This is a genomic window from Variovorax davisae, from assembly GCF_030316845.1.
GTDB lineage: Bacteria > Pseudomonadota > Gammaproteobacteria > Burkholderiales > Burkholderiaceae_C > Variovorax > Variovorax davisae.
Genome location: NZ_JASZYS010000005.1, coordinates 107,451 through 443,707, shown reverse-complemented (window position 1 = coordinate 443,707; position 336,257 = coordinate 107,451). Strand labels below are relative to the sequence as shown.

At 67.6% G+C, this 336,257-nt stretch carries 336 protein-coding genes, 1 tRNA gene, 2 pseudogenes and 3 riboswitches (1 of these 342 only partly in view); of the genes and pseudogenes, 162 read left to right on the top strand and 177 right to left on the bottom strand.

Annotated features, from left to right (window positions below):
- From QTI33_RS14940 to QTI33_RS14915, 6 genes and pseudogenes are all read left to right on the top strand, one after another.
- Positions 1 to 131, top strand: a pseudogene (locus QTI33_RS14940) (electron transfer flavoprotein subunit alpha/FixB family protein); the annotation flags it as partial.
- 145 nt (positions 132 to 276) lie between these two features.
- Complete coding sequence (locus tag QTI33_RS14935; RefSeq protein ID WP_286506840.1) at positions 277 to 837, top strand: TRAP transporter small permease; 561 nt, start codon at positions 277 to 279, stop codon at positions 835 to 837.
- Positions 834 to 2,132 carry a TRAP transporter large permease gene (locus QTI33_RS14930; RefSeq protein ID WP_286506839.1) on the top strand — a complete coding sequence of 433 codons (1,299 nt, stop codon included), beginning with the start codon at positions 834 to 836 and terminating at the stop codon, positions 2,130 to 2,132. The genes QTI33_RS14935 and QTI33_RS14930 overlap by 4 nt, the downstream gene beginning before the upstream one ends.
- A gap of 31 nt (positions 2,133 to 2,163) precedes the next feature.
- Positions 2,164 to 3,198 carry a DctP family TRAP transporter solute-binding subunit gene (locus QTI33_RS14925; RefSeq protein WP_286506838.1) on the top strand — a complete coding sequence of 345 codons (1,035 nt, stop codon included), beginning with the start codon at positions 2,164 to 2,166 and terminating at the stop codon, positions 3,196 to 3,198.
- 149 nt (positions 3,199 to 3,347) lie between these two features.
- A complete protein-coding gene (locus tag QTI33_RS14920; protein WP_286506837.1) occupies positions 3,348 to 4,412 on the top strand; it encodes a PDDEXK nuclease domain-containing protein in 1,065 nt (354 codons plus the stop codon).
- Positions 4,413 to 4,471: 59 nt separating this feature from the next.
- Positions 4,472 to 5,101 (top strand): nucleotidyltransferase family protein, encoded by a 630-nt coding sequence (locus tag QTI33_RS14915; protein WP_286506836.1) that lies wholly within the window; start codon positions 4,472 to 4,474, stop codon positions 5,099 to 5,101.
- On the opposite strand, the gene QTI33_RS14910 is transcribed toward QTI33_RS14915, so the two are convergent.
- The 5 genes from QTI33_RS14910 to QTI33_RS14890 all read right to left on the bottom strand — a co-directional run bounded on the left by QTI33_RS14910 (position 5,037) and on the right by QTI33_RS14890 (position 9,396).
- The gene (locus QTI33_RS14910) at positions 5,037 to 5,774 is read right to left on the bottom strand and encodes an amino acid ABC transporter ATP-binding protein (protein ID WP_286506855.1); all 738 of its coding nucleotides are present in this window, start codon (positions 5,772 to 5,774) and stop codon (positions 5,037 to 5,039) included. The two genes, QTI33_RS14915 and QTI33_RS14910, sit on opposite strands and share 65 nt — an antisense overlap.
- 30 nt (positions 5,775 to 5,804) lie before the next feature.
- Positions 5,805 to 6,470, bottom strand: coding sequence for an amino acid ABC transporter permease (locus QTI33_RS14905; RefSeq protein WP_286506835.1), 666 nt, complete (start codon positions 6,468 to 6,470; stop codon positions 5,805 to 5,807).
- Between the two features lies 1 nt (position 6,471).
- On the bottom strand, positions 6,472 to 7,200 hold the full coding sequence (locus QTI33_RS14900) for an amino acid ABC transporter permease (protein WP_286506834.1): 729 nt from the start codon (positions 7,198 to 7,200) through the stop codon (positions 6,472 to 6,474).
- An 89-nt stretch (positions 7,201 to 7,289) separates the two neighbouring features.
- Entirely contained in the window at positions 7,290 to 8,192 is a 903-nt protein-coding gene (locus tag QTI33_RS14895) for a transporter substrate-binding domain-containing protein (RefSeq protein ID WP_286506833.1), read from the bottom strand.
- A gap of 253 nt (positions 8,193 to 8,445) precedes the next feature.
- Positions 8,446 to 9,396: a LysR substrate-binding domain-containing protein gene (locus tag QTI33_RS14890; RefSeq protein ID WP_286506832.1), complete on the bottom strand. Its 951-nt coding sequence runs from the start codon at positions 9,394 to 9,396 to the stop codon at positions 8,446 to 8,448.
- A 58-nt stretch (positions 9,397 to 9,454) separates the two neighbouring features.
- Here QTI33_RS14890 and QTI33_RS14885 point away from each other — a divergent pair, with 58 nt between their 5' ends.
- Positions 9,455 to 10,912: an amidase gene (locus tag QTI33_RS14885; RefSeq protein WP_286506831.1), complete on the top strand. Its 1,458-nt coding sequence runs from the start codon at positions 9,455 to 9,457 to the stop codon at positions 10,910 to 10,912.
- Positions 10,913 to 10,921: 9 nt separating this feature from the next.
- Here the strand turns inward: QTI33_RS14885 and QTI33_RS14880 are convergent, their stop codons facing one another.
- Both QTI33_RS14880 and QTI33_RS14875 read right to left on the bottom strand, forming a co-directional pair.
- The gene (locus tag QTI33_RS14880; RefSeq protein WP_286506830.1) at positions 10,922 to 11,866 is read right to left on the bottom strand and encodes a 2-hydroxyacid dehydrogenase; all 945 of its coding nucleotides are present in this window, start codon (positions 11,864 to 11,866) and stop codon (positions 10,922 to 10,924) included.
- 35 nt (positions 11,867 to 11,901) lie between these two features.
- Entirely contained in the window at positions 11,902 to 13,734 is a 1,833-nt protein-coding gene (locus tag QTI33_RS14875) for an ABCB family ABC transporter ATP-binding protein/permease (RefSeq protein ID WP_286506829.1), read from the bottom strand.
- A gap of 62 nt (positions 13,735 to 13,796) precedes the next feature.
- On the opposite strand from QTI33_RS14875, the gene QTI33_RS14870 reads away from it, so the two are divergent.
- A complete protein-coding gene (locus tag QTI33_RS14870; protein ID WP_286506828.1) occupies positions 13,797 to 14,219 on the top strand; it encodes an acyl-CoA thioesterase in 423 nt (140 codons plus the stop codon).
- A gap of 19 nt (positions 14,220 to 14,238) precedes the next feature.
- Here QTI33_RS14870 and QTI33_RS14865 read toward each other — a convergent pair whose 3' ends face one another.
- The 8 genes from QTI33_RS14865 to QTI33_RS14830 all read right to left on the bottom strand — a co-directional run bounded on the left by QTI33_RS14865 (position 14,239) and on the right by QTI33_RS14830 (position 23,225).
- Positions 14,239 to 15,003, bottom strand: a complete 765-nt coding sequence (locus tag QTI33_RS14865; protein WP_286506827.1) for an enoyl-CoA hydratase — start codon at positions 15,001 to 15,003, stop codon at positions 14,239 to 14,241.
- 56 nt (positions 15,004 to 15,059) lie between these two features.
- Positions 15,060 to 15,653 carry a 2-hydroxychromene-2-carboxylate isomerase gene (locus QTI33_RS14860; protein ID WP_286506826.1) on the bottom strand — a complete coding sequence of 198 codons (594 nt, stop codon included), beginning with the start codon at positions 15,651 to 15,653 and terminating at the stop codon, positions 15,060 to 15,062.
- A 42-nt stretch (positions 15,654 to 15,695) separates the two neighbouring features.
- A complete protein-coding gene (locus tag QTI33_RS14855; RefSeq protein WP_286506825.1) occupies positions 15,696 to 16,526 on the bottom strand; it encodes an acyl-CoA thioesterase in 831 nt (276 codons plus the stop codon).
- 76 nt (positions 16,527 to 16,602) lie between these two features.
- Entirely contained in the window at positions 16,603 to 17,802 is a 1,200-nt protein-coding gene (locus tag QTI33_RS14850; RefSeq protein ID WP_286506824.1) for an acetyl-CoA C-acyltransferase, read from the bottom strand.
- An 11-nt stretch (positions 17,803 to 17,813) separates the two neighbouring features.
- A complete protein-coding gene (locus tag QTI33_RS14845; protein ID WP_286506823.1) occupies positions 17,814 to 20,213 on the bottom strand; it encodes a 3-hydroxyacyl-CoA dehydrogenase/enoyl-CoA hydratase family protein in 2,400 nt (799 codons plus the stop codon).
- 33 nt (positions 20,214 to 20,246) lie between these two features.
- Positions 20,247 to 20,681: a DUF2147 domain-containing protein gene (locus tag QTI33_RS14840; protein ID WP_286506822.1), complete on the bottom strand. Its 435-nt coding sequence runs from the start codon at positions 20,679 to 20,681 to the stop codon at positions 20,247 to 20,249.
- A 5-nt stretch (positions 20,682 to 20,686) separates the two neighbouring features.
- Positions 20,687 to 22,483 (bottom strand): acyl-CoA dehydrogenase C-terminal domain-containing protein, encoded by a 1,797-nt coding sequence (locus tag QTI33_RS14835; protein WP_286506821.1) that lies wholly within the window; start codon positions 22,481 to 22,483, stop codon positions 20,687 to 20,689.
- 64 nt (positions 22,484 to 22,547) lie between these two features.
- Positions 22,548 to 23,225, bottom strand: a complete 678-nt coding sequence (locus QTI33_RS14830; protein WP_286506820.1) for a TetR/AcrR family transcriptional regulator — start codon at positions 23,223 to 23,225, stop codon at positions 22,548 to 22,550.
- Between the two features lie 294 nt (positions 23,226 to 23,519).
- On the opposite strand from QTI33_RS14830, the gene QTI33_RS14825 reads away from it, so the two are divergent.
- The 3 genes from QTI33_RS14825 to QTI33_RS14815 all read left to right on the top strand — a co-directional run bounded on the left by QTI33_RS14825 (position 23,520) and on the right by QTI33_RS14815 (position 25,516).
- Positions 23,520 to 23,777, top strand: a complete 258-nt coding sequence (locus tag QTI33_RS14825) for a response regulator (RefSeq protein ID WP_286506819.1) — start codon at positions 23,520 to 23,522, stop codon at positions 23,775 to 23,777.
- Positions 23,778 to 24,634: 857 nt separating this feature from the next.
- A complete protein-coding gene (locus QTI33_RS14820) occupies positions 24,635 to 24,973 on the top strand; it encodes a hypothetical protein (protein WP_286506818.1) in 339 nt (112 codons plus the stop codon).
- Positions 24,974 to 25,075: 102 nt separating this feature from the next.
- Complete coding sequence (locus tag QTI33_RS14815; RefSeq protein WP_286506817.1) at positions 25,076 to 25,516, top strand: ribonuclease HI family protein; 441 nt, start codon at positions 25,076 to 25,078, stop codon at positions 25,514 to 25,516.
- Positions 25,517 to 25,624: 108 nt separating this feature from the next.
- Here QTI33_RS14815 and QTI33_RS14810 read toward each other — a convergent pair whose 3' ends face one another.
- The 5 genes from QTI33_RS14810 to QTI33_RS14790 form a co-directional block, all read right to left on the bottom strand.
- Complete coding sequence (locus QTI33_RS14810) at positions 25,625 to 26,758, bottom strand: sensor histidine kinase (RefSeq protein ID WP_286506816.1); 1,134 nt, start codon at positions 26,756 to 26,758, stop codon at positions 25,625 to 25,627.
- A 288-nt stretch (positions 26,759 to 27,046) separates the two neighbouring features.
- Complete coding sequence (gene arsH / locus QTI33_RS14805; protein ID WP_286506815.1) at positions 27,047 to 27,784, bottom strand: arsenical resistance protein ArsH; 738 nt, start codon at positions 27,782 to 27,784, stop codon at positions 27,047 to 27,049.
- 11 nt (positions 27,785 to 27,795) lie between these two features.
- The gene (gene arsB, locus QTI33_RS14800) at positions 27,796 to 28,875 is read right to left on the bottom strand and encodes an ACR3 family arsenite efflux transporter (RefSeq protein WP_286506814.1); all 1,080 of its coding nucleotides are present in this window, start codon (positions 28,873 to 28,875) and stop codon (positions 27,796 to 27,798) included.
- A gap of 4 nt (positions 28,876 to 28,879) precedes the next feature.
- Entirely contained in the window at positions 28,880 to 29,368 is a 489-nt protein-coding gene (locus QTI33_RS14795; protein ID WP_286506813.1) for an arsenate reductase ArsC, read from the bottom strand.
- 7 nt (positions 29,369 to 29,375) lie between these two features.
- Complete coding sequence (locus QTI33_RS14790) at positions 29,376 to 29,702, bottom strand: ArsR/SmtB family transcription factor (protein WP_286506812.1); 327 nt, start codon at positions 29,700 to 29,702, stop codon at positions 29,376 to 29,378.
- Positions 29,703 to 29,835: 133 nt separating this feature from the next.
- Here QTI33_RS14790 and QTI33_RS14785 point away from each other — a divergent pair, with 133 nt between their 5' ends.
- Together QTI33_RS14785 and QTI33_RS14780 are read left to right on the top strand one after the other, a co-directional pair.
- The gene (locus QTI33_RS14785; protein ID WP_286506811.1) at positions 29,836 to 31,329 is read left to right on the top strand and encodes a DUF1254 domain-containing protein; all 1,494 of its coding nucleotides are present in this window, start codon (positions 29,836 to 29,838) and stop codon (positions 31,327 to 31,329) included.
- A 24-nt stretch (positions 31,330 to 31,353) separates the two neighbouring features.
- Positions 31,354 to 32,607, top strand: coding sequence for a DUF1214 domain-containing protein (locus tag QTI33_RS14780; protein WP_286506810.1), 1,254 nt, complete (start codon positions 31,354 to 31,356; stop codon positions 32,605 to 32,607).
- 18 nt (positions 32,608 to 32,625) lie between these two features.
- Here the strand turns inward: QTI33_RS14780 and QTI33_RS14775 are convergent, their stop codons facing one another.
- Both QTI33_RS14775 and QTI33_RS14770 read right to left on the bottom strand, forming a co-directional pair.
- Positions 32,626 to 33,015: a hypothetical protein gene (locus QTI33_RS14775; RefSeq protein ID WP_286506809.1), complete on the bottom strand. Its 390-nt coding sequence runs from the start codon at positions 33,013 to 33,015 to the stop codon at positions 32,626 to 32,628.
- Between the two features lie 145 nt (positions 33,016 to 33,160).
- On the bottom strand, positions 33,161 to 33,628 hold the full coding sequence (locus QTI33_RS14770; protein WP_286506808.1) for a helix-hairpin-helix domain-containing protein: 468 nt from the start codon (positions 33,626 to 33,628) through the stop codon (positions 33,161 to 33,163).
- Between the two features lie 188 nt (positions 33,629 to 33,816).
- Between QTI33_RS14770 and QTI33_RS14765 the strand changes: the two genes are divergently transcribed.
- Positions 33,817 to 34,716: a hypothetical protein gene (locus QTI33_RS14765; RefSeq protein ID WP_286506807.1), complete on the top strand. Its 900-nt coding sequence runs from the start codon at positions 33,817 to 33,819 to the stop codon at positions 34,714 to 34,716.
- A 78-nt stretch (positions 34,717 to 34,794) separates the two neighbouring features.
- On the opposite strand, the gene QTI33_RS14760 is transcribed toward QTI33_RS14765, so the two are convergent.
- From QTI33_RS14760 to QTI33_RS14710, 11 genes are all read right to left on the bottom strand, one after another.
- Positions 34,795 to 35,577, bottom strand: coding sequence for a crotonase/enoyl-CoA hydratase family protein (locus tag QTI33_RS14760; protein WP_286506806.1), 783 nt, complete (start codon positions 35,575 to 35,577; stop codon positions 34,795 to 34,797).
- A gap of 56 nt (positions 35,578 to 35,633) precedes the next feature.
- Positions 35,634 to 36,842 (bottom strand): Fic family protein, encoded by a 1,209-nt coding sequence (locus QTI33_RS14755; RefSeq protein WP_286506805.1) that lies wholly within the window; start codon positions 36,840 to 36,842, stop codon positions 35,634 to 35,636.
- 124 nt (positions 36,843 to 36,966) lie between these two features.
- Positions 36,967 to 37,974, bottom strand: a complete 1,008-nt coding sequence (locus QTI33_RS14750) for an aldo/keto reductase (RefSeq protein WP_286506804.1) — start codon at positions 37,972 to 37,974, stop codon at positions 36,967 to 36,969.
- 8 nt (positions 37,975 to 37,982) lie between these two features.
- Entirely contained in the window at positions 37,983 to 38,939 is a 957-nt protein-coding gene (locus QTI33_RS14745) for a Gfo/Idh/MocA family oxidoreductase (RefSeq protein WP_286506802.1), read from the bottom strand.
- The gene (locus tag QTI33_RS14740) at positions 38,936 to 39,790 is read right to left on the bottom strand and encodes a class III extradiol dioxygenase subunit beta (RefSeq protein ID WP_286506800.1); all 855 of its coding nucleotides are present in this window, start codon (positions 39,788 to 39,790) and stop codon (positions 38,936 to 38,938) included. The genes QTI33_RS14745 and QTI33_RS14740 overlap by 4 nt, the downstream gene beginning before the upstream one ends.
- A 1-nt stretch (position 39,791) precedes the next feature.
- Positions 39,792 to 40,232 carry a protocatechuate 4,5-dioxygenase subunit alpha gene (gene ligA / locus QTI33_RS14735; RefSeq protein WP_286506799.1) on the bottom strand — a complete coding sequence of 147 codons (441 nt, stop codon included), beginning with the start codon at positions 40,230 to 40,232 and terminating at the stop codon, positions 39,792 to 39,794.
- The gene (locus QTI33_RS14730) at positions 40,232 to 41,149 is read right to left on the bottom strand and encodes an amidohydrolase family protein (RefSeq protein ID WP_286506797.1); all 918 of its coding nucleotides are present in this window, start codon (positions 41,147 to 41,149) and stop codon (positions 40,232 to 40,234) included. The genes ligA and QTI33_RS14730 overlap by 1 nt, the downstream gene beginning before the upstream one ends.
- Positions 41,150 to 41,153: 4 nt before the next feature.
- Entirely contained in the window at positions 41,154 to 42,137 is a 984-nt protein-coding gene (locus QTI33_RS14725) for a Bug family tripartite tricarboxylate transporter substrate binding protein (protein WP_286506796.1), read from the bottom strand.
- A 29-nt stretch (positions 42,138 to 42,166) separates the two neighbouring features.
- Entirely contained in the window at positions 42,167 to 42,850 is a 684-nt protein-coding gene (gene ligK / locus QTI33_RS14720; protein ID WP_286506794.1) for a 4-carboxy-4-hydroxy-2-oxoadipate aldolase/oxaloacetate decarboxylase, read from the bottom strand.
- A gap of 22 nt (positions 42,851 to 42,872) precedes the next feature.
- Positions 42,873 to 43,901 (bottom strand): amidohydrolase family protein, encoded by a 1,029-nt coding sequence (locus QTI33_RS14715; protein ID WP_286506793.1) that lies wholly within the window; start codon positions 43,899 to 43,901, stop codon positions 42,873 to 42,875.
- 27 nt (positions 43,902 to 43,928) lie between these two features.
- The gene (locus tag QTI33_RS14710; protein WP_286506792.1) at positions 43,929 to 44,627 is read right to left on the bottom strand and encodes a substrate-binding domain-containing protein; all 699 of its coding nucleotides are present in this window, start codon (positions 44,625 to 44,627) and stop codon (positions 43,929 to 43,931) included.
- A 139-nt stretch (positions 44,628 to 44,766) separates the two neighbouring features.
- On the opposite strand from QTI33_RS14710, the gene QTI33_RS14705 reads away from it, so the two are divergent.
- A complete protein-coding gene (locus QTI33_RS14705; protein ID WP_286506791.1) occupies positions 44,767 to 45,675 on the top strand; it encodes a LysR substrate-binding domain-containing protein in 909 nt (302 codons plus the stop codon).
- An 81-nt stretch (positions 45,676 to 45,756) separates the two neighbouring features.
- Here QTI33_RS14705 and QTI33_RS14700 read toward each other — a convergent pair whose 3' ends face one another.
- The 17 genes from QTI33_RS14700 to QTI33_RS14620 all read right to left on the bottom strand — a co-directional run bounded on the left by QTI33_RS14700 (position 45,757) and on the right by QTI33_RS14620 (position 63,643).
- Positions 45,757 to 46,659: an NAD(P)-dependent oxidoreductase gene (locus QTI33_RS14700; protein WP_286506789.1), complete on the bottom strand. Its 903-nt coding sequence runs from the start codon at positions 46,657 to 46,659 to the stop codon at positions 45,757 to 45,759.
- A gap of 21 nt (positions 46,660 to 46,680) precedes the next feature.
- Positions 46,681 to 47,667 carry a Bug family tripartite tricarboxylate transporter substrate binding protein gene (locus QTI33_RS14695; protein WP_286506788.1) on the bottom strand — a complete coding sequence of 329 codons (987 nt, stop codon included), beginning with the start codon at positions 47,665 to 47,667 and terminating at the stop codon, positions 46,681 to 46,683.
- A gap of 64 nt (positions 47,668 to 47,731) precedes the next feature.
- Complete coding sequence (locus QTI33_RS14690) at positions 47,732 to 48,595, bottom strand: isocitrate lyase/PEP mutase family protein (RefSeq protein WP_286506787.1); 864 nt, start codon at positions 48,593 to 48,595, stop codon at positions 47,732 to 47,734.
- Positions 48,585 to 50,015, bottom strand: coding sequence for an FAD-dependent oxidoreductase (locus tag QTI33_RS14685; protein ID WP_286506785.1), 1,431 nt, complete (start codon positions 50,013 to 50,015; stop codon positions 48,585 to 48,587). Before QTI33_RS14685 ends, QTI33_RS14690 begins: the two co-directional genes overlap by 11 nt.
- Positions 50,012 to 50,623, bottom strand: coding sequence for a cysteine hydrolase family protein (locus QTI33_RS14680; RefSeq protein WP_286506784.1), 612 nt, complete (start codon positions 50,621 to 50,623; stop codon positions 50,012 to 50,014). The genes QTI33_RS14685 and QTI33_RS14680 overlap by 4 nt, the downstream gene beginning before the upstream one ends.
- Positions 50,620 to 52,674, bottom strand: a complete 2,055-nt coding sequence (locus QTI33_RS14675; protein ID WP_286506783.1) for a hydantoinase/oxoprolinase family protein — start codon at positions 52,672 to 52,674, stop codon at positions 50,620 to 50,622. The genes QTI33_RS14680 and QTI33_RS14675 overlap by 4 nt, the downstream gene beginning before the upstream one ends.
- Positions 52,671 to 54,371 (bottom strand): hydantoinase B/oxoprolinase family protein, encoded by a 1,701-nt coding sequence (locus QTI33_RS14670; RefSeq protein WP_286506781.1) that lies wholly within the window; start codon positions 54,369 to 54,371, stop codon positions 52,671 to 52,673. The genes QTI33_RS14675 and QTI33_RS14670 overlap by 4 nt, the downstream gene beginning before the upstream one ends.
- Entirely contained in the window at positions 54,368 to 54,865 is a 498-nt protein-coding gene (locus tag QTI33_RS14665) for a LeuD/DmdB family oxidoreductase small subunit (protein WP_286506779.1), read from the bottom strand. Before QTI33_RS14665 ends, QTI33_RS14670 begins: the two co-directional genes overlap by 4 nt.
- Entirely contained in the window at positions 54,862 to 56,151 is a 1,290-nt protein-coding gene (locus QTI33_RS14660) for a 3-isopropylmalate dehydratase large subunit (RefSeq protein ID WP_286506778.1), read from the bottom strand. The genes QTI33_RS14665 and QTI33_RS14660 overlap by 4 nt, the downstream gene beginning before the upstream one ends.
- The gene (locus QTI33_RS14655) at positions 56,148 to 57,101 is read right to left on the bottom strand and encodes a tripartite tricarboxylate transporter substrate binding protein (RefSeq protein WP_286506777.1); all 954 of its coding nucleotides are present in this window, start codon (positions 57,099 to 57,101) and stop codon (positions 56,148 to 56,150) included. The genes QTI33_RS14660 and QTI33_RS14655 overlap by 4 nt, the downstream gene beginning before the upstream one ends.
- 28 nt (positions 57,102 to 57,129) lie before the next feature.
- Positions 57,130 to 57,840 (bottom strand): ABC transporter ATP-binding protein, encoded by a 711-nt coding sequence (locus QTI33_RS14650; RefSeq protein WP_286506776.1) that lies wholly within the window; start codon positions 57,838 to 57,840, stop codon positions 57,130 to 57,132.
- Positions 57,837 to 58,604: an ABC transporter ATP-binding protein gene (locus tag QTI33_RS14645; protein WP_286506774.1), complete on the bottom strand. Its 768-nt coding sequence runs from the start codon at positions 58,602 to 58,604 to the stop codon at positions 57,837 to 57,839. The genes QTI33_RS14650 and QTI33_RS14645 overlap by 4 nt, the downstream gene beginning before the upstream one ends.
- Entirely contained in the window at positions 58,597 to 59,577 is a 981-nt protein-coding gene (locus QTI33_RS14640) for a branched-chain amino acid ABC transporter permease (protein WP_286506772.1), read from the bottom strand. Before QTI33_RS14640 ends, QTI33_RS14645 begins: the two co-directional genes overlap by 8 nt.
- Entirely contained in the window at positions 59,574 to 60,446 is an 873-nt protein-coding gene (locus tag QTI33_RS14635; protein WP_286506771.1) for a branched-chain amino acid ABC transporter permease, read from the bottom strand. Before QTI33_RS14635 ends, QTI33_RS14640 begins: the two co-directional genes overlap by 4 nt.
- 60 nt (positions 60,447 to 60,506) lie before the next feature.
- Positions 60,507 to 61,727, bottom strand: a complete 1,221-nt coding sequence (locus tag QTI33_RS14630; protein ID WP_286506769.1) for an ABC transporter substrate-binding protein — start codon at positions 61,725 to 61,727, stop codon at positions 60,507 to 60,509.
- 17 nt (positions 61,728 to 61,744) lie between these two features.
- Positions 61,745 to 62,527: a GntR family transcriptional regulator gene (locus QTI33_RS14625; protein ID WP_286506854.1), complete on the bottom strand. Its 783-nt coding sequence runs from the start codon at positions 62,525 to 62,527 to the stop codon at positions 61,745 to 61,747.
- Between the two features lie 84 nt (positions 62,528 to 62,611).
- Complete coding sequence (locus QTI33_RS14620) at positions 62,612 to 63,643, bottom strand: LacI family DNA-binding transcriptional regulator (protein ID WP_286506768.1); 1,032 nt, start codon at positions 63,641 to 63,643, stop codon at positions 62,612 to 62,614.
- 135 nt (positions 63,644 to 63,778) lie between these two features.
- On the opposite strand from QTI33_RS14620, the gene QTI33_RS14615 reads away from it, so the two are divergent.
- The 6 genes from QTI33_RS14615 to QTI33_RS14590 are packed head-to-tail and all read left to right on the top strand — an operon-like array spanning position 63,779 to position 68,733.
- Positions 63,779 to 64,645, top strand: a complete 867-nt coding sequence (locus QTI33_RS14615) for a dioxygenase family protein (protein ID WP_286506767.1) — start codon at positions 63,779 to 63,781, stop codon at positions 64,643 to 64,645.
- A 38-nt stretch (positions 64,646 to 64,683) separates the two neighbouring features.
- Entirely contained in the window at positions 64,684 to 65,448 is a 765-nt protein-coding gene (locus tag QTI33_RS14610) for an SDR family NAD(P)-dependent oxidoreductase (RefSeq protein ID WP_286506765.1), read from the top strand.
- Positions 65,445 to 66,332 (top strand): beta-keto acid cleavage family enzyme, encoded by an 888-nt coding sequence (locus QTI33_RS14605; protein ID WP_286506764.1) that lies wholly within the window; start codon positions 65,445 to 65,447, stop codon positions 66,330 to 66,332. Before QTI33_RS14610 ends, QTI33_RS14605 begins: the two co-directional genes overlap by 4 nt.
- A complete protein-coding gene (locus QTI33_RS14600; RefSeq protein WP_286506763.1) occupies positions 66,329 to 67,327 on the top strand; it encodes a quinone oxidoreductase family protein in 999 nt (332 codons plus the stop codon). Before QTI33_RS14605 ends, QTI33_RS14600 begins: the two co-directional genes overlap by 4 nt.
- 12 nt (positions 67,328 to 67,339) lie before the next feature.
- Positions 67,340 to 67,696, top strand: a complete 357-nt coding sequence (locus QTI33_RS14595) for a cupin domain-containing protein (protein WP_286506762.1) — start codon at positions 67,340 to 67,342, stop codon at positions 67,694 to 67,696.
- A 56-nt stretch (positions 67,697 to 67,752) separates the two neighbouring features.
- Positions 67,753 to 68,733 (top strand): tripartite tricarboxylate transporter substrate binding protein, encoded by a 981-nt coding sequence (locus QTI33_RS14590; RefSeq protein WP_286506760.1) that lies wholly within the window; start codon positions 67,753 to 67,755, stop codon positions 68,731 to 68,733.
- A gap of 169 nt (positions 68,734 to 68,902) precedes the next feature.
- On the opposite strand, the gene QTI33_RS14585 is transcribed toward QTI33_RS14590, so the two are convergent.
- From QTI33_RS14585 to QTI33_RS14575, 3 genes are read right to left on the bottom strand one after another with little or no spacing between them, the layout of a single operon-like run.
- Entirely contained in the window at positions 68,903 to 69,754 is an 852-nt protein-coding gene (locus tag QTI33_RS14585; RefSeq protein WP_286506759.1) for a fumarylacetoacetate hydrolase family protein, read from the bottom strand.
- 20 nt (positions 69,755 to 69,774) lie between these two features.
- Positions 69,775 to 70,521, bottom strand: a complete 747-nt coding sequence (locus QTI33_RS14580; RefSeq protein WP_286506758.1) for an SDR family NAD(P)-dependent oxidoreductase — start codon at positions 70,519 to 70,521, stop codon at positions 69,775 to 69,777.
- Positions 70,518 to 71,252, bottom strand: a complete 735-nt coding sequence (locus tag QTI33_RS14575) for an SDR family oxidoreductase (RefSeq protein ID WP_286506757.1) — start codon at positions 71,250 to 71,252, stop codon at positions 70,518 to 70,520. The genes QTI33_RS14580 and QTI33_RS14575 overlap by 4 nt, the downstream gene beginning before the upstream one ends.
- Before the next feature lie 162 nt (positions 71,253 to 71,414).
- Here QTI33_RS14575 and QTI33_RS14570 point away from each other — a divergent pair, with 162 nt between their 5' ends.
- The 8 genes from QTI33_RS14570 (at position 71,415) to QTI33_RS14535 (ending at position 79,271) form a co-directional block, all read left to right on the top strand.
- Positions 71,415 to 72,122, top strand: a complete 708-nt coding sequence (locus QTI33_RS14570; protein WP_286506756.1) for a FadR/GntR family transcriptional regulator — start codon at positions 71,415 to 71,417, stop codon at positions 72,120 to 72,122.
- 51 nt (positions 72,123 to 72,173) lie between these two features.
- Positions 72,174 to 73,169, top strand: a complete 996-nt coding sequence (locus tag QTI33_RS14565; RefSeq protein WP_286506755.1) for a sialic acid TRAP transporter substrate-binding protein SiaP — start codon at positions 72,174 to 72,176, stop codon at positions 73,167 to 73,169.
- 7 nt (positions 73,170 to 73,176) lie between these two features.
- Positions 73,177 to 73,734, top strand: a complete 558-nt coding sequence (locus QTI33_RS14560) for a TRAP transporter small permease (protein ID WP_286506754.1) — start codon at positions 73,177 to 73,179, stop codon at positions 73,732 to 73,734.
- 14 nt (positions 73,735 to 73,748) lie between these two features.
- Positions 73,749 to 75,143 (top strand): TRAP transporter large permease, encoded by a 1,395-nt coding sequence (locus tag QTI33_RS14555; RefSeq protein WP_286506753.1) that lies wholly within the window; start codon positions 73,749 to 73,751, stop codon positions 75,141 to 75,143.
- Between the two features lie 94 nt (positions 75,144 to 75,237).
- Positions 75,238 to 76,764 carry a UxaA family hydrolase gene (locus tag QTI33_RS14550; protein WP_286506751.1) on the top strand — a complete coding sequence of 509 codons (1,527 nt, stop codon included), beginning with the start codon at positions 75,238 to 75,240 and terminating at the stop codon, positions 76,762 to 76,764.
- Between the two features lie 2 nt (positions 76,765 to 76,766).
- Complete coding sequence (locus QTI33_RS14545) at positions 76,767 to 77,708, top strand: SMP-30/gluconolactonase/LRE family protein (RefSeq protein WP_286506750.1); 942 nt, start codon at positions 76,767 to 76,769, stop codon at positions 77,706 to 77,708.
- A 4-nt stretch (positions 77,709 to 77,712) separates the two neighbouring features.
- Positions 77,713 to 78,771 (top strand): malate/lactate/ureidoglycolate dehydrogenase, encoded by a 1,059-nt coding sequence (locus QTI33_RS14540; RefSeq protein ID WP_286506749.1) that lies wholly within the window; start codon positions 77,713 to 77,715, stop codon positions 78,769 to 78,771.
- A 95-nt stretch (positions 78,772 to 78,866) separates the two neighbouring features.
- A complete protein-coding gene (locus QTI33_RS14535; protein ID WP_286506748.1) occupies positions 78,867 to 79,271 on the top strand; it encodes a DUF2501 domain-containing protein in 405 nt (134 codons plus the stop codon).
- 16 nt (positions 79,272 to 79,287) lie between these two features.
- Here QTI33_RS14535 and katG read toward each other — a convergent pair whose 3' ends face one another.
- Positions 79,288 to 81,531: a catalase/peroxidase HPI gene (gene katG / locus QTI33_RS14530; RefSeq protein ID WP_286506747.1), complete on the bottom strand. Its 2,244-nt coding sequence runs from the start codon at positions 81,529 to 81,531 to the stop codon at positions 79,288 to 79,290.
- Positions 81,532 to 81,735: 204 nt separating this feature from the next.
- On the opposite strand from katG, the gene QTI33_RS14525 reads away from it, so the two are divergent.
- Positions 81,736 to 82,659, top strand: a complete 924-nt coding sequence (locus QTI33_RS14525) for a glycosyltransferase domain-containing protein (RefSeq protein ID WP_286506746.1) — start codon at positions 81,736 to 81,738, stop codon at positions 82,657 to 82,659.
- A gap of 45 nt (positions 82,660 to 82,704) precedes the next feature.
- Here the strand turns inward: QTI33_RS14525 and slmA are convergent, their stop codons facing one another.
- A complete protein-coding gene (gene slmA / locus QTI33_RS14520) occupies positions 82,705 to 83,355 on the bottom strand; it encodes a nucleoid occlusion factor SlmA (protein ID WP_286506745.1) in 651 nt (216 codons plus the stop codon).
- A 123-nt stretch (positions 83,356 to 83,478) separates the two neighbouring features.
- Here slmA and galE point away from each other — a divergent pair, with 123 nt between their 5' ends.
- Positions 83,479 to 84,498, top strand: a complete 1,020-nt coding sequence (gene galE, locus QTI33_RS14515; protein ID WP_286506744.1) for a UDP-glucose 4-epimerase GalE — start codon at positions 83,479 to 83,481, stop codon at positions 84,496 to 84,498.
- Between the two features lie 24 nt (positions 84,499 to 84,522).
- Here galE and argB read toward each other — a convergent pair whose 3' ends face one another.
- Complete coding sequence (gene argB, locus QTI33_RS14510) at positions 84,523 to 85,416, bottom strand: acetylglutamate kinase (RefSeq protein WP_286506743.1); 894 nt, start codon at positions 85,414 to 85,416, stop codon at positions 84,523 to 84,525.
- A gap of 393 nt (positions 85,417 to 85,809) precedes the next feature.
- Here argB and QTI33_RS14505 point away from each other — a divergent pair, with 393 nt between their 5' ends.
- The 13 genes from QTI33_RS14505 to QTI33_RS14445 all read left to right on the top strand — a co-directional run bounded on the left by QTI33_RS14505 (position 85,810) and on the right by QTI33_RS14445 (position 99,134).
- Entirely contained in the window at positions 85,810 to 87,651 is a 1,842-nt protein-coding gene (locus QTI33_RS14505) for a hypothetical protein (protein WP_286506742.1), read from the top strand.
- Between the two features lie 151 nt (positions 87,652 to 87,802).
- The gene (locus QTI33_RS14500; RefSeq protein WP_286506741.1) at positions 87,803 to 90,136 is read left to right on the top strand and encodes a secretin GspD/PilQ domain-containing protein; all 2,334 of its coding nucleotides are present in this window, start codon (positions 87,803 to 87,805) and stop codon (positions 90,134 to 90,136) included.
- 16 nt (positions 90,137 to 90,152) lie between these two features.
- Positions 90,153 to 90,698: a hypothetical protein gene (locus tag QTI33_RS14495; RefSeq protein WP_286506740.1), complete on the top strand. Its 546-nt coding sequence runs from the start codon at positions 90,153 to 90,155 to the stop codon at positions 90,696 to 90,698.
- Positions 90,695 to 92,404: a GspE/PulE family protein gene (locus tag QTI33_RS14490; RefSeq protein WP_286506739.1), complete on the top strand. Its 1,710-nt coding sequence runs from the start codon at positions 90,695 to 90,697 to the stop codon at positions 92,402 to 92,404. Before QTI33_RS14495 ends, QTI33_RS14490 begins: the two co-directional genes overlap by 4 nt.
- Positions 92,405 to 92,416: 12 nt before the next feature.
- The gene (locus QTI33_RS14485) at positions 92,417 to 93,658 is read left to right on the top strand and encodes a type II secretion system F family protein (RefSeq protein WP_286506738.1); all 1,242 of its coding nucleotides are present in this window, start codon (positions 92,417 to 92,419) and stop codon (positions 93,656 to 93,658) included.
- Positions 93,659 to 93,699: 41 nt separating this feature from the next.
- On the top strand, positions 93,700 to 94,176 hold the full coding sequence (gspG, locus tag QTI33_RS14480) for a type II secretion system major pseudopilin GspG (RefSeq protein WP_286506737.1): 477 nt from the start codon (positions 93,700 to 93,702) through the stop codon (positions 94,174 to 94,176).
- A gap of 34 nt (positions 94,177 to 94,210) precedes the next feature.
- The gene (locus tag QTI33_RS14475; protein ID WP_286506736.1) at positions 94,211 to 94,669 is read left to right on the top strand and encodes a pilus assembly FimT family protein; all 459 of its coding nucleotides are present in this window, start codon (positions 94,211 to 94,213) and stop codon (positions 94,667 to 94,669) included.
- Complete coding sequence (locus QTI33_RS14470; RefSeq protein WP_286506735.1) at positions 94,666 to 95,172, top strand: type II secretion system protein; 507 nt, start codon at positions 94,666 to 94,668, stop codon at positions 95,170 to 95,172. The genes QTI33_RS14475 and QTI33_RS14470 overlap by 4 nt, the downstream gene beginning before the upstream one ends.
- 4 nt (positions 95,173 to 95,176) lie before the next feature.
- On the top strand, positions 95,177 to 95,839 hold the full coding sequence (locus tag QTI33_RS14465) for a type II secretion system protein (protein WP_286506734.1): 663 nt from the start codon (positions 95,177 to 95,179) through the stop codon (positions 95,837 to 95,839).
- The gene (locus QTI33_RS14460) at positions 95,836 to 96,897 is read left to right on the top strand and encodes a type II secretion system protein GspK (RefSeq protein ID WP_286506733.1); all 1,062 of its coding nucleotides are present in this window, start codon (positions 95,836 to 95,838) and stop codon (positions 96,895 to 96,897) included. Before QTI33_RS14465 ends, QTI33_RS14460 begins: the two co-directional genes overlap by 4 nt.
- Entirely contained in the window at positions 96,872 to 98,005 is a 1,134-nt protein-coding gene (locus tag QTI33_RS14455) for a hypothetical protein (protein ID WP_286506732.1), read from the top strand. The genes QTI33_RS14460 and QTI33_RS14455 overlap by 26 nt, the downstream gene beginning before the upstream one ends.
- Positions 98,002 to 98,610, top strand: coding sequence for a hypothetical protein (locus QTI33_RS14450; protein ID WP_286506731.1), 609 nt, complete (start codon positions 98,002 to 98,004; stop codon positions 98,608 to 98,610). The genes QTI33_RS14455 and QTI33_RS14450 overlap by 4 nt, the downstream gene beginning before the upstream one ends.
- Entirely contained in the window at positions 98,607 to 99,134 is a 528-nt protein-coding gene (locus QTI33_RS14445; RefSeq protein WP_286506730.1) for a hypothetical protein, read from the top strand. Before QTI33_RS14450 ends, QTI33_RS14445 begins: the two co-directional genes overlap by 4 nt.
- Before the next feature lie 37 nt (positions 99,135 to 99,171).
- Here the strand turns inward: QTI33_RS14445 and QTI33_RS14440 are convergent, their stop codons facing one another.
- Positions 99,172 to 100,266 carry a glycosyltransferase family 4 protein gene (locus tag QTI33_RS14440; protein ID WP_286506729.1) on the bottom strand — a complete coding sequence of 365 codons (1,095 nt, stop codon included), beginning with the start codon at positions 100,264 to 100,266 and terminating at the stop codon, positions 99,172 to 99,174.
- A 44-nt stretch (positions 100,267 to 100,310) separates the two neighbouring features.
- Here QTI33_RS14440 and QTI33_RS14435 point away from each other — a divergent pair, with 44 nt between their 5' ends.
- On the top strand, positions 100,311 to 101,078 hold the full coding sequence (locus QTI33_RS14435; protein ID WP_286506728.1) for a glycosyltransferase family 2 protein: 768 nt from the start codon (positions 100,311 to 100,313) through the stop codon (positions 101,076 to 101,078).
- On the opposite strand, the gene QTI33_RS14430 is transcribed toward QTI33_RS14435, so the two are convergent.
- Genes QTI33_RS14430 through QTI33_RS14420 form a run of 3 tightly spaced genes read right to left on the bottom strand, consistent with a single transcriptional unit; the run spans position 101,060 to position 105,019 of the window.
- Complete coding sequence (locus tag QTI33_RS14430) at positions 101,060 to 102,112, bottom strand: glycosyltransferase family 2 protein (protein WP_286506727.1); 1,053 nt, start codon at positions 102,110 to 102,112, stop codon at positions 101,060 to 101,062. The two genes, QTI33_RS14435 and QTI33_RS14430, sit on opposite strands and share 19 nt — an antisense overlap.
- A 31-nt stretch (positions 102,113 to 102,143) precedes the next feature.
- Positions 102,144 to 103,136: a glycosyltransferase family 2 protein gene (locus QTI33_RS14425; protein ID WP_286506726.1), complete on the bottom strand. Its 993-nt coding sequence runs from the start codon at positions 103,134 to 103,136 to the stop codon at positions 102,144 to 102,146.
- Positions 103,133 to 105,019: a glycosyltransferase family 2 protein gene (locus QTI33_RS14420; RefSeq protein ID WP_286506725.1), complete on the bottom strand. Its 1,887-nt coding sequence runs from the start codon at positions 105,017 to 105,019 to the stop codon at positions 103,133 to 103,135. Before QTI33_RS14420 ends, QTI33_RS14425 begins: the two co-directional genes overlap by 4 nt.
- Positions 105,020 to 105,215: 196 nt before the next feature.
- Here QTI33_RS14420 and QTI33_RS14415 point away from each other — a divergent pair, with 196 nt between their 5' ends.
- Genes QTI33_RS14415 through QTI33_RS14405 form a run of 3 tightly spaced genes read left to right on the top strand, consistent with a single transcriptional unit; the run spans position 105,216 to position 108,142 of the window.
- Positions 105,216 to 106,634: a mannose-1-phosphate guanylyltransferase/mannose-6-phosphate isomerase gene (locus QTI33_RS14415; protein WP_286506724.1), complete on the top strand. Its 1,419-nt coding sequence runs from the start codon at positions 105,216 to 105,218 to the stop codon at positions 106,632 to 106,634.
- Positions 106,631 to 107,434, top strand: a complete 804-nt coding sequence (locus QTI33_RS14410; protein ID WP_286506723.1) for an ABC transporter permease — start codon at positions 106,631 to 106,633, stop codon at positions 107,432 to 107,434. Before QTI33_RS14415 ends, QTI33_RS14410 begins: the two co-directional genes overlap by 4 nt.
- Before the next feature lie 6 nt (positions 107,435 to 107,440).
- Positions 107,441 to 108,142: an ABC transporter ATP-binding protein gene (locus QTI33_RS14405; RefSeq protein WP_286506721.1), complete on the top strand. Its 702-nt coding sequence runs from the start codon at positions 107,441 to 107,443 to the stop codon at positions 108,140 to 108,142.
- An 18-nt stretch (positions 108,143 to 108,160) separates the two neighbouring features.
- Here QTI33_RS14405 and QTI33_RS14400 read toward each other — a convergent pair whose 3' ends face one another.
- Positions 108,161 to 110,317 carry a glycosyltransferase family 4 protein gene (locus QTI33_RS14400; protein WP_286506720.1) on the bottom strand — a complete coding sequence of 719 codons (2,157 nt, stop codon included), beginning with the start codon at positions 110,315 to 110,317 and terminating at the stop codon, positions 108,161 to 108,163.
- Between the two features lie 191 nt (positions 110,318 to 110,508).
- Between QTI33_RS14400 and QTI33_RS14395 the strand changes: the two genes are divergently transcribed.
- The 11 genes from QTI33_RS14395 to QTI33_RS14345 all read left to right on the top strand — a co-directional run bounded on the left by QTI33_RS14395 (position 110,509) and on the right by QTI33_RS14345 (position 125,864).
- Positions 110,509 to 111,813, top strand: coding sequence for an FkbM family methyltransferase (locus QTI33_RS14395; protein ID WP_286506719.1), 1,305 nt, complete (start codon positions 110,509 to 110,511; stop codon positions 111,811 to 111,813).
- A 50-nt stretch (positions 111,814 to 111,863) separates the two neighbouring features.
- The gene (gene rfaD / locus QTI33_RS14390) at positions 111,864 to 112,838 is read left to right on the top strand and encodes an ADP-glyceromanno-heptose 6-epimerase (protein ID WP_286506718.1); all 975 of its coding nucleotides are present in this window, start codon (positions 111,864 to 111,866) and stop codon (positions 112,836 to 112,838) included.
- A gap of 1 nt (position 112,839) precedes the next feature.
- The gene (gene hldE / locus QTI33_RS14385) at positions 112,840 to 114,273 is read left to right on the top strand and encodes a bifunctional D-glycero-beta-D-manno-heptose-7-phosphate kinase/D-glycero-beta-D-manno-heptose 1-phosphate adenylyltransferase HldE (protein ID WP_286506717.1); all 1,434 of its coding nucleotides are present in this window, start codon (positions 112,840 to 112,842) and stop codon (positions 114,271 to 114,273) included.
- A complete protein-coding gene (locus tag QTI33_RS14380) occupies positions 114,270 to 115,955 on the top strand; it encodes an HAD-IIIA family hydrolase (RefSeq protein WP_286506716.1) in 1,686 nt (561 codons plus the stop codon). The genes hldE and QTI33_RS14380 overlap by 4 nt, the downstream gene beginning before the upstream one ends.
- 62 nt (positions 115,956 to 116,017) lie before the next feature.
- Positions 116,018 to 119,668, top strand: coding sequence for a glycosyltransferase (locus QTI33_RS14375; RefSeq protein WP_286506715.1), 3,651 nt, complete (start codon positions 116,018 to 116,020; stop codon positions 119,666 to 119,668).
- A gap of 10 nt (positions 119,669 to 119,678) precedes the next feature.
- Positions 119,679 to 120,716 (top strand): GDP-mannose 4,6-dehydratase, encoded by a 1,038-nt coding sequence (gene gmd, locus QTI33_RS14370; protein WP_286506714.1) that lies wholly within the window; start codon positions 119,679 to 119,681, stop codon positions 120,714 to 120,716.
- Entirely contained in the window at positions 120,713 to 121,564 is an 852-nt protein-coding gene (locus QTI33_RS14365) for a GDP-mannose 4,6-dehydratase (RefSeq protein WP_286506713.1), read from the top strand. The genes gmd and QTI33_RS14365 overlap by 4 nt, the downstream gene beginning before the upstream one ends.
- Positions 121,565 to 121,856: 292 nt before the next feature.
- Positions 121,857 to 122,810: a glycosyltransferase gene (locus tag QTI33_RS14360; RefSeq protein ID WP_286506712.1), complete on the top strand. Its 954-nt coding sequence runs from the start codon at positions 121,857 to 121,859 to the stop codon at positions 122,808 to 122,810.
- Positions 122,807 to 123,217, top strand: a complete 411-nt coding sequence (locus tag QTI33_RS14355) for a GtrA family protein (RefSeq protein WP_286506711.1) — start codon at positions 122,807 to 122,809, stop codon at positions 123,215 to 123,217. Before QTI33_RS14360 ends, QTI33_RS14355 begins: the two co-directional genes overlap by 4 nt.
- A complete protein-coding gene (locus QTI33_RS14350) occupies positions 123,214 to 123,810 on the top strand; it encodes a hypothetical protein (RefSeq protein WP_286506710.1) in 597 nt (198 codons plus the stop codon). Before QTI33_RS14355 ends, QTI33_RS14350 begins: the two co-directional genes overlap by 4 nt.
- Complete coding sequence (locus tag QTI33_RS14345) at positions 123,807 to 125,864, top strand: hypothetical protein (RefSeq protein WP_286506709.1); 2,058 nt, start codon at positions 123,807 to 123,809, stop codon at positions 125,862 to 125,864. Before QTI33_RS14350 ends, QTI33_RS14345 begins: the two co-directional genes overlap by 4 nt.
- Positions 125,865 to 125,887: 23 nt before the next feature.
- Here the strand turns inward: QTI33_RS14345 and QTI33_RS14340 are convergent, their stop codons facing one another.
- The 19 genes from QTI33_RS14340 to rfbB all read right to left on the bottom strand — a co-directional run bounded on the left by QTI33_RS14340 (position 125,888) and on the right by rfbB (position 144,048).
- A complete protein-coding gene (locus QTI33_RS14340; protein ID WP_286506708.1) occupies positions 125,888 to 126,271 on the bottom strand; it encodes a GtrA family protein in 384 nt (127 codons plus the stop codon).
- Positions 126,259 to 126,945 (bottom strand): class I SAM-dependent methyltransferase, encoded by a 687-nt coding sequence (locus tag QTI33_RS14335; RefSeq protein ID WP_286506707.1) that lies wholly within the window; start codon positions 126,943 to 126,945, stop codon positions 126,259 to 126,261. The genes QTI33_RS14340 and QTI33_RS14335 overlap by 13 nt, the downstream gene beginning before the upstream one ends.
- Positions 126,926 to 127,885, bottom strand: coding sequence for a glycosyltransferase family 2 protein (locus QTI33_RS14330; protein WP_286506706.1), 960 nt, complete (start codon positions 127,883 to 127,885; stop codon positions 126,926 to 126,928). The genes QTI33_RS14335 and QTI33_RS14330 overlap by 20 nt, the downstream gene beginning before the upstream one ends.
- A 2-nt stretch (positions 127,886 to 127,887) precedes the next feature.
- The gene (locus tag QTI33_RS14325; protein WP_286506705.1) at positions 127,888 to 128,784 is read right to left on the bottom strand and encodes a GDP-mannose 4,6-dehydratase; all 897 of its coding nucleotides are present in this window, start codon (positions 128,782 to 128,784) and stop codon (positions 127,888 to 127,890) included.
- Entirely contained in the window at positions 128,735 to 129,451 is a 717-nt protein-coding gene (locus tag QTI33_RS14320; RefSeq protein WP_286506703.1) for a nucleotidyltransferase family protein, read from the bottom strand. The genes QTI33_RS14325 and QTI33_RS14320 overlap by 50 nt, the downstream gene beginning before the upstream one ends.
- Positions 129,452 to 129,459: 8 nt before the next feature.
- A complete protein-coding gene (locus QTI33_RS14315; protein WP_286506701.1) occupies positions 129,460 to 130,524 on the bottom strand; it encodes an NAD-dependent 4,6-dehydratase LegB in 1,065 nt (354 codons plus the stop codon).
- On the bottom strand, positions 130,460 to 132,658 hold the full coding sequence (locus QTI33_RS14310) for a hypothetical protein (RefSeq protein ID WP_286506699.1): 2,199 nt from the start codon (positions 132,656 to 132,658) through the stop codon (positions 130,460 to 130,462). Before QTI33_RS14310 ends, QTI33_RS14315 begins: the two co-directional genes overlap by 65 nt.
- A 100-nt stretch (positions 132,659 to 132,758) precedes the next feature.
- Positions 132,759 to 133,301, bottom strand: a complete 543-nt coding sequence (gene rfbC / locus QTI33_RS14305) for a dTDP-4-dehydrorhamnose 3,5-epimerase (protein ID WP_286506698.1) — start codon at positions 133,299 to 133,301, stop codon at positions 132,759 to 132,761.
- 23 nt (positions 133,302 to 133,324) lie between these two features.
- Positions 133,325 to 134,065 carry a cephalosporin hydroxylase family protein gene (locus tag QTI33_RS14300; RefSeq protein ID WP_286506697.1) on the bottom strand — a complete coding sequence of 247 codons (741 nt, stop codon included), beginning with the start codon at positions 134,063 to 134,065 and terminating at the stop codon, positions 133,325 to 133,327.
- Positions 134,055 to 135,119 carry a class I SAM-dependent methyltransferase gene (locus tag QTI33_RS14295; protein ID WP_286506695.1) on the bottom strand — a complete coding sequence of 355 codons (1,065 nt, stop codon included), beginning with the start codon at positions 135,117 to 135,119 and terminating at the stop codon, positions 134,055 to 134,057. The genes QTI33_RS14300 and QTI33_RS14295 overlap by 11 nt, the downstream gene beginning before the upstream one ends.
- The gene (locus QTI33_RS14290) at positions 135,119 to 135,958 is read right to left on the bottom strand and encodes an NAD-dependent epimerase/dehydratase family protein (RefSeq protein ID WP_286506694.1); all 840 of its coding nucleotides are present in this window, start codon (positions 135,956 to 135,958) and stop codon (positions 135,119 to 135,121) included. Before QTI33_RS14290 ends, QTI33_RS14295 begins: the two co-directional genes overlap by 1 nt.
- Positions 135,955 to 137,181 (bottom strand): class I SAM-dependent methyltransferase, encoded by a 1,227-nt coding sequence (locus QTI33_RS14285; protein WP_286506853.1) that lies wholly within the window; start codon positions 137,179 to 137,181, stop codon positions 135,955 to 135,957. The genes QTI33_RS14290 and QTI33_RS14285 overlap by 4 nt, the downstream gene beginning before the upstream one ends.
- Before the next feature lies 1 nt (position 137,182).
- Positions 137,183 to 137,737, bottom strand: a complete 555-nt coding sequence (locus QTI33_RS14280; protein ID WP_286506693.1) for a dTDP-4-dehydrorhamnose 3,5-epimerase family protein — start codon at positions 137,735 to 137,737, stop codon at positions 137,183 to 137,185.
- Positions 137,724 to 138,809 (bottom strand): CDP-glucose 4,6-dehydratase, encoded by a 1,086-nt coding sequence (rfbG, locus tag QTI33_RS14275; RefSeq protein WP_286506691.1) that lies wholly within the window; start codon positions 138,807 to 138,809, stop codon positions 137,724 to 137,726. Before rfbG ends, QTI33_RS14280 begins: the two co-directional genes overlap by 14 nt.
- The gene (rfbF, locus tag QTI33_RS14270) at positions 138,791 to 139,564 is read right to left on the bottom strand and encodes a glucose-1-phosphate cytidylyltransferase (RefSeq protein WP_286506690.1); all 774 of its coding nucleotides are present in this window, start codon (positions 139,562 to 139,564) and stop codon (positions 138,791 to 138,793) included. Before rfbF ends, rfbG begins: the two co-directional genes overlap by 19 nt.
- A 112-nt stretch (positions 139,565 to 139,676) precedes the next feature.
- Positions 139,677 to 141,164 carry a glycosyltransferase family A protein gene (locus QTI33_RS14265; RefSeq protein WP_286506689.1) on the bottom strand — a complete coding sequence of 496 codons (1,488 nt, stop codon included), beginning with the start codon at positions 141,162 to 141,164 and terminating at the stop codon, positions 139,677 to 139,679.
- 13 nt (positions 141,165 to 141,177) lie between these two features.
- A complete protein-coding gene (gene rfbA / locus QTI33_RS14260; RefSeq protein ID WP_286506688.1) occupies positions 141,178 to 142,065 on the bottom strand; it encodes a glucose-1-phosphate thymidylyltransferase RfbA in 888 nt (295 codons plus the stop codon).
- Between the two features lie 16 nt (positions 142,066 to 142,081).
- The gene (gene rfbD / locus QTI33_RS14255; protein ID WP_286506687.1) at positions 142,082 to 142,972 is read right to left on the bottom strand and encodes a dTDP-4-dehydrorhamnose reductase; all 891 of its coding nucleotides are present in this window, start codon (positions 142,970 to 142,972) and stop codon (positions 142,082 to 142,084) included.
- Complete coding sequence (rfbB, locus tag QTI33_RS14250; protein ID WP_286506686.1) at positions 142,969 to 144,048, bottom strand: dTDP-glucose 4,6-dehydratase; 1,080 nt, start codon at positions 144,046 to 144,048, stop codon at positions 142,969 to 142,971. The genes rfbD and rfbB overlap by 4 nt, the downstream gene beginning before the upstream one ends.
- A 407-nt stretch (positions 144,049 to 144,455) precedes the next feature.
- Here rfbB and QTI33_RS14245 point away from each other — a divergent pair, with 407 nt between their 5' ends.
- The 4 genes from QTI33_RS14245 (at position 144,456) to QTI33_RS14230 (ending at position 148,956) form a co-directional block, all read left to right on the top strand.
- The gene (locus tag QTI33_RS14245) at positions 144,456 to 145,568 is read left to right on the top strand and encodes a class I SAM-dependent methyltransferase (RefSeq protein WP_286506684.1); all 1,113 of its coding nucleotides are present in this window, start codon (positions 144,456 to 144,458) and stop codon (positions 145,566 to 145,568) included.
- Positions 145,565 to 146,830 (top strand): glycosyltransferase, encoded by a 1,266-nt coding sequence (locus tag QTI33_RS14240; protein WP_286506683.1) that lies wholly within the window; start codon positions 145,565 to 145,567, stop codon positions 146,828 to 146,830. Before QTI33_RS14245 ends, QTI33_RS14240 begins: the two co-directional genes overlap by 4 nt.
- Positions 146,831 to 146,893: 63 nt before the next feature.
- Positions 146,894 to 147,811 (top strand): glycosyltransferase, encoded by a 918-nt coding sequence (locus QTI33_RS14235; RefSeq protein ID WP_286506681.1) that lies wholly within the window; start codon positions 146,894 to 146,896, stop codon positions 147,809 to 147,811.
- The gene (locus QTI33_RS14230; protein ID WP_286506680.1) at positions 147,808 to 148,956 is read left to right on the top strand and encodes a glycosyltransferase family 4 protein; all 1,149 of its coding nucleotides are present in this window, start codon (positions 147,808 to 147,810) and stop codon (positions 148,954 to 148,956) included. Before QTI33_RS14235 ends, QTI33_RS14230 begins: the two co-directional genes overlap by 4 nt.
- A 5-nt stretch (positions 148,957 to 148,961) precedes the next feature.
- On the opposite strand, the gene QTI33_RS14225 is transcribed toward QTI33_RS14230, so the two are convergent.
- Positions 148,962 to 150,806, bottom strand: coding sequence for an FkbM family methyltransferase (locus QTI33_RS14225; RefSeq protein ID WP_286506679.1), 1,845 nt, complete (start codon positions 150,804 to 150,806; stop codon positions 148,962 to 148,964).
- Between the two features lie 460 nt (positions 150,807 to 151,266).
- Here QTI33_RS14225 and QTI33_RS14220 point away from each other — a divergent pair, with 460 nt between their 5' ends.
- The 4 genes from QTI33_RS14220 to QTI33_RS14205 all read left to right on the top strand — a co-directional run bounded on the left by QTI33_RS14220 (position 151,267) and on the right by QTI33_RS14205 (position 153,667).
- Positions 151,267 to 151,737 carry a phasin family protein gene (locus tag QTI33_RS14220; RefSeq protein WP_286506678.1) on the top strand — a complete coding sequence of 157 codons (471 nt, stop codon included), beginning with the start codon at positions 151,267 to 151,269 and terminating at the stop codon, positions 151,735 to 151,737.
- Positions 151,738 to 151,832: 95 nt separating this feature from the next.
- Entirely contained in the window at positions 151,833 to 152,507 is a 675-nt protein-coding gene (locus QTI33_RS14215) for a TetR/AcrR family transcriptional regulator (protein ID WP_286506677.1), read from the top strand.
- A gap of 15 nt (positions 152,508 to 152,522) precedes the next feature.
- Entirely contained in the window at positions 152,523 to 153,350 is an 828-nt protein-coding gene (locus QTI33_RS14210) for a tetratricopeptide repeat protein (protein ID WP_286506676.1), read from the top strand.
- A 62-nt stretch (positions 153,351 to 153,412) separates the two neighbouring features.
- Positions 153,413 to 153,667 (top strand): acyl-CoA-binding protein, encoded by a 255-nt coding sequence (locus QTI33_RS14205; protein ID WP_286506675.1) that lies wholly within the window; start codon positions 153,413 to 153,415, stop codon positions 153,665 to 153,667.
- A gap of 8 nt (positions 153,668 to 153,675) precedes the next feature.
- Here the strand turns inward: QTI33_RS14205 and QTI33_RS14200 are convergent, their stop codons facing one another.
- From QTI33_RS14200 to QTI33_RS14190, 3 genes are read right to left on the bottom strand one after another with little or no spacing between them, the layout of a single operon-like run.
- Positions 153,676 to 153,978 carry a polyhydroxyalkanoic acid system family protein gene (locus QTI33_RS14200; protein ID WP_286506674.1) on the bottom strand — a complete coding sequence of 101 codons (303 nt, stop codon included), beginning with the start codon at positions 153,976 to 153,978 and terminating at the stop codon, positions 153,676 to 153,678.
- Positions 153,971 to 155,107, bottom strand: a complete 1,137-nt coding sequence (locus QTI33_RS14195) for an aminopeptidase (RefSeq protein WP_286506673.1) — start codon at positions 155,105 to 155,107, stop codon at positions 153,971 to 153,973. The genes QTI33_RS14200 and QTI33_RS14195 overlap by 8 nt, the downstream gene beginning before the upstream one ends.
- Positions 155,104 to 157,170 carry a molybdopterin-containing oxidoreductase family protein gene (locus QTI33_RS14190; protein ID WP_286506672.1) on the bottom strand — a complete coding sequence of 689 codons (2,067 nt, stop codon included), beginning with the start codon at positions 157,168 to 157,170 and terminating at the stop codon, positions 155,104 to 155,106. The genes QTI33_RS14195 and QTI33_RS14190 overlap by 4 nt, the downstream gene beginning before the upstream one ends.
- 73 nt (positions 157,171 to 157,243) lie before the next feature.
- On the opposite strand from QTI33_RS14190, the gene QTI33_RS14185 reads away from it, so the two are divergent.
- The gene (locus QTI33_RS14185) at positions 157,244 to 158,368 is read left to right on the top strand and encodes an ABC transporter substrate-binding protein (protein WP_286506671.1); all 1,125 of its coding nucleotides are present in this window, start codon (positions 157,244 to 157,246) and stop codon (positions 158,366 to 158,368) included.
- On the opposite strand, the gene QTI33_RS14180 is transcribed toward QTI33_RS14185, so the two are convergent.
- From QTI33_RS14180 to QTI33_RS14170, 3 genes are read right to left on the bottom strand one after another with little or no spacing between them, the layout of a single operon-like run.
- On the bottom strand, positions 158,365 to 159,459 hold the full coding sequence (locus QTI33_RS14180) for a M14 family metallopeptidase (protein WP_286506670.1): 1,095 nt from the start codon (positions 159,457 to 159,459) through the stop codon (positions 158,365 to 158,367). The two genes, QTI33_RS14185 and QTI33_RS14180, sit on opposite strands and share 4 nt — an antisense overlap.
- The gene (locus tag QTI33_RS14175) at positions 159,456 to 160,670 is read right to left on the bottom strand and encodes a M20 aminoacylase family protein (RefSeq protein ID WP_286506669.1); all 1,215 of its coding nucleotides are present in this window, start codon (positions 160,668 to 160,670) and stop codon (positions 159,456 to 159,458) included. Before QTI33_RS14175 ends, QTI33_RS14180 begins: the two co-directional genes overlap by 4 nt.
- A gap of 51 nt (positions 160,671 to 160,721) precedes the next feature.
- Complete coding sequence (locus tag QTI33_RS14170; protein ID WP_286506668.1) at positions 160,722 to 161,009, bottom strand: YciI family protein; 288 nt, start codon at positions 161,007 to 161,009, stop codon at positions 160,722 to 160,724.
- 93 nt (positions 161,010 to 161,102) lie between these two features.
- Between QTI33_RS14170 and QTI33_RS14165 the strand changes: the two genes are divergently transcribed.
- Positions 161,103 to 161,738 (top strand): TetR/AcrR family transcriptional regulator, encoded by a 636-nt coding sequence (locus tag QTI33_RS14165; protein ID WP_286506667.1) that lies wholly within the window; start codon positions 161,103 to 161,105, stop codon positions 161,736 to 161,738.
- Between the two features lie 4 nt (positions 161,739 to 161,742).
- On the opposite strand, the gene QTI33_RS14160 is transcribed toward QTI33_RS14165, so the two are convergent.
- A complete protein-coding gene (locus tag QTI33_RS14160) occupies positions 161,743 to 162,939 on the bottom strand; it encodes a glycerophosphodiester phosphodiesterase (protein WP_286506666.1) in 1,197 nt (398 codons plus the stop codon).
- Positions 162,940 to 163,040: 101 nt separating this feature from the next.
- On the opposite strand from QTI33_RS14160, the gene argE reads away from it, so the two are divergent.
- Both argE and QTI33_RS14150 read left to right on the top strand, forming a co-directional pair.
- Entirely contained in the window at positions 163,041 to 164,249 is a 1,209-nt protein-coding gene (gene argE, locus QTI33_RS14155; RefSeq protein ID WP_286506665.1) for an acetylornithine deacetylase, read from the top strand.
- Between the two features lie 13 nt (positions 164,250 to 164,262).
- The gene (locus QTI33_RS14150; protein ID WP_286506664.1) at positions 164,263 to 165,486 is read left to right on the top strand and encodes a DUF445 domain-containing protein; all 1,224 of its coding nucleotides are present in this window, start codon (positions 164,263 to 164,265) and stop codon (positions 165,484 to 165,486) included.
- 12 nt (positions 165,487 to 165,498) lie between these two features.
- On the opposite strand, the gene QTI33_RS14145 is transcribed toward QTI33_RS14150, so the two are convergent.
- On the bottom strand, positions 165,499 to 166,272 hold the full coding sequence (locus QTI33_RS14145) for a type III pantothenate kinase (RefSeq protein ID WP_286506663.1): 774 nt from the start codon (positions 166,270 to 166,272) through the stop codon (positions 165,499 to 165,501).
- 122 nt (positions 166,273 to 166,394) lie between these two features.
- On the opposite strand from QTI33_RS14145, the gene lysM reads away from it, so the two are divergent.
- Entirely contained in the window at positions 166,395 to 166,856 is a 462-nt protein-coding gene (gene lysM / locus QTI33_RS14140; protein WP_286506662.1) for a peptidoglycan-binding protein LysM, read from the top strand.
- A gap of 36 nt (positions 166,857 to 166,892) precedes the next feature.
- On the opposite strand, the gene QTI33_RS14135 is transcribed toward lysM, so the two are convergent.
- Positions 166,893 to 167,345, bottom strand: coding sequence for a rhodanese-like domain-containing protein (locus tag QTI33_RS14135; RefSeq protein WP_286506661.1), 453 nt, complete (start codon positions 167,343 to 167,345; stop codon positions 166,893 to 166,895).
- Positions 167,346 to 167,423: 78 nt separating this feature from the next.
- On the opposite strand from QTI33_RS14135, the gene QTI33_RS14130 reads away from it, so the two are divergent.
- The 5 genes from QTI33_RS14130 (at position 167,424) to QTI33_RS14110 (ending at position 174,031) form a co-directional block, all read left to right on the top strand.
- Positions 167,424 to 167,849 carry a ribbon-helix-helix domain-containing protein gene (locus QTI33_RS14130; protein ID WP_286506660.1) on the top strand — a complete coding sequence of 142 codons (426 nt, stop codon included), beginning with the start codon at positions 167,424 to 167,426 and terminating at the stop codon, positions 167,847 to 167,849.
- A gap of 37 nt (positions 167,850 to 167,886) precedes the next feature.
- Positions 167,887 to 169,020, top strand: a complete 1,134-nt coding sequence (locus tag QTI33_RS14125; protein WP_286506658.1) for an extracellular catalytic domain type 1 short-chain-length polyhydroxyalkanoate depolymerase — start codon at positions 167,887 to 167,889, stop codon at positions 169,018 to 169,020.
- A gap of 150 nt (positions 169,021 to 169,170) precedes the next feature.
- Positions 169,171 to 171,090 (top strand): DUF6600 domain-containing protein, encoded by a 1,920-nt coding sequence (locus QTI33_RS14120; protein WP_286506657.1) that lies wholly within the window; start codon positions 169,171 to 169,173, stop codon positions 171,088 to 171,090.
- A gap of 53 nt (positions 171,091 to 171,143) precedes the next feature.
- On the top strand, positions 171,144 to 172,499 hold the full coding sequence (gene gorA / locus QTI33_RS14115; protein WP_286506654.1) for a glutathione-disulfide reductase: 1,356 nt from the start codon (positions 171,144 to 171,146) through the stop codon (positions 172,497 to 172,499).
- A 14-nt stretch (positions 172,500 to 172,513) separates the two neighbouring features.
- Positions 172,514 to 174,031: an AMP nucleosidase gene (locus QTI33_RS14110; protein WP_286506652.1), complete on the top strand. Its 1,518-nt coding sequence runs from the start codon at positions 172,514 to 172,516 to the stop codon at positions 174,029 to 174,031.
- Between the two features lie 12 nt (positions 174,032 to 174,043).
- On the opposite strand, the gene QTI33_RS14105 is transcribed toward QTI33_RS14110, so the two are convergent.
- A complete protein-coding gene (locus QTI33_RS14105) occupies positions 174,044 to 174,769 on the bottom strand; it encodes an ArsR/SmtB family transcription factor (RefSeq protein WP_444814844.1) in 726 nt (241 codons plus the stop codon).
- A 21-nt stretch (positions 174,770 to 174,790) separates the two neighbouring features.
- Between QTI33_RS14105 and QTI33_RS14100 the strand changes: the two genes are divergently transcribed.
- The gene (locus QTI33_RS14100) at positions 174,791 to 175,942 is read left to right on the top strand and encodes a cytochrome P450 (protein ID WP_286506650.1); all 1,152 of its coding nucleotides are present in this window, start codon (positions 174,791 to 174,793) and stop codon (positions 175,940 to 175,942) included.
- Positions 175,943 to 175,945: 3 nt separating this feature from the next.
- On the opposite strand, the gene QTI33_RS14095 is transcribed toward QTI33_RS14100, so the two are convergent.
- Together QTI33_RS14095 and QTI33_RS14090 are read right to left on the bottom strand one after the other, a co-directional pair.
- Entirely contained in the window at positions 175,946 to 176,905 is a 960-nt protein-coding gene (locus tag QTI33_RS14095; RefSeq protein ID WP_286506647.1) for a pyridoxamine 5'-phosphate oxidase family protein, read from the bottom strand.
- A complete protein-coding gene (locus QTI33_RS14090; protein ID WP_286506644.1) occupies positions 176,902 to 177,546 on the bottom strand; it encodes a glutathione S-transferase family protein in 645 nt (214 codons plus the stop codon). Before QTI33_RS14090 ends, QTI33_RS14095 begins: the two co-directional genes overlap by 4 nt.
- 110 nt (positions 177,547 to 177,656) lie before the next feature.
- Here QTI33_RS14090 and QTI33_RS14085 point away from each other — a divergent pair, with 110 nt between their 5' ends.
- From QTI33_RS14085 to QTI33_RS14065, 5 genes are all read left to right on the top strand, one after another.
- Positions 177,657 to 178,547: a LysR family transcriptional regulator gene (locus QTI33_RS14085; RefSeq protein ID WP_286506642.1), complete on the top strand. Its 891-nt coding sequence runs from the start codon at positions 177,657 to 177,659 to the stop codon at positions 178,545 to 178,547.
- A 35-nt stretch (positions 178,548 to 178,582) separates the two neighbouring features.
- Positions 178,583 to 179,509: an ATP-binding cassette domain-containing protein gene (locus tag QTI33_RS14080; protein ID WP_286506641.1), complete on the top strand. Its 927-nt coding sequence runs from the start codon at positions 178,583 to 178,585 to the stop codon at positions 179,507 to 179,509.
- Complete coding sequence (locus QTI33_RS14075; protein ID WP_286506640.1) at positions 179,510 to 180,340, top strand: ABC transporter permease; 831 nt, start codon at positions 179,510 to 179,512, stop codon at positions 180,338 to 180,340.
- 72 nt (positions 180,341 to 180,412) lie between these two features.
- Entirely contained in the window at positions 180,413 to 182,050 is a 1,638-nt protein-coding gene (locus QTI33_RS14070; protein ID WP_286506638.1) for an NHL repeat-containing protein, read from the top strand.
- A gap of 101 nt (positions 182,051 to 182,151) precedes the next feature.
- Positions 182,152 to 183,312 (top strand): acyl-CoA dehydrogenase family protein, encoded by a 1,161-nt coding sequence (locus tag QTI33_RS14065; RefSeq protein WP_286506636.1) that lies wholly within the window; start codon positions 182,152 to 182,154, stop codon positions 183,310 to 183,312.
- Positions 183,313 to 183,330: 18 nt separating this feature from the next.
- On the opposite strand, the gene QTI33_RS14060 is transcribed toward QTI33_RS14065, so the two are convergent.
- Positions 183,331 to 184,596, bottom strand: a complete 1,266-nt coding sequence (locus QTI33_RS14060; RefSeq protein WP_286506635.1) for a DEAD/DEAH box helicase — start codon at positions 184,594 to 184,596, stop codon at positions 183,331 to 183,333.
- A 74-nt stretch (positions 184,597 to 184,670) separates the two neighbouring features.
- On the opposite strand from QTI33_RS14060, the gene QTI33_RS14055 reads away from it, so the two are divergent.
- From QTI33_RS14055 to QTI33_RS14040, 4 genes are all read left to right on the top strand, one after another.
- The gene (locus tag QTI33_RS14055) at positions 184,671 to 184,892 is read left to right on the top strand and encodes a DUF3820 family protein (RefSeq protein WP_286506634.1); all 222 of its coding nucleotides are present in this window, start codon (positions 184,671 to 184,673) and stop codon (positions 184,890 to 184,892) included.
- Positions 184,893 to 185,113: 221 nt separating this feature from the next.
- Positions 185,114 to 185,521, top strand: a complete 408-nt coding sequence (gene rbp, locus QTI33_RS14050; protein ID WP_286506633.1) for an RNA-binding regulator — start codon at positions 185,114 to 185,116, stop codon at positions 185,519 to 185,521.
- Between the two features lie 153 nt (positions 185,522 to 185,674).
- Positions 185,675 to 186,163, top strand: a complete 489-nt coding sequence (locus QTI33_RS14045; protein ID WP_286506630.1) for a tripartite tricarboxylate transporter TctB family protein — start codon at positions 185,675 to 185,677, stop codon at positions 186,161 to 186,163.
- 14 nt (positions 186,164 to 186,177) lie between these two features.
- The gene (locus QTI33_RS14040) at positions 186,178 to 187,689 is read left to right on the top strand and encodes a tripartite tricarboxylate transporter permease (protein ID WP_286506628.1); all 1,512 of its coding nucleotides are present in this window, start codon (positions 186,178 to 186,180) and stop codon (positions 187,687 to 187,689) included.
- Positions 187,690 to 187,752: 63 nt separating this feature from the next.
- On the opposite strand, the gene QTI33_RS14035 is transcribed toward QTI33_RS14040, so the two are convergent.
- From QTI33_RS14035 to purT, 9 genes are all read right to left on the bottom strand, one after another.
- Entirely contained in the window at positions 187,753 to 188,925 is a 1,173-nt protein-coding gene (locus QTI33_RS14035) for an ABC transporter substrate-binding protein (RefSeq protein WP_286506626.1), read from the bottom strand.
- Positions 188,926 to 188,957: 32 nt separating this feature from the next.
- The gene (locus tag QTI33_RS14030) at positions 188,958 to 190,844 is read right to left on the bottom strand and encodes an AMP-dependent synthetase/ligase (protein WP_286506624.1); all 1,887 of its coding nucleotides are present in this window, start codon (positions 190,842 to 190,844) and stop codon (positions 188,958 to 188,960) included.
- Positions 190,841 to 191,614 carry an ABC transporter ATP-binding protein gene (locus tag QTI33_RS14025; RefSeq protein WP_286506623.1) on the bottom strand — a complete coding sequence of 258 codons (774 nt, stop codon included), beginning with the start codon at positions 191,612 to 191,614 and terminating at the stop codon, positions 190,841 to 190,843. Before QTI33_RS14025 ends, QTI33_RS14030 begins: the two co-directional genes overlap by 4 nt.
- The gene (locus tag QTI33_RS14020) at positions 191,611 to 192,426 is read right to left on the bottom strand and encodes an ABC transporter ATP-binding protein (protein ID WP_286506622.1); all 816 of its coding nucleotides are present in this window, start codon (positions 192,424 to 192,426) and stop codon (positions 191,611 to 191,613) included. The genes QTI33_RS14025 and QTI33_RS14020 overlap by 4 nt, the downstream gene beginning before the upstream one ends.
- Positions 192,423 to 193,499, bottom strand: a complete 1,077-nt coding sequence (locus tag QTI33_RS14015) for a branched-chain amino acid ABC transporter permease (RefSeq protein WP_286506620.1) — start codon at positions 193,497 to 193,499, stop codon at positions 192,423 to 192,425. Before QTI33_RS14015 ends, QTI33_RS14020 begins: the two co-directional genes overlap by 4 nt.
- Positions 193,500 to 193,512: 13 nt before the next feature.
- Positions 193,513 to 194,388: a branched-chain amino acid ABC transporter permease gene (locus tag QTI33_RS14010; RefSeq protein WP_286506619.1), complete on the bottom strand. Its 876-nt coding sequence runs from the start codon at positions 194,386 to 194,388 to the stop codon at positions 193,513 to 193,515.
- 103 nt (positions 194,389 to 194,491) lie between these two features.
- Positions 194,492 to 195,235: a helix-turn-helix domain-containing protein gene (locus tag QTI33_RS14005; RefSeq protein WP_286506851.1), complete on the bottom strand. Its 744-nt coding sequence runs from the start codon at positions 195,233 to 195,235 to the stop codon at positions 194,492 to 194,494.
- A gap of 166 nt (positions 195,236 to 195,401) precedes the next feature.
- Positions 195,402 to 196,343: a LipP1 family hormone-sensitive lipase gene (lipP1, locus tag QTI33_RS14000; protein ID WP_286506618.1), complete on the bottom strand. Its 942-nt coding sequence runs from the start codon at positions 196,341 to 196,343 to the stop codon at positions 195,402 to 195,404.
- Positions 196,344 to 196,368: 25 nt separating this feature from the next.
- Positions 196,369 to 197,571 (bottom strand): formate-dependent phosphoribosylglycinamide formyltransferase, encoded by a 1,203-nt coding sequence (purT, locus tag QTI33_RS13995; RefSeq protein WP_286506617.1) that lies wholly within the window; start codon positions 197,569 to 197,571, stop codon positions 196,369 to 196,371.
- Between the two features lie 177 nt (positions 197,572 to 197,748).
- Between purT and QTI33_RS13990 the strand changes: the two genes are divergently transcribed.
- The 10 genes from QTI33_RS13990 (at position 197,749) to QTI33_RS13945 (ending at position 206,339) form a co-directional block, all read left to right on the top strand.
- The gene (locus tag QTI33_RS13990) at positions 197,749 to 198,597 is read left to right on the top strand and encodes a 3-hydroxybutyryl-CoA dehydrogenase (protein ID WP_286506616.1); all 849 of its coding nucleotides are present in this window, start codon (positions 197,749 to 197,751) and stop codon (positions 198,595 to 198,597) included.
- Positions 198,598 to 198,630: 33 nt separating this feature from the next.
- Positions 198,631 to 199,446 (top strand): crotonase/enoyl-CoA hydratase family protein, encoded by an 816-nt coding sequence (locus QTI33_RS13985; protein ID WP_286506615.1) that lies wholly within the window; start codon positions 198,631 to 198,633, stop codon positions 199,444 to 199,446.
- Between the two features lie 100 nt (positions 199,447 to 199,546).
- Positions 199,547 to 200,002 (top strand): MarR family winged helix-turn-helix transcriptional regulator, encoded by a 456-nt coding sequence (locus QTI33_RS13980; protein WP_286506613.1) that lies wholly within the window; start codon positions 199,547 to 199,549, stop codon positions 200,000 to 200,002.
- Positions 200,003 to 200,057: 55 nt separating this feature from the next.
- Complete coding sequence (locus tag QTI33_RS13975) at positions 200,058 to 200,483, top strand: organic hydroperoxide resistance protein (protein ID WP_286506612.1); 426 nt, start codon at positions 200,058 to 200,060, stop codon at positions 200,481 to 200,483.
- A 97-nt stretch (positions 200,484 to 200,580) separates the two neighbouring features.
- On the top strand, positions 200,581 to 201,696 hold the full coding sequence (locus QTI33_RS13970; protein WP_286506611.1) for a DUF2855 family protein: 1,116 nt from the start codon (positions 200,581 to 200,583) through the stop codon (positions 201,694 to 201,696).
- 102 nt (positions 201,697 to 201,798) lie between these two features.
- Positions 201,799 to 202,938, top strand: a complete 1,140-nt coding sequence (locus QTI33_RS13965; RefSeq protein WP_286506610.1) for an ABC transporter substrate-binding protein — start codon at positions 201,799 to 201,801, stop codon at positions 202,936 to 202,938.
- 65 nt (positions 202,939 to 203,003) lie between these two features.
- Complete coding sequence (locus QTI33_RS13960; protein WP_286506609.1) at positions 203,004 to 203,879, top strand: branched-chain amino acid ABC transporter permease; 876 nt, start codon at positions 203,004 to 203,006, stop codon at positions 203,877 to 203,879.
- On the top strand, positions 203,876 to 204,844 hold the full coding sequence (locus QTI33_RS13955) for a branched-chain amino acid ABC transporter permease (protein WP_286506608.1): 969 nt from the start codon (positions 203,876 to 203,878) through the stop codon (positions 204,842 to 204,844). Before QTI33_RS13960 ends, QTI33_RS13955 begins: the two co-directional genes overlap by 4 nt.
- Positions 204,841 to 205,602, top strand: coding sequence for an ABC transporter ATP-binding protein (locus QTI33_RS13950; RefSeq protein ID WP_286506607.1), 762 nt, complete (start codon positions 204,841 to 204,843; stop codon positions 205,600 to 205,602). Before QTI33_RS13955 ends, QTI33_RS13950 begins: the two co-directional genes overlap by 4 nt.
- A 2-nt stretch (positions 205,603 to 205,604) precedes the next feature.
- The gene (locus tag QTI33_RS13945) at positions 205,605 to 206,339 is read left to right on the top strand and encodes an ABC transporter ATP-binding protein (protein WP_286506605.1); all 735 of its coding nucleotides are present in this window, start codon (positions 205,605 to 205,607) and stop codon (positions 206,337 to 206,339) included.
- Here the strand turns inward: QTI33_RS13945 and QTI33_RS13940 are convergent.
- The 5 genes from QTI33_RS13940 to coxB all read right to left on the bottom strand — a co-directional run bounded on the left by QTI33_RS13940 (position 206,336) and on the right by coxB (position 211,709).
- Complete coding sequence (locus QTI33_RS13940) at positions 206,336 to 206,710, bottom strand: TfoX/Sxy family protein (protein WP_286506604.1); 375 nt, start codon at positions 206,708 to 206,710, stop codon at positions 206,336 to 206,338. The two genes, QTI33_RS13945 and QTI33_RS13940, sit on opposite strands and share 4 nt — an antisense overlap.
- A gap of 131 nt (positions 206,711 to 206,841) precedes the next feature.
- On the bottom strand, positions 206,842 to 208,167 hold the full coding sequence (locus QTI33_RS13935) for a ferredoxin reductase family protein (RefSeq protein WP_286506602.1): 1,326 nt from the start codon (positions 208,165 to 208,167) through the stop codon (positions 206,842 to 206,844).
- Positions 208,168 to 208,174: 7 nt separating this feature from the next.
- Positions 208,175 to 208,513, bottom strand: a complete 339-nt coding sequence (locus QTI33_RS13930) for a hypothetical protein (protein WP_286506600.1) — start codon at positions 208,511 to 208,513, stop codon at positions 208,175 to 208,177.
- Positions 208,510 to 211,047 (bottom strand): cytochrome c oxidase subunit I, encoded by a 2,538-nt coding sequence (gene ctaD / locus QTI33_RS13925; RefSeq protein ID WP_286506599.1) that lies wholly within the window; start codon positions 211,045 to 211,047, stop codon positions 208,510 to 208,512. Before ctaD ends, QTI33_RS13930 begins: the two co-directional genes overlap by 4 nt.
- Positions 211,044 to 211,709, bottom strand: coding sequence for a cytochrome c oxidase subunit II (coxB, locus tag QTI33_RS13920; RefSeq protein WP_286506598.1), 666 nt, complete (start codon positions 211,707 to 211,709; stop codon positions 211,044 to 211,046). Before coxB ends, ctaD begins: the two co-directional genes overlap by 4 nt.
- A gap of 78 nt (positions 211,710 to 211,787) precedes the next feature.
- On the opposite strand from coxB, the gene QTI33_RS13915 reads away from it, so the two are divergent.
- A complete protein-coding gene (locus QTI33_RS13915; RefSeq protein WP_286506596.1) occupies positions 211,788 to 212,294 on the top strand; it encodes a DUF2231 domain-containing protein in 507 nt (168 codons plus the stop codon).
- On the opposite strand, the gene QTI33_RS13910 is transcribed toward QTI33_RS13915, so the two are convergent.
- From QTI33_RS13910 to QTI33_RS13900, 3 genes are all read right to left on the bottom strand, one after another.
- Positions 212,258 to 212,770 (bottom strand): CopD family protein, encoded by a 513-nt coding sequence (locus QTI33_RS13910; RefSeq protein WP_286506594.1) that lies wholly within the window; start codon positions 212,768 to 212,770, stop codon positions 212,258 to 212,260. The two genes, QTI33_RS13915 and QTI33_RS13910, sit on opposite strands and share 37 nt — an antisense overlap.
- Positions 212,767 to 213,492 (bottom strand): cytochrome c oxidase assembly protein, encoded by a 726-nt coding sequence (locus QTI33_RS13905; protein WP_286506592.1) that lies wholly within the window; start codon positions 213,490 to 213,492, stop codon positions 212,767 to 212,769. The genes QTI33_RS13910 and QTI33_RS13905 overlap by 4 nt, the downstream gene beginning before the upstream one ends.
- A 148-nt stretch (positions 213,493 to 213,640) precedes the next feature.
- The gene (locus tag QTI33_RS13900) at positions 213,641 to 214,522 is read right to left on the bottom strand and encodes a 4a-hydroxytetrahydrobiopterin dehydratase (protein WP_286506590.1); all 882 of its coding nucleotides are present in this window, start codon (positions 214,520 to 214,522) and stop codon (positions 213,641 to 213,643) included.
- 101 nt (positions 214,523 to 214,623) lie between these two features.
- Between QTI33_RS13900 and QTI33_RS13895 the strand changes: the two genes are divergently transcribed.
- Positions 214,624 to 215,673 (top strand): serine/threonine protein kinase, encoded by a 1,050-nt coding sequence (locus QTI33_RS13895; RefSeq protein ID WP_286506589.1) that lies wholly within the window; start codon positions 214,624 to 214,626, stop codon positions 215,671 to 215,673.
- Here the strand turns inward: QTI33_RS13895 and QTI33_RS13890 are convergent.
- Entirely contained in the window at positions 215,664 to 216,560 is an 897-nt protein-coding gene (locus tag QTI33_RS13890; protein ID WP_286506587.1) for a LysR family transcriptional regulator, read from the bottom strand. The two genes, QTI33_RS13895 and QTI33_RS13890, sit on opposite strands and share 10 nt — an antisense overlap.
- A 104-nt stretch (positions 216,561 to 216,664) precedes the next feature.
- Between QTI33_RS13890 and QTI33_RS13885 the strand changes: the two genes are divergently transcribed.
- The 3 genes from QTI33_RS13885 to QTI33_RS13875 are packed head-to-tail and all read left to right on the top strand — an operon-like array spanning position 216,665 to position 220,504.
- Complete coding sequence (locus tag QTI33_RS13885; RefSeq protein WP_286506586.1) at positions 216,665 to 218,359, top strand: acyl-CoA dehydrogenase family protein; 1,695 nt, start codon at positions 216,665 to 216,667, stop codon at positions 218,357 to 218,359.
- 32 nt (positions 218,360 to 218,391) lie between these two features.
- Entirely contained in the window at positions 218,392 to 219,378 is a 987-nt protein-coding gene (locus QTI33_RS13880; RefSeq protein WP_286506584.1) for a Bug family tripartite tricarboxylate transporter substrate binding protein, read from the top strand.
- A 4-nt stretch (positions 219,379 to 219,382) separates the two neighbouring features.
- Positions 219,383 to 220,504, top strand: a complete 1,122-nt coding sequence (locus QTI33_RS13875; RefSeq protein ID WP_286506582.1) for a CaiB/BaiF CoA transferase family protein — start codon at positions 219,383 to 219,385, stop codon at positions 220,502 to 220,504.
- A 3-nt stretch (positions 220,505 to 220,507) separates the two neighbouring features.
- On the opposite strand, the gene QTI33_RS13870 is transcribed toward QTI33_RS13875, so the two are convergent.
- Positions 220,508 to 220,780 carry a metal/formaldehyde-sensitive transcriptional repressor gene (locus tag QTI33_RS13870; protein WP_286506580.1) on the bottom strand — a complete coding sequence of 91 codons (273 nt, stop codon included), beginning with the start codon at positions 220,778 to 220,780 and terminating at the stop codon, positions 220,508 to 220,510.
- 62 nt (positions 220,781 to 220,842) lie between these two features.
- Between QTI33_RS13870 and dmeF the strand changes: the two genes are divergently transcribed.
- Entirely contained in the window at positions 220,843 to 221,793 is a 951-nt protein-coding gene (dmeF, locus tag QTI33_RS13865) for a CDF family Co(II)/Ni(II) efflux transporter DmeF (RefSeq protein ID WP_286506578.1), read from the top strand.
- Here dmeF and QTI33_RS13860 read toward each other — a convergent pair.
- Together QTI33_RS13860 and htpG are read right to left on the bottom strand one after the other, a co-directional pair.
- Positions 221,771 to 222,235: an EVE domain-containing protein gene (locus QTI33_RS13860; protein ID WP_286506577.1), complete on the bottom strand. Its 465-nt coding sequence runs from the start codon at positions 222,233 to 222,235 to the stop codon at positions 221,771 to 221,773. The genes dmeF and QTI33_RS13860 overlap by 23 nt on opposite strands.
- A 23-nt stretch (positions 222,236 to 222,258) precedes the next feature.
- Positions 222,259 to 224,301 carry a molecular chaperone HtpG gene (gene htpG / locus QTI33_RS13855; protein ID WP_286506576.1) on the bottom strand — a complete coding sequence of 681 codons (2,043 nt, stop codon included), beginning with the start codon at positions 224,299 to 224,301 and terminating at the stop codon, positions 222,259 to 222,261.
- Positions 224,302 to 224,569: 268 nt separating this feature from the next.
- Here htpG and QTI33_RS13850 point away from each other — a divergent pair, with 268 nt between their 5' ends.
- From QTI33_RS13850 to QTI33_RS35285, 7 genes are all read left to right on the top strand, one after another.
- The gene (locus QTI33_RS13850) at positions 224,570 to 225,097 is read left to right on the top strand and encodes a Csu type fimbrial protein (RefSeq protein ID WP_286506575.1); all 528 of its coding nucleotides are present in this window, start codon (positions 224,570 to 224,572) and stop codon (positions 225,095 to 225,097) included.
- 11 nt (positions 225,098 to 225,108) lie between these two features.
- Positions 225,109 to 225,843, top strand: coding sequence for a fimbrial biogenesis chaperone (locus QTI33_RS13845; protein WP_286506574.1), 735 nt, complete (start codon positions 225,109 to 225,111; stop codon positions 225,841 to 225,843).
- The gene (locus QTI33_RS13840) at positions 225,794 to 228,190 is read left to right on the top strand and encodes a fimbria/pilus outer membrane usher protein (RefSeq protein WP_286506573.1); all 2,397 of its coding nucleotides are present in this window, start codon (positions 225,794 to 225,796) and stop codon (positions 228,188 to 228,190) included. Before QTI33_RS13845 ends, QTI33_RS13840 begins: the two co-directional genes overlap by 50 nt.
- Positions 228,187 to 229,179 (top strand): Csu type fimbrial protein, encoded by a 993-nt coding sequence (locus QTI33_RS13835; protein WP_286506572.1) that lies wholly within the window; start codon positions 228,187 to 228,189, stop codon positions 229,177 to 229,179. Before QTI33_RS13840 ends, QTI33_RS13835 begins: the two co-directional genes overlap by 4 nt.
- 97 nt (positions 229,180 to 229,276) lie before the next feature.
- Positions 229,277 to 229,603 (top strand): TetR family transcriptional regulator C-terminal domain-containing protein, encoded by a 327-nt coding sequence (locus QTI33_RS13830; protein ID WP_286506571.1) that lies wholly within the window; start codon positions 229,277 to 229,279, stop codon positions 229,601 to 229,603.
- Positions 229,600 to 230,136, top strand: a complete 537-nt coding sequence (locus QTI33_RS13825; protein WP_286506570.1) for a GFA family protein — start codon at positions 229,600 to 229,602, stop codon at positions 230,134 to 230,136. The genes QTI33_RS13830 and QTI33_RS13825 overlap by 4 nt, the downstream gene beginning before the upstream one ends.
- Complete coding sequence (locus QTI33_RS35285; RefSeq protein WP_444814843.1) at positions 230,076 to 230,333, top strand: GFA family protein; 258 nt, start codon at positions 230,076 to 230,078, stop codon at positions 230,331 to 230,333. Before QTI33_RS13825 ends, QTI33_RS35285 begins: the two co-directional genes overlap by 61 nt.
- Positions 230,334 to 230,366: 33 nt before the next feature.
- Here QTI33_RS35285 and QTI33_RS13820 read toward each other — a convergent pair whose 3' ends face one another.
- The 4 genes from QTI33_RS13820 to QTI33_RS13805 form a co-directional block, all read right to left on the bottom strand.
- Positions 230,367 to 230,840 (bottom strand): hypothetical protein, encoded by a 474-nt coding sequence (locus QTI33_RS13820; RefSeq protein ID WP_286506569.1) that lies wholly within the window; start codon positions 230,838 to 230,840, stop codon positions 230,367 to 230,369.
- 127 nt (positions 230,841 to 230,967) lie between these two features.
- A complete protein-coding gene (locus QTI33_RS13815) occupies positions 230,968 to 231,993 on the bottom strand; it encodes an ABC transporter substrate-binding protein (RefSeq protein WP_286506568.1) in 1,026 nt (341 codons plus the stop codon).
- A 51-nt stretch (positions 231,994 to 232,044) separates the two neighbouring features.
- The gene (locus QTI33_RS13810) at positions 232,045 to 233,406 is read right to left on the bottom strand and encodes a sensor histidine kinase (protein WP_286506567.1); all 1,362 of its coding nucleotides are present in this window, start codon (positions 233,404 to 233,406) and stop codon (positions 232,045 to 232,047) included.
- The gene (locus QTI33_RS13805; protein WP_286506566.1) at positions 233,403 to 234,062 is read right to left on the bottom strand and encodes a response regulator; all 660 of its coding nucleotides are present in this window, start codon (positions 234,060 to 234,062) and stop codon (positions 233,403 to 233,405) included. The genes QTI33_RS13810 and QTI33_RS13805 overlap by 4 nt, the downstream gene beginning before the upstream one ends.
- A gap of 172 nt (positions 234,063 to 234,234) precedes the next feature.
- Here QTI33_RS13805 and QTI33_RS35280 point away from each other — a divergent pair.
- Positions 234,235 to 234,522, top strand: a pseudogene (locus QTI33_RS35280) (DUF3761 domain-containing protein); the annotation flags it as partial.
- A gap of 21 nt (positions 234,523 to 234,543) precedes the next feature.
- Here QTI33_RS35280 and QTI33_RS13795 read toward each other — a convergent pair.
- Positions 234,544 to 235,311, bottom strand: a complete 768-nt coding sequence (locus QTI33_RS13795; RefSeq protein WP_444814842.1) for a pseudouridine synthase — start codon at positions 235,309 to 235,311, stop codon at positions 234,544 to 234,546.
- A gap of 146 nt (positions 235,312 to 235,457) precedes the next feature.
- Between QTI33_RS13795 and QTI33_RS13790 the strand changes: the two genes are divergently transcribed.
- Entirely contained in the window at positions 235,458 to 235,670 is a 213-nt protein-coding gene (locus QTI33_RS13790; protein WP_286506564.1) for a hypothetical protein, read from the top strand.
- A 130-nt stretch (positions 235,671 to 235,800) separates the two neighbouring features.
- Positions 235,801 to 236,763 (top strand): Bug family tripartite tricarboxylate transporter substrate binding protein, encoded by a 963-nt coding sequence (locus QTI33_RS13785; protein ID WP_286506563.1) that lies wholly within the window; start codon positions 235,801 to 235,803, stop codon positions 236,761 to 236,763.
- Between the two features lie 129 nt (positions 236,764 to 236,892).
- Here QTI33_RS13785 and QTI33_RS13780 read toward each other — a convergent pair whose 3' ends face one another.
- The gene (locus QTI33_RS13780) at positions 236,893 to 237,651 is read right to left on the bottom strand and encodes an SDR family NAD(P)-dependent oxidoreductase (protein WP_286506561.1); all 759 of its coding nucleotides are present in this window, start codon (positions 237,649 to 237,651) and stop codon (positions 236,893 to 236,895) included.
- Between the two features lie 116 nt (positions 237,652 to 237,767).
- Here QTI33_RS13780 and QTI33_RS13775 point away from each other — a divergent pair, with 116 nt between their 5' ends.
- On the top strand, positions 237,768 to 238,394 hold the full coding sequence (locus QTI33_RS13775) for an SOS response-associated peptidase family protein (RefSeq protein WP_286506560.1): 627 nt from the start codon (positions 237,768 to 237,770) through the stop codon (positions 238,392 to 238,394).
- Here the strand turns inward: QTI33_RS13775 and QTI33_RS13770 are convergent.
- Together QTI33_RS13770 and QTI33_RS13765 are read right to left on the bottom strand one after the other, a co-directional pair.
- Positions 238,391 to 239,377, bottom strand: coding sequence for a helix-turn-helix transcriptional regulator (locus QTI33_RS13770; RefSeq protein ID WP_286506559.1), 987 nt, complete (start codon positions 239,375 to 239,377; stop codon positions 238,391 to 238,393). The two genes, QTI33_RS13775 and QTI33_RS13770, sit on opposite strands and share 4 nt — an antisense overlap.
- A 76-nt stretch (positions 239,378 to 239,453) precedes the next feature.
- Entirely contained in the window at positions 239,454 to 240,194 is a 741-nt protein-coding gene (locus tag QTI33_RS13765) for a Crp/Fnr family transcriptional regulator (protein WP_286506558.1), read from the bottom strand.
- A gap of 93 nt (positions 240,195 to 240,287) precedes the next feature.
- Here QTI33_RS13765 and QTI33_RS13760 point away from each other — a divergent pair, with 93 nt between their 5' ends.
- From QTI33_RS13760 to QTI33_RS13725, 8 genes are read left to right on the top strand one after another with little or no spacing between them, the layout of a single operon-like run.
- The gene (locus tag QTI33_RS13760; protein WP_286506850.1) at positions 240,288 to 242,222 is read left to right on the top strand and encodes an AMP-dependent synthetase/ligase; all 1,935 of its coding nucleotides are present in this window, start codon (positions 240,288 to 240,290) and stop codon (positions 242,220 to 242,222) included.
- Positions 242,219 to 243,004, top strand: a complete 786-nt coding sequence (locus QTI33_RS13755) for an ABC transporter ATP-binding protein (protein ID WP_286506557.1) — start codon at positions 242,219 to 242,221, stop codon at positions 243,002 to 243,004. Before QTI33_RS13760 ends, QTI33_RS13755 begins: the two co-directional genes overlap by 4 nt.
- Positions 243,004 to 243,933, top strand: coding sequence for a branched-chain amino acid ABC transporter permease (locus QTI33_RS13750; RefSeq protein WP_286506556.1), 930 nt, complete (start codon positions 243,004 to 243,006; stop codon positions 243,931 to 243,933). Before QTI33_RS13755 ends, QTI33_RS13750 begins: the two co-directional genes overlap by 1 nt.
- 15 nt (positions 243,934 to 243,948) lie before the next feature.
- Complete coding sequence (locus QTI33_RS13745) at positions 243,949 to 245,013, top strand: branched-chain amino acid ABC transporter permease (protein WP_286506555.1); 1,065 nt, start codon at positions 243,949 to 243,951, stop codon at positions 245,011 to 245,013.
- A 29-nt stretch (positions 245,014 to 245,042) separates the two neighbouring features.
- Positions 245,043 to 246,368, top strand: a complete 1,326-nt coding sequence (locus tag QTI33_RS13740; RefSeq protein WP_286506554.1) for an ABC transporter substrate-binding protein — start codon at positions 245,043 to 245,045, stop codon at positions 246,366 to 246,368.
- A 20-nt stretch (positions 246,369 to 246,388) separates the two neighbouring features.
- A complete protein-coding gene (locus tag QTI33_RS13735) occupies positions 246,389 to 247,219 on the top strand; it encodes an ABC transporter ATP-binding protein (RefSeq protein WP_286506553.1) in 831 nt (276 codons plus the stop codon).
- Entirely contained in the window at positions 247,216 to 248,463 is a 1,248-nt protein-coding gene (locus tag QTI33_RS13730; RefSeq protein ID WP_286506551.1) for a phenylacetate--CoA ligase family protein, read from the top strand. Before QTI33_RS13735 ends, QTI33_RS13730 begins: the two co-directional genes overlap by 4 nt.
- Before the next feature lie 36 nt (positions 248,464 to 248,499).
- Positions 248,500 to 249,795, top strand: coding sequence for an acetyl-CoA hydrolase/transferase family protein (locus QTI33_RS13725; RefSeq protein WP_286506550.1), 1,296 nt, complete (start codon positions 248,500 to 248,502; stop codon positions 249,793 to 249,795).
- On the opposite strand, the gene QTI33_RS13720 is transcribed toward QTI33_RS13725, so the two are convergent.
- The gene (locus QTI33_RS13720) at positions 249,796 to 250,857 is read right to left on the bottom strand and encodes a DnaJ C-terminal domain-containing protein (RefSeq protein WP_286506549.1); all 1,062 of its coding nucleotides are present in this window, start codon (positions 250,855 to 250,857) and stop codon (positions 249,796 to 249,798) included.
- Between the two features lie 87 nt (positions 250,858 to 250,944).
- On the opposite strand from QTI33_RS13720, the gene QTI33_RS13715 reads away from it, so the two are divergent.
- Positions 250,945 to 252,279, top strand: a complete 1,335-nt coding sequence (locus tag QTI33_RS13715) for a cytosine deaminase (protein ID WP_286506547.1) — start codon at positions 250,945 to 250,947, stop codon at positions 252,277 to 252,279.
- A 29-nt stretch (positions 252,280 to 252,308) separates the two neighbouring features.
- Here QTI33_RS13715 and QTI33_RS13710 read toward each other — a convergent pair whose 3' ends face one another.
- The 3 genes from QTI33_RS13710 to QTI33_RS13700 form a co-directional block, all read right to left on the bottom strand.
- A complete protein-coding gene (locus tag QTI33_RS13710; RefSeq protein ID WP_286506546.1) occupies positions 252,309 to 252,740 on the bottom strand; it encodes a CBS domain-containing protein in 432 nt (143 codons plus the stop codon).
- A gap of 263 nt (positions 252,741 to 253,003) precedes the next feature.
- Positions 253,004 to 253,741 (bottom strand): SIR2 family NAD-dependent protein deacylase, encoded by a 738-nt coding sequence (locus QTI33_RS13705; RefSeq protein WP_286506545.1) that lies wholly within the window; start codon positions 253,739 to 253,741, stop codon positions 253,004 to 253,006.
- A 16-nt stretch (positions 253,742 to 253,757) separates the two neighbouring features.
- Positions 253,758 to 255,218: an NAD-dependent succinate-semialdehyde dehydrogenase gene (locus QTI33_RS13700; protein WP_286506544.1), complete on the bottom strand. Its 1,461-nt coding sequence runs from the start codon at positions 255,216 to 255,218 to the stop codon at positions 253,758 to 253,760.
- A gap of 189 nt (positions 255,219 to 255,407) precedes the next feature.
- On the opposite strand from QTI33_RS13700, the gene QTI33_RS13695 reads away from it, so the two are divergent.
- Positions 255,408 to 256,385, top strand: coding sequence for a tripartite tricarboxylate transporter substrate-binding protein (locus tag QTI33_RS13695; protein WP_286506542.1), 978 nt, complete (start codon positions 255,408 to 255,410; stop codon positions 256,383 to 256,385).
- 62 nt (positions 256,386 to 256,447) lie between these two features.
- Here QTI33_RS13695 and QTI33_RS13690 read toward each other — a convergent pair whose 3' ends face one another.
- Positions 256,448 to 258,556 (bottom strand): PQQ-dependent dehydrogenase, methanol/ethanol family, encoded by a 2,109-nt coding sequence (locus QTI33_RS13690; RefSeq protein ID WP_286506541.1) that lies wholly within the window; start codon positions 258,554 to 258,556, stop codon positions 256,448 to 256,450.
- Between the two features lie 133 nt (positions 258,557 to 258,689).
- Here QTI33_RS13690 and QTI33_RS13685 point away from each other — a divergent pair, with 133 nt between their 5' ends.
- From QTI33_RS13685 to QTI33_RS13675, 3 genes are all read left to right on the top strand, one after another.
- Positions 258,690 to 259,931 carry a helix-turn-helix domain-containing protein gene (locus QTI33_RS13685; protein WP_286506540.1) on the top strand — a complete coding sequence of 414 codons (1,242 nt, stop codon included), beginning with the start codon at positions 258,690 to 258,692 and terminating at the stop codon, positions 259,929 to 259,931.
- On the top strand, positions 259,928 to 260,197 hold the full coding sequence (locus QTI33_RS13680) for a hypothetical protein (protein ID WP_286506539.1): 270 nt from the start codon (positions 259,928 to 259,930) through the stop codon (positions 260,195 to 260,197). The genes QTI33_RS13685 and QTI33_RS13680 overlap by 4 nt, the downstream gene beginning before the upstream one ends.
- A gap of 121 nt (positions 260,198 to 260,318) precedes the next feature.
- Positions 260,319 to 260,516, top strand: coding sequence for a hypothetical protein (locus QTI33_RS13675; RefSeq protein ID WP_286506538.1), 198 nt, complete (start codon positions 260,319 to 260,321; stop codon positions 260,514 to 260,516).
- Between the two features lie 57 nt (positions 260,517 to 260,573).
- Here the strand turns inward: QTI33_RS13675 and QTI33_RS13670 are convergent, their stop codons facing one another.
- Genes QTI33_RS13670 through xylF form a run of 4 tightly spaced genes read right to left on the bottom strand, consistent with a single transcriptional unit; the run spans position 260,574 to position 264,701 of the window.
- Entirely contained in the window at positions 260,574 to 261,716 is a 1,143-nt protein-coding gene (locus tag QTI33_RS13670) for an ROK family transcriptional regulator (RefSeq protein WP_286506537.1), read from the bottom strand.
- Positions 261,713 to 262,486, bottom strand: coding sequence for an ATP-binding cassette domain-containing protein (locus QTI33_RS13665; protein ID WP_286506536.1), 774 nt, complete (start codon positions 262,484 to 262,486; stop codon positions 261,713 to 261,715). Before QTI33_RS13665 ends, QTI33_RS13670 begins: the two co-directional genes overlap by 4 nt.
- Complete coding sequence (locus QTI33_RS13660) at positions 262,487 to 263,674, bottom strand: sugar ABC transporter permease (protein ID WP_286506535.1); 1,188 nt, start codon at positions 263,672 to 263,674, stop codon at positions 262,487 to 262,489.
- Between the two features lie 4 nt (positions 263,675 to 263,678).
- Positions 263,679 to 264,701, bottom strand: coding sequence for a D-xylose ABC transporter substrate-binding protein (gene xylF, locus QTI33_RS13655; protein ID WP_286506534.1), 1,023 nt, complete (start codon positions 264,699 to 264,701; stop codon positions 263,679 to 263,681).
- Between the two features lie 160 nt (positions 264,702 to 264,861).
- Between xylF and QTI33_RS13650 the strand changes: the two genes are divergently transcribed.
- The 4 genes from QTI33_RS13650 to QTI33_RS13635 are packed head-to-tail and all read left to right on the top strand — an operon-like array spanning position 264,862 to position 268,385.
- The gene (locus QTI33_RS13650; protein WP_286506533.1) at positions 264,862 to 265,881 is read left to right on the top strand and encodes a thiamine pyrophosphate-dependent dehydrogenase E1 component subunit alpha; all 1,020 of its coding nucleotides are present in this window, start codon (positions 264,862 to 264,864) and stop codon (positions 265,879 to 265,881) included.
- Positions 265,872 to 266,858, top strand: coding sequence for an alpha-ketoacid dehydrogenase subunit beta (locus tag QTI33_RS13645; RefSeq protein ID WP_444814841.1), 987 nt, complete (start codon positions 265,872 to 265,874; stop codon positions 266,856 to 266,858). Before QTI33_RS13650 ends, QTI33_RS13645 begins: the two co-directional genes overlap by 10 nt.
- Positions 266,855 to 267,352, top strand: a complete 498-nt coding sequence (locus tag QTI33_RS13640; RefSeq protein WP_286506532.1) for a MarR family winged helix-turn-helix transcriptional regulator — start codon at positions 266,855 to 266,857, stop codon at positions 267,350 to 267,352. Before QTI33_RS13645 ends, QTI33_RS13640 begins: the two co-directional genes overlap by 4 nt.
- 16 nt (positions 267,353 to 267,368) lie before the next feature.
- Positions 267,369 to 268,385, top strand: coding sequence for a Bug family tripartite tricarboxylate transporter substrate binding protein (locus tag QTI33_RS13635; protein WP_286506530.1), 1,017 nt, complete (start codon positions 267,369 to 267,371; stop codon positions 268,383 to 268,385).
- A 12-nt stretch (positions 268,386 to 268,397) separates the two neighbouring features.
- Here the strand turns inward: QTI33_RS13635 and QTI33_RS13630 are convergent, their stop codons facing one another.
- Positions 268,398 to 268,721: a DUF1840 domain-containing protein gene (locus QTI33_RS13630; RefSeq protein WP_286506528.1), complete on the bottom strand. Its 324-nt coding sequence runs from the start codon at positions 268,719 to 268,721 to the stop codon at positions 268,398 to 268,400.
- Between the two features lie 11 nt (positions 268,722 to 268,732).
- The gene (locus QTI33_RS13625; RefSeq protein ID WP_286506527.1) at positions 268,733 to 270,004 is read right to left on the bottom strand and encodes a class I SAM-dependent methyltransferase; all 1,272 of its coding nucleotides are present in this window, start codon (positions 270,002 to 270,004) and stop codon (positions 268,733 to 268,735) included.
- 105 nt (positions 270,005 to 270,109) lie between these two features.
- Between QTI33_RS13625 and QTI33_RS13620 the strand changes: the two genes are divergently transcribed.
- Genes QTI33_RS13620 through QTI33_RS13595 form a run of 6 tightly spaced genes read left to right on the top strand, consistent with a single transcriptional unit; the run spans position 270,110 to position 277,003 of the window.
- On the top strand, positions 270,110 to 272,467 hold the full coding sequence (locus tag QTI33_RS13620; RefSeq protein ID WP_286506526.1) for a bifunctional salicylyl-CoA 5-hydroxylase/oxidoreductase: 2,358 nt from the start codon (positions 270,110 to 270,112) through the stop codon (positions 272,465 to 272,467).
- Between the two features lie 2 nt (positions 272,468 to 272,469).
- Positions 272,470 to 272,946, top strand: a complete 477-nt coding sequence (locus tag QTI33_RS13615) for a MarR family winged helix-turn-helix transcriptional regulator (protein ID WP_286506525.1) — start codon at positions 272,470 to 272,472, stop codon at positions 272,944 to 272,946.
- On the top strand, positions 272,943 to 273,797 hold the full coding sequence (locus tag QTI33_RS13610) for an enoyl-CoA hydratase family protein (protein WP_286506524.1): 855 nt from the start codon (positions 272,943 to 272,945) through the stop codon (positions 273,795 to 273,797). The genes QTI33_RS13615 and QTI33_RS13610 overlap by 4 nt, the downstream gene beginning before the upstream one ends.
- Positions 273,798 to 273,801: 4 nt before the next feature.
- Positions 273,802 to 274,995, top strand: coding sequence for an acyl-CoA dehydrogenase family protein (locus tag QTI33_RS13605; protein ID WP_286506523.1), 1,194 nt, complete (start codon positions 273,802 to 273,804; stop codon positions 274,993 to 274,995).
- Positions 274,992 to 276,611: an AMP-binding protein gene (locus QTI33_RS13600; protein WP_286506522.1), complete on the top strand. Its 1,620-nt coding sequence runs from the start codon at positions 274,992 to 274,994 to the stop codon at positions 276,609 to 276,611. The genes QTI33_RS13605 and QTI33_RS13600 overlap by 4 nt, the downstream gene beginning before the upstream one ends.
- Positions 276,608 to 277,003, top strand: coding sequence for a RidA family protein (locus tag QTI33_RS13595; protein WP_286506521.1), 396 nt, complete (start codon positions 276,608 to 276,610; stop codon positions 277,001 to 277,003). The genes QTI33_RS13600 and QTI33_RS13595 overlap by 4 nt, the downstream gene beginning before the upstream one ends.
- Positions 277,004 to 277,109: 106 nt before the next feature.
- Here the strand turns inward: QTI33_RS13595 and QTI33_RS13590 are convergent.
- The 18 genes from QTI33_RS13590 to rplN form a co-directional block, all read right to left on the bottom strand.
- Positions 277,110 to 277,186: transfer RNA gene (locus QTI33_RS13590), tRNA-Met, on the bottom strand.
- 18 nt (positions 277,187 to 277,204) lie between these two features.
- Positions 277,205 to 277,606, bottom strand: coding sequence for a 50S ribosomal protein L17 (rplQ, locus tag QTI33_RS13585; protein WP_286506848.1), 402 nt, complete (start codon positions 277,604 to 277,606; stop codon positions 277,205 to 277,207).
- Between the two features lie 86 nt (positions 277,607 to 277,692).
- Positions 277,693 to 278,682, bottom strand: coding sequence for a DNA-directed RNA polymerase subunit alpha (locus QTI33_RS13580; protein WP_093382585.1), 990 nt, complete (start codon positions 278,680 to 278,682; stop codon positions 277,693 to 277,695).
- A 127-nt stretch (positions 278,683 to 278,809) separates the two neighbouring features.
- Positions 278,810 to 279,433: a 30S ribosomal protein S4 gene (gene rpsD, locus QTI33_RS13575; RefSeq protein WP_286371095.1), complete on the bottom strand. Its 624-nt coding sequence runs from the start codon at positions 279,431 to 279,433 to the stop codon at positions 278,810 to 278,812.
- Positions 279,434 to 279,565: 132 nt separating this feature from the next.
- Entirely contained in the window at positions 279,566 to 279,970 is a 405-nt protein-coding gene (rpsK, locus tag QTI33_RS13570; protein WP_009124825.1) for a 30S ribosomal protein S11, read from the bottom strand.
- 9 nt (positions 279,971 to 279,979) lie between these two features.
- Complete coding sequence (rpsM, locus tag QTI33_RS13565; RefSeq protein WP_286371094.1) at positions 279,980 to 280,345, bottom strand: 30S ribosomal protein S13; 366 nt, start codon at positions 280,343 to 280,345, stop codon at positions 279,980 to 279,982.
- A 24-nt stretch (positions 280,346 to 280,369) separates the two neighbouring features.
- Positions 280,370 to 280,483 (bottom strand): 50S ribosomal protein L36, encoded by a 114-nt coding sequence (gene rpmJ, locus QTI33_RS13560; RefSeq protein WP_038201958.1) that lies wholly within the window; start codon positions 280,481 to 280,483, stop codon positions 280,370 to 280,372.
- A 76-nt stretch (positions 280,484 to 280,559) separates the two neighbouring features.
- Positions 280,560 to 281,870 (bottom strand): preprotein translocase subunit SecY, encoded by a 1,311-nt coding sequence (gene secY, locus QTI33_RS13555; protein ID WP_286506520.1) that lies wholly within the window; start codon positions 281,868 to 281,870, stop codon positions 280,560 to 280,562.
- A gap of 26 nt (positions 281,871 to 281,896) precedes the next feature.
- Positions 281,897 to 282,328 carry a 50S ribosomal protein L15 gene (gene rplO, locus QTI33_RS13550; RefSeq protein WP_286506519.1) on the bottom strand — a complete coding sequence of 144 codons (432 nt, stop codon included), beginning with the start codon at positions 282,326 to 282,328 and terminating at the stop codon, positions 281,897 to 281,899.
- A gap of 21 nt (positions 282,329 to 282,349) precedes the next feature.
- Complete coding sequence (gene rpmD / locus QTI33_RS13545) at positions 282,350 to 282,532, bottom strand: 50S ribosomal protein L30 (RefSeq protein ID WP_286371091.1); 183 nt, start codon at positions 282,530 to 282,532, stop codon at positions 282,350 to 282,352.
- 11 nt (positions 282,533 to 282,543) lie between these two features.
- Complete coding sequence (gene rpsE / locus QTI33_RS13540) at positions 282,544 to 283,062, bottom strand: 30S ribosomal protein S5 (RefSeq protein WP_028250822.1); 519 nt, start codon at positions 283,060 to 283,062, stop codon at positions 282,544 to 282,546.
- Positions 283,063 to 283,080: 18 nt separating this feature from the next.
- Complete coding sequence (gene rplR / locus QTI33_RS13535; protein WP_286506847.1) at positions 283,081 to 283,446, bottom strand: 50S ribosomal protein L18; 366 nt, start codon at positions 283,444 to 283,446, stop codon at positions 283,081 to 283,083.
- Positions 283,447 to 283,460: 14 nt separating this feature from the next.
- Complete coding sequence (gene rplF, locus QTI33_RS13530) at positions 283,461 to 283,994, bottom strand: 50S ribosomal protein L6 (RefSeq protein WP_286506518.1); 534 nt, start codon at positions 283,992 to 283,994, stop codon at positions 283,461 to 283,463.
- 24 nt (positions 283,995 to 284,018) lie between these two features.
- On the bottom strand, positions 284,019 to 284,414 hold the full coding sequence (rpsH, locus tag QTI33_RS13525) for a 30S ribosomal protein S8 (RefSeq protein ID WP_286506516.1): 396 nt from the start codon (positions 284,412 to 284,414) through the stop codon (positions 284,019 to 284,021).
- Between the two features lie 20 nt (positions 284,415 to 284,434).
- On the bottom strand, positions 284,435 to 284,740 hold the full coding sequence (gene rpsN, locus QTI33_RS13520) for a 30S ribosomal protein S14 (RefSeq protein WP_286371088.1): 306 nt from the start codon (positions 284,738 to 284,740) through the stop codon (positions 284,435 to 284,437).
- An 8-nt stretch (positions 284,741 to 284,748) separates the two neighbouring features.
- On the bottom strand, positions 284,749 to 285,288 hold the full coding sequence (gene rplE, locus QTI33_RS13515) for a 50S ribosomal protein L5 (protein ID WP_028250827.1): 540 nt from the start codon (positions 285,286 to 285,288) through the stop codon (positions 284,749 to 284,751).
- 11 nt (positions 285,289 to 285,299) lie between these two features.
- Positions 285,300 to 285,617: a 50S ribosomal protein L24 gene (rplX, locus tag QTI33_RS13510; RefSeq protein WP_286371086.1), complete on the bottom strand. Its 318-nt coding sequence runs from the start codon at positions 285,615 to 285,617 to the stop codon at positions 285,300 to 285,302.
- 13 nt (positions 285,618 to 285,630) lie between these two features.
- Entirely contained in the window at positions 285,631 to 285,999 is a 369-nt protein-coding gene (rplN, locus tag QTI33_RS13505) for a 50S ribosomal protein L14 (RefSeq protein WP_068674584.1), read from the bottom strand.
- Positions 286,000 to 286,286: 287 nt separating this feature from the next.
- On the opposite strand from rplN, the gene QTI33_RS13500 reads away from it, so the two are divergent.
- A complete protein-coding gene (locus tag QTI33_RS13500; RefSeq protein ID WP_286506514.1) occupies positions 286,287 to 287,426 on the top strand; it encodes an esterase-like activity of phytase family protein in 1,140 nt (379 codons plus the stop codon).
- The gene (gene proC / locus QTI33_RS13495) at positions 287,423 to 288,280 is read left to right on the top strand and encodes a pyrroline-5-carboxylate reductase (RefSeq protein WP_286506513.1); all 858 of its coding nucleotides are present in this window, start codon (positions 287,423 to 287,425) and stop codon (positions 288,278 to 288,280) included. Before QTI33_RS13500 ends, proC begins: the two co-directional genes overlap by 4 nt.
- Positions 288,281 to 288,293: 13 nt before the next feature.
- On the opposite strand, the gene ubiA is transcribed toward proC, so the two are convergent.
- The 4 genes from ubiA to recG form a co-directional block, all read right to left on the bottom strand.
- Complete coding sequence (gene ubiA / locus QTI33_RS13490; RefSeq protein ID WP_286506511.1) at positions 288,294 to 289,163, bottom strand: 4-hydroxybenzoate octaprenyltransferase; 870 nt, start codon at positions 289,161 to 289,163, stop codon at positions 288,294 to 288,296.
- Positions 289,164 to 289,212: 49 nt separating this feature from the next.
- Positions 289,213 to 289,806 (bottom strand): Dps family protein, encoded by a 594-nt coding sequence (locus QTI33_RS13485; RefSeq protein WP_286506510.1) that lies wholly within the window; start codon positions 289,804 to 289,806, stop codon positions 289,213 to 289,215.
- 85 nt (positions 289,807 to 289,891) lie between these two features.
- Positions 289,892 to 290,857: a LysR substrate-binding domain-containing protein gene (locus tag QTI33_RS13480; protein ID WP_286506509.1), complete on the bottom strand. Its 966-nt coding sequence runs from the start codon at positions 290,855 to 290,857 to the stop codon at positions 289,892 to 289,894.
- Positions 290,858 to 290,916: 59 nt separating this feature from the next.
- Positions 290,917 to 293,019 (bottom strand): ATP-dependent DNA helicase RecG, encoded by a 2,103-nt coding sequence (gene recG / locus QTI33_RS13475; RefSeq protein WP_286506508.1) that lies wholly within the window; start codon positions 293,017 to 293,019, stop codon positions 290,917 to 290,919.
- Between the two features lie 79 nt (positions 293,020 to 293,098).
- On the opposite strand from recG, the gene queA reads away from it, so the two are divergent.
- Both queA and tgt read left to right on the top strand, forming a co-directional pair.
- Positions 293,099 to 294,151 carry a tRNA preQ1(34) S-adenosylmethionine ribosyltransferase-isomerase QueA gene (queA, locus tag QTI33_RS13470; protein ID WP_286506507.1) on the top strand — a complete coding sequence of 351 codons (1,053 nt, stop codon included), beginning with the start codon at positions 293,099 to 293,101 and terminating at the stop codon, positions 294,149 to 294,151.
- Positions 294,145 to 295,317, top strand: a complete 1,173-nt coding sequence (tgt, locus tag QTI33_RS13465; RefSeq protein ID WP_286506506.1) for a tRNA guanosine(34) transglycosylase Tgt — start codon at positions 294,145 to 294,147, stop codon at positions 295,315 to 295,317. Before queA ends, tgt begins: the two co-directional genes overlap by 7 nt.
- Here the strand turns inward: tgt and QTI33_RS13460 are convergent.
- Positions 295,314 to 296,249 (bottom strand): aldose 1-epimerase, encoded by a 936-nt coding sequence (locus QTI33_RS13460; protein ID WP_286506505.1) that lies wholly within the window; start codon positions 296,247 to 296,249, stop codon positions 295,314 to 295,316. The genes tgt and QTI33_RS13460 overlap by 4 nt on opposite strands.
- An 88-nt stretch (positions 296,250 to 296,337) precedes the next feature.
- On the opposite strand from QTI33_RS13460, the gene QTI33_RS13455 reads away from it, so the two are divergent.
- The gene (locus QTI33_RS13455; RefSeq protein WP_286506504.1) at positions 296,338 to 297,117 is read left to right on the top strand and encodes an SDR family NAD(P)-dependent oxidoreductase; all 780 of its coding nucleotides are present in this window, start codon (positions 296,338 to 296,340) and stop codon (positions 297,115 to 297,117) included.
- On the opposite strand, the gene QTI33_RS13450 is transcribed toward QTI33_RS13455, so the two are convergent.
- From QTI33_RS13450 to QTI33_RS13430, 5 genes are all read right to left on the bottom strand, one after another.
- Positions 297,090 to 298,178, bottom strand: coding sequence for a serine endopeptidase (locus tag QTI33_RS13450; RefSeq protein ID WP_286506503.1), 1,089 nt, complete (start codon positions 298,176 to 298,178; stop codon positions 297,090 to 297,092). The genes QTI33_RS13455 and QTI33_RS13450 overlap by 28 nt on opposite strands.
- 219 nt (positions 298,179 to 298,397) lie before the next feature.
- Positions 298,398 to 298,520 (bottom strand): hypothetical protein, encoded by a 123-nt coding sequence (locus QTI33_RS13445; RefSeq protein WP_286506502.1) that lies wholly within the window; start codon positions 298,518 to 298,520, stop codon positions 298,398 to 298,400.
- A 67-nt stretch (positions 298,521 to 298,587) separates the two neighbouring features.
- On the bottom strand, positions 298,588 to 299,241 hold the full coding sequence (locus tag QTI33_RS13440; protein ID WP_286506501.1) for a phosphatase PAP2 family protein: 654 nt from the start codon (positions 299,239 to 299,241) through the stop codon (positions 298,588 to 298,590).
- Between the two features lie 10 nt (positions 299,242 to 299,251).
- Positions 299,252 to 301,192 carry an MFS transporter gene (locus QTI33_RS13435; RefSeq protein ID WP_286506500.1) on the bottom strand — a complete coding sequence of 647 codons (1,941 nt, stop codon included), beginning with the start codon at positions 301,190 to 301,192 and terminating at the stop codon, positions 299,252 to 299,254.
- 3 nt (positions 301,193 to 301,195) lie between these two features.
- The gene (locus QTI33_RS13430) at positions 301,196 to 302,065 is read right to left on the bottom strand and encodes a hypothetical protein (protein WP_286506499.1); all 870 of its coding nucleotides are present in this window, start codon (positions 302,063 to 302,065) and stop codon (positions 301,196 to 301,198) included.
- Between the two features lie 124 nt (positions 302,066 to 302,189).
- On the opposite strand from QTI33_RS13430, the gene QTI33_RS13425 reads away from it, so the two are divergent.
- The 3 genes from QTI33_RS13425 to QTI33_RS13415 all read left to right on the top strand — a co-directional run bounded on the left by QTI33_RS13425 (position 302,190) and on the right by QTI33_RS13415 (position 306,103).
- The gene (locus tag QTI33_RS13425; protein WP_286506498.1) at positions 302,190 to 302,924 is read left to right on the top strand and encodes a helix-turn-helix domain-containing protein; all 735 of its coding nucleotides are present in this window, start codon (positions 302,190 to 302,192) and stop codon (positions 302,922 to 302,924) included.
- Between the two features lie 138 nt (positions 302,925 to 303,062).
- Positions 303,063 to 303,170, top strand: a riboswitch (glycine riboswitch).
- A gap of 79 nt (positions 303,171 to 303,249) precedes the next feature.
- On the top strand, positions 303,250 to 304,479 hold the full coding sequence (locus QTI33_RS13420; protein WP_286506497.1) for an FAD-dependent oxidoreductase: 1,230 nt from the start codon (positions 303,250 to 303,252) through the stop codon (positions 304,477 to 304,479).
- Positions 304,480 to 304,487: 8 nt separating this feature from the next.
- A riboswitch (glycine riboswitch) is annotated at positions 304,488 to 304,573 on the top strand.
- A 15-nt stretch (positions 304,574 to 304,588) separates the two neighbouring features.
- Positions 304,589 to 304,697, top strand: a riboswitch (glycine riboswitch).
- 89 nt (positions 304,698 to 304,786) lie between these two features.
- Positions 304,787 to 306,103, top strand: coding sequence for a D-amino acid dehydrogenase (locus tag QTI33_RS13415; protein WP_286506496.1), 1,317 nt, complete (start codon positions 304,787 to 304,789; stop codon positions 306,101 to 306,103).
- Here the strand turns inward: QTI33_RS13415 and QTI33_RS13410 are convergent.
- On the bottom strand, positions 306,064 to 307,332 hold the full coding sequence (locus QTI33_RS13410) for an FIST signal transduction protein (protein ID WP_286506495.1): 1,269 nt from the start codon (positions 307,330 to 307,332) through the stop codon (positions 306,064 to 306,066). The genes QTI33_RS13415 and QTI33_RS13410 overlap by 40 nt on opposite strands.
- 11 nt (positions 307,333 to 307,343) lie before the next feature.
- Positions 307,344 to 308,045 carry a PhaM family polyhydroxyalkanoate granule multifunctional regulatory protein gene (locus tag QTI33_RS13405; protein ID WP_286506494.1) on the bottom strand — a complete coding sequence of 234 codons (702 nt, stop codon included), beginning with the start codon at positions 308,043 to 308,045 and terminating at the stop codon, positions 307,344 to 307,346.
- A gap of 135 nt (positions 308,046 to 308,180) precedes the next feature.
- On the opposite strand from QTI33_RS13405, the gene QTI33_RS13400 reads away from it, so the two are divergent.
- Positions 308,181 to 308,591, top strand: a complete 411-nt coding sequence (locus QTI33_RS13400) for a VOC family protein (protein WP_286506493.1) — start codon at positions 308,181 to 308,183, stop codon at positions 308,589 to 308,591.
- 61 nt (positions 308,592 to 308,652) lie between these two features.
- Positions 308,653 to 309,840: a toxin-antitoxin system YwqK family antitoxin gene (locus QTI33_RS13395; RefSeq protein WP_353506337.1), complete on the top strand. Its 1,188-nt coding sequence runs from the start codon at positions 308,653 to 308,655 to the stop codon at positions 309,838 to 309,840.
- 15 nt (positions 309,841 to 309,855) lie between these two features.
- On the opposite strand, the gene QTI33_RS13390 is transcribed toward QTI33_RS13395, so the two are convergent.
- From QTI33_RS13390 to QTI33_RS13380, 3 genes are read right to left on the bottom strand one after another with little or no spacing between them, the layout of a single operon-like run.
- On the bottom strand, positions 309,856 to 310,833 hold the full coding sequence (locus QTI33_RS13390; RefSeq protein ID WP_286506492.1) for a Bug family tripartite tricarboxylate transporter substrate binding protein: 978 nt from the start codon (positions 310,831 to 310,833) through the stop codon (positions 309,856 to 309,858).
- Positions 310,834 to 310,874: 41 nt separating this feature from the next.
- Entirely contained in the window at positions 310,875 to 311,078 is a 204-nt protein-coding gene (locus QTI33_RS13385; RefSeq protein WP_444814840.1) for a hypothetical protein, read from the bottom strand.
- Positions 311,078 to 312,823, bottom strand: coding sequence for an FAD-dependent monooxygenase (locus tag QTI33_RS13380; protein WP_286506490.1), 1,746 nt, complete (start codon positions 312,821 to 312,823; stop codon positions 311,078 to 311,080). The genes QTI33_RS13385 and QTI33_RS13380 overlap by 1 nt, the downstream gene beginning before the upstream one ends.
- Before the next feature lie 73 nt (positions 312,824 to 312,896).
- On the opposite strand from QTI33_RS13380, the gene QTI33_RS13375 reads away from it, so the two are divergent.
- Genes QTI33_RS13375 through QTI33_RS35150 form a run of 3 tightly spaced genes read left to right on the top strand, consistent with a single transcriptional unit; the run spans position 312,897 to position 314,222 of the window.
- Positions 312,897 to 313,676, top strand: a complete 780-nt coding sequence (locus tag QTI33_RS13375) for a helix-turn-helix transcriptional regulator (RefSeq protein WP_286506489.1) — start codon at positions 312,897 to 312,899, stop codon at positions 313,674 to 313,676.
- 49 nt (positions 313,677 to 313,725) lie between these two features.
- Entirely contained in the window at positions 313,726 to 314,100 is a 375-nt protein-coding gene (locus QTI33_RS35155) for a Fic family protein (protein WP_353506336.1), read from the top strand.
- Positions 314,001 to 314,222, top strand: a complete 222-nt coding sequence (locus QTI33_RS35150; protein ID WP_353506338.1) for a hypothetical protein — start codon at positions 314,001 to 314,003, stop codon at positions 314,220 to 314,222. The genes QTI33_RS35155 and QTI33_RS35150 overlap by 100 nt, the downstream gene beginning before the upstream one ends.
- Positions 314,223 to 314,232: 10 nt before the next feature.
- On the opposite strand, the gene QTI33_RS13365 is transcribed toward QTI33_RS35150, so the two are convergent.
- Positions 314,233 to 315,252 carry a fumarylacetoacetate hydrolase family protein gene (locus QTI33_RS13365; protein WP_286506488.1) on the bottom strand — a complete coding sequence of 340 codons (1,020 nt, stop codon included), beginning with the start codon at positions 315,250 to 315,252 and terminating at the stop codon, positions 314,233 to 314,235.
- Between the two features lie 100 nt (positions 315,253 to 315,352).
- Between QTI33_RS13365 and QTI33_RS13360 the strand changes: the two genes are divergently transcribed.
- From QTI33_RS13360 to QTI33_RS13350, 3 genes are all read left to right on the top strand, one after another.
- Positions 315,353 to 316,507 carry a DUF3108 domain-containing protein gene (locus QTI33_RS13360; RefSeq protein ID WP_286506487.1) on the top strand — a complete coding sequence of 385 codons (1,155 nt, stop codon included), beginning with the start codon at positions 315,353 to 315,355 and terminating at the stop codon, positions 316,505 to 316,507.
- A gap of 115 nt (positions 316,508 to 316,622) precedes the next feature.
- Positions 316,623 to 316,901, top strand: a complete 279-nt coding sequence (locus QTI33_RS13355; RefSeq protein ID WP_286371057.1) for a BTH_I0359 family protein — start codon at positions 316,623 to 316,625, stop codon at positions 316,899 to 316,901.
- 79 nt (positions 316,902 to 316,980) lie between these two features.
- Positions 316,981 to 317,823, top strand: coding sequence for a ChaN family lipoprotein (locus QTI33_RS13350; RefSeq protein ID WP_286506486.1), 843 nt, complete (start codon positions 316,981 to 316,983; stop codon positions 317,821 to 317,823).
- A 10-nt stretch (positions 317,824 to 317,833) separates the two neighbouring features.
- Here QTI33_RS13350 and aptA read toward each other — a convergent pair whose 3' ends face one another.
- On the bottom strand, positions 317,834 to 319,168 hold the full coding sequence (gene aptA / locus QTI33_RS13345) for an omega-aminotransferase AptA (protein ID WP_286506485.1): 1,335 nt from the start codon (positions 319,166 to 319,168) through the stop codon (positions 317,834 to 317,836).
- A 93-nt stretch (positions 319,169 to 319,261) separates the two neighbouring features.
- Between aptA and purU the strand changes: the two genes are divergently transcribed.
- The 4 genes from purU to QTI33_RS13325 are packed head-to-tail and all read left to right on the top strand — an operon-like array spanning position 319,262 to position 321,577.
- Positions 319,262 to 320,107, top strand: coding sequence for a formyltetrahydrofolate deformylase (purU, locus tag QTI33_RS13340; RefSeq protein WP_286506484.1), 846 nt, complete (start codon positions 319,262 to 319,264; stop codon positions 320,105 to 320,107).
- Positions 320,108 to 320,127: 20 nt separating this feature from the next.
- Positions 320,128 to 320,484, top strand: a complete 357-nt coding sequence (locus QTI33_RS13335; RefSeq protein WP_286506483.1) for a YgiW/YdeI family stress tolerance OB fold protein — start codon at positions 320,128 to 320,130, stop codon at positions 320,482 to 320,484.
- A 12-nt stretch (positions 320,485 to 320,496) separates the two neighbouring features.
- The gene (locus tag QTI33_RS13330) at positions 320,497 to 320,847 is read left to right on the top strand and encodes a CidA/LrgA family protein (RefSeq protein WP_286506482.1); all 351 of its coding nucleotides are present in this window, start codon (positions 320,497 to 320,499) and stop codon (positions 320,845 to 320,847) included.
- Positions 320,848 to 320,851: 4 nt separating this feature from the next.
- The gene (locus QTI33_RS13325) at positions 320,852 to 321,577 is read left to right on the top strand and encodes an LrgB family protein (RefSeq protein ID WP_286506480.1); all 726 of its coding nucleotides are present in this window, start codon (positions 320,852 to 320,854) and stop codon (positions 321,575 to 321,577) included.
- Here the strand turns inward: QTI33_RS13325 and QTI33_RS13320 are convergent.
- The 4 genes from QTI33_RS13320 to QTI33_RS13305 form a co-directional block, all read right to left on the bottom strand.
- Positions 321,574 to 321,948, bottom strand: a complete 375-nt coding sequence (locus QTI33_RS13320) for a hypothetical protein (protein ID WP_286506479.1) — start codon at positions 321,946 to 321,948, stop codon at positions 321,574 to 321,576. The genes QTI33_RS13325 and QTI33_RS13320 overlap by 4 nt on opposite strands.
- A gap of 114 nt (positions 321,949 to 322,062) precedes the next feature.
- Complete coding sequence (locus QTI33_RS13315) at positions 322,063 to 322,803, bottom strand: SGNH/GDSL hydrolase family protein (protein ID WP_286506478.1); 741 nt, start codon at positions 322,801 to 322,803, stop codon at positions 322,063 to 322,065.
- A gap of 44 nt (positions 322,804 to 322,847) precedes the next feature.
- Positions 322,848 to 326,147, bottom strand: a complete 3,300-nt coding sequence (locus tag QTI33_RS13310; protein ID WP_286506476.1) for a carboxyl transferase domain-containing protein — start codon at positions 326,145 to 326,147, stop codon at positions 322,848 to 322,850.
- A 4-nt stretch (positions 326,148 to 326,151) separates the two neighbouring features.
- Entirely contained in the window at positions 326,152 to 327,774 is a 1,623-nt protein-coding gene (locus QTI33_RS13305) for an AMP-binding protein (protein WP_286506475.1), read from the bottom strand.
- A 74-nt stretch (positions 327,775 to 327,848) separates the two neighbouring features.
- Between QTI33_RS13305 and QTI33_RS13300 the strand changes: the two genes are divergently transcribed.
- From QTI33_RS13300 to QTI33_RS13280, 5 genes are all read left to right on the top strand, one after another.
- Positions 327,849 to 328,541 (top strand): TetR/AcrR family transcriptional regulator, encoded by a 693-nt coding sequence (locus QTI33_RS13300; protein WP_286506474.1) that lies wholly within the window; start codon positions 327,849 to 327,851, stop codon positions 328,539 to 328,541.
- Between the two features lie 41 nt (positions 328,542 to 328,582).
- Entirely contained in the window at positions 328,583 to 329,830 is a 1,248-nt protein-coding gene (locus tag QTI33_RS13295) for a branched-chain amino acid ABC transporter substrate-binding protein (RefSeq protein WP_286506473.1), read from the top strand.
- Positions 329,831 to 329,900: 70 nt separating this feature from the next.
- The gene (rocF, locus tag QTI33_RS13290; protein ID WP_286506472.1) at positions 329,901 to 330,812 is read left to right on the top strand and encodes an arginase; all 912 of its coding nucleotides are present in this window, start codon (positions 329,901 to 329,903) and stop codon (positions 330,810 to 330,812) included.
- 112 nt (positions 330,813 to 330,924) lie between these two features.
- Entirely contained in the window at positions 330,925 to 331,146 is a 222-nt protein-coding gene (locus QTI33_RS13285) for a hypothetical protein (protein WP_286371041.1), read from the top strand.
- A 124-nt stretch (positions 331,147 to 331,270) separates the two neighbouring features.
- On the top strand, positions 331,271 to 331,639 hold the full coding sequence (locus QTI33_RS13280; protein ID WP_286506471.1) for a response regulator: 369 nt from the start codon (positions 331,271 to 331,273) through the stop codon (positions 331,637 to 331,639).
- A 12-nt stretch (positions 331,640 to 331,651) separates the two neighbouring features.
- On the opposite strand, the gene QTI33_RS13275 is transcribed toward QTI33_RS13280, so the two are convergent.
- The 4 genes from QTI33_RS13275 to QTI33_RS13260 all read right to left on the bottom strand — a co-directional run.
- Positions 331,652 to 332,284 (bottom strand): DUF2242 domain-containing protein, encoded by a 633-nt coding sequence (locus QTI33_RS13275; RefSeq protein ID WP_286506470.1) that lies wholly within the window; start codon positions 332,282 to 332,284, stop codon positions 331,652 to 331,654.
- A 174-nt stretch (positions 332,285 to 332,458) separates the two neighbouring features.
- Positions 332,459 to 333,085 (bottom strand): nucleoside/nucleotide kinase family protein, encoded by a 627-nt coding sequence (locus tag QTI33_RS13270; RefSeq protein WP_444814839.1) that lies wholly within the window; start codon positions 333,083 to 333,085, stop codon positions 332,459 to 332,461.
- Positions 333,082 to 334,356, bottom strand: coding sequence for a Glu/Leu/Phe/Val family dehydrogenase (locus QTI33_RS13265; RefSeq protein ID WP_286506469.1), 1,275 nt, complete (start codon positions 334,354 to 334,356; stop codon positions 333,082 to 333,084). The genes QTI33_RS13270 and QTI33_RS13265 overlap by 4 nt, the downstream gene beginning before the upstream one ends.
- A gap of 83 nt (positions 334,357 to 334,439) precedes the next feature.
- Positions 334,440 to 336,257, bottom strand: the 3' portion of a protein-coding gene (locus tag QTI33_RS13260) for an L-glutamate gamma-semialdehyde dehydrogenase (protein WP_286506468.1). Its footprint extends 1,137 nt past the window's final position; the window shows 1,818 of its 2,955 coding nt (coding positions 1,138–2,955); its start codon lies off the right edge, out of view; it ends in the stop codon at positions 334,440 to 334,442.

Here is a 336,257-nt window from a genome sequence, read left to right as displayed (position 1 = left end):
CGGGCATGAAGGACTCCAAGGTGATCGTGGCGATCAACAAGGACGAGGAGGCGCCGATCTTCTCGGTGGCCGACTACGGCCTGGTCGCCGACCTGTTCACGGCCGTGCCGGAACTGGTCAAGACCCTCTGAACCGGGGCGGCAGCTAAGGAAACCCCCGATATGGAAATGGTCATGGATCGTTACGATCCCTGGCTGCTTCCCTGTCGAGGTGTACGGACCGCGTCCCGGCGTCCGCCCGGTGACACGACGTGGCCTCACCTTCCTGCTCCCCCCGATGACCTCTCCCACCGAATCCGGCCCCGTGCTGGATGCCGCCAGCCCCCTCCCCCCTGAAATCGAAGCCGCCGACGAACCGACCCGCGTTCCGCTCGCGATCGAGGACTGGGCCACCGTGCTCATCATGGGCCTGCTGGCCTGCATCACCTTCGCCAACGTGCTGGTGCGCTACTTCACCGACTCGTCCTTCGCCTGGACCGAGGAGTTCTCGGTCTTCCTGATGATCCTGCTGGCGCTGGTGGCGGGCTCCGCGGCGGTGGCGCGCGACCGCCACATCCGCATCGAATACTTCGCCGAGAGCGGCAGCATGGCGCGCCGCAAGCGCCTGGCGCAGTTCGGCGCGATCACGGTCGCCCTGCTGTTCCTGCTGATCGGCGCGCTCAGCGTGCGCGTGGTGTGGGACGACTATCGATTCGAAGAGACCTCGCCCGGCATCGGCGTGCCGCAGTGGTGGTATTCGGTCTGGCTGCCGATCGTTTCCTTCGCGATCGCGCTGCGGGCCCTGGGCCTGTTCATCCGCCGCGGCCGCAAGACCACCTACGGGGATTCGCAGCGATGATCCCCACGCTGCTCTTCGTCGCCTTCGTGGCGATGATGCTGGTCGGCGTCCCGATCGGCGCCGCGCTCGGCCTCGCCGGCGCCGCCTGCATCGCGCTCGCCAACGCCGACGCCCAGTGGTTCGGCCTGCTGGCCGTGCCGCAGAACTTCTACGCCGGCCTCGGCAAGTACCCCCTGCTCGCGATCCCGATGTTCGTGCTGGTGGGCTCGATCTTCGACCGCTCGGGCGTGGCGCTGCGCCTGGTCAACTTCGCGATCGCGATCGTCGGCCGTGGCCCCGGCATGCTGCCGCTGGTGGCGATCGTGGTGGCGATGTTCCTCGGCGGCATCTCGGGCTCGGGCCCGGCCAATGCCGCCGCGGTCGGCGCGGTGATGATCACCGCCATGTCGCGTGCCGGCTATCCGGCTGCCTACTCGGCCAGCGTGGTCGGCGCCGCCGCCGCCACCGACATCCTGATCCCGCCCTCGGTCGCCTTCATCGTCTACTCGGTGCTGGTCCCCGGTGCTTCCGTGCCGGCGCTGTTCGCCGCCGGCATGATCCCCGGCATCCTGGCCGGCGTGGCGCTGATCGTCCCGGCCGTCTGGCTGGCCCGCAAGAACAAGATGGGCGCGCTCGAATCCAGCCTGCCGCGCCCGCCCTTCTGGAAGAGCTTCCGCGAGGCCACCTGGGGCCTGGCGGCGCCGGTGCTGATCTTGGGCGGCATGCGCGCCGGCCTCTTCACGCCGACCGAGGCGGCCGTGGTGGCGGTGTTCTACGGGCTCTTCGTCGGCATGGCGATCCACCGCACGATCAAGGTCCGCGACCTGTTCGTGATCCTGCGCGAATCGGGCGAGCTGTCGGCCGTGATCCTGCTGGTGGTGTCGCTGGCGGGCATCTTCGCCTACTCGCTGTCGACCCTCGGCGTGATCGATCCGGTGACCCGGGCCATCGTCAATTCGGGGCTCGGCGAGTACGGCGTGCTGTCGCTGCTGATCCTGCTGCTGATCACGGTCGGCATGTTCCTCGACGGCGTCTCGATCTTCCTGATCTTCGTGCCGCTGCTGTGGCCGATCGTGCAGTACTACAAGTGGGACCCGGTGTGGTTCGGCGTCATCCTCACGCTCAAGGTCGCGCTGGGCCAGTTCACGCCGCCGCTGGCCGTCAACCTCATGGTCTCCTGCCGCATCGCCAACGTGCGCATGGAAGAGACCGTGCGCTGGGTCGGCTGGATGCTGTTCGCGATGTTCCTCGTGATGGTGGCCGTGATCATCTGGCCCGAGCTCGCGCTATGGCTGCCCCGCAAGCTCGGCTACTGACTTTCCGATTCATTCCCAAAGGAGACTGTCCATGAAATTCCGTCGTTCCCTGCTCGGCCTGCTGGCCGTCGCTGCCACGCTGGGCGGCTTCTCGGTGGCCGCGACCGCCCAGAGCTACAAGGCCGAATACAAGATGTCGCTGGTGCTGGGTCCGCCCACGCCCTGGGGCGAGGCCGGCCGGATCTGGGCCGACCTGGTCAAGGAGCGCACCCAGGGCCGCATCAACATCAAGCTGTACCCGGGGGTGTCGCTGATCCAGGGTGACCAGACGCGCGAATTCAGCGCGCTGCGCCAGGGCGTGATCGACATGGCGGTCGGCTCGACCATCAACTGGTCGCCGCAGGTCAAGCAGCTCAACCTGTTCTCGATGCCTTTCCTGATGCCCGACTACGCGGCGGTGGACGCTCTCACGCAGGGCCCGGTCGGCAAGGACATCTTCGCCACGCTCGACAAGGCCGGCGTGGTGCCGCTGGCCTGGGGCGAGAACGGCTTCCGCGAAGTGACCAACTCGAAGAAGCCGATCAAGACGCCCGAAGACCTGAAGGGCATGAAGGTCCGCGTCGTCGGCTCGCCGATCTACTCCGACATGTTCAGCGCCCTGGGCGCCAACCCGACCCAGATGAGCTGGGCCGACGCCCAGCCCGCGCTCGCCAGCGGCGCGGTCGACGGCCAGGAGAACCCGCTGTTCCTGTTCACGGTGCTGAAGATGCACACCGTGGGCCAGAAGTTCGTGACCACCTGGGGCTATGTCTGCGATCCGCTGGTGTTCGTGGTCAACAAGGACATCTGGGCTTCGTGGACGCCGGCCGACCAGGCCATCGTGCGCCAGGCCGCGCTCGATGCCGGCAAGCAGGAGATCGCCATTGCCCGCAAGGTCCTGGTCGAGCCCGGCAAGCCGGTGCTCAAGGACATCGCCGGCATGGGCGTGACCGTGACCCAGCTGACGCCCGACGAGCGCGAAGCCTTCGTCAAGGCCACCCGGCCGGTGTACGACAAGTGGAAGAACACCGTCGGCGCCGACCTGGTGGCCAAGGCCGAGAAGGCGGTGGCGGCGCGGCCGAAGTAGGCTCGCCTTGCGGCGATGGACCCAGCCCCGCGATGCGGGGCTTTTTTCATCCCTTTCGCGCCCATTGGAAAGAAAGAGCGCTCCCCATCTCGACACCGTCCCTTGGCTGGCTCGCCTATGCTTTTGCGAACAATGACAAGGGAGGGGAAGTGTCGCCATCATCCATCGCATCGCCCGAAGTACCTTCGGCGCTGCTGGGAGACATTCAGGATCTGATCGAGGCAGCACGGCAACGCGCCGCCTCGGCGGCCAATGCAGAACTGACCCTGTTGTTCTGGCGCATTGGCCACCGCATCCATTCAGAGGTCCTGGCCGGCCAGCGGGCTGGGTACGGCGAGGGGATCCTGCCCATCCTGGCCACGCAGCTGGTCCGCGACCATGGGCGCGGGTTCGGGGAAAAAAACCTGCGCCGGATGATCAAGTTCGCCATCACCTTCCAGGATGGATCGATTGTCGCGACGCTGTCGCGACAATTGAGCTGGTCGCATTTCGTCCTGCTGCTGGCCCAGAAGGACCCGCATCAGCGCGACTACTACGCGCAGATGGCCAGCGCCGAGCGCTGGAGCGTGCGCACGCTGCGCGAGCGCATCGACTCGATGCTGTACGAGCGCACGGCGCTGTCCAGCAAGCCGGATGCGCTGATCGCCCAGGAACTGGCAAGGATGCGCGATGCGCAGCACCTGTCGCCAAGCCTGCTCATGCGCGACCCGTACATTCTCGACTTCCTGGGCTTGCGCGACACTTGGCAGGAAGGCGACCTGGAGGCCGCGATCATCCGCGAAATGGAGTCCTTCCTGCTGGAACTGGGTGTTGGCTTCAGCTTCGTCGCCCGCCAGAAGCGCATCCAGATCGATGACGACGATTTCCATCTGGACCTCCTGTTCTACAACCGCAAGCTGCGGCGGTTGGTGGCCGTCGAACTGAAGGTCGGCGAGTTCAAGGCGGCCTACAAGGGGCAGATGGAACTGTATCTGCGCTGGCTCGACAAGCACGAACGGGAGCCGGAGGAAGCCTCACCTCTGGGCATCATCCTCTGCACCGGCAAGAAGTCCGAGCAGATGGAGTTGCTGGAACTGCACAAGTCCGGCATCCACGTCGCCGAATATCTGACGACACTGCCGCCGCGTTCCATGCTGATGAATCGGCTGCAACAAGCGAGGCAGCGAGCCCAGTGGCAGATCGATCAGCGCCAAGCGGGAAAGGCGCAGCGCTGACCACACCAGGCGTTCCTCAAAGCCGCTCGCCCGATGGCACCATGACAATGATCCACACCATGCAAGCCCGCTTCCTCGCCGACGTCCTCCGCAACCGCCACAACCGCGCGATTCTCGAACGCTGGCCCGCGCTGGCCCTTCCGGATGGATGGCTGGTCGCCGGCTGCCTGTTCCAGACGGTGTGGAACCTGCAGGCGGGCCGCGCGCCGGAGGCGGACATCAAGGACTATGACCTGTTCTACTTCGATGCCTCGGACACCACGGCGGCGGGTGAACAGGGCGTGCAGGCGCTCGTCGACGAGGTGCTGGCAGACCTCGGCGTCACCGTCGAAGCGTCGAACCAGGCACGCGTCCACCTCTGGTACGAAGCACATTTCGGTCAGCCCTGCGCTGCGCTGCACAGCGCGAAGGACGGCATCGATCGCTTTCTGGTGCCGGCCACCTGCGTCGGCATCCGGCCCGCCGAGCTCTACGCCCCGAACGGGCTGCAGCTGCTCTACGACGGGCGGCTGACGATGAACCCGCTGACGCCGCACCGCGAGCTGTTCGAGCGCAAGGCCGGGTCCTACCGCGCGCGCTGGCCCTGGCTTCGGATCGGGCTGCTCGACAGCGACCCGCCCGAGCCTAGTGCTGCAGGATCTTGTTCAGGAAGTCCTTGGTCCGCGGCTGCCGATTCTCGGGGTGCGTGAAGAACTCCTCCTTCGAGCAGTCCTCCAGGATGCGGCCGCCGACGTCGATGAAAATCACGCGGCTCGCCACCTTGCGCGCGAAGCCCATCTCGTGCGTGACCACCATCATGGTCATGCCTTCCTTGGCCAGCGACACCATCACGTCGAGCACCTCGCCGACCATCTCGGGGTCGAGCGCGGAGGTGGGCTCGTCGAACAGCATCACGATCGGGTCCATGCTGAGCGCGCGGGCGATCGCCACGCGCTGCTGCTGGCCGCCCGACAGCTGGCCCGGGAACTTGTCCTTGTGCGCCATCAGGCCCACGCGGTCGAGCATCTTGAGGCCGCGCGTCTTGGCTTCGTCGGCGCTGCGGCCCAGCACCTTGATCTGCGCGATCGTGAGGTTCTCGGTCACCGACAGGTGCGGGAACAGCTCGAAGTGCTGGAACACCATGCCGACCTTGGAGCGCAGCTTCGGCAGGTTGGTCTTGGGGTCGTGCAGCGGAATGCCGTTGACCGTGATCTCGCCCTTCTGGAAGGGCTCGAGCGCGTTCACGGTCTTGATGAGCGTGGACTTGCCCGAGCCCGAGGGGCCACAGACCACCACCACGTCGCCCTTGGAGATGCTGACGGAGCAGTCGTTGAGCACCTGCACCGGGCCATACCACTTGGAAACGTTCTTGATTTCAATCATTTTGTCGGACATTCGGTTTGCTCCTTCAGCTCAGCGGATGATGGCGATCTTCTTGTGCAGCCGCTTCACGAGCCATGAAAGCGAGTAGCACAGGACAAAATAGACGACAGCGGCCAGCAGGTAGGCCTCTTCGGGCCGGCCGAAGTTCTTGCCCGCGGTGTCGAAGCCCTTGAACAGGTCGTAGGCGCCGATGGCGTAGACCAGCGAGGTGTCCTGGAACAGGATGATGGTCTGGGTCAGCAACACCGGCAGCATGTTGCGGAAGGCCTGCGGCAGGATCACCAGCTTCATGTTCTGGCCGTAGGTCATGCCCACCGCCTGCCCCGCGAACACCTGTCCGCGCGGGATCGACTGGATGCCCGCGCGCATGATCTCGCTGAAGTAAGCCGCCTCGAAGGCGATGAAGGTGATGACGGCCGAGTACTCGGGCCCGATCGGCCGGCCGATGATGTTGGGCACCAGCAGGAAGAACCACAGGATCACCATCACCAGCGGGATGCTGCGCATGCCGTTGACGTAGATCGCCGCCGGCACGTCGAGCCACTTCTTGCCCGACAGCCGCATCAGCGCCAGGATGGTGCCGAAGAAGATGCCGCCCAGCGTCGCCACCACCGTGAGGAACAGGCTGAAGTAGAGGCCCTTGAGCAGGAAGCTGCTGACGACGGCCCAGTTGAAGAACGTGAGGTCGAGATTCATGTCAGTGTCCTCCGCCGCCGGTTCCGGCCACGACGAAGCCCGGCACGCGGACCCTCTTCTCGACCCAGGCCATGATGCGGTTGATGACCATCGCCGAGATCACGTAGAGCACGGTCACGGCCATGTACATCTCGGTCACGCGCGAGGTCTCCTCGCCGGCCTGCATCGCGAACTGGATCATTTCCGGAATCGACACCGCGAACGCGACCGACGAATTCTTGAAGATGTTCATCGACTCGCTGGTGAGCGGCGGGATGATGATGCGGTAGGCCATCGGCAGGATCACGTAGCGGTAGTACTGCGGCGTGGTGAAGCCCACCGCCATGCCCGCGTAGCGCTGGCCCTTGGGCAGGGCCTGGATGCCGGAGCGCAGCTGCTCGGCGATCCGGGCCGAGGTGAAGAAGCCGAGCGCGAACACCACGAGGATGAAGGGCGGCAGCCCGGCCATGACCGGGAAAATCTTCGGCACCACGTGGTACCACAGGAAGATCTGGACCAGCAGCGGCACGTTGCGGAACAGCTCGACCCAGGCATTGCCGAAGCGCACCAGCCAGGGGCTGTCGGGCAGCGTGCGGATCACGCCGATCAGCGAGCCCAGCAGCAGCGCCACGACCAGCGAGCACAAGGACACCGACACCGTCCAGCCCCAGGCCGACACCAGCCACTGCCAATAGGTCGGTATCTTGCCGCCCGGATCTTCCAGGAAGACCTGCCAATCCCATTTTCCCATTTGAACTCCTCGATGATTGTTGGAGGCCTCTCACAAAACAAACGCCCGCCGGAAAAGGCGGGCGTTGGTTCACGCATCAGCCCGCGCGCTTACTTCTTGACGTAGTCTTCCATCGGCTTGTTGTTGGGGTTGGCCCAAGCAGCCTTGGTGGCTTCCGACAGCGGCAGGCCGACCTTGGTGTTGGTCGGCGGGATCGGCTGCATGAACCACTTGTCGTAGAGCTTGGCCAGCGAGCCGTCCGCGATCTGGCGCTTGATGCTGTCGTCGACCGACTTCAGGAAGGCCGGGTCGTCCTTGCGCAGCATGCAGGCGATCGGCTCGACCGACAGCGCGTCGCCGACGATCTTGAAGTCGGCCGGGGCCTTCGACTTGGCGATGTTGCCGGCCAGGATCTGGCCGTCCATCACGAAGGCATCGGCACGGCCCGATTCGAGCAGCAGGAAGCTGTCGGCGTGGTCCTTGCCCATGACTTCCTTGAAGTCGATGCCCTGGGCGCGCTCGTTCTTGCGCAGGGTCTGGACCGAGGTCGTGCCGGTGGTCGTGACCACGTTCTTGCCGTTGAGGTCCTTGATCGAGTTGATGCCCGAATTGGCCTTGACCGCGATGCGGACTTCCTCGACGTAGGTGGTGATGGCGAAGGCGACGTCCTTCTGGCGCGTGGCGTTGTTGGTGGTCGAGCCGCATTCGAGGTCGACGGTGCCGTTCTGCACCAGCGGCACGCGGTTCTGCGAGGTCACCAGCTGGCGCTTGATGTCGAGCTTGGGCAGGCCGAGCTGCTTCTGGATGTCGGCCAGGATGCGTTCCGACATCTCGGTGTGGAAGCCGACGTACTTGCCGTCGCCGATGGTGTAGGCCAGCGCGCCGGACGAGTCGCGCACGCCCATCGTCACGGCACCGCTGGACTTGATCTTGGCCAGCGTGTCGCCGGCCTGTGCGAAGGCTCCTCCTGCGGCGAGGGCCATCACGGCCAGCGCCAATACCTGCTTCTTCATACTTGACTCCTGAGACTGAGAGAAAGACTCGAAATTCTAGACGCCCGCATTCTGCGCCATACCCGGACCAACCCGGTGCGGGATGCACCTTGCAAGGGCGCCTCGATTCGCGAACACCTTCTTCAAAGCAGCCTTTGTGCCCGAAAAAAACGTGAGGCGGACTTTAGTCACACTTGCGGCGGTCGCCCAATGCCGAATGCGGTGGTCGGCATGTCGGCGCGTCATAGTTTGTGCAGTGCACAAATCGACGGCGTCAGCCTGAACCCTGGGCCTGAACCAGATACGCCCACAGCGCATCCGCGGCGCCCTTGCCGACGCGCCCGGCGCTCTTCGAGGCCGGGGTGCCGGGGCGCTCCCGGTAGGCCCGGATCTCCATCGTGGCGTCGAGCCGGTCGATCTCGGGCGGCAGGGCGCTGACCAGGGTGCGGGCGCGGACCTCCTTGCGCACCGCGCTCTGCGGCAGGAAGGCGATGCCATGGCCTTCGAGCGCCATCACCTTGAGGCCTTCGGCCATGTCGGTCTCGTAGACCCGGTCGAGATGGATCGCGGTGCCGGACTGCTTGAGCAGCTGGTCGACCACGCGTCCGAGGTAGGCGCCCGGCGCGTAGCCCAGATAGGGCAGCGGCTGGCCGGCCCTGCCGGGCAGGCGGTAGCGCGGCGCGCCTTCGGCATCGGGCTTGACCCAGGGCGCGACCACCTCCTCGCCCAGGCTCACCATCTCGTAGCGGTTGGCGTCGAGCGGCAGCGGTTGCGAGGCATGGTGGTAGGCGATCAGGACGTCGCAGCTGCCTTCGACCAGGCGCAGCACCGCGTCGTGCACGTTCAGCGCGATGAGCCGGCTCTTCATCGGCCCGAACTGCTCGCGCAGGCTGGTGATCCAGGCCGGGAAGAAGGTGAAGGCGAGCGTGTGCGGGATCGCGAACTCGATCACGTCCTGCGCCACCGCCGAATGCCCGCGCAGCATGGCCCGCGTGCTCTGCAGCGCCTGCAGCATCTCGATCGCCTGGCCGTAGAGCGTCTGGCCGGCCGGCGTCAGGCGGGTGGGATAGGAGCTGCGGTCGACCAGGTCGGTGCCGGCCCAGCCCTCCAGGGCCTGGATGCGGCGCGAGAAGGCCGGCTGCGTCACGTGGCGCAGCTGGGCCGAGCGGCTGAAGCTGCGGGTCTCGGCCAGGCTGACGAAGTCTTCGAGCCACTTGGTTTCCATCCGGCGATTATGCGAGGCTGCGACATACTGGTGCACCCTCACCGATCCCGCGACCGCCATGAACGCCGCCGACCTTCTCGCCCTCGATGCCACCCGCCTGTCGCAGCTGATCGCCCGGCGCGAACTGTCCTGCCGCGAGCTGATGGGCGCCACGCTGGCGCGCATCGAGGCGCTCAACCCGCGCTTCAACGCGATCGTCTCGCTGCGCGAACCGCAGCAGCTGCTCGACGAGGCCGGCGAGCGCGACGCCCAGCTCGCGCGCGGTGAGCGCCAGGGCTGGATGCACGGCTTCCCGCTGGCGGTCAAGGACCTGAGCCACGCCGCCGGCCTGCCGACCTCGATGGGATCGCCGATCGCGCCGCGCACGCCCGCGCGCAGCGACAGCCTTCACGTGGCCCGCATGCGCAGCGCCGGCGCGATCGTCATCGGCAAGACCAACACGCCCGAGTTCGGGCTCGGCTCGCACACCTACAACACGGTCTTCGGCACCACGCTCAATGCCTACGACCCGCGGCTGAGCGCCGGCGGCAGCAGCGGCGGCGCGGCGGTGGCGCTGGCCCTCGGCATGCTGCCGGTGGCCGACGGCAGCGACATGGGCGGCTCGCTGCGCAACCCCGCCGCCTTCAACAACGTGATCGGTTTCAGGCCCTCGCGCGGCCGGGTGCCGGGCGCGCCCGAAGACGATCTGTTCCTGCAGCAGCTCGGCACCGAGGGGCCGATGGCGCGCACGGTCGAGGATGCCGCGCGCCTGCTCGCGGTACAGGCGGGCTTCGATCCGCGCCTGCCACTGTCGCTGGAAGGCGCCCTGCCCTCGCCCGATGCGCTGCGGCTGGACGGCGAGCCCAAGGGACTGCGCATCGGCTGGCTCGGCAGCCTCTGGCCCGAACTGCCGCTGGCGCCGGGCGTGCGCGAGTTGTGCGAGAGCGCGCTGCAGACCTTCCGCGACCTCGGCTGCGAGGTCGAGCCGTGCCAGCTCGCGGTGCCGCGCGAACAGAACTGGACCGCCTGGCTGCGCCTGCGCCAGCTGCTGGTCGGCGGCAAACTCGGCGCCGCCACCGCCGATCCGGCCCTGCGCGGCCAGCTCAAGCCCGAGGCGCGCTGGGAGATCGAGCAGAGCCAGTTGCTCGACGCCGCGGCGCTGTACCAGGCGTCGGTCTACCGTTCCAACGTCTACCGGGCATTCCTGAGGGCCTTCGAACGGTTCGACTTCGTGGTGGCGCCGACGGCGCAGGTCTTTCCCTTCGACGCGACCCTGACCTGGCCCAGGTCGGTCGGCGGCGTGGAGAGCGACACCTACCACCGCTGGATGGAGATCGTCACGCCTTTCACGCTGGCCGGCCTGCCGACGCTCAATGTGCGGGCGGGATTCAACGGCGAGGGGCTGCCGATGGGGCTGCAGCTCGCGGGACCGGCGCATGCGGACATGGCGGTGCTGCGGCTGGGGCATGCGTATGACCTGGCCTGCGGCTGGGGGGCGGTTCAACCGCCGGTGCTGGGGTCGCCCTCGCCAGCATAGACAAGACGCTCAGATGGCCGACACCACCCCACGCCCCGAAAAGTGCCCCTCGGCATTCGCCAGGAATCGATCGAGCGACGCCTGCGTCGCCTCCGGCGACCAGCCCGCCATGTGCGGCGTCAGCAGCACGTTGTCGAGCCCGACCAGCGGTGCGGGCGGCAGCGGCTCGCTCTCGTAGACATCGAGCCCGGCGCCTGCGAGCCGGCCTTCGCGCAGGGCCGCGGCGAGCGCCTCGGTGTCGACCACGCTGCCGCGCGAGATGTTGACCAGGAAGCCCTGCGGCCCCAGCGCGTCGAGGACGGCGGCGTTCACCAGGTGCCGCGTGCCGGCGCCGCCCGGCGTCGCGACCACCAGGATGTCGGCCCATTCGGCCAGCGCCAGCACGCTGTCGAAATAGCGGTGCGCCGCGCCCTCGCGCGGCTTGCGGTTGTGATAGCCGATCGCCATGTCGAAGCCCGCCGCGCGCCGGGCGATCTTCTGGCCGATGGTGCCCAGCCCCACGATGCCCAGGCGCTTGCCGGAGACGTTGGGCGGATGCGGGATCGTCTCGCGCCGCACGCCTTCGCGGCACAGCCGGTCGAGCGTGCGGATGTGGCGCATGGCGCCGATCAGCAGGCCGAAGGCATGGTCGGCCACGCAGTCGTCGTTGGTGCCCGCGCCGTTCGCGAGCGCGATGCCGCGCGCCCGCGCCGCCTCCAGCGCCACGCCCTCGTAGCCCGCGCCCATGCAGCACACCAGCTCCAGCTTCGGCATCGCGGCGATCTCCGCGGCCGTGAGACCGATCGAGCCGATCGTCAGCACCGCGCGGAAGCGCCCGCCCTGGGCGGCGATCAGTTCATCGCGCTGGGCCGGCGTCGGCACCGGCAGATAGGTCACGTCGTAGACCGCGGCGATCTGCGCCTGGTGGGCTTGCGACAGGCTGTTGAGGACCAACAGGGGGATCTTCTCGGACATTCTCGGCTTGCTCCTGGATCAAGGAAAAAGGGGGTTCACAGAACGGGCTCGGCCTCGAGCCTCTGCAGGCGCCACATCTGGGCGTACTTGCCCTGGCTTTCCAGCAACTGCGCATGCGTGCCGCGCTCGACGATCACGCCGCCCTCGAGCACCAGGATCTCGTGCGCGTCGACCACCGTCGAGAGGCGGTGCGCGATCACCAGCGTGGTCTTGTTGCGCGCCGCGCTCTTGAGCTCGGACTGGATCGCCCGCTCGTTGGCCGAATCCAGCGCCGAGGTGGCCTCGTCGAAGATCACGATCGGCGGGTTCTTGAGCAAGGTGCGCGCGATCGCCACCCGCTGCTTCTCGCCGCCCGAAAGCTTGAGCCCGCGCTCGCCGACCATGGTCTCGTAGCCCTTGGGCGTGTGGGCGATGAAGTCGTGGATGCGCGCCGCCCGCGCGGCCTCCTCGACTTCTTCCCGGCTGGCGCCCGGACGGCCATAGGCGATGTTGTATTCGACCGTGTCGTTGAACAGCACCGTGTCCTGCGGCACGATGCCGATCGCCTGCCGGACGCTGGCCTGCGTGACCTGCCGGATGTCCTCGCCGCCGATCGTGATGCGGCCCTGCTGGACGTCGTAGAAGCGGTAGAGCAGGCGCGCCAGCGTCGACTTGCCCGAGCCCGACGGCCCGACCACGGCCACGGTCTTGCCGGCCGGGATCTCGAAGCTCACGTGCTTCAGGATCGGCCGCGCCGCCTCGTAGGCGAAATTGACGTCCTCGAAGCGCACCGTCGAATCATGGCCCGCCAGCGGCCGGGCCTGCGGCGCGTCGCGCACCTCGCGCTCCTTCTCGAGCAGGACGAACATCTTGTCGAGGTCGGTCAGGCTCTGCTTGATCTCGCGGTAGATCACGCCCAGGAAATTGAGCGGGATGTAGAGCTGGATCATGAAGGCATTGACCATCACCAGGTCGCCCAGCGTCATGTGGCCGTCGACCACGCCCTGCGTGGCCCGGTAGAGCATGGCGACCAGGCTGACCGCGATCAGGCATTGCTGGCCCGCGTTCAGCATGCTGAGCGTGGTCTGGCTCTTGACCGCGGCCTTGCGGTAGCGCTCCAGGCTGGCGTCATAGCGGCCGGCCTCGAAGCCCTCGTTGTTGAAGTACTTGACCGTCTCGTAGTTGAGCAGCGAATCGACCGCGCGGCTCTGCGCCACCGAGTCGAGCTCGTTCATGGTCTTGCGGAACTGGGTCCGCCACTCGGTCACGGTGACGGTGAAGCCGATGTAGACCACCAGCGCCGCCAGCGTGATCCAGACGAAGCCCGAATCGAACTTCACGCCCAGGATGGTCAGCACCAGCGTCAGCTCGATGATCGTCGGCACGATGCTGTAGAGCGACATCGAGATCAGCGAATGCACGCCCCGCGTGCCGCGCTCGATGTCGCGCGTCATGCCGCCGGTCTGGCGTTCCAGGTGGAAGCGCAGGCTCAGCGCATGCAGGTGCTGGAACACCTCCAGCGAGATGCTGCGCGCCGCGCCCTCGGTGGCCTTGGCGAAGACCAGTTCGCGCAGCTCGTTGAAGACCGCGGTCGACAGCCGCAGCAGCCCGTAGGCGACCAGCAGCCCCACCGGCACCACCAGCAGCGCCGCGGCGCTGCCGGGCTTGATCGACATCGCGTCGACCAGGTTCTTGAGCAGGATCGGCACGCCGACGTTCGCCACCTTGGCCCCGACCATGAAGGCCAAGGCCGCCATGACGCGCCATTTGTAACGCCAGAGGTACGGAAACAGCCGCCGCAGCGTGGCCCAGTCGGATCGGTCGCTGCGGGCGGGCGTGTCCGCCGAGGAGGAGTGGGGAGAGGAAAGTGCTTCGCCGCTGCGGCGCATGGGAGACAATCGTGGGCTGTTGTTTTCAGAAGGGTCTGACGACCCGACCCCAGATTGTGCCCATGTCCGCAGATTCCAGCGCCAACCTCACCGCCACCCTCAAGAGCCTGCCGGCCGACATGGAGCTGGTGCTCAAGGTGATCCCGATGCCGGCCGACTGCAACGCCAATGGCGACATCTTCGGCGGCTGGGTCATGGCCCAGTGCGACCTGGCCGGCTCGGTGATCCCGGCGCGCCACGCCAAGGGCCGGATGGCGACCGTGGCGGTCAACGAATTCATCTTCAAGCAGCCGGTGCGGCTGGGCGACGTCCTGTCGTTCTACTCGAAGCTGGTGCGCATCGGCCGCACCTCGATCACGGTGCTGGTCGAGGTGTTCGCCGAGCGCCTGCGGGCCCAGGGCGAATACATCAAGGTGACCGAAGCCACCTTCACCTACGTGGCGATAGACGACGACGGCCGCCCCAGGCCGATCGAAAAGGCCTGACCGCGGCCTCGGGGGTCGCTTAGACCTTCGAGAAGTCGGGCTTGCGCTTTTCCATGAAGGCCGTGAAGGCCTCGCGCGCCGCCGGTTCGCGCAGCATGCGGCCGAAGCTCTGGCCCTCCTCGCCCATGCGCTCCAGCAGCGCGGGCTGCTGCGACTTCTTCATCAGGCGCTTGGTCTCGATCAGGGCGCTCAGCGGCTTGGCCGCCAGCTTGCGGGCCTGCGCCTGGGCGATGGCATTGGCTTCGGTCGGCGGCACCACGCGGTTGACCAGGCCGACTTCGAGCGCCGCCTCGGCCATGAAGGGCTCGCCCAGCAGCAGCGCCTCGGCCGCGCGGTGGTAGCCGAACATCTGCGGCACCAGCAGGCTGGACGCCGCCTCGGGGCACAGGCCCAGGTTCACGAAGGGCATCGAGAAGGCCGCGTTGTCGCCAGCGTAGACCAGGTCGCAGTGGAACAGCATCGTGGTGCCGATGCCCACCGCCGGGCCGCAGACCGCCGCCACGATCGGCTTCGGAAAGGTGGCGATGCCGCGCAGGAAGCGGAACACCGGCGACTCCTGGGTCGACGGCGGCTGGTTGAGGAAGTCGCCGATGTCGTTGCCGGCGCTGAAGATCGTGGCGTCGCCCTGGATCAGCACCGCGCGCACGGCGCCGTCCTGTTCGGCCCGGGCCAGCGCGTCGGCCAGTTCGCCGTACATCGCGCTGGTGATCGAGTTCTTCTTGTCGAGGCGGTTGAAGGTCAGTGTCATCACACCGGCTTCGGTGTGGACGAGGATGTCGCTCATGGGAGGGTCCTTGGAAAAAAACGAGGGATCGGGCCGCCGCCGGGCGGGGCCCACGGTCAGGCCAGGGCTTCTCGAACGAAATCGAGCCGGTCCTGGCCCCAGAACATCTGGTCGCCGACGAACATGGTCGGCGCGCCGAAGATGCCGCGCTGCACGGCCTCCTCGGTGTTGGCCTTGAGCCGGTCCTTGACCTCCTGCGCGTTGGCCAACGCCAGCAGCTGGCCGGCGTCGAACCCGGCCGCCTGCAGCATGGCGGCGACCGTGGCGGGGTCGTTGAGGTTCTGCGGCTCGACCCACATCGCGTGGTAGACGGCATCGACATAGGCGCGGAAGCGCTCGGGCTCGCGCATCTGCAGGCCGGTGGCGCCGCGCATCAGCAGCAGCGTGTTGATCGGGAAGTTCGGGTTGTGCCTGAAGGGCACGCCATAGCGGGCGGCGAAGCGCTTCAGGTCGGCATTCATGTAGGGCCGCTTGGCCGGCACCTCGGCCGGCGAGCGGTTGCCGGTGGCCTGGAACACGCCGCCCAGCAGCATCGGCTTCCAGACCAGCGCGGCGCCGGTGTCGGCGCACAGGTGCGGCAGCTGCGTGTAGGCGAGGTAGGCCGCGGGGCTGCCGAAGTCGAAATAGAAATCGACGGATCTCGTTGTCATGCGCGTCTCCTTGTCGTTCTCTTCATTGTCGCGGCAGCGCACTCATTCCTTGAAATAGACGATCTGGTTGCTGGTGGCCAGCAAGGCGCCGGCCTCGCTCCAGAGCTGCGCCGCCTGGTCGAAGTAGCCGTTGCGGAACTGCTGCCCGGTGGCGCGGCCCAGCAGGTAGCCGGTGCCGACCCCGGCCAGCAGCGCGCCGTCGGTGTGGAAATAGGTCGTGATCGACACGGTGCCGATCGGCACCGGCTTGGCGCGCCGCAGCCAGACGCGCGGGTAGAAGGTGTCGCTGAGGGCCATCAGGGCCGCGAAGTCGAGCGGGCGGGGTTCGGCGTCGCGGATCCACATGCGTGTCTCGCTGGCCTCGCCGCTGCCGTCCCATTCGGTCGGGATCGAGCCGATGATCGGCCGCATCTCGTAGCGGCCGAGCCAGGCGGCCCGGGCCGGCCCGATGCTCGCGCGCTCGACCCCCGCCGGCGGCGGTGCCTCGGGCATCGGCAGGTCGCTGGTGCCCCAGGTCTCGCGCCGGACGGCGGTGACCGCGGTGCCGGTGGTGGTCACGTGCGGCCTGCCGTCGGCGCCCGCCTGCGACATCTGGATCGTCCAGTGCTGGGTCGATCGGTTGGTGCGCACCGGCACGGCGAGCACCTCGAAGGCGCCCTCGCCGACCGCAGCCGCGTAGTTCACCGTGACGGCGACCGGCTCGCCACGCAGGTCCGGGTGCCGCAGCACGGCCTGCAGCATCACGGCGGCGGTCGTGCCGCCGAAGGGGCCGACCATGTTCCAGTAGTCCGGGCTCGTGGCACCGGTGAAGCACCCCGCCTGGATGTCGCTGTGCGCCAGGTCGAGGGCCTTGTCGAGGGGGTGTGTCTTCATGGGCGCAGTGTGCCTCCGTGGTGGCCGGTCTTGCAGTCGTGTGCGGGACGTCCGCGCTCCATGAAAACCCGCGCCCTCAGACGCGCTCGAAGATCCCCGCCGCGCCCTGCCCCATGCCCACGCACATCGTGACCATGCCGTACTTGAGCTTCTTGCGCTGCAGCGCATGAATCACGGTGGCCGAGCGGATCGCGCCCGTGGCGCCCAGCGGATGGCCCAGCGCGATCGCGCCGCCCATCGGATTGACCTTGGCCGGATCGAGCCCCAGCGTGTTGATCACCGCCAGCGACTGCGCCGCGAAGGCCTCGTTGAGCTCGATCCAGTCGATCGCGTCCTGCGTCAGGCCGGCATAGCGCAGGGCCGCCGGAATCGCCTCGATCGGGCCGATGCCCATGATGTGCGGCGGCACGCCCTTGCTGGCGAAGCTCACGAAGCGCGCCAGCGGCTTCAGGTCGTACTGCTTGCAGGCCTTTTCGCTGGCGATGATCAGCGCGCCGGCGCCGTCGGAGGTCTGCGAGCTGTTGCCGGCCGTGACCGAGCCCCGGGCCGCGAACACGGTGCGCAGCTTGGCCAGGCCTTCGAGCGTGGTGTCGGGACGCGCGCCCTCGTCGAGGCTGACGATGCGGCTCCTGGCCTTCGATTCGCCGGTGGCGAGGTCGGGCGTGCGGTCGGTGACTTCGATCGGCGTGATCTCGTCGGCGAACTCGCCGGCCTGCTGCGCCGCCAGCGCGCGGCGGTGCGATTCGAGCGCGAAGGCGTCCTGCGCCTCGCGGCTGACCTTCCACTGCTGCGCCACTTTTTCGGCCGTCAGGCCCATGCCGTAGGCGATGCCAACGTCGCCTTCGCGCTCGAAGATCGAGGGCGACAGCGAGGGCGAGTTGCCCATCATCGGCACCATGCTCATGCTCTCGACGCCGGCGGCGATCATCACTTCGGCCTCGCCGACACGGATGCGGTCGGCCGCCATCTGCACCGCCGAGAGGCCCGAGGCGCAGAAGCGGTTGACCGTGATGCCGCCGATGCTGGTGGGCAGGCCGGCGAGCACGGCGCCGATGCGCGCCACGTTCAGGCCCTGCTGCGATTCGGGGATCGCGCAGCCGCAGATGATGTCCTCGATGGCCTTCGGATCGAGCCCGGGCACGGCCGCCAGCGCCGCCTTCAGCGTGGTCGCGAGCAGGTCGTCGGGGCGGTAGTTGCGGAAGTAGCCGCGGTGCGACTTGCCGATCGGCGTGCGGGTGGCGGAGACGATGTAGGCGTCTTGTACTTGCTTGCTCATGGTGTCGGTCCTTAGTTGCGCACGGGCTTGCCGGTGCTGAGCATCCCCATGATTCGCTCTTGCGTCTTGGGATGCACGATGAGCGAGCAGAAGGCCTTGCGCTCCAGCGTCATCAAATACTCTTCGGTCACCAGCGAGCCGGCGTCGATGTCGCCACCGGTCACCACTTCGGCGATCAGGCTCGCGATGTGGAAGTCGTGGGCGCTGATGAAGCCGCCGTCGCGCATGTTGACCAGCTGGCCCTTGATGGTGGCGGCGCCGCTTCGGCCCGCGACCTTGAATTGGCGGCGCAGCGGCGGGCGCCAGCCGGCGTCGGCCATCGCCTTGGCCTGCTGCAAGGCCACGTACAGCAGCTCGTCCTTGTTCGGCACCACGACATCGCTGTCGAGCAGGTAGCCGAGCTTCTTCGATTCGAGCGCGCTGGTGCCGACCTTGGCCATGGCCGCGGCGGTGAAGCCTTCGGTCAGGAAAGGCAGCAGGTCGCTGCCGGTCGATGTGGCCGCGTTCTCGGCCGCGCGGCGCGCGATGTAGGTCAGGCCGCCTGCGCCGGGGATCAGGCCGACGCCGACTTCCACCAGGCCGATGTAGCTTTCCATCGCGGCGACACGCTTCGCGGAATGCACCGCCAGCTCGCAGCCGCCGCCGAGCGCCATGCCGCGCACGGCCGAGACCACCGGCACGCTGGCGTAGCGGATCTTGAGCATGACGTTCTGCAGCTCCTGCTCCGCGCCCTCGACCGCGCCGATGCCGGCGACCACGAAGGCCGGCAGCATCGCCTGCAGGTCGGCGCCGACCGAGAACATCTCGTCGGGCGACCAGATCACCAGGGCCTTGTAGTCCTTCTCGGCCAGCTCGACGCCGGCCGCCAGGGCTTCGGCGACGTCCGGGCTGATGGCATGCATCTTCGAGTGGATGCTGGCGATCAGCACCTCGCCGTCCAGCGTCCAGAGGCGCACGTCGCCCTCGTCCTGGATCGTGGTGCCGGCCTGGTTGGCGTCGGGTGCATCGGCGCCGAGCACGCTCTCGGGGAACAGTTGGCGTTCATGCACCGGCAGCTTGCGGGCGGCGACGAAGGTGTTCTTCGAGGCGCTCCACGAACCCTGCGGCGTGTGGACACCGCCGGCTTCGGCCACCGGGCCTTCGAACACCCACTTCGGCAGCGGTGCGGTGGACAGCGCCTTGCCCGCATCGATGTCTTCCTGGATCCACTTCGCGACCTGCGTCCAGCCGGCTTCCTGCCAGAGCTCGAACGGGCCCTGCTTCATGCCGAAGCCCCAGCGCATCGCGAAGTCGATGTCGCGCGCGCTCTCGGCGATGGTCGCCAGGTGCACCGCGGCGTAGTGGAAGCTGTCGCGCAGGATCGCCCACAGGAACTGGCCCTGCGCGCCTTCGCTCTCGCGCAGCAGCTTCAGGCGCTGCGCCGCGGGCTTCTTGAGCATGCGGCCATAGACCTCGTCGGCCTTGTCGCCCGAGGGCACGTACTCGCCCTTGGCGAGGTCGAAGCGCAGGATGTCGCGCCCCGCCTTCTTGAAGAAGCCGGCCTTGGTCTTCTGGCCCAGGTTGCCGAGTTCGAGCAACTTGGCGAGCACCGGCGGCGTCGCGAAGTTGGCGTAGAACGGATCGCTTTTTTCGTCCAGGTTGTCCTGCAGCGTCTTGACCACGTGAGCCATGGTGTCGAGGCCCACCACGTCGGCGGTGCGGAAGGTGCCCGAGCTCGCGCGGCCGAGCTTCTTGCCCGTGAGGTCGTCCACCACGTCGGGCGTGAGGCCGAACTTCTCGACTTCCTTCAGGGTCGCCAGCATGCCGGCGATGCCGACCCGGTTGGCGATGAAGTTGGGCGTGTCGTGCGCCCGCACCACGCCCTTGCCGAGCGCGCTGGTGACGAAGGTCTCGAGCTGGTCGAGCACTTCGGGTTCGGTGGTCGGCGTGTTGATCAGCTCGACCAGGAACATGTAGCGCGGCGGATTGAAGAAGTGGATGCCGCAGAAGCGCGGCTTGAGCGCTTCGGGCAGTGCCTCGCTGAGCTTGGTGATCGACAGGCCCGAGGTGTTCGAGGCCAGGATCGCGTGCTTCGCGACGTGCGGGGCGATCTTCCGGTAGAGATCGAGCTTCCAGTCCATGCGCTCGGCGATCGCTTCGATTACCAGGTCGCATTCGCCGAGCTTGCCCAGGTCGTCTTCATAGTTGGCCTGCTCGATCAGGCCCGCGTCGGCCACGTCGGCCAGCGGCGCGGGCTTGAGCTTCTTGAGGTTGTCGATGGCGCGCATGACGATGCCGTTCTTCGGGCCTTCCTTGGCAGGAAGATCGAACAGCACGACCGGCACGCGCACGTTGACGAGGTGGGCCGCGATCTGCGCGCCCATCACGCCGGCGCCGAGCACGGCGACCTTTTTCACTTGGAATCTGGACATGGTGATTTGCTTCTTGATGTGGAACGCGCGCGCTTACTGCACGCGGTTCCAGGTTTGGGTGCGCCAGAAGGGCCCGAGGTAGCCGCGCACTTCGAGCTTCTTGCCGCCGTCGATCGGCGTGAAGCTGGCGCGGTATTCCTTGCCGTTCTCGGGGTCGAGGATCTTGCCGCCTTCCCAGACGTCCTTGCCCTCGGCCTTCTTGCCGCCGCGGATGATCTCCATCCCGGCGATCGGCTTGCCCTTGCGCTCGTCGGTGCACTCGTCGCAGGCGGCGTCGGGCTTGGCGTCCTTCTTCAGCGTCTTCTCGATGCGGCCGGCCAGCGCGCCGCCCGATTCGGCGATGCGGATCTCGGCCTTCGACTCGCCGGTCTTGTCGTCGACGCTGCGCCAGACGCCCACCGGGGTCATCTGGGCCAGGGCCGAGGCGGCCGAGGCCGCCAGGGCGATCGCTGCGAGCAGGGCTTTCATGGCGATCAGGCCAAGGCGGCGTCGGTGTTCATCAGCGGGGCGCTGCCGGCACGCGCGGTGCGCATCAGCGTCGCGGTCTCGGGGAACAGCTTGGCGAAGTAGAAGCGCGCGGTCTGCAGCTTGGCGACGTAGAACGGGTCGGTGTTGCCGGCCGCGATCTGGCGCAGCGCGGTGCGCGCCATCAGCGCGAACATGTAGCCGAACACGAAGTGGCCCGCCACGCGCAGGTAGTCCACCGCGGCGGCGCCGACCTCGTCGGGGTTCTGGAAGCCCTTGAAGCCGATCTCGGTCGTGAACTTGGTGAGCTGTTCGCCCAGCACCGCCACCGGCGTGATGAACTCGCTCATCTTCTCGTTGACGCCCTCTTCCTCGACCAGCTTGCCCACGAGCTTGCCGAACTTCTTCAGGGTCGCACCGTTGTTGCCGAGGATCTTGCGGCCCAGCAGGTCCAGCGACTGGATGGTGTTGGTACCTTCGTAGATCATGTTGATGCGGTTGTCGCGCACGAACTGCTCCATGCCCCATTCCTTGATGAAGCCGTGGCCGCCGAAGACCTGCATGCAGGCGTTGGTCGCGGTGTGGCCGTTGTCGGTCAGGAAGGCCTTCACGATCGGCGTCAGCAGGGCGACGATCTCGCCCGCGTCCTTGCGCACCTTCTCGTCCGGGTGGTTGTGCTCCTTGTCGAGCAGCAGCGTGCAGTAGATCGCCATCGCGCGGCCGCCTTCGGCGTAGGCCTTGGCGGTCATCAGCATCTTGCGCACGTCGGGGTGGACGATGATCGGATCGGCGTCCTTGTCCTTGGCCTTGACGCCCGACAGCGAGCGCATCTGGGTGCGGTCCTTGGCATAGGCCAGCGCGTTCTGGAACGCGACCTCGGTCAGGCCCAGCGACTGGTTGCCGACGCCCAGGCGGGCCGCGTTCATCATCACGAACATCGCCGCCAGGCCCTTGTTGGGCTGGCCGACCAGGGTGCCGGTGGCGCCTTCGATCACGATCTGCGCGGTCGCGTTGCCGTGGATGCCCATCTTGTGCTCGAGGCCGGCGCAGAAGATGCCGTTGCGGCTGCCCAGCGAACCGTCGGCGTTGACGTTGAACTTGGGCACGACGAACAGGCTGATCCCCTTGCTGCCCTTGGGCGCGTCCGGCAGGCGGGCCAGCACCAGGTGGATGATGTTGTCGGCCATGTCGTGCTCGCCGGCCGAGATGAAGATCTTGTTGCCGGTGATCTTGTAGCTGCCGTCGGCCTGCGGTTCGGCCTTGGTGCGCAGCAAGCCCAGGTCGGTGCCGCAATGGGGCTCGGTCAGGCACATGGTGCCGGTCCACTCGCCCGAGGTGAGCTTGGGCAGGTAGGTCTTCTTCTGCGCGTCGGTGCCGTGCGCGGCCAGGGCCTCGTAGGCGCCGTGCGACAGGCCCGGGTACATGGTCCAGGCCTGGTTGGCCGAGTTGAGCATCTCGTAGACGCACTGGTTGACCACATAGGGCAGGCCCTGGCCGCCGTAGGCCGGGTCGCAGGACAGCGCCGCCCAGCCGCCTTCGACGAACTTGGCGTAGGCGTCCTTGAAACCCTTCGGCGTCTTGACTTCGTGGGTGGTCTTGTCGAGCACGCAGCCTTCTTCGTCACCGTTGATGTTGAGCGGGAAGGTGACTTCGGAGGCGAACTTGCCGCCCTCTTCGAGGATCGCGTTGATCGTGTCCGCATCGACCTCGGCATGCTTGGGCATCGCCTTGAGTTCGTCGGTGATGTTGAACACTTCGTGCATCACGAACTGCATGTCGCGCAGGGGCGGGGTGTAGGCGGGCATCGGTGGGTCTCCGGAAAAATGAAGAGAAGAAAAAGGAAAAGCGAAATGGGGTCGACCGCGCGCCTCAGCGCACGGTCTTGAGGCGGCGGGCGGGGGCCTTGGCGGCCGGCGCGGCGTCGGTGGCGCTGCGCGCCAGGATGTTGTCGAAACCGGCATTGGCGCGGGCCAGCGAGTCGGGCGAGCGCAGGAAGCGGGCTTCGTAGTGCAGCGCGAGGATCAGCGCATGGACCTCGAAGGCGATCTGCTTGGCGTCGGCGTCGGCGCGCAGGTGGCCTTCGGTCTGGGCCTGCAGCACGGCACGGTACATCGCCGCCAGCCAAGTGTTGACCGAGTCGGCCAGGGCGTCGCGCACCGGGCCCGGCCGGTCGTCGAACTCGACCGCGCCGCTGATGTAGATGCAGCCCGAATCGATTTCGGCCGAAGTGCGCTTCATCCAGTTGGCGAACATCGCGCGCAGCCGCGGCAGGCCGCGCGGGGTGCCCATGGCGGGGTAGAACACCTCCTGCTCGAAGCGCTGGTGGTACTCGCGCACCACCGAGATCTGCAGTTCCTCGCGCGAGCCGAAGTGGGCGAAGACGCCCGACTTGCTCATCTGCGTGACCTCGGCCAGCGCCCCGATCGACAAGCCTTCGAGCCCGATCTGGGCCGCGAGATTGAGGGCCGCGTCGATGATGACGGCCTTGGTCTGCTGCCCCTTGGCAGGCGCGCGGGTAGGCTTGGCGGGGACGGCGGTATCGGACATCGGTGGGCAGGGAGGAATAAAACGAACGGTCGTGCTATTTTGCAGGAGTTCGGAGGGTTCTGGAAGTGCAAAGACCCGCGGCGGTCGCGGGTTTTTAGGGCGCTCCCGAGCACCCCACACGCCCCGCTCGCGTGCTGGCGGCAGCGCCACAAGCCGTTTCTCGATTCGCGCACGCTGCGGCGTGCCACGACGCCCTTCGCTGGGCAAGGACCCAACCTACACGCGCCGGCGATGGGTGGCGACGCCAGGGCGGCGGCCGGCGCTTATATTCCTTCGACCTCATGAAGGACTTTCGTGCCACTTTCCACCTTCCTGGTCGAGGACAGCCCCTTGATCCGGCAAACACTGATGCCGGCGATGGAAGAGTTGGTGGGTGCGCAGTTCATTGGCTCGGCGACCCGGGAAGATGCAGCGATTGCCTGGCTCGAAGCGCACCCCGACGACTGGCAACTGGCCGTGGTGGACCTGTTCCTCGAGCAGGGAACCGGGCTCGGCGTTGTCCGCCAGTGCCGCCATCGCGGCAAGAATCAACTCTGTACCTCAAGCCGTTGAACACCCGCTACCCGATCAAGCCGCTCGACGGCGCGCGCGTCATCGGTGTCGTGCGGGAGTTCACCAAGCGCTTTCGATAACCCTGAGGCCCAATGAGGGCTGGATTGGATAGATTTGGCATGCGGTGCTATATTTTCTATCCCACTCCGGCGCCCCTGCTGCGTCGAGCGAGCCACCAGGACATCAACATGACGAGCGGTCCCGACCAGCTGCGGGCCAACCTTTTGTGGGAAGCCGCCAACGAACGCTTGAGGAACACCTTCAGGCCACCGGCAGGGGCGCCCCTCGCCACGCCATCGGGTCAGTCCGAAGCCTTGAGGCTGTGCCAGGTGGCTCTCCGCGCCCTCGCGGCAGCGTACGAGATGGGTCCGTTGCCGGACGGCATCGAATCCACGCGTCCTGTTCGAACGCCAGGGCTCAGGGAGCCCGCCGAGTCACGCCTCGCGGCCGAGCCGTCGGCAAGGCCGCGCGGATAGACGCCTTCCCGTCCTGGTTCGACGCAGGTCGATGACGCCCTCGGCGGGCAGAGGCTTCGATGAAGTATTCCGAGAGCTACCGCGGCAGGACACTGACCTGCACGGTCCAGCGTCGCGGCGAGGCGATGACCTGGGAATGTCAGATCGACGGCCGACACAGATGCATGGGCGGCCCCTCGACACGCGGAGCAAGACTGCCCTCCGTGGTCTTGGCCGAGGCGGTCCATGTCGGCCGCAGCGCGATCGACTGCGAGGCACAGGGAGTGGCAGTTCCGGGAAGGCTCGAGTGAGCGCTGCGCGCGATCCCGGCCTGGCGTCGCGACGGCCGCCTGCAGCCCGCCAACGGATGTTCAACAATGAGTCATCCTGAAAGGACGCCAGATGGACCGCTTCCGTTGCCCGAGGTTGAGACTCGCCTGCACCACCGCTTTCATGCTGTTGCTTTGTGCATGCACCGCTACGCCAGCCCCCGCGCCAGCGACCCCGCCCAGCCTCGTCCATGACGCGCCCGATCCGACCAAGGTCTGCCAGGCGGACCAAGCGCCGGACGCAACCCTGGTCGGGAGAACGGAAGCCGACGCGCTGGCCATGCTCAAGGGCTGCCCCTGGCGCATCGGAGAACGGGACGGCCAGCAATTTCCCGGCACCATGGATTTCGACCCGACGCGGCGGACATTGGGAATTGCCGCCGGCAAGGTGACTTGGGTTCGGCGCGGATAGTTCGAAGATGACCGCAGGATGCAAGGCGCGGAGTCCGCAGATCGAACTCCAGGGCGCAGGGGGCGTCGTCGACCGCCAGGCGGCCATGAGCGGACATCGCACATGAACCCTTGGCTTGCGTACTGCGACGGCAGCGCCGTGCCCAACCCCGGCCGCATTGGCCTTGGAGCGGTGTTGACCGAGCCTGATGGAACGCGTCACACCCTTTCGCAAGCGGCGCATGAGAGCGGCTGCAACAACGAGGCGGAACTCAGAGCGCTGCTGGCGACGCTCCAGGAACTGAAATCGCGCGGGGCGGGCACGCTGCTCATTCACTGCGACAACAGTGTCGTTGTCGAACAGGTCGGCAGCAGCAATGCGAAGCCGATTCCCCGGCTTGCTTCCCTGTTCGATGAAGCGCGAGCACTGCTCAATTCGTTCGACCAGGCAACCCTGATGTGGATACCGCGCCATCGCAACAGTGAAGCCGATGCACTCGCTCGTGCTGCACTGGGACTTGCTGGCCATCGCCCGGTCAAACGGTTCAAGAAGCGGCGCCGGTGACCGGCAAGCCGCTACCAACGCCCTCTCGGCATTGCCAGCCTGCGATCGGGCCCGAGGAGTCCAGCGACTCGACGAAGCCCTCTCGAAGCCGCGTGCGCAAATCCTGAGCTATGGCCATTGGAGCGTCCGGCGCGGAAGCTTGATGGTGAAAATGCAGCCTTTGCCAGGCAGGTCCCTGACCGTCAAGACTCCACCGTCGGCCTCGACATTCCGTCGTGCGATGGAAAGCCCGAGTCCTACCCCGCTCTTGTTCGCCCCGACCTGAACAAACGGCTGGAAGATCCTTGTGGCCGCACCGGAAGGAAGCCCGCCACAGTTGTCCTTGACGTCGACCAGAATATGGTCCCCCTGGGCGTAGGCGCTCAATGCGACCTCCGTGTGAGCGTGGGTGAACTTGAAAGCGTTCTGAAGCAGGTTCAACAAGGCGGCCAGGAGGCGGTCCCGATTGCCCGAGATGCCGAGCGTGGGGTCCACGTCGTCGACCGAGAACGTACAGCCTTTGGCATTTGCGTCCAGCGACGCCGCACTTCTCGCCTCTGCCACGAACAACCCGAGGGAAAACGCCTCCGCGTCCGGCGCATCGGCGGTGATCCTGACCTGCGCCAAAGACAGGTTGAGCAGGGCCGCCAGCGAGGACAGGCTCCTCCTCAGCACCGCCCCGGTCGAGCCACCGATCGGAAGCTTCCCTGACTCCAGGGCAGCAAAAGCAAGTGTCGCGGTGTGCAGGTAATTTCGCAGCTCATGAACCAGCACGCCAAGGCGCTCCTTCTCATCGGCCGACTGTTGCAGCGCCACGTTCACATCACGCCAGATGCCGAACTCGGTGACCGCATCCGCTATGGCGTTGTCCAGACACCGGTTCAACGTGCGGAATTCATCGACCGAGAAGGGGGCATCACGCTCCACCGCGAGGTCGGTGATGGCCTGGCAAAGGTCGCCGTAGTCGTGCACCACCTGGTCGACGGTAAAGCCGAGCCCCAAAAGCTCCTTGCCGTGCGCGGCGGCGCTCACGCCCATCTCCGACAAGTCGGCTGCGTCTCCGCCGGCGGCACCGGAAATCCTGAAGCTCTCGTCGAGTTCGCCGTTTTCCTGAGCTTCCAGCGTTCGCATCAGCTGGTTCAGGAACATCGGAACGCCATTGGCGAGTTGTTCGGCGGTCGCGGCCCGCCTCGGCCGTTGGGCGACCTTGGCCTTGCACCGTGAAATCAGCTCGTCCCGGTTGTTGGATAGGAATCGATGCATGTGGTCCTCCGTCGTGGCCCCGGTTTCGACAACGTCGAAGCTGTGGGGAAAGCCGGTGTCCCGTGCATGTTCACGAATTCCTGACGATCTTCACATTCTGCGCCCTGCCGGAGCGGGAGCACGTCGCCAAGAGGGCGCGCTGGGGCAGGGGGACGACCTTCTCGCGACGGCGTCCAAGTAAGACGTCGGCGAGGAGGCGAAGTTCCGTCGCTTCTGCCCAGGGGACGACGCTGATTCCGACCCACTGCGCGCAACTTCAGCGCCCGCCTGCCAGGCTCCCCTGGCGCCTCAGATCGACCGCTGGCCGACACGGGAAGACAGGGCCGCCGCACTCTCCTTGCGCTCGCTGTACCGATCGACCAGATAGCCGCTGACATCGCGTGTCAGAAGGGTGAACTTGAAGAGCTCTTCCATCACGTCCACGATGCGGTCGTAGTAGCTCGACGGCTTCATCCGCCCAGCCTGGTCGAATTCCAGGAAGGCCTTGGCGACCGACGACTGGTTGGGGATGGTCACCATGCGCATCCAGCGCCCCAGCACGCGCATCTGGTTCACGGCGTTGAAGGATTGCGAGCCGCCCGAGACCTGCATCACGGCCAGCGTCTTGCCCTGGGTGGGGCGCACTGCGCCCAAGGCCAATGGAATCCAGTCGATCTGGGCCTTCATGATGCCCGTCATCGCGCCGTGCCGCTCCGGGGAGGTCCAGACCATGCCCTCGGACCACCGGGCGAGCTCACGCAGTTCCTGGACCTTGGGGTGGCTGTCCGGCTCGCTGTCCGGCAGCGGCAGGCCGGCCGGGTCGAAGATCCTGACCTCACCGCCCATGGCCTCCAGCAGACGGGCTGCCTCGAAGCTGACCAGGCGGCTGTAGGAGCGTTCGCGCAGGGAGCCATAGAGCATCAGGAAGCGCGGCTTGTGGCGCGAGGGTTCGCGCACACCCAGGCGCTCGGGCGTCGGCGGGTCGAACAGGTCGGCATCGAGCGCAGGGAAGAAGGCGGGCGTTCCGGGAAGGATGGCGTCGGACATGGCGTCGGGTGTCAGGATGCAGGCTGCCCGGCTTCGTACCAGTCCTGGGTGCGATTCACGACCGCGACGACCGCGAGCATCACGGGCACTTCGATGAGGACCCCGACCACGGTGGCCAGCGCGGCGCCGGACTGGAAGCCGAACAGGCTGATGGCCGTGGCCACGGCCAGTTCGAAGAAGTTGCTCGCGCCGATCAGCGCCGAGGGGCCGGCCACGCAGTGCGCCACGCCGAGCTTCCGGTTGAGCAGGTAGGCCAGACCCGCGTTGAAGACCACCTGGACCAGGATCGGCACGGCCAGCAGCGCGATCACCAGGGGTTGGTCCAGGATGGCCTCGCCCTGGAAGGCGAACAGCAGGACCAGGGTCAGCAGCAGGGCCGAGACGGACAGCGGGCCCAGCCTGGCGGACACGGCGTTGAAGTGGCTTTCGCCGCGGCGCAGCAGCGCCTTGCGCCACAGCTGCGAGAGGACGACCGGCACCACGATGTAGAGGCCCACCGAGACCAGCAGCGTGTTCCATGGGACGGTGATGGACGAAAGACCGAGCAGCAGTGCGACGATGGGCGCGAAGGCGACCACCATGATCGCGTCGTTCAGCGCGACCTGCGACAGCGTGAAGTACGGGTCGCCCTTGCAGAGCTGGCTCCACACGAACACCATGGCCGTGCAGGGCGCGGCGGCGAGCAGGATGAGCCCGGCCACGTAGCTGTCGAGCTGCGCGGCGGGCAGGTAGGGCGCGAAGACGTGGCGAATGAAGATCCAGCCCAGCAGCGCCATCGAGAACGGCTTGACCGCCCAGTTGATGAACAGCGTCACGCCGATGCCGCGCCAGTGCGAAGCGACCTGGCCGAGTGCGCCGAAGTCGATTTTCAGCAGCATGGGAATGATCATCACCCAGATGAGCAGGCCCACCGGGACGTTGACCTTCGCCACTTCGAGGCTGGCCACCGCCTTGGAAAGACCCGGCAGCAGCTGGCCGAGGGCGATGCCGACGACGATGCACAGGGCCACCCAGACGCTCAGGTAGCGCTCGAAGAAGCCGATGGCAGGCCTGGGGGGCGCCGCACCCGCGAGCGTGGAGGTGGTGGTCATCGGGCTAGTTGTTCGAGATGCGGGTGAGCGCGGCCTGCAGCTCTGCCGGGCCGAGGTCCGCGAGCGGGAGCGCCAGGAGCTGCAGCATCCGGTAGCCGATGGCCTGGCGCGTGAGTTCGAATGCGGCGGCCTTGTCGGCTTCGGGTGCGTTGGAAGGGTCGGGGTAGCCCCAATGGACCTTCACCGGACTGCCCTGCCAGTAGGGGCACTGCTCGGCGGCCGCGCTGTCGCACACGGTGATGACGATGCGCATCTGCGGCGCGGCGTCCCCGGTGAACTCGTCCCAGCTTTTGCTTCGAAAGCCCTGGACGTCTATGCCCGCGTTCCGGAGCGCCGCGAGTGCCTGAGGATGGATGCGGCCGCTCGGTGCGCTGCCCGCGCTGAACGCCCGCACGTCCTTGCCGAGCGCCTGGGCCCAGTGGTTGAGCATGCCTTCGGACAGCACGCTGCGGGCCGAGTTGTGGGTGCAGAGGATAAGGACGTGGGTGGTCATGGCGGTGTCAGCACTTGCAGGCATCGGCGGCCGGCGCCACCGCGCAGGCGGCGCCTTGGCAGCAGTTGTCGGTGAGGTAGCCGAGCAGCGCGTTCATGTGGTCGTACGCGGCGCGGTAGATGAGGTGGCGGCTGGCGCGCTCCTGCGTCACCAGGCCCGAGCCCGCCAGCTCCTTCAGATGGAAGGAGAGCGTGGCCGGGGCGACACCCAGTGCTTCCTGCATGACGCCCGGTGTGAGACCGCCTTGGCCGGCCACGACCAGCGCCCGGAACACTTCGAGCCGCAGCGGGTGCGCCAGGGCTGCCAATGCCTGAACGACTTCTTTTGATTCCATGATTCGAGAATAGTCGAAATATAAACTTCGATCAAGCCTGCGCCCTGCCTTCCACGATTGCCCTCAGGTGCAATGGCGCGCCGCCGGGACGAAGTCCACAATGCCTCGGGCATCCCCAACCAGGAGCAGACCCGTGCCCAACGCATCCCAAGCCCCCTACCTGGCACGCCAGTTCACCCCGGCGCACCCCGATCTGCCGGACGCCGCGGGCGTGCCGGCGCGGTTGGCCAACGAGCGCTACGTCGAATCGCTGGCGCGCATCGTCTACTACTGGGGCTACCCCGCCGTCGACGCCTTCGGCCGCACCAGCAGCTGGGAACTGATGAAGGCCTCGGGTCCTGGCGCGACCATGGGGCTGTTCCCCGGCGCGCCGAAGAACACGATGGGCTATCTCGACGACCACATGTCGCCCGCCCAGCGCAAGGTGGTCACGCCGAACAGCGACACCATCTACGGCGTCAGCTTCGTCGACCTCAGCCGCGAGGCCGTGGTGGTGCAGACGCCGAGCGACGTGCCGAAGGGGCAGTACTGGACCATCCAGATCTGCGACCTCTTCACCACGGTGGTCCACCAGCTGGGCTCGGCGAGCAACACGCCAGGGGGCAAGTTCCTGCTGGTGGGCCCGGACGGGTCCGGCGAGAAGCCCGACGGATTCATCGACGTGCTTCGCAGTCCCACCCCCATCGCCGGCCTGTTCGGGCGCAGCTTCGCCGCCCATACCGGCGAATCGAAGGCACGGGCGCGGGCGGTGCTCGACCAGATCGGCGTCGTCGCGCAAGGCCACGACCGGCCCGGGCCGCTGCGCTTCGACTGCGAGGCGAGTGCGCGCAACAAGGTGTTCCCGCCCGGCGTCACGGCCGAGATGGTGGCGGCCGACCCCGACATGCTGCGGGCCAGGCCGGTCGACCCGGCCCGGTTCTGGGACCAGCTCGCCGAGGCCCTGGCGCTCAGCCCTGCCGTCAGCGCCGACGATGCGGCGATGGCTGCACAGGCCAGGACGCTGCTGGCGCTGCGGGCCTCCGACAGCGCCTGGCGGACCCTGCTCGACCGCACGGCGCTCGCCGCCGATGCCGAACTCCACGCCGGCGCCCGGTACGAGCAGGTCGGCGTCGACGCAGGCAACGGCTGGCAACGCCAGGACAACGGCGGCGCCTGGGGCACCGACTGGTTCGGCCGCGCCCAGGCCGCCATCATCTACATCTACGTCAACGATTTCCACGAGGCGATCTACCTGATCCGCGGCACGGACGACAAGGGCGCGCTGCTGCAGGGGCGCTACCGCTATACCGTGACGTTCCCGAAGGACGCCCTGCCCCCGGTGGATCGCGACCGCGGCGGCTTCTGGTCCTTGACGATGTACGACCGTGATTACTTCATGCTCGCGAACAGCCCCAACGGGCGCACCAACATCGGCACGGTCAACCTGGACGCCGACGAGCTGAAGTTCGCCGCCGATGGCTCGTTGACCCTGCACCTGTCCCGCGACGCGCCCGCGGACAAGGACGCGCAGGCCAACTGGCTGCCCGCGCCTGACGGCCAGTTCGCGCTGCTGTTGCGCAGCTACGTGCCCATGAAGCCGCTGCTCGACAACAGCTACCAGCTGCCGAACGTGGTGCGCTCCCGCTGATGAGCGCTGCAATTGGAGAAAACGATGACCACCACCCCGACCCTGACGGACTCGCAGATCAGCGACGCGTACATCTACCTGCTGGGCCGGCTGCTCGTGCTGCGCCAGCAGCAGCTGGACTTCCAGGAAGGCTTCCAGTGGAATCGACTCGTCCACCGCAAGCCGGGCGAGGTCGCCTGGCCGAATCCGAATCTCGACGTGGCCTATTCGGAAGGCTGGGTCGTCGTGGACGAGACCCGTTGCGTCCTGGTGTCGGTGCCGGCAATCGCCGGGCGCTACTACACGGTCCAGTTTCTCAACGGCTGGGGCGAGACCGTGGCGAACCTCAACGAACGCGTGTTCCCGCAGCACCCCAGCGGAACGTTCGCGCTGTGCCTGGAGGGCAGCCGCGTCGAGGTCCCTGCCGGCGCGCTGCGCGTCGACGTGCCGGTCAGGGCCATGCGCGTGCTGTCGCGTGTCGAGCTCGGTGCGAACTGGGACGAGGCGGTCGCATTGCAGCAGCAGTTCGACATCCGCGCGACGGGCCGAGCGACACCCCCCGCGGTGCCGCAGACGACGATGTTCGAGATGGATGCACTGCCTGGCGTCGAGGCTTTCGAGTCCGCCGAACTGGCGCTCGACAGCGAGGCCGACATCAACCCCGGCATGGAGACGCTGCAGGCCGACGCGCGCGCGATCGCCAGGGCCGTCGGGCAGCCCGCCGAGCGCCAGCGCATCGACGAGGTGATCCGCACGAGGGCCTTCGCCGACATCAAGAAGGCGCTGCCCCACATCGGCCACGGTACGGTTCGCAACGCCTGGGCCCTGCCGTCGACCTCGGGCGTCTACGGCGAAGACTGGCTGGTGCGCACGCTCATCAATTACGGCGGCATCTGGGCCAACACCCCCGAGGAAGTCATCTACTACAAGGCTTTCGTGGACACGGCGGGCCAGCCGCTGTCGGGCGACCGTTCCTACACCATGCACTTCACGAAGGAAGCGCTGCCGGCGCGGCATGCCACCCATTTCTGGTCCGTGATCGCCGTCGATGCGGTGTACCGACGCGTGCTGCCCAACCCGCTGAAGCGCTACCTGCTCAACAAGGAATCCCCGCTGGAATATGGCGCGGATGGGTCGCTGACGCTGTACTTTGCCGATGCGCAGCCGAAGGAGGCCCCGCATGGCAACTGGCTGCCGACACCCAAGGGACAGGGCTACAGCCTGACGTTTCGGTTCTACCGGCCCAAGGGCGAGGTCGCCGCGCGCACGTTCTTCCCGCCAGCGCTCAATGTGCGATGAGGCGTGTGCGGCCTTGCCTTACTCTGCCTTGGGGAGGGCAGCGCTCGCGGACGGCGCCATCGAGGCGGCCGCGTTCGTCCGTTCAGCCACCGGCCGCACGACGATGGACGGCGTGGGTTCCGCCTTGGGAATCGCCACCGGTGCGAGATCGACCGTGATCAGTTCCGGATAGTCGTAGGCGGCGCCGGTCGCCGCGTCCACGCCAACGCCGATCACGCCGCCGAACACGATGTTCCCGAACGCGAGGGCCTTCGTTTCCGACTTGGCGGACGCTTCGCCCGGCGCATGGCCATCCTTGTCGCAGTTCACCTTCAGGTCGCCATAGGCACGGTGCACCGTGGTGGAACCTGGGGTGGTGACGAACCAGGTGCCCTTGTCGTTCTCGAGCTTGCAGTTCGCGCCGGCCACCGGCGCCCCGCGATCCGGTGGGCGCGCTGTGGCGCGCAACGGACGCGGCGGGGCGAAGTAGCGGTATTGTTTTCGGCCTTCTCCACACCACCCATCAGAGGAATCTGAAAAGGCAGCGTGGCGCCAGGCCGGCGCCGGCCGGCACTCAGCTCCGATTCGGCAGGAAGTCCAGCCCCACGCGCAGCAGCACCTCCCTCAGGCGTTCCGCGGTGTGGCGCCCGATCGACTCCTTCACCATCAGTTCCCTCTCGGTGATGGCGGAGAGATCTTCCAGATAGAAGATGCCGAGGCTGTTGAGCGCGGCCCTGGCCCCGGTCCGCATGGGGATCTCTTCGATCGGGGTCGACGGATCGACCCGGGCGGGCAGCTCTCCCCCACGGCTGCCGCGGGGATACCAGTCGAAAGCAGGGAAACTGAAGGGCGCATCGGCGGCCACCCGCCCCTCGCGCCGATCCTCCGCGCGTTTTCGCCTGGCCTCGCCGATGGCATCCCGCAGGGCCCTGAGGCAGGGCAGCAGTTCTTCCGGGGGCAGTTGCGCAAGGTCTTGAACCGACTCGATCCGACGCGACACGTTGGGCTCCTCCTGTTTTTTTTGCCTGCAACGGTAGTCCATGACCAACGTTCGGCCGAAAGGAACGCGGCGCGGATTTTCCCTAGTGTCGGTTGGGAGCGGATTGCGGCTTGATGGCTGGTTGGCTTCCTGCTGGCGTGGACAAGTCGCGTAGGCATCGACCTACATACAGCGGCGCACAGCCGTGCAGAGTAGACCCTCATGTCTGTCGTCAAGGGGAGCCAGTGGCCATGTCGGTCGTATGCAACGTCTGCGGAAACGCCAATCGCGCCAAGGCGAAGTACTGCGTGGGCTGCGCGCATCCGCTGCCCGGATTCACCCCCACGGGACCCGCCGCGCTCGATGCCGTGATGGCGATCCGTCCGGCCGCCGACGCGGCGCCGCACGATGCTGAAGGCGGCCGCCACGGCGCCGCTGTTCCCGTGCTTCCGGCGGACACCGCCGCCTTCTGGCTGAAGGCCGGCTGCGTCGGTCTGGCCATGGGGGTGGGCTTCGCGGCCTGGTGCTTCCATGTCACGCGCAAGCCCGGCGCCCCGCCGCTGCAGGAACAGCTCCTGGCGCTCGTGATGGCGGAGTCGCCCACACCCAGGGCGCTCCCGGCCGCCACGGTACCGCCGGCTCCGAGCGCGCCGACCCCCGTCACGCAGGATGCTCGGTTGGACGCACTGGGTATTGCTCGCGTCGCTCCCGTCGCTCCCGTCGCTCCCGCCGCCGATCCCGCCGCGAGGCCGGCCCAGGCCGCCGTGCCCCAACAGTCTCGCCCCGATCCGCCGCCGGCCATGACACCTCGGCCGGCGACCCAGCCCAGGACGGCCGTCGCTTCGTCGCGCCGCAGCGCGGTCGAGACGCTGCCACCCAGCGCCGCCGAGCGCGCCCCCGTGCGCGTCGACCCGGACCCCGGCCCGCCGATTGCGGCCGGACCCGGGCCGCTGTACGACCGTGCGGCGGTGCCGTCGCAACGGTTCGCGGACACCGGTCCCCCCGTCGTGCCGGGCCCTGGACCGCTGTACAACTTCACGCGCCCGGCGGTGCGGGCGCCTTCCAGCGCGATCGGCAATGACCTGGGTCCGCCGATTGCGGCCGGGCCGGGGCCGCAGTTCGACTACTCGACGCGAGGCGCCGCCCGCTGACGGCGCTCGCACGGCGTCGCGCGTCGGCTCGGCGCCGCGCGGATCAGGTACGGGGTGGTGGAGGCCATGCGGATATCCCTAGGTGTCGAAGCGGCCATGGCGGCCCGCGCCCTCGACGAAACGGGCGGCGCCGGCCACGGCTTCGGCGAACACCACAGGCACCCCTTGCGTGCCCTCGGCGCGCAGGGCCTGGTCCAGCGGCAGGTCCCATTGGCCATAGGCCGAGGCTCGATCGGCCCGCATGCAGCCCTGCGGGAAGGCTGCGATCTCGCGCGCCAGCGCCTCGGCCGCCGCGCGGGCCGTGCCGGGCTCGACCACGCGGTTGGCCAGGCCCATGGACAGCGCCTCTTCGGCTCCGACCGGACGGCCGGTGAGGATCATGTCGAGCGCCCGCCCCATGCCGACGGTGCGCGGCAGCCGCACGGTGCCGCCGTCGATCAGCGGCACGCCCCAGCGGCGGCAGAAGACGCCGAAGACGGCATCGCGCTCCATCACGCGCAGGTCGGCCAGCAGCGCGAGTTCGAGTCCGCCGGCCACGGCATATCCGCTGACGGCGGCGATCAGCGGCTTGGACAGTGCCATGCGCGTCGGCCCCATGGGCCCGCTGCCACCGCCCTGCGGGTCGAGTTCGTGGCGGCGCGCCGGGTCGCCGACGGCGGTGAGATCGGCGCCGGCGCAGAAGTGGCCGCCGGCGCCCCACAAAACCGCCACCTTCAGGGCGGCATCGGCCTCGAAGGCTTCGAAGGCGGCGCGCAGCGCAGCCGCCATCGGTCCGTCGACCGCATTGCGAACCGACGGACGGTCCAGGATGATCGTGCACAGCGGACCGTCGACCTCGGTCCGGATGAATGAATTCGGCATTCGGCGTCCTCCTGGATGTGACGGGGCCGACGAGGCCTCGGGAATCGGTAAGGGCCTCAGTCCGTCGGCGCGGTCGAGGCTTCGGGGTAGAGATTGGGCAACAGGATGCCCAGCGAAGCCAGCGGAAAGGCGATGCGCAATTCCGCACGATGCCCGTCGCTGGCCAGCAGGCCGTCGACCAGCAATCGGGAGATGACTTTGCGGGCCGTGCGCTCCTCGAGCCCGGTCATCCGGATGAAGTCGCCACGCGACACCGAGCCCACCGCGGCGACCGTCTGCAATGGAAGAATGGCTTCTTCGCGATACTCGGCAAGCCCGGTGGTGGCACGCTGGACGAGCACGAAGGCTCGAAGGCGGTCTCTGAGCTTCGGCAAATCGAGCATCGTCGCCATGAAGGCCACCTGGTCCTCGCAAAGCTCGACGAAGTAGCGGCACCATTCCCACAACATCTTCTGGCTGAGGTTGCCGCGGCCATCGAGGTCGCCCTGCCGTGCACCGTCGGCACCGTCGAGCAGCTCGTAGTAGCGCTCGCGCTGCCGCGCCAGGCCTCGGTCGACCGACCAGAGGCCGGCGCTCAGCGGAAACAATGCGCAGTGGGTCTGCAATCGGACCGCGCGTCCATTGCCGTCCTCGAAGGGATGGGTCCAGGCCATGCGGTGATGGGCGGCGGCGATGGTGTAGATCGCGGCGTCGACGCCGGTGAGCCGGCCATAGACCGCATCCATGCGCTGCAGGAACAGCGGGATCGACTGCCAGGCAGGAGGTCGATGCCTGCCGACTGTCACGTCATGCTGGCGCAGTTCCCCCGGGACTATCACCCGGCCATCATCGGTGCGTCGATCTTCAGGCGACAGACGGCTGTACAGGCTTGCATGCGCCTGGCGAAGAAAGCGGCTGTCGAGCGCTTGGGCCTCGGTGCTGACCCGCTGCTCCAGATCCTGCTCGGCCTCGATGTACGCCAGCGCCACGCGTTGGCCCCTGGCCACGTCCGGTCGGTTGGAGAAATCATGCCGAAGCGCGCGTTCGATATTGGCGGGATGCGTACCCTGCCCTTCGATGCGGTTCGAGTAGTAGGAGTTCATCGAGCGGACGATCTCGCGCAGCGCGTCACGTGCCTCCGGACTGGAGGCAGCCCTCAGCTCGGACGACTTCTCGAAGACTCGGCGCGTGGCTTCTCGCAGTTCGTCCAGCTGTAGCGCGGGCAGCAGCGGCTCGAACCGATGGGGTTGGTCATAGACCGAGAGGGCTACTGGCTTCTGGGACATGGATTCCGGTTGGATTTCCAGTCTTATACGCCAAAAATACCATTGAAATCAACTACTTACTGGAATTCCAAGCAAAATGAGGGCACTGTTGTTTCCGGTTTCAATTCCGGTTCCACCCTGACCCTCAGTCCTCGAACACCTCGGTATCCACCTCGGTGCTGCCCTGCGCACCATAGCGCGGCCCGCTCACGGTGCGTTGGTTGATCACCGCATCGACCCGCGCCACGAGTTCGGGCGACAGCCGGACCTGCTCGGCCTGCAGGTCTTCGCGCAGGTGGTCGAGGCTGGTCGTGCCGGGGATCGGGATGACGTGCTCGCCGCGCGCCAGCAGCCAGGCCAGCGCCAGTTGCGCTGGCGTGCAGCCGGCCTCTTTCGCGAGCGCGGTGTAGGCCGGCAGCAGCGCCAGGTTGCGCGGGTAGTTCTCGGCCGAGAAGCGCGGCATCGCGCGCCGGATGTCCTTGGCGTCGAGCGTCGCCACGTCGTGCAGCGCGTCGCACAGGAAGCCGCGCGCCAGCGGGCTGAAGGCCACCAGCGCCGCGCCCAGTTCGCGGCAGGCTTGCAGCACGCCGATCTCCGTGTTGCGACTCCAGAGCGAATATTCGTTCTGCACGGCGGCGATCGGATGCACCGCATGCGCGCGCCGCAGGGTGGCGGCCGAGACCTCCGACAGGCCCAACGCGCGCACCTTGCCCGCTTCGACCAGGCGCGACATCTCGCCCACCGACTCCTCGATCGGCACCGACTTGTCCCAGCGATGCAGATAGTAGAGATCGATGACCTCGGTCTGCAGGTTGCGCAGGCTGTCTTCGCAGTTGCGGCGCAAGGTGGCTGGGCGGCCGTCGATCACGCGGCGCACGGTGCCGTCGTCGCCGCGCACACCCGCCATGCCGCCCTTGCTGGCCAGCGTGAAGGCGCTGCGGTGCGGCTTGAGCACGCGCCCGACCAGCTGCTCGTTGGCACCGAAGCCGTAGAGCGCTGCCGTGTCGAACAGGGTCACGCCGGCATCCAGCGCCGCCAGCAGCAGGCGCTCGCCCTGCTCCGCCGACGGTGGCACGCCGTAGGCATGGCTCAGGTTCATGCAGCCCAGGCCGATGGCGCTGACCGGGAAGGGGCCGAGTTGACGCTTGTGCATGACGCACTTCAGCTCTGCAGCTGCTGCTCCAGCTTCTGCAGCACCTGGTAGCAGGGCAGCACCTGGGCCACGCTCGAATTCGGCTCCCGGCCTTCGCGGATCGCGGCGAAGAACTCGCGGTCCTGCAGTTCGATGCCGTTCATCGACACGTCCACCTTCGAGACGTCGATCGACTCTTCCTTGCCGGTGAACAGGTCGTCGTAGCGCGCGATGTAGGTGCCGGTGTCGCCGATGTAGCGGAAGAAGGTGCCGAGCGGCCCGTCGTTGTTGAAGGACAGCGACAGCGTGCAGATCGCGCCGTTGGCCGCCTGCAGCTGGATCGACATGTCCATCGCGATGCCCAGCGTCGGATGGATCGGGCCCTGCACCGCATTGGCCTTCACGATCGGGCTGCCGGCCTGGTAGGCGAACAGGTCGACCGTGTGGGCCGCGTGGTGCCACAGCAGGTGGTCGGTCCAGCTGCGCGCCTGGCCCAGCGCGTTCATGTTGGTGCGGCGGAAGAAGTAGGTCTGCACATCCATCTGCTGGATGTTGAACTCGCCGGCCTCGATCTTCTTGTGCACCCACTGGTGGCTGGGGTTGAAGCGGCGCGTGTGGCCGCACATCGCGACCAGGCCGGTTTCCTTCTGCAGGTCGACCACGGCCTGCGCGTCCTTGAGCGAATCCGCCAGCGGGATCTCGACCTGCACGTGCTTGCCGGCCTTGAGCGCCGCGATGCTCTGCGAGGCATGCATCTGGGTCGGCGTGCAGAGGATGACGGCGTCGACCTCCTTCAGCGCCAGCGATTCGGCGAGGTCGGTCGTGACGTGGCCGATGCCGTACTTGGCCGCCACTTCACGGGTCTTGTCGAGCTCGCGGCTGACCAGCGACACGACTTCGACGCCGTCGATGTTCTTGATGCCGTCGAGGTGCTTGATGCCGAAGGCGCCGGCGCCGGCGAGCGCGACTTTGATGGTCTTGGTCATTGGTTCTCCAGGATGAGGTGGCCCACGGCCGTGTTGGACGCGGGAACGTGGAAGAAGCGGTGCGCGACCTTGGGCGGCTTGCCGCCGGCGACGTCGGCCATCGCGCCGCGCGCGATCAGCCACATCACCAGCTCGATGCCCTCGGAGCCGGCCTCGCGCACGTAGTCGATGTGCGACATCTTCGAGAGATCGTCGGGGTCGGCGATCAGGCGGTCGAGGAACTTGTTGTCCCACTCGGCGTTGATCAGGCCGGCGCGCGGGCCCTGCAGCTGGTGGCTCATGCCGCCGGTGCCCCAGATCTGCACGTTCAGATCTTCGTCGAAGGACTCGACCGCGCGGCGGATCGCCTGGCCGAGCATGAAGCAGCGCCGGCCGCTGGGCACCGGGTACTGCACCACGTTGACCGCGAACGGGATCACCGGGCAAGGCCAGGCCTCGGGCTGGCCGCACATCAGCGACAGCGGCACCGTGAGGCCGTGGTCGACGTCCATCTTGTTGACGATGGTGAGGTCGAAGTCCTGCTGGATCACGCTCTGCGCGATGTGCGAGGCCAGCGCCGAGTGGCCCTGCACCACCGGCACCGGACGCGGGCCCCAGCCTTCGTCGGCCGGCTGGTACGAATCGGCGGTGCCGATCGCGAAGGTCGGGATCATGTCCAGGCTGAAGGCCGTGGCGTGGTCGTTGAAGACCAGGAAGACCACGTCGGGCTTGTTGTCCTTCATCCATTGCTTGGAGAAGTCGTAGCCGGCGAACAGCGGCTGCCAGTAGGGCTCGTTCGACTTGCCGAGGTCGAGTGCCGCGCCGATGGCGGGCACGTGCGAGGTGTAGACGGATGCGGTGATGCGTGCCATGTCAGTGTCCCTTGCGGCCGGCCGCGCCCTGCGGCTGGTGCTGAGCCTGCGCGTCGCCGTCCTCGCCGACGTAGCGGTTGCCTTCGGCCGAACGGCCGCCCTTGATCATCATGTCGCGGTATTCCTCTTCGGTCATGCCGGTCATGCTGCCGGCCATCTGCTGGAAGCTCCTGCCGTCGGTGGCGCCGATCTTGGCCAGGAAGTAGATGTTGCCGCCGAGCGCGATGCAGCGGTTGAGGTCGCGCGCCAGCACGGCCTGCTTCTGTTCCTCGGTCATCGGCCACTCGTCCAGGTAGGCCCGCTCGTCGGCCTTGAAGCGCTCGCGGTTGGCGGCCTTCATGAGCGACATGCAGAACTGGTTGAGGTGGTAGCCGAGCCTCGATTGCTCGGCGTCGAAGATGGTCGTGCCGGGCACGTCCTTGTAGGGTTTGTCGAGCGACATTACTTCAGCTCCGGCCAGTACAGGCGCGTCGGGTTGTCGACCAGCAGCTTGCGCTGCAGCTCGGCCGTGGTCGCGATCTGCGGGATGAAATCGACCAGCAGGCCGTCGTCGGGCATGTGGTCCTTGAGGTTCGGGTGCGGCCAGTCGGTGCCCCACAGCACGCGGTCGGGGAAGCTCTCGACCACCTTGCGGGCGAAGGGCACGACGTCCTGGTAGGCCGCCTGCTCGCCGTTCAACGCCTTCGGGCCGCTGAGCGACAGGCGCTCGGGGCAGCTGACCTTGCTCCAGACATTGGTGTGCTCGCGCATGAACTTCAGGAACAGCTCGAACTCGGGGCCGTCGATGGGCTTGCTCACGTCGGGGCGGCCCATGTGGTCGACCACCACGGTGGTCGGCAGCGCGGTGAAGAAGTCCCACAGCTCGGGCAGGTCGACCGCCTCGAAGTAGATCACCACATGCCAGCCCAGCGGCGCGATGCGGTTGGCGATCTCGAGCAGCTCGTCCTTGGGCGTGAAGTCGACCAGCCGCTTGACGAAGTTGAAGCGCACGCCGCGCACGCCGGCGTCGTGCAGTTCCTTCAGTTCGGCATCGCTGATGCTGCGCTTGACCGTGGCGATGCCCTTGGCGCGGCCGTTGGAGGCCTTCAGCGCATCGACCATGGCGCGGTTGTCGGCGCCGTGGCAGGTGGCCTGCACCACCACGTTCTTGTCGAAGCCGAGGTGGTCGCGCAGCGCGAACAGCTGGTCCTTGGAGGCGTCGCAGGGCGTGTACTTGCGCTCGGGCGCGAAGGGGAACTCGTCGCCCGGGCCGAACACGTGGCAGTGCGCGTCGACGCTGCCGGGCGGCACCCTGAAGCGAGGCTTCGACGGGCCTGCGTACCAGTCGAGCCAGCCGGGGGTCTTGGTGAAGGTGGTCATGGTCTCAGTCCAGGGTGATGTTGGCCTTGCGGATCACGTCGCCGAAGCGCTGGGTCTCGGTCTTGACGAACTGGTTGAACTGGTCGCGGGTCGTCGGGAAGGGCTCATAGCCGAAGCTCTTGAACTTCTCCTGCACGTCGGGGCTGGCCAGCGCGGCCTCGACGTCCTTCCTGATCTTGTCGGTGACGGCCGCGGGCAGGCCCGGCGGCACGGCGATCGCGTTCCAGCCCGTGACTTCGAAGCCCTTCGGGCCGCCCGACTCGCCCACCGTCGGCACGTCCGGGAAGCTGGCAAGGCGCTGCGGCGCGGCCACGGCCAGGAAGCGCAGCTTGCCGGCGCGCTGCAGCGGGCCCGCGGTGGCGGCGCTGCCGAGCGCGAAGGCCAGTTCGCCGGTCGACACCGAGGTGTAGAGCTGCGTGGTTTCCTTGTAGAGCACGTGCTCCATCTTGATGCCGGTGGCGGACGCGAACATCTCGGAGCCCAGGTGCACCGGGTTGCCGATCGACCAGGACCCGAAGTTGAGCTTGCCCGGATGGGCCTTGGCGTCGGCGATGATGTCGCCGACGGTCTTGTACTTGCTGTCGGTCGCGACGGTGAAGAAGAAGTAGGTCTTGAACAGCGGCAGCAGGGTGTCGAAGTCCTTCACCGGGTCGTAGGGCAGCTTCTTGAACAGCGCCGGGTAGGCCGCCAGGTGCACGTTGTCGAGCACGATCATGTCGGTGCCGTCCTTGGCGCCGCGCTTGAAGGCGTCGATGGCGATGAAGCCGTTGCCGCCCGGGCGGTTTTCCACCACCACCGGCTGGCCCCAGGCGCGCGAGAGCTTGTCGGCCACCAGGCGGGCGACGCCATCGGGGCCGCCGCCGACCGGGAACGGCGTGATGATGCGCACCGGCTTGGTCGGGAATTGCTGCGCGAAGGCGCCCAGCGGGAGGGCGGCGGTCAGTGCGGCGCCGGCGGCGAGAGCGAGGAAACGTCGAGTGACTTGCATGATGGGATTCAGGTGAGGATGAAAGGAAATCAGTCGATGTAGCGCAGGCCGGCCTTCTCGAGCGGCTCGCGCATCTTGTACATGTCGAGGCCGAGCACGCCGGAGGCCAGCTTCTCGCGCTTGGCGCCCTCGTTGGCTTCGCGCGCCACGGCCGCTTCGAGCGCCTTGGCGGCCATCGCGCGGGGCACGCAGACCACGCCGTCGTCGTCGGCCACGATCACATCGCCCGGCGTGACCAGCATGCCGGCGCAGACCACCGGGATGTTGACCGAGCCCAGCGTGGCCTTGATGGTGCCCTTGGACGAGATGGCGCGGCTCCAGACCGGGAAGTTCATCTCCTGCAGCGTCTTCACGTCGCGCACGCCGGCATCGATGACGAGCGCGCGGGCGCCGCGGGCCTGGAAGCTGGTCGCCAGCAGGTCGCCGAAGTAGCCGTCGGTGCATTCGGCCGTGACCGCCGCCACCACGATGTCGCCGGGCTGGATCTGCTCCGCCGCCACGTGCATCATCCAGTTGTCGCCGGGCTGCAGCAGCACCGTGACCGCCGTGCCCGACACCTGCACGCCGGGATAGATCGGCCGCATGTAGGGCTTGAGCAGGCCCACGCGGCCCATGGCCTCGTGCACCGTGGCCGAGCCGAGCTTGGCCAGCGCGTCGGCCGTGGCGCGGTCGGCGCGCTCGATGTTGCGATAGACGACTCCGAGTTCGTACATGGTCTTGTCTCCTTGAAATGGGTCAGAGGCCCTTGGCCTTGAGGGCGGCGTCGAGGCGCGGGAAGACGCGGCGCGCATTGCCTTCGTAGATCTGGAAGCGGTCGGCGTCGCTCAGGAGCTTGCTCGATTCGATGTAGCGCTTGGTGTCGTCGTAGTAGTGGCCGGTGGTCGGGTCGATGCCGCGCACGGCGCCGATCATTTCCGAGGCGAACAGCACGTTCTTGACCGGGATCACCGTGTTCAGCAGGTCGATGCCCGGCTGGTGGTAGACGCAGGTGTCGAAGTAGATGTTGTTGAGCAGGTGCTCGTCGAGCAGCGGCTTCTTGAGCTCCTGCGCCAGGCCGCGGAACCGGCCCCAGTGGTAGGGCACGGCGCCGCCGCCGTGCGGGATCAGGAAGCGCAGCGTCGGGAAGTCCTTGAACAGGTCCGAGGTCAGGCACTGCATGAAGGCCGTGGTGTCGGCGTTGAGGTAGTGCGAGCCGGTGGTGTGGAAGGCCGGGTTGCAGCTGGTGCTGACGTGGATCATCGCGGGGATGTCGTACTCGACCATCTTCTCGTAGATCGGATACCACTGGCGGTCGCTCAGCGGCGGGCTGGTCCAGTGGCCGCCGCTCGGGTCCGGATTCAGGTTGATGCCGACGTTGCCGTATTCTTTGACGCAGCGCTCCAGCTCGGGGATGCAGGTCTTGGGGTCGACGCCGGGCGACTGCGGCAGCATCGCCGCCGGGATGAAGTGGTCCGGGAACAGCTGGCTGACCCGATAGCAGAGCTCGTTGCAGATCGCCGCCCAGGTCGACGAGGTCTCGAAGTCGCCGATGTGGTGCGCCATGAAGCTGGCGCGCGGGCTGAAGATGGTCAGGTCGGAGCCGCGCTCCTTCATGAGCTTGAGCTGGTTGCTCTCGATGGTCTCGCGGATGTCGTCGTCGCTGATCTTGAGGTCGGCGGCCTTGGGGGCCTTGGACGGGTCCTTGAGGGCGGCGATCTGCAGGTCGCGCCAGGCGCCGAGTGCAGCAGGGGCGGTCGTGTAGTGACCGTGGACGTCGATGATCATGGGGTGCTCTCCGGGTGGTGGTTCTGGTCAGGCGCAGGCGGGGTCCATCCCCTGCGCACGCTTCGCCGCGTCGGCCGCGGGCGAGGCCATGAAGGCCAGCATCGCACGCACGGTCTCGGACTGGGCCGATCCGCTGCAGACGCCGCCTGAAAAAGTCGTGACGATCTGGATCGCGGCCGGCATCGGGCCGAGCAGGTCGATGCCCTGGACGTGGATCAGTTCGCTCAGCTGCTGGAAGCCGAGCTCGACCTCGCCGCGCGCGACCAGCGTGCCGACCGGCACGCCCGGCGGGGCCTGGACGATGCGGGGCTTGATCTCTTCCGCAATGCCCCAGCGCTCGAACAGCGCGGCCAGCGCGACGCCGCTCGGGCCGGTGGAATAGCTGAGGCTGCGGGCCGCGAGCACCGCGCAGCGCAGCGCCTGCTCGGAGCCGATGTCGGGGCGCGGCGCACCGGCCTTCACGGCCACCGCCACGCCCGAGCGCACCAGGTCGGTCTTGCTGCCGGCGTCGATATGGCCGGCGGCGATCAGCTTGTCGATCGCGTCGGAAGCCAGGATGACGACGTCGAAGGCCTCGCCCGCCTGCACCCGCTTGGCGGCGTCGACGCCGCCGACCGATTCGATCGCGACCGACGCGCCCGAGCGGGCCTCGAAGGCGGCCACGAGCTCGGCCAGCACCTGGCGGGTGGCCATCGACGAAATACCCTTGATGGTGGTCTTCTGCATGCTTTTCGCCTTGTCTCCAGGCCCGGTGGCGGGCGCGATCGGCGGATTGTGCGGCGGGATGGCCCTGCTGGATTTGCCATAGGCCACTAGCAGCTAGAACAAAACGGCATATCATCCCGGCTTGGCCTGGAGATGATGTTTGGACCTGAAACAGCTGGCGTATTTCGTGCGCGTCGCCGAACTCGGCAGCTTCACGCGGGCCGCGGTGGCGCTCAAGGTCGCGCAGCCGGCGCTGAGCCGGCAGGTGCGCCTGCTCGAGGTCGAGCTGCGCCAGAACCTGCTGGTGCGCAACGGCCGTGGCGCGACGCCGACCGAGGCCGGCCAGGTGCTGCTCGCCCATGGGCGCGGCATCCTGCACCAGGTGGAGCGGGCCCGCGAGGAACTCGACCGGGTGCGCGGCTCGCTGGCCGGCCGGGTGGCCGTGGGGCTGCCGCCGAGCATCGCGCGCGTGCTGGCCGTGCCGCTGACCCGGGCCTTCCGCGCGCAGATGCCGCAGGCCCAGCTGTCGATCAGCGAGAACCTCTCGACCGCCATGCAGGACCAGTTGCTGCACGGCGGGCTGGACATCGCGGTGCTCTACGACGCCCGGCCGATGCCCGGGCTCGACGTGCAGCGGCTGCTGGACCAGGCGCTGATGCTGGTCGGGCGCCGGCCGCCGGGGCTGCAGGAAGATCCGCCGCCGCCGCCCCTCACCCTGGCCGAGGTGGCGCGGCTGCCGCTGGTGATCCCGAGCCGGCCGAACGCGATCCGGATGTACGTCGAGTCGGAGATGGCCGGCGTCGGCTGCACGCCGCGGGTCGCGCTCGAGATCGATGGCGTCTCGGCGATGCTCGACCTGGTGGCCGACGGCGCCGGCTTCGCGATCCTGTCGCGCAATGCGGTGATCCGCTCGACCAACCCGTCGGCCTATACCTTGCGCGAGATCGTCTCGCCGCCGCTGCGCATCCCGGTGTTCACCGCGGTCAGCGCGCTGCGCCGGGCCACCCTGACGCAGCAGGCCACGCTGGAGCTGATCCGCAAGACCGGCGAGGCGCTGCTACGGGGTTGAAAGGTCCGCCGCCGGGCCGCCCCAAGGCGGACTGCTCCCTCTCGGGGGGCAGCGAGTACACGAAGTGACGAGCGTGGGGGCTCAGTCCTTGCCGCGCTGCGCGAGCAGGCGATCGGCGTAGTCCTGCCAGTTCGCCTCTTTGTCGAGGCCGTCGAACACGCCGGCCTTCGCCTGGTCGGCCACCCACTGCTGCTTCTCGGCGATGGCCGCGGCCATGGTGGGCGCGAAGCCGGCTTCGCGCACCGTGTTGGCGGCCTCGCGCATCTCTTCGGCCCGGCGCTGGCCGTGCTGGACCACGCGGCTGAAGAAGTAGGCGCCCTGGCGGCCCCAGTCGATGCTCGGGAAGGTCTCCTGCAAGGTCGGCAGCACGTGGTCCTCGACGCCGTAGGCGCGCGCCGTGGCGTAGCTTTCGATCACCAGCGCCTCCAGGCCCTTGATCATCACGCTGCGGCTCATCTTGATCGCGCTGGCGACGCCGAGCCGGTCGCTCACCGCCTTGGTGTCCAGCCCCCAGGCTGCGAGCGCCTCGGCCAACGCCGCCGCCCGCTCGCCGCCGAGCAGCATCGGCACGCGGATGCCATAGGGCGGCACCGAGGTCATCACGCCGGCTTCGACATAGTGCGCACCGGCGGCGTCGACCAGCGCCGCGCAGCGCCGCTTGGTGCCCGGCGAAGCCGAATTGAGGTCGAGGAACAGCGTGCCCGGGCGCAGGTGCGGCGCCGCCTCCTCGGCCACGCGCAGGGTGTTCGACGCCGTGACGGCGGAGATCACCAGCGTGCTGGCCCCGCACAGGGCGGCCATGGACGGGTGCGCCACCACGCCGGCCTGCGCGGCGTGCGCCTGCTCGTGCGCCTGGCGCGCCGGGTCGATGAAAGTCAGGTCCCAGGCGCCGACGGATCGGACGCCGGGCTTGTCCTTGAGGCCCGAGGCGAAGGTCTTGCCCACCTCGCCGTAGCCGACGAGTCCGATGTGTTCGAGTTGCATGTCCGTACCTCGCCTGGAAGGCTATTGCCGGGGGATGCCCGCGGCGGCGATCACGCCGCTCCAGCGGCGGATCTCGCTGTCGAGCAGCGTCGCCAGCTCCTCGGGGCTGCCGGCGCGCGGCTGCACGTTCAGCGTCGCCAATTGCTGCTGGACCTCGGGCGAGGCCAGCGCCGCGCGGACGGCCCGGTTGAGCCGGTCGATGCGCTCGCGCGGCGTCTTGGCCGGCGCGGCCAGCGCGTTCCAGGAACGCACGTCGAAGCCCTTCAGCGCGGCGCCCTCGGCCGCCGTGGGCACCTCGGGCAAGGCCGGGTTGCGCTTCTCGCCCATCACGGCCAGCACCCGCAGCGCCTTGCCCGTGATCTGCGGCATGACCGGCGACAGGATCTCGACGCCGGCGTCGATCTGGCCGCTGCGCAGGGCCGTCACCACGGCCGGCGTGCCGTTGAAGGGCACCACCTGGGCGTCGATGCCGGCCCGGCTCTTGAACAGGGTGGCGGCCAGGTGCTGGGTGCTGCCGATGTTGACCGTGCCGATGTTCAACGCGCCCGGCCGTGCCTTGGCGGCCGCCACCAGGTCCGCCAGGCTGCGCAGCGGCGACTTCTCGGGCACCACGATCGCGATGTCGAAATAGCCCAGCAGCGAGACCGGCGCGAAGTCCTTGCGGGTGTCGAAGGGAAGCTTCTGGAACAGGCCTTCGCTGACCGCCGTGCCGTTGCTCATGAGCAGCAGCGTGAGGCCGTCGGCCGCTGCCGAGGCCACCATCGTGCCGGCCACCACGCCGCCGGCACCGGGACGGTTGTCGACGATCACGGGCTGGTTCAGCTGGCTGGACATCGCCTTGCCGACCACGCGCGCCGTGAGGTCGGCGACGCCGCCGGCACCGAAGGGGACGACCAGGCGGATCGGCTGGGTGTCGCGGCCGTCGGCGGCGTGGGCCGGCACCGGCAGCACGGCGGCAAGGCCGAGCGCGGCCGGAAGCAGGAGGAAGGGACGACGGGTGGATCGCATGTCGAACGCGCAGGCTTGAAAGAGGCGGCCAGTGTAGGCCGAAGCGCGCGGGCCGTGCCGCCGCTCACTCGTAGCGCTTGCCCTGCGCCATCAACTCGGGCGTCCCGATCACTTCATTGAGCCCATCGAAGTCCAGCATGCGATCGCGCCAGGGCAGTGTCGTGCGATTCGCCTGCAGGCTCGCGTAGTAACCCTGCAGCGTATGCACCACGGCGCGGGCCGTGCCGCCCGGGAAGATCGCGATCCGGAAGCCATGCGCCTGCAGCGCGTCCGCGTCCTGCACCGGCGTCTTGCCGCCCTCGACCATGTTGGCGAGCAGCGGCACGCGGTCGGCGAAGCGCTGGCAGGCGGCGTCCATCTGCGCGGGCGAACGCAGCGCCTCGATGAAGAGCGCGTCGACGCCGGTCTCGAGATAGGCTTCGGCGCGGTCGAGCGCCGCATCGAGCCCCTCCACCGCCACCGCGTCGGTGCGCGCGAGGATCAAGGTCTGCGCCGACGCGCGCGCATCGAGCGCGGCCTGGAGCTTGCCGACCATCTCGCGCACCGGCACCACGGTCTTGCCGTCCAGGTGGCCGCAGCGCTTCGGAAAACCCTGGTCCTCGATCTGGACCATCGCGGCGCCCGCGCGCTCGAAGCCGCGTACCGTGCGCTGCGTGTTGAGCGCATTGCCGAAGCCGGTGTCGGCATCGACGATCACCGGCAGGCCGACCCGCTCGGTGATGCGCGCCAGCGTGTCCTCGACCTCGGTGAAGGTGGTGAGCCCGACGTCGGAGCGCGCGAGCCGGGTGTAGGCGATCGAGGCGCCCGACAGGTACAGCGCCTCGAAGCCGGCCTGCTCGGCCACCAGTGCGCTCAGCGCGTCGTAGACGCCGGGCGCCAGCACGATGTCGTTGCGCGCCAGGCGCGCCTTGAATGTCTCATGGGCCATGGGAAGCCTTCCTTTCATCGATCAGCGCGGCGGCCGTGTGCGCCGCGATGGCGCCGCCGGCCACCGCGCTCAGCAGCCCGTTGCCCGAGAGATAGCCCCAGACCGCGTCGCCCGACACGCCGCCCGCGGCGCCGCCGGCGGCCAGCAGGTTGGGCAGCGGCGTGCCGTCCTGGCGCAGGACGCGCATGTCGGGCGCGACGTCGAGGCCGCCTTGCGTATGGAACAGGGCGCCCGTGACCTTGACCGCGAAATAGGGCGCGGCCAGTGGACGCGCGAACACGCGGCCATCGGCGTGCACGGCGCCGGCGCACAGCCCGTCGAGCGTCGATTGCAGCGTCGCCGCATCGCAGCCGATGCAGGCCGCCAGCTCGGCCACGCCGTCGCAGCGCCGGAGCGCGCCGGCCGCCTCGGCCTCGCAAAAATCGGGAAAGCCGCGCGCCAGTTCCAGCAGCGGCGTATCGAAGACATTCCAGGCCACGCCGCCCGGCTGCGCCAGCACATGCACCGCGGCTTCGGAGTAGCCCTGGGTCTCGTCGTGGAAGCGCCGGCCCTCGCGGTTGAGTTGCACGCCGCCTTCCATCATCACGGCCCAGGACATCAGCGCGCCCTGCGGCGTGACCCAGGAGCCGTGCCCCTGGTAGCCGCCGAGGTCGCGCAGCCGGGCGCCGATCGCCTCGCCCCAGAGGATGGCGCTGCCGTCGTTGCCGACATGGCCACCGAACGCGGCCTCGGCCATCTCGGGCAGCCGCGCGCGCACCATCGCCGCATTGCCGCCGAAGCCATTGCAGGCCAGCAGCAGCGCGTCGCAGCCCAGCGTTTCCTCGCGCCCATCGGGGCGGCGGTAGCCGACGCCGACCGCACGGTCCGTCTGATCGAGCCACAGCGTGTCGACCAGGGCCTGGGTCAGCACGGGGATGCCGGCGGCCTCCACCGCCGCCTGCAGCGCCGCCATCAACGCCGCGCCGGTCTTCTGCCGCAAGGCATGCATCCGGTGCACGCTGTGGCCGGGATAGAGAAAGCCGTCGAGCACGATCCAGTCGAGGCCGTGCCGGGCCTGCAGCGCATCGAGCGCCGGACCGACGGCTTCGGCATAGGCCGGCACCAGGGCCGGCGCCGCCAGGCCATGGGCCTTGGCCTGGATGTCGGCCGCGAAGCGGGCGGGGCTGTCGCCTTCGATGCCCTGGCGGCGCTGGGCGAGCGTGCCGGGCGCCGGAATGAAGCCCGATGACAGCGCGGTCGATCCGCTCGGCACGGTGTCGCGTTCGAGCACCACGCAGCCGACGCCCGCGTCGTGCAGCATCAGCGCCGCCGTGAGCCCGCAGGCGCCGGCGCCGACGATCGCCACGTCGACCTGCATGTCGGCCTCGATCTGCGATGCGCGCCGGATTCGGCGCACCGGGCCTCCGGCGTCGATCGTCATGCCAGCCTCTGCACGAAGCCCGCGCAGTCCGTCAGCTCGGCCACGTTGGCCATGTCGGCCAGCGAGGTCCGGTGCCGCTCTTCGCCGAAAGCCGCGCAGCCATCGGCCAGCACCAGCGTGCGGTAGTCGCGCATGTGGGCATCGCGCACCGTGCTCGCCACCCCGCCGTTGGTGACGATGCCGCACACGGCCACCGTGTCGATGCCGGCGCGGCGCAGCACCCAGTCGAGCTGGGTGTTGAAGAAGGCCGAATAGGCGACCTTGCAGACCACGACGTCGACCAGGCCGGCCAGCGCATCGACGTTGGCCTGGCCCCAACTGCCCGGCGCGAAGTCGCCCTTGCGCAGGTAGGGGCGCAGCGCCTTCAGGTGCGGCGACACCATCGGCTCGCCGGCGGCATCGGGCCACAGGGTGAACTGGCTCGCGGCGACCAGTCCGCCGACGGTCTTGAGCGCACGCGCGGCCGCCGCCACGCGGTCGGGCAGCAGCAGCGCGGGGGGGTTGCTGTCGCCGCCGCGCGCGTAGGCGCCGCGGGCATCCAGAAAGTCGTTCTGCAGGTCGACCACGACCAGCGCCGTGGTCGTGCCGCGGATGGCCGCATCGCTCATGACAGCCTCACCAGCAGGTTGCCATGCGCATCGACCTCGGCATGGAAGCCGGGCTCGAGCCAGACGGTGGTGTCGGCCTGTTCGAGGATCGCCGGGCCGTCGACGCGGGCGCCGACCGGCAGCGCCAGCCGCGCGAAGCGCAGCGCCTCGTGCCACTGCCCGGCGTGGAACACGCGCTGGGTGCCCAGCGGGGCGACGCTGCCCTCGCCTTCGGGCGCCAGCACCGCGAGGTCGAACTTGGGCCGCACGCCGATGCGCGCATAGCGCAGGTTCATCACGCGGATGCCGATGCCGTCGAGCACCCGGCCGAAGGCAGCGCTGTAGCTGGCCTCGAAGGCGCCGCGGATGCCTTCGCGCGTCAACGCCTGCGCGGTGGCGGCCGTGAGCACCACCGGCAGCGTGTGGGTCTGGCCGGCATAGAGCATGTCGAGCGCGATCACCTCGCGCACCTCGTCGAAGCGCACGCCCGAGGAATCGAGCCGCTGCTGGCAGGCTGCGGCCAGTTCGGCGATGCGCTGCCCGAGCTGCGCGACGTCGAGTTCGTCGAGCGGACGGTTGAGGGTCTGCACCGCGTCGTGCCGCATGTCGGCGATCACGCAGCCCAGCGCCGAGGTCACGCCGGGGTAGCGCGGCACGATGCCGATCGCGACGCCGACCTCGCGCATCATCGCGCACACGTGCAGCGCCCCGCCGCCGCCGAAGGGCATGTAGGCGAAGCGGCGCGGATCGTGGCCGCGCTCGATCGACACCAGCCGGATCGCACCCGCCATGCGCGCGTTGGCGACCGTCAGGATCGCCTCCGCCGCCTGGTGCACGTCGAGCCCGAGCGGCTTCGCGACATGCAGGTCGATCGCCTCGAAGGACTTGCCCGCATCCAGCGCCGCCAGCAGGCCGCCGCCCAGCGGCCGGTCGGCGGCGATGCGGCCGAGCAGCACGTTGGCGTCGGTCACCGTCGGGCGCATGTTGCCGCGGCCGTAGCAGGCCGGCCCCGGGATGCTGCCGGCCGATTCGGGACCGACCTGGAGCATGCCGCTGGCGTCGACCGAGGCGATCGAGCCGCCGCCGGCGCCGATGGTCTCGATCTGGATCATCGGCGAGCGGATCACCATGCCGAACTCGATCGCGGTCTGCGCCGCCAGCGCGGCCTCGCCGTTGGCGACCAGCGAGACGTCGAACGATGTGCCGCCCATGTCGCCGGTGATCGCATTCGGGAAGCCCGCCGCCCGCGCGATCGCCGCGCAGGCAATCACGCCGGCCGCCGGGCCCGACAGCGCGGTGCGCACCGGCAGGTCGCTGGCGGTCTGGCGCGACATCACGCCGCCGTTGCTCTGCACCACCAGCAGTTCGCCGTCGAAGCCCTGGCCGCGCAGGTCCGACTCCAGCCGTTCGAGGTAGCTGCCGACCACCGGCTGCAGCGCCGCATTGAGCGTGGCGGTCGAGCAGCGCTCGAATTCGCGGATCTCGGGCAGCACCTCGCAGGCCGAGGTGACATGGGCGTTGGGCCACAGTTCGCGCACCGCGGCGACGGCCAGCCGTTCGTTCTCGGGGTTGGCGTAGGTGTTGATGAAGAACACGCACACCGCCTCGCAGCCGGCCTCCAGCAGCGCGCGGGCCTCGTCGCGGACCTGGTCGAGGTCGACCGGCGTGTGCAGCGTGCCGTCGGCCAGCACGCGCTCGTCGACCTCGCGCCGCAGGTCGCGCGGCACCACCGGCACGAAGCTGCCGCGCAGGCCCCAGGTCTGGGGCCGGTCGCGCCGGCGCATCTCGAGCACGTCGCGAAAACCGCGCGTGGTGATGATGCCGGTGCGCGCCACCTTGCGCTCGAGCAGCGCATTGGTGCCGACCGTGGTGCCGTGCACGATGGTCGCGATGGCCGCTGCCGAGTCGGCCACGCGGGCCACGCCGTTCATGAAGCCGCGCGCTTCCTCGCCGCGGGTCGACGGCACCTTGACGATGCGCGCCGTGCCGTTCGACTCGTCGAGCACGAACAGGTCGGTGAAGGTGCCGCCGACGTCGACGCCGACGACCAGGGATTGGCTGGGGGAAGTCATTCGGACGCCTTCTTGGTTGCATCGGCGGTGGCGCTCACGTAGCCCATCGCCAGGTCGCGCTCGCGCTGTTCGGGTGCGCGCTCGGCGGCGCTGCCCCAGCCGCCGCCGCCGGGGGTTTCGAGGCGCACCCGCTGGCCGCGCACCAGCTGGATGCCGCGCATCTTCGACACCATCGGCGGCTCGTGCCAGGCGCCTTCGTTCTCGTAGCGGAAGACGTTCAACGCGCCGGCACCGCCGCCCGCGATGCCCTTGGGCGGCGAAGTGCCGCGCTCGCCGAAGACGAAGGCTTCGGCCGCCTGCTCCAGCAGTTCGATCTCGTAGACCGCGCCAAGGCCGCCGCGATGGCGGCCGTCGCCGCCCGAATCGGCGCGCAGCGACCATTCGGTGAAGCGCACCGGGTAGGCCGCCTCGAGGATCTCGAGCGGCGGGATGGTGGCGGTGGAGATCGGCGCGTTGCCGTGCGAGAGCCCGTCGCCGCCGGAATGGCCGCCATGCCCGCCGCCGAAGAAGCTGAACATCACCCAGCGCTGGCCCTCGCGCCCGGCGTCGCTGCGGTGGCCGGCGATCGACAGCGCGTTGATGGTGCCGTAGGCCTGCGCCACCGCCCGCGTCGGATCGGCCTGGGCGGCGGCGCTGAAGATCACGTCGATCATGCGCAGGATGGTCTCGGTGTAGCCGCCGACCGGCCGCGGCCGCTCGGCGCTGATCACCAGCCGGTCGGGCAGGACGAAGTCCACCGCATCGAGCACGCCGGCATTCGCCGGTACGTCCGGGAACAGGTGCTTCAGCGCCACGTAGCAGGCCGCGATCGCGGTGGCGCGCGAGATGTTCACCGGGCCCGCGCATTGCGGCGAGGTGCGCGAGAAGTCGAGCAGCAGCCGGTCGCCGGCCACCGTCATGTCGAGCGCGATGGTGAGCGGCTCGTTGACGATGCCGTCGTTGTCGAGCACGTCCTCGAAGCTGTAGCGGCCGTCCGGCAGCGAGGCAATGTGCGAGCGCATCAGGCGCAGCGCGCGGCTGCGCAGCTCGCCCATGGCCTGCAGCACCGGCGCGTCGCCGTACTCGTCGAGCAGGCCGTGCAGCCGCCTGGCGCCCAGTTCCAGCGCGGCCAGCTGGCCGTTGAGGTCGCCCCAGAGGCTTTCGGGCAGCCGTGTGTTGGCGCGCAGGATCGCCAGCACGTCGGGGTCGAGCACGCCGTCGCGCACGATGCGCACCGGCGGGATCTGCACCGCCTCCTGCCAGCATTCGGTGGCGGCCGGGTTGTAGTTGCCGGGCACCGCGCCGCCGACGTCGTGCCAATGGGCGGCCGAGGCCATGTAGCAATAGAGCCGGCCGTCGCGGAAGAAGGGCCGCACCAGCTTGAAGTCGTTGGCGTGCGTGCCGCCGTCGTAGGGGTCGTTGCTGATCCAGATGTCGCCGTCCTTCATGCCGCCGCGCGGCGCTGCCGCGGCCGCGGTCGCGCGCACCGCGAAGGCCATGGCGCCGACGAACACCGGCAGGCCCGACTTGCCCTGCACCAGCGTGTCGCCGCTGGCGGCGTCGTAGAGGCCGTGGCAGGCATCGTGGGCCTCGGCAATGATGGGATTGAAGGCGCTGCGGTAGAGCGTCGCGTCCATCTCGTCGGCGACCTGTTCGAGCCGGCCGCGCAGCACCGCGAGCGTGACCGGGTCCATCGGGGGGTGGGAAGCGTCGTTCATGGTTCGGTACTTTCTTTGGCGAAGCGCTGCCGCAGCTGCTTCATGAGGCCGCCTGCGCGGACCATGTCCATCAGGAATCCGGGCACCGGCTCGCAGGCCAGCAGCCGGCCGTCGGGCGCCGCGACCGAGGGGCGTGCGATGTCGAGGGCGACGCGGTCGCCGTCCTTCAGCGTCTCGGCCTCGGGGCAGGTCAGCAGCAGCAAGCCCAGGTTGAAGGCGTTGCGGAAATAGAGCCCGCCGTACGAAGGCGCGATCACCGCCGCCACGCCCAGGTGCACCAGCACGGCGGCCGCCTGCTCGCGCGACGAGCCGATGCCGAAATTCGGCCCGGCCACGATCAGGTCGCCGGGCCGCACCTCGCGGGCGAACTCGGGGCGCACGGCTTCGAGGCAATGCCGGGCGATGACGTCGATGCCGTGCTTCATCGCATGGCCCGGCGCCAAGGCGTCGGTGTCGACATCGGCGCCGAGGCGCCAGACGCGGTGCGACGTCATGCCAGCACCTCGCGCGGATCGGTCACGCGGCCGCACAGTGCGGCCGCAGCCACGGTGTACGGGGAGCCGAGATAGACCTGCGCCGTGGGCGAGCCCATGCGGCCCTTGAAGTTGCGTGCCGTGGTGGAGATCACGGTGAGGTCGTCGCCCATCGGGTCGCCGTAGCCCGAGCAGGCGCCGCAGGCGGTGGGAAAGAGCTCGGCGCCGGCGTCGAGCAGTGCCTGCAGCACGCCCTCGTCGCGGGCCCGCTGCTGGTCGAGCAGGCTGGCCGGCGCGACGATCAGCCGCACGCCGGCCGCCACCTTGTGGCCGCGCAGCACCTCGGCCGCGGCCCGCAGGTCGTCGAGCTTGGCGCCGGTGCAGGCGCCGATGTAGGCGACGTCGATCGGCGTGCCGAGGTACCGGCTCACGCCATGCGCGTTCGCCGGGCTGTGCGGCGCCGCCACGTAGGGTTCGAGCGTCGAGGCATCGAAGCGGTGGCGCGTCAAGTCCGCGCCTTCATCGGTGAACCACGGCGCCGTGTCGATCGACGGTGCACCGGCTTCGGCGAGGAAGGCCGAGGTCGTCGCGTCGGGCGCGATCAGCCCGACCTGCCCGCCGAGTTCGGCGCTCATGTTCGACAGCGTCATGCGCTCCTGCATCGACAGCGCCTGCACCGCCGGCCCGCAGAACTCGACCGCCTGGTAGCGCCCGCCATTCATGCCGAAGCGCGACAGCATGTGCAGCATCATGTCCTTGGCAGTCACGCCGGCGGGCAGCCGGCCGTCCCACCACATCTGGATCGTCTCGGGCACGCGCAGCCAGATCTCGCCGCTGACCACCACGCCGAGCATCTCGGTGCTGCCGATGCCGAACATGTAGGCACCGAAGGCGCCGCCGGTGGGCGAGTGCGAATCGCCGCCCACGCACAGCATGCCGGGCCGGATGTGGCCGTGCTGCGGCACCACCACGTGGCAGATGCCCTGGCTGTCGTAGACATGCGGCAGCCGCTGGTCGCGGGCCCAGTCGCGGGCGATGCGCACGATGCGGCGCGAATCGTCGTCGCGCTCGGGCACGTAGTGGTCCATCACCAGCACGATGCGCGACCGGTCCCAGATCTGCGCCCCGAGTTCCTCCAGCATCGGCTGCAGGCGGCGCGGGCCCGAGGAGTCGTGGAACATCGCCAGGTCGACCTCGCAGGTCACGATCTCGCCGACCGCGACCGCCGCCCGGCCGCAGGCCCGGGCGATGAGCTTCTGCGCCAGCGTCTGCGGCGCCGGTGGGAGAGCGGAGACGGGCGCGCTCATTCCGGCCTCGCGCCCGAATACTTGACCACCTGCGCCCAGCGCTTGATCTCGCTCTGGACGAAGGGTGCGAACTGTTCGGGCGTGTTGCCGACCGCGATCACGCCCTCGCTGTCGAAGCGCTTGCGCATCGCCGGCTCGCCGATCGCCTGCCGGGCGGCGTCCGCCAGGCGGCGCGTCGTTTCGGGCGGCATGCGCGCCGGCCCGAACAGGCCGAACCAGGCGCTCGATTCGTAGCCGGGCAAGGTCTCGGCAATGGCCGGCAGGTCGGGGAACTCGGGCAGCCGCTTGGCCGAGGTCACGCCCAGCGCCTTCAGCTTGCCGGCCTTGATGTGCTGCTGCACGTTGCCGACCGCCGCGAACATCAGCTGCACCTGGCCCGCCAGCACGTCCTGCACGGCCGGCGCGGTGCCCCGGTACGGGATGTTCACGATGTAGACGCCCGACTGCATCTTGAAGGCCTCGCCCGCCATGTGCAGCGACGAGCCCAGCGCGCCGATGGCGAAGTTGAGCTGGCCCGGCTTGGCCTTGGCCAGCGCGATCAGTTCGCGCACGTTGTTCGCCGGCAGCGACGGATGGGCGACCAGGATCGACGGCGAGGTCGCGACGCAGCTCAGGGCCGTGAAATCCTTCACCGGATCGAAGGGCAGCGTGGGATAGAGCGTCGCATTGATCGCATGGCTGGTGAAGCTCAGCAGCAGCGTGTTGCCGTCGGGCGGCGCCTTGGCGACAACCTCGGCGGCGATGTTGCCGCCGGCGCCGGGCCGGTTCTCGACGATCACCGTGCGGCCCAGCACCGGGCCCATGCCGGCCGCCAGGGTGCGGGCGATGGTGTCGGTCGAGCCGCCGGCCGGTGCGCCGACCAGCAGCCGGATGGGCGCGTTGCCGATCTGGGCCCGGGCGCTGCCGGCCAGCGCCGTCGTGGCGGCGATGAGGATGTCTCTGCGTTTCATGGTCTTTCCTTGTGGGGTCGCCGCAGGCTCAGAGCCCGAGGTAGGCGCGGCGCAGGTCGTCGCTGCCGAGCAGTTCGTCCGGCGCGCCCGAGAAGCGCACGCTGCCGTTCTCCAGCACGTAGGCGCGGTCGGCGATCTCCAGCGACTGGCCGACGTTCTGCTCGACCAGCAGCACGGCGAGGCCGCCGTCGCGCAGCTGCCGGATCAGCGTGAACATCTCCTCGACCAGCAGCGGCGACAGGCCGAGCGAGGGCTCGTCGAGGATCAGCAGCACGGGCTCTGCCATCAGGCCGCGGCCGATGGCCAGCATCTGCTGCTCGCCGCCGCTCATGGTGCCGGCGTTCTGCCGGATGCGCTCGCGCAGCCGGGGGAAGATGCCGAACACCTTCTCCAGGTTGGCGGCCCGGCGTTCGCGGGCCCGCGTGAAGGAGCCGAGCTCGAGGTTCTCCAGCACGCTGAGGTTGGGGAACACCTTGCGGCCTTCGGGCACCTGGATCAGGCCGGCCTTGACGACCTCGCGGTAGTGGGCGCCGCTCAAATCCTTGCCGTCGAAGCGGACGCTGCCGCTCCAGGCCGGGCACAGGCCGCAGACCATCTTGTTCAAGGTCGACTTCCCGGCGCCGTTGCTGCCGAGCAGCGCGACCATCTCGCCGGCCTTCACCTGCAGGTCGACGCCGCGCAGCACCTCGACCCGGCCGTAGCCGCCGCGCAGGCCCTGGATGTCCAGCAATGCGGTCATGCCTTGGCCTCCTTCGCCGCAGCCGCCTTGCGCAGCCGCGCCGCGGTGCCGTGGCCCAGGTAGGCCTCCACCACCTTGTCGTTCGAGGTCACCTCGGCCGGACTGCCCTCGGCGATCAGCTGGCCCTGCGCCAGCACCCACACGTGCTCGGCCAGATTCATCACGGCCTGCATCACGTGCTCGATCATCAGCACGGTGACGCCGCCGTCGGCGATGCCGCGCACCACCGGCATCATCTCGGCGATCTCCTGCGGGTTGAGGCCGGCCAGCACTTCGTCGAGCAGCAGCAGGCGCGGCTGGGTCGCCAGCGCGCGTGCCAGTTCGAGCCGCTTGCGGCCAGCGACCGTGAGGTCGGAAGCCGGCTTGTCGAGCTGCGCCGCCAGGCCCACGCGCTGCGCCACCTCATCCGCGCGACGCAGCGCCGCGCCACGGCTGCGCTCGTGCAGGTGCACGCCGACCGCGATGTTCTCGCGCACCGTCTGGGCCGCGAAGGGCTTCACGATCTGGAAGGTGCGCGTCATGCCCAGCAGGGCGTTGCGGTGCGGCTCGCGGCCCGTGATGTCCTGGCCCGCGAAGCGCACCGTGCCGGTGTCCGGCTTGAGGAAGCCCGACATCAGCGCGAACAGCGTGGTCTTGCCGGCGCCGTTGGGGCCGATCAGCGCGCTCAGGCTGCCTTCGGCCACGGACAGGCTCACGCCCTGCACCGCCTTCAGGCCGCCGAAGGAACGGGAGATGCCATTCAGCACCAGCAGCGGTTCAGCCACGGGGACCTCCCTTCGCGGCAGCCCAGAGCTGGCGCACCGAGAGCCCCACGCCGGCGATGCCGCGCGGCAGGAAGATCACGATCAGCACCAGCACCGTGCCGTAGATCACCATGTTGATGCCCGGCAGCTCGCCGAACAGGTTGCGCGTGAGGTCGGCCAGCAGATGCAGCACCACCGCGCCCAGCACCGGCCCCCACAGGGTGCCGACGCCGCCGACGATGGCGCCGACCAGCGCCTCGACCGAGGTCGCCGAGCCGTAGGCGATGCCCGGGTCGATGTACTGGAAGACCTGCACGTAGAAGGCGCCGGCCGCGCCCATGAAGGCGGCCGAGAGGCCGATCGCGCCAAGCTTGACGCGAAACGGGTTCACGCCCACCGCGCGCGCCGCGTCCTCGTTGTCGCGCACTGCCTGCAGCCAGGCGCCGAAGCGGCCGTTGCGAAGCCACCAGGTGACCAGCAGCGCCGCGACCACGAAGGCCAGCACCACCCACAGGTAGCCGGCACGCGACGCGAACTGCAGGTTCGACGGCGCTTCGCGCAGGGGCAGCATCAGCCCGACGCCGCCGCCGGTGAACGGCACCGAGAGCGCGACGATGCGAAAGACCTCGGCGAAGGCCAGCGTGACCAGTGCGAAGTAGGAGCCCTTGAGCCCGTAGCGAAAGCTCAAGCCGCCAATGAACAGCCCGACGAGCGCGGCACCGACCACCGCCAGCCCGAGTGCAACCCAGGCGTTGAGGCCGCCCTGCAGCTGCGCGATCGCCTGGATGTAAGCGCCGCTGCCGAAGAACAGCGCATGGCCGAAGGAGAACTGGCCGCCGAAGCCGCCGAGGATGTTCCAGGCCTGCGCGATCAGCGTGGCGTAGAGCGCCATCATCACGAAGTTGAGCGTCGCGCCCGAGGAAGTGGCCAGCGGCACGCAGGCCACCAGCAGGGCGAACAGCGCGATGGCCAGCAGTTGACGAGGACCGCTCATGCCTTCGCTCCGAACATGCCCTGCGGGCGGAACAGCACGACCCCGATGAAGATCGCGAAGATGCCGATCTGCCCCAGCGACTCGCCCAGGTACAGGCCGCCGAGCGATTCGACGATGCCGACCAGGAAGCCGCCGATCAGCGCGCCGACGAAACTGCCCATGCCGCCCAGCACCACGATCGTGAAGGCCACCAGCACGAAGCCGCCGCCGACCTGCGGGTTGACGTAGTAGGCCGGCAGCAGGAAGCAGGCGGCGGCGCCGAGGCAGGCCAGGCCGATGCCGAAGCTCATCGCATAGACATGGTCGACGTCGATGCCCATCAGCTTGGCGCCCTCCTTCTCCTTGGCGACCGCGCGGATCGCCCGGCCCAGGTCGGTGCGGCCCATGACCCAGAACAGCAGCGCCGACACCACCAGCGCCCCGGCGAAGGCCACCAGCTTGGGCACCGCGATCATCGCCGGCCCGATGGCCACCGTGCTGAGCGCGTAGGCGGTGTCGATGTTGCGGGTGTCCGACTTGAAGAACAGCAGCGCCAGGTTCTCCATCACGATCGCGATGCCGAGCGTGACCAGCAGGATGTTCTCGTCCTTGCCGTGGCCGGCGCGGTTGATGACCAGGCGCTGCAGCCCGTAGCCGAGCGCGAACATCCCGGGGATGACGATCGGCAACGCGAGGTAGGGGTCGATGCCCCAGCGCTCCTTGAGGAAGTACACCGCATACAAGGCCAGCATCAGCGAGGCGCCGTGGGCGAAATTGATGATGTGCAGCACGCCGTAGATCAGCGTGAGCCCGAGCGCGATCAAGGCATAGACCGCGCCGGTCGTCAGGCCGTTCAGGACCGACGAGAAAAGGATGCTGGGGTCGAACATGGGCGGTATCGGTGGGGCCGCCCGCACCGCGGGGCGCGGCCGGGCGACGTGTTCGCCGGATCAGGCGTTGAGCGGGAACATCGGCTCGACCTCGCGGAACTCGCGCGGAATGATCACCTTGATGTCGTTCTTCACGACCTGCGTCATCAGCGGCTGCGCGCCCTCGTTCTGGCCGTTGACGAACTTCGTCGGGCCGTACGGCATGATGTGGTTCGCGAAGGCGCTCTTCTCCAGCGCGTCGATGATGGCCGCACGCTCGCTCGATTTGGCGCGCTCCAGCGCATCGGCCAGCAGCGTCATCGCGGTGTAGGTCATGAAGACCTCGTAGCTGAAGAACTGGCCCTGCGCCTCGACCCGCTTTCGCAGCTCGGCCGAGCGCTTGTCCTTCGGGTTGAACCAGTGGTTGCAGTCGATGATGCCGTTGGCCGCGTCCGGGAACTCCTTGACGAACTTGTAGCTCGACGCCGCCCCGCCCAGCACCGAGAAGATCGCCTTCGGCTGCACCTTCTGCTGCTGCATGGTGCGCACCAGCAGCGCGTACTCGTTGTAGTAGTTGGCCGGGATCACGATGTCGGGGTTGATCGACTTCATGCGCAGCACGATGTTGTTGAAGTCGCGCGTCGGATTGGCGTGCTTCACGACCTCCTTCACCTCGAAGCCGTAGCCCGGCAGCTCGCGCGACAGCAGCGCCGCCGTGCCGGAGCCGAACAGCGAGTCCTCGTGGACGATCATCACCGTCTTGGCCGGATTGCCCGCGGCCTTGTTGAGCACCAGCAGGTTGGCCATCGCGACCTCGGTCGACTTCTTGTAGCCGGGGCCGAAGCGGAAGGTGTTCTTGAGGCCGCGCTCGACGATCTGGTCGGCCACGCCGACATCGACCACGTGCGGCAGGTTGTACTTGGCGGCGGCCTGCGTGGTGGCCAGGCAGATCGCCGACGCGAAGGCGCCGACGATGGCCGACACGCCGGCCTCGTTCATCTTCTCGACCTCGGCGGCGCCGGCCTGCGGCTGCGACTGGGCGTCGCCGAGCAGGGCCTCGAGCTTGGCGCCGCCCAGCGACTTGATGCCGCCGGCCTTGTTGATGTCCTCGATCGCCATCAGCGCACCGAGCCGGCACTGCTGGCCCGAATAGGCGAGTGCGCCGGTCACGGGATGGAGCACCCCGACCTTGATCGGCTTGGGCTGGGCGCCGGCCACCAGCGGGAAGGCGATGGCGGAGGCCACGGCGGCGGATTGCGACATGAAGCGGCGGCGGTCCGGGCGATCGAAGCGATGGGGCATGGTGCTTTCCTTTTTCTTCAGTTGAACTGGGCTGACACGTCTTTGCTGACCCACACCTTGGCGTCGATGCTGCCGACGCGCGACAGTTGCATCTCGTAGGTGTAGCGATCGGGCCGGTAGAAGCCGTGCAGCCACTGCACCGGGCGTTCGGCTTCGTCGTAGATGAGGCGGCGCACGGCCAGCAGGGCCGAGCCGACCGAGACTTCGAGGTGCTCCGCGAGCACGTTGTCGGCCAGCCGCGCCGTGATGGTCTGGTGCGCGCGGCCGACCTTGACGCCGGACTCCTCGAGCAGCACCAGGATCGGCTTCTTCGCCAGTTCGCGGCGGCCGAACTTGCGCGCGATGTCGTTCGGCACGTAGGTCGTGATGTGCGACAGCGGCCCCTCGCGCGTCGAGCGCACCCGCACCGCCTTCTGCACCGCGTCACCGAGCTGCAGCTGCAGCGCCTCGGCGACCTGGGTCGAGGCGTTGATGGTCGCCACGTCGATCACCTTGACCGAAGTGTGCAGGCCCATCGTGACCAGGTTCTCGAGCAGGCCGCGCAGGTTGGCGCGCGCCATGCCGTCGGCCGCGCGCGGCTCCGCGCTCGCCGCCGGCGCCACCGGGCGCGTGCGCCGGCCGGGGTTGCGCGAGATCAGGCCCTCGGAGGACAGCTGGCCAAGGGCCCGCCGCACCGTGACACGGGCGACGCCGAACTGCGCCATCAGGGCCAGTTCACCGGGCAGGCCGTCGGCGAAACGCCCTTCCTCGAGTTGCTCGCGCAGCACCAGATAGATCTGGTGGTACTTCGGCAAGGGCATCTGCGACATGCCCGCGATGGTTGGGCACTTCTATTGTTCTGTCAATGGGACATTTGATACCGCGCTGGGACGCGTCCGTGCCGCTCAGGACTCGCCGGCAACGTCCCGCGTCGACTCGCGCACCACCAGCTCGGGCCGCAGCACCACCGTGAAGGCCGACGGCGCCCGGCCCTCGATGCCGTCGAACAGCATCTCGGCCGCGCGCCAGCCGAGCTCGCGGTGCGGCAGCCGGATCGTGGTGAGCGGCGGGTTGACCATGTCGACCAGCGGCATGTCGTTGTGGCCGGTGATCGAGATGTCCTGCGGCACGCGCAGGCCGCGCTCACGCAGCACGTCATAGGCCCCGAGCGCCACCAGGTCGTTGCAGCACACCACGGCCTGCGGCCGTTCGTGGCCATCGAGCAGCCGCTGCATGGCGGCGCGGCCGGCCTCGCGGCTGTAGCCCTCGCATTCCTCGACGCTGGCCAGTTCCAGCCCGCGGTCGCGCAGCGCCTGCTCGACGCCCTGGCGCCGGCCGACGCCGGTCGGCACGTTCTGCGGGCCGGCCAGGTGGGCGATGCGGCGATGGCCCAGCGACACCAGGTGATCGACCGCCAGCTTCATCGCCAGCCGGTCGTCGCTCACCACGGCGGGCAGGCGCCCGGTCTCGTCGGCCCGGTTGACCAGCACCGCCTGCAGGCCGGCCTTGCCGATGTAGTCGACCAGCGGGTCGTCGCGGGTGGCGATCGCCAGCACCAGCCCGTCGACCCGCTGCGCCAGCATCCGCTCGACGATCGGCCGCGCCAGCGCGTGGTCGACCACGTTGGTCACGAAGACGAAGTAGCCGCGCGCCGCCGCGCTGGCCTCGATGCCCTGCAGGATCGGCGGGAACACCGGGTTGGTGATGTCGGGCACCAGCACCCCGATGGTGTGAGTGCGGCCGGTGCGCAGCGCCGACGCCGCCCGGTTGGGCCGGTAGCCGAGCTTGCGCGCGGCCTCCTCGACCACCTTCAGCACCTCGGCGCTGATCAGGCTGCGCTTGTCCGGATTGAGCGCGCGCGAGACCGTCGAGACATGCACGCCGGCGGCCTGCGCGACGTCGCGGATGGTGACGGTGGACGAGGGTTGAGGGTTCATGAGTGCAAACGATTGAAGGCGCAATTCGGGACGGTTCTGCCATTTTCCACGATGAGCGCATGGATATGCGGATTTTACTTTCCGGAGAAATCGGGGAATAATTTGCAAACGTTTGCATAAAAGGCCCACCACCCCATGAACATCGTGACCACCCCCGAATCGGTGCTCCAGATCGCCCTCCAGGCGATGGAGCGCACGCCCGACCCGCGCCTGCGCAGCGTGATGGCCGCCCTGACCCGCCACCTGCACGCCTTCGTGCGCGAGGTCGAACTCAGCGAGGACGAATTCGAGCGCGCGCTCGAATTCCTGGTCGCGATCGGCCAGGCCAGCGGCGAGACCAAGAACGAGGTGGTGCTGGCGGCCGACCTGCTGGGCGTCTCCACCCTGGTGGCGCTGCAGAACAACCAGGACCCGCAGGGCGAGTCGCCGGCCGCGCTGCTGGGCCCGTTCTGGCGCGCCAACGCGCCGCTCTGCGACGGCGGCGAGAACATCGCGCGCTCGGAGACGCCGGGCGTGCCGCTGGAGGTCGCCGGCACCGTGCGCGACGGCGCCGGCCGGCCGGTGGCGGACGCCATCCTCGACGTCTGGCAGGCCTCGCCGGTCGGCCTCTACGAGAACCAGGACCCGGCGCAGCAGGACATGAACCTGCGCGGCCGCTTCAAGACCGATGCCGAGGGCCGCTTCCATTTCCGCAGCGTGCGGCCGGCCGGCTACCCGGTGCCGACCGACGGCCCCTGCGGCGACCTGCTGCGGGCCCAACTGCGGCATCCCAACCGGCCGGCGCACCTGCACTTCATGGTCAGCAAGCCGGGCCACAAGGTGCTCGTCACCCAGGTCTTCGCGGACGACGACGAGAACCTCGAGAGCGACCCGGTGTTCGGCGTCACGCGCCAGCTGATCGGCCGCTTCGAACCCCAGCAGGCCGGCGGCCACGCGACGCTGCAGTACGACTTCGTGCTCGAGCCCGGCGAGATGAAGTTCCCGCGCCCGCCGATTCCGTGAACACCTCGAACGACCGAATCTTTCAACCTTGGAATCCCATGAGCTTTGAACCCACTTCCCGACTCGACGGCAAGGTCGCCGTCATCACCGGCGGCCTCGGCGCCATCGGCTACGCGAGCGCACGCCGGCTCGCCGCGCTCGGCGCCAGCTGCGTGCTGCTGCACCGCAAGGGCGATGACGCCGACGCCCGCGCCGCGGCCTTGCCGCAGGCCGAGGGCCAGCGCCATTCGGCGCTGCGCGCCGACATCGTCGACACGCCCAGCCTGCAGCGCGCCGCCGCCGCCGTGCAGGCGGGCTACGGCCGCTGCGACATCCTGGTCAACAGCGCCGGCCACACCCAGCCGGTGCCTGCCACCGACCTCGATGCCCTGACCGACGAGCTGATCGACGACCTGCTGCGCGCCAACTTCCGCGGCGTGTTCGCCACCATCCGGGCCTTCGCGCCGATGCTCAAGGCCAGCGGCGATGGCCTGGTGGTCAACGTCTCGTCGATCGCCGGCTTCACCGGGGTCGGCAGCAACCTGGCCTATGTCGCGGCCAAGGCCGGGCTCGACGTCGTCGGCGATGCGCTGGCCAAGGCCCTGGCACCGGCGGTGCGCGTGGTCTCGGTCTCGCCGGGCGCGGTCGACTCCGGCTTCGTGCCCGGCCGCGGCGGCGAATTCGCCGCCCGCATGGCCGCCACCACGCCGCTCGGACGCATCGGCCTGCCCGAAGACGTCGCCGCCACCGTCGAGGCCCTGGCGACCACGCTGCGCTTCGTGACCGGCACCCGCATCGTGGTCGATGGAGGGCGCCACCTGTGAACGCCAAGACGCTGATCACCTGCGCCGTCACGGGCAACCTCGTGAAGCCCGAGCAGACGCCGCACCTGCCGATCACGCCGGCGCAGATCGCCGACGAATGCCTGGCCGCGGCCGAGGCCGGCGCCGGCCAGGTGCACATCCACGTGCGCGATCCCGAGACCGGCAAGCCCTCGATGCAGGTCGAGCTCTACCGCGACGTGGTCGACCGCATCCGACGCCAGAACCGCGAACTCATCATCAACCTCACCACCGGTCCCGGCGGCCGCTTCGTCCCGAGCGAGGACGACCCGAAGGTCGCCGCGCCGGGCAGCACGCTGCTGCCGCCCGAGAAACGGGTCGAGCACATCGCGCTGATCAAGCCCGACGTCTGCTCGCTGGACCTCAACACGATGAACTCCGGCCCCGACGTGGTCATGAACACGCCGAAGAACGTGCGCCGCATGGCGCGCGTGATCCGCGAAGCGGGCGTCAAGCCCGAGCTCGAGATCTTCGACTCGGGCGACATCCACCTGGCGCTCGACCTGATCGCCGACGGCACGCTCGAAGGGCCCGCGATGTGGACCTTCGTCCTCGGCGTGAAGTACGGCTTCGCGCCGACGCCCGAGACCCTGCTCTATGCCCGCAACATGCTGCCGCGCGGCGCCTTCTGGAGCGCCTTCGGCATCGGCCGGATGGAGTTCCCGATCGTGGCGCAGGCCTGGCTCATGGGCGGCCACGTGCGGGTCGGCATGGAAGACAACATCTACCTCGGCAAGGGCGTGCTGGCCGAAAGCAACGCGCAGCTGGTCGCCAAGGCCCGGGACATCATCGAGAGCCTGGGCGGCGAGGTGGCTTCGGCGCGCGAGGCGCGCGCCGCGCTGGGACTGGAAGGAGGCCGCGCATGAACGCCGTGACCGTGAACGACAGCGCCCGCGCCTTGCGCCTGGCCCAGAAGGCGGCCGACCTCGGCGCCCTGCAGCTCGATGCCGCCGCCCAGCCCGAGCCGGTCGCCAAGCCCGGCTTCGCGGTGGTGCGGGTCGGCGCCGCGGCGGTCAATCCGAGCGACGTCAAGGCGGCGCTCGGGCTGATGCCGCAGGCCGCATGGCCGCGCACCCCGGGACGCGACTTCGCCGGCGTGGTGGTCGACGGCCCCAGCGAATGGATCGGCCGCGAGGTCTATGGCTCCGGCGGCGACATCGGCATCACCCGCGACGGCTCGCATGCCCGTTTCCTGGTGCTGCCGGTGGCGGCCCTGCGCGACCGTCCGCGCAGCATCTCGATGGACGAATCGGGCGCGGTCGGCGTGCCCTTCGTCACCGCCTACGAGGGCTTCCGGCGCAGCGGCATGCCGCAGCAGGGGCAGACGGTGCTGGTGCTGGGCGCCAACGGCAAGGTCGGCCAGGCGGCGGTGCAGCTGGCGGCCCAGGGCGGCGCCCGCGTGATCGCGGTGCAACGCAGGGCGGGGCCCTTCGAGGGCTTCGCCTGCGCCGCGGTCGAGACGCTCGATGCCACGCAGGGCGACATCGCGGCGCGGGTGCGCGAGCTCACCGGCGGACGCGGCGTCGACATCGCCTACAACACCGTGGGCAGCGCCTACTTCGACGCGGCCAACAAGGCGATGGGCAAGGGGGCGACGCAGATCCTGATCTCGACCCAGGACCGCGCGGTGTCCTTCGACATCTTCGCCTTCTACCGCGGCATGCACACCTATGTCGGCATCGACTCGCTGGCGATGGACTGCGTGGCCGCGACCGGCCAGCTCGACGCCATGCGCGAAGGCTTCGAGCGCGGCACGCTGAAACCCTTTCCGGTGGCCCGCGCCTTCACGCTCGACCAGGCCGCGGAGGCCTACCGGCTGGTGCTGTCGGGCAGCACCGACCGCGTCGTGCTGCGGCCCTGAGGAGACGCCGCCATGCACCTGACCCGATTCGAGCAGGCGCCGGCCTACGAGGCGCCCAACCATTTCGACATGCGCTGCCTGCGGCTGCAGGGCAAAGAGGCCGGGCCCTCGACCCAGATGTGGATGGGCATGAGCCAGATCCTGCCGGGCGGCCACACCACGCTCGATGGCTCGCCCATCGAGAAGCTCTACCTGGTGCTCGAGGGGCGCCTGACCGTGGTCAGCGAACTCGACGGCCGCCAGGAAGAGCACGAGCTCGGCCCCTGGGACAGCTGCCGCTTCGCGCCGGGCGAGAAGCGCCAGCTGCTGAACCGCAGCCCGCGGCCGGTGCTGGTCGCGCTGGTCATGGCCAACGCGGCGCCCGGCTGAGCGCCCTCGCATTTCTCGTCGTTCCCCACACGCATCATTCCAACGGAGACCCACCCATGACGACATCCTTCTTCGGCCGGCGCCAGCTGCTGGCGGCCGCCATCGCCCTGTGCGCCTTCCCGGCCGTCCAGGCGCAGGGCGACTGGCCGCGCGGCCAGACGATCCGGATGGTGGTGCCCTTCACGGCCGGCAGCGGCACCGACATCGTGGCCCGGCTGGTGGCCGAGCGGCTGGGGCCGGCGCTCGGCACCAGCGTCATCATCGACAACAAGCCGGGCGCCGGCGGCACGCTGGGCGCGGCGCAGGTCGCCAAGGCGGCGCCCGACGGCTACACGCTGCTGGTGCATTCGGCGGGGCACTTGGTGAATCCGTCGATCTACCCGGGCCTCAGCTACGACACGCTGAAGGACTTCGCCGGCGTCACGCCGCTGGCCAGCCTGCCCAACGTGCTGGTCGCCCCGCCCGGTCGCTTCGCCGACGTGAAGGACCTGGTGGCGCAGGCCAAGGCCAAGCCCGCGGGCTTCAACTACGCCTCGGCGGGCAACGGCTCGGCGACCCACATGAACGCCGAGGTGTTCCGGCTCGCGGCCGGCCTGCAGGCCCAGCACGTGCCCTTCCGCGGCACGCCCGAAGCCATGACCGAGGTGATGGGCGGGCGGGTCGACTGGTTCTTCGCGCCGATGGTCTCGGCGCTGCCGCTGATCAAGGACGGGCGGCTGAAGGCGCTGGCGGTCGGAACGGGCAAGCGCTCGTCCGTGATGCCGCAGGTGCCCACCACGGTCGAGGCCGGCGTGCCCGGCTCGGAGTACCTGTTCTGGGTCGGCCTGTTCGCGCCGGCGAAGACGCCGCGGCCGGTGGTCGACCGGCTGCAGGCCGAGGTGGCGAAGATCATGGCGGCGCCCGACCTCAAGGAGCGGCTCGACAAGCTCGGCGCCGAGCCCTTCACGATGCCGTCGGCGGACTTCGACCGCTTCCTGGCCGACCAGACCGCCAAGGCCCAGCAGGTGGTCAAGGCGGCCGGGATCAAGGTGGACTGAGCCACCTTCCGTCGATCTCAGTGAACCACCACGCGATCGCCCGACTCTCGATGCATGAAACTGGCGTTGCCAAGTGCCAGGGATACCGCGGAACCGGCTTTGCCGGGCCGCTGGTATCGCCCCCCTTGAGGGGGGAGGCGCCGCAGGCGCTTCGGGGGGTGTTTCCGTTTCAGAGTTTGAACGGCACCACTTCCTGGCGCTGTTCACCGAGGCCCTCGATGCCGAGGGTCATCACGTCGCCCTTCTTCAGGAATACCGGCTGCGGCTTCTTGCCCATGCCGACGCCCGGCGGCGTGCCGGTGGTGATGATGTCGCCGGGCTCCAGCGTGTTGAGCTGGCTCACGTAGCTCACCAGCCTGGCGACGTTGAAGATCATGGTCTTCGTGTTGCCGGTCTGCATGCGCTCGCCGTTGAGGTCGAGCCACATCGCGAGCTTCTGCGGGTTGGCGATCTCGTCGCGCGTGACCAGCCAGGGGCCGATCGGGCCGAAGGTGTCGAAGCCCTTGCCCTTGTCCCAGGTCAGGCCGCGCTCGAGCTGCCATTCGCGCTCGCTGACGTCGTTGATGACGCAGAAGCCGGCCACGTAATCGAGCGCATTCTTCTGCGAGACATAGCGCGCGCGGGTGCCGATCACCACGCCGAGCTCGACCTCCCAGTCGCCCTTGACCGAGCCCTTGGGCAGCATGACGGGATCGTTCGGCCCCTGGATGCAGCTGATGGCCTTGGTGAACACCACCGGCTCCTTGGGGATCGGCATGCCCGACTCGGCCGCGTGGTCGGCGTAGTTGAGGCCGATGGCGATGAACTTGCCGACCTGGGCCACCGGGCAGCCATAGCGCGGCTTGCCCTTGACCAGCGGCAGCTTGTCGACCTTGAGCTTGCGCAGCTTGGCCAGCGCGGCGTCGCCGAGCTGGTCGGGGCCGATGTCGCCGACCACCGCGCTCAGGTCGCGCAGCTTGCCTTCGGCATCGATGAGGCCGGGCTTCTCCTTGCCGGGGTTGCCATAGCGAACGAGTTTCATGAAGGTCCTTTGTTGTTGAATCAATAGGTGGAGCGACCGCCCGAAAGATCGAAGGTCGCGCCGGTGGAAAAAGAGCAATCCTCGGTGCACAGCCAGGCCACCATCGCGGCCACCTCCTCCACCGTGCCGAAGCGCCCCATCGGGATCTTCGACAGCATGAAGGCGATGTGGTCGGGCGTCATCTGGTCGAAGATCGCGGTCTTGACCGCCGCCGGGGTGACGCAGTTGACGCGGATGCCAGTATCGGCGAGTTCCTTGCCGAGCGACTTGGTGAGCGCGATCACGCCGGCCTTGCTCGCGCTGTAGGCACTGGCGTTGGGGTTGCCGTCCTTGCCCGCGACCGAGGCGATGTTGACGATCCGGCCCCAGCCCTGCGAACGCATCTGGCCGACCACCTCGCGGCAGCAGATGAAGAGGCCGGTCAGGTTGACCTCCATGACCTGGCGCCAGGCATCGACCGGGTAGTCCCACAGCCGCGTGTTGGGCCCGGTGATGCCGGCGCTGTTGACCAGCGCATCGATGCGCCCGGCCTGCGCCAGCGTCGCCGCCACGGCCTTGGCCACCGAAGGCTGCTGCGTGACATCGACCGTCAGCGCATAGGCCTTGGCGCCGAGCGCCCAGGCGGCCTTGGTCGCGGCCTCGCCGTCGCGGTCCCACACCGTGACGCTGCCGCCCGAGGCCAGCAGCCGCCGGGCGATGCCCAAGCCCAGGCCGGTGGCGCCGCCGGTGACGACCGCGTGGCGGCCGTTGAAGTCGAGCTGGTTCATATCATGATGCCGCCGTCGACCGTGAAGGCCTGGCCGGTCGCGAAGACCGATTCGTCGCTGGCCAGGAACACCACCACCGGCGCGATCTCCTCGGCCCGCGCGAGCCGGCCCATCGGCTGGCGCGCGATGAAGGCCTTGCGTGCTTCTTCGGGGTCGGCATTGGCGTTGATGCGGTCGCCGAGCGACGGCGTGTCGACCGTGCCAGGGCAGACCGCATTGCAGCGGATCCCCTTGGTGACGTAGTCGGCGGCCACGCTCTTGGTGAGGCCGAGCACCGCCGCCTTGGTGGTGCCGTAGACGAAGCGGTTCGGCAGGCCCTTCATGCTGGAGCAGACGCTCGCCATGTTGATGATGCTGCCGCGGCCGGCCGCGAGCATGCCAGGCAGCACCGCCTGGATGGTCCAGAACTGGGCCCGCACATTGAGGCCGAAGGCGAACTCGAGGTCGGCGTCGGCGGCATCGAGCACGCTGCCGTTGTGGACCACGCCGGCACAGTTGAAGAGCACGTCGAGCGCCGGCAGCGTCTTGACCAGCGCGCCGATGGCGGCCTTGTCGAGCACGTCGAGCTTCGCGGTCCTGACGTTGGCGACGCCGTCGAAGCGCTCGAGCAGTTTCTCGTTGACGTCGGTGGCCCAAACCGTCGCGCCCTCGGCCGCGAGTGCGAGCACGCTCGCATGGCCGATGCCCTGTCCGGCCGCGGTGACGAGCGCGGTCTTGCCCTGAAGTCTCATGGGATGTCCTCTCGAAGCTGATGGCGATGGTGATGCCGCGAAGGCCGCAGCGCATTCAGGGTTTCGCCCGATGGCCCGGCTCCGGTGCGGCTCGTATTCTGAATTGGCCTTACCACTTGTCCAATTCAGGACAACCCTTAACCCCCTCCCCGCATCCTGCACGTGCCGCTGCAAACCGTCGAGCCCCAACGCCTCTATCGGCAGATCGCCGACCAGCTGCGCGCGCTGATCGCCCAGGGCGAGTTCGCGGTCGGCGCCCGGCTGCCGGCCGAGCGCGACCTGGCCCGGCAACTCGGCGTCAGCCGGCCTTCGGTGCGCGAGGCGCTGATCGCGCTCGAAGTCGAGGGCTGGGTCGAGGTGCGCACCGGCTCGGGCGTGTACGTGCTCGACCGCTCGCACCGGGCGGCGGCGCCGGTGGCGGCGGCCGAATGGGGCCCGCTCGAACTGATCCGCGCCCGCCGCGTGGTCGAGGGCGAGACCGCGGCCCTGGCGGCCGCGCTGGGCCGGCGGCGCGACGTCGACGCCCTGAGCCGGGCCATCGAGAGCATGCGCGAGATGGCCGACCGCCACATGATGCCGCTCGCGGGCGACCGGGCCTTCCACCTGGCGATCGTCGAAGCCTGCGGCAACGCGGTGCTGTCGGAGACCGTGCAGGGCTACTGGGATTCGCGCAACGGACCGATATTCACGCGGCTCGGCGGCTACTTCGAGACCGTGAAGTCGTGGCGCAGCGCGATCGCCGAGCACGAGGCCATCCGCGACGCGATCGCCGCGCGCGACCCCGACGCCGCCCGCGCGGCGATGCATGCGCACATGGACAAGTCCCACCAGAGATTCAGCGCGAGTTGGCGGCGCGCGAAGGCCTCCTGATCCCAGCCAAGTCAGTCCGCTTTTCTTCCCAACCACCACGGAGACAAATCGATGACCAGCAAACGCCTCGCCCTCAAGACCTTTGCCGCCTGCGCCCTCGCGGCCGGCGCGCTCGGCGCCTTCGGCCTCGCGCAGGCCCAGACCAAGCTCAAGTGGGCCCATGTCTACGAGACCTCCGAACCCTTCCACAAGTACTCGCTGTGGGCCGCCGACGAGATCAAGAAGCGCACCAACGGCAAGTACGAGATCCAGGTCTTCCCGGCCTCCAGCCTGGGCAAGGAATCGGACATCAACCAGGGCCTGACCCTGGGCACGGTCGACATCATCCTGACCGGCGCGAGCTTCGCGGGCAACACCTACAAGCCGCTGGCCGTGACCTACTTCCCGTTCATCTTCCGCGATTCCGAGCACCTCCTGAAGTACGCCCAGAGCGACGTCTTCAAGGAACTCGCCAAGGGCTACGACGACAAGAGCGGCAACCACATCACGGCGCTCAACTACTACGGCGCGCGCCACGTCACCTCGGCCGCCGCCCGGCCGGTGACCAAGCCCGAGGACATGAAGGGCCTGAAGATCCGGGTGCCCGACGCACCGGCCTACCTGGCTTTCCCCAAGTCGCTGGGCGCCAACGCGACGCCGATCGCCTTCGCCGAGGTCTACCTGGCGCTGCAGAACGGCACGGTCGACGCCCAGGAGAACCCGCTGCCGACCATTGAGGCCAAGAAGTTCTTCGAAGTGCAGAAGAACATCTCGCTGACCGGCCACATCATCGACTCGCTGCTGACCGTGGTCTCGGGCCAGACCTGGGAGAAGCTGTCGCCGGACGAGAAGAAGATCTTCGCTGAAGTGATGCAGGAGGCGGCCGAGAAGACCGGCCGCGAGATCATCGCCTCCGAGGCCCGCCTGGCCGACGAGTTCAAGAAGAAGGGCAACAACGTGATCGTGGTCGACAAGGCCGCGTTCCGCGAGGCCGTGCTCAAGAACACCAAGCCGACCGACCAGGGCTACCGCCAGCAGGACTACGACCGCATCCTCGCGATCAAGTGAGGCCGCCATGACCGAGCAGAAGATCATCGACGACGAGGGCCACTTCCACGCGGAAGACGAAGTGGTCGACCTTTCGGACACCATCGCCGAGGGCTGGATCGCGCTGGCGCTGTTCTGGCTGCTCGGCCTCACGGTGTTCTACCAGTTCGTCACGCGCTACGTGCTGAACGATTCCGCGGCCTGGACCGAGGAGGTGGCGCGCTACATGCTGATCGGCGTGGTCTTCATCGGGGCGGCGATCGGGGTCTCGAAGAACAACCAGATCCAGGTCGACTTCTTCTACCGCCACATGCCGGCCGCGATGGGACGCTGGATGTCGAAGGCGGTCGACCTGGTGCGCATCGCCTTCTTTGTCGGCGCCGTCGTGATGACGGTGCAGATGATGATCAAGATCGGCAGCCGCACGCGCATGACCATCGTCGACCTGCCGATGAACATCGTCTACGGCGTCTGCCTGTTCGGCTTCGCCGCGATGGCCTGGCGCTCGGTGCAGACCGCGCGCATCCACTGGCGGCGCGGCTACAGCGTGCTCGAACGCCCCGAATCCACCCTGTCCGACCACTGAGGCCACCGTCCAACATGCTCAAGATCTTCTTCCTGGTCTTCATGGCCGGCGGCATCCCGGTGGCGATCGCGATGGCGGGCGCCTCGCTGGCCTACATCCTGATGTCGGGCGGCCTGCCGCCCTTCGTCGTGATCCACCGGATGGTGAGCGGCATCGACAGCTTCCCGCTGCTGGCCGTGCCCTTCTTCATCCTGGCCGGCAACCTCATGAACAACGCCGGCATCACGACCCGCATCTACAACTTCGCGCTGGCGCTGGTCGGCTGGCTCAAGGGCGGGCTGGGCCACGTCAACGTGCTCGGCTCGGTGATCTTCGCCGGCATGAGCGGCACCGCGATCGCCGATGCCGCCGGCCTCGGCACGATCGAGATCAAGGCCATGCAGGAGCATGGCTACGAGACCGAGTTCGCAGTCGGCGTCACGGCCGCCTCGGCCACGCTCGGGCCGATCATCCCGCCCAGCCTGCCCTTCGTGATCTACGGGATGATGGCCAACGTCTCGGTCGGCGCGCTGTTCCTCGCCGGCATCCTGCCCGGCGCCATGATGGCGATCCTGATGATGCTCACGGTGGCCTACTACGCCCACAAGAACAAATGGGGCGGCGACGTCAAGTTCTCGAGCACGCGCCTGTTCAAGGCCTTGAGCGAGCTGGCGGTGGTGATCGGCTGGCCGCTGCTGATGTGGCTGTTGATCAGCCAGCTGGGCACGCCGCCGCAGCTGACGGTCTTCGGCGGGCTGGCGGCGCTGTTCGTGCTCGACCGCATCTTCCGCTTCGAGGCCCTGCTGCCGATCATGACGCCGGTGCTGCTGATCGGCGGCATGACCACCGGCCTGTTCACGCCCACCGAGGGCGCGATCGCGGCCTGCGTCTGGGCCATGATCCTCGGCTTCGCCTGGTACCGCACGCTGAGCTGGAAGATGTTCGTCAAGGTCTGCCTCGACACCATCGAGACCACTTCGACCGTGCTGTTCATCGTCGCCGCGGCGTCGATCTTCGGCTGGATGCTGACCGCGACCGGCGTCACGGCCGAGATCGCCAGCTGGGTGCTGGGCTTCACCGACCAGGCCTGGGTCTTCCTGCTGCTGGCCAACCTGCTGATGCTGTTCGTCGGCTGCTTCCTGGAGCCGACCGCGGCCATCACGATCCTGGTGCCGATCCTGCTGCCGATCGCGACCCACCTGGGGGTCGATCCGATCCACTTCGGCCTGGTGATGGTGCTCAACCTCATGATCGGGCTGCTGCACCCGCCGATGGGGATGGTGCTGTTCGTGCTCGCGCGGGTCGCGGGCCTGAGCTTCGAGCGCACCACCATGGCGATCCTGCCCTGGCTGGTGCCGCTGCTGGTGAGCCTGGCGATCATCACCTACATGCCGTCCCTGGTACTGTGGCTGCCGAAAATGTTCTTCTGAGACCTTGCGGGACAGACCCACAAACCACGCAGCGGTTTTTGCTCTGTCCCCAACTGACCAGACCCAGTGCCGCACAAGACAAAGGACCCCCACGATGAACCCCTTCATTCGACTCCATCCCGCCGACGATGTCGTGATCGCGCGCGGCCAGCTGGTCGGCGGCACGCCGGTCGAGGGCGTGACGGCGCGCGGCCTGATCCCGCCCGGCCACAAGGTCGCGGTGCGCGCCATCGCGCAAGGCGAACCGGTGCGCCGCTACAACCAGATCATCGGCTTCGCGAGCCGGCCGATCGCGCCCGGCGAGCACGTGCATACGCACAACCTCGACATGGGCCCCGACAAGGGCCACTTCGAGCGCGACTACGCCTTCGGCGCCGACGTGAAGGCGCCGCCGCCGAAGCGCGAAGCCACCTTCATGGGCATCCGGCGCTCCGACGGCCGCGTCGCCACGCGCAACTACATCGGCGTGCTGACCAGCGTCAACTGCTCGGCCACGGCGGCGCGCGCCATCGCCGACCACTTCTCGCGCAAGACCAACCCGGCGGCGCTGGCGGACTGTCCGAACGTGGACGGCGTGGTCGCGCTCACGCACGGCACCGGCTGCGGCATGGACACCGGCGGCATGGGGATGCAGCTGCTCGAACGCACGCTCACCGGCTACGCCACGCACCCCAACTTCGCCGCCGTGCTGGTGGTCGGGCTGGGCTGCGAGGCCAACCAGATCAATGCCTGGCTGGCCACCGGCCACCTGAGCGAAGGCGAGAACTTCCGCGTCTTCAACATCCAGGACACCGGCGGCACGCGCAAGACGGTGGAGAAAGGCGTGGCGCTGATCAACGAGATGCTGCCGCGGGCCAACGCCGTGCAGCGCGAGCCGCTGAGCGCGGCGCACATCACGATCGGGCTGCAGTGCGGCGGCTCCGACGGCTACTCGGGCATCAGCGCCAACCCGGCGCTGGGCGCCGCGGTCGACCTGCTGGTGGCGCACGGCGGCACCGCGATCCTGTCCGAGACGCCGGAGGTCTACGGCGCCGAGCACCTGCTGACCCGCCGCGCCGTGCGGCGCGAGGTCGGCGAGAAGCTGGTCGAGCGGATCCGCTGGTGGGAGCACTACACCGCCATCAACGAGGGCGAGATGAACAACAACCCCTCGCCCGGCAACAAGGCCGGCGGGCTCACGACGATCCTCGAGAAGTCGCTCGGCGCGGTGGCCAAGGGCGGCACCAGCAACCTGGAGGCGGTCTACGAGTACGCCGAGCCCGTGACCGCGCACGGCTTCGTCTACATGGACACGCCGGGCTACGACCCGGTCAGCGCCACCGGCCAGGTGGCGGGCGGCGCCAACATCATCTGCTTCACCACCGGCCGCGGCTCGGCCTACGGCTGCGCGCCTTCGCCGTCGCTCAAGCTGGCGACCAATTCCGCGCTGTGGCAGCGGCAGGAGGAAGACATGGACATCAACTGCGGCGAGATCGTCGAAGGCACGGTGTCGATCCAGGAGATGGGCCAGCGCATCTTCGAGCTGGTGCTGGCGACCGCCTCGGGCGAACCCTCCAAGAGCGAGCGCCATGGCTACGGACAGAACGAGTTCGTGCCCTGGCAGGTCGGGGCGGTGATGTAGCCATGTCGCACTTCACCCAACCGTCGTTCGGCACGCTGGATGGCTGCGCCATCGAGAGATTCGACGCCCGCTTCAACCGCCTGGTGCCCGGTCCCGAGAAGGTCGAGCGGCTCTGGACCGGCGCCCGCTGGTGCGAGGGGCCGGCCTGGTTCGGCGCCCACCGCACGCTGGTGTGGTCCGACATCCCGAACAACCGCATGATGCGCTTCGACGAGCGCAACGGCGGCGTGGCCGTCTTCCGCGAACCGTCCAACAATTCCAACGGCAACACGGTCGACCGCCAGGGCCGGCTGGTCAGCTGCGAGCACCTGACGCGGCGCGTGACACGCACCGAGCATGACGGCAGCCTCACGGTGCTGGCCTCGCACTGGCAAGGCAAGCGCCTGAATTCGCCGAACGACGTGGTGGTGCACTCCGATGGCGGCATCTGGTTCACCGACCCGAGCTACGGCATCCTGAGCGACTACGAAGGGCTGCGCGCCGACAGCGAGATCGGCGCCTGCCACGTCTACCGCATCGACCCGGCCAGTGGCGCGGTCGACCTCGTGGCCGACGACTTCGTCAAGCCCAACGGACTGGCCTTCTCGCCCGACGAATCGATGCTCTACGTCGCCGACACCGGCGCCAGCCATGCGGACGACGGGCCGCGCCACATCCGCCGCTTCGCGGTCGCGAGCGATGGCCGGCGCCTGGGCGCCGGCCGCCTGTTCGCGGACTGCACGCAGGGCCTGTTCGACGGCTTCCGGCTCGACACCGAAGGCCGCATCTGGACCAGCGCCGCCGACGGCGTGCATGCCCTGCACCCCGACGGCAGCCTGATCGGCAAGATCCTGCTGCCCGAGCGCGTGGCCAATGTCTGCTTCGGCGGGCCCAAGCGCAACCGGCTTTTCATCTGCGCCACGAGTTCGCTCTACGCCATCACCCTCAACGCCAAGGGAGTCTGAACACATGTCGAAAACACTGGACCCGGGCAACCTGCGAACCCAGGTCGCCCGCATCCTGGCCGCCGCCGGCAGCAGCCCGGCCGAGGCCGAGCAGGTCGCCGCCAACCTGGTGCTGGCCAATCTCAGCGGCCACGATTCGCACGGCGTCGGCATGCTGCCGCGCTATGTCGACGCCGTCGCCGAAGGCGGCCTGGTGCCCAATGCCGCGGTCAAGGTCATTCTCGACACCGGCGCCCTGCTCTCGCTCGACGGCCAGCACGGCTACGGCCAGATCGTCGGCGTGCAGGCCATGGAGCTCGGCATCGCGCGAGCCAGGCAGCATGGCAGCTGCATCGTGTCGCTGGCCAGCGCGCACCACCTGGGGCGCATCGGCCATTTCGCCGAGATGGCGGTGGCCCAGGGGCTGGTGGCGATGCACTTCGTCAACGTGCTGTCGCGGCCGGTGGTCGCGCCCTGGGGCGGCGGCGACGGCCGCTTCGGCACCAACCCCTGCTGCATCGGCGTGCCGCTGGCCGGGGCCGAGCCCTTCATCCTCGACTTCGCGACCAGCCGGGTGGCGCAGGGCAAGATGCGGGTGGCCTACAACAAGGGCGAGCGGGTGCCGCCGGGCCACCTGATCGACGAGCACGGAGCACCGACCGACGACCCGGGCGTGGTGGTGGTGCCGCAGAGCAACGGCCTGTTCGGCGCCCTGATGACCTTCGGCGAGCACAAGGGCTATGGCATGGCGGTGGCCTGCGAGCTGCTCGGCGGCGCACTGACCGGCAGCGGCACCTGGCACCGGCCGGCCGACACCGCGCGCACCGTGCTCAACGGCATGCTGGTGGTGCTGATCGACCCGGTGAAGCTCGGCACCCAGGCCAGCTTCGAGCAGGAGGCCACGGCCTTCGTCGACTGGCTGCGCCAGAGCCCGCCGGGCGCCGGCTTCGAGGCCGTGCAGGTCGCCGGCGAGCCCGAGCGCAAGGCCCGTGCCGCGCGCGAGCGCGAGGGCATCTGGCTCGACGATGCGACCTGGGGCGAGATCGTGGAGGCGGGGCGCAAGGTCGGCGTCGCCGTGGCCTGAGCCGGCCCGGCCACCAACTGTTTCAATCTCGTCGTCGCCGGGCCTCGGGCATGGGCTATGGTTTCCCCAACCATTCCCAGTTCAAGGAGCAGTCCATGCATACCGCCCGTCAACGCTTCATGCGCGTCAGCGCCATCGCCCTGCTGCTGGGCAGCGCCGGCTTCGCCCAGGCCCAGTCGCTCGACATGCTCAAGGGCCTGGCCGGCGGCGGCGGCGGCATGGCCTCGGGCAGCCTCGGCAACGCCGCCGGCGTGATCGAGTACTGCCTCAAGAACAACTACCTGAGCGCCGACAACGCCACCACGGCCGTGAAGGACCAGCTGATGGGCAAGATCCCGGGCGGCAAGCCGGCGTCCGACCCCAACTACGTGGAGGGCGCGCAGGGCATCCTGACCGGCACCGACGGCAAGAAGATGGACCTGACCGGCGGCGGCCTGAAGCAGGAAGTCACGCGCAAGGCCTGTGACTTCGTGCTCAAGCAGGCCAAGCAAATGCTATAGGCTCCCCGGCGGCAGCCTAGACGTCGTAGCGGTCCAGGTTCATCACCTTGGTCCAGGCCGCGACGAAGTCGTCGACGAACTTCTGCTTCGAGTCCGCGCTGGCGTAGATCTCGGACAGGGCGCGCAACTGCGCGTTCGAGCCGAAGACCAGATCGACGCGGGACCCGGTCCACTTGAGTTCGCCCGTCTTGCGGTCGCGGCCCTGGAAGGCGCTGCCGGCCGTGTCCGCGTTCCACTCCGTGCCCATGTCGAGCAGGTTGACGAAGAAGTCGTTGCTCAAGGTGCCCGGCTTGTCGGTGAAGACGCCGTCGCGGGCCTGGCCGGCGTTGCCGACCAGCACCCGCAGGCCGCCGACCAGCACCGTCATCTCGGGCGCCGTCAAGGTCAGCAGCTGGGCCTTGTCGATCAGCAGCGCCTCCGCCGGCACGCCCAGCCCGGCCTTCACGTAGTTGCGGAAGCCATCGGCCACCGGCTCCAGCGGCGCGAAAGAGGCCGCGTCGGTCTGCGCCTGCAGGGCGTCCGTTCGGCCCGGCGTGAAGGGCACCCGGACCTCGCGGCCGCCGTCGCGCGCCGCCTGTTCCACGCCGGCACCGCCGGCCAGCACGATCAGGTCGGCCAGCGAGATCTTCTTGCCGCCGCTTTGCGCCCCGTTGAACTCGGTGCGGACGCCTTCGAGCACCTGCAGCACCTTGGCCAGTTGCTCCGGCTGGTTGACGGCCCAGTCCTTTTGCGGCGCCAGGCGAATCCGGGCGCCGTTGGCGCCGCCGCGCTTGTCGGAGCCGCGGAAGGTGGAGGCCGACGCCCAGGCCGTCGAGACCAGCTGCGCCGGGGTCAGCCCCGAAGCCAGCACCTTCTTGGCCAGCGCCGCGACGTCCTGCGCGTCGACCAGCGGATGGTCGACCGGGGGGACCGGGTCCTGCCAGATCAGTTCTTCGGTCGGCACCTCCGGCCCCAGGTAGCGGGCGCGCGGCCCCATGTCGCGGTGGGTGAGCTTGAACCAGGCGCGGGCGAAGGCATCGGCGAACTGGTCGGGGTGCTCCATGAAGCGGCGCGAGATCTTCTCGTAGGCCGGGTCGAAGCGCAGCGACAGGTCGGTGGTCAGCATGGTGGGGACCAGCTTCTTCGACGGGTCGTGGGCGTGCGGAATGGTCGCGCCGGCGCCCTTGGCCACCCACTGCTGCGCCCCGGCCGGGCTCTTGGTCAGCTCGTATTCGTAGCCGAACAGGTTCCAGAAGAAGTTGTTGCTCCACTTGGTCGGCGTGGTGGTCCAGGTGACTTCCAGGCCGCTGGTGATCGTGTCGCCGGCGCGGCCGGTGCCGAAGCTGTTGGCCCAGCCGAGGCCCTGGGCCTCGAGGCCGGCGGCCTCGGGCTCGGACGCGACGTGGGACGCCGGGCCGGCGCCGTGCGTCTTGCCGAAGGTGTGGCCGCCGGCGATCAGAGCCACCGTCTCCTCGTCGTCCATCGCCATCCGCCCGAAGGTGTCGCGGATGTCGTAGGCCGCGGCGACCGGATCGGGCTTGCCATCCGGGCCTTCGGGATTGACGTAGATCAGGCCCATCTGCACGGCGCCGAGCGGGTTCTCCAGATGGCGCGAGTGCGGCACCTGGCTGTCGTCGTCCTTCACGAGCACGCCGTGCGCTTCTTCGACCCCGGGCGAACCCTGCGCATAGCGGACATCACCGCCGAGCCATTTGGTCTCGCGACCCCAGTACACGTCATGGTCCGGCTCCCACACGTCGGCGCGGCCGCCGCCGAAGCCGAAGGTCTTGAAGCCCATGGTTTCCAGCGCGACGTTGCCGGCGAGGATCATCAGGTCGGCCCAGGAGATCTTCTTGCCGTACTTCTGCTTGACCGGCCAGAGCAGGCGGCGCGCCTTGTCGAGGCTGACGTTGTCCGGCCAGCTGTTGAGCGGCGCGAAGCGCTGCTGGCCGCGGCCGGCGCCGCCCCGTCCGTCGCCGATGCGATAGGTGCCCGCGCTGTGCCAGGCCATGCGGATGAACAGCGGCCCGTAGTGGCCGAAGTCTGCCGGCCACCAGTCCTGCGAATCGGTCATCAGGTCGGCCAGGTCCTTCTTCAGCGCCGCCAGGTCGAGGCTCTTGAACTCGGCAGCGTAGTCGAAGCCTTCGCCCATCGGGTCGGACTTCGACGAATGCTGGTGGAGCAGGTCCAGCCGCAACTGCTGGGGCCACCAGTCGCGGTTCGTGGTACCGCCTGCGGCCGGGCTGAAAGGGCACTTGGCTTCGGTCTTTTCGCTGCTCATGGGGTTCTCCTACGTTCGTTCTACGATGGGGTCGGACGAGCATTCTGTGGCAGAACCGGCCGGCTGCGAATAGGGCCTCTCTATGCCGCGCATAGTCGGTTCTTGCTTGTTACCTGGGTTTGCGCGGCGTTAACAAAGTTGTCAGGAAGCGCTAATTCGTCGCGGTCAAGCTCGCTCACCTGAAGCGGCTGACCCCAGGACCCCATGGCAAGCGACAAGAATACCTGCGTCTACACGGTGTTGATCGGCAACTACGAGGCACTGAACGAGCAGCCCGTCGCCCGCCGCTCGGGCATCCCGTTCATCTGCCTGACCGACGACCCCTCGCTGCGCAGCGAGACCTGGAAGATCGTCACGCTGGCCCCCGCATTCAAGATGGACCCGATCCGCAGCCAGCGGATGCTCAAGATCTGTCCGCATCGGGTCGGAGCGCTCGACGGCTTCGAGCGCTCGCTCTACATCGACAACTCGGTCGTGCTGCATGAAGCGCCGGAGCAGATCATCGAACGCCATGGATGGGCCCAGGGCATCGGCCTTCCGGGGCACAGCGACCGCGAGAGCGTGATGGATGAATTCATCGAGGTGGCGCGCAACGGGTACGACGACCAGAACCGGATCTTCGAACAGCTCAACCACTACCTGACGTACGGCGAGCCGACCTTGAGCGAGCGGCCGTACTGGACGGCCATCATGCTGCGCGACCACCGCGACCCTGCGGTGCGCGCGGCCATGCGGCGCTGGGCCGACCACGTGCTGCGCTATTCGAGGCGCGATCAGCTGTCGCTCAACGCAGCGCTGCGGGACGCCGGCATCGTCCCGGCGCGCTGGGAACTGGACAACCGCGCATCCTGGTTCCACACCTGGCCGCATTCGCACCAGCGCGATCGCTTCAGCGGTGGACGAGACCCTGCCGCATCGATGACGCCGCCGCTGGCGCAGATGCGGGCGGAAAACTTGAAACTGCAGCTGAGGCTGGCCCATGCGCTGCAGCAGACGAACGCGTCCATTGCCGCCATCCATGCCAGCACCAGCTGGCGGCTGACCTCGCCGCTGCGCCGCCTGAAGCAGTGGCTGCAGCGCGCCGCGGATGCCGCCGCGGCGCGACCTGCCAACCCGTCCGGGCACTGAGGCCGGAGGGCGCGCCGCGCGGGGGCCGTCGGCCCCGCACGGCGTTCAGTCTCGAAGCATCAGCGCCACCGAGGCATCCAGGTGCTCGGACGGCGCCCGCCGGAAGCCCGAGCGCGCAAAGCGCTGCAGCCGCCCGACCACGAAGGCCGTGAGCGCCGACGCGCGCACCTGCGCGTCCAGGGTGGGCGTGGCGGAGCCGTCGGCCGCCGCCGCGTCGCGCAGGGCCTGGCGCAGGGTCGCTTCGATCTTGTCGAAGAACTGGTTCATCCGGCTCTGCAGGCGCTCGTTCTCGAACACCAGCGCATCGCCGACCATGACGCGGGTCATGCCGGGGTTCTTCTCGGCGAACTGGACCAGCATCGCGACGATGCGTGCGGCCTGCTCGTGGCCCGGCGCCTCGCGCTCGACGATCTGGTTGACCAGCGTGAACACACTCTGTTCGATGAAGTCGATCAGGCCCTCGAACATCTGGGCCTTGCTGGCGAAATGGCGGTACAGCGCGGCCTCGCTGACATCCAGCCGGGCGGCCAGCGCGGCCGTGGTGACGCGTTCGGCTCCGGGCTGCTCGAGCATGGCGGCCAGGGCCTGAAGGATCTGCACGCGCCGCTCGCCCGGCTTAGGGCGCTTGCGCGTCGGTGCGGCCACCGGTTCTGAACTGCTTGTGGCGCCGGGGGCGCTCGGCTCGTCGTTCTGCATGGGCGCGTGCAAAATGTAAAAAAATGATTCTCGCACGGGAACGTTAGCGCGCGCCAACCGGGCAAGCCCTGCCTGTCGCGCAGAATCGACAACTCATTCACGTTTCCGAGCACAAGACAGACCATGAGCCCAACGATTCTCGTGACCGGCGGCGCCGGATTCATCGGCAGCCACACCTGCGTCGCGCTGGCCGCTGCCGGCTATGTGCCGCTGGTGCTGGACAACCTGGGAAACAGCGATGTCCGGGTGTTCGACCGGCTCGCGCGAATCAGCGGCGAGGCGCCGCGTTTCGTGCAGGGGGATGTTCGCGACCGGGCCCTGCTCGATCGGCTGTTCGCCGAGCAGCCGATCGCCGGCGTGATCCACTTCGCCGGCCTGAAGGCGGTCGGCGATTCGGTGGCCGATCCGATCACCTACTACGACAACAACGTGCATGGCAGCTTCGTGCTGGCCGCGGCCATGCAGGCCGCCGGGGTGCGCACGCTGATCTTCTCGTCGTCGGCGACGGTCTATGGCGAGCCGGATCATTCGCCGATCCCCGAAGACGCGCCACGCCGACCGGCCAACCCGTACGGCCGATCGAAGCTCATGGTCGAGGAGGCACTCGGCGACCTCCAGCGTTCGGACCCGACATGGCGGATCGCGCTGCTGCGCTACTTCAATCCCGTGGGAGCACACGAAAGCGGGCTGATCGGGGAGCAGCCGCAGGGGCGGCCCAACAACCTGATGCCTTTCGTCAGCCAGGTCGCCGTGGGACTGCGCGACAAGCTCGCCGTGCATGGCGGCGACTACCCGACGCCCGACGGCACCGGCGTGCGCGACTACGTCCACGTGATGGACCTGGCCGAGGGCCACGTGGCGGCACTGAAGCATGCCGAAAGCCAGGCAGGACTCGCCACGCTCAACTTGGGCACCGGCCGGGGTGCGTCGGTGCTCGATGTGGTGAAGGCCTTCACGCGGGCCTGCGGCCGCCCCATCGCCTACGAGATCGGTCCGCGCCGCGCCGGAGACGTCCCGGCCTACTGGGGCGACCCGGCGCTGGCGCAAGCCACGCTCGGCTGGACGGCCCGCCGCGGTCTCGACCAGATGTGCGCCGACAGCTGGCGCTGGCAGCAGGCCAACCCGCGGGGCTACGAAAGCTGAGGCCTGTTCACGGGCCCTGCGCCCTCAACGGGCCCGGATCATCGTGCCGTAGGCCTGGTCGGTGAGGATTTCCAGCAGCATCGCGTGCGGCACGCGGCCGTCGATGATGTGGACCGCATTGACGCCGCTCTTGGCGGCGTCGAGCGCGCCTTCGATCTTCGGCAGCATGCCGCCGGAGATGGTGCCGTCGGCGAACAGTTCGTCGATCTCCCGGGCGCTCAGATCGGTCAGCAGGGTGCCGTTCTTGTCGAGCACGCCGGGGGTGTTGGTCAGCATCATGAGCTTTTCGGCCTGCAGCACGGTGGCCAGCTTGCCGGCCACCACATCGGCGTTGATGTTGTAGCTCTCGTTGTTCTCGCCGAAGCCGATCGGGCTCACCACCGGGATGAAGGCGTCGTCCTGCAGCGCCTTGACCACGCTCGGGTCGATCGAGACGATGTCGCCCACCTGGCCGACGTCGTGCTCGACGTTGGGATCGTTGCGGTCGGCCATCTTGAGCTTCTGGGCCCGGATCAGGCCGCCGTCGCGCCCGGTCAGGCCCACCGCCTTGCCGCCGGCCTGGTTGATCAGGCCGACGATGTCCTGCTGCACCTCGCCGGCCAGCACCCACTCGACCACTTCCATGGTCTCGGAGTCGGTCACGCGCATGCCCTGGATGAAGTGGCCGGTCTTGCCGAGCTTCTTGAGCGCCGCCTCGATCTGCGGGCCGCCGCCATGCACCACCACCGGGTTCATGCCGACCAGCTTGAGCAGCACCACGTCCTCGGCGAAGTCGGCCTGCAGCTCGGGGTCGGTCATGGCATTGCCGCCGTACTTGATGACGATGGTCTTGCCGTGGAACTTGCGGATGTAGGGCAGCGCCTGGGCCAGGATCTCGGCCTTGTCGCGGGGGGGGATGTTGAGGGCGGGTTCGGTCATGAGCTTCCACGTTCACAGCGAGAGGCGAATTGTGCCGCATGGAGCGGAGGATCGCCGCCGAGCACCCATTGGATGGCACATTCAAGACACAAATACATTATGTAATAAATAAAAATACGAATATCTAATTCAACTTCCCGCCAAATAGACGCTCAAATGTTATCGCAATGTTAATTCTCTCCATCAACTCTTGATCGAGCCTCAATTAAGTTGCCACAAGGCAACATTTGCGTTGAAAAACAGAAAAATACCAGCAGGCCGACCCCATAATCCGCCTGTCACGCATCACTGAAGGCAAGTCAACGAGAATGTCATTGGAATTTTCATAATTCCAGTGGATTTCTTTGGCCGTCCGCAATGCTGGCGTCAACTCAGTTTTTCACAGGGAAGATAATGAAACTAACCAAAATCGCAATCGCGGCTGCCGGCCTGGCACTCACTGGCGGATATGCCAGCGCTGGTAACTTCCAGACCAACTCTACGGTTATCGCTCAAGAAGTGGTGATCAGCGACGCACAGCAGATCGTGTCGCCACAGGTCAGCTATTCTTTCGCCAACCCGGTTCGCAACCCCACCAACGACACCTATTTCCAGATCCAGCTGAAGCTGGACCAAGGCATCTGGCAAGTACCCTCCCATAGCGGCTTTCCGTCGGCCACCATCGACGACACCCCCGTCTCCCCAGGCAACGTGGGCAACGTCGCGCTGGTCAACGCTGCCGGTCTCGTGATCGCCAACGCATGGGCCGTCAAGATCGATGACAAGACCATCAAGGCCACCTTCCTGGTGCCAAAGGGCCCAGGTGAAAACAATGCCCGCGTCGTCTTCAATGCCAACGGCGTGCAGGCTCTGTCGCTCGTCCAGCCCGCCAATCCGGCCACCGACGTCGCCTACGACGGCAATCGCATCAAGATCAGCGGCCTGAAGACCGTGGTCGGCGATCTGGTCGATTGCACCTCGGACATCAAGAAGATCGTCGGCACGATCACGCAGTACCCGGACATCACCGATCCGGCCTTCACCGCCACCACCGCCAACTCGAGCTCTTCGTCCGAAGACAAGGCGCCCAACGCAGTGAACAGCGGCCCGGTCGCCAGCTTCCCGGTCAACCTGAAGGTGTCGGGCGAGGCATCGTCGCCGATCGCAGTGCAGAACTACTCTCAGCAAGGCAAGACCTTCCAGTACCAGAGCGCCGTCGGCACGCCGCAAGTGACCGCCTCGGGCAAGACCGTCCAACTCGGCACGGTCCGTTTCGACCAGCAGGCACAAGGCTACGACTCCGACCTGCTGAACATCTACGGCAACTCGACGCCCACCGGAACCTTCGTCACGACCGCCACCACGAACACCGGTGGCGTCGAACTGACCAACTTCCAGACCCTCATCACCGGCGAATTTGCCGCCGATGCCAAGCTGTGGCTCGTCCCGGCCGGCGCGGCCAACGCCCCGACGGCATGCGCCGACACGGGCTACGCAGGCGGGGTCAGCCCCGTCGCTGGCTCGGCAACGGTGGGGTATACCAACCCGGCAGGTATCAACAAGGGCATCAACTACGCGGTTTGCTACGGTGTGGGCGGCGCTGCGGTCATCCCGACGAGCGCATTCAATGCACGCCTGGTCCTGAACAAGGCACCGGACGGTCTGTCGTCCACCGCAGCCGTGCGCTTCCAGGAGCAGAACAACGCCTGCCGTGCCCAGTTCAACGTCGGCGGCGGCATCCGGATCGACGTTCGCAACTACGCGTCGTACGCCAAGTTCGGCAACTCGGGCACCTCGAGCACGCTGCGCATCATCAACAACAGCGAAACCGCCACGGCCGACCTGTACGCACAGATGATCTACGCCGACGGCAAGTACGGCGCCTGGGGCAAGCTGCCTGACCTCGCTCCGCGCGCGGCTGTCAACTACAGCAACCGGGAACTCGAGTCGTTCATGACGAACGCAGCGGCAGCCTCGAATCCGTTCGGTGCCAATGCCACCAACTACTCGAGCTCCGGCGGCGCAAAGGTCGACAGCCACACGGCTGCCGGCGTGGGTGATCGCGTTCGCATCGTCTCCACCACCGGTTCGACCCTGCGCGTCCAGAGCTATATCTCGTCGGGCAGCGTGATGATCGACACCTCCGGTGCGCAGGGCGTGGACTTCGAAGGCCTGGCAGCGCCGCTCAACGGCCGCGCACCGACCACGGACGCACAACCGAACTCGCAAGACGCGATCAACGGCCTGAGCCGCTGATCGACACAGAGGTTCCACCGCGCGCCCTCCGGCGGGCGACAGTGAACATGAACCAGGAGGGGCTTCGGCCCCTTCTGGTTCTTTTTGCTTGTTTTGGCTATTTGATCCGTTCTCAGTCCCCTGGCGAATCCCTCGCGCTGGTTTGGCTTTCATGAGCATTCGCAATTCTGTCTTTCCGTTCCTCACATCCCGCGTTCACGCAGCCACGCTGGCTGCGCTGGCGCTCGCCGGTTGCGCCGCGCCCAACCTTCCCCCCTCGACCGCGCCTCTTGCGTTCGATCGCAGCGAACACGATCGCCAAACCGGTCTGATCGGGGCTGCCCCTCCTCAGCTCCCCACAACCACCCCGATGTCCGCCACCCCCGTGGTGCCGCCGGACGTCACGGACAACGTCCGCACCACGGCACCCTCGCCACTCGATGCCACAAGCTCCGGGAACCTGAGCGTCAGCATCGAGCAAATGCCGCTGCCGAGCTTCATCCAGGCGATCTATGGTGGCATCCTCAAGCTCAACTATTCGGTCGATTCGGCGGTCGGGTCGCGCCAGGATCTCATCACCTTCCGCACCCCGCGCCCGTTGAGCGCCGCCAAGCTGGCCGAACTCAGCGCGCTGCTGCTCAAAAGCTATGGCGTGGTCGTGCAAGATTTCGGCGGCGTGCTGCGGATCGTGCCTGCCACCTCGACCTCCGCCACCGTGCCGCAGATTCGGCGCGGTCGCGCGCTCCCGGCGGTTCCGCAGGCGTTGCGTCCGGTCTTTCAGTACGTCGAGTTCGAGGCCATCCGCGCCGCCTCGGCGCTGCCGAGCATCCGCAAGATCGTCGGCGAGCGCGTTCAGCTGCAGGAAGACGGCATGAACGGCGTGCTGATCACCGGCCAAAGCGATGACGTTCAGATCGCTCTCGACCTGATCCGAATCTTCGACCAACCCAGCATGCGCGGCCAGCGCAGCGTTCGGATCACGCCGCGCTTCTGGGGCGCCGAAGAGTTCGCACGGCGGCTCACCGAGGTACTGCGTGCAGAGGGCTACGTGGCGGCCAATCAGGTTGATCCCACTGCGCCGATCATCGTGCTGCCCATGGCAGCCATCAACAGCGTGCTGGTCTTTGCCCAGCGCGACGACATCCTCAAACATGTGCAGGCCTGGGCCCAGGAGCTGGACCAGATCAGTCAGGTGCAGCAAGGCGGGAGCCTGTTCACCTACCCCGTCAAGAATTCGGACGCAGCAGAACTGGCCCGTTCGCTCAACGAGTTGATCGGCGGTGGCGACGGTTCCGGCGCGGTCCAGCCGACCAGCGCCGCGGGCGCCACCGCGGCCCCTGGCACACCCGGTACTGCCGCCACCTCCGCGAATGTCAATCGGCGTCGCGGCGTGGTGGTGAACAACGCCACCAACACGCTGATCTTCCAGGGCGGTACCCAAGAAGAGTATCGGCAATGGCTCGGCCTGCTGGCCGAACTGGACAAGCCCGTAAAGTCGGCGCTGATCGACGTGGTCGTGGCCGAAGTCAGCTTCGACAGCGCCAACCAGCTCGGCTTCGCCTGGCAACTCGACCAGTTGTCGAGCCAGTCGGGCATAAGTCTCAGCGGCACGATCTACGACGTCAGCCTGAGCGGCGCGGGCGCCAAGATCAATGCACTGCTCGGCGGCAATCCACTGCGTCAGCTGGCGATCAACGCGTTGTCCCAGGACAAGGGCTCCAGGGTGATTTCCAGTCCGAAGGTGATGGCGCGCAATGGAGAAACCGCCAGCATCACGGTCGGCGACGACATCCCCACCGTCAGCTCGCAGGCCGTGACCCAAGGCAGTTCGTTGATCGGGGGCAACAGCACGGTGGTACCCCAGTCGGTGCAATATCGCAGCACCGGCACCATCCTGCGCGTGAAGCCGGTGATCCATGCGGGCGATCGCATCGATCTCGACATCTCGCAAGAGGTGAGTTCGGCGACGCCGACGGACACCGGCGTCACCACCTCGCCGACGATCAAGAATCGCCGCGTCGAAACCAAGCTCACGATGCGCGACGGCGCCACGGTGATGCTCGGCGGCCTCATCGGCGAGACCACCGACCGGGTCGATGCCGGCGTGCCTTTCCTGAAGGACATACCGATCGCCGGCAGCCTGTTCAAGAGCGCGACGCGAAACAAGTCCCGCACCGAGCTGGTGATCCTGATCACCCCCTACATCCTGAACGACAGCTTCGACGCCGAGACGGTGACGGACACCTTCCAGAACTCGCTGAGCGACTGGATGAAATCGGTACGGCCTCGCGTCGGGCCGAGGCCACCCGGTGCGCCGCTGCCGCCAGCCGCCTTGCAGCGGCGCCCCGAGTCGCAGCCATCGGCGGATGCGGTCGAAGCCAGCCAGGTGATGGAAGCCGCTCCGGCTTCTGCCTCAACCCCGGCCTTGAACACCCCCCCGGAGCCTGCGGCCACCAAGGCGCCCGCCGGGCCATCGGACACGGATGAACCTGCCTCGGCGAGCTGAAACAGGACAACCCAAGATGACCGATCAATTCATCAGCGGACGGGTCGACGCCGGCAGCCGGCTTGGCGCGGCGGGTGAGCGGGGCCGCCGGCCGACGCGCAGGCATGCGCTCGCGATGCTGGCCGCCGCCGGCTTGAGCCACCCGCCCGTCCAGGCCCAAAGCCCGGCGCCGACGGACCCCCTGTTTGCAGTCAAGACCGCAGAAGCGGTGCTGGCGGCCCTGACGCCAGCGATCACGGTCGACAAGCTGGAAAGCGGCAATGAACTCCTGTTGGACGTGCCGGACGTGGTGCGAAGCGGCGAGGTGATCGTCCGGATGACGAGCGTCATGCCGCAGACCCAGCGGATGTGGCTGCTCACGCTGCAGCCCGATGCGCTGGCCACCGGCGCCCTGCTGGCTCAGTTCAAGTTCGGGCCGCACGAGCCGCCGGAGGCGCGTGCGACAGTCAAGCTCGACGCCACGCAGACCCTGCTGTTGGTCGCCCAGGCGAGGGGCAGGTACTTCGGCGTTCGACGCGAGGTCAAGGTCGGGTTCGACATCGACGATGCGAGGTCGAAATGACCGCGGCCGCGACCCGCGTCCCTTCCTTCGACGAGTACCTGCGCAATGCCGGGATCTTCGGCGACGCCGTCAACGAGCAGTTGCTGGCGCTGGGGCCCATGCGCGCCGAGTCGCTGCTGGCCCTGCTGCGCCGCACCGGCATGGTGCCGGAAGAGCAGTTGGCACAGTCGCTGCAGGACTACACCGGCTGGCCGCTCGTTGCCGGCAGCGAGCTGGCCGCGCTGGAGCCGCGGATTCGCGAAGCGCTGGCCTCGCTCCAGCTCAACATCAGCTGGTGCCGCGAGCATGCCGTCGTGGTCTGGCTGGAAGAAAGCCGGGTGGTTTGCGCCGTCGCCGATGTGCCGACGCGGCCGTTGGCCGAGTTGTTGCGCATCAAGAGCGGCAACGGGGCCCTGGGCAAACCGTCGATGCGGCTTGCGCGGCTGAACGACCTGGAAAGCGTCCTGTCGCAAATCGAAGGGAACGCCCAATCCCCGACTGTGCATGCGGGAGGCATCGCCCACCTGCGCGAGCTGGCCGAGGAAGGACCGATCGTCGAGCTGGTCAACAGCCTGTTGAGCCAGGCCATGACGCAGCGCGCGTCGGACATCCACATCGAACCCGGCGAGCGCCAGTTCGAAGTCCGGGTCCGCGTCGACGGCGTGATGCGCCCACTGCAGCGTGTTCCCCTCGATCGCTTCGACGCCACGGTCTGCCGCATCAAGATCCTGTCGCAGCTGGACATCGCGGAACGGCGCCTGCCACAGGATGGCCGGATGACGGCGCGCATCCACGGCGAGAGCTTCGACATCCGGGTTTCGGTGCTGCCGGGCGTGCGCGGCGAGTCGGTCGTCATGCGCCTGCTTCGGCAGGAGCGCCAGACCTACGCCCTGTCGGACCTGGGCATGCGGGCCGATCACTCGGCCCTGTTCACGCGCTGGGTTCAAGTGCCCAACGGCATCGTGCTGGTCACGGGCCCCACCGGATCGGGCAAGACCACCACGCTGTACACGGCGCTCGACCTCGGCAACGACGGGCTCAACAAGATCATCACGGTCGAAGACCCTGTCGAGTACAAGCTGCACGGCATCACGCAGTTGCAGGTCAATGCGGACATCGGCTACACCTTTGCTTCTGCCCTGCGCTCCATCCTGCGCCACGATCCCGATGTGATCCTGATCGGCGAGATCCGGGACCATGAAACTGCGGCCATCGCCGTGCAATCCGCATTGACGGGCCACCTGGTGTTCTCGACGCTGCACACCAACAGCGGCGCCGGCGCCATCAGCCGTCTGATCGACATGGGCATCGAGGTCTTCCTGCTGGCATCGAGCCTGCGCGGCATCATGGCGCAACGACTCATCCGGCGACTTTGCCCGCATTGCAGCGTGCCCGTCGCAGTCGAGGCTGCACAGCAGTCGGCGCTGATCCAGTCGGCCATCCGCAGCCTGCAGGCGCAGTGTCCGGGTCTTGAGCCGGGCCCGCCTGCACTGCGAGAAGCCCGCGGCTGCGACGCCTGCCTGCACACCGGGTACCTCGGTCGCGTGGCCGTCTACGAATTGTTCGACGTGACGGAAGACATCCGCCGGCACATCCGGCCCGATTGCAACGAGTCGGAGCTGATCGACTTGCTGCGCAGCCAGGGCGTGCGTTCCATGTTGCAGGACGGCTTGCTCAAGGCCTGGGACGGCACGACCACGGTCGAAGAAGCCCTGTCCACCGGCTAGCCGAGCATCCCGATGCCAAGTTTCAACTACAAGGGCCTCGATGGCGCAGGCAAGCGCATCTCAGGCACGCTCGAGGCGGCGTCGACGTCTCAGGCGCTCGCGAACCTGGCCAGACGCGGCTGCCAGGTCTTCGACCTGAAGGAAGCCGGCAGCCAAGTGCAGGCACACGACCCCGGCTCGGGCAAGGCGCTGCTTGCCGGTTGGGTCCGGCGCGGCAAGACCCAAGTGTCGCAGTCCGACCTGCTGGTGGCCGTGCAGGAACTGGCCACGCTGCTGGAAGCCGGGGTCCCGCTGGCCGATGGCGTCGAAAACATCGCCCAGGGCTACGCCGCTCATCCATTGGGCGATGCGCTGCGTGGGGTCTACGCGAGCCTGCGGTCCGGCGCCGGCTTCGCTCGCGCATTGAGCGAGTCGACGCTGCGCATCCCCGAATACGTGCACGAACTGGTGAGCGCCGGCGAAGAGACGGGCAAACTGGCCCAGTCGCTGCGGTCGGCCGCGCAACAGATGGATGCCGATGCCCGCTTCCGGCGCGAGGCGCGCAATGCGCTCACCTACCCGCTGCTGCTGGTGGTCAGCGGGCTGGTCGCCACGCTGGTCGTGTTCGTCTTCGTCGTGCCGAAGTTCGCCAACATCCTGAGCAACCCGAAGGCCGATCTGCCCTGGATGTCGAAATGGGTGCTTCAGTCGGGCCTCTGGCTGGTCAGCAACAAGCTGCTGGCGCTCGGCGTGGCCGCCGTCGGCGCCACAGGACTGGCCGCGGCCCTCTCCCGGCCGGGCACTCGCGCCTGGCTTTGGGAGGCCGCCAGCGCTGCACCGCTGCTGGGCAATTGGATCCGCCACGTCGAACTGGCACGTTGGGGCAGCATGCTGACTGTGCTTCTGGACCACCACGTGCCCCTGCTCGAAGCGCTCGCACACTCGCGCAACTCGCTGACCGGCGCTCAGTGGCGGCGCAAGGCGGACTTGATCGTCGGTGACGTCCGCAGCGGCAAGGCGCTGGCCGACGCGATGCAGGCGCACCATTTTGTCGATGCGATCGGCCTGAACCTGATTCGCGTGGGCGAACGTTCCGGCGCCTTGCCCAAGACGGTCGCGTCGCTGGCGGCCCTGCATCGAGCGAGCAGCGAGCAAAGCCTGAAGCAATTTCTCGTCCTGCTGGAGCCTCTGACCATCCTGATGGTCTCGGTGTTGCTCGGCGGAATCATGATTTCCGTCATGGTCGCCATCACCAGCCTGACCAATGTGATCTGACCGCACCCTGGTGCGCCATTCTTAGAGTCCCTTCCAATCCCATGAATCCTCAAGCACGTTCTTCTTCTCGTTCGTCCGCCGCCCGTTCCAGGACCCAGCACCGCGCACGCGGCTTCACGCTGCTCGAAATGCTGGTCGTGATGGTCATCATCGGCCTGCTCGCCGGACTGGTCGGCCCCCGCATCTTCGGCAAGGTCGACTCCAGCAAGGTCAAGACGGCACAGACCCAGATCAAGATGCTGGAAAGTGCCGTCCAGATCATGCGGCTCGACGTCGGGCGGATCCCCGCGGGCGACCAGGCACTCCAGTGGCTGGCAAGCCCGCCCACCGACGACGAAACGGCAAAGAGCCTGTGGAAGGGGCCCTACATCGAGGGCAAGATTCCGGTCGACCCTTGGAACACGCCCTACGCCATTAAGGTTCCAGGCAACGACGGCAAGCCCGTGTCCATCATCTCGCTCGGCGCCGACGGCAAGCCGGGCGGCGAAGGCCTGGACGCCGACATCGGCGAACATTGAGCCGGGCCGAAACGTGCCTCACAAAGAGTCCGCAATGGTCCGCAACGACATGCCTTCTGCGAGCGCCCAGCGCGCGCGGTACAGGGCACGCCGGCAAGGATTCACCCTGATCGAGATGATGGCGGTACTGGTGCTGTTCGCGATGTTGTCGGCGATCGTCCTGCCCTCCTTCCAACGCTGGTTCGACGGCCTCGACGACAGGGTGCAATCGACCGAGCTGGCGTCGCGCCTCCAACGGCTCTATGCGCGGACCGCCATGCTGTCCCAGGCTTTCGTTCTGACCTCGGAAACGGCAGCGCACCCCTTGGCCGACGGCCAGCCGGCCTTCGCGCTTCCCGACGGCTGGCGCCTTGCGGATGGCAGCACGTTGACTTTCTCGGCAGCGGGCTTTTGCGCGCCGGCGGCGCTCGAGCTTCGCTCGGGCCTTACGACGCTGATGCTGCGCGTGGACGAAGGCAGCTGCGATGTCAGCATCGAGCGGAAGCGACCATGAAGGCGCGCCGACAACCGCCCCGCGCCGCTTCGGGCTTCAGCCTGCTGGAAGTCATTGCCGCGCTGGTGATCCTGAGCATCGGCGCATCGGCCGCGTTCAGCTGGCTTTCTCAAAGTGTGTCGACGATGTCGCGCCTGCGCACCGAAGAGCATCTTCAGATGGTTCGGCTCGAAGTCCTGGACTACCTGCGGGCCATCAATCCAAGCGCCCGCCCGGAAGGCGCGGTGCAAATGGCCGGCTACGAGTTTTCCTGGACGAGCCGACCATTGCTCGACGCCGTGAGCGCATTGAACGAAGTTCGCGCACCGGGCGCCTACGAGGTGTCGCTGCACGAAGTAACGGCGCATGTTTCGCTGCCGTCCACCATTCCGGCGACCCAGTTCGACATGGTGCTGCCTGTCACCGGTTTCCGACAGGTCGGCGAGGTCGCAGGCGGGGTGGCGGCGCTGCTCGACAAGATCGGCAAAGGCGATCGACCCGTCGAGCCCGCTGCGCAGAAATAGAAACATGCCCTCCGTCTCGCATCCCCGGCCGCTGCGGCAGAGCGGCTTCACGCTGATCGAGCTCCTGGTGACGATCGTGATCCTGGGTTTCGTCATCGGCGTGATGTCGAGCGCCTTCACGCAGGTGGCCCAGATCCTGCGCGTGGCAGCCGAGAGCGGGGGCGGCTTCCAGGAGCGCTGGTTGCGCACCCGCGCACTGCAAGAACTGGTTTCCAATCTCGTGTTGACCGAGCATTCGAGTTCCCGGCTGACAGGCACGGCGGACGCGTTCGACTGCCTCACGCTGGCCTCTCCCCTCGCAGCGCCGGGTGCGCCGCAGCGCGTTCATGTCACGCTCGAACCAGTGTCACTACCGGATGGCCGCACGGGCACCGATCTGTCGGTTCGCACCGTCGACCGGGTGGGAACGAAGTCCCAGGAGGCCGCGACGCGCTGGGTCCGATGGCCAGGGAGCCTCCGCTTCAGCTACATCGACCGCGCTGGCAAGGAGTACGTCAGTTGGCCACCCGCAGAGAACCGGGCCGACGAGTTGCCCAGCGAGTTGCTGGTGCGCCCGGCCGCGGACGACAAGGTGCTGGTGCGTACCGCCATCTTCGAAGGCGCGCTCTACAAGCCCAAGGCCGCCAACCTCAAGGCCTTGCAGGATTTCCTCGGATTCGCACGATGAAGGCAGGCAAGGCTCAGCAGGGCTTCGCGCTGGCGGCCGTTCTTTGGCTTCTGGCCGGGCTCACGGTCGTCGTGGCGTCGGTGAGCGGGATCACGCTGACCGCGGCAGAGCGCGTGGCGCAGTTGCGCCACCGCGTGGACTTCATGCAAAGCGCCTACGGGACCCGGGCTCATTTGCTCTACTGGCTTTCCGGCACCGGAACCGATGCCAACAGCTTCACCGACGACGTCAAGCGCGTGCGCGCCGACGGCACCGACTACCAGGTGATGCCGGGCAGCACCGCAAGCCTGCAGGACGTCGGCGGCCTGATCGGCCTCAACGCGCCCCAACGAGCCTTGCTCGGGAAGTTTCTGCAAACATGCGGCATCGACGGCTCGGCGGTCGACCCGCTGATCGATGCCCTGGAAGACTACACGGACGGCGACGATCTGGTCAGGACCCAGGGCGCGGAGCGCGAGGCCTACGAGGCGAAGTCGCTCGCGCCACCGCGAAATGCCCCCCTGCTGTCGGTGGGCGAACTGTGGGGCGTCATGCGATGGGCCGACGTGCGGCCGTTGCTCGAAGCCAGCCATTGCGATCGGGCCTTCACGGTAGAGGAGTCGGCGGCCCGGTACCCCAATCCGGCCACCTCGCCGCCGACGGTACTGCGGGCGCAGGGCGTGACCGACGACTTGATCCAGGCCGCCGCCCAGGAAGGCCGTGACGATCCTGTCGAACTGCAAGCCACGACCCAGCGGCTGCGGGCCTTCACCGGTCCTGAGGCAGGTTTGAGCGGGACGTCCTACGTCGTCCAGCGGACCGTGCGCGTCGTCCATCGGCAGGCGGACAACGGCCCTTGGCGCCTGCAATACACCTTGCGGTTGACACCGGATGTCGAAGGGCGACCCTGGCAGATCGTCGAGCCGTCGACGCGCGCCGTGACGCCCGACACCTCGACCGCCTCGCCATCCCCCACCTCCTCTGCGGCCGAGCCGCGCTCTCCACCACGCGTCCTGCCCTGGCCGGACTCGCCTCCAGCGAAACAGATTTACAATGTTAAGAAGCTGCTATCTTTTTGACGAGCAAGGCAACGATCTAACCCTGGCCGAGGGCAAAGGGCCCAGCGCGTTGCGCCATGCGCTCGGCGTGGTGCTCGTCGTGCCGCGCAGCCTGTGCCTCTACCTGCGGCTCGACGCACGCGGCATCCCGCTCCTGCGGCTGCGCTCCTATGCACGGCTGCAATTGCTCGCGCGATCTCCGGTCGTGCATCCTGACGTTTTCGTGGCGCGACAAGGCGATGCGCTGCATCTCTGGTTGTGGGATCGCGCGTTCGTCCAGTCGTTCGCCGGACGCCAGGGGCTGCCGGCTTCGCGCATCGAAGTCCTGCCAAGCAGCGTGCTCACGAAACCACCTTCGCCCGATGGCGCGGTACTGCTCAGAACGCCCGGATCTGCCGGTGTGCATGCGCAACTCTGGCAGGCCGGGAACCTGCTGCACGATGGCTGGTTCGAGGAGACGCCGGATGCCCTCGAATGGCGAATCTGGCGCGACGACATCGAGCGCCAGGAAGGCATCCAGTGGCCCGAGACGCTGCCCCTGGCGCGAAGCAGCAATGCACTCGGACGCCGGTGGGGCCGCAACCTGCTGCGCGAACGCGCGCTCGGCGCAACCCTGCCGGGTGCGCCCGTTGCGCGAATGGCCTTGGGCTGTGCAACCCTGGCGACGCTCGGCTACGGCGTTGCGCTGCAAGCGCAGCTCTACCTCTACCAGGCGCGGATCGAAGAGGTCCAACGCGCCCAGACCGAAGTGTCGGCACGCCTGCGTCCCATCGAGGCAGCCCGCCAAGCCGCGTTGGAGGCGCAGCGATGGGTGACCCAGGCCGATCGACTGGTGCAGCAGCCGCCGGCCACCACGCTGCTGGAGCGCATCGGCAGCACCGTGACAGGACAAGGCGCCGTCGTCCGAGATCTCGACATCCAGGGCGACATCATGCGGGCGACCCTTGCGCCGGCGGCAGGTGAACTGAGCCTGCCCGACCTGACCGCGGCGCTGACGCAGGTCGGCGAATTCGACGACGTGCGCTTTCTCGACGCGGCTCCGGGCAAGGGTTTCAGGTTCGCCTGGCGACTTCGCGACCGCGATGGCTCCGCACGCGTCGCCCCCCGAACCGGATCGGACCGATCATGAGCAACGCTCGCCTTCGCTGGCTGTTGTGGACGGCCGCTCTCATCGGGTGCTGGACCCTGCTGCTGGATTGGCGCGACGATCTGGAGCCCGTGCGGCGTGAAGCGCATGCGGCCCAGGCGCAGCGTGCCCGGGAGTTGGCATCCATGGAAGGACTCGACTGGATTGGCGAAGCGTCTCGCGCGCGCGACGCCCGTATCGAATGGCTGAGCCGCTTCATCGAAGCCGATACGCCCGGCCTGATGCGCGTGATGGCACTCGAACATGTCAAAGAACTATGCGAGGAGGTCCAGGCCGGCTGCACGATCAGCCTGATCGGGAACGACGCCGACACCACCGCCGTGGCCTCCTCCGCCCCCCTGAATGCCAGCGCAGCGGTGCTTGCCGGCACACGTCCCATTCAGGTCAAGGTCAGCTTCAACTTCGTTCCGGACGCATTGTTGCGGCTGCTGCGGGGCGTCGAAGCGGGTGACAAGCTGACTTCCGTCGACCGACTGCTCATCACTGGACCACGTGCCGAACTCCAGCTCAGCGTATTCGGGGTCGAGGCGGGCGAGGGGCGAAAACTGCGGGCCACCATGGCGGCACCCAAGGGAGACGGATCATGAGAGCCTTGCAACGAGAGCAACTGGCCTGGGTCGTCATCGCAAGCGTGACGCTCGGCAGCGGCGGCGCGCTGGGCTGGGCCCAAGCCCAACGCGATCTGCAACTCGCCGCTGCGGCCGCCGCCGTCCCTCGAGAAGGCGGCCCCCGGCCGCTGGCCCTGCCGCGTCCTCCTTCCAAGCCGACGACCGAGGAACGCTCGCCGCCGGCGATCGCCCGGAAATCCGCCATCCCTCCACCCGGTGGATTCCCTGTCGATGTGCTGCAGGAAATGTGGGAGGTCTCGCTGCAAACGCCTCACAAGATCGGCGACACGCCGCTCACCGCCGAGAACTGGTTCATCACCGGTGTCGTCATGCAAGGCGCCGAGCAACAAGTGATCGTGCAACGCGGCAGCGACCCCAAGCCCCACTTTCACAAAGTGGGCGACTTGCTGCCGGGCGGAGCGCGCATTGCCTGGGTCCGGCCCAGTGCCATTGGCCTGATCACGCCGAAGAGCGAGCGCATTTCCCTGCCGCTGCGCCGTTGATCCGAAGCGCCACCCTCGACGATGCCGCGCCCACCATTCAGGGCCGCAGCCAGCGCGGCACCTTGAACCGGACGATCATCAGGTAGGCGGCGACATAAGTGGCCACGAACAGGATGCAGAAGGCGACCAGCACCAACGTGTTGTTCCAAAACAACACTGCCGGCACCACCGTCAGCGCCGCGAAGATCCACAGGTACGGCGAGGTGCGGTTGTTGCGCGCCAGCAGCTGCCGGGCCTCGTCGTCGGCGAAGGCCACGCGCACGATGCGGCGGAAGATCAGCTGGTGGAAGTGCAGCGCGTCGGCCGTGCCCGGCGACTGGCCGCGCGCCACCTTGCGGTAGATCGAGAACAGTGTCTCCCAGACCGGGTAGATCAGCAGCAGCATCGGGAACCAGGGCGAGACCACGCGGTGCCGCTGCACCAGGGTGACGGCGGCGATGGCGATCACCATGCCCCAGACGTAGGCGCCGCCGTCGCCGGCGAAGATCTTGCCGCGCGGGTAGTTCCAGATCAGGAAGCCGAGCGTGGCGCCGACCAGGCAGATCACCATGGCGGCGAGTTGCCGGTCGCCGACCTGCAGCGCGACGTGCGAAATCGCCAGGCAGACCAGCACCGCGACCGTGCCGGCCAGGCCGTTGTAGCCGTCGATGATGTTGAAGGCGTGCGGCAGGCCGCCGATGGCCAGGGCGGCGAACAGCATCGCGGCATAGGGCATGGCCTGCAGCCAGCCGTCGACGGCCGGGATGCCGACCCGCGCCAGGCCCAGGTTGAGCACCCAGCACAGCAGCAGCGCCGAGCCGATGGTCAGGCTGAGCCGGTAGCGCACCGACACCTGCTGGGTGACGTCCTCGATGATGCCGCCGAGGACGGCCGGCGCGATGCACAGCAGGGCCAGCGCCGAACTCTTGAGCGGCCAGGAAACGTTGAACGGGTCCGAGCCGATGCCCGCGACCAGCCAGGCGACGCCGGTGCCGATGAAGATGCCGGCCCCGCCCAGGCGGGGCACGTGCCCCTTGTGGAAGCGCTGCGGCATGTCGGCGCCGTAGCGCCGCGCATGCCGGCGGGCGCGGCGCATGAACAGCTGCACGGCGACGGCAGAGAAGAGGAAGCTGATGACGATCAGGGCAATCATGGGGTGGTGTGGGGAACCCTAGAATTCCCGGACGAAATTAGACCATGCCGATGCCCCCCTCTTCCCCTGCCTCCATCACCGTGTCGATCGTGAGCCACGGCCAGCTCGACCTGGTGCGCCCCCTGATGGAGGAACTCGACCGCTTCAGCCGCGGCACGGTCGCCAAGGTGGTGCTGACGATCAACATCCCCGAAGCCGACGCGCTGGCGGGCCTGCGCTGGGGCTTCGAGGTGGAGCGGATCGAGAACCCGGCCCCGCTGGGCTTCGGGGCCAACCACAACCAGGCCTTCGGCCGCTGCGCGACACCGTGGTTCCTGGTGCTGAATCCGGACATCCGCTTCGATCGCGACATCCTGGCGCCGCTGGTCGAGCAGGCGCGCCCGGACAGCGGCCTGCTGACGCCGCGCATCCTCGAGCCCGGCAAGGACGAGCCCGAGCAGCACCGGGCGATCATCACGCCGCACGAGATCCTGGTGCGCCGGCGGCCCGGCTACCGGCGTCCGGCGGTGCCGCACTGGATCCCGGGGCTGTTCATGCTGTTTCGCAGCGACGCCTACCGCGAGATCGGCGGCTTCGACGAGCGCTTCTTCATGTACGGGGAAGACTTCGACATCTGCGCCCGCACCCAGCTGGCGGGCTGGAAGCTGCAGGTGGCGGAAGACCTGCTGGCCCGGCACGACGCCCAGCGCGCCAGCCGCACCAGCCACCGGCACCTGTACTGGCACGTCACCAGCCTGCTGAAGGTGTGGAGCTCGGCGGCGTTCTGGCGCTTTCGCGGCGCCCTGCGCAAGGCTCAGGCCTCGGTGCGGTAGATCCGGCGGAAGCCGCGGATCAGGGGCAGCTTGGTGGCGGCGCCGATGGCGCGGACCATGCCGGGGGTGCTGTGGGAGAGCAGGAAGCGGGTCAGCCGCAGCCTGGTCTTGGCCTTGAAGCCGACATAGGGATTGGTCAGGACCATCCGGGCGTAGTCGTCGAGGTGGGCGAACATTTCCTCGCGGTACTCGTTGTCGAGCTTGATGGCCTGGATCGAATGGTCGACGAACAGCTTGCCGAAGCGCGGCATCAGGTAGTCGCGCAGGTAGAAACGATTGCGCTTCGGCTCGTCCGGGAACATGGCGGCGAGCTTCAGGAAGAAGCGGTAGCGGCTGCGGATCATGCGGATGCCGAAGGAGGTGCTCTCGGTGTGGATGCACCAGACCGTGACGGCGCGATCGAGGAAATGGTTGCTGTAGCCCTTGCGAAAGATGCGCATGAACAGGTCGTCATCCTCGAAGCCCATGAACTGCGAGTCGAACCCCTGCACGGCCTCGAAGGCCGTGCGGCTGACCAGGGCCGCCGACGGCAGCACGAACATGTCATAGCGCAAGATGTCGAAAATGCTGGTCTTGGGATGGTCCTTCGAATGCTGCTTGACGAGTTCGGTACGCACCACGTTGCCGTCGACATCCGCCTCATACAGATCGGCGTAGACGAAGCCGAACCGCGCGTCGTCCGCCGGAATGGCATCCGCGAGGAGTTCGATGTGGTTCGGAAGATAGAAATCGTCCTGGTCCAGGAAACAGATGTAGTCCGAACGCGACGCCGCCACGCCAGCGTTGCGGGCCGAGCCCTGGCCGCCGTTCTCCTTGTCGACGATGCGGAACGGATAGCGCTCGGCCAGAGCCCCCAACGCAACCCGCTCTTCCGGGCGCGAGCCGTCGTTGACGACGATGACCTCGTCGGCGGGCACCGACTGGTTGAACACGCTCTTGACGGCCCGCTCGATGAAGTCGGCACCGTTGTAGAACGGGATGACGACGACGACGGTGGGCTTGGCGACAGCAGGGGAATCGTTGTTGGCGGGCATTCAGCGTAGCTTGTGATACATCGGGGCGGTCTCAGACGGATTCGAACAGGTCGCGCACGACGCCGCGCGCGCCGCGGCCGAACTTCTCGTAGCGGCCGGTCATGGCTTCGCGCAGCACCGGCAGGCAGCGCGCCAGGCGCGACGCCGGCAGCGCGGCCCGGAATCGCTGGTGTTCGAGCTTGTCGCGCAGCTTCTGGATGGTATCCGCAGGCACTTGGTCGCCCAGCGACTGCAGGCGTTCGAGCAGCAGCTCGGCCTTCCGGGCTCGATCCTGGTGGGTGGTTCCGCGGGACGCGAGCGCCTTGCGGACCTTGCCCATGAAGCTGTCCCGGCGGGCGCCGATCTGGTTGCTTTCGTGCTGGCGGTAGTCGATCAGCGCCTCCTCGAGCACGTCGACCCGGCCGATCGCCGAGGCGACGATGCCGAGCCACTCGTCGTGCAGCCACTCTTTCGGGAAATCCAGCGCCTGTTCGAGCAGGGAGCGCCGGAACAGGGTGGTCGCGCCGGTGACGAGGTTTCGGCGCAGAAAGGCGTCGAAGGCGCGGCCGCCATGGATCCAGGCGCGTTCGAAGGGCTTGACCTCCAGGGCATGGAAGAGCGATTGACCCAGGTCTTCCAGGGCGCCGTCGACCAGCCGGGCATCGGTGTGGAGCAGCAGCAGGTCGGGCTGCTGCTCGAACTCGGCCACCATCCGCGCCAGACGCTCCGGATGCCAGACGTCATCCTGGTCGCTCAGAGCGATCAGGTCGCCGGTACACGCGCCGGCGGCCTGTTCGAAATTCTTGGTGACGCGCAGGGCCTTGGGGTTACGGATCGCCTTGAAGCGGATCGACAGGCCCGGACGCTCGCGCTGGCAGGCCTCCAGGGCAGTCTGCGCCAGCTCGACGCAGCCGTCGGTGGAGGCGTCGTCGGACAGGACGATTTCCGAGGGCGGCAAGGTCTGGAGGCAGATGCTGCGGACCTGCTCGGCGATGTAGCGGGCGCCGTTGTAGGTGCACAGGGCGACGGAAACGGAGAGGGTCATGAGGCTACGGGGCCGGTGATCCAGGGCACGCGAGGCGGCCAGGCCAGACCGAAATCCTCTGCGTACACGGTGAGGTTGGGGTTGTAGGCCGGATCGTCGGCGATCAGCTCGCGCCATTTCGAGCGCATGTAGTCCTGCTCCTGGTCGAAGCGCTGGCGCTTCGACGGCGAAAAATCGGAACCTCGCGTTGCCGATTCGTGGTGAAACAGTTCGGCATGGGGAGTCCAGACATTGCGGTACCCAGCTTCGAGCAGCCGAAGGCAGAAGTCGACGTCGTTGTAGGCGATCTTCAGTTCGACTTCATTCAGTCCGCCCATTTGTTCGTAGAGCGATTTGCGAACCACCAGACAGGCCGCGGTCACGGCGGAGAATGATTGCACCGACGCTCCCCGTCGCATGTAACCAGCCTCGGTCGCCGGCAGGAACTTGTTGGCGTGCCCCGCCACGCCCGTGGCGCCGCCGACGCCCAACAACACGCCGCCATGCTGAACGGTCTCGTCCGGGTACAGCAACTTGGCACCCACGGCGCCGACGCCGGGCTGCATGGCCAGGGAAACCATTTCTTCGAGCCAGGCTGGCGAAATGACTTCGATGTCATTGTTGATCAAGCCGAGCACTGCTCCGCGAGCATGGCGCGCCGCCATGTTGTTCAAGGCCGAATAGTTGAACGGGCGGTCGTCCCGAATGAGGCGGATCCCCGGCTGTCCATCGAGCTCCGCCATGTAGGCCAACGCGTCCGGCTCATCCGACCCATTGTCGACCAGCAGGACCTCGTAATTCGGATAAGTCGTGAGCATGACGATGCTCTCCACGCACTGTCGGAGCAACGCCAAGCCGTTGCGGGTCGGAATGATCAAGGTGACCAAGGGCAGCTCAGGCGGGAGCGCGTACTGCACATGCCGCACCCCATCGGCCTCAGCAATGCGCGCCGAAATTCCTGTGCGCTCGAGATGTTCGGCGAGCGCCCGCAGTTCAGCTGCGCCCCCGCGCGTTGGATAGGTCGCAGCGGATGGGCTTCCCTTGTGCCAGAGCATGCGTGGAATCCGGTGAATCTGCTCCGGACGCAATCGCTCGGTGCACCTCAGCACGAGATCGTAGCCGGCAGCTTCGCCGGTCGCCTCCCGAAACCCGCCGACCTCCCTGATCAATGCCGTGGCGAACGCGGCCGCGCCAGCAACATAATCTTGCGCGTAGAACAGGTCGAGATTCCAGGCCGGCTTGAAGCAAGGATCGCTGCGCCGGCCGTCCGGGCCGAGGCGGTCCTCATCGCAAAGGATGATCCCGGCGGCGCTCCGGGCAGCGATCTCGATGGAAAAATGGCTCAGCGCGCACGGCGACAGGGTGTCGCCCGGCTCCAGGAACAACACCCAGTCGCTCTCGACTTCTTCCAATGCACCATTGAAGGCCATGGCTTTCGACGCACGAGGGGCGCTCGCGAAAATCTTGGTACGGGCGGCCGCACGCGCGTCCCGGGCCAGCAGCCCTTCCACCTCGGTGAGCAGCTCGGGTTCGACCGCGACGACCAGGCGCCAGTTCGCATGGTCCTGCGCCAGGACGGCGTCGATCGACGCTGCCAGCAAGCGCCCTTGCCCGGAGAGCGCGGCAAGGACGATCGAGAATGAAGGCCGCTGCAGCCGGCCGGCCATGCGAGCGCAAAAAGGATCCGGAGCTTCGGGCTGTGGCGTGTCGTATAGCTCGACCCACTCGACATAGCTCCGATTGTTTCCCGGCGAGGTCAGCATTGGCGATGCCTTCCGGCCCAGTTGCCGGCTCAGCCACCGCAGCGGTGCCGAAACGCGCCAGCTGGTCGACTGGCGCATCGCTTGCAGTTGCTCCTCGAGCCCCGTGACTTCCGAAGTCAGCAGCCGGACCTGGCGATGCAATCGAGCCTTTTCCTGATCGACGCTGCGCGGACGCGGACCGCTCGGCCGACACGTCGCGGGCAGGGTTGGCTTTGTAAACATTTTCGTGAACGACCGCATGAACAAGTGACGAGACGAAGCCTCGAAGCCCCGGGCTCCGGGGCTGGCCGGAGTCGGACCGGTAAAATTATCGCCCGTCCAAGAACTCAGGAAGAAAATGCGCTTGCTTTCAGTTGTCCTCTCGGGAGGCGCAGGCTCCCGCCTGTGGCCCGCTTCGCGCCAGGCCTTTCCGAAACCATTCATGAAGCTGGGCGGCTCGACCCTGCTTCAGCAAGCGGTGGAGCGAGGGCAGGCCTGCGGCATTGGCGATCTGATGATCGTGACCAACAAGGACCACCTGTTCCTGACCAAGGACGTCTTGCGGCAGATGGCCGATCCGCCGGAAACCACCCTGCTGCTCGAGCCCAAGGGTCGCAATACCGGCCCGGCGATAGCGCTCGCGGCCCTGCAGTGCATCCAGCAGTTTGGCGGAGATACCGTCATGCTGGTGCTCTCGGCCGACCATCTGGTGCCGGATGTCGAAGCCTTTGTCGCCAGCGCCAGCGAGGCTTTCAGGCTTGCCGAGAAGGGTGCGCTGGTGGTGTTCGGCATCAGCCCCACGAGTCCGGACACCGGCTTCGGCTATGTCGAGGTGGAACACGTCTCGCGCGAAAGCCAGCGAGCGAAGCGATTCGTCGAAAAGCCGGACCTCCGGACCGCACAGGAATACCTCGCCACCGGTCGCTACTACTGGAACAGCGGCATGTTCTGCTTCACTGCAGACGCCATCGTGGCCGCCTTCGAGCTGCATGCGCCGGGGTTGCTGAAGGCAGCGCGCCACGCACTCGAGTCGTCGCGAGCGACAGACCGTGCGGTTCAGTTCGATCTGCATGCCTTCGGCCTCCAGCCCGACATCAGCATCGACTACGCCGTGATGGAGCGGGCCGACAACGTCCACGTGGTGCCAGCCAAATTCAGCTGGAGCGATGTCGGTTCATGGCCCTCGGTCGCCAAGGCCCACACCGCCGACGCGAGTGGCAACACCATGCCAGCCGACATCGTAGCGATCGACACCACCGGCACGCATGTACAAGTCGATAGCCACGGCCCAAAGCTGGTGGCGACGTTGGGCGTGCACGATCTCGTGATTGTGGACACTCCTGATGCATTGCTCGTGGCACACAAGGACAGCGCCCAGGACGTCAAGCGCATCGTCGACTCCTTGAAATCGCGTCGACACGAGACGGTTCACCTGCCCGCGGTCGTCCATCGCCCCTGGGGCACCTACGCATCGCTGAAGGAAGAGGACGGCTACAAGGTCAAGCGGATCACGGTGAAGTCCGGCGAATCGCTGTCCCTGCAGTATCACCACCAGCGTGCGGAGCACTGGGTGGTCGTGCGCGGCACCGCACTTGTTCAGGTCGGCGATGTCGAGCACAAGACGCTCCCTGGCGAGTACCGCTACATCCCATTGAAGGAGAAACATCGATTGACCAATATTGGGGAAGACGAACTCGTGCTCATCGAAGTACAGTGCGGAGCCTACCTGGGTGAAGACGACATCGTCCGGCTCGCCGATACTTACGGGCGCGTATGAGCCAGGCACATTCAAATTTGCATCGCAGCGCGTGGGGCGATTGGTGGGAAGGCACTCGACGAACCGACATCTGGTGGACCCTCGCCTGGTTCGACATCGTCCTGCGCTATCGCCGTTCGATGCTGGGGCCGCTGTGGCTCACGCTCAGCATGGGTGCAATGATCGGCGGCATGGGCCCGCTCTACAGCTCGCTGTTCGGGACCGAGCTGTCAAAGTTCTTTCCGCATCTGGCGCTCGGCATCATCTTCTGGGGATTCTTCTCGAGCATGGTGACGGATTCGTGCAATGCCTTCATCGGATCCGCCAACTATCTGAAGCAAGGCTACTTCCCGATCAGTCTTTTCGTGTGGCGGAGCATGGCTCGCAACCTGATCCAGTTCGCCCACCAGATCGTCCTGTACGTTCCGGTCGCACTCTGGGCTGGCGTCTCCTTGTCGTGGTCGGCCCTGCTTTTCATCCCGGCCTTCTTGCTGGTGCTGATCAACGCGCAGGCAGTGGGCATCGCGCTCGGCCTGGTCTGCACGCGATTCCGCGACGTCACGCAGATCGTCACCAGCGTGATGCAGATGCTGATGTTCCTGACGCCGGTGTTCTGGTTGCCCGAGAGTCTTCCTGGCCGTGCTCAGTACATTCTCTGGAACCCCTTCGCCCAGATGCTCGACCTGTTGCGCACGCCCCTCATGGGCGGCGTGGCCGACAGCCACAACTGGTGGGGCATCCTGGGCTGGACAGCCGTCACCATTACCGCGTCGAGCTTGCTCTTCGCAAAATACCGCCGACGCGTCGTCTACTGGCTGTAGGAAAACATGGCTCTCATCTCTCTCAAAGACGTCTCCGTCAATTTCCCCATCTATGGGGCCGGCGCGGCATCGTTCAAGAAGACGCTGGCCGCGTCCGTTACCGGCGGCCGCTTCGGCAAGGAGACCGGCGTCAATGTCGTCCAGGCGCTCAGCGGAATCAATCTCGAACTCAAAAGCGGCGACCGTCTGGGCCTTATTGGACACAATGGGGCGGGAAAGTCGACACTGCTGCGAACGCTCGCCGGCGTGTATGAACCCTCGTCCGGCGAATTCGTCAGGCAGGGCAGTGTGTCGAGCTTGATCGACCCCTCGCTGGGCATCGAGGCGGACGCCACGGGCGTCGAGAACATCATGTTGCGTGGCCTTGTGATGGGCATGAGCAAGCGGCAGATCGACGCCCTCACACCGGGCATTTGCGAATTCAGCGGCCTGGGTGAATACGTGAACATGCCGGTGCGGACCTACTCGACCGGGATGTTGATGCGCCTGGCCTTCTCGATCTCGACGAGTGTGGAAGCCGACATCCTGCTGATGGACGAATGGCTGTCGGTCGGTGACGCCGAGTTCACCGAGAAAGCCGAACAGCGCATGAAGGACGTCGTGGCCAAATCGGGGATCCTGGTGCTGGCGTCGCATTCACCCGAGTTGATCGCAAAGGAATGCAATCGGGTCATTCACCTCGAACACGGGCGGATCGTCGAGCAGTAGCGCGTTCCTTGGGTCGGATCACTGCCGAGCGCGCCGGAGTGCCTCGATTTCTTCGAGGCGCGCCCTGATCCTTTGCCCTGCGGCCTTGAGGGAAAGGTTGGTTTCCGCGCTCGACTTCGCGCGAGCGCCGATCGCCCGCCCCCACTCCTGATCCTCATAGAGGCGGCGCATCAGCTGTGCGGCGCGCTCCTCGGAAGGCTCGGCCCATTCGAGGTCGGCCTCATAAGGGGGAATCGGCTCGCCGAGTTTCACGAGTTCATACGGGACCAGCAAACTGTTGCTGTCGTCCATGAAATCGACATTGCCCGAGAAGTTGGTGGCGATCACGGGCTTGCCCATCAGCATCGCCTCGGCCATCGTCAGGCCGAGGCCTTCGCTGCGATGAAGGGACACATAGGCGTCGCAGGCGTTCATGAGGGAAAGCACTTCATCCGGACTGAACACCTTATCGATGATCGTGATGTTCGCGCCGCTTGCTGCATCGCGCAGTTGCTGAAGTTCTGCCGGATAGCGTTCACCGAAAGACGTCTTCAGGACCAGCGAGACCTTCTCATCCTCGGGAAAGGCCGCTCTGAAAGCGCGAATGAGCCCCAGGGGGTTCTTGCGCTCCATCACGCTCATCATGTGGAACGTGAATAGAAACGTGTAACGATCCTCTTCCAGTCCGAGTTCGGCTCGGTTGCGGGACTTGAAGGGCGCCAACCTTACGCCGGGAAACAACGTGCGAACCGGGACCGACAAGCGTTCACGCAGGCCACGCGCAATGAACTCCGTCGCTGTCCACACTTCGTCGACCCGTGTTGCGCACTCGACCCAGGCGTCGGGGATCGAGTCGAACTCCCAATACCAATAGGCGATCCGGTAGGTGCGCGGGACGCGCTCGGCAAGGTCCGCCCTCGCATAGGCGTCGAGAAAATAGGGCTCTGGTTGGGCGTGGATCAACGTAACGTCGTGCATTTCCTGGCCAGCGAATCGCACGTGACATGGGTCATCCCTGGCATCCGTTCTCACGTCGCGCAGCGAGGTCTCGACGCCCACTTGCGCAAGCGAATGCACGATCGATTCGACGGAGACACGAAGGCCGGACGGATAGCAGAAATGGCCGATGATGTTCGCGCCCGGGGCAACCAGCGTCGGCACGACGGCCTGCAGATCCAGCGCCTGGCACCACTGGCGCACCGTCGCGGGCAGGTCTGCGCCGTAGGTCAGCCATTCGAGCCAGGCACGCGCCTTCAAGGCGTCGGACAGAGCCTCCGGATGAATCGCCCGCCAAGTCGCATTGGCGACATGGGCAATGCGAAGTTGCTCAGCAGGCCCATGCCAATCCGGCGCCCGTTCGACATCGACCCACAGGGGGTTCGCACCATAGTGCCTCACAAACCATTTCGCGAACCCGGCCCAGCCGAACATCGTGATCGCGTCAGGAAACTGGCGCTGCCAATCCGGCGTGAACAGGTAGGCACGAACCAGTTCATCCCGGGGGTTTTCGGCCGCCTGCATGAAAAGCCAGACGATCTCCTCCCGGCGCAGGCCAACTGCGGCGTCGGGCAACGCATGCCTCATGAACCATCGAAACAACGCGTGCTGGCCAGCCGGCGTGAGCCCATGCGGCAGCACCTCCCTGATCCGGTCGTCGGAGAGGAAGACCTGTCGGGCGCGGGCTGAGGGGTCGCCAGCGAACAACGCCTTGAAATGCGGAATCGACTCTGGCGCCAAGCCCGAGCAACGCAATCCCTGATCGCTTTGCAGCCAGGCCAGAAAGTGGCTTTCCGCCACCGGTTCCGACAGCGCGCGAGGAAACTTTAGATACAAATCCTTACGGGATCGAAGGAGAGCGATGCAAAACCGGGCGGCAGCCCACGTGTCGACCACGTCCGAAGGGGCCGGGGCTGGCCCGAACACTTCCTCCAGCGGCAAGTCTGCCGCATCCGCGGCACCGGCATCGCTGCGCAAGTCCAGGGGCGGGGTAGGCAACGGATCATCCCCCGCCCGCCAAGCCTCCTGACGGGCGCGCTCCCGCTCGATCAGGCTGTCCAGTTCCCTCGCCCTGGCCTCATTGGCAGACCGCTGCCGCATGAAGCGCAGGCGCTCCGGCATGCGCCATGGCGTCATCAGCCAGAAAGCAGCCTTGGGAACCCTCCGAGCGCTCCGGCGCAGCGAATCAAGCCCTGTCATTTTGTTATGTACTCTCACTAGCAAACGTAACTCTTCTGGATCGTGGGGTGTCCGTAGAGTCGATCATGCCCAAGAACACACCCGGCTAGCTCGTAAAATGTGAAAAATCCACCCAAATTCGTGCATGTTTCCCCTGGAACAGCGCAGTTGCCAGGCAGGCCCGCCTTCTTGCACACACCCCTCTCGATTCAATGACGTTCATCTCCTATGCGCAAAATTTCGAAGACGTCATGCTGTGGCGCGCGCTCAAGCACGTACCCGCCGGACGGTACATCGACGTCGGCGCCCAGGATCCACTGATCGACTCGGTCAGCAAGGCGTTCTACGACCACGGCTGGCGAGGGATCCACGTCGAGCCGGTTCCGCGCTATGCCGACATGCTGCGCAGCGACCGTCCCGACGAGACCGTGCTGCAATTGGCGCTGTCGGACCAGGCGGGCATCCTGGAACTCAGCGTGTTCGAGGACACCGGACTGAGTACCGGCGTCAAGGAGTTCGCGCAGAGCCACCACACCGTGCACGGGCTTGCGCACAAAGTCGTCCCGACGCCAATGCTGCCAATGAGCACTGCATTCGCATCGCTCGCGGGTCAGCCGGTGCATTGGCTCAAGATCGATGTTGAGGGCCTGGAAGAGGCGGTGTTGCGCGGCTGGGACAGCCAGACGCTGAGGCCGTGGATCATCCTGATCGAAGCCACCGTGCCGATGTCGACCGAGCTTCGCTACCAAGGCTCGGAGGACATCCTGTTGGCCGCCGGCTACGAATTCGTCTATTTTGACGGACTCAACCGCTTCTACGTCGCGGCCGAACACCCGGAGCTGAAATCCGCCTTCGCCACCCCACCCAACGTGTTCGACGGCGTGCGCCTCAGCGGAATGGCGAACTCCGAACTGTGCCGGGGTGTGCTGGAGCAGCATCGCGTGCAGACGCGGGCGAGCGAAGAGGCCCGTCGCGCCGAGATCAACCAGCTCCGGGAGGCGCACGCGGCCGAGACGCGGCTGCTCGGCGCGCGCATCGATCAAGCCCTCGAAGCGGGCGCCGCGGCGCAGCGCAAGTTTGCCGATCAGGAAGAGCAAGTCCGGTTTGCGAATCAGGCCGCAGCCGCCGCGCGAGCGCATCTGCAACAGCATCTGGACGCCGTCCTGAACAGCACCTCCTGGCGGCTCACGGCGCCGATCCGCTCCATCGGGGCTCGGTGCCGGCGCCTTCTGTCGGCACTTCGGGAAGGGCGCATCACGAGCGGCATCAAACGCCGCATCAAGTCAATGCTGCGCACCTTCGCCCTCGTCGTCGTGCGGCACCCCGTGCTCAAACGTGGCGTCCTGGCATGTCTTCGCCTCGCGCCACCTTTGCACCGGCGTGTCCGCGCGATGCTGGCGCCACCGCCGATTGCCCCGAACACGACCGCCCAGGTGCCAAGCTACCCGCCGATGGCCATGTCACCTGCAACACGCGCGGTGTACCTCAAACTCAAGGCGGCCAGCGCGCGCGATTGAGCGCATCGGCGCGCTCTCTTTTTTCCAAGCCATCGGTCGGAGCACTGCAAATGATCATCGTCACTGGAGCGACAGGCTTCATAGGTTCGAACCTCGTCACCCACCTGAATCAATCAGGGTTCACCGACATCGCCATCGTCGACTGGCTGGGCTCGGGCGAAAAATGGAAGAACATCGCCAAGCATCGCTTCGCCGAATTCGTCTTCCCGCAGGACTGTGCGGAATTCTTGAAGACCACAACCCAGTCGGTGGAGGCGGTGTTCCACCTCGGTGCGATCTCGTCGACGACCGCCACCGATGGGGATGAAGTGGTCAGCAACAACCTCCAGTTCTCGATGAACCTCTGGAATTGGTGCGCCTCCAGGAAGGTCCCGTTCTTTTACGCGTCATCCGCTGCAACCTACGGAGACGGCGACCAAGGCTTCGACGATACGCAGGACATCGCCCCGCTGCGCCCGCTCAATCTCTATGGATGGTCCAAGCAAGCCTTCGACCGATGGGCGCTCGGGCAGGCCGAGAAGGGCATCGCGCCGCCGCGCTGGGCCGGCTTCAAATTCTTCAACGTGTACGGCCCCAACGAATATCACAAGGCCGACATGATGAGCATCGTCGCAAAGAATCATTCACGGGTGGTCGCCAACCAGCCTATTCACCTTTTCAAGTCGCATCGTCCCGACTTCAAGGACGGCGAGCAATTGCGCGATTTCGTCTACGTCAAGGACTGCTGCAAAGTCATGTCCTGGTTTCTGGCCGGCACACGGCAGAACGGCATCTACAACCTGGGGACGGGCTCAGCACGCTCGTTCCGAGCGCTCATCGAGGCCGTCGGAACCGCGTGCGGCATCAACCCCGACATCCAGTACGTCCCGATGCCCGAGAACCTTCGCGGAAAGTACCAGTACTTCACTCAGGCAGCCATGCAGAAGCTGCGAGTCGCTGGCTATGACGCCGACTTCTATTCGCTCGAAGCAGGGGTGGCCGACTATGTCCAGGGCTATCTCAACACTCCCGACAAGTTCGCCTGACATGCAGCAGCCCTTCCCTACCGCAACCAAGCCGCGCATCCTCGTCGTCGGCGACATCATGCTCGATCGCTATGTGATCGGCGAGGTGTCACGCATCTCTCCGGAGGCACCGGTTCCAGTGCTGGCGGCGAAGCACGAGGAGAACCGGCCCGGCGGTGCGGCCAATGTCGCCGCCAACATTTCCGCCATGGGCGGCAATGCGACCCTTCTGGCGGTCGTCGGCGAGGACAGCGCTTCGGCCGAGCTCGAGACCTGCCTGCAGCGCTACCAGGTGACGCCGCTGTTCGTGAAGGATTCACAGGGCGGCACCACCCAGAAGACCCGGCTCGTCGTCGGCTCGCAGCAGATCGCCCGCGTCGACCGAGACGTTCGGCCGACACTTCAGACCCAGCAACGCCTGCTCGATGAATACCGGCGTCAAGTCGGTGACTACGATCTGGTGGTGCTCTCCGACTACGCCAAGGGCACTCTGGACAAGCTGCCGGAATTCCTCGACGCGGCCGCCAGACTCGGCGTGCCGACGCTCGTGGATCCCAAACGAGTCACCCCGGAGTTATATCGCGGGGCGTTTCTGCTGAAGCCCAACAACAGCGAGTTCGTCGGACTCTTCGGCGCCTACGGATCCGACCAGGAACTGGTCGCCAAGGCCAGCGCCGCGATCGAGAGCCTTCGACTCGAGCACCTGGTCATCACGCGCGGCGCCAAGGGCATGGTCGTCGTCAGCGCCGGTGGCCGCGCGGACTTCGTCCCCACGCGGGCGCGTGATGTCTTCGACGTGTCCGGCGCCGGGGACACGGTCCTCGCCGCGCTCGCGATGGAGCTGTCGGCCAAGCGCTCAATTTCCGATGCCGTACAGCGCGCGAACATTGCAGCTGGCATCGCGGTGTCCCACCCCGGCACGTACGTGGTCAGCGAAGACGAGATCGAGGCCGAAGTGAATGCCTTCAGCCATGAGCACCCCAAGGTGCTGACCGAGGATCAGCTCAAAGTTGCGTTGGTCAATCCCAGGATGCACGGCAAGAAGGTCGTCTTCACCAACGGCTGCTTCGATATTCTCCATCCCGGCCATGTCCGGCTGCTCAAGGCGGCACGTGCCCTGGGAGATATCCTTGTGCTGGGGCTGAACTCCGACGACTCCGTGCGCAAGCTCAAGGGCCCCAGTCGCCCGATCAACAACTTCTCCCATCGAGCCGAAGTCCTGGCGGGCCTGGCCTCGGTGGACTACATCGTTGAATTCGACGCGCCAACTCCGCTCGAGACCATCCAGTACGTGTTGCCGGACATTCTGGTGAAGGGCGGCGACTACCCGGTGGCAGATATTGTCGGCTACAGCGAGGTGACCGCTCGGGGCGGCCAGGTCATCGCCCTGGATTTTCATGATGGTTACTCGACGACTCGCATCGTCGACGAGATCAACAAGACCCGAAAGTCGTGACGTTGGTGGAAAACTTCGAGGAGCTGCGCGCACGCGCCAGCAATTGGCTGAGCATCGACGCACTTCCGCTATGGCTCGATCGGGGATACGACGAGAAGTTCGGGCTTTTTCACGAGAGGCTTGATTTCTCGGGTCGGCCGGTCGAGGGGGTGCCGCGGCGCCTCATGGTGCAATGCCGCCAGTTGTATGTGCTGGCCCATCTGAGCCTGCGCGGCATGCGTGACAGCCGCGCCCAGATCGATCGCACTTGGCAGCAGGTACTGCGCCGCTACTACAGCAAGGAGTTGCCGCATCGCTGGGCGTTCTCCGTGGCCCCCGATGGGACGATCCACGAGCGGAAGTCCGACGCCTACACGCTGGCGTTTCTCCTGTTCGCGCTCGCATGGCTTTACCGCCTCAAGCCGGACCTCGGCTATCTTGCGCTGGCCGACGAAGTCTTCGAGATCCTTGAAGGCCCATTGGCCGCCAGCAATGGGGGCGTCATCGATGCGATTCCGCGGCCCGACGCGTTTCTGCGCCAGAACCCGACGATGCACCTCCTCGAGGCCTGCATGGCGCTCTACGAATCGACCGGCCGTGCGCAAGACCTGGCGCGGGCAAGCGTACTGCATAGGGTCTTCTCCGAGCGCATGCTCTGGCGCGCGGAGGCCGCGTTGCCGGAACTGCATGACGAAGCATGGCGAGCGCAGGACATCGCGGGCAATTGGTACGAGCCGGGCCACCACTTCGAATGGGTGTGGCTTCTGCGTCGCTTCTCGATGCTGAGCGGCATCAGCGTCGATGAAGATGTGAGCGTCCTGTTGTCGCGCGCCGAACGCGAGGGCGTGGACGCCGAAGGCTTCGCGGTCGAGCGCGTCGGCATCCTCGAGCGGACCGACGTCGACAGTCGTCGCTCTTGGGGCACGTGCGAGTACCTGAAAGCCTGCGCCGCGGAAGCGGAAGCCGCCCCGGCCGATGCCGGCAAATGGCGCGAGAAGGCTGCGAGGGCGCTCGCGGCCCTTCAGTCGGGTTTCCTTTTGCTCGATCCACCGGGGCTGTGGCGCGATCGCATCGACGCGGCGGGACGCGCATTGTCGAGGGACGTCCCCGCCAGCAGTCTCTATCACTTCGTTCTCGCTCTCATGGAGTGCGAGCGGGTATTCGGCCGGGTGGTCCGGCCCGCTCCGTTCGCCACCGGAAGGACCGCCCTTTTCCTGGATCGGGACGGCGTGATCAACCTCGATACGGGCTATCCCAGTAAACCCGAGGACATCACGTTCGTCGAAGGCGCAAGCGACGCGATCCGTTTTGCCAGATCCCAGGGCCACAGCGTCGTCGTCGTGAGCAATCAGTCGGGCATCGCCCGCGGCTATGCGAGCGAGGCGCAAGTGCTTGCGCTGCATCGATGGATGGCGGCTCGCCTGGACGAGGAAGGCGCGCAGGTCGATGCCTGGTATCACTGCCCCTACCACGACCAGGCGAAGGTCCCGGCATATGGACATCGCGATCACTTCGATCGAAAACCCAATCCCGGGATGCTGCTGCGTGCTGCGAACGACCTGCGCATCGAACTTTCCAAGTCGTTCCTGATCGGCGACAACGAATCAGACGTTCTGGCTGCATCCCGCGCAGGCGTCTCGGGTCACCTATTCAAGGGCGGCAGCCTTCTTCAGTTCGCAAGGCTGATCCTGGCAAGAGGCTGAATCTCTCGCCCCGCCTCCGCCAAGACAATTCCCCACAAAATCCGATGCGAATAATCATTGACATGCAGGGAGCCCAGACTGAAAGCCGATTCCGTGGAATCGGCAGATACAGTCTTTCACTCGCATTTGCGATCGCACGCGCAGCAGAAAGGCATGAAGTTCTGCTCGCACTCAATGGGCTGCTGCCCGATTCGATCGATGCCATTCGCGAGGCATTTTCCGACCTCCTTCCGCGCGAGAACATTCGCGTCTGGAACTCGCTGGGTCCCACGCGCGAACTGGACCCGGCCAACAGCACCCGCCGGCAAATCGCGGAGCGCATTCGCGAGGCATTCATCCTCTCGCTGAAGCCCGACGTGGTGTTGGTCACAAGTCTGTTCGAGGGGCTCGGAGACGATGCCGTCGTCAGCGTGGGCACTTTCGACGCCAAGACACCGACAGCGGTCATTCTCTATGACCTGATTCCGCTGCTGAACCCCGACATCCACTTCAGGTCGAGCCCACTTCGGCAAGACTACTACGCACGCAAGATCGACTCGCTCAAGCGCAGCAGTCAGCTGCTTGCCATCTCGGACAGTGCCCGCGGCGAGGCGCTCCGAGGGCTTGCCTTCGACCCCGATGACGTGATCAACATCTCTGGGGCCTGCGACGAATCGTTCAGGAAGATCGCGATCTCCGACGAAGCCCGGCAGCGCATTCGGACCAAGTTCAATATCCCTCACGAGTTCCTGCTCTATACGGGGGGTGCCGACGAGCGAAAGAACCTGGCGAGGCTGGTGTCGGCCTACGCCGGCCTGCCTGCCAACGTTCGCGCAAACCACCGGCTCGTAATGGCCGGGCGCATGCCCGAAGGCGAAGTTGCCGCGCTTCAAACGCGCGCGGCAGAGGCAGGACTGGGAACCGATGAAGTCGTTTTCACCGGCTATATCTCCGACGAGGAGTTGCTTGCGCTCTACAACATATGCAAGCTTTTCGTGTTCCCATCGACCCATGAGGGCTTCGGGATTCCACCTCTGGAAGCCATGTCGTGCGGCGCTGCGGTCATCGTCGCGAACAGCACCAGCCTGCCCGAAGTCATCGGATCCGCACAAGCGATGTTCGACCCCGAGTCGATCGAGTCGATCAGGGCAAAGATGCTTCAAGCGCTGACGGACCCCACGCTTCGCGAAGCCCTGCAGAGAAATGCGGCCGTGCAGGCCACGGCTTTTTCCTGGGACCGAAGCGCGCGCAGGGCACTCGAAGCGCTGGAAAAGTTCAATGATCGTTCCACAACGGCGAGCAAAAGTCTTGCCCGCGTCGAAAGGACGACCATTTTCCAGCCCAGCAGCAAGCGCATCCTGCTGCTCAAGCTCGACCATCTCGGCGACCTGATCCTGGCGATGCCCGCGATCACCAAGCTGGCGGCCCGCTATCCGGACGCGAAGCTCGAGCTCGCCGTCGGCAGTTGGAACGTAGAACTCGCGAAGATGTTCCCTTTCTTCGACAAGATTCATGCGCTGGACTATTTCAAGAAGAAGTCGGCAAACCAAGCCTCTGTCGCGCAGGAGGAACTCTCGACTTTCCTCAGCAAGCTCGGCGCCTATGACATTGCGTTGGATCTGCGCCGGCAAAGCGACACGCGCTTCGTCCTGAAGGCAGTCGATGCAAAGCTGAAAGTCGGCTACCAGACCTTCGACCCGGCCATCGACAAGGAACTCGACATCGCGCTGAATGCGGTCGCGGACGCGCCCTTCGTCGAAACCTCAATGAACCGGACATCCATCAGCAACCAGTTGCTGGCCTTGGTCGATGCGCTACCTGCCGACCCGAACGACTACATCGCCTTGCCGCGACTCTTCGATTCGACCGAGCGGAAGAAAGGCGTCATCGCGCTTTTTCCGTATGCAGGCAACGATGTCAAGGAATGGGACGTCGAGAGATTTCAATCCTTGATTTCGAAACTGGACGCACAGGACGGCGTCAGCGCGATCAACATCTTCTTGGCGTCGGCTACCGAAGCGCAGAAGCATGTCTTCCAAGGCTCGCACAAGGTGGTGCAGCACGTGGGACTCAGCATTCCTGTCCTCATGGAGACGCTGGCCCAGAATTCGGTTTGCATCGCGAACAACTCGGGTGGGGCGCACCTCGCCTCCTACCTCGGCTTGACCGTCATCGGCGTCTACGGGGGGCACGAGACGGCCGCCGAATGGGCGCCCGTGTTTCCAAAGAGTCTGGTCATTCATCGAGATGCCGAATGCTCGCCGTGCCATATCGCGACACGGGCCGACTGCAAATATCAGCTATTTTGCCTCTCCGATATTTCGGTCGACGATGTCTACGCGCTGGCCATCGAAGCCGCCCTGTCGGCGGAAGTCTCCGTTCCCGAGCCGAAGCTCACCTCCAAGGCCATCACCAATGACTTGATCGGCGCGCTGAAGCCCTTGCTGGAGAACCAATCCGACGAGCAGACGGAATCCATCGCCCGTTGCATCGTTTCCAGCATCCGACCGACCCACTTCACCGCCCGAATCTTCGTCGACATCTCGGAACTCGTTCTTAGGGATTCGAAGACTGGAATTCAGCGCGTCACCCGCAGCATTCTGAAGGAGCTGCTGGAAATGGCTCCCAGCGGCTTCGAGATACTGCCGATCTACGCCACGTCGGACAAGCAAGGCTATTTTGCGGCGAGAGCCTTCCTTTCTCATGCAGCAGGTGACGAGGCGCGTCCCGACGCCCAAGACGACCCCATCGACTTTTATGCCGGAGACATTTTCCTCGGGCTCGATTTTCAGCCGCAGGTCATCCCCGCGCAAAAAGCCGTACTGGACTCGATGCATCGCGCCGGCGTCAAGGTGATCTTCGTGGTCTACGACCTCTTGTGCATCCAGATGCCGCAGCATTTTGTAGCCGGCACCTTCAAGGGCTTCGAGCAATGGCTGGACGTCATCGCGGGCTACGATGGGGCTCTTTGTATTTCCAGATCGGTGGCCGCAGATTTGTCGGCCTACATGCAAAGCAAGCATCCGTCGCGAGCGAAGCGCTTCGACGTCCAGTGGTTTCACATCGGCGCGGACATCGAGAGCTCCAGCCCCACCAAAGGCATCCCGTCCAGTTCCGAGTGGATCCTGAAGTCACTCCGCGCGCGCCCGAGTTTTCTCTCCGTTGGCACAGTCGAGCCGCGCAAGGGCCACACCCAGACCCTGGACGCCTTCGAACTTCTGTGGGCACAAGGAGCCGACGTCAACCTGGCCATCGTGGGCAAGGAGGGATGGCTCGTCGACAAGTTGGCCGAGCGCCTGCGCCACCATCCGGAGTCAGGGAAGCGGCTGTTCTGGCTCGAGAGCACTAGCGACGAGTACCTCGAGCGCATCTACGCGACCTCCACTTGTCTGATTGCAGCCTCGGAAGGCGAAGGATTTGGGCTGCCGCTGATCGAAGCCGCGCGCCACAGGATTCCCATCATCGCCAGGGATCTCGCAGTCTTTCAGGAGGTGGCAGGGCAAAATGCACACTACTTTCACGGAAACTCGGCCCAGGCGCTGGCGGACGCCATCCGATCCTGGACCGACCTGTTCAAGGAACGAACCCACCCGAAGTCGGACACGATGCCCTGGTTGACTTGGCGCCAGACCACGCAAGACCTGCTGAAGCTGGTCTGTCGCCCTCACGCAGGCGCACCGCCCTCGCCACGGTCAGGATCCGCATACCCTGTCATCCATTGCAAACCCACCTGAGAGTTGAGTCATGAACAAAAGAGCTGTCATTACCGGAATCACGGGCCAGGACGGTGCGTATCTCGCCGAGCTTCTCTTGGCCAAGGGCTATGACGTCTATGGCACCTACCGACGCACCAGTTCGGTGAACTTCTGGCGCATCGAAGAGCTCGGCATCCAGAATCACCCCAGGCTGCACCTGGTCGAATACGACCTAACCGACCTCGGCAGTTCGTTGGCCCTGCTCCGCGACACCGAGCCGAATGAGGTCTACAACCTCGCTGCGCAGAGCTTCGTGGGCGTGAGCTTCAATCAGCCAGCCGCCACGGCGCAGATCACCGGCGTCGGCGCGTTGAATCTGCTCGAGGCGATCCGCCTCACGAACCCGAGGATTCGCTTCTATCAGGCGTCCACCTCAGAGATGTTCGGTAAAGTCCAGGCGGTTCCTCAGGTCGAGGACACGCCCTTCTATCCGCGCAGCCCGTACGGCGTCGCCAAGCTCTACGCACACTGGATCACGATCAACTACCGTGAGAGCTACGACATCTTCGGCTGCAGCGGAATCCTGTTCAATCACGAGAGCCCGCTGCGCGGTCGCGAATTCGTCACGCGCAAGATTACCGATAGCGTGGCCAAGATCAAGCTCGGACAGCTCGAAGTGCTGGAGCTCGGCAACCTCGATGCCAAGCGAGACTGGGGCTTCGCGAAGGAGTACGTCGAAGGAATGTGGCGCATGCTGCAAGTCGACGAACCGGACACCTATGTGCTGGCGACGAACCGTACCGAGACGGTGCGCGATTTCGTCACCATGGCGTTCAAGGGCGCCGGCATCACGGTCGAGTTCAAGGGAACAGGGGAAGGCGAGTCTGCGGTGGACACCGCTACCGGCAAGACGGTGATGCGCATCAATCCCAAGTTCTACCGCCCCGCCGAGGTCGAGCTGCTGATTGGCAATCCAGCCAAGGCACTCGAGAAGCTGGGTTGGAAGCCGCAGACAACGCTCGAGCAACTTTGCCAAATGATGGTCGAGTCTGACCTCGGGCGGAATGCCAAGGGTTTTTCGTTTTGAAGATTCTTCTGACTGGCGCCGACGGTTTCACTGGACGCCACTTTGCCAAGAAGGCGACCGACGCCGGCCACCAGATCGTGCCTTTGCGGGCCGATTTGAGAGATGAGGCTGCCCTGCGAACTGAAGTGATCGAGGCGCAGCCCGACGCCGTCGTGCATCTCGCCGCGATCGCATTCGTGGGCCATGCGGATCTCGGAGCGTTTTATGCTGTCAACGTCGTCGGCACCACGAATCTGCTCGACGCCCTGGCCCTGCTGTCCACGCCCCCCCACCGCGTGCTGCTGGCAAGCAGCGCAAACGTCTACGGCAACAGCGAGCACTCGCCATTGTCGGAGACGCACCCGCCAGCGCCCGCCAATCACTATGCGATGAGCAAGCTGGCAATGGAGTACATGGCCAAGACGTACGCCGATCGCCTCGATCTGGTCATCATTCGTCCATTCAACTACACCGGCCGGGGGCAGGACGTGAACTTCGTGATCCCGAAGATCGCAAAGCACTTTGTCGAGAAGGCATCTGCAATCTCCCTCGGGAACCTCGATGTGGAGCGCGAGTTCAACGACATCCAGTTGATGTGCGACGCGTACCTCTGCATCATGGAGCACGGCGCCCCGGGGGAGACCTACAACGTATGCTCGGGCCACACCTACACACTGCGAGAAGTGATCGCGATGTTCGAGCAGTTGACGGGACACCGGATGGCGATCGAGGTCAACCCCGACTTCGTACGCAAGAACGAGGTGCACCGACTCTGCGGCAATCCCGACAAGCTGAATGCGCTGCTGAGCGGTTGCGGGATGCCTCTGCCCGAGCCGAACCTTCGAGATCTTCTCGCCGGCATGCTCTGATGGCCATGGCGCGGCGGATTTTCAACGTCGACAGCCATGCACGCCTGGATGGCTTGGCAGATGTCACTGCGGCATAATTCCGAACCAAGTCTGGGCTGAGCGCTCGAGCCGCACCAAAGTTCGCGCAGAGCGATCGCTGGCCATCACAAGGCAGAGCTCGGCTTTGCCGACCGAAGTCGGCGCCGAACGCCCACCCCCGCCCTCCCGGGCCTCAGCAGATTTTCGCCAAGCCGGTCGATCCAGGACGTGGCACGCTTTACAGCGCGTTTTCAATTTTCAGCAAGTCAGACACATGGACGCCGAATCTTCCCCATTTGTGGTCGTCACTCCCATATTCGAGGACGCGGAGGCATCGGCCCGATTGTTTGCGGAGCTTTCATCCGCCTTTGGCGCCTTGGTCTACGTCGTCGCCGTCGATGACGGGTCGGTGCGGCAGCCGGTCGCGATGGAGCATATGGATGCCGTGGGTTTGCAGGGGACGATCATCCGACTTCGCCGAAATGTCGGTCATCAGCGTGCGATCGCTGTGGGCGTGAGCTACGTCGCGGAACATTTCCCGCAGGCCACGGTCGTCGTCATGGATTCAGACGGAGAAGATCTGCCGGAATCGATTCCGGATCTCCTGGCGCAGTTGGCGGCTGCCGACGTGGACCTGGTGGTGGCAGAGCGTCGTGCGCGTGTCGAGAGCATGCGTTTCAAGGCCTTCTATGCCGTCTACAAGCGAGTATTCAAGCTGCTCACGGGTCGCCGAATCAGCTTCGGCAACTTCATGGCCCTCAAGCCGAACGCCGTCAGGCGACTGGCCGCCATGCAGGAGCTCTGGACACACGTGGCCAGTTGCGTTCTCGGGTCACGTCTTCGAGTCGTGACCTGCGCGCTCGATCGCGGGCCGCGCTATGCCGGGAAGAGCAAGATGAACTTCGTCGGTCTGGCCTTGCACGGATTTCGGGGCGTGATGGTGTTCGCGGAAGACGTCCTGGTGCGCGTCGGGATTGCGTCCGCGGTCATCGGCGCCTTCACGATTCTTCTCGGCCTGGCTACGATCGCCCTCAAGCTCTCGGGGTTTGCCACGCCTGGATGGTTCTCGGTCGCTCTGGGCATCCTGTTGCTGGTGTTCCTTCAGACCGGCACCTTGGCGCTGATCAGCCTCATGCTGACCGGTGTGAGCAGGTCCGGGGCACCAACCCACACTGCATACACCATCTTCGTCGATGCCGTCGAGCATACCCAAGGTATCTCGCAATGATCCTGCGCGGCAGAATACAGCAACCGCATTTCCGCGAGCTCGCGCGCTTCGTCGCCAACGGCTTGGTGGCGACGGCGATTCACTATGGTGTACTGACCTTCAACCTCGAAGTCGCAGGTCTTCGGTCCGCCGGCGCAGCAAACTTCCTCGCCGCATGGTTCGGCATTGCAGCGTCCTTCGTAGGAAGCCGCTACTTCGTCTTCAAGAGGGTCGACCGACCCGTGTTGGCCCAGGCCGCACGCTTTCTTGCGCTCTACGCGTCGATCGCCTGCCTCCACGGCCTCCTGCTTTTCGCCTGGACCGACGTACTTCATTTCAACTACACGGCCGGCTTTGTGCTGGCGACGGTACTCCAAACCCTGCTGAGCTACGCGGGCAACAAATTGTTGGTGTTTTCGGAATCATGAAGATACGCAAATTTTTCGCGGCAAGCGCTCTCTTCCTGGCGTTGGCCGTCCTGATCTACTGGACCCACGTCACCTTCCTGCCGGTGAACGTGATTTTTTACGGCGCGATCGCCGACGGCGTTCTTGCCGCCGCAGTCACTGCCGTCGCGGTCTGGCTGCTGAAGCCGTTCCACGTGTTCAATGCCTTCGAGAAATTCCAGATGCTGCTCATCTGGCTTCTGACCGGCTACGCTCTCGCCATCTCGGTGCCGACCGTGCTTGACCGATCGCTGTCCTTCTACATCCTCGAGAAACTGCAGCAACGAGGCGGCGGCATCCAGGAAAGTCGGTTCGCCGAGGTGTTCACCAATGAGTACGTCAAGGAGTATCGTCTGGTGGACGTGCGGCTGACCGAACAGATGGAGTCAGGCACCGTCGTCATCAATGACGGATGCGTGCATCTCACCCCCAAAGGCGATCGCCTCGCATCTTTCAACCGCTTCTTTAGAACGTACTTTCTTCCCAGACAGCGCTTGCTGATGGGTCAGTACACCGACGACCTGACCGACCCCTTCCGGCACAGCACCTCGCAAGTCACTTACACGTGCAAATGAACGCCGAGACGCCCGGGCGAGGATCCAGGGTCGAGATCATCGCCGCCTCCCTGCTGGCCGGCGCCGGGATGATTTTCTTCGTCCTGCGGGGCACGGACTGGTTCTCCGCAGTCCCAGGTGATCTAGGGGACGCGCGCTTCAACAGCGTGATCCTCGAACACCTCTGGCAATGGGCGACGCAGGACGTGCGCTCCCTCTGGACGCCCCGCTTCTTCTATCCGACGTCGGGCACGCTGGCATTCAGCGACAGCCACTTTGGCTCGGGAGTGGTGTACGTCCTCGCTCGCTTGGCGGGCCTCGAACGCGAGCACGCCTTCAACGCGTGGCTCACCGTGGGTTGCGCGCTCAACTTCACCGCCATGCACTTCGTGATGCGACGGTTGGAGTTCTCCTGTTTTCCGGCGGCCGTCGCCGCTTTCATTTTCGCGTTCTCACTGCCGGCCATGGCGCAGGACGGTCACGCGCAGCTGACCTATCGCTTCGCCATACCGCTCGCCTATTTGAGCTTTACGCAGTTGGTGCGCGAGCGGCGCATCGCAAGGCTGGCGCAGCTTGCGGCGTGGGGCACGCTGCAGTTCTATTGCTCGATCTATCTCGGCGTTTTCCTGGTCTACCTCTTGGCAACCACTGGTCTTGCCATGCTTCTGACCGGCATGCGGCCCAAGCGAGTTGCCAACCACGGCCCCGCCGGCCGCATTGAGGTTGCCTGGGCGCTCGCGGCCATTGCCGTGTGCGGCGCAGCCACCGGTGCATTGCTGTTGAAGTACAACGCCGTGAGCCAGTCGTATGGATTCAAACGGCCGGTGGAAGAAGTGCTGTCGATGCTGCCTCGACCACAGAGCTATCTGTATGCGGATCGGTCGGAGCTCTACAGCTGGCTCGGTCGCATCGCGGCCGACGTCCCAATGCGGCACGAGCAGCAGATGTTCTTTGGTTTTTCGGCCCTGTTGCTGACCCTGCTTGCCCTGGTGCCGATCCTGATGTGGAGGCACTCTCCGCGACGCCAACTGGTCCTTCAGTCTTTCACCTCTTTGGTGCTGCTCTTCGTGTTGACGCTGTATGTCGGCGAACAGTCGATATACAAGCTCTTCCTGTCGCTGCCCGGCGTGTCGTCTATCCGAGCGGTGTCGCGTGTGGTCCTTGTGATGGCCTTGCCGCTGGCGCTGATGGCAGCGAGCGGCGTGGAGAACCTGCTGCGATGGTTCGACCGAAAGTGGCTTGCGTATGGGCTGATCATCCTCGCTTTTTCGATCGAGACTGCCAGCTATCAATTTGCGAGAACACCCATCACCGACTGGCAGAGTCGATCGAGGGCAATATCCACGCTCGCGGCCGATAAGAGCTTCGGACAGGATTCCATCCTCTACGTGAGCGGTCGCTTCGACGAGCCAATGGCATTGACGGATCTGGACGCCATGCTCTTTGCTCAGGACAAGAAAATACCCACGCTGAATGGCTATTCCGGAAACTCTCCTCCCGGCGTCCGGGAGTCGGCACCGTGCATATCGAAGATGCTTCGGATCTACAGTCTGCCGCTCACGGTGCTTGCCGCACGTGGGTTGACGCATGACTCTCTGATGGCTCGCACCGTGTGGGTGCCAAAGGAGCAATGCAATCGCGAGAAGTTTGCCGCGACAGATGCATCCGCTTCCCCACCCACTGAAGAGCAGGCGCAAAACATTCACCTTTCCGCCTCTGCCTCAGACAGGGGAGACCACCTGGACGTCATTCTGCGCATACGCAACAACAACGCAACGACACTGCACACCCTCTCGCGGACGGGCCACCCATTGAGCTTGTCGTGGCGCTTTGTGTCGGAGCATGCAGCATCTGATCCAAGCGTAGGCTGGAACAGGAGGCACGAGCTTAGCTTGTCGATTCCTCCAGGTGCGGAAGAAGCGGTCGCTATCGTTGTCGACAAGCCGACAACCCCCGGAACTTATGACTTGCAATTCTCTGTTGTGGCCGAAAACCATGCGTGGCTCCATCTACTGAAGATGCCGTTGGCGCATCTCCCTGTGGCGATCGGCGCGCCGGCCCCATCACCCCGATAGCGCTGCCGTCGGCGAGTCCTGGCCTAGGAAGCTTGCTTGCTTCTCTGAAAAACGAAGTACTTGTTGAGCGCATATGACGAGGCGATATAGGCGACGCCCGCCGCCAACTGGCCCAGGCCCTCGTGAAGGCCGAAAACCTTCATCCACACCAGCAACACGATCAAGTTGACTGCGTACGAAAGGCCGACCACGACCAAAAACTTGACGACCTCGGGCTTGACCGCTGATGTGCTTCTGAAAGTAAACGTCCGATTCAGCCAATACGAAGTAATCAACCCCAGGCCATACCCCAACGCGTTGGCCGCAACAGGGGAAAACTGCAGCCCATACATCGCGGAGAAAATGATGGCGTACCCAAAAAATGTATTGAAGACGCCTACCAACCCGAAGCGAATCAGTTGTCGCATTTCTCGGCGCTGACCCAGTATTGACCGCCAAGCGGGAGAGCACCAAAAAACCTCTCAATGGGCGCGAGCCATTTCAACGAAGGTGGAATGAGGAGGCAATACGAGCCGTCAAGCAACTTGAACCCTCCTGCCTCGAGCCGCTGCCGGAGCTCAGCCGGTCGCAGCAAAACCGCATCGGCATCATACGGGCAATTATTGACGATTCGTCGCGTAACAGGGTTGTATGGATTGTGCTCAAATATAAAAACTTCGCCACCCTTCCTCATCCGATTCAAAATCGTCTGAACGGATTCGGCCCTTTGCGAAGGCGGAATGTGATGAAAAACACCGGCAACGAAAACAAGATCGAATTCGCCCAACTCCAATGAAGAGCTTTCTACCTCAAAGCGGGCATGAGAATTTTCAGACCGAGCCAGGTCGATACTTTCGTGCGAGATATCTGTTCCAACGATTTCTGCAAAGGGAAACTCAGCCGCCAGATATCGTACGTTTCGTCCGATGCCGCAACCATATTCCAGAATTCGCTTCGGCTCTCGCTTCAATTTTGAGCGAACAGCGCGAACCTTGTATTCCGCAAAATACTGATCATTGCTTGAAAAAAACGACGTCTGATCTCGAAGCAGATCATTGTAGTTTTCAGTGTAGGCGTCGAAGTCAACTTTTGTCTTTTCCATGATTTATCTTTTCATCAAGAATGTATCTCGGCCGCCCCTTCATCTCGAGATAGAGATCACCGATGTACATTCCAATAATACCAATCACGAATAATTGAATAGCACTGAAAAACAAGAGCAACACCACCACGGTCGTCCAGCCACTAGGAATTGACCTATCGATGAAGTAGCTTACCACTGCGGCGAACATAAGCAGAAATCCAGCCCCACCGGTCCAGGCGCCAACGATAATACCCAATTGCAGCGGCTTCGTACTGAACGACAAGATTCCTGTCAGCGCAAAACGAAGCGTACGGGATAAAGAGTATTTCGAGTGACCGGCTGCCCGTTCGTCCGCCACATACTCCACCCCCACCTGCTTGAATCCGATCCAGGAGAAAATTCCACGAAGAAACATGTTCCGCTCAGAAAAATCTCCCGCCAGAATGTTCGCAACCCTCTTCGAGATCAACCGGAAATCGGCAGCATTTTTCCTGATCGGGACGCTGGATAGCGCATTCATCAGTTTATAGAAAAGTTCTCCTGCTTTCGCGCGCGTCCAGCTTATTCCGCGCGTTTCTGCGCGCACGGTGTAGACGACGTCGACACCCTCGGCAAACCGCTCGAGCAGAATCGGAATCAACTCCGGCGGGTGTTGCAAATCGCTGTCCATCATCACGATTGCGTCGGAATCCAATGAGTTCTCGATCCCGGCGAGCAAAGACATCTGATGGCCAAACCGCGCAGACAACGCAAGCACAGTGACGCGCGAATCTTCCAGCGCGATCGAGCGAAGGACATCGAGCGTCCGGTCCGTGCCGCGATCAACCACGTAGACGATTTGGGTGTCAACGCCCTGCAAAGCGTCCGCCACCGCCATCGTCCTTGCGTGAAACTGTCCGATCACGGCCTCTTCGTTATAGACGGGGGCGACGATAGTGAGTGAATGCAATGAAGTCATTGTCACTCCGTATAAAGTGCACGAGTGCGTGCAATGTCTGCGTATACCAATGGCACGTCATAGCCGAGGCGTGCGACGCCTACTGCTCGCTCTCTGATGACTGCGGCATCCAATCCAGCAGCCTCCAACTTTCTCACAAGCAAATCCCTCATGCTTATAGGGCGTCCCGACGCGACATGATATACGGAGCCCTTGACCCCTCGATTTGCAATCACCAGCAATTGTTCGATCGCTTCTTCAAGGCCGACATAGTCACGAGCCGCGTCAAGTGCCCCTACCTGCAATTCCAAGCGATCCCCTGCAAGGATTTCCTGAATCTGACGATTGACGCTTCCAACGAACAAACGTGATGGCAGCCCTGGGGCGTCAAGATTGAACATGCGCGCGACCACGATATCGTGTCCTTCGAATGCGGCTTTCACGCTCAGCATCGTCTGCCAGGCCTTCGTAAGGCCGTATACGGACACCGGTGTCAAGCAGCGGTCTTCCACGAGCGGATTTTCTTCAGCCGCGACCACGCCATACTCTGCGGCCGAACCCATCATAACAATTCGTGCGTCCACGCCGGCTGCAGCCACGGCGTCGATGACATTTTGGGCTCCGCGAACGTTCACATTGAAAGCCATTTCCATGTCTGGCTCGTAGCTCGCGGCAAGGTGAAAAATCATCTCCGGACGAAGGCTTTCGATGGCGCGCTGAACCTGCTCAGCGTCTCCAACGTCCATAGGAATGGAGAAAGGGCCTGCCGGAACGGCATGAGAACCCTGCCACACTTGACAACCATCATGCCGGAGCCGCTCGGCCAGCCCGCGTCCGAGGACACTCCCCCCCCCAGAAATGAGCACTCGCTTAGTCAAGGTCAATACCCAATTTTCCGGCAAGTTCTGCGAAATTGTCATCCGCAAATTGATAATCGTCTGGGCGTCCGATGTCTAGCCAGTAGCCGCCGAAAGGCTGAATGTGTACCAGTTCCCGTTTTTGCAATCCATCGTGCATCAGATTATCGAATCCATAAGGCTTGCCTACAGGCAAACTCTCGATCACGGTGCGATTGATGCAATAAATACCCATGCTGACGTCGAATCGGTAAGTTGGCTTCTCACTGAAAGAGGTCAGTTGCCCGGATTCGTCATAGCCAAGAACGCCGAAATCGATCTTTACTTCGCGACGGAAAGCCGACACCGATACCTTTCGACCTTCCGTCACATGTCGTTCATAGAAACTTCGATAGTCCAAATCGCAAAGAATGTCACCATTCATCACTAAAAAATCGTCGGGCAGATCTTTGATCAGCGTTAGCGGTCCAATAGTACTGAGTTCGACCTCTTCCAAAGAATAGTCGAGCTCGACTCCGAGCCGGCTGCCATCGCCGAAATAAGCCATGATCAACTGCGAGAGGTGATTGACGGCAAGCGTGACGTGCGTGAATCCGGCGCGTTTCAGCTGAAGGATAATCAGTTCCAGAATGGAGTATTTTCCGCCAAGCGGCACCAGCGGCTTGGGGATCAATGTCGTGTAGGGGCGAAGGCGGGTGCCCTTGCCTCCTGCCAAGATTACGGCTCTCATGTGTCCCCTCAAATGTTGTATAGCCAGCTCTTGTAGCGGGAAAGGTGATCGGGATTTCTGAACCACTCAATCGTGTCACGAAGCCCCGCTTCCAAGTCAAAATCGGGCTTCCATTGCGTCAGGCTTCGAATCAGTGAGTTGTCGCCGATCAATCGAAATACTTCAGACGCTTCGGGTCGCAGGCGCGCATCCTCGGTCAGGATCGTGGCTGCAGGGTTGATCTGCTCGATCAGCACTCGCGCGATATCTCCCACCGAAACCTCGGTTCCGGTGGCAATATTGACCTCGCGTCCGATTGCCGCATCCGCTTCCGCCAAAGCGATGAAGCCGCGGACTGTATCCTTGACATAATTGAAATCTCGCGTCGGGCTAAGGCTCCCGAGTTTGATCTGGGTCTGACCGAGCAACAATTGAGTAATGATGGTCGGGACCACCGCACGAGCAGACTGGCGGGGGCCATACGTATTGAATGGCCTGACAATGGTTACAGGCAACTCGAAGGATCTGAAAAATGACTCAGCGAGTCTGTCCGCGCCGATCTTGGTGGCACTGTACGGAGACTGGCCTTGGTAGGGGTGCTTCTCGTCGATCGGTGCATATTGGGCCGTTCCATACACTTCCGATGTTGAGGTTACTAGCACACGCGCAGTGTCGAGTCGACGTGCTGCCTGCAGAACATTCAACGTCCCCTTGATGTTGGTGTCCACATACGAGTCAGGAGAGTGGTAGGAAAACGGAATGGCGATGAGGGCTGCCAAATGAAACACCACATCGCATGATTTCATTGCTTCGGCGACACCATTGGGGTCGCGGATGTCACCTGCGAAAACATCCATTTCTTTCAACATTTCGGGCGGCAACGTATCGAGCCAGCCCCAGCTGTTGAAGGAGTTGTAGTAGACGAAGGCACGCACGCCGCAGCCTTCCGAAATAAGCGCCTCTGTCAGGTGGCTTCCGATGAAACCATCGGCACCGGTGACCAAGACTTTTTTGCCATTGAGCTTCAATTCAATCGCCTCTGATTTTGGGGTTGATGAGAGAAAAGTACATTGCCCGAGGGTCTCCAGGCGCATCTATCCGAGTACCCTCGAACAAGAATTCAATTTTGGCATTCTCTTTCGGGTCGAGATCGAGTGAAAGAACGACTCTGCCTTCGCCACTGCCGAGGTGCACTTTCTGTTGCATTCCGCGAGGACCCAGCACGGAGAGTACACCCCCAGCGTTGCCATGTACTGATGCAGTAAATTCGAAATGACTGCGAGCCCCGGACGGGTTGACAAAGGTGATGTCGGAAGACTTGCCCGACCATCGGAACTTCTGCATTCCGCCTTGGGCGGTCTCTTCAGCAAAGAACCCCTTGCCATACTTGAGAGTCCTCGGCCGAAGCATTGCTTCTCGCTGCAGCCGCTGCTCATCTGGCGAATGGGCCTCCTGCCACGCACGCGACGCGTCGCTGAGATCAATGAAAACGTACCGATCATCCCGCGAGATCAAAGGGGGCGCCTGGACGAAGCCCTTCAGCTCGCGCTCAAGACTTTCCACGACCTCGCTGCGGAACGCAAAGCGATCGATCCAGAGACCATCGAACCCGGCCACTGCAAGTTGACGGACCAAGGCCTTCGGGTCCTCAGGCGTCAAGCCGGACTCGAAGGCGACCTGACTGTCCGACAGGCCAGGCCAGCTCCAACTCATTCGATCGGACCAGAGATATGGACGCCCATGGTCGTAGCTGAGCATCCGCTCCCGCCCAGCATCCGAAGGGAAGGGGACGATCGGAAGTTGAAAGATTCGGTGCGTGTGCGTCGCGACGCTTTCGATTCGGGAGACAAACTCCCTTTCCGTTTCGAAGCTCTTCCGGTGGACGTCGTAACTTGTGTAAAGGATGCGGGCAACGGCACCTTGGTCCAACACGCCGCCCACGAACAGCGTCACGAGAACGAGAGAGAAAACCCAGTCCGCGCCCCGCGCGCCGGCCGCCAGAAATCGAAGCCGCACCCGCTCGATCACGTCGAACAGCGCGTAGAAACTAAAGAACGCGATGAACACCGAGATTCGGTTGTAGGCCCTGATGTCCGGCGAAACGAGGACATTGAAGATCGAACCGAAGCCGCCAACGGTGGCCAATAGAAGACCAGCGACCGTGAGCACTCCGGCAGCCCACAGTTGATTGCCCGGCGTCCGCCTGCGCGAGAACAGCGCAGCAACCACAGCCACGACGAATCCGGCGCCGCCGACGACGCCGAGTTTCGCCGACACGTTCTCGTTCTCCAGCGGGAAGTCGACATTCGGCGGCCCTAGCACGTCGGTGAATATAGGACTCACCAGATGGCGAATCTTGAGTCCATAGGTCTCGGCTTCGGCGGGACTCTTATAGGTCACGCTGGCGGGTGTCCCGTCACGATGCCAGCTCAAAAGCGAGGGCGTCAGATTGACCAAGGCGGACGCGCAGATCAAGGCGATCAGCGGCAGCGTGGAAACCAGCGGAGCACGGCGTCGACTCAGACAGAAACCGGCCGTGCCGGCGACCGCCAAAAAGAAGCAACTGAAGAAAGCGGTATAGATGTAGTCGACACCGATCGCCAAGCCAGAAACCACCAGCAATGGCAGGGGCAATTTCCGGTCCGTCGAATCGGCCTCGTCGCCCTGTTGTCGATTTCTCGCAAGAACGAGAAGCGCCTGGGCGCAGACCACCGGTACAAACATGTAGGTCAGGCTGACATGCGAGACATTTCGAAAGAAGACATGCGGCAGGAGCGCAAAAAGGGTGGACAGCACGAAAAGGCTACGCCGAGTCAGCCCCAGAGGCCGAAGCGCGACATGGCAGATGACCGAGGTGAGTCCGGCGGAAAGAATCCAAAAGAGATTGAGGATGAGCCCCGGCTCTTTCGTGAAGATCGCGATGATCTTCATGATCAATGACGAAAAGAACAGATTCTGCGGGAACGCAGCGATATCGAGGCCGAAAGGCGCTCCCAGCCGATGAATGAACCAGATCCAGTCGCCGTCGGCGATTGACTTGGTCAGGATCAACTCGAAGATCGTATCGCCCCAGTAGTTGAACGGCACACGAAGGTCGGTGTTCCAAAGCCTCAGCGAGGCGGTCATGCAAACCACGGTCAGAACAAACTGAACCCCCAGCTGGAAGGCCTCAGTTGCTGCGCGGGAACGCGGTACGGCGGCGCCAGGCGCAGAAAGACGGAACATCATGAACAATTGCTGGGGAGGGCGCGAAATTTCTCGGGCCACTTGGTGAGGTAAGTGTCGTCGGTGACCAGATGTCCTGGTGCCGTAGCACCGGTTGCAGTCATCACTCGAACAACTCGGCGCCGCTCAGTCCGACACCTTGGCGATCCTTTTCGGACAAGCTGAAAGGCACGTCGAGGTCAGGCCAGCGAATATCGAGCGAGTCCCAGCCAATGCAACGCTCATGGCCAGGCGCGTAGTAGTCGGTGGTCTTGTACAAGAAATCCGCTTGTTCGCTGAGCACCACGAATCCATGCGCGAAACCTTCGGGAATCCAAAGCTGCCTTTGGTTGTGCTCGCTCAGTTCAACCCCTACCCATTTTCCGAAGGTGGGAGACGACTTGCGAATGTCGACCGCAACGTCGAATACCGTGCCACAAACAACGCGTACCAGCTTGCCTTGTGGCTGTTGGATCTGGTAGTGCAGCCCGCGAAGTACGCCTTTGCGGGAGCGAGAGTGGTTGTCCTGAACAAACTCGACTTGGCGACCGACCGCATCATCGAAGGCTTTCTGATTGAAACTCTCGAAGAAGAATCCCCGAGCGTCGCCAAAGACCTTGGGCTCGATGACCAGGACGTCCGGGATGAATGTAGGGGTAACTTTCATGATGGGCGCTCGGAAATGATGTCTCAGGCCACTCGTTTGAGATACCCATGTGGAGCGACGCTGAGCAGCAACTTGCTGTCCATGCCATGGTCGATCTCGAACGCCGCCGAATGGGTCTTCAGAAATTCGTGCACTGCCGTCTTGGGGTTGTCGCCGGGTCCCCATGGCCGATCAGGAAACAGGCTTTCCGGCAAGTCTTCCACGATCGTGTCGAATACGACGCAATAGCTGCCCGGGGTTACCAAGGGCGCATAGGCTCGCAATTCGTCCAGCACATGGGCATGGGTGTGGTTGCTGTCGAGACACACGAGCACGCTGCGCTTCTGGTGCGCGATGCCCCTGACCTTCTCGATCACGTCCTGCGCAATGCTCGATCCCTCGATCATCGCAATGCGCCGCTTCATCGGATGCGCATCGATGGCCTCACGATTGTGGGCTCGGATATCAATGTCGATGCCGAGCACATGTGCGTCAGGCGGGCCGCCGCATGCAGCATTCAGTTCCAGCATGGCCGCAGAGAAAACGAGAGAGCCCCCATGCGCAATGCCAGTCTCAATGATCAGGTCGGGCTGGACACGCCAGATGATCTCCTGCAGCGCAACGATGTCTTGCGGGTACTGGATGATCGGGCGCCCCATCCATGAGAAGTTGTAGGAGTAGCCAGCGCGGATGGACGAGTCCATCAGCGCCTTGGCATCGGCCTGCAGGGTCTCGTTGGTCTTATTGGCTGCAATGCGGGCAGCCACTTCGTCTTCAAATTTCATTCTGGTCCACCTTTATGAGACGCAATCTGCCAAGAGACTGCGTCACGATCTCATCGAAATAATTGGAGTTCATCACGAACGTCAGCGTGCCGGGGGGAAGCCTTTGCAATGCGGATTCGGGTGACATGATCTCCACGCCGGTTCCGGCCATGAACCTGCCCTGCTTGACCGGATTGATGTCGACCGCGAGGTCGAATTCGATCCCGGCGCCACGGAGATGGTGGGAGAAGATCACTCCTTTCGACGAAGCACCCCAGATCGCCTTCGCGCCGCTGGTGGCGCGCGAGACGATCATGCTCTCGTCAATGCCCGCCATGAAGTCTGGGGGCAGAACGAAGCGGTGCGGTGTCGCGACAGGTTGCCGCAAGGAGGCGAGGTCTGCGACCACATAGAGGTACTGTCCGCCGAACACGTGCCCTTGTTCGTGAACACGCTCGAACATGAGTTCGAAGTCGACGGCCCGGAAGTAGTTGACATGCTCGTAGAAGATGTCGAACCAAGCGCGACGTTCGCAGATCCAGTCGAAACACGGAACCTCGATGTAAATCTTTCCCTGCCCGCCGTTGGCGCGCGCGATCTCCCTCAGGAAAGCGACCGGATCCTGGATGTGCTCGAGCACGTGCCGAAGCACCAGACCATCGGCAGACAAGCCGAGGGACGGCGAGAACGGGGCAGCGACGACATCAGGGCTGTCGCCTTCGAAGGCGGGATCGATGCCTGTCGCCTCGTAGCCGGACTGCCGCAGCAGATTGAGAAAATAGCCCTTGCCGCACCCGACTTCGATGAGCGAACGGGTCGTGAAGTGGCGCCGAATGATCGCCAGGACGGATTCCAGGTGCTCGCGAAAAACTGACGAGCAGGCCTGCTCGTTCTGGTAGTCGGCGTCATAGGTCAGCAAGGTGGGATCAAACGCCTGATTGAATATCAGTCCGCTGGACTGATCCTGAACAAGCACCACGTTGCCTCTCGGAGAGGCAGTTCCGGCCTCCGCGCTATCAAACACGCGGTTTTGCAAGACCGGGAGGCCCTGGATGTTCACCAGTTCTCGTTGCATCAGCGTGTCTCCTGCATCAGGCGCGTCAGCTTGGCGTTGCTGCCCCAAAAGGCCATGGGTTCGTGACTGGGGTACGCGAAGTGACCAAGTGCCAGTTTCATGGACGACCCATGCATTTCGAGCCATTTCTCGACAAGTGCTCGCACCGAAATCGGCCGGCCCGAGCAGATGTTGACGATACCGCCAGCTGAGCCCATGCGCACGAGCCCCGCCAGATGGGCAGCCACGTCGGCCACGGGCAGGTAGTCACGCAACTGTTCGCCGCCTGACATCTTGAACTCGGCATCCCCTCTTGCGCTCGACGCCATGAACTGGCTGTACAGCGCGCCCGACGACTGCCCCTCTCCATATGTGTAGAACAGGCGAGCCCAAGTGAGTCTGGTGTCCGCAGCAAGAAAATCGAGTTGCTGACGCAGCGCATTCTTAGCGAAGCCATAAGGGTTTCGAGGCTCGGCCGGCAGTGATTCGTCGAGTTCGCCCGATTGCATGCCGTACTCGAAGCAAGTGCCTGCGCACACCAGCGTTGTCAATCCTGAGGTCATGAGCTGCCGAAGGAACCGGTACTGTTCCGGCAACTGCGTCTCGAAATGATGCCGCGACTGGTAGTTCGGCAGGCCATCCCACGCGAGGTGGATCACGGCATCGGGCCGGTCGAGCGCCTCAAACGGATTCGAAGGCCCAGCTGAAAGGTCCAACATGACATGCCGGGCTCCGACAGGCAGCCACGCGCCGGGGTTGCGTCGCGACATAGCGATGACTTCGACATCGGGCATCGCATCCAGCGCTCGCAGGACGTGACGCCCGATGAAACCGCTGGCGCCGGTGACCGCGATCTTCATAGGACTTCGAGCTCCGGCACAGCGCACACGAACTTTCCCCCCCAGTCGCGCACGTAGGCAAGCTGGTCCATCACCTCCGCCTTCAGGTTCCACGGCAGGATCAACACGTACTCCGGCCGCTCACGCCGCAGGCGGTCTTCATCCACGATCGGAATCCTGCTCCCTGGCAGAAACTGGCCCTGCTTGGCGGGATTGCGATCCACAACCCAGGGAACCAAGCCTGCCCGGACCCCGGCATAGTTGAGCAGCGTGTTTCCCTTGGCAGCCGCACCGTAGGCCCCCACGGTCTTTCCCGCCTTTCGCGCCTCAATCAGGAATGTCACGATGCCATCGCGGATGTCGTCGGCCCGTGTTTGAAATCCCTCGTAGTACGCCTTGGTTTCCACCCCTGCATCCACTTCGAGCTGCAGAAGGCGAGACACCCGTTGCGTGACCGGGCGCTCGCCGCTATCGCTGCGCTGCGCGAAGACCCGCAGGCTGCCTCCGTGCGTGTCGAGCGCCTCGACGTCGAAGATGAGCAGGCCGTTGGCCTCGAACAGACGCCGTACCGCCACCAATGACAGATAGGAAAAATGCTCGTGGTAGATGGTGTCGAACTGGCAGTCGGACACCAGTCTCATCAAATGCGGAAATTCGAACGTGGCGACGCCCTGCGGCTTGAGCAGCCTGGCAAATCCTTCGACGAAGTCGTTGATGTCCGGCACGTGCGCCAACACATTGTTGGCGACGGTCAGATCCGCGGCCTTGCCATCAGCGACGAGTCGGTCGGCCAACTCGACACCGAAAAAGGATTCGATCACATCGAGCCCCTTGGCCCGCGCCGCGCGCGCGGTACTCGCCGTCGGCTCGATGCCGGTACATGGCACTCCGGCTTCCTTCACATACTGCAACAGGTAGCCATCATTGGCTGCCACTTCGACGACATGCGACGACGCTGAAAGCGCAAAACGATGCACAACCTCGTTCACGTAGTGCTTGCTGTGCGCCAGCCAACTCGTCGAGTAGGAACTGAAGTAGGCGTACTCGCTGGAAAAGAGCTGAGCGTAGTGGGCGTAGTCCTCAGTCTGCACCAGCCAGCACTGCGTACAGACGAAGACGCGCAAGGGATACCAGGATTCCGGAGCCACGAGCCTCAAGGCACTCAGGTAGGCATTCGACGGAGGGGAGGAGCCCAAGTCCATCAGCTGCAGCGAGAGCTCCGCCTGGCAATGTCGACATTTCATTTCAGACACCGCGAAATTCAGGGGTGAGCAGAGCATGTCCGGCGTCGCGCGCCGAAAGCTCGCCGAGCGGGAGCGGCCAATCGATGGCAAGGGCAGGGTCGGCGGGGTTCAGTCCGCCCTCCGAACTCTGGACATAGGGCGTGGAGTGGAGATAGAGCAATTCGGTGTCGTCGTCGAGCGTCTGGAATCCATGCGCGAAGCCCTTCGGAATGAGCAGACTGCGGCCATTCTCGGAACTCAACACTTCGGCATGCCATTGAAGAAAAGTCGGTGAGTCCCTGCGCAAATCGACCGCGACATCGAAGATTTCTCCACGAAGGCAGCTGACCAACTTGTCTTCGCCATGGGGCGGATGCTGGAAATGCATGCCACGCACCGTGCCGCGCTGGCGCGTCAGGGTATGGTTGATCTGGGCCACCGGTTGGGCGAACCCTGCGAGTCTCAATTCCTCGGCGCAAAAAAACCGGCTGAAGAATCCGCGCGAGTCTACCCGCAGTTGCCGCTGGACCAGCTTGAGCCCGGCCAGCCCGGTGGCGCTGACTTCAAAGCGCGGCATGGCCGCCCCCAGCTTCGTAGGTCCGTATCTGCGACAAGCAGGTCTGCTGCATATCCTCTCCCGCACGCCAGGCGCGATCCCATTCGACGATCTTCTCGAGAGCGAGGTCAAGGCTCCATCGCGGCCGCCATCCGAGTTCGCTTCTCGCCTTGCTGCTGTCGAGCTTGAGATATTCAGCCTCGTGAAAAGCGCTCGTATCGGTTTCGCGCCACAGCGCGCCCGGCATCCTGCTGGCGAGGCGATCCAGCAGCTGCCGCACTGGCACCGCATCGTCCTCTGCCGGACCGAAGTTCCACGCCGACGCAAATCGAGCCCCACCCAGCGCCAGTCGCTCGGCCAGCAGCAGGTAGCCCGACAAGGGCTCGAGCACGTGCTGCCATGGCCGCGTGGATCCGGCGTACCGGACCTCCAACGGCTGCTGTTGCTGAACGGCCCGGAAGAAGTCCGGGACGAGCCGATCGTCGGCCCAGTCGCCGCCGCCGATCACGTTGCCGGCGCGGGCCGTCGCCACTGCAACGCCGGCCTGCGCCAGGAAGGACGATCGATAAGCGGCCGTGACCAGTTCCGCACAGGCCTTGCTGCTGGCATAGGGGTCGGAACCGCCGAGTGCCTCGCCTTCACGATAGCCCCAGAGCCACTCCCGGTTGTCATAGCACTTGTCCGTCGTGACGTTCACGACCGCTCGCACGCCTTCGCACGAACGCACGGCTTCCAGCAGGTTGACCGTGCCCATGACGTTGGTCGCATAAGTCTCGACCGGCTCGCGGTAGGACTGTCGAACCAGCGGCTGAGCCGCCAAGTGAAAGACGACCTCAGGCGCGGCCCTGCGAACTGCTTGCTGCAAGAACGGTGCATCGCGCACATCGGCGATCGCATGGCCGTGGAGCGTGTCGGCGATCCGCGCGACCGCGAACAAATTGGTTGGCGTCGGCGGCGACAACGCGTAGCCATGGACTTCGGCGCCCAGACTGTGAAGCCAAAGCGCCAGCCAGCTGCCCTTGAAACCGGTATGGCCGGTGACCAGGACCCGCCTGCCTCGCCAGAACGCAGGATTCACGACCAGACCTTCCATGGCGCCGCATTGCTCGCCCACAGTTGCTCGAGGTGAGTCTTGTCGCGCAGAGTATCCATCGGCTGCCAGAATCCTTCGTGCTCGAACGCCATCAACTGGCCATCTTGCGAGATCCGAGCAAGCGGTGCCCCTTCCCAGCTGGATTGGTCGCCTTCGATGTAGTCGAGACATTTGGGTGACAGGACGAAGAACCCACCGTTGATCCAGCCGCCATCGCCCCGCGGCTTCTCGATAAACCCCCTGACCGAGTCGCCCTCGCGCTCCAGGGCACCATAGCGACCGGCAGGCTGAACCGCCGTGACAGTCGCCAGACGGCCGTGCGCACGATGGAAGTCGAGCAGTTGATCGATTCGAAGGTCGGCCACCCCGTCTCCGTATGTGAAGCAGAACGCCTCTTCGTCTTGCAGGTACTCACCGACCCGCTTCAATCGCCCGCCCGTCAGGGTTTCGTCTCCGGTGTCGACTAGCGTGACCCTCCACGGCTCGGCCTTACGCTGATGCACATGCATCTCGTTGCTGCGCATGTCGAAGGTCACGTCGGACATATGAAGGAAGTAGTTGGCGAAATACTCCTTGATGACGTAGCCCTTGTAGCCACAGCAGATGATGAAGTCGTTGATGCCATATGCCGAGTAGAGTTTCATGATGTGCCAGAGCACGGGTTTGGCACCGATTTCGACCATCGGTTTGGGCTTGAGATGGGTCTCTTCCGAGATGCGTGTTCCCAAGCCACCAGCCAGAATGACTGCCTTCATCGTATTTACTTCGCGATTCGAAAAAAAAAGCAATCGGCCGAGTGCCGCTCAACCGGGCAAATTCGCTGCTGCCTCGAAATCCACGCCCGCACGTCGGACGAAGTGCGGGGCACTACGCAACGCTAGAAGGCTTTCTCAACAAACTGATTGCCTTACGCACCAATCGCCTCGGCACGTATCGCAACGAGCCCAGACGCTGCGCGTCCGCAAGTCGGAGTTCCAACTGCGTCGACACCTCTCGCAAAGCCTGCGCATCCGCTGCCATGCTGGCCAAATCGGCGTCAGCCGCCGCGGCGTCCGCAGCCGCCTGCCGGCGTACTTCAGTAGCGTCGGCTTCCGCACGCAATGCATTTTGCCTTTCCGCTTCTATCTGCGCACGCATGTCGTGCAGGGACGGCACGTCAAACGCGATCTCCTGTCGATCGACGCCGAGCAACGATGTCGCCAAACCCACCGCATCGGAAATATTCTCGACGCCGAAGGGACCGGCATCCAGGCTCAGAGTGATGCCATCGAAGCCCAACGTCCGAGGACGGAACGTGTGAGGCAGCGCAGGCGGGAAGCTGGGCGCTTCAGTATCGAACCATTGCAGCAGTTCAGCGCTGTCAGAGACCGAAGCCCGGATGATCTGCCGCACCTCATCTCTGTCCTTCGGATCGGTTTCCAAAATCGCGCCGAGATAGCGCTCGGTGACGGCTTTCCGATCGAGAACCAAGGTGTCGTCACGCGGAAAGAGCGCATCCTTCGCGTGAAGAAAAGAGTCGACAACGTGAACCGGAGCCAAGATCATCTTGTCCGGCACGAGCGGGTGACGCCGATAGCCGAAGGCCTCGTTCAGTGTAGAGAAATCATTGGCGACAGCCGTTTTCTTCTCGTGCATCAGCGTGGCGACGCCATTGCTGGCGTGCGACAGGCCAGCGATGTTCATGGGCGTACTGATCGACAGGTACTTGCCCACGAGATATCCGAAACCGAATCCGGAATAGATATCGGGATAGACGTTCAAGAAGACGCGGCCGGTCGCCGCCCGATGCTGCGCGATCAGATCTCGGTGAATGGCCGAACAATAGATCATTGGCAACGAATCCGTTCCGTCCTCGAAGCGCATGACCTTGGCGATCTGCGCCCGACCGTCGATCTCGGCGACCGTTCGGGACAAGGTGACGATGAGCAGATTCGCCTCGCGCTCGATTCCGATCGTCGGCCATGTGTAGATGCCCCGCTGCCAGCGCATCGCCCTGGCGTGGGTACGTGACGCCAAGCGATCGAGTTCCCGCAAGGCGTACGGCATGAGCCCATCGTCGTCGCCGAGAACAGTCACATATTCGCCGATCGCTTCGCTCAGGCCTCGTTCCCAATTGGCACTCATTGCCAGCGGACGTTCGGGCTGTAGATAGCGTATGCGGGAAGACTTTGCCGCGGCGACGATCTCTGCCACTTGCGCCGCCGCTACTGAATCGCTGTTGTCGCAGACCAGGATCTCGTAGTCTTCGAAGTCCTGGTTGAGACAAGTTGCCAGGGAATGCCGCAAGGTCTCGGGGCGATTGCGCGTCGGGATGATGACGCTGAAGCGGGGGCTCCCTATCGATCGCTCGGTCATTGTGGAAGCACCTTCAAGAGCGCACCTCTTCGCGCAGCAAATGCCTGAGGTACCGGCCATACCCGCTCTTCGCCAGGGGCGTCGCGAGACTCTCGAGTTGCGCCCCCGAGATGAAGCCATTGCGCCATGCAATCTCTTCCGGACAAGCAATCTTCAACCCCTGCCGATGCTCCAGCGTCGCGATGAACTGCCCCGCTTCCAGCAAACTCTCGTGCGTCCCGGTGTCCAGCCACGCGTACCCGCGCTGCATGATCTGCACATTGAGCTTGCCCAGATCCAGGTACGCCTGGTTGACGGCCGTGATCTCCAGTTCGCCGCGCGCGCTCGGCTTGACCGCCTTGGCGATGTCGACCACCTGGTTGTCGTAGAAGTAGAGCCCGGTGACCGCATAGCTGCTCTTCGGCTTGACCGGCTTCTCTTCGATGCTGCTGGCCTTCCCGTTGGCGTCGAAGGCGACCACGCCGTAGCGCTCCGGGTCGTGCACGTGGTAGGCGAACACCGTCGCACCGGCGTCCTTCTTGTCGGCATCCGACAGCAGGTGGACGAAGTCGTGCCCGTAGAAGATGTTGTCGCCCAGCACCAGCGCACTCGGCGAATTGCCGACGAACTTGTCGCCGATGATGAAGGCCTGCGCCAGCCCGTCCGGGCTCGGCTGCACCGCGTACTGCAGGTTGATCCCCCACTGGCTGCCGTCGCCCAGCAACTGCTGGAAACGCGGCGTGTCCTGCGGCGTGCTGATGATCAGGATGTCGCGCATGCCGCCGAGCATCAGGGTGCTCAGCGGGTAGTAGATCATCGGCTTGTCATAGACGGGCAGGAGCTGCTTGCTCATGGCCAGGGTCGCCGGGTGCAGCCGCGTGCCGGAGCCGCCGGCCAGGATGATGCCTTTGCGTTGGGTCATTCTTTGTCGTCTCGAATTAGAGGGTCTCGGCGAGCATTCGCGCCACGCCGGCCTGCCAATGCGGCAGCTTTAGCCCGAAAGTCGCCTGCAGCTTGTCAGTGTTCAGCCGGGAATTGTGTGGGCGAACGGCGGGGGTGGGAAAGGCACTGGTCGGCACCGCATCGACCGTGTCGGGCGAAGCCTTGAGCGCAACCCCGGCGGCCTGCGCCTGCGCGAGCACGAAGCGTGCATAGCCGTGCCAGCTGGTCTCGCCGCCCGCCACCAGGTGATAAAGCCCCGCCTTGGCCGGGTCGGCCAGGGTCGCGCAGATGGCATGGGCCGTCACGTCGGCCAGCAGCTCCGCCCCGGTCGGCGCGCCGAACTGGTCGTCGATCACGGTCAGCCGGTCGCGCTCCTTGGCCAGCCGCAGCATGGTCTTGGCGAAGTTGCCGCCGCGCGCGGCATAGACCCAGCTGGTGCGGAAGATCAGGTGCCGGGCGCAATGCCGCGCCACCAGCAGCTCGCCTTCCAGCTTGGTGCTGCCGTAGACGCTGAGCGGCGCCGTGAGGTCGTCCTCGAACCACGGCTTGCTGCCGCTGCCGTCGAACACGTAGTCGGTCGAGTAATGCACCATCAGCGCACCGATCTGCTGCGCCGCCTGGGCCACCACGCCCGGCGAGATCGCGTTCAGCTTGCGCGCGAACTCCGGCTCGCTCTCGGCCTTGTCGACCGCGGTGTGCGCCGCCGAATTGACGACCACGTCGGGCCGCACCGCGAGCACCGTGTCGGCCAGCTGCTCCGGATGGCTGAAGTCGGCATGGAAGTCGGTGCTGTCGAAATCGAGCGCCACGACCTCGCCCAACGGCGCCAGGCTGCGCTGCAGCTCCCAGCCCACCTGCCCGCCCTTGCCGAGCAGCAGCAGCTTCATGCCGCCGCCTTGGCGGGCGCAGCCGCGTACTGCTTCTGCACCCATTCGCGGTAGGCGCCGCTCTGCACGTTGGCCACCCATTCGCCATTCGCCAAGTACCACTCGACGGTCTTGCGGATGCCGGTGTCGAAGGTCTCGGCCGGCTTCCAGCCCAGTTCGCGTTCGAGCTTGCGGGCATCGATGGCGTAGCGGCGGTCGTGGCCGGGACGGTCGGTGACGTAGCTGATCTGCTCGCGGTAGCTCTTGCCGTCGGCCCGTGGACGCAGTTCGTCGAGCAGCGCGCAGACGGTGTTGACGATCTCGATGTTGGGCTTCTCGTTCCAGCCGCCGACGTTGTAGGTCTCGCCCAGCCGGCCGGCTTCGAGCACGCGGCGGATCGCGCTGCAGTGGTCCTTGACGTAGAGCCAGTCGCGCACCTGCATGCCGTCGCCGTACACGGGCAGCGGCTTGCCGGCCAGCGCGTTGACGATCATCAGCGGGATCAGCTTCTCGGGGAAGTGGAACGGGCCGTAGTTGTTCGAGCAGTTGGTGGTCAGCACGGGCAGGCCGTAGGTGTGGTGCCAGGCCCGCACCAGATGGTCGCTGGCGGCCTTGCTGGCCGAGTACGGGCTGTTGGGCTCGTACTTGTTTTCTTCGGTGAAGGCCGGGTCGGTCGCCGAGAGCGAGCCGTACACCTCGTCGGTCGACACGTGCAGGAAGCGGAAGGCGGCCTTCTGCTCGGCCGGCAGCGTGCTCCAGTAGCCCCGCACCGACTCCAGCAGGCGGAAGGTGCCGAGCACGTTGGTCTGGACGAAGTCTTCGGGGCCGTGGATCGACCGGTCGACGTGGGACTCGGCCGCGAAGTTGACGACGGCGCGCGGCCGATGCTCGGCCAGCAGCCGGTCGAGCAGCGCGCTGTCGCCGATGTCGCCCTGCACGAAGACGTGCTTCGGGTTGCCGTCGAGCGACGCCAGGGTCTCGAGATTGCCCGCGTAGGTCAGCTTGTCCAGGTTGACCACGGCTTCGCCCTGTTGCGCAGCCCAGTCGAGAACGAAATTGGCGCCGATGAAGCCGGCGCCACCTGTGATGAGGATCATGACGTCCTTCGTAGTTTCGGGAGCCGGGGGGTCGCCTGTCGCTCGCCCCGGAAGATCGCGATTATCCCCTCCGCCTAGGGGCTGACGGCCGCACAGGGCCCGCGAGTCGTCGCTGGAAAGACACCGAAAGCCGCCTCGAAGCCAACTCGCTCGATGCCATTTCATCTGCTTCGGATTTTAGATTCAGATTTTTCCCAGATACATCGGCCAAACAGATGCATAGACTCCGGCGGCACGGAAGATCTCGGCATCGGCTGCTTATCGCACGCGAAGTTAACGCTTACGTAGCCATCTCTACGCAACAGCTCGACGACCAGCGAAACCACCCAAGCAGCTCTTCGCGAGCCCTGCCCTTGGCACCCGCGTAGTGCCAGAGAGCGGCCCAAACCGTTTCACTACAGGATTTTATGAAGGCATTTTTTAGGCGCTGCGTGCGGGGAGTCGCGGCATGGCCACTTCTTGGACGTTTTGCACGCATCGGCGTCGCGGTCATTCGCGGCCCGAACACATTGGACGGCCACGCCAACCTCGTCACCTTGCATTACGAATCACATCAAGCTGTCGAGGAACTGCGGGGGTTGATACGAGAAGCTGGCGAGCGTGAACAGGGATTCTTCGGCCAACAGTTACCTCAGCTGCTTGACACCATTTCCGGCATCAACAGCCGACTCGCACGAAGCGAAGCCGAACAAGCCGATTTGGCGAGGTCCGTCCCGGTCGCCCTGCGAACACTGACAAAGGATCTTCGAAATCTAGACGAGCGATTCGAACCTTCGATTGCCAATCTCTCCGCAGATATTCGAAACCTAGAAGATCGGCTTCAATCCTCGATTTTCAACCTCTCCTCCGATTTTAGGCCTTCGATCTCCTATCTCCTCGGCCGCGTCGAATTCGTTCGACGCGAATTGATGTTCCAGGTGCGATATGGCGCACCATCGAATTCATTGAACAACGAAAAAATCCGCGCCGAATCCAAGATCCTTGCTCCGGAGAAGCTCGAAGCTGCCAAAATTTCGGGCCCCAAGATCAATATTGGGTGTGGCCATGTGATTGTGGACGGCTACCTCAACATCGATCTGCGAGAACTGCCAGGAGTCGACATCGTCGCCGAAGCAGACGAATTGCCATTCGAAAATGAAGAAATCCAAGAAATCCAAGAAATCCGATCTTCGCACATGTTGGAGCACTTTCCGCAGGAACAATTACGCAGATCGCTCCTTCCCTATTATTTCAACCTCTTGAAGGCCGGAGGCAAGCTGGTGTCGATAGTCCCGGACGCAGAGGCCATGATTCGCGAGTATTCCAACGGCAGTTTTCCATATGAGGACTTACGGGAAGTGACTTTTGGCGGACAAGACTACGACGGCGACTTTCACTTCAATATGTTCACGCCTGCATCGCTCTCGGCGCTCATGAAAGAAGCCGGCTTTGAAAAGACCGAAGTCATCGCCCAAGCACGACGAAACGGTCGATGCTTTGAATTCGAGATCTCGGCAACCAAGGAATCTTCGAGCCTATGAATCGGTCCGATTCAAGATCAGGCAGCGCGCTTAGTTTCTCCATCGTGATCAACACGTTAAATCGAGGCAGCAGTCTCGATGCAACGTTGCGAAGTCTCAAATGGCTGAAGTACGAGTCACCGTTTGAAGTCATCGTCGTCAACGGGCCTTCCACAGACGAGTCGGATGAAGTCATTGCGCGCTGGCAAGGCTCGATCAGGTCGGCATCCTGCCCGCTTGCCAACCTTTCCGTGTCGCGCAACATCGGGATCTGCATGGCTCGAGGGGATGTCGTGGCCTTCATCGACGACGACGCAATCCCTGAGCCGGAATGGCTGATGCACTTGGCAGGCGCGTACGCCGACCCGCAGGTCGGGGCCGTAGGCGGCCACGTATTCGACCACACCGGATATGCCTTTCAGTATCGCTATGGCTTGGTCGACCGATTCGGAACCGCCGACCTCTCCCCTGCGGGGGCGACGCCACACTTGTGCTACCCGAAGAGCTTCAGATTTCCGCATCTCTTGGGCACGAATTCATCCTTCCGCACCTCGGCCCTTCTTGAAATTGGTGGCTTCGATGAAGAATACGAGTACTTTTTAGACGAAACCGACGTCTGTCTGCGTATCGTCGATGCCGGCTACATGATCGTGCAACTGCCCAATGCGTACGTGCATCACAAGTTTGCACCGAGCAGCATCCGCGGCCACAACAAAGTGCCTCGAAATCGCTATCCGATCATCAAGAACAAAATCTATTTCACTCTCAAACATGCCCGCGACTTCCATCGCGTCGAACAAATACTTCACGAGCAGTCAGCTTTTATAAAGGGGCAACGTGAGGAAATGGCCTGGGCATTCGACAATGACCTGATCGTTGAAGATGACCTCGACGCATTTGAGCAGGACGTGGACCGAGCCTTGGCTGTTGGTTTGCGCCGTGGCCTTGAGGGCATAAAACCCGACGCGATGATCGACCAGCAGAAGAGAAGTCATTGGAGCGGGGACTTTTTGCCCTTCGAGCCGCTCGGCGAGGGTGACGGCCTCACGATCGTGCTGGTGTCGAAGGACTTTCCTCCCGGCCATGGCGGAGGAATCGGGACGTTCAACAAGGACTTGGCAGAAGCCTACGCGGCCCGCGGCAATACCGTCCACGTCGTCACGCGCAGCCCTGATATCAATCGCGTCGACTTCGAAAATGGCGTGTGGGTGCATCGCCTGGAGAACCGACGAATCGAGCGTCTGCCGCGAGCCATCGCGCAGAAGGTTCCGCAGGACATCTGAAATTGGTCGGCACTTGCATATCAAGAGGTTGTTCGGATATCCACGCATCACCATATCGATGTGGTGGAAGCGCCCATCTGGGATTGCGAGGGCATAGCGTTCCTGCTTGAAAAGCGCTGGCCGCTGGTGACCAGCCTGCAGACCACCCTGCATTTCTGGCTCGAATCCCACCCGCAAAAGCGAGAAGACGGACAGTGGATGCTGCAATTCGGCGCACCCATGTTGACTCTCGAGAGAGAATTGATGATGCACGCGGATGGCGTGCGAGCTATCAGCTCGGCGATTCGGACCGAAATAGAGCATGCCTATGGCTTCAGATTCGACCCCACGCGCCTGCATCTGGTGCCCTTGGGTCTGGCTCCGATTGTCAATGCCAGCATGTCCGACAATTGCGCTCCAGTCGTGCTCTTCGTTGGTCGTTTGGAAGCACGCAAAGGCATTGACACCTTACTGAAAGCCATTCCTGGGGTACTCGACTTCGAACCGAGGACTTTATTCAGGATCGTCGGCGACCATTCGCTAACCGATGAAAATGGAAAGACCTACGCAGAAGAGTTTCGTACGAGTGCCGTGGGTCGGCGCTGGGCGACCCAGGTCATTTTCGAGGGACGGGTGGACGACGCAACACTCCGTGCTGCCTATGCCACCTGCGACCTGTTCGTCGCACCCAGTCGATTTGAATCCTTCGGTCTCGTTTTTCTGGAGGCCATGCGAGCGCGCAAGCCCGTGGTGGGTTGCGATGTCGGTGGGATCCCAGAGGTCGTGGCGGCAAACGAAAGCGGCTTACTTGTGCAATCCGAATCGATCGAAGAGCTGACCGCCGCGCTCCTGAAACTCCTGCGTTCGAAGGCATTGAGACGCGACATGGGGGCTGCGGGTGGCAAAATCTTTGACGAACGCTTTACCTCGCACCAGATGGCTCAATGCAGCGTTGAGATGTATCGCTCGGCCCAGCGATATTTTCTTCAGGCCTGCAAGTGAAAATCTCTTACTTGGCCGGCGTTTGTGTACGCAACGACGCCATCTCCAATGCTGTCTGCGACGAGATACGATTCTTGGCCGACAGGGGCGACGACGATCTACGACTTTACACCTACGCTTGCGACTATGAGACGATACCTCATACGCTTGCAGACAATTTCAAGAACGTGATACTGGATCGCCATTTTCAGACCAGTGACCTGATCGTTTTTCACTTTGGCATTTACTCGCCCCTACTTAACCTTCTTCCAATCACCCCGAAAAAAGCAAAAAAAATAGTCGTATTTCACAATATTACGCCTTCAGCTCTGGTACCAGAAGATAGCCGCACTCTCATCGAAAGATCATTCGCCCAGCTTCAAAATCTTCGCTGGGCAGATCGTGTCATCTGCGTCAGTGACACGAACCGCGAGTTGCTGCGCGAGCATCACTTGGACCGAGATGCCGTGGTCGTTCCCTTGGCAGTTCACTCCAGTCTTCGTGCACCGCTCTCGAAGCCAAGCTTTCGAGACGAGGTGCTGAGGATACTCTTCATCAGTCGGTTTACACCAGCCAAAGGACCCGACCAACTGCTCCGCGCGCTGGAGGTCAAAGCCCCAGAACTTCGGCGGCTCGGCTATCGCCAAGTCAAAGTCGACCTCGTTGGCAATCTCAATTTCTCGGATCAAAGACTCTTGGTCCAGCTTCTCGCGACGATCAAGTCGCTGCACGTGCAAGACAACCTACTGGAAGGTTTCCTTCACGGCAACGCAACAGACGAAACCAAGAACCGTCTGCTTCAGGAGGCGGATATATTTGCGCTACCCACACAACACGAAGGCTTTTGCGTTCCCATCGTCGAAGCGATCGGCAGCGGTTGCCGTGTCGTGGCGTACGACAACTCCAACATGCCCGCGATCTGTGGCGGACTCGGTACGCTGGTGCCGACTTCAAACATCGACGCGCTCGCCGATGCAATCGCCAGCGTGGCCGATGAGGTTCGATCGACTGAATGGCGCTCTGGAAGCAGCGCTTCCAGCTACGCCTCCTTCGCGAAGTTGGGTGCCGAACACCTGCGTCAGTTCGCGCCCGAGTCAGTGGCACCCAAGTTTCTCGAGGCGGTGCAACAGGCAATGAACGATCGCCGCCCCACCCCAAGAGATTGACCCGCTCAATCGATCAGATCTCCGATCAGAGCCCGGCGACTGCTGCCTTCAGGGATGGCAAGAATGTTGATGAAGCCACCGGATTCGACCGTGATATCCGTCGACAGGCGCATCATCATGCGCGACTCGGCCAGGGTCGTCAGCCTAGGGTTCGCCTCCGAGACTTCATACATCTTGTAGCCCAGGGCCAGCAACTCCGTCCACAGGGCGAGCGGATCGCTGCCCGAGCCTGTCAGGCCGAAGGGCCAGAACTCTAGAAGGAAGATGGGACGCCAGCCCCTTGACAGGGTGGCCCGTGCGCCCCGCAGGATTCGCGCTTCCGATCCCTGGGTGTCGGATTTCACGATGTCCGGCCAACGTGCTTCGCCGACGAGCATGGAATCCAGCGTTTGCAAAGGGACCTCGATGGATCCACGTTCGGTCCCATCGTCGAAGAGTCGATGATCTCCCAGGTTGGTGCTTGATCGGAACAACTTCACCTTGGAGGGCGTTTCACCGACTGCCTCTTGTCGAAGATCGGTGGTCGGCCTGTCGCCGCAGCGTGCCACATTTCTCGAGAGGAGTGCAAAATTGGCAGGATCAGGTTCAAAGGTGAGAAGTCGACCGATCGGGCCCACTAATTTCGAAGCGAGCACAGAGTACCAGCCGATATTTCCACCAATGTCGAGAACGAAGTCTCCAGACTGACACAGTCGGCAGAAGACTTCCGTCTCGAAGGGTTCCCAAATACTGTTCCTTGCGAGATTTTCAGAAATGTACTGATCCGTGCGTCGATGAATCTCAAAATCGAATGTAGGCAGCCCACGAACCTCGGCCTCGATGAGCCACGGACGTTCGATTCGGTTTTCTCGTACCACCTGGCGCAGCCACCTGAGGCTCGCCGGGTGCCCCTCGACATTGCCGGCGAGCCAATAGCGAGGCGGCTGATAAAGCTGAGCGATGGTGAACAAGCGAAATGCGCCTGCGAGATCCGAGCGGACGAAGAACGCATTGGCGCCACTCAGGTTGCACGCTACGAGGCAATACCCATCCAAAGTGTCGACCCATGTCTGCAATGACGCGCCGAAATAGTCATCGCCGCTCCAACGATGCGAATCGGCGTAGTCCATTTCCGTACGTGTCGGCGGCCGGAACTTCGCGTTGTACTCGACACAAAGAAGCTTGGGTCGAATCAAGCCTAAAGTCTCGCGAACGAGGTGCGCGTCGTTGCCATCGACATCGAGAGAGAAGAAATCAATATCTTCAGTGCCCAAAAATGAGCATGCGTTCTTGACGATCGAGGGCATGGAACTCAAAGTCACGAACGCCTCCTGCACCCGCAGGCCAGGGAAAACAGCTCCTCCCAACTGCTCTTCCACAAAACGGATTTTTGCCGAATCGCCATCGACCCAGTAGCCCGCGAAGCCATCCAACGCCAGCTGATGAGTATTGTTCTCCAGCCCGTCGGCGCAACCTATTTCGATGAACGTTCGAGATAGCACTGTGCTTTGCGAAATTCTATTCAAACACTCCCGAATGATGCCATCCTCGTCGCACTGAGAATAAGTCTTCCATCCATATGCAGCTGGATTGCCGGGCATGGCGACAGTCAATTCAGATTTGAGAATTTCAAACTCACGCCGAAGCGCCGACGCCTGCGACTGTCCGGTGGGTGCAACCTCCGCGAAGGCCAGGCCTTGTGGGATCGAAAGCAAATCAAAGTTGCGCTTACTCGAATCCTGGCGTTCCTTCGCCTCTTCAGAACCTCTTTCTTCGAGAAATTTATTAATTCTCGCCAATGTCGACGCCGAGTTGATGATCGACGAATAAATATTTTCAATCTGCCGAAATGGGGTAAATTTGTATCTCATTGGTCACACCTCACTGTTTTTTAGTTATGCATCAACATTCATGGCTTGAATTGCCGCCATACCATTCATCGATCGTCACGAGCGCGTTGTTGTCGCGATATTTTGAAACACCTGCTTTCAATTGGGATAGATCTAAAGTTTTATCTTGTTAACCCGATTTTTCAGGGTACGGATTTTTCCCGCCGGCAATTGTTTAGTGGCCGGCTTTTAAATCTTAACGGATGCTTTTCACGTCAACTCAAGCGAGAGCTGAGGCAGCAGCGGCTCAAAGCGAAACGAGCCCGAAGGAAGCTCCGATGGCGATTTGGGCGGATTCGCGCTGTCTCGTGGCGCCACCTCGAACCAGACGCTGCGCGGCCGTGCCTGAGCTAGGAGCCAAAGAGGATATATATAGAACGCGGCCTCTACACCGGTTCTGGCGCGCCAAGCTAGAGTCGATACTCATCCCCAAGGAAGACCCATGCCGACCTCCGACGACGACAAACCCTCCGACCGCATCAAGGACTCCGCCCAGCAGATCTGGCTGGCCGGCCTCGGCGCCTTCGCCAAGATGCAGCAGGAAGGCAGCAAGGCCTTCGAAGCGCTCGTCAAGGACGGGGCTGGCGTGCAGAAGAAGACCCAGCAGGCGGCGGAGGAAACCCTGGCCCAGGCGCAGGCCCGGATGGCCGGCTTCGCCAGCGAGTTCGGCACCAAGGCCGCGGGCAGCTGGGGCAAGCTGGAGAACATCTTCGAGGAGCGGGTCGCCCGCGCCCTCGAAAAGCTCGGCGTGCCGTCGGCCGACGAGGTGGCGGCCCTGCGGGCCCGGGTCGAGGCGCTAGAGGCGCAGCTCAAGCACCAGGGCAGCGCCGCCGCGCCCCGCAAGACCGCCGCGCGCAAGACCTCGGAGCCGGCCAAGCCTTCGCAGCGGCACAAGCCGGGCGGCGCCGGCTGAGGCGCCCTGACCGGACGCTGAGCGCCCTCGCGGCGCCCCCCACTTTCGCGGACTTGCGCTAGAGTGCTCCCCACGAGACAAACCGGGGCTACGACATGGCCAAGAAAGCGCCACGCCGCACTGCGCAACGCATCCTCGAAGCCGCACTTGACCTGTTCAACCGGTTCGGGGAACCGAACGTCTCCACCACCCTGGTCGCCGGCGAGCTCAACATCAGCCCCGGCAATCTCTACTACCACTACCCCGCCAAGGACGAGCTGATCAACCGGCTCTACGAGGGCTACGAGACCGAGCTGCTCGAACTGCTGCACGCCAGCGAAGGCGTGCACGACGTCGAAGACGCCTGGTTCTTCATGCACAGCCTGTTCGAGCTGATCTGGCGCTACCGCTTCCTCTACCGCGACCTGAACGACCTGCTCAGCAAGAACCGCCATCTCGAAACCCAGTTCCAGCTGGTGCTCAAGAACAAGGCCCGTGCCATCCGGGCCCTGATCGCCGGCTTGGGCCGCGCCGGCCACCTCGACATCGACGCCCGGGAAGTCGACACCCTGGCGCAGAGCATGGTGGTGGTGCTGACCTACTGGCTCAGCTACGAATACGTGCGCAACCCGCGCGAGGCCCTGGAGCCGGCCCACGCCCAGGGGGCGCTGATGCGCGGCGCCCACCACACCCTGCACCTGCTGGCGCCTTATCTCGCCACCGAGCAACGCCGCCACCTGCTGGCCCTCAGCAGCGCTTATGCTGGCGAAGATCAATCCGCGATGGCCTGACACCTCATATTGCGAATGAATCCTCCCCCACCCGACCCGCTTTCGCTGCTTTCGCCCCGGGATCCCGACGCGGTGGGGCAATGGACCCGGCTGCCCTACCGCGACGGGCCCCGCTTCAACGTCTCCGACCTGCACCTGCACTGGCCGCGGCTGCACGTCGGACAGGAGCTGCCGCCACCGCAGGGACCGCTGGCCGAGGGCTGGGCGCTCTACCACAGCGGGGATTTCGAGCGCGCCGCCGCGCTCGGGCTGGCGCACGCGCCCGAAGGCCTGGCGCTCGCCAACCAGGCGACGGCGATCTACGCCAACTACCTCGAGCCGCGGGAGTCCGTGCGGCAGGCGCTGTTCAAGCAGGTGGCCGAGCGCGCCACCGCCCAGATCGCGTCCGACCCGGACCATTGCCAGGCCCTGTACTGGCAGGCCTACGCGCTGGGGCGCTACAGCCAGGGCATCAGCGTGGCGCGGGCCCTGGCCCAGGGCCTCGGGACCAAGGTCAAGGGCGCGCTCGAGCACCTGATCGAGCTGCGGCCGCAGCACGCCGATGCCCACGTGGCGCTCGCGGCCTTCCACGCCGAGGTGATCGACAAGGTTGGCTCGCTGGTGGGCCGCATGACCTACGGCGTGCGCGCCGACGCCGCCGTCTCCCTGTTCGAGCGCGGGCTGCAGCTCAACCCCCGCTCGGCCAGTGCGCTGATCGAATACGCCCGCGGGCTGCTGATGCTGCACGGCGATTCATGCATGCCCGAAGCCACCCGGCTCTACGAGCGGGCGGCCCACCTCGAACCGGCCGACGCCCGGGAGCGGCTCGACGTCGAACTCGCGCGGGCCGGCTTGATCGATTGACTTAACTTAACGGCGCCGTCACTTAAGATCGCGCTTCGTTCCTCATCCTGCATCCATCTTTCATGTCCGACCTGAACGCCCTGTTCGAATCCGCCCAAGCCAACTCCAAGCTGCTCGCCGAGCGCCCGGACAACCCCACCCTGCTGAAGATCTACGGCCTGTTCAAGCAGGCGACGGCGGGCGACAACGGCGAGAAGAAGCCCAGCTTCAGCGACATCGTGGCGCGCGCCAAGTGGGACGCCTGGACCGCGCGCAAGGGATTGAGCGCCGACGAGGCCAAGCAGCAGTACGTCGACCTGATCGAATCGCTGCGCTGAGCGGCGCCTCAGGCCGGTGCAGCGCCGGCCAGCAAATCGTCGAGGCTGCTCGCCAGCCGCTGCTCGATCTGTTCGCTGAACGCCCCGAACAGGAAGCCCAGCGTGGCCTCGAGCCGGAGGCGGTCGGCGCCGACCTCGACCCGTCCATCGACGCCGTCGCGGCTGAATTCCGCCTGGTCGCCGTCCGCGCCTTCGACATAGCGGCAGTCCAGGCCGTAGGCCTCTTCGGCCTTGCGCATCCAGCGGCGCGCGACCTCCCGGGCACCGGCCAGGCCGAGTGTGTGGGCGCGTTCGATCACGATGTCAGCCACCTCGGCCTCCTGCTTGTTGATTTGTCGGGTTGCCCGCCGTCGCCGGCGCGGCCTCGGTCCGCAGCGCCTGCCGGCGCTCCGCCTTGGGCAGTTCGGCCAGCCGCTTGACCGCCGCGTAGAAGCGCGGCCAGTCTTCGCCTTCGCGCTCGAACAGGGCCTCGAAGCCCGGCACCAGTTCGTCGTAGGCGGCCTGGGCGCCGAACATCGCGTTGTTGGCTCGCGCCACCCAGCCGTCGTAGACGGCTTGCCGCGGACCGGCCCAGCCGGCGCGCAGCTTGGCATAGCCTTGCCGGAAATCGGCCATCGCGTCGGCCTTCATGGCGTCGACCGTCGGCCAATCCTGTGCCTTGGCCGCGGGCGAGCCGTAGATCGCATCCAGCGCCCGCCGCGTCTCGGCCGTGAGCGCGCGGAACTGCTGGCGGCGGCCATCGAACTGCGCGTAGTCGAGCCGCGCCGCCTCGCCGGCCTGCGTGCGCAGCCAGCGCGCCCCGCCGATGCGCTCCACCGCGGTCGCGAAGGACTCGTTGAACATGGTGTCATCGGGCACGTACAACACCTGGTGTGCGAGTTCGTGGAACACCAGCCGGGCCAGCTCGCCTTCCGGATAGCCGATGAAGGTGGACAGCAGCGGATCGCCGCCGGCCCAGTTCATCCAGCCCAGGGTCGAGTACGCCGGCACCGGGTAGACGGCGGTTTCGAAGCCTTGCGACTGCTGGGCGGCGGCCTCGGCCTTGGCGGCGGTCTCGTCGTAGTAGCCGCGGTAGCCGACGCAGCCGGCCACCGGGAAGCACCAGGTCTTCAAAGTCAGCGCGTGCGGCGGTGCGGCGACCACGTTCCACAGCGCCGCATTGCGGTGCAGGTCGGCATAGGACTTGTAGCTGTCGTTGTCCGGCAGGCCGAGTTCGGCCACCGCGAACTGGCGGATGCGCTGCGTCAGCGCCAGCTTGGTCTTGAGCGCCTCCGACGCAGCCGGGTCGTCGAGCCACTCGGGCACCGGCCGGGCGGCGCGCATCAGGCCCAGGTGCCCGCTGGCCGATTGCCAGTAGTAGCCGAGGTCGGCGCAGCCCGCCAGCAGCGCCGCCGCGGCGATCCCCGCCAGCGCTGTCGCGCCGCGCCTGCCAGTCCTCATGACGCGGCCGGCTCCGGAACCGCGACGGCTTCGACCTCGACCAGGCAGTCGTAGAAGGTGGGCCCGCGCCCGATGTCGGTCAGCCGCTGGCTGGTGAGCTGGTTGACGTTGGTGCCGTCGAGCCCGAGCTTGCGCCACCAGATGCCCAGGCCATGCACCACGCCGGGCCGGGCGCGGCGCGAGATCTCGGCGCGGCAGCGGTGCTCGCCGCGCTGGTTGAAGATGCGCACCGTTGCGCCGTCGGCGATGCCGCGCGCGGCCGCGTCGGCGGCGTGGATCTCGAGCAGCGGCTCGCCCTCGATCGCGCGCAGGCTGCGCACGTTGACGAAGCTCGAATTGAGGAAATTGCGCGCCGGCGGCGAGATCATCGCCAGCGGGAACGCGGTCGAGCTGCCGAAGGGCTCGTGGTTGGGCAGGTGGTCGGGCAAACCGTCCTGGCCCATCGCCGCCAGCCGCTCGCTGAAGAACTCGCAGCGCCCCGAAGCGGTCGGAAAATTGCCTTCGGCGAAGGGCGCGTCCGGCAGCTTCAGCGTCGCGAAGCCGCGCGCCTGCAATTCGCCGAAGTCGACCACCTCGGGCGCGAAGGCGCTGCGGCAGACGGCCTGATCGTCGTCGGAGAAGCACGGCTCGTCGAAGCCCATGCGGCGCGCCAGTTCGCGGAATACCCAGGTGTTGCTGCGGGCCTGGCCGCGCGGGGCGACGGCCGGCTGGTTCAGCAGCACGTCGGTGTGGCCGTAGCTGGTGTGGATGTCCCAGTGCTCGAGCTGCGTGGTGGCCGGCAGCAGGTAGTCGGCGTAGTCGGCGGTGTCGGTCTGGAACTGCTCCAGCACCACCGTGAAGAGATCCTCGCGCGCGAAGCCGGCCAACACCTTGCCGGAATCGGGCGCGACCGCGACCGGGTTGCTGTTGTAGACGATCAGGGCCTCGACCGGGTTCGCCGTGTCGGTCAGCGCGTCGCCGATGGTGCTCATGTTGATGGTGCGCGGCCGGCGCCCCGCCAGCAGGTCGGGGCGCTGCAGGGCCGCCCGGTTCACGGGGTACTGGCCCGAACTGCTCAGCAGCAGCCCGCCGGCCCGCTCGCGCCAGGCGCCGACCAGCGCCGGCAGGCAGGCCACGGCGCGCGCCGCATTGCCGCCGCCGCGCACCCGCTGCATGCCGTAGTTGAGCCGGATCGCGGCCGGCCGGGTGGTGCCGTAGGCGCGCGCCAGCGCCACGATCTGCGCCTCCGGCACGCCGCAGACCGCGGCGGCGCGCGCCGGCGGCCATTGGAGCGCACGCGCGCGCAGCGCGTCCCAGCCGAGCGTGTGGCGCTCGATGTAGTCGTGGTCGAGCCAGTCGTTCACGATCAGCTCGTGCATCAGGGCCATTGCCAGCGCGCCGTCGGTGCCCGGCAGCAGCGCCACGTGCTCGTCGCACTTGTCGGCGGTCTCGGTCTTGCGCGGATCGATGCACACCAGCCGGGCGCCGGCGCGTTTCGCGGCCTGCGCATGGCGCCAGAAATGCAGGTTGCTGGCGATCGAGTTGCTGCCCCAGATCAGGATCAGGCGCGCTTCGGCGAAGAATTCCACCCGCATGCCCACCTTGCCACCCAAAGTAAAACTTAAAGCCTCACCGCCCGCGGTCGAGCAGATCGTGCGGTCCAGCAGCGACGCGCCGAGCTTGTGGAAAAAACGACGATCCATCGACTCGCCCTGCACAAGACCCATGGTTCCGGCGTAACTGTAGGGGAGAATCCCTTCGGGATTGTTACCTTTCAATACATTCAGGCGGGAGGCGATGTCGTCGAGCGCCGCGTCCCAGCTCACCGGCTCGAAGCGGCCGCTGCCCTTGGGGCCGGCGCGCTTCATCGGCTGGACCAGGCGCTCGGGGTGGTCGTTGCGCTCGATGTAGCGCGAGACCTTGGTGCAGAGCACGCCGGCGGTGTGCCGGTGCTCGGGATTGCCTTGCAGCTTGACGGCGACGCCGTCCTGCACGGTGGTCACGAGGGCGCAGGTGTCGGGGCAGTCGTGCGGACAGGCGCCGAGCACCTGGGACGCTGAATTCGAGGGGGTGGGGGTAGTCATTGTTCGACCGGAGCGAAGACCAACCCGCAAGTCTAGTTTGAACGATGCGAACACGCGCAAAGGGGTATTCACGATGATCAGCCGCAGACATTTTTCCATCGCCACCGGCGCCGCGGCGCTGGCCGGCTTCCAGCCGGCGCGGGCGCAGAGCGACACGCCGATCCTCCTCGGCCAGTCCGCCCCTTTCAGCGGGCCGGCCGCGCAGCTGGGCATCCAGTTCTACGAAGGCGCCAAGCTCTACCTCGACCAGTACAACGCGCAGCCGGGCCATCGCGACGTCCAGATCAAGTTCCTGGACGACGGCTACGAGCCCGAGCGCTGCGCGGCCAACACCAAGAGGCTGATCGACGAGGAGGCGTTCGCGCTGTTCGGCTACATCGGCACGCCGACCAGCCTGGCGGCGCTGCCGCTGGCGGTCAACGCCAAGGTGCCGTTCATCGCCCCCTTCACTGGCGCGATGGCGCTGCGCGAGCCCTTCCACAGGAACGTCTTCCACCTGCGCGCCTCGTACAACGACGAGACCGCGCTGATCGTCAAGCAGCTCACCCACCTGGGCCTCAAGAAGATCGCGGTCTTCTACCAGAACGACGCCTACGGCAAGGCCGGCCTCGACGGCGTGACCCTGGCGCTGGCGCAACTCGACCTGAAGCCGACCGCGCTCGCCACGGTCGAACGCAACTCGGTCGACGTCGCCGCCGCGGTGAAGACCATCGCCGCCGCCAAGCCCGACGCCGTGGTCCAGGTCAGCGCCTACAAGTCGTGCGCCGCCTTCATCCGCGAGGCCCGCAAGGCGGGCTATGGCGGCACCTTCTTCAACGTGTCCTTCGTCGGCACGCAGGCGCTGGCGGACGAGCTCGGCAAGGACGGCGCCGGCGTGGTCGTGACGCAGGTCGTGCCCTCGCCCTACAACGCGGCGAATGCCATCACGCGCGAGTTCAACGAGGCGCAGCGCAAGAGCGGCGGCGCCACCAAGGCCAATTTCTCGAGCCTGGAAGGCTACATCGCGGCCAAGGTGCTGGCCGAGGGGCTGCGCCGGGCCCCCGGCAAGGCGACGCGCGAGGGCCTGATCGCCGGCCTCGAGAGCATCGACCGGCAGCAGTTCGGTGGCTTCGAGGTCTCGTTCTCGCCGCGCAACCACGTGGCATCGAAGTTCGTCGAACTGTCGATGATCACCGGCGACGGCCGGATCAGGACCTAGCTCGCCAGCCCATCCACCGCCTGGAACATCGCCTGCCGGGCCTGGCTGATGATCTGGCCGCGCCAGGCGTCGGTGTCGGTGTAGAAGGCTTCCAGCATCTGGGCCCGGATCGAGGCGGCCAGTTCGGGCGGCGCCTCGGGGTGCTTGTGCAGCCAGTGGTCGGCCCGCAACGCGCCCACCACCTGCATCACCGGCACCGTGCCGTATTCGAGGGCGATGCCGGTGTACTCGGCCTCGGGGCATTCCTCGTAGATCGCGCTCCACATCAGGCCGGTCAGGAAGGCCGAGGTCGAGGAACCGTCGTAGATCGAGGTCACCGGCGCGGCCGGCGTGCCCCACCAGGCGTTGGCGCGCGCATAGGCGGCCGGGTCGTCGCGGCAGGAAAAGATCCGTTCGCCGAGGCCGTTCGGGCCCAGCCCCGTGTGGAGGTCGATCCAGGCCAGCCGGCGGGCCGCCTGCACCTGCGTACGCAGCACCCGGCGCAGCGTGTCGTTGCTCCAGGTCGGCGCCTGGCCGCCGAAGAACAGGCCGTCGTCGAACTGGTACTGGCCGCGGGTCACGGCCGCCTGGTAGGCGGTGGGGCCGTGCTTCTCGCTCCAGGCGCCGAGGGCGGTCTCGTTGGCCGCGCTCGGCGGCCATTGTTCGGGCAGCAGCAGCGCGTGGATCTGCCCATAGTCCTGGTTGACCGGCAGCGGTTCGGTGAAATCGAAGAAGTTGCGGTTCAGGTCGCAGTTTTCGTTGGTCACGCGGCGGCCGTGCGAGAAGCCGTGCGGATTGAGCGCATGCACATACAGCACGGCCACGCCCTGCGCCTTGGCCTTCTCGCGCCATTCGGCGTCGTGCAAGGCGAACACCTGCACGCCGCTGCCGCAGTGTCCCTCGACGCCATGGCAGGCGCTGGTGACGATCAGCATGCGCTCGGCCTGCGGATCGCCGTCGAGCGCGACGTCCATCGCGAGCTCTTCGCCATCGCGGCCCTTCAGCGGGTGGACATGCGAGCGCACGTCGAGGCCGGCGCCGTCGCAGCCCTGCAGGAACTTCTGGCGGGCCTGCGCATAGCGGGCGGAAAAGGCTTCTGCGATGCCGATCATGCCGCGCTCCCTTCGGCCAGCTTCGGGCCGTTGAGGAACTGTTCGGCCAACTGCACCCAGCAGGTGGCGCCGAGCGGGATCAGGTCGTCGTTGAAGTCGTAGCTCGCGTTGTGCAGCAGGCACGGGCCGCCGCCGTGGTGCATGGCGCGGTGGCTGCCGTCGCCATTGCCGATGAAGGCATAGGCGCCCGGCCTGGCCAGCAGCATGAAGGCGAAGTCCTCGGCCGTCATGGCCGGCTCCTGCACCAGCACGTTGTCGGCGCCGACGATGCCGGCCATCACGCGGCGCGCGAAGTTGGCTTCGGCGGCCGAGTTGATGGTCGGCGGGTAGTTGCGGTGAAAGCGAAAGTCGCACTCCGCCTCGTGGGCGGCGCAGACATGTTCGGCCACGGTCTTCATGCGCGACTCGATCAGGTCCAGCACTTCGAGCGAGAAGGTGCGCACCGTGCCCTTGATCTCGCAGCTGTCGGGGATCACGTTGGTGGCTTCGCCGCCGTGGATCATCGTGACCGAGATCACGCCGGGATCGGTCGGCTTCTTGTTGCGCGTGATGATGGTCTGGAAGGCCTGCACCATTTCGCACGCCACCGGCACCGGATCGATGCCCGTGTGCGGCAGTGCCGCATGGCCGCCCTTGCCCGTGATCCGGATCGTGAACTCGTTGCTCGAGGCCATGGCCGGCCCGGGGCTGACCGCGAACTGACCGGCCTTCATGCCGGGCCAGTTGTGCATGCCGAACACCGCCTCCATCGGGAACTGCTCGAACAGGCCCTCCTTGATCATCTCGCGGGCGCCGCCGCCGCCCTCCTCGGCCGGCTGGAAGATCAGGTAGACCGTGCCGTCGAAGTTGCGGTGCGTGGCCAGGTGCTGCGCCGCCGCCAGCAGCATCGCGGTGTGGCCGTCGTGGCCGCAGGCGTGCATCTTGCCGTGGTGCTGGCTGGCGTGTTCGAAGGTGTTGAGCTCGGTGACCGGCAGCGCGTCCATGTCGGCGCGCAGGCCGACGGCGCGCTCGCTGCTGCCATTCTTGACGATGCCCACCACCCCGGTGGTGCCGAGCCCGCGGTGGACCGGAATCCCCCACTCGGTCAGCTTGGCCGCCACCACGTCGGCGGTGCGTACTTCTTCGAAGCAGAGTTCGGGATGGGCATGCAGGTCGCGTCGGACCGCGGCGATGCCGGCCGCCTGGGTGACGAGGGAATCGATGAGTTTCATGGGCAGGAGTCTAGGCTTTGCGGATGGAGCCCGCAAAGATCGTGCCGTGGACTACAGCGCGCCTGCCAACAATTTCCAGGGGTGCGCCTCGGCTTCCATCACGCGGTCGCGCACGGCGGGATCGGCCTCCATGATCGCCCGCGCCTCGTCGGCGCCTTCGGCGTCGATCACGACCATGCCGCCGCAGTCATCGGTGAACGGCCCGCCGAGCCGCAGCGTGCCTGCGGCCGCAAGGCTTTTCATGTAGGCCAGGTGGTCTTGGAGCGGCTGCTCGAAGACCGTCCGGCCGTCGAGCCAGGCGGTGCCCCGGCGGTAGTAAATGACGAAGGGTTGTTTCATGATGTGGGGTCTCCGCGTTCTGGAATGCCCGCACTCTAGGCGTCCGCCCATCGACCCGAAACTCGCATTTCCCTCATATTCCCGCCACACCACATGCCGTCTCCCACCGGATTCCGCCCCCGCCGCAGCCCGACGCAAAGTCGGGCGCAGCATACGGTCGCCGCGATCTTTGAAGCCGCCGGCCTGTTGGCGGTCGAAGAGGGCGAGGAGGCGTTGACCACCAACCGGATCGCCGAGCGCGCCGGCGTGTCGATTGGCACGCTCTACCAGTATTTCTCGACGCGTGAGGACATCGTCGAGGCGATGGTCAGGCAGGAGCGTGCGCGGGTGATGCGCCAGCTGGACGATCTGCTCGGACGCGTCGGCGAACCCGCGCTGCCACCCGAGGCCATGCTGCGCGAGTTCGTTCGGATCTACCTCGGCGCCTTCGCCGCCATCGACCCTGGCCGGCGCGCACTGGTCAAGCTGGCTTGGCGCGCGGACCATCTCGATTCGGCCGTGCATTCGCTGCGCGAAGCCGCCGAATGCATCGCACTGCACTTGCAGCGCGTCGCGCATCCGGCGCTTCGTCCGCCGACCCCGGCCCAGGCCTTCGTACTGACCCGGGCGCTGATGGGCACCGTGCGTGCCGCGGTGCTCGAGGATTCGCCGGTGCTCGGCACGCGCGAGTTCGAAGCCGAACTGGTGCGCATGTGCTGGGCGCTGCTCGCGGCCGAGTCGCCCGCCTGACGCCTCAGCGCCCCATCTCCTTCACCCAGCCGCCGCGCGCCGCCAGCGCGGTGTCGGTGAAATCGGTGAAGACACCGTCCACGCCGAGCCGGTAGAAGACCAGGTACTCGTTGGCCGGATTGCCCTTGTAGTCGCTGGCCAGCCGCCGCGACTCGTTGCGGAAGGTGAACGGGTGCACGAACAGTCCGGCCTTGTGGGCGTCCGCGACCAGCGTGGTCGGCGCGGTCGACACCGCGTCGGCATCGTTGATCTTGCCGTCGCGGTTGACGTCGACGGGCTTGCCGTCGGCGCCGATCGTGCCCCGGGTGCTGACGATGTAGCGCTTCCAGGGCCCGATGCCGTCGGCATAGGTCCTGATCTCGGCCAGGCCGGCCGGCGTCACCATGACGTCGAAGTTGCGGCGGTCGCCGGCCTTGGTCCATTCGTAGGGGCGGTCGACCGGCACCGCGTAGGTCATGGCGCCGGTCTTCAGGTCGATGCCGTCGCCGTCGATCAGCTGGACCAGCTTCGTCTTCAGGCCCTTGCCCTTCATGTACTTCAGGCTGCCGGGCTCGAAGGACTGCACGAAGACCGGCGCGCCGCGGCTGTTCCAGCCGGCGGCCTCGAGCATCGCGATCAGCTTGTCTTCCAGCGGGAGGCCGAGGTCGCGGAAGTAGGTCGGATTCTTGGTCTCGGGGTAGATGCCGATGGTGCGGCCTTTCTCTCCCGATTTCGCCTTGGCGAGGTCGATCACCTGCTGGAAGGTCGGCACCTTGTACTGGCCGTTGAACTGCTGCGGCCGCTCGGCATCGGTCGAGATGGCGCCCAGCCGCTGGATCTCGGCCAGCGTGAAATCGTTGCTGAACCAGCCGGTCTGGGTCTCGCCGTCGACCTGGATGGTTTTCTTGCGGGCCGCGAATTCGGGCCGGCTGGCGACGTCGGTGCTGATCGCCAGGTTGGGATCGTGGCGGGTGATCAGCACGCCGTCCCGGGTCGACACCAGGTCCATCTCGATGTAGTCGGCGCCCAGCTCGATGGCGCGGGCGTAGGCCTCCAGCGTCTCCTCCGGCAGGTAGCCGGAGGCGCCCCGGTGCGCGACGACCAGGGGCGGCTGGCCGTCCAGCGTGGGCAGGCGGGCGCCGGGGCCGCCCGGCGCGCTGCAGGCTGCGAGGCAAAGCGCCGCGGCCAGTGCGGCGGCGATCGGGGTCTGGCTGGGCATCATGTCTCTTCTCCGGGAAGGATTTAACGCTCCAGCCTACCCCACGGCCATGACACTTGCGCGGCCGCGGCCAGGCGGCGCCAACTTCCCGGACAATGGGCCGCATGCCCTACGTGCTTTCCCCCCGCAGCCTCGAACTCGCGCAGACGCTGGTGCGCATGAACACCCTCAGCGCCAACAGCAACCTCGAGCTGATCGATTTCGCGCGCGACCACCTGGCCGGCCTCGGCGTGCGCAGCCGACTCACCTACAACGCCGACAAGACCAAGGCCAATCTGTTCGCCACCCTGGGCGCCGGCAAGAAGGCCGGCGTGATCGTCTCGGGCCACACCGACACCGTGCCCTGGGACGGGCAGGACTGGAGCGTCGACCCGCTGTCGGCGATCGTGCAGGACTGGCCGGCGGACGACGCCGATGCCGAGTCGGCAAAGGTCGAGCCGCGCCTCTACGGCCGCGGCGCCGCCGACATGAAGAGCTTCATCGCACTCGCCCTGGCCAATGCCGAGCGCTTCATCGAGAGCGACTCGCCGTTCGCAGTGCACTTCGCCTTCAGCTACGACGAGGAAGTCGGCTGCTTCGGCGTCCGGGAGCTGATCGCCGACATGAAGGACCAGGGCGTCAAGCCGCTGGCCTGCATCATCGGCGAGCCCACGCTGATGATCCCGGCGATCGCGCACAAGGGCGTCTACCGCTACAAGTGCTGCGTGCGCGGCAAGGAGGCGCATTCGTCGCTGACGCCGCAGTCGGTCAATGCGATCGAGATGGCGGCGCGGGTGGTCGGCAAGCTGCGCGACATGGCCGAGGGCTTCGAGCGCGACGAGCGGCGCTACGAAGGCTTCGACGTTCCCTTCAGCACCGCCAGCGTGGGCCAGTTCCACGGCGGCATCGCCGACAACGTGGTGCCGCGCGACGCCGAGTTTCGCTACGAGTTTCGCAACCTGCCGACCGCCGACGCGGCGCGGATGCAGAAGGAAGTCGCCGACTTCGCCAGCCGCACCGAGGTCGCGATGAAGAAGGTGGCGCCCGAGGCCGGCTTCAGCTTCGAGACCATCTGCGAGATCCCGAGCTTCCTGAGTGCCGCCGACGAGCCCGTGACCCGGCTCGCCCAGCGGCTGGCGAAGGAGTCGCGCACCACGCTGGTGGCCTTCGGCACCGAGGCCGGACTGTTCAAGAACGCCGGCATCCCGACCGTGGTCTGCGGCCCCGGCAGCATCACCCAGGCGCACCAGCCCGACGAGTACGTCACGCTGGAGCAGCTGGCGCGCTGCGAGCAGTTCCTGCAGGGGCTGGCCGCGGCCAAGGAGATCCGCTGACCCGGCCCGCGGCATGAAACGCATCGCGCTGGCCCTGCTGGGCGCTGCCGCGCTGCTCTATGCGCTGGCGACCGCGCTGGAGGCCCGCCATCCGGCCTGGGGCTACGTGGCGGCCTTTGCCGAGGCGGCGATGGTCGGCGCCATCGCCGACTGGTTCGCGGTGGTGGCGCTGTTCCGCCATCCGCTCGGCCTGCCGATCCCGCACACCGCGATCATCCCGGCCAACAAGGACCGCATCGGGGCCCGGCTCGCCGGCTTCATCTGCAACAACTTCCTGAGCACGCCGCAGGTGCTGGCCAAGCTGGCCCAGCTCGACCCGGCCGCCCGCCTGGCGGACTGGCTCTCGCGGCCCGAGAGCGCCGACAAGCTCGGCGGCCACCTGGTGGCGGCCGTGCGCTACGCCCTGACGGCCTTCGACGACGCCCGGGTGCGCGACTTCCTCGGCCGGATGGCGGCGGCCGGGCTCGCGCAGGTGGACCTGGCCCGGCTGGCCGGCCAGGCGCTCGATGCGCTGACCGCGGGCGGACGCCACCACGCGCTGCTCGACGACGTCCTGCGCCAGGTCACGGCCGTGGTCGAGGGCGAGGAGATGCAGGAGCGCATCACCGAGGCGATCGCGCGCGAGATCAAGACCCTGCGCTATGTCGGGCTGGACCAGATGGCGGCCCGGCTGGCGACGCGCAAGATCGTGGCCGCGGCGGTCCATACCCTGGGCGAGATGGCGGCCGAGCCGGCGCATCCGCTGCGGCTGCGCTTCGACGCCTACATGACCGGCTTCGTCGAGCGGCTCAAGACCGACCCCGAATTCCAGCGCCGCGGCGAGGCCCTCCGGGCCGACCTGCAGGCCCATCCGGCGCTCGGCGACTACCTGCACGGCCTGTGGAGCGAGCTGCTCGCCTGGCTGCACGACGACCTCGCGAAGACCGACTCGAGCATCCGGCAGCGGCTGGTCGCGATGGCCGGCACGCTCGGTGCGCGGCTCTCGGCCGACGAGGCGATGCGGCGCTGGATCAACGAACAGATCGTGGATGCGGCCCCGCGGGCGATCGAGCGCTACCGCGAGGACATCCGGCGCTACATCGTGGAGCGCGTGGCCGAGTGGAACGCCGACGAGATGACCGTGGAACTGGAGCGCAACATCGGCCGCGACCTGCAGTTCATCCGGGTCAACGGCACGCTGGTCGGCGGGCTGGTGGGGCTCTTGATCCACACCGCGACGCAGCTCTGGAAGGGCTGAGCGGCGCGCCGTTCAGCCGGCCAGCATGCGCTCCTGCGCGATCACCAGCAGCCCGTCCATGATGAGGCTGTCGACCAGCTCGAAATCGCCGTTCATGCTCGGCGCCATCTTCCAGCCCGCGCCGCCGGTCATGAAGCAGGCCGGCTCGGCGCCGCAATGGGCCCGCACGTGCTGCACCATGCGCTCGACCGCGCCCGCGATCGCGTAGGTGCCGCCGCTGGTCAGGGCGTCGCTGGTGTTGGTCGGGAACTCGCGCACCTCGCCGGTCGGCACGTGCAGCCCGGCGGTGCCGGACTCGAGCGCGCGCAGCATGATGCCGTGGCCGGGCAGGATCAGGCCGCCGAGGAACTTGCCGTGCACGTCCACCGCCTCGACCGTGACCGCGGTGCCGATCATCACGACCACCATCGGCCGCGGCGCGCCCTGCGCCATCATGCGGTGGCGCGCGCCGATCATGGCCACCCAGCGGTCGGCACCGAGCCGGGTCGGGTGGTCGTAGCCATTGACGATCCCGGCCTCGGCCTGGCTCGACACCACCCAGCGCGGCGAGCACTCGAAGCGCTCCACCAACTGCTCCTCGGCCCGGCGCCGCACCGCGTCACCCGCGACCACGCAGCCGAGCATCGACTCGGGCGGCGGCAGGTCGGCCCACGGGCCCTCGGCCAGCCGCTCGATGTGGTCGAGGAACTCGGCCCCGTGCGCGATCGGCACGGCGCCGGGCCGCGCCGCATCGTAGAGGGACCACTTGAGGCGGGTGTTGCCGATGTCGATCGCGAGGAATGCCATGCGCGGCATTATTGCGACTTGTGCTTACGGCCGCTTGCACATGCGACCGCCGCCTACGCGAAAGCACCATCTTCCGCCGTTAAAGTGGTCCGTCCGATCCACCAAGGCAGAAGGAGAAAACCATGGGTTTGCTGAGTTTCATCAAGGAGGCTGGGGAGAAGCTGTTCGGCGGTTCGTCCGCGCACGCGGCCGAGCCGGACAAGGATGCGGCCGCCGCGGCCGCCATCAAGACCTACATCGAGACCCAGAACCTGGGCCTGACCGGGCTCGCGGTCACCTACGTCGCGAGCAGCGGGGTCGTCACGCTGTCCGGCAACGCGCCTTCGCAGGAAGCCAGCGAGAAGGCCTCGCTCGCCGCCGGCAACGTGGCCAACGTGACGCAGGTCGACAACAACCTCGTCGCGCCCGCGGCCGACCCGGCGCAGTACCACGACGTGGTTCGCGGCGACACGCTGTCGGCGATCTCCAAGAAGTACTACGGCGATGCCAACAAGTACAACGCGATCTTCGAGGCCAACAAGCCGATGCTGAGCCATCCGGACAAGATCTATCCGGGCCAGAAACTGCGCATCCCGAAGCTCTGAGTCCGCCCGGGCCGCGCCGGCCTGAGCGGCGCGACCTCAGTTCTGTTTCCAGGGCAGGCCGCGGAAGCGCCAGCCGCCCTGGCGGCCGCGATGGCCTTCCTCGTCGGGATTGCCTTCGAAGCCTTCGAGGATGTTGTAAGCCTCGATGCCGAGTTCGGTGGCGCGCCTGGCGGCCGCCACCGAGCGCACGCCGCTGCGGCACAGCAGCACCGCCTTCCGGCCGGCCGGCACGGCCGCCCTCAGGCCGTCGTCGAAGCCGGGGTTGGGCGCCATGCCCGGCCACTGCTTCCACGCCAGTCCCACCCCGCCCGGCACGTAGCCGACCCATTCGCGTTCAGCGTCGCTGCGCACGTCGACCAGCACGGCGTCGCCGCGGGCGACCCATTGCGCAGCCAGTTCGGGCGTCACGTCGCCCGCGTAGCCGGCGGCCGGCCGGATCTCGTCGCGGCCGGCGGCGGCGGTGGAGGAAGAGTGGTCGGAATCAGTCATGCCCTGATTCTTCACCAAGTTGCGGGCAGGGATTTACCATCCCAACACCATCCACACGGATGGTGGTAGGATGGCGACATGCAAATCCACACCCCTCTTCCGCCCCCGCGGCCCAAATTGCCCGAAGCCGAGAAGATCACCATCAACCTCGGCTACGTCGACCTCGGCCAGATCGACCTGCTGGTGGCGGAGGGCTTCTATTCGAATCGCACCGACTTCATCCGCACCGCGATCCGCAACCAACTGACGGCCCACGGCGAGGCGCTGAAGCAGGTGGTGGCCCGCAAGATGCTGGTGCTCGGGCTGCAGCAGTTCAGCGCCGCCGACCTCGAGGCGGTGCGCCGGGCCGGCGAGAAGCTGGAGATCCGGGTGCTCGGCCTGGCCACCATCTCGGCCGACGTCACGCCCGAACTGGCGCTCGAAACCATCGGGTCCGTCACGGTGCTCGGCGCCCTGCATGCGAGCGCCGCGGTCAAGGCCGCGCTGGCCGATCGGCTGCGTTGAGGCCCTCCCCTTCATTTTTCTCTCTCCAAGGCTCCCCATGAATCCCCTGTTCGAACGACTGATGCGCAAGGCCACCCAACTGACCCAGGTCGGCCAGCTGCAGGAGGCGACGCGGGCGATCCAGCGCGCCCTGGGCGGCGGCGCCGACGCAGCCACCCGCGCCACCGACCGGGCGACCGCCACCCCGGCGGCGAACGACGAGGCCCGGGTCCTCGATGTCGAGGCGCGCTTCGTCGAGCCCGCACCCGCGCCTGAAACGCCGCCGGCGGCGCCGCCACCGGCGCGCGAAACCGGCGTGGAGCAGTGGAGCGACGGCGTGTTCGCCCACCAGCACCGCCCCATTGCCTACAAGCTCTTCGTCCCCGGCACGCAGGCCGCGGGCCCTCGCCCGCTGGTCGTGATGCTGCATGGGTGCACCCAGAACCCCGACGACTTCGCGGCCGGCACGCAGATGAACCAGCTGGCGCGAGAGCACGGCTTCCTGGTCCTCTACCCGGCCCAGACCCAGCATGCCAACGCCTCCAAGTGCTGGAACTGGTTCAAGTCGCAGCACCAGCGGCGCGGGCGCGGCGAGCCGGCCCTGCTGGCCGCGCTGACCCAGTCGGTGATCGACGCCCACGACATCGACCCCGAGCGCGTCTACGTGGCCGGCCTGTCGGCCGGCGGTGCGATGGCCGACATCCTGGGGCGCAGCTACCCGGACCTCTTCGCGGCGGTCGGCGTGCACTCGGGGCTGCCGAGCGGTGCGGCCAGCGACCTGATGTCGGCCATGGCCGCGATGAAGAACGGGCCCGCCGCGGCCGCCTCGGGCGCGACGGACGGCCCGGGCGTGCCCACCATCGTCTTCCATGGCGATGCCGACGGCACCGTCCACGCCCGCAACGGCGAGGCGGTGGTCCGGGCCGCGCTGGCCGCCCAGGACGGCGCCGCCACGCGGGTGCAGGCGTCGGACGGCCGGTCGCCGCAGGGCCGCGCCTTCACCCGCCGCGTGCATGTGGACGCGCGCGGCCGGGCGGCGGTCGAGCAGTGGCTTCTGCACGGCGCCGGCCACGCCTGGTCGGGGGGCAGCGCGCGCGGCTCCTACACCGACCCTTCGGGGCCGGATGCGAGCGCGGAGATGCTGCGCTTCTTCCTGAGCCACCGGAAGGTGGCGGCCGCCGCCACGCCCTGAGAAGGCGCGGTCGACCTGCAGCCGGGCGCAAGCTCGGCTTACACGCGGTTGCCTGCAAGGGCCAAATATTTCCTTGCTTTGCAAAGCGGATGCCGTCGCGCATCCGCTGTAGCGCGTTGAGTGCAAAGAGACGAAAGAAAGCCCTCGATGATGCACCTTGACCCCCTCCTTTCCGGCCGCGCGGCCCGCTGGCTGCTCGCCCTGGCGTTGCTGCTCGCCGGGCTCCCGGCGCTGGCCCAGCCAGACCCGCCCGGCCGGGTCGGCCGCCTGAACGATCAGCAGGGCACGGTGAGCTTCTCGCCGGCCGGCGCCGACGACTGGTTCGAGCTGGGCCCGAATCGCCCGATCACCACCGGCGACCGCCTCTGGACCGACCGCAATGCGCGGGCCGAGCTGTCGCTGGGCGCCACGGCGCTGCGCCTCGACGAGCAGACCGCCATCACCCTGTCCGAGCTCGACGACGACACCGCCCGCATCACCGCCGCCCAGGGGCGGCTGCAACTGCGCGTGCGCGAGGACCTGGCGGGCCAGCGCATCGAGGTCGACACCGCGAACCTCGCCATGGTGATCGACGGCCCCGGCGACTACCGCATCGAGACCGACCCGGCGGCCGGCACGACCCGGGTCACCGTGGCGGCCGGCCAGGTGACGCTGTTCGGCGAAGGGGGCGAGTCGGTCGCCGTCGGCGCACGGCAGCAGCTCACCATCTCGGGTCGCAACCTCGAGGCCGCGAGCGGCGCCGCGGTGCGCACCGGCACGGGCTTCGATCGCTGGGTGGCCGAGCGGGATCGCATCGAGGACCAGTCGATCTCGGCGCGCTACGTCTCGCGCGACGTGGTCGGCTACCAGCAGCTGGACGCCTACGGCGACTGGCAGAACGACCCGGGCTACGGCAGCGTCTGGTATCCGCGCAATGTCGACGCCGACTGGGCGCCCTACCGCGACGGCCAATGGGTCGAGGTGGCGCCCTGGGGCTGGACCTGGATCGATGCCGCGCCCTGGGGCTTCGCGCCCGCCCATTACGGACGCTGGGCCCGCATCGGTCCGCGCTGGGGCTGGGTGCCCGGGCCGCGGCAGGCGCGCCCGGTCTACGCGCCGGCGCTGGTCGGCTTCGTCGGCGGTGCCGCCAGCGCCAACCTCGCGATCGGCAACGGCCGCCACGGCGTCGGCTGGTTCCCGCTGGCGCCCGGCGAACCCTGGCGGCCGGGCTACCGCGCCAGCCAGCGCTATGTCGACGAGGCCAACCGGGCCGCCTTCCAGCGGCAGCTGGCGGCGCGCAACGGCGGCTTCGCCAACCAGCAGCTGCCCGGCGCCGTCACGGTGGTCCCCACCGACGCCTTCGGTCGCGGCCCGACCGGCCGGCGCGACATGGTCCGGCTGCCGCCCAGCCAGCTGACGGGCGTGCCCGCCGGCATGGGCGCGCCGGTGCCGCCCGGCGACCGGGGCCATGGCGGCTTCGGCCGCCCCGGCACACCGCCGCCGCCCCAGGCCGCGCTGCAACTGCGGCAATTCCAGCAGCTGCAGCAGGCCCAGCAGATGCAGCAGACGCCGCAGTTCCAGCAGGCTCCGCAGCTGCAACAGCAACAGCAACTGCAGCAGCGCGCGGTGCAGGCGCAGCAGATGCAGCAGGCCCAGCAGCAACAGCAGGCACAGCGGCTGCAACAAGCCCAGCAACTGCAACAGCAGCAGGCGCTGCAGATGCAGCAGGCGCAGCGCCAGCAGATCGAGACCCAGCAACGCGCCGTCCAGGCGCAGGCACAGGCTCAGCAGCAGGCCATGCACCTGCAGCAGGAGGCCCAGCAGCGCGCGGCCCAGGCGCAGGCCCAGCAGATGCAGGCGATGCAGCAGATGCAGGCCCAGCGCGCGCAGCAACAGATGCAGGCGCAACAGCAGATGCAGATGCTGCAAGCCCAGCAGGCGCAGCAGGCGAACGCGATGCGCCAGGCGCAGGAAGTGCAGCAACGCGCCCAGCAGATGCAGCAGCAGCCCCGGGGACCTGGCGAGTCGCGCGGCCCGCAGCGCAGCGGCCTGCCGGTGCCGGGCCAGCCGCCGCAGCCGGACCGCCCGTAGGCCGCGCAGCAGGAACGCCCCGCGCCGGCTACAGTCGGCGCGAAGGAGTTTCCATGCGCACCTACGACTTCGACCTGTTCGTCATCGGCGGCGGCAGCGGCGGCGTGCGCGCCGCCCGCATGGCCGCCCAGCGCGGCGCCCGCGTGGCGGTGGCCGAATGCGCGGAACTGGGCGGCACCTGCGTCAACGTCGGCTGCATTCCCAAGAAGCTCTACAGCTACGCCGCCGGTTACGCCGAGGCCTTCGAGGAGGCCGCTGGCTTCGGCTGGGACCTGGGCGAACGCCGATTCGACTGGAAGCGCCTGAAAAGCAACCGGGCGCGCGAGATCCAGCGCCTCAACGAGGTCTACCGCAGCCTGCTGGAAGGCGCCGGCGCGACCCTGGTCCACGGCTGGGCGCAGCTGGCGGATGCGCATACGGTCCAGGTCGGCGAGCGCCGCTTCACCACCCAGCACGTGCTGCTTGCGACTGGCGGCATGCCCTTCGTGCCCGAGCTGCCCGGCCGCGAACACGTCGTCGTCTCCGATGCGATGTTCGACCTCGACCCCTTCCCGAAGCGGCTGCTGGTGGTGGGCGGCGGCTACATCGCCTGCGAGTTCGCATCGATCTTCAACGGCCTCGGCGCCGAGGTGGTCCAATTGCAGCGCAGTGCGCACCTGCTGAGCGATTTCGACGAAGACATCCGCGAATTCCTGGCCAAGGAGATGCGGCGCACCGGCGTCGACATCCGCTTCAACACCGAGATCGCCTCGATCCGCCGCCTCGACAGCGGCCTCTGCGCGATCCTGTCGCGCGGCCAGCGGGTCGAGGCCGACACGATCCTGTTCGCCACCGGCCGGGTGCCGAACACCCAGGGCATGGGCCTGGAGGCGGCCGGCATCGCGCTCGATGCCCAGGGCCGGGTCGAGGTCGATGCGCGCTACCGCAGCTCGGTGCCCTCGGTCTACGCGGTGGGCGATGTGTCGACCCGGCAGCAGCTCACGCCGGTGGCGCTGGCCGAGGCGATGGTGGTGGTCGATGCGCTGTTCGGCAGCGGCAAGCGCCAGCTCGACTACGACTACACGCCGACCGCCGTCTTCACCCACCCGAACATCGGCAGCTGCGGCTACACGGAGGCCGCCGCGCGCGCGAAGTTCGGCGCGGTCACGCTGTATTCGAGCGAATTCCGCGCGTTGCGCCACACGCTGTCGGGCAGCGCCGAGCGCACCTTCATGAAGCTGATCGTCGACAAGGCCAGCGACCGCGTGGTCGGCCTGCACATGGTCGGCCCCGACGCCGGCGAGATCGTGCAGGGCTTCGCGGTCGCCATGCGCGCGGGCGCCACCAAGGCGATGTTCGACAGCACCATCGGCGTCCATCCGACGGTGGCCGAGGAGTTCGTGACGATGCGCGAACCGATGCCGGGCTGAGCCACAATGGCTTCATGCCCTACATGCCCGCCTTCATCGCGCCCGCCCGCTTCACCGATCCCGATGCCGCCCTCGAGCAAGTCCGCCTGATCTACAACGGCGGCCTGCAGCACCTGCGCAACGCGATGCTGCGCTTCGTGGCCGGCGAGAGCCTGCCGGGCCGGGTGCGGGCCTGCTACCCCTTCGTGCGGGTCCACACCCACACCGTCTCGCGCCGCACGCCGGCGGCCAATGCCGGGCTGAGCTACGGCTTCGTCTCCGGGCCCGGCCGCTTCGAGACCACGCTGACCCGGCCCGACCTGTTCTCGCGCTACTACCGCGACCAGTTCCGCCTGCTGCTCGAGAACCACCAGGTCGAACTGGAGATCGGCACCAGCACGCAGCCGATCCCGATCCATTTCTCCTTCGCCGAGAACGACCACATCGAGGGCACCATGAGCGCCGAGCGCCGGGCGCTGATGCGCGACGTGTTCGACCTCCCCGACCTCGGCGCGATGGACGACGGCATCGCCAACGGCACCTACGAGGCCAAGGCCGGCGAGGCGCAGCCGCTGTCGCTCTTCACGGCGGCGCGGGTCGACTACTCGCTGCACCGGCTGCGCCACTACAGCGGCACGGCGCCCGAGTGGTTCCAGAACTTCGTGCTGTTCACCAACTACCAGTTCTACATCGACGAGTTCGTGCGCCTCGGCCACGAGGCCATGACCGACGAGCACAGCGAGTACATCGCCTTCATCGAGCCCGGCAACGTGGTCACGCGGCGACGCGGGCTGGCGGCGGGTTCGAGCACGCTGTACGGCGAGCTGCTCGACGGCTCGCAGGGCACGCCGCCGCCGCGCCTGCCGCAGATGCCCGGCTACCACCTGGTGCGCGAGGACTGCACCGGCATCAGCATGGTGAACATCGGCGTCGGGCCGGCCAACGCCAAGACCATCACCGACCACGTGGCGGTGCTGCGGCCGCACGCCTGGGTCATGCTCGGCCACTGCGCCGGCCTGCGCCAGGGGCAGCAGCTGGGCGACTACGTGCTCGCGCACGCCTATGTGCGCGAGGACCACGTGCTCGACGAGGAGCTGCCGCTGTGGGTGCCGATCCCGGCGCTGTCCGAGATCCAGCTGGCGCTGGAGAAGGCGGTGGCCGAGGTCACCGGCACCCAGGGCACCGAGCTCAAGAAGATCATGCGCACCGGCACCGTGGCCAGCACCGACAACCGCAACTGGGAGCTGCTGCCGGGCAACCAGCCGCAGCGGCGCTTCAGCCAGAGCCGGGCGGTCGCGCTCGACATGGAAAGCGCCACCATCGCGGCCAACGGCTTCCGCTTCCGGGTGCCCTACGGCACCTTGCTGTGCGTGAGCGACAAGCCGCTGCATGGCGAGATCAAGCTGCCGGGCATGGCCAACCAGTTCTACCGCGAACGGGTCGAGCAGCACCTGCGCATCGGCATGGCGGCGATCGACATCCTGCGCCAGGAAGGCTCCAGCCGGCTGCACAGCCGCAAGCTGCGCAGCTTCGCCGAAGTGGCGTTCCAGTAGGCCGACAGACGCTCAGGCCAGCCCGAACAGCTCCGGCATCTCGCGCGCGGCCTTGGGCGTCAGGGCCAGCGCCCGGCCGTCGAGGTCCTGCCGCACCCAGCCGCGGCGCAGCGACAGCTGCAGGCAGGCCGCCCCCAGCGCACCGCCCAGGTGGGGCCGGCGCTCGCTCCAGTCGAGGCAGGCACAGGCGAAGCGGCGCCGGGCGGCGCGCGCCTGCGCCACGTCCAGGCCCAGGCTCTCGAGGGCCAGGGCGCCCGCCGGCGTGAGCACGTAGTCGCCGCCCTCGGACGTCGCCCGCAGCCAGTCCTGGGCATGCAGGCTGTCGTGCAGCGCCACCCCGGCGCTGCCGGCCATGTGGTCGTAGCAGGTGCGCGCGGCGCGCAGCCGGCTGGGCGTGGTCGGGCGGAACTCGCCGCGCGGCGCGCCGGCCACCACCAGCAGGCCCTCGAGCGCGGCCGCCACCTCGGGCCCCGCGAGCCGGAAATAGCGGTGCTTGCCCTGCGCCACCGCATGGACCAGCCGCTGCTCCTTGAGGCGCGCCAGGTGCGCGCTGGCGGTGGACGCCGCGACCTCGGCGACGGCGGCGAGGTCGGTCGCGGTGCGGGCATGGCCGTCCATGAGACAGCACAGCATGCGCGAGCGCGCGGGCTCGGCGATCGCGCTCGCCAGGCGCGAGAGATGGGAATCGGCGGTGGAGGCGGCATCCATATTTCGATCGTAGACGAAGCGTGTCGGCATGAAAAGTCCAGACTGCGGGGCATGAATTGCATTGCACCGCCCACCGACGCGATCGCCGCCGTGACCCACGGCAACCCCTACCCCTGGTACGCCGGCCTGCGCAGCGGGCCGGCGCTGCTCTTCGACCCGAGGCTGAAGCTCTGGATCGCCAGCCGCGCCGAAGTGCTGCACGAGATCTTCGCCAACGAGGCGCTGCGCGTGCGGCCAGCGGCCGAGGCGGTGCCGCGCGCCATCGCGGGCACGCCGGCCGGCGAGCTGTTCGGCCTGCTGGTGCGCATGAACGACGGCCCGCTGCACACGGCCCACAAGCCGCTGCTGCAGCGCGCGCTCGCGGGGGTCGACCTCGCGGCGGCGCACGCGGCCACGCTGCGCGTCGCCGCCGCCATGCCCGCCATGACGCTGGCCGACCGAGCCTTCGCGCTGCCGGTCAGTGCGGTGGCGCAGCTGCTCGGTTTCGCCGACGGCGAACTGCCGCAGCTCGCGCAATGGACCCGCGACTTCGTCGCCTGCCTCTCGCCCCTGTCGAGCAACGGCCAGCTGGCGTCGGCCAGCGTCGCCGCCGCCCGGCTCATGGACCGCTTCGAAGGGCTGGTCGCAGCCCGGCCGGCCCGCGCCGGCAGCCTGCTCGCGAGCGTGCAGGCCGACGCGCCGTCGCCCCTGTCGCGGGCGCTGCGCGCCAACCTGGTGGGCCTGCTGTCGCAGACCTGCGAAGCCACGGCCGGCCTGCTGGGCAACGGCCTGGCCGCGCTGGCGCGGGAACCGGGCCTGCGCCGGAAGATCGGCGACCGGCTGGACCTGATGCCCCTGCTGGTGGCGGAAGTCGCTCGCCACGACCCCGCGGTCCACAACACGCGGCGCTTCGTCGCGGCGCCGACCACGGTGGCGGGCCAGGCGCTGGCGCCGGGCGATGCCGTGCTGCTGGTGCTGGCGGCCGCCAACCGCGACCCGGCCCTCAACCCCGCCCCCGCGACCTTCGAGATGATGCGGACCGACCGGCGCTCGCTGGGCTTCGGCCACGGCCGCCATGCCTGCCCAGGGCAGGCGCTGGCCTGCACCGTGGCGGCCGCCGGCCTGCAGGCGCTGCTGGCCGAGGGGCTCGGCACCGATGCGCTGCTGCGGCGCGGCTGGCACTACCGGCCGTCGGTCAATGCGCGCATCCCGGTCTTCCACTGAGCTTCAGGCGACTTCGGGCCAATGCCCGGTGGGGGCGAGAAAGGGCGACGGCGCGGCCCGGCCCCAGCGCAGCGGCAGCGCGGCCGGCCGGTGCAGCACCGACACCACCTGCATCCGCAGCAGGCGTTCGGCGCCCGCGAAGGCGGCCAGCTCGGGCCCGTCCCAGTCCACCTGCGCCGTCACCGCGAGTTGCAGCAGATCGCCGCGCTCGAAGTCGATGAACAGCAGCCCGGCACGCGGATTCACGGCGATGTTGCCCAGCGTGTTGAAGAACGCGTTGCCGACGAAGTCGGGCGCGGTCAGCATGCCTTCGCCGCTCACCCGCACGAAGCCCGGCCGGCCGCCCCGGTGCGAGACGTCCACCCCCTGCGCCGCGCCGCCCCGCCCGGCCGCCGGGTGCGAGGTGGCGATGAAGAAGGTGTCGGCCTGGCCGATCAGGCGCCGCGCCGCGGCGTCGAGGCGATCGGTCCACTGCGGCGCCGCCGCCAGCGGCGCACTGGCCACGAAGACCGGCTCGCGGGCCTGGATGTACTTGGGGCAGTTGCCGAAGCTCTGCTGCACGTCGACCGAGAAGCCGGCGCCGTCGACGCTCGCCACCAAACCGTTCATGCGATTGCGCCGGCGCGTGTGCGGCTCGATGCCGAGCAGGCCGATCGGTGCATCGGGCGCCAGGGCCTGCGCCAGCGGATCGCCGTCCGCGGGCAGGGTGTCGATGCGCAAGCGCCGCGGATCGGGCGAATGCGCGAAGCCCGGCGGCGCCGCCAGCACGCTGGCCCACGGTTGCGAGGCCGCATCCAGGCTGCCGACGACCAGGAACGGCAACTGGGCGAAGAAGTCCCGATGCTGGTCGGGCATGTGGTCGCGCAGCACGCGCGTGCCGAAGGCTTCCATCCGCTCGCGCACGCCGGCGAGCGACTGCATGGCGCGTTCGCCCTCGTGCCAGGGGGTCGGGATCGCGTTCATGCAGCCAGCCCGATGCGCGAAGCCACCATCGGCACGAAGCCCGGCAGCGCCTCGATCCGCGCCAGCCATGCGCGCACCTGGGGATAGGGCTCGAGCGACACGTTGCCTTCCGGCGCGTGCGCCACGTAGCTGTAGTTGGCGACATCGGCCAGGGTCGCCGACGCCCCAGCCAGGAAGGGGCGCGTCGCCAGTTCGCCGTCCATCACGCGCAGCAGGTCGTGCGAGCGCGCGATGGCATCGGCCGGGTCGCGGTCGAGGCCGAACAGCACGATCACGCGGGCCACCGACGGCCCGGTCGCCAATTGCCCCGCCGCCACCGACAACCAGCGCTGGACCTGGGCCGCGGCCAGGCCCTCGCGGGGGAGCCAGCGCGCCGGAACGGCCGCATAGCGCTCGTTGAGGTACACCAGGATGGCGTTGGAATCGCAGACCGTGACATCGCCATCCTCGATCACCGGGACCTGGCCGAAGGCGTTGCGGCGCAGGAAGTCGGGGCGCTTCTGTTCGCCGGCCCGCAGATCGACCTCGCAGGTCTCGAAGGGCAGGCCGAGCAGCGACAGGAACAGTCGAACGCGGTGCGAGTGGCCGGAGATCGCCGAACTGAAGACCTTGATCGGCGCGGCGGGGCGGGGTGCTGTCATGGGACTTTCTCCTGGGTTTCGAAGGAATGCATCGATTGTTGGTTGTTGCCCATGGCGGAGTAATGGCCCGCTCTGCATATGACTGCTGCGTTTTCCGGTCTAATCGCGCGATGGATCGCTTGAAAGCCATGCAGACCTTCGTGCAGATCGCCGAGCAGGGCAGCCTGACCAAGGCCGCCGATGCGCAGGGCAGTTCCCTGCCCGCGGTGGTGCGCTCGCTCGCCGCGCTCGAAGCGCATCTGGGCGTGCGGCTGTTCCACCGCACCACGCGCCGCATCTCGCTCACCTCCGAAGGCCGCACCTACCTGCAGAGCGCACGCGAGGTGCTGGCCACAGCGGATGCGGCCGACCGCGCGCTCACGCTCGACGCGACCGAGCCCACCGGACAACTCACCGTGACCGCGCCGGTCCTCTTCGGCCACATGTACGTATCGCCCGCGATCGTTCGCTTCCTGCAGCGCTACGACAAGATGCGCTGCACCGTCCTGCTGCACGACCGGCCGGTGAACCTGCTGGAAGAAGGCGTCGACGTCGGCATCCGGATCAGCGCACTCGACGACTCCTCGCTGGTGGCGCAGCAACTGGGCAGCATCCGCCGCGTGGTGGTCGCGAGCCCCGACTATCTGCGCCGGCATGGCAGGCCCCGGCACCCGCGCGAACTGCTGGCGGCGAACTGCGTGCGCATCTATCCCACCACCATCGGCCCCTGGCGGTTCCGCGACGAAGGTCGCGCGATCGCCGTCCCGACGCAGGGCAACCTGGAGTTCAACCACATCGCGCCCGCCGTCGAGGCCTGCGCTGCGGGCATGGGCTTCGGCAACTTCTTCTCCTACCAGGTGCTGCCGATGGTGGCGCAGAAGCGACTCGAGATCGTGCTCGAGGACTTCGAGCCGCCACCGCGGCCCGTTAGCGTGATCTACCCGCATGCGCGCCTGCTGCCGGCGCGCACGCGCGCCTTCATCGACTGGATGAAGCAGGAGTTCAGCGGCCTGCGGCTCTGACCAGGGCTGCGCCGCGCTTGCGCCACAATGCGCCGGTGCCGAATCCCCTCTTCCACGCCAGCCACCTGCGCAAGCGCTACGGCGACACCACGGTGGTCGACGACCTGTCTTTCGAGATCGCGCCCGGCGAATGCCTCGGCGTCATCGGCCCCAACGGCGCCGGCAAGACCACCACCATCCGCATGTGCCTCGGGCTCACGGCGCCCGACGCCGGCCGCATCGAGGCGCTCGGCGGCCTGTCGATGCCGCACGATGCGCGCGCCATCAAGGCCCAGCTCGGCGTGGTCAGCCAGTTCGACACGCTCGACCCCGACTTCAGCTGCGCCGAGAACCTGATGGTCTACGCGCGCTACTTCGGCATGCGCCGCCGCGACATCGCGCCGCGCATCCCGCAGCTGCTCGAGTTCGCGGCGCTCTCGCACAAGGCCGACGCCAAGCCGGGCGAGCTCTCGGGCGGCATGCGGCGGCGGCTCTCGCTGGCGCGCGCGCTGGTCAACGACCCGAAGCTGCTGATGCTCGACGAGCCCACCACCGGGCTCGACCCGCAGGCGCGGCACCTGATGTGGGAGCGGCTGCAGGTGCTGCTGCAGCAGGGCAAGTCGATCCTTCTCACGACCCACTTCATGGACGAGGCCGAGCGGCTGTGCTCGCGGCTGCTGGTGCTCGACCATGGCCGCAAGATCGCCGAGGGGCGGCCGCGCGACCTGATCGCCGAGCACCTCGAACCCGACGTGGTCGAGCTGTACGGCGACGGCGCGCTCGAACTCGCGCAGTCGCCGCTGAAGGACTTCGCGGCCCGGGTCGAGGTCAGTGGCGAGACCGCGTTCTTCTACACCCAGGATGCGCGCGGGCTGATGGCGGCGCTCGGCGACCGCAGCGGGCTGCGCACCTTTCACCGGCCGGCCAACCTCGAGGACCTGTTCCTCAAGCTCACCGGCCGCCAGATCCGCGAGGATGGCTAGATGAACGCGAACGCAATGACCACTCCCGTGCAGGCGGCGCCTTCGGTCTGGCGCCCGCCCGAGCCCTCGATGCGCTGGTGGCCGGTGTTCCTGCGCAACCTGCTGGTGTGGCGCAAGCTGGCGATCCCGAGCCTGATCGGCAACATCGCCGAGCCGCTGATCTGGCTGGTGGCCTTCGGCTACGGCATGGGCGCGCTGGTCGGCGAGGTGCAGGTCGGCGGCACCACCGTGCCGTACATCCTGTTCCTGGCCAGCGGCTCGGTCTGCATGAGCGCGATGAACGCGGCGTCGTTCGAGGCGCTCTACTCGGCCTTCTCGCGCATGCACGTGCAGAAGACCTGGGACGGCATCATGAACGCGCCGGTCGGGCTCGACGACGTGGTGCTGGCCGAGATGCTGTGGGCCGGCTTCAAGGCGATCTTCACCACCACCGCGATCATGCTGGTGATGCTGGCGCTGGGCATCAGCCACAGCCCGAAGCTGGTGGTCGCGTGGTTCGTGCTGGTCGGCGTCGGCATCACCTTCTCGTGCATCGCGCTGATCTTCAACGCGCTGGCCAAGGGCTACGACTTCTTCACCTACTACTTCACGCTGTTCATGACGCCGATGATGTTCCTGTCGGGCGTCTTCTTTCCGCTCGAGCAGCTGCCGGGCGTGGTGCGCACGGTCGCCGCCTGGCTGCCGCTGTCCAATGCGGTGGCGCTGGTGCGGCCGCTCTTCATGGACCAGTGGCCGGCCGACTGGTGGCAGCACGCGCTGGTGCTGGTGGCCTATACGGTGGCGGCCTACTGGGTCGCCCTGGGATTGACCCGAAAGCGCTTCAAGGCCTGACCGCGGCTTGTCTCATGCGTGACTGCAAAGCAGGCCTGCGCTGTTAGGGTCCGGTCACAACGAGGAGACGACATGAACCGCATCCTGAGCGGCGCCCTGCTGGCGTCCACACTCGCCTTCGGCGCCTGCACCACCGTCGCGCCACCGACCCGCCCGGCCGCCTGGGCGCCCCCCGAAGCGATCGTCGCGCCCTCGTCCTTCGCCGGCGTGCACGGCCTGGCGGTCGACGGCAAGGGCCGGCTGCTGGCCGGCTCGGTGGTCGGCAACACCCTGTGGGAGGTCGACCGCCAGAGCGGCGCCGCCCGCGTGCTGGTCAAGGGCCCCGAGGGCCAGGCCGACGACATCGCCGTCGGCCCCAAGGGCGAGCTGGCCTGGACCAACTACCTCGTGGGCGCGCTGCGCATGCGCGACAGCGACACGGCGCCGATGCGCGTGGTCGCCAAGGACCTGCCGGGCCTCAACTCGCTCGACTTCGACCGCCGCAACGGCAAGCTCTATGCATCGCAGGTGTTCCTCGGCGACGCCCTGTGGGAGATCGATCCCGCCGGCCAGAAGCCGCCGCGCCTGATCAAGAAAGACATGGGCGGCTTCAACGGCTTCGAGGTCGGCCCCGACGGCATGCTCTACGGCCCGCTGTGGTTCAAGGGCCAGGTGGTGAAGATCGATCCGGCCAACGGCAGCCTGACCGTGATCGCCGACGGCTTCCAGATCCCGGCGGCCGCCAACCTCGATGGCAAGGGCAACCTGTGGGTGGTCGATGCGCGCAGCGGCGAACTGGTGCGGGTCGAGCTCGCGAGCGGCCGCAAGACGGTCGCCAGGCAGCTCAAGCCTTCGCTCGACAACCTGGCGATCGCGCCCGAGGGGACCATCTACGTCTCGAACATGGCCGACAACTCGGTCGAGGCCTTCAACCCCGCGACCGGCGAACTGCGGCTGCTCACCGGCGGCAAGCTGGCAGTGCCGGCGGGCCTCAAGATCGACGGCAACGACCTCTGGGTGGCCGACATCTTCGGCTTCCGCCAGGTCGATGCCAGCACCGGGGCGGTGCGCGACATCTTCCGCATGCAGCGCGACCCCGCGCTGGAATACCCGTTCGCGGTCGGCCTTTCGGCCACGCACTTCGCGCTCACCTCCTGGTTCACGAGCACGGTGCAGCTGGTCGACCGCAAGACGCTCAAGACCACCGGCATGCTGCACGGGCTGAAGGCGCCGGTCGATGCGATCCCGATGGCCGACGGCAGCGTGGTCTATGCCGAGCTCGCGACCGGCAGCGTGACCCGCGCCAGCGGCCCGAAGTTCGAGGATCGGCAGGTGCTGGCCAGCGGCCTCGGCGGCCCGGTGCAGATGATCCTCGGGCGCGACGGCGCGCTCTACGTGACCGAGGCCGCGGGCAAGCTGACCCGCATCCCGCTCGACGCCAGCGCGCCGCTGCGCCCGGTGGCCGAAGGGCTGGCGATGCCCGAAGGCGTGGCGCAGACGCCGTGGGGCAGCTTCATCGTGGCCGAGACCGCGGCCCGGCGCTTGGTCGAGATCGACCCGGTCGGCGGCACCCGCCGCACCGTGGCCGACAACCTGCCGATCGGCCTCGAGCCCGGCCCCGGCATGCCGCCGCCCTACGTGCCCACCGGCGTCGCGGTCGGCAGCGACGGCACGATCTACATGACGGCCGACCGCAACAACGCGCTGTACCGGATCCGGCCGCAGCGCTGACACCGGCGTGGGCGGCCCTCCTAGCCACTTGCCGCAAGCGCGCGCGGCCGGCGCGCCCTAGAGTGGCCGACACTGACCGCCGCCACGACCGGAGACCGGACTTGAACTACACGCACGAACACCTCGAGATCCAGAAGACGATGCGCCGCTTCATCGACGAGCGGATCAATCCGCACGTCGACGCCTGGGAGGCCGACGAGGCCTTTCCGGCGCACGAGGTGTTCGCCGGCCTGGGCGCCCTCGGCCTGCTCGGGCTCAACAAGCCCGAGGCCTACGGCGGTGCCGGCCTCGACTATTCCTACGCCATGGCGCTGGCCGAGGCGCTCGGCCACGTGCGCTGCGGCGGCGTGCCGATGGCCATTGGCGTGCAGACCGACATGTGCACCCCGGCGCTGGCGCGCTTCGGCAGCGACGAACTGCGCAGCGAATTCCTGGCGCCGGCCATCGCCGGCCAGACCGTCGGCTGCATCGGCGTCAGCGAGCCGGGCGCCGGCAGCGACGTCGCCGGCCTCAAGAGCCACGCCCGCAAGGACGGCGGCGACTACCTCATCAGCGGCCAGAAGATGTGGATCACCAACAGCCTGCAGGCCGACTGGATGTGCATGCTGGTCAACACCAGCGACGGCCCGGTGCACCGCAACAAGTCGCTCGTCTTGGTGCCCATGGACAGCCCCGGCATCGAGAAGGCGCAGAAGATCCGCAAGATCGGCATGCATTCGAGCGACACCGGCCTGATCTACTTCGACGAGGTGCGGGTGCCGCAGCGCTACCGCATCGGCGAGGAGGGCCAGGGCTTCGTCTACCAGATGCAGCAGTTCCAGGAAGAGCGCCTGTGGTGCGCGGCGAGTTCGCTGGTGCCGCTCGACGACTGCATCGCCGAAACCATCGAATGGGCGCAGCAGCGCAAGTTGTTCGGCGGCACCTTGGCCGACCAGCAGTGGGTGCAGTTCAAGCTGGCCGAGCTCAAGACCGAGGTCGAGGCCCTGCGCGCCCTCACCTACCGCGCCTGCGACCTCTACGTGCAGGGCCAGGACGTGACCGAGCTGGCCTCGATGGCCAAGCTCAAGACCGGCCGGCTCACCCGCGAGGTGGCCGACACCTGCCTGCAGTTCTGGGGCGGCATGGGCTTCACCTGGGACAACCGGGTCTCGCGCCTGTACCGCGACGGCCGGCTGGCCTCGATCGCCGGCGGCGCCGACGAGGTGATGCTGGGGATCCTCGCGAAGACGATGGGGATCGCCAAGCGGCCGCCGCGCGAGTGAAGGCGGCGCCTGGGACGCCTACCGTTCGCGCGCCAGCGTGCCGGCCGGCGCCTGCAGCGCGCGCAGCTTGTCCTTCTTGCTCGGCCGCTTGCCCTTGATGCCGCCGGTGCCCGGCTCGCCCGCCGGCGCGGGCGGCGGCGCCTCGGCCGGCTCGAAGCCGGCCACCCGCTCGCGCGGCACGTTGAGGCCCTGGCGCTTCTCGATCAGCCGGAAATGCGCCTCGCTGGCCGCGCTCACGAAGCTCACCGCGACGCCGCTGGCGCCCGCCCGGCCGGTGCGGCCGATGCGATGCACGTAGTCGACCGCCGAGCGCGGCAGGTCGTAGTTGACGACCACCGGCAGCTGCGCGACATCGATGCCGCGGGCCGCCAGGTCGGTGGCGACCACCACCTGCACCCGGGAGGCCTTGAAGTCGGCCAGCACCTGCGTGCGCTTGCCCTGACTCAGCAGGCCATGGAAAGGCTCGGCCTCGACCCCGGCGCGGCGCAGCTTGTCGGCCACCATCTCGGCGCCGTGCTTGGTGGCGACGAAGACCAGCACCCGGGTCCAGCCGCTGCCCTTGACCAGCTGGCGCAGCAGCTGGGTGCGGCGGCCGGCATCGACTTCGATCGCCCGCTGCTGGATGGCGGCGGGCTCGCCGACCGGTTCGTCCTGCGCTTCGACCCGCACCGGATTGCTCAGCAGGCGCTCGGCCAGCGACTCGATCGCCGGCGGGAAGGTGGCGGAGAACAACAGGTTCTGGCGCCGCTCGGGCAGCAGCGCCAGGATGCGCCCCAGTTCCTCGGCAAAGCCGAGGTCGAACAGCCGGTCGGCCTCGTCGAGCACCAGGGTCGACACCGACGACAGCCGCAGCGCGCGGCGCTCGAGCAGGTCGAGCAGGCGCCCGGGCGTGGCGACCATGACGTCGGCGCCGCCGCGCAGCGCCATCATCTGCGGGTTGACCGAGACGCCGCCGAAGGCCACCGCGATGCGCATCGGCACCGGCAGGTGCTGCGCCAGGCTGCGCATGGATTCGCCCACCTGCGCCGCCAGCTCGCGCGTCGGCACCAGGACCAGCGCCTGCAGCCGGCGCGGCTGCTGGCGCCCCGCGCCCGCGAGCCGCTGCAGCAGGGGCAGCGAGAATGCGGCCGTCTTGCCCGAACCGGTCCGGGCGGCGCCCAGCAGGTCACGGCCCTGGAGGATCGCCGGAATGGCCGCCACCTGGATGGCCGTGGGCGCGAGGTAGCCCTTGTCGGCGGCGGCCCGCACCAGGGAAGGATCGAGTCCCAGCGAATGGAATGGCATGAGCGGAGGGCCCCGCGAAGGGCCGTTGAACGAACGGGCGGCAACTGCCGCCGAGATCGAGGAGCATAGCCACCATGAACCCGGAAGACCTGGAAAAGCTCGTGCGCCTCGAAATGCCCTTCGGCAAGTACAAGGGCCGCCTGATCGCCGACCTGCCCGGCAACTACCTCACCTGGTTCGCCCGCGAAGGCTTCCCGCCCGGCGAGATCGGCCGCCTGCTGGGCCTGATGCACGAGATCGACCACAACGGCCTGAAAGCGCTGCTGAACCCCCTCCGACGCCGGCCTCCGGGTTGAATTCGTCTCTTTTTTTGCGTTGCAGCATCAAATAGCCTGAAATTTCAAGAAGAAATTTACCCAAAAGTTCCTTTGTGCCTGACAATGCCGAAGCGTTTCAGGCAATTCCATGCCGGATTCGTGAACCGGTGATCGGTCAGTTTCGCGCCACAGCGCCATTTGTTTGTTGTGATTCTGGGACTCCATCGCTTTGTTTTTTTGGTTTGATTAGGAGTCCCTCCATGGGCAAGAAACTTTACGTGGGCAACCTCGCCTACTCCATCCGCGACAACGACCTCGAACAGGCTTTCAGCCAGTACGGCTCGGTCGCCAGCGCCAAGGTCATGATGGAACGCGACAGCGGTCGCTCCAAGGGCTTCGGCTTCGTCGAAATGGGCACCGACGCGGAAGCGCTGGCTGCCATCGAAGGCCTGAACGGCCAAGCACTCGACGGCCGCAGCCTGACCGTCAATGAAGCCCGTCCGATGGAGCCCCGTTCGCCCGGCGGCTTCGGCGGCGGTGGTGGCCGCAGCGGTGGCGGCGGCTACGGCGGCGGCGGCGGTGGTGGCGGCTACGGCGGCGGCGGCGGTGGCCGCAGCGGCGGTGGCGGCGGCTACGGCGGCGGCGGCGGTGGCCGCGGCGGCTACTAAGCACCCCTCGGCTTTCAGCTGAACAAAGGCTCCTTCGGGAGCCTTTTTCGTTGCTGCGCCGGCCCGGCTACGTGGAAGTCCGTACCGCCCCGGTCAGTCAGCCGTCAGGCTTCGGCGACGACCCTCGAAGGCACATCAAAGAGGGTCGAGACAATGCGCATCAAGAGTCAGGCGGACTTCTATTCAGGGGTCATGTTCACGGCGACGGGGGCGGCGTTCGCCGTCGGCGCCACCAGCTACAACATCGGCGACGGAGCCCGCATGGGGCCCGGCTACTTCCCGCTGATGCTGGGCATCCTGCTGGCGCTGCTGGGCGCCGCCGTGATGTTCCAGTCGATGGTGGTCGAGACCATCGACGGCGACCCGATCGGCAAATGGGCCTGGAAGCCGCTCTTCTTCGTGATCGCCGCCAACCTCGCCTTCGGGGTCCTGCTGGGCGGCCTGCCGAGCATCGGCGTGCCGGCCATGGGCATGATCATCGCGATCTACGCGCTCACCATCATCTCCAGCCTCGCGGGCGAGCACTTCAAGCTGCGCGACGTGCTGATTCTCTCGACCATCCTGGCGGCAGGCAGCTACGTGGCGTTCATCTGGGCGCTCAAGTTGCAGATCCAGGTCTGGCCCACCTTCATTTCGGGCTGAGGAGACCTGTCGCCATGGAACTGTTCCACAACCTCGCGATCGGCTTCGGCGTCGCCTTCACCTTCACCAACCTGCTGTACTGCCTGGTGGGCTGCATCCTGGGCACGCTGATCGGCGTGCTGCCGGGCATCGGCCCGGTCGCCACCATCGCGATGCTGCTTCCGGCCACCTACGCGCTGCCCCCGGTGTCGGCCCTGATCATGCTGGCCGGCATCTACTACGGCGCCCAGTACGGCGGCTCCACCACCGCCATCCTGGTCAACCTGCCGGGCGAATCGTCCTCGGTCGTGACCTGCATCGACGGCTACCAGATGGCCAGGCAGGGCCGGGCGGGTCCCGCGCTGGCGGCCGCCGGCCTGGGCTCCTTCTTCGCCGGCTGCGTCGGCACGCTGATCCTGGCCGCCTTCGCGCCGCCGCTGACCGAACTGGCCTTCAAGTTCGGCCCGGCCGAATACTTCTCGCTGATGGTGCTGGGCCTGATCGGCGCCGTGGTGCTGGCCTCGGGCTCGCTGCTCAAGGCGGTCGCGATGATCGTGCTGGGGCTCTTGCTCGGCATCGTCGGCACCGACGTGAATTCGGGCGTGGCGCGCTTCAGCTTCGACGTCCCCGAACTGACCGACGGCATCGGCTTCGTCGTCATCGCCATGGGCGTGTTCGGCTACGGCGAGATCATCGGCAACCTGTCGCAGCCCGACGAGGAGCGCGAGGTGTTCACCTCCGAGGTCAAGGGCCTGTTCCCGACCAAGGACGACTTCAAGCGCATGGCGCCGGCCGTGCTGCGCGGCACGGCCCTGGGCTCCGCGCTGGGCATCCTGCCCGGCGGCGGCGCGCTGCTGGCTTCGTTCGCGGCCTACGCGCTCGAGAAGAAGATCCGCATGCGGCCGGGCGAAGTGCCGTTCGGCAAGGGCAACATCCGCGGCGTGGCATCGCCCGAGTCGGCCAACAACGCCGGTGCCCAGACCTCCTTCATCCCGCTGCTCACGCTGGGCATCCCGCCCAACGCCGTGATGGCGCTGATGGTCGGCGCGATGACGATCCACAACATCCAGCCGGGTCCGCAGGTCATGACCAGCAACCCCGAGCTGTTCTGGGGCCTGATCGCCTCGATGTGGATCGGCAACGCGATGCTGATCATCCTGAACCTGCCGCTGATCGGCATGTGGATCAAGCTGCTGACGGTGCCCTACAAGTTCCTGTTCCCGGCGATCGTGCTGTTCTGCGCCATCGGCGTCTACTCGACCAACAACAACACCTTCGACATCTGGATGGTGGCGGCCTTCGGCTTCATCGGTTATCTCTTCATCAAGCTGCGGACCGAGCCGGCGCCGCTGCTGCTGGGCTTCATCCTGGGGCCGATGATGGAAGAGAACCTGCGCCGCGCGCTGCTGCTGTCGCGCGGCAGCTGGGCCGTGTTCGTGACCCGGCCGCTGTCGGCCGGCCTGCTGGTCGCCGCCTGCCTGCTGCTCGGGATCGTGCTGCTGCCGTCGATCAAGGCGAAACGAGAAGAAGCCTTCGTCGAGGAATGAGCGGCTCTCAGCCGGAATGAAAAAACCGCCCTCGGGCGGTTTTTTGTTGGGCGGAAGAATCGCTCAAGGCGCGAGGTAGTCGGACACCACCTTCCACTTGCCATCCACGATCTGCGACAGCCGCGACTGGTCGTTGCCGAGCCGCTTGGTGGCGCTGAAGGTCATCTTCGGGCTGCCGAAGATGTCGGGCTCGAAGGTGCTGCCGTCCATCGCCTTGATGAAGCTGTCGGTGGTCAGGCTCGGCCCGGCCTTGTTCGCAGCCTGGATGAAGTCCTGGATGATCGAATAGCCGTAGACCGAGAACACGGTCGGGTCCTCGTTGAACTTGGTCTTGTACTTGTTGGCCCAGAAGCGCAGCGGCTGCGACTGCTCGTCGGTGTAGGGGTTCTGAACCGTCATGGTGGCGTAGACGCCGTCCATCGGCTTGCCGCCGAGCTTGTGGATCAGGTCGGTATAGGCCGCGCTGGAGCCGAGGAAGGTCGGGTTGAAGCCGGTCTTGCGGGCCTCGCCCACGGTGCCGATGGTCTCGCGGATGATCGTGCCCAGCACCACCAGGTCGCAGTTGGCGGCCTTCATCTTCGCCACCTGCGACGAGAAGTCGGTCGCTCCGCGCTTGAACGAAGTCTTTTCGGTGAGCTCCAGCCCGGCCGCCTTGAGGCCGGCCTCGGCGCCGCGCTGCACCTCGAGGCCGAACTCGTCGTCCTGGTAGATGGTGCAGACCTTCTTGGCGCCCTTGTCCTTGACCAGCTTCGGCAGCGCGATCCGGATCTGGTCGTAGTAGGTCGCGGCGAACGAGTACTTGAGCCGGTTGAGCGGCTCGTACATCTCGCGCGCGGCCGTGATCGGGAAGAAGTTGACGATGTTCTTCTCGAACTGCACCGGCATCGCCGCCATGTTCTGCGCCGTGCCGATGTGGCCCGCCATGATGAAGATCTTTTCCTGGTTGACCAGCTTCTGCGCCGCCAGCACCGCCTTCTTGGGGTCGTAGCCCGAATCCTCCACGAACAGCTTGAGCTTGCGGCCGTGCACGCTGCCCTGCTCGTTGAGCTCGTCGACCGCCAGCTGCATGCCGTTGCGCGACTGCTTGCCGAAGCCGGCCAGCGGGCCCGAGAGATCCTGGATGGTGCCGATGCGGATCTCGTCCTTGCTCACGCCCTGCTGCTGCGCGGCGGCCAGGCCGGAGCCCAGCGCGAGACCGGCCGCAGCGGCCAGGGGGATCAATGTCTGGGTCTTCATACGGAGTCTCCTCTAGGTTGGCGAAAGAATGGCTATGCGTACATGGCGTCGATCCGCTCGGCGTACTTGGTCTGCACCAGCTTGCGCTTGAGCTTCATGGTCGGGGTCAGCTCCTCGTCCTCGGCGCTGAGCTGGGTCTCGAGCAGGAAGAACTTCTTGATCTGCTCGACCCGAGCGAACTTGGCGTTGACGCGGTCGAGCTCGGCCTGGATCAGGTCCTGGACCTCCTGCGCGCGCGTCAGGCTCTGGTAGTTGCTGAAAGGCACGTCGTGGTCCTGGGCGAATTTCTCGACGTTCTCCTGGTCGATCATGACGATCACGGTGAGGTAGGGCCGGGCGTCGCCGATCACCACGGCGTCGGTGATGTAGGGGCTGAACTTGAGTTCGTTCTCGAGTTCGCTCGGCGTGATGTTCTTGCCGCCTGCCGTGATGATGATGTCCTTCATGCGGTCGGTGATGCGGAAATACCCGTCCTCGTCGACCGTGCCGACGTCGCCGGTGTGCAGCCAACCGTGGGCGTCGATGGTCTCGGCGGTCTTCTCGGGCAGGTTCAGGTAGCCCATGAAGACGTTGGTGCCGCGCACCAGGATCTCGCCCGTGTCGGGATCGATGCGGACCTCGTTGTAGCCGGCGGCGGGCCCGATCGCGCCGGGCTTGATGCGCGCCGCCGGCACGCCGGTGGCGGCGCCGCAGGACTCGGTCATGCCCCAGACCTCGAGCATCGGCACGCCGAGCGCGAGATACCACTTGACCAGCTCGGGCGAGATCGGCGCCGCGCCGGTGACCAGGAAGCGCGCGCGGTGGATGCCGATCAGCTTGCGCACGTTGTCCAGCGCCAGCCAGCGCGCGATCCGGAACTTGCATCGCAAGGCGGTGCCGACCGGCCGGCCGGCCAGCACGCGGTCGGCGATCTCGGTGCCGACGCCGATGCTCCAGGCGTAGGCGGCCTGCTGCACGCGGCTGGCCTCCTTGAGCGCGATCATCACGCCCGAATAGAACTTCTCCCACACCCGCGGCACCGCCGTGAATACGGTGGGCGCGATCTCGCGCACGTTCTCGGGCACGGTCTCGGGGTTCTCGACGAAGTTGAGGATCGAGCCGGTGTACATCGCGAAGTACTCGCCGCCCATGCGCTCGGCGATGTGGCACAGCGGCAGGAAGCACATGCGCTCGTCCTGCTCGTCCTGCGCCACCAGCGTGTTGTAGCCCCGCGTGGTGTAGACCAGGCCGCGGTGGCTGTGCATCGCGCCCTTGGGCTTGCCCGTGGTGCCCGAGGTGTAGACCAGGATCGCCAGGTCGTCGGGCCGGCAGGCGGCCACGCGCTGCGCGAGTTCCTGCGGGTGGGCCAGCAGGTACTCGCGGCCGAGCGCGCGCAGCGCATCGAGGCTGATGACGTCGGCGTCGTGCAGGTCGCGCAGGCCTTCCATGTCGAAGACCACGATCTTGCGCAGCAGCGGCAGTGCGGCGCGCACTTCGAGCGCCTTGTCGAGCTGCTCGTCGTCCTCGACGAAGAGCACGGTGGTGCGCGAGTCCTCGCAAAGGTAGTTGACCTGCGAGGCGGCGTCGGTCGGATAGATGCCGTTGGCGACGCCGCCGCAGCTGAGCACCGCGAGGTCGCACAGCACCCATTCGATCACGGTGTTCGACAGGATCGATGCGCACGCGTGCGGCGCGAAGCCGATCGCCATCAGGCCGCCGGCGATCTCGGCCACCGCGTCGGCGGTCTGCTTCCAGCTCCAGCTGCGCCAGATGCCGAGCTTCTTCTGCCGCATCCAGACCTGGTCGCCGCGCAGGCGGGCGGCGTTCCAGAACATCGCGGCCATGGTCTCGCCGGGCACCACGATGTCGGTGCGCGACTGGATGCGGTCGAGGTCCCAGAGGCCCGCGGGTGCCTTGGCGTGCATGGCGTTCTTGGTCATCTCCAGGTCTTCTTTTTCTTCCAGCGCCGCTCGCCGCGCACGCCGTCGTCCTTGAGGCCGAGGTAGAACTCCTTGATGTCTTCCTTCTCGCGCAGGCGCTCGCAGGTGTCTTCCATCACGATGCGGCCGTTCTCGAGCACATAGCCGTAGTCGGCGGCATTGAGCGCCATGTTGGCGTTCTGCTCGACCAGCAGGATGGTGGTGCCGCGCTCGCGGTTGATGCGCACCACGATCTCGAAGATCTCCTTGGTGAGCTTCGGCGACAGGCCGAGGCTGGGCTCGTCGAGCAGGATCAGGTGCGGCGCCGCCATGATGGCGCGCGAGATCGCCAGCATCTGCTGCTGGCCGCCCGACAGCAGGCCGGCGTCCTGCGTGGCGCGCTCCTTGAGGATCGGGAAGTAGCCGAACACGGTCTCGATGTCGCGCGCGACGCCGTCGCGATCCTTGCGGGTGTAGGCGCCCATCACGAGGTTGTCCCTGACCGACAGCAGCGGAAACACCTCGCGGCCCTCGGGCACATGGCTCAGGCCCTGCTGCACGATGCGGGCCGGGTCCTGGGCCGTGATGTTCTGCCCCTTGAATTCGATGCTGCCCTTGCGCGGGTCGATGATGCCGGAGATGGTCTTGAGGATGGTGGTCTTGCCGGCGCCGTTGGAGCCCAGCACCGTGGCGATCTCGCCGGCGCGCACCTTGAGGCTGACGCCGCGGATGGCCTTGATGGGGCCGTAGGCGCTTTCGACGTTGAGCAGTTGGAGGACGACGTCGCTCATGCAACCCTCCGCAGGCTGCTCACGTCGTCGACGGTCCCCAGATAGGCCTCGATCACCCGCGCATCCGATTGCACCTCCGAAGGCGTCCCCGAAGCCAGCGCCTCGCCCATGTTCATCGCCAGCACCCGGTCCGACACCTTCGACACCAGCGACATGTCGTGTTCCACCATCAGCACCGAGATGCCGAGTTCATGCTGGATGTCCTGGATCCAGAACGCCATGTCGGCCGTTTCCTCGACATTGAGGCCGGACGAAGGCTCGTCGAGCAGCAGCAGCTTGGGCTCGGTGCACAGCGCCCGCGCCAGCTCGACCACCTTGCGCACGCCGTAAGGCAGGCCCGCGACCATCGAATCGCGATGGTGCTGCAGGTCGAGCAGGTCGATCACCTGCTCGGCCTTCTCGCGCGCCGCGATCTCGGCGCGACGGGTGGCGGGGGTGAAGAACACCTCGCTCCAGAAACCGGTCTGGCGGTGCGTGTGGCGGCCGATCAGCAGGTTGTGCAGCACGGTCGCGTGCTCGAACAGCTCGATGTTCTGGAAGGTGCGCGCGATGCCGAGCGCCGCGATCTCGTGCGGCGCCTGCTCGGTCAGCGCCAGCGGCGCCGCGCCGCCATGCCAGAAGATCTCGCCGGTGGTCGGCGTGTAGATGCGGCTGATCAGGTTGAACACCGTCGTCTTGCCGGCGCCATTCGGCCCAATCAGCGTGAAGACCTCGCCGCGTCGAACCTCGAAGCTGACCTTGTTGACCGCCAGCACGCCGCCGAAGCGCACGCTCAGGTCCCGGGCGGAAAGAAGGATGTCCGGAGTCGTCATCTGAGCCGGTCCGACTTGGTGAAGGATTTCTGCCGCTTGAAGAGGCCGCGCCGGTAGAACGGGAACAGCTGCAGCCAGGTGCGCACCTTGAGCCAGCGCCCGTAGAGGCCGAGCGGCTCGAACAGCACGAAGGCGATCAGCACCAGGCCGTACACCAGGCCCTGCAGCCCGGGGGCCTGGCCGATGGCCTCGGGCAGCCAGTCCTTGGCCGACGCGATCAGCTGCGGCATCGCGATCAGGAAGATCGCACCGAGGAAGGCGCCATGCACCGAGCCCAGCCCGCCGATCACCACCAGCAGCAGCAGGTCGATCGACTGCAGGATGTTGAACTGGTCGGGCGAGATGAAGCTCAGCTTGTGGGCGTACAGCGCGCCGCCCAGGCCCGCCAGCGCGGCCGAGATCGCGAAGGACATCGTCTTGTAGCGCGCCAGGTGGATGCCCATGCTCTGCGCCGAGATCTCGGAATCGCGAATGGCGACGAAGGCACGGCCGGTGGGCGAGCGCAACAGGTTCAGGATGGCCAGCGTGCACAGCACCGCGATGACCAGGCACACCAGGTAGAAGCTCTCGCTCGAGTTCAGCTCCCAGCCGAGCAGGCGGGCCGACTTCACGTGCAGGCCCGAGTTGCCGCCGGTGACGCTCTCCCAGCGCGCGAACACCTCCTCGACGATGAAGCCGAAGGCCAGTGTCGCGATGCCGAGGTAGATGCCCTTGACGCGCAGCGCCGGCAGCGCCACCACCACGCCGACCGCAGCCGACAGCGCCGCCGCCGCGACCAGCGCGATCGGGAACGGGACCCCCATGTTGCTCAGCACCGCCTGCGTGTAGGCCCCGGTGCCGAGGAATGCGGCATGGCCGATCGAGAACTGGCCCGTGAAGCCCGCCAGCAGCATCAGGCCGAGGCCGACGATGCCGTAGATCAGCACGAAGGTCAGCTGCGCCAGCCAGTACTCGGGCACCACCCAGGGCGCGGCGATCAGCGCCACGCCGAGCAGGCTGTACCAGAACACGTGGCCGCCATGCCTGGCGAGGTCGATGTCCTGCGTGTAGCTGGTCTTGAAGATGTAGCGCATGAAAGGGGCGTCCTCAGACTTTCTTGCGCAGCTTTTCGCCGAACAGGCCGTTGGGCTTGACCATCAGCATGACCAGCACCACGATGTAGGGCGCCGTGTCCTTGAAGCCATCCGGCAGGTAGAAGCCCGCGAAGGACTCGACGATGCCGATCACCAGCCCGCCGACGATCGCGCCCGGCAGGCTGCCGAAGCCGCCCACCACCGCGGCCGGGAAGGCCTTGAGGCCGATGAAGCCCATGTTGGCGTGCACGAAGGTGATCGGCGCCAGCAGCATGCCGGCGATCGCCGCCACCGCCGCGGCCAGCCCCCACACCAGCCCGTTGAGCCGCTTCACCGGGATGCCCATGTAGTAGGCCGCCAGCTGGTTCTGCGACGAGGCCTGCATCGCGATGCCGAGCTTGCTGTAGCGGAACATCGCGAACAGCAGCCCGCACAGCACGGCCGTGGCGGCGATGATGGCCAGCTGCTCGAGGTTGACCACCAGCTCGCCGAGCTTCCAGATCTGGTCCTTGTAGGGCACCGGCAGCGTGTGGGTCTCGGTGCCGATGCCCGGGATCATGGTCACCAGGCCGCGCGCCACGTAGCCGATGCCGATGGTCAGCATCACGATCGAGAACTGCGGTTGCCCCAGGATCGGGCGGATCACCACCAGTTCGAGCAGCACGCCGAAGGCCACCATCGCCGCCACCGCCAGCAGCGCCGCCAGCCAGAAGGGCAGGCCGAACAGCGACATGCCGGCGAAGGCGCAGAAGGCGCCGAGCATCATGAGTTCGCCCTGCGCGAAGCTCACGGTCTCGGTGGCCTTGTAGATCAGCACGAAGCCCAGCGCGATCAGGCCGTAGATGCAGCCTTGTGCGATGCCGGAGAGCAGGAGCTGGAGGATTTGCAAGAAGAAGTGTCTCGTTCGGGTTTGGCGGTTTATAGCGGCCACTCGTGCACCCGCTGCAGAGGGTTGACCCGCATCGGGTTCGCGCGGGCGCCCCGCGCGCGCCTCATTGGTGCACGGCGAGGCGCCGCGATCCGGCGAGGATGTCGCTCGGGCGCAGGCCGTAGACCTGGCGGATCGAGTGGCTGAAATGGGTCGAGTCCGGGTAGCCGGTGTCGAGCGCGATGTCGGTCAGCGTGGCACTCTGGCGCACGTGGCGCAGCAGGCTGCGGGCCCGCTTCCAGGCCCTGAAGGCGCGGAAGGTCAGGCCCGTCTCCTGCTTGAACAGATGCAGGAAGCGCGAGAACGACAGCCGCACCGAGGCGGCGCATTGCTCGGCCGAGGTCGGCGCCGCCGGGTCGGCGTTGAGGCGCTCGATCACGCTGCGGATGCGCGGATCGAGCGCACGCGGGGGCAGCGGCGCATCGAACAGCAGCGTGTCGAAGTCGAAGCGCTCGAAGCTCTCCCGCCCCGACGCGGCGGCGAGCAGCGCATGGACGTCGCGCACCCGCTGGACGAAGGCCGGCGCATCGACCGGCCCGCAGCGCTGCATGAAGTCAGGCAGCTGCGCGGGGTCGACGAATTCGGGTTCGATCAGCAGGCTGAGGATGCTGCGGTGCTCGGTCGCGATCTGGTGCGGCACCAGGGGCGGCACCACCATCAGCTCGCCGCGCTGCCAGGCCCCGCCGCCGATGCGGATGCGCAGCGGCGCACCGGTGGGCGACAGGTAGATGCCGTGGCCGCCGATGCTGCGCTCGGCCGCCGCGCCCAGCAGCCCGGCGTAGAACACGCGCTGCGGAGTGATCCACATGAGGCGCTCGTCACGGTCGTCGCCGCGCGGCGCATGCTTCGCTTGCCTGCTGACCAAAGCCGTCTCCTCCGCTGGGCGACGGACGGCCCGGTGGCCGGCGGCGCCATCGGTCGATCGTAGCGGCGGACGGCGCCCGCCGGGTCGCCGATGGCGCGGGGACTTTCCCTTAGGGCTGGAGTGCGCGGCGCAGTTCGGCGGCGCAGATCGAGACCGCCGTGTTGGCCTCGTCGAGCAGCCGGCCCATGGTGATGAAGCCGTGGATCTGGCGCTCGAAGCAGACGCAGCTGGCCCGGTTGCCGGCGGCGGTCAGCGCCCGCGCGTAGTCCAGGCCCTCGTCGCGCAGCGGGTCGTAGCCGGCGGTGAGCACCAGCGCCGGCGGCAGGCCCGCGAGGTCTTCGCGCAGCAGCGGCGAGGCGCGCCAGTCGAGGTCCTGCGCCGCGTCGGCGATGTAGTGGTCGTGGAAATAGCCGATGGTGTCGCTGGTCAGCACGTAGCCTTGGCCGTTGGTGGTGTGCGAGGGATGGCCGCGGCGCATGTCGGTGGCCGGGTAGATCAGCAACTGGTAGGCGATCGGCGGGTCGCCGGCGTCGCGCGCCGCGATCGCGACCACGGCCGCCAGGTTGCCGCCCGCGCTGTCGCCGCCCACCGCCAGCCGTTCAGCATCGACCCCGAGCGCGGCCGCTTCGCGGCGCACCCAGCGGGTGGCCGCCAGCACGTCGTCGACCGCCGCCGGAAAGCGGTGTTCCGGCCCCATGCGGTAGTCGACCGCCACCACCGCGCAGCCCGAGCCGTTGCAGAGTTCGCGGCACAGCGTGTCGTGGGTGTCGAGGTCGCCGATGGTCCAGCCGCCGCCGTGGTAGTACACCAGCACCGGCAGCAGCGCCGTAGCGGCGCTGCCGAGCGGGCGATAGAGGCGCAGCGGAGTCGGGCCGTGCGGGCCGTCGGCCTGCAGCTCGCGCACCTGCGCCACCTCGGCGGGATCGGGCTGGGTCAGGGCGCGCCGCTCGCGGTAGAACTTGCGCGCCTCGGCCGGCGTCAGCGTGTGCGTGGGCGGCACGCCGCGCTGCGCGAGGAGGTCGATGAAGGCCTGGGCCTGGGGGTGCAGCATCAGGATGGCTCCGGGGTTGGGACGATCAGGCCTTGCGCGGCTTCACGCGCGAGGCGGCTTCCTTGGCGTTGCGCCGCGCGGTGTCGATGTCGGCCGCATGCGCCAGCGCGACGCCCATGCGGCGCTTGACGAAGCTCTCGGGCTTGCCGAACAGCCGCAGGTCGACGCCCGGCACCGCCAGCGCCTCGGCCACGCCGTCGAAGGCGATGCCGGTGGCGTCGACACCGCCATAGATCACGGCGCTGGCGCCCGGGCTCTTGAGCGTGGTGTCGACCGGCAGCCCGAGGATCGCGCGGGCGTGCAGCTCGAACTCGTTCTGCCACTGGGTCGCCATGGTCACCATGCCGGTGTCGTGCGGCCGCGGGCTGACCTCGCTGAACCAGACCTGGTCGCCCTTGACGAACAGCTCGACGCCGAACAGGCCCTGGCCGCCGAGGTCGGCGGTGACGGCCCGGGCGATCTGCTGGGCCTTCTGCAGGGCCGCCGGCGCCATCGGATGCGGCTGCCAGCTCTCGACGTAGTCGCCGCTCACCTGCACATGGCCGATCGGCTCGCAGAACTGCGTCTGCACCACGCCGGCGGCGTCGGGCGCGCGCACGGTCAGCAGCGTGATCTCGTAGTCGAAATCGATGAAGCCCTCGACGATCACCCGGCCGTGGCTGACCCGGCCGCCGGCCATGGCGTAGTCCCAGGCCTTCTGGACGTCGGCCGGGCCGTCGATCTTGCTCTGGCCCTTGCCCGAGCTGCTCATCACGGGCTTGACGATGCACGGATAGCCGATCCCGCCGTCGATCGCCGCCTGCAGTTCGGCCAGGGAATCGCAGAACTGGTAGGGGCTGGTCGGCACGCCCAGCGTCTCCGCGGCCAGGCGGCGGATGCCCTCCCGGTCCATCGTGAGGCGGGCCGCCCGGGCGGTGGGGATCACCCGCACCACGCCGGCGTCCTCCAGCTCCTGCAGCATCGGGGTGGCGATGGCCTCGATCTCGGGCACCACCAGCTGCGGCTTCTCGGCCTCGATCAGCGCCTTCAGCTGGGCCGGATCGCTCATCGTGATGGTACGGGCGTGGTGGGCCACCTGCTGGCCGGGCGCGTTCTCGTAGCGGTCGACCGCGAGGGTCTCGACGCCCAGGCGCTGGAGGGCGATCAGCACCTCCTTGCCGAGCTCGCCGGAGCCGAGCAGCATCACGCGGGTGGCGGAAGGGGAAAGGGGCGTGCCGAGGGTGGTCATGGGGCTATTCGTGGCGAAGAGGAGGAACGCGGCACTTTAAATCACTCGCAGCCCCTGCGGCGCTGTCACGGATGGCAACCGGGGCCCTCGCGCTCTGTTCCACAATCACCGCCACGGGATGCCGCCCCGGGGCGGCGCCCCTCCTCTTTCTTTTTCTCAGTTCAAGGAGTATTTCTCATGGCAATCCAGACGGTCGGCATCATCGGGGCGGGCACGATGGGCAACGGCATCGCGCAGGCCTGCGCGGTCGCGGGGGTGAACGTGGTCATGGTCGACATCGCGCAGGCCGCGGTCGACAAGGGCGTCGCCACGGTGGCGGGCAGCCTCGACCGCCTGATCAAGAAGGACAAGCTCACGGCGGCCCAGAAGGACGCCGCGCTGGCGCTGATCAAGGGCTCGACGAACTACGACGACCTGAAGGCAGCCCAGCTGGTGATCGAGGCGGCGACCGAGAACCACGCGCTCAAGCTCAAGATCCTGAAGCAGGTCGACGAGCTGCTGGCGCCCGAGGTGATCATCGCGTCGAACACTTCGTCGATCTCGATCACGCAACTGGCCGCCGCCACCTCGCGCGCCGACCGCTTCATCGGCATGCACTTCTTCAACCCGGTGCCGATGATGGCGCTGGTGGAGATCATCCGCGGCTACCTGACCAGCGACGCCACCCACGACGCGGTGAAGGAACTGGCCGTGAAGCTCGGCAAGTCGCCGATCACGGTGAAGAATGCGCCGGGCTTCGTCGTCAACCGCATCCTGGTGCCGATGATCAACGAGGCCTTCTTCGTGCTGGCCGAAGGCCTGGCGACCGCCGAGGACATCGATGCCGGCATGAAGCTCGGCTGCAACCAGCCGATCGGCCCGCTGGCCCTGGCCGACATGATCGGGCTGGACGTTTGCCTGGCCGTGATGGAGGTCTACCTCGAGCAGTTCGGCGATTCCAAGTACCGCCCCTGCCCGCTGCTGAAGGAAATGGTGGCGGCCGGGCAGCTCGGGCGCAAGACCAAGCGCGGCGTGTACAGCTACTAGTCCGCCGACGACAACGACAGGAGACAAGCGCAGATGACCGCGACACCCACCACCCCGCCCGCCGAAGGCTGCATCGACACCCAGGTGCTGGACCACGTGCTGCTGATCGGCATCAACCGGCCGGCCAAGCGCAACGGCTGGACGCCGCCGATGTTCAGGCAGCTGGCCGAGGCCTACACGCGGCTCGACGACGACCCTGCCCTGCGCGTGGGCGTGCTGCATGCGTTCGGCGACCACTTCACGGCGGGGCTCGACCTGCCGGCCGTGGCCGAATACATGAAGCGCGGCGAGAAGGCGGTGCCGCAGGGGCTGGTCGAACCGCACGACTTCGGCCTGCCCGGCTACCGCCGGCGCAGCAAGCCGATGGTGGTGGCGGTCAAGGGCATCTGCTTCACGGTCGGCATCGAGCTGATGCTGGGCGCCGACATCGTGGTCGCGGCCGACAACTGCCGCTTTTCGCAGATGGAAGTGCAGCGCGGCATCATGGCCACCGGCGGCGCCACCTTGCGGATGGCCGAGCGCGCCGGGCTCGGCAACGCCATGCTGCACCTGCTCACGGCCGACGAGTTCGACAGCGCCGAGGCCTTGCGCCTGAACTTCGTCCAGCGCGTGGTGCCGGCCGGGCAGGAGCTCGACGAGGCGCTGCGCATCGCGCAGCGGATCGCGGCCCAGGCGCCGCTGGCCGTGGTCGCGACGCGGCTCAACGTCATCAAGGCGATCGAGCAGGGGCCGCTGGCGGCGGTGGAAGAATTCATCCCGGTGCAGCAGCGCCTGGCCAACAGCGAGGATGCCGCCGAAGGCGTGCGCTCCTTCGTCGAGCGCCGGCCCGCGCGCTTCAGCGGTCGCTGATGCATCGGTTTCGGCCGCCATGGGACAGGCCGAGGCAGCAAAGGCCCTGCCGCCGGCATTTGTATTGCGTGCAATTTAATTGCTCGCTACAATTCAAGCCATGCCTTCCACGAGCCTCTCCGCCGACGAACTGCTGAAGCTGGACAACCAGCTCTGCTTCGCGGTCTATTCGGCTTCGCTGGCCATGACGCGGCTGTACAAGCCGTTGCTCGAGAAGCTCGGCCTCACCTACCCGCAGTACCTGGTGCTGCTGGTGCTGTGGGAGCGCGACGGCCTCACGGTCTCCGAGCTCGGCGAGCGGCTGTCGCTCGACTCGGGCACGCTGACCCCGCTGCTCAAGCGGCTGGAGGCCAGCGGCCTGGTGGCGCGCATCCGCGACACCGCCGACGAGCGCCGCGTGCATGTCAGCCTCACGGCCGCGGGCCGCAGGCTCAAGGTCCGCGCGGCCGAAGTTCCGGGCTGCCTGATGGCGGCCTCCCAATGCTCGGTGCCCGAACTGGTGTCGCTCACGCAGCAGGTCCAGGCCCTGCGCGACCGCATCAAGAAGGCGGCCTGAACCCGGTCTCCCTGCCCTCTTTCTCCCTCCCTCCAACCACTGCAAAGGAATCACCATGACCACCAAGCTCGACAAGGTTCTCTACACCGCCGAAGCCCACACCGTGGGCGGCCGCGACGGCGCCGGCAAGTCCAGCGACGGCGCCATCGACGTCAAGCTGAGCTCGCCCGGCTCGGGCAAGCCCGGCACCAACCCCGAGCAGCTGTTCGCGGTCGGCTACGCCGCCTGCTTCATCGGCGCCATGAAGGCCGTCGGCCCGAAGATCAGCGTCAAGGTGCCGGACGACGTCGCCATCGACTCCAGCGTCTCGCTCGGCCCGATCAACGAAGGCAAGGCCTACGGCATCGCGGTCAAGCTGGCGATCACGCTGCCGGGCCTCGACGACGCGCAGAAGAAGCTGCTGGTCGAGACCGCGCACCAGGTCTGCCCGTACTCGAACGCGACCCGGGGCAACATCGACGTCGAGCTGTCGATCGTCTGATCGACCGATAGCGCCAGCCCGGCCCGGCGTCGCCTGAGCGACCGCCGGCCGGGCTTTTTCTCATGCGCCCGCGCACCCTCTGCGCTAAGGTCGCCGCATGAGCAACGACACCCTGCTGGTCCGCAAGGACGACCTCCACACCACCCGCCTGCACGGCGCCGACGAACAACGGCTCGCCGACGGCCAGGTGCGCGTACGCATCGAGCGCTTCGCGCTGACCTCGAACAACATCACCTACGCCGCCTTCGGCGAGGCGATGAGCTACTGGCAGTTCTTCCCGAGCGGCGAAGAAGGCTGGGGGATCGTCCCGGTGTGGGGCTTCGCGACGGTGTCGCAGTCGCTGCATCCGGGCGTGGCCGTGGGCGAGCGTCTCTATGGCTACTTCCCCATGGCCGCCAGTGCGGTGCTGACGCCCGAGCGCCTGTCGCCCGAGCGCTTCACCGACGCCGCCCCGCACCGCAGCGCCCTGCCCGCGGTCTACAACCACTACCTGCGCACGCGCACCGACCCGCTCTACAGCGCCGGCACCGAAGACCTGCAGGCCCTGCTGCGGCCGCTGTTCCTCACCGCCTGGCTGATCGACGACTTCCTCGACGACAACGACTTCTTCGGCGCCCGCCCGGGCGTCGCGCTGCTGTCGAGCGCATCGAGCAAGACCGCCTACGGCACCGCGTTCCAGCTGGCCCGGCGCGAGGGCATCGAGGTGGTCGGCCTGACCTCGGCGGCCAACAAGGGCTTCTGCGAGAGCCTGGGCTGCTACCACCGCGTGCTCGCCTATGAAGAGCTGGACCAGGTCGCGGCCGACCTGCCCTGCGTCTACGTGGACTTCGCCGGCAGCGGTGCGCTGCGGCGCGAGATCCACACCCGCTTCACGAACCTGAAGCACAGCGCCTCGATCGGCGGCACCCACGTCGAGCAGCTGGCGGCCAGCGGCGCCGGCAAGGGCCTGCCCGGCCCGCGCGCCACCTTGTTCTTCGCGCCGGCGCAGGTCAAGAAGCGCAGCGCCGACTGGGGCCCGGCGCAGTTCAACGAACGCATGGTGCAGGCCTGGGAATCCTTCCTCGGCCAGGTCGCGGACCCGAAGGCGCCCTGGCTCACGGCCGAGCACCACGCGGGCCCAGCGGCCGTGCAGGCGGCCTATGCGGCGGTGCTGACCGGCCGCGGGGATCCGCGGGTCGGGCACATCCTCACGCTCACCCGTGAAAACCCGTAAACGGGTGAATTGACGAACCCGCGCGCTCGATTTTCGAGGACATTTGCAGGCGCTTGGCGAGGCACGCCTCGCTCGAAGCGCCCATTCGTTCAGGAGACATCCATGCGCCGTTCATCGACATTCGTCCGTCTGGCCCTGGCCGGGCTGCTGGCCGCCGGGGCGGGCCTGCTGCACGCCCAGGACATCAAGATCGCCAACATCGTCGAACTCTCGGGACCCGGCACGACGTCGGGCACGATGTTCAAGAACGGCGTCGAAATGGCCATCAAGGAGATCAACGCCGCGGGGGGCATCCAGGGCAAGAAGATCAGCTTCACCACCGAAGACACGCAGACCAATCCGGGCGTGGCCAAGGGCCTCACCCAGAAGGCGGTGGACAACGAGGTCTTCGCCATCTTCGGACCGGTGTTCTCGGGCTCGATCATGGTGTCGATGGCGGAGAGCAAGCGCGCGGAAACGCCCAACTTCACGGGCGGCGAGGCGGCGTCCATCACCCAGCAGGGCAACCCCTACGTGTTCCGGACCTCGTTCGGGCAGAGCGTCGCCTTCCCCAAGGTGGCGCGCTACATCAACGCCAAGTCGAAGAAGCTGGCCGTCATCTACGTCAACAACGATTTCGGCAAGGGCGGCCAGGCGGCCATCAAGCAGCTGCTGGCCAACTCGCCGACCCAGATCGTGGCCGAGATCTCCACCGAATCGGGCCAGGTGGACTTCTCCGCCGCGGTGATCCAGGCCAAGCAGTCGGGGGCCGATGCCCTGTTCGCCTACACCAACGAAGAAGAGTCGGCCCGCCTGCTGCGCGAGCTGCGCAAGCAGGGCTGGAACAAGCCGATGATCGGCGAGACGACCCTGACCAGCGCCAAGGTGGTCGAACTCGCGGGCGAGGCGGCCAACGGTGCCGTGGCGCACGTCGGCCTCACGGTGGACGCCCCCCAGCTGCAGGACTTCGGCAAGCGCTACCAGGCCCAGTACAACACGGTCTCCGACCACAACGGCGTCAAGGGCTACACCGGCGTGTACATCCTGAAGGCCGCTATCGAGAAGGCCGGCAAGCCCGATCGCAAGGCCGTGGCCGCCGCGCTGCGCAACAGCTGCTTCAGTGCCAAGCAGAACCCCGGCATCTTGATGGACGTGTGCTTCGACGACAAGGGCGACCTCGACCGCGAGAGCTTCATGACGGAAATCCGCAATGGCAAGACCGTGGTCGTCGAGACCCTGCCGCCGCTGAACAGCAAGAAGTAGCGCGCGGCCCGCGGCAGCAGGCGGGCGGTGCGACCGTTCGATGGGGCCTTCCGCGCGATGCAAGCATGACCGACTTCCTGCAGCTCTTCTTCAGCGGACTGGCCACCGGCAGCATCTATGCGCTGGCCGCCCTCGGCTTCACCCTGCTGTGGCAGGCCTCGGGCACCATCAACTTCGCCCAGGGCGAGTTCGTGATGCTGCCGGCGTTCATGATGCTCATCCTGCTGCACCACGGCGCCTCCCTGGGCTTGAGCTTCGCGCTGACGGCAGTGGTCGCCGTCGTGGTGCTGGGGTGGCTGTTCAAGCGCGGGCTGGTCGATCCGCTCTTTCGCTTCGGCATGATGCCCATCGTGGTGGCGACCATCGGCCTGTCGATCGCCCTGCGCAACGGCGTGCGCGCCGCCTACAGCGCCGAGCCGCAGCCCTTTCCGCAGCTGTTCCCGGACCGGGTGTTCGAACTGGCCGGCGTCGTGCTGTCGCCCACGGACATCGGCACCTTCGCCTTCGCCGTGGCACTCGTCGTGGGAACCCAGATGTTCCTGGCGAAGACCGTCACCGGGCGCGCCATGCAGGCGGTGGCCCAGAACACCGAGAGCGCGGCGGTGCTGGGCATCAACGTGCCGCGGATGATCTTCTACACCTTCGCGATCAACGCGCTGCTCGCCACCGCCGCCGCGCTGCTCGTGACGCCCACCTACCTGGCCAAGTTCGACATGGGCGAGTCGCTGGGCAACAAGGCCTTCTTCGCCGCCATCATCGGCGGCTTCAACAACTCGCGCGGCGCCCTGCTGGGCGGCCTCATCGTCGGCGTGGGCGAGAACCTGGCGGCGGCCTACGTGTCGCCGGCCTACAAGGATGCCGTGGCGCTGCTGATCTTCATGGTGGTCATCCTGTTCAAGCCGCAGGGGCTGCTGGGCCGCAAGCCGGAGCGCAAGGTATGAAGCGTTCCTCGCTGCTGCTGGGCGCGCTGGCCCTGCCCCTGCTGCTGATCGCGCCCGCCTTTCTCAAGAACTACGGCATCCACCTGTTCACGACCTGGCTGGTGTTCGTGATCGCGAACATGGGGCTGAACCTCACCGTGGGCTATGCGGGACAGAAATCGCTGGGGCATGCGGCCTTCTTCGGCATCGGCGCCTACACCACGGCCATCCTGCTGCGCGAAGGCTTCAGCTTCTGGCTGGGGCTGCCCGCGGGTGCGCTGCTGTGCTTCGCCGTCGGCCTGGGGCTGGGCTTTCCGGCGCTGCGCGTGCAGACCATCTACCTGGCCTTCGCCACCCTGGGTTTCAACACCGCGCTCTGGCTGGTGATGCGCAACGAGGAGTGGCTCACCGGCGGAACCTTCGGCATCAACAACATCCCGCGTCCCAGCCTGGGCGGGCTGAGCCTGGACCGCAACCTGGCCTTCTACTACCTGGTGCTGGCGTTCGCGCTGCTGCTGGCCTGGCTGATGGCGTCGCTGCTGCGCAGTCCCTGGGGCAAGGCCTTCAAGGCCCTGCGCGACAACCCGATCCGGGCCGAGAGCCTGGGCATCGACACCCGCCGCTACACGCTGCTGAGCTTCGCCATCGGCGCCACCTACGCCGGCATCGCCGGTGGTCTCTATGCGGCGCAGGTCCAGTTCATCGACCCTTCGCTCTTCACGGTGGGCCAGTCGATCATGATGTACCTGATGGTGGTGGTCGGCGGGCCCGGCTACTTCCTCGGCCCCTTGCTCGGTTCCGCGGTGGGGGTGGTGCTGCCGGAGTGGCTGCGCTTCGCCCAGGCCTGGTACCTGTTCGTGTTCGGCACGGCCGTGGTGCTGTTGATGATCTGGCTGCCCGACGGCCTGCTGAGCCTGCCCGACCGGATCCGGGCCCGGCGGCTGTCGCGCCAGGCCCTGGCCGCACGCGCCCTGAAGACCCCATGACGCCCCAACCGCTCCTGAGAGTCTCCGGCCTCAAGAAGGCCTACGGCGCCATCCAGGCCGTGGCCGGCGTGAGCTTCGAGATCCGCCCGGGCGAAATCTTCGGCGTGATCGGGCCAAACGGCTCCGGCAAGACCACGCTGTTCAACAGCATGCTGGGACAGATCGAACCCGACGAGGGAAAGATCGAGTTCAAGGGCGAGGACGTCACGGCGCTCGGGCCGCTTCAGCTCAACCGCCGGGGCGTCGGGCGCACCTTCCAGACGCTGCAGGTATTCGGCAAGATGAGCGTGCGCGACAACCTCATCGTGGCGGCGCAGGAGCACCGCGGCTCGATGTTCAGCCGCATGTTCGCGCCGACCGATTCCGGGCTCGGGCCCCGGGCCGATGCGCTGATGGACCGCTTCCGCATCCGCCACATGGCCGACAAGAAGGCCGGGGAGCTCTCCTACGGCCAGCAGAAGCTGGTGGACATCGCGATGGCCTTCATGAGCGAGCCGGACGTCGTGCTGCTCGACGAGCCGTGTGCGGGCATCAACCCGGCGCTGGTCGGCGGCATCGGCACGCTGCTGAAGGAACTCAACCTCGGCCCCCGCGAAGGGGCCAGCAGTTCGTTCGTCGTCATCGAGCACAACATGGACTTCGTGATGGACCTCTGCCATCGCATCATGGTGATGGTGGAAGGCCGGGTGATGGCGATCGGAACCCCGGCGGAAATCCGTTCGAACAAGCAGGTGCTGGACGCCTACCTGGGCAACTGAGCATGAACGACCGCACCTGCATCGAATTCCATGACGTCGTGGCGGGCTACAAGGACTTCATGATCCTCAACGACCTCTCGTTCCGGATTCCCGCAGGCTCGATCACCCTGCTGATCGGGCCGAACGGCGCGGGCAAATCGACCGTCCTGAAGACCCTGTTCGGATTGCTCAAGCCGCGCGCGGGCCGGATCAGCTTCGAGGGCCGGGACATCACGGGCGCCTCGCAGAAGTCCCTGCTGGCCGAGGGCATCGCCTTCGTGCCCCAGGGGCGGAACCTGTTCGGCCAGTTGAGCGCCTTCGAGAATCTCGAGCTGGGCGGCATCACGATCGGGATGAAGGCGACCCACGAGCGGATTCCGGAAGTCCTCGACTTCTTCCCGCGCCTGAAAGAGCGGCTGCACTCGCCGGCGTCCTCGCTGTCGGGCGGCGAGCAGAAGCAGTTGGAGATCGGCCGGGCCCTGCTCCTGCGGCCCAAGGTGATCCTGATCGACGAGCCTTCGATCGGCCTGTCGCCGATCGTGGTGCAAGACGTCTTCCGGTTGCTGCGCAGCCTGGCCGACCGCGGCGCCACGGTGCTGATGGTCGAGCAGAACGTGAAGTCGGCGCTGCGCTGTTCGGACGATGCGATCGCGCTCGAATCCGGCCGGCTGGTGCTGCACAAGCCGGCCGCCGAGATCCTGGCCGACCCGCGGATGGACCGGCTGTTCCTGGGTGGCATGCACGGCGGCTCGCCCTAGGTCGAACCGCGAATCCGCTTCGACGGCGCCCGGCGAGCGGCAGGCTTCGGCGCACCCGCGCGCAGCACCGCCTCCCACGCCCGCTCGGCCCACAGCTCGGCTTCATGGCGGTCCTCGAACAGCTCGGGCGGCGCCTCGTAGTACGAGATCCGGGCCGTCTGCCCCCGGCGCTGGTACTCGAAGGGCGGCAGCTGCCGGGCCTCGAAGAAGGCCACCGTCTGCGCGTCCGCCTTCAGGTAGAGACGGCCGCCCGAGATCAGGCCGAACATGCGGCCCTCGTGGAACACGCCGTGGCCGCCGAACATCCGCCGCAGCGAGATGGGGCCGAAGCGCTCGAAGACATCGTGAAGCTCTTCCGCGAATTCGTTCATGCGCCATTCTGACGCCGGGCCGCCGCTCAGCCGCTCACGCGCAGGACCGCGAACACGACCGCCACCAGCACCACGACGATGGCGGTGGCCACGACCAATCGATCGGCGAACAGGCGGCGCATCGGGATCTCCTAGACGAAGCTGTAGCGCTCCGAGTGGTACTTGGCCAGCGGCACCTTCATCTCGCCCAGGGCCGCCTCGATCGCGTCCATCATGACATCCGGACCGCAGATGAAGTACTCGTGCTCGGCATGGGGCGGCGGCAGATGGCGCCTGAAGACATCGGCCGTGATGCGGCCCTGCTCGCCGGTCCAGCCCGGCGGCGGCTCCGACAGCACGTGGACCACGGTCAGGGCCAGCCGCGCCTTCAGCGACTCCAGTTCCTCGCGGAAGGTCACCGACTCCCAGTCCCGGCTGCCGTAGAGCAGCACCAGGGGCCGCTTGTCGCCGCGGTCGGCCAGCGTGCGGATCATGCTCATCATCGGCGTGATGCCGATGCCGCCCGCGATCAGCACATGCATGTCGGCCGGGTTCCCGATGGTGAAGGCGCCGTAGGGACCGTCGAGGTAGACCCGGCGACCGACCGGCACCTTGGCGATGCCGGCGGTGAAATCGCCCAGGTTGCGGATCGTCATCTCGACGCGACCATCGGGCGCCTCGGCGGTCGACGAGAACGAGAACGGATGGCCGGTGATCTTGAACGGGCTGCCCCACAGCGTCAGCCAGCGGAACTGCCCGGGCCGAAACCGGAAGCCCGCGTGCCCCTCGGGCCGCATCACCAGGGTGGTGGTGTCGCCGCGCTCGGCACGGACCTCGGCGATGCGGTAGGGACGGCGCAGCATGAACAGCGGCTTGACGATGCGCACGTAGGCCAGCAGCGCGATCCAGAACAGCGCCATGCCGATCCACAGCGCGCGCTTGGCCGGGTCGGCCAGGTAGAAGCCCCAGCCCACCATGTGCAGCAGCCCGCCGCCGACCGCCGCGAGCGCGAGCAGGATGTGCGTGGCATGCCACAGCTCGTAGCTGATCTTCAGCCGCGTGCGCCAGAGCGCCATGACCACCAACAGCAGCAGCGCGCCGAGCGACAGCACCGCGAAGACGGCCCCCATCGGAACCTCGGCCAGCGAAGCGGGTGGCGCCATCTTGTCCGAGCCGGTCGCCAGCAGGATCGCCGGATGCACCACCACCAGGGAGACCGCGAGCAGCGAGACGCGGCGGTGGAAGTGGTAGATGACGTCCTCGCCCCACGGATCGGTGACGTACCGGAAGCGCGCCGTGAGCCCGAACTGCAGGCCCATCATCGCCAGCCCGGTGTAGCCGAGCGCGACCGAGAACTCGGTCCAGAAGTCGCGGCTCGGCGGCAGGGTGCCGGTCAGCAGGGCGAGCAGCGGCGCCAGGATGAACAGCAGGTAGATCGCGGCCCAGAGGACCTTGCGCAGGAGATCGGCGCGCGTCATGGATCGATCAGATGCAGGTGGTGAGCAGCAGCGGCGGCCCGAGCGCGAGCACCGCGCTGGCGAAGGCGGCGATGGTCGTCCAGACGATGGCCTCATGCAGGAAGCGCCCGGTGGCGCCGGTCGCGGCATCGGGCGCGGCCCTGGCGAAGCGGCCCCACATCCAGCCGATCACGGCCAGGTGCGCGAGGAACAGCAGCACCAGGCTCCAGCGCAGGGTCGCGGCCGACCAGCCGAAGGCGCAGCCGATCGCATGGAGCCCGTAGAGCACCACCAGCGCGATGCACCAGACCACGAACCCGGCCGCCAGCCACCAGAAGCGCCGGGGCGCCAGCGTGGCCGCGTTCATGGCCGGGCCCCCAGCACCGTGACCAGCGCAGGCAGCGCCAGCACCAGGCCGAGCGCGATCACGCCGGTCGCCAGCGTGTAGTCGAGCCAGAGCCGGGTCAAGCGCAGGTCGGTGCAGCGCCGCTGCGAGATGTAGCCGTTGCGGATGCGCTGGAAATTGCTGAAGAGGAACAGCAGCCCGACGCCGGCGTGGAAGGCCACGTAGCCCAGCAGCACCGCGGCGGTGGCGCCGAGCGCATGCGCGCGTGGGTCCGGCGTCACGCCCAGGATCAGTTCCACCACCGCGGCGACGGCCCCCAGCAGCGCGACGGCGGTGAGCGCCATCCAGCCCGAGGCCTTGCCGCTGGCGACCACCACCCTGAGCGAGCCGCGCGCCGCCACCACGGCGACCACCAGGCAGGCGACGGCGCCGGCGGCCAGCCAGCGGTCGGGCGCGGGCGGCGCCATCTTCTGCCAGTCGGCGCCGGCCAGCCAGAGATAGAAGGTGCCGAACACCAGCGAGGTGAACCAGGTGCCGTTGGCCACCAGCGCGCAGACCAGCGCCAGCCACGCCGGCGCGCTCGCCGCCTCGGTGTGCGGCGGCACCGCGACGCCGAGCCCCACCGGCAACGGGCCGTAGTCGCGCGGCAGCCCCGCGTGCCGCCCCGCGAACACGAACAGGCCGAGTGTGACCAGGGCCAGCGCCGCCGACAGCCAGTAGGCCTTGAACAGGAAGCCCAGCACCACGCCGCCCGTGAACAGCGCCGTGACCAGCGGCAGGTAGGTCGGGTTGGGCAGCACGATCAGCTGCTCGGGCCTGCCGCTGCTGACGTGCACGCCCATCGCCTCCTGCCAGCCGTTGCGGGCGGCGCCCAGGTAACCTTCGCCGCGCGCCAGCGAGGCGGCGAGCTCGCCTTGGGGCACCCCGTCAGTCTGCGGACCCACGTGCGGGATCGAGGCGAAGGCATAGGGCGCCGGCGGCAGCCGCATCGCCCACTCGAAGGTCGTCGCCTTCCAGGGGTCGCGCCGCACACGGCGGCCGTAGCGCAGCTGCACCACCACATCGATGATCAGCAGCCCGAAGCCGATGGTCATGACGAAGCTGCCCACCGAGGACAGCAGGTTGAGCCAGTTCCAGCCCTCGTCGCCGCGGTAGGTAAAGACACGCCGCGGCATGCCCATGAGCCCGGTCAGGTGCATCATGAAGAAGGTCAGGTTGAAGCCGACGAAGATCAGCCAGAAGGCGATCACCGACAAGCGCTCCACCGCGGCGCGGCCGGTGAGCAGCGGCAGCCAGTAGTAGAGCGCCGCCACCATCGGGAAGGCGAGCGCGCCGGCCACCACGTAGTGCATGTGGGCGACCACGAAGTAGGTGTCGTGCGCCTGCCAGTCGAAGGGCACCATCGCCAGCATCACGCCGGTGAGCCCGCCCATCGCGAAGACGAAAAAGAAGCCGAAGATGTAGAGCATCGGCACGCCCCAGCGCGGCCGGCCGTGCGACAGCGTGCCGAGCCAGGCGAAGATCTGCACCGCGGTCGGCACCGCCACGATCGCCGAGCCGGCCGAGAAGAAGCCGAGCGCCAGGTGCGGGATGCCGACCGTGAACATGTGGTGCACCCAGATGCCGAAGCTCAGGAAGGCCAGCGCGATGATCGCCACCACGATCGCCCGGTAGCCCACCAGTGCGCGGCCGGCGAAGACCGGGATCATGGTCGACAGCACGCCCGCCATCGGCAGGAAGATGATGTAGACGTCCGGGTGGCCGAACAGCCAGAACAGGTGCTGCCACAGCAGGGAGTCGCCGCCGCGCGTCGGGTCGAAGAAGGGCAGCCCGAAGGCGCGCTCGAGCTCCAGCAGGATCGAGCCCAGGATCAGCGGCGGAAAGGCCACGATCATCATCAGCGCCGTGACCAGGATGTACCAGCCGAAGATCGGCATCCGGTCGAGCGACATGCCCGGCGCGCGCATCTTGAGCACCGAGACGATGATCTCGATGGCCAGCGACAGCGCCGAGATCTCGACGAAGGTGATGCCCAGCAGCCAGATGTCGGCGTTCACGCCCGGCGTGTAGACATTGGAGCTCAGCGGCGTGTACATGAACCAGCCGCCGTTGGGCGCCACGCCCAGGACCAGCGAGGCCGTGACGATGGAGGCGCCGAACAGGTAGCACCAGTAGCCGTAGGCGGTCAGCCGCGGGAAGGCGAAGTCGCGGGTGCCGAGGATCTTCGGCGTCAGGTAGACCGCGAAGCTCTCCACCATCGGGATCGCGAACAGGAACAGCATCATCGACCCGTGCACCGTGAAGACCTGGTTGTAGGTCTCGGCATCGAGGAAGGCCGAATGCGGCGTCGCCAGCTGCACCCGGGTCAGCATGCCCAGCACGCCCGCGATCAGGAAGAAGGTGAAGGACGTGATGAACATCCGCATGCCGATGACCGAGTGGTTGACCGCGGCCAGCCGCTGCCATCCCGGCCCGGTGGCCCAGATCTTGTCCAACTGCCGGTGCAGCCGCAGCGCACGGCCGGCTTGCGGCTGCTGTTCGACGGGTCCACTCATTGCTTCGCCTCCGGTGCCGAGAGCGCCTGGGTCAGGGCGGCCGAGAAATCCTCCGGCCGGTGGACGATGACGGCGAAGCGCATGCCCGCGTGGCCGAGGCCGCAAAATTCGTCGCAGGTGCCTTCGTAGCGGCCGGGCTGGTCGGCCTGGATGCGCAGCCGGTTGACCCGCCCCGGCACCGCATCGATCTTGCCCGCCAGGCGCGGCACCCAGAAGGCATGGATCACGTCCTTGCTGGTCACGACCATGTCGACCGGGGTGCCCACGGGCAGCAGCAGCACGTTGCGGGTTTGGGCGCCGCCATGGCCCGGGTAGCGGAAGGTCCATTGCCACTGCGCGGCCTCGGCCTCGATGCGCTGCGGCGGCGCGCTGCCCGGCAGCGGCAGCAGGCGCTCGCCCGTGACCAGCCCGTAGGCCAGCAGCGGCAGCAGCACGCAGGCCGGCAGCACCAGCCCGCCGAGCACGATCCAGCGCGCCGGCGAGACGCTGGAGCCCCAGCCGGGCCGCCGCACCACGAGGATGAAGATCCCGATCACGAGCAGGAACAACACGGTCGAGCCGATCAGCATCACCCACCACATCGTGGCGATCGAGGCCGCGGCCGGTCCGGATGGATCGAGCGTCGACAGGGGCCCGCGGCAGCCGGATACGGCGACCGCCATCGCGCCCGCTTGGAGCGCTCGCCGCAAGACGCTAGGATGGTCGCCGATCCGAGGCCACCGACGCGAAGGACCCGCACCATGGCAAACAGAGGCGCAACCCCACCCCGCAGCGAGGTCCTGCTCGAACTCGAGCGGCTCGACGTCGGCTCCAAGGTCGCGCTGGTCGGCCATCCGCTGCACGTGATGCTGGTGCACTTCCCGGTCGCCTTCGTGGTCGCGACGCTGGGCGTCGACGTCTTCTACTGGTGGACCGGCGATGCCTTCTGGCTGCGCGCCGGCCTCTGGGCCGCCGGCATGGCCTTCTGGAGCGGCGTCGCGGCGAGCCTGGTGGGCACCGGCGAGCTGCTGCTGGTGCGCGGCATCCGCCTGCACGAGGCCAGCTGGTCGCACGCCATCGCGGCGATGACGCTGGTGGCCATCGCCGGCGCCAGCTGGGGCCTGCGCCTGACCGACCCGGCCTCGGTGCTGCCGCACGGCCTGGTGCTGTCGGTGCTGGCATCGGTCATGGTCGGCTTCGCCGGCTGGCACGGGGGCAAGCTGGTGTTCGATCATGGCATCGGCATCCTGGTGTCGCCGAAGGACTGATGCCACAGGCGTGACAGCCCGCCGGGCTCGAACAGGTGGGCGGCGAACTGGTTCGAGTCGATCTGCGGCTTGGCCAGCACCACCCACAGGATGGCGACGATCAGCACCGCGTAGGTGGCCGACAGCGTCACGAAAGACACGCGCCCGAAGCGCCCCCTGGGCGAGAACAGCTGGTGCACCACCAGCCCGGCGACCACGTGCAGCATCGCCATGATCCCGACCAGCACCATCTTGATCGAGAACCACTCTTCGAAGGTGGCCTGCAGGAAGATCAGCCCCGTGCCGCTGGCGATGGCGATGAAGGCGGCCGGCGAGGTCAGCTCGACGTAGACCAGGCGGACGATCCGGTGCAGCCGGTCCAGGTCCGGTCCGGACTCCAGCGCACGGCGCTGCCAGAACAGGAAGGGCAGCGCGAGCAGGCCGCCGGACCAGATCGCGATCGCCGCCAGATGGACGAACTTGAGGAAGGTCGTCACAGGGCCGCCCCGGTCGGCCGCAGGCTGGTCCAGGCGCGCCAGAGTCCGACGGCCAGGTAGGGCAGCATCGCCGGCACCCACATCAGCAGGCCGGCGAGTTGCTGGTCGGCCAGCGGCGTGAAGCCCCAGGCCAGCACGCTGGCGAAATGCACCGGGTACAGCGGCACCGGCGCGAACACGATCAGGGCGCCGAGCAGCCCCATCTGCCCGATCGTCACGGCCAGCGCGACCAGCGCCTGGCCCGGATGCGTGGCGGGCGAGAGGATCGCGCGCCACATCGCCCAGGCGCTGCCGAGCAGCGTGAGCTGCATCAGCCAGTAGGCCGGAACGCTCGCAAGCCCCCAGGCATAGGCACCGGGCGCATGCCAGACCCACAGCGCGACCGCATGGGCCGCGACCCACATCGGGAGCGGCACCCGGCCGGCGCGCCGCTGCGGGAAGGCCAGCGCCAGCAAGGGCGCCGCCGCGCTGACCAGGATCACGTGATGCAGCACGCGGACCGAGAACAGCGCCGACGACAGGGCGCACAGCGGCGACACGAAGACCACCGCCAACAGCGCCAGCGCGCCCCAGCCGGCGCGGGCATCGGCGGCGCGGCCGCGGGCCAGCACGAAGGCCAGGGCGGCGAGCGCGGCCAGCAGCGGCGGATCGAAGTTCCAGCGCGACCACGCATCGTCAGGCACGGCGGCCGCGCCGCAGTAGGCGATCAGTGAATTCACCATGGCAGGTTTCCTTCTCCGTGCCGCGGCCGTGCACGCCCCGCGGACTGCTTGGTTCTGAAAATACTAGTCCAGCACGCCGGGCCTGTCGAAGGGTTCGACTCGAATGACAAACACCCGTTTCTGTGCCACGCGGGCGAAACCGGTCCACCTAGGCATTCTTCGCCACCGCCTTCGCCGCCATGTTCATGTACAGCGCGAGGCTGAGGTCGTAGATCGTGATGCGGCGCTGCGCGTCCCAGGTCGTGAGCGACACCGTGACCTGGTTGAACACGTTGCGCCACTCCGGATGGTGGTCGAGGATGCGGCAGTGGTTCGAGACCAGGTTCATGAAATCGGCCGCCTGGTCGAAGTGACGGAACTTGAAGGTCTTGACCAGGTAGCGGACTGTCGCCACCCCGTAGTTGTCCACGTACCAGCCCTCGTAGTCGTCGTAGCGCAATATCTGCGCCAGCTCCGCGTCCGGCAGCGGCTGCGTGCGCGCCTTGGCGATGTCCGGTTGCGGGTATTCGTCGGCGTCCGGGCGCTTCTTCAACGACAGGCGGACCGCGATCCGGTCCAGCAGCGGGCCGATCGCGCTCGGCCAGCCCGCGTAGTCGATGCGCTCGGCGTGCAGCTGCTCGATGTAGGCGATCGAAGGCGGCACGTGGAACGGCCTGAAGTCGCGCTCGCAATCGACGAACACCGGAATGACCAGGCGCCCCGGGAGCGCGAAGCGCTGGGCCTCCGGCAACGCGAGCGCCGAGGTCTTCGCGTATTCGAGTTCGTTCACCACCCAGTCGCTGTCGGGCGGCGCCGCGGCGCTGGCGTCCCTGCGGGGCATCCAGTGGCGGCCGATCAGGGCGAGGGTGGCATGCGAGCCGTCGATCAGGGCGCGCAGGCGGTCGGGAAAGGTCTCGCCGGGCTGGAGCTCCTCGACATCGACCGCGACCCGCACGAACTGGATGCGCTTCTCGATCTCGTTCTTGAGCAGCAGCGCGATCGGCGCCGTGTCCTGCCTGCGGTAGCTGATGAAGAACGTGAACGGTTGCACGGCTCGTCTCCCGCAAGGATGGCAGCGACGCTGCACTGTGGCCGCAAGCAGGGCAAAAATCAAGCACCCCCGCCGGTGCGCGCCAGGCCCGACAATGCGGGGTGGCTCCTTCCAACTCCCCTCCTTCGCCTGCGGCCTCGGCCGCCCACCCCTACGAGAGCCTCACGCCCGACGTGGTGCTGGATGCACTGGCCGCGCTCGACCTGCACGGCGACGGCCGACTGACGGCCCTGAACTCCTACGAGAACCGGGTCTACCAGGTCCACCTCGAAGACCGCAGCGCCGTGGTCGTCAAGTTCTACCGGCCCGGCCGCTGGAGCGACGAGCAGATCCTCGAGGAACACGGCTTCGCGCTCGAACTGGCCGCGGCCGAAGTGCCGGCCGTGCCGCCGATCGCGGTCGCCGGCCGCACCCTGCACCACCATGGCGGCTTCGCCTTCAGCGTCAGCCCCTACCGTGGCGGCCGCGGGCCCGAGCTCGACGACTTCGAGGTGCTCGAATGGGTCGGCCGGTTCCTGGCGCGCATCCATGCAGTCGGTGCCCGCACGCCCTTCGTCACCCGTCCGGCCCTCGATCTCCAGACCTTCGGCCTCGCGTCGCGCGACTGGCTGCTCGGCCACCAGATGGTGCCGCTGGACGTGCAGCGCGAGTGGGAAGCCGCCTGCAACACCGCCTTCGAGATGATCGCCGCCAGCGCGCTCGGCACCGGCCACGACGGCGACAACGACCCGCCGCTGAAGCGGCTGCGGCTGCACGGCGACGTCCATCCCGGCAACATCCTCTGGACGCCGACCGACCGCCCCGATGGCGGCCCGCACTTCGTCGACCTCGACGACGCCCGCACCGGCTTCGCCGTGCAGGACCTCTGGATGCTGCTGTCGGGCGACCGCGCGCAGCAGACCGGGCAACTGAGCGGCCTGCTCGACGGCTACGAGCAGTTCCGCGACTTCGACCGCCGCGAGCTGGCGCTGGTCGAGCCGCTGCGCACCTTGCGCCTGATCCACTACAGCGCCTGGCTGGCGCGGCGCTGGGAAGACCCGATCTTTCCGATCAACTTCCCGTGGTTCGGCTCCAGCGACTACTGGAAGGGCCAGATCCAGATGCTGCAGGACCAGTGCGAGGCGATGGCCGAAGAACCCCTCTACGCCTGATCGTCGGCCGGCACGCCGGCCCGCACGGCGCGAAGAAAGCCCTGCACCACCGCGTTCTCGGGCCCCTCGCGCCAGACGCAGTAGGCATCCGAGCCGGCCACCTCCTCATCGAGCGGACGGAACACCGCGCCGCGCAGCGCGGCACGGCGCAGCGCGCTCGGCACCAGCGCCACGCCCATCCCCTGGGAGACCAGCGAGACCACCGACAGCCAGTGCCGCACCTCGTGCCGCACCTCGGGCCGGAAGCCCGCGTCGGCGCAGATCGCGAGGATGCGCTCGTGGTAGTCGGGCGAGGCGCTGCGCGAGAACAGCACGAAGGGTTCGTCGCGCAGGCTGGCGACGGCCACCGTGCGCCGGCGCGCCAGGCGATGGCCGACCGGCAGGCAGGCGACGAAGGGCTCCGACAGCAGCAGCTCGTGGCGCAGCTCGGCCGGCATCCGGCTGGTGTGGACGAAGCCGAAGTCCAGCCGGTCGTGCAGCAGCTCGGTGATCTGCTCGCCCGAGTTGAGTTCGGCCAGCGTGACGCGCACCGCCGGATGCCGGGCCTGGAACTTGGCCAGCGCCTGCGGCAGGCCGCGATAGAGCGTGGCGCCGACGAAGCCGATCCGCAGGCGCCCCGCCGAGCCCTGCGCGACGTCGTGCGCCTCCAGGGCGGCCTCCTCGGCCTGGCGCAGCAGGCGCCGGGCCGAGGCCTGCAGCGCGTCGCCGGCCGGCGTCAGCCGCACCTCCTTGCTGTTGCGATCGAACAGCCGGGCGCCGACCGACGCCTCGAGCTGGCGGATGGCGACGCTCAGCGGCGGCTGCGAGATCGACAGCCGGCGCGCCGCGCGGCCGAAATGAAGCTCGTCGGCGAGGACGACGAAGTAGCGCAGGTGCCGCAGTTCCATGCGGCCAGTTTTCCACAATAGCCAGATCGGATCAATCAAGACATATCTGATATTGGACAAGCATCGTCAAGCGCGAAAAGATGCGCCCGACAAGGAGACGAGACATGTCCAGCACACCCGCCCATCCCGTGCCCGACCGCCACGGGCAGAACCTCTTCACCACCGACGCCGAACTGCAGCGCATGCTCGCGCTCTACCTGCCGCCCGAGCTGGTGCGCCACATGCGCCCGCACTTCGAGCGCCTGGGTGCCCTGGCCGGCGGCCCGCTCGACGACCTGGCGCAGGCCGCCGACAAGAACCCGCCGACCCTGTCGCTGCGCACCCGCACCGGCATCGACCAGCAGAAGGTGAACAAGCACCCCGCCTATGTCGAGATGGAACGCCTCGCGCTCAGCGAATTCGGGCTGGCCGCGATGTCGCACCGCGAAGACACGCTGGGCTGGAAAGGCAAGATGCCGCCGCTGGTCAAGTACGTGCTGACCTACCTCTTCGTGCAGGCCGAGTTCGGTCTGTGCTGCCCGGTCTCGATGACCGATTCGCTGGCGCGCACGCTCAAGAAATACGGCAGCCCCGAACTGGTGGCGCGCTTTCTTCCGCGCTTCCAGTCGCTCGACTTCGACACCCTGGCCCAGGGCGCGATGTTCATGACCGAGCAGGCGGCCGGCTCCGACATCGCCGCCACGCTCACGCTGGCCCGCAAGGACGCGGCCGGCCAGTGGCGCCTCGAAGGCGACAAGTGGTTCTGCTCCAACCCCGACGCCGACTTCGCGATGGTGCTGGCGCGCGCCGACGACGCGCCGGCGGGCATGAAGGGCGTCTCGCTGTTCCTGCTGCCCAAGCAGCTGGAAGACGGCAGCGCCAACCACTACCGCATCCTGCGCCTCAAGGACAAGCTGGGCACCCGCTCGATGGCCAGCGGCGAGATCCGCCTCGAGGGCGCGATCGCCTACCTGGTCGGCGAGCAGGGGCGCGGCTTCCAGCAGATGGCCGACATGGTCAACAACTCGCGGCTGTCGAACGGCGTGCGCGCCGCCGGCCTGATGCGCCGCGCCGTCGCCGAAGCCGAGTTCATCGCCGGCGAACGCCGCGCCTTCGGCCGCCGGCTGGCCGACATGCCGCTGATGCAGCGGCAGCTGAACAAGCTCAGGCTGCCCGCCGAGCAGGCCCGCAGCATGGTGTTCCAGACCGCCCAGGCGCTGGCCCGCTCCGACGCCGGCGAAGCGGGTGCCTATGCGCTGCTGCGCATCCTCACGCCGCTCATCAAGTTCCGCGCCTGCCGTGACGCCCGCAAGCTGACCGGCGACGCCATGGAAGTCCGCGGCGGCTGCGGCTACATCGAGGAATGGAGCGACCCGCGGCTGGTGCGCGATGCCCACCTGGGCTCGATCTGGGAAGGCACCAGCAACATCGTCGCGCTCGACGTGATCCGCGCCGTCAAGCGCGAGAACTCGCTGCCGGCGCTGCAGGCGCATTTCGGCGGCCTGCTCGACGACACCGCCGTGGCACCAGCTTTTGCCGACGCGCTGCGCGATGCGCTCGCGCGCGCGGCGGCACTGGCCGCGACCGCGGCGCACGAAGGCGGCGACGTCCTGGCGCGCCAGGCCGCCTCGGCGCTCTATCACGTCTGCAGCGCGATCGCGATGGCCTGGGAAGGCGCGCGCAGCGGCTCGCCGCAGCGCATCGCGTGGGCCCAGGGCGTGCTGCTGCACCGCGTGCTGCCGCGCGATCCGCTCGCACCGGACGCCGTGCCGACTCAGTGGAACGGCCCGGCGATCGAGAAGCAGGCGGCCACCGCCTGACGAGCCCACAACAGAACATCAAGGAGACAACCATGAAACTGCTCAAGACCTTCGTCCTCGCCGCCGGCGTCTGCGCCCTGCCGGTGCTGCCCGCCCTGTCGACGGCGCAGGCCCAGGCCTTTCCGACCAAGCCGATCTCGCTGATCATCCCGTTCCCGCCGGGCGGTCCCACCGACGCGATGGCGCGCACCCTGGCCGCCGAGATCAAGGACGCGCTGGGCCAGCCCGTGATTGTCGAGAACCGGGCCGGCGCCGGCGGCAACATCGGCGCCGAGTTCGTGGCGCGTGCACCGGCCGACGGCCACACGCTGCTGTTCGGCACCTCGGGCCCGCTGGCCATCAATTCGAGCCTCTACCGCAAGATCAACTACGACCCGGCCACGAGCTTCGCGCCGGTGATCCAGATCGGCTATCTGCCGAACATCCTGGTGGTCAACCCCGCGGTGCCCGCGAAGGACGTGCGCGAGCTCATCGCCTACGCCAAGGCCAACCCGGGCAAGCTCAGCTACGCCTCGTCGGGCAATGGCGCCTCCTCGCACCTGGCGGGCGTGCTGTTCAACGGCATCGCCGGCACCGACCTGCAGCACATCCCCTACAAGGGCACCGGGCCGGCGCTCAACGACCTGCTGGGCGGCCAGGTGTCGATGAGCTTCACCGACGTGCTGACCGCGCTGCCCTACGTCAAGGCCGGCAAGCTGCGAGCGCTCGGCATCGCCACGGCCCAGCGCTCGCAAGCCCTGCCGGAGCTGCCGACACTGGCCGAGCAGGGCGTCACGGGCTACGACGTCAGCGTCTTCTTCGGCATCGTCGCGCCGGCCGGCACGCCGCCCGCCACGGTCTCGAAACTCAACAAGGCCTTCGCCGACGCGCTGGCGACACCGAAGGTCAGGCAGCTGTTCGCTTCCCAGGGCCTGGAGCCGGCCAAGGACGGCTCGCCGCAGCAGCTCGGACGCTTCATCTCGTCCGAGACCGCCAAGTGGAAAGACGTCGTGAAGAAGTCCGGCGCGCAGCTCGATTGACGCCATGACCACCACCGTCAACACCGGCGCACTGGCCGGCATCCGCGTGCTCGACATCTCGCGCATTCTCGGCGGGCCGTACTGCGGCCAGATCCTCGGCGACCATGGCGCCGACGTGCTCAAGGTCGAACCGCCGCAGGGCGACGACACCCGCACCTGGGGCCCGCCCTTCAAGGACGGCGTGGCCTCGTACTACCACGGCCTCAACCGCAACAAGCGCACGATGGCGCTCGACCTCGGCAGCACCGAGGGACGCGAGGCGCTGCTGGCGCTGGTGGCCGAGGCCGACGTGCTGATCGAGAACTTCAAGACCGGCACCATGGAGCGCTGGGGCATCGGCTACGACGAACTGTCCAAGCGCTTCCCGCGCCTGGTCTGGTGCCGCGTGTCGGGCTTCGGTGCCGACGGGCCGCTCGGCGCCCTGCCGGGCTACGACGCCGCGGTGCAGGCCATGACCGGCATCATGAGCATCAACGGCGAGTCCGAGGGCGGCCCGCTGCGGGTCGGACTGCCGGTGGTCGACATGGTGACCGGGCTCAATGCGGTGATCGGCGTGCTGCTCGCGCTGCAGGAGCGCCAGCGCAGCGGGCGCGGCCAGTTCGTCGAAGCGGCGCTGTACGACAGCGGCCTGTCGCTGCTGCACCCGCATGCCGCCAACTGGTTCCTCGACGGCCGCACGCCGCGCCGCACCGGCAACGCGCACCCCAACATCTACCCCTACGATGCCCTGCGGACCGGCACCGATCCGATCTTCCTGGCCGTCGGCAACGACCGCCAGTTCGCGAGTTTCTGCCGCACCATCGGCCTGCCCGAGCTCAGCGACGACCCGCTCTACCGCGACGCCGGATCGCGCTCGGTGAACCGCGATGGCCTGAAGCAGCGGCTCGAAGCGCAGCTGGCGAGCTTCGACGGCCGCCAGTTGGTCGAACAGCTCATGGCCGCGGGCGTGCCGGCGGCGCCGGTGCTGTCGGTCGATGCGGCGCTCGAGCATCCGCACACGGCGCACCGCGAGATGGTGGTCGAGATGGAAGGCGGCTGGCGCGGCATCGGCGCGCCGGTGAAGCTGAGCCGCACGCCGGCCAGCTACCGGCACCCGCCGCTCACGCCGGGCACGGAGTTCGAGTAGGGCCTACTTCAGGTAGGACCGCAGCGCCGCCACCACCGCCTCGGTCTCCTCGCCCCGCCGCTCTTGGTCGGCCTCGGGTCCCAGATGCTCGCGGACGTGGCCTTCGAGGACTTCCAGCATCAGACCGTTGACGGCGCCGCGAATCGCCGCGATCTGCTGCAGGACCGCCATGCACTCGGTGCCCGCGCCCAGCGCGCTCTCCAGCGCCGCGGCCTGGCCCTTGATGCGGCGAACCCGCGCCAGCAGCTTCGCGCTTCCTGTGATGGTGTGGCTCATGGGGCGATTCTAGCGACCGGCTACATACTGGGGTACAGTATATGGCCATGCAAACTCTTCCAATGTCCCGGGGCTGGCAGCACGCGCACGTCTTCGACGACGGCAATCCGCTGGCCCAGCGCGCCACGCTGTGGGCGGCGGTCCTCACCGCGGTGATGATGGGGGTGGAGATCGCGGGCGGATGGATCTTCAATTCCATGGCGCTGCTGGCCGACGGCTGGCACATGAGCTCGCACACCGTGGCCCTGGGCCTGTCGGTGGCCGCCTATGCGGCGGCGCGGCGCTTCGCCGACGACCGCCGCTTCTCCTTCGGCACCTGGAAGATCGAGGTCCTCGGCGGCTACACCAGCGCTATCGTGCTGGCGCTGGTGGCTGCATCGATGCTCTGGCAATCGGTGGCGCGCCTGCTGGCCCCGACCCCGATCCACTACGACCAGGCGATCGCCATCGCCGTGCTCGGCCTGGGAGTGAACCTGGCCTGCGCCTGGCTGCTGCGCGGGGAAGACCACGGCCATGCCCACCACGGCCACGACGACCACGGCGGCCATGGGCACCACGACCTGAACCTGCGCGCGGCCTACCTGCATGTGGTGGCGGACGCCGCGACCTCGGTGCTGGCGATCGTCGCCCTGTTCGGCGGCAAGCTGTGGGGCGCCGACTGGCTCGACCCGCTGATGGGCATCGTCGGCGCCGGGCTGGTCGCGGTCTGGGCCATCGGCCTGATGCGCGAGTCGGGCCGGGTGCTGCTCGACGCCGAGATGAATGCGCCGGTGGTGGCCGAGATCCGCGAGGTCATCGCCGCCAGTCCGGTGACGGCCACGCTGTGCGACCTGCATGTGTGGCGGGTCGGCAAGGGCAAGTACGCCTGCATCGTCTCGCTGGCCACCGACGCCGAGGTCGGCCCCGACTACTTCAAGCAGCAGTTGCGCGTCCACGAGGAACTGGTCCACATCTCCGTCGAGGTGAACCGCCTGGCGGCGCCCCCCGCGCTCAGGCCAGCAACTGCTCCGTGATGAGCTGCCAGTGCTGCGGCTCGACCGGCGTGATCGACAGCCGGTTGCCCTTGCGCAGCACCAGCATGTCGGCCAGCGCCGGCGCGGCGCGCAGCTCGGGCAGCGACAGCAGGCGGGTCTTGCGCAGCGCCTGCACGTCCAGCAGCAGCCAGCGCGGCTGCTCGGCCTTGGACGCCGCATCGAAGTAGGGTGAGGCCGGATCGAACTGGGTCGGATCGGGCCGGGTGCCGGATGCCACGCGCGCGATGCCGACGACGCCGGGCTCCGGGCAGCTCGAGTGATAGAACAGCACCCCGTCGCCGACCTGCATCGCATCGCGCATGAAGTTGCGCGCCTGGTAGCTGCGCACGCCGGTCCAGGGCACGGTCGACTTCGGCGCCGCGAGGGCGTCGTCGATCGAGCACTCGTCGGGCTCGGACTTCATCAACCAGTAGCCGGACATGGTGGCGTCGCGCAGCGCGTGCCTCAGACCAGCAGGGCGTTGACCCGGCGCACGTAGGCGGCAGGGTCGGCCGGCAGGCCGCCTTCGGCCAGCAGCGCCTGGTCGAACAGGATGTTGGCCAGGTCGTCGAAGTGCGCCGACCCTTCCAGCTTCCGGACCAGCGGGTGCTCGGCATTGACCTCGAGCACCGGCTTGAGGTCGGGCGCGGGCTGGCCGGCCTGCTTGAGCATGCGCGCCAGCTGGGTGCTCATGCCGCCGTCCTGCACCACCAGGCAGGCCGGCGAATCGACCAGGCGGGTGGTGACGCGGACGTCTTCGGCCTTGTCCTTGAGGGCCTCCTTGAGCCGCTCCAGCAGCGGCTTGAAGGACTCCGCGGCTTCCTCGGCCGCCTTCTTCTCGGCCTCGTCCTGCAGTTTGCCCAGGTCGACCGCGCCCTTGGCCACGCTCTGCAGCGGCGTGCCGTCGAACTCGGTCAGGTAGTTGAGCGCCCACTCGTCGACGCGGTCGGTCATCAGCAGCACCTCGATGCCCTTCTTCTTGAAGATCTCGAGCTGCGGACTGTTCTTGGCCGCGGCCAGCGTGTCGGCCGTGATGTAGTAGATCGCGTCCTGGCCGTCCTTCATGCGCGACTTGTAGTCGGCGAAGCTCACGCTGACCGTGTCGCTGCTGCTGGAGGCGAAGCGCAGCAGCTTGGCGATGCGATCGCGGTTGCCGAAGTCCTCGCCCAGGCCCTCCTTCAGGACCGAGCCGAACTCGGCATAGAACCTGGCGTACTTGCCCGATTCGTCGGCGTATTCCGCGGCCGCTTCGGCGGCGGGCGTGCCGTGGTCGGCCTTCTTGTCGACCACGTCGGTGACGCCTTCGGTCGGCTCGGGCGCCGGCACCGACTCGCCGGAGCCGACGTCGATCTTGCCCTCGCCGCTCTCGGCCGCCGTCTTCTGCTTCTTCGCCAGGTCCTCGAGCATGCCCAGCACGCGCTTGGTGCTGCCTTCGCGGATCGCCTTGACGTCGCGGCTTTCCTGCAGCAGCTCGCGGCTGACGTTCAGCGGCAGGTCGGCCGAGTCGATCACGCCCTTGACGAAGCGCAGGTAGCTCGGCAGCAGCGCCTCGGCGTCGTCCATGATGAAGACGCGCTTGACGTAGAGCTTGACCCCCGCGCCCTTGTCGCGGTTCCACAGGTCCATCGGCGCCTTGGCCGGGATGTAGAGCAACTGCGTGTACTCGGTGTTGCCCTCGACCCGGTTGTGGCTCCAGGCCAGCGGTGCTTCGAAGTCGTGGCTGATGTTCTTGTAGAAGTCGATGTACTGCTCTTCGCTGATGTCCTTCTTGGCCCGGCTCCAGAGGGCGTTGGCCTTGTTGACCGGCTCCCATTCGCCGGTCTTGACCATCGCGCCGCCCTTGTTGTCCTCGCCTTCCTTCCACTCCTCCTTCTCCATGAGGATCGGCAGCGAGATGTGGTCGGAGTACTTGCCGATGATCGACTTGAGCTTCCAGGCGTTGAGGTATTCCTCGGCGTCGTCGCGCAGATGCAGCGTGACGCTGGTGCCGCGCTGCGGCCGCGAGATGCTGTCGACCTCGAAGTCGCCGGCGCCGCCGCTGACCCAGCGCACGCCCTCTTCGGCCGGCAATCCGGCGCGGCGCGATTCGACCGTGATCTTGTCGGCCACGATGAAGCCGGAGTAGAAGCCGACGCCGAACTGGCCGATCAGCTGCGCGTCGGCCTTCTGGTCGCCCGAGAGCTTGCTCATGAACTCCTTGGTGCCGCTCTTGGCGATGGTGCCCAGGTTGTCGATGGCTTCCTGCTGGCTCAGGCCGATGCCGGTGTCGGTGATCGTGAGGGTCTTGGCTTCGGCGTCGAAGGCGACGCGCACTTCGAGCTGCGGCTGGTCCTCGAACAGCGCCGGCTGGTCGATGGCTTCGAAGCGCAGCTTGTCGCAGGCGTCCGAGGCATTCGAGATCAGCTCGCGCAGGAAGATTTCCTTGTTCGAGTAGAGCGAATGCGTGACCAGGTGCAGCAGCTGGGCGACTTCGGCCTGGAACGGGAGTTTGGTCTTGGAAATGGTCATGGCGCAGGGGCAGTCAAATGGAAAAACAGCTCGCCGTCGGCGAACCGGCAACTTTACAAGACGGGTGCCGCGAGGGCCAACACTGCAATCGCACGAAAAGCGTTTTGCGTCCTTCGCACTCATAGGACATTCGCACGTTTCGGGGCGGAATTTTCTACAAATGAATCCATCTGGCGATATTTGTCGATTCTCGCCGCTTTTGCAGCTCGTCTTTCGTGGGCGCGCACCTACAGTCCAAGGAGCCCTCACCCACACACCCGAGACGACCATGAAAAAACTTCTCCCCTTTGCTGCGCTGGCCACCGTCTTTGCCTGCGCCGCCGTTGCCGCACCGAACCCCGCCACGGCGACGTTCCAAGTTCAGATCAAGATCAACAAGGCGTGTTCGGTCGTGGCAGGCACGAGCTCCAACATCGATTTCGGCACGCAGGATCCCTCGGCCACCGGCCTGGCGGCCAACAGCAGCTTCAGCGTGACCTGCTCCAAGAAAACGCCCTACTTCATCGGACTGGCGCCCTCGAACGCCAGCAACGCCGGCCTGGGCAGCATGACCGCCCAGAACGTCGCGCCGGTCACGGGCAACACCGATTCGGTGCCCTACCAGTTGCGGTCTGTGAGTTCCGCGGGGGCCATCTGGGGCGACACCGCCACGGGCACCTCGGTCGGGAATGGCGTCTCCGGCACGGGCACCGGCGCTCCAGTACCGCACCCCGTGTTCGCGACGATTCCGGGCACGGGCGCCAACGTGACGCCGGACAGCTACGCCGACACCGTCACGATTCACGTCAACTACTGAACGCTCGAACCATGCGCCTGCGGCATGCTGCCCTCGCAGTGCTCGGCCTTGCCTGCACATGGGCCGCCGCCAGCGGCCTGCAAGTCTCGCCGGTGACGCTGACGCTGCAGCCTTCGCAGAATGCTGACGGCCTGTGGCTCAGCAACACGGGCGACAACGTGGTGCATGCGCAGGTGCGCGTCTATCGGTGGACGCAGGAGAACGGCGAAGAAAAGCTCACGCCCTCGCGCAACATCCTCGCGAGCCCGCCGATGCTGGAACTCGCAGAGGCAGATCGGCAGCTGATCCGCGTCATCCGCACCGGGGCACCGCCTGGCGGGGCGGGCGCGGTCGAGGACGCGTACCGCCTCATCATCGATGAACTACCGGTCGAAGACCGGACGCCAAAGAAGGGCCTGCGATTCGTGCTGCGCTATTCGGTGCCGATCTTTGTCGAGCCGGCCGGCGCCGCGCCCGCCGCACCGCAATTGACCTGGTCCTTGCGCCGCGAGGGCGAGCATGCGGTCCTGGATGTGGCCAACCGCGGCGGAACGCACGCCCAACTGGCCGCACTCAGTTTTGTCGATGCCGCCGGACGCCGCACGGTCGTCCACGACGGCTTGCTCGGTTACGTGTTGCCGGGCGCGCAGATGCGCTGGACCTTGAAGTCGCCGGTTGCCGCCTTTGCCACCGGTGGTTCCATGGAAGCGATGCTCAATGGCAGCACGACGCAGCAGAGTCTCCCGCCCATCGATCGCGCGCGCTGAGAGTCTGCTGCTCCTTTCCTGCCTGCTGGCATTCGCCGCGTGGGCAGGGGAGCCTGGAGCCGCCGCCAGCCCCGCGCCGCTGGCCGCTGCGGAGGGCGAGCTCACCGGCTCGCGCGGCAGCGACCTCTACCTGGCGCTCAGCATCAATGGCAACCCGCAGGGCCTGGTCCACTTCGGCCTGCGCGACCGGGAGCTGTGGGCCGACGCCGCCACGCTGCGCCAGCTGGGCTTCATGCTGCCGTCTGACGCGAAGGACCCGGTCCGACTGCGCAGCCTGCGCGGCCTCCAGATCGACTACGACGCGGCGCGCCAAAGCCTGGCACTGACCGCCGGCGCCGATCTGCTGCGCCTGCCCCAGACCGTGGTGGACCCTTTGTCGACCGCGACCCAGAAGGCCAGCGCCTCGCCGGGGCTGCTGCTGAACTACGACCTCTACGGCACCGCGGGGCGCCGCAGCGCATCGAGCCTGAATGCCTTCGCCGAGCTGCGCGCATTCGCGGGAGCGTATGTGCTCAGCAGTACCACGCTCTCGCAGGCATCGCGCCTCGAGAACACGGGTTGGGACCACCGATCGGTCCGCTTGGACACCACGGTCAGCATGTCCTTTCCCGACGCGATGCTGACCCTGCGCCTTGGCGACACGTTCACGGCCGCGCTGCCCTGGTCGCGCTCCACGCGCATCGGCGGCATCCAGTTGGCGCGCAACTTCTCACTCCAACCCTATCGCACCACCGCACCGGTGCCCGCGTTTCTGGGATCGGCCGCGCTTCCGTCGCAAGTCGAACTGTTCATCAATGGCATGCGCCAATCCACCAGCCAAGTGCCGGCTGGCCCGTTTCAACTCAACGCCATACCCAGCATCAATGGGGCCGGCAACGCGCAGGTGGTGCTCACCGACGCACTCGGCCGCGCAACGACCCTCGACTTCGCTCTCTACGACACGCAGCGCCTGCTGCAGGAAGGACTGTCCGACTGGTCGGTGGACCTCGGCATGGTGCGCAAAAACTACGGCCTGAGCTCGTCCGACTACGGCAACGACGCCACCACCAGCGGCGTCTGGCGCTACGGCGTCAACAACAACTTCACGTTGGAAATGCATGGCGAGGCCAGGCGAGGACTGCTCACGGGCGGTCTCGGCGGCGCCTGGCTGCTCGGCCAGGCGGGGGTGCTGTCGGGCGCGATCAGCGCCAACAGTTACCAAGGGGGTCAGGGCACGCTGTTGAACCTGGGCTACAGCTGGCGCAACGACCGGTTCCATTTCGGCATCGAAGGGAACGCCACGCGCGGCGACTACCGCGATGTCGCATCGCTCTACGGCAGTCCCACGCCGAGCGCCAGCGGACGGGCCACCGTCGGCTACAGCACCGACCACTTCGGCAGCTTCGGCCTCAGCTACCTCTCGCTGCAATATCCCCGACAGGACGCCACACGTTATGCGAACGCCTATTGGTTCAAGTCGCTGGGGCGCAGCGCATCGATGAACGTGAGTCTCAACCAGAATCTGGACATCCGGCGCGAGCGCAGCGTCTTCGTTGGCTTCACCTGGACGCTGGACCGCAATGTCACGAACAGCGCCGGTGTCCAGCGCGACCGCGATCGCAGCATCTACACGACCGATGCCCAGAGCTCGACGCCGAGTGACGGCGGCATCGGATGGCGTGCCGGCTTGAGCCAGGGCGCCGGCCAGACAGGTGGCCGGTCCGAGATCGACTACCTGGGGCGCTATGGCCGGGCTGTCGCGGGCGTCAGCGTGCTTGGCGACAACAGCTATGCCTACGCCGGTAACAGCGGCTCGGTCGTTTTCATGGGTGGCCAGACCTTCGTGGCGCAACGTATCGACGATGCATTCGCCGTGGTTTCCACGGACGGCATCGCGGGCGTGCCGGTGAAGCTCGAGAACCGCCCGATCGGCACCACGAACAGCAAGGGCATGCTGCTGGTGACGCCGCTCAACGCGTACCAGAACAACCAGCTCGCCATCGATCCGATGCAACTGCCTGCCGACGTGCGCATCGAGCGCGTCAGAACCCTTGCGACCCCGAGCGACCGCGCCGGCACGCTGGTGCGCTTCGGCATTGCGCCGATTCGCGCGGCCGCGCTGACCCTCGAAGACGAGGCCGGCCAGCCACTGCCCGTGGGCAGCCTGGTGCGCGTCAACGGCCACCGGGGAACCCGCGCCATGATCGGTTTCGACGGTACGACGTATCTCGATGCCCTGGACGCCCACAACACACTCGACGTCCAGACGCCCGGCGGCCACTGCCGCGCCAACTTCGATTACCACAAGGACGGCGACGGCATCCCGCAGATCGGGCCGCTACGCTGCATCAAGAAGGCCACGCCGTGAATCTCTCACCCCGTTCCTGGCAAGTTCTGCTGCTTTGTGCCCTATGGGGACTGCCTGCTGCAAGAGCGCAGGCGGCGGTGACCTGTACAGCGTCGATGACCAATGTCGACTTCGGCAGCGTGGACCTCGTCAGCGGCAGCGGCTTGACGACCACCGCGACGCTGAACTACACCTGCACCAACAGCAACAGCGCGCGAGCCTTCGCCCGCGTCTGCTTCAGTGTCGGTGACGGGATCGAAGGCGCCGGCAACTTCAACCCGCGCGTCATGAAAGACGGCGCTGGCAATTCTCTGCAGTTCCAGATTTACCAGCCACCAGGATTCAGCACGGTGCTGGGCTCGGAGTACAACACCATCACGCCGACACCCTATGTGCTGAGTCTGGATCTCGCCAAGGGGGCCGCGAGCAGCGGCAGCGTGTCGATGCAAGGCCGCCTGGTCGGCAGCCTGACGGCAGTGCCGCCCGGAAGCTATCAAGGTCGATTCACCGTGAACCATACGGCAGTCACCATCAACGAAAGCGCCGCGGCCGCACCAACCAACTGCACCGGCAACAGCGCAGCCATTTTCCCCTTCACCGTCAAGGCCACTGTCATTGGGAGTTGCGTGGTTTCCGCGAACCCCCTGGACTTCGGCAGCGTGGACGGCCTGCCGGGCGCCCCCAACGTCGACAAGCCGACCACCGTCACCGCCACCTGTTCCAAGCCGACGCCCTACACGGTCGCGCTGACGCCGTCCAACAACAACACGGCAGGCGCCGGCGCCATGCTGCCGACGATGGCGGGCAATACGGACACGGTCGCCTACCGGCTCTACAGCGATTCCAGTCGCACGGCCCCCTGGGGCGGGCAGGTGGGAACCAATACCCTTCAACGCACGGGCGACGGCACGGCCCAGGTGCTGACCGTGTATGGCCGGGTACTCGGCGCCGCCGTCAACGTGACGCCCGATGCCTATGGCGACACCGTCACCGTCACCGTCAGGTACTGAAGGGCTGATGGCAGCCCTGCATCGGGTCCAGCCTCCGCCTCCGATGGACCCCCAGGGGGTGACCAGGGAATCCTTCAATGCATACCCACCGCACGGTATGTTCGTGCGATGGCGAGGCTGCCTGGCCGGAACCCTGGCGCAGGAGGTCTACGCCAGCTCCGCAGACATTCGCGACGCCTGCGGCCGCAGCATCTTCGATCGCGCCGCGACCCTCGAAGCCGACATCGAGACGGCACGACGCGAACGCGGCATCACCGCCGACTGGACGGCGGAGGGTCTCGCGCGGCACACGCAAACCGTATGGCAGGGTGGCTTCGTCTTGGCGAAAGCGGCCAACGATCCCGCGCTTGCACGGGAAAGCCTCGATCATCTGGACTGGTACACCCGGGACCTGTTTCACGTCACGCGGGAGGACGCTGCATGAGCAAGACCATGCCGATCGGATGCGCATGCGGACGGACGCGCCTGGAAGTGCGGGGAGACCCGATCCTCGCGTCCGAGTGCCTGTGCAGCAGTTGCCGGGCGGCCGCGGATCGGCTCGCGGCACTGCCCGGCGCCATGCAGATTCTCACGTGCCATGGCGCGACACCGTGCGCCGAACATCGCAAGGACCGCATCCGGTTCCTATCGGGCGCGGAGCATCTGCGTGAGTTCCGACTTGCCCCCGATGCGGGTACGTGGCGTGTCGTCGCCGCCTGCTGCCATACGCCGATCTTCCTGGAACTGAAGGGCGCGCACTGGCTGAGCGTCTATCTGCACCTCTGGCCCGCCGAACTGCGGCCCAAGGCAGAGATCAGAACCATGGTCGGGGACCTGCCCGATGCCTCCGGCCTGCCCGACGACATTCCCAATTTGAAGACCCACACGCTGTCCTTCTACGCGCAGCTTCTCGGGGCATGGATCGGCATGGGGTTCCGCAATCCGAAGATCGACGTGGCGGGGAAGATCGATGCCTGACGACAAAGCCCTTCGCAACGAACACCGCCAATCGGAGCACGCACATGGAGAGCCAAGCAAACGGGCACCAGTCGGCAACATGCCGATGCGGCGCCGTCCAAATGGACATGACAGGCGCGCCGATCCTGGCGGGCAGTTGCTATTGCAGGAGCTGCCAGGCGGCGGGACGGCATTTCGAAGTCTCGGCGGGAACATGAGCGTCGCGCTCGAACTCGGCTCTGCCGGACGCCCTAGTAAGCCACCGTGACCGTGTGTATGTCGGGCTGGTTGCCCGCGGCCGGCGCGTTCCGCAACGCGGGCGCGCGACCATGGCCATCGGGATGCGACGAGACGCTTCGCCACCCAAGCCCCAGGCTTCTGTCGAGGTTGAGTCGGGTGTCGACCTCGCTCTCACGGCCATCGACCCTCAACCTGACCTCCCCGGCGTGGCTGAACCGGTGCTCCTGACCGCCGATGACCAACGATTTGCTGTTGGTCCATAGCCGGTACTCGTATCCGTCCTTCACGCGTGTGACCTCCAGGACGTTGAAAACCGGAAGAACGACCAGCGTCACCCTGAGCTGGCCCGCCGCCCTGCTCGCACCGCGCAGGGGCTCCGCGCCGCAGGGCAGTGGCAGCTGCGGCAACGTGCACAAGGCGGCCAGCGCCGCTGCTCGGGACAGGGCCAGGCCCGGCGTGGGTGTTCGGAGCATTCTTCTGGACATGAGCCTGCGTCCCCAATCTGGAGTTCGAGGCGTCATGCGAGGCCTCCATTTCCACATATCGGCAGCATTGCCAGGAAATGAAGGCCGGACGACCGGCTGGGTCCTGTCCGGCTTTGAAGTCTCGAATTCAGCGCGGCTGCGACTCCACCTCGCGCGTCCACCGATCGATCAGCCGCTTGCGCTCGGCCGCCTGGCCGTACTTCTCGAAGTCGTACTTGATGAGCTTGACCCCGTCCATCGACGGGATGCGCGGATCGGGCTTGAAGGTCCGGTTGGCGGGCGACTGCAGGCTGCCGGCCTGGGCGCCGATGGCCTGCCCGGCCGGGCTCATGAGCCAGTCGTAGTAGCGCTGGGCGTTGGCCTTGTTGCGCGCGCCCTTGACCAGCGCGATGCCGCCGATCTCGTAGCCGGTGCCCTCGCAGGGCGCGATGGCCTTCACGGGGTACTTGTCGTGGCGCCACTTGTCGAAGCCGAAGATGAAGCTGATCCCGACCGCCACCTCGCCCTTGGCCACGTTGGGCGCCTGGGCCTGGCCGCTGCGGGTGTAGGTGGTGGTGTTGCGGTGCAGCTTCTTCAGGTAGTCGAAGGCGGCGTCTTCGCCCATCATCTGCACCAGGCCGGCGACGATGGTGTAGCCGGTGCCGCTGGTGGCCGGGTGCGACATCTCGATCTCGCCCTTGTATTCGGGCTTGACCAGGTCGGCCCAGCAGTGCGGCTCGGGCAGCTTCTTCTTCTTGAGCACCTCGGTGTTGAAGCCGAAGCCCATGGCGCTGGTGTAGAAGCCGCCGACCCGGTTGCCCGACATCGCGTACTGCCGCACCGACCAGTCGTACAGGTCGTTGATGTAGGCCGGGCGGTAGGGCTCGAGCAGGCCTTCCTCGGCCGCCTGCAGGAAGGGGTCGCCGGTGCCGCCCCACCAGATGTCGGTCTTCGGGTTCGCCGCCTCGGCGCGCAGCTGGGCGCCGATCTCGCCCGTGCCCTTGTGCGCCTGCAGCACGCGGATGCCGGTGGCCCGGCTGAACTCGGCCGCCGCCGCCTCGCACCAGCCGGCGTCGGTGCTGCACAAGGCATTGACCGTGCCCTGGGCCTGCGCCGCCAGGGCGGCGGCGCTCAGGACGATGGCAGTCAGGGCGGGGGGAACGAAACGGCGCATGAAGTCTCCCGGGTTCACGAACGAGACGCGCAGGATAGCGCCCCCGGGCGCTCAGGCCGCGATCGGCGGCAGGTGGACCCGCGCCACCAGGCCGCTGCGGTCGCCGCGGTTGGCCAGCACGATGCGCAGCCCGTTGCGCAGCGCCGCCGCCTGCGCGATCGCCAGCCCCAGCCCGCTGCCGCCGGCAGGGGCGCCGGCGACGCGGTAGAAGCGGTCGAAGACGCGCTCCAGCTGGTCGGCCGCGATGCCGGGGCCGTCGTCCACCACGTCGACCACCGGCCGGCCGTCGACCAGGTGCAGCCGGACGTCGACCACGCCGCCCTCGGCCGCATAGCGCACCGCGTTGTCGATCAGGTTGTCGAACACGCTGCGCAGGTCGGCCGCCGGCGCGCTGACCCAGGGCGTGACAAGGCCTTCGAAGCCGACATCGACCCGGCGCTGGTCGGCCAGCACCATCAGCTGGCCGACGCTGTCGCGCAACAGCATGGCCAGGTCCACCGGGCCGCGGGCGCCGGCGGCCGGCGCGTCCTGGCGCGACAGGCGCAGCAGCTGCTCGATCAGGTGCTGGGCGCGCCGGACGCCGCCCTCGAGCTGGGCGAAGCGCTCGGCGGCGTCGCCACGCGGCACGTGGGCGCGCAGGTTCTCGATCTGCAGGCCGATCGCGGCCATCGGGGTGCGCAGCTCGTGCGCCGCGTCCTGCATGAAGCGGCGCTGGGTCGACAGCGTGCCGCGAAGCCGGCCCAGCAGGCTGTTGAAGGCCGCCACCAGCGGCGCGATTTCCTCCGGCACCCGGGCCACCGGCACGCCGTCGGGGCTGGCCTCGTCCTGCGCCGCCAGGTCGCGGGCGACGATGCGCAGCGAACGCGAGGCGGCCGAGACGATCGCCCACAGCAGGCCGAGCGTGATCGGCAGCAGCAGCAGGATCGGCAGACTCTCGAGCAGCGCCCGGCGCACGATCCGGTGGCGTCGGAAGCCGTCGTTCTGCACCACCTGCACCCGCGGCGAGCCGTCGCGCGGCTCGGCGGCCAGCGTGTAGACCCGCCATCCGCCCGTGTCGCCGGGCCCGAGGCGGACGTCGCCGAAACCCGGCTGCGCCTGCAGCGGCAGCGCCAGCCCGCTCCACGAGGTGGCCTGCAGGGTGGCGCCGTCGGCGCTCCACACCTGGACCACGAAGGCGCCACGCTGGACGACGTCGTCGCTGCCCACCGGCTGCAGCGTGGGCAGCCGGTGATGGGTCGCATGCGACTCGGCCACCAGCCGCATCTGGTCGTCCATGAAGTTGTTCACCAGCCGGCCGTAGGCCACGTAGGAAAGCCACACGGTGGCCGCGATCGCCAGCAGATGCAGCGCGACCAGCCAGGCCAGCAGCCGGGTGCGCAGCGAGCGCGGGCGCCAGCCCCAGCCGGCGTTCACGCCGGCACGACCCGCCAGCCGAGCCCGCGCACGTTGCGGATCGCCTCGGCACCCAGCTTGCGCCGCATGCCGTGGATCAGCACGTCGATCGCGTTGCTCGTGACCTCGTCGCCCCAGCCGTAGATGCGGTCCTCGAGCTGCTCGCGCGACAGGATGGCGCCGGGCCGCTCCAGCAGCGCGTGCAGCAGCGCGAATTCGCGCGCGGTGAGCGCCTCCCGCACGCCGTTGACCGTCACGTCGCGGGTCGTGAGGTCGAGCTGCAGCGCGGGGGTGCCGATGACCGAATGCGCGGCGCCGTCGCGGCGCCGCACCACGGCGCGCATCCGCGCCAGCAGTTCGCGCAGAGCGAAGGGCTTCAGCAGGTAGTCGTCGGCGCCGAGGTCGAGGGTCTGGATCCGGTCGTCGAGCCCGTCGCGGGCGGTCAGCACCAGCACCGGCGTGGCGTCGCCGCGGGAGCGGGCGCGCCGCAGCACCTCGGTGCCGTCCTGCTTCGGCAGCCCGAGGTCGAGCAGCACGCAGGTGTAGCCGCCATCGGCGAGCGCGCTGTGCGCCAGCAGGCCGTCGCGGACCCAGTCCACCGACCAGCCGGCGCCGCCGAGCGCATGCATGAGGCTCGCGCCGATCATTTCGTCGTCTTCCACCAGCAGTGCGCGCACGGGATCTCCTTGGAACAGCTTCGACGGCGAGGCTACGCCCGGATTCTTAGCGCCGCATGAGCAGGCGTTGCGCGAAGCAGGAGCAGCGGTCAGGTGGCGTTCAGATCGCATGCGGACGATGCTTGTTCCCCAATACACCGCCCGAGGAGGCGCCCGGATGACTTTTTTCCCCAAGACCCTGCTGGCCGCGGCGGGCCTGCTGGCCGCGCTCGGCGCCCAGGCCCAGCCACTCGCCACCGTCGCGGCCGCCGGCAAGCCGGCAACACGACCCGATCAGGCGACCATGGCCGCCGCGCCCGGCGGTGGCGCCGGCAAGGTCTGGGCCAACGACGAGACCAAGGTCTACCACTGCATGGGCGACCGCTACTACGGCAAGACCAAGAAGGGCGAGTACCTGAGCGAAGCCGAGGCCAAGGCCAAGGGGATGCACGCCTCGCACAACAAGGCCTGCGCGGGCTGAGGCCGCTTGCGCCGGGCCCGCTCAGAACCGTTCGTCGGCGCCCAGGTAGCGCCACTGGCCGACCGGCAGGTTGCCCAGCACCACGCGGCCGATGCGGATGCGCTTGAGCCCCACGACCTTGAGCCCGACCAGCTCGCACATGCGGCGGATCTGGCGCTTCTTGCCCTCGGTCAGCACGAAGCGCAGCTGCTCGGGGTTCTGCCAGTCGACCTTGGCCGGCTTCAGCGGCTGGCCGTCGAGGCTCAGGCCGTGGCGCAGCCGGGCCAACAGTTCGCGCGGGAAGGCGGCCTGCGAGTTCTGCGCCACCGGGCCGTACGACACCCGGACCAGGTATTCCTTCTCGATGCCGGAGTCCTCGCCGATCAATTGGCGCGCCACGCGGCCGTCCTGCGTCAGCACCAGCAGGCCGACCGAATCGATGTCGAGCCGGCCGGCCGGCGCCAGGCCGCGCAGCTGCGGCGGCGAGAAGCGGTTGCGGATCGGGTCCTCGCGCCAGTGGGTGCGCGGGTTGATCAGCACCACCGCGGGCTCGTGGCCGTCCTCGGCCTGCCCGCTGACGTAGCCCATCGGCTTGTGCAGCAGGATCGTGACCTGCTGCTGCTGCTGGTTCTGCGCCTTCTTGTCGACCTCGATGCGATCGGAGGGCGTCACCTTGACGCCCATCTCGGCCACCTGGCCGTTGACCTTGACCCAGCCCTGCGCGATCCAGTCGTCGGCCTCGCGGCGCGAGCACAGGCCCAGCTCGGCCATGCGCTTGTTGAGGCGGGAGGGGGCGGGGGTCTCGGACATCGCGCCCATTGTCGGCGATCCGGAGCGTGCGTTTTTCACGCCAGCCCCGGCTGTTGCATCCGCGGGGGCGGCGGCGTGAATTCGTTGCTGTGCGAGCGCGCGGGGCCTGCGTACAACCGGTCCATGGGCTGAACAAGGAACCGCACATGGACATCCATGCCATCTCGCTGATCGTCGACGAACCGATTGCCGGTCATTTCTACTGGGTGCTGCAGAAGCAGGAGGGCCGCGACTGCCGCCCGATCGACGCCGCCGCCGGGCCGATGCCGACCTACGGCGCGGCGATGATGGCCGGCATCGAGGCCCTGCAGCGGCGCACAGAGGCGCGCGACGACACCGGACCGCCCACCATCCATTGACGCCGCGGCCGCAGTCGCGATCCGCGACCCCGGCCATCGCCAATCGCGAGCGCTGCGGCGGGCGCGTTGGGGCACACTCTCGGCGCATGGCGCCGCACCTTCGCGGCGCCCGAACGACGAGACACCCCCCATGATCCGCAAGCTGCTCACCATCGCCGCCCTGGCGCTGGCCTTCACCGCCGCGCAGGCCCAGCCCTATCCCGCCAAGCCGATCCGCATGATCGTGCCCTTCCCGCCCGGCGGCGGCACCGACATCCTGTCGCGGCTGGTCGCCAACAAGCTGACCGAGGTCAGCAAATGGACCGTGGTGCCGGACAACCGCGCCGGTGCCGGCGGCACCATCGGCATCGCCGAGGCGGTGCGCGCGGCGCCCTCGGGCTACGAGATGGTGATGGGGCAGAAGGACAACATGGTCGTCGCCCCCTGGCTCTACAAGAACCTGAGCTACGACCCGACCAAGGACCTGGTGGCGGTGGCGCATGTCGCCTACACGCCGGTGGTGATCGTCACCCGCAGCGATTCCAAGTTCAAGACCCTGGCCGACGTGGTCGCGGCGGCGCGGGCGGCGCCCGACGCGATCACCTACGGCTCGCCCGGCAACGGCACCACCATCCACCTGGCCGGCGAGATCTTCAAGAGCGCCGCCAACATCAAGATGCGGCACGTGCCCTACAAGGGCTCGAACGCCGCGATGATGGACGTGCTGGCCGGCAACGTCGACCTCATGGTGTCGTCGCTGCCCTCGGCCATGAGCCAGATCCAGGGCGGCAAGCTGCGCCCCCTGGCCGTGACCTCGGCGCGCCGCAGCAGCTCGCTGCCGGACGTTCCCACGGTGGCCGAGCTGGGCTACAAGGGCTTCGACGTCAGCACCTGGTACGGCCTCTTCATGCCCGCCGGCACGCCCAAGGACGTGGTCACGACCGTCAACGCCGAGGTCAACAAGCTGCTGGCCACGCCCGAGATGAAGGCCGCGATCATCGCCCAGGGCGCCGAGCCGCAGGCCATGACGCCGCAGGAACTCGAGACCCTGCTGAAGACCGACTACCAGAAGTGGAAATCGATCGTCCAGGCCTCCGGCGCAACGATTGAGTAACCCCCCAGGTCGGGCTCACTGCGTGTAGCCCTCCCACCCCCCTGCTGGGGGCAACACCTGCGGCCTGGCGAAGCCAGTTCCGCGGTGTTTCACCAACGCGGCCGGGCTGCGCCGGCCATGCCGGGCCTCTCAGTCACGGACATCGGCGACCGGGTTGGCGCCGAAGTCCGGGCGCGCCAGGTATTTCAGGATCTTGGCGGCGGCCGAGGCCGGGCTGTCGAGCAGGCCGTCGGCCTTGAACTTCTCGAAGCGCACCCGGTCCGGGAACATGTCGGCCTCGGCGCCCCGCAGCGCCACCTGCATGTCGGTGTCGATGATGCCGGGGGCCAGCGAGACGATCCGCGCGCCGTTGGCGGCCGCCTTCTCTTCCAGCGCCACGGCGCGGGAGAAATGGTCCATGCCGGCCTTGGCGGCGCAGTAAGGCGCCTGGCTGCCCATCGCATTGCGCCCCAGGCCAGAGGAGATGTTGAGCACCTTGCGCTCGGCGCGCCAGCCCTTGGTGGCCCCGAGGAAGGCCGAGGCCAGCAGCATCGGCGCCTCGAGCCCGACCCGCAGCGCCTGCGCCAGCTCGCTCGCCACCGCCTCGGACAAGGGGCGCGGGCGGCCGACCGTGCCGGCGTTGTTGATCAAGGTCGCGCTGTCGAAGGCATTGGCATCGAGCGCCCGCAGCCAGGCCGCCAGGCGCGCAGCGCCCGGCGCCGGATCGGACAGGTCCAGCTGCCACTGGTCCAGTTCGGCACCGGCCTCGCGGGCGCGGGTGGCGAGCTGCTCGTCGGCCTGGCGCGAGATGCACAGCAGGCGTTGGCCGGGTTGCAGCAACTGCTCGGCCATGGCGCGGCCCAGGCCGCGGGAAGCACCGGTGATGATGGTGAGACGGGAAGAGGTCATGGAGTTTGGGGGAGTTTTCGTGAGCTATGGCGCGCCGCCGGCGCTTGCGCGCCGGCCGAACCTTCCTATGGTATCGGCGGCTGACTAGAATCCGCCAGCTTTCACACCGTCCGGCCATGCCCACCCACTACCAAGCAGCGAGCGAGCCCCTTCACTTCGCCCAGCGCTTCGGTCTGGCCTTCCGCCCGGAGGCGTCGATCGTGCGGCCGGGCCAGCAGGGCCTGTTCGTGCGGCGCCCCCGCGCCGACGACACGGCCCAGGATTCTCTGGCCCGCTTCCAGATCGCCCGCGGGCGCTGGGGCCTGATCCCGCTGTTCAGCAAGGACGGCCAGGACCTCCACACCCATGAGGCGCGCGGCGAGACCGCCTTTGCCGAGCGCAACTTCTACCAGCCCTGGAAGCGCGGCCATCGCTGCGTGGTCCTGGCCGACGCCGTGTTCCAGGACGCCGACAGCGAGGGCCAGACCGTGCGGGTGTCGCGCACCGACGGCCAGCCGCTCGCGCTGGCCGGCCTCTGGAACGGCTGGCGCTCGCCCGCCGGCGAGTGCGTCGAGAGCTTCGCGCTGCTGACGTTTGGCGTCCCCGGCCGGCCGGAGCAGCGCCGCACCGCGATCCTGCGCGACGCCTGGATCGACGACTGGCTGCATTGCCCGGTGGAGGAAACCGCGGCCTACCTGCGGCCCTATGCCGACGACAAGCTGGCGCGGCAGACGCTGCCGGCGGATGCGGTGCGCGCGGCCTAGTCCGCCAGCCGCAGGGCTTCGATCAAGCCGGCGATGTTGCCGACCCCGAGCTTCTCGTAGATCGCCTGGATCTGGTTGCGCACCGTGGCCGGCGAGCGGGTCAGCGTCTGCGCGATCTCCTTGTGGGTGTCCCCTTTGGCGATCAGCTTGGCGATCGTGAACTCGCGCGCCGTCAGGCCATCGGCGAGGCAGCGCGGCCGGGCCTTGAGGAACAGCAGCTGCTGCTCGACGCGGGCGTCGACCACCACGGCGCGGCCGCGAAAGCGCTCGCCGTCGCCCTGGAAGTGGCTCGCGAGCGCGGCCGGCAGACGGCGTTCGTGCCAGTCGTCCCACTCCTCGCCGGCGAGCGCGGCGAAGCGCGCATCGGCGTGGTAGACCACGCCGCGCAGGTCGGCGATGGCACTGCCGCGGGGCACCGCGTCCTGCTCGGCCGGGCCGAGCCGCTCCAGGTGCATCTTGCGGTTGATCGCCAGCGCCTCCATCACGTGCGGCGCCAGCAGCGCCAGCAGGCCGGTCTCCTCGGGCGTGTAGCCGGCATCGCGCTCGGCCCGGTAGAGCAGGATCCAGTGGGCGAAGCGGGTCGCGGGATCGATCACCGTGGTGGCCAGCATGTTCTCGATCTCGAAGCGCCGCATCATGTCGCGGATCGCCTGCTGGCGCGGGTCGGAGAACCAGGTCTCGAGATGGAATCCGCGCGTCGCCCGGGGCTCGGCGAACATGCCCGCCACCGCCGTGTCGAGGTGCTTGACCGACTCGTAGGCCGGCAGCATCTCGGGCGACTTGTTGTGCAGGTGGACGGTGTGGATGTCGGCCCCGCCGGGCGAGGGCGCGGCCGTGCCCCACAGCGAGGAGTCGAACGGGAGCACCCCCTTGACCAGGCCGAGCGCGGCGTCCTGGAACTCGGTGATCGGCAGGTCCTGGGCCATGCGGTAGAGCCGCAGGAGCAGTTGGCTGTAGCGTTGCAGTTCGTCGAGTGAGTCCATCGGGAATGTTCTTGTCGTGGCCGGGGATGTCGCGCCTGCATTCTGCATGCGCGCCGGCCGCCCGGCCCCGCGTCCGCTAGGCGCCGCCCTTGCCCGCCATCACGCTGGCGCGCAGCGCCGCGAGGTCGATCACGCGCAGCCCGCCGTACTCGACCCGGATCGCGCCCTGCGCCTGCAGCGCGCGCAGGGCCTCGTTGACCCGCTGGCGCGACAGCCCGATCAGGTAGGCCAGCTCCTGCTGCGTGATGCGCAGCAGCTCGCCGACCCCCGGGAACAGCACCGGGTTGAACAGCGCCGCGAGGTTGCGCGCCACCCGCACGTCGGGGTCGTTGAGCCGGTCGGTCTCGCGCGCGGCGATGAATTGCGCCAGGCGCTCGTTGAGCTGGTTCATCACGAAGCGGTTGAAGCCGATCGAGTGGTCGAGCAGCCAGTGGAAGTCGTCCGCCGGCAACCCGCCCACCACGCTGTGGCGCAAGGCCTGGACGTTGTAGCGGTAGGGCTCGCGCTTGAGCACCGTGCCTTCGCCGAACCAGCCACCCGGCGGCAGGCCGCTGTAGGTCATCGAGGTCCCGTCGGCGTTGTCGTTGCTCATCTTGAGCAGGCCGGCGACGACGCCGAACCAGTAGGTCGGCGGCCGGCCGATGCGGCAGACCAGGTCGCCCGGCTCGGCCTCTCCGACCACCACCGCCGCCTCGGCGCGGCGCCGTTCGGCGGGCGTCAGCGCGTCCAGCCACGGGATGCTGGCGAGCTCTTCGCCGCTGGCCGGCCGCACGCGGTCGCGGATCGTGGCGTTGCCTGGGTCGGTACCGGCGCGCATCGGGAAACTCCGGGGAGTGTTGTCCCTAGGATTGTCGTTCAAACGACAAGTTGGCGTCAAAGTTGGTCCTACAGTCCGCCCATCGTGCAGACCATCGCTCCTACCTTTCCTCGCCTGTTGCTGGCCCATGCGCAGCAGCAGCCCGATGCCCCCGCGGTGCGCGAGAAGGATCTCGGCATCTGGCAGAGATGGTCCTGGGCGGAGGTCGCGCGCGAAGTGCGCGCGTTCGCCTGCGGCCTGGCGAGCCTGGGCTTCAAGGCCGGCGACAACCTGGCCATCGTCGGCGCCAACCGGCCGCACCTCTACATGGCGGTGATCGCGGCGCAGAGCCTGCGCGGCGTGCCGGTGCCGCTTTACCAGGACGCGGTGGCCGGCGAGATGGTCTTCATGCTCGAAGACGCCGCGGTCGAGTTCGTGGTCGCCGAGGACCAGGAGCAGGTCGACAAGCTGCTCGAATGCCGCGAGATGCGGCCCGCGATCCGCCACATCGTCTACGACGACCCGCGCGGGCTGCGCCACTACGACCAGCCCGGCCTGCTCGGCTACGAGAAGCTGTGCGAACTCGGCCGCGCCTGGGACGCCGCCCATCCCGGGTTCTTCGACCAGAGCGTCGCCGCCGGCGAAGCCTCCGACGTCGCCGTGATCCTCTACACCTCGGGCACCACCGGTCGCCCCAAGGGCGTCTGCCAGACCCATGGCAGCTTCATCGCGGCCGGCCGCGGCGGCGTCGAGACCGACCGGCTCGGCCCCGGCGACAACATCATGAGCTACCTGCCGATGGCCTGGGTCGGCGACCATCTGTTCTCGGTCGCGCAGTGGCTGGTCGGCGGCTTCACGCTCAACTGCCCCGAGTCGGCCGAGACCGTCATGAACGACATGCGCGAGATCGGCCCGAGCTACTACTTCGGCCCGCCGCGCACCTTCGAAGGCCTGCTCACCGCCGTGTCGATCCGCATGGAGGACGCAGCCGCGCCCAAGCGCTGGCTGTATGCGAAGTTCATGGCGCTGGCGCGGCGCGTGGGCGCCGACATCCTCAACGGCGCCCCGGTGAGCCTCGGCGACCGGCTGCTCTACCAGCTCGGCGACTTGTTGGTCTACGGGCCGCTGCGCAACGTGCTGGGCATGAGCCGCATCCGCGTGGCCTACACCGCGGGCGCCGCGATCGGGCCCGACCTGTTCCGCTTCTACCGCTCGATCGGCGTCAACCTGAAGCAGTTCTACGGCCAGACCGAGACCTGTGCCTATGTCTGCCTGCAGCAGGACGGCAAGGTCAAGTTGCAGACCGTGGGCAGCGCGGCGCCCGGCATCGAGCTCAAGATCGCGGCCGACGGCGAGGTGCTGGTGCGCGGCGTGTCGGTGCTGCAGGGCTACTACAAGCGGCCCGAGGCCACCGCCGAGGTGCTCGACGCCGACGGCTACTTCCACACCGGCGACGCCGGCGTGCTCGATGCCGAAGGCCACCTGCGCATCATCGACCGGGCCAAGGACGTCGGCCGGATGCAGGGCGGCGCGATGTTCGCGCCCAACTACATCGAGAACAAGCTCAAGTTCTTCCCCCAGATCAAGGAAGCCGTGTGCTTCGGCGATGCCCGCGACGAGGTCTGCGCCTTCGTCAACATCGACTTCGAGGCCGTGGGCAACTGGGCCGAACGGCGCGGCCTGGCCTATGGCGGCTATGTCGACCTGGCGGCCAAGCCCGAGGTGCTGGTGCTGGTGGCCGAGTGCATCGCCCAGGTCAACGCCGACCTGGCGAGCGAGGAAGGCATGGGCGACACCCAGATCGCGCGCTTCCTGGTGCTGCACAAGGAGCTCGACCCCGACGACGACGAACTCACGCGCACCCGCAAGGTGCGGCGCGGCTTCATCGCCGGCAAGTACGCGGTGCTGATCGAGGCGCTCTACGGCGGCAAGACCGAGCAGTTCATCGAGACCCAGGTCAAGTTCGAGGACGGCCGCACCGGCGCCGTCAGCGCGACGCTGAAGATCGTCGATGCCAAGCGCTTTCCACCCATGAAGGCGGCGGCATGAGCACGCGCAAGACCGGCGAGGTCATCCTCGACGTGCAGAACATTTCATTGAGCTTCGGCGGCGTCAAGGCGTTGACCGACATCAGCTTCGATGTCCGCGAGCACGAGGTGCGCGCGATCATCGGGCCCAACGGCGCCGGCAAGAGCTCGATGCTCAACTGCATCAACGGCGTCTACCAGCCGCAGCAGGGCCAGATCACCTTCCGCGGCCAGCACTTCAGGCACATGAATTCGCGCCAGGTGGCCGAGATGGGCGTGGCGCGCACCTTCCAGAACCTGGCGCTGTTCAAGGGCATGAGCGTGCTCGACAACATCATGACCGGGCGCAACCTCAAGATGAAGAGCGGCATCCTCGCGCAGGCGCTGCGCTGGGGGCCGGCGGCGCGCGAGGAGATCGCGCAGCGCGAGTTCGTCGAGCGGATCATCGACTTCCTCGAGATCCAGCTGCACCGCAAGACGCCCGTGGGCCGCCTGCCCTACGGCCTGCAGAAGCGGGTCGACCTCGGGCGCGCGCTGGCGATGGAGCCGCAGGTGCTGCTGCTCGACGAGCCGATGGCCGGCATGAACGTGGAAGAGAAGCAGGACATGAGCCGCTTCATCCTCGACGTCAACGACGAGTTCGGCACCACCATCGTGCTGATCGAGCACGACATGGGCGTGGTGATGGACATCTCCGACCGCGTGGTGGTGCTCGACTACGGCAAGAAGATCGGCGACGGCACGCCCGACGAGGTGCGCGGCAACGAGGACGTGATCCGGGCCTACCTGGGGACGGAACACTGATGGGCTTTTTTCTCGAAACCCTGTTCGGCGGCCTGATGGCCGGCATGCTCTACGCGCTGGTCGCGATCGGCTTCGTGCTGATCTTCAAGGCCTCGGGCGTCTTCAACTTCGCCCAGGGCGCGATGGTGCTGTTCGCGGCGCTCACCATGGCGCGCTTCGCCGAATGGATCCCGCGCTGGACCGGCCTCGACAACATGCTGCTGGTCAACCTGCTGGCGGCCGGCGTCGCGGCCGCCGCGATGGTGGTCGTGGCCTGGCTGGTCGAGCGGCTGGTGCTGCGCCACCTGGTCAACCAGGAAGGCATCACGCTGCTGATGGCGACGCTGGGCATCAGCTACTTCCTCGACGGCGCCGGCCAGCTGCTGTTCGGCAGCAGCACCTACAAGATCGACGTCGGCATGCCGAAGGATCCGATGATCGTGCTGGAGAACACCTTCCAGGGCGGCCTGCTGCTGAGCAAGGAAGACCTCTACGCCGCGGCGATGGCGGCCCTGCTGGTGGTGCTGCTTTCGCTGTTCTTCCAGAAGACCAAGACCGGCCGGGCGCTGCGCGCGGTGGCCGACGACCACCAGGCGGCGCAGTCGATCGGCATTCCGCTGGCCCGCATCTGGGTCATCGTCTGGTCGGTCGGCGGCCTGGTCGCGCTGGTGGCCGGGATCATCTGGGGCTCCAAGCTGGGCGTGCAGTACTCGATCTCGCTGGTGGCGCTGAAGGCCTTCCCGGTGGTGATCCTCGGCGGCCTGACCTCGGTGCCCGGCGCCATCCTGGGCGGCCTGATCATCGGCGTCGGCGAGAAGCTGTCGGAGATCTACCTCGGGCCGATGGTCGGCGGCGGGATCGAGAACTGGTTCGCCTACGTGCTGGCGCTCGCCTTCCTGCTGGTGCGGCCGCAAGGCCTGTTCGGCGACAAGATCATCGACCGCGTCTAGGGCTTCGACACCACCATGTTCTACCGCGAAAACGGCCAGTTCAAGACCAGCTACCAGAGCGACCTGCAGATTTTCCCGATCGCGCAGGACCGCATCGCGCTCGCGCTGTTCGCGCTGGTGGCCTTCGTCGCCGTGCCGATGCTGGCCAGCGACTACCTCTTCCGCGCCGTGCTGGTGCCCTTCCTGATCCTGTCGCTGGCGGCCATCGGGCTCAACGTGCTGGTCGGCTACTGCGGCCAGATCTCGCTCGGCACCGGCGCCTTCATGGCGGTCGGCGCCTATGCGGCCTACAACCTGAACGCGCGCATCGAAGGCATGCCGCTCCTGCTGTCGCTGATCGGCGGCGGACTCTGCGCGATGGCCTTCGGCATCCTGTTCGGCATTCCGAGCCTGCGCATCCGCGGCCTCTACCTCGCGGTGGCGACGCTGGCGGCGCAGTTCTTCACCGACTGGTTCACCAACCGGGTGGCCTGGGTCACGAACGGCTCCTCGTCGGGCTCGGTCAGTGTCTCGGCGCTGCAGTTCTTCGGCCTCGCGCTCGACACCCCGGCGCGCAAGTACCTGCTGTGCCTGTCGCTGCTGGTGCTGCTGGGGCTGGCGGCCAAGAACCTGGTGCGCGGCGCCATCGGCCGCGAATGGATGGCGATGCGCGACATGGACGTGGCCGCCGCGGTGATCGGCATCCGGCCGGTCTACGCCAAGCTCAGCGCCTTTGCGGTCAGCTCCTTCATCGTCGGCGTCGCCGGCGCGTTGTGGGGCTTCGTGCACCTGGGGGCCTGGGAGCCGGCCGCCTTCGGCATCGACAAGTCCTTCCAGCTGCTCTTCATGGTGATCATCGGCGGCCTTGGCTCGATCGTCGGCGCGGTGTTCGGCGCCGCCTTCATCGTGCTGCTGCCGCTGTTCCTGAACCTGGTGCCGCACTGGCTCGGTCTCGCGATCTCGACCGGCACCGCGAGCTTCCTCGAACACATGATCTTCGGCGCGCTGATCGTGTTCTTCCTGATCGTCGAGCCGCACGGCCTCGCCGCCCTGTGGGCCACGGCCCGGCAGAAGCTGCGGCTGTGGCCCTTCCCTCACTGACCCGTCCATTCAACAACAGGAGACACAGCATGAAGTTCCAGTCCATCGCTCTCGCGGCCGCCATCGCGGCGGCCGGGCTTTCGTCCGCGATGCTGCCGGCGCCGGCCCGGGCGCAGGCCGCCGGCGAGCAGTTCATCCCGCTCCTGGTCTACCGCACCGGGCAGTTCGCGCCGCTGGGCATCCCATGGGCCGACGGCAAGCAGGACTACCTCAAGCTGGTGAACGCGCGCGACGGCGGTGTCAACGGCGTCAAGCTCGCCTACGAGGAATGCGAAACCGCCTACGACGCGGCCAAGGGCGTCGAATGCTACGACCGCCTGAAGGCCAAGGGCAGCGGCGCCTCGGGCTTCGATCCGCAGTCGACCGGCATCACCTTCGCGGTGACCGACAAGGCCTTCAACGACAAGGTCTCGATCGAGACCATGGGCTACGGCCTGTCGCAGTCGGTCGACGGCACGGTGTTCGAATGGAACTTCCCGCTGCTGGGCACCTACTGGACCGCCACCGACGTGATCCTGCAGGACATCGCCAAGAAGGAGAAGGGCAGCCTCAAGGGCAAGAAGATCGCGCTGGTCTACCACGACTCGCCCTACGGCAAGGAACCGATCCTGCTGCTGCAGAAGCTGGCGGCGCAGGACGGCTTCGAGCTGGCCCTGTTCCCGGTCACGCCGCCCGGGGTCGAGCAGAAGTCGACCTGGCTGCAGATCCGCCAGCAGCGCCCGGACTACGTGCTGTTCTGGAGCGCCGGCGTGATGACCCCGGCCGGCATCCGCGAGGCCCAGGCCAGCGGCTTCCCGCGCGAGAAGATGTACTCGGTCTGGTGGGCCGGTTCGGACCATGACGTGAAGGACATCGGCGCCGGCGCCAAGGGCTACAACACGGTCACGATCCACAACAGCGCCTCGCGCGACAAGGTGCACGACGACCTGAAGAAGTTCGTCTACGACAAGGGCCAGGGCACGGCCGCCAACGCCGACGAGATCGGCGTCATGGCCCACACCCGCGGCATGATGATCTCCATGCTGCAGGTGGAAGCCATCCGCGCGGCGCAGGAGAAGTACGGCAAGGGCAAGCCGCTGACGCCCGAGCAGGTGCGCTGGGGCTACGAGAACCTCGACCTCTCGGCCGACAAGCTCAAGGCGCTGGGCTTCGGCGAGATCATGCGGCCGATCAAGACCTCGTGCAGCAACCACATGGGCACCGACTGGGCGCGCATCGCGCAATGGGACGGAGCCAAGTGGCAGGTGCAGCCCGACTGGTACCAGGCGCGCAAGGCCAACCTCGACCCGCTGGTCGCGGAGTACTCGGCCAAGTACGCGAAAGACAAGAACATCAAGCCGCGCTCCTGCAGCTGAGCGGCCCGACGCAGCACGCCATGGTCAACGCATCCGCGCCCGCGCCGGCAGCCCCGCTGCTGGAGGTCAACGGCATCGAGGTCATCTACAACCACGTGATCCTGGTGCTCAAGGGCGTCTCGCTCACGGTGCCGGAGGGCGGCATCGTGGCGCTGCTGGGCGGCAACGGCGCGGGCAAGACGACCACGCTGCGCGCCGTGTCGAACCTGCTGGCGGGCGAGCGCGGCGCGGTGACCAAGGGCACCATCGAGCTGCGCGGCGAGCGCATCGAGGCCCTGTCGCCCGCGGCGCTGGTCAAGCGCGGCCTGATCCAGGTGATGGAGGGCCGCCACTGCTTCGCCCACCTGTCGATCGAGGACAACCTGATGACCGGCGCCTACACCCGCACCGACGGCAAGGCCGCGATCGCGCAGACGCTCGAGAAGGTCTACGCCTACTTCCCGCGCCTGAAGACGCGGCGCACGTCGCAGGCCGCCTACACCTCGGGCGGCGAGCAGCAGATGTGCGCCATCGGCCGGGCGCTGATGGCCAGCCCCAACATGGTGCTGCTCGACGAGCCCTCGATGGGGCTGGCGCCGCAGATTGTCGACGAGGTGTTCGGCATCGTGCGCGACCTGAACGAGAAGGAAGGCGTGACCTTCCTGCTCGCGGAGCAGAACACCAACATGGCGCTGCGCTACGCCGACTACGGCTACATCCTGGAGAACGGCCGCATCGTGATGGACGGCGAGGCGAAGAGCCTGCGCGAGAACGAGGACGTCAAGGAGTTCTATCTCGGCGTCGGTGGCGCCGACCGCAAGAGCTTCCGCGACGTGAAGAGCTACAAGCGACGCAAACGGTGGTTGGCATGACGGATTTCTACGATGCGCTCGAGGTCCGCGACCCGGCCGAGCGCGAGCGCGACCTGCTGGCGGCGCTGCCCAGGCAGGTGCTGCAGGCCCAGTCCGCGACCGCGGCCTTCGGCCACATCCTCGGCGGCGTCAAGCCGGCCGACATCGCGAGCCGCGAGGCACTGGCGACGCTGCCCGTCACGCGCAAGTCCGAACTGCTGGCGCTGCAGCAGGCGCGCCGCGCCAGCGACCCCTTCGGCGGCTTCTCGGCGCTGCGCTTCGGGCCCCGCATGCCGCGCGTGTTCGCCAGCCCCGGCACCATCTACGAGCCCGAAGGCGAGGCGAGCGACTACTGGCGCACGGCGCGCGCGCTGTTCGCGGCCGGCTTTCGGGGCGGCGAACTGGTGCACAACTGCTTCAGCTACCACATGACGCCAGCCGGATCGATCATGGACAGCGGCGCCCGCGCGCTCGGCTGCACCGTGTTCGCCGGCGGCACCGGCCAGACCGAGCAGCAGGTCGAGGCCATCGCCGAGCTGCGGCCGGCGGGCTACATCGGCACGCCGAGCTTCCTCCGAATCCTGATCGAGAAGGCGGCCGAAAAGAACATCGCGCTCGCCTCGCTGACCAAGGCGCTGGTCTCGGGCGAAGCCTTTCCGCCCAGCCTGCGCGACTGGATGGCCGAGCGCGGCGTGGCCGGCATGCAGTGCTACGCCACCGCCGACCTCGGCCTGATCGCCTACGAGACCTCGGCCCGCGAAGGCCTGGTGCTGGACGAAGGCGTGATCGTCGAGATCGTGCGCCCGGGCACCGGCGATCCGGTGCCCGCGGGCGAAGTCGGCGAGGTGGTCGTCACCACCTTCAATCCCGACTATCCGCTGGTCCGCTTCGGCACCGGCGACCTGTCGGCCGTGCTGCCCGGGCACTGCCCCACGGGCCGCACCAACACGCGCATCCGGGGCTGGCTCGGCCGCGCCGACCAGACCACCAAGGTGCGCGGCATGTTCGTGCATCCGGGCCAGGTGGCGGAGATCGCGCGGCGCTTTCCGGAGGTGCAGCGGGCCCGGCTGGTGGTCGAGGGCGAGATGGCCGACGACCGCATGACGCTGCGGCTCGAATGCCCGGCGGCGCCCGCGGGCCTGGCCGAGCGCATCGCCGAGGCGATCCGCGATGTCACCAAGCTGCGCGGCGCGGTCGAGCTGGTGGCGCCCGGCAGCCTGCCCAACGATGGCAAGGTGATCGAAGACGCACGCAGCTATCAATAAGATGGAAGATGGCGGCCGCGAACAGGAGCTTTCGAGATGACCCCCCACGACCTCTACCAACAGAAGCTGCAGCCGGCCGCAGAGGCCGTGCGCCAGGTGTGCGACGGCGACCTGATCATCGTGCCGACCGGGGTCGGTGAGCCGCCCGCGCTGCTCACCGCGCTGTCGGCCCAGCGGCGCGACTTCAAGGACGTGAAGGTGGCGCAGATCCTGGCGATGCGCAAGTACGCCTACATCGACCCCGAGACCACGCAGCACGTGCGCCACGTCGCCCTGTTCTTCGGCGGCGCGACCCGCGCCGGCGGACAGGAAGGCTGGATCGACTTCATCCCCAACTACTTCTCGGAGATCCCGGCCCAGATCGAGCGCGGCCAGATCCCGGCCGACGTGGTCTTCAGCATGGCTTCGCCGATGGACGCCCACGGCTACTTCGCGCTCAGCCTGGGGGCCGACTACACGATGGCGGCGGTGGCCCGGGCCCGCGCGGTGGTGCTCGAGGTGAACCCCAACGTGCCCTTCGCCAACGGCAACTGCCACGTGCATGTCTCGCAGGTCGCGGCGCTGGTGGAGAGCAGCGACCCGGTGCTGGAGGTCGGCCTGCCGAAGATCGGCCCGGTGCAGCAGGCCATCGGCAAGCATGTCGCCGCGCTGATCGAGGACGGGTCGACCCTCCAGATCGGCTACGGCGGCATTCCCGACGCGGTCGTGATGCAGCTCACGGACAAGCGCGACCTGGGCATCCACACCGAGATGCTGGGCGACGGCATCCTGACCTTGATCGAGGCCGGCGTGGTCACCAACCGGCGCAAGAACTACCTGCCCGGCAAGACGATCGCGACCTTCGCGCTCGGCTCGAACAAGCTGTACCGCTTCATGGACCGCAACCCGGCGGTGGAGATCCATCCCGTCAACTTCACCAACGACCCGGCGCTGGCGGGCCTGAACGACAACCTGGTCGCCATCAACGCCACCTTGCAGATCGACCTGCTGGGCCAGTGCGGCTCCGAGAGCCTGGGCCATGCCCCCTTCTCGGGCACCGGCGGCCAGTCCGACTTCGTGCGCGCCGCCAACCGCTCGCGCGGCGGCAAGGCCTTCATCGTGCTGCCTTCGACGGCCAAGGGCGACACGATCTCGCGCATCGTGCCCTCGCTGTCGCCGGGCACGCACGTCAGCACGAGCAAGAACGACATCAACTACGTGGTCACCGAGCACGGCGTGGCCGAGCTGCGCGGCAAGTCGGCCAAGCAGCGGGCACAGGCACTGATCGCGATCGCGCATCCGGATTTCCGCGCCGAGCTGACCGAGCAGGCGAAGCGCGCGAAGCTGCTCTGATCAGCCCTGGGCGGTCCGCCGGTCGCGCGCATCGAGCCCGCGCTCCCAGGCGCGCAGGCCCCGGTGCCAGGCCCGCAGGCGCTCGTCCGGCGCTGCGGCGCCGTGGCCCGACGACGATGCGATGAGTTGGTCGAGCAGGATCTCCTGGTCGGCGCTGAGTTGCTCGGGAAACACCGGCTGCACCGTGACCACCTGGTCGCCGCGCGCGCCGCTGCGCCCGTTCGGATAGCCCTCGCCCGGCAGCCGGTAGGTCAAGCGGTCGCGGCGCAAGGCCAGCGAGCGCAGGCCTGCAAGGGTGGGCAGCTGGATGGTTCGGTTGGCGATCCAGGCGAAGCCGTCGACCGGCATCTCGCAGCGCAGCGTGCCGTCGTCGTCGAGTTCGAAGAAGGGGTGGGCCAGCAGTTCGACCCGAAGCTCGAGATCGGCCGGCGGCGGATTGGCGCGCGCGCGCCGGCCGTCGACGTGCAGCAGGTCGCCGTGGCGCACGCCGGGCGGGATGCGCACCTTGACCTGGTAGGCGCGCGTCTGGGTCCCGGCACCCTCGCAGTCCGGACAGCTTCGCTGGGCGATGCCGCCGCCGTGGCAGGCGACGCACTCGCTCATGCCGCCGGGCCAGCCGAAGAAGGAGCGCTTGGCCACCGCGCCCGAGCCGCCGCAGAGCGCGCAGTTGCCGCCGAGCACCTGGTGGCCGGCCCCGTCGCAGGTGGCGCAGGCCAGGGTCATCCGGCCGCGCAGCGACTTGATGCTGCCGGCGGCCGCCTCCTCGAGCGTGAGCTTGACCTTGCGATGGATGGGCCGGCGCCGGGGTTCATCGGCGTCTTCGGCAGCGGCCGGGGCGGGCTCGGCGTCGTCGGCCGGCGCGGGCGCCGGGCGGGCGGGGAAGCCGGCATTGCGAATGGCCTCGAAGGCCTGGTTGATCCGCTGCATCCGGGCGACGGCATCGGCGCTGCCGTTGCGGTCGGGGTGCCACTGCGAGGCCAGCCGTCGCCAGGCGGCCTTGACTTCACGCTCGGTGGCGTCGGAAGCCAGTCCCAGTTCGGCGAAAGCGTTGTCGGTGCCCATCGGCGCGAATTATCCACGAGCATGCGCGTCGACGGGCATGCTCCTTGCGGCAGCCAGAGCGCAATGGAACCGATCCCCCGCCCGCCGATGACCCACGCCTTCTTCCAGCCGCCCCACGCTTCGCGCCATGCCCTGCGCAACCTGCGCGCCCCCCGCTGCCTGGTGTCGCCCGCGCTGCCGGCCGACACCGGCGACGACCTGGTCGCGATCGACCTGCTGATCGACGACGGCCGCATCGCCGCCATCGACCTGGCCGGCCGCATGCCCGCCGAATGGGGGCCGGACCTCGACGCCTCGATGGTGCTGCCCGGCCTGGTCGACTGCCACACGCACCTCGACAAGGGCCACATCTGGCCGCGCCAGGCCAACCCGACCGGCGACGGCGCGGGGGCCTCGATGGCCACCATGCGCGACCGCCAGGCGAACTGGAACGCGGAGGACGTGCGGCGGCGCATGGAGTTCGGCCTCGCCACCGCCTATGCCAAGGGCGTGGTTGCGATCAGCACCCACCTCGACTCCCTCGCGCCCCAGGCATCGATCTCGTTTCCGGTGCTGCGCGAGGTGCGCGAGCGCTGGGCCGGGCGCATCGACCTCCAGGTGTCGTCGATCGCGCCGCTCGACATCTTCCTCACCGACGAGGGCCGCCGGCTGGCCGACATCGTGGCCGAGAGCGGCGGCAAGCTGGGCTGCGTGACGCGATCCGCGGCCTTTCCGAGCGAAACGATGCCGCCGGAACTCGACGAGGCGCTGGTGCGCGTGTTCACGCTGGCCGGCGAGCGGGGGCTGGACCTCGACCTGCATGTCGACGAATCGACCGACCCGCGCGCACGGGCGCTGATCCGGGTCGCCCGCCATGCGGTGGGCCAGGGCTTCAAGGGCCGCGTGCTGTGCGGCCACGTCACCTCGCTGGCCCTGCAGACCGACGAATTCATCGAAGAGACGATCGCCGCCTGCCGCGATGCCGGCATCGACATCGTGAGCCTGCCGACCGTCAACATGTACCTGCAGGACCGCAGCCCCGGGGCGCGCACCCCGCGCTGGCGCGGCGTGACCGTGCTGCACGAGATGAAGGCGCGCGGGCTGCGGGTGGCGGTGGCCGGCGACAACTGCCGAGATCCGTTCCATGCCTACGGCGACCACGACATGCTCGACACCTTCACCCAGGCGGTGAAGATCCTGCACCTGGACCATCCGCTCGGCGACTGGATCCGCGCCGCCAGCGAGACGCCGGCGGCGATCATGGGCATCGACCGCGGCGTGTTGAAGGTCGGGGCGAGCGCCGACCTGCTGGTGCTCAAGGCCCGCAACTATTCGGAGATGCTGTCGCGCACGCAGTTCGACCGCACCGTGCTGCGCGGCGGGCGGGCGATCGACACCACGCTGCCGGACTACCGGCTGCTGGATGATCTGATGCAGGTCTGAAGGGACGGTCTGGCGGCCGCCGGGCCATCCTACCCGGCGATGTAGTGCTGCAGCTGCTCGATGATGAAGGTCTGCTCGGACATGATGCCCTTGACCAGGTCGCCGATGGAGATCAGGCCGACCAGCTTGCCGTCCTGCATCACCGGCAGGTGGCGGATGCGGCTCTGGGTCATCAGCGCCATGCAGTCCTCGGTGGTCTGGTCGGGCCGCACGTAGATCACGGCCGGCGTCATGACGTCGCGCAGGGGCGTGTCCTTCGACGATCGCGCCAGCAGCACGACCTTGCGCGCGTAGTCGCGCTCGGTGATCATGCCGACGATCTTCTCGCCCTCCATCACGAGCAGCGCGCCGACGTTCTTCTCCGCCATCAGCGCCAGCGCTTCGTATACCGTTGCGGAAGGCTCGATCGAATACACGACCGCGTCGCCCTTCGCCTTGAGGATTTCTGCCACAGTTTTCATGCGTTCTATTCTGCGCGGCGCGTGGACCCTCCACAAGCGCAAGCCAACGGCCTCGACGAAGGGTTTCGGTGCCGTGCCCGCGCTTCCGCTGCGCTGCCGTGGTGCGCAAGGCGGGCCACGGTGTCGGCGACGCGACCATTTCCGGCTTCTGGGCGTGCGATTTGCACACTTTCGTGTCAATCAACGAGCCGGGTCGTTTTGGTGCGTGCCGATGGCCGGCTGTGTCGCTCCTGTAACCGATCGACACAAGAATGCGCAAGGCTTCAGCTTCGCGTCCCCGTCTCGATGCCGACGACCAGCAGCGGCAGCAGTTCCTCGGCCTTGCCGTGCAGCACCGCGGTGGCCGAATCGTCGAGCGCCAGCGGCTCGGCGTTGAGGGTGATGAGCTGCCCGCCGTTGGCGAGCGCCAGCTGGGGCAGGTCGGCGGCGGGATAGACCACCGCGGTGCTGCCGACCAGCACGAAGACGTCCGACGCCTCGGCCGCCACCTGGGCATCGAGCAGCGCGCCCTTGTTGAGCATCTCGCCGAACATCACGACGTCCGGGCGCGCCCGCCGGCCACAGCGGATGCAGCGCTGGAACAGCCAGGGCCCGCGGCGGTTGCCGCAGTGGTCGCAGCGCCAGCGCTGCAGGGCGCCGTGCAGTTCGAGCACGTCGACGGCGCCGGCGCGGGTCAGCAGGCCGTCGACGTTCTGCGTCACCAGCCGCGTCGCCGGGCGCAGCCGCTGCAGCCGCGCCAGCGCGAGGTGGGCGGGATTGGGCTGGGCCGCCTCGACCACGCGCAGCCGCTCGGCCCAGAACTTCGTGAATCCCGCGGGGTCGCGTTCCAGGTCCTCGGCGTGCGAGAAGCGCAGCGCGGCCTGGTTCATCCACAGGCCGTCGGCATCGCGGTAGGTCGGAATGCCCGAGGCCTTGGACAGGCCCGCGCCGGAGAAGACCACGATGCGCCGGGCCGCGCGCAGCAGTTCGACGGCGAGCTCGAGCGCGATGCTCTCGCTCATACGGCCCGGGTCGCGCTCATTGGCCGAGCCCCGCCAGGCAGACGTACTTGATCTCCAGGAATTCGTCGAGCCCGTACTTGGAACCCTCGCGCCCCAGGCCCGACTGCTTGACGCCGCCGAACGGCGCCTCGGCGGTCGAGATCAGGCCGGTGTTGACGCCGACGATGCCGCATTCGAGCGCCTCGGCGACCCGCATGACGCGGCCGATGTCACGGCTGTAGAAGTAAGAGGCCAGCCCGAACTCGGTGGCGTTGGCCTGCGCGATCGCCGCTTCCTCGGTGTCGAAGGCGAAGATCGGCGCCAGCGGCCCGAAGGTTTCTTCGTGCGCCACCAGCATGTCGGCCGTGGCGCCGCCGATCACGGTCGGCTCGTAGAAGCGTCCGCCCAGCGCGTGGCGCTTGCCGCCGGCCAGCACCCGGGCGCCCTTGGCCAGCGCGTCGGCCACATGCTCCTCGATCTTGGCCACCGCCTTGTCGTCGATCAGCGGGCCCTGGGTGACGCCGGGCTCGGTGCCGTCGCCGACCCGGAGCGCGTTCACCCTGGCGACCAGCTTCTGCGTGAAGGCCTCGAGCACGCCACGCTGCACGTAGATGCGATTGGCGCAGACGCAGGTCTGGCCGGTGTTGCGGTACTTGGAGACCATCGCGCCCTCGACGGCGGCGTCGATGTCGGCGTCGTCGAAGACGATGAAGGGCGCATTGCCGCCGAGCTCGAGCGAGAGCTTCTTGATGGTGTCGGCCGACTGCTTCATCAGCGTGCGGCCCACCTCGGTCGAGCCGGTGAAGGTGAGCTTGCGCACGATCGGGCTGCGCGTCATCTCGCCGCCGATCTTCGAGGCCGAGCCGGTCAGCACCGACAGGAGCCCCTTGGGCACGCCCGCGCGATCGGCCAGTTCGGCGAAGGCCAGCGCCGAGAACGGCGTCTGGCTCGCCGGCTTGACCACCATCGCGCAGCCGGCCGCCAGCGCCGGGCCGGCCTTGCGGGTCAGCATGGCGGTCGGGAAGTTCCAGGGCGTGATGGCCGCCGTGACGCCGACCGGCTGCTTGAGCGCCAGGATGCGGCGGTCGGCCTGCGGCGCCGGGATGGTGTCGCCGTAGACCCGGCGCGCCTCCTCGGCGAACCACTCGATGAAGGAGGCCGCATAGGCGATCTCGCCCTTGCTCTCGGCCAGCGGCTTGCCCTGCTCGGTGGTCATGATGAGCGCCAGGTCGTCCTGGTGGGCGAGCATCAGGTCGTTGAGACGGCGCAGGATGGCCGAGCGCTCCTTGGCCGGGCGCCTGGCCCAGGCGCGCTGGGCGACTTCGGCGGCCGCAATGGCGCGCACGGTCTCGGCGCTGCCGCACAGGGGCACGCTGCCGATCGGCTGGCCATTGGCCGGATTGCTGACCGGGAGGGTCTCGCGCGCGTCCGCATCGGCCCATTCGCCGGCGATGAAGGCCTGCTGGCGCAGCAGGGTCGGGTCCTTGAGTTTCAGCATGCTTGTCGCTCCATGGGTCTGGAAATGCAGGAGGGAACGATACCCGCGACAGCGTCCCGGCGCCGGCCCGGGGCCGCAAATCCGCCCTTCGCCCCCATTCCTTGGCCTGCATCAAGCACTTGGGGGAAAACAGCGATGTTCAGCCTCTGGCCAGACTATAAGATCGCTGCCTTTCTACTCGGAGACCGCATGAAGACACTGCTCGCAATCACCGCGCTGGCCGCCCTCGCGGCAGGCGCGCACGCCCAGGACTTCCCGGGCAGCAAGCCCATCAGCATCGTGGTGCCTTTCGCCGCCGGCGGCCCGACCGACCGCGTCGCGCGCGACCTCGCGGAGGCCCTGCGCAAGCCGCTGGGCGGCGGCAGCATCGTGATCGACAACGTCCCCGGCGCCGGCAGCTCGATCGGCGCCGCCAAGGTGGCGCGCGCCAACCCGGACGGGTACACCCTGCTGCTCAACCACATCGGCATGTCGACGATTCCGACCCTGGTGCGCAACGTGCCGTTCAAGGTCGAGACCGACTTCGAATACCTGGGCATCGTCAACGACGTGCCGATGACGCTGATCGCCAAACCCCAGATGGCGGCCAACAACTACAAGGAGCTGAGCGCCTGGATCGCCGCCAACAAGGGCAAGATCAACCTCGGCAATGCCGGCATCGGCTCGGCCTCGCACCTGTGCGGCCTGCTCTACCAGACCGCCATGAAGACCGAGATGACCCCGGTGCCGTACAAGGGCACCGCACCCGCCATCACCGACCTGATCGGCGGCCAGATCGACCTGCTGTGCGACCAGACCACCAACACCTCGCCGCAGATCGAGGCCAAGAAGGTCAAGGCCTATGCCGTGACCACGTCCCAGCGCCTGACGACGCCGCTGCTGAAGAACCTGCCGACCCTCCAGGAAGAGGGCCTGAAGGGCTTCGAGGTCACGATCTGGCACGGCTTCTACGCCCCCAAGGGCACGCCGCCGGCCATCACCAAGAAGCTCAACGATGCGCTCAAGGTGGCCCTGAAGGACCCCGAGTTCATCAAGAAGCAGGAAGGCCTGGGCGCGGTGGTCGCGAGCGACGGCCGCATCGAGCCCGAAGGCCACAAGAAGTTCGTGGCCGCGGAAATCGCCAAGTGGAGCCCGATCATCAAGGCGGCCGGTGTCTACGCAGACTGATCCCCGCCCCTGAACAAAAAAGCCGCCGGCGCGAAAGCCCGGCGGCTTTTTTCATGGCACGGTCACTTCGGCCGGATCGCGTCGGCCGTTCCCTGGATGAAGGCCTTGATCTTGTCGACATCCTCGGGCGTGAGCTTGCCCGTGAAGTCGGGCATGCCGCGCTCCATCGCCGGTCCCTTGAAGACGAACTTGTCGAGGTTCTCGATGAAGCTGGCGTTCATGTAGCCGAGGTTCGGGATGTTGCCGCCGCGGTCGACGCCGGGCACGCCGTGGCAGAAGACGCAGTTGCTCACGTACAGGTAGGTCCCGGCCTCGACCTTGGCCGGGTCGTACTTGACGCCCTGCAGCAGCTTGTCCATGCGGTACTGCACGAACTCCGGCTTGGGCGCGTTGCCGCCGGCCACGAAGGTGTAGACGGTGCCCGGCCCCTGGCGCTCGGTGGCGCGCTGGGCCAGGCCGTAGACGCCGCCCCAGCCCACCGCCACCGACACGTACTGCTTGCCGTCGACCATGTAGGTGGCCGGCGCCGCGACCACGCCGGTGCCGGTCGGCGTCTCCCAGAGCTTCTCGCCGGTCCTGGCGTTGTAGGCCACCAGGCGGCCGTCGGCCGTGCCCTGGAACACCAGGTTGCCCGCCGTGGTCAGCGTGCCGCCGTTCCAGGGCGACGCGTAGTCGACGCCCCAGGCCTCCTTCTGCGCGACCGGGTCCCAGGCCACCAGGCGGCCCATCGGCTTGCTGGTCGGCGGCGCGGCATTGGCGAACATCGCCGTGTTCCATCCCAGCGCGGCGTGCGGCCGGCCCGGCGCGTTCTCGTTGAACTTCCAGTCCTTGTCGTCCATCAGGTTCAGCGGCACATGCTGGGCCGGCAGGTAGGCCAGCCCGGTCTGCGGGTTGTAGGACATCGGGTGCCAGTTGTGGGCGCCGAAGGGCCCGGGGATGCTGTCGCCAGGCTTGGTGTTCTGGCGCGCCGCGGCGATCTCGATCGGCCGGCCGTTCTTGTCGTAGCCCGTGGCCCAGTTGACCTCGACGAAGTTCTTGGCCGAGATGAACTTGCCGTTGGTGCGGTCGATGACGAAGAAGAAGCCGTTCTTGGGCGCGTGCAGGATCACCTTGCGCGGCTTGCCGCCGACCTTGATGTCGGCCAGGATCATCGGCTGCGTCGAGGTGTAGTCCCAGTTGTCGCCGGGCGTCTCCTGGTAGTGCCACTTGTACTTGCCGGTGTCGGGGTCGAGCGCCACGATCGACGCCAGGTAGAGGTTGTCGCCGCCCTTCGGGCTGCGCTGGCTGTGGGCCCACGGCGAGCCGTTGCCGGTGCCGATGTACATCAGGTTCAGCTCGGGATCGAAGGTGAGCGAATCCCACGCCGTGCCGCCGCCGCCCGCCTCCCAGTACTTGCCGCTCGGGTCCCAGGTCTTCGCGGCCTTGGCCATCGAGGCGTCCTCGAAGGGCTTGGACGGATCGCCCGGCACCACGAACCAGCGCCACTTCTGGTCGCCGGAGGCCGCGTCGTAGGCGGTGACGTAGCCTCGCACGCCGTACTCGGCGCCGCCGTTGCCGATGATCACCTTGCCCTTGAAGACCCGGGGAGCGCCGGTGATGGTGTAGGAGCGGTTGTGGTCGATGATCGTGTCCTTCTCCCACGCCACCTGGCCGGTGGCGGCGTCGAGCGCGATCAGCCGGCCGTCGTAGGAGGCCACGTAGACCTTGCCCTGGTACAGCGCCACGCCGCGGTTGACCACGTCGCAGCAGCCCCTGAAGCCTTTCGAACGGTCGACCTTGGGGTCGTAGCTCCAGATCTTCTTGCCGGTGCGCGCGTCTATCGCATGCACCACGCTCCAGGACGCGGTCACGTACATGATGCCGTCGACCACCAGCGGCGTGGCCTCGACGCCGCGCGTGGACTGGAGGTCGTAGGACCAGGCCAGACCGAGTTCCTTGACGTTGCCCGCGTTGACCTGGTCGAGCTTGCTGAAGCGGGTCTCGGCGTAGTCGAGGCCGTAGCTGGGCCAGTCAGGCGTCTTGGCGGCATTGGCGCGGATGAAGGCGCCGTCGACCTTCTGCGTGGCGGCCTTGATGTGCTCCGGCGAGCCCTTGGCCGATTGCGCCAGCGCGCCCGCGGCACCCAGGCACAGCAGCGCGCCGAGCGCCAGCGCGGCGTGGATCTTCTTCATCGTGTGGTCTCCTGTCGTTGTGAGACGAAGGATCGGCCGTGCCGGCGCTTTGTTCATCCTCGGGATTTCCCTAGAGCCCGGCTGTTCCATTGCGGAACAAATTCGAGCCTCTTTCCCTGCCCTGGAGGCGCCCGTGCCCCTTTCGACGCGAAGCCCGGCGGGCGGCCCTCGACAGCTGTTCGCCAACACCCACGCCGAACGCGCCGCGCTGGCCCGGACCCAGTTCTTCGAGGAGGGCGTGCGGCCTTCCGGGCTGGTCGGCGAGGCCGTGATCCAGTCCTGGATGCGCTGCGCCCGCAGCCATGCCGACACCCGGCGGACGATCGCCTTCGACGCGGTCACGCCGAGCCGGCTGCATGCCACGCTGGCGCGCAACCACGACCTGCTCGCAGCGGCGCGCGGCGAACTCGTGGGCATGGAAAGCTCGCTCGCCGGCACCGACTGCCGGGTGCTGCTGACCGACGCCCAGGGGGTGATCGTCCACGTGACGCACCACCCGGCCGCAGCGGCGCAGCCGATCATGCGCCGGACCGCCCGGCTGGGCGTCAACATCGCCGAGAGCGTGGTCGGCACCACCGCGCCGGGCATCGTCGCGCGCACCGGCCAGGCCTGCACGGTCGATGGCGCCGAGCACTACTTCGAATGCCTGCGGACCATGCAGTGCGCAGCGGCGCCGATCCGCGACGTCCACGGCCGGCTGGCCGGCGTGCTCGACCTGTCGGTGGAGTCGCGCCGCTTCGGCTTCGATGCGGCCTCGATGGTCGCCCTCTACGCCACCACGATCGAGAACCGCCTGCTGCTGGCGCAGTCGCACGACCGCCTGGTGCTGCGCTTCCAGGCCAGCCCGACCTTGCTGGGCACGCCGCTGGAGGCCCTCGCGGGCATCGCCGACGACGGCACCGTGGCCTGGCTCAATGCCGCGGGCGCGCGGCTGATCGGCGGCCTGCCCGAGGCTGGCCCTTGCGATGCCGAGTGGCTGTTCGGCCTCGATCTGGCCGGGCTGCTTCGGCTTGCCCGCCGCGACGCCGCGCAGCCGCTGCGGCTGGCGAGCGGACTGGGCGTCTGGCTGCAGGCACGCAGGCAGGCGCGCGACGGCATCGACTTCGGCCACGCGGTGTGCGTGCCCTCGGCGACCCCGGCCCCGACCGCCGCGGCGCCGGCGGCCGGCGCGGACGATGCGCCGCCACCGGCCGGGACCGCCGGCGGCCCGGACGCCGGCGACACCACCCTGCAGGGCCACAGCCGCAAGCTGATCGAGGACACGCTGGCGGCCCATCACGGCAACATCTCGCTGGCGGCGCGGCAGCTGCGGGTCTCGCGCGGCACGCTGTACCGGCGGCTGCGGCGCTGGCGCGAAGGCACAATCGATCCATGAGCGTTCAGGCCTTGCGATCCACCTTCGGCCACAACTGCCATTGGTGCGGCCTGCCGATGGATTTCGCGGAGCCCCGCAGCGACCCCGATTCGGCCACCATCGAGCACCTCAACGACTCGACCCTCGGCGGCGTTCGAAAGCAGCAGCACCGGCGACTCTCGCATGCGATCTGCAACCAGACTCGCAACGAATTCAAGCTCCAGGCCGAACGGCAGTTCCAGCGCTGGATCGAAGAGCGCCGGACCTCCGCGGCCACAGGCGACTGACGCGCCCGCGCGTTACACCTCGGCCTGTCATCCGGCCGACCAGCGGCGCGTTGTACGAACAGCCGGTCCTGGTTCGAGGGCTGGCCGATCGTCCCCAAACCTCACTCCTACATCGACGCTCATGAAACGCACTCTTCTCGCCCTCGTTGCCGCCGCCTTCGCCCTTGCCGCCGGCGCCTCCTTCGCCGCGACGCCAGCAGACGCCGCAGCGCCCACCGCCACCAAGGCCAAGGCCAAGACCGCCAAGACGGCCAAGAAGTCCACCCACAAGGCCTCGCACAAGGTCGCCCACCAGAAGACGGCGAAGTCCGCGGCCTGACGCCGGCCCGGCACGACACGAAAAGGTCCCGTCGGGACCTTTTTTTCTGCCCGCGCGTCAGCCCTGGGCCGGGAGGCGCCGGGCCTCCGAGCTCGGATGCAGCGGGCGCAGGTACTCGTGCAGCGCCAGCGCGGCGGCCCCCACGGCGGGGGCCCACTGGCCGTAGCGCGCCGCCCGCACCACCGGCGCGGGCAGGCCGGCGCTGTCGGCGTAGCGCTGCACGGTGGCGATGGCGCCGCGCAGGAAGTCCGGATGCGCCTCGCACGACTTGCCGCCGACCACGATCGCGCGCGGCTCGAAGGTGACCCACAGGTTCTGCAGCAGCACGCCCAGGTAACCGGCGGCCCTGGCCGGCCCGTCGGCGCTGCCGTCGAGCACCCGCGCGCCCAAGAACACCTCGGCGCAGCCGTTGCGGCCGCACGAGCAGCGCGGCCCGTCGATCTGCAGCACGGTGTGGCCGATCTCGCCGGCCATGCCGCCGGCGCCGGTGAACAGGCGGTCGTTGAGCACCACGCCGGCGCCGACCCCGACGTCGCAGCTCACGAAGATCAGCGGGTCCTCGCCCTCGCCGTCCGAGAACTCGAACTCGCCGAGCACCCCGGCATCGGCGTCGTTCTGCAGCTGCACCGCGATGCCCGCCAGCCCTTCGCGCGCCAGGGCCTCGCCGAGCAGCGGCAGGAAGTCGAGGTTGCGCCAGCCGAGGTTGGGCGCGAAGCGCACCATGCCGGTGGCGTCGTCGAGCGCCCCCGGCACGCCGACCCCGATGCCCGACAGCTGCAGGCCGGCGGCAGCCAGGTGGGCGTGCGCGGCCGCCGCCATCCGCGCCACCTGCGCGCAGGCCACCCGCGGTGCACGCTCGGCCAGCGGCTGCGAAGCGGAATGAAGAACCTCGCCCCGGAGCGAGACGCAGACCACGCGCACCGTCTCGACCGCGATCTCGACGCCCACCAGCGCGCGCACGCCGACGTTGATCGACAGCGGCGTCGACGGCCGCCCCAGTCCGTCGGCGACCGGCGCGCCGGCCTCGTCGAGCCAGCCGTCGTCGAGCAGCTCGCGCACCAGCAGGCTGACGGTCGACTTGGTGAGGCCGCTCTCGGCGGCCAGCCGGGCGCGCGACAGGCCGGGCTGCGCCCGCAGCAGCCGCAGCAGCACGCTGCGGTTGATGCGCTTGACCAGCTGCTGGTCGCCCGTGGTCTTCATCCGGCGTGTTCGGCCTGCGGCTTTCCCTCGGGCCGCTTGCCCGCGATGATCATTCCGAGCACCTCGTCCTCGGTGACGTCGGCGGTGCGGTAGGTGCCGACCAGCCGGCCGTTCTTCATCACCGCCAGGCGGTCGCTGAGGCCGAACACGTCGGGCATGTCGTGGGTGATCAGGAAGATGCCCACGCCGTCGGCCTTGAGCTGCTTGACGAGCGCGCCGACCATCGCGGTCTCCTCCGGCCCGAGCGCCGCGCAGGGCTCGTCCATGATCAGGATGCGGGCGTTGAAGTACAGCGCCCGCGAGATCGCCACCACCTGCCGCTGGCCGCCCGACAGGCGCCGCACCGGCACCCGGATGTTGGTGAAGTTCTTGTTGAGGCGATGGAAGACCTTGCGTGCCTGGCCTTCCATGAAATGGTCGTCGAGCGTGCGCCAGGGCGTGAGCTTCTCGCGGCCGAGGAACAGGTTGGCGACCGAGTCGAGGTTGTCGGCCAGCGCCAGGGTCTGGTAGATGGTCTCGATGCCCTGGGCCTGGGCTTCGGAGGGCGTGCGGATGTTGACCTTCTCGCCGGCGATCAGCGTGTCGCCGGAGTCGATCGGATAGGCGCCCGCGAGCATCTTCATCAGGGTCGACTTGCCGGCGCCGTTGTGGCCCAGCAGCGCGACCACTTCGCCGGGATAGAGGTTGACGCTGACGCCGTCGACCGCCTTCACGCCGCCGAAGGCCTTGCGGATCTCGCGCAGTTCGACCAGGGGTGGGTGGGCGCTCATCTAGTTCTCTCCGAACTTCTTGCGGTACAGCACGTCGAAGACGACCGCCACGATCAGCACCTGGCCGATGATCACCATCCGCTTGCCGATCGGCACGTCGAGCAGCAGCATGCCGCTGTCGAGCGACTGCATGATCAGCGCCCCCAGCACCGAGCCGAAGATCGAACCGCTGCCGCCGGCCAGCGCCGTGCCGCCGATCACCGCCGCCGCGATCACGTACAGCTCCATGCCGGTGCCGAGCGAATTGGTGCCGGCGTTGAGCCGGGCGATCGAAACGATCGCGGCGATCGTCACCAGCACCGCGAGCAGCGCGAACAGCATCAGCGTCACGCGCTTGACCGGAATGCCGACCAGCGCCGCCGCGTCCGGGTTGCCGCCCATGGCGAACACATAGCGCCCGAACCGGGTGCGGTGCACGATGAACGACAGCACCACCGCCACCACCGCCCAGATCAGCACCGGGATCGGGATGCCCTGGGCCTCGGTCTTGGACGAGATCTGGTAGCTGTTCATGGTGGCGGCGAAGGCCAGCACCACGGCCGCGGGCAGCGCGGCCAGCAGCAGGTCCAGCCACAGGGGCTCGACCGGCATCTCGTGGCGCTGCCGCGCGCGCCGCTTTTGCAGCATGCGCGCGAAGATCACGACCGCCACCAGCGCCGCCAGCGCCCAGGACGCCGTGGTGCCGATGCCGCCGTCGTAGCCGCCGCCCAGGCGCTGGAAGAATTCGTCGTTCACCGGCTGCGTCTTGCCGTCGGCCACCAGGAAGGCGGCGCCCCGGAACGACATCAGCCCGCCCAGCGTGACCACGAACGACGGCACGCCGAGCACCGCGGTCAGCCCGCCCTGGTAGAGCGACACCAGCAGCGCCACCGCCAGCCCGGCGAGGCTCGCGGCCGGCCAGGACCAGCCGGCCGTGTACTGCAGGTAGGCCACCAGCACGCCGACGAAGCCCATCACCGAGCCGACCGAGAGGTCGATGTGGCGGGCCACGATGATCAGCACCATGACGGTCGAGACGATGCCGACCACCGCGGTCTGCTGCGCGATGTTGTAGAGGTTCTCGGGCGACAGGAAGACGCCGCCCGACAGCACGTGGAAGACGATCGCCATCACCACCAGCAGCACGCTCATGAGCAGCAGCCGGAGATCGACGCCGCTGCGGCGCCACAAGCCGGGGGCGGAACTCATTCGCTTACTTGCAGGCCGAAGGGGCCTTGTCGCCGGAGACGCCCTTGCAGAGTTCGTCCTTCTTGATCCAGCCGGCCTTGACCACCACGTCGAGGTTGTCGCGCGTGATCGGCACTGGGGTCAGGAAGCGCGAGGAGATCGCCACCTTCTTCTCGCCGCCGCTCCAGTCGGCCGCCTTCTCGGCCGGCTTGCCGGCGGCCAGCGCCACGGCCGCCGAGGCCGCCTCGCGGCCCAGCTCGCGCGAATCCTTCCACACCGACACGGTCTGGGTGCCGAGCGCGATCCGGTTGAGGGCCGCGAAGTCGGCGTCCTGGCCCGACACCGGGATGCCGCGGATGCCCTTGGCCGTGAGCGCCGCCACCGCACCGCCGGCGGTGCCGTCGTTCGAGGCCACCACCGCATCGACCTTGTTGCCCGCCTTGGTGAGGATCTGCTCCATGTTCTTCTGCGCCACCTCGGGCTTCCAGCCTTCGGTGAATTCGTCGCCGACGATCTTGATGTCGCCCTTCTTGACCGCCTCGGCGATCACCTCCTGCTGGCCGGCGCGCAGGAAGTTGGCGTTCGGGTCGGTCGGCGAGCCCTTGATCATCACGTAGTTGCCCTTGGGCTGGAGCTTGTAGACCGCGCGCGCCTGCATCCGGCCGACCTCGGTGTTGTCGAAGGTGATGTAGAACACGCCGGGCGTCTCGATCAGCCGGTCGTAGGCCACCACCGGCACCTTCTGCTTCAGTGCCTTGTTGACCGCCGGCAGGATCGCGTCCTTGTCCATCGCCAGCACGATCAGCGCCTTGGCGCCCTTCGACATCAGGCCCTCGATGTCGCCGAGCTGCTTCTCGGGCGAGCCGCCGGCGTCGGCACTGATGTACTTGGCGCCGAGCTTCTCGAGCTGGGCCTTGATGGCGGCCTCGTCGGTCTTCCAGCGCTCTTCCTGGAAGTTGGACCAGCTCACGCCGACCACGGTCTGGGCGCAAGCGCCGAGCGCGGTCAGTCCGAGGGCCAGGGCGGTCAGTGTCGGTGCGAACTTCATGGTCGGTCTCCAGGTTTGAATTAGTTTGAGCGACGAACTATGTCAGCAGGCCTGGGTATCGGCATCGGGACATTCCCTGCGGGTAAATGCGCTGCGCCTGATTGGTCACGATCGATACGATTTCGCGAGCAACGCACGCCGTGTACGTCGTGGAGACAAGATGGACCCTGAAATTTCAGCCCCCGAGCGCCTGGCGCTCTACCGCACGATGGTGCGCATTCGCGCCTTCGAGAATGCCGCCGAGGTGGCCAGCCAGGGCGGTGTCAGCGCCTACGGCCAGGAGGCGGCGGGCGCCGCCAAGGTGCGCGGCCCGCTGCACCTGTCGACCGGCCAGGAGGCGGTGCCGGCCGGCGTCTGCGCCCACCTGGGCCACGCCGACTACCTGACCTCGACCCATCGCGGCCACGGCCACACGCTGGCCAAGGGCGCCGACCTGGGCCGCATGATGGCCGAGCTGTTCGGCAAGGCCAGCGGCTTCAACGGCGGCAAGGGCGGCTCGATGCACATCGCCGACTTCTCGGTCGGCATGCTGGGCGCCAACGGCGTGGTGGCGGCCGGCCTGCCGATCGCGGTCGGCGCGGCCCACGCGCAGAAACTGCAGAGGAAGGACGCCATCACGGTCTGCTTCTTCGGCGACGGCGCGATCAACCGCGGGCCCTTCCTCGAGTCGCTGAACTGGGCCCGGGTCTACCGGCTTCCGGTGCTGTTCGTCTGCGAGGACAACCGCTGGAGCGCCACCACCGCCAGCGGGCCGATGACCGCGGGCGACGGCGCCTCGGCCCGGGCCGAGGCCATGGACATCGCCGCCACCCAGGTCGACGGCAACGAGGTGTTCGAGGTCCACGCGGCGGCTCGCCGCCTGGTCGCCGAGGTGCGCGCCGGCCGCGGGCCCCGCCTGCTGCACGCGCTCACCTACCGGGTCAAGGGCCATGTCTCGGTCGATCCGGCCGCCTACCGCGACCCGGCCGAGCTGGCCGCGGCGCTCGAGACCGACCCGATCGCAAGGGCCCGCGCCCGGCTGACGGCCGGCGGCATCGACGCCGCGGCGCTGGCCGCGATCGAGAACCAGGCCCACGCCGAGGTCGAGGCCGCGGTCGCCGCCGCCGACGCCGCGCCGTGGCCCGAGGCCGCTGCCGCCTTCACCGACGTGCAGACCACCGGAGCCGGCCAATGGACATGATCCACGAGCCGGCCGCCGCCGTGCTTCAGCTCGGCTACGCCGAAGCCGCCGTGCTGGCGGTCCAGCGCGAGATGGAAGCCGACCCTCGCGTGGTGGTGCTCGGCGAAGATGTCGGCCGCGGCGGCATCTTCGGCCAGTACAGGGGCCTGCAGCAGCGCTTCGGCGCCGAGCGCGTGATCGACACGCCGATCTCCGAGGCCGCGATCATGGGCGCCGGCGTCGGCATGGCGCTGGCCGGGCTGCGCCCGGTGGTCGAGATGCGGGTGGTCGATTTCGCGCTCTGCGGCATGGACGAACTGGTCAACCAGGCGGCCAAGAACCGCTTCATGTTCGGCGGCCAGGGCCGCGTGCCGCTGGTCGCGCGCATGCCCGGCGGCATCTGGGACGCCTCGGCGGCCCAGCACTCGCAATCGCTCGAGGCCTGGTTCGCGCACCTGCCCGGCGTGGTGGTGGCCTGCCCGTCGACGCCGCAGGACAACTATTCGCTGCTGCGCGCGGCCCTGCAATGCGGCGATCCGGTGGTCTACATCGAACACAAGACGCTCTGGGGCGCGCGCGGACCGGTCGACGAAAGCCTGCCCGTGGCGCTCGGCAAGGCGGCCCGGCGGCGCCGCGGCGACGCGCTGACCCTGGTCAGCTGGGGCCGGCAGATGCAGGTCTGCGACGCCGCCTGCGACACGTTGGCGGCCGAGGGCATCGACGCCGACCTGATCGACCTGCGCACCTTGTGGCCGTGGGACCGCGAGGCGGTGCTGGCCTCCTGCGGCCGCACCGGCCGGCTGCTGGTGGTGCACGAGGCGGTGCAGGCAGCGGGCTTCGGCGCCGAGATCGCCGCCAGCGCGGCCGAGGCGACCGGCTGCCGGGTGGCGCGGCTCGGCGCGCCGCGCATTCCGGTGGGCTACGCGCCGGTGCTGGAAGCCCAGTCGCGGGTCGGTGCCGGTCAGATCGCGAGCGCAGCCCGGAAACTGCTCGGATGAACCACGACGACCCGGCACCGACCGTGGAGGACATGGTCTTCCTCAAGCTGGTGCGGGTCGTCAACCTGACGGCGCGGCCGTTCCAGCAGCGGGTCGGCCGGCTGCACCAGCTCACGCTCAACGAGTGGCGCACGATGGCGCTGCTGGGCGCCCGACCCGGCCTCACCGCCACCCGGCTCGCCGACCTCACCGGGCTCGACAAGATGGCGGTGAGCCGAGCCCTTGCGGGCCTGCAGCGGGCTGGCCGGCTGCACCGCCACGAAGACCCGACCGACCAGCGCCGCAGCCGGCTCTATCTGAGCAGCGCCGGCAAGGCCGTGCACGCGGTGGTCGCGCTGCAGGCGCGCGAGCGCGAGGCCGAGCTCTTCGCCGGCGTCGCCGCCCCCGAGCTGCAGCAGCTCAACGCCACGCTCGACAAGCTGATCGCCTCGGTGGCCTGCAGCAGCGCCGGCCCGGCGCCCGGGGTTTCCACCCGCGACGCCGAAGCGCCTTAGCCGTTAAAACAGGCCCATGAACACCTATGCTTCTCTTTCGCGCCGCGCCGCCCTGACGCTGGCCGCGGGCGCCGCGCTCGCCCTCCTCGCCGGGCCCGCCGCGGCGCAGGCCAACTGGCCGACCAAGCCGGTGCGCATCGTCGTGCCCTTCGCGCCCGGCGGCACCACCGACATCCTCGCGCGCGCCGTCGCCCCCGAGCTGTCGAAGGCCTTCGGCCAGCAGTTCATCGTCGACAACCGCGCCGGCGCCGGCGGCAACGTGGGGGCCGAGATCGTCGCCCGGGCGCCGAACGACGGCTACACGCTGCTGATGGGCACGGTCGGCACCCACGGCATCAACCGCGCGCTCTACCCCAAGCTGCCCTACGACCCGATCAAGGACTTCGTGCCGATCACGCTGGTCGCGGCGGTGCCCAACGTGATGGAAATGAACGTCGACAAGGCCCGCGCCCTCAACATCAACAACGTGGCCGACTTCGTCAAGTACGCCAAGGCCAACCCCGGCAAGCTCAACATGGCGTCCAGCGGCAGCGGCACCTCGATCCACCTGGCGGGCGAGCTGTTCAAGAGCATGACCGGCAGCTACATGACCCACATCCCGTACCGGGGCTCGGGTCCGGCGCTGATGGACATGGTCGGCGGCAACGCCGACGTGATGTTCGACAACCTGCCCTCCTCGATGCAGCAGATCAAGGGCGGCAAACTGAAGGCGCTGGCCGTGACCAGCGCCCAGCGCTCGCCGGCCCTGCCCGACGTGCCGACCGTCGAGGAAGCCGGCGGCCCCGCACTCAAGGGCTACGAGGCCAGTTCCTGGTTCGGCCTGCTGGCGCCGGCCGGCACGCCAGCCGATATCGTCAACCACATCCAGCAGGAAGTGGCGAAGGCGCTCGCCACGCCGGCCGTGAAGGAAAAGATGCTGGCCCAGGGCGCGATCCCGAGCGGCAATTCGCCGGTCGATTTCGCCAAGCTGATCGACGCCGAGCACGTCAAGTGGGCGAAGGTCGTGAAAGCGTCCGGCGCAAAGGTCGACTGACCCCAGGGCGAGCTAAACCTCCCAGATCACGTCCTTGCCGTCGGCCAGGGAGTCCTTGAGCATGTGCAGCAGGGGCGTCGCGCGCTGGCGCAGGCCGACATGCTGCTTCTCGGCCTCGTTGTCGTGCCCTTCCACCGCGTAGGCGTCGGCGTTGTGGGCGTTTTCGCCCTCGCGGGCCATGGCGGCCTCGAGCGCCGCGATGGCAGCCGGCATCTGGTCGACCGTGATCACGCCCTTGGGCGCGGGCGCCCGGCCGATGATCTCGAACAACTGACGCGCGTTCACTTCGAGCATCACGAAGGGGGGCGTGGCCCGCGATTGGAATCGATACAGCATGAAGCCTCTCTTTACTTGTTGTAGATGTAGTCGCGGGTGAAAGGGTACTCCGATTGCGCGCCGCGCAGCGACCGCGCGTCGACCTGCCCGTCGGGCTTGGTCGACAGCATCTGGTGCAGCGAGATCCAGCCCTGCTCGAAGCTCATCGCCGAGCCGGCCAGGTAGAGCCGGTAGGCGCGCAGGATGCGCTCGGCATTCTCGGCCTGGCGGCCGCCGCTCTTCTGCAGCACCTCGCGCGCCTCGTCGAGCCGGGCCTCCAGCGTGTCCGACCAGGCCCACAGCGTGCGCGCGTAGTGCGGCCGCAGGTTCTCGGTGTCGACCATCTCGAACCCCGCTGCCGCGGTCTCGCGCAGCACGTGGGTCACGTGCAGCAGTTCGCCGCCCGGGAAAATGTACTTCTCGATGAAGTCGCCCATGCCGGCGCCGAGCTGCCGGTAGTCGAGCTGGCCCGAGGTGATGCCGTGGTTCATCACCAGCCCGCCGGGCGCCAGCAGCGCATGCAGCTTGCGGAAATAGGTCCCCATGTTGGCGCTGCCCACATGCTCGAACATGCCGACCGACGAGATCTTGTCGAAGGGCTGGGCGACGTCGAGCTGGCGGTAATCGCGCAACTCGACCCGGACCCGGCCCTGCAGCCCCTTCGCCTCGATCAGGCGCTGCACGTGGGCATGCTGGTTCTTCGACAGCGTGATGCCGGTGGCATCCACGCCGTAGTGCTCGGCCGCCCACATCAGCAGCGCACCCCAGCCCGAGCCGATGTCCAGGTAGCGCTCGCCCGGCTTCAGCATCAGCTTGCGGCAGATGTGGTCGAGCTTGGCCTCCTGGGCCTGGGCCAGCGTCATGTCCGTGTCGCGGAAATAGGCGCACGAATAGACCCGCCGCGGATCCAGCCACAAGGCGTAGAAATCGTCCGAGACATCGTAGTGGAACTCGATCTGGGCCGCGTCCTTGCCCAGCGAATGCGAGCCGCGCGACTTGGCGCGGCGCTGCAGGCGGCTCCACCAGCCGGTGTTGGTCTCGGCCGGATTGCCGGGCAGCAGCCCGACGGCGGCATCGATCAGGTCGCGCATGGCGCCTTCGATCTGGACCCGGCCCTCCACATAGGCCTCGCCGATGGCGCCGATCTGGCGCCGCCCGAGCTTGGCCAGTTCGGACCAGTCCTTGAAGGCCAGGGTGACGCGGGCGCCGGCCTGGGCGACCTGCCGGCCATCGGGGAGTTGCAGCGCGATGGGAACGGACAGCGAGGAAAGCTGGGACTCGATCTTCGGAATCAGGCTTTGCATACAGAACATTCTTGCCAGCGGAAACGGCCCCGTCAACCGCAGGGGCATGGAACTTCGGGCTTCCCATGGTTGACACGAGATCGTTTATGTCTAAACTATTTATCCATGAATAGCTTTACCCCGAATCTTCGCCGCGTGCTGTGCATCGGCGGCGGCCCCGCAGGGCTCTACTTCGCGCTGCTGATGAAGGCCCGCCAGCCTTCGCTGGAGATCACGGTGATCGAGCGAAACCGCCCCTTCGACACCTTCGGCTGGGGCGTGGTGCTGAGCGACCAGACGCTGGCCAACCTGGCCGCCGCCGACGCGCCGACCGCCAAGCTGATCGGCAACGAGTTCCATCACTGGGACGACATCCAGGTCTTCTTCAAGGGCCGGCAGGTGCGCTCGGGCGGCCACGGCTTCTGCGGCATCGGCCGCAAGCGGCTGCTCAACATCCTGCAGGAGCGCTGCCTCGAGCTCGGCGTCGAGCTGGTGTTCGAGACCGACGCCACCGACGACCTGGCCCTGGCGGCGCAATACAAGGCCGACCTCGTGATCGCCAGCGACGGCCTCAACAGCCGCATCCGCCAGCGCTACGCCGAGGTCTACCAGCCCGACATCGACCTGCGCCAGTGCCGCTTCGTCTGGCTCGGCACCCACCAGACCTTCGACGCCTTCACCTTCGCCTTCGAACAGACCGAGCACGGCTGGTTCCAGGCCCACGCCTACCAGTTCGACGACAAGACCTCGACCTTCATCGTCGAGACGCCCGAGGCCGTCTGGCAGGCCCACGGCCTCGACAAGATGGAGCAGCCCGAGGCCATCGCCTTCTGCGAGAAGCTGTTCGCCAAGTACCTGGGCGGCCACACGCTGATCAGCAACGCCACCCACCTGCGCGGCTCGGCCAACTGGATCCGCTTCCCGCGCGTGGTCTGCAATCACTGGACGCACCGCGTCGAGGTCGACGGCCGCACGGTGCCGGTGGTGCTGATGGGCGATGCCGCCCACACCGCGCACTTCTCCATCGGCTCCGGCACCAAGCTGGCGCTGGAAGACGCGATCGACCTGGCCAACGAGTTCGAAAGCGGCGCCGACATCGACCCGGTGCTCGAAGCCTACGAGGCCCGGCGCAGCGTCGAAGTGCTGAAGATCCAGAACGCGGCGCGCAACTCCACCGAATGGTTCGAGAACGTGCCGCGCTACACCGGCATGCAGATCGAACAGTTCGCCTATTCGCTGCTCACGCGCTCGCAGCGCATCAGCCACGAGAACCTGCGGCTGCGCGACACGCAGTGGCTGGGCGGCTACGAACAGTGGCTGTCCGGCGGCAAGCCGATCGCACCGATGTTGATGCCGCTCAAGGTGCGCGGCCTCGAACTCAAGAACCGCATCGTCGTCTCGCCCATGGCCACCTACAGCGCGGTCGACGGCGTGCCGCAGGACTTCCTGCTGGTGCACCTGGGCGCCCGCGCGCTCGGCGGCGCCGCGATGGTGATGGTCGAGATGACCAGCCCGACGCCCGAAGGCCGCATCACGCCGGCCTGCACCGGGCTCTACAACGACACGCAACAGGCCGCCTTCCAGCGCATCGTCGACTTCGTCCACGGACAGTCGAGCGCGAAGATCGGCATGCAGCTCGGCCACAGCGGCCCCAAGGGCTCGACCCAGGTCGGCTGGGAAGGCACCGACGAGCCGCTCCCCACCGGCAACTGGCCGCTGCTGTCGGCCAGCGCGCTGGCCTACGGCGAGCAGAACCAGCTGCCGGCGGCCATGACCCGCGACCAGATGGACCTGATGCGCGACCAGTTCGTCGCCTCGGCCCGCCGCGCGGCCGAGATCGGCTTCGACTGGCTCGAGCTGCACTGCGCCCACGGCTACCTGCTGTCGGCCTTCCTGAGCCCGCTGACGAATCTGCGCACCGACGATTGCGGCGGCAGCCTCGAGAACCGGCTGCGCTACCCGCTCGAGGTATTCCGCGCGATGCGCGCCGCCTGGCCGGCCGAGCGCCCGATGAGCGTGCGCATCTCGGCCCACGACTGGGCGCCGGGCGGCAACACCGACGCCGACGCGGTGGTCATGGCGCGCGCCTTCAAGGAAGCCGGCGCCGACTTCATCGACGTCTCGTCGGGCCAGACCACGCGGGCCGCCAAGCCGGTGTACGGCCGCATGTACCAGACGCCCTTCGCCGACCGGATCCGCAACGAGGTCGGCATCTCGACCATCGCGGTCGGCGCCATCACCGACGCCGACCAGGCCAACAGCATCATCGCGGCCGGCCGCGCCGACCTCTGCGCCATCGCCCGGCCGCATCTGGCCGACCCGGCCTGGACCTTGCACGAGGCGGCCAAGCTGCAAAGCCGCGAGGTCGACTGGCCGAAGCAATACCTGAGCGGGCGCGACCAGATGTACCGCGAGATCGCCAAGCAGCAGCAGCTGGCGGCGGCGCTGGCGGCCGCTCCGCGCGCCGCCGAAGAGGAGCAATGACCATGGACTTGGAGGCACGCGCCCACAGCGAGCACCCGGACGAGCTCCGGCTCTGGCTGCGGCTGCTGACCTGCACCCAGCTGATCGAGAAGCAGGTGCGCAACGAGCTGCGCGAGCAGTTCGCCACCACCTTGCCGCGCTTCGACCTGATGTCGCAGCTCGAGCGCGCGCCCGAGGGGCTCAAGATGAACGAGCTGTCGCGCCGCATGATGGTCACCGGCGGCAACGTCACCGGCATCACCGACCAGCTGGTGACCGAAGGCCTGGTCGAACGCGTCGACGTCGCGGGCGACCGCCGGGCCTGGCGGGTGCGCCTCACGGCGCGCGGGCGCAAGCTCTTCAACGACATGGCGCACCAGCACGAAGCCTGGATCTGCGACGCCTTCGCGTCGCTGAGCCCGAAAGAAATCAACCAGCTCCACAAGCTGCTCGGCAAGGTCAAGCAGCACTCGCATCAACAAATGGCGGAGGCCCTATGAAGCACTACATCGGCGCGGCAAGTCCCATGCGCGCACAGTTCGAACCCAAGGCCGGCTACCAGGCCGAGCATTTCTCGTGGGCCTTCGAGGCCGGCGTCGGCACCATCACGCTGAACCGCCCGGAGCGCAAGAACCCGCTCACCTTCGATTCCTACGGCGAGCTGCGCGACCTGTTCCGGGCGCTGAACTACGCGACCGACGTCAAGGCGATCGTGGTCACGGGCGCCGGCGGCAATTTCTGCTCGGGCGGCGACGTCCACGAGATCATCGGCCCGCTGACCCGCATGACGATGCCCGAGCTGCTCGAGTTCACCCGCATGACCGGCGACCTCGTGAAGGCGATCCGCCATTGCCCGCAGCCGATCGTCGGCGCCATCGACGGCGTCTGCGCCGGCGCCGGCGCCATGATCGCGCTGGCCTGCGACCTGCGCTACGGCTCGCCCGCAACCAAGACCGCCTTCCTGTTCACGCGGGTCGGCCTGGCCGGCGCCGACATGGGCGCCTGCGCGCTGCTGCCGCGTGTGATCGGCCAGGGCCGCGCCTCCGAGCTGCTGTTCACCGGCCGCGCGATGACGGCGCAAGAAGGCCAGGCCTGGGGCTTCTTCAACGCCCTGCACGACAGCGACGCCCTGCTCGCCGCCGCCACCGCGGTCGCCCGCGACCTGGCCGAAGGCCCGAGCTTCGCCCACGGCATGACCAAGACCATGCTGTCGCAGGAATGGTCGATGACCATCGACCAGGCGATCGAGGCCGAGGCCCAGGCGCAGGCGATCTGCATGCAGACCGAAGACTTCAAGCGCGCCTACGAGGCCTTCTCGGCCAAGCGCAAGCCCGTCTTCCAGGGAGACTGATCGCATGGCCGCATCCGCTGTAGACCCCTCGACGGCGCATCTCGCGCTGCCCTTCTTCGACGAGGCGCACCGGGCCCTCGCCCGCGACCTGCTGCCCTGGGCCGCGGCCCAGGCGGTGGACGAGCGCGACGACCGCGCCGCCTGCCGCGACTGGGTCAGGCGCCTGGGCGACGGCGGCTGGCTGCGCTACTGCGTGCCGGCCTCTTCCGGCGGCGCGCTGGAGCGCCTCGACTCGCGCGCCCTGGTGCTGCTGCGCGAGACGCTGGCCTTCCACTCGCCGCTGGCCGATTTCGCCTTCGCGATGCAGGGCCTGGGCAGCGGCGCCATCACGCTCGCCGGCAGCGCCGCGCAGCAGGCCGACTACCTGGCGCCGGTCGGACGCGGCGACAAGATCGCCGCCTTCGCCCTCAGCGAGCCCGAGGCCGGCTCCGACGTCGGTGCCATGGCGATGCGCGCAGAGCCGACGGCCGACGGCTGGCGCCTCACGGGCCAGAAGACCTGGATCAGCAACGGCGGCATCGCCGACTTCTACTGCGTCTTCGCCAAGACCGATCCGGCCGCCGGCTCGCGCGGCATCACGGCCTTCATCGTCGACGCCAGCACGCCCGGCCTCGACACCTCGGCCCACATCGACGTGATGGCGCCGCATCCGCTCGCGACCCTGCGCTTCGACGGCTGCACGGTGCCGCGCACGGCCCAGCTGGGCGAGCTCCACGGCGGCTTCAAGCTCGCGATGCGCACGCTCGACATCTTCCGCGCCTCGGTGGCGGGGGCGGCGCTCGGCATGGCGCGGCGGGCCTTGTCCGAGGCCATCCAGCACGCCAAGAAGCGCAAGATGTTCGGCCAGACCCTGGCCGACTTCCAGCTTACCCAGGCCAAGCTCGGCGAGATGGCGGCGTTGATCGACGGCGCCGCGCTGCTCACCTACCGCGCGGCCTGGATGCGCGACGACAGCGAGCGCCGCGGCGCCCCCGCAGCCGGCGACCTCACGGCCGCCGCCGCGATGGCCAAGATGTGCGCCACCGAGAACGCCAGCCGGGTGATCGACATGGCGCTGCAGATGCACGGCGGCCTCGGCGTCAAGGTCGGGACCAAGGTCGAAAGCCTCTACCGCGACATCCGTTCGCTGCGCATCTACGAAGGCGCGACCGAAGTCCAGCAACTGATCATCGGCAAGGCCGTTCTGAGGAACCCATGAGCTCCAGCGCGCAGACCGATCGTTTCGTGCATGACCGCCTGCCGCCGGCGGATCAGCTGCCGGTTTTCCGCTACGACCTGCCCGAACTGCAGTTGCCCGACCAGCTCAACCTGGTCGAGGAACTGCTCGACAAGGCGCTCGACCGGGGCTTCGCCGACCGGCCGATGCTGCGTTCCCCGGGGCGCACGCTCAGCTATGCCGAGTCGGCGCTCGAGGTCAACCGGATCGCCCAGGTGCTGACCGAGGACCTCGGCCTGGTGCCGGGCAACCGGGTGCTGCTGCGCGGCGGCAATTCGATCCCGATGGCGCTGGCCTGGCTGGCCGTGGTCAAGGCCGGCATGATCGCGGTCGCGACCATGCCGCTCTTGCGCGCCAAGGAGCTCGGCGAGATCATCGACAAGGCGCAGCCCACGGTCGCGCTGTGCGAGGGCAAGCTGCTCGACGAGCTGGAGGCCGCGCAGCGGGCGCATCCGGTGCTGCGCACGATCGTCGCCTTCAACCAGCTCGACGCCCCCGACTCCCTGACCATCCGCGCGGCCGCCAAGAGCGGCGTCTTCCAGGCCTGCCCGACGGCGGCCGACGACATCGCCCTGCTGGCCTTCACCTCGGGCACCACCGGCAAGCCCAAGGCCCCGGTCACGACCCACCGCGACGTGCTGGCGATGTGCCAGACCTGGCCGCGCCACGTGCTGAAGGCGCGCAGCGACGACATCGTGATCGGTTCGCCGCCGCTGGCCTTCACCTTCGGGCTCGGCGGCCTGCTGGTGTTTCCGATGTGGGCCGGCGCCTCGGTGTACTTCCACGACAAGGGCTACACGCCCGAGAACATGGTCGAGGTGATCCGCGCGGTCGGCGCCACCATCTGCTACACGGCGCCCACCTTCTATCGCCAGATGGCCGCCTTCGCCAAGGCCGCGGGCGTGCCCAGCCTGCGCATCAGCGTGAGCGCCGGCGAGGCCCTGCCCGACGCCACCCGCCAGCTGTGGAAGCAGGCCACCGGCCTCGAGATGCTCGACGGCATCGGCGGCACCGAGGTGTTCCACATCTACATCTCGGCCGCTGGCGACCAGGTCCGGCGCGGCGCGGTCGGCAAGGCCGTGCCGGGCTTCACGGCCCGGATCGTCGACGACGAAGGGCGCGAAGTGCCCCGCGGCACGGTCGGCAAGCTGGCCATCATCGGTCCGGTCGGCTGCCGCTACCTCGACGACCCGCGCCAGGCGGACTATGTGCGCGACGGCTGGAACTACCCCGGCGATGCCTTCGTCGAGGACGAGGACGGCTATTTCTTCTACCAGTCGCGCGCCGACGACATGATCGTCACCGCCGGCTACAACGTCGGCGGCCCGGAAGTCGAAGACGCGCTGCTGAAGCACCCGGCGGTCGCCGAGTGCGGCGTGATCGGCAAGCCCGACGACGAGCGCGGCATGATCGTCAAGGCGTTCTGCGTGCTCAAGCCCGGGCACACGGGCGACGCGGCCCTGACCAAGGCGCTGCAGGAGCACGTCAAGGCCACCATCGCACCGTACAAATACCCGCGTGAAATCACCTTCGTGGCCAACCTGCCGCGCACCGAGACCGGAAAACTCCAGAGATTCAAATTGAGGCAACTGACATGATCAAGCACCTTCAACCTCCAGGCTGGCTGCCCCCCAAGGGCTATGCCAACGGCATCGCCGCCCGCGGCACGCAAATCTTCGTCGGCGGACAGATCGGCTGGAATTCGCAGCAGCAATTCGAGACCGACGATTTCATCGCCCAGACCGGCCAGGCGCTGCGCAATATCGTCGAGGTGCTGCGCGAAGCCGGCGCGGGCCCGGAGCACATGGTGCGCATGACCTGGTACATCACCGACCGCGACGAGTACAACAGCCGCCTGGGCGAACTGGGCCCGGTGTACCGCGAGGCCATGGGCCGCAATTTCCCGGCGATGACCTGCGTCCAGGTGGCCAAGCTGGTCGAGGCGCGGGCCAAAGTCGAGATCGAGGTGACGGCCGTATTGCCTGACTGACCCGTGGCCACGGCAGTGGCCATCTGAAAACGCCAAAAACAAAAAAGCCCACTCGAAAGTGGGCTTTTTTGCTTCGTCGACAACCTTTTGGGGGTTGTCGGGAATTTGGTTGCGCGAGCAAGATTTGAACTTGCGACCTTTGGGTTATGAGCCCAACGAGCTACCAGGCTGCTCCATCGCGCGGCAAGATGGAATTATATACTATTCTGCGGCGTTTTGCGAATCGTCCGAAGTTTCTGTCACTTCGGGGCGATCGACCAGTTCGACCAGCGCCATGGGCGCGTTGTCGCCGACGCGGAAACCCATTTTCAGGATGCGCGTGTAGCCGCCAGGACGTGCCTGGTAGCGCGGGCCGAGTTCGCCGAACAGCTTGACGACCATGTCGCGGTCGCGCAGGCGGTCGAAGGCGAGGCGCTTGTTGGCGACGGTCGGCTTCTTGGCGAGCGTGATCATCGGCTCGATGACGCGGCGCAGTTCCTTGGCCTTGGGGACCGTGGTCTTGATGGCCTCGTGCTCGATGAGCGAGTTCATCATGTTCTGCAGCATCGCGAGGCGGTGCGAGCTGGTGCGGTTGAGTTTGCGGAGTCCGTGTCCGTGACGCATGGTGCTTTCCTTTACTTTATAAAAACAGGCAGCCGTATCAGGTACTGCCCGGTGCACTGGCCCTCTTCTTCAGGGCCAACTTCGAATTATCGCTTATCGAGACCGGCCGGCGGCCAGCTCTCGAGCTTCATGCCCAAGGTCAGGCCGCGCGAGGCGAGCACTTCCTTGATTTCGTTGAGCGACTTGCGACCCAGGTTCGGGGTCTTGAGCAGCTCGTTCTCGGTGCGCTGGATCAGGTCACCGATGTAGTAGATGTTTTCGGCCTTCAGGCAGTTGGCCGAACGCACCGTGAGTTCGAGCTCGTCGACCGGGCGCAGCAGGATCGGGTCGAACTGCTGGGCGCTGCGCGGTGCCGGCGCATCGAATGCAGCGAGTTCGCCGCCTTCGAGCTGGGCGAACACAGCCAGTTGCTCCACCAGGATCTTGGCCGAGGCGCGGACCGCGTCTTCGGCGGTGATCGCACCGTTGGTCTCGATTTCGACCAGCAGCTTGTCGAGGTCGGTGCGCTGTTCGACACGGGCGCTTTCGACCGTGTAGCTCACGCGCTTGACCGGCGAGAACGAAGCGTCCAGCACGATCCGGCCGATCGACTTGGTCGGCTCGTCGGCGTAGCGGCGCATCGTGCCGGGCACGTAGCCGCGGCCCTTCTCGACCTTGATCTGCATGTCGAGCTTGCCTCCTTGCGACAGGTGGGCGATCACGTGGTCCGGGTTGATGATCTCGACGTCGTGCGGCGTCTGGATGTCCGAAGCGGTGACCGGGCCTTCGCCGTCCTTGCGCAGGCTCAGCGTGACTTCATCGCGGTTGTGGAGCTTGAACACCACGCCCTTGAGGTTCAACAGGATGTTGACGACGTCTTCCTGCACGCCATCGATCGACGAGTACTCGTGCAGCACGCCGGCGATCGTGACTTCGGTGGCCGAATAGCCGACCATGGACGACAGCAGGACGCGGCGCAGTGCATTGCCGAGCGTGTGGCCGTAGCCGCGCTCGAACGGCTCGAGCGTGACCTTCGCCTTGTTGGGCGCGAGTTGCTCGACCTGGATGGTCTTGGGTTTCAGCAGGGTTGTTTGCATGCAGACTTCCTCTCAATACCCCCGGCTCGTTACACCGGTAAGGCTGGTGAAGCGCCCGGCGGGAGTGAATCCCGGCGGGAACAAAAAATCAAAAGTACGGGCCGCGTCAGCGGCACGTTATCGTCCGTTATCGCGAGTACAGTTCGACGATCAGCGATTCGTTGATGTCGGCTGCGAATTCGTCGCGATCGGGGACCTTCTTGAAGGTGCCTTCCGCCTTGTCGGCGTTGACTTCGACCCAGGCCGGCATGCCCACTTGGGCGGCCAGTTGCAGCGCTTCGGCCACGCGGGTCTGCTTCTTCGACTTGTCGCGGACGGCGATCACGTCGCCGGTCTTGACCAGGTACGACGGGATGTTGACCGACTGGCCGTTCACCGTGATCGCCTTGTGCGACACCAGCTGGCGTGCTTCGGCGCGCGTCGAGCCGAAGCCCATGCGGTAGACCACGTTGTCCAGGCGCGATTCGAGGATGAACAGCAGGTTCGCGCCGGTGTTGCCACGGCGGCGATCGGCTTCTTCGAAGTAGCGGCGGAACTGCTTCTCGAGCACGCCGTACATGCGCTTGACCTTCTGCTTTTCACGCAGTTGCAGGCCGAAGTCGGAGGTGCGCTGGCCCGAGGTGCGGCCGTGCTGGCCGGGCTTGGAGTCGAACTTCGACTTGTCCTGGATCGAGCGGCGGGCGCTCTTGAGGAACAGGTCGGTGCCTTCGCGGCGGGAGAGTTTGGCCTTGGGGCCGAGGTAGCGTGCCACGTGATTTCCTTCTATGTCATCTGCCGCAGCGGAACTGCGGGAGCCATCGGCGGCGTGCCGACGGCGGTGGGCTTCAACAAAAACAAAAAATGCGCAGCCGCCGTGAAGCAGGCTGCGCCGGGCGCTGTCGCCTTAGATGCGACGGCGCTTCTGCGGACGGCAGCCGTTGTGCGGCACCGGGGTCACGTCGGCAATGGAGTTGATCCGGATGCCGAGCGCGGCCAGTGCGCGCACCGACGATTCGCGACCGGGGCCCGGGCCCTTGATCTCGACGTCGAGGTTCTTGATGCCTTGCTCGACCGCGGCGCGGCCGGCGACTTCGGAAGCGACCTGCGCTGCGAACGGCGTCGACTTGCGCGAGCCCTTGAAGCCCTGACCACCCGACGATGCCCACGACAGGGCGTTGCCCTGGCGGTCGGTGATCGTGATGATCGTGTTGTTGAACGAGGCGTGCACGTGTGCAATACCGTCGGCAACGTTCTTGCGAACCTTCTTGCGAACGCGTTGTGCCGCGTTGTTGGCAGGAGCTTTAGCCATGGTCTATCCTTATTTCTTCAGGGACTGCGCTGCCTTGCGCGGACCCTTGCGGGTACGGGCATTGGTGCGCGTGCGCTGGCCGCGCATCGGCAGGCCGCGGCGGTGACGGAAGCCGCGATAGCAGCCGATGTCCATCAAACGCTTGATGTTCATCGTCGTTTCGCGACGCAGGTCACCTTCGATGGTGAAGAGAGCGATCTGGTCGCGGATCTTCTCGAGATCGGCGTCGGTCAGATCCTTGATCTTCTTCGCATAGTCGATGCCGCTCGCTTCGCAGATCTTGCGTGCGCGAGTGCGACCGATGCCGAAAATGGCGGTCAGGCCGATTTCAGCGTGCTTGTGCGGCGGAATGTTGATGCCAGCAATACGTGCCATGTGCGTCCTCTAAATCTCTAACAATCAACCCTGGCGCTGCTTGTGGCGCGGGTCGGTACAGATCACACGCACCACACCCTTGCGGCGGATGATCTTGCAATTACGGCAGATGGTTTTGACCGAAGCCGAAACTCTCATTTCATTCTCCTAAAACTCTTGTTCAACTCGGCGAACCATTCGCCCGAAAATTCGTTGCGCTCGAAGACCCGTATCGCTACGACGTCTTGAAGTTGGCTTTCTTCAGCAGCGACTCGTACTGCTGCGACATCATGTAGTTCTGCACCTGGGCCATGAAGTCCATCGTCACGACCACGATGATCAGCAAGGACGTGCCACCGAAATAGAACGGCACGTTGTACTTGAGGATCAGGAACTCCGGCAGCAGGCAGACGAAGGTGATGTACACCGCGCCGGCCAACGTCAGTCGAACCAGGATCTTGTCGATATAGCGTGCGGTCTGGTCACCCGGGCGGATGCCTGGAATGAACGCACCGCTCTTCTTCAGGTTGTCGGCGGTTTCGCGGCTGTTGAACACCAGCGCCGTGTAGAAGAAGCAGAAGAACACGATCGCGGTGGCGTACAGCAGCACGTAGATCGGTTGCCCCGGCTGCAGCGCGCTCGCGATGTCCTTGATCCAGCGCATGCTCTCGCCGGTGCTGAACCAGCCCACCACCGTGGTCGGCAGCAGGATGATCGACGAAGCGAAGATCGGCGGGATCACGCCGGCCATGTTCAGCTTCAGCGGCAGGTGCGACGACTGGCCGCCGTAGACCTTGTTGCCGACCTGGCGCCGTGCATAGTTCACGAGGATCTTGCGCTGGCCGCGTTCGACGAACACCACGAAGTAGGTCACCAGGACCACCACCGCGATGATGAAGAGCGCAACGATCGGGTTCATCGCACCGGTGGTCACGAGCGAAGCCAGACCGCCGATGGCGTTCGGAAGCCCCGCCGCGATACCCGCGAAGATCAGGATCGAGATGCCGTTGCCCAGGCCACGCTCGGTGATCTGCTCGCCGAGCCACATCAGGAACATCGAGCCGGCCGTGAGGCTGACCATGGCCGTGATGCGGAAGCCGAAACCGGGCGCGATGACCAGGCCAGCCGAGGACTCGAGCGCGACAGCGATGCTGAAGGACTGGAACAGGGCCAGTGCCAGGGCACCGTAGCGGGTGTACTGCGTGATCTTGCGCCGGCCGGCTTCGCCTTCCTTCTTCAGCTGCTCGAAGGTCGGCACCACGTAGGTCATCAGTTGCATGATGATCGACGCGGAGATGTACGGCATGATGCCCAACGCGAACACGGTGAAGCGCGACAGCGCACCGCCCGAGAACATGTTGAACAGGCTCAGGATGCCGCCCTGCTGACCTTGGAACAGCTGCGCCAGTTGGTCCGGGTTGATGCCCGGCACCGGAATGTGAGCTCCGATGCGATAGACCACGAGCGCGAGCAGCAAAAAGACGAGCCGGCGACGGAGGTCACCGAACTTGCCAGTTTTTGCGAGCGTTGCCGCGTTGGTTGCCACGAAGAACTTCTTTCAGTCCAGGGTGTTCAGGCGATGCTGCCGCCGGCGGCTTCGATCGCGGCCTTGGCGCCGGCGGTCGCGCCGATGCCCGTCAGCTTGACGGCCTTGGTCAGTTCACCGGTCTTGATGACCTTGACGACCTTGGCGATCTGGCCCACGAGACCGGCTTGCTTGAGCGCCAGCAGGTCCACTTCGGCCAGGCCGAGCTGCTCGAGAGCGGTCAGCGTGACTTCGGCGTTGTACTTGAGCAGTTGCGACTTGAAGCCGCGCTTCGGCAGGCGGCGCTGCAGAGGCATTTGACCGCCTTCGAAGCCCACCTTGTGGAAACCGCCCGCACGCGACTTCTGACCCTTGTGACCGCGACCTGCGGTCTTGCCGATGCCCGAGCCGATGCCGCGACCGACACGGCGCTTTGCATGCTTGGCGCCGTCGGCCGGCTTGATGCCATTGAGTTCCATATGCGTCTCTCTCGGTGCCGCTTAGAGCACTTTGACCAGATAACTGATCTTGTTGATCATGCCGCGCACTGCGGGCGTGTCCTGCAGCTCGCTCACGCTGTTGAGCTTGCGCAGGCCCAGGCCGCGCACGGTGGCGCGATGCGATTCCTTGGTGCCGATCGGGCTCTTGACCAGTTGCACCTTGACGGTTTGTTGTTGCGTCATGTTGCTGCTCCTCAGGCGAAGAGTTCTTCGACGGTCAGGCCGCGCTTGGCAGCGACTTCTGACGCGGTCGTCGAATTCTTCAGGCCGTCCAGGGTGGCGCGGACCATGTTGTAGGGGTTCGACGAACCATGGCTCTTGGCCACGATGTCGGTGATGCCCATGACTTCGAACACGGCGCGCATCGGGCCGCCGGCGATGATGCCGGTACCCTTGGGCGCCGGGATCATGACCACCGAGGCGGCGCCGTGGTGGCCCGTCACGCGGTGATGCAGCGTGCCGTTCTTGATCGAAATCTTGGCCAGGTTGCGGCGGGCTTCTTCCATCGCCTTTTGCACTGCAGCGGGCACTTCCTTGGACTTGCCCTTGCCCATGCCGACGCGGCCGTCGCCGTCACCGACCACGGTGAGTGCTGCGAAACCGAGGATACGACCACCCTTCACCACCTTGGTGACGCGGTTGATCGCGATCATCTTCTCGCGCAGACCGTCCTCGGGGCCTTCGTTCTGCGTTCTTGCCTGAATCTTTGCCATTTTGAATCTCGTGTCCGGTTAGAACTGCAGGCCGGCTTCGCGGGCCGCTTCGGCCAGCGCCTTGACGCGGCCGTGGTAGGCGAAACCTGCGCGGTCGAAGGCGACCTTCTCGACGCCGGCAGCCTTCGCCTTTTCAGCGATGCGCTTGCCGATGGCGGTGGCCGCGGCGGCGGTGGCACCCTTGCCCGATGCGCCCAGCGATGCGCGCATTTCGGCTTCGGCCGTCGATGCGCTGGCAATCACCTTGGAGCCGTCGTCGGAGATGACGGTGGCGTAGATGTGCAGGTTGGTGCGGTTCACCGTCAGGCGCGCCACGCCTTGCGTCGCAATGCGGATGCGGGTCTGGCGCGAGCGGCGAAGGCGCTGTGCTTTTTTGGTCAACATCATTTTGCTGCCCCTTATTTCTTCTTGGTCTCTTTGATCGTGATCTTCTCGTCCGAATAACGGATGCCCTTGCCCTTGTAGGGCTCTGGCGGACGAATGGCACGAATCTCAGCGGCGACCTGGCCGACGCGTTGGCGATCGGCACCCTTGATGATGATTTCGGTCGGGGTCGGCGTTGCCACCGTGATGCCTTGCGGCATGTCCTTGTTGACCGGGTGCGAGTAACCGACCTGCAGGTTCAGCTTGGAACCTTGCGCCGCGGCCTTGAAGCCCACGCCGACCAGGTTGAGCTTCTTCTCGAAGCCCTTGGTCACGCCGACCACCATGTTGTTCACCAGCTGGCGGATCGTGCCGCTCAGCGCATTCGCTTCACGCGAATCGTTGGCGGGCTCGAAGCTCAGCTTGCCGTCGTTGTTGGCGACCTTCACCAGGGCGTTGCGGGCCAGGCTGAGCGAACCGCCCGAACCCTTGACGCTGATCTGGTCTTCCTTGATCGACACATCCACGCCTGCGGGGATGGCGACCGGCATTTTTCCTACTCGGGACATTTCAGTGACTCCTCGATGTCTCGGTTAGGCGACGTAGCACAGGACTTCGCCACCGACACCGGTAGCGCGCGCCTTGCGGTCGGTCATCACGCCCTGGGGGGTCGTGACGATCGCGACGCCGAGGCCGTTCTGGACTTGCGGAATGGCTTGCGCTGCCTTGTAGACACGCAGGCCGGGGCGGCTCACACGCTCGATGCGCTCGATGACCGGACGGCCAGCGTAGTACTTCAGCGTGATGACGAGTTCGGACTTGCCGTCTTCGGTCTTGACTTGGAAGCCGTCGATGTAGCCTTCGTCCTTCAGGACTTGCGCGATCGCGGTCTTCACCTTGGAAGACGGGACCGACACAGTGGGCTTCGCCACCATCTGCGCGTTACGGATACGCGTCAGCAGGTCGGCAATGGGATCACTCATGCTCATGTTGTTTGCTCCTGCCTGGCTTACCAGCTGGCCTTGGTGACACCGGGGATGTCGCCGTTGAATGCCAGTTCGCGGATCTTGGCGCGGCCCAGACCGAATTGACGGAAGGTGCCACGCGGACGACCGGTGATTTCGCAACGGTTGCGCTGGCGCGTGGGGTTCGCGTTGCGCGGCAGCTTCTGCAGGCCCAGGCGGGCAGCAGCGCGCTCTTCGTCGCTCTTCTTGAAGTCGTTGGCGATCGCCTTGAGTTCGGCGTGCTTGGCGGCGTACTTGGCGACCAGGTTGTCGCGCTTGAGTTCGCGTTGGATCAAAGATGCTTTAGCCACAGGTCGCCTCAGTTCTTGAACGGGAAACGGAAACCAGCGAGAAGCGCCTTGGCTTCTTCGTCGGTCTTGGCCGTCGTCGTGATGCTGATATTGAGACCGCGCAGGGCATCGACCTTGTCGTATTCGATCTCGGGGAAAATGATCTGCTCTTTGACGCCGATGTTGTAGTTGCCGCGGCCGTCGAAGGCACGACCCGAAATACCGCGGAAGTCACGCACGCGCGGCAGGGCCACGGTGACGAAACGATCGAGGAATTCGTACATCTGGACGCCGCGCAGCGTGACCATGCAGCCGATGGGCTGGTTTTCGCGGATCTTGAAACCGGCGATGGCCTTCTTCGACTTGGTGACCACGGGCTTCTGGCCGGCGATCTTGGTCAGGTCGGCAACGGCGTTGTCGAGCACCTTCTTGTCGGCGACCGCTTCGCCCACGCCCATGTTGAGCGTGATCTTGGTCAGGCGCGGGACCTGCATCGGCGAGGTGTAGCCGAACTTTTCGGTCAGGTCTTTCGCGACTTTTTCGCGATAGTGTTGTTGGAGGCGTGCCATGTGAGTGCTCCTTAGGCCAGCTTGATTTCTTCGCCGCTGGACTTGAAGACGCGCACGCGCTTGCCGTCCGTGACCTTGATGCCCACGCGATCGGCCTTGCCGGTCGCGGCATTGAAGATCGCCACGTTGGATTGATGAATCGGCATGGACTTCTCGACGATGCCACCGGTCGTACCCTTGAGGGGGTTCGGCTTGGTGTGCTTCTTCACGAGGTTGATGCCGTCGATGACCAGATGGGAGTCATCCTTGCGCAGCGACACAGTGCCGCGCTTGCCCTTGTCGCGCCCGGCCAACACGATGACCTGGTCGCCTTTGCGAATCTTGTTCATGGCGTTGTTGTCCTTACAGAACTTCGGGTGCCAGCGACACGATCTTCATGAACTTCTCGGTGCGCAGTTCGCGCGTGACCGGTCCGAAGATGCGGGTGCCGATGGGCTCCAGCTTGGCGTTGAGCAACACGGCTGCGTTGCCATCGAATTTGACGAGCGAGCCGTCGGCGCGACGGATGCCCTTGGCGGTGCGAACCACCACTGCACTGTAGATCTCGCCCTTCTTGACGCGACCGCGCGGAGCAGCTTCCTTGATGCTGACCTTGATGACGTCGCCCACGCTGGCATAACGCCGCTTGGAACCGCCGAGCACCTTGATACACAGGACGGATTTCGCGCCCGTGTTGTCGGCCACATCGAGCCGAGATTCTGTTTGGATCATGTCGTGATATTCCCAACTTGTACCGTTTGCTGGCTCGGACAATCCCGAATGGCAGCGCTGCGGTCAGTCTTGGGCCCGTCGTCCACACACCGAAACCACTCCGGCGCGCTTCCATTGGGCTGAAACTTGAAACTGCAAAATTTGCAGAAACACTCGTCGCCCCTAAAGTTATTCCTTTAAAAGCGAAGCCCGCGATTGTTGCATAGTCTCGCGGGCACGTCAACACCCCCCCCCCCTGCAACGGGGGCGCGAGCCCGTAGACTCCCGGCGTGCAAGCCCGACCTTCGATGCGATTTTCCCGCCGCCGCCTGCTGCTGGGCGCGGTCGCCGCCGGCCTGGCGGCCTGCCGCAGCGGGGTGGCCGAACGGCCCGCTGCCCGAGAGGATCAGCCGTTGCGGCTGCTGGCCGAGGCGCGCTGGCCCCACCGGATGGACTCTCGGGGCAGCACCGTCGGCGGGCTGTCCGGTATCGACTACGACGGCACCACGGGCGAATTCCTGCTCCTGAGCGACGATCGCTCCGATTTCGCACCGGCGCGTTTCTACAGTGCGCGCTGGGACGTCCAGGGGCGCCAGCCGCCGCAGGCCACCGGCGTCACTTGGCTGCGACAGGCCGACGGCAGCCCCTGGCCGGCCCGCCGCGCCGCCGCCCCCGCCATCCCGGTGGTCGACCCCGAAGCCATCCGCTGGCGGCCCGACACGGGCACGCTGCTCTGGACCAGCGAAGGCGACCTTTCCCGCGGCTTCGGCCCCGCGCTCTACGAATCGCGGCGCGACGGGGCGCTGGTGCGGGAGATCGCGCTGCCACCGATGTTCGCGGCCGACCGCAGCGGCCAGCGCGGCCCCCGGGACAACCTCGGCCTGGAGGGCCTGGCCCTGACGCCGGACGGCCGCCACGCCTGGGTGGCGATGGAGAACGCGCTGCGCCAGGACGGGCCGGCGCCCACGCTGCGCGCGCCCGGCGGCCCCTGCCGCTTCACCCGGGTCGACCTGGCCAGCGGACAGGCCACGCGCCAGATCGCCTACCGGCCCGACCCGGTCCCGCTGCGCCCGCTGCTGCCGGGCACCCACGCCGACAACGGCGTGAGCGAGGTGCTGATGATCGACGAGCACCGGATGCTGGTGCTGGAACGCGCCTATGCGCTCGGGGCGGGCAATTCGCTGCGGCTCTACGAGATCGACACCCGCGACGCCAGCGACACCCTGGCCCTCGACACGCTGAGCGCCGACAATCACCGCCCGGCGCCGAAGAAGCTGGTGGCGGACTTCGCCGCGCTCGGGCTTGCGCGCCTGGACAACACCGAGGGCCTCTGCTGGGGCCCCGACCTGCCCGGCGGCCGCCGGATGCTGGTGGCGGTGAGCGACGACAATTTCAATCCGCTGCAGGTCACCCAGTTCGCAGCCTTCGAATTCACGGACAAGTCATGAACATCGCAGTCACCTTCCTGCCCCGCCAGGAACCGACCCCCCTGCCCCCGATCGCCTTCATCGGCGGCGGCAACATGGCCAGCGCGATCATCGCCGGGCTGATCCGGCAGGACACGCCCGCCGCCACCTTCGAAGTGGTCGAGCCCTTCGCCGAGGCCCGCGAGCGGCTGGCGCGCGACTTCGGCATCGTCGCCCAGGCCGAGGCCGGCGCGGCCCTGGCGCGCTGCGAGATCGTGGTCTGGGCGGTCAAGCCGCAGAGCTTCGCCGAGGCCGCCCAGCCGGTCCGCGGCCTGGCACCCGACGCCCTGCACCTGAGCGTCGCCGCCGGTATCCCCTCCGACAGCATCGCGCGCTGGCTCGGCACCGAACGCGTGGTGCGCGCCATGCCCAACACGCCGGCCCTGGTGGGCCAGGGCATGACCGGGCTGTTCGCGCGCGAAGCCGTCGACGCGGCAGGCCGCAAGCGGGTGGAGCAGGTGCTGGGCGCCACCGGCGAACTGCTCTGGGTCGACGCCGAGGAGGCGCTCGACGCGGTGACCGCGATCTCCGGCTCCGGGCCGGCCTACGTGTTCTATTTCATCGAGGCCCTGACCGAGGTCGGCATCGAGCTGGGCCTGCCGCCGGAGCAGGCCCACCAGCTCGCGGTCGGCACCTTCTCCGGCGCCACCGCGCTGGCCGCCAGCGCCAGCGAACCGCCCGCGGTGCTGCGCGAGCGCGTGACCTCCAAGGGCGGCACCACCTACGCGGCGATCACGTCGATGGAAAATGCCGACGTCGCCGGCAAGATCAAGGCCGCCGCCCGTGCCGCTCACCAGCGCGCCCGCGAGCTGGGCGCCGAGTTCGGCAAGGCCTGAGCGGCCTCTTCTTTCAAGGCAGGGTGTAGCCCGCCACGACGCCGACGAACACCGTGAAGCCCAGCCAGTGGTTGAGGCGGAAGGCCTTGAAGCAGCCTTCGCGCGTCCGGTCACGGATCAGGCGCCAGTGCCACAGCGCCTGCGCCGCCGCCGCGGCGATCGCCAGGTAGAACACCGGGCCCAGCCCCATGCCGGCGCCGATCGCGGTCCAGACCACCAGGAACAGCAGGTAGCAGGCCATCACGATCGGGACGTCGAAGCGCCCGAAGGTGATCGCCGAGGTCTTCATGCCGATCAGCAGGTCGTCGTCGCGGTCGACCATCGCGTACTCGGTGTCGTAGGCCAGCACCCAGAACAGGTTGCCCGCGAGCAGCCACCAGGCCATCGCCGGCACCTCGCCCCGGACCGCGGCGAAGGCCATCGGGATGCCGAAACTGAAGGCGATGCCGAGCACCGCCTGCGGGATCGAGACGAAGCGCTTGGCGTAGGGATAGGCCAGCGTCACGGCCAGCGCCACGAAGGACCACAGCACCGTCGCCTGGTTGGTGGTCAGCACCAGGGCGAAGGCGCACAGCGCCAAGGCTGCGCCCAGCGCCAGCGCCTCCTTCACCGGGATCGCGCCGCTCGTGACCGGCCGCTGCGCGGTGCGCTTGACGTGGCGGTCGAACTCGCGGTCGGCAACGTCGTTGACGCAGCAGCCCGCGCTGCGCATCAGGAAGGTGCCGAGGATGAAGACCACCAGCAGGTGCCATCCCGGCCAGCCGCCGCCGGCGAACCAGAGCGCGCCGAGCGTCGGCCAGAGCAGCAGCAGCCAGCCGGCCGGGCGGTTCCAGCGGATCAGGTCCAGGTAGAGCGCGAGGCGTCCGCGGCGGGGCTCGGGCATGGGCGTCGAGGCAGCCGGCCCGGCGTCCTGACCGGGCCCGGCCAGGGCATCATTCTTCAAGGAGCGAACGCAGCATCCAGGCCGTCTGGTCGTGCACGGTGCAGCGGGCGGTCAGCATGTCGGCGGTCGGATCGTCGCCCGCTTCCTCGGCCACGGGAATGAACTCGCGCGCGATCCGCGACACGGTCTCGTGGCCCTTGACCAGGATGCGCACCATCTCCATCGCCTTGGGCGGCGTCTGCGGCACGTCGGGCACGGTGGCGATCTTGCTGAACTCCGCATAGGAGCCCGGCGCGTAGTGGCCCAGCGCGCGGATGCGCTCGGCGAGGACGTCGGTCGAGCCCCACAGCTCGGTGTACTGGGTCATGAACATCGCGTGCAGCGAGTTGAAGTGCGGACCGGTCACGTTCCAGTGGAAGTTGTGGGTCGTCAGGTACAGCGTGTAGGTGTCGGCCAGCACCCGGCTCAGGCCCTCGGCGATGGCTGCGCGGTCCTGGCGGTCGATGCCGATGTTGATGATCGGCGCATTGCGGCTGCCCGATTCCTCGGCGACCTTGACGCCGCCCTTTTTCGGCACCTTGCCGGCGGAGGATGCCGGTGCGGGGGTGGCGGGCGACTTCGGCTTCTTGATGACTTTGGCCATGGCGACAGGTTCTTTCTAAAGGAAGTTTGACGGCAGGATGGGCGGGAGCCAAGCGGAGGCCGCTTCGCAACAGCCGCACTCTATCTCAGGAGAGGCGCTTGACGCCCGGCAACTCGCAGGCATAGATCGCATTGCGCAGCGCCGCGATCGCCTCGTAGCGGGTGAAGCTGCGCCGCCAGGCCAGCACCACGCGGCGCATCGGCGGCTCGCCGCCGTGGGTGTCGCGCACCGGCAGGTAGCGCACGATCTGCTCGGGCTCCTTGCGGCCCTTGCCGCGCGGCTTGAGGGCCTCGGCCGGCACCGACAGCCGCGGCACCAGCGTCACGCCCATGCCCGAGGCGACCATGTGCTTGATGGTCTCCAGCGAGGAGCCCTCGAAGCTCTTGCGGATGCCCTCCGCGTTGCTCGAGAAGCGCGCGAACTCGGGGCAGACCTCGAGCACGTGGTCGCGAAAGCAGTGGCCGGTGCCGAGCAGCAGCATGGTCTCCTTCTTGAGCTCGTCGGAGCTCACCGACTCGCGCTCGGCCAGCGGATGGTGCGCCGGCAGGGCGGCCATGAAGGGCTCGTCGTAGAGCGCGGCCATGGCCAGGCCGGTGTCGGGAAAGGGCTCGGCCATGATCGCGCAGTCGATCTCGCCGGCGCGCAGCATCTCGAGCAGCTTGGCCGTGAAGTTCTCCTGCAGCACCAGCGGCATCTGCGGCGTGCGGGCGATGTTTTGTCGCACCAGGTCGGGCAGCAGGTAGGGGCCGATGGTGTAGATCACGCCGAGGTTCAGCGGGCCGGACAGCGGGTCCTTGCCGCGCTTGGCGATCTCCTTGATGCTCGCTGCCTGGTCCAGCACGCTCTGCGCCTGCTGCACGATTTGCTCGCCCAGCGGCGTCACCGTGACTTCGCCGGCGCTGCGCTCGAACAGCTTGACCTCGAGCTCGTCCTCGAGCTTCTTGATGGCGACCGACAGCGTGGGCTGCGAGACGTAGCAGGCCTCGGCTGCCTTGCCGAAGTGCCGCTCGCGGGCGACGGCCACGATGTACTTGAGTTCAGTGAGGGTCATAGTCTGCGTCAATTATGCGCAAGGGGCGCATCGCCTGCGCCATGTGCGGCCGCAGACCGTCAGGCTTTCAGGTATTCGGCCTTGCTGCCGAGCCAGCGGTCGACGTGCTTTTCGGCCAGCGCCGGGTCGCGGTCCAGCATCTGCGGCGCCAGTTCGCGGGCCCAGTCGAGCAGCATGACATCGGTCGTGAGGTCGGCGAAGCGCAGCAGCGGCGCCCCCGACTGGCGGGCGCCTAGGAACTCGCCCGGCCCGCGGATCTCGAGGTCGCGGCGGGCGATCTCGAAGCCATCGGCGGTTTCGGCCATCGCCTTGAGCCGCGCGCGCGCGGCCTCGCCGACCCGGCCGCCCTCGTTCGGCGCATACAGCAGCACGCAGGCCGAGGCGGCGGCGCCGCGCCCCACCCGGCCGCGCAGCTGGTGCAGCTGCGAGAGCCCGAAGCGCTCGGCATGCTCGATCACCATCAGGGAGGCGTTGGGCACGTCGACCCCGACTTCGATCACCGTGGTGCTCACCAGCACCTGCAGCCGGTTGGCCGTGAAGCTCTCCATGACGGCCTGCTTCTCGGCGGTGGGCATGCGCGAATGCAGCAGGCCGACGCCGACCTGCTCGCCGAGCGCGCCGGCCAGTTCGTCGCGCGTCTCGGTGGCGTTGCGCAGGTCGACCGCCTCGCTCTCCTCGATCAGCGGGCAGACCCAGTAGACCTGCCGGCCCTGCTGCAACTGGGCCTGGATGCGGTCGATGACCTCGTCGCGGCGGTGCTCGGCCACCAGCTTGGTGACGATCGGCGTGCGCCCGGGCGGCAGTTCGTCCAGGGTCGAGACGTCGAGGTCGGCGTAGTAGCTCATCGCCAAGGTGCGCGGGATCGGGGTCGCGCTCATCATCAGCAGATGGGGCTCGAGCTCGCCCACGGCCTTGCCGCGCAGGGCCAGCCGCTGGGCCACGCCGAAGCGGTGCTGCTCGTCGATGATCGCCAACGCGAGCTTGCTGAAATGCACCTTCTCGGAGATCACGGCATGGGTGCCGATCACCAGCGCCGCCTCGCCGCTCTCGACCGCGGCCGCCATCTGGTCGCGCTCCTTCTTCTTCTGGCTGCCGGTGAGCCAGGCCACGCGCAGGCCACGCTCGGCCAGCAGCGGATCGAGCCAGCCGACCAGCTTGCCGAAGTGCTGGGCCGCCAGGATCTCGGTCGGCGCCATCAGCGCGCACTGGTGGCCGGCGTCGATGCAGCGCGCCGCCGCCAGCGCCGCCACCACGGTCTTGCCGGAACCGACGTCGCCCTGCAGCAGCCGGTGCATCGGCAGCGCGCGCCCGAGGTCGCGGGTGATCTCGACGCCGACCCGCTGTTGCGCCCCGGTGAGGGCGAAGGGCAAGGCGGCCAGCAGTTCCGTGTGCAGGGCGGCGCCCGCGGCAGCCGCGTCGAGCACCGGCGCGCGCTGCGCCGCGCGGGCCCGCCGCGCCTGCAGCTGCGACAGCTGCTGGGCCAGCAGCTCGTCGGCCTTCAGCCTCTGCCAGGCCGGATGGCTGTGGTCCTCGAGCGTGGCCATCGGTACGTCCGGGGCCGGATAGTGGAGGAAGTTGAGCGCCCGGCGCAACTCCCAGGCGCCATGCGGCGCGGCGCCCGCGGGCAGGGTCTCGTCGAGCACGGCCCGCGCGAGCCCGGCGCGCACCTCGCGCCGCAGCACCGGCTGGGCCAGGCCGGCGATGGTCGAATAGACCGGCGTCAGCGCCTCGGGCAGCTGGGTGCCGGCGGCCTTGACCGCCGGATGCATCATCTGGCGCCCGAGGAAGCCGCCGCGCACCTCGCCGCGCACCCGCACCCGGGCGCCGACCGCCAGCTGCTTCTGCTGCGACGGGTAGAAGTTGAAGAAGCGCAGCTGGCAGGTGTCGCTGCCGTCGTCGACGGTCACGATCAGCTGCCGGCGGGGGCGAAACACCACCTCGCTGTCGGTGACCACGGCCTCGATCTGCGCGGCCTCGCCGTCGCGCACGTCGGCCAGCCGGACGATCCGGGTCTCGTCCTCGTAGCGCATCGGCAGGTAGAGGGCGAAGTCGATGTCGCGCACCAGGCCGAGCTTGCGCAGCGCCCGCTGCACCACGCTCAGGCCGGTGCCGGGCGCGGCGGCGGGCTTTTCGGGCGGCGGAGACTTGGGCAGGGCGGACATGGGACAATTCTGCCCGGCTCCCCGCCTCCCTCTTTTTCCCATGCCTCCTTGGCACGGGCCCGTCCGGCCCTCAAGCACCATGCGCGCCTTCACGCTTTCCGATTTCGATTTCGACCTGCCGCCCGAACTGGTGGCCCAGCATCCCGCCAGCGAACGCAGCGCCTCGCGCCTGCTCGACGGCACCGGCGCGGCGGCCGTCGATCGCATCTTCCACCAGCTGCCTGCGCTGCTGCGCGCCGGCGACCTGCTGGTGTTCAACGACACCCGGGTGGTCAAGGCCCGCCTGTTCGGCGAGAAGCCCACCGGCGGCAAGCTCGAGTTGCTGGTCGAGCGCGTGCTGCAGGGCGCCGAGGTGGTGGCCCACATGAAGGTCAGCAAGAAGCCGCCGGTCGGCACCACGCTGGCGATGGCGGGCGGCTTCTCGGCCACCTTGCTGGGCCGCTGGCCCGAGGAGGACGGTGCGCTGTTCCGCTTGCGCTTCGACAGCCCCGCGGGCGAAGACCCCTACGCGCTGATGGCGCGCTGCGGGCACGTGCCGCTGCCGCCCTACATCACCCACACCGACTCGGCCGACGACGAGAGCCGCTACCAGACCGTGTTCGCGCGCGTGCCCGGCGCGGTCGCGGCCCCCACCGCGGCGCTGCATTTCGACGCCGCGCTGCTGGCTGCGCTCGAGGCGCGCGGCGTGCAGCGTGCCAACGTCACGCTGCACGTGGGCGCCGGCACCTTCCAGCCGGTCAAGACCGAGGACATTGCCCAGCACCAGATGCATGCCGAGCGCTACGAGGTGCCCGAAGCCACGCAGCAGGCGATCGCCGCCTGCAAGGCGCGCGGCGGCCGCGTCATCGCGGTCGGCACCACCACCGTGCGCACGCTCGAGTCGTGGGCGAAGAGCGGCGAGGCCGCGGGCGACACCCGGATCTTCATCACGCCGGGCTTCGCCTTCGCCCACGTCGACCTGCTGGTCACCAACTTCCACCTGCCCAAGAGCACGCTGATGATGCTGGTCAGCGCCTTCGCCGGCTACGACCGCGTGATGGCGCTGTACGCCCACGCGATCCGCGAGAACTACCGCTTCTTCAGCTACGGCGACGCGATGCTGCTCGCAAGAACCCCTACTGCACCATGCTGAACTTCGAACTCCTCGCCACCGACCCGGCGAGCCATGCCCGCCGCGGCACGCTCACGCTGAACCACGGCGTGGTGCAGACGCCGATCTTCATGCCGGTCGGCACCTACGGCACCGTCAAGGGCGTGATGCCGCGCAGCCTGCACGAGATGGGCGCCCAGATCATCCTCGGCAACACCTTCCATCTCTGGATGCGGCCCGGGCTCGACGTCATGGCCGCCTTCGGCGGGCTGCACCAATTCGAGAAATGGGACAAGCCGATCCTCACCGACTCGGGCGGCTTCCAGGTCTGGTCGCTGGGCGCGATGCGCAAGATCAGCGAGGAAGGCGTGCGGTTCGCCTCGCCGGTCAACGGCGACAAGCTGTTCCTCACGCCCGAGGTCTCGATGCAGATCCAGACCATCCTGAACAGCGACATCGTGATGCAGTTCGACGAATGCACGCCCTACGATGTCGACGGCCACGTCACGACCGAGGCCGAAGCGCGCCAGTCGATGGAACTCAGCCTGCGCTGGGCCCGGCGCTGCCAGACCGAATTCGCGCGGCTCGACAACCCCAACGCGCTGTTCGGCATCGTCCAGGGCGGCATGTTCGAGAACCTGCGCGAGGAATCGCTGGCGCAGCTGGTCGACATGGACTTCCCGGGCTACGCGATCGGCGGGGTCAGCGTCGGCGAGCCCAAGGACGAGATGCTGCGCATCATGGCGCACACGCCGCACAAGCTGCCGGCCCACAAGCCGCGCTACCTGATGGGCGTCGGCACGCCCGAGGACCTGGTCGAAGGCGTGGCGCAGGGCGTCGACATGTTCGATTGCGTGATGCCGACGCGCAACGCGCGCAACGGCACCCTGTTCTCGCGCTATGGCGACCTGAAGATGCGCAACGCCCGCCACAAGAGCGATCCGCAGCCGATCGACGCCAGCTGCACCTGCCACGCCTGCGCCGGCGCCTCCGGCGTGCCGTGGGAGGCCGGCGGGCGTGACGGCTTCAGCCGCGCCTACCTGCACCACCTCGACCGCTGCGGCGAGATGCTGGGCCCGATGCTGACCACCATCCACAACCTGCACTACTACCTGAACCTGATGCGCGAGATCCGCGAGGCGCTCGAGGCCGGGACCTTCGCCGAATTCCGCGTCCGCTTCAAGGCCGACCGGGCGCGCGGCATCTAGGCTCGACGCAAGGTCCACGACCCCGACAGCGTCCGGCCGGGCGCCAGCACCGCGCCGCCGATGTCCTGCTGCCGGTGCCGATCCGCCAGGTGGATCGCATCGGTGCACTGGCTCACCGGCTCGGCGCAGAAATGGTCACCGCCGCGCGGGCAGTAGAGAACGAAGAAGTCCAGCGGCGCATCGGCCGCCAACGACAGCGCGCGCCCGGCCCCGGGCCACTCGATGCGGGCCGCGCGCTGCCAGCCCGTGAAGTTGTTGTCCAGATCCAGTTGCGACAGCAACACGCCCTCGCGCAGCCGTGCCACCTCGGTGCCGGCTTCGAGCGACACCGGCATCACCTCGGCGTCGGCCCGCCACATGGCCGCGGTCGCAGCCTGCAGCCGCGTGCCCTGACGATGCGGGAAGTAAGGGTGGTGGCCGATGCCGGCGGGCATCGGCGCCGAATCCCGGTTGGTCAATGTCACCGTGCAGCGCAGCCCCGTCGGATCGAGCTCGAACAGCTGCGAGGCCTCGAAGTCCCAGGGCCATTGTCCGTCGGCCGCGAAGGCCAGCCTGAGGCGTGCCCGCGCCGGCCCGGCCTCGGCCACCTGCCAGGGCCGCAGCCAGCCCAACCCGTGCAGCGCATGCTTGCCCGACGGCCGTGCCGGGTGGCCGGCGGCCAGAGCGATCTCGCGGCCGCCGACATGCGCCCGGCTGTCCCGGATGCGGTTGCACCATGGCAACAGCGGGAAGCTGGCCATCGCGAACGGGTCGCCGCGCACCAGGCCCTCGGGCGTGGCTGGCCGCAGCCAGTCGAGCCGCTGGTCGCCGCGCTGCTCGTGCAGGGCCGCGATGGCCCCGCCGACGCGCGGCGCCAGTCGCAGCCGCATCGGGCCGGCGGCCAGTTCGACCAGGCCCGCGGGGCCGGCTGCGCCTGTGGGCTCGTCACTCATTCGAAGGCACCTCGTCAAGCGTTGCGGACGCCGGCCATTCTCGTTGACACGGGTGGCGAGCGACTCCCCGGGAGGCCAGAATCCGCCCATGACCACTTCGACCTCCGCGGCCCCTTCGGCCATCTACCCCTCGCTGGCGGGACGCACCGTCTTCATTTCCGGCGGCGCCTCCGGCATCGGCGAGGGCCTGGTGCGCGCCTTCCACGCGCAGGGCGCCCGGGTCGGCTTCTGCGACCTCGACGTCGCCGCCGGCACGGCGCTGGCGCAGCAGCTCGGCGACGGCAACGCGCCGCTGTTCCTCGAATGCGACGTCACCGACGTGGCCGCGCTGGCGGCCGCCATCGGCGCCGTGCGCGCGCGCTTAGGCCCGATCCAGGTGCTGCTCAACAACGCCGCCAACGACCGCCGGCACCAGATGGCCGACGTCACGAGCGAGGATTTCGACCGCCTGGTGGCGATCAACTTCAAGCACCAGTTCTTCGCCGCCCAGGCGGTGGCCGACGACATGCGCGCACTCGGCGGCGGGTCGATCATCAACTTCGGCTCGGTCAGCTGGATGATCAAGGGCGCCGGCTATCCGGTCTACCAGGCCTGCAAGTCGGCCGCCCGCGGACTCACGCGCTCGCTGGCGCGCGACCTGGGCAAGGCCAACATCCGCGTCAACACGATCGTGCCGGGCTGGGTCATGACCGAGCGGCAGCTGCGACTGTGGGTCAAGCCCGAGTCGCATGCCGAGATCGATGCCGCCCAATGCCTGCCCGGGCGCGTGATGGCCGAGGACATCGCCGCCATGGCGCTGTTCCTGGCCGCCGACGATTCGAAGATGTGCAGCGCCCAGGACTACGTGGTGGATGCCGGCTGGACCTGAAGCGGCCCCGGCTGTGCCGTGGCCTCCGGCGCCGCCGCCGTGCCGCAGGCGTGGCAGAACTTGGCGAAGGCGCTCTTGCGCGCATCGCAGGCGCCGCAATGGTCGAACAGGCCGATGCCGCAGTGCGGGCAGAAGTCGATCTCGGTGTTCTTGAGGTCGACCGGGCGCTCGCAGCCCGGGCACACGCTCTTGGCCAGCCGCGCCAGCGCGGTGTCGTAGCTCAGCTCGTTGCGGCGCACGGTCTCGGGCTGGGCCTCGGCCAGCTTCTGGCGTGCCAGGTAGCGGTTGAGCGCCAGGATGGCGTAGCGCCCGACCAGGACCGTCACCACGATGCCCACCGCATAGCGCACGTAGCCGCCGTAGCTCGGCAGATAAGGCACGAGTTCGACGAAGAAGGCGAACAGCGCGAAATAGATGAAGCCCCAGACGAAGGGCCACCAGGTGCTCTTGCGCTTTTTCGCGAAGAGCCAGCCGGCGACCGCCAGCAGCGGCAGCGTGAGCGCCAGCCGGTACAGGAACACCCGCAACTCGACCTTGCGGTTCTCGGCCTCGAGCCGCTTGCGGGCTTCCTCCTCGAGCAGCGCCAGCTGCTGCTGGGCGCGCTGGCGCGACTGCCGGGCGTCGAGCGCGATCTGCCGCTGCGCCACCACGGCGCGCTCGGCCTCGTCCTCCCTCGCCTTCAAGGCATCGAGCGCCCGGGTGCGGGCGATCAGCTCGGGGTCCTGGTCGGGCAGCGCGGTGGCGCGGCGGGTGGCGAGCCAGTTGCCGAAGGTCTCGCGCGCCGCCCGGCTGGCCTGCTGGGCCGTGACCAGCTTGAGCTCCGCCTGCTCGCGCTCGCGCCCGGCCTGCTGCTCGCTGCGCTCGGCATCGCGCACCGTGGTGCGCAGCGGGTCGGCCGCCGCACGGTCGATGAAATCGTCGAGCTCGATCCGGTGCTCGACCCGGGGCAGGTCGCCGACGATCGTGCTACCGAGCCCGACCAGGAAGCTGGCGAACACAATCGCCACCACCCACAGGCCGCGGCGAAACCACTTTTCGGACAGGCGCAGTGCCTTGCTCATAGCAATCTTCCTCTGTTGACGGGGGGTTGATCCGGGCCGGCTGACCCTGGACGACGGCCGGCTCCGGCTGGCGCTCCATCGGGAACACGAAGACGCCGGCCGCGGTCACGGCGGCGGCCGTCGCGCCGGCCTGCAGCGCCAGCCTCAGCAGGTGCTGGGAGCGCGGCACACGCGCCCGGTACTCCCGCTCGTAGGGGCCGAAATTGGTGATCTGCCGGCTCACCACGGGCTCCCGCCCGGCGCGATGAGGTGGGTGCAGGCGGCGCAGGTGGCCAGCAGGAATGTCAGCAGGTACAGCTTCATGGGATTCTTCTCGTCCACTGTTGAAAGTGGGCGGATCATGGTCCGGCCACCGGACACCCCGGGCCCATTCCTTCGGCGGTGGCGATACCCTGCGCCCCCGGTATCGCTATTCGATACCAAGCGGTGTCCGGCGGCCGGCCAGCAGATCGGCGCGCGTGAAGGGCCGCTCGATCCCCGCCAGCCGCACCGCGATCCTCTCGAGCAGGCTCTGGGTCGGCGCCGGCGTGCCGGGCTGCAGGAAGAACACCGGGGTCGCCAGGCTCAGCAGCACCAGCACCCAGCTCACGCGCGGGTGCGGCAGGCGGTGCTGCCACCAGAGGAAGGTGGCGCTGACGGCCATGCCGAGCGCGTAGCCGGCCACCACCTCCGACCACGAATGGGCGTCGAGCGCCAGCCGGGTGATGCCGATGAAGGCGGCGAACAGCCAGCCGAGGACGGCCGCTGCGACCCGCGTGCGGTGCCCCCAGCGCGAGACCGCCAGCCAGCAGGCCACCGGCCAGACGCTGGCGGCGATCGCCGTGTGGCCGCTGAAGCCGGTGAAATTGAGCCGGGCGCTGCCGATGCCCCAGCCGAGGAAGGCGATCTTCGAGGCGGCGATCACGCTACCGCCGATGCCGAACAGCAGGATCCAGAGCAGCGCCAGCGGCCGGGTGGGGCTGCGAATGCCGAGCCACACGCCGATCCAGAGCGAGGCCGGCAGCAGGAAGCCGCTGTCACCGAACCAGGTGATCGCGTGCAGGAGTTGGTGCAGATGGGGCATCGGCGGGGCGTCAGGTGCCGAGAAGCACGCTGACGCGCCGCTGAAGGGATTCGGGTTGCACCTCGGCGCGGGGCATCGCGCTGCCGACGCGCAGCCCCACGCGGCTGAAGAGGCCGCGCCGGAACGGCCGCACCATCGCCACCTGCTGGCCGTCGCGCTGCTCGATCCGGCTGAAGTAGGAGCCCCAGAGATTGGTCAGCGCCATCGGGACCACCGGCGGCTCCAGGCCTTCGGCGCGCGCGGCCTCGAGGATCTTCATCACGCCGCCCTTGAAGGGCTGCAGGCTGCCGTCGCGCGTGATCGCGCCCTCCGGAAAGATCGCCAGCAGGTCGCCCTCGCGCAGCACCTGCACGGCGTCGGCGAAGGCCTGCTCGTAGGCCGCCGGGTCTTCCTTCTGGGGCGCGATCGGGATCGCCTTGGCGAGCCGGAACAGCCAGCCGAGCAGCGGCACGCGGAAGATCCGGTGGTCCATGATGAAGCGGATCGGGCGCGGGCTGGCGGCCATCAGCAGCACCGCGTCGATGAAGCTGACGTGGTTGCAGACCAGCACCGCGGCGCCCTCCTCCGGAATGTGCTCCTGGCCCCGGATGTCGAAGCGGTAGACAAAGCGCGACAGCACCCAGGCCACGAAGCGCAGCAGGTACTCGGGCACCAGCATGAAGATGTAGAAGGCGACCACCGCGTTGGCGATGCCGGTGAACAGGAAGATCTGCGGGATCGTGAAGCCGGCCTTGAGCAGCGCCCCGGCGATGACCGAGCTGGCGATCATGAAGAGGGCGTTAAGGATGTTGTTCGCCGCGATGATGCGGGCCCGGTGGGTGGGCTGGCTGCGCATCTGGATCAGCGCGTACATCGGCACGCTGTAGAGCCCGGCGAACAGCGACAGCAGGCCCAGGTCGGCCATCACGCGCCAATGCGCCGGCTGGGCCGTGAAGGCGTCCAGCCCCATCTGCGCCGCGGCCGGCAGCCCGCGCGAGGCGAAGTACAGGTCGATGGCGAACACGCTCATGCCGATCGCGCCGAGCGGCACCAGGCCGATCTCGACCTGGCGGCGGCTGAGCGTCTCGCACAGCAGCGAGCCGACGCCGATGCCGACCGAGAACACCACCAGCAGCAGCGAGGCCACCTGCTCGTCGCCGTGCAGCACTTCCTTGGCGAAGCTCGGGAACTGGGCCAGGAAGACCGCGCCGAAGAACCACATCCACGAGATGCCCAGCAGCGAACGGAACACCACCCGGTTGCCGTGGGCCAGCTTCAGGTTGCGCCAGGTCTCGCTGACCGGGTTCCAGTTGATCGCCAGGCCGGGGTCGGTGGCCGGCGCCGGCGGGATCGCCTGCGCCACCGCGCGGCCGGCCAGCGCCAGCAGCAGGCAGGCCACCGCCACCGTCGCATGGCCGACCTGCGGCAGGGCCACCAGCAGCCCGCCGGCCACCTGGCCGAGCAGGATGGCGACGAAGGTGCCCATCTCGACCATGCCGTTGCCGCCGGTCAGCTCGCGCGGCGCCAATACCTGCGGCAGGTAGGCGAACTTGACCGGGCCGAACAGGGTCGAGTGCAGCCCCATCAGGAACACGCAGCCGAGCAGCACCACGGCGTCGGCCCGCAGGAAGCCCCAGGCCGCGATCGCCATGATGGCGATCTCGAGGTTCTTGACGAAGCGGATCATCTTCGTCTTGTCATGCTTGTCGGTGAGCTGTCCCGCGGTGGCGGAAAACAGCAGGAAAGGCAGGATGAACAGCGCGCCGATCGCCAGCCCGGCCATCGCCGGGGGCATCCAGGCCAGCTGCAGCTGGTAGGTCACCATCACCGTGAAGGCGAACTTGAACAGGTTGTCGTTGGCGGCGCCGGCGAACTGGGTCCAGAAGAAGGGTGCGAAGCGCCGTTGCCCCAACAGCGTGAACTGGTTGGCATGGCCTTCGGGCAGGGAGGCAGCTTCGGTGGTGGGCGTCATGTTTCAGGTGGAGGCGGCGGACCGCGTGCTCAGGCGAGCGGCGTGCGGATTGTGCCGCAGCGTGCGCCGGCCCATCGCCTGCAACGCCTGCAGCACCGGCAGCGCCACCAGGGCCGCCGTCAGGTGCTTCAGGCTGTGGCCCGACACCAGGTGCCGCGTGGCCTCGAAGATCGGCTGGTCGGCGAGTTCGAACAGCTTGGCCAGGGCATAGAGGAACACCACCCAGCCGAGCTTGAGGCCGATGGCGCCGGCCACGGGGCGCGACAGCGACAGCGCCAGCACCAGGGCCATGCCGCCGAACTGCACCACGGCCCACGGCAAGGCGTTGCCGGCCTGGTGGCAGACCGCCGCCGCCAGCAGCCCGCCCGCGAGCGTGAACCAGGCGGCCGGCCAGCCGGCGCGGGCGCTGACCCGTTCGCAGACCGCGAAGCCGACCAGGCCCGCGAAGGCCACCGCCATGCCGGCGCGGTCGGCGGCCAGCCGCAGGTCGTCGGGCTGCAGGTGGTAGAAGGCCGAGCCGAGCGCCGTCAGGATCAGGCCGGCGAAGAACATCCAGGCGCAGTCGAGCGCATTGAAGGGCGGCAGCGCGAGCGCCTGGGGCAGCGGCGCGGCGTCCTGCAAGCGCTCCTGGGCGCGGTCCAGCCAGTGCAGCCAGCGCAGGCCCCAGATCCCCAGCACGGCGAACGGCAGGTTGCTCAGCACGTCCATGGCGTTCGGCAGCGCGCGCCAGGACTGGCCATCGGCGAAGGGCGCGCCGCCCGGCGCCGGGGCCGCGACCGAGGGCCCGAGCACCGCGGCGCTGACCAGCAGCACGGCCAGCGCCAGCAGGGAGTGTTCACGACGGGTCAGCAAGGGCAGGGACGGCAGGGACATGGCAGGCTCCAAGAGGTGCGCGTGGAGCGGAATCTAGGTTGTCAACCCACCGGACGGCATCGAGAATCGATACGGAGCACTTTTTCACCACTTCGGGTATCAATCCGCAATACTTCCTCAGCCCATGAGTACCACTGTCGACCTGGTCAACGCCCTCAAGAACGAGCTCAAGTCCGCCCACATGACCTATGCCGACCTGGCCAAGTCGCTGGACATGGCCGAGTCCAGCGTCAAGCGGATGCTGGCCAAGGGCGACATGCCGCTGACGCGGGTCGACGCCATCTGCCGGGCCCTGAAGATCGACTTCGCCGAACTGGCGCGCCGGGTGGCGGACGCCCAGCCGCTGCTCAAGGAGCTCACGCTCGAGCAGGAAAAGGCGGTGGTCAAGGACAAGAAACTGCTGCTGCTGGCGATCTGCGTGCTGAGCCAGTGGACGCTGGAGCAGATCGTCGGCGCCTACCGGATCACCGAGGCCGAGTGCATCGGCCATCTGGCCCAGCTGGACCGCATCGGGATCATCGAGTTGCGGCCGCTGAACCGCTACCGGCTCAAGCTCGCCAAGACCTTTCGCTGGCGTCCGCACGGGCCGGTGATGGACTTCTTCCGCGAGAACGTGGTGCTCGACTACTACCGCGGCGGCTTCGACGGCCCGGCCGAAGGGCTGCTGCTGGTGCACGGGTCGATCAGCAAGTCGCTGGCGCCGGCCTTCCTCGATCGGCTGCAGCGGGTGGCGCAGGACTTCGCCCAGCAGCACCAGACCGACCAGAAACTCTCGCCCAAGGAGCGCGAGGGCTACACCCTGCTGCTGGGCATGCGCAACTGGGAGTTCGAACTGTTCACCCGCCTGCGTCGGGCCTGAAAAACACAGAAACCGGTTTCTTCTGTAAGATTCGGCCAGCAGAAAAGCGGACGCATCCGTCCCACCGATGGCGCAATCTCCCATGAACGCTCAGGTGAACCGCCCCCGCTGCGGTTCAGGCACTGCCTTATTCGTGATCAATCGCCGACTGGAGAGTCACCACGCCATGTGGTGCACCGAAGGAGCAAACCCGTTGCCGGTCGCAGCGTGGTGAAACTCTCAGGTAACAGAGACAGGGGGAGCGGCAGTCTGAACCCCGGGTCTTGCCGCTTCCCACAGTAAGCGCTAACGCCCGCCGTTCATGCCCTCCCACAAGGATTCGGACATGCGCGTGGTTGTACTTGGCGCCGGCTTGCTCGGCGTGACCTCGGCCTATTACCTGCAACAGCTGGGCCACGAAGTGACCGTGGTGGATCGGCATGCGACGCCGGCGGCCAAGGCGCGCGGCGTCGTCGCCGCCAGCCCCCGCACGGCGACTGCGGGCGCGCCGTCGAAGCGGCACGGCAAGAAGGTCTCGACGCTGCGCAGCGGCCTCCGCCGCGGCTTCGCCCGGCTGATCGACCGCGCCGTCGGCACACCGCCGAAGCGCGATCCGCTCGACCACCTGGTGCGGCTGGCCGCCTACAGCCGCAAGAGCGCGCGCGCCCTGCGCGACGAAACCGGCGTGCCGCAGGGCGCGCGCGCTGCCGGCCTCATGAACCTGTTCACCGACCCCGAGGCCTTCCGCGCCCGGATGGCGAATGCCACGCACTGGTCGGGGCTGGGCTGCGAGGAGCGGCTGCTGTCGGTCGACGAGGCGATCGGCCTGGAACCGGCGCTGGCGGCGATGCGCAGCAAGCTGGTCGGGGCGACCTACGCGCCGGAGGATCCGGCGCGCGACCCGGCCCAGTTCGCTGCCAGCCTGGTCTTCCTGTGCCGTGCCGCCGGCGTGCGCTTCATGACGCGGCACACGGTGGTCGGGCTCAGGGAGCAGGACGGCCGCATCGACCATGTCGAATTGCTCGATGGTGCCGGCCGGTCCACCATCTTGCGCGGCCAGGCCTACGTGCTGGCGCTGGGCGCCGCCAGCGTGCCGCACGCGGAAGACCTCGGCATCGACATGCCGCTGCGCTTCGTGCGCGAATACATCGTCACGATGCCGATCCTCGATGCCGCCCGGGCGCCCCGCCTCGCGCTGCGCGACCGCCAGGGCAAGCTGCGCATCACGCGGATCGAAACGCCGGCCGGCGATCAGCTGCGGGTCCAGGCGGTCGTGAAGGCCGGGCTCGACGAAGAGGCCGAACCCGACTCCGACCGCTTCCAGGCGATCGTGCGCCGCACCGCGATGCTGCTGCCAGGCGTGGCCGACGCGAGCCGGGCCAGCTTCGACACCGCGATGCACGCGGTCAGCACCAACCGGCTGCCGATGATCGGCAAGACCCGGCTGCCCAACCTGTTCCTGAACACCGCGCCCGGCACGCGCACCTGGGTCCACGCCTGCGGCGCCGGCAAGTCGATCGCTCGCATCGTCAGCGGCCTGCGGCCGGAACTGGACTTCGCGTTCCGGCGCCCGTAGCCTACAATCCGCGCACTGCAGGAGAGCGGGCCCACGGGCCCCACCGAAGGCGCAAACTCCCATAAACGCTCAGGTCGGCCCACGTGATGGGCCTGTACTGCACCAACTGTCAAAGCCGTCTGGAGAGCCATCCCGCCAACGCGGGATGCACCGAAGGAGCAAACCCGCTGCGGGTGCAGCGGGTGAATCTCTCAGGTACCGAGGACAGGGGGAGCGGCAACTCGGGCCTGCGGTCTGGTTGCCTTCGTTCCCGTGGGCCATCCGAACCCGTCGCGTCCGAGCGCTGCAACCTTCAAGGGTTCTCGATATGCGCGTGATCGTTCTTGGCGCCGGCCTGCTCGGCGTGACCTCGGCCTACTACCTCCAGCAACTCGGCCACGAAGTGACCGTGATCGACCGCCAGGCCACGCCGGCGGCGGAAACCAGCTTCGCCAACGGCGGCCAGATCTCGGTCAGCCACGCCGAGCCCTGGGCCAATCCCGGCGCGCCGCTCAAGGTGCTGCAATGGCTCGGCAAGGAAGACGCCCCGCTGCTGTTCCGCGTTCGCGCCGACATGCGCCAGTGGCTCTGGGGCCTTCAGTTCCTGCGCGAATGCACGCCGGCGCGCACGCGCCACAACATCGAGCAGATCGTGCGCCTGGGCACCTACAGCCGCGACACGCTGCAGCAGCTGCGGCGCGACACCGGCCTGGCCTACGACCAGCGCACGCAGGGCATCCTGCACTTCTACACGACGCAGAAGGAGTTCGACGCCGCGCTGGCGCCGGCCGAGCAGATGCGCGCGCTCGGCTGCGACCGGCGCGTGATCTCGGCCGACGAGGCAGTCAAGCTCGAACCCGCACTGGCCCACATCCGCCCGCAGCTGGCCGGCGCGACCTACACGGCGGAAGACGAATCGGGCGACGCCAACCGCTTCGCGCGCGAGCTGGTCAAGCTGGCCGAGACGGCCGGCGTGCGCTTCCTCATGAGCCACACGGTGACGGCGCTGCGCGAGGCCGGCGGCGGCATCGACCATGTCGAGGCGACCGACAGCGAGGGCCGCTTCCAGCGCATCCGCGGCGATGCCTTCGTGCTGGCGATGGGCTCGCTGAGCCCGCTCTACGCGGCGCCGCTGGGCATCCGGCTGCCGATCTACCCGGCCAAGGGCTATTCGGTCACCATGCCGGTCAAGGAGGCGTCCAGGGCGCACCAGGTCTCGCTGACCGACGACGAGTTCAAGCTGGTCTTCTCGCGCTACACCTCCGCCAGCGGCGACCGGCTGCGGATCGCCGGCACCGCCGAGCTCAACGGCTACGACCGCGACCTGAACCGGGTGCGCTGCGAGGCCATCGTGCGCCGCGTCGAGCAGTTGTTCCCCGGGGCCGGCGACGCTTCCGAGGCGCAGTTCTGGACCGGGCTGCGCCCGGCGACGCCCAGCAACGTGCCGCTGATCGGCGGGACGAAGCTCGCGAACCTGTTCCTCAACACCGGCCACGGCACGCTGGGCTGGACCCACGCCTGCGGCTCGGGCAAGTCGATCGCGCGGATCGTGAGCGGGCTGAAGCCGGAAGTCGATTTCGCGTTCACCGGGCTGCGCGCGGCGGCTCAGTCCCCGGCGGTGAAGACGGTCAGCACGCCGGTGTAGCCGTAGAGGTGGTTGCGGGCGATCTCGCCGGCGGCGAAGAAGCCGACCAGCGGGACGTCGCCCAGGGCATGCCGCACGATCTGCAGCTCGGCGCCGGGGGCGCCGAAATGCGGCCCGCCGCGGCCCGAACAGCTGACGTAGATGGCGCCGGCGATGCGGCGCGCCGGATGGGGCGCGGCCTCGGCCTCGCCGGCGGCGACCTCGCGCGCGGTGGCGAGCGTCTGCTCCTGCGGCTCCAGTTCCTCGCGGATCTCTGCGCAGACGCGCATCAGGTCGGCCCGCGCGGCCTGCGCGTTGCGGCGGCAGAAGCTCAGCCGCATCCCGGCCTCGGCGTTGTCGGCGATCGCCACGCCGCGACGCGTCGGGTCGAGGCCGATGATGTGGCGCACCCGGACGTCGGCGCCGAGATCGCCGGTGCGCCGGACGCCGTCGCTGCCGGCCTCGACCAGGCCGACCAGGGTGGCGCGGACCGCATCGATCGCCTGCTCGGGGGCATCGAGCGAGACCCGCAGGTCGGCCAGCAGGACGTCGAGCGCGGGCTCGCCGTCGAGCGCCAGCAGCAGGTTGCCGTCGGCCTCGGTGATCTCGCGTTCGCGCGAGACCGGCTGGCAGCCCTGCGTCACGCGCGAGACCAGCCGCACGCCCTCGCCGAACACCACGCCCGACAGGCCGCCCGAGAACACGCCGCCGACCGCGCCATGGCCGCGGATGTTGCCGTTGCCGCCGATCGCGAACTGCAGCGAGCCGACCCGCCCCGAGGACAGGCCGCCGAACAGATAGCCGGTGTCGGTGCGCTGCGCCATCTCGGCGATCAGCTCGCCGAGTTCGGGCGTGCGCGGGTCGGCATGGACCAGCGCCGTGTGGGCGGCGAAACCGCTCATTTCGGAGCTGGCCAGCGGCGCCACGCCGGAGAACACCCGGTACTGGTCGCTCGGCAATTCGCACAGCATCACGCTGAGTGCCGGCTCGTCGAAGTACTCGGCGTTGTTGGCGGCCACGCCGACGCCCACGGTGCCGGTCCAGTCGGTGATCTCGGGCAGTTCGGCGCCCAGGTGATCGAGGATCTCCTGGGCATCGGCCCCGTAGTGGTCGGTGATGTAGAGCAGGCCCAGCGTCGGTGCGCGGGCGTAGTCCGGCAGCGCCATCTGCGCCCGCAGCTGCGCCAGCACCAGGCCGGCCGCCATGCGCCATTGCGGATGGGTGGCGTGCCCGGTGGGAAAGAGCTTCATGGCCTGGCCTTTCAGCCCGCACGCTTGCGCGCCGGCGCGGGACGCTTGGGCGGCGCGCTGGCGCCGCGGCGCGACGCCGACGCCTTCTTGCCGGCGGCAGCCGGCCTGGCCGCGCTGCGGGCCGCGGCGGACCCGGCGCCCGCCGGATCGCCCAGCGGTTGCGGCATCACCGGCATCTTGAGCTGCGAGGCCTCCTGCAGCGCCGAGCTGGCGATCTGCTGGAACTGCTGCGTCAAGGCACCCCACCACTGGACCGGATCGACGACGCCGGCCGGGTCCTGGGCCGCGTCCTTGGTGCGCTTCGGCGCCGGGGCCGCTTCGGGCTCCGGCTGCGCTTCGGGTTCGGGTTCGGGTTCGGGTGCGGCGGCCGGGGCCGGCGCCGGCGCGGCCGGCCGGGTGAAGGCGTTGGCGAGGTCTTCCATGCGGACGTTCATGCCGCGCAGGGTCGAGAGCGTCATCTTCTGCACCTCGAGCGCCTGGATGGTCGCCTTCAGCGCGTGGCCGTTCTGTTCGAGCCAGTACTGGACGGTCTTGAGTTCCTGGATGCGCTTGTCGACCTCTTCGACGCTGAGCGTCGGCGCCACCCAGCTCGACAGGCTGGGCAGGCCGGGCACGGCGCCCGGCGATGCCCCGGCACCGCCCGCCAGGTTCTTGAGGAAGTCGAAGCCCGGGACGAACTGACTGAAGGCGAAAGGCTTGCTGGCGTCGCTCATTGCGTGCTCCGGGTCTTTGTTTCTTGTCCAGGCAGCTTACTCCAAGCGTCGGGGCTTTTGGGCGCCCGGCGGCATCCGGCACTCGCCATGAGGGCCCGGCTTGTGGACAATGACCCACCAGACACAGAAAGACACATGTCCATCTTCCATCTCGCCTTCCATGTCCGCGATCTCGACGAGGCGCGCCGCTTCTACGGCGGCGTGCTGGGCTGCGCGGAAGGCCGCAGCACCGACACCTGGGTCGACTTCGACTTCTTCGGCCACCAGATCTCGCTGCATCTGGGCGAGCCCTTCGCCACCGCGCGCACCGGCCGGGTCGGCGAGGTGATGGTGCCGATGCCGCACTTCGGCATCGTGCTCGAACTGCCGGCCTGGCGGGAACTGGCCAAGCGGCTCGAGGCGTCGGGCATGGACTTCGTGCTCAAGCCCCAGGTGCGCTTCGAGGGCCTGCCGGGCGAGCAGTGGACCATGTTCTTCTGCGACCCCTTCGGCAACCCGATCGAAGCCAAGGGCTTCCGGTCGCTGGACACCGTCTACGACGCATGAGACCCCGCCCGGCCGCTCCGAAGGGGGCTCGCACCGCGGTGCGCAGCACGGAGGTTGCCCAGTGACCGTGTCGGCCGCGCCAGCCGCCCGGCCGATGCGCCTGCGCCTCGCCGGGGCAGTGGCGGCCTGGCTGCTCGCCACCGCCGCCCATGCGGTGCAGGACTGCGAACTCAACGGCCAGCCCGTGAACCCCGCCAACGGCGCCACCACCGCCGGCAAGACCGGCGTGATGCGCTGCAAGGACCGCGACAGCGGCCAGCTGGTGCGCGAACAGCAGGTCCAGAGCGGCACCTTCATGGGCCTGGTGCGCTTCTACGAGAACGGCAAGCTGGCCAAGGAGCACAGCCTGAACGCCCGCGGCAACATCGAAGGCCGGGCGCGCGAGTTTTCGCCCGCCGGCCAGGTGCTGCGCGACGCGACCTACGAGGACGGCCACGAGATGGGCCTGGTGCGCATCTTCTATCCGGACGGATCGCTGCGCCGCGTCACCTTCTTCGCCGATGCGGCGGGCGAGCGCGCCTCGGTCGAATTCACCGAACGCGGCCAGCTCTCGGCGCTGCGCTGCGGCGACAAGCCGGTGCTGGCGCCCGTGGCCGACGACGTGCAGCTGTGCGGCTTCGGCGGCGGCGCCTCGCGGGTCGAGCTGTTCGACGCCCGGGGCATCCTGCGCTCGCGGCTGTCCTACGTGGCCGGCAAGCGGGTGCGCAGCGAGGAGCTCTACGACAACGGCAAGCCCGCGGCCCAGGACGAGATGGTGGGCAACCAGCGCATCGAACGGCGCTTTTCGTCCGAAGGCGTCAAGCGCCGCGAGGTGGTCTCGCTGCTGGGCGAGCGCGGCGCGGTCCGCCAGCGCGAGCAGGAGTTCTCGGAGCGCGGGACGCTGGTGCGCGAGCAGCGCTGGAGCGGCGCGGGAGCGCCGCTGAGCGACGAAAGCTTCTACCAGAACGGCCAGCCGCGCAGCAAGTCGCTCTACGGCGTGGACGGCAATCCGCGATTGATCGAGGTCACCGAGTACCACGACAACGGCCAGCGCGCCGCGATCGGCCGCTACCTGGCCAGCGACCGCCTGCGCCAGCTGCCGACCGGCACCCACCAGCGCTTCAGCGACAGCGGGCTGCTCATCGCCGAATCGGTCTACGACGACAAGGGCCGCGTCACGCGCGAACGCAGCTGGGACGCCAATGGCAAGCTGGAGCGCGATGACGAAGTGTTCGAGGATGGGTCGCGGAGGGCGTTCGCCAAGCCTTGAGACCTTGCTCTGTCCTCAGTCCAGCTTGATTCCCGCCGCCTTGATGATCGGCCCCCAGCGCTGCGACTCCGCCCGCGACAGGGCCGCGAACTGAGCCGGAGAGCCCGGCATCGCCTCCATGCCGAAGTCGCTGAAGCGCTTCTGCACCGCCGGCGTGGTGAAGGCACGGTTGAGATCGCCATTGAGCCGCGCCACGATCGGCGCCGGAATCCCGGCCGGGCCGACGATGCCCTGGAAGGCGAACACTTCGGAATTCGCGACGCCGACCTCGGCCAGCGTCGGCACGTCCGGCAGCAGCTTCGAGCGGCTGCCCGATCCGATCGCCAGCACGCGCACCTTCTTGCCCTGCATGATCGACAGGCCCGAGGCCAGGTCGAGGAACATCGCCGGCACCTGGCCGCCCATCACGTCGGCCATCGCCGGTGCGGCGCCGCGGTACGGGATGTGGGTGATGAAGGTGCCGGTGCGGACCTTGAACATCTCCATCGCCAGGTGGTGCGGCGAGCCGTTGCCCGGCGAGGCGTAGTTGACCTTGCCCGGATTGGCCTTCACGTAGGCCAGGAAGGCCTTGAAGTCCTGCGCCGGAAAGTCCGGATGCACGACCAGCGCCAGCGGGAACTTGCCGATCGCGCCGATGTAGCTGAAGTCCTTCTCGGGGCTGAAGGGCAGCTTGCTGAACAGGTGCTCGTTGAAAGCCAGCAGCGCGTTGTCGGCCGACATGATGGTGTAGCCGTCGGGCTTGGCCTTGGCGACCAGTTCGGCGCCGATGTTGGTCGAGGCGCCGGGGCGGTTGTCGATCACGATCTGCTGGCCCAGCGTCTGCCGCATCGCCTCGGACAGGGTGCGCGCGATCACGTCGGTGCCGCCGCCGGCGGGGTACGGCACGACCCATTTGATCAACTGGTCGGGAAAGGCGCCCTGGGCGCGCGCCCACGGTGCGGCGGCAGCCGCCGCGGTGGCAGCGAGGGTGGTGAGCAGGGTTCTGCGATCCATCGAAAAGTCTCCTGGTTTTGGTGTTCTGAAATGTAAGGGGTCTAGGCCGACAGCGAAGGCAGCGGCAATCCGTCCAGCGCCTGCGCAAGCGCCGTGCGGCAGCGCGCTTCGTCGCCGACCTGCTCGAACAGCAGCAGCGCGAGCCGGGCGAGGAACAGCGATTCTCTCTCGGGGCCGGCCTCGCTGATGGCGCGTGCGCATTCGGCATAGACGCGATCGCGCGCCTCGGGTGGCAGGGCATTCATCATGCGGGCTCCTTGGGGGTCAGCGCGGCCGCCCGCGCCAGGGCCTGGCGCAGCGCGCCCGGGGGCGGCCGGCGCCAGCGCGCCGCCACGTGGCCGTCGGGGCGCAGCAGATAGACGGCGCCTTGCGCCGCGCCGAGCGCTTCGAACACCTGCGCTTCGGCGTCTTGCGATGACAGCGCGCACAGCGCGACCGGCAGCGGGCCGGCCTGCGCCTGCGCCAGCTCGGCGCGCAGCGCGCCGTCGGGCTGCGGCAGGTTCAGCAGCAGCACCGTGAAGGCCGCGCCGACCCGGTCCGTGAGGTGCGAGCCATCGGCCAGCGCCTGCTCGGGCAAGGCTTCGCCCGGCTGCGGCCCGTGCGCCAGCTCGTCGCCCGGGCTCGACAGCATCGAATCGGCATAGCCCACGGCCTGGGTCTGGCGCGGATTGATCAGGTTGGCGATGCCACGGTGCGCGCCCGCGAGCGACAGCGCCGCCTCGCGCAACAGGTCGAAGCCGCGTGACGGCGGCGACATGAACTCGGTGCTGCGCATCGCGTTCTCGGCGTTGATGTGGAAGGCCGCGATGCGCTCCTGCGAATAGCTGTCGAGCAGCGACGCTTCAGACACGCCGCGCGCCACCAGCGCCAGCTTCCAGGCCAGGTTGTCGGCGTCGTCGAAGCCCGAGTTGAGGCCGCGCACGCCGAAGATCGGCATCGCATGGGCGGCGTTGCCGGCGAACAGCACGCGCCCGTGCCGGTAGCTCTCGAGCGTCATCGCGCCGGCGCGGTAGACCGAGGTCCACACCGTGTGCCAGGGCAGGTGGCCCTCGCCGATGGCATCGAGGTGGCGCTGGACGAATTCCTGCACCGCCGCGGGCTGCAGGGCCTCCTCGGTGCTCTGTCCGGCGCGCAGCTGGTAGTCGATGCGCCAGATGTCGTCGGGCTGCTTGTGCATCAGCACCGTCGAGCCGGGGTTCCACGGCGGGTCGAACCAGGCGCGGCGTTCGGTCGGATGCTCGCTGTGCAGCTCGATGTCGATGATCACGTAGCGGCCTTCGTAGCCGGTGCCGACCAGTTCGAGGCCGAGCGCCTTGCGCACGAAGCTCTGGCCGCCGTCGCAGGCCGCGAGCCATTGGCCACGCAGCGCATGGTCGCCGAGCGCGTTGCGCACCGACAGCCGCAGGCCGTCGGCCTCCTCCTCGATCCCGGTCAGCGTGCTGCCCCACCGGATGTCGATCAGGCCCGGCGCGGCGGCATTGCGGCGCTCGATCTCGTCGAGCAGGTACTGCTCGATGTAGTACTGCTCGAGATTGACCATCGGCGGCAGCTTCTGCCGCTCGTCGTGCGGCATCTCGAAGCGGAACACCTCCTCGGTCTTGTAGAAGCTGCGCCCGCCGGTCCAGGGCAGGCCCTTCGCCAGGAAGGCCGGCAATGCGCCGAGGCGCTCGATGATTTCGAGGCTGCGGCGCGAGATGCAGGCCGCGCGGCTGCCGACGCAGACCGTGTCGTCGGCCTCGAGCACCACGCTGCGCACGCCATGGTTCGCGAGGCCGAGCGCGAGCGCCATGCCGACCGGGCCGCCACCGGCGATCACGACCGGATGCAGGCCGGCTTCGACGCCCTGCACCAGCGGCGGCAGCGAAGGCGCGAACCGCGTGTAGTGGAAGGCGCCGACCGAAGGCGGCAGCTCGACGGCCACCGGCGGCAGCGGGCCGGTGGCGGCGTCGCCGGGCCGGGCGGCGGGGGGATTCGCGGCAGCGGTGTTCATGGACGGGATTGTCCGGATGCGCCCACCCCGGCTGTGTCATAACTTCGTACGAAGTGATTACCCTTAAATTGAAATGAAGCGCTGGCCCGTGCGTGCCAAGGTCGAATCCCTGGCCGCGCCGGTGGTCGGCAGCGTTCTGGCCGGCATCGGCACGGCGCACCTGGCGGCCAGCTACCTGGCGGCCATGCACCAGGTGCTGCCAGTGACCTTCTGCACCGTGTTCTCGGCCGGCGCCAACGGCCGCATCGAAACCATCTCGGCCGCCAGCAGCTACGGCAATACGGCGGAACGCACCGCCGAACGCTACGTGGCCGAGCGCTTCGACCGGCTCGACCCGCACATGGCCTGGCTGGCGGGCCGCAAGCTGCCGAAGCGGCCGCAGCTCTGGCTCGGCCACCACCGGGCCGAGGAGGTCGAGGACGCGGCCTACCGGGCCGCCTGCTACGGCGACGTCGGCATCCGCGAGCGCGCTTCGGTGTTGCTGCTGCTGCCGAGCGGGCAGCGGGCGGCGGTGAGCTTCTACCGCAGCCTGGCCCAGCCCGATTTCGGGCCGGCGGATTTCGCGCTGCTCGAAGCCCACGCTGCGCTGCTGGCCGACGCCACCGCCGCCCACGGCCGCAGCGCCGTCGCCGCCCGGGAGGCCGCCGAGCCGGCCCTGGCGTCGCGCCTGCTGGCGCTGAGCCTGCGCGAACGCGAGGTGATCGGCCACCTGCTGGCCGGCAAGACCGCCAAGGAGGCGGCGCGCGAGATCGGCATCGAGCTCACGACGGTGCGAACGCACCAATACCGCGCGTTCCGGCGATTGGGGATCAGGACGGTGAAGGAGCTGCTGCGAAGCCACGGCGGCGTGTGACACCTGTCGGTGAACAGCCCGGTTTGCGACATGTCCACGGAACGTGTCGATGAAATCGAAGAATATCGACGCGTTGAATGGACGTGTCCCACTGCTCGAAGCCAAGGACAGCGTGGTGACGATATTTTCGATCTCCGATGGCGTCGACATGGACATCCGCCGCACGCCAGGCACGCAGCCAGTGAGCGATCGAAACGGCGAGAGCATCTACATCCCGCCCGAAGGTGAAGCGCTGCTTCGCAGTCTGCTCGCCAACTGGGAGCGCTTCATCCATGAAGAGCGCGAGTTGGACCCGCTGATCCGCATGGCCGTCGGGCACTATCAATTCGAGGCAATCCATCCGTTCACGGACGGCAATGGCCGGACAGGCCGCGTGCTCAACATCCTGGTGCTGATCCAGGACAAGCGGCTTCACGCTACCTGAAGGAACTGGCGGGCGCAGGCGTCCTGAGCGAGATCCAGGCTGGGAAGGAAAAGCTCTTCATTCACCCGAAGCTCATGCAACTTCTGATGAAGGACAGCAATGACTTCGCAAAATACGCATGACCGGTTGGCGTCAATTGGCAACGCTTGCTGACGCCACGATTTCCTGGTCGATCGCACCAAAGATCGAGTGACCGTCATCGCCCTTCATCTCGATCCGGATGGTGTCGCCGTACTTCATGAACTCGGTGCTGGGCTGGCCGTCCTGGATGGTCTCGATGCAGCGCTTCTCGGCGATGCAGCTGTAGCCCTTGGGCCATTCCATCCGGCCCTTCTTCTCGACGCCCTTGTTGCTCACGGTGCCGCTGCCGACGATGCTGCCGGCGCGCACGTTGCGGGTCTTGGCGACATGGGCGATCAGTTCGCCGAAGTGGAACGTCATCTCTTCGCCCGCGTCGCACAGGCCGACCTTGCGGCCGTTCCACGTGCTCTGCAGCGGCAGGTGCACGCGGCCGCCCTGCCAGGCCTCGCCCAGCTCGCCCGGGGTCACGGCCACCGGGCTGAAGGCGGTGGCCGGCTTGCTCTGGAAGAAGCCGAAGCCCTTGGCCAGTTCGGCCGGGATCAGGTTGCGCAGGCTGACGTCGTTGGCGAGCATCACGAGCCGGATGCCGTCCAGCGCCTGCGCCGGCGTCGCGCCCATCCGGACGTCGCCCGTGACGACCGCGATCTCGGCCTCGAAATCGATGCCGAAGGCCTCGCTGGCCACCACCACCGGATCGCAGGGACCGATGAAGTCGTCGCTGCCGCCCTGGTACATCAGCGGGTCGGTGTAGAAGCTGCCGGGCACCTCGGCGTTGCGCGCCTGGCGCACCAGTTCGACGTGGTTGAGGTAAGCCGAACCGTCGGCCCACTGGTAGGCGCGCGGCAGCGGGGCCATGCACTGCGCCGGATCGAAGGGGAAGGCGTGGCGGGCCCGCCCGGCGTTGAGCGCGTCGTAGAGGTCCTGCAGCTGCGGACTCATGAATCCCCAGTCGTCGAGCACCTGCTGCATGCGGCTGGCGATGCCGGTGGCGTAGTGGGCGCTGGCCAGATCGCGCGAGACGACGACCAGCTGGCCGTCGCGCGAACCGTCTTTGAGGGTGGCGAGTTTCATGGGTGGCGGCGGATGCCGGCAGGGCACACGCAACTAAACTGAGTGGACGGGCGGCAGTGTACCGAGGTGAACCTCCGGGCCGACGTCCACTCCATCCTCGATGCCCTCCCCTGCCCTGTCCGCCGACCCCGACCGTCCGCGCCCGCCGTGGCGCGGGCTGGCGTGGTTGACGGCGGCCGTGGTGCTGGTCCACCTGGCGCTGCTGGGGTTGGCACCCCTGGGCTCGGGGCCGCGGCCCTCGCCGCTGGCCCAGACCTTCATCACGCGCAGCATCGTCATCGCGCCGCCGCCCGCCGCCGAACCGGCCAGTGCCGCGCCGGCAGCGGCCGCCCCTCCGCCACCGCCGCCCCGGCCGGTTCGGCCCCGGCCCGTGCCGCGCCCCCGCCCCGCGGTCGAGCCGGCGCCCGCGCCAGCCATCGACCGCCCGGCGCCCGCCGAGACGGCGGCGGTCGACCCCGACGCCACGACGGGCTCCGACGCCGGCGAGGCGCAGTCGCAGGCAGCCGGCGCGCCCGCCGGCGACGGATCGGGCTCTGCGGCCTCGGGCACGGGTGGCCGCGACGGCGCCGCCGCCGGCCAGATCGCCGGTCCGGTGGAAGCCCAGGTCCCCGGTTCGGTGCGCCTGCGCTTCGCCGCCACGGCGCAGCAAGGGGCCCAGCCCTTGCAGGGCGTGTTCGGCGAACTGGTCTGGCTGCAGGACGGCAGCCAGTACGACCTCCGCCTGGCCTGGACCTTCCTGTTCAAGACCCTGCGCAGCCAGCACAGCACGGGCAGGATCGGGCCGACCGGCATCGAGCCCCTGCGCTTCTCGGACACCCGCAGGACGGAGACCGTCTCGCTGTTCGACCGCGACCAGGGCCGGGTGCGGTTCAGCGGCAATGTCCCGAGCGAGATGCTCCTCGCCGGTGCACAGGACCGGCTCAGCGTCGTGCTCCAGCTCGGCGCCCTGATGGCCGGCAACACGGCGCACTATCCGCCCGGGGCGGTGATCGCGGTCCAGACGGTCGGCACCAAGGATGCCGAGATCTGGACCTTCAACGTCGAGGCCGAGGAGGACATCGGCGTGCCCGCCGGCGAGTTCAAGGCCCGCAGGCTCACCCGCAATCCCCGCAAGCCCGGCGACGACAAGATCGAACTGTGGCTGGCGCCAGCGCTGGGCTGGCTGCCGGTGCGGATCCGGCAGACCCAGACCAACGGCGACTTCATCGACCTGCAACTGCGCAGCCAGGGCGCGCTGCAGTCGTCGAATCCGTGAGAAATAACACGCAGTAACAGGCCAGTGCCTACAACGCAACGCTGCATATTGAAACTGGCGCGTTGATTGCTATCTAACCAACATGAATGCCATCGACATCCTCACAGGACCCGACATGCAAATGCTCTACGACTCCGACTCCTTCGTCGTCGTGCACGTGCAGCCGACCGAAGGCGAGGCGCCCGCGGCGCCCCACCTGCCGGTGCTGGCACGCCACGGCTTCGAGATCGTGGACAAGCGCTCGGGCAAGGAGGTCTACCTCGATGGCTCCTGGGCGGAACTGTTCCAGCAGCAGATTGCCGCCTGGCAGCTCAACACCCCGACCCAGGAAGAAGTCGAGGACACGCTCGAAGGCTACGCCGAGTTGGCGCACACTCCTGTGCTGGTCCACTGAGCACGCGTTCCTTGAAACGCCCTGCGCTGCGCACCGCGATGGCCGCATGCCGGCCGGGGACCGCCGCTAGCATCGGGGCATGACACCGCACCGCCATTCGCTGACTCGCCCGCTCCAACTCACCCTGGTCGCCGTTGCCGCGGCGGTGCTCGCCGCCTGTGCAACGCCGGGCCGGGGCGACGCCCAGGCCTCGATCGGCCGCCGCGCCGCCGCTCAGTTGCCCACCGACGCCCTGCTGCTGGGCGAGCAGCACGACGCCGCCGAGCACCAGGAGATCGAGCGGGAGACCGTCGTGGCGCTGGCCCAGCGCGGCCGCCTGGCCACCCTGGCGCTCGAGATGGCCGAGGAAGGCAACAGCACGGCCCACCTGCCGGCCGACGCGACCGACGCCCAGGTGCAGACCGCCCTCGGCTGGAACGACAAGGGCTGGCCCTGGGCCGCGTACGGCCCGGTGGTGATGGCCGCCGTGCGGGCGGGCGTGCCGGTGATCGGCGCCAACCTGCAGCGCGCCCACATGAAGGACGCGATGGCCGACGTCTCGCTCGATGCGCAGTTGCCGGAGGCCGCACGCAAGGACCAGCAGCAGGCCGTGCGCAGCGGCCACTGCAACCTGCTGCCCGAATCCCAGATCGTGCCGATGACCCGGATCCAGATCGCCCGTGACCGCGCCATGGCGCAGGCCGTGGTCAAGGCCAGGGTGCCGGGCAAGACCGTGCTGCTGGTGAGCGGCGCCGGCCACGGCAACAAGCAGCTGGGCGTGCCGCAGCACCTGCCCACCGACGTCTCGGTGAAGGCGGTGCGGATGCGGGCCGGGGCGCCCGACGAGGCCGACCGCGCCTTCGACGCCGTCTGGCCGACGCCGGCCCTGCCCGAGAAGGACTACTGCGCCGGCGTCAAGCCGCCGCCCCGGCCGGCCGGCTGAGCCGCCCGGCTCAGGCCTTCGCCTTGATCGCGTCGGCCAGCGTGTTGACCAGCGTGTCGATGTGGGACTTCTCGACGATGTAGGGCGGCGCGATCACCAGCACGTCGCCCGCCGGGCGCACCAGCGCGCCCTTGTGGAAGCAGTCCAGGAAGACCTCGTAGGCGCGCTTGCCCGGCGCGCCGGCGATCGGCGCCAGCTCGACCGCGGCCGCCAGGCCCAGGCTGCGGATGCCGACGACGTTCGGCAGGCCCTTGAAGGTGCTGTGGAAGGCGTCGCCAAGCAGCTTGCCCATCTCGCCGGCCCGCGCAAACAGCTGCTCCTGCTTGAACAGGTCCAGCGTGGCGATCGCCGCCGCGCAGGCCACGGGATGGCCGGAGTAGGTGTAGCCGTGGAAGAACTCCACCACGTGCTCGGGCGCCGAGGTCTTCATCATCTCGTCGTAGAGCTTGTCGCGGCAGATCACGCCGCCGAGCGGGATCACGCCGTTGGTCACGCACTTGGCGAAGTTCAGCATGTCGGGCACCACGCCGTAGAAGTCGGAGGCGAAGTTGGTGCCCATGCGGCCGAAGCCGGTGATGACCTCGTCGAAGATCAGCAGGATGCCGTGCTTGTCACAGATCTCGCGCAGCTTCTGCAGGTAGCCCTTGGGCGGCACGTACCAGCCGGCCGAGCCGGCGATGGGCTCGACGATGATCGCCGCCACGTTGCTTGGGTCGTGCAGCGGCAGGATGCGCTGCTCGAGGTCGGCCAGCGGGTCGTCGGCCCAGACCGGCTCCTGGTTGTGGATGTAGGCGTGGTTGACCGGGTCGTGGATGAAGCGCATGTGGTCCACGCGCGGCAGGAAGGCCGAGCCGAACACCTTGCGGTTGCCGGGGATGCCGCCGACCGACATGCCGCCGAAGCCGACGCCGTGGTAGCCCTTCTCGCGGCCGATGAACAGGTTGCGGTGGCCTTCGCCGCGGGCCCGGTGGTAGGCCAGCGCGACCTTCATCGAGGTGTCGGCGGCTTCGCTGCCCGAATTGCAGAACAGCACCTTGTTGAGGTCGCCGGGCGCCATCGCCGCGATCATCTCCGCCGCCTTGAAGGCCTTGTCGTTGCTGACCTGGAAGGCGGTCGCGTAGTCGAGGGTGTCGAGCTGCTTCTTGATCGCCTCGTTGATCGGCTTGCGGTTGTGGCCCGCGCCCACGCACCACAGCGACGAGATCCCGTCGACCACCTTGCGGCCGTCATGGGTGGTGAACTCCATGCCGTCGGCCGCGACGAACACCCGCGGGTCCTTCTTGAACGAGCGGTTGGGCGTGAAGGGCAACCACTGGTTGTCCATGTTGAAGTCGTTGAAGGCCATGAAGTCACTCCTGCTGAGTTCGGGTGGTCGAGGAATGGGGCATTTTGGCACCAGCCGCGGCCCGCGGCAGGCCCTGCGACAATGTGCGGCCTTATGAACCCCGCGTACATCCTCACCCTCTCCTGCCCCGACCGCACGGGCATCGTGCACGCCGTCTCCGGCTTCCTGCTCGAGCGCGGCGGCAACATCGAAGAAGCGGCGCAGTACAACGACCACGGCACCGGCCTGTTCTTCATGCGGGTGCGCTTCGCCTGCGAGCACGGGGAAGACGTCCTGCGCGGGCAGATCGCCGCCCTCGCGGCCGACTTCGGCATGCGCTGGAAGCTGCATGCCGCCGCCGAGCCGATGAAGACCGTGATCCTGGTCAGCAAGGAAGGCCACTGCCTGAACGACCTTCTGTTCCGCTGGAAAAGCGGCCTGCTGTCGATCGACGTCCGCGCCATCATCTCGAACCACCGCGACTTCTACCAGCTGGCGGCGAGCTACAACGTGCCCTTCCACCACATCCCGGTGACCACCGCGACCAAGGCGCAGGGCGAGGCCAGGCAACTCGAGATCATCGAGGCCGAAGGCGCCGACCTGGTGGTGCTGGCGCGCTACATGCAGATCCTCAGCAACGACCTGTGCGGCAAGCTGGCCGGCCGGGCGATCAACATCCACCATTCCTTCCTGCCGAGCTTCAAGGGCGCCAAGCCCTACTACCAGGCCCATGACCGCGGCGTGAAGCTGATCGGCGCCACCGCCCACTACGTGACGGCCGACCTCGACGAGGGTCCGATCATCGAGCAGGACGTGGAGCGCGCCGACCACACCGACACGGTCGAGGCCCTGACCGCCCGCGGCCGCGACACCGAGAGCCAGGTGCTGGCGCGCGCCGTCAAATGGCACAGCGAGCACCGGGTCTTGCTCAACGGCCACCGGACCGTGGTGTTCAAATGAGGCGACAAGGGAGCAGAAAAATGAAGTCTTCGTCGATCACCCTGCTCGCGGCCCTGGCCTTCTGCGCCACCGCGGGCGTGGCCAGCGCCCAGTACACGGGCCCCTCGGGCATCCGCCTGACGACCGTCGCCGAAGTGCTCAAGAACGGCAAGAACGACCAGCAGGTGATGCTGCAGGGCGTGCTGCTGAAGAAGCTCGGCCACGAGAAGTACGAGTTTTCCGATGGCACATCCGCCGTCCGGGTCGAGATCGACGACAAGATCTTCCCGCGCGAGCCCATCGACGAGAAGACCCGCGTCGAGATCGTCGGTGAAATCGAGAAGGACTTCATGACCTCGCCCGAGATCGACGTCGACGCCATCCGCCGCCTCCCCTGACGAGCTGCCGCGATGAAGGGTCTTCGGGGCATGGCCTGGCTGCTGGTGTTCCAGTCGGTCGGCGAACTGCTCTCGCGCGGCCTGTCGCTGCCGCTGCCGGGGCCGGTGCTCGGCATGATGCTGATGCTGGCCGGACTGCGCTTCGCGCTGGTGCGCGAGCCGGTGGCCGAATGCGCGGGCTTCCTGCTCGCCCACCTCTCGCTGCTGTTCGTGCCGGTCGGCGTCGGCGTCATGACGCACCTGGCGCTGCTCGGCCAGTATGGCGGGCGGATGCTGCTGGTCATCGCGCTGTCGACCTGGATCGGCCTCGCCGTGACCGCGCTGGTGCTCTACGGGCCCGACCGCCGCAAGAAGGAGGCCTAGCCGCATGCCGCGCTTCGTCGAGCTCTGGATCTACCTGTCGGCCACGCCCCTGTTCGGGCTGACCGCAACGCTGGTCGTCTACCTGCTGGCCAACGCCGCCTACAGCCGCGCCGGCGGTGCGCCCTGGGCCAATCCGGTGCTGTGGTCGGTGGTGGTGCTGGCCGGCGGCCTGCTGGCCACCCGGGTCGACTACCCGACCTACTTCGCCGGCGCCCAGTTCATCCATTTCCTGCTCGGCCCGGCCGTGGTCGCGCTGGCCTGGCCCCTGTGGCAGCGGCGCGCCGAACTGCGCGCGCGCTTCGGCCGGCTGCTGCTGGCTTCGCTGCTCGGGGGCGCCGCCGCCGGCGGCTCGGCCGTGGCACTGGGCTGGGCGGTGGGACTGCCGCACGACGTCGTGCTGTCGCTGGCGCCCAAGTCGGTGACCGCGCCGGTGGCGATGGGCATCTCGGAAAAGATCGGCGGCATTCCGGCGCTGTCGGCCGTGTTCGCCGTGCTCACCGGCATGATCGGCGCGCTGTCGGGCAAATACCTCTTCGATGCGCTGCGCATCGGCACCGACGCCACGGGCTTCGCGGCCCGCGGCTTCGGTCTCGGCACCGCGGCCCACGGCATCGGCGCGGCACGCGCCCTGCACGTCGATGCCGACGCCGGCGCCTATGCCGGGCTGGCGCTCGGCATGCAGGTCGTGCTGGCCGCCCTGCTGATGCCGCTGGTCTTCAAGCTGTTCTAGCTGCGGTTCGGGTTGTCCGGACGGCGATCGTGGTTGTTCGGCACGCCGTCGTGGTCACGGTCCCAGCCGCCGCCATGGTATTCCCAGCGGCCATCGCGTTGGTCCCATTGCGGCGCGCGATACGCATAGCCGTTGCGCGCGCGGATGTAGGTGCCCTTGTTCCACACATAGCGGTGGCCGTTCCACTCGTAATGGCCCGGCGCCCAAACGTAGCCCTGGCGCGGTGGCGGCACGTGTTCGGGACGCGGCGGCGGCGGTGCCACCCGGACCACCACACCCGGCTGCGCCTGCGCGGTGGCCGGCATCACGGCGGCACCGAGCGACAGCAGGGAGGCGGCACCGACGGCAAGGCTGACTGCAAGTTTTTTCATGAGGACTCCTTCGAGTTGTTGGAGCCTTCATCCTCCCTGCGCCATGTGAAGCTGTTGTAAGCCACGGACGAACTCTTGTGTAGAGGTGTGACGCCTGCGCTTGCCGCTGGAAGCCTATTTGCGCAGCGCCCGCAGATCGATCGCGTCCGCCATCGCGGCATAGCCGGCGTTGCCCGGATGGAGGTGGTCGCCGCTGTCGTAGGCGGCCTTCAGCACCTGGGGATCGGTGGGGTCGCGCATCGTGGCATCGAAGTCGACCACCGCCTCGACATGCCGACGGCTGCGGATCCAGCGGTTCACGGCATCGCGCCGCGACTCCTTTTCCTTGCTCCAGTAGGAGGAGCCCTTGAACGGCAGCAGCGTGCCGAGCAGCACCTTGACCCCGCGGGCGCGGGCCTGCTGGATCAGCTGCTCGAGGCCGGCCGTGATGTCCTCCGCCGCCGGCTGGCCCCGGATCGGGCCGGCCGCCCCCTCGGGCATGCTGAAGCCGATGTCGTTGATGCCGATCAGGATCACGACGTGGGTCAGGTCGCGCTGGCCAAGCACGTCCTGCGCGAAACGGGCGATGCCCTTGGTTCCGACGCCGTCGGCCAGCAGGCGATTGCCCGAGATGCCCGCGTTGACCACCGTGCGCGGTCCGGCATCGCCCGGCCGGGCCTGCAGACGCGCCGCGAGGCGATCGGGATAACGCACCGGACGCCCCGGCTCCTCCATCGCGCCGGCACCGGCAGTGATCGAATCGCCGAAGGCGACCACCACGCCGGCGTCGGCGGCCCAGGACGGGGCCGGCGCCTGCGTGGCTGCGAGCAGGGCGCCAACCCGCAGCAAGGCGCGCCGTCTTGAAAAGAGCTTCATGCGACGCGCAGTGTACGGATGCCGGGCCGAGCCCTCGCCGGCACCTACCAGGTGTCGACGTAGGCCAGCGCCGGCGCGCGCGGCGCCGACGCCGAAGCCAGCCCGCGCACCAGCCAGGCGCGCGTGTCGGCAGGGTCGATGACGGCGTCGATCTCGAGGGTCTGTGCCATGTGGATCGCCTCGCCGTTGGCGTACTGCTGCGCCACCAGCTCCTTGAACAGGGCGTCGCGCTCGGCGCCTTCAGCGGCGGCCTCGAGCTCCTTGCGGAAACCGAGCCGGACGGCGCCTTCGAGGCCCATGGCGCCGAACTCGCCGGTCGGCCAGGCGACCGTGAACACCGGCGCGTCGAAGCCGCCGGCCGTCATGGCCTGCGCGCCCAGGCCGTAGCCCTTGCGCAGCACCACCGCGAAATACGGCACGCGCAGGTGCGACGCCACCATGAACATGCGGCAGACATGGCGGACCTGCGCCTGGGCCTCGATCTCGGGGCCGACCATGAAGCCCGGCGTGTCGCACAGCGCCACCAGCGGCAGGCCGTGCGCGTTGCACAGCTGCATGAAGCGCGCGGCCTTGTCGGCCGCCTCGACGTCGATCGCGCCGCCCAGGTGGTGCGGGTTGTTGGCCAGCAGGCCGACCGGCTTGCCTTCGATGCGCGCCAGCGCGGTCACGATGCCGGCGCCGAAGCCGGCGCGCAGTTCGAGCAGCGAGCCGGTGTCGGCGACGCCGCGCATCGCGGCGCGCACGTCGTACACGCGCAGCCGGTTCTCGGGCACGGCATGCCGCAGCGCGCGCGGATCGGCGCACTGCCAATCGGCGGTCGCGCCCTGGAAGTACGACAGGTACTGCTTCGCGGCGGCCACGGCCCCGGCTTCGTCCTGGACCAGGATGTCGATCACGCCATTGCGCGACTGCACGCTGCTGGGACCGATCTGCTCGGGCGCGAAACTGCCCAGGCCGCCGCCCTCGATCATCGCCGGGCCGCTCATGCCGATGTTGCTGGCCTCGGTGGCGATGATGACGTCGGCGCAGCCGAGCAGCGCCGCATTGCCCGCGAAGCAGCGGCCGTGCACGATGCCGACCACCGGCACCTTGCCCGACAGCGCCGCGAACTGGCTGAAGGTGTGGTTGTTCAGGCCGGCCACGATGGGCATGTCGGTGTCGCCCGGCCGGCCGCCGCCGCCCTCGGCGAACAGCACCACCGGCAGGCGCAGCTGGTGGGCGATGCCGAGCATGCGGTCGGTCTTGTGGTGGTTGCGCATGCCCTGCGTGCCGGCCAGCACCGTGTAGTCGTAGGCCATCACCACGGCACGCGACTTCTCGGGGCCGAACGCTTTCGCGTTGATGCTGCCGATGCCGGTCACCATGCCGTCGGCCGGCGTGTTGGCAACCAGGTCCTCGAGCGTGCGACGGCGGGTCTGGGCGGCGATCGCGAGTGCGCCGTATTCGGTGAAGCTGCCGGCGTCGTCTGCCTGATCGCAAAGGTCGGCGATGTTGGCGCGCGCCGTGCGGCCGCCTTGTGCGTGGCGCTTGGCCACTGCGGCGGCGCGATTCGCATCGAGCGTCGGCGCGTGGCGGTCGATGACCTTCTGCAGGTCGGGACGGATCAGGCCGAGGTCGTGCGCGGCCTCGGCCTGGGCTTCGACGGCCTGCGCGTCGACGGCCTCGAGCCGCAGCAGCGATTGGCCTTCGACCAGGTAGTCGCCCGGCGCTGCCAGCAGCGCGACGACGCGGCCGGCGAAGGGCGCATGCAGCAGATGTTCCATCTTCATGGCTTCGAGCACGCCCAGTTGCGCACCCGCGGGCACGAGGTCGCCGACATCGACCTCGAACTGCACCAGCTTCGCGGGCATCGGTGCCTTGACCACCTGGGCATCGTCTTCGTCTGCCGGCACAACGGCATCGGCACGCCGGGGCGCGCTGGGCGCCATCTTCGCGTCCGCTGGATCGATGCGCCCGGCGGCGGCGAGCAGGTCGGCCAGGTGCGTCTCGACAAAGCGCGTGTGGACCGCCTGGGTGGCGAACTCGGGCCGCTCGGCGATCGCGCGCAGCAGCGGCAGATTGGTCGCGATGCCCTCGACGCGGCACTCCTCCAGCGCCCGCAGCGAGCGCCGCAGCGCGTCGGCGAAGCGCGGCGACGACGAATGAACGATCAGCTTGGCCAGCAGCGTGTCGTAGTGCGGCGAAGGCGCCAGCCCTGCGTAGCCATGGGTGTCGACGCGCACGCCGGGGCCGGCCGGCAGGTCGAAGCGCTCCAGCCGGCCGCCCGACGGCCGCGCCCGGCCTTCGGCATCGAGGGTCTCGGCATTGATGCGCCACTGCACGGCGAAGCCGCGCTGGGCCGCCGTGCGGTCGGCCTCGATCGCGAGGCCGGCCAGCGTCTCGCCGTTGGCGATGCCGATCTGCAGCTGGACCAGGTCGAGGCCGGTGACGGCTTCGGTCACGGTGTGCTCGACCTGCAGCCGGGGATTGGCTTCGATGAAGACGAAGGGCAGCGTCGTCGATCGCTCGTCGACCAGGAACTCGAAGGTGCCCAGGCCCTGGTAGCCGACCGTGCGGGCCATGCGCAGCGCGGCCTGCGTGACCTGCAGGCGCAATGCCTCGGGCAGCGAGGGGCTCGGTGCGATCTCGACCAGCTTCTGGAAGCGCCTCTGCAGCGTGCATTCGCGCTCGCCGAGGCTCGCGACCGCCTGCCCGTCGCCGAGGATCTGCACTTCGATGTGCCGCGCGTTGCGCATCAGGCGCTCGACGTAGACGCCGTCGACGCCGAAGGCGGCCCTGGCTTCCGAGGTGCATCGCGCATGCGCTTCGGGCAGGTCGGCCGCGTCCAGCACCGCGCGCATGCCGCGGCCGCCGCCGCCGCCGATGGCCTTGACCATGACGCCGGCGCCCTCGGCCTGCTGCGCCGCGAAGAAGGCCTGCGCCTCGGCCAGCGTCACCGCGCCGGCGCTGCCCGGCATCACCGGCACGTCGCAATCCTCGGCCAGGGCCCGCGCGCGGGCCTTGTCGCCGAACAGCGCGAGCTGCGCGGGGGTCGGGCCGATGAAGCGCAGGCCGGCATCGGCGCAGGCCTGCGCGAAGTCCGCCCGCTCGCTCAGGAAGCCGTAGCCCGGATGCACGCCGTCGCAGCCCTGGGCGCGGGCGATCGCGATCAATGCCGCGCCGTCGAGGTAGGCCGAAGGACCGGTGGCGTCGAGCGCCACGGCGCTGTCGGCGAGCTGCACGTGGAGGGCGTCGGCATCGTCCTTGGCATGCACCGCGACGCTCGCCAGCCCCAGGTCGCGCAGTGCGCGCGCGAGCCGCACCGCGATCTCGCCGCGGTTGGCAATCAGCACTTTGGTGAGCATCGGGTCAGTCTTTCAGCAAACGGCGCAGCACCTTGCCGGCACCGGTGGTGGGCAGGGCATCGATGAAGCGCACCGCGCGCGGTGCCTTGTAGCTCGCCATGTTGTCGCGCGACCAGGCCATCAGGGCATCGGCGTCGAGTTCGGCGCCGGGCTTGCGCACGATGAAGGCCTTGACCACCTCGCCCTTCTCGGCATCGGGCTGGGCGATGACCGCGGCCTGCGCCACGGCGGGATGCTTGATCAGGATGGTCTCGACCTCCTCGGGGAACACGCTGTAGCCCGAGACCTTGATCATCTCCTTGAAGCGGCCGATGAACGTGAGATAGCCTTCGGCATCGAGCTTGCCCATGTCGCCGGTGTGCACCCAGCCGTCGCGCAAGGTCGCCGCGGTGGCTTCGGGCTTGTTCCAGTAGCCCTTGAACGAGCCTGCGCTCGCCAGCACGATCTCGCCGATCTCGCCCGCGGCCTTGGCTTCGCCGGTGTCGCCGTCGATGATCCGGATCGTCACGCCCGGCACCGGGATGCCCTGGGTGCCCCAGCGCGGCGCGTGGTGCGGCGTGTAGGTGTCGCAGGTGTGGGTCTCGCTCAGGCCGTAGGCGGCCTCGAAGGAGCTGCAACGGGTCGCGAAGCCGCGCCATTGCTGCGCCAGCGCCTCGGTGAAGGCGATGCCGAAGCTGGTCACCGGATTCATCCGCAGGCTCGACAGGTCGAAGCCCGCGATGCCCTCGGCCTGCATGCAGGCGACGTTCATCGGCGCGATGCTGTACCACCAGCTGACCCGGTGGCGCGCGATCGCCTGCAGGGTCGCGCGCGGGTCGAAGCGGTGCAGCAGCACCGAGGTGGCGCCGGTGAGCACCGGCACGTTGACGCCCATCAACATGCCGGCGATGTGGTAGAGCGGCGCGATCGACAGCAGCACGTCGGTGCCGGTGACACCGTTGCAGTCGGCGGCGGCGCGGGTCTTGAAGAGGGCGTTGCCGTAGCTCAGCATCGCGCCCTTGGGCAGGCCGGTGGTGCCCGAGGTGTAGGTCATGAGCGCGACGTCGTCCAGCGAGAGCGAGACCGCCGCCGGCCGCGCGCCGCCCTGCATGACGGCCAGGAAGTCTTCGCAACCGTCCGGCACGGCACGGGGCTCCTTCGCCGCGGCGGCGAGCTCGGCCGGGAGATCGAGCGTCGGCGCCGCGGGCAGCAGGTCGGCGTAGTGCACCGCGAACACATGCGCCAGCGTGCTCGAGGCGCGCACCTTGTCGACCACCGGCAGCAGCGACGAGGCGGCGACGATCACGCGCGCCTTCAGGTCGCCGACCTGGTAGGCCAGCTCGTGCTCCTTGTTGAGCGGCCCGCTCGGGCAGACGATGGCGCCGATCTTCTGGATACCGAAATGCGCGACCAGGTATTGCGGGCAGTTGTTGAGGAACAGCACCACCGGCTCGCCCTTCTCCACGCCGATGGCCTGCAGCCTCGCGGCGAAGGCGTCGCTGGCGGCATCGAGTTGGGCGTAGCTCATCGCATGGCCATACCAGAGGCAGGCGGTGTGCCCGCCGCGCTCGCGCGCATGCGTGCGAAGGTACTCGTGCAGCGGCTGCTGCGGGCGGTCGGGAAGCTCGCGAAGGGGGCTTGTCTCCATGGCGTCAGTCTCTCAGGGTTATCGATGAACTCGGGTGCTTGCCAAGCCCGGCATGGTGCACCAAGATCCTACCCATGGGTATAACTTCGGCGACACCGCACAAACCCTCTGGCCGCGAGGAGGCTCCCCGGCCCCGCATCGACCTGCCGCAGGGCACCGGCCGGCAGCGCGCCGCCACGGCCGGCACCGACGTCCAGCGCGAGCGCATCCTGCAGGCGGCGGCGCAGCTGTTCGCCGCGCAGGGCTACGCCAACACCACGATGGCGCAGATCGTGCGCGCGCTCGACGTCACCAAGCCCTTCGTCTATTACTACTTCCGCGACAAGCAGGAGATCTTCGAGACGCTCTCGTGGCGGCCGGCGGTCGACTGCTTCACGTCCATGGACTTCGCGGCCGGCGACGAGCGCCGCGCGGTCGACAAGGTCAAGGAAGGCATCGAGCGGCTGATCCGCGCGACGGTGGCGCACCACCCCTGCGCCTTCTTCGCCTACAAGGAGCCGCAGGTCTACCGCCCGGAGTACATCGCGGCGCAGAAGAAGCTGGCCCATCACTTCTACGACCAGCTCTTTCCGCTGCTCGAGCAGGCCCGCAGCGACGGCGACCTCGATTTCGGCGAAACCAAGATCACCGCCTTCGCGGCGCTCAGCCTGCCCGGCTTCCTCTACAGCTGGTACCGGCCCGACGGCCGGCTCTCGCCCGACCAGGTGGTGGCCGAGCTGTCACGGCTGGCCTGGCGGGTGCTGGGCTTGCGCGAGCCCGGCGCCTGATCGCCGCGCCCTTTTCTTCTTCCCAACCACGGAGACCGTCCATGAAGTTCCCCTGCCTGCTCGCGCCCGTCGCGGCCGCGGCCCTGTTCGCCGCCGGCGCCGCCCAGGCCCAGCAGACCTACAAGATCGCCTACATCGATCCGCTCTCCGGTCCCTTCGCCAATGTCGGCGAGCTGATGCTCACCCACACCCAGTACGCGATCGAGGACATCAACGCCAAGGGCGGCGTGCTCGGCGGCACCAAGCTGCAGTTGCTTCAGTTCGACAGCAAGCTGTCGGCACAGGAAAGCCAGAGCGCGCTGCAGGCGGCCATCGACCAGGGGGCGCGCGCCATCGTCACCGGCGGCTCGGGCTCTTCGGTGGTGAGCGCGCTGGTGCAGGCGGTCAACCGCTGGAACCAGCGCAATCCGGGCCGCGAACTGCTGGTGCTGAACCACTCCTCGATCGACCCCGAGCTCACGGGCAAGGCCTGCAGCTTCTGGCACTTCCAGACCGACGCCAACACCGCGATGAAGATGAAGGCGATCGCCAACACCATCAAGAAGACGCCCGAGGTCAAGAAGATCTACCTGCTGAACCAGGACTACGCGCACGGCAAGCAGTGGGCCAGCTACGGGCGCCAGCTGGTCGGACTGGCCCGCCCCGACATCCAGTTCGTCGGCGAGACGCTGCACCCGATCGGCAAGGTCAAGGACTTCGCCCCCTACCTCGCCAACATCAAGCAGTCGGGCGCCGACTCGGTGATCACCGGCAACTGGGGCCAGGACATGACGCTGCTGCTCAAGGCGGCGGGCGATGCCGGCTACGACCTGCACTACTACAACCACAGCGCCGGCTCGGTGCCGGGCACGGTGCTGGCCGTGTCGCAGGCCAAGCTCGGGCAGCTCACCTGGGTCGCCGAGTGGCACCCGGGCCAGGCCGATTCGCCCAAGGTCGATGCGCTCGCCCGCAGCTACAAGGCCAAGAGCGGCAAGGACTTCCTGGCGCCGCGCATCGAGATGACGCCGCGCCTGCTGGCCGCGGCGATCAACAAGGCGGGCAGCACCGACACGGTCAAGGTGGCACGCGCCCTGGAAGACCTGAGCTTCGATTCGGTGGTCGGCCCGGTGCGCATGCGCGCCGAAGACCACCAGCTGCTGCTGCCGCAGGTGGTCAACACCATCGCACCGGTCGACGGCAAGGCGGTCAAGGTCGGCTGGGAAGGCACCCAGTACGGCTTCCGCACCGATGCCATCTACAGCGGCAACGAACTGGCCCAGGGCACCGACTGCAAGATGACGCGGCCGTAGCCGTCGCGGTTGCCGTTTGTCATGCCGGTGCGCTACCGTAGCGCCTGCACACGCAACTGGAGAGCCGCGCATGACCCGCACCCTTCGACTGATCGGCGCACCGACCGACATCGGCGCCAGCACCCGCGGCGCCGGCATGGGGCCCGACGCGCTGCGGGTGGCCGGGCTGGCCAACACGCTGGCCCGACTGGGCTTCGAGCTGATCGACGGCGGCAACCTGGCCGGGCCGGGCACGCCCTGGGAGACGCCGGCCGAGGGGCTGCACCATCTGCCCGAGGTGATCGCCTGGAACCGGCTGGTCTACGACGCCGTCGACCAGGCAATGGAGGCGAAACAACTGCCCATCCTGCTGGGCGGCGACCACTGCATCGCGGTCGGCTCGATCAGCGCGATCGCGCGCCACGTGCGCCAGCGGCGGCAGAAGCTGCGGGTGCTGTGGCTCGACGCCCATACCGACGTCAACACCGAAACCACCAGCCCGAGCGGCAACATGCATGGCATGCCGGTCTCCTGCCTGCTCGGCCACGGGCCGGCGGCGCTCACCGGCTGGAGCGGCGATGCGGCGGCGCTGGCGCACGACGCGATCCGCTTCCTGGGCATCCGCAGCGTCGACGCCGAAGAGAAGGCGGCCATCCGCGCGCTCGGCCTGGGCGTCTTCGACATGCGCCACATCGACGAGCACGGCATGCGCACCACGATGACCGAGGCGCTGCAGGACGTCGACGACGACACCCACCTGCACGTGAGCTTCGACCTCGACTGCCTCGACCCCGACTATGCGCCGGGCGTCGGCACCGGCGTGCGCGGCGGCCCGACCTGGCGCGAGATGCAGCTGTGCATGGAAATGATCGCCGACACCGGCCGGCTGGGCTCGCTCGACGTGGTCGAGCTCAACCCGGCGCTCGACGTGCGCAACCGGACGGCGGAAATCGCGGTCGAGCTGATCGAAAGCCTGTTCGGCAAGTCGACGCTGGTGCGCTGAGGCGGCCCGCCGGCGCAAAAAGCGGCGCTCCGTGACTTTTCTCCCTGCGCGCATTTGCAGCCTGGAACTACATTCTTAAGTATTCTTTTTGATACCGAGAAACAAGATGGGCGTGCGCAAGATTGGACTGCTGGTGGAACAACCGACGGACGGATCGTATTTCTGGGTGATCCACGAAGACGTCCGGCGCGACGGCCGCTTCGAGCCCCTGCACCGCGCCGAGCGTTCGTTCGCCACCTACTCGGCGGCCCTGGCGCAGGGCTACGGGGTGCTCCAGCGCCTCTGCGGGCTGAACGGCCTGCCGGCCTACGCCGCCCGCGCGGTCGCACTCTGACGGCAGCGCGACTCGGGCCGCTTTCCTACGCGCAAAGGCGCGTTCGCGGAAGTCCGCCGGGCGCCGGCCGTCGCTAGAGTCGTGGTCCCCCGGACAGAACACGACGATGCCTACCAACGGACCAATGACAGAGGAACATGCCAGGGGCCTGCGCGTGCTGGTGGTGGAAGACGATGCCGACACCTTGGCGGCCACCGTCGAGATGCTGCAGCTCCTGGGCCATTGGGCGACCGGCGTCCGCAGCGCCGAGAGCGCCAAGGACCGCTTCTACGACAAGGCCTTCGACATCCTGATGACCGACGTCGGGCTGCCGGCGCTGTCCGGCCTGGACCTGGCGGACATCCTGCGAACCCGCCACCAGCTCGACCGCCTGGGCGTGATCTTCGCCACCGGGCAGCCCCCGCCGGCGACGCCGATACCGGGCGCGCTGTGGCTGCAGAAGCCGTTCAGCGTCGAGCAGCTGGAAGCCGCCTTGGCCCGAAGCGCCGCCTGAGCGGATGGATCCTCAGCCCCGCGTCGGCGACGGCGGCACCGGCCGCAACGGCGCCTCGATCAGCGGCTGCGGCGTCACCACCGGCGAGGCCTCGGCCGGCCTGCCCTCGGCGGCGGCCGGCAGGAAGCGGTCGATCAGCGAGAAGAAGCGGTCGTAGAAGCGCTCGTCGGTCAGCGTTTCGCTCGCCACCTTGACCAGCGCATCGTCGCTCGAGCTGAACGGCAGCGACAGCGAGCCGATCGCGCCGACGCCCACGCTGGCCGAGTTGTTGGTCTTCTTCACCCCATAACGGTCCTGCAGCGCGCTGGCGAAGGCGATGGTGCTGCGCGCGCCATCGCCCCGATGGCCGTCGCGCGCGCAGACCACGCGGAACTCGACTTCGACGTGCACCTCTGACGCCGGCTGGAAGCTCTTGCGGCCGGTCACCAGGTCGGCGGTGCCCGCCGTGATCATGTAGCCCTGGCTCAGCAGCGCACGCCGCGCGGCCTCGCAGGTCTGCGCCTCGGTGGCGGGAAAGTTGCGCGTGTGGGTGGTGGTGGAGTCGAACTCCTCGGGCTCGTAGTAGACCCGGGTCGGCGAGCTGCAGCCGGCGATGAACAAGGACAGCAGCAGCGCGGCGGCGGCGCGGCAGGACGGAAGGCGCATGGCAGGCATGGAGTGGTCGAAGTGCGAATGATAGGCCGGCGCCTGGCCGCCCCAAGGCGGCCTGCGGCCCCCTTGGGGGCAGCGACACACGAAGTGAGGAGCGTGGGGGCAAGCTAGCAAGCCGGGGGAGCGCGGCCCGGCTTGGACATCGGCAGCGGCGCCGCGTTCCCCGGATCAATCGGCCAGACGAAGTATGTGATGCGCCCGTGGCCGCGTGGCGGCGATCCGCCTCGCATTGGGCTCGTCGGTCTGCGCCACCCAGGCCTGCGCCGCCTCCGGGCTGCGGCCGAACTGCTGGTGGCGCCGCAGCAGGCGCTCGATGCGCAACCCGTCGTCGACCTCCACGTACCAGACCTCGTCGAGCAGCGGCGCCACCCCGGCCCAGGGGCCCTCGTCCAGCAGCAGGTAGTTGCCCTCGGTGATGACCAGCGGTGTGTCGGGCCGCACCGCGATCGCGCCGGCGACCGGCTCCTCCAACTCGCGCCGGAACTCCGGCGCATAGACGGTCTCGCCGGCCGGCTGGCTGCGCAGGCGCCGCAGCAGCGCCACGTAGCCGGCGCTGTCGAAGGTGTCGGGCGCGCCCTTGCGCCCGGCGCGGCCGAGCCGCCGAAGCTCGGCATTGGCGAGGTGGAAGCCGTCCATCGGCACGACCTGGGCACGGCCCGGCAAGGCGTCGAGCAGCGCCTGCGCCACGGTCGACTTGCCCGAGCCGGGCGCGCCGACCAGCCCGAGCAGCTTGCGCCGCCCGTCGGCCAGCAGGGCCTCGAGGCGCGCCTGTTCGGCCGCGGGCAAGCCGGTCACGGGTACAGGCCACGCTCCTGGCGCGCCATCAGGATCCGCTCGCAGGCCACCGCGTAGGTGGCGGTGCGCAGCGTGATCTTGTGGCGGTCGGCGGTGTCCCAGATGTTGTTGAGCGCATTCATCATGATGCGGTCGAGCCGCACGTTGATCTCGTCCTCGTCCCAGAAGAAGGAGGAGAAGTCCTGCACCCACTCGAAGTAGCTGACCGTCACGCCGCCGGCGTTGCAGATCACGTCGGGCACCACCAGCACGCCGCGCTCGGCCAGGATGTCGTCGGCGGTCGGCACGGTCGGGCCGTTCGCGCCTTCGAGCACCAGCCGGGCCTTGGTCTTCTGGGCCCGTTCGGCCGTGATCTGGCCTTCGAGCGCGGCCGGGATCAGGATGTCGCAGGCCACTTTCCAGAAGTCCTCGTTGTCGATCACCTCCCCGCCCTTGAAGCTCACGGCGCCGCCCTCGGTGCGCGAGGCCGGCACCAGCCCGGCCAGGTCGAGACCGTTCTCGTTGACGATGGTCCCCGTGTGGTCCTGCACCGCGACGATCTTGGCGCCGGCCTCGGCGAACAGCTCGGCCGCCACCGAACCCACGTTGCCGAAGCCCTGCACCGCGATGCGGGCGCCGCGCAGGTCGAGCCCGAGCCGGCGCGCCGCCTCGCGGCCGGTCACGAAGACGCCGCGGCCGGTGGCCTTGACCCGGCCCAGCGAGCCGCCCAGGTGCAGCGGCTTGCCGGTGACGACGCCGGTGGCGGTGCCGCCGACGTTCATCGAATAGGTGTCCATCATCCAGGCCATGATCTGGGCGTTGGTGTTGACGTCGGGCGCCGGGATGTCGGAATGCGGGCCGATGATGATGCCTATCTCGCTGGTGTAGCGGCGCGTGACCTTTTCCAGCTCCTTCATCGACAGCTTCTTGGGGTCGACCCGGATGCCGCCCTTCGCACCGCCGTACGGCAGGTTGACCGCCGCGGTCTTGACCGTCATCCAGGCCGAGAGGGCCATCACTTCCTCGAGCGTCACGTCGGGGTGGAAGCGCACGCCGCCCTTGCCCGGGCCGCGGGACATGTTGTGCTGCACCCGGAAGCCTTCGAAGTGGGCGATGGAGCCGTCGTCCATCTCGATCGGCACGTCGACGATCAGCGCGCGCTTCGGGCGCTTGAGCGTCTCGGCCCAGCGGGCCAGTCCGCCCAGGTAGGGGACGACGCGATCCACTTGCGACAGGTAGGTGCCCCACGGGCTGTTGGCGGTCGGCTGGACGTAGGAGAGTTCGGAGCTCATGGCGATCCTTGTGTTGAACGGACAGGCGCCACGATAGTCCTGGTGCGCCCGTCGCGCCATGCCTATGCGCGTTGCTTTGGCGGTTATGCGATGGCGGCAAGCAGCGCCGCGTTGCCGCCCGCGGCGGTGGTGTTGATGGTGAGCGTCTGCTCCGCGCAGAAGCGAAGCAGGTAGTGCGGGCCGCCCGCCTTCGGGCCGGTCCCGCTGAGCCCCTCGCCGCCGAAGGGCTGGACGCCGACGACCGCCCCGATGATGTTGCGGTTGACGTAGACGTTGCCCACATGGGCGCGCGCCGCCAGCGCCAGGGCCCGGCTGTCGATGCGGGTCTGGATGCCCAGCGTGAGCCCGAAACCCAGCCGGTTGACGGCGTCGATCACGGCCTGGGGCTCGCCCGACCAGCGCACCACCTGCAGCACCGGGCCGAAGATCTCGTCGCTGACCCGGTCGATGGCCGGCAGCTCGTAGGCGTGCGGCGGGACCAGGTTCTCGACCCCGGGCGTGGCGTCGGCCGGCGCGACCAGCACGGTGGCTTGCGCATCGAGCCGCCGCAGATGCCGCCGGATGTTCTCGAAGGCCTCGCGGTCGATGACCGGCCCGACGTCGGTGGCCAGCGCCGCCGGATCGCCGGCGGCCAGTTCCCTGGCCGCGCCCCGGATCATCTCGATCACCGGGTCGGCGATCTGCGCGTGCACCAGCAGCAGCCGCAGTGCCGAACAGCGCTGGCCGGCCGAGCGGAAGGCGCTCTGCACCACGGCATCGACCACCTGCTCGGGCAGCGCGCTGGAGTCGACCAGCATCGCGTTGATGCCGCCGGTCTCGGCGATCAGCGGCACGATCGGGCCGTCCTTGGCCGCCAGCGCACGGTGGATGACCTTCGCCACCTGGGTCGAGCCGGTGAACACCACGCCGGCCACGCCGGGCGCCGCGACCAGCGCGGCACCGACGGTCTCGCCCGGCCCGTGCAGCAGTTGCAGGGCCTCGGCCGGCACGCCGGCGGCATGCAGCAGCCGCACCGCTGCCAGCGCGACCGCCGGCGTCTGTTCGGCCGGCTTGGCCAGCACCGTGTTGCCGGTCGCCAGCGCCGCCGCCACCTGGCCCAGGAAGATCGCCAGCGGGAAGTTCCAAGGACTGATGCAGACCCAGGGGCCGCGGCCGGTGAGGCGCAGCTCGTTGCTCTCGCCGGTCGGCCCGGGCAGGGCGACAGGCTGCATCAGCCGCTCGGCCTCGTCGGCGTAGTAGCGCAGGAAATCGACCGCTTCGCGCACCTCGGCCACCGCGTCGCCCCAGGTCTTGAAGGCCTCCTTGACCAGCAGGGCGCAGAAGCGCGGCAGTTCGGCCTGCAGCGCGTCGGCCGCATGGCGCAGCACGGCGGCGCGGCGGACGACCGGGGTCCGTGTCCAGCTGCCGTAGGCCCCGGCCGCGGCGGCGACGGCCGCCTCGACGCGCTGGGCGTCGAACTCCGGCACCGCCGGCACCATCGTGGCCGCAAGGGCCGCCAGCAGCGGCGCGCGCATGGCCTCGACCGCCAGGTCGACGCCGCCGCTGTTGCGCCGTGCCGGCGCCGGGCCGTAGAGCTCGGGCGGCAGCGGCAGCGAGGCATGGCGGTCGAGCCACAGCGGCGACACCAGCAGCGCGTCCATGCCGACCGATTCGTCGCCCAGCTGGTTCACGAAGGACGAGTTGGCGCCGTTCTCGAGCAGCCGGCGTACCAGGTAGGCCAGCAGGTCCTCGTGGCGGCCGACCGGTGCGTAGACACGCACCGGCACGGTGGTGCTCTTCATCACCTCCCGGTAGATGCCTTCGCCCATGCCGTGCAGCCGCTGCAGCTCGAACGGCGTGTCGCCCGCCATCCGCAGGATGGCAGCGATGGTGCCCGCGTTGTGCGTCGCGAACTGCGGGTA

What these genes read in the sequence shown, in the direction of transcription:
- QTI33_RS14015 (WP_286506620.1), bottom strand. Translation starts at nt 193,499, where the DNA reads ATGCGCTACATCTTCAAGACCAGCTACACGCAGGACATCGACCTCGCC.
- QTI33_RS14630 (WP_286506769.1), bottom strand. Translation starts at nt 61,727, where the DNA reads ATGCCCCATCGCTTCGATCGCCCGGACCGCCGCCGCTTCATGTCGCAA.
- slmA (WP_286506745.1), bottom strand. Translation starts at nt 83,355, where the DNA reads ATGCAGAACGACGAGCCGAGCGCCCCCGGCGCCACAAGCAGTTCAGAA.
- QTI33_RS14030 (WP_286506624.1), bottom strand. Translation starts at nt 190,844, where the DNA reads ATGACCAAGAACGCCATGCACGCCAAGGCACCCGCGGGCCTCTGGGAC.
- QTI33_RS13775 (WP_286506560.1), top strand. Translation starts at nt 237,768, where the DNA reads ATGCCCACCCACTACCAAGCAGCGAGCGAGCCCCTTCACTTCGCCCAG.
- QTI33_RS14330 (WP_286506706.1), bottom strand. Translation starts at nt 127,885, where the DNA reads ATGACTTCATTGCATTCACTCACTATCGTCGCCCCCGTCTATAACGAA.
- QTI33_RS13400 (WP_286506493.1), top strand. Translation starts at nt 308,181, where the DNA reads ATGTCCATCTTCCATCTCGCCTTCCATGTCCGCGATCTCGACGAGGCG.
- QTI33_RS14750 (WP_286506804.1), bottom strand. Translation starts at nt 37,974, where the DNA reads ATGCACAAGCGTCAACTCGGCCCCTTCCCGGTCAGCGCCATCGGCCTG.
- QTI33_RS14585 (WP_286506759.1), bottom strand. Translation starts at nt 69,754, where the DNA reads ATGAAACTCGTTCGCTATGGCAACCCCGGCAAGGAGAAGCCCGGCCTC.
- QTI33_RS13265 (WP_286506469.1), bottom strand. Translation starts at nt 334,356, where the DNA reads ATGAGCTCCGAACTCTCCTACGTCCAGCCGACCGCCAACAGCCCGTGG.
- QTI33_RS14160 (WP_286506666.1), bottom strand. Translation starts at nt 162,939, where the DNA reads ATGATGCCCAGCCAGACCCCGATCGCCGCCGCACTGGCCGCGGCGCTT.
- QTI33_RS14610 (WP_286506765.1), top strand. Translation starts at nt 64,684, where the DNA reads ATGAGCTTTGAACCCACTTCCCGACTCGACGGCAAGGTCGCCGTCATC.
- rfbD (WP_286506687.1), bottom strand. Translation starts at nt 142,972, where the DNA reads ATGAAGCTGCTGCTGCTCGGCAAGGGCGGGCAGGTGGGCTGGGAGCTG.
- QTI33_RS14425 (WP_286506726.1), bottom strand. Translation starts at nt 103,136, where the DNA reads ATGACCCTCTCCGTTTCCGTCGCCCTGTGCACCTACAACGGCGCCCGC.
- QTI33_RS14095 (WP_286506647.1), bottom strand. Translation starts at nt 176,905, where the DNA reads ATGAACGCGATCCCGACCCCCTGGCACGAGGGCGAACGCGCCATGCAG.
- rfbC (WP_286506698.1), bottom strand. Translation starts at nt 133,301, where the DNA reads ATGAAAGTTACCCCTACATTCATCCCGGACGTCCTGGTCATCGAGCCC.
- QTI33_RS14395 (WP_286506719.1), top strand. Translation starts at nt 110,509, where the DNA reads ATGACGTTCATCTCCTATGCGCAAAATTTCGAAGACGTCATGCTGTGG.
- QTI33_RS13785 (WP_286506563.1), top strand. Translation starts at nt 235,801, where the DNA reads ATGATCCGCAAGCTGCTCACCATCGCCGCCCTGGCGCTGGCCTTCACC.
- QTI33_RS14685 (WP_286506785.1), bottom strand. Translation starts at nt 50,015, where the DNA reads ATGACGATCGACGCCGGAGGCCCGGTGCGCCGAATCCGGCGCGCATCG.
- proC (WP_286506513.1), top strand. Translation starts at nt 287,423, where the DNA reads ATGAACATCGCAGTCACCTTCCTGCCCCGCCAGGAACCGACCCCCCTG.
- QTI33_RS13670 (WP_286506537.1), bottom strand. Translation starts at nt 261,716, where the DNA reads ATGAAGACCACGGGCGACCAGCAGCTGGTCAAGCGCATCAACCGCAGC.
- QTI33_RS13915 (WP_286506596.1), top strand. Translation starts at nt 211,788, where the DNA reads ATGGCAAACAGAGGCGCAACCCCACCCCGCAGCGAGGTCCTGCTCGAA.
- QTI33_RS13720 (WP_286506549.1), bottom strand. Translation starts at nt 250,857, where the DNA reads ATGGGCACCGACAACGCTTTCGCCGAACTGGGACTGGCTTCCGACGCC.
- QTI33_RS13740 (WP_286506554.1), top strand. Translation starts at nt 245,043, where the DNA reads ATGAAGTTCCAGTCCATCGCTCTCGCGGCCGCCATCGCGGCGGCCGGG.
- QTI33_RS14450 (WP_286506731.1), top strand. Translation starts at nt 98,002, where the DNA reads ATGAGCAACGCTCGCCTTCGCTGGCTGTTGTGGACGGCCGCTCTCATC.
- QTI33_RS13450 (WP_286506503.1), bottom strand. Translation starts at nt 298,178, where the DNA reads ATGAGCAAGGCACTGCGCCTGTCCGAAAAGTGGTTTCGCCGCGGCCTG.
- QTI33_RS14180 (WP_286506670.1), bottom strand. Translation starts at nt 159,459, where the DNA reads ATGATCGGCATCGCAGAAGCCTTTTCCGCCCGCTATGCGCAGGCCCGC.
- QTI33_RS14240 (WP_286506683.1), top strand. Translation starts at nt 145,565, where the DNA reads ATGAATCGGTCCGATTCAAGATCAGGCAGCGCGCTTAGTTTCTCCATC.
- rocF (WP_286506472.1), top strand. Translation starts at nt 329,901, where the DNA reads ATGACCCGCACCCTTCGACTGATCGGCGCACCGACCGACATCGGCGCC.
- QTI33_RS14455 (WP_286506732.1), top strand. Translation starts at nt 96,872, where the DNA reads ATGTTAAGAAGCTGCTATCTTTTTGACGAGCAAGGCAACGATCTAACC.
- QTI33_RS14865 (WP_286506827.1), bottom strand. Translation starts at nt 15,003, where the DNA reads ATGAGCGACATCCTCGTCCACACCGAAGCCGGTGTGATGACACTGACC.
- QTI33_RS14665 (WP_286506779.1), bottom strand. Translation starts at nt 54,865, where the DNA reads ATGACGTCGCACCGCGTCTGGCGCCTCGGCGCCGATGTCGACACCGAC.
- QTI33_RS13425 (WP_286506498.1), top strand. Translation starts at nt 302,190, where the DNA reads ATGAGTACCACTGTCGACCTGGTCAACGCCCTCAAGAACGAGCTCAAG.
- QTI33_RS14005 (WP_286506851.1), bottom strand. Translation starts at nt 195,235, where the DNA reads ATGTGGATCACTCCGCAGCGCGTGTTCTACGCCGGGCTGCTGGGCGCG.
- QTI33_RS13650 (WP_286506533.1), top strand. Translation starts at nt 264,862, where the DNA reads ATGGACCCTGAAATTTCAGCCCCCGAGCGCCTGGCGCTCTACCGCACG.
- QTI33_RS13380 (WP_286506490.1), bottom strand. Translation starts at nt 312,823, where the DNA reads ATGAACACCGCTGCCGCGAATCCCCCCGCCGCCCGGCCCGGCGACGCC.
- argE (WP_286506665.1), top strand. Translation starts at nt 163,041, where the DNA reads ATGCCCTACGTGCTTTCCCCCCGCAGCCTCGAACTCGCGCAGACGCTG.
- QTI33_RS14885 (WP_286506831.1), top strand. Translation starts at nt 9,455, where the DNA reads ATGAACGCCGCCGACCTTCTCGCCCTCGATGCCACCCGCCTGTCGCAG.
- arsB (WP_286506814.1), bottom strand. Translation starts at nt 28,875, where the DNA reads ATGACCACCACCTCCACGCTCGCGGGTGCGGCGCCCCCCAGGCCTGCC.
- QTI33_RS14745 (WP_286506802.1), bottom strand. Translation starts at nt 38,939, where the DNA reads ATGACCAAGACCATCAAAGTCGCGCTCGCCGGCGCCGGCGCCTTCGGC.
- rplX (WP_286371086.1), bottom strand. Translation starts at nt 285,617, where the DNA reads ATGAACAAGATTCGCAAAGGCGACCAGGTCATCGTGTTGGCCGGGCGC.
- argB (WP_286506743.1), bottom strand. Translation starts at nt 85,416, where the DNA reads ATGACCGAACCCGCCCTCAACATCCCCCCCCGCGACAAGGCCGAGATC.
- QTI33_RS14875 (WP_286506829.1), bottom strand. Translation starts at nt 13,734, where the DNA reads ATGCGCCGCAGCGGCGAAGCACTTTCCTCTCCCCACTCCTCCTCGGCG.
- QTI33_RS13625 (WP_286506527.1), bottom strand. Translation starts at nt 270,004, where the DNA reads ATGCAAAGCCTGATTCCGAAGATCGAGTCCCAGCTTTCCTCGCTGTCC.
- QTI33_RS13880 (WP_286506584.1), top strand. Translation starts at nt 218,392, where the DNA reads ATGAAACTGCTCAAGACCTTCGTCCTCGCCGCCGGCGTCTGCGCCCTG.
- QTI33_RS14565 (WP_286506755.1), top strand. Translation starts at nt 72,174, where the DNA reads ATGACCAGCAAACGCCTCGCCCTCAAGACCTTTGCCGCCTGCGCCCTC.
- QTI33_RS13600 (WP_286506522.1), top strand. Translation starts at nt 274,992, where the DNA reads ATGAGCTCCAGCGCGCAGACCGATCGTTTCGTGCATGACCGCCTGCCG.
- QTI33_RS14540 (WP_286506749.1), top strand. Translation starts at nt 77,713, where the DNA reads ATGTCGAAAACACTGGACCCGGGCAACCTGCGAACCCAGGTCGCCCGC.
- QTI33_RS13330 (WP_286506482.1), top strand. Translation starts at nt 320,497, where the DNA reads ATGAAGGGTCTTCGGGGCATGGCCTGGCTGCTGGTGTTCCAGTCGGTC.
- QTI33_RS14620 (WP_286506768.1), bottom strand. Translation starts at nt 63,643, where the DNA reads ATGAACCCTCAACCCTCGTCCACCGTCACCATCCGCGACGTCGCGCAG.
- QTI33_RS14925 (WP_286506838.1), top strand. Translation starts at nt 2,164, where the DNA reads ATGAAATTCCGTCGTTCCCTGCTCGGCCTGCTGGCCGTCGCTGCCACG.
- QTI33_RS13350 (WP_286506486.1), top strand. Translation starts at nt 316,981, where the DNA reads ATGACACCGCACCGCCATTCGCTGACTCGCCCGCTCCAACTCACCCTG.
- QTI33_RS14290 (WP_286506694.1), bottom strand. Translation starts at nt 135,958, where the DNA reads ATGAAGATCGCGGTCACCGGCGCCAGCGGTTTCATCGGGCGTCACGTC.
- QTI33_RS14635 (WP_286506771.1), bottom strand. Translation starts at nt 60,446, where the DNA reads ATGTTCGACCCCAGCATCCTTTTCTCGTCGGTCCTGAACGGCCTGACG.
- QTI33_RS13695 (WP_286506542.1), top strand. Translation starts at nt 255,408, where the DNA reads ATGAAGACACTGCTCGCAATCACCGCGCTGGCCGCCCTCGCGGCAGGC.
- QTI33_RS14185 (WP_286506671.1), top strand. Translation starts at nt 157,244, where the DNA reads ATGATCAGCCGCAGACATTTTTCCATCGCCACCGGCGCCGCGGCGCTG.
- QTI33_RS13815 (WP_286506568.1), bottom strand. Translation starts at nt 231,993, where the DNA reads ATGCGCCGTTTCGTTCCCCCCGCCCTGACTGCCATCGTCCTGAGCGCC.
- QTI33_RS13280 (WP_286506471.1), top strand. Translation starts at nt 331,271, where the DNA reads ATGACAGAGGAACATGCCAGGGGCCTGCGCGTGCTGGTGGTGGAAGAC.
- QTI33_RS14930 (WP_286506839.1), top strand. Translation starts at nt 834, where the DNA reads ATGATCCCCACGCTGCTCTTCGTCGCCTTCGTGGCGATGATGCTGGTC.
- QTI33_RS14830 (WP_286506820.1), bottom strand. Translation starts at nt 23,225, where the DNA reads ATGTCCGATACCGCCGTCCCCGCCAAGCCTACCCGCGCGCCTGCCAAG.
- QTI33_RS14430 (WP_286506727.1), bottom strand. Translation starts at nt 102,112, where the DNA reads ATGCCCGCCAACAACGATTCCCCTGCTGTCGCCAAGCCCACCGTCGTC.
- QTI33_RS35285 (WP_444814843.1), top strand. Translation starts at nt 230,076, where the DNA reads ATGGATCGGCATGGGGTTCCGCAATCCGAAGATCGACGTGGCGGGGAA.
- QTI33_RS14125 (WP_286506658.1), top strand. Translation starts at nt 167,887, where the DNA reads ATGAATCCCCTGTTCGAACGACTGATGCGCAAGGCCACCCAACTGACC.
- QTI33_RS13730 (WP_286506551.1), top strand. Translation starts at nt 247,216, where the DNA reads ATGACGGATTTCTACGATGCGCTCGAGGTCCGCGACCCGGCCGAGCGC.
- QTI33_RS14715 (WP_286506793.1), bottom strand. Translation starts at nt 43,901, where the DNA reads ATGATCATCGACGTCCACGGTCACTACACGACCGCCCCTGCTGCACTC.
- QTI33_RS14035 (WP_286506626.1), bottom strand. Translation starts at nt 188,925, where the DNA reads ATGAAGACCCAGACATTGATCCCCCTGGCCGCTGCGGCCGGTCTCGCG.
- QTI33_RS14760 (WP_286506806.1), bottom strand. Translation starts at nt 35,577, where the DNA reads ATGCCGAATTCATTCATCCGGACCGAGGTCGACGGTCCGCTGTGCACG.
- QTI33_RS14460 (WP_286506733.1), top strand. Translation starts at nt 95,836, where the DNA reads ATGAAGGCAGGCAAGGCTCAGCAGGGCTTCGCGCTGGCGGCCGTTCTT.
- rfaD (WP_286506718.1), top strand. Translation starts at nt 111,864, where the DNA reads ATGATCATCGTCACTGGAGCGACAGGCTTCATAGGTTCGAACCTCGTC.
- QTI33_RS13935 (WP_286506602.1), bottom strand. Translation starts at nt 208,167, where the DNA reads ATGACGCGCGCCGATCTCCTGCGCAAGGTCCTCTGGGCCGCGATCTAC.
- QTI33_RS14730 (WP_286506797.1), bottom strand. Translation starts at nt 41,149, where the DNA reads ATGACCACCTTCACCAAGACCCCCGGCTGGCTCGACTGGTACGCAGGC.
- QTI33_RS14075 (WP_286506640.1), top strand. Translation starts at nt 179,510, where the DNA reads ATGAACGCGAACGCAATGACCACTCCCGTGCAGGCGGCGCCTTCGGTC.
- QTI33_RS14915 (WP_286506836.1), top strand. Translation starts at nt 4,472, where the DNA reads ATGCAAGCCCGCTTCCTCGCCGACGTCCTCCGCAACCGCCACAACCGC.
- QTI33_RS14470 (WP_286506735.1), top strand. Translation starts at nt 94,666, where the DNA reads ATGAAGGCGCGCCGACAACCGCCCCGCGCCGCTTCGGGCTTCAGCCTG.
- QTI33_RS13665 (WP_286506536.1), bottom strand. Translation starts at nt 262,486, where the DNA reads ATGAGCGCCCACCCACCCCTGGTCGAACTGCGCGAGATCCGCAAGGCC.
- QTI33_RS14880 (WP_286506830.1), bottom strand. Translation starts at nt 11,866, where the DNA reads ATGTCCGAGAAGATCCCCCTGTTGGTCCTCAACAGCCTGTCGCAAGCC.
- QTI33_RS14225 (WP_286506679.1), bottom strand. Translation starts at nt 150,806, where the DNA reads ATGAGATACAAATTTACCCCATTTCGGCAGATTGAAAATATTTATTCG.
- QTI33_RS14840 (WP_286506822.1), bottom strand. Translation starts at nt 20,681, where the DNA reads ATGAAAGCCCTGCTCGCAGCGATCGCCCTGGCGGCCTCGGCCGCCTCG.
- QTI33_RS14900 (WP_286506834.1), bottom strand. Translation starts at nt 7,200, where the DNA reads ATGGGAAAATGGGATTGGCAGGTCTTCCTGGAAGATCCGGGCGGCAAG.
- QTI33_RS13615 (WP_286506525.1), top strand. Translation starts at nt 272,470, where the DNA reads ATGGACTTGGAGGCACGCGCCCACAGCGAGCACCCGGACGAGCTCCGG.
- QTI33_RS14210 (WP_286506676.1), top strand. Translation starts at nt 152,523, where the DNA reads ATGAATCCTCCCCCACCCGACCCGCTTTCGCTGCTTTCGCCCCGGGAT.
- QTI33_RS14845 (WP_286506823.1), bottom strand. Translation starts at nt 20,213, where the DNA reads ATGTCCAGATTCCAAGTGAAAAAGGTCGCCGTGCTCGGCGCCGGCGTG.
- QTI33_RS13610 (WP_286506524.1), top strand. Translation starts at nt 272,943, where the DNA reads ATGAAGCACTACATCGGCGCGGCAAGTCCCATGCGCGCACAGTTCGAA.
- QTI33_RS14120 (WP_286506657.1), top strand. Translation starts at nt 169,171, where the DNA reads ATGCACCTTGACCCCCTCCTTTCCGGCCGCGCGGCCCGCTGGCTGCTC.
- QTI33_RS13745 (WP_286506555.1), top strand. Translation starts at nt 243,949, where the DNA reads ATGTTCTACCGCGAAAACGGCCAGTTCAAGACCAGCTACCAGAGCGAC.
- QTI33_RS14690 (WP_286506787.1), bottom strand. Translation starts at nt 48,595, where the DNA reads ATGGCCCATGAGACATTCAAGGCGCGCCTGGCGCGCAACGACATCGTG.
- rpmJ (WP_038201958.1), bottom strand. Translation starts at nt 280,483, where the DNA reads ATGAGAGTTTCGGCTTCGGTCAAAACCATCTGCCGTAATTGCAAGATC.
- QTI33_RS14550 (WP_286506751.1), top strand. Translation starts at nt 75,238, where the DNA reads ATGAACCCCTTCATTCGACTCCATCCCGCCGACGATGTCGTGATCGCG.
- QTI33_RS14335 (WP_286506707.1), bottom strand. Translation starts at nt 126,945, where the DNA reads ATGGAAAAGACAAAAGTTGACTTCGACGCCTACACTGAAAACTACAAT.
- QTI33_RS14060 (WP_286506635.1), bottom strand. Translation starts at nt 184,596, where the DNA reads ATGCCATTCCATTCGCTGGGACTCGATCCTTCCCTGGTGCGGGCCGCC.
- gmd (WP_286506714.1), top strand. Translation starts at nt 119,679, where the DNA reads ATGAACAAAAGAGCTGTCATTACCGGAATCACGGGCCAGGACGGTGCG.
- QTI33_RS14070 (WP_286506638.1), top strand. Translation starts at nt 180,413, where the DNA reads ATGAACCGCATCCTGAGCGGCGCCCTGCTGGCGTCCACACTCGCCTTC.
- QTI33_RS14855 (WP_286506825.1), bottom strand. Translation starts at nt 16,526, where the DNA reads ATGAAGACACACCCCCTCGACAAGGCCCTCGACCTGGCGCACAGCGAC.
- QTI33_RS13430 (WP_286506499.1), bottom strand. Translation starts at nt 302,065, where the DNA reads ATGTCCCTGCCGTCCCTGCCCTTGCTGACCCGTCGTGAACACTCCCTG.
- ligK (WP_286506794.1), bottom strand. Translation starts at nt 42,850, where the DNA reads ATGTACGAACTCGGAGTCGTCTATCGCAACATCGAGCGCGCCGACCGC.
- QTI33_RS14435 (WP_286506728.1), top strand. Translation starts at nt 100,311, where the DNA reads ATGCCGATGCCCCCCTCTTCCCCTGCCTCCATCACCGTGTCGATCGTG.
- QTI33_RS13645 (WP_444814841.1), top strand. Translation starts at nt 265,872, where the DNA reads ATGGACATGATCCACGAGCCGGCCGCCGCCGTGCTTCAGCTCGGCTAC.
- QTI33_RS13640 (WP_286506532.1), top strand. Translation starts at nt 266,855, where the DNA reads ATGAACCACGACGACCCGGCACCGACCGTGGAGGACATGGTCTTCCTC.
- QTI33_RS13360 (WP_286506487.1), top strand. Translation starts at nt 315,353, where the DNA reads ATGCCCTCCCCTGCCCTGTCCGCCGACCCCGACCGTCCGCGCCCGCCG.
- QTI33_RS13770 (WP_286506559.1), bottom strand. Translation starts at nt 239,377, where the DNA reads ATGGACTCACTCGACGAACTGCAACGCTACAGCCAACTGCTCCTGCGG.
- QTI33_RS14475 (WP_286506736.1), top strand. Translation starts at nt 94,211, where the DNA reads ATGGTCCGCAACGACATGCCTTCTGCGAGCGCCCAGCGCGCGCGGTAC.
- purT (WP_286506617.1), bottom strand. Translation starts at nt 197,571, where the DNA reads ATGACCACCCTCGGCACGCCCCTTTCCCCTTCCGCCACCCGCGTGATG.
- galE (WP_286506744.1), top strand. Translation starts at nt 83,479, where the DNA reads ATGAGCCCAACGATTCTCGTGACCGGCGGCGCCGGATTCATCGGCAGC.
- QTI33_RS13410 (WP_286506495.1), bottom strand. Translation starts at nt 307,332, where the DNA reads ATGAAGCTCTTTCCCACCGGGCACGCCACCCATCCGCAATGGCGCATG.
- QTI33_RS14675 (WP_286506783.1), bottom strand. Translation starts at nt 52,674, where the DNA reads ATGACTTCCCCCAGCCAATCCCTGGTCGTCGGCGTCGACGTCGGCGGC.
- lysM (WP_286506662.1), top strand. Translation starts at nt 166,395, where the DNA reads ATGGGTTTGCTGAGTTTCATCAAGGAGGCTGGGGAGAAGCTGTTCGGC.
- rpsM (WP_286371094.1), bottom strand. Translation starts at nt 280,345, where the DNA reads ATGGCACGTATTGCTGGCATCAACATTCCGCCGCACAAGCACGCTGAA.
- QTI33_RS13310 (WP_286506476.1), bottom strand. Translation starts at nt 326,147, where the DNA reads ATGCTCACCAAAGTGCTGATTGCCAACCGCGGCGAGATCGCGGTGCGG.
- QTI33_RS14400 (WP_286506720.1), bottom strand. Translation starts at nt 110,317, where the DNA reads ATGACAGGGCTTGATTCGCTGCGCCGGAGCGCTCGGAGGGTTCCCAAG.
- QTI33_RS14325 (WP_286506705.1), bottom strand. Translation starts at nt 128,784, where the DNA reads ATGACAATTTCGCAGAACTTGCCGGAAAATTGGGTATTGACCTTGACT.
- QTI33_RS14790 (WP_286506812.1), bottom strand. Translation starts at nt 29,702, where the DNA reads ATGGAATCAAAAGAAGTCGTTCAGGCATTGGCAGCCCTGGCGCACCCG.
- QTI33_RS13405 (WP_286506494.1), bottom strand. Translation starts at nt 308,045, where the DNA reads ATGAGCGACGCCAGCAAGCCTTTCGCCTTCAGTCAGTTCGTCCCGGGC.
- purU (WP_286506484.1), top strand. Translation starts at nt 319,262, where the DNA reads ATGAACCCCGCGTACATCCTCACCCTCTCCTGCCCCGACCGCACGGGC.
- QTI33_RS13415 (WP_286506496.1), top strand. Translation starts at nt 304,787, where the DNA reads ATGCGCGTGATCGTTCTTGGCGCCGGCCTGCTCGGCGTGACCTCGGCC.
- QTI33_RS14910 (WP_286506855.1), bottom strand. Translation starts at nt 5,774, where the DNA reads ATGATTGAAATCAAGAACGTTTCCAAGTGGTATGGCCCGGTGCAGGTG.
- QTI33_RS14490 (WP_286506739.1), top strand. Translation starts at nt 90,695, where the DNA reads ATGACCGCGGCCGCGACCCGCGTCCCTTCCTTCGACGAGTACCTGCGC.
- QTI33_RS14535 (WP_286506748.1), top strand. Translation starts at nt 78,867, where the DNA reads ATGCATACCGCCCGTCAACGCTTCATGCGCGTCAGCGCCATCGCCCTG.
- rfbF (WP_286506690.1), bottom strand. Translation starts at nt 139,564, where the DNA reads ATGAAGGCAGTCATTCTGGCTGGTGGCTTGGGAACACGCATCTCGGAA.
- QTI33_RS14135 (WP_286506661.1), bottom strand. Translation starts at nt 167,345, where the DNA reads ATGACTGATTCCGACCACTCTTCCTCCACCGCCGCCGCCGGCCGCGAC.
- QTI33_RS13950 (WP_286506607.1), top strand. Translation starts at nt 204,841, where the DNA reads ATGACGCCCCAACCGCTCCTGAGAGTCTCCGGCCTCAAGAAGGCCTAC.
- QTI33_RS13970 (WP_286506611.1), top strand. Translation starts at nt 200,581, where the DNA reads ATGAGCAACGACACCCTGCTGGTCCGCAAGGACGACCTCCACACCACC.
- QTI33_RS14575 (WP_286506757.1), bottom strand. Translation starts at nt 71,252, where the DNA reads ATGAGACTTCAGGGCAAGACCGCGCTCGTCACCGCGGCCGGACAGGGC.
- rplE (WP_028250827.1), bottom strand. Translation starts at nt 285,288, where the DNA reads ATGGCACGCCTCCAACAACACTATCGCGAAAAAGTCGCGAAAGACCTG.
- QTI33_RS13725 (WP_286506550.1), top strand. Translation starts at nt 248,500, where the DNA reads ATGACCCCCCACGACCTCTACCAACAGAAGCTGCAGCCGGCCGCAGAG.
- QTI33_RS14590 (WP_286506760.1), top strand. Translation starts at nt 67,753, where the DNA reads ATGACGACATCCTTCTTCGGCCGGCGCCAGCTGCTGGCGGCCGCCATC.
- QTI33_RS14090 (WP_286506644.1), bottom strand. Translation starts at nt 177,546, where the DNA reads ATGACAGCACCCCGCCCCGCCGCGCCGATCAAGGTCTTCAGTTCGGCG.
- QTI33_RS13985 (WP_286506615.1), top strand. Translation starts at nt 198,631, where the DNA reads ATGACCGCGACACCCACCACCCCGCCCGCCGAAGGCTGCATCGACACC.
- rfbB (WP_286506686.1), bottom strand. Translation starts at nt 144,048, where the DNA reads ATGATCCTCATCACAGGTGGCGCCGGCTTCATCGGCGCCAATTTCGTT.
- QTI33_RS14890 (WP_286506832.1), bottom strand. Translation starts at nt 9,396, where the DNA reads ATGGAAACCAAGTGGCTCGAAGACTTCGTCAGCCTGGCCGAGACCCGC.
- QTI33_RS13980 (WP_286506613.1), top strand. Translation starts at nt 199,547, where the DNA reads ATGCCTTCCACGAGCCTCTCCGCCGACGAACTGCTGAAGCTGGACAAC.
- QTI33_RS13680 (WP_286506539.1), top strand. Translation starts at nt 259,928, where the DNA reads ATGAGCGTTCAGGCCTTGCGATCCACCTTCGGCCACAACTGCCATTGG.
- QTI33_RS14640 (WP_286506772.1), bottom strand. Translation starts at nt 59,577, where the DNA reads ATGAGCGGTCCTCGTCAACTGCTGGCCATCGCGCTGTTCGCCCTGCTG.
- QTI33_RS13870 (WP_286506580.1), bottom strand. Translation starts at nt 220,780, where the DNA reads ATGAGCCACACCATCACAGGAAGCGCGAAGCTGCTGGCGCGGGTTCGC.
- QTI33_RS13335 (WP_286506483.1), top strand. Translation starts at nt 320,128, where the DNA reads ATGAAGTCTTCGTCGATCACCCTGCTCGCGGCCCTGGCCTTCTGCGCC.
- QTI33_RS13945 (WP_286506605.1), top strand. Translation starts at nt 205,605, where the DNA reads ATGAACGACCGCACCTGCATCGAATTCCATGACGTCGTGGCGGGCTAC.
- QTI33_RS13635 (WP_286506530.1), top strand. Translation starts at nt 267,369, where the DNA reads ATGAACACCTATGCTTCTCTTTCGCGCCGCGCCGCCCTGACGCTGGCC.
- QTI33_RS14085 (WP_286506642.1), top strand. Translation starts at nt 177,657, where the DNA reads ATGGATCGCTTGAAAGCCATGCAGACCTTCGTGCAGATCGCCGAGCAG.
- QTI33_RS13315 (WP_286506478.1), bottom strand. Translation starts at nt 322,803, where the DNA reads ATGAAGCTCTTTTCAAGACGGCGCGCCTTGCTGCGGGTTGGCGCCCTG.
- katG (WP_286506747.1), bottom strand. Translation starts at nt 81,531, where the DNA reads ATGAGCAGCGAAAAGACCGAAGCCAAGTGCCCTTTCAGCCCGGCCGCA.
- QTI33_RS13660 (WP_286506535.1), bottom strand. Translation starts at nt 263,674, where the DNA reads ATGAGTTCCGCCCCCGGCTTGTGGCGCCGCAGCGGCGTCGATCTCCGG.
- QTI33_RS14765 (WP_286506807.1), top strand. Translation starts at nt 33,817, where the DNA reads ATGTCGGTCGTATGCAACGTCTGCGGAAACGCCAATCGCGCCAAGGCG.
- QTI33_RS14835 (WP_286506821.1), bottom strand. Translation starts at nt 22,483, where the DNA reads ATGCCCGCCTACACCCCGCCCCTGCGCGACATGCAGTTCGTGATGCAC.
- QTI33_RS13390 (WP_286506492.1), bottom strand. Translation starts at nt 310,833, where the DNA reads ATGGATCGCAGAACCCTGCTCACCACCCTCGCTGCCACCGCGGCGGCT.
- QTI33_RS14205 (WP_286506675.1), top strand. Translation starts at nt 153,413, where the DNA reads ATGTCCGACCTGAACGCCCTGTTCGAATCCGCCCAAGCCAACTCCAAG.
- QTI33_RS14190 (WP_286506672.1), bottom strand. Translation starts at nt 157,170, where the DNA reads ATGACTACCCCCACCCCCTCGAATTCAGCGTCCCAGGTGCTCGGCGCC.
- QTI33_RS13795 (WP_444814842.1), bottom strand. Translation starts at nt 235,311, where the DNA reads ATGTCCGAGACCCCCGCCCCCTCCCGCCTCAACAAGCGCATGGCCGAG.
- QTI33_RS14615 (WP_286506767.1), top strand. Translation starts at nt 63,779, where the DNA reads ATGAACATCGTGACCACCCCCGAATCGGTGCTCCAGATCGCCCTCCAG.
- QTI33_RS14935 (WP_286506840.1), top strand. Translation starts at nt 277, where the DNA reads ATGACCTCTCCCACCGAATCCGGCCCCGTGCTGGATGCCGCCAGCCCC.
- QTI33_RS13595 (WP_286506521.1), top strand. Translation starts at nt 276,608, where the DNA reads ATGATCAAGCACCTTCAACCTCCAGGCTGGCTGCCCCCCAAGGGCTAT.
- QTI33_RS13325 (WP_286506480.1), top strand. Translation starts at nt 320,852, where the DNA reads ATGCCGCGCTTCGTCGAGCTCTGGATCTACCTGTCGGCCACGCCCCTG.
- QTI33_RS13710 (WP_286506546.1), bottom strand. Translation starts at nt 252,740, where the DNA reads ATGAAAACTGTGGCAGAAATCCTCAAGGCGAAGGGCGACGCGGTCGTG.
- rpmD (WP_286371091.1), bottom strand. Translation starts at nt 282,532, where the DNA reads ATGACGCAACAACAAACCGTCAAGGTGCAACTGGTCAAGAGCCCGATC.
- QTI33_RS14525 (WP_286506746.1), top strand. Translation starts at nt 81,736, where the DNA reads ATGGCAAGCGACAAGAATACCTGCGTCTACACGGTGTTGATCGGCAAC.
- QTI33_RS13300 (WP_286506474.1), top strand. Translation starts at nt 327,849, where the DNA reads ATGGGTATAACTTCGGCGACACCGCACAAACCCTCTGGCCGCGAGGAG.
- ubiA (WP_286506511.1), bottom strand. Translation starts at nt 289,163, where the DNA reads ATGCCCGAGCCCCGCCGCGGACGCCTCGCGCTCTACCTGGACCTGATC.
- QTI33_RS13375 (WP_286506489.1), top strand. Translation starts at nt 312,897, where the DNA reads ATGAAGCGCTGGCCCGTGCGTGCCAAGGTCGAATCCCTGGCCGCGCCG.
- QTI33_RS14905 (WP_286506835.1), bottom strand. Translation starts at nt 6,470, where the DNA reads ATGAATCTCGACCTCACGTTCTTCAACTGGGCCGTCGTCAGCAGCTTC.
- QTI33_RS13690 (WP_286506541.1), bottom strand. Translation starts at nt 258,556, where the DNA reads ATGAAGAAGATCCACGCCGCGCTGGCGCTCGGCGCGCTGCTGTGCCTG.
- QTI33_RS14320 (WP_286506703.1), bottom strand. Translation starts at nt 129,451, where the DNA reads ATGAGAGCCGTAATCTTGGCAGGAGGCAAGGGCACCCGCCTTCGCCCC.
- QTI33_RS13675 (WP_286506538.1), top strand. Translation starts at nt 260,319, where the DNA reads ATGAAACGCACTCTTCTCGCCCTCGTTGCCGCCGCCTTCGCCCTTGCC.
- QTI33_RS13455 (WP_286506504.1), top strand. Translation starts at nt 296,338, where the DNA reads ATGACCACTTCGACCTCCGCGGCCCCTTCGGCCATCTACCCCTCGCTG.
- QTI33_RS14100 (WP_286506650.1), top strand. Translation starts at nt 174,791, where the DNA reads ATGAATTGCATTGCACCGCCCACCGACGCGATCGCCGCCGTGACCCAC.
- QTI33_RS14870 (WP_286506828.1), top strand. Translation starts at nt 13,797, where the DNA reads ATGTCCGCAGATTCCAGCGCCAACCTCACCGCCACCCTCAAGAGCCTG.
- QTI33_RS14175 (WP_286506669.1), bottom strand. Translation starts at nt 160,670, where the DNA reads ATGAAACTCATCGATTCCCTCGTCACCCAGGCGGCCGGCATCGCCGCG.
- hldE (WP_286506717.1), top strand. Translation starts at nt 112,840, where the DNA reads ATGCAGCAGCCCTTCCCTACCGCAACCAAGCCGCGCATCCTCGTCGTC.
- recG (WP_286506508.1), bottom strand. Translation starts at nt 293,019, where the DNA reads ATGTCCGCCCTGCCCAAGTCTCCGCCGCCCGAAAAGCCCGCCGCCGCG.
- QTI33_RS14130 (WP_286506660.1), top strand. Translation starts at nt 167,424, where the DNA reads ATGCAAATCCACACCCCTCTTCCGCCCCCGCGGCCCAAATTGCCCGAA.
- QTI33_RS14340 (WP_286506708.1), bottom strand. Translation starts at nt 126,271, where the DNA reads ATGCGACAACTGATTCGCTTCGGGTTGGTAGGCGTCTTCAATACATTT.
- QTI33_RS14025 (WP_286506623.1), bottom strand. Translation starts at nt 191,614, where the DNA reads ATGAGCGACGTCGTCCTCCAACTGCTCAACGTCGAAAGCGCCTACGGC.
- QTI33_RS13435 (WP_286506500.1), bottom strand. Translation starts at nt 301,192, where the DNA reads ATGACGCCCACCACCGAAGCTGCCTCCCTGCCCGAAGGCCATGCCAAC.
- QTI33_RS14670 (WP_286506781.1), bottom strand. Translation starts at nt 54,371, where the DNA reads ATGAACGACGCTTCCCACCCCCCGATGGACCCGGTCACGCTCGCGGTG.
- rbp (WP_286506633.1), top strand. Translation starts at nt 185,114, where the DNA reads ATGGGCAAGAAACTTTACGTGGGCAACCTCGCCTACTCCATCCGCGAC.
- QTI33_RS14580 (WP_286506758.1), bottom strand. Translation starts at nt 70,521, where the DNA reads ATGAACCAGCTCGACTTCAACGGCCGCCACGCGGTCGTCACCGGCGGC.
- QTI33_RS14505 (WP_286506742.1), top strand. Translation starts at nt 85,810, where the DNA reads ATGAAACTAACCAAAATCGCAATCGCGGCTGCCGGCCTGGCACTCACT.
- QTI33_RS14355 (WP_286506711.1), top strand. Translation starts at nt 122,807, where the DNA reads ATGATCCTGCGCGGCAGAATACAGCAACCGCATTTCCGCGAGCTCGCG.
- QTI33_RS14655 (WP_286506777.1), bottom strand. Translation starts at nt 57,101, where the DNA reads ATGAAACGCAGAGACATCCTCATCGCCGCCACGACGGCGCTGGCCGGC.
- QTI33_RS13990 (WP_286506616.1), top strand. Translation starts at nt 197,749, where the DNA reads ATGGCAATCCAGACGGTCGGCATCATCGGGGCGGGCACGATGGGCAAC.
- QTI33_RS14295 (WP_286506695.1), bottom strand. Translation starts at nt 135,119, where the DNA reads ATGCAACGAGAACTGGTGAACATCCAGGGCCTCCCGGTCTTGCAAAAC.
- rplO (WP_286506519.1), bottom strand. Translation starts at nt 282,328, where the DNA reads ATGGAACTCAATGGCATCAAGCCGGCCGACGGCGCCAAGCATGCAAAG.
- QTI33_RS14680 (WP_286506784.1), bottom strand. Translation starts at nt 50,623, where the DNA reads ATGAGCGATGCGGCCATCCGCGGCACGACCACGGCGCTGGTCGTGGTC.
- QTI33_RS14280 (WP_286506693.1), bottom strand. Translation starts at nt 137,737, where the DNA reads ATGCCGCGCTTTGAAGTCAGCGCCACCGGGCTGGCCGGGCTCAAGCTG.
- QTI33_RS14695 (WP_286506788.1), bottom strand. Translation starts at nt 47,667, where the DNA reads ATGCGATCCACCCGTCGTCCCTTCCTCCTGCTTCCGGCCGCGCTCGGC.
- QTI33_RS14850 (WP_286506824.1), bottom strand. Translation starts at nt 17,802, where the DNA reads ATGAGCAAGCAAGTACAAGACGCCTACATCGTCTCCGCCACCCGCACG.
- QTI33_RS13385 (WP_444814840.1), bottom strand. Translation starts at nt 311,078, where the DNA reads ATGAATGCCCTGCCACCCGAGGCGCGCGATCGCGTCTATGCCGAATGC.
- ligA (WP_286506799.1), bottom strand. Translation starts at nt 40,232, where the DNA reads ATGTCGCTCGACAAACCCTACAAGGACGTGCCCGGCACGACCATCTTC.
- QTI33_RS14405 (WP_286506721.1), top strand. Translation starts at nt 107,441, where the DNA reads ATGGCTCTCATCTCTCTCAAAGACGTCTCCGTCAATTTCCCCATCTAT.
- QTI33_RS13750 (WP_286506556.1), top strand. Translation starts at nt 243,004, where the DNA reads ATGGGCTTTTTTCTCGAAACCCTGTTCGGCGGCCTGATGGCCGGCATG.
- QTI33_RS14195 (WP_286506673.1), bottom strand. Translation starts at nt 155,107, where the DNA reads ATGAGGACTGGCAGGCGCGGCGCGACAGCGCTGGCGGGGATCGCCGCG.
- QTI33_RS14045 (WP_286506630.1), top strand. Translation starts at nt 185,675, where the DNA reads ATGCGCATCAAGAGTCAGGCGGACTTCTATTCAGGGGTCATGTTCACG.
- QTI33_RS14445 (WP_286506730.1), top strand. Translation starts at nt 98,607, where the DNA reads ATGAGAGCCTTGCAACGAGAGCAACTGGCCTGGGTCGTCATCGCAAGC.
- QTI33_RS14105 (WP_444814844.1), bottom strand. Translation starts at nt 174,769, where the DNA reads ATGCCGACACGCTTCGTCTACGATCGAAATATGGATGCCGCCTCCACC.
- QTI33_RS13705 (WP_286506545.1), bottom strand. Translation starts at nt 253,741, where the DNA reads ATGAGCGAGAGCATCGCGCTCGAGCTCGCCGTCGAACTGCTGCGCGCG.
- QTI33_RS14345 (WP_286506709.1), top strand. Translation starts at nt 123,807, where the DNA reads ATGAACGCCGAGACGCCCGGGCGAGGATCCAGGGTCGAGATCATCGCC.
- QTI33_RS13765 (WP_286506558.1), bottom strand. Translation starts at nt 240,194, where the DNA reads ATGCGCGCCGGTACCGACCCAGGCAACGCCACGATCCGCGACCGCGTG.
- QTI33_RS13955 (WP_286506608.1), top strand. Translation starts at nt 203,876, where the DNA reads ATGAAGCGTTCCTCGCTGCTGCTGGGCGCGCTGGCCCTGCCCCTGCTG.
- QTI33_RS14625 (WP_286506854.1), bottom strand. Translation starts at nt 62,527, where the DNA reads ATGCCCTTGCCGAAGTACCACCAGATCTATCTGGTGCTGCGCGAGCAA.
- rplQ (WP_286506848.1), bottom strand. Translation starts at nt 277,606, where the DNA reads ATGCGTCACGGACACGGACTCCGCAAACTCAACCGCACCAGCTCGCAC.
- rplN (WP_068674584.1), bottom strand. Translation starts at nt 285,999, where the DNA reads ATGATCCAAACAGAATCTCGGCTCGATGTGGCCGACAACACGGGCGCG.
- QTI33_RS14315 (WP_286506701.1), bottom strand. Translation starts at nt 130,524, where the DNA reads ATGCGCCTGGAGACCCTCGGGCAATGTACTTTTCTCTCATCAACCCCA.
- QTI33_RS14145 (WP_286506663.1), bottom strand. Translation starts at nt 166,272, where the DNA reads ATGGCATTCCTCGCGATCGACATCGGCAACACCCGCCTCAAGTGGTCC.
- QTI33_RS14595 (WP_286506762.1), top strand. Translation starts at nt 67,340, where the DNA reads ATGCACCTGACCCGATTCGAGCAGGCGCCGGCCTACGAGGCGCCCAAC.
- QTI33_RS13960 (WP_286506609.1), top strand. Translation starts at nt 203,004, where the DNA reads ATGACCGACTTCCTGCAGCTCTTCTTCAGCGGACTGGCCACCGGCAGC.
- QTI33_RS13875 (WP_286506582.1), top strand. Translation starts at nt 219,383, where the DNA reads ATGACCACCACCGTCAACACCGGCGCACTGGCCGGCATCCGCGTGCTC.
- QTI33_RS14495 (WP_286506740.1), top strand. Translation starts at nt 90,153, where the DNA reads ATGACCGATCAATTCATCAGCGGACGGGTCGACGCCGGCAGCCGGCTT.
- rplF (WP_286506518.1), bottom strand. Translation starts at nt 283,994, where the DNA reads ATGTCCCGAGTAGGAAAAATGCCGGTCGCCATCCCCGCAGGCGTGGAT.
- QTI33_RS14600 (WP_286506763.1), top strand. Translation starts at nt 66,329, where the DNA reads ATGAACGCCGTGACCGTGAACGACAGCGCCCGCGCCTTGCGCCTGGCC.
- rpsK (WP_009124825.1), bottom strand. Translation starts at nt 279,970, where the DNA reads ATGGCTAAAGCTCCTGCCAACAACGCGGCACAACGCGTTCGCAAGAAG.
- QTI33_RS14545 (WP_286506750.1), top strand. Translation starts at nt 76,767, where the DNA reads ATGTCGCACTTCACCCAACCGTCGTTCGGCACGCTGGATGGCTGCGCC.
- QTI33_RS14780 (WP_286506810.1), top strand. Translation starts at nt 31,354, where the DNA reads ATGACCACCACCCCGACCCTGACGGACTCGCAGATCAGCGACGCGTAC.
- arsH (WP_286506815.1), bottom strand. Translation starts at nt 27,784, where the DNA reads ATGTCCGACGCCATCCTTCCCGGAACGCCCGCCTTCTTCCCTGCGCTC.
- QTI33_RS13445 (WP_286506502.1), bottom strand. Translation starts at nt 298,520, where the DNA reads ATGATCCGCCCACTTTCAACAGTGGACGAGAAGAATCCCATGAAGCTG.
- QTI33_RS13930 (WP_286506600.1), bottom strand. Translation starts at nt 208,513, where the DNA reads ATGAACGCGGCCACGCTGGCGCCCCGGCGCTTCTGGTGGCTGGCGGCC.
- QTI33_RS14820 (WP_286506818.1), top strand. Translation starts at nt 24,635, where the DNA reads ATGGACCGCTTCCGTTGCCCGAGGTTGAGACTCGCCTGCACCACCGCT.
- QTI33_RS13975 (WP_286506612.1), top strand. Translation starts at nt 200,058, where the DNA reads ATGACCACCAAGCTCGACAAGGTTCTCTACACCGCCGAAGCCCACACC.
- QTI33_RS14440 (WP_286506729.1), bottom strand. Translation starts at nt 100,266, where the DNA reads ATGATTGCCCTGATCGTCATCAGCTTCCTCTTCTCTGCCGTCGCCGTG.
- QTI33_RS14310 (WP_286506699.1), bottom strand. Translation starts at nt 132,658, where the DNA reads ATGATGTTCCGTCTTTCTGCGCCTGGCGCCGCCGTACCGCGTTCCCGC.
- QTI33_RS14500 (WP_286506741.1), top strand. Translation starts at nt 87,803, where the DNA reads ATGAGCATTCGCAATTCTGTCTTTCCGTTCCTCACATCCCGCGTTCAC.
- QTI33_RS13965 (WP_286506610.1), top strand. Translation starts at nt 201,799, where the DNA reads ATGCGCCGTTCATCGACATTCGTCCGTCTGGCCCTGGCCGGGCTGCTG.
- QTI33_RS13850 (WP_286506575.1), top strand. Translation starts at nt 224,570, where the DNA reads ATGAAAAAACTTCTCCCCTTTGCTGCGCTGGCCACCGTCTTTGCCTGC.
- QTI33_RS13715 (WP_286506547.1), top strand. Translation starts at nt 250,945, where the DNA reads ATGACCCACGCCTTCTTCCAGCCGCCCCACGCTTCGCGCCATGCCCTG.
- lipP1 (WP_286506618.1), bottom strand. Translation starts at nt 196,343, where the DNA reads ATGCTGCACCCCCAGGCCCAGGCCTTCATCGACCTCCTCGCGCAGCGC.
- rpsH (WP_286506516.1), bottom strand. Translation starts at nt 284,414, where the DNA reads ATGAGCATGAGTGATCCCATTGCCGACCTGCTGACGCGTATCCGTAAC.
- tgt (WP_286506506.1), top strand. Translation starts at nt 294,145, where the DNA reads ATGCTGAACTTCGAACTCCTCGCCACCGACCCGGCGAGCCATGCCCGC.
- QTI33_RS13780 (WP_286506561.1), bottom strand. Translation starts at nt 237,651, where the DNA reads ATGACCTCTTCCCGTCTCACCATCATCACCGGTGCTTCCCGCGGCCTG.
- QTI33_RS14285 (WP_286506853.1), bottom strand. Translation starts at nt 137,181, where the DNA reads ATGAAATGTCGACATTGCCAGGCGGAGCTCTCGCTGCAGCTGATGGAC.
- QTI33_RS13580 (WP_093382585.1), bottom strand. Translation starts at nt 278,682, where the DNA reads ATGCAAACAACCCTGCTGAAACCCAAGACCATCCAGGTCGAGCAACTC.
- QTI33_RS13500 (WP_286506514.1), top strand. Translation starts at nt 286,287, where the DNA reads ATGCGATTTTCCCGCCGCCGCCTGCTGCTGGGCGCGGTCGCCGCCGGC.
- QTI33_RS13460 (WP_286506505.1), bottom strand. Translation starts at nt 296,249, where the DNA reads ATGAGTGACGAGCCCACAGGCGCAGCCGGCCCCGCGGGCCTGGTCGAA.
- QTI33_RS14485 (WP_286506738.1), top strand. Translation starts at nt 92,417, where the DNA reads ATGCCAAGTTTCAACTACAAGGGCCTCGATGGCGCAGGCAAGCGCATC.
- QTI33_RS14795 (WP_286506813.1), bottom strand. Translation starts at nt 29,368, where the DNA reads ATGACCACCCACGTCCTTATCCTCTGCACCCACAACTCGGCCCGCAGC.
- QTI33_RS13605 (WP_286506523.1), top strand. Translation starts at nt 273,802, where the DNA reads ATGGCCGCATCCGCTGTAGACCCCTCGACGGCGCATCTCGCGCTGCCC.
- QTI33_RS13830 (WP_286506571.1), top strand. Translation starts at nt 229,277, where the DNA reads ATGTTCGTGCGATGGCGAGGCTGCCTGGCCGGAACCCTGGCGCAGGAG.
- htpG (WP_286506576.1), bottom strand. Translation starts at nt 224,301, where the DNA reads ATGACCATTTCCAAGACCAAACTCCCGTTCCAGGCCGAAGTCGCCCAG.
- queA (WP_286506507.1), top strand. Translation starts at nt 293,099, where the DNA reads ATGCGCGCCTTCACGCTTTCCGATTTCGATTTCGACCTGCCGCCCGAA.
- QTI33_RS14895 (WP_286506833.1), bottom strand. Translation starts at nt 8,192, where the DNA reads ATGAAGAAGCAGGTATTGGCGCTGGCCGTGATGGCCCTCGCCGCAGGA.
- QTI33_RS13735 (WP_286506553.1), top strand. Translation starts at nt 246,389, where the DNA reads ATGGTCAACGCATCCGCGCCCGCGCCGGCAGCCCCGCTGCTGGAGGTC.
- QTI33_RS13485 (WP_286506510.1), bottom strand. Translation starts at nt 289,806, where the DNA reads ATGGCCAAAGTCATCAAGAAGCCGAAGTCGCCCGCCACCCCCGCACCG.
- QTI33_RS14040 (WP_286506628.1), top strand. Translation starts at nt 186,178, where the DNA reads ATGGAACTGTTCCACAACCTCGCGATCGGCTTCGGCGTCGCCTTCACC.
- QTI33_RS14360 (WP_286506712.1), top strand. Translation starts at nt 121,857, where the DNA reads ATGGACGCCGAATCTTCCCCATTTGTGGTCGTCACTCCCATATTCGAG.
- QTI33_RS14375 (WP_286506715.1), top strand. Translation starts at nt 116,018, where the DNA reads ATGCAGGGAGCCCAGACTGAAAGCCGATTCCGTGGAATCGGCAGATAC.
- QTI33_RS14245 (WP_286506684.1), top strand. Translation starts at nt 144,456, where the DNA reads ATGAAGGCATTTTTTAGGCGCTGCGTGCGGGGAGTCGCGGCATGGCCA.
- QTI33_RS14700 (WP_286506789.1), bottom strand. Translation starts at nt 46,659, where the DNA reads ATGCAACTCGAACACATCGGACTCGTCGGCTACGGCGAGGTGGGCAAG.
- QTI33_RS14650 (WP_286506776.1), bottom strand. Translation starts at nt 57,840, where the DNA reads ATGACCGCATTGCTGGACATCCAGGGCCTGCGCGGCGGCTACGGCCGG.
- QTI33_RS35155 (WP_353506336.1), top strand. Translation starts at nt 313,726, where the DNA reads ATGAAATCGAAGAATATCGACGCGTTGAATGGACGTGTCCCACTGCTC.
- QTI33_RS14465 (WP_286506734.1), top strand. Translation starts at nt 95,177, where the DNA reads ATGCCCTCCGTCTCGCATCCCCGGCCGCTGCGGCAGAGCGGCTTCACG.
- QTI33_RS14815 (WP_286506817.1), top strand. Translation starts at nt 25,076, where the DNA reads ATGAACCCTTGGCTTGCGTACTGCGACGGCAGCGCCGTGCCCAACCCC.
- QTI33_RS14770 (WP_286506808.1), bottom strand. Translation starts at nt 33,628, where the DNA reads ATGGACTACCGTTGCAGGCAAAAAAAACAGGAGGAGCCCAACGTGTCG.
- QTI33_RS14170 (WP_286506668.1), bottom strand. Translation starts at nt 161,009, where the DNA reads ATGAAACAACCCTTCGTCATTTACTACCGCCGGGGCACCGCCTGGCTC.
- QTI33_RS13700 (WP_286506544.1), bottom strand. Translation starts at nt 255,218, where the DNA reads ATGCTGAAACTCAAGGACCCGACCCTGCTGCGCCAGCAGGCCTTCATC.
- QTI33_RS14415 (WP_286506724.1), top strand. Translation starts at nt 105,216, where the DNA reads ATGCGCTTGCTTTCAGTTGTCCTCTCGGGAGGCGCAGGCTCCCGCCTG.
- QTI33_RS13845 (WP_286506574.1), top strand. Translation starts at nt 225,109, where the DNA reads ATGCGCCTGCGGCATGCTGCCCTCGCAGTGCTCGGCCTTGCCTGCACA.
- QTI33_RS13890 (WP_286506587.1), bottom strand. Translation starts at nt 216,560, where the DNA reads ATGGAACTGCGGCACCTGCGCTACTTCGTCGTCCTCGCCGACGAGCTT.
- QTI33_RS13885 (WP_286506586.1), top strand. Translation starts at nt 216,665, where the DNA reads ATGTCCAGCACACCCGCCCATCCCGTGCCCGACCGCCACGGGCAGAAC.
- QTI33_RS13755 (WP_286506557.1), top strand. Translation starts at nt 242,219, where the DNA reads ATGAGCACGCGCAAGACCGGCGAGGTCATCCTCGACGTGCAGAACATT.
- QTI33_RS13355 (WP_286371057.1), top strand. Translation starts at nt 316,623, where the DNA reads ATGCAAATGCTCTACGACTCCGACTCCTTCGTCGTCGTGCACGTGCAG.
- QTI33_RS14165 (WP_286506667.1), top strand. Translation starts at nt 161,103, where the DNA reads ATGCCGTCTCCCACCGGATTCCGCCCCCGCCGCAGCCCGACGCAAAGT.
- xylF (WP_286506534.1), bottom strand. Translation starts at nt 264,701, where the DNA reads ATGAAGTTCGCACCGACACTGACCGCCCTGGCCCTCGGACTGACCGCG.
- QTI33_RS14300 (WP_286506697.1), bottom strand. Translation starts at nt 134,065, where the DNA reads ATGAAATTTGAAGACGAAGTGGCTGCCCGCATTGCAGCCAATAAGACC.
- QTI33_RS14555 (WP_286506753.1), top strand. Translation starts at nt 73,749, where the DNA reads ATGCTCAAGATCTTCTTCCTGGTCTTCATGGCCGGCGGCATCCCGGTG.
- QTI33_RS13420 (WP_286506497.1), top strand. Translation starts at nt 303,250, where the DNA reads ATGCGCGTGGTTGTACTTGGCGCCGGCTTGCTCGGCGTGACCTCGGCC.
- QTI33_RS13860 (WP_286506577.1), bottom strand. Translation starts at nt 222,235, where the DNA reads ATGTCCGGCTACTGGTTGATGAAGTCCGAGCCCGACGAGTGCTCGATC.
- QTI33_RS13295 (WP_286506473.1), top strand. Translation starts at nt 328,583, where the DNA reads ATGAAGTTCCCCTGCCTGCTCGCGCCCGTCGCGGCCGCGGCCCTGTTC.
- QTI33_RS13905 (WP_286506592.1), bottom strand. Translation starts at nt 213,492, where the DNA reads ATGGTGAATTCACTGATCGCCTACTGCGGCGCGGCCGCCGTGCCTGAC.
- aptA (WP_286506485.1), bottom strand. Translation starts at nt 319,168, where the DNA reads ATGGCCTTCAACGACTTCAACATGGACAACCAGTGGTTGCCCTTCACG.
- QTI33_RS14755 (WP_286506805.1), bottom strand. Translation starts at nt 36,842, where the DNA reads ATGTCCCAGAAGCCAGTAGCCCTCTCGGTCTATGACCAACCCCATCGG.
- rfbG (WP_286506691.1), bottom strand. Translation starts at nt 138,809, where the DNA reads ATGGAAGGTCTGGTCGTGAATCCTGCGTTCTGGCGAGGCAGGCGGGTC.
- QTI33_RS13790 (WP_286506564.1), top strand. Translation starts at nt 235,458, where the DNA reads ATGGACATCCATGCCATCTCGCTGATCGTCGACGAACCGATTGCCGGT.
- QTI33_RS14710 (WP_286506792.1), bottom strand. Translation starts at nt 44,627, where the DNA reads ATGCAGAAGACCACCATCAAGGGTATTTCGTCGATGGCCACCCGCCAG.
- QTI33_RS14860 (WP_286506826.1), bottom strand. Translation starts at nt 15,653, where the DNA reads ATGACAACGAGATCCGTCGATTTCTATTTCGACTTCGGCAGCCCCGCG.
- rfbA (WP_286506688.1), bottom strand. Translation starts at nt 142,065, where the DNA reads ATGACCCAACGCAAAGGCATCATCCTGGCCGGCGGCTCCGGCACGCGG.
- QTI33_RS14265 (WP_286506689.1), bottom strand. Translation starts at nt 141,164, where the DNA reads ATGACCGAGCGATCGATAGGGAGCCCCCGCTTCAGCGTCATCATCCCG.
- ctaD (WP_286506599.1), bottom strand. Translation starts at nt 211,047, where the DNA reads ATGAGTGGACCCGTCGAACAGCAGCCGCAAGCCGGCCGTGCGCTGCGG.
- QTI33_RS13275 (WP_286506470.1), bottom strand. Translation starts at nt 332,284, where the DNA reads ATGCGCCTTCCGTCCTGCCGCGCCGCCGCCGCGCTGCTGCTGTCCTTG.
- gspG (WP_286506737.1), top strand. Translation starts at nt 93,700, where the DNA reads ATGAATCCTCAAGCACGTTCTTCTTCTCGTTCGTCCGCCGCCCGTTCC.
- QTI33_RS13480 (WP_286506509.1), bottom strand. Translation starts at nt 290,857, where the DNA reads ATGACCCTCACTGAACTCAAGTACATCGTGGCCGTCGCCCGCGAGCGG.
- QTI33_RS13630 (WP_286506528.1), bottom strand. Translation starts at nt 268,721, where the DNA reads ATGCTGTATCGATTCCAATCGCGGGCCACGCCCCCCTTCGTGATGCTC.
- rplR (WP_286506847.1), bottom strand. Translation starts at nt 283,446, where the DNA reads ATGTTGACCAAAAAAGCACAGCGCCTTCGCCGCTCGCGCCAGACCCGC.
- rpsE (WP_028250822.1), bottom strand. Translation starts at nt 283,062, where the DNA reads ATGGCAAAGATTCAGGCAAGAACGCAGAACGAAGGCCCCGAGGACGGT.
- QTI33_RS13440 (WP_286506501.1), bottom strand. Translation starts at nt 299,241, where the DNA reads ATGCCCCATCTGCACCAACTCCTGCACGCGATCACCTGGTTCGGTGAC.
- QTI33_RS14020 (WP_286506622.1), bottom strand. Translation starts at nt 192,426, where the DNA reads ATGACGACTCCGGACATCCTTCTTTCCGCCCGGGACCTGAGCGTGCGC.
- QTI33_RS13620 (WP_286506526.1), top strand. Translation starts at nt 270,110, where the DNA reads ATGAATAGCTTTACCCCGAATCTTCGCCGCGTGCTGTGCATCGGCGGC.
- QTI33_RS14110 (WP_286506652.1), top strand. Translation starts at nt 172,514, where the DNA reads ATGCCCTACATGCCCGCCTTCATCGCGCCCGCCCGCTTCACCGATCCC.
- QTI33_RS14350 (WP_286506710.1), top strand. Translation starts at nt 123,214, where the DNA reads ATGAAGATACGCAAATTTTTCGCGGCAAGCGCTCTCTTCCTGGCGTTG.
- QTI33_RS14220 (WP_286506678.1), top strand. Translation starts at nt 151,267, where the DNA reads ATGCCGACCTCCGACGACGACAAACCCTCCGACCGCATCAAGGACTCC.
- QTI33_RS13825 (WP_286506570.1), top strand. Translation starts at nt 229,600, where the DNA reads ATGAGCAAGACCATGCCGATCGGATGCGCATGCGGACGGACGCGCCTG.
- QTI33_RS14410 (WP_286506723.1), top strand. Translation starts at nt 106,631, where the DNA reads ATGAGCCAGGCACATTCAAATTTGCATCGCAGCGCGTGGGGCGATTGG.
- QTI33_RS14740 (WP_286506800.1), bottom strand. Translation starts at nt 39,790, where the DNA reads ATGGCACGCATCACCGCATCCGTCTACACCTCGCACGTGCCCGCCATC.
- QTI33_RS14560 (WP_286506754.1), top strand. Translation starts at nt 73,177, where the DNA reads ATGACCGAGCAGAAGATCATCGACGACGAGGGCCACTTCCACGCGGAA.
- QTI33_RS14810 (WP_286506816.1), bottom strand. Translation starts at nt 26,758, where the DNA reads ATGCATCGATTCCTATCCAACAACCGGGACGAGCTGATTTCACGGTGC.
- QTI33_RS13320 (WP_286506479.1), bottom strand. Translation starts at nt 321,948, where the DNA reads ATGAAAAAACTTGCAGTCAGCCTTGCCGTCGGTGCCGCCTCCCTGCTG.
- QTI33_RS13820 (WP_286506569.1), bottom strand. Translation starts at nt 230,840, where the DNA reads ATGTCCAGAAGAATGCTCCGAACACCCACGCCGGGCCTGGCCCTGTCC.
- QTI33_RS14055 (WP_286506634.1), top strand. Translation starts at nt 184,671, where the DNA reads ATGAACCCGGAAGACCTGGAAAAGCTCGTGCGCCTCGAAATGCCCTTC.
- QTI33_RS14215 (WP_286506677.1), top strand. Translation starts at nt 151,833, where the DNA reads ATGGCCAAGAAAGCGCCACGCCGCACTGCGCAACGCATCCTCGAAGCC.
- gorA (WP_286506654.1), top strand. Translation starts at nt 171,144, where the DNA reads ATGCGCACCTACGACTTCGACCTGTTCGTCATCGGCGGCGGCAGCGGC.
- QTI33_RS14150 (WP_286506664.1), top strand. Translation starts at nt 164,263, where the DNA reads ATGAAACGCATCGCGCTGGCCCTGCTGGGCGCTGCCGCGCTGCTCTAT.
- QTI33_RS14660 (WP_286506778.1), bottom strand. Translation starts at nt 56,151, where the DNA reads ATGAGCGCGCCCGTCTCCGCTCTCCCACCGGCGCCGCAGACGCTGGCG.
- QTI33_RS13940 (WP_286506604.1), bottom strand. Translation starts at nt 206,710, where the DNA reads ATGAACGAATTCGCGGAAGAGCTTCACGATGTCTTCGAGCGCTTCGGC.
- dmeF (WP_286506578.1), top strand. Translation starts at nt 220,843, where the DNA reads ATGTCCCGGGGCTGGCAGCACGCGCACGTCTTCGACGACGGCAATCCG.
- coxB (WP_286506598.1), bottom strand. Translation starts at nt 211,709, where the DNA reads ATGGCGGTCGCCGTATCCGGCTGCCGCGGGCCCCTGTCGACGCTCGAT.
- QTI33_RS13365 (WP_286506488.1), bottom strand. Translation starts at nt 315,252, where the DNA reads ATGAAACTCGCCACCCTCAAAGACGGTTCGCGCGACGGCCAGCTGGTC.
- QTI33_RS13840 (WP_286506573.1), top strand. Translation starts at nt 225,794, where the DNA reads ATGGCAGCACGACGCAGCAGAGTCTCCCGCCCATCGATCGCGCGCGCT.
- QTI33_RS14725 (WP_286506796.1), bottom strand. Translation starts at nt 42,137, where the DNA reads ATGCAAGTCACTCGACGTTTCCTCGCTCTCGCCGCCGGCGCCGCACTG.
- QTI33_RS13305 (WP_286506475.1), bottom strand. Translation starts at nt 327,774, where the DNA reads ATGGAGACAAGCCCCCTTCGCGAGCTTCCCGACCGCCCGCAGCAGCCG.